We start from the raw sequence: 337,788 nt of genomic DNA on the forward strand, positions 1-337,788 counted from the left end.
CCGGCGTCGGCGCAGACGCGGAGGCCCACGAAAATTCGACTGTGCTTGCGGAAATCGGCTCCGGCTCCTCGATCACCACGTCCGCGACCGGCGCCGGTACGCTGGTGTCGGCGTCGATCACGCCCAATCTGTCGAGCAGCTCGATCGGCGTTTCGGTTGGCGGCGGCGCCGTCGGCGTATCCGTCGCCCAGTCGACGGTCGGAGCCCAGGTCACCGCCGACGTCGGCGACAACACCAGTTTTTCGGGCGGTGCGCTCGCCGTGACGGCGATGGCGCTGGTTCCGACCGGAGGGACGACGACCTACGCCTGGTCGCTCGCGGGCGGCGCCGGCTCGCTGATCGGCGCCCAGGGCAGTTACGCCAAGGCGTCGGAGAACGCCACGGTCAGCGCTTACGGCGGGACCGGGATCACGCTTCCCAATTCCGACGTGGTCATCGCGGCCGAGAACGACAGCGCCCAGTACGCCGAGGCGACCGGTCTTTCGACCGGGTTCCTGGCGTTGGGCGCGACCGTCGCCCAGACGTCGTCGAGCGCACACACCTACGCTTATCTCGGCGCGGGTGCGGTCACGGCCGCGTCGAATACGGGCATTCTCCAGATCACCGCCACAGGCACCGATGCCAACGTCTCCAGTGCGACCGTCGGTGCTGGTGGCACCTATGCCGGCGCCGCGGCCGTCGCGACGACGAGTTCCACCGCCGTGACCAACGCCACGCTCTATGGCAATGCGACTGACGACACGCTCTATTTCGGCGGTCTCAACATCCGCGCCAAGCACACCACGAACTACAGCGCCAGCGGGGATGCCTATCAGGCCTCCACCGCCGGCGTCGCCGGCGGCAGTGCGCAGAACGACGTTACATCGACCACCACCGCCGAGGTCGGCACCCATTTGATCATCAACTCGGCCGGCGGCGACATGGACGTCATCGCCAACGACATCGTCAATCAGGCCGGCGGCGGCGCGCGTTCGGGCTCGGGCGGCATGTTCGCAGGCGCGGCTGCGCTGAGCACCTCGACCGTCACCCAAACCGTCAACACTAACATCGATGCCGGGACGATCCTGAGCCTCAACGCCGATCCGCGAACGACGACGGGCGTGATCAATATCGAGGCCTACAACACGCTGAGCACGTCGGACACGACGAGCCTGGCCACCGCCAGCCTGTTCGCCGGCGGCGACGCCGAATCCGACATGACGGCGAACGCGACGCTCAACGTCAACATTCAGGCCCGAGAGCTGTTCAGCGCCGGCAATATCTATATCGGCTCCGCTTCCCGGATGTCGGCGAACAACTATGCCAACGCCAGCCTCTATGGCGCGATCGGCGGCGTCGGTGCCAGCACCAACGCCTGGGCTCATGCAACCCAGAACGTCACTGTCGGCGGCAGCTCGACGGTGGAAGCCTGGGGCAAGATCAACATCGCCGCGGGCCTGGCGGGCGACGGCAGCGTCTACAGCAGCGTGGCCGCGAACGGGACGACGGTGGTCTACAACAACACGGTCGTTCCCATTTCCGGCCGCTACAGTGGCACGGCCAATGCCGACGACGACACCAGCCTGACGCTCGCGATCGGCTCGAAGGTGCTCGGCGCCAATGACATCTCTCTCACCGCAACTCCGGGCCAGGTCGCGGCCTCCGGCCTCGGCAGCAACTACAATCCCTATCTGGAGATGTTTAGCGCCAAGAACAGCGACAACCACAGCCACACCAATGACGGCGGCACCGGCAATGTCGCGCTCAACGGCCTTGTGGTCGCCGGCATCCACAATGACGAGACCATCACCATCGCACTCGGTGCGAGCACGCCGACCCTGTCCACGACGAGCCCCTACGATCCGCTCTCGCTCGAATACGTTTCCGACGTCAATCATTTCAATCCGGTGATGAGCTGGAACCAGCAGACGGTCCAGTACACCATCGTCGGCGGCTTCAATCCCTACCAGACGATCGTCGGCCAACTCGCAACCTTGAGCGGATTGACCACCACGCAGGTCCAGACCGCTCTCGCCGCGGCCCAGCCCGTCATCACGGTGCAGGGCGCCGATCCGACCGGTGACATCCAGCGACAGGTCAACACGCTGATTCAACAGGCGCCGTTTGCCGCCAACGCGTCAGGCAACGCCTTCGCGTTCGGCGACATCCTGGTGTCGGCGGGCAATGTCTCGATCCTGGCGCAGAGCCTGACCGGGGCAGGGGGCGCTGGCAACGTAGCGCCGTCCGTCATCGCGCGCTCTTCGCCCCTGATCAAGATCGAGAACCAGGGTCTCGACTTCATCGCCCTGTCGAACCTCACGATCACCAATGTAAGCGGCGGGCTGGTCACTCACCCGGACGTCGCCGCAGACTCGTCGTCCAACGTGACCTTCACGTCCAACAACACCGCGACGCCGCTCATCGACATCTCGGCGATCTACAACCGCAAGGATCCCAATACCGGTCTCGGCGTCGACCAGAACGGCAATACGCTGACCCGCACGCCCGACATCTATTTTGACGGCGTCGTCACCAACGAGCAGGGGCTGCTCAAGATCACCAACAATCTCGGCAACGTCGTGGCGTCGCAGACCTTCGATGCTGCGACGATCCAGATGGTCGTTCCGAACGGCTCGTTCACCTTCAACGGCGGCGTCGGCAGCATCTTCAGCTCTAACCACGACGTGGCCTCGCAATGGGCCAACACCGAATACAAGCCGGCCGACAACGACACGCTGACGGCGGTGATGGCGGCGGCGACCTATCTCGGCGCCTATGGCGCTTACGATAGCGGCGTGCATATCGCCTCCGGCGGCAATCACCCCTATTCCTACTATTGCTGCGCATCCGGCAGTGAGGGCGTCGCCGGCACGGCGAGCAACAGCACGGTCTTCACCGCGCGCTTGCTGGATCTGTATTACGACGGCGTTTCGCTCTATTCGGCGATCTTCCTGCCGACGGGTTCGGGCGCGCCGGGCAACGGCAATGCCAGCGCCGGCAGTGTACCCAGCACGAGCACGCTGGCGACGATCGAAGGCCCGACCGTCCAGACCATCTCCACCGCCCCATGGGAGCGGCACACTTATGACGGCCAGGGCGTCTATAGCGGCAACAGTCCGTTCAACTGCTCGGGATGCGGGGCCTATTTCCAGGTCATCAACATCCAGAATGACGTGATCACACCGAAGACCGCGGACACGGCGACCAACGCGCCCGCGAACGCGCCCTTTATTGTCGGCAAGGCGATCATTCTGTCGGCGTCGGTGCTCAACATCAACGGTACGATCCAGAGCGGCTCGAGCAGCAACTACTCGGTCAATATCGGCACCAGCGCGTTGAACGCGATCAACGCGATCAAGGCTGACAGCGCGACCCTTGCTGCCGACCAGGCCGCCGCACTTCACGGTAATTATGTCGATCTGACGCAGTATCTGACCAAGGCAAACAGCAGCGACGTGCAGATCAGCGCCAAGTACAACGCCGCCACCGACCAGATCCTGCTGAACAGCGTGGTGCAGGGCTCGGGGGGCTACGTCTACCTGAACGGCAAGATCATCTCGACCTCGACCCAGAACAACGTCTCGCAGGGCAATATCATCGTCAACGGCGGCGCCGGCACGATCACGGTGAACAACACCACCGGCGTCCAGCTCGTCACCAACACCATCAATACCGGTGTGAGCGCTGCCAGCGTGATCGAGATCGTCGACCAGCTCAAGCAACAGACGACTTGGTATGTCTACAATCCGGCGGCGCCGGGCGGCCAGCAGGTGTCGACGTACCAGACCAACAGCGTCAACGCGAGCCAGTACACCTCCTCGATGCTCGCCGGAACGAGCGGCACGTCGGGCCTCCAGTACACGCCGCAAGCCAACCTGTACTATCAGTGGGTCGACACGGCGACGCTGGATCGTTCGACCAGCGCCACGCAGTTCGACTACGGCTGGACCTACACGCCCAATTCGACCACCGGCGCGATCTGGACCCGCACGACGAGCCTGGTCTCGAACGTGCAGCAGGTTGCCAACGGTACCACCACCGGCCAGTTGCAGAGCTCGAACTACCAGGAGGTCGTCACCGCGACCGGCTCGGCGCATGGCGGCGGTGGCAACACCCATTCCGGCAAGTGCTGCGGCGCGGATGGCCAATACGACTGGTTCCAAGAGATCTTCGATCATTTGACCCTCACGCTGACGAACACGGTCAAGGCCTCGAACCCGATCAACATCCAGTTCAACGGCGGCGGCACCAGCACGGTTGCGGTCACGTCGAACTCCGGCATCGTCATCAACGGACCGATCAACAACCTCCAGGGCACGACCTCGGTTACGGCCACTGGCGCCAACTCGGCCATCACCGTCGGTGCGAACGCGAACAACCCGACGATCTCGGGCACGAGCGTGACGCTTTCTGCGCCGGGCGGCATCGGCACGATCGGTTCGGGCGGAACGGCTGTCTCCGTACAGGTCTATGGCGGCAGCCTTACCGCCACCACCATCGACCACGACATCGCAATCGCGGCCGTCGGCTCGCTGTCGATCAACCAGGTGAAGGTGAATTCGACGGTGGCCGGCAACGCGCCGCAGGGCAGCGTCTTCATCTCGGCGACCGGCGACATCAACTCGGCGTCGGCCTACGACGTTGCCACCCCCGTCGTGATCGGCAAGAACATCGAGATCGACTCCACCAATGGTGCGATCGGCGCGATATCCGGTGTCAGCAACGGCACCGCCGTGCTCACCAACATCAATCCGCTGGTGATCCAGGCGACGGGGACGACGCTGATCGACGGCAGCGTCGACGGCGGCATCCTCAACAGCTCCTCGAAGACCGGCACCTATATCGTGCAGTCCAAGGGCGATTTGCGGCTCGGCACGGTCGCGTCGACAGCCGGCCCGGTCTTCCTGGAAGCCGCCGCCTCCGACGGCAATCACGCCAGCATCCTGAACGGCCTGTCGTCCGGCGGTCTCACCGCCGAGCAGAGCGCGCATCTGGCGGATGTCTGGACCAGCCTCGACCTGCTCAGCGGCAATGCCGCCACCGTCGCCGTCAACAGCTACCAGTCGATGGTGACGGCAGCCTACAACGACTACTTCCAGCTCCAGAACCAGGTCTTCCGCGTCAACTCCAGCACTCACGCGCTCGAGTACAATCCGACCACGGTTGGTTTCAACATGCTGCGTGCGCAGGTTGCCGCCAAGCTCGGCATTACCGATCCGTCCACGGTCTCGACGACGCAGATGCAGAACGAGGCCACGACGCGCTTGGTGAAAGACCAGTTCCTGCTCGGCATGATCGACACCGATCAAGTCAAGGCCTCGCTGACCACAGTGTTAGGCACCGCGCCCACGGACCCGCTGGCAACGCTGTTCGGCAGCTCGCTCTCGTCGACCCTATTCACCAAGTTGTTCGACGGCGTCGCGACTGGCAATCAGTTCATGCCGACCAACACGACCTTGCAGACGGCGCTTACGAGCTACAGTGCGAACTACACCTATACGCTCGCCTCGACCGAGAAGGTCTACGGCATCATCACGTCGGGCTCGCAGTGGACACAGAGCCAGCTCGCCTACACGGTCTCGTCGTCGGCCGTCGGTGCACCGCCGCCGCCGATCACCGACGATGTCATGGCCAACATCAGGGCCAGCCAGGTCATGCTGTACACGCCGAATGGTTCGGTCGGCCAACTGGCGGCGCCGCAGACGTTCAATTTCACCAGCGTCAATGCTTCGTCGCTGACGGCCGCCCAGAAGGGCCTGCTCGCATCGGCCGGTCCCGGGCAACTCACCGTCGACTCGGTTACGGACCCGACGACCGGCGTCGTGACCTATAACGTGACGCTGTCGCAGCAGAGCCTCGTCATCCTCGACGATCCGGCCGCGGTCACGGCCAAGGCGCTGTCGGAGGTCTATCTCGGCAGCAAGAACAGCCTCGTGCTCGGCGGCATCGCGGCTGCGACCTACGGTCCAATCGCCGCCGCGCAAGCCAATGGCGTGCAAGTGACCGGCACGGGCGACGTCAAGCTTGACGCCGTCGCCAACATCTCCGCGGGCGTGACCGGCGTGCCGCTGATCTCCGGTGACATTCCGAACCTGACCCTGATCGCCGAGCACGGTAACATCGGCAGCGCCGGTGCCGCGGGAAGCGATCCGGCGGCCAACGCGAGCGCGATTCAGATCGCCTTCGCGAATCCGGCCACCGATCATCTCGACCAGGTGTCGTCCGGACTGGGTGTCTATGTGAAGCAGACCACCGGCGACCTCGTCCTCGGTAACGTCTCGGCGACCGGTACGATCCAGCTTGCCGCGACCGGCAGCATCTATGCCGAAGGCGGAACCAATTTTGCCGATCGGACGGCGCCGCATATCGTGGGCACGGACCTCGATCTGCGCGCGGGTGGCGACATCAGCTTCAACGGCACCACCTTCCAGCCCCTGCAGGTGCAGATCTCCGGCGCGCTCACCGGCTCTGCGGTCGGCGACCTCAGCATCCTGGTGGTGGCGCACGATCTCACGGTCGGCGCGACTGGCACCTACGGCCCGCTCACCGCGGGCGGTACGCTGACGCTGAACGTGCCGCACGGCGCGATCAGCATCAACGCCGATGTCACCAGCGTCGGCCTGATGCAGCTGCTCGCCAACGGCGCCGTGACGTTCGCCGACGGCACCGGTGCGGCGCCGGTGGTGGCGACCAGCTCCTCCGGCGGCGTGACGCTGGTCGCGTCAACGCTGTCGATGGGCGCCTCTTCGGCGATCGACGCGGCCGGGGTGATCTCCGTGACCACCACGGGCGACGCCACGATCGGCCAGCTCAACTCGTCGCTGTCCTATGCGGCGGCCTCGAATGCGCCGTCGATCATCGTCAGCGCCGGCGGCGTGGCCTCGCTGGGCGCGATCCTTGGCAATGGCGACGGCCAGACCAGCTTTGTGGCCTCTGGCTCGGGCGCTGAAGTGTCGCTGTCGGCGTCGAACGGCATCGGCAGCTCGACTGGCCGGATGGGCTTCAGCGCCGCGCTGCTGACCGCGAGCACGAGCGCCGGCGGCATCTACCTGAAGGCCTTCACCGACACCGAGGCGACCTTGCTGTCGGCAGTGAAGGGCAGTGTCGACATCCTCGGCACCGGCGCCCTGACGCTCGATCAGGTCGTCGCCGGCACGGCGTCGGGCGCGAGCGGCAGCCTCAGTGCAGTGACCAACAATGGCAGCATCGTGATCGGCACCGCCAGCAGCAGCGGCTCCCAGACGGTCCATGCCAGTCAGAACGTGATGTTCAAGGCGCTGGCCGCCACCGGCAACACGGGCGACGTCGGCAATATCAACGTCACCGCGGACAATGGCTTCATCCTGGCGCAGACCGTGACGACCGGCGGCGTGACGACGCTGGGCTCGGTCTCGGCCAACGGCGCGGCCGCGTTGGTTGCCGGCACGACCATCACCGGCAACACGCTTGCCGCCACGACCGGCTCGGGCCTGTTGGCGGCCGGCGGCCCGATCAACTGGAATACGCTCAACGTCGGAACGTCGCTAGGCGCGACCGCAGGCCAGGGCAGCATCACCTTCAAGACCGCGCAAAGCGGCGGCACGCAGACGGTCCACGCCCACGATAACGTGACGTTCAACGCACTGACGGCTACCGGCATCACCGGCGATACCGGCAGCATCAACGTTACCGCCGCCAACGGCTTCATCCAGGCGCAGACGGTGATGGCCGGTGGCGTCGTGACGCAGGGCTCCGTCGCCGCCAACGGCTCCGCCACGCTGATCGCGGCGTTGTCGAACACCGGCCACAATCTCACGGCGACAACGGGCAATGCAGTGCTGCGCGGCACCGTGATCAACTGGGACAATCTCAACGTCGGCGGTACGCTCGGCATCACCGCGACGACGGGCGGCATCACTCTCGGAACGGCCGTCAGTGGCGGGACGCAGACCCTGCATGCCGTGACCGATATCGCCTTCACCCAGCTCACCACCACGGGCATCCCGGGCGATGCCGGCGATATCGACCTGCGGTCCGACACCGGCTCTCTCCGTGGCGGATCGATCTCCGCCAACGGCGACACGCATTTCGACGCGGCCGGTTCGATCGCGTTCGACCGGATCCGCGGCAACACGATCAAGCTGTCCTCGCCGGGTGACCTGACGATCGGCTTCGTCAGCGTGGTCAGGGAGCTCGACCTCGCGGCCAACACCATCAACGTCAAGGGCGAGCAAATTGCTTCGACGCCGGCCATTCCGCTGATCATGAACGTTACCGGCTACAATGGCGGGACGGCGAAGTCTGCCAATGTCTCGATCGATCCGGACTCCATCATCATCAATCAGTTCAACGTGGTGGACGCGAACTTCCTGACCGATGCGCGGGCCGTCTCGATCCTCAACGGCTACGTGCCGGGCCAGCTCGTTCTCACCACGGCGACCCAGCAGGTGCTGCTGAACAACCGGTCGCCGGCGCCGACGGACTGGCCGTCGCTCCAGCTCTATCAGCCGGGTGGCGTGTTCACGATGAGCCAGGTCGGCAACGCCAATGTCAGCAATGCCTATGTGGTGTTCTACACCGGCGATATCTCGGCGACCGTTACCAATTACGGCCCGACCCACACCTGCGGTAGCGACTTCACCGGCGCCAGCATGATGCGCAACGTCTCCGTCGACGGCGAGGGCAATGAGAGCATCGACACCTGGCTGGCGCAGAAGAGCGGAGGGGCGTTCTACCAGCTCGGTCTCTCCGGTCACGCACGGCTCGATGCGCTGTTGTCGCCGCGGCCGGTCGAGACGATCGGGTCCGGTCCCGCCGTCAACGTCGAGGGCCTCAGCGACATGCGCAAGTTGCGCCGCCAGGGGCAGCGGATGGGGCGCTCGGGTTGGAAGGATGCGGCGGTCGACGTGATGACGAAGCCGGCTATCGGCCGTCTTGCCGAGGCGTGGTAACGGGAATGGAGATGCGGGTTCTGAGGGCAGCGTTAGGGGTGGGTCTTGCAGCGTCCTGCATCGTGCAGGCGCGCGCGCAGGTGCCTTCGATCAACCCCGGTGTGATCCAGCAAGACGTCGACCGGCAGCGGCGGCAGCTCGAGCAGCAGAGCGCGCCGCCGAAGCTCAATGGGCCTGCCGTGATCGGCGGCGAGCGCGAAAAATCCCCGCTCCTCAAGCCGGGCGGGCCGAAATTCCGCCTGCGCAAGGTCGCGTTCGATACATCCAAATTCATCACGCCGGCGGAGCTCGACGAGATCGCGAAGAAATATGTCGGCAAGAATGTCGACATCGCGTCGCTGTTGCAGCTCGTCGCCGACATCAATGCCATCTACACCGCGCGCGGCATCGTCACGGGCATCGCGACGCTGCCGGAGCAGGATCCCAGGGACGGGGTGGTCAGGGTCAAGCTGACCGAAGGCCGGCTCCAGAAGACGACCATCGAGGGTAACAAGCAGACGCGCACCGATTACATCCTCCAGCGCGTCAAGGAGCCCGAAGGCGAAGTCCTCGACGTGCCAAAGCTCAATCGCGACGTGATCTGGTTCAACCGGACCAATGACGTGCAGATCAAGGCGTTGCTCCAGCCCGGCACGACCTTTGGCCTGACCGACCTCCAGTTCGCGGTGATCGAGCCGCTGGTCGATACCTTGCAGCTCTTCGTCGACAACCAGGGCGTGGAGAATACCGGCCGCTGGGAAGGCGGCGCCTTCTACAAGCGCCACGGCCTGTTCGGTGTCGACGACCGTCTGACCTTCTATGGCGTCCGCTCCGACGGCAACCTCAACGGCAACGTCGCCTACAGCATTCCGGTCAACCCCTGGGGTGGGCGCGCCGGTGTCAGCTATACCGAAGGCAAGATCAAGATCATCGAGGGCCCGTTCGTCGCGCTCGACGTCACCGGACGATCGAGCCAGGCCGCGGTCAATTTCAGCCAGCCGGTCTGGGTGACGCAGAACTGGCTGGTGCTGCTCAACGCCGCCGAGACCGAAGGCAAGACGGTGAGCCGTTTCTCTTCGGTCGCGGTGACCGACGACCACTACGACAAGGCCACCGCCGGCGTCTCGGTGACCAATTCCGGCAATACCTATTCGATCACGGTCTCGCCCGCCGTGAACTACATCGCTTGGCAAGACCACGTGCTCGGCAACAACCGCGCGTTCAATACCTATACCGGCTCGATGATCGCGACCAGCGCGGCGGGACCTGCCAATTTCACCGCCAACGTGCTGGCGAGCTGGCAGTACACGCAGGAAAAGCTTCTGCCCGGCGACCAGATCTTTACGATCGGCGGCCCGACGACGGTGCGCGGCTATCCGACCAACGCGGCATCCGGCGACAGCGGCTACTACTTCAACGCCGAGCTGCACTACAATTGGTCAGCGCTGCTCAGGGGTTTTGATACCTACGTCTTCACCGATTGGGGCGCGGTGTACTCGACATTCCCGGGCATCACCGAATTGAGCTCGGTCGGCGTCGGCTTCTCCTGGACCTACGCGCAGTTCATGACATTCGAGGCCAATTATGCGACGCCGCTGAAGATGGCGGTCTCCACCCAGCGGCACTATGAGGCCTATGGCCGCATCATCTTCCGCCCGCTGTTGATGTTCGAGAAGCAGCAAAACGCTGCGCCGGCGACGATTGCCGACAAGGGCAAGTCGTAGGGCGCCACTTCGCGAACCCGCTACCGTCGCAGCGTAAACTCGTCCGCGCCACGCCGGGTTTCCCACTTCGCCTGCTCGAGTTCGGGCTGGTCGCATTCGGCCTCGGGATAGCCGATGCAGAGATAGGCGATGAATTTCCAGGAGCTTGGCACGTCGAGAATGGTGTGGATGCGGTCTGGACTCAGGATCGAGACCCAGCCGAGCCCGATATCCTCGGCACGCGCGGCGAGCCACATCGCGGTGATCGCAGCGACAACGGAGTATTCCGTCGTCTCGGGCATGGTCGCGCGGCCAAGGCCGTGGCCGATATCGCTCGCCTTGTCTGCGAATACGGCGAGGTGGCCGGGTGCATGTTCCAGGCCCGAGAGCTTGAGCGCGGCATAGCGCGCCGCGCGTTCGCCGGAGTAACAATTCAGCGCGTCGGCGTTGCACGCCCTAAAATCGTCGATCACGGCGCGGCGCCGTGCGGCATCGTCGACGGTGACGAAGCGCCAGGGCTGGCTGAGGCCGACCGATGGCGAAAGGCAAGCGGTCTCGATCAGCCGCGCGATGGCGCCATCCGGCAGCGGATCGGTGCGAAAGCGGCGCACGTCGCGACGCCACACGAACAGCTCGCGCAATTGCCGGCGGAAGGTGTCGTCGAATTCGACCATCGGGTCACCCTCCCATCTGAAGGAAGGCTGCGGCGACCTGCAGGATCAGGATCTCGCCAGTCTGCTCGAAGGCGCCGAGGATGTCGCCAGTCTGCCCGCCGATCTGACGGATGGCGAGCCGCGCCAGGATCAGCCCGGCGAGCGAGAGCAGGGCGAGGCCGACCAGCGCCTTGCCCGGTCCGAGCGCAAGCGCAAGACAGAGCGTTCCGAGAGCGAAGGCGATGGCCACGCTGCGACCTGGCGGTGCTCCCGCGCTCGCCGACAATCCATCAGGCCGCGCCGGCGGCACCAAGGACATGAAGGCCGGCACGCCCGCCCGGGCAGCGGCATGCGCAGATGCGAGCGCCAGTGTGACTGCCCACGGATTGGCAATTGCCGCGAGCGCGCTCCAGCGCAGGCCGAACGACAGGATCAGCGCGCAGACGCCATAGGTCCCGATCCGGCTGTCGCGCATGATCTCGAGCTTGCGCTCGCGCGTGCGGCCGCCGCCGAGCCCGTCGGCGGTATCGGCAAGGCCGTCCTCATGCAGCGCGCCGGTGACGAGGGTTGTCGTGGCCAGCGCGAGCAGGGCGGCCGTCGCGGAGGGGAGCCCCAGCCTGCTTGCAATCGCATAGGCCACCGCGCCTGCAAGCCCCACCAGCAGCCCGGCGATAGGAAGCGCCCAGGTCGCACGCGCGATCGCGCCATCGCCGGCGGGCTTCGACGAACCGACCGGAAGGATCGTGACAAAGGACGCCGCGATCCGGAGATCGGCGATGACGTCCCAGATCATGTCGGCGCGTGGCATCATTTCAGTTTCATCGGAAGGCCTGCGACGACGAACTCGACCTCGTCGGCCACAGCCGCAATGGTCTGGTTCATGATCCCGGCGGCGTCGCGAAAGGAGCGTGCCAGCGCGTTGTCGGGCACGATGCCAAGGCCGACTTCGTTGGTGACGAGGACGACCGGGCTCTTGAGGCGGGGCAGGGTATCGGCAAGCTCCGTCACTGCACGCGACCAGCCGCGTTCCGCATGCATCAGGTTGGAGAGCCATAGCGTCAGGCAGTCGACGAGCCGGGCTCCGCCTCCATCCGTTGCGATCAGCGCCGCGACGAGATCGAGCGGCACCTCGCGCTCGGCCCAGTCCGTTCCGCGCCGTGCGCGATGGCTTGCGATGCGCGCCTCCATTTCGGCATCAAGCGCCTCGGCCGTCGCGACATAGACAGGCCGCCCGGGAAAGCCGCGCGCGCGGCTTTCCGCACGCTTGCTCTTGCCCGATCGCGCTCCGCCCGTGATCAGAATGACGGCCATAAAGGTCTCCTGTCGGCAGCACTAATCACCAAACGCGGGCAAAGACAAAGCCGAAATCCGAGGGCCGGGGGCTTGCGCTCGGCTCGTGCTTTGCGCAACAGGGGCGGGACAGGAGGCGCATGTGGGTTTTGCGGGTGCGATGGCGGTGGCGATGGTAGTGGATGCCCTGGTGGGCTGGCCGTCGCCGCTGTTCGCGCGGATCGGCCATCCCGTGACCTGGCTCGGCTGGCTGATCGCGGCCATCGACACCGGCTGGAATCGCTCGTCCGATCCGCCTGCGCTTCGCCGCGCTGCTGGCTTTGCCGGAGCGCTGGTTGTGATCATGCTCTCCGCTGCGATCGGCTGGATGCTTCAATCCTTGCTCCCATGGGGCTGGGTACAGATATTGCTGATCGGTGTGTTGGCCTGGCCTCTGGTCGCGTTGCGCTCGCTGCATGATCACGTTGCGGCCGTCGCAAATCCTCTGCTAGGCGGTGACATTGCTGCCGCGCGCGAAGCGGTCTCGCGCATTGTCGGCCGCGAGCCCGCGGCGCTCGACGAGGCCGGCATCGCGCGCGCGGCGATCGAAAGCCTCGCCGAAAACGCCTCCGACGGCATCGTGGCGCCCGTGTTCTGGGGTGCGCTGTTCGGCCTGCCGGGCATTTTCGGCTACAAGGCGATCAACACGCTGGACTCCATGATCGGCCATCGCAGCGAGCGGCACGAGGCCTTCGGCTGGGCCGCCGCCCGCATCGACGATGTCGCCAATTTCATTCCGGCGCGGCTGACAGGCTTCCTCTTCGTACTGCTCGCGCCGCGGCGATCGGAGGCGTTGTCATGCATGACGCGCGATGCACGTCGTCATCGCTCGCCCAACGCCGGCTGGCCGGAAGCTGCGATGGCCGGTGCGCTCGGCGTGCGGCTCAGTGGTCCGCGCATCTATCACGACAGCATCAGCAACGAGCCCTGGTTGAACGAAGGCGCGCGCGATCCGCTCGCTGCCGATATCAGCCACGCGCTGACGATCTACCGCCGCGCCATGTTGCTGCTCGCGGGCGCGCTTGCGATCCTGGCTTTCGCGTGAAAGAACAGGACATGCGCGAGCACGGTGGAAATCTCGATCAGGCCCAGCAGCGTTTTGGCGGACGCGCGGAGGACTGGATCGATCTCTCGACGGGGATCAACCGGTTGCCTTATCCCGTGGGCGGAGTGAGCGTGCGCGCATGGAGCGCACTGCCGTCGCGCTACGAAATCGACGCCCTGCATCAGGCTGCTCAGCACGCCTATCGCACAAGCGCGCCGGTTGTCGCGATGGGCGGCGCACAGGCCGCCATCCAACTGTTGCCGCAACTCGCGCCGCGCGGCCGGGCGCGCATCCTCGCGCCGACCTACAACGAATATGCTCCAGTTCTGTCGGCCGCAGGTTGGGAGGTCGAAGAGGTGAGCGAGCTTGACGCGCTGGCCGGCGCGGACCTCGCCATCGTCGTCAATCCCAACAATCCCGACGGGCGCTGGTACACGCCTGCGAATTTGTTCGCACTGCTGCCACGCGTTGGCCGCCTCGTGATCGACGAGAGTTTCACCGACGCAGTTCCGCATTTGTCGCTCGCTTCGGAAGCAGTTCGGCCGGGGCTGGTGATCCTGCGTTCATTCGGAAAATTTTACGGGCTCGCCGGCCTGCGGCTCGGCTTTGCGCTTGGCCATGCCGACGACATCGCCAAGCTCGCGGCGATGTCTGGTCCATGGCCGGTGTCGGGCGCAGCGATCGCGATCGGCTGCCGCGCCTTGCGCGATGATGACTGGGCCAAGGCCACATCGGCGCGGCTTGCAAGGGACAGCGTTAGGCTCGACGCTATGGTGCAATCGCAGGGCTTGAGGCTCGTCGGCGGCACACCATTGTTTCGTCTCTATGAGATGCCCGACGCTCTCGCTGCACAGGAGAAGTTGGCGAGCGCTCAGATTTGGTCGCGCGTCTTCGTACAGCAGCCGACATGGTTGCGCCTTGGACTTCCGGGCGACGAATCCGAATGGTCGCGCCTCGCCGAGGTCCTAGCGCGCTAGCGCGAGCAGGCCCTCGACATCGAGATGAGTCTCGATGTGATTGGCAAGCGCATCCAGCGCGCTCTCGACCCTGGCGTGATACGGCTCGTCGCCTGCGGGAATATCGAGCTTCGCGAGATACGCCCTGCGAAAGTCGTCGGACGTGAAGAGGCCGTGCAAATAGCTGCCCTGTACGCGCCCGTCGCGCGAAATTGCGCCTTCCGGCTCGCCGTTGAGTTTCGCGAACGGATGAGCACGATCAGGCCCGTCGGTGTGGCCGATATGGATTTCGTAGGCCTGGATCAGCTGGTCCGTTGCCGCGTGCACCGCTGCAACACGCGTCAATGTCTTCTGCGCACTCATCTCCGTCATCACGTCGAGAAGTCCGAGGCCCGGTGTTTCGCCCGCGGGGCCTTCAATGCCGTCGGGATCAGTGACGCTCCGTCCCAGCATCTGATAACCGCCGCAGAGGCCGAGCACGTGACCGCCCCTGCGGTGATGCGCCAGCAGATCGATGTCCCAGCCCTGCGCCCGCAGGAAAGCGAGATCGCCACGCGTGGATTTGGAGCCGGGGATGATGACGAGGCGCACGTCGCCGGGGATCGCTTCGCCCGGACGCACCATCACGAGATCGACGCCCGGTTCGAGCTTGAGCGGATCGAGATCGTCAAAATTGGCGATCCGCGACAATGCGAGACAGGCGATCTTGCATTGGCCAGGCTTTCGCGCGTCGCTCAGGCCCAGCGCATCCTCAGCCGGGAGCTCGCCGGCGCGGGTGAACCAGGGCAGCACGCCAAGGCCGCGCCACGACGTTTTCTGCTCGATCAGCTTGTAACCGTCATCGAACAGCGTGGGATCGCCGCGAAACTTGTTGATGACAAAGCCCTGGATCATCGCGGCATCATCCGGATCGATCACCGTCTTGATGCCGACGAGCTGGGCGATGACGCCGCCGCGATCGATGTCGCCGACCAGCACGACGGGGACGTCGGCCTTGCGCGCGAAGCCCATATTGGCGATGTCGGCCTTGCGCAGATTGACCTCAGCGGGGCTGCCGGCGCCCTCGACCAGCACGAGATCGGCGCGCGCCTTCAGCCGCTCAAAACTCTCCATCACCGCGCCCATCAGCGACGGCTTCATCGCCGCGTATTCGCGCGCTCGCGCGGTGGCGATGCGTTTTCCCTGCACAATAATTTGCGCACCGACATCGGTCTCAGGCTTGAGCAGCACCGGGTTCATGTCGGTATGCGGCTCGACGCCGGCGGCGAGCGCCTGGAGTGCCTGGGCGCGGCCGATCTCGCCGCCATCGACGGTGACGGCCGCGTTGTTCGACATGTTCTGCGGCTTGAACGGCAGCACACGCAGGCCGCGCCGCGTGAAGGCGCGCGCGAGGCCGGCGACGATGAGCGACTTGCCCACGTCCGAGCCGGCTCCCTGGATCATCAATGCGCGCGCCATCGTTGAGCCCAATCAGAACTCGACGCCGGCCTGCGCCTTGATGCCGGAGCGGAAGGGATGCTTGACCAGCGTCATCTCGGTGACGAGATCGGCGATCTCGATCAGCTCATCCTTGGCGTTACGCCCGGTGAGCACGACATGCGTCATCGGCGGCTTCTCGGTTTTCAGGAAATCGACGATCTCCGCGATGTCGAGATAGTCGTAACGCAGCGCGATGTTGATCTCGTCGAGCACGACCATGTGCAGGCGCTCATCCATGATCAGCTCCTTGGCCTTTTCCCAGCCTGCGCGCGCGGCGGCGATGTCGCGGGCACGATCCTGCGTCTCCCAGGTGAAGCCTTCGCCCATGGCGTGGAACTGGCAGAGATCGCCAAAGTGGCCCGTGAGCAGCCGGCGCTCGCCGGTATCCCAAGCGCCCTTGATGAACTGTACGACCGCGCAGGGGAAGCCATGGGCGACGCAGCGCATGATCATGCCGAAGGCTGAGGAGGACTTGCCCTTGCCGGCACCGGTGTGGACGATGATGAGGCCCTTTTCGCCGCTCTTGGTCGCCATGATCTTGTCGCGGGCGACCTTGATCTTCGCCATTTTCGCAGCGTGGCGGGCGTCAGTTTCCTCGGCCGTTTGGCTATCCGGTTCAGGCGTCATCGGACGGGCTCCTTCGGCTTGACAAGTGGCGGCCGGGGGCAAATGGTGGGCCGACGTTGGTTCCTGTCCTATGACAGGCGAAGAGGGAATGCGATAGGGTCCGAATCGGCAAGATTTGGCTCCAAAATGCAGCCGCCCCCGCGACCGTGACCGGAGAGATGCCCGAAGCCACTGATCCCCAAGGGGATCGGGAAGGCGGGGATCGTAGGGGAAACCCTGCTCCGCAAGCCGGGAGACCTGCCAGCGCCGAAGTTTTGCACCGGCGGACGGGGTGTTCCGCGACGGGGAAACGGGCCTTCGCAAGAACGGTTCGTGCGCCTCATCGCTTCCCGCTGTTTATCCTGGAAGAGGCGATGACTGTCACACTTCACGTCTGCATCACCTGCCGTGCCGGCCAGACACTCAGCGAGGGCGAAGTCGCGCCGGGTAAGCGCTTGCATGGTGCGATCCTCGACGCGGGTGTGCCCGATGGTGTCAATGTGGTTCCCGTCGAATGCCTGTCGGCCTGTAGCCAGGGCTGTTCGGTCGCGCTCAGCGCGCCCGGCCGCTGGTCCTATGTCTATGGCCGCCTGTCGGAGGCCCACGCGGGCGATGTGATCGCAGGCGCTGCGGCCTATGCCGGTGCGCCCGACGGCATCGTGCCCTGGCGCAGCCGTCCCGAAATCTTCCGCAAGCAATCGCTTGCGCGCATTCCTCCCATTGCCGTTGTGCCAGAGGCCGCCGAATGAACTCGCTCGCAAAAGTCCCGGTCACGGTGGTCACGGGTTTTCTCGGCTCCGGCAAGACGACGCTGATCCAGCATCTCCTTGCAAATCCCAACGGCAAGAAGCTCGCGGTGCTCGTCAACGAGTTCGGCAGCGAGGGCGTCGACGGCGAGATCCTGAAATCCTGCGCCGACGCCAATTGCCCGGAGGAGAACATCGTCGAGCTCGCCAATGGCTGCATCTGCTGCACCGTCGCCGACGATTTCATTCCCACCATGGAGCTGTTGCTGTCGCGGCCGGTGAGGCCCGATCACATTCTGATCGAGACCTCGGGCCTGGCGCTGCCAAAGCCGCTGCTCAAGGCGTTCGACTGGCCGGAGATCCGCTCGCGCATCACCGTCGACGGTGTGATCGCGCTCGCCGATGCCGAGGCTGTGGCTGCCGGCCGCTTCGCGCCGGATCCTGCCGCGGTCGAAGCGCAGCGCGTGGCGGACGACAATCTCGATCACGAAACGCCGCTGTCTGAAGTGTTCGAGGACCAGATTGCGTGTGCCGACATCGTGCTGCTGACCAAGGCCGATCTTGCGGGCAGCGCGGGCATTGAAGTCGCAAAGGCTGCGATCACCGCCGAGATGACGCGTCGCGTGCCAATGCTGGCGGTCACCGACGGCGCGATCGATGCGCGCGTCATCCTTGGTCTTGGAGCTGCCGCGGAGAACGATCTTGCTGCGCGCCCGTCGCATCATGACGGCGAGGAGGACCACGAGCACGACGATTTTGCCTCCGTCGTGATCGATCTTCCGGAAGTCACGGATATCGACGCGTTGGTCGCGTCAGTCCAGCGTCTCGCGCGTGAGCAGAACGTGCTGCGCGTCAAGGGCTATATCGCAGTTGCGGGCAAGCCGATGCGCTTGCTGCTCCAGGCGGTCGGCGAACGTGTGCGCCATCAGTTCGACAAGCCGTGGGGCGCGAGCGCGCGTCAGTCAAAACTCGTCGTGATCGGCGAGCACGGCGATATCGACGAGGCCGCGATCAAGGCGGGATTGGGAGTCTGATGCACGTCGTCTTCCGCGAGAGCCGTGGTCTCGAGGAGACCGCGACGCCAAGGGACATCGGCCAGGACCCGGCCGATCTCGTGGTGCTCTCGTACTCGGATTCCGATCTCGCTGCGTTCGCGGCTGGCTGGCGGCGCGGCCGCGATAGCCTGCCGTCGCTGCGGCTCGCCAATCTCGCGGAGCTCCGTCATCCGCTCTCGGTCGACACCTATATCGAACGCACGCTCTCGCAGGCGCGCGGCATTCTCGTGCGCCTGATCGGTGGTGAGTCCTATTGGGCCTACGGGCTCGCGGCGCTGCATCAGCTCGCGAAAGATCGCGGTATTGTGCTGGCGGTGCTGCCGGCCGATGGCCGCGACGACACGCGCCTGGACGCGTACTCGACCTTGCCGGTCTCGACGCTGCGGCGGCTCAAGGTGCTCTGCGACACCGGCGGCCCGGTTGCTGCCCAAGCCGCGATCGCGCAGCTCGCGCTGGCCTCGGGCCTCTATGCCGGGCCGGTCGTCGGCGAGATGACCGTGCCCGAGATGGGCTTTTACGATTTTCCACGCGGCGTCATCGCTGCGCCGCCGGACGTTGAAGGTAAGCCGCGGGCGCTGGTGACGTTCTATCGCTCCTACTTGACTGCCGCTGACACCGGTCCTGTCGATGCCCTGATCGCGGCGCTGCGCGAAAAGGGCTTTGATACCTACGGCGTGTTCGTCACCTCGCTGAAGGCCGCGGGCGTCACAGATTGGCTGCGCGACCACCTTGCGAAGAATCCTCCCGCTGCGATCGTCAATGCGACCGCGTTCTCCGCGATCGGCGACGACGGTACGACGCCGTTCGACGGCGCGTCGTGCCCGGTATTTCAGGTCGCGCTCTCGACGGCGCGGCGCGAGGACTGGGCGGACTCGTTGCGCGGTCTGTCGCCCGGCGATCTCGCGATGCATGTGGTCCTGCCCGAGGTCGATGGCCGCCTGTTTGCAGGCGTGGTGAGCTTCAAGTCGGGCGAGATCCGCGATCCCGATTTGCAATTCTCGCATCTTGCGCATCGCCCGGACGAGGAGCGCGTGAAGGCTGTCGCCGCGCGCGTAGCCGCGTGGCACCGGCTCGCGGCGAAGCCGGTTGGTGAGAAGAAATTGACCGTCGTGCTGTCGAACTATCCGGGGCGCCCGCACCAGATTGCACATGCGGTCGGCCTCGATGCGCTGGCCTCGGTCGAGGCGTTGCTGTCTGATCTCGGTGAAGCCGGATTCGACGTCGCGTCAGCGGATCGGCTCGGCGATGTGTTGCTGAGGCAGACATTGACGTGGAGCGTCGCCGACTACGGTGCGGCGCTCTCACGTCTGCCGCAGGCATTGCAGGATGATCTCGCGCAAGCCTGGGGCGCGCCGGAGGATGATCCGGGCTGCCGCGATGGCGCGTTCCATTTCGCCGCGGTCCGATGTGGCAAGTCGATCATCGCGGTTCAGCCCGAGCGTGGCGACACGGCCACGCGGGACGGCGACTATCATGATCTCGCGCGCACGCCGCGCCATGGCTATGTCGCGTTCTATCTCTGGCTCCAGGGGCAGGGCTGTGATGCCGTCGTGCACATGGGCGCTCATGGCACGCTGGAATGGCTGCCCGGAAAATCCGTCGCGCTGTCATCAAACTGCTGGCCGGATGTACTGATCGGCAATCTGCCCGTCATTTATCCCTTCATCGTCAACGATCCCGGTGAGGCCGCACAGGCCAAGCGGCGCCTGGGTGCCGTCACCATCGGTCACCTGCCGCCGCCACTTGCGGCTTCCGCAGTGCCCGAAGGCCTGCGCCGGCTTGAGCAGCTCCTCGATGAATACTCGACCGCCGATGGTCTCGATCCCGCCCGTCGCCAGCGCCTGATCGCCGCGATTCGCGACGAGGCGCGTACTGCGGGCCTCGAAGACGATCTCGGCCTCGATGCGTCGGCAGTACCAGCCGAAGCAATCCCCCGGATCGATCGCTTTGTCTGCGATCTCAAGGAAAGCCAGTTCGGCGACGGCCTGCACGTGTTCGGCCGCGGTGCTTGCGGCGAATCCGAGCGCGATGCTCTGCGCACGGCACTTGCGGGCGGCCGCGTTGTGCCGGGCCCATCCGGCTCGCCCTATCGCGGACGACAGGACGTGCTGCCGACCGGGCGCAATCTCTTTGCCGTCGATCCGCGCGCCGTGCCGACCCCGTCAGCACACGCGCAAGGCATCAAGCTCGCCGAAGAGCTGTTGCGCCGCCATTTGCAGGATCACGGTGACTGGCCGAAGGGCCTCGTCGTCGACCTCTGGGGCTCGGCGACGATGCGCACCGCTGGCGAGGAGTTCGCGATGGCGCTGCATCTCGCCGGTCTCGCGCCGCGCTGGGATCACGCCTCCGGCCGCGTTATCGGCTACGACATCGTCGCGCCGGCCGAGCTCGGCCGTCCCCGCATCGATGTCACGTTGCGGGTGTCGGGCCTGTTCCGCGATGTTTTCTCCGGCCTCGCGCAATTGTTCGAGGCCGCCGCCGAGGCGCTCGCGGCGCGCGAGGACGAGGGCGACGAAAATCCCTATCGCCATCGCGCGTCCCGCGTGTTCGCGCCGCGTCCCGGGCAATATGGCGTCGGCCTATCGGCGATTCCCGATGCTTTCACGCCCGAGACCCGCGAGGCCGCGGGCGAAGCGTGGCTGTCGGCGTCGTCCTGGGCATTCTCCGCCGACGGCGCGATCAAGCCCGATCGCGCCGGCATCGAGCAGCGGCTCGCATCTGCCGACGCCTTCGTTCACGTCCAGGACTTGCCGGAAACCGATCTGCTGCTCGCGGCCGACTATGCGGCGCATGAAGCGGGCATCGCGGCTGCTGCAGCGTATCTCGGCGCTGCTACGCCGTCGCTCTATCATCTCGATGCGACGCGTCCGGAGCAGCCGCATGCGCGCAAATTGACCGAAGAGATTTCGCGCGTCGTGCGTGCACGCGCCGCCAATCCGGCCTGGATTGCCGGCATGATGCGCCACGGTTTTCGCGGCGCCGCCGAGATCACTGCGACGCTTGAGCATATGGCTGCCTTCGCACATCTGGCCGGCGCCGTGCCGCCGCATCTGTTCGATCTCTACTACGATGCGACGCTGGGTAACGACGATATCCGCGGCTTCATGGCGCGCGAGAATCCGGCGGCGCTGGCTGCGATGGAGATTTGCTTTACGCGCCTGCACGATGCTTCACTCTGGCGAACGCGCCGCAATTCGATCGCGGCTGCGCTGCGGGAGGCATCATGAGCGCGGCTGCGGTCAAGGGCTGGTGTCCGGGCGCGCTACAGCCGATGCAATCGGGCGATGGACTCGTTGTGCGCGTGCGCCCGTTTGGCGGAAGGCTCGACGCGGCGCAGATTGCCGGGCTTGCGCATCTCGCCGGGCGCCATGGCAACGGCTTGATCGACGTGACCAGCCGCGCCAATCTCCAGATCAGGGGCGTCAGCGACACCAGCCATCGGCTGCTGCGCGACGGGCTTGCGCAACTGGCGCTGCTCGACCCGGACGCCGACACCGAATCCCGGCGCAACATTCTGGTGACGCCGTTTTGGCGCACCGGTGACGAAACGCAGGCGCTCGCCGCCGAGCTGGAGGAAGCGCTTGCCGATAGCGCACTCGAACTCCCGACCAAGTTTGGATTCGCCATCGATGACGGGACCTCGCGCGTTCTCGCCGGCGATTCCGCGGATGTACGGATCGAGCGTGACCGAACCGGCGAACTTTTGGTACGAGCCGATGGTGCGAAACACGGCCGCTCCGTCGCGCGCGGAGAAGCCGTGACCGCTGCACTGGCGCTTGCAGGCTGGTTCGTCGCCTCTGGCGGAGCAAAAGGCGGACGAGGGCGCATGGTGGCGCATCTCGCCGCTGGCGTGGTCTTGCCTGAAGTCCTGCGCGGAGAGGCCGAGCCGGCGCCGATCATGGCGGCTGCACGCCCCGGCCTCTATCCGCAGGGCGCGCTGGTCGGCGTGGCGTTCGGACAGATGCCGCATACGACGCTGAACCAGTTCGCCGGCTGCGGACATGCGCTGCGCATGACGCCGTGGCGGATGGTCTTGAGCGAAGACAAGCGGGTGATGCCATCGGCGGCCGAACTCATCACCGAGGCCTACGACCCAGCGCTACGCGTGATCGCCTGTAGTGGCGCGCCGCGCTGTCGCGAGGCGCATGCAGATACCCGCGCGCTGGCGGCAGCGCTTGCGCCAAACATTGGCGCTGCCGCGCGGCTTCACGTCTCCGGCTGTGCCAAGGGCTGCGCCCATTCCGGTCCGGCCGCGATCACGCTGGTTGCGACCGGTACAGGATTTGATCTCGTCCGCGGCGGCTCGACGCGCGATGAGCCGATCCTGCGCGGGTTGAACCGCGACGACATCGTCCGCAATCCCTCCATCCTGATGGGAGGGCATTGATGCCGCATCTCTATGAGACCGATGGCGCGGCGATCTACCTGAAATCCTTTGCGACCATCCGGGCCGAGGCCGATCTTGCGCGCTTCGCGCCCGATGAGGAGCAGGTCGTAGTGCGGATGATCCATGCTGCCGGCATGGTCGGCCTGGAGGCGCATATCCGCTTCACGCCCGGCATGGCGACCGCAGCACGCGCCGCGTTACAGAGAGGCGCGCCGATTCTGTGCGATGCGCGCATGGTCTCGGAGGGAATTACGCGCGCGAGACTTCCCGCGGCGAACGCCGTCATCTGCACGCTCGGCGACGAATCCGTTCCTGCGCTCGCCCAATCCATGCGTAACACGCGTTCGGCGGCGGCGCTGGAGCTGTGGCGCCCGCATCTCGACGGCGCGATCGTCGCGATCGGCAATGCGCCGACCGCGCTGTTTCATCTCCTCAACATGCTGGAGGACCGCGACTGCCCGCGGCCGGCGGCGATCATCGGCTGCCCCGTCGGCTTCGTCGGCGCGGCCGAATCCAAGGCTGCACTGATAGCCAATCCGCCGGTACCGGCGCTGACGGTCGAGGGCCGCCTCGGCGGATCGGCGATCACCGTTGCTGCCGTGAACGCACTGGCGAGCCGGAGCGAATAGCGATGGGACGCATCATCTGCTGCGGTCTCGGCCCGGGCGATCCCGATCTGATGAGCGTGCGCGCCGATCGCACGGTGCGCGCCGCAAAGCACGTCGCTTACTTCCGCAAGAAGGGCAGGCCCGGCCAGGCCCGGCGTATCGTCGAGGGCATGCTCGCAAGCGATGTGACCGAATATCCGATGGAGTATCCGGTCACGATCGAGATCGCCTTCGATAGTCCTGAATATGTTGGTCTGCTCGCCGGCTTCTACGACGAATGGGCCGAGCGTCTTGCACGGCTCGCGCGTGCGGTCGACGTCGTCGTGCTCTGCGAGGGCGATCCTTACTTTTATGGCTCCTTCATGCATCTGCACACGCGCCTGCAAGGCCGCGTCGAGATCGAATTGATCGCGGGCATTCCCGGCATGGTCGGCTGCTGGAACGCAGTCGGCCGGCCGATTGCGCTTGGCGACGACGTGACGACGGTGCTGATGGGCACGCTGGCCGAGGACGAGCTCGGACGCCGGATGCGCGACTCCGATGCTCTCGTCATCATGAAGACTGGCCGCAATCTTGCGAAGGTGCGCCGCGCACTCGCCGCGGCCGGCCGGCTGGATGATGCCTGGCTGGTCGAACGCGGCACCATGCCGGGCGAGCGGGTCGCGCGGCTCGCCGACATCGATGCCGCAGAGTGCCCCTATTTCGCGATCGTGCTGGTGCACGGCAAGGGCCGGAATCCGGACGCTGCCGAATGACGGGGACGCTGACCATCGCCGGCCTCGGGCCGGGCAGCGACGCGCTGGTGACGCCGGAGGTCTCCGCCGCGTTTGCGGTCGCGACGGATATCCTGGGCTATGCACCTTATGTTTCGCGGGTCCCGCCGCGCACGGGTCTCAGGTTGCATCCATCGGACAACCGCGAAGAGTTGCAGCGCGCGGGCGAAGCCTTGCGGCTTGCCGCGGAAGGCGGCCAGGTCGTCGTCGTCTCCTCCGGCGATCCCGGCGTCTTCGCGATGGCCTCGGCCGTATTCGAGGCGCTCGAACAGGCGCCGCAATACCGGGAGCTGCCTATCCGCGTGCTGCCCGGCATCACCGCGATGCTGGCAGCGGCCGCACGCGCCGGTGCGCCGCTCGGCCATGATTTCTGCGCGATCAATCTCTCCGATAATTTGAAGCCGTGGGCGATGATCGAAAAGCGGCTGCGACTCGCGGCGGAAGCCGATTTTGCCATTGCACTGTACAATCCGCGCTCGGCGAGCCGGCCCGAAGGATTTGGCCGCGCGCTTGCGGTGCTGAAGGAGGCCGGCTGCGGCGAGCGGCTCATGATCTTCGCGCGCGCGGTCAGCACGGCGGACGAGACAATCGAGACAGTGACGCTGAGCGAGGCCCGGCCCGAAATGGCCGACATGCGCACGCTGGTCATCGTTGGCAATTCGCAGACGCGCCGCGTCGGCCGCTGGGTCTATGCGCCGAGGCAGGTCCGATGACCGAGCCACTGCATCACCTCGGAGACGCTCTCGGCTCGCAACCGTTCGGGCAATCGCGGTCGCGAGATCATGATCACGGGCAGGCCGAGCGTGCGGGCCGCGTCGATCTTGGCGCGTGCGCCGTCGCCGCCAGAATTGCGGGCGACGATCCACGCGATGCCGCGCGCTCGCATCATCTCCAGCTCGCCGTCAAGCGTGAACGGTCCGCGCGACACGATCACATCCGCCGCGAAGGGCAGGGGAGCTTCGGGTGGATCGACGAACCGCAGCGTGTAGGTGTGCTGTGGCTTGATCGCGAAGGGAGCGATGTGCTGGCGGCCGATGGCGAGGAATATTTTTGCCGGCGACTCCGGCAGCGCGGCGACCGTGGCGTTGACGTCGTGAACTTCGATCCAGCTATCGCCAGTCACTTTAGCCCAGGGCGCACGTTCGAGCGCGATCAGCGGCGCGCCGGTCTCCGCACACGCCGTGACCGCGTTGCTGCTCATCTCGGCGGCGAAGGGATGCGTCGCGTCGATCACATGCGTGACGCCTTCGCGACGGATGTAGTCGGCAAGCCCGCTCACCCCGCCAAAACCGCCGATGCGGGTCTGCAGCGGCTGGTCGGCGGGCGCACGGGTGCGGCCGCCGTAGGAATAGACGGCCTCAATGCCCGCGCGCACGATCTCTGCTGCGAGCAGGCTCGCATCGGCTGTTCCGCCCAGAATGAGGGCGCGCGTCATGGCTGATCCCTGGCTGACCATCATCGGTATCGGCGAAGATGGCCTTGCCGGGCTGTCGGAAGCAAGCCGAAAGGCGCTTGCGAATGCGGAAACTGTCTTTGGCGGCGAGCGTCATCTTGCGCTTGCAGGCGTGACCAGCCGGGGCCGCCCGTGGCCGGTGCCATTCGATGCGGAGGTCGTGCTGAGTTGCCGCGGCAGACCGACGGCGGTGCTCGCCTCCGGCGATCCGTTCTGGCATGGCGCCGGTGCAAGCCTCGCCGAGAAGCTCGATGCGGGTGAATGGATCGCGCATTCCGCGCCGTCGACCTTCTCGCTCGTTGCCGCGCGTTTGGGCTGGCGGCTCGAAGCCGTCGCCTGCCTCGGACTTCACGCCGCGCCGTTCGAACGCCTTGTGCCGCATCTCGCGGATGGCGCGCGGATCGTCTGTCTCGTGCGCGACGGTAAAGCTGCCGGCGATCTCGCGAAATGGCTGACGGAGCGCGGATGGGGCGCCTCGGCATTCTGGACTCTCGCCGCGCTTGGCGGACCACATGAACGCGTTGGTGAGTATCGCGCGGAGACCTACACGCGCGCTTCCGCCGGAAACCTGGTTGCGGTGGCGCTGGAGGCAAAGGGGGCGGAGGGTCTGTCTCGCAGCTCGGGGCTACCGGACGTTCTCTTCGCTCACGACGGCCAGATCACCAAGCGGCCGGTGCGCGCCTTGGCGCTCTCGGCGCTGGCGCCGTGTCCTGGCAGGAGGCTGTGGGACGTCGGCGCCGGCTCAGGCTCGATCTCGGTCGAATGGGCGCTGTGCGGCGGGACGGCTATCGCCGTCGAAGCGCGCGAGGATCGCGCCGCGAACATCCGCAGCAATGCGGCGGCGTTCGGGCTGGCGCATCGGATCACCGTCGTCACGGGGAAGGCGCCCGGTGCTCTGGCTGAGCTGGAAACGCCGGATGCCGTTTTCATCGGCGGCGGTCTCGACATCGCGATGTTCGACGCTATTTGGACGCGCGTCGGGGCAGACACGCGGTTCGTCGCACATGCGGTGACGCTGGAGACCGAAGCACTGCTCGGCGAATTGCATCAGCGTCATGGCGGCGAATTGATGCGGATCGAGATCGCGCATGCCGGCCCGCTCGGCCGCTACCGGTCCTGGGAAGCAGCGCGTCCCGTGGTGCAATGGAGTTCGGTCCGATGAAGGTCGCCGGACTCGGATTCAAGCGAGATGTGACGCTGGCTTCGCTGCGCGAGGCGCTTCTGGCGGCTGGCGGTCCCGAGGGCCTTGCGGCGGTCGCAACTGTCAGCGACAAGGCCGACGCCGAGGCGCTGAAGCAGCTCGCGCGCGAATGCGGCGTATCGATCAGGGCTGTTCCGCCAGACGTGCTCGCAGGCATCACGACGCCGACCCAGTCAAGGCTGATCACCGAAAAGTTCGGCACGGGATCTGTTGCCGAAGCTGCGGCGCTTGCGGCAGCCGGGCCTCGCGCGCGATTGATTGCGACGCGTGTGGTCTCGCAGGACCGGACGGCGACCGCGGCGATCGCGGAAGGAGACGGCGCATGACGGTGCATTTCATCGGCGCAGGGCCGGGCGCTCCCGATTTGCTGACCTTGCGCGGCCGCGACCTGATCGCGGCCTGTCCGGTCTGCCTCTATGCCGGCTCGCTGGTGCCGGAGGGCGTCCTGGCGCATTGCCCGCCGGGTGCGCGGATCGTCAACACCGCCTCGCTGTCGCTCGACGAGATCATCGCCGAGATCGCGGCCGCGCATGCGGACGGCAAGGACGTCGCGCGGCTGCACTCCGGCGATCTCTCGATCTGGTCGGCGATGGGCGAGCAGCTACGTCGGCTGCGGGCGCTCGGTATTCCCTACACGGTGACTCCCGGCGTTCCGTCCTTCTCGGCCGCCGCGGCTGCGCTCGAAGCTGAGCTGACATTGCCTGGTCTCGCGCAATCAGTTGTGCTGACGCGCACGCCGGGTCGCGCCAGTGCGATGCCCGAGGGCGAAAAACTCGCCGCATTCGCCGCGACCGGCGCGGTGCTCGCGATCCATCTGTCAATCCATCTGCTCGACAAGGTCGTTGCCGAGTTGACGCCGCATTACGGCGCGGACTGTCCGGTTGCGATCGTCTGGCGCGCGAGCTGGCCGGATCAGCGCATCGTCCGCGCAACCCTTGCAACGCTCGATGCCGCTGTCGGTGCCGAGCTCGAGCGCACCGCGCTCATCCTGGTTGGCAAGACGCTGGGCGCAGCAGATTTTGCCGAGAGCCGGCTCTATGCCGCCGATTACGATCGCCGCTACCGACCGGTCGGCGCCGAGCCGCGATTTCCGGAGGCGTCGTGATGGCCGCGAGCCTCATCATCTCCGCGCCGGCCTCAGGCGTCGGCAAGACGACATTGACGCTGGCGCTGGCGCGTGCCTGGCGCAATCGCGGTCTGAACGTGCAGTGCTTCAAGAGCGGCCCTGACTATATCGACCCGGCCTTCCACGCTGCCGCCACGGGACGCGCCTCAGTCAACGTCGATAGCTGGGCGATGGATCGCGCGACGATCGCGCATCTCGTTAATCGTGGCATGGATGCCGATGTCGTGCTCGCCGAAGGCTCGATGGGCCTGTTCGACGGCGTCGCCGCGCGCGGCGTCTCCGGCACGGGTGCCACGGCCGACATTGCGGAGATGCTGGGCTGGCCCGTGCTGCTGGTGATCGACCCCTCCGGGCAGGCGCAAACGGCGGCGGCGATCGCTGCTGGCCTGCGTGACTATCGCGCCGGCGTGCGCCTCGCCGGCGTTGTGCTCAACCGCGTCGCCAGCCCCCGCCACGAGGATCTCGTGCGGCGCGCGCTGACGGATGTCGGCATTGCCGTGTTCGGCGCGCTGCCGCGCCATGCCGAGATCAACCTGCCGAAGCGGCATCTTGGCCTGGTGCAGGCCGAGGAGCAGGCCGAGATCGGCAAGCTGATCGACGAGGCCGCGCGTTTTGTCGCCGAACACGTCGATCTCGATGCCGTGCTGCGATCGGCAGCCAGCTGGTCGCCACAGCCTTCGGCGAACGGCCTGAACGTGACGCCGCCCGGTCAGCGCATTGCGCTCGCCCGCGACGCCGCGTTCTCCTTCGTCTATCCGCACATGCTGGAAGCCTGGCGCGCGGCCGGCGCCGAGATTTCGACATTCTCGCCGCTCGCCGATGAGGTGCCCGATGCAAGCGCCGATGTCTGCTGGATGCCCGGCGGCTATCCTGAGCTTCACGCTGGCCGACTCGCCGCCAACGCGCGCTTCGCAAGCGGCTTGCGGGCTTTCGCCGCGACGAGGCCCGTGCACGGCGAGTGCGGAGGCTATATGGTGCTCGGCGAAGGCCTCACCGATGCCGAGGGTGTCCGCCACGAGATGACGGGCCTGCTCGGCCTGAAGACGAGCTTTGCCAAACGCCGCATGCATCTGGGTTATCGTCTCGCGGAGCTCGCAGCACCGATGCCGGGACATCAGGCCGGCGCACGCCTGCGCGGCCATGAATTTCATTATTCGACCATCCTCGCTCAGCCCGATACGCCGCTGGCGGTCGTGCATGACGCAACGGGCGCGGTCATTGCCGAGACCGGCTCGCGGCGGGGACAAGCCACCGGCACGTTCTTCCATCTGATCGCGGAGGACCGGTGAGCGGCTTTGTCTCCTTCATCTCCGCCGGCCCGGGCGATCCCGAACTGCTTACGCTGAAGGGCGCGGCGCGGCTGCGCGAGGCGGACGTCGTGCTCTACGACGACCTTGCTTCCGGCGCGATCCTCGATCTGGCCCGGCCCGGCGCCAACCTCGTCGCGGTGGGGAAGCGGGCGGGTCGGCCCTCGACCAAACAGCACCATGTCAACCGCCTCCTGGTCGACTATGCAGCAACCGGCGTCCGCGTAGTCCGCTTGAAGTCGGGCGATGCCGGCATCTTCGGCCGGCTCGAGGAGGAGCTCGAGACGCTGCGCGAAGCCGGCATCGGCTACGAGATCATTCCCGGCGTCACCTCGGCCTGCGTCGCGGCTGCGCAAGCCGGCATTCCCCTGACCCGTCGCCACACCTCGCGCCGGGTGCAGTTTGTGACCGGGGCCGATGTCAGCGGCGAACTGCCGCAAAACCTCAACTGGGCGGCGCTGGCCGATCCGGAGGCGACGACCGTGGTCTATATGGGCCGCCGCACCTTTCCGGCACTCGCCGCAAAACTGATCGAACATGGCCTCGCCCCCGAGACCCCGGCGCTGTTCGCCGAATCCCTCGGCCGGGCCGACGAACGGCTGGTCCGCACCACCATTGCCGAACTCGCCAAGCAGCTTGCGCGGGGCGGAGCCGCCTCGACGGCCGCCGTCATCCTGTTCGGCGCGCTGGCGGAGGGCGGTCCGTGATGCTGACGCTCTCCCTGATAGGCATCGGTTGCGGCGATCCCGAGCAGCTGACGCGCGCCGCGATTGCCGCCATCAACGCGGCTGATCTCGTGCTGATCCCGCGCAAGGGAACGACGAAATCCGATCTCGCCGATTTGCGGCGGACGATCTGCGCGGATGTGCTGACCAATCAAACGACACGCATCGTCGAGTTCGATCTTCCCCTGCGCGACGCGGGCGAAGCCGACTATCACAAGGGCGTGGACGATTGGCACGATGCGGTTGCTGCGGCCTGGTCGCAGACGATCGCGAGCCATCTTGGCGGTGACGGCAAGGTCGCGTTGCTGATCTGGGGTGATCCTTCGCTCTACGACTCCTCGCTGCGTATTGCGCGCCGGCTAAATCCCTTGCCGGTGATCGAGGTCGTGCCCGGCATCACCTCGATCCAGGCGCTGTGCGCTGCGCACGCGCTGCCGCTCAACGATATCGGCGAGCCGTTCCTTGTCACGACAGGGCGCCGCTTGCGTGAAATCGGTTGGCCGCAAGGCGTCGATACAGTTGTCGTGATGCTCGACGGCGGCACCGCGTTCCAGTCGCTCGATCCGAACGGCTTGCACATCTGGTGGGGCGCCTATCTCGGCATGCCCGATCAAATCACCATGTCCGGCGTGCTCGCCGAGGTCGGCTCGCGCATCGTTGCCGCGCGGCAGGACGCGCGCGAGCGGCACGGCTGGATCATGGACAGCTACATTCTCAAGCGCAGGCCGTAACGCAAGCGAGGCAGCATGCCCCCCGAATGGGTTTCCCAAAAGTGCCCAAATATCTCCGCGGTTCATCGCGAGGCGGCGATTGCGCGGCAGGCGCAGCTGACAAAGCCGACCGGCGCGCTCGGCCGGCTCGAGCAGCTCGCGATCGAGCTTGCAGGCCTGCAAGCGACCGAACAGCCGCGCGCAGCGCGCGTGCCGATCATCATCTTCGCGGGCGATCACGGTATCGTCGCGCAGGGCGTGTCGGCCTATCCGCAAGCGGTGACAATCGCGATGATGGCGAATTTTGCCTCGGGTGGTGCCGCGATCTCGGTGCTGGCGCGCGAGCTGGGCTCCAGCCTGGAGGTGGTTGACGCCGGCACACTGGCGCAGGAGGAGATGGCGGGCATCGTGACCGACAAGCCGCGCAGCGGCACCCGTGACTTCAGCACTGAGGCTGCGCTCGAACTGTCCGAGCTGGCATTCGCTTTCGAAGCCGGCCAGCGCGCAGTCGCCCGCGCCGAAGCTGTTCAACCGGATCTCCTGATCTTCGGCGAGATGGGCATCGGTAACACCACGGCGTCGGCAGCGATTGCAGCCGGCCTGCTCGGCGTCAGCGCCGAGGAGATCGCAGGCAGCGGCACCGGTGTCGATGCCGCCGGCCGAGCGCACAAGGCGCGGGTGATCGATGCTGCGATCGCGCGCCATGGGGTTGCAGGTGCCACGCCCGAAAAGATCCTGTGCGCGGTCGGTGGCCTCGAGATCGCGGCGATTTGCGGTGCGATCATCGCGGCTGCGCAGCGCCGCATTCCGGTGCTGCTCGATGGCTTTATCGTGTCGGTCGCGGCATTGGCGGCGGTGCGGATCAATCCGTCGTGCCAGCCGTTCCTGCTGCCGTCGCACCAGTCTGCGGAGCAGGGCCATCGGCTGGTGCTTCGCGCGCTGAATGTGCAGCCGCTGATCAGCCTCGATCTCAGGCTCGGTGAGGGATCGGGCGCCGCGATCACGCTGCCATTGGTGCGCCTCGCTTGCAGCCTTCACAACGGCATGGCGACGTTCGCGCAGGCCAACGTCCCGGATCGGCCGGCCTGACCCGGCTCAAGCCACGCGCTGATTGACGGAGACGACACGCCAGCCGGTCGCGAGCCGGTCGATCCGGGTCAGCGACAGCGGATCGATCACGAAGCGCAAGGCCGCTTGCGGTGTGAGGTCGAGCGCGATGCACAGCGCAGCGCGGATCGTGCCGGAATGCACGACGAGAGTTGCCGATCCGGCTCCGATGCGCGCGAGACCCAGCCGCACGCGCGCGACCTGATCCTCGAAGCTTTCCCCGCCTGGCGGTCTTGCGCGGGCGGGATCATTCCAGAATTGCGCATAGGCGTCGCCGCACGTTGCTGCGAACTCGTCATGCCGCCGGCCGGTCCAGTCGCCAAAATCCTGTTCGCTGAATTCGCCCACGAGCACCGGATCGAGCCCCAGCGCACGCGCCGTCTCGACCGTGCGCCGCCACGGGCTCGCATAGCTCGCGGCCTCCCGCGGCAGGTGCCGCTGTAGGGCCTCCAGCTGCGCCCGGTCACTGAGATCAGCCGGCGCGTCGGGTGCGTGGATCGTGCCCGTGACGCCGTCGACGACTGCATGACGGATCAGCCAGAGGAAGGTCTCGCCTTCCATGCAAATCTCCAAGGAAGTTGGTGGCTGTGGCAATATCGCCGCACTCGCACATTGACTCTGTCTTGATCGTAATCCTAGATGACTGCGACGGTTTCCCCGAGAGGGGATGAAAAGGGAATACGGTGCGGGGATGTTGTCCCCAATGCCGTGGCTGCCCCCGCAACTGTAAGCGGCGAATCTTGCGTCACGAGCCACTGGGTATTTCGGTCCCGGGAAGGCGACGCAAGGTCTTGACCCGCGAGCCAGGAGACCTGCCGTCAGCCGTGGTCACACGCGAAGATGTCGGTCGGGGAGTACAGACATTTGGCTTCATCGGAGGGCTGAAACGCCGAAGATGGGACCTTGGTTCGCTGTGACGTGCCACTGACGTCACGCCGAGGTCCAAGACCATGTCTTCCGTCCGTATTGCGCGACCGCGCCGCTTTTTGCTGGCGTCCGCCGCTCTCACATCATTTGCCGCTGTCGATATGCCCGTTGCCATTGCGCAGCAGGCCCGCAATCCGCTGCCGCCGGTCGAGGTGACGGCGCCCGAACAGTCCCGCAAGCCGCCCAAACCGACGGCACGTGCGGGGCAAGGCGCGCGCCGCGCCACGGCGCACAGGCCTGCCACAGCACCGGTCGCGCCAAAGCCGGTCGTGCCGGCCGCAACGGCGCAGACGCCGCTCAATACCAATGCGGTGGCCGAAAGCGCCTCGCGCCTCGGCCTGACCGTGCGCGAGACGCCCGCAACCGTCGAGGTGATCTCCGCCGAAACGATGCGCGAGCAGGGCTACCGCACCGTTTCCGATGTGGCCCAGGGCGCGGTCGGCGTCACCGCCGGTGACAACCCGGCCGAGCCGTCAGCCTTCTCGATGCGCGGCTTCACCAACAGCCAGATCAACACACTTTACAACGGCATCAAGATCGGCCCGCAGAACATGACCTCGCGGATCATGGACACCGCCAATCTCGAAGCCGTGGAGATTTTGAAAGGTCCGGCCTCGCTGATGTCAGGCGAGGGCGCCAGCGGCGGCGCGATCAATTTTGTTACCAAGCAGCCGCATACCGGGCCGATCCGGAACGAGGCTGACTTTTCCTATGACTCGCTGAACTCGTTCCGCGCGCATTACGGCTCCGGCGGCAGCACGAACGTTGAGGGGCTCGACTACCGCTTCGACGTCAGTCGCTCCTCGCTCAACGGCTTTGCCGACGACACCAACACCAAGACGCTCGACGTCTCCGGCCAGCTCAACCACCGCATCTCCGACAGTCTCAAGGTCTGGGGTGCGATCGAATATCGCGAGGACCGCTCCAAGGCCTATTGGGGCGCGCCGCTGGTGCCGGTCGCGTTCAGCGGCTCGCACGCGACGGCCGGCATTGTTTCGGGTACTTACGCGTCGGATTTCACTAAATCGAATCTTGGACCCATTACGATTGACGATCGTACCTTCAACACCAACTACAACGTCCTCGACAACCGTAACGTGGCGCAAGAGGTTTGGCTTCGCGGCGGCTTTGAGCTGAAGCTGGCGCCTGACCTGACGTTGAAGAGCCAGGCCTATGCCTATGGCGCGGAGCGCACCTGGTTCAACAACGAAATCGAGGCGTTCACCACGAACCCCGCGCACATGAACACGGTTGATCGCAGCCGCTTTTACGTCGCGCACAGCCAGCGGCTGGTTGGCAACATTACCGACCTGACCTGGGATGCGAACATCGCAGGCTTTGACAATCGCCTGGTCACCACGCTGTCGTCAAGCTATCTCGATTTTGTTAGGCCGGGCGCCGCAAATTTCCCGGAAGACTTCGTCTCGCTGGTCGATCCTGACCGGGGCTTTTACGGCCTGCTCACGACCAAACAGCAGACCGCGCGGATCGACAACGAGGCGCTGTCGTTCGAGGATCGGCTGAAGCTGACGCGGACTTTCTCGCTGATCGGAGGCTTGCGCGTCGAGCATATCGGGCTCGATCGCAACTCGACCGACCAGAACGGTCTGGAGAACGCGAGTTTCCCGTTCTCCAAATCCTGGGCGCCGGTCACGGGCCGCATCGGCTACACCTGGGAAGCCATTCCCGGTCTGACCTTCTTCAGCCAGTATGCCACCGGCGCGGATATCTCCGCCAACAACATCTTCCTGCTCGCGCCGACCCAGCCGCTGGATCTCACGACCTCGCGCACCTATGAGACGGGCGTGAAGCACCTGTTGTGGGACGGCCGGGCTGAGTGGTCGTTCTCGGCCTACGACATCCTGCGCAAGAACGTCTATGCGGCGGCCGGCGGCATGGCGCTCAATATCGCGGGGCGGCAGGAATCGAAGGGCGTCGAGCTCGCCGCATCGGTGCGCCCGATCGAGCCGCTGCGGCTCTGGGGCAACATCGCCTATGTCGATGCGCGCTATGCCGACTACGACTTCGTTGGCGGCTCGTTCTCCGGCAATACGCCGCCAAACGTGCCGCGCATCGTCGCCAATGCTGGCGCGTCACACCGCTTCCTGACGTCGTGGCCCGTGGAGCTCGGCATTGTCGGCCGCCATGTCGGCGATCGCTACAACACCGATGCCAACACCGTGACGCTGAACGCCTACACGGTGGGGGACGTCTATGCCTTCGTGGATATCCCCAAGACGGTCTTCAATGCGGTCGACCAGGCTCGCTTGACCTTCCGGGTCCGCAACTTCACCGATAAGCGATATGCGATCTGGGGCGATCCGTTCTATCCTGACCAGATATTGCTGGGCGCGCCGCGCACGTATGAGATCTCGGCGGCGTTCAAATGGTAGGGCACTGAACGCATGATGGACGCGATCGTCCTGCTGCACCGCTGGCTCGGGGTCGTGCTCTGCCTGCTGTTCGCGATGTGGTTCGCGACCGGGATCGTGATGCACTTCGTTCCGTTTCCGTCGCTGACGGAAGCGGAACGCTTTGCCGCGTTGGCGCCGATCAATCGTACTCAGGTGGTCATCGGGGCCGCCGATGCGGTGGCTTCCAGCGGCATCACCGAGGCAACGCGCGTTCGCCTGATCCAGCGGAGCGACGGGCCGGTTTACATCGTGTCGGGAATCCTGCTTGTGCGCGCGGTCCGCGCCTCGGACGGACGGGACGCGACTGTCACGTCTGCCGATGTTGCGCTTGCTATCGCGCGGGACCACGCTCGCAGCCGCGGAATCGATGCCGAACAGGCCACGATCGTTGCGCGCAGGAACTACGATCAATGGACCGTGCCGAATGGTTTCGACCGTCACCGGCCCCTGTTCCGGGTGGCCCTTGGCGATGCCGCCGGCACGGAGGTCTATGTCTCGTCGCTCACCGGCGAAGTCGTCCTGGATACGACGCTGACCGAGCGAGGCTGGAATCTCGCCGGCAGTGTCCTGCACTGGATTTATCCAACGATCCTGAGACGCGATTGGGAGCTGTGGGATCGTGTGGTCTGGACATTGTCGTTGCTGGCCTCGATCGCGGCCTTGCTCGGTGCAGTGCTTGGGCTCGCGCGGATCAAGCGTCGAGGAGGGCTGCTCGGCTCGCCCTACCGAGGCTGGCATGCCCTGCATCACCTGATCGGTCTTGTCGTGACGTTTTTCCTGCTGACCTGGATTGTCAGCGGTTGGCTCTCGATGGATCACGGACTGCTGTTCTCGCGAGGGCAGCTGACCACGGGGGAAGTTGGCGAGTTGAGCGCTGCGCCGGACTGGAGGACGGCCTCGTCGTTCGGTCTTGAGCCGAAATCGTCCGCTGTGCGTGAAGTCGAATGGTTTGCCTTCAACCGCACGATCTATCGCCGTGACCGTGTCGTGCTGGGCAGCCAGACCCTGACAGGCGTGAGCGAACGACCGAGTGATGGCCAAGCTTCAATCTTGCGTAAGCAAGAGATCCAGAGCCTGGTCGCGCGTCTCGCGCCCGGATGCGCCCTGCCTGTTGTTCTTGCCGATAACGACGACTATCCAGCTCACTCCATCCTCCCTGGCGCGCCGGTCTATCGCTCCAGATGCGGCGATCTCTGGTTCGATATCGACGGCGCCGACGGAAGTGTGTTGCAACGGCTGGACTCGTCACGGCGCGCCTACCGCTGGGCTTACAGCGCGCTGCATACGTTCGACTTTCCGGTCCTGATGGCGCATCCGCTTTTGCGCGATGTCCTGATCGTTGGGCTCTGCGCGCTCGGGCTGGTGTTCTCGATCACCGGAGTGGTCATCGGCTGGCGCAGGTTGCGACTATCTTTCGCCAGTTAAAATAAAACTACGAAAACAACCCCATGCACAGTAGCCGTGGATAATGGAATCAACGGCTTACGCAGGCATCAATGCGATTTGCCCCGTCGGGCAAAACAGGGCTATATTGCTACTATTCCGAAATCGTCGCTACGCCTGCAACTGCGCCTCGATCTGCCGGGCCGCGCGCAGCAGCGTGGCGTCCTGGCCGCGCCGGGCGATGATCTGGAGACCGAATGGAAGACCGTTCGCATCACGCCCACATGGAATCGAGATGGCCGGCAGGCGGGCGTGATTGACGAAGGGCGTGAACACGGCATGCCCGCGCGGACTGGCGGGGCGGCCGCCGATCATGTCGGGCCCAAGCTGGGTGAACGGCCAGGCGACGCAGGGCACTGTCGGCGCCAGCAACAAATCGGTATCGCTGAAGAAGGCCGCGAATGCATGGGCTATCGCGGCGCTCGCCAAGAGCGCTCCCGCAACGTCGGTGCCCGACCAGGACAGCCCTCGCTCGATTTGCTTGGCGATATCGGGGTCGAAGACGGTCGGGTCCTTGCGAAAGGCGTCGCCATAGAGCGCCGCGAGGCCGGCATGCTGAAGCGGCATGATGGCGTCTTCCGTAGCTCCGGCCGGCCAGACGGGATCGCGCTGTGTGATACGCAATCCTGCGGCAGAAAGCCGGGCGATGGCGGAAGCCAGCCCGTTGGCGACGACATCATCGACGGCGACGTCAAGCCCGAGGCGCGGCGAGAAAGCGATGCGCAGGCTAGTGATGTCTTTGGCCTCTTGAACGATGCCGGCCGAATCCGGATCGCGCGGATCGACGCCGGCCATCGCTTCGAACGCTAGCGCGATATCGGCAACATCGGCCGCGATCGGTGCGATGACCGACAGGCCGAAGAACGGCTCGGCAAAACCGGGGCCGTAGGGGATCGCGCCATAGGACGGCTTGAAGCCGGCGACGCCGACATGAGCCGGTGGCCTGCGGCTCGATCCGCCGGCATCTGTGCCGATCGCGAGTGGCACCAGACCGGCTGCAACGGCGGCTGCCGGGCCGCCCGATGATCCGCCCGGCGTCAACTCGGGATCGAGCGGATGCCGGGTCGGCCCGAACAGCGGTGACGTCGTGACGCCCTTGCTGGCGAACTCGGACGTGGCTCCGATGCCGACGACGACCGCACCGGCTTTGCGCAGCCGCTCGATCGCAATCGCATCACGCGGTGCGATGAAATCGGCGAACAGGCGCGAGCCTTGCGCGATGCGCCAGCCGCCAACCCAGATGTTGTCCTTGACGACGATGGGGACGCCTGCGAGCGGCATTGTCTCCCCGGCGCGCCGGCGATCATCGACCGCAGCGGCATCGGCAAGCGAGCGTGCCGCATCGATCGTGACCACCGCGTTCAGCGCCTTGGCGGCCTCGATGCGCGCGAGAGCGGCCTTGGCGGTCTCGACGGCGCTCGTCCGCCCGGTGGTGACGTCGGCTGCGATCTCGCACGCGCTATGCGTCGGCTTTGTCATGGCTTCCCCAGATCAGCGCCACTGTGCCGCACAGCGCGAGGCATGCCAAGGCGAAGAAGGCCGCGCCAAGGCTGGCGACACCATCCAGGATCGAAACCAGCGCCGGCGCCGCGAGCAGGCCCGCATAGGAGGCGGTCAGCACCGCACCCGTGGTCTCGCCAATCCTGTCCTGTGGAGCAAGGCGTGCGATCTCGGCGATGAAGACACCGTTCCAGCCCGACGCTGTCAGGCCGAACAACGCTGCGATGACGAATTGCCCGGTGTGGCTGAGCGATGCGCCATCGAGGCCAAGCAGCGCGGCGCAGAAGGCCATGCCGAGGCCGATCACGATGAGCACCATGCGCGAGGCGTTGAAGCGCATCGCGACAAGGCCCCAGCCGAGCCGGCCGACCAGTCCGCCGCCTTGTGCGCAGGCGAGAGCCATGCCGGCTTCGATGTGGCTGAGTCCCAGCTCGCGCGTGCCGAGGGTAACGAAGACGGTGTTGAGGGAGACCTGCATCGCGCTGAACGGCATCGAGGCCAGCGTCAGCATCGCAATGCGCCGGTCCGCGGTGACCAGCGCCAGCCGTGCGCGCAGATCGAGTTTTGGCGGCGGGACGACCTTGCCGGCATAGGCCGGTCGCAGCCACTCGAACAGGCCGATCGCCAACACGGCGCAGGCGCCGACCGCCGCATAGCAGCAGGCCGGCCCAAGCGCGATGGCAATCGCGGGCAAGGCCAGCGAGCCGCAGACGGCACCGATTTGGTTGCCGGTCTGGCGGACCGAGAAGACGAAGGCGCGGCGTTCGGCGGTCACAAGGCGCGAAAGAAGGGCCGCGCTTGCCGGCGTCTCGGGCCCGAAGGCGAGGCCGAGGCAGAGGCCCGCGGCCAGCAGCGCGCCGGTCGATCCGAGCGAGGCCAGCGCCATGCTGGCGACGATGGCGGCCGCACACAGGCTGGCGATCCGCATCGAACCGAGGCGTGCGATGAAGCCGCCGCCCCAGAACGAGGCGGGAATACCGACCGCGAACACCGCGCAGGAGAACATCGAGAGCTGCCAGACCTCGATATGGGCGCGGGGCGCGACCACGCCGGGCGCAAACAAGGCCAGCGCGACCAGCGCCTGGAGCCAGGTCATCGCCCCGAGGGCTGGCAGCAGCGCGGGCGCTGGCCGAGCGGCTGCGTTTCCGTCTACCATGGCGGCGCGCTCACGGGAGGAACATGGTGGCAGGCGGCATTTCCATTCACGCGGTCGATGTTGCGAGCGGACGCCCGGCGCAGGGGCTGCGCGTCGAGATCTGGCGCATCGATCCCGACTCGGCGCGCATTGCCGACGGCAGGCTCGGCGCCAATGGTGTGCTCGATCATCCCGTCGCGCAAGGCGCTGACGTCACGGCGGGCGAGTATGAGGTCCTGTTTCATCTCGGCGAGTTCTTTGCGGACCGCGACGGCTTCCTCACCGTGACGCCGTTCCGCTTCGGCATCAAGAACGTCGACGAGCATTTCCACCTGCCGCTGAAATTCACGCGTTGGGGCTATTCGCTGTTTCGCGGTGCCTGAAGAGTGGCCCGGGGGCGTACTTATAGACGCAGATGCCGGGTCTTGGAGCCAAGGCAGACTTATTCCACTCGTTTAGAGAACCACCGCTTTTGACCCAAAGCGGGCCTTCACCCATTCATCGAACGTTGAGTATCACGGGAGCGAGACGTTGACCTGCAAGAAAAATACAACAAAAAGGAGAGTTTTAGAATAACGAGAGGCAACGGATGAAGCAGATCAGGATAGCCGCGATCCTGATAGGAATGGCATTCGTGGTGTATTTATGGGTGCAGCCCGCGTACACGCATCGCGTCCGCCTGACAATCGAATTCCAGACCCCTGATGGGATCAAATCTGGCTCAAGTGTTATTGAAACGAGTACATGGGAGAGTGGAAATTGGGGACCTGCAGAGGCCAGAGGGATTCGCTCAGACTTTAAAGGCCGCGCGGTATTTGTGGATCTCGGTCATGGAAAGAACGTCGTTGCTTTGTTGAGTTTTGGTGCCATTGGCACAGATCAGAATCGTCTATTCGGACTCACGCGCGACGCGTTGGCGCCAGCTGAGAAAGGCGACTGGACCGAAGAGTACAAGCTGAAAGGACGAGGCGTCTTGCCGCCAGACGACATACCGGCCCTCGCCACCTTCAAAGACATCAACGACCCATCCTCAGCAGTGCGCGTCGACCCGGCTGATGCTGCCGCAACTCTGGGGTCAGGATTTGCATTTCGGCAGGCATTGCTGGAAACAACAAGCGACCCGGCCTTAAGGGGCATCGAGAAGGTCCTTCCCTGGTGGCGGTCGCCGGGACGTCCAGCGGAAATAGCGTATCGAGCTTGGCGAGGAGGCTCGAGGATCGGAGATAGCATTGAGCCCGAGCACCTTTTTCAGAAAGAGTAGCGGTGCTCCTTCCTCACCGTTAATTGTCTCCTTCTGGCCCATCCGTTCACGTTAAGGCGCTACATGTCGGTTCGTTGAGACCGGAAGTTTGCAGTCGAGCGCCAGACAGGCGCTATTGACCCATAACTGACTTTGGCTGAACGCGGCATGCGAGTAGGACCGCTCAAACTTAGTCGGCTTCCCTCACAATTTTGCGAAGCTGCTCGCAAGTTCGTACATTCGAAGGAAGATAATATACTCGTCGCGCTCAAAGGCGATGTCGTAGTTGGTGCCCCACTTTGCGAGTTGTTCGCTGATCGCTTCGCCGTCAATCCGATTCGCATTGCGATAAAGATATTTGGAAGGCCACTGTGGCGCGCCGTCAATCGAGACGATCGAACTATCGCAAAAGGCAAAGCCGCGTAGTTCCGGCTTAGTCTCAGCCGCGGAATAATCCAATCGTTCTTTTGCGCTCAGTTCGGCAGGAAGTTCACCGGTAGGTTCCAGCTTGTTGATCGAGAGGTCTGTGTGGGCCGGGTAGACATCGCCTTCGACTTGGCGATTAAAGAAGATGACTGCGCCAGGTTCGCGTCGTGCCAATCCATTATTGCCCCGAGAGCCAAAGTAATCTTGGAACCGATTCCCTTCGATGAGCGGGGGTTTGCTGGGTCCATAAGCGATATTCCAAAGCGATTCTCGGGTCGACTTATCAGGAAACCAATAGGCTGGTTTGCTGGGAGGCCAGCCAGACGTCACGACATTGCGCGCCGCGTCGGAGAGCTTCATTCTTGAAATGCCGAAGCACTGGGTGGCCATTACACGAAGCCCCGGCTTCCATTTAGGAAACTTCCACATATTTATCGGGTTGATGCCCAACACCTCGTAAGTGATGAAATTCCTTTTCGCCTCGGTCTCGCGCCACGCTTCCCATTCTTCGCGCGTTGCTCGGGCAATTGTGGAACCAAGGAATTTCAATTCAGAGCGCGGGCTATCGTACGAATCCTCCGATGCATAGGCGACGCCAGACCAAGGCTCGTCGGCACGTTGATAGGTGATCACGAGTGGTAGCAGCGTTTTGGGGACCCTGCCGTTCTGCGTAGTCTCGCCATTGCAGGCTTGAGGCAAGTGCACCACCACACCGTGCTCATCTTTTGTCTTGAGCCCGAAGATCGTTGGCACGACGCCGACTTCGACTGTTCTATCGTTATCCTTGTAGGTCGTTATTTTGACGCGGCAACCGACCACGATGTCGAAATCAAGCGGCTCCCCCTTGTACACGTAGCTGGCCTTAAATCGGTAATAGTAGTCGCGGTCCTGGCCGGGTGCGGTGACCTTGACCGACTTCGTGAAACTGAAAAGAGCGCCGAAGACGAGCCAAGGTTGCGAAAACAACAGCATCAGCCCCAAGCCGAGTAAAACGACAACGGTTCCGAAGATCAGGCTGGGTAATGTCTTCATATCCACTTATACGGGGCGATTGCGGTCGGGCTGATGTAGCACTGCAATCGCATAGCAAACAGAGGTTGTGGAAGTGATCGATGACGTTGGATGTTTTGCGGCTACGCTTTCACCGTTCGTTAGCCAATGTCATGCGCGAAGCTTCCTGAAGGCCAGCGAGCGCCGTTCGCAGACCGTGAGTCCGCTTCTGGCCCGAAGGCGACATCCGACCATGTCCGTTTTGCGCCGCAATTGGAGGAGAAGCGGACATCGGGCACGCGGCCGCCTAATGAGTACACGTCCTGTTCATGCGCTTGAGTTCAATGTTTGAGCGTGATCCGGAAAGCTGTCTCGCACTTTTCTGGATCCTAATCAGTTGGTCAGCCGTCGCGACAATCCGGTGACGCGCTCCATCACGGCAACCAGCACGACGGTAGCAATGATCAGCACGCTCGAAAGTGCGGCGATCGTGACATCGAGCTTGCCTTCGAGGTCCTGCCACATCCGGATCGGCAGCATGTCGGTGGCGGCATCGCGCAGGAACAGTGAGACCGGCACGTTGTCGAAGGACGACATGAAGGCGATGAAGGCACCCGCGATGATGCCCGGCCGGATCAGCGGCAGCACGATGCGCCGGAAGGTGTAGAGGCGGCTGGCGCCCAGCACCGCCGAGCTCTCGAGCAGCGTCGGTTCGAGCTGGGCCAGCGCCGCCACCGTGTTGCGGATGACATAGGGCACGCAGACCACGGTGTGGCCGATCACCAGCGTCAGCGGCGATACCGGCAGGCCGACCAGTGAAAACAGCATCAGCGCGGCAAGGCCGAAGGCCAGCGCCGGCAGCACCAGCGGCGACATGAAGAGGGAATCGAGCAGCCGCGCCGACAGCGTCCGCGACCGCGAGATCGCCAGCGCCGCCGCGACGCCGAGCACAACGGACAGACCCGTCGCCCACAGCGCCACGATGAGGCTGTTCTTCGCGGCAAAGTGCAACTGCCAGGCGTCCCAGAGTTCGGCGTACCAGCGCAGCGAATAGCCTGGCGGCGGGAATCTCAGCGAGAAGCCGCTGGTGAAGGAGACGATCAGCACCACCAGCGACGGCGCGATGATGATGATCAGCGCGATGATCGCGATCACCGTCATGACGAATTCGAAGCTGATTGCTTCAAGGGTGCGCTTGCGCCCGCTCATCACGCCCCTCCGTAGCCGCGCGACATGCGGCCGAGCGTGGTGAAGACGGAGACGACCGCGAGCACGGCGAGCAGGAAGATGATCGAGATCGCCGAGGCAAACGGCCAGTTCTGGAGTGTGGAGGCCTGCTGATAGAGATACATCGGCATGAACAGCATCTGCCCGCCGCCGATCAGCGACTGGGTGATGAAGGCGGTGATCGCGGCCGCATAGGTCAGCGTGCATCCGGCGATGACGCCGGGCAGCGACAGCGGCAGGGTGATCTTGAAGAAGCTGCGCCAGCTGCCGGCGCCGAGAGAGCAGGAGGCATCGTCGAGATTGGGATCGATCCGGCCGAGCGCGGTGATCAGCGGCAGCGTCATCAAGGGCATCTGCACCTGCGCCAGCGCAATCACCACGCCGAACTGGGTGTAGAGCAGCTTTAATGGCGTATCGATGATGCCGAGCGATTGCAGCGTCGCGTTGATGATGCCCTGGCGTCCGAGGATGACAATCCAGGCGAAGGTGCGGACCACGACGCTGGTCAGAAGGGGCAGCAGCACGATCAGGATGATGATGGTCTGAAGCCGCGGCCCGACCCGCTGATAGAGCCACGCGATGGGAAAGCCGAGCACGAGGCAGACGGCCGTCACCTCGGCGCCTAACAGCAGCGTCGAGCCGAGCACACTGAGGCTGAAGGGGTCAGTGAGGAAGTGCAGGTACTGGCCGAGCCCCCAATGCAGCGCGGCCGTGTCGTTGTGCAGCGAGAGCCAGAGCAATTGCAGCAGCGGCGCGACGAAGAACACCAGGAAGAACAGCGCCAGCGGCGCTGCCAATCCCATCCCGTAGGACGTCACGTCACGTGAGGCCGGTGCTGCGCCCATTGCCAAATCCTTCGAGCGTCTAGATCTTGATCTCGCGGTTGAAGCGCTCGATCCAGGCCGAGCGCTGCTCGTTGATCTTCTTCCAGTCCTGGAACACGAATTTCTGCTTCAGCTCGGCGGTGTCCTTGGCGAGCACGCGCGCGATCTCGCCGCCCATCGTCACCTTGGAATTGGTCGGCACGATCAAATAGGGCGGGTTCATCAGCGTGGTCTGCACTTCGGGCGTCAGTGACGCCTCGATCAGCTTGAACGCGAGCTCGCGGTTGGGCGAATTCTTGACGATGTGGATCGTGGTCTTGAAGGCGATCGCGCCTTCTTTCGGCGCCACGAACTCGACCGGCACGCCGCGCGCCTTCAGGATCTGGATGGCGTTGAAATTGCCGGGCGAGATGTCGATCTGGCCCTGCTGGAACAGGGTTGCGAGCGCGCCGGGGTTGGCCGCCACGGCAGCGAGATTGGGCTTGAGCTCCTCGATCGCCTTGAAGGCGGGATCGATATTGGCTTCAGAGCCGCCGCGCATCTTGGCAATCTCGACCAGCCAGCCGGTGCCGAGCGTCGAGTTGAGGTTGGTGATGCCGACGCGGCCCTTGAACTCGGGCTTCCACAGATCAGCCCAGGAGGTGGGCGGCGTCTTGATCGCTTCCGGATTGTAGGTGAGGCCGACAACCTGGAAGAACGGAGCGGGGCCCATCGGTTCCTGCGCCTCGGCGATCAGGTCCTTGTAATAGGCGCTCTTCTCGACCGGATAGGGCTCGGCGAGATCCTGGCCGATTGCGACCAGCGCCGGGCCGGGATCGTGCAGCATGACGTCGATCGGCGGATTGGCCTTTGCCGCATTCACCTTCGCGATCTGGTCGACCGAGAGCATGGGGTCGAGCACGATCGCCGCATCCGCATTCGCCTTGCGGAACGCCGGCACCAGCACGGCCTTGTGCGCTTCCTCCCAGCTTCCGGTGAAGGTCGCAAACACCAGCGGACGGGCCTGGGCGTAGCTTAAGCCCGGAAACGCCTTCATGGCGCCGAGTGTGAGTGCGGTCGTCATCAGGCTTCGGCGGTTGAGGATCATGTCGAACTCCCTGTGGACTGGATCTAAAGCGTTCTGGACTGGATCTAAAACGTTGCGGGAAAAGCGTTGGCGAGCGATGGGGCGAGCGGCGCGAGCCGTACCGCCGCGCCGTTCTCCAGCGCGTGCGTCTCGCCGATGCGCGCCTGGGAGATTTTCACGCCGGAGCCATCTGCGGTCTTGATCTCGTGCACGACGGTCGCACCCAGCGGCAGCGACATGCCGACCACGCCGGCAAAACCGGTCTCGTCGCCGACGAATTGCAGATGCTCTGGTCGGATGCAGACGGTGACGCGGCCACCTTCGGTGAGAGCGCCGCCCGCGGGCCGTGCGATGATCTCCGCGCCGGCATCGAGGCGCACTTTCGCAGCAGTGCGATCCGCCGACACCACTATTCCGGGCATGCGGTTGCTGGAGCCGACAAACGTGTTCACGAACAGCGTCTGGGGCCGATCGTAAACGTCGGAGGGCGAGCCGAACTGTTCGAGCTTGCCGTGACTGAGCACGGCGACGCGGTCGGCCATCGACAGCGCCTCTTCCTGGTCGTGCGTCACGATCAGCGTCGTGATGCCGGAGACGCGTTGAAGCCGCTTGACCTCGATCTGCATGTCGAGCCGCAAATTCTTGTCCAGCGCGGCGAAGGGCTCATCGAGCAGCAGGATCGACGGCTTGATCGCGAGCGCACGCGCGAGCGCGACGCGCTGCTGCTGGCCGCCGGAGAGCTGCCGCGGCAGCCGCTCCGCCATCGCCGGCAGCTGCACCAGCTCCAGCAGGCGCTGCGCCTCGCGCTGGCGCGTGGCCTTGTTGACGCCGCGCGCGGCGAGGCCATAGCCGACATTCTCACTGATCGAAAGATGCGGAAACAGCGCGTAATTCTGGAACACGATGCCGACGGCGCGGCGGTTCGGCGGCAGCGCATCGACGATGTCGTCGCCGATGATGATCCGCCCCTGCGTCTGCGCGATGAAGCCGGCGATGATCCGCAGCAGCGTCGTCTTGCCGCAGCCGGAGGGGCCGAGCAGGGCAATGATCTCGCCGCCCTTGATGTCGAGATTGATGTTTTGGACCGCCAGCGCACCGCTCGGATAGCGATGGGTGACGGCATCGACGACGAGCGATCGGCCGCTTTGCGCATCAGCCATGGTGTTGCCTCCCGTTCTCCCTAAGCAGAAAGCAAGTCTCGTGCCCTGGTTCGGCGGCTGCGCGATCGAAGATGGATTGAAGATCGTCCATCGCCGCCGCTCCGCTCAGCTATCGCGATGCTCGAGCCGGGCGGCGAGCGCCCCGGCAAGACCGATGGTCGGCTTGGCGGCGGGCCGGCGGAACGTGCCCGCCGTCGCCTTGCGCAGGCGTAGCGCCACCAGCGCCTCGGCCTGCTTCACGGAGGCGATGACCTGATCGACGACGGGGACGGGGATCCGGTCGGCGACGCGCTCGGCAAGGCCTGAGAGTGGCGCGCCCGCAAAAATCAAAACATCGGCCTCGTTCTCGACGATCGCGCGCTGCGCGAGAGCGACGAGCACGTCCTCCTTCTCGGTTCCGACCTCGGAGATCGCCTGGAACGGCGTATCGAGCATGCGGATACCGGCGCAGCGCTCCCACAGCCCGTGGGCGCGGACGCACTCTTCGTACCAGGGCCCCAACGCCTGGGCGAAGGTGACGATAGCGAAGCGGCGCCCGGCCATGCAGGCCGTCAGCATCGCGGCTTCCGCCATGCCGACCACGGGGATGTCGAAGGTTTCGCGCGCGGCGAACAGGCCGGGATCGCCGAACGCCGCGATGATCGCGGCGTCGACATTGCGATGCTGCTCGGCCAGCATCTCCAGCGCGATGGCGCCGCCGATCTGCGCCTCGGTGCGCGTCGAAATGTAGGGCACGCCGCGGGATGCGGTGCAGGGGATCAGCTCGGTGCCGGGGGAAGCGGCCTGCTGCCCGACGCCCATCATCAGCCGGGTGACTTCGGTGCTGGTGTTCGGGTTGAGCAGGAGGAGCTTCATCGTTATGCCGCCGTCTGCTTGGCTTGAGAGGTGGCGAGGACTTCGAGCAGGGCGGTGCCGGTGCGCCAGACATGGGCGCCGAGCAGGCGTCCGGCGGCTTCGCCGTCGCGGGCTTCGAGGGCGGCCAGAATATCGGCATGCTCGTCGACCGAATTGCTCCAGCGGCGGTCGGCGCCAAGCGCCAGATAGCGCGCGCGCTCGGCGCGGGAGATCAGCGTCTCGTGCGCCTCCCGCAGCGGCGTGTTGCGGGCCATGCGGACGATGGTGTTGTGGATCTCGCCATTGATGGCAAAGTAGTCGTCGAGCTTGCCGTTGCGATGATGACCCTCCATGCGGGTCTGAAGCGTGCGCAGGCGCGCAAGATCGCGCTCGGTCGCGCGCTCCGCGGCAAGTTCGGCGGCAAGCCGCTCGATCCCGGCCAGCGCCTCGAACAATTCCGAGATGCCCTCGACCGCGATGCCGGCAATGCGCGGGCTGCGGTTCGGCCGCAGCTCGATCAATCCTTCGGCCGCGAGCACCTTCATCGCCTCGCGCAGCGGCGTGCGCGATACGCCGAGCGACTTCGAGAGCTTGGTCTCCTGGGTCTGCGATCCCGGCGGCAACTCGCCGCGAATGATCATCGTCCGCATCCGCGCGGCGGCGCGCTCATGCAGGCCCATCCGCTTGAGTTTGGGCGACTTTCGTCCCTTCGGCGCTTCCGATTTTGGCTGCACGCGTGCCTCGCTTATCAAATTGATCTTAGCCGTTTTGGGCTCTTTGGCTTGCCCAAAATACCGACGCATCTAGCTGAAAACAATGGCACAACGCGCAAATTGTATGCAGCATGCAAAAACCGGATTGCGCTGCGGCGAAGAGCGACCGATGATCTTGCGCGACGCGCGAGATCTCGCGCCTTCGGAACGGAGTAAGCGATGCGGACGAGTTTGCGACTGGGCCTCGTATTGATGGCAGCGATACTCGGTGGAAGCGATCTCGCCTCCGCGCAGACGGCGAAGATCAAGCTCGGTTACGCCAAATGCGCGCACTGCCTGCCGATGTCGCTGGTTCCGGGGCTGGCCAAGAATGTCGAGGTCGACGCGACCGGCTTCAACTCGGGCAATGACGTGCTCACTGCCCTGATATCGAAGAGCATCGACGTCGCGCAGGTCACTTACCTCCACTACATCACGGCGCTCGACAAAGGTTTTGACGTCGTCGCCGTGTCGGGCCAGATCAACGGCGGCTCGGAATGTCTGTCGTCCACGAAGCTGAACCTTCCGCCTGATGACTGGACGGCGTTCAAGGCGATCGTTGCCAAGGGGAAGAGCGACGGTCAGCCGCTGAAGGTCGCGGCGTCCCGGGGCAACGCGCAGGACATCCATATGCGCGGCGCGTTCCTTAAGCAGGGTGTCGATCCCAACAAGGACATCCAGTTCATCAACATTCCCAATCCATCCGACCATCTTGCGGCGTTGCAGCGCGGCGAGGTCGACATGATCTGCTCGGTCGAGCCGTTTGCCTCGCAGATCAGGCTCGCAGGCGCCGGCAAGCATTTTGTGCTGCCTTACGACCAAGCGGCAGGAAATCTGACCAACCTCATCGTCACCCGCTCGGACGTGATCGCAAGCCAGCGCGCCGGCGTTCAGGGCATCGTCACCGCGGTGGTCGAGCTCGACAACAAGCTGATCGCCGACAAGTCCCTGTGGATCGACGTCATCAACAAGCTCACCGGCCTCGACAAGACGGTCGCGACCGAGGCGCTGAAGAATGCCTCGCCGGATCCGGCGATCCATCGTTCGCAGACGCTCGCGATCGCCGCGATGATGCGCGACCTCAAATACATCTCGAAGGACGTCTCTGCGGAAGCGGAGAAGAACATGGACTATTCGTTCCTGGAGCAGGCCACGGGAAAAACCAAGAATGACCTCGGTTACTGACGCAGCTCCAGCCAAGCCGGCGTTTCGGCTGACCCGGCTGTTTCAGGGGCTCGAGCGCGTTGTCGTTCCCGCGCTGCTGATCGCGGGCTGGGAGGCTTTTGCCCGCAGCGGCGTCCTGCCGCCGGCCCTGTTGCCGGCGCCGAGCGCGGTGCTGCATGCCCTCGGCGACTGGGTGTTCGGCTTCGACGAGACCACGCAGACCTATTCCGGGCATTGGCTGCGCGATGCGCTCGCCAGCGCCTTGCGCGTGTTCGCTGGCTTTGCGCTGGCGAGCCTGCTTGGAATCCTCGCCGGCGTCGCCATTGGCTGGTCGCGCCTGTTCGAGAAGACGCTGGAGCCGACGCTCCAGATGCTGCGTCCGATCCCGCCGGTGTCCTGGATTCCGCTCGCCATCATCTGGTTCGGCATCGCCGACAAGCCGGCGATCTTCCTCGTTTTCCTCGGCGCCTTCTTTCCGGTGCTGATGAACGCCATTCACGGTGTGAAGACCGTGGACCATAATCTCGTGCGCGCCGGCGCCATGATGGGCGCGAGCCAGCGGCAGATGCTGACCGACATCGTGCTGCCGGCGTCGTTACCCTCGATCTTCGCAGGCCTGCGCATCGCGGTCGGATCGGCGTGGATGCTGACGGTCACGGCCGAGATGGTCGCGGTCAAGAGCGGGCTCGGCTACGTCTTGTGGGATTCCTATTACTTCCTGCGCTACGACATCGTGCTCGCAGCAATGATCTCCATCGGGTTGCTCGGTTATCTCTCCGACCTCGGCCTTAAAGTCATCATGGCGCACACGCTGCGCTGGCAGGCGACAACCACCGTGCAGGGCAGGGCGGGCTGATGGCGGCAATCGAGCTTCGCAACATCGTCAAGGTGTTTTCCGACAAGCGGCGCGGCCGCGACTTGCTGACGCTGGACAACATCAATCTCGACATCGAGGCGAATGATTTCGTCTGCCTGCTCGGCCCATCCGGCTGCGGCAAGTCGACCCTGCTCAACATCATCGCCGGCTTCGAGCAGGCGACCTCCGGGCGCACGCTGGTCGACGGCAAGCAGGTGGAGCGGCCGGGATCGGACCGCGGCGTGGTGTTCCAGCAGCCGACTCTGATGCCGTGGCTGACGGCGATCGACAACGTCGCCTTCCATCTCAAGCTCAAGGGCGTCGGCAAGGCCGAGCGGCACCATCGCGCCATGGAGTTCATCGATCTCGTGGGCTTGCGCGGCTTCGAGCATCATCACCCCTCCGAGCTGTCCGGTGGCATGAACCAGCGGGTGGGGATCGCCCGCGCGCTGCTGATGAACCCGAGCGTCATCCTGATGGACGAGCCGTTTGCGGCACTCGACGCCCAGACCAAGCTTGAAATGCAGGAGGAGCTGGTCGCGATCTGGCAGAAGCGCCGCTGCACCATCGTGTTCGTCACCCACAGCGTCGATGAGGCGCTGGTGCTCGGCAACAAGATCGTGGTGATGACGAAAAGACCGGGCCGGATTCGCGAGGCCGTCAATTTCGACATGCCGCGCCCGCGGGACATCACCAGCCCCGAATTCAATGATGCAAAGCGCCGTATTCTCACGCTCATTCGCGAGGAATCGACGCGCCTCGCGCAGGCGTCCTAGCCGTGGAAGGCGCAGCGGCACCGCGCACCTGTGATCTCCTGGTGAAGGGCGGACTTGTCGTCACCCTGGACGAAGCCGATCGCATCATTGCGCGCGGAGCCGTGGCCGTCGCAGACGGCCGCATCGTCGACGTCGGCGATGACGACGAGATCGCGACACGCTGGTCGCCGGCGCGCACCATCGATGCGCGCAACCGTCTGGTGATGCCGGGCCTGGTCAACGTTCACAATCATACGCCGCTGATGATCACCCGCGGGATGATCGAGGATCTCGGCTTTGCGCCGATGTTCACGGCTGGAATTCCGCAGGGACATCGGCTGACCGAGGGCGAGGCCGCCGCCTTGTCGCGGCTCGGCGTCTACGAAATGTTGCGCACGGGTTCGACGACGATTGTCGATTTTTACCGCTACCCGGAAGCGCTGGCCAAGGCTCATTCCGAACTTGGCTCGCGTGCGGTCATCGCCGGCCGGATCCATGATGCCGATCCGGAGGCGCTTACCCGCAAGCGCTACGAATATTCGGCCGCGATCGGTGCGGCGAGCATCGCCGAGAACGTCGCGCTGATCGAGCGCTGGCAAGGCCATGACAATGGCCGGATCAGGTGCGATTTTGCCCCGCATGCGCCGGATACCTGCTCGGACGATCTGCTGCGTGAGGTCGCCGGTCTCGTGCAACGATACGGCGGCAATGTTCACACCCATGTCTGTCAGAGCCCGATCGAGGTGGCCCAGACACAGGCCCGTAGCGGCCGGTCGCCGGTCGAGGTGCTCGAGGCTGCGGGTCTGCTCAACCAGAGCCTGATTGCGGCGCATTGCATCCACGTGACGGCCGGCGACGAGGCCGCTCTTGGGGCAGCGAAGGCGACCATGGCCTATACGCCGATCGGCAATGCCAAAACCGGCCGGATCGCACCGGCGGCGTCCATCGAGCGCCAAGGTGCCCGCATGGCGTTATGCACTGATACGTTTTCCGGTGACATGTTCGAGGCGATGCGTTGGGCTGTCGCAATGCAGCGGATACGTGGTGAGAAAGACGGACTGAACGCGCGCTCGGCGATTCGCTGGGCGACGCAGGGCGGAGCGGAAGCGCTTGGGCTGGGTGACCAGATTGGGTCGATCACCTGCGGAAAAAAAGCGGATCTGGTCTTGCTCGACCTGTCCGAACCGACGCTTGCCCCCATTATCGATGGATTTGGTGCCCTGGTGTGGTCGGGTAACGGCAACAATGTCCGGACTGTCATCGTCGATGGCCGTATCGTGATTGAGGAGGGACGCTTGCTGAACGCCGACGGTGCTGAACTGGTCCGTGAAGCGCAGAAGGTTGCAGAGGCGCTGTGGGCCAGACACAATGTCACTCCCGTCACGCAAGGCCATCGAAGCGCCGCTCAGGGATGACCGTGATGCGCAAACGTCTCGGCATGATCACGCCGTCCTCCAATTCGGTGCTCGAGCCCGTCACCAGCGCCATGCTGCATGGCGTGGCCGGCATCACCGCACATTTCTCGCGCTTCCGCGTCACCGAGATTGCGCTGGACGCCGCGGCGCTGAGCCAGTTCGACGCATCGGCAATGCTGCCGGCGGCGGATTTGCTGGCGGACGCCAAGGTCGACGCCATTGCCTGGAACGGCACTTCGGCCAGCTGGCTCGGCATCGGCCGCGACAGGAGCCTTGGTGCGGCCATCACGGAGCGCACCGGCGTACCCGCAACGACGTCCACGCTCGCCTGCATCGATGCCGCCCGCGCGCTCGGCGCCAAGCGCGTTGGTCTCGTTTCGCCCTATACGGACGATGTGCAGCGGCGGATCGGCGACGTCTGGGCCGAGGAGGGCATCGCCCCGCATGCCGAGCGCCACCTCGGCCTGCGCGATAATTTCTCCTTCGGCGAGGTTAAGCCAGCGACGATCGCCGACATGATCCGCGCGGTGGCGGCCGAAGGCGCCGACGCTGTCGTTATCCTCTGCACCAATCTCGATGGTGCGGCGCTCGCCGCCTCGCTCGAACGGGAATTGGATATCGCCGTGCTCGACTCGGTCGCGGTCACGCTGTGGCGAACCCTTGGTCTTGCCGGCGGCGACACCAGAGCCCTTGCGGAGTGGGGCCGGATCTTCCAGACATCAGCGGTCATCAAGTGACGGAGACATAAGTGACGCAGCTTGATCTCGCCATTCGCGGCGGCACCATCGTGACGGCCAGCGACGAGTTTCGTGCCGATATCGGCATTCGCGACGGCCGTATCGTCAGCATCGCCGATCACCTCGAGGGCGCGGCGCGCGAAATCGACGCGACGGGGCTGCTCGCGCTGCCGGGCGGCATCGACAGCCACGTCCACATCTCGCAAGCCTCCGGTCCCGACGTTGTGATGGCCGACGACTTTGCCTCGGCGACGCGCTCTGCTGCCGCCGGCGGCAACACCATGGTGCTGCCTTTTGCGCTTCAGGAGAAGGGCACGTCGCTGCGCGCTTGTGTCGAGAGCTACCGCAAGCTTGCGGAGGGCGAGTGCTACATCGATACGGCGTTCCATCTCATCATCTCTGACCCGACCGCCGTCGTGCTCGGGCAGGAGCTGCCGGCACTGGTCAAGGACGGCTACACCTCGTTCAAGGTGTTCATGACCTATGACGACCTCGTGCTCAGCGACAAGCAGCTGCTCGAAGTGTTCGAGGTCGCGCGCCGCGAAGAGGCGCTGGTGATGGTTCATTGCGAGGGCTACGACGCCATCCGCTTCCTCACGACTAAGCTCGAACGCGAAGGCCATATCGCGCCCTATTATCACGGCGTGTCGCGGCCCCAGGCCGTCGAGCGCGAGGCGACGCATCGCGCCATCAGCCATGCCGAAATCGTCGGCGTGCCCATCATGATCGTCCATGTCTCCGGGCGTGAGGCGATGGAGCAGGTGCGCTGGGCCCAGCAGCGCGGATTGCCGGTGCATGCGGAGACCTGTCCGCAATACATCACGCTGACGGCCGATGACATGAAGGGCCTGAACATGGACATCAGCGGCGCGAAATATGTCTGCTCGCCGCCGCCGCGCGATGCCGATAGCCAGCAGGCGATCTGGGAAGGCATCACCACCGGTGTGTTTCAGACCTTCTCGTCCGACCACTGCCCGTTCCGCTACGACGATCCCAAGGGCAAGCTGACGCCGAATTCCCGCACCTCGTTCCGCTGGGTGCCGAACGGAATTCCCGGGGTCGAGACGCGGCTGCCGATCCTGTTCTCGGAGGGCGTGTCGAAGGGACGGATCAGCTTGCAAAAATTCGTCGAGCTGACCGCGACCAATCATGCCCGCATCTACGGCCTCTATCCGCGCAAGGGCTCGATCGGCGTCGGCTTCGACGCCGATATCGTGCTGTGGGATTCGAAGTTGAAGAAGAAGATTCAGCAGGCCGATCTGCACCACGGTGCCGACTACACGCCCTGGGAAGGTTTTGACGTCACCGGCTGGCCCGTCACCACGGTCGCGCGGGGCCGGGTGGTGTACGAGCACGGCAAGATCGTCGGCGACAAGGGCGCCGGCGAGGTCCTGAGCCGCGGCAAGTCGAGCCTGGTGTGATGGGGATATGATGCATCCGTAGGGTGGGTTACGCGTCGCTAACCCACCCTACACACTGCCACTGCGGAACGACTCTAGAGCCTCGGCTCGCTAGTTCGTCGGCCCCTCGCCACGAATGGCAAAAGTCGTCGCCTTCAGCTTCGTCATGCCGAACTTGTCGAACAGTTTGTCGTAGGTGCCGTCGGCGCGCGCTGCCGTGAGCGCGTCGGCGAAGGCTTGCGCGAGCAGCTTGTCGCGGAAGGCGAAGGTGATATCGGTGCCGGCGATGTCGCGGACCCAGATCTTTGCGATGCCCTTCTGCTCGAGCGCGTTGGCGGTCTCGTTGATGTTGAGTGCCGCCTCGAGCTGGCCGGCGCGGAGCGCTGCCGAGGTCGCGGTGACGGTGGTGAAGGTGCGCAGCTCGATCGGCTTGAGACCCTTGGCAACCATCTCGGTGTTGAACTCGCGCGCCTTGCGCTCGGTGTAGGTCGCCGATTCGACGCCGACCACGCGGCCAGCGAGATCCTCGAACTTCTCGAGCTTCAGGCTGGAGGCGGGATCGGTGTAGATGCTGATTGCCTGCTGCGCGTAAGGCACGAGGTAGAGCATTTTCGAGCGCTCCTCGGTCCAGAACAGCCCGGTGTTGATGGCGTCGAAGCGGCCGGAGCGGAGCGCCGGGATCATCGGCGGGAAGTCCATGCGCAAGAAGACCGCCTCGACGCAGATGCGCTTGGCAATCTCCCGGGCGAGCTCGACATTGAGGCCCTGCAACTCGCCCTTGTCGTCGACGAATTGCTGCGGCGGCAGCGTCGGGTTGATCGACATCTGCCATTTCGGTGCCTCGATCAGGCTCGACGCCGGCACCTTCGGTGTGCAGGTCTGGGCACCGGCCGCCTGGGACAAGCCGATCAGCAGAGTGAGGGCAGAGAAGGTCTGGAGAAATCGCATCAAAATACTCCTGTCAAATCGTGGGTGGCAGTTGAGCCGTCTCCGGTCCGACGTCTTCTTGGTTGTTATTTCGTGGCCGACACGCCGCGATCGGCCTGCCGGGTCAGGATCAGCGAGGTGTGGCGGGCCGCGGTCACCACCTCGTCGCGCTGGTTGAGGAGGTCGAGCGTCTCGATGACGATGCCGCGTTCGGGATTCCTGCTCGGCCGCTTCTCGACAAAGCAGAAGCGCACGCGCAAGCGGTCGCCGGCGACGATGGGTCCCTTGAACCGCACCTCGTCCCAGCCGAGTGAGGCGACCGAGGTCTCCTCATACAGCTTCAGCTCCGACTTCAGCCCTTCCATCAGTGACAGGCCGAACAGGCCGTGGCCGATCACCGCGGGGAAGCCACGCGAGCGCGCATAGTCTGAATCGATATGAAGCGGGTGGTGATCGCGCGTGACGTCGGCGAAAGCTGCGATGTCGGCCTCCGTCACAATGTGTGCGGCGGTCTCGAACTCCGCGCCGAGCGCGATGTCCTCATAACGGAGATTGATCGATGCAGCGGCGTCCATACGTGTTCCTCAGGCAACCTTGCGCGGCCGGGCCGGCATCGCCATGAAACTCTGCGCGATCCCCATCGGCCCGGAGCGGAAGATGCGCGGGTCCATATCCCTGAGTTGCGGGCTGATGCGCGGCCGGAAACCCATATGCGCGAGGATGTCCTCCTCCAGGCGAACGCCCGGCGCGATCTCGGTCAGCGTCACGCTGCTGTTCTCCAGCTCGAACACGGCGCGCTCGGTGACGTAGCTCACATGCTGGCCGCGTTGTGCGGCAAGCAACGCGCTAAAACTGATCTGGCCGACCTGGGCGACGAATTTTCGGAAGGCGCCATCGCGCCGGATTGCGAGACGGCCGTTCTCGACTCCGATGTCGAATTTGCCGCCGGTCATGGTGCCGCTGAAGATCAGCCGCCGCGCGTTCTGCGTGATGTCGATGAAGCCGCCGGAGCCGTCGCGGCGGTCGCCGAAGCGGGTGACGTTGACGTTGCCGGCCTCGTCCACTTCCGCGAAGGAGAGGAACGCACAGGACAGCCCGCCGCCGTCGTAGAAGTCGAACTGGTAGGCCTGGTCGAGAATGACGCGCGGATTGATGGCGGTGCCGAATTCGCGCGCATGGCCGGGCACGCCGCCGACCACGCCGGATTCAACTGTCAAGGTGATCAGGTCGGAGATGCCTTCCTCAGCCGCGACATTAGGGATCATTGCGGAGATGCCGACGCCGAGATTGACGACGTCGCGCGGGCGCAGCTCGAAGGCGGCGCGGCGCGCGATCACCCGCCGCTCGGTGAGCGGATCCGGCGCGATCATCGCCACGGGCACGCGCGTCTCGCCGCAGCGCGCCGGATCATAGACGGTCCCGTAGGTCTGCATCTGGTCGGGTTCGAGCACGACGTGATCGATCAGGAAGCCGGGGATCTTGACCATCTGCGGATGGACCGAGCCGCGCTTCACGATGCGCTTGACCTGGCAGATCACGATGCCGCCTGCATTGTGCACGGCCTGCGCGATCGAGAGATCCTCGCGCGTCGTGCCCTCGTGCTCCATGCTGATATAGCCGTCTTCGTCCGCCGATGTGCCGCGGATGATGGCGACATCAGGCGGGGTGGGCACGCGGTAGAGCAGCCACGACTGGCCGTGCAGCTCGAGCAGGTCGACCAGCGGCGCCGTGGTGCGCGCGTTCATGCGGCCACCGTCCTGGCGCGGGTCCATGTAGGTGTTGAGGCCGACATGGGTGAGGACGCCCGGATGTTTCGCCGCCATGGCGCGGCAGAGCTGGCTCATCACGCCTTGCGGAAAATTATAGGCGTCGATCAACTCGTCACGGACGAGGCGCATGAACGGCACCTGGAGGCCGAAATTGCCGCCGATCACGCGCGCGATCAGGCCTTCATGGGCGAGGTGACACAGGCCCTTCTCGGTCACGGCGCCGACGCCGGTGATGTTGATCAGCGTCAGCCCGTGCGGGCCCTGGCCGCCGAGGAAGCGCTGCTCCAGCGCGTCGAGGATGGCTTCGGCTGCGCCCGTGCCGCCATTGCCGCCGACGATCAGCGTGTCGGCATCGCGGATGAGACCAGCGGCCTGTGCCGCGGTGATGATGCTCAGCATGAGTGCACGCGTCCCATCATGCGGCCTCCTTCTCGACCTGGCGGGCGATGATCAGCCGCTGGATCTGGTTGGTGCCCTCGTAGATCTGGGCGAGCCGCACGTCGCGGAACAGCCGCTCGATGCGGTACTCGCGCGAGTAGCCGTTGCCGCCGTGGATCTGGAGCGCATTGGAGACGTGCTTCATTGCCATGTCGGTCGTGAACAGTTTTGCCTGCGCCGCCTCCTTGGCGATCGGCTCGCCGGCGTCATGCAGCCGTGCGGCGTGATGGATGAGAAGGCGCGCGGCGGCGATGTCGGTCGACATGTCCGCCAGCATGAACTGCACCGCCTGGAAGCCAATGATGGCCTGGCCGAACTGCTTGCGGTCCTTTGCATAGGCGGTGGCATCCTCGAATGCCGCCTGCGCCATGCCGAGCGCCATCGAGGCCATCATCAGCCGGCTGAAGTTGAAATTGCTCATGGCCATCTTGAAGGCCTGGTTCTCTGGCCCCATCAGGCTGTCGGCCGGCAGCTGCACGTCGGAGAAGGTGATCTGGCAGTCTTCGAGGCCGTGCATGCCGAGAAGCTCTTCGGTCTTGCCGCGGGCGATGCCGGGCAGGGCGCCGTCGACGAGGAGACAGGAGATCGCGCGGTGGCCCGCATCCGCGCCGGTGCGCGCGAACACCATGATGCGGTCGGCGACGCCGCCGAGCGTCACCCAGGCCTTGGTGCCGTTGAGCCGCCAGCCAGTGCCTTCGCGCACCGCATGGGTGCGGATGCCCGCAACATCGGAGCCGTGGTCTGGCTCGGAGACCGCGGTGGCGGGAACGATGTCGCCACTGAGAATCTTGGGGATCAGCGCCTTGTGCGCGTCGGTGCCGTGATGGTCGAAGAACAGCACCGCCTCGACCGGAATCGCAAAAGCATTGGCGACGGCGCCGGAGCAGCGCGCCAATTCCTCCATCGCGATGCAGGCCGCGACCGCATCGAGGCCGGCGCCGCCCGCGCCTTCGCGCAGGCAAATGCCGAACAGGCCGAGATCGGCCATGCCCTTGTAAAGCGCGCGATCAAAACGGTCCTCGCGATCAATGGTGGCTGCGCGCGGCAGAATTTCAGTCTGCGCGAAGCGACGGGCGGTCTCGCGCAGGGCCTTCTGGTCTTGGCTGTAAAAGCGGTCCATGGCTCGTGTCTTCCGTCAGTCGCTGGCAAGCTTGGAATCGTGGGCAACTTCGCTCATGTCGCGATCGAGGAAATAGACGGCGACATCGTCGCCCGGCACTCCGTAGGCGCTGCATACGCCGCGCGTTAGCGCGATGGCCGCAGCGCGGCGCTCGGCCTCGCTGCGTCGGAATGCGTGGACCTTGAGCAGGATGCGCATGCGGGCGTCCTGAGGGCCAAATTCGCCGGCATGGGCGTAGTCGTCGGGCGAGATCGGGAGGAAATAGAGCGTGACCGTATCCGCAGTGACGCCGAACGCCGACATCAGGCCGTCGGTCACAGACCTCGCCAGCGCGGCCTTGCGCTGCGGCGGAACTTGCGGGGCGAGCACTTCGACATAGGGCATCGATCAGACCTTCGCGGACTTCGTAGACAATTTGGACGGGGTCGATTTGGGCTTGCCGGATCTGGCCGAGATCGCGGCGTCGATCCGGCGACAGGAATCGCGCTGCACGAGGCGCGCGCCGACGCGATATTCGCGAACGCCGTCATTGCCATTGCCCTTGCCATTCCCCTTGGCGTCCATGCGTTGAAGCAGCCGGTCGACGGCGAGATTGGCAAGATCGCGGGCACCGTTGTCGACGATGCTGATGGCGGGGCGGTGCCATTCGAACCACGGCATGTCCTCGTAGCACAGCAGCGAGAGATTGTCGGGGATCACGATGTTCCGCTCGGCGGTGACGCGCAGCACGCCGAGCGTTGCCTCATGATTGGCGACGAAGATGGCGCTGGGCGGGCGAGGGAGGTCGAGCAGCTTGCGGCAGCCGGTCGCACCGGTCTCGGGGACGAAATGACCGGCATGAATCAATGTGTCATCGAGGGCGATGCCGGCTTCGCGCAGGGCGCGGACATAGCCGGACAGCCGCTCGCGACCGGATGTGGTGTCCTGGCGACCGACGATCAATCCGATGCGCTTGTGGCCGAGCTCGATGAGGTGACGCGTGCCGAGATAGGCGCCTTGCGGATCGTCGGCGAGCACGGTCTCGAGGTCGGTTGCGTCATCGCGACGCACCAGGCAGACGATCGGGACGTCCTTCGCCAATGCCTTGAGCTGCGCACCGTTCTTGCCGGTGGGCACCAAGATCAGCCCGTCGATGCGGTGATCGACCAGAGTGGTGAGGGTGTCGCTCTCCTGCTGCTGATCGTCGCCGCCAATGCACAGCAGCATCTGATAGCCCAGCGCCTTCAGGCGGGCCTGCACCTCTTCGGCCATCACCTGGAACGAGGCGTTGGTGAGATTGTGCACCAGCAGCGCCACGAGCCGCGACTGCCCGGTCTTCAATCCGCGCGCGATCGGGTTCGGTCGATAACCGAGCTCGCGCGCGATGCGCGTCAGGCGCTGTTGCGTGCGCTCGCTGGTCAGGCCCGTCCCCGTCAGCGCGCGGGAAGCGGTGCTGACCGAAACGCGGGCCGCGTGTGCCACATCTTTGAGCGTGACGCTCATCAAACCTGCCGATAGACTGCAAACGATTGCAGAGACGTTATGGGCCAATTCTACATGGATCAAGCCCAAAAAATGGATGATGGTGCTCAATGCAGAGCCAGTTACGCAATCGATTGCAGGAATATTGCGGATATTCCGCAGAGCATCGCCATTCCCTGAATTCAACCGATCACCCAGCAGCTCCCTGATGAAGATGTTTCGCGGCACCTACACCGTCATGATCACCCCGTTCACGCCGTCTGGCGACGTCGATGTTGCTGCGCTGCGTGCGTTCGTCGACTGGCAGATCGCGGAAGGAATTCACGGACTGATCCCGCTCGGCTCGACCGGCGAATTCCTGTCGCTCGATGACGACGAGAAGGCGCTCGTTGCCGAAGTCGTCATCACGCAAGCCGCCGGGCGCGTGCCCGTGCTGATTGGCACCGGCGCGGAAGATACGCGCGAGGTGGTGCGTCTCAGCCGCCGTGCCGAAAAACTGGGCGCTGACGGCGTGATGATCATTCCACCGTTCTATTCGACCCCGACCGACGACGAGCTCGTCCATCATTACAAGACGGTGGCGGACGCGATCTCGCTGCCGATCATGGTCTACAACAATCCGGCAACTGCCAATGTCGATCTCAAGCCGCCACTCGTGGCACGGCTCGCCGAGATCGACAACTGCCTCTATATCAAGGAGTCGACGCTGGAGGTGACGCGCGTGCGCGACATCATCCGTCTCTGCGGCGACCGGATGACGGTGTTCGGTGGCATTCTGGGCTTCGAGTCCTTCGTCGAAGGCGCGCAGGGTTGGGTGGCCGTGGCCTCCAACGTGGTTCCGTCCGAGATGGCGCGCATCTTCAGCCTCGTCGCCGACGAGGGCGCAATCAAGCAGGCGCGCGAGCTCTATCTCAAATATCTGCCGGTGATCGAGTTCGTCGGCGGTCAGGCCTATGTCGCCGGCAGCAAGGCGCTGCTCGGTCATATGGGCCTTGCCGTCGGCAATCCGCGCCCGCCGCGGTTGCCGCTGCCGGCTGCACAGGATGCTGCTGCGCTCGCGCTGGTCAGGCGCTTCGGCCTGGCTTGGCCGGCTGCGGCGGCCTCATCCAGGGCGACCGCATGAACGGATCACTGCCGCGCCGCCGCAATCCGCGCCGCGATCTCTTCGCGCGCGTGTCTGATCAGGGATTGCGTCAGCCGCTGCTGCATGCGGCCGGCCGGCACGATGGCCGATACCGTGACCTCGGTCTTCGGCTTGAACGGCACACTTCTGAGGCGGTTGTAGCGCTTCGAGGACGCCGTCAGCTCGTCCATGATGGTAACGCCGAGTCCTTCCTCGACGAAGTGCCCGGCAACGTTCATGAAACGCACGTCGATGGCGGGCACGAAGTTGACGGCGCTGCGGCGAAAGGCCTCCTGGATCAGGCTGCTGATCCGGCTCGAGGTGCGGGCGTTGATCAGCGGCGTGTCGCGCAGATCGGTGGGGCTGACGAAGCTCAATTGCGCCAGCGGACTGTCGACAGGGCAGGCGCAGACCATGTCGAGCTGCGCCAGCGGCAGATAGTCCAGCGTCGGGCGCGGGTGCGGCTCCATGGCGAAGCCGACGTCGACGATCCCCGTCTCGACATATTCCAGGAGGTCGTCGAGCCGCTGCGTCTCCAGCGAAATCTCGACGCCGCCATGATCGCGGCTGAACCGCGCCACCACTTGCGGCAGCAGCGACTCCGACAATTCGGAGGTCGCAACGATCCGCATGCGTCCCTTGCGGCCCGCCCGCAGATGTGCGGCCGTCTGGCTGATCAGATCCTGCATCAGGAACAACGGCTCGGCTTCCGCGAGCAGGATCTGCGCCTCCTGCGTCGGGATCATGCGCTTGTTGATGCGGTCGAACAGCAGGAAGCCGAGCCCGGTTTCCGCGTGCTTGATGGCGTTGCTGACCGCCGGCTGCGACATGCCGAGATCCTTCGCCGCCGCGACCGTGGATCGCGTGCGCATCACGGCGCGCAGGATTTCAAGCTGTCGAAGAGTCATGAGGATGGTCCGGTCATGGGTGGGCGATCACAGTGTGCATCATAGATTTTGGTTATCAACCTCGCTCGGAAAATAATTGATGGCGATGTTGTCGATGATCGAAGCGTCAGCTTACGCTTCGCGCGAAGACATTGCGTTGCGACCGAAGCGTTATCGAACGCACAAGTCGCACGCCAGGCATGGTGTGTGAACGGATGAACCTGCTCGACGGCGTCAAAATCCTCAGCTTCAATCACTATCTCGCGGGTCCGCTTGCGGCGCAGACGCTCGCCGATCTAGGCGCCGACGTCATCGCGGTCGAGCCGATCGAAGGTGCGTTTCAGCGCAACTGGGCGGTCGCCAATCATTTCGTCGCCGGCGACAGCGTCAATCATCTGGCGACCGGGCGCAACAAGCGCAGCCTCGCCGTCGACCTCAAGCATCCCGACGGTATCGCTGCCGTAAAGAAGCTGGTGGCGACCTCCGATGTCGTGATGGAGAATTTCCGGCCGGGCACCATGGCTAAGCTCGGCCTCGGCTACGAGACGCTTAGGGCGATCAACCCTGGTTTGATCTATGCGGTGGCGACCGGATTCGGATCGGACGGGCCCTACAAGGATCGTCCGGGCCAGGATCTCCTGCTCCAGGCGATGTCCGGTCTTGCGATGCGGACGGGCCGGGCCGACGGCGAGCCGACGGCGGTCGGCGCGGTCATCGTCGACCAGCACGCGGCCTCGCTCTACGCCATGAGCATTCTTGCAGCGCTGTTCGCCAGGACGAGGACCGGCAAAGGGCAGCTCGTCGAGGTCAACCTCTATCAGGCCGCGCTCGATCTTCAGGTCGAACCGCTCACCGCCTGGCTGAATGGTGCGCCATCGCCGACGTCACGCGGTCCGGCCGGCATTGCGGCGTGGTTCAGCCCCGGGCCCTACGGCATTCACGCGACCGCTGACGGCCATCTCGCGATCTCCATGGCATCGCCGGTGGCGTTGGCCGCAGCGCTCGGCAGCGACGAACTGAAGCAGTTCGGCGAGGCCGACAGTTTTTCGAAGCGCGAGGAGATCACAGGCATCGTTGTCGCGCGCCTGAAACAGAAATCGACGGCGGAATGGCTGCCCGCACTCGAAGCCGCGAAGATCTGGCACGCGCCGGTGCAGGACTATCGAGACCTGGAGACCGATCCCCAGCTTAGGCATCTCGGCGTGTTCAAGACCGCCGAGAGCGCAGGGGGGGTGCCAATCCGCATGGTCGCGCATCCCGCGCGCTATGACGGCCAGACGCCGGAGGTGAGGCTGGTGCCGCAGCGGCTCGGAGCGCAGACCCGCGAGGTGCTCGGTGAAATCGGTTACGGCGCTGCCGACATTGAGGCCATGGTCTTGGCCAAGGCTGTGGGAGTGGTGCGATGATCGATTTTTCGCTGCCTGAGGAGACGCGCCTCCTGGTCGATACCGTCCGCCGCTTCGTCGAGACGGAAGTGCAGCCGCTCGAGGACGAGGTGGAGCGGACGGCCACCGTGCCCGCGGACGCGCTTGCCGTCACCAAGGGCAAGGCGAAGGAGCTCGGCCTCTACGCGATGAACATGCCGGCCGACATTGGCGGTGGCGGGCTGTCCTGCGTCGAGCATTGTCTCGTCGAAGAAGAATTCGGCAAGACCTCCGATGCTCTGATCCGCCGCGTGTTCGGCCAGGTCTATCCGATGCTGATGGCCTGCAAGGGCGATCAGGTCGAAAATTATCTGCTGCCGACGGTGAAGGGCGACAAGATCTGCGCGATGGCGATCACCGAGCCGGGCGCCGGGTCCGACGCCGCATCGATCAGCACGACGGCTCATCTCGATGGCAACGAATGGGTCCTCAACGGAACCAAGCATTTCATCAGCGATGGCGACATCGCCGACTACGTGATCCTGATGGCATTGACCGACAAGGACAAGCGTGCGCGCGGCGGCATCACGTTGTTCCTGGTCGACCGCGGCACGCCGGGCTTCAAGGTCGCGCGCACCCAGCCGATGATGGGTCATCGCGGCTACGGCCATGCCGAACTGACTTTCGAGGACTGCCGCATCCCGAAAGCGGCCGTGCTCGGCGAGGTCGGCGGCGGCTTCAAGCTGATCATGCAGAGCGTGCTCCAGATCCGCCTTGCCCATATCGGCGCGCGTGCCGTCGGCATGGCGCAGCGCGCGCTCGAGATGATGCGCAAGCATGCCGGCGAGCGGCGCCAGTTTGGCCAGGCGATCGGTGACTTTCAGATGGTGCAGAAGCTGATCGCCGATTCAGCCACCGAAATCTTTGGCGTCAAGATGATGGTGATGAACGCCGCCTGGGACATCGATCAGGGGCGGGACGCGCGTGACAAGGTCTCGATGATCAAGGTCGCGGCCTCCGAGATGCAGGGCCGCGTGGTCGACCGCGCCATCCAGGTGTTCGGCGGCATGGGTTTCAGCAAGGACCTGCCGCTGGAACGCATGTATCGCGATGCCCGCGTCACCCGCATCTATGACGGCACCTCCGAAATCCACCGCATGCTGGTCGCGCGCAGCACCATCAAGAACGGCTTGCAGCTCTAGGGAACGATCGATGTCTCACGCACCTCTCAAGCCCGGCGCTGCCTTCGCGTTCCGCAAGACCATGACGGTTGCCGAGCAGGCGATGTTCACCGGCATCAGTGGCAATCTCGGCGGTCTCTACGTCGATGCCGTCCGCGCCAAAAAGGCGGGAGCGTCCAACATGGTCGCCTTCGAGCTCGCCGTCGGCGGTCTCGCCACAACCTGTCTCAGCCAGCTCGGCGGACCGACGCGGCGGATCGGCAGCATCGCGTTGAACTTCGCCGCGCCGGTGATCGTCGGCGACTCCGTGGAGGCCAGGGCCGAGATCGTCTCTGTTGCTGGCGACGAAGCGGTCTGCCGCATCGCCTGCACGCTGTCGCCGTCCGGTACAACCGTGGTGGATGGCACCGCCACGCTCGTTCCCTTTGCGCTGGGCTGAGCCATGTACGAGCCAAAGTCCTTCGACGAGCTGAAGGTGAACGACAGGGTCAGCCTCAGCAAGACCATCACCGAAGCGGATGGTGCACTCTACATCGCCGCCACCGGTGATTTCGGCCCCGTCCATGTCGACGAGGTCTATGCGGGCGCGACGCGTTTTGGCCGAAGGCTGGCGCCGGGGATCATGGTCGCGGGCCTCTGCACCAGCGTTCTCACCAGCGAGCTGGTTGGCACGATCGGCGTGTCGGTGGAGGATCGCTTCTGGTTCACCGGTCCCGTGTTCTATGGCGACACGCTCACCTTCGAGGTCTGGATAGCGGAGCAGCACGACGAGACCCGCACGATCATCTGGGAGGCGAGCGCCCGCAACGAGAACGGTCTCGAAGTGCTGAAGGCGCGCGCCAGCCTGAAATTTCCGCGACGCAAACCGTCATGAGCAAATTGATGAAGAAACCGGATCTACGCGGCGTCACGGTCGCAACTGTGCTGCCCTTCAAGGACGACAGTTCGATCGACTGGGATGGCTATGCCCGCGTGCTCGACTATTGCGCCTGTCCGGACGGGATCGCAGCCGTATTCGTCAACGGACATGCCGGCGAGGGCGGGTCGCTCTCGGATGACGAGCGCCAGGCGGTGATCGAGCGGACACGCAGGCACATCGGCGGCAAGCCGCTGTTGGCCGGCATCATCGCGCATTCCACGGCGGAAGTGATCCACCAGGCGCAGCTCGCCGAAGCCGCGGGCGCAGACTGTGCGGTGTTGTTCCCGCCGGCGCCGCTCGGTGGCGGTGTATCGGCGACGTCGCGCGCGCCGGTCGCCTTCGTGCAGGCCGTCAGTTCTGCCATCGGGATTCCGGTGTCGATCTTCCAGTATCCGCTGACGTCCGGATTTGGCTACACACCGGAGACGCTGGCGAAGATCGCAGGCCTCGACGGCGTCATCGCCATCAAGGAAGGCAGCGACACCATCTTCGCCTATGACGAGAACCGTCGGGCGGTGAAGCAGGCCGATCCGTCCGTCGCGATCCTGCCGTCGAATTTCAACTGGTTCCTGCCGCAACTAGCCGTCGGCGGCGACGGCATTCTGTCCGGTCTGGTCAGCCTCGCGCCGGATCTGTTCATCGCGCTCTGGCAGGCTGCGCTCGCCGACGATCTCAAGGCGATGCGCGTCGTCAACGAACGGCTTTATCCGATCGTCCGGGCTATCTATGGCCCCGTGCCGATCATGGACATGCACACGCGCATGAAGGTCGGGCTGAAGGCGCTCGGCCTGATCGGCAATGCCGATCCACGACCGCCGCTGCTGCCGGTCCTGCCTGCGCTGTGCGACGCGATTGCGACGACCGTCGGTGCGGCGCGCGCGGCCGGCGACATTCGCCTGAGGTGAGGAGCGAGCTCATGTCGGACGAAGCCTTTATTCACATCGTGCGGGTCGATATCGATCCCGAGCACGAGGCCGCGTTCAACGCCTGGTACGAGCACAGGCATTTTCCCGATCTGCTCGCCTGTCCCGGCTGGCTGTCGGCAAAACGCTTCGTCTCCGTCGGCGACGGCCCGAAATATGCGGCCATGTACGAGGTCGCGGGACGGTGGGCGTTCGAGACGCCGGAGTTCCTGAAGGTGAAGGGCTTTGGTCCATTCGAAGCGCTCGTGAAGAACTTCATGCGGATCCAGCTCAAGCCGTTGTCGGGCACGGCTTGAGGGAATTGACGACGATGCTGCTTGCCGGGTCGCGAGATCTGGCCGGCCGCATCCAAGAACATAGGGGGGAAGCCGGGCGAGGAACTGCATCGGTCATTGGCGTCTTACTGGAGGTATCACATGCTCTCGACACTGCTTCGCTTGAGTGCCGCTGCCGCACTCGTTCTCGCATCCACTGCGGCGCATGCCGCATGCACGCCGGCGATCACGGACGGCAATCTGATTGCGCCCGGAAAATTGCAGCTCTCCATCAATCCTACCAATCCGCCGCAGCAATTCGTCGACAAGGACGGTCAGTTGCAGGGCCTCAACGTGGAGCTCGCCACCGAGCTCGGCAAGCGGCTGTGTCTCCCGGTCGAGCTCATCCGGATGGATTTTCCGGCGATGATCCCGGCCATGAATGCGGGCCGCATCGATGGCATCGATACCGGCATGTTCTGGACCGAGGAACGTTCGAAGCTGATGTACATGGTGCCTTATGCCATTCAGGCCATTTCGGTCGTGGTTGCGCCCGACAGCGGCACAAAAATTGCTACCGAATCTGACCTGATCGGAAAAACATCCGCGGTCGAGGTCAGCACCTACCAGATGAATTGGCTCAAGAAGCTCAGCGACGCGAACGTGGCGAAGGGCGGTCCCGCAATCGAGATGCGGACGTTCCCGACGGCGACCAACGTCGTGAGCGCGCTGCTCGCGGGACAAGTGGACAACGCGCTGCTCGTCGACAGCGTGGCGCGTGATCTCGTCGGCCGCGGCCGCGTCAAGGAAGTGCTGAGCGGTCTCGGCACGGCGCGTACCACGCTCGGTTTTCGCAACAAGACGGTCGCTGATGCTGTCGTCAAGGCACTGAACGCCATGCGTGCCGACGGCAGCTATCAGGCGCTGTTCGACAAGTTCGGCCTGACCAGCATGCCGGCCGATCAGCCGCTTGCGATCGCCGGCCCAGGTCCGGCCTGATACCTACGGAGACGAGCCGATGAGCCATTTCAGTCCGACGGCCGCCGTCAACTACTTCTTCAACTATTTCCTGATGAAGGGTGTGCTCGTCACCATCGGCTTGACGGTGGCGGCCGTGATCGGTGGATTGATCCTCGGCATGGGCATCGCGTTGATGCGCATGTCGTCCAATCCGGTGTTGTCAGGCGCGTCGCGGTTCTATGTCTGGTTCTTCCGCGGCACGCCGCTGTTGATCCAGCTGGTCGTGATCTACAGCGGCTTGCCGCAGCTGGGGATCAAGTTCAGCGTGATCACCTGTGCGCTGGTCGGCCTGATCCTGAACGAGGCGGCCTATCTCGCCGAGATCGTACGCAGCGGTTTCATGGCCGTCTCGGCTGGGCAGCGCGAGGCTGCCTGGGCGCTGAGCCTGTCGCCCTGGGTGACGTTCCGCCGCGTGACCCTGCCGCAGGCGTTCCGGCTGATGATCCCGCCGCTGGGCAACTCCATCAATTCGTTGTTGAAGGCAACTTCGCTCGCCTCCGTCATCTCGGTCGAGGAGCTCATGCGTCGCAGCGATATGCTGATGCAGGAGCACTTCCAGATCCTCGAAGTCTATGCGGCCGCAACCGCCTATTACCTGATCCTCACCTCGGTCTGGGATGCGGTTCAGCGTCGGCTCGAGAAGCATTTCGGTCGATCGAATGCGCCTAAGACCAGGCGCGCTGTGACGACGCCGTCGGTTGCCCAGGCGAGCGTGGAGGCCCGCGCATGAGCGAGATGTCGATGAAGACGGCCATGGATAGCGGTGTCGAAGGTGCGATGGCACAGCCGCAGCTGGGCGATGTGCCGGCGGTTCGCATGGAGGCCGTCTACAAGCATTACGGCGACTTCACTGCGCTCAACGAGATCGATCTCAAGGTCGCCAAGGGCGAGAAGATCGTGGTCTGCGGTCCCTCCGGCTCCGGCAAGTCGACGCTTATCCGCTGCATCAACCACATCGAGAAGCACGACGAGGGCCTGATCTATGTCAACGGCGTCGAGCTCGATCGCCAGCGCAAGAACATCGATGCGATCAGGCGCGACACCGGCATGGTGTTCCAGAGTTTTAACCTGTTTCCGCACATGACGGTGCTGGAGAACTGCATCCTGGCGCCGATGACCGTGAGCGGCATGACGCAGGCGGAGGCCAAGGATCTCGCCATGCATTTCCTGACCAAGGTCCGGATTCCGGAGCAGGCTGACAAATATCCCGGGCAGTTGTCGGGCGGCCAGCAGCAGCGCGTTGCGATTGCTCGCGCGCTGTGCATGCGGCCGAAGATCATGCTGTTCGACGAGCCGACCTCGGCGCTCGACCCCGAGATGGTCAAGGAAGTTCTGGAGACCATGAAGAAGCTCGCGGAAGAGGGCATGACCATGCTGTGCGTGACCCACGAGATGGGGTTTGCCCGCGAGGTCGCCGACCGGATCGTGTTCATGAACGAGGGCAAGGTCGTCGAGCAGGCCGCGCCGGAAGAGTTCTTCAAGCATCCGAAGTCCGAGCGGGCGAGGACGTTCCTCGACCAGATCATTCACTAGTCGGCATGTCGGCCGTGTCGCAAACATTCAGAGATCGCCTGCGCGGCATTCACGCCGCCACGATCGTGCCGATGACTGCTGATTTCGAGATCGATGAGCCAAGGCTGGCCGCGCATCTCACGTCGGTCACGTCCGTTACGGGCATCAACGGACTATTGGTCAACGGCCACGCCGGCGAAAACTTCGTGCTGTCGCTGGCCGAGAAGCAGCGCGTGGTGGAGCTTGCACGCGGGCATGTCCCGAAGAGCTGTTTGATCGTCTCCGGCGTCAACCATGAATCGAGCCTGGAGGCCGCGCGCGAGGCGGCCGCGCTGGAGCAGGCGGGTGCGGACGGGCTGCTGGTGTTTCCTCCCAACAGCTGGGCGCTCGCTCACGCCGATGAGTGTGTCATCGAACACCATCGTCATATCCGCGATGCGACGACCGCGCCCTTGATGCTCTACGCCGCACCAGTTGGCGCGGGCGCCATGGCCTACGCGCCGCCGTTGCTGGAGCGGCTCGTCGCCGACCCTCGCTTCGTCGCGATCAAGGAGGGTAGCTGGGAGGTCGCAGCCTATGAACAGAATCTGAGGCTGATCCGCAAGCTGCGGCCTGAGTTCATCGTGCTCGGCTCCGGCGACGAACATCTCATGACGAGCTATCTCGTCGGCTCAGCCGGCAGCCAGGTCAGCCTTGCCTGCGTCGTGCCGGAACTCGTGGTCGACCTATGGGCTGCGGCGGAAGCCGGCGATTGGGAGCGGGCGCGCGTCATGCACGACAAGCTCTATCCGTTGGCAGCCGCGATCTACCGCGATGCGCCCGGAGGACGGGCAACTGTGCGGCTCAAGGCTTGCCTGAAACTGCTCGGACGGCTCTCATGCGACGCGGTGCGGCCGCCGCAGCCGCCGGTGATGCCGGACGAGCTCCGTGCGCTCGAACTGGCCTTGCAGCTGGCTGGGCAAGGATAGTCTGCGGAGGCTGGACCCGAATCCGCTCTTGGCCCATCCTGCGCAGATCCCGGCGGCCATTGCCGCTCGTTCCAACATTCATGTCTGCGCGATGGACAAGAAGCGCCAACCGAACAAACGCGTCTCCCTTGCCGGGATGCATATCGACCGGACGTCGGCCGTACCGTTGCACTTGCAGATTGCCGCCCACATCAGGAGCTCGATTCTGCACGGCACCTTTCCGGCCGGGACGCAATTTTTGGGATCGCGCGAGGTCGCACGGGAGTTGGGCTGTTCGCGCACGGTGGTGCTCACTGCGTGGGACCTGCTCTACGCCGAGGGTTATCTTGAATCGACGCCGCGTGGCAGCGTTATGGTGGCGTCCGTTGCGACGCCGCATGCGCAGCCTCCGTCCGCCACGTCGCCCGTGGCCAAGCCCGCCCAGATGTCGGAACGCTGGCGCTCGCTGCTCGCGTTCGACTACGAGACCAACTGGCCGTCGGAGTTCAGCCCGGGCGCGCCGGACATCTCGACGTTCCCATTCAAGGACTGGTCGCGCCTGCTGCGGCAGAGCTGGCAAAATCCAAGAGAGCAGGAGTGCCTCGATCTTCCGCCCGAAGGCCATCCGCGGCTGCGCAGCGAGATCGCCAATTTCCTCGGCTCGGTGCGCGGGCTCGTCTGCTCGCCGGAGGAGGTTGTCGTCACCTCAGGTACCTCCGGTGCGCTGGATTTCTGTAGCCGGATGATCCTCGATCCCGGAGATGAGGTCTGGGTCGAGGAGCCCGGCTTCGTCGAGGCTCGCTGGGCACTCACGGCGGCGGGCGCAAAACTCGTTCCGATTCCTGTCGACGACAAGGGCCTCGTCGTCTCCGAAGGAATTCGGCGTGCGCCTGGCGCGCGGCTGATCGTCATCACGCCGTCGCACCAATATCCGCTCGGCATCAGCATGGGGCTGGAGCGGCGCCTCGAGCTTCTGGACTGGGCCAACAGGAACGACGTCTGGGTGATCGAGGACGACTACAATTCGGAGTTCAGACATCAGGACAGCATGATCGCCTCGCTACGCTCGCTCGATCGCGAGGGGCGGGTGATCTACTTCGGCACCTTCTCGAAGATCATGATGCCGAACCTGCGGCTCGGCTACCTCGTCGCCAACAAGCATTTCATCGACGGATTTTCGAAAGGCCGCGCGCGCATCGACGTCCACACCTCAGGCATCGGACAACTCGCTCTGGCTGAGTTCATGCGGGAGGGGCACCTGTTGCGGCATCTGCGCGGGATGCGACGGGTCTATGCTATCAGGCGAAAGGCGCTGATCTCTGCGATTGCAGCGTTGATGCCGGACGATCTGACCGTGTCCTCCGCCGTCACTGGGCTTCACCTGGTGGCGCTGTTCACCGACGCAATGCAGGCGCGGATGAGCGATCGCGAGGCGGCCGTGGTCCTGAAGCAGGCCGGCATCCATGTGCAGCCGCTGTCACAAAACTTTCTGGAGTATCCGACGCGACAGGGCCTGGTGTTCGGCTACGGGCGGCTGCGCGTCGAGGATGCCTCTCCGCTGCTCGCGAGAATCGCGGCTTGTATCGGTAGCGGCTCCCGCCATGCACCATCCGACACGGCAATACCGTCTCTTACTGTTCGTACAATAAAGAGTGGCTGAGCCTACCGTCGTGCATAGCTCGTAGGCACCTGGATATCCCGCAGTGCCGGTCGATCGCCTGCAAATTAGACAGACGATTTCAGATGCTCGGATTGCAGTGCAGCGGGCGTCGCGATTTGCGCCGAGAATCCGTGGTGCGCCGCACTTTTCTCGCGTGGGTCAGCTCGCCCTCGCGTGCTCTCTGCGCGGGCACGGCTGCACCAAAACGTGCAGTCGATGCCGCGCGGCGCGGCGTCGGCCGCGCGCTGGTCTAGAGGTTTGCGACAACTCTGGCTCTATCCGGCTGCCTCCGCTCTGTCGCACGCTCTCGGACGGTGGCATGACAAGGGATGCAAGATGAGCGGTCTCAGTTTGGCATTAGACGTTGCGGTGGACGGGACAGACCCGGCGTCCGGTTCGGACGTCATGCGTAGCTGATTCCTGCACATGAGCGATTCCGACAATCACTGGGAAGTCGGCACAGATATCGGCGGCACCTTCACCGACATCATTGCCATCCGACGCAATTCCGCGGAGGCGCGGATCGCGAAGGTCCCGTCGCGCCCCGACGCTCCGGTTCAGGCGATGCTGGAGGCGATCGAGGCGGTGGGCCTGCGCAAGAGCGAGGTCAAGCGGTTCGTTCACGGCACCACGCGCGTGACCAACGCCATCGTCGAAGGCCGGCTGCCGAAGGTGGCGCTGGTTGCCACCGAAGGCTTTGCCGATGTGCTCGAGATCGCGCGCTATCGCCGCCGCGACCTCTATCGTCTCGACATTCCGCCGAAATCGCCGCCGCTGGTCCCGCCTGAACGATGCTTTGGCGTTGCCGAGCGCCTCGATCACGAGGGGCGGGTGTTGAAGGCGCTGGATGACGTGGAGATCGAGCGTCTCGTGATCTGGCTGAAACAGACAGGCGTGCAGAGCGTCGCGGTGGCCTTGCTCCATGCCTATGCCAATCCAGTCCATGAAAAAATGCTGGGCGAGCGCCTCAAGGACGTCGTCGCCCATGTCTCGCTGTCACACGAGGTCAATCCCGAGGCGCGCGAATATGAGCGGACCTCGGCGACCGTGTTCAACGCGGCCGCGATGCCGATCGCGGTGGAATATCTCAGCGAACTGGAGCAGCGGCTGCCGATCGGGCCGGGCTTGCAGGTGTTTCATTCCGCCGGCGCCATGATCCCGATCTCGGCGGTGAAGCGGCGGCCGCTGGTGATGGCGATGTCGGGCCCGGCGGCCGGCGTCTCGGCATCGGTCAGCATCGCGCGCCAGCTCGCGACGTCGCGCATGCTGACCTTCGACATGGGTGGCACCACGACCGACGTCTGCCTGATCGTCGATGGCCAGGCAGAAATGACCGACGGCCGCATGCTCGGCGACAAGCCGCTGCGCCAGCCGATGCTCGCTGTTCATTCGATCGGTGCCGGCGGCGGATCGATTGTGCGTAACGGTACCGGCGGCCTGACGGTCGGGCCGGAGAGCGCCGGTTCCGAGCCGGGACCGGCCTGCTACGGCCGCGGCGGCACCGAGCCGACCATCACCGACGCCAATGCCGTGCTCGGCTATCTCAATCCCGAGACAAAACTCGGCGACCGAATCGGCATCGACATCAAGGCGGCCGCGCAGGTCATCGAGCCGATCGCGCAGGCCTTGAGGCTGAGCCTGACCGAAACCGCGCTCGGCATCGTCAAGGTCGCGAACGCAACGATGGCGCGTGCGCTCCGCCGCGTCACAGTCGAGCGCGGCATCGATGGACGCGATTGCACGCTGCTCGCCTTCGGCGGTGGCGGTCCGATGCATGCTGCGGGGCTTGCCGATCTCTACGGGATTGCAGAGGCCGTCGTACCGAGCGCCTCGAGCGCGTTCTCGGCGCTGGGCTGCCTCACCGCCGATTTCAGCTTCCTCCAGCAGCAGACTCTTCGCGTAGCCCTCGACGGTATCGATCTCGCCCGCGTGTCGGAGCGGATCGGGACGCTGATTGACGATGCGTCCGCGCCGCTCATCGCGAATGGCGTTGCCAATGCAGAGATTCAGGTCGAGCTGGTGGCGCTGATGCGCTACGCGGCCCAGAACGACGCTATTCCGGTGCCGTTCGCTTTGCCGTTGGATGCGGCCAAGCTCAAGAAGGATTTTTTGATACGGCATCACGAGCTGTTCGGCTACGCGACAAGCGAGAGCTGCGTCATCGAGTCCGTGCGTGTGCAGGCGCGCCGGCCGTCGACGACTGTCGTGAGCCGACCGGCGACCGCTGTTAGGGCGGTGTCCACCGGCCGCCGCGTCTGCTCGTTTGACGGCTTCCACGATATCGCCACCGCAATCATCGACCGCGCTTCGCTGACCGAAATCGTCAGCGGCCCGGCGATCATTGAAGACGCGTGGTCGACAGTGGTGGTGCCGCCCGGCTGGGAGGCCAAGCCTGACACTGCCGGCAATCTGTTCTTGACGCGGAGGGCGGCATGAAGCTCGATCCGTTCGTCGTCGAGGTCATCCGGCACGGGCTTTCCGCCGCGGCCGAGGAAATGAGCCTGGTGATGACGCGTTCGGCGCGCTCGCCGCTGCTGCGCGAGGCCGGAGATCTGTCGTCGGCGATCACGGACGGCCGTGGCGGCCTGGTCGGGCAGGGCCGCGACATTCCGATCCACCTCGGCGCGATGGCCTACACGATCCCCGAGCTGCTTAAGGTGGTGCCGGTCGACAGCCTGAACGACGGCGACGTGCTGATCTACAATGTCGGCGCGCTCGGCGGCAATCATCTCAACGACGTCAAGGTCGTGCGGCCCGTCTTCGTCGACAGCGAGATCGTGGCGTTCGCAGTCAGCCTTGCGCACTGGCCCGACATCGGTGGCACCTGGCCCGGCAGCTATTTTGCCAAGGCCATCGACACGTTCCAGGAAGCGATGCGCATTCCGCCGGTGCTGATCGCGACCAAGGCTGGCGTCATTACGCCGATCGTGCAGCTGCTCAAGGCCAACGTCCGCGATCCCGAATCCTGCGAGGGCGATCTTCTGGCCCAGATTGCGGCGACCAAGGCAGGCGAGCGGCGCATCGTCGAGCTTTGCCGAGAGCACGGCAAGGCCGTCTTCACGGCGACGCAGTCGCGCCTGCACGATCTCTCCGAGATCGAGATGCGGGAGGCGTTGCGTGCGCTGCCGGACGGCGTCTACGAGGGCGAAGATTATCTCGACGACGGCAGCACAGAAAATGCTCCGGCGCGTATCCACGTCAAGATTACCATCGCCGGGGATGAGGCGACCTTCGACCTGTCCGGCAGCTGCGATCGGGTCTCCAATTTCTGCAACACGACGCCGTTCATGGCGCGCTCGGCGGTGGCCTATGCCGCGCGCATCATGAGTGGGCGCGACATGAACCAGAACGCCGGAGCGCTTCGGCCGTTGACCATCATCACGCGTCCGGGCTCGATTCTTGAGCCGGGCTGGAACGCCTCCGTTGCGGCCGGCAATCACGAGACGTCCATGCGCATTGTCGATGCGATCTTCCGCGCCATGCAGGACACCATTCCCGAACGTTTGTCGGCGGGCGGAGCGACCACAGCGGGCGTCCTGTTCTTTGCCGAACCGCGCCAAAACGGTTCGTGGAAGATGCTCTACGAGGTTCACGGAGGCGGTGAAGGCGCGCGCCACGATCGGGCCGGCATCTCGGCAACCCGGGTGCATCTGTCCAACACATCGAATACGCCGATCGAGGTGATCGAGGCAAGCTACGCGATCCGCGTCGAGCAGCAGGCCATTCGCCGGGATTCCGGCGGCGCGGGTGCCTATCGCGGAGGTGACGGATCCGTGCGCACCTATCGCATCCTTGCGCCGTCGATGCATCTGACCACCTGCATCGAGCGCATGGTGATTCCACCGTACGGCATGCAGGGCGGCGAAGCCGGCAAGGCCTGTCGCATCTCGTTGATCAGGCAGGGCGCAAATGTCGCGATCGACGGCAAATCCAACCTGGTGTTGCAGCAAGACGATCTCGTCACGATCGAGATGTGCGGTGGCGGTGGCTACGGCGCCGCGGCTGCGGAGTGAGGGGATTGCGATGAGCAAATTGTTGCGAACTGGATTGAATGCCGGTGAGAGCGCGCCCATGGCCGTGGTCGGCGGCGAGGGCGTCTACTTTCATCTGTCAGACGGCCGCCGCCTGATCGACGGCAGCAACACCGGCGGCGGGCTCGGCCACCGTCACCCAGCGATGGTGGAGGCGATCCGCAGCGCGGCGGATACGCCTGTCGTCAATGAAGGCTGGACCTGGGTCGGCCGCGAGCAGGCCGCCGACGATCTGATGGCCACCGCGTTCAGGGGCGAGGAGGATTGGGTCGGCGCGGTGCGCTTCTGCATCAGCGGCAGCGAGGCCAACGACATGGCGCTGTCGCTCTGCCAGGCGCTGACGCAGCGTTCTGCGCTGGCGACGCGCGAGCGCGCCTATCACGGCATCACCGGCCTGTCGCGCAGCATGACGGTGCAGCCGCAATGGCACGGCGGCCTCGCCGTGCATGCCGGTGGCTCGAAGCTACCGGCGCCGATGGCACCCGTGCGGATTCTTCCGGCGCCCGATGGCGCGATCTACGGTGCGCCGGCCAACAATGCCCCGCCGAGTGAATACCTGACAGATGCGACGCGCCTGCTGTCGGATACCGCAGCGACGATCATCGATTACACCCAGGGCGGCATCTATTACGACGGCGCCTATCAGGACGAGGTGGCGCGCTGTGCGCGGCAGGCGGGCTCGTACTGGATCGCGGACGAGGTCGTCACCGGCGCGGGCCGCGCGGGGCGCTGGTTCGCATTCCAGGGGGCCAAAAGCCGTCCCGACATCGTGACGCTCGGCAAGTCACTTGGCGGTGGCGCGGCGGCCGTCGCAGCAGTCGTGGTGTCGAAAGACATCGTCGAACGGCTCAAGGGCACGAGCTGGCAGAACTACGGCACACTCCGTGGCCATCCGATCAGCATGGCCGCGGTCAGTGCTTACCTCAAGGTCGTCAGCGAAGAGAAGATTTTGGAGCACGTAAAGAGCCTCGAAAGGCTGTTCACCCGCCGCCTGCTCGCGATCGCACAAAAGCATCCGAGCGTGGAGCGCGTGGCGGGGCAGGGGCTGCACTGGACGGTCGAGCTGCACGGCCCGGATTGGCGCGACTGGCACGCCGACACCACCGAGGTGCCGATCGCCTCGCGCGTGGCGGAGCGGGCGCTGGAGGCCGGTGCGGTTATCGGAACCAGCGGCGAGCAGACCTCGCTGTTTCTGGCGCCGCCGCTCGTGATCTCCGAGCATGAAGCCGAGTGGCTTCTGGATGCGCTCGACCACGGACTGGATATTGCCGACCAGGAGCACGGGTGAGCGAGGATCACGCAACGCTCCATCGATCGCCGGCCTGGCCGGCGAGTGAGCCCTGGCATCTCGCGCTGCCGGAGGGAACGCTCTACGACGCGCTAACGCGGGCCGCGCATGATCGGCCCTCGCATCCGGCCACGGTGTTTTACGGCGCAAGCCTGAGCTACGCCGAGTTGCGCGAGCGGGTCGACGCCTTGGCCGGTTTCCTGCAAAGCGCGTGCGGCGTGAAGCGCGGCGACCGCGTCATGATCGCGCTTCAGAACTCGCCGCAATATGTCATCGCCTATTATGCGGTGATGCGGGCGGATGCGGTCATCGTTCCCGTCAATCCGATGAACAAGACCGCCGAGATCGACTATTTCGCCACTGATAGCGGCGCTACGGTTGCGATCATCGGCAGCGAGCTCAGCGCTGTGTTTGCCCCACTGGTGGGCGAAGCCGTCACCCATGCCATCGTCGCGCAGTATCGCGACGAGGTGCCTGCCGCCACGCCGTATACGCTGCCGTCCTGTGTCACCGAGGCACCGTCGGAGGCGCCGTCGTCGCCGGGCTGGCATTCCTGGTCATCCGCGATCGCGCAAGGCTTGCGGCCGCACCCAATGACCGCAGGACCGGACGATCTCATGATCCTGCCCTATACGTCGGGGACAACGGGCAAGCCCAAGGCGTGCATGCATACCCATCGCAGCGCGCTGTTCACCGCCGTCCTGCAGGCGCGCTGGTACGGGCTCGATGGCGGCGACGTCATGACCGGCTTCATGCCGCTGTTCCATGTCGCGGGCATGCAGGGTTCGATGAATGCGGCGATCGTTACCGGTGCGACGCTGCTGCTGATGGCGCGCTGGGACAAGGATCTGCTGCCGGATCTGTTCGAAACCTATGGCGTGACGTTCTGGAACGCGGCGCCGACCATGATCGTCGACGTGCTCGCGAGCGCCCGGTTCCGCGACCGGTGCTTCGCGAAGCTCAAAGTGCTGACCGGCGGCGGTGCGGCGATGCCGGCCGCCGTGGCCGAGCGGCTGAAAGGACGGTTCGGCCTCGATTTCGTCGAGGGCTACGGCATGACCGAAACGATGTCGCCCACCCACCTCAATCCGATGGCCGCACCCAAGCGGCAATGTCTTGGCATTGCCGTGCACGACACCGATGCGAGGATCGTCGATCCCGAGAGCCTGATCGAACTGGACGACAATGTCGTCGGCGAGATCGTCGTGCATGGGCCGCAGGTGCTGCAAGGCTATTGGAACAAGCCGCAAGCCGATGCCGAGGCGTTTATCGAACTTTCAGGCAAGCGGTTCCTGCGCACGGGCGATCTCGGCTATCGCGATACTGACGGTTACTTCTTCGCCGTCGACCGGTTGAAGCGGATGATCAATGTCAGCGGCTTCAAGGTGTGGCCGGCCGAGGTTGAAGCCGCGATGTACCAGAATCGCGCCATCCGGGAATGCTGCATCATCTCGGCACCGGACAATTATCGCGGCGAGACCGTCAAGGCGCTGGTGGTGCTGGATGAGACGGCGCGGGCAACGACATCGCCGGACGATGTCATAGATTGGGCTCGCGGCGCGATGGCAAGCTACAAGGCACCGCGCGCCGTCGTCTTCGTCGACCAATTGCCGAGGACTGCGAGCAACAAGATCAACTGGCGGCTTTTGCAGGACGCCGAATGGGGGCGGACGGCATGAACGCCCGGCTGGCAATGCGGTGCGGGGCTGCGTTATGCTGTCAGCGCCGGCACGTCGTTCGAGTTATGGCTTCACTCAAGGGATCACCAGGAAATCGCTGATGCGTATCGTCAATGTTGCCGCCGCCCAGATGGGCCCGATCCAGAAAGCCGACAGCCGCGAGGTCGTGGTCAAGCGCATGATCGCGCTGATGGACGAAGCCAAGGCCAAGGGCGCCGACCTGATCGTTTATCCCGAGCTGGCGCTCACGACGTTCTTTCCGCGCTGGTACATGGAGGACCGGGCCGAGGCCGACATCTGGTTCGAGCGCGAGATGCCGAGTGCTGCGACCAAGCCGCTGTTCGAGCGCGCGGCGCAGCACCGGATGGCGATGAATTTCGGCTATGCGGAGTTGACGCCCGACGGCCATCACTTCAACACCGCAATCCTCACCGACAAGTCCGGCAAGATCGTCGGCAAATATCGCAAGATCCACCTGCCGGGTCATGTCGAATTCGACACCAAGCGCTCGCACCAGCATCTGGAGAAGCGCTATTTCGAGCCGGGTGACCTCGGCTTCAAGGTCTGGCGCGAACTCGGTGGCATCATCGGCATGGCCATCTGCAACGATCGCCGCTGGCCCGAGACCTATCGGGTCATGGGCTTGCAGGGCGTCGAGATGGTGGTGATCGGCTACAACACGCCGTCCGTCAACGCAGAGAAGAGCGAGGAGGGCGTCGAGAAGCGCCTGTTTCACAACCGTCTCTCCGCGCAGGCCGGCGCTTATCAGAACGCGACCTGGGTCGTCGCGGTGGCCAAGGCCGGCGTCGAGGACGGACATCCGCTGTTTGGCGGCAGCCTGATCGTCGATCCCAATGGGGAGATCGTCGCCGAGGCCAAGACGGAGGACGACGAGGTTCTGGTTCACGCTTGTGATCTCGATGCCACCACCTTCGGCAAGACCACGATCTTCGATTTCGCCCGGCATCGCCGCATCGAGCATTATGGTCTGATTACCAGCCAGACCGGCGCTGTACCGCCGCCGGAGAAGTGATGCCGATGGCGGACAAGGGCGCATCAGGTATTTCTCTGCGCGAACTCGACCCGCGCGATCGCTACAAGCTGCTCTGCGGGGTGGTGGTTCCGCGGCCGATCGCGCTGGTGACGACGCTGGACGAGAACGGGGCGGTCAACGCCGCGCCGTTCAGCTTCTTCAACGTCTTCTCCGAGAGTCCCGCTCTGATCGTGCTGGGGCTTCAGCACAAGCCGGATCACAGTCCAAAGGACACGACCCGCAACATCCATCGCGATAGCGAGTTCGTCGTTCACATGGTGGACGAGGCGCTCTCGACGACGATGAACGAATGTGCTGTCGATTTCCCCTCCGGCGATAGCGAGGTCGCGGCGACCGGGTTGGCGACGCTCCCTTCCGTCGACGTGAAGGTGCCGCGTCTGGCCGCGGCTCCCTTTGCGCTCGAATGCCGGCGCCATGTCGTGCTGAATTTTTCGCCCGATCGCGAGCTGCTCGTTGGCGAGGTGCTCCGGGTCCATGCCCGCGACGGCCTGGTCGACGAGGCCAACATGTATGTCGATCTCGAAGCTTACCGGCCGATCGGCCGCATGTTCGGCAATCTCTATACGACGCAGCGGGATACGTTCGCACTGGCGCGCGAGAGCCATGCGCAATGGCTCGCACGCCGGGATGCAAAAGATCTGAAGGACGCCTAGTGACGCGAGAACTGCACCGTACCGAGCGCCATGGTGACGGCCGCCTGTGTCGGGTCGATCACGGGGATGCCGAGCGCGTCTTCCAGCGGGCGGCGGTGGCGCGCCATGCCGGCACAGCCCATCACGATGGCGCGGGCGCCGTCCTCGTCGCGCAGCGCGCGGCCGACCTCGATCATCTTCGCGAGCGTACCTTCGCCCGAGGCGGTCTCGGCAACGCTCATATTGAGGGGACGCTCGCCGGCCAGGCGATCCGTCAGTCCCATCTGCCTGAGATAGCGCATGTGGCGCGGAATCGAGCGCTGGGCGATGGCGATGACGCCAAACGTCTCGGCACGCGCGAGCGCCGTCAGCACGCCGCACTCGGCGATGCCGAACACGGGACGGTCGGTGCCCTCGCGGCAGACCTGGAGACCGGGGTCGCTGTAGCAGGCGATGACGAAGGCGGCCGAGCTGTTGTCGCCTTCGACCAACCGACGCAGCGGCATGGCGACGCTGTCGACGTCGGCCTGGCTTTCAATTCCGAACGGGCCTTCAGCAAGCGACTGGCAAACCACCTCGGGCCCACCTTCGAAACCGAGCGGCTTCAGCGCGTCCTCCAACCCTTGCGTGACGGCGGGATTGGAGTTCGGATTGATGACGAGAATGCGTGGCCGGGACATGATGGTCTTCCTGCGAAATGGCGATCACGTAGTTCAGGCATATCATGGAGTGCCTCATGACTGAACCCACCTACGACCTGATCATCCGCGGCGGCCGCGTCGCCACCACCACCGATGTGTTCGAAGCCGACGTCGCCATCTCGGGCGAAACGATCGTCGCCGTCGGCCGCGGGCTTGCGCCGGCCAAGCGTGAGATCGACGCGCGCGGCAAGCTGGTGCTGCCCGGCGGCGTCGACAGCCACGCCCATATCGAGCAATTGTCCGCCGCCGGCATCATGAACGCCGATACGTTCGAGAGTGCGACTGTGTCGGCGGCCTTCGGCGGCACCACCACGGTGATCCCGTTCGCGGCCCAGCATGTCGGCATGAAGCTGCCGCAGGTGGTGGAGGATTATCACGCGTTGGCGAAGAAGGGCGCCGTGATCGACTACGCCTTCCACATGATCATCGCGGACGCGACCAAGGAGACGGTCGAAGAGCACATCCCGGCGCTGGTGAAACAGGGCCATGCGTCGATCAAGATTTTCATGACCTATGACCGGCTCAAGGTCGACGACGAGCCACTGCTCGACATTCTCCTTGCTGCGCGCCAGTCCGGCGCGATGCTGTGTGCGCACGCCGAAAACCACGGCATCATCGCCTGGATGGTGAAGCGACTGCTCGCGCGGGGCTACACGCTGCCGAAATATCACGCTGTTAGTCACGCCCGGGTGTCGGAAGCCGAAGCCTTTACTAGATTGATCGGCATGGCAGCGCTGATCGACCAGCCGATCATGATCTTCCACGTCTCGACTGCTGAGGGCGCCAAGGTGATCCGCGACGCGCGCGGGCAGGGGCTCAAGGTCTTCGCCGAGACTTGTCCGCAATATCTGTTCCTGACCGCCGCCGATCTCGACAAGCCCGGCGCCGATGGCGCCAAGTGGATGTGCAGCCCGCCGCCGCGGACGCATTCCGACCAGGAGGCGCTGTGGCAGGCGCTGTCGCTCGGCGATCTCCAGACCATCTCGTCGGATCACGCGCCCTATCGCTTTGACGAGACCGGCAAGCTGCGCGCCGGCCCCAATCCGAACTTCAAGCAGGTCGCGAATGGCCTGCCGGGACTGGAGCTGCGGCTGCCATTGCTGTTCGATGCGATGGTGTCGAAGGGACGGCTGGGCCTAGAAAAGTTCGTTGAGCTGACCGCGACGGCGCCGGCAAAAATCTACAATCTACATCCGCGCAAGGGCTCGATCGCGGTCGGCGCCGATGCCGATATCGCGATCTGGGATCCCAATCGCGAGACCACGATCGCCGACGAGATGATGCACGACCTCACCGGCTATACGCCGTTTGCGGGTCGCAAGCTGAAGGGATGGCCTGTATCGGTGCTCTCGCGTGGCCGCGTGATCGTCGATGGCGACAAGTGTCTGGCGAGCCCCGGCAGCGGTCAGTTCCTCGCGCGCAGCGGCGGCGAAGCAGCCAAGCCCACTGGCCGGCTCGTCGCCGACATGGACCCGGAACGGAATTTTGGAGCGAAACTGCTGTGATGGTGAGCTTCACCAGATGAAGATCATCATCTTTGGCGGCACCGGCTTTGTCGGCCTGAACCTTGCGGAGGTGATGCTCGCGCGCGGCCATGAGGTGACACTGTATGATCGCGCGCCGCTTCCGCCAACCGCGCAGTGCTCGCTGGCCGACTACAAAGCGCGCCTGAAGGTCGTTCAGGGCGACATCAATGATATGGAAGGCATCGACGCCCTCATTGCCGAAGGCGTTGATGCGATCGTGCTGGGCGCCGCAGTGACCGCCGGCGATAATCTCGAACGGGCGTCGACCGCGCGCGTTCTCGAGGTCAACGTGATGGCGCAGATCCCGATCCTGCACGCGGCGATCCGGCATGGTGTTCGCCGTGTCGTCAATCTGTCGTCGGCATCGGCCTATGGCGCCGCGGGCGCTCGGTTCGAGATTTTGGACGAGGAAACGCCGTGCGATCCCGTCTCGTTCTACGCCATCAGCAAGTTCACATCGGAGCGATCGGTGGCGCGCCATGCCGAGCTCTTTGGCGGCGATTTCCTGAGCGTGCGCTTAAGCGCCCTGTTCGGCCCGTGGGAGCGACCCAGCTCGGTACGCGATACGCCGAGCCTCCAGTTCCAGATTCTGGCGGCGTTCGCCCGCGGCGAGGTGGCGATCGTGCCTGAAGCGGGCATGAGGGACTGGATCTACGCTCCGGATGCTGCCGAAGCCGTGGCTGTGTTGATCGAAGCCGAGCGGCCGCGCCATCGGCTCTATAACATCTCCCGCGGCGGGTTATGGCCGGCGCTGCAATGGGGCGAGGCCTTTGCGGCGTTAAATCCCGGCCTGCTCTGCCGGCTCGTGGCGCCCGGCGAGAAAACTGTCATCAAGCTGCATGGACCCTATCGCGCGCCGCTGTCGGTGTCGCGGATGGCGGATGAGTTCGGCTGGCGCGCGCGGTCCGGCTGTGCCGAGTCCGCGGCCGCGATGAGCGCGTGGTTGACGCAGCACAAGGATTGGATCTGACATGCGGCTGCAAGGGCGCACGGCCATCATCACGGGAGCGGGCTCCGGCATCGGCCGCGCCAGCGCAAAGCTGTTCGCGGAGGAGGGGTCGCATCTTGCTTTGGTCGATCGCGATGCGGCTGGGCTTGCGGAGACGTTGAGCCTCGTTGGCGAAGCAACGACGCATGTCGGCGACGTCGGCGATGCCAGCTTCGCCGAGATAGTTGTCGGCGAGATTGTAGCGCGACACGGCCGGCTCGACATCCTGATGACCGCGGCGGGCTTCTCCTGTGGCGGCACGGTGCTGACGACCAGTCCCGAAGACTGGGACTCAGTGTTCCGTGCCAATGTCGGCGGCACCTGGCTTTGGGCGCGGGCCGCCGTGCCGCAGATGCAGCGGCAGAAGAGCGGTTCGATTATCACGCTGGCGTCGCAACTCGCCATCGCCGGCGGCAAAGGCAGCAGCGCCTATATCGCCGCCAAGGGCGCGATCGTCAGCCTGACGCGCACCATGGCGGTGGATTTTGCGACCGACGGCATTCGCGTCAACGCGATTGCGCCGGGGGCGATCGACACGCCGATGCTCCGCCGCAGCCTTGCTCGTCACACGAACTCGGAAGAGGTACGCGAAGCCTCCCGCAACCGGCACGCCATGAAACGTTTCGGCCAGGCGGAGGAGATCGCGCAAACGGCACTGCATCTGGCCAGCGACGCCTCCTCGTTCACGACCGGCACCGTCATGGTGGTCGACGGCGGTTGGCTCGCGGCATGAGCGACGCGCTGACAGACCTCGAGGCGAACGTTCGCGCCGATCTCGCCATGATCACGCATCCCGGCGCAGCGTGGCTCGAACCGAAGACGGGGCCGGACGGCAAACCGGCGCTTGACGTGCTCGTCATCGGCGCCGGCCAATCTGGCATCGCCATCGGCTTCGGTTTGTTGCGCTCGCGCGTCAGCAACATCTTGCTGCTAGACAAGGTCGAGGAAGGGAAGGAGGGCCCATGGCTCACCTACGCGCGGATGCCGACGCTGCGCAGCCCCAAGGACTATACCGGTCCTGACCTCGATATCCCGAGCCTGACCTACCAGTCCTGGCACGAAGCGCGCTTCGGCAAGGAGAGCTGGCAGACGCTCGATCTGATCCCGCGCGGACATTGGGCCGAGTATCTGCTGTGGCTGCGCCGCACGATCGAATTGCCGGTGCGCAATTGCTGCGAGCTTCTGGAGATCGCGCCTGCGGCCGACGGCCTGCTCGCTGCGCACGTGAAGCGTGCCGATGGCGTCGAGACGCTATATGCGCGCAAGATCGTGCTGGCGACAGGGCAGGAGGGAATGGGCGTCTGGATGATTCCGGAGTCGCTTCAACACCTGCCGGCCGGCTCGGTCGCGACCGTCGCCGACAGCATCGATTTCGAAAGCCTTCGCGGCAAGCGCGTTGCCGTGATAGGTGCCGGCGCATCCGCCTTCGATAATGCGGCAACGGCGCTCGAAGCAGGCGCTGCCGAGGTGCATCTGCTTTGCCGCCGTGCGCAAATCCAGGTGATCCAGCCCTATCGCTGGCTGACCTTTCGCGGTTTCCTGCGCCATCTCAGCGATCTCGACGATGCCTGGCGCTGGCGCTTCATGCGCACCATCCTGGAGATGCGCGAAGGATTTCCGCAGCCTACCTACGACCGCTGCGCGCGTCATGCCAATTTCACGTTGCACGAAGGTGCGCCGATCGAGGCGGTACAACAGACAGGAAAAGGCATCGAATTGCAGACGCCGCGTGGCGCCATTGCCGCGGATCTCGTCATTTGCGGTACCGGCATCGACATGAATTTTGCCGGACGCGGCGAACTCTCCAGATTTGCCGCCAACATCGCGACCTGGTCCGACCGCTACCAACCGCCCGAGAGCGAACGCAACGCGCGGCTTGGACGTTTCCCCTATCTCGCCGACGATTACGCCTTCACCGAGCGCGTGCCCGGCAAGACGCCATGGATCTCCAACATCCATCTCTTTGCGATTGCGTCCACCATGAGCTTCGGCCCGTCGGGATCGTCGATCAACGCGATGACGACCGCTGTCCCAAAGCTGGTCCACGGCCTGACGCGTGGCCTGTTCCGTGCCGATATCGAACGTCACTGGGCGTCGTTGAGCGCATATGACGTGCCGCAGGCCGTAGTCACACGGCCGGCACAAAAAATGGAGGAATCACGATGATTATCCATGCTCTGCCGCGACGAAGCGCCCCTCCGGGATTGGCGCGCAACTTGCTTGTTTCTTAACCTGCCTTGCTGGCGTTTTTGTCGAAATTCAAGGGAAAACGAATGCGTTTTGTGTCTTTCAGGCCGGCGTCTTGCGTCGTCGCCACCGTCGCGCTGCTGCTCGTCGCCACCGCACCCTCGCAGGCGCAAACCAGGGCGGAAACGCTGCGCTATGTGACCGGCGCATCGGTCAACACGCTCGATCCCAACATTCCCGGTTCGACCCGCGAGTCCTTCGGACTGAGCATGAGCACCTACGACCGGCTGGTGGCCTTCGGCCGCAAGCAGCTCAACGGCAAATGGGTGTTCGATCTCGACACAATCACGGGCGAGCTCGCAGAATCCTACGACGTCAGTCCGGACAGACTGAAGATCACCTTCCATCTGCGCAAGGACGCCAAGTTCCAGGACGGCTCGCCGGTCACCGCCGAGGACGTCAAATGGTCGCTCGATCGCTGCGTTACCGCGCCGATCCTCGGCAAGGCGCAGCTCCTGACGGGATCGTTGACGTCGGCCGACCAGTTCAAGGTGATCGATCCCCTCACCATCGAGGTGACGCTGCCGAACCCAGATAAGCTCGCGCTACCCAATCTTGCCACCGTCTACCCGATCATCATCAACTCGAAGGTCGCCAAGGAGCATGCGACGACGGATGATCCCTGGGCCACCGCCTGGCTGAAGGAGCACACCGCCGGCAGCGGCGCCTATGTGGTCGAGACGTTCAAGCCTGGCGAGCAGGTGATCCTCAAGCGCGACGAGGCCTGGAATCGCAGCTCGGCCAATAAGCCGGCGTTCTTCAAGCGCGTGATCGTGCAGTCCGTGCCGGAGCCGGCGACCCGCGCCAATCTGGTCGAACGCGGCGATGCCGATATCGTCGTCGATCTCCAGGCGAGCGATGTGCAGTCGCTGGAGGCCAAGGGCAAACTCAAGGTGGTCTCGACACCGCAATACAACGCGATCACCTTCGTCTCGATGAACAATCAGATCCCGCCTTTCGACAACGTCAATGTACGCCGCGCCATCGCCTTCGCGCTGCCCTATGACGACATGTTCAAAGCCGCCTTGTTCGGCCGCGGCGCGCCGCTGTTCGGTGCGAGCTGGCCCGACGGCAAGCCGCTGAACGGCATCTATCCGTTCCAGGCGCCGGTGAAGGTCGATCTCGACAAGGCTCGTGAATATCTCAAGGCCGCGGGTCTCCCAGAGGGCTTCTCGACGACCTTCAGCTTCAACGTCGGCCAAGCCTCGACCGCCGAGCCGATGGCGGCTCTCATCAAGGAATCGCTTGCCAAGATCGGGATCAAGGTCGACATCCAGAAGCTGCCGGACGCGCAGATGTCGACGCAGATCAACGAGAAGAAGCTGCCCTTGTTCACCGAAGGCATCGTCGCCTGGCTGCCTTCGACGGACTATTTCTACCGCAACTTCTACACTGGCAATCAGCGCTGGAATTACAGCTCGACAAATAACCCCGAGCTGGCCGCAATCGCGCAGGAAGCTCGCTTCGAGCCGGATAAGGCCAAGTACGAGGAGGATGGCCGCAAGCTCAATGCGATCCATTTCAGCGAGATGCCGCAGATCCCGCTGTGGCAGCCGAACCAGGATGCCGTCATGGCGCCGTCGATCGAAGGCTACACCTACGAATTCCATCGTCAGGTCGACTATCGCGATGTCAGCCGCAAGTGACGGCAGCAGACGGGAAGGAACGCTACAGGGTGACAAGCGGTCTTGGTGCAACGATGGTGCGGGCGGGCAGGCGGCTTCTGTCGTCGCTCCCGGCGCTGTTCGGTGTGCTGGTCTTCACCTTCCTGTTGATGCGCGTCCTGCCAGGGGACCCCGCGGTGTTCTTCGCCTCGGGGCCCAATGCGGGCAAGGAAGAGATCGAGCAGATCCGCAAGCAGATGGGGCTCAACAAGTCGGTGCCGGAGCAGCTCGTGTTCTATCTCTCCGACATCGGCCACGGCAATCTCGGCCGCTCCATGATGACAGGGCAGCCGGTGCTGAAGGATCTGCGCGAGCGGCTGCCGGCCTCGCTCGAGCTCACCTTCACCGCGCTGTTGATCGCACTGATTGCGGCGGTGCCGCTCGGCGTGGTCGCCGCGCTGAGGCCAGGGTCGTTCGTCGATCATGGCGTGCGGTTGTTCTGCGCGCTCGGCGTCTGCGTGCCGACCTTCGTCTCGGGCCTGCTGCTGATCTATGTCTTCTACTATCTGCTCGGGCTTGCGCCTGATCCGACCGGGCGGATCGACGTCTTCACCTCGCTGCCGCCGCAGCGTACCGGCTTTCTGTCGATCGATTTTCTGCTCGCCGGTGACATTGAGGGCTGGTGGGCCGCTTGCAAGCAGTTGATCCTGCCGGCAGTGAGCATGGCTCTGTTCGTGATCGCGCCGCTGGCGCGGATCACGCGTGCCTCGATGCTGGTCTCGCTCGGCAGCGACTTTGTGCGCACCGCACGTTCGGTCGGATTGTCCTGGCACAAGGTGGTCGTCACCTATGCGCTGAGGAATGCGATCCTGCCCGTCATCACCATCGCCGGCATCGTGTTCTCGACCATGCTTGGCGCCAATGTCCTGGTGGAGAAAGTGTTCTCCTGGCCGGGCGTCGCCTCCTATGCCCTCGATGCGTTGTTATCCTCGGACTATGCGCCGGTGCAGGGTTTTGTGCTGCTGATGGCCAGCCTGTTCGTGCTGGTCAATCTGATCGTCGACGTCTGCTATGGCATTGCCGATCCCAGGGTATCGATCGAATGACCAGTGCAACCTTCCGCCATTCGGTCTGGATCCTGCGCGGCAATCCACTCACCGGCGTCTCCGCCGCCGGTGTCCTCCTGTTCGTTCTTGTCGCGATCTTCGGGCCGTGGATCGTGCCCTATGATCCCGTGGTCTCGAATGTCTCGGAAGCGCTGCTGCCGCCGAGCGCGGCGCACCTTGCCGGTACCGATCAGCTCGGGCGCGACGTATTCAGTCGCCTCGTCGTTGCGGCCCGGCTCGATCTTGCGATTGCGGTCTCCGCGGTCGGCATTTCCTTCGTGATCGGGGCCGTCGTCGGTTCGTTCTGCGGCTATACCGGGGGCCGGCTAGACCGCAGCGTCGGCCGCTTCGTCGACGTGATGATGGCGTTTCCGCTGTTTGTGCTGGCGATGGCGATGGTTGCAGCGCTGGGCAACCGGATCGAGAACATCGTCATCGCAACCGCGATCATCAATCTTCCCTTCTACATTCGCTTCGCACGCGCCGAGGTCAATATCAGGCGCAATGTCGGCTGGGTCGAGGCCGCGCGCGCCTGCGGCGAGAGCCATTTCTCGGTGGTGTTGCGCTTCCTGCTGCCAAATATCCTGCCGGCGATGGCGGTGCAGATCTCGCTCAATCTCGGCTGGGCCATTCTCAATGCCGCCGGCCTGTCCTTCATCGGCCTCGGGGTCAAGCCGCCGACGCCGGAATGGGGCATCATGGTCGCGGAGGGTGCGCGCTTCATCTCGACCGGGCGGTGGTGGCTCGTGGCCTTTCCGGGCCTCGCGCTGATGATGGCGGTGCTGTGCTTCAATCTCCTCGGTGACGGGATGCGGGACATTCTCGATCCCCGCATGCGCACATGAGCGAGGAACTGCTCAGGATCGACGACCTCCACGTCTCGTTCTCGACGCGGCGTGGACTGGTCGAGGCCGTGCGTGGCGTCACGCTCACGGTCGAGGCCGGCGAGATGCTTGGCCTTGTCGGTGAGAGCGGTTCGGGCAAGTCGGTCACCGGCTTTGCCACGACAAGGCTGCTGGATTCGGCCGGGCGCGTCACCGGCGGAAAGATTCTGTTTCGCGGCCAGGACATCACGAAGCTCAGGGGCGACGACCTCCGTCAGCTCCAGGGCGCCGCGATGTCGATGATCTTCCAGAATCCGCGGGCGGCACTCAATCCGATCCGGGCGATCGGCTTGCAGATCGCGGATGCGATCCTCACCCACAAGCGGATATCGAAGGATGCCGCGCGTGCCGAAGCGCTGGAGCTGCTCCGCGCCGTCCAGATCCGCGATCCCGAGAAGCGGATGAATGCCTATCCGCATGAACTGTCCGGCGGCATGTGCCAGCGCGTCATGATTGCGATCGCGATTTCCTGCAATCCCGCGCTGCTGATCGCCGACGAGCCGACGACGGGTCTCGACGTCACCACGCAGAAGGTCGTGATGGATCTGTTGGCGGATATTGCTGCCGCCCGCGGCATGGCCACGATTTTGATTACGCACGATCTCGGGCTTGCGGCGCGATATTGCCGCCGCATTGCCGTGATGGAGCAAGGGCGTATTGTCGAGGAGGCGAGTCCCAAGACTCTCTTCAGCACACCACAGCACGCCTATACCAGGCGCCTGGTTGCGGCATCGCCGACAGCGACGTCGCGGATCGAGGACCTCGTGACGGCGGAGGAGCGGGAACGACACGCGGCAGTGATCAGCAAGCCGAGGCAGCAGCTCGCGCACGGGACTCCGCCGCTGCTGGAGGTTCGGAAACTCGCCAAGCGTTTTGATCAAGGCTCGGCGGCGGTTGCCGACTTCTCGATGACGATAGCCGGCGGCGAGAGCGTCGGGCTCGTCGGCGAATCCGGATCCGGCAAGAGCACGACCTCGCGGATGATCTGCCGTCTGATCGATCCGAGCGAAGGCGACATCGTGTTCGACGGGCAGTCGATCGGGCATGTGGCAGCGCGGGACTTTCACCGCTCGCGCTTTCGCAAAGACATCCAGATAGTCTTCCAGGACCCGAACGAGAGCCTCAATCCGCGCTTCACGGCCTTCGACTGCATCGCCCACCCCCTGATGCGGCTCGACGATATGCGCGCGGGCAGCGAGCTGCGGCAGCGGGTCGAAGAATGTGCGGAGCGGGTAGGCTTGCCGCTGGATCTCTTGCCGCGCTTCCCACATCAGCTCTCTGGTGGTCAGAAGGCCCGCGTCGGGATTGCCCGTGCCATCGCCTGCCGGCCGCGGCTCCTGGTGCTCGACGAGCCGACCGCCGCGCTCGACGTCTCGGTACAGGCGGTGGTGTTGCAATTGCTCGACCGCTTGCGGCGCGAGAACGACATCGCGCTGCTGTTCGTCAGCCACGATCTCAATGTGGTGCGCATGCTCTGCGACCGCACCATCGTGCTGCGCAATGGCGGCATCGTGGAGCAAGGCGAAAGCCGGGCGTTGTTCGATAATCCGAAGACCGACTACACCCGCAAGCTGGTCGAGGCGATCCCGCATATCGAGACCGGGCCAGCGCTGGCGGCCGCGCTTTGAGGCCGTTCTTTGGTACTTGGACTAGCCAGAAAGTCGATGAGATCTCGCTGGCGAAGGCGTGGTTACTGGCATACCATTTGCACGCTAATGGGCTCTGTTTCACTTGCTCTTGGCCAATAAACGGCCGGCATCACGGCATTACTGGGAGGAATTCATGGATCGCAGGACCGTATTGAAGGGACTGGCTGGCGCAGGCGGTCTGGCATTGTCGGGTGGCCTCTCGGCGCCTGCGATCGCGCAAGGCGCCTCAGCCCGGACCCTGCGCTTTGTGCCGCAGGCCAACCTCGCCAATTTCGATCCGATCTGGGGCACGCAATATGTCGTGCGCAATGCCGCGGCCCTGGTCTGGGATACGCTCTACGGCGTCGATGCCTCGCTCCAGCCGCAGCGGCAGATGGTCGAGTCCGAGGAGGTGACCGACGACGGCACGACCTGGACGTTCAAGCTCCGATCAGGGCTCAAATTCCATGACGGCGAGCCTGTGCTGAGCAAGGACGTCGTCGCGAGCCTTACGCGCTGGTCGGCGCGCGATCCGATGGGGCTGATGCTCAAGGCGATTCAGCAGGAGCTCACCGCCGTCGACGACCGCACCTTCAAATGGGTGCTGAAGCAGCCCTATCCGAAGCTGCTCTACGCACTCGGAAAGGGCAACTCGCCTTGCGCCTTCATCATGCCGGAGCGCATCGCGCAGACCGACCCCTTCAAGCAGATCTCCGACTATATCGGCTCCGGCCCGATGAAGTTCGCCAAGGGCGAGTGGGTCCCGGGCGCCAAGGCCGTGTTCGAAAAATTTGCCGACTATGTGCCGCGGCAGGAGAAATCATCCTGGCTTGCCGGCGGCAAGCAAATATTGGTCGATCGCGTCGAGTGGATCATCATGCCGGATCCGGCAACGGCGGCGGCCGCGTTGCAAAATGGCGAGATCGACTGGTGGGAGAATCCGATCGCGGATCTGGTTCCGGTCCTGAAGAAGAACAAGAATATCAGCGTCGATATCGGCGATCCCCTCGGCAATGTCGGCTCGTTCCGCATGAACCACCTTTACCCGCCCTTCAACGACGTGCGGGCGCGGCGCGCGGTGCTGATGGCGCTCAATCAGGAAGACTACATGCGTGCGATCGTCGGCGACGATAATTCATTGTGGAAGCCGCTGCCCGGCTTCTTTACGCCGGATACGCCGCTCTACACCGAAGCGGGTGGCGAGATCCTGAAGGGCAAGCGCGATCTCGACGCGGCCAAGAAGTTGCTCGCCGAGAGCGGCTATTCCGGCCAGCCGGTGACTTGCCTCGTCGCGCAAGATCAGCCGATCACCAAGGCAATGGGCGACGTGACCGCGGACCTCCTGAAGCAGCTCGGCATGAACGTCGACTTCGTTGCAACCGACTGGGGCACGGTCGGCTCCCGCCGTGCGGCGAAGACGCCGCCGGGGCAGGGTGGCTGGAACATGTTCCACACCTGGCATGCAGGCGCGGACTGCATCAATCCCGCTCCCTACACGGGCATTCGCGCCAATGGCGACAAGGCGTGGTTCGGCTGGCCCAACAGCCCCGCGACCGAGAAGGAGGTCACGTCCTGGTTCGAGGCCAAGAGCCTCGATGAGGAAAAGGCCGCCATCGGCCGCCTCAACAAGGCAGCAATGGACGACGTCGTCTACGCGCCGACAGGCTTCTTCCTGAGCTACACCGCGTGGCGCAAAAACGTCTCCGGCGTTGTCAAGGGACCGTTGCCCTTCTTCTGGGGCGTATCGAAGTCCGCATGATCCTGCGCTGAGGCCAGATGCTCTCCTTTATCCTCCGGCGCGTCGTCTCCACCTTGCCGGTGATGGCGATTGTTGCATTGTTCGTGTTTAGCCTGCTTTACATCGCGCCGGGTGATCCGGCCGTGGTGATCGCGGGCGACCAGGCAAGCCCGGAGGATGTGGAGCGCATCCGCCAGAGCCTCGGCCTCGACCGGCCCTTCCTGATCCAGTTTGGAAGCTGGGTCTGGCGCATCCTGCATGGTGATCTCGGCACCTCGATCTTCACCAATCTGCCGGTTTCGACGATGATCGGGCAGCGTCTCGGGCCGACGCTGTCGCTGATGATGGTCACCCTCCTGCTCACGATCGTGGTCGCGGTGCCGCTCGGTGTGGTGGCGGCATGGAAAGCCGGCAGCTTCATCGACCGCGCCATCATGGCATTCGCCGTGTTCGGCTTCTCGCTGCCCGTCTTCGTCGTCGGCTACGTGCTCGCCTACGTCTTCGCGCTGGAGCTCGAATGGCTTCCGGTGCAGGGCTACACGCCGCTCACGGAGGGTTTTTGGCCGTGGCTGCAAAACCTGATCCTGCCCGCGGTCGCGCTCGGCTGCGTCTACATCGCGCTGGTCGCGCGCATCACGCGCGCCACCATGCTTGAAGTCTTGCAGCAAGATTATATCCGCACTGCGCGTGCCAAGGGGCTCGGGCAGGGCGGCATCCTGTTCATTCACGCGCTGAAGAACGCCGCGGTGCCGATCGTCACCGTGATCGGGATCGGCATCGCGCTCCTGATCGGCGGCGCGGTCGTGACCGAGAGCGTGTTCGCGATTCCTGGCCTCGGCCGTCTCACGATCGATGCGATCCTGCGGCGCGACTATCCAGTGATCCAGGGCATCGTGCTGCTGTTCAGCTTTGTTTACGTGTTGGTCAATCTGATGATCGACGTCACCTACACGATCGTTGACCCGAGGATCCGCTATTGACCGACATGACCGTCAACCCGCAAACGCTCCCGGCCGGATTCGCCGTCGCGCCGCAACTGCCCGATATCCTTCGTCCTGTCAGGATCCGGCGCGGCTTCATGGGGCTGCTGCGCGGCCATCCCACCGTCGCGATCGGCGGCGCGCTACTGCTGATTCTTGTCCTGATTGCGATCTTCGCGCCTTACCTCGGAACGGTCGATCCGACCGCGCTCGCGCCCGCCAAACGTACCCGCGCGCCGTCGGCCGCTTACTGGTTCGGCTCCGACGTGCTCGGCCGCGACATCTATTCCCGCGTGCTCTTTGGTGCGCGGGTCTCGCTCACGGTCGGCCTGTCCGTTGCGATATTCGCGTCCACGGTGGGGCTTGCCATTGGCATCGTCTCCGGCTTCATCCGCTGGGCGGACGGAATCCTGATGCGCTTCATGGACGGCTTGATGTCGATCCCGCCGATCCTGCTGGCGATCGCGCTGATGGCGCTGACGCGCGGCAGCGTCGGCAACGTCATTCTGGCGATCACCATTGCCGAGATCCCGCGCGTCTCGCGCCTGGTGCGCAGCGTCGTGCTGTCGCTGCGCGAACAACCCTATGTGGATGCGGCGGTCGCCTGCGGTACGCGCACGCCGATGATCATCCTGCGCCACATCCTGCCCAACACACTCGCGCCGATGCTGGTCCAGGCGACCTATATCTGCGCCAGCGCCATGATCACGGAAGCGATCCTGTCTTTCATCGGCGCAGGCACCCCGCCGACCATTCCGTCTTGGGGCAACATCATGGCCGAGGGCCGCGCGCTGTGGCAGGTCAAGCCCTATATCGTGTTCTTTCCGGCGGCCTTCCTGTCGGTGACCGTGCTCGCGGTGAATTTGCTCGGCGACGGCCTTCGCGATGCGCTCGATCCGCGCATGGCCAAGAGCCTCTGATGTTTCGAGGCTGATCAAGATGGCGTTGCTCGAAGTCGAGAACCTCCAGACCCACTTCCGTACGCCAAGCGGCATCAACCGCGCGGTCGACGGAGTGTCCTTTCACGTCAACGAAGGCGAGACATTGGCAATCGTCGGCGAGTCCGGCTGCGGCAAGTCAGTGACCTCGATGTCGTTGATGCGGCTGATCCCCGAGCCGCCGGGCAAGATCGCCGGCACCATCCGCTTCGCGGGAAGGGATCTGCTTCAACTGTCCGATCGCGAGATGCGCGCGATCCGCGGCAACGACATCTCGATGATCTTTCAAGAGCCGATGACGAGCCTCAATCCGGTGCTGACCGTGGGCCGTCAGATCCGCGAGACGCTGATGATTCATCAGGGCCTGGACAAGCAGGCCGCTGAGGCGCAGGCGATCGAGATGCTGACGCTCGTCGGCATTCCCGAGCCGAAGCGGCGCGTGCGCGAATATCCGCATCAGCTTTCTGGCGGCATGCGCCAGCGCGTGATGATCGCGATTGCGCTCGCCTGCAATCCAAAACTCCTGATCGCAGACGAGCCGACCACGGCGCTCGACGTGACCATCCAGGCGCAGATCCTGAAGCTGATGCTGGACCTGAAGCACCGGGTAGGAGCGGCGATCATCCTGATCACCCACGATCTCGGCGTGGTCGCCGAAATCGCCGAGCGCGTCATGGTGATGTATGCCGGCCGCAAGGTCGAGGAGGCGCCGGTCGCCGAGCTGTTCCGCTCGCCGCGTCATCCGTATACGCAGGGCCTGCTCGGCGCGGTGCCGCGGCTCGGCTCGTCGCTGACCGGCACCGCGCGACGGTTGGCCGAGATTCCCGGGCAGGTCCCCGATCTCAGGAAGCCGATCACGGGCTGTGTCTTTGCCGGACGCTGCGCGCTGGCGACCGATCTCTGCCGCCAATATGCTCCTGGGCTCGAAGAGAAGGGGCCGCGCCATGTCGCCGCCTGCCATTACGCAGCCAAGGGGGCCGTCGCGGCATGAGTCCTCCACTGCTCCAGGTCAACGACCTCAAGAAGCATTTTCCGGTCAATAGAGGCCTGTTCGGGCGCAAGTCCGAATGGGTCTATGCGGTCGATGGCGTGTCGTTCGAGATCGCACGGGGCGAGACGCTGTCGCTGGTCGGTGAGTCCGGTTGTGGCAAGTCGACGGTCGGCCGCGCTGTTTTGCGCCTGTTCGATATCACCGCGGGGCAGGTGATCCTCGACGGCCAGCGCATCGACGATGCCTCGCCGAGCGTGATGCGCCAGATGCGCCGGCGCGTGCAGGTCGTGTTCCAGGATCCGTTCTCGAGCCTCAATCCGCGCATGCGCGTGCGCGACATTCTGGCCGAGCCGATCCGGAACTTTGGCCTTGCAAAATCCGCGGCGGATCTTGAAGTCCGCGTCACGGAGCTGATGGACACGGTGCGCCTGCCGCGCGAAGCGCTCAATCGCCGGCCGCACGAATTTTCGGGTGGCCAGCGCCAGCGTATCGGGATTGCGCGGGCGCTGGCGGCTGAGCCCGAGCTGATCGTCTGCGACGAGGCGGTCTCCGCGCTCGACGTCTCGGTCAAGGCCCAGATCGTCAATTTGCTGCAGGACCTCCAGCAGAAATTCGGCCTCGCGCTGCTCTTCATCAGCCACGATCTCGCGATCGTCGAGCACATGACCCACCGGGTCGCAGTGATGTACCTCGGCAAGATCGTCGAGGTGGCGCCGCGCCGGGAGATCTTTGCCGCGCCAAGGCATCCCTATACCAAGGCGCTGCTCTCGGCGGTGCCGCTGCCTGAGCCCGGCGCGCAGCGCAATCCGATCATCCTCAGCGGCGACGTGCCGAGCCCGATCAATCCACCAAGCGGATGCCGCTTCCACACCCGCTGCCCTTACGTCTTCGATCGCTGCCGGACGGAAGAGCCGCTGCTTCGTTCGGCCGAGGGCGAGCAATGGGTGGCCTGCCATTTGGATGCACTGCCGCAAGGCTAGACAGCTTCAGCCTATATTGGCCAGTGCCCGGCGGATGGCGGCAAAGATGTCGCCGATCTGGTCTTCGTTGATGATCAGGGGCGGCGAGATCAACAGCGTGTCGCCGCTGCTGCGGATCATGATGCCGTCTTCATAGCAGCGGCCAGCGCATTCGGCGCCGCGTGCACCCGGTGCGCCCTCACGCGGCTTCAGGTCGATCGCGGCCAGCAGACCAATGTTGCGAATGTCGACGACATGAGGGAGGTCGCGCAAGGCGTGCGCGTGGTTCTCCCACACCGGCGCGAGGCGGCGAGCCCGTTCGAACAGGCCGAGATCCTGGTACACGTCGAGCGCGGCGAGACCTGCCGCGCAGGCGAGCGGATGGGCCGAATAGGTGTAGCCGTGGAACAGCTCGATCGCATTGTCTGGCCCCTGCATCAGCGCCTCATAAACCTTGCCGCTGACGATGACGCCGCCCATCGGAACGGCGGCGTTGGTCATGCCCTTGGCGCAGGTGATGAGGTCGGGCGTCACGCCGAAAGCATTTGCGCCAAAGGCTGCGCCCAGGCGTCCAAAACCCGTGATTACTTCGTCGAAGATCAGCAGAATGCCGTGCTGGTCGCAGATCTGGCGCAACCGCTCGAGGTAGCCGACCGGCGGCGGCAACACGCCGCCCGAGCCGGTCACGGGTTCGACGATGACGGCGGCAATTGTGCTGAGATCGTGCAGCTGAAGTAGCTTGGTCAACTCGTCGGCAAAATGGGCGCCCCATTGCGGCTGTCCCCGGGAGAACGCCGCATGCTCCGGGTCATGCGTATGCGGGAGATGATCGACCTCGGGTAGCAGCGGGCCGAAATCCCGGCGGTGGCGTACGATGCCGCTCACCGAGAGGCCGCCCCAACCCATGCCGTGATAGGCCTTGGCGCGCGAGATGAAGCGGATGCGGCTGGCTTCGCCACGGGCGCGGTGATAGCCGCGTGCGATCTTCAGGGCCGTATCGACCGACTCCGAGCCGGAATTGGTGAAGAAGACATGGTCGAGGCCCGCTGGTGCGATCTCGGTGATACGCCGGGCGAGCTCGAAGGCGGCCGGATGGCTCATCTGGAACGAGGAGACGAAGTCGAGCTTTGCTGCCTGCGCCTGGATCGCTTCGACGATCCGCCGCTGTCCGTGTCCCGCGTTCACGCACCACAGCCCGGCCATGCCGTCGAGAATCCTTCGGCCGTCGTCTGTGACGTAGTGCATGCCCTCGGCGGCGACGAAGATGCGCGGCTTGGACTTGAACTGCCGGTTCGGCGTCATCGGCAGCCAGAACGGCTCCATGGCCTCGCGGGTGAGGGGGCTGTTGGAAGCGAAGGAATTTGCGGGCATGGGGCCTCTTGCTTGTTGTTCAGTCAGTGGCGGCACTGGGCCAGCGGTGCCTCAGTTTCGCAGCGCTTTCGAGATGCCTGCGCAACAGCGCGGCTGCGGCTTCGTGCTGGCCGGCTTCGAGTTGATCGAGAATAGCAAGGTGTTCGCGGCTGTTCACGAGCACGCGCTCGTGGCCAAACGTCCAATCGTAGTTGCCGAAGCGCCGTAGCCGGTTCTGCTGCTGAATGGCCACCAGCAGATACCGGTTGCCCGATGCCGCCGCGAGGCCTTCATGAAAGGCTGCATTGATCTCGTAGAGCGGGATGGTGGCAGCTTGATTCCACGGCATCGTCAACGCTTCCTCGTGACGGCGGCGCATGTCGGCGGCCCAGGCAGGATCGAGCCGGAAGCCGGGCTCGAGCAGGCCGGCCGGCTCGATCATGAGGCGGTATCGGTAGCTCTCGTGGCGCGCTTGTTCGTCCATGAATATCGGATGGAAGCGCCAGCCGTGCCCTGGCTTGCGCTGGACGGCGGCCACTTCCGCAAGCTTGGTGAGGACGCGCTGCACGACCGGCCGGGTCGCAGCGTAGCGCTGCATCAGGTCGTGCTCGGAGACTTCATCCGGTAGCCGGCCGGCCCGGCGGTCGCTCGCGATCGCGAGGAACAGCCGGTCAGTGTTGTCCGGGGCGGGCTGGCGGAGGGCCTTGTGTGAGGCGGCCACTGCATCAGTCACAAAATAGCCGCCGTGTTTCCCGGCGCGCACCAGCTTGCTGGTCGCAAGCAGTTTCAGCGCCGCGCGCACCGGGGTGCGCGAAACCTGGAGGCGCTCGGCCAGCGCGACTTCGGCGAGACGCGTGCCGGGCGCAAGTCCCTCGCTCCGGATCAGGTCCATGATGCCAGCCGACAATTCGCGCTGGAGGCGGCTAGGGCTCGCTTTTTCCCGGCTGGAAGATTTTTGTTTCATGTCATCACAAAATACATTAGGCTTCGTGAGAAAGCAAAAGGAACTTCAAAAGGAACCTGGCATCCATGGTCGAGCCCTTTCCCCTGATCGAAATCTCCGGTCCGCCTCACGAGCGTGGACGTCAATATGGGCAGAAGGCGGCGGGCCGCATCAAAAAGGGGACGTCACACTACTTCGCGCAATTGAAGGAGCTGTCGCTCGATGCGAAGGGTGTGGCTGAGCTGGTGCGGGATTATCTCCCCGTCATCGAGGCGTTCGAGCCGAGCTATATCGAGGAGATGCGGGGCATTGCCGCGGGCGCCGACGTTCCGTTCGAGGATGTCGTCCTGCTCAACGCGCGCACCGAGATCATCAAGCTCGCAAACCCGAAGATCCGCGCGCGCCTGAAGACGCCGGAAGATCCGGACGGCTGCACGGGCGTCGTCGTGCTGCCCCAGGCTGCCGGCAACGGCCGCCTGATCCACGCCCAGAACTGGGACTGGAAGCGCGAATGCGCGGAGACTGCGGTGGTGCTGAAGGTGCGGCGCGACGACGGCCCAGACCTCATGACCTTTACCGAGGCCGGTGCGCTCGGTCGTTGCGGTTTCAATGCCGTCGGCATCGCGATCACGGCGAACTATCTCCAAAGTGACCGCGACTACCGTCAGGTCGGCGTGCCGCTGGCGCTGATCCGCCGCAAGGTTCTGGAGAACGAGCACCTCGCGCTGGCGATGCGCGCGGTCTATAGCACCAAGAAATCCGCGGCGAACAACATGATCGTCAGCCACCGCGAAGGCGTGGCGATCGATTTCGAATGTGCGCCGGATGAGACCTTTCAGGTGCATCCGCAGAACGGCCTCCTGGTGCACGCCAATCACTTCGTGAGCCCGGTTGCGCTTGGCAAGCTGAAGGACGCCGGTATCCAGGATACGCCGGACAGTCTCTACCGAGACATCCGGGTCCGCGATCTGCTCCAGCCGCATATCGGCAGCATCACCTTCGACACCGTCAAGACCGCGCTGTTCGACGAGTTCGCCTACCCCTGGTCGGTTTGCCGCCCGCCGCGCCGCAATCTCAGCAACAATCTCAGCGCCACCGTGGCAATGATCCTGATGGAGCCGGCGAGCGGGCTGATGCAGGCGGCGCCGCTGCCGTCGCTCAATCGCGAGTTCACCACCTACCGGCTCGAGATTGATGAGATCGGACGAGCGGCGTTTGAGCGGTCGGCTGCGGCGGGGGCGGCGTGATGCGACGGCGTCGGCCGTCGCCGGCATGGGCGGTCGGTCTCGCCGCGCTGACTCTGTTGGCCATGCCAGGGAAAGCCGGCGCCGGAACTTTGCTGCGGACGCGGATCAATGCCGACATCCGCTCCACCGATCCCGGCACCAATCGCGACGCCAACACGGATGCGGTGGTCGCGCATCTGGTGGAGGGGTTGGTCGCCTTCCGCGACGATACCTCGATCGGCCCGATGCTGGCCGAGAGCTGGACCGTTTCGAACGAAGGCAAGACCTATACATTCCACCTGCGCCAGGGCGTCAAGTTCCACAACGGCGCCACCATGACTGCGGATGACGTGGTCTGGTCGCTGAAGCGCTGGCTTAATCCGGCGACGCAATGGCGCTGCCTTTCGGAGTTCGGCGCCACCGGCATAGCGCGGATCGAGAAGATCGAAGCGCCCGACCAGCAGACGGTCGCCGTCATGCTGGATCAGCCGACGGCGTTGTTCCTGCCGACCATCGCGCGGCCCGATTGCGGTCAGACCGCGGTCATTCACCGGGATTCCGTCGGGCCCGACGGCAAGTGGATCGCCCCGATTGGCACGGGGCCGTTCAAGCTCGGGGAGTGGAAGCGCGGCCAGTATATCGATGTGGTTCGCTTCGACGGTTACGTCTCGCGGACCGACCCGCGCAGCGGATTTACCGGACGCAAGACGGCTGAGGTCGATCGTGTCCGCTACAACGTAATTCCCGACAGCTCGGCTGCGAAGGCGGGGCTCCTGAGCGGTTCGCTCGACCTCATTGCGGAGTTGTCGATTCCCGACCTCGAGGATCTCAAGTCGCGTTCCGACGTGCAACTCAGCGTCACTCCGTCGCTAAGCCTCACGGGTATCCTGTTCCAGACCAGGGATCCCTTGTTGAAGGACGTGCGAATCCGCCGCGCGATCGCGCTCTGCCTCGATACGGAGCAGATTGTCGATGCGGTCATGCAGGGGACGGCGCGCCCGAACAATTCCGCGCTGCCGATCGGCAGTCCTTTCCACGGCGAGGTGGAGACGCACGGCTACGTGCAGGACATCGCCGAAGCAAAGCGGCTGCTGGCGCAAGCGGGCTATCATGGTCAGCCGATCAAGATGATCGCCAACAAGCGCTACAATTTCGTGTTCGATTCCGCGGTTCTCGTACAGGCTATGGCGCAGGCCGTCGGCATCAATATCGAGATCGAGGTGCTGGATTGGGCGGCTCAGCTCGATCGCTACAACAGGGGCGACTATCAGGCGATGGCCTTCGTCTATTCGGCGCGGCTCGACCCCTCGCTGAGCTTCGAGATGCTGGCCGGACCCAAAGCGACGCAGCCGCGCAAGATCTGGGACAATCCGGAAGGCCAAGAGATGCTGCGGCAGTCGATGACGATCGACGATGCAGCCAAGCGTCAGGCGCTGTTCGATGAGATGCATCGGCGCTTCATCGCGGACGTGCCGATGATCGTGCTGTTCAACGGCGCGGAGCTGACAGCCATGAGAAAGAACGTCAAGGGCTACGCCGGCTGGCTGTTTCCCCAGCCGCGCTTCTGGGGCGTAACTGTCGAATAGGCAAGGGCGGCGCCATGTTGGGTTACCTCGCACGACGGCTGGCCATGACGATCCCGACCCTGCTGCTGGTCGCGATCGGGGTGTTTGCGCTGGTCCGGCTCATTCCCGGCGATCCCGTGCAGGTGATGCTCGGCGATTCAGCCGATCCCGCGCAGGCCGCGCAGCTACGGGCCCAACTCGGCCTCGACCAGCCGATTCCGCTCCAATTCATGCACTGGATCGCGAAGCTTGCGACCGGTGATTTCGGGCACTCCATCACCAACAACCTCGCGGTGCTGCCGTTGATCCTCGACCGCTTCCAGGTCAGCGCCATCATCGTGCTGGTCGCGGTTGGGCTGGCTGCCTGCATCGCGGTGCCGGCCGGACTCGTCGCGGCGTGGAAGCAGAACAGCCTGCTCGATCTCTCCGTGGTCGGCGGCGTCACGCTGCTCTTGTCGATCCCGAGTTTCTGGCTCGGCCTGCTGCTGCTGCTTCTGTTCGGGCTCAAGCTGAAATGGCTTCCGGTGATCGGATATGTGCCGTTCACCGAGAATTTCTGGCAGGCGGCGACTTTCATCGTGTTGCCGATCGCGACGCTGACCATGGTGGAAATCGGCGTGCTCACGCGCATGGCGCGGGCTGCCTCGATCGAGGTGCTGCGGCTGGAATATGTCACGCATGCGCGCGCCAAGGGTGTGCCGGAGTGGCGGGTGCTTGCGAGGCACGTGCTGCCGAACGCGTTCGCGCCGACCTGGACGCTGATCGGCCTCGTGCTCGGCCATCTCCTCGGCGGCATCGCCGTGATCGAGACCGTGTTCACATTGCCTGGTCTCGGCCGGCTGCTGGTCGATTCGATCTTCGCGCGCGACTATCCGGTCGTGCAGGGCTGCCTGCTGTTTACGGCCGTGATCTATGTCGTGGTCAATCTGATCGTCGACCTCTGCTATCCGCTGTTCGATCCAAGGGTGACGGTGGCATGAGGGTGCGCATGAACACCGCGATCGGCGGCGCTTTGATGGCGCTGCTGCTCGGCGCTGCCGTGACCGGCGCATTCTGGACGCCATTCGACCCGCTGCGCATCAATTTGCGCGCGCGGCTTCAGGCGCCGTCGCCGCTGCATTGGCTCGGCACGGACGAGTTTGGCCGCGATGTGCTGAGCCGCGTCATGGTCGGCGCGGGTGCCAGCGTCGTGATTGCCTTGGTCACGGTGCTGCTGGCCGTCACGGCCGGCATGGTGATCGGCTGCGCGGCCGGTTACATCAGAGGCTGGGCCGACCGTATCATCATGGCGGTCAACGATGCGCTGCTCGCGTTCCCTGGCATCCTGCTGGCGCTGGCCGTGATGATCGTGGTCGGCGCCAACAAGGTCGGGCTGATCCTGGCGCTCGGCCTTGCCTACATCCCGTCGGTCGTCCGCGTGGTGCGTGGAACCGTGCTGTCGATCCGCGAGAAGGAATATGTCGAGGCCTCGTGCGTCATCGGCAATTCGGAAGTCTATTCGATGTTTCGACACGTGATGCCGAACGCGATCGCACCCGTCGCGGTGCTAGCAACCAGCATGTTCGGCTGGGTGCTGCTCGCCGAGAGCGCCCTGAGCTTCTTAGGGCTGGGCGTGCCGCCGCCGGCGCCGACCTGGGGCAACATGCTGGCGGCGAGCCGACCATTCATGGAGACGGCGGCGTGGCTTTCGATCGCACCGGGCCTGTGCATCGCGCTGACGCTGCTCGGCATCAATCTGCTCGGCGATTCCTTACGTGATCGCCTCGACCCCAGGATGGCGCACGGATGACGCTGCTATCGGTCGAGAATCTGCGCATCGAGGCGTCGGCCAGCAAGGCTGTGGTCGTCGATGATGTTTCGTTTGCCGTTGAACGCGGCGAGTTCCTGGCCGTCGTCGGCGAGTCCGGCAGCGGCAAAACGGCGGCGGCGCGCGCCGTGCTGGGCTTGTTGCCGCCCGGCCTGCGCAAGTCCGGTGGCCGCATCGTGCTCGACGGCGTCGACCTGGCGACCGCCTCCGCGCGCCAGATGCGCGCGCTGCGCGGACCGACGGTCGGCATGGTGTTCCAGGAGCCGATGGTTTCGCTCAATCCCGCGATCAGCGTCGGTGCACAGATGGCCGAAGGGCTCGGCCTGCATGAGCGGCTTGGAAAACGCGAAATCAAGCGGCGCTGCATCGATATGCTGGCGCGCGTGCAGATCCGCGACCCCGAGCGAACCTATGACGCCTATCCGCACGAATTCTCCGGCGGCATGCGCCAGCGCATCATGCTCGCATCGGTGATGCTACTGAAGCCAAAACTCCTGATCGCGGATGAGCCGACGACGGCGCTTGATACCCTGACCCAGCGTGAGGTGCTTGACCTGATGGTCGGGCTCGCCCGCGACCACGGCACGTCGGTGCTGCTGATCACCCATAATCTCGGACTGGTGTCGCGCTATGCGCAGCGCGCGCTGGTGTTGCGCCAGGGCAAGATGGTCGAGACGGGCACGACCCGGAAAATTCTGACTTCGCCCAGCGAGGCCTATACCAAGCGTTTGGTCGAGGCGTTGCCACGGCGTGGCGCCACAACCAGGGAGCGACAGGGCGGCGAGCCTCTCGTCAGCGTGCGGGGCCTCAAGGTCGGGTTCGGCGGGCGGCAGCGGCTGTTCCGTCGTGATGCCGGTGTGTCGGCTGTCAACGGCGTCGATCTTGATATCGCCGCGGGCGAAACGGTCGCGGTCGTCGGTGGCAGCGGCTCCGGTAAGACCACGCTCGGTCGGGCCATGTTGCGGTTGATCCCGATTTCGGGCGGCGAGATCAGGTTTCAGGGCAGGGACGTGACCGCGACCAACGACCGCGACTTCCGTCTCGCCTCGCAGCTCGTATTCCAGGATCCTTATTCCTCGCTCGATCCGCGCATGCGCGTCGGCGAGATCGTCGCCGAACCACTGCGCCACGTGCCGCAATTGGCGACGGATGAGCGCGATCGACGTGTGGAAGCGATGCTGGAGGAAGTAGGGCTTGCGGGCCTCGGCAAGCGCTGGCCGCATGAATTGTCCGGCGGTCAGCGGCAGCGGATCGCGATCGCGCGCGCCATCGTGCGCCAGCCGGCCTTCGTGGTGGCGGACGAGCCGGTCTCGGCCCTCGACATGACCATCCAGGCCCAGGTGCTGAAATTGCTCGAGCGGCTCCAGCTGCAATATGGCTTCGCCTGCCTGTTCATCAGCCATGATCTCGCGGCCGTCGAGCAGGTCGCCGATCGCGTTGTGGTGATGCAGGGCGGCCGGATCGTCGAGCAGGGTTCGCGCGACGATATTTTCGATCGCCCGCAGCACGACTACACCAAGGCGCTGCTCGCGGCGGCGCCGGTGTTGGACTTCACCGGTGCGGCAGTGGCGCAGGCCTCGGGCTGAACAGGATTTGCGTATGAAGCGTTTGTTTGTTGCGTTTTGTCTGGCGCTTGCGTCGTTGTCGGCGGCCCGCGCAGAGAGTGTCCTGCGCAGCATGATCACGACGGACATCCGTGGCCTGATGCCGGGCAACAGTCCCGACGACAATACCGGCCTCGTGCTTCAGCAGATCTATGAGGGCCTCGTCGCCTGGCGCAGTGATGGCACCGTCGCGCCGATGCTGGCAAAGGCGATCGAGACGTCGGCAGACGGACGCACCTACACCTTTACGCTGCGCGAGGGCGTGACCTTCCACAACGGTGCGCCCCTGACTTCGCGAGAGGTGGTCTGGACCTGGGAGCGCTTCCTCGATCCGAAATCCGGCTGGCCGTGCAGGACAAATTTCGACGGCACGCGAAAGATTGGGATCGTCGAGGTCACGGCGCTGTCTCCGGACCAGGTCGTGTTCCGGCTCGCCGAGCCGAGCGGCGCGTTCCTGAGTACGATGGCACGGACCGATTGCGACGGGACCGGCATTGCGCATCCGGGCTCGATCGGGGCCGATGGCGTCTGGCAGAAGGCGATCGGTACCGGTCCGTTCAAGCTCGCCGAATGGCGTCGCGGCCAGTTCGTCGAACTGACCCGCAACGAGGCCTATGCTACGCGCAGCGAACCGGCGGACGGCCTCACTGGAGCCAAGAGTTCCAAGGTCGATCGTGTCAGGCTGTCCATCGTTCCAGATCCGGCAGCTGCGAAGGCGGCGATCCAGGCCGGCAATCTTGATCTCTGGCCGTCGGCGGATCCGAAGTTCGCAGGCGAGCTGAAGTCGGCAGGGCTGGTGATCGTATCGGCGCCGGTGGCCTCGCTGAACGCGATCGTGATGCAGACGAACGACCCGCTGCTGAAGGACAAGCGCATCCGCGAGGCGATTGCGGCCTCGCTCGACTATCCCAGCATGAGCGACAGTCTGACTGACGGCTATGCCAAGCCGAGCACGTCTTTGGTGCCGCTCTCGAGCCGCTATTACGGCGCGGTGGAGCAGGCTGGCTTCAGCCTCGACATTGCGCGCGCAAAGAAGCTCTTGACTGAGGCGGGTTACAAGGGCGAGCCGATCAAGATCACCACCAATTCGCGCTTTCCGGTGATGAACGACGTTGCCGTGCTGGCGCAGGCGATGGCGCAACAGGCGGGCCTCAACCTCACCGTCGAGGTCGTCGAATTCGCGACCCAGCTCAGCCGCTACAATAAGGGCGACTATCAGCTTATGGTGTGGAACTACACACCTTATCTCGATCCGGCCTTCGGCCTAGACCGTTTCATCGGCGATAAGGCCGCGCAGCCCGACCGCGTCTGGGGCAATCGCGACGCGGTCGACCTGCTCGGCAAGCTGATGGAGACGGCGGCGCCCGGGGCGCGTCAGCCTTTGTTCGATGCGCTCCACAAGCTCTTTGTGGATGATGCGCCGATGATCGTGTGGAGCTCCGGTGTCAACGTCTCGGCGGTCTCGCCCGCGGTGCGCGGTTATGTGCCATGGGCCGGCCGCAAGCCGCGCTTCTGGAATGTCGAGGTTGTCCGATGATCCCCCTTGCTCAGCGCAAACACCATTCCTGGCCGGACGATGCGCGCTGCGTCGTCGGTCTCACGCTCGATTTCGACGGCACATCGCTGAAGCGTGGCCGCGGCCAATTGCCGTTCGGCGCCCGCTCGCACGGCCGCTATTCCGCCAAATGCGGCATCCCGCGCTTTGTCGACATGTTCACGCGCCACAACGTGCCCTGGACGTTTTATGTCTCCGGCTATGATGCCGAGGAGAGCCCCGATCTCGTCCGCGACATTTCGCGCTCGGGCATCGAGATCGGCTCGCACGGTTACTTTCACGAGGGCGTCGATCCCGGCGATGCCGAGCCCGAGCTGCTGGAGCGTACGCACCGGCTGCTCACCGAGATCACCGGTATCACACCGAAGGGATGGCGATCGCCGTCCGGGCACAAGACCGTGCGCACACTGCGCAAGCTCCGCGAGCTCGGCTATGTCTATGATTCCAGCGACAAGGATTTCGACCTGCCATATCTCGCCCGCTACGACGGCGCGGAGCGCAGCGACTATGTCTGCTTGCCCAACAATACCTCGAGCCTCGACGATTTTCCGTTCTACCGTGTCAGCTACACGCCGCCGTCGGAAGTTCTGGCGCATTGGCAGCAGGAGTTTGACGCGATCTACGCGGAGGGTGGCTATTTCAACCTGACCTTCCATCCGCGCGTCGGTTACGGGTCCGGCTCGCCGGCGCGCGTCGCTGCGGTCGAGGGGCTCATCAATTACGCAAAGCGCCACGAAGGCGTGCGCTTCGTCGGCATGCTGGAGCTGGCGGAATGGTGCCTGAAGCGCTCGTCCGATTGGCGGCGGGACTGGAGCGGACAATGACGAAGCCGATCGTTCCGGTCGTTGTGACCGTCAACCTCCAGGGCAAGACGGTCGAATTGACGCAAGCTCGCGAGGACTCCTTGTTCGGCCGCGCCTCGTACGGAAAATACGCCTACGCGGTCGGTTGCAAGCGTCTGTTCGGCTTGCTCGATCGCCACGGCGTCAAATCCACCGTGTTCGTCCCCGGCGCTGAGGCCGAGGCGAACCCCGCCTATATCGCCGCGCTTGCTGGCCGCGGGCATGAAATCGCCGCGCATGGCTGGGCGATGGAGGAGATGGACGCGGCCGGGATCGACGAGCGGACGCTGCTGGAGCGTACGCATGCGGCGCTATCGCAGATCGTCGGCCATGCGCCGCGCGGCTTTCGGGCGCCGCATGGCCGTCTCACGGAGCACACGCTCGGACACCTTGCCGATCTCGGCTATCGCTATGATGCGAGCTTCCAGGACGATGATCATCCCTACCGGCTCGACGCCGACGGCGGCCGCGGCATGGTCGAGGTGCCGCATGCGGAAATATTGATCGACGCGACGCTCTACGGCCAGCGCCAGACACACGATCGCGTCATGAAGATGTGGCGCGAGGAGATCGAGGCCATGTATCGCGCACGCTGCCTGATCACGCTGACACTGCATCCCCGTAGCGACTATGGCAGCGCCCGGGCCAGCCGCATCGCCGCGCTCGACGGCTTGCTGACCTGGCTGCGCAATCTCGACGGTGTCTCTTTCCTGACCTGCGAGGAGATCGCCGGTCAGGTGCGTCGGTGAATGTCTCGCCGAATGTATGCGGCAGGGATACCCATTATGCCTTCGCGGCTCCATCGCTTGTGATGGACAATGATCCAAATCCCAATGTTTGGGACGGGCGCTCCCCGAACATCGCGGCATAATACTGCGCGAAACGTCCGAGCTCGTAGAAGCCCTGCTGCATGGCTACCGCCCCCACGGTCGTCGAGCCCGGAGCGCTGTGGCGCAAAATGGAATGGATGGTGCACAGGCGCTTGTGCCGCAGGAAGCTGACCGGGCCGAGGCCGAACACCTCCTGGAAAGCGCGATGCAACGTGCGTCGGGATACGCCCAGCGCGGCACAGATTTCCGAAACATGCACGGGGCGCGTGCCAGCCTCCTGCAAATACTCCTCGACCCTGCGGATCAGTCGCCTTGCCGAGGGGAGCCAGCCGGTATCGTCGGGCGGCAGGGACGACATGACGTTGGCCGCCATGCATTCGACGATCGATCGCTTCCAGAAATCGGCGGTCGACGGCGTCAGGCCATACTTGCTGTCGCACAGGTGCGACATGATCCGAATTAGACGGCGCGATGCGACCGACCCGGTCGCAAGATTCGCCCGGAAATGGCCGCGGCTGCGCCAGGTGTCGGGGTCGCTGAGCCTCGCTTCACCGCCGAACAGGGATGCGACTTCGCCGAGGTCGAAGCGCACGGCGGCGTAGGCGGACGCGCCGTGAAAGACCCCGTCGTGCTCGAGCAGCGGCGGAATCACGAGTACGTCGTTGAGCTGCATGTCGAATGACCAGTGGGCGACGCGCTCTTCGGCAGCCAGCAACATTCCGATGATCAGTTTGTCGTCACTGGAGACGCGCTGTGTGCGCATGCCGACGTTGAACGTGCCGATGCTCAGAGAGAAATCGCCGATGCCGACATGGGACAAAGTCCCGCGCAACCGCCCGCGTCCGAGCTGCATGACGTCGACATGAGAGCCGTGAACGGCCTGGTGGAGACCCTCGAAACCCTCAAGCTTCCGCGAATCGACCAGAAGGAATTGTCCCATGGTTGCACCCTGTTACTGAAGCGCGACAATTCTGCGGCGGCTGGCAGCAAAATACCACCACAACGCGAGGTGGGTGCGACAAGCTGAATTCGCGTTTTGAGGCAAATCATCGCCGAATTTGACGCGAGACGACTGCTCCAAACTGCTGAGGATTGAGTAATTTGCGACATGGGGCGTTAAGCCTCACCCGCCGCCGCGGCGTACTGGCACAAACTGCACATCACAGCAGCCCAATCTTCGGATACCGTTTGCAACCTAAGCGATATCAATGGGAAGCGCTCTGCGGATGGCGGAGCGCACGCGGCAGGATTTTGCCGCGTGCTCGAAAACGTGCGCGCGAAAGGGATGAGATGCTGACGCAATATGCCATCGTCATCTCCACCCCCAGGCGCCAAGAAGAGGGGACCAGACAATGCGTCCAATGTGCAAGGCGATCTGCCCCAGCCGATTTCTGCTGAATTCTGCGCCGTAGCATCAGGTGGAATGCGCGTATCGGAGTTTCCATCATGCTGCGGGCGGACCTGGATCACTGCGAGTGGTTGCCGGATGACTTGAAGACCGGGGAGATGGTCTTCATTCCCGGCGGGACCTTTCGCATGGGATCCGATCACCATTATCCCGAGGAGGCGCCGAGCCATCGCGTCTCCGTCGACGGCTTCTGGATTGATCGGACTCCTGTGACCAACCGTCAGTTCAAGGAATTCGTCAACGCGACCGGCCATGTCACCGAGGCGCAGATCGTTCCGGATCCCAGGGATTATCCCGGTGCATTGAAGGAGATGCTCTACGCAGGTTCGCTGGTGTTCTCGCCGCTGCCGCGCATCACGGATCTTGCCGACTGGAGCCAGTGGTGGTCGTTTATGCGCGGCGCCAATTGGCGTCATCCCTATGGTCCCGGCAGCAATATCAGGGGTCTCGACGACCATCCTGTCGTCCATGTCTCGTTCAGCGACGCAGTCGCCTATGCGCGCTGGGCCGGCAAAGATCTGCCAACGGAAGCGGAATGGGAGTTCGCTGCGCGCGGCGGCCTCGAAGCTGAGGAGTTCGCCTGGGGCGATGCATTGATGCCGGGCGGCAAACACATGGCCAACATCTGGCAGGGCAACTTTCCTGTCCAGAACCTCGGCGAGGATGGGTTCGAGCGTACCTCGCCGGTCATGGCCTTCCCGCCGAACGGCTACGGCCTCTACGACATGATCGGGAATGTCTGGGAATGGACCTCCGACTGGTGGTCGGCGCGGCACGCCTCCGAGGCCGCCAAGCCCTGCTGCATTCCGAACAACCCCCGTGGCGGCGGCGAGGAGGCGAGCTACGATCCTCGCCTTCCCGACATCAAGATTCCAAGAAAAGTCCTGAAAGGCGGCTCGCATCTCTGTGCGCCGAACTATTGCCGCCGCTATCGGCCCGCCGCGCGGCATGCCGAGCCGGTCGACACGTCGACCAGCCATGTCGGCTTCCGCTGCGTCATGCGAACACCGCTTGCCACCGAACGCGAACAAGAAGGACGTGCTGCAACCTAGGGAGTATCGAATGAGTAGCGAGTCTGAGAAAAACAACAACCAGTCGTCGGCAAAGAAGTCGATCGATCGCAGAAATCTCCTGTTGGGTACGTCATCCATCGTCGCTGCGGCGACTTTCACCTCAGAAGCCTTGGCGCAGGTGCAAAAGGCCGCGCCATCGCCAGCGCCTGGCGTAGCCGCGCCCGCGGGAGGAAAGCCGAATATCCTCGTCATCTGGGGCGACGATATCGGTATCGCCAATATCAGCGCCTACTCCAACGGGCTGATGGGCTACGAGACGCCCAACATCGATCGCATCGCCCGCGAGGGGCTGAAGATGCAGCACTATTATGGCGAGCAGTCCTGCACCGCCGGCCGCTCGGCTTTCCTCACGGGCCAGCACATCATTCGCACCGGGCTGAGCAAAGTGGGCTTCCCGGGTGCGCCGATGGGAATGAGCCAGCTGGATCCCTCAGTCGGCGGTCTGCTCAAGAACCTTGGCTATGGCACGGGCCAGTTCGGCAAAAACCATGTAGGCGATCGCAATGAATCGCTGCCGACCGTAAACGGCTTCGACGAATTCTTCGGCAACCTCTACCATCTCAATGCTGAGGAAGAACCGGAACTGCCAGACTATCCGAAGGACCCGGCCTACAAGGCGAAGTTCGGTCCGCGCGGCGTCCTCCGTTGCAAAGCCACCGACGTCGACGATCCAACGGTCGATCCGCGCTTCGGCAAGATCGGCAAGCAGACCATTGAGGACACCGGCGCGCTGACCAAGAAGCGCATGGAAACCATCGACGACGAGACCTCCGCGGCGGCGATTGATTACATGAAACGGCAAAAGGCGGCGGGGAAGCCATTTTTCGTCTGGTTCAATGGCACGCGCATGCACCTGCGCACCCATGTTCGCGCCGAACATCGCGGTCGCTATACCCATGGCGACAGCGAATATATTGACGGCATGCAGGAGCATGACGACACCGTTGGCAGCCTGCTCAAGGCGCTCGACGATTTGGGCATCGCGGACAATACCATCGTCGTCTATTCCAGCGACAACGGCCCGCATATGAACACCTGGCCGGACGGCGCCATGACCTGGTTCCGCTCCGAGAAGAACACCAACTGGGAGGGCGCGTTCCGGGTGCCGTGCCTCGTTCGCTGGCCGGGCAACATCAAGCCCGGAACCGTCTCCAACGAGCTGATGAGCCACAACGACTGGATACCCACGTTCTGTTCCGTTGCCGGCGAACCCGACATCGTCAACAAGCTCAAGGCCGGCTACACCGCCAACGGCATCAGCTACAAGGTCCACCTCGACGGCTATGACCAATCCGCATTTCTGCGCAACGTCAGCGGCAGCGCAGCGAATAACAACGGCACCAAGAGTGCGCGCGACAGATTCTTCTACTCCGATGACGACGGTCTGCTGGTCTGCATCCGACTGGGTGATCTGAAGTACGTGTTCTCCGAGCAGCGCATGCAAGGCACGATGGGGTTATGGGCAGAGCCTTTCACGACGCTGCGGCTACAGAAGATATTCAACCTGATGCAGGACCCTTTCGAGCGGGCTGACATCACGTCTAACACGTTCTGGGATTGGAATTTGAATCATGTCGGCAGCGCCTACGGAATGATGGATGAAGTCTTCCAGTTCGTGGCGACATTCAAGGACTTCCCGCCACGGTCGTTCCCGCCGAGTTTCAATCCTGCCAACATCCTGGAAGGTATGATGGACGGCATCAAACAGAAGAAGGCACTGACCGAAGGCATCGACATCGACAAAGTCCGTGCCGGGCTGAACAAGATCATTCAACAGCAGCTTCAGGCTCGTTGACCGCAGGCGAGGGGAGCCGGCCTTTTCGCATCGGAGCCGGCTCGCTCTTGTTTCACACAGCCGCGAGCAAAGGGACGATAGGCATGTTGGCAACTGTGGCACGCGGCATTCGGCGAGCGTTGTCGCTGTTTGCTGCTGCCCTGGCGCTGTCCCTTTCGCTGAACCTTGCACACGCTCAATCCGATGCGCTGCCATCCTGGAACGACGGCGCGGCGAAGGCAGCGATCACCGGTTTCGTCGCGCATGTGACAACGCAGGGCGGCCCGGACTTCGTTCCACTCGCCGAACGCATCGCCGTGTTCGACAATGACGGCACGTTGTGGTGCGAGCAGCCGATTTATTTTCAGGCGGTGTTCGGCCTCGACAGTGTCAAGGCGATGGCGCCGAAACATCCGGAGTGGAGGCAACAGCAGCCATTCAAGGCGTTTCTCTCGGACGACGAGGAAGGCCTGGCGGCACAAGGCGAGAAGGGCTTGCTGACGCTGATCGCAGCCTCCCACAGTGGTATGACCACCGACGCCTACGCGCAAGCGGTTGCCGACTGGCTCACGCAGGCCCGGCACCCGCGCTTCAATCGTCCCTATAACGAACTGGTCTATCAGCCAATGGTGGAGCTGCTCGCTTATTTGCGCACCAACGGTTTCAAGACTTTCATCGTCTCCGGCGGTGGTGTCGAATTTATACGGGCATGGGCCGAGAAGGCCTACGGCATTCCGCCGGAGCAGGTCGTCGGCTCGTCCGGCATGACTCAGTTCAAAATTGGCGACGACGGCCGGCCGATTTTGATGAAGCTGCCAAAAGTCGAGTTCGTCGACGACGGGCCGGGCAAGCCCGCCGGCATCAACCGCTTCATCGGCCGCCGCCCGATCTTCGCGTTTGGCAACTCCGACGGCGACCACCAGATGCTGCAATGGACCGCGGCCGGCCCCGGCGCGCGCTTCATCGGCATCGTCCATCACACCGATGCGCAGCGTGAATACGCCTACGACCGCCAGTCGAAGATCGGGAGGCTCGACAAGGCCTGGGACGAGGCCGTGCAGCGGGGCTGGACCGTGGTCGACATGGCAAAGGACTGGAAGACGGTGTTCGCGTTCGAACGCGGCAGCACGGGGGCCTCGCAATGATGGGGACGATCGCCGGGCATGTGCAGGTATTACACCGAGCCGTTCCGGACACGGGGCTTTTTGGACGAGTGCCCGTAGCGGCAACGGGAAGGCGGCCGTCATGAGCGGTTACGACATCTTCGCCTGGATCGTGCTGGTGATCCTGCTCGCCAGCGCGATCGCTGTGGTCTGCATCGCGGGTTGGTTGCCGGGCCACATCGCAAAATCGCGCAACCATCCTCATGCGCAGGCGGTCACGGTTGCCGGCTGGATCACGCTGTTCTTCGGCTTTGCGCTGTGGCCGATCGCGTTCATCTGGGCCTATCTCGACGTGCCCGCACGCAAGGCGGGAGATGCGTGATGGGCGTCGCGATCTTCAACACCTATCTCGTGCTGCTCTTCCTCTTGGTGCACTTCGGCATCGTGCGCTTCAACCTGTTCTGGAAGGCGTCCCCCGCGATCGTTCTGGTGCTGCTGATGTTCGGGCTCCTGATCCCGATGGGATGGGGCGCGCCGCAAGGCGCAGCGCTCGTTGTGCGCAATGCGGTCTCGATCGTGCCTGATGTGGCCGGCGAGGTGACGGATGTTCCGGTCCTCGCCAACGCGCCGCTGAAGTCCGGCGACGTCCTGTTCAAGATTGATCCTGTGCCCTATGCGGCGCAGGTCAAGGCGATCGACGCACAATTCAAGCTCGCCAAGACGCGCCTGGGCCAGATGACGCAGCTCTTCGAGCGCGACGCCGGCCGCGGCTTCGACGTCGAGCAGCGGCAGTCCGAGGCCGACCAGCTCTCGGGCCAGCTCGAGGCCGCGCAATGGAATCTCGACAAGACCGTCGTGCGCGCGCCGGCCGACGGCTACGTCACCAACCTCGCGCTGCGCAAGGGCGCGCGGGTGGCGAACCTGCCGCTGTCGCCGGTGATGGCTTTCATCGACGCCTCCAACACCATCATCGGCGTCGAGATCAACCAGATTGACGCGCGCTATATCGCGCCGGGGCAGGACGTCGAAGCCACGTTCAAGTTTGCACCTGGGCAAGTGTTTTCCGGCAAGGTCGAGAGCGTGCTCCAGGCGATCGCGACGGGGCAGACACAGACATCGGGCACCGCGGTCCTTCCCAGAGCGATCGAGGCCGCGCCGTTCATTGTGCGCGTCAGGCTCGACGACGCTGAGTTTGCCAGACGCCTGCCGGCCGGCAGCGCCGGGACGGCGGCGATCTACACCGATCGCGTCAAGCCGACCCACATCGTCCGCCGCGTGATCCTGCGACAGGTCGCAATTCTGAATTACGTCAATCCGTTCTAGGCGAGAGCAGACAATGCAAAGAGCAGCGCTGACGGCTTCGTTCCTTCTCCTCGTGTCGAGCGCGCAAGCGCAGTCGCCAGTTCCGGTAACAATCGACAATTTCCCCCGCGCGGAGTCTGATCTGTATTTCGGCAACGGCATCAAGGAGGCGGGCGGGATCGGCAAGCTGTTTCACCATCGCGAGCCCATGGCGATGGACAAGCAAGGGGTCATCCGGTCAAATCGCGATACGCTGTATTCCCTGGCTGTCATCGATCTCGACGCCGGACCGGTGACGATTACGCTGCCCGACGCAGGCAAGCGGTTCCGGTCGTTGATGGTGGTCAACGAGGATCATTACATCGTCGGCGACATCGAATATCGCGCCGGCAAATACAGTTACGATCGAAGCAAGGTCGGCACACGCTATGGGCTGATTGGGATTCGGACCCTGGTCGATCCCAACGATCCCAAGGATGTCGAGAAGGTCCGTGCAGTTCAAGACGCCGTCACGATCAGCCAGAAGGGTCCGGGCAAGTTCGAGATCCCGAATTGGGATCCGGTCAGTCAGAAAAAGGTGCGCGATGCCCTTTTGGTGCTGTCGTCAACCGCAGGCGGTTTCAAGAATGCGTTTGGCGCCAAGGGGCAGGTCGATCCGGTCAGGCATCTGATCGCAACTGCCGCCGGATGGGGCGGCAATCCCGACAAGGACGCGACCTATCTCAGCGTCACCCCCGAGAAGAACGACGGCAGCGCGGTCTACAAGCTGACCGTTCCCGGTAACGTGCCGGTCGACGGTTTCTGGTCGATCAGCCTCTACAACGCCGAGGGCTATTACGAGAAGAATCCCTACGACGCCTACGCGCTCAACGATCTGACCGCGGCAAAATCCGCCGACGGCTCGACGGTGGTCCAGTTCGGCGGTTGCGACGGCAAGATCCCGAACTGCCTGCCGATTATGAAGGGCTGGAACTACACCGTCCGGCTCTATCGGCCGCGTCCGGAAATTCTGAACGGCAAGTGGAAATTTCCTGAGCCGAAGCCAGTGAGCTAATGATCGAAGAGATGGAGGCTATCATGAGAGGAGCAATCGCCGGCGCCGTTGCCACGGTTCTGATGGCTGCGAGCGTGCACGCGCAGAGCCCGTCACCGGATGAGCTTGCCGCGCGCAACATCCAGCGTCGCGCGGTCGAGGCGATGATCTGGGCCATGCCGGCCGTGAATACCGACCTGATGCTCCAGACCATGCTTGGCAGTACCAAGGCCAAGGTCAACGAGATCGTCTACTGGTCGAAGCCGGTGGACTGGAAGAACCAGACGCTGACGCCAAATCCTGACGCGATCTATCTGATGTCGTTCTGGAACGTGAAGGATGATCCGATCGTCATCGAGATTCCGCCGGCGCAGGGGGGCTCGATCGCCGGCAATATCGTCACGGCCTGGCAGATGCCGCTAGAGGACGCCGGTCCGGAAGGTGCCGATAAGGGGCAGGGCGGCAAGTACCTGATTTTGCCGCCCGGCTACAAGGGCGAGGTGCCCGCAGGCTACATCGTGCTCCAATCCGACACGTTGAGTGGCTTCGCGCTGCTGCGGTCGAATCTCGCGAGCCACAGCGACGCCGACGTCGCGAAGTCGGTCGCCTACGGCAAGCAGGTCAAAGTCTATCCGCTCGCGCAGGCGAACGATCCGCCGCCGACGAACTTCACCGACGCCTACGACGTCCTGTTCGACTCCACCATCCCCTTCGACGCGCGCTTCTATCGCAACCTCGACCGCGTCGTGCAGAACGAACCGTGGCTCGAGCGCGACCGCGCCATGATCGATCAACTCGCGACCATCGGTATCGAGAAGGGTAAAGCCTTCAATCCGGATCAGAAGACTGTTGCGCTGCTCGATCAGGCCGCCCGCGAAGCCCACGCGATACTTGAACAGAGCTACGACGCCGGCTTCGCCGTGATCAATCCAGGCATCCGTTGGTTCCCGGCTGCGGTGGCAGAGATGGTCAAGGCCGCGAGCACAGGATACGCCGATCCGAACACCTATCCAGTCGACATGCGCGGCGTCTCCTATACGCTCGGCTTCACCGGCATCAAGCGCATCGGAACCGCACAGTTCTACCTGATGGCCAACAAGGACCGTGACGGCCAGCCGTTCGACGGCGCCGTCAATTATCGCCTGACCGTCCCGGCGAACGCGCCGGTCAAACTATACTGGTCGGCAACAGTCTACGACCGCGAGACCCATGCTCTCGTCCGCAACATGCCGAGCGCAAGCCGCGCCTCGATCAGCCCGGGCATCCAGAAGAACGCCGACGGTTCGGTCGACGTTTATTTCGGTCCGAAGGCGCCGGAAGGCAAGGAGGCGAACTGGGTGCCGACCGATCCCGCGCGAAAGTTCGAGCTGCTGTTTCGCCTCTACGGGCCGGAGAAACCGCTGTTCGACCACAGCTGGAAACTGCCCGATGTCGAGCGTGTCGCCACGACGATCGGGGGCGCCACGAAGTAGTGCAGCGAGCGTGATGCGTTTGGGTGGATGACGTGACGAGAATGGGGAGACACGACATGACGGGACACCTTCGAAAGGCCGGGCTCGCGACGGCGTTGGTGATGGCGAGCTTCGTCGCCCAGCCCGCGCTCGCCGACTCAGGCGGCGTGAGCTTCTGGTTGCCGGGCATCTTCGGCAGCCTGGCCGCCGTTCCGGTGGCGCCGGGATGGGCTTATTCGACGATCTACATCCACCTTCAGGAAAATGCCGGCCGCGGGCAGAACTTCGTCACCAGCGGCGGCATTCCCGGCTCGGTGACCGCCGGCCTTAATGCGCATGCCGATGTGCTCATTCAGGGCATCACCTACACCTCTGCGATGCCCGTGCTCGGCGGGCAGGCAGGCTTTAGCGTGCTCGCCGCACCTGGAAACATCGGCGTCGGCATCGATGCGACGCTGACCGGTCCGCGCGGCAACACCATTTCAGGCGGCGTGACAGACAACCGCACCACGCTGACGGACGTCTTCTACCAGGGCACGCTGAAATGGAACCAGGGCGTCCACAATGAGCTGGTCTACATCACCGGTAACATCCCGAGCGGCACCTACGATTCCAGCCGTCTCGCGAATTTGAGTTTTGGATTCCCCGCGGTCGATGTGGGCGGCGGCTACACCTACCTCGATCCGAAGACCGGACATGAGTTCTCGATTGTCGGCGGGCTCACCTACAATTTCATGAACTCTGCCCTCCAATATCAGAACGGCATCGACTTCCATGTCGACTGGGCCGCCTCCCAGTTTGTCAGCAAGAACGTCCATATCGGTGTCGCCGGCTATTTCTTCCAGCAGCTCACCGACGACAGCGGCCCCGGCGCCAAGCTCGGCGGCTTCAGGGGGCAGGCGGTCGGCATCGGCCCGCAGATCGGGTTCATGATTCCGATGTCTGAGGGCTACCAAGGCTATCTCAATATCAGGGGCTACAAGGACCTCGAGGTGGAAAACCGTCCGACGAGCTGGTCGACCTGGGTCACCTTCTCGGTCTCGCAGGCAGCGTCGGCGCCGGCCGCTACAAAACCCATCGTTCGAAAGTACTGAGGGAGGTGTCAACGCAGCTCCAATGACCGGAGACCCGACCAGCAAGCGCGTACTTCGCATCGGCTTTCAGACATCGATCATCACGGTGTTCGTGGCCGTCGTGCTGCTTGTGGGCCTGACACTGGTCTATCTCAGCTTCGAACGCGTCACGGTGATCACCAAGGCAGCGGCCTCGAGCTTCATCGAGAAAGTCGCCCAGCTCGGCGCCGATCATGTCGACGAGCAGTTCAAGAACGTTCGCGACAATCTCGACATCCTGTCTGGCCTGCCGTCGATTCAGGAGGCCGACATATCGGACAATTCGCGGCTGTACAGCCTGATGGCAGCGATGCTGCGCAACAATCAGCAGCTCTTCAACCTCTATGTCGGCTATGAAGATGGCTCGTTCATCGAGATGGACGTGATTGATCGCGCCAAGCCGGGTTTCAGGGGGGGCCTGAGCGTCGATCAGGATGCAGCATTCCGCCTTGTCGTGATATCGCGAACGGCCGGTGCCAAGCCAGTCACCCAGTTCCTCTCGGAGAACCTCATAGTCGTCACCGAAGTGGCCGGTCCCGACAATTACGATCCGAGGACTAGGCCCTGGTATGTCGAGGCATTCAAGAACGACAAGACCCTGCTCACCGGTCCCTACATCTTTTATGCGACCGAAGAGCCCGGCTACACGCTACGAAAACCCCTGAAGGAGGGGCGGCGCGGCGTGGTCGCAGGCGACGTGCTGCTCAACCGGTTTGAAGACATGCTGACACAGCAGAAGCTCGGTGAGTCCGGCGTCGCGTTCCTGTTCAACCAATCCGGGCAGATCGTTGCCCATCCGGACATGAGCCGGTTGGTGGCCGGGATCCCCGGGCGCCACGACGATCTTCCGCCCATCGGCGCGCTGAAGTGGCCAGGCTTCGAGCCGATCGTTCGCTCCTGGCGGGAGCGCGGGCCGGCTCAGCAGTTCTTTGCGGACGACTTGGGGCGAACCTATGTCGCGGCGGTGCATGATCTGGCGACGACCGGTTCGGCCAATGTCCGGTTGGCGATCGTCGCACCGCTCGATGAATTCTACGCGCAGATCATCCAGGAGCGTCGCACATTGTTCGCGCTCGCGCTTGCCTTCGTCGGGGCTACGCTCCCATTCGCGTTCTGGCTGGGATCGCGGATGGCACAGCCGCTGCGTAATATTGTCGAGCAGACCGACGAGATCCAGCGATTTCAGATCGCAGAGCGGCCGCGTGTTCATTCCATCATTGCCGAAATCGAAGAGCTTGGCCGCTCCGTCTTCACCATGCGGAGCGTCGTGCGCAGCTTCGCAAGCTTCATTCCGCGCCAGATCGTGCGGCAACTGATCGAGACCGGCTCCTCGCTCAGCCTGGGCGGATCGAGGCGGGAAGTGACGGTGCTGTTCACGGATGTCGCGGACTTCACGGCCAAGACGGAAAGGGCAGATCCGTCGCAGGTGATGATTTACACGTCGCGCTATTTTGCAGCGCTGTCGGACGAGATCATGCGCAATCACGGCACCGTCGACAAATATATCGGCGACGCCGTGATGGCATTCTGGAACGCCCCAGCAGATGATCCCGATCACGTCGTCCATGGCTGCCGCGCCATCCTGGCCTGTCTTGCGGCAAACGAGGCGCTCAACAAGGAATTTCGCCGCGAGGGCTGGCCGCCTTACGACACGCGTTTCGGCCTGCATGTCGGCGACGCCGTGGTCGGCAATATCGGTTCGAGCGACCGGATGAATTACACAGCGCTCGGTGCCACCATCAACCTGGCGTCGCGGCTCGAAGGGCTGAACAAGAACTATGGCACGCGCGTGCTGGTCAGCGCGGCGGTCCGTGCGCGCGCCGGCCATGCGTTCCTGTTCCGCAGCGTCGACACCATCAGGCCCAAAGGATTTGCCGAGGCAATCGAGGTCAGCGAGCTGCGCGGCGAGCTGGCTCGATCGGACGAGGCCGACATTGCGATGTGCCGGAGTTGGGACGAGGTTTTCGCATCCATCGCACAGGAGGGGGCGACCGAGACGGCCATGGTCCGGCTCTCGGGCTTCTTGCTCGACTATCCCAAAGACCGCATCGCACAATATCATGCCGAGCGATTTCGCACCGCCGCTCGCAATCCAGGAGAGGTGGCGTGAGCGTCCACAATTTCAGCCGCCGACAGTTGTTGCGACAAGGCACGGCCGTGGCCGCCACGTCGGTGTTTAGTGCGCCCGGAATCGCGCAGGCCCGTACCAAAATCCGGCTTGGCTATCTTCATGTCGTTGCCGTGGATGGACACCTCTGGACCGGCCTCGATCGTGGCTCGTTCGACCGGGAGGGGATCGATTTCGAGCTGCACGAGTTCAACACCGGACCCGAGATCTTCGAGGCGATGGCGCGCGGGGAGCTCGATGTTCTGTCGGCAGGCGGCGTGATCTCCAATTATCTGGCACTCGGCCGCGGCCGCGGCTTCCTCATCAACGATATCGAGGTTGCGACCGCACAGCTCTGGGTCCGGCCGGCGCTCGGCGTGAGCAAGCTCGCCGATCTCAGGGGAAAGCGGATTGCGACGACGATGAAGACCACGGCGCATATCTTTCTCGACCGGGCGCTGCGGGCGAACAACATCAATCCGTCGGAGGTCGAGATCGTTGACAGCAGTATGTCGGCTGCGGTCAAGGCGTTCATTGCCGGTGAGGTGCCGGCCGTCGCGCTCTGGGTGCCCTTCAATATGGCCGTGCGCGAGGCGTTGCCTGATGCGATCAAGCTCGTGGATGCCTCGGCCTTCTATCCGCAATCTGCCGTGCTCGGCGGCTGGGTGGCGCGGACGGATTATTTTGCCGGCAACAGAGAGGTCCTGAGCCGGATCATCCGCGCCTGGACCGATGCGAACGACTACATGGTCCGTAGCCCGACCGCGGCCGCGGAGGCCTTGCAGCGGAGCTATTATCAGCAGTCGCGGCCTGCCGACATCGCCGAGGCCTTCAAGGCGCAGAAGCTCTATTCGTCGCGCGAATGGAAGCGGCTCTATTCGGATGGAACCGTCGTGAAATGGCTCCAGCAGGTGAGTGACTTCTTCATGGCCGATGCCGGCATCACCAAGGCGCTGCACGCGTCGGACTATTTTGACACGCAGCTCTACCTGACAACGGTTGCGTGAATGTCTGGAGATCTGACGGCCCAGTCCTTGTCTGGTGAAGGCCGGCGGCGCGGACGGGTTTCAAAGTCAGGCCGTTCGTTCTTGAAGGCAGAGCGCCACCGCGCCGGCGTCTGGCCGCTGATGCGTTTGAAGACGGTCGAAAAGTGCGCCTGGGTGCTGAAGCCGACTGCAAGCGCGATCTCGGCCAGGGGCCTGTTGGTCGCCGTTAACAGCGACTTCGCATGCTCGATCCGATGATTGAGGAGGTATTCGCGGGGACGGTATCCGGTCGCTGCGCGGAACTGCGCCGCAAAATGCATCCTGGACAGGCCGGCAACATTGGCGAGCTCGGACAGGCTGATGCTGCGTTCGAAATGGGCGGCGACATGCTGCTCGACGCGCCGCAACCGCCATTTTGGCAGGGCATTGACCTTGGCGCGCGGCAAATCCGGCCGGCCCAGATGCATGGCGAGGATTTGGCCTTCTCTGGCGATCGTGTGGGCTGCGTGAGAGACCTCGTGATCCCCCGAGCCGGCCGGGAGATCGATCCAGGCGTGGGCTGTCTGCGATTCGGTCAACATCGTTCATCCCCTCTGAGCTTCGCGGCCGTTCGTGGAGACCCGTAATCTCGCAAGTCTCTGCTATGGTCAGAGGATAGGCGTGAGCTGGCTTGGAAGCTCGTTAGGGGTGATTAGGATCTGTTAGATTTTGTGGGTGCACGCAGGGTGCGGCGGCCGGTCGCGGGAGATTGAATTTTGTTAAATATTTCAGTGTCTTGCGCCGATTGTTCGATTGCCGCCTTCCTTGCGATGAAGCACACGCGGCTCATGGTCTCTTTCCTCGAATCCGGCCGGTGAGTTCCAGGTGATCGAGCCCTCGTTAGGAAATAGCCCCCGCGGCACCGGCATTAATCTTGATCTCGATGCCGTCACGTTCGGGCCGTTTTCGCTCCGGTCGCGCTTGCTCGAGAGGGACGGCGTGCCGGTCAAGCTGGGCAGCCGCGCGATGGATATCTTGCGCCTGCTTGTCAGCCGCGCCGGCGATGTCGTTCCGAAGAATGAGATCCTGGCTTACGCATGGTCGGGGCTCGCGGTTGAGGAGATCAGCCTGCGGGTCCATGTCGCCGAACTCCGGAAGGTCCTTGGCGACGGCAAGGACGGCGCCCGCTACATCACGAACATCCCGAGCCGGGGCTATTGCTTCGTCGCGCCGGTGGAGCCGGGCGAGCGCAGGTCAGCATCGAAGCCTGCGCCGCAGGCCGCCGCAAACATGGCGTCCCCGCAGTCCTTGCCGCATCGCCTGGATCGGATGATCGGGCGCGACGACGTCCTGCCCGAGCTGGCGGCGCGCCTGCTGAGCGAGCGCTTCGTCACGCTCAGAGGTCCCGGCGGCATCGGCAAGACCACCGTTGCGATCGCGCTGGCGCATGACATGTGCGAGACGTTCGACGGCGGCGTCCATTTTCTCGACCTCGGTCCGTTGAGGGATGCGGCGCTCGTTGTCAGCACGGTCGCGGCCGCCCTGGGCCTCGTCGTTCATCACGCCGATCCGACCGGCAGCATCGTCAGTTTCCTGCGCGGTCGCCGCCTGCTTCTCGTGCTCGACAGTTGCGAGCATGTGATCGACGAGGTCGCGCGCCTCGCAGAGACCATTCACCGCGAGGCCCCGGGCGTCAGCATCCTGGCGACCAGCCGCGAGTCGCTGCTGGTGGAGGGTGAACAGATCTTCGAGCTCGTTCCGTTGCCAGGTCCTCCGCAGGGAGCCGGTCTCAGTGCAAGCGAGGTGGTGGACTATCCAGCCGCACGGCTGTTCATGGAGCGTGCCGCTGCGGCCGGTCACAGGGCCGACGTCACGGATGATGATGCGGAGGTCCTCGCAGAGATCTGCGGCAGGCTGGATGGCATCGCGCTGGCGATCGAGCTCGCCGCCGCCCGTGTCGGCGTCTACGGATTGCGGGAAATGGCTGCGCTGCTCGACAGCCGGCTGAAGCTCGAATGGCGCGGCCGGCGCACGGCGCCGCCGCGGCAACAGACGCTCGGTGCCACGCTTGACTGGAGCTTTGGCCTGATCGGGGAAGTCGAGCGGGTCGTCCTTCAACGTCTCGCTGTCTTCGCGGGTCCTTTTACGCTTCAAGGTGTGATCGCAGTCGCGGCCGAGGAGGGTGAGGCGATCGACGGCGTCGTGGACGCGCTGGAACAGTTGGTCGCCAAGTCGCTGGTGTCTGCGCGGCCGGACGCGGCCTCACGACGCTATCGCCTGCTTGACGCCACGCGCGCCTATGCGATGCAGAAGCTGACCGACGGTGGTGAGGCACACGCCGTCGCGCGCCGGCACGTCCGCTACGTCCGGCAAGCGCTCGAAGCGACCATGGCCGAATTGGGCCACGGCGACCATGCCTCCCGATCGCAGGAGCGCGCAGGTCTGCTCGCCGATGCTCGCGCGGCGCTGGAGTGGGTCTATGCCAATGAGGACGGCGCCGAACTGCGTCTGCCGCTCGCGGGCGTGTGCGCGAGGCTCTTTGTCGAGCTCAACCTGCTCGGCGAGGCACGCCTCTGGTCCCAGCGCGCGCTCGCGATGCTTGACGACGCCAACAGCGGTAGCAGATGGGAGCTCGAGCTCCAGTCGACGCTCGGCCATGCCTTCATGTTCACGGAACGCAACAGTGAGCAGGCTGAGAGCGCGCTGAGACGCGGCCTGGAGATCGCGGAGGCGCTGGACGACCAGGCCAACAAGTTCAGGCTGCTGTCGCGGCTGAACATGTTCTATCGGCGGACCGGCAACTATCGGCATCTGCTGCCGATCGCACTCGAGGCCGAAAAGGTCGCGCGGGTGATCGGCGACACCGCGGGGATTGCCGGCGCAAAGGCGCTCGTCGGCGTGTCCTATCATCTCGTCGGCAACCAGACAGAGGCGCAAGCCCATCTGGACGAAGGCGTGCGCGATGATGCAGCTTTGCGCGGGACTGAGCCTAGTCATTTCGCCTATTCCCGGACGCCGCAGATTCCGCTGGCGCGAGTCCTGTGGTTGCGCGGCTTTCCCGACCGCGCCGTCGAATGTGTCCGGCCTCTCATCGGCACCGCTGCGCCGCGTGATGTCGTGATGCATTGTATTGCGTTATGCTGGTCGGCCTCGGTGTTTGGCTGGGTTGGCGACTGGGGCGCCGTCGAGGCGATGGCCGGTCGGCTTGCGACGCATGCTGGCATGCATGGTTTGGCACCCTATGAAGCCGTCGCTGCCGGCTTTCGCGCCCAGACCATGATCGCCCGGGGAGACGTGAGGGGCGGGATCGACCTGCTGCGGACCGCGTTGCCGCGCCTGCACGCAGATCGTTACGAGCTCTATGCGTCCGCCTTCATCGCGGAGCTGTCACAGGGGCTGGCAGCACTCGGACAATTGCCGGAAGGACTCGCGGTCCTGCACGAGACGATCGCGCGCATCGCGCCTGAAGGCGGCGCCTTCGACATGCCGGAGCTCCTGCGCTTGCGCGGTGAGCTCGAGGCACGCGGCAACCACCTCGACGCGGCCGAAGCAAGCTTTGCTTCGGCGATCGCACTGGCCGAACAACAGGGGGCGTTATCCTGGCGATTACGGACCGAGCTGTCGCTTGCGCGGCTACAGCGCCGCCAAGGCCTCCGAAATCCGCTCGATGCTCTCGCCAAAACCTATGCTCGCTTCACCGAGGGATTTGAGACAGCCGATCTGAAGGCGGCGCGGACGATGCTGGATGAAGGTTCTGGCTGAACGGACCAGGCCTCAGTCGAACCGGAAATCCGAGAGGTCGATCGATACCATTGGCGTATCGAGCATCGGCGTCAGATCGTCGTCGCGGAGATAAATTCGTCGTCTCGTTGGGGTCGTGATCCCGTCGACGCTGACTGGATCGGATACATATTGCGTCGCCGGAAAGTTTCCGGCGATCTCCACCCGATAGTCATGCCGGCGGATCAGCATGTCGGGACCGAAATAGAAATCCTGCTCGCTGCTGTGGCTTGCGACGCCAGCCGGGAAGTTCGCGCGCAATCCGCGCCAGACCTCGGCGCCTTCGTGCCAGGGCGTAATCTCCCGCACGTCGAATCCGTCCGCGGCAAGCAAGAAGGGTGTGGTGAGGTAGGTCCACAGCGCGTAGCCGTTGAAATAGGCACGATGCAGCGGATCCCAATGCGTCCGCATGTCGTGCCGCGCGAACGATGCGCGCGGATTTTTTCGTTCGGCAACGATACGTCCGTCCGCGGCGACGATGGCGATCCGCTCGGGGCTGAATTCGGTGTGCTGGCCGGGCTTCCCGAATGGCTCGACCGACGCCCACTCACCATGAAGGTCGATCCGCATCGTTCGCGGGTCCTGGTCCTGATCGAGGCCCTTCAGCGCCCAGAGATCTCCCCCCGTCACGATCGTGGCGGTGAGCCGCTTGTGGGCGTTCCATCGGCGTAAGCCGCCATGAGCCTCGATCGCACTTGCCAGCAAGGGGATCATCCGGCGGTAACCTCTCACATGGGATCGTATTGCCCCATGGAGATAGACCCGAATGCAGGCGATCGCCCGTTAAGCGTTGTTAAGTGCCGTTGAGGCTGCCGTCCCGTCCGTGGAATCCCGGGTCAGTTGCTAGTGCTGGGGTGCGACGCTAATCCTGCTCGCCGATGGTCTGAGCGTAGGTTTTGCCGTAGGGATAGAAGCGCTCCTTGTGCCCCTCCTGCCAGGCGGCCCGCAGTTCTGGCGTTGTGATGTCCCAATCCAATCGGCATTTCTTGCTGACGGCTCGCAGGTCCTGGCGGAGCTCTTCGATGGTGGGGCGCCCAAAGAACCAGTAGCCATTGTAGATCTTGTGAATGACAAGGCCGGGCTCCAGCACGATGACATGCGGAATCATTGGATTGTGAAGCGGATCGGTATATTCGGCGATGTCGAGATCCTTCTGAACGATGCGCCGTGAATCGGACAGAAACGGCCAGTGGGCTCCGACGCCGCTGCGATATTCATTGGTCTGCGTGATGTTGTCGGTCGTGATCGTGACCAGCCGGCAATAGCCCACCTCCATCTCACGATGGAGTTGCAGCAACGCTTCCGCCTGGCGGCGATCCTTTGGACAGAAGCCGCCGCGGCCGAGCACGACCACCATCGGATCCTGTCCCTGCAAATCGGAGAGTTTCCGGTGCTTCCCGGTGTGGTCGCTCAACTCGTAATCCGGGAAAACAGCGCCCTGAATGATGTCGGATCGCATTTGAACTCCTCCATGGTTTGGCGCAGCCGGTCCTCTGATCGTCAGAGATCGATGACGACGTCGCTCTCGGGGTGGGCGCAGCAGATCAGCACATTACCCTGCGTCGGTGCGTCGACCGGGTCCGGCCGATAGCCCACTGTCCCTGCCACGAGTCCGGTCTCACAGGTGTGGCACACGCCTGCGCGGCATGACCACCGTACCGGTACGTCGCAAGCCTCGGCGAGCTCGAGCAGCGTCTTGAACGATGAGCCCCAGCGGACATTGAGACCCGTACGCGCAAACGAGATCATCGGTCCGGAAGCGGCAGGCCCTGTCGGCAAATGTGGCGGTTTCCGCGGCGAGGCAGCAATCCCCGGTGTGATGGATGGGCCGGCCCCGAACAGTTCGGTGTGGATGTGATCCGGCGCGATACCGAGCGCCGCGAGGCCGGCGGTCATGTCACTCATGAAGCCTGAGGGTCCGCAAATGTAGAAATCACCATTGCGCGGGACGTTGAGAGTCTGGAGTGCTTGCACGTCCAGATGCCCGGTGGCGTCGAAATCCGCATTGGGGCGATCCTCCGGATCCGGCGCGCTGTAGCAAATGTAGCTGTGGCGGTGGGGCAGGGCCTCGAGCAACTCGCGCGCCTCGCCAACGAACGGATGCTCACGGCCGTTACGAGTCCCGTGCAACCACCAGACCTCTCGCACGGACCGTTCGGTCGCCAATGCGTGAAGCATCGCGAGCACCGGCGTCACGCCGATTCCGGCACTCAGGAGCACAACAGGCGTATGGCCCGGCCGCAGGGTGAAACTGCCGCGCGCCGCGCTTGCCTGCACGACGTCGCCAAGCTGCATCTCTTCGTCGACATAGGCGCTAGCCGCGCCGTGCGGCTCCCGCTTGACACTCACGCGGTAAGAAGCGGCGTTGGGCTGCCCCGAAAGCGAATAACTTCGCATCAGTGCAGCCGCGGATGCCGATCCAAGCCGCAACACGACGAACTGTCCGGGGAGGGCAACAGCGACAGGCTGTCCATCGGTGGGCTCGAGCACCAGCGAAGTCACGTTGCCACTTTCGCGCACCTTGCGCGATACCCGAAACGGGCGGAATCCCGGCCACGCCGGAGGCGGGCCGGATTCGGACGTGAGCCCGGCATTTCCCGTTACCACGCCGCCCTTGCGCTCTTGCGCAAGCAGGGCCTCGAACGAGTGACGCCAGCCGGGGCTCAGCGCAGGGATGCGCAGGGCCCGCGCAAGCTGATCACGGGGATGACCCGGCATGTAAAGCAGCGCATCGATCTCGCGGACGCTCATGCGTTCGGGACCGGAGGCGACCTGCCTGATCTCGTCTCCGGCCTCCACTTCGCCTTCCTCCACCACGCGAAAATAGAAACCCGGTCTGCCATGCTTGACCAACAGTGCGGCCAATTCCGGCTCGTTTATGCGGATGCCCGCCCGGTAACAGGTGACGCGCGGCTGCGTCACCTCGAACAAGGCGGCGCCGATCCGGTAGCGGTCTCCAATGCAGACGTCTGCGTCCGATAAGCCGTCGACGGTGAAATTCTCGCCGAACTGTCCGTAGGCAAAGTCGGATCGGCCCAGCTCACCCTGCCAGTAGTGATAGGAATCAGACTGATACACCAGGACGGCTCGGTGTTCGCCGCCATGGCCCGCCAAATCTCCTTGCCCGTCGCCGTCGATGTTGAGACGCCGCGCCATGCGCCGCCCCTTCACCGGCGCCTTCCAGATGCCGGTGTGCACCGTCTTGCCCTGCCATGCGATGTCGCGCGGCAGGCCGACATTGACTGAAAGCAGGCGTCCCATCACCTTATTCTCCGATCAAACGTCGGCGGCCACGTCGATAACGGCATCGGCAAACGCTTTCGGCGCTTCCTGCGGCAGATTGTGGCCGATGCCGCCCTTAATGGTCCGATGCGAATATTTGCCCGAGAACATCTTCGCGTACGCGGATGGCTCGGGATGCGGAGCCCCGTTGGCGTCGCCCTCCATGGTAATCGTGGGCACGTTGATGACGGGCGCCTGGGCAAGCCGCTTCTCGTAGTCATCGTATTTCGCTTCGCCTTCGGCGAGACCGAGGCGCCAACGGTAATTGTGGATCACCACCGCGACGTGGTCCGGATTGTCAAAAGCCTTGGCGCTGCGGTCGAATGTGGCATCGTCGAAGTGCCATTGCGGGGAGGCGAGCTGCCAGATCAGCTTCGAGAACTCCTTCCGGTACTTATCGTACCCCTCGCGGCCGCGCTCTGTCGCGAAGTAGAACTGATACCACCATTGGAGCTCGGCCTTCGGCGGCAACGGCATTTTGCCGGCCTGCTGGCTGCCGATGAGATAGCCGCTCACCGAGACCATCGCCTTGCAGCGCTCTGGCCACAGCGCCGCGATGATATTGGCGGTTCGTGCGCCCCAGTCGAACCCCGCGATGGTCGCCTTCTCGATCTTGAGGGCATCCATCAACGCGATGATGTCGGTCGCAATCGCCGACGGCTGTCCATTGCGAACTGCGGTGTCGGAAAGGAAACGCGTCGTCCCGTAGCCGCGCAAATAGGGCACGATCACGCGATAGCCGGCCGCGGCGAGCATGGGCGCGACATCCACGAAAGCGTAGATGTCATAAGGCCAGCCGTGCAGCAGGATCACCGGCGGGCCGCCGGCTGGCCCCGCTTCGGCGTAGCCGACATTGAGGAGGCCAGTATCGATCTGCTTCAGCGACGCAAACGATGTGTTGGTCCCCGGCTTGACAGCAGTTGCGCCGGCCTTGATCGGCTTGGCGGTCTCCGCCGTGGCCGTCGTGCTCAGCGAGAGCTGTGCGGCTGCAAGCGTCATGGCGGCGCTGCCGAAAAAGCGGCGGCGATCACGATTGATTTCGTCGGACATGCGTCTCTCCTGTTGTCGTGTGTCGAATTAGCCCTTGTGCCCATCCAGGCGTGCAAGGAAGTCGCGGACGAGCGGCGCGATTTCGTCGGTCGCTTCATCCAGCGCGAAATGGCCGGCTTCGAGGATATGGACCTCGGCATCCGGCACGTCGTCGCGATAGGCCGTGGCGCCGGCGACGGTGAAGGACGGATCGTATTTGCCCCAGACGACCAGCGTCGGCGGTCGAGTCTTGCGCAGCCAATCCTGCCACTTCGGATAGGAGGCGACGTTGGTGCGGTAATCCAGAAACAGCGTGGTCTGAATCTCCGGCTGGCCTGGACGTGTCAGAAACGCGTATTCGTCGGTCCATGTATCGGGATCGCAACGCTCCGGATGGGGGCTTGCGCCGAGGTGCCGCTGCCGTGTTGCCTCGAGAGAAGTGAAGTTGGCCTTGAGCGCCTCGAGCTCGTGGGCCGGATCGGCCCAGTACTTCTTCCGCGCGCTCCACAGCGGGCTGAGGCCCTGTTCATGCGACACGGCGTTCTGGATGATGATGGCCCGGACCCGTTCCGGATGGGACAGCGCCATCCGGAAACCGATGGGTCCACCATAGTCCTGCATGAACAGAACGTAGTCGTTGAGGCCGAGCTTTGTCGTGAGCTCACCGATCACGTTGGCGAGATTGTCGAAGGTGTAGTTGAAGTCCGACGGTGGCGGTGCGCTGCTGTTGCCGAAGCCGGGGTAATCGGGCGCGATGAGATGATATTTGTCTGCAAGGAGCGGCAGCAACGGCTCCCACATTCGTGACGAGGATGGAAAGCCGTGAAGCAGCAGCACGGTCGGAGCATCGACCGGCCCGGCCTCGCGGTAGAAGATCTTGAGGCCCTGGATGTCGACCGTGTGATAGCTGATTGAACGTCTGCTGGACTGCAGATCCTGGGCGGATGCAGGAAGCGCCATACCCACCATGGCTGCCGAGAGAGTAAGTAAGGTTGGCATATTCATGGCGCCGCGCCTTTCGTGTTTGGAGAGATGGGCCGCGGACAGCTGCGTTAGCCGGCCGCCACCATAATGGAATTGAGATTGAGGCCGCCGCTCACTTTTTCGCCGGCCCCATCACGAGTACGCTGGCCAGCTTCCGCGCGACGGACGACGTCCGTCAGTTCCGGCGTAAAGCTCTCGTCGCCGTCCTCGATATGCCCGGTCAACCGTGCGGTGATCTCCTGGAACACCCAGCTATTCCCGTCGGGATCGCTGAATGTCGCGTAGGAGGCATAGCTCTTGCGCTGCGGGTTGGATCCTGCGGCGAGCGCGCCGGATCCGGCATGGTGAAAGATGCCGCCGCTATCGTGGAAAGCATCGCTCACGGCGATACCGCGGCGATCGAGCTCATTGCGCGCGGTCATGATGTCGGAAACGATCAGGTGGAGTCCCTGCACCGAGCCCGGCAAAGCCGTCGTCACGTTCTTGCCGAAGATGATCGAACACCCGGAGCCCGGCGGCGTGAACTGGATCACGCGGTAATCGTCGCCCGAATAGTCGAGATCGAGCCGCCAACCCAGATCGTCATAGAAGCGCTTGGCGCGATCGGCGTCGGCGACGGGTAGGACGATGACCTCGATATTCATCTTGACGGTGTCCGAGGCGGCCGGCTCGCGGAGTCCCGCCTCAAGGATCTCGACATCCTGATCGACCGTGCCGCCGCTGATGCCGACGCCTGCAACCAGCTGGCCGTCGATTTTCAGCGGCGCACCGCCGCCCATGGAGCAGAACCGTCCGCCGGCGACACCCATCAGCGGAAACAGCGCCTGTCCCGGCTGCACCAATGGAGACAGATCTGCCGTACGAAGTCCGACCAGCGCGGACGTGTAGGCCTTTCGCTCCGACAGCTCGAGCGAGAAGGTTGGCGCGCCGTTCATCCGATGCTTGAGAATGATGTTGCCGTGAATATCGATGATGCAAACAGCCATCGGGACCTTGGCTTGTGCCGCCTGTGCTTCAATGCGATCTGCGATCGTCTTCGTATATGTAAGCAAGTCCATGACGTGTGTCCTCTTTGTCGGGTGTTGTGGAATTTCGGCGTGCATAGCTTTTGAGCGCGTCAGCCGAGGCGCGGCAGATAGGATCCGATGTGATCTTCGGCGTCACCGGGACGATGGAAGCCCTGTTCGAAGAAGGCTTTGATCCTGTCCTGGGCAGCCGGTCGCGTGATCGAGGCCATGCAGGTTTCCCAGCCGGCCGCGATCTCGACGTCCGGCGGCAGGCTCGCGGCATTGACGAGACGCTTGGTGTTCGCGATCGCCCATTTGTCGAAGGACGCGATGCGGTTCGCCAGCGCATCAACGAAGCCGTCAAGTTCCGCATCCGGCAGCGACCTGTTCACATAGCCATAGGCCGCGGCGAGATCAGCGCCGATGTCATCCGAACTCAGGAGCACTTCGAGGGCTCTCTGCCTGCCCATCAGGCCGGGCAGGCGCGCCATCGGTCCTCCGCCGGCGACCAGGCCAACGCCGACTTCCCATTGTGACAAGCGCGCTTTCTCGCGGCTCGCAAAGCTCATGTCGCAGGCGAGCGCAATCTCGCTTCCGTTTCCGGTCGCGCGGCCGCGGATCAGGGCGATCGATACGACCGGCATGCGGGTGATGCGAACGAGGATGTCCGGCCACGCCTCCAAACCCGTCGGCCCTTGCGGCATATCCGTCAGGTCCTTGAAGTCCACGAAGAAATCACTGTGATTCAGGAAAAAGCCTTCGACGGCGCTATCGAAGACGATGACCTTGACCTCCTTGTCGGATTCGATCGTGGTGACGATCTCCCGAAGCTCGCGAACCAATTGCGGGCCCATCACGTTCAGCGGCGGATTATCGAAGGTCACTCGCCAATACGAAGCCGTGGGGCGGGTGAGCCTGATCTGCGTTGCGGTGTTCGTCGTCGCGTTCATTGGAGACTCCAGCTCTCGGGCCTTCGTAGCGGCCGGGTTCATTCTCGCGCATGTCATCGGTCTCCGAGCGCCGATCGGCGACGGAGTTTCAGCAGTCTTCAACTTTGCTGTGGTGGAGAGGTGCTCATCGACGAGCACCTCTCAGGGCAAATCGATCGATCGACCGTCCCTACGCGGCCGATTTGGCCTTTTGGGCCAAGGCGGCGAGCAGCGTCTGCGCGGCCGGACCCGACGAGTGCGGATTCTGCCCGGTGATGAGCTGGCCGGCGCTGACGACGTGCACGCCCCAGTTTGCCGTTTTCGAGAAGACGGCGCCGAGCTTAAGCATCTCGTCTTCGACGAGGAAAGGCACCACCTTGGTGAGGCCAACGTCTTCCTCCTCGCCGTTGGTGAAGCCGGTGACTTCCTTGCCTTGCACCAGCGGCTTGCCGTCGGGCGTCTTGACGTGACGCAGCGCACCGGTCGAATGGCAGACGACCGCGATTGTCTTGCCGGCGGCGAGGAACGATTCGATCAGCTTGACCGAGTCCTTGTCCTCGGCGAGATCCCACATCGGCCCGTGGCCACCGGGATAGAAGACGGTGTCGAAATCTTCCTGGCGCACGCTGTCGAGGCGGACGGTCTTGTCGAGCTGGGCTTCAGCAGCCGCATCCTTCTCGAAGCGGAGCGTGAGATCGGTGCGGGAATCGGGCTCGTTGCTCTTGGGGTCGAGCGGCGGACGACCGCCCTTCGGCGAGGCGAGCGTGATCTCCGCCCCGGAATCCCTAAAGACGAAATAGGGTGCCGCCAGCTCTTCGAGCCAGAAACCGGTCTTGCGTCCGGTGTTGCCCAACTGGTCGTGCGAAGTGATGACCATCAATACTTTCATAGCTGTCTCCCGTGATTGCGCTCGCTGAATGACGCTCTCCGTCGTGGCGGAGCTGCGCCGGCGTAAGTCTTGTTCGAGCTCGTGACGTTGTTCGCTGCTCGTGAGACGCAATCTGCACCCGGGCCGGGTTGTTAGCTCGTTATGTATTGTTAGACGGTGAGAGTGGAGGTTATGGCGAGGCTGCTCGCCGGCTAACGCCGCTATTCGAAGACGGCGTCGAAGATCTCGACGTCGATCAGCACGGGCTTCGCGATCACGGTTCCGTCAGGCCGCAGCGTCTGCGAGCGCCGAAGAGTCGGCACCACGATGCCGCTAAAATTCTCATGAGCCCACGAGTAATGCGCGACTTTCGTCCCGAGGAGATCGTGATCGGTTCGCCTCTGCAAGGCGTTCTCGTCGAAATAGAAGATTTGCTCGGACGCAAGGGAGATGAGGCTCGGCGGGAACTGCGCGCGAAGACGCCGCCAGGGCTCAGTATGCTCCTGCCACGGCGGCAGCTCCTCCACCACGACGTCGGGATGGGCGAGCAGGAACGGGGTCGTGAGATAGTTCCAGATCGCGACGCCGCAGAAGAAGACCAGATGCAGTTCGTCCGCCAGCGCATGCGCGCCGTTGGTGGGGAAGGCAAGGGTCGGGTTGCTCCAGGTCTGCAACACCTGACCGTCCAGGCTTTCGATCGTGATTGCGTCCGGCTGAAAGGAGCCGGACTGCTCGCCCCCGGTGATGCCGGTGAAACGGACCGATTGTGTCCGCGTCGATCCTTCCGCAGTCACGTCCTTGAATTCGCGGGCATGTCCGGCATCGGAGAACAGCGTGCCGCCAACGGAAAGATGCAGCGTGAACCGGTTCAGGCTATTCCAGCGGGCCAGGCCCCCGCAGGCGTCGATCGCATCGTCAAGAAGGGCCATGTCTCGCTGCATCCACCATGAATTGCCTTCACCATGGCCGGGTGGGTGCTGCTTGGCGTGTTAGAAGTTGTTAGGAGTTGCGAGAGCTTGATTTCGCGATATCTCGTTGAAGATGCTCTCAATTCAGGGCGTCGAGGAGCCCTCTGGCTGCGACCAGATCGCGGGTCGAGAGGCCTTCCTGATATTGTGCCACGAGCGGCGCGAGCAGAGTCTGCGCGTCGCCCTTTCGTCCGGTCCGCTGCCAGACGCGGGCAAGGCTCGTGGCCCCCCGCAGCTGCCAGCCGAGCGCACGTTGCCGGCGCGATAAGACGAGCGATTGCTGGAAATAGCCCTCGGCCTCCGCCGCTCTGCCGGACTGGGCCAGAATGTCCCCCTTGACCCTGAGCATCTCCGGCATGTCGAAGGATTCGCCGTGATCGCCGATCTGGGCGATGGCCTCGTCGATCGTGCGCAAGGCGTCATCGGGCTCGTTCTGGGCCGCGAGAGCCTCCGCGAGCGCTGTCGCAAACACTGTCGTCATGATCCGGTGCCGCGTCGCGTACAAGATGGCCTGGCTGCGCCGGAGATGATCGATGCCGCCGGTGACGTCCCCGCGGCGGAGCAGAAGCTCGCCCTTCTGACCGATGCCGACCGCGTGATAGGGGCCGAGGAAATGCCGCGCGGCGTGGTCGATCAGCCGCTCGATCAAGCTTTCTGCGCTGGCCCAGTCGCCGATCCACAAAAACACGTAGATGGTCCAGATCAGGGCAATGCCGAGCGTCAGGGGTTGCTCGAGCTGCTCGGCCTCCCGCACGGTATATCGGGCCGCCTCGATCGCGCGGTCGGGCCTGCCGGTGAGCCAGAGCCCGCGCGCCAGCGCGACCAATGCGACAATGCGGTCGTCATAGCCGAGATGCCCGATATTCAGCCGCTGCGAGCCCGGATTTTGGACCATCGCGCTTTCGCAGAACTGGACGGCCTTGTCCTGGTTGCCGATCAAGTGATGCGCCACGCCCAGCATCCACTCGACGTTGAGGGTGCTGGTCGGGTCGTTCAGTTTCCGGGCGACGCTTTCGCCCTGTTCGCCGGTCCCGAGCGCGCCGCGAAAATCTCCGACCCGGGTCAGGTAGATGTGCAATCCGCGCAGCAGCCATAGCTGCCAGTGCAGGTCGTCCAGCTCCTCGGCCAGTTGCAGGCTTCGCGTGAACGCGGACCGGACCCCTTCGGTATTGCCCTGCGTAAACATCACGGAGACGCCGAGCGCTGCCTGCAATGTCATTTCCTTGCGGCTATCGATCACATCGGCAGAAGCGAGCGCCTGCTGGGTCCAGCGATAGCATTCCGTGAGTAATGTCAGCTCGAGGAAGAATTGCGCCGCCGCAGCCGCCAGATCCACGCCGATGGTGCGGTCGCCGTTTTCCGAGAAGGTCCAGGTCAACGCGGCCCGCACATTCGGCAGATGGTCGGCATAGGGCAGGAATCCGCCCGAGCTCTGCATGCCATTGGATTTGATGGAAATGTCGTGCAGGAAGTCGCGGAAATACGCGGCGTGGGCCCGCGCGGCGCGGGCCGCTTCGCCGCTCTCGATGAGCTTGTTTCCCGCGAAGGCACGGGTCGTGTCGAGCAGGCGGTACCTCAATCGCCGTTCCGCAGGCGACGTCGCGATCAGGGATTTCGAGAGCAGGTTCGAGATCGCCTCGACGGCCTCCGCCTCGCTGATGCCCTGACATGAGGCGACGGCGAGCGCAGCTTCCAGCGTGAATGGCCCGACGAACACCGACAAACCGCGCAAGGTCGTGCTCTCGGCTGCGGGCAGCAGGTCGTAACTCCAGCTGAGCGCCGCGCTCAGCGTCTGGTGCCGGGGAATCGCGGTGCGGCGCCCCCGCCATAGCAGCGAGAACCGGCTGTCGAGCAGCGAGGCGGTTCCGGCGATCCCGTAGGCATTGACGCGTCCGGCGGCAAGCTCGATTGCGAGTGCAATGCCGTCCAGGCGTCGGCAGATATCGGCGACGAGCGGGGCATCCTCTTCGCTGAGTTCGAATTCGCTCAGGCTCTCGGCGATCCGCTCGACGAACAGCTGGCTCGCCGGATAGGCAAGGATGTCGGCCATGCTGAGTCCGTCACGGTGCGGCGGACAATCCAGGGGAAACAGCCGGTACACGCGCTCGCCTTCGGTGCGAAAGGACTCGCGGCTGGTGGCGAGAATATGCAGCTCGGGGGCCTCCCGCACGATGCGCTCCGCCAACGGGGCGAGCTCGTCGAGGATGTGCTCGCAGCTGTCGAACACCAGCAGCATCCGCCGGCTGCGCAGGAACGTCAGCAGCGCCGGTGTCGGGTCGTCCGAATTGACGGTCAGGCCGAGTGCCGCGGCGATCGTGCCGGGAACGAGCCGTGGGTCTGTCAGTGCGCCGAAGTCGACGAAGCAGACCTGGCCATCGAAGCCCGCAAGCTGACCATGCGCCAAGGCGAGTGCGACCGAGGTCTTGCCGATGCCGCCAGGGCCGACGATGGTGACGAAGCGGTGCAGGGAAAGTTCGGCAGAAATCTTCTCGACGGCGTCGTCTCGCCCGATCATCTTCGCGAGCGGGGCGGGCAGGGAGCGAAGCGAGGAGACAGGCGCGCTGGGCCGGTTCTCCAAAGGAGCGGCGCGGAGCAGGGGGGCCGCGAAACAATAGCCGCGGCCAGGCACATTGACGACATAACGGGAACCTTCGCTGGGATCACCCAGGGCCTTGCGCAGGGACGTGATGTGGAAGCGCAGGCTGCCTTCGTCGACATTCACGTCGGCCCAGACCCGTTTGACCAATTCCCGCTTGTCGATGACCTCGCCGGCACGCTCGACGAGATAGACGAGGATATCGAGCGCGCGGCCGCCGAGATGAAGTGGCGCGCCATCCTTCTCCAGCAGCCGCGACTTGGGGAACAGCCGAAAGGCTCCGAAGGAAATGGCCGAATCCTGGTCGTTAGTGTCCGGCACGCGCCAATGATCCCAGCGGGAGGGCTGATGTCTGTACGTTGATCTAGCAGAACGAGGTGGCCAGTAAACTGGCCGAAAGTGGCGAAATCGCGCGGCAATCGGCCGGTCGAACAGGGACTATCCGTCACAAATTTTGCTTAAACGCGAGCAGTCTACGAAGCGACCGGCACAACTTGTCAGTGTGCCCTGACCGTCGAGATGGCACTCCGGCCGCAAAGTTGTGATACCGCCGATCATAACAGAATCTTGCAACGTCTAACGAGCAAAACGCGCACGACGCATCCATTATAGCCTTCGAGTTTGGTCCTATGTCCAGCGGGGAGGCTAACATGTCCGATATCGGCTCCAGGGCGAACGACGATTTCGTTCAATCTCAGTATATCGCCAGTCTTGACGTTCAGTCGCGTGATTGGGAACTCGTGCTGCGGGAATCGCATCATCGGATGAAGAACACGCTGACACTGCTGGGTGCGTCAGTCCGCCGCGATTTCACGCGGGCCGGTACCCGGGACGTGTCGGTTGCAGTGGACCGGTTCGAGCGGCGGATCGTCGCTTTCGGCAGGCTTTATCAACTCTTGTCCGACGACGACGACCTGACGACGGTCCCGGTCGAGGCCTTCTTCGAAAACCTGTGCGAAGCGCTCTCCGGGGCGGTGCTGGAGCCGGCGGGGATCCGCTGCGAGGCTGCGATAGAAAGCGGCACGCTGCCGGCATCGCAGTGTCATCGTCTCGCACTGATGCTGACGGAACTGGTTACGAATGCGGCAAAGCATGCCTTCGCGAACAAGAGTGGTGCACTGATCCGTGTCGAAATGGCCCATCGCGATGGCGCCTGGCTCTGCACCGTGGCCGACAACGGGATCGGCGCCACCGGTCCGCTTCAGGGCACCGGCAGTCGCATTCTCGAAGGCCTCGCACGCAGCATCCACGCGCGACTGCATGGCGAAGCCGGGCAGGGCGGCACGCGGGTGACCATCGCGATGCCGGCCGCTGCTTGAAGATGCTTCTGCTCGCAATCGCTAACGAGCCATAACATCCCATAACGAGCAATATTCCCCGGTCTGGGCCAAGGTGATTGTGCAGACAGCGGGATCGGCCCGAGCCCGCGCCTCACATCAGGGAGTTCGACATGGCCACACCACAAAGCGATCGTGATGCCGCAGCCAAGCCTTTGGCATCGCGTGGCGTTGATCTGAAGCTCGAAGTCGTTGTCATCCCGGTGTCCGATGTCGACCGCGCCAAGGCGTTCTACACGCGCCTTGGCTGGCGTTTGGACGCCGATTTTGCCTCGGGCAGCGAATGGCGCGTGATCCAGTTCACGCCGCCGGGCTCGGCCTGTTCGGTGATTTTCGGCAAGAACGTCACGGCGGCAGCGCCGGGTTCGGCGCGGGGACTGTACCTGATCGTCTCCGACCTTGAGGTGGCGCGGAAAGATCTGCTCGAGCGCGGCATTGACGTCAGCAAGCCGTTCCACGGGGGCGGCGACGTTCACGCCGGACCGGATGAGCCATACCTGTCCGGTAGCGTTCGGGTCAGTGGTGTTGACCCGAACCGCGGCAGCTACGGTTCGTTTGCTTCGTTCAGCGATCCCGACGGCAATGGCTGGCTGTTTCAGGAAGTGACGGCACGTCTGCCCGGTCGCATCGATGCAACCGATACGACGTTCACGTCCGCGAGCGAGCTTGCCGGCGCGTTGCGCCGCGCGGCGGCAGCGCATGGCGAGCACGAGAAGCGCACCGGTGGGCATGACGAAAATTGGCAGGCCTGGTACGCGGACTACATCGTGCGCGAGCAGGCCGGTCAGCCCCTGCCGTCCTGAGTTGCTTGACGTGGATTCGTTCGATCGCACCGGGGCATCTGTGAGCGCGGCACGCGCATAACTCTTGCACACCTGACGTTAGCCGATACGGCGCGCGATGATTGTTCGTCGCGCGCCGTATTGCATGCGCATCGCGATCGTCGATCGCTGTCATCTGTGTCACGACGACTCGCAACGGCTAACGCAGTCTAACAATCCATAACGAGCAAATTGCCGATGCGTGCGCCAATGTCCCGGCATGACGAACCGACGCGTTAATTTCGAATTCGGTCAGCGTCGCCGACCAAAGCCAGGGAGAACCAACATGACTACGCAAGCACGTGCCGACATCCTGAACCCCGACCGCCGTCAACTGCTGAGCCAGGCCGCGATGACCGCGGTGGCCGCGAGCATGGCAAGCCTGTTTCCGGCGCATCCGGTGAAAGCTGCCGCAAGCGGCGCAATCCGCCCGTTCCACGTCAATGTGCCCGAAGAAGATCTGCTCGACCTCCGCCGTCGCCTTGCTGCGACGCGGTGGCCGGATCGCGAGATCGTTGCCGACCAGTCGCAGGGCGTGCAGTTGACGACAGTCCAGCAGCTCGTGCGCTACTGGCAGAGCGACTATGACTGGCGCAAGGTGGAAGCGCGGCTCAACGCGCTGCCGCAATTCGTTACCGAGATCGACGGGGTCGACATCCACTTCATCCACGTGCGTTCCAAGCACGAGAACGCGCTGCCGATGATCGTCACGCATGGCTGGCCCGGCTCGATCATCGAACAGATCAAGATCGTCGGCCCACTGACCGATCCAACCGCGCATGGCGCGAAGATTGCTGACGCCTTCGACCTCGTGATTCCCTCGCTCCCCGGTTACGGCTTCTCCGGCAAGCCGACCGAGCTCGGCTGGGATCCGCAACGTGTTGCGCGCGCCTGGGTCGTGCTGATGAAACGGCTCGGCTACAACCGCTACGTCGCCCAGGGCGGCGATTGGGGCAACGCTATTACAGAGCAACTGGCGCTGTTGGCGCCGCCGGAACTGCTCGGCATCCATACCAACATGCCCGCCACCGTTCCCGACGATATCGCCAAGGCGCTTCAGCCCGGCGGATCGCGGCCGTCAAACCTCTCGGCCGACGAGCGCACCGCCTACGACCAGCTCGATGACTTCTACAAGCACGGCCTCGGCTATGCGATCGAGATGTCGAACCGTCCGCAGACGCTCTATGGGTTGGTGGATTCGCCGGCGGGCCTGGCGTCCTGGATGCTCGATCACGACGCGCGCAGCACCGCGATGATCGCGCGGGCGTTCGACGGCAAGACGGAAGGACTGTCGCGGGACGATGTCATCGACAACATCACGCTCTACTGGCTCACCAACACGGCGGTGTCGTCGGCGCGGCTGTACTGGGAGAACAAGCTGGCGTTCTTCGAGCCCAAGCACATCAAGATCCCGGTCGCCGTCAGTGTCTTTCCGGACGAGATCTATGCGGCGCCGCGCAGCTGGGCCGAGAAGGCCTATCCCAAGCTGATGCACTATAACCGCCTCGACAAGGGCGGGCACTTCGCAGCCTGGGAGCAACCCACGCTGTTCTGCTCCGAAATGCGGACCGCGTTCCGCCCGCTGCGTCAGTCGATCTGAAATCAGCAGGGACGCGCGTCCCAGTGCGCGCGTCCCGCTCTTGCACACATGTCAGGATTTCAATCATGAACCGCCCCGAACGCACCTTCACCACCGAAGATATCCGCCTCGAGCGGAGGCTGCCGTCATATTGGCGTGTCACCTTCGACATGCCGCCGGTCAACATCTTCGGTCCGAGGCATCTGCCGCTGCTCAACGATATCGTCACCGCGATCGAGACCGATCCGCAGGTGAAGGTCGTGGTGTTCGATAGCGCCGTCGAAGGCTTCTTCATTACGCATTACGACTTCCTTGCGCCGCTGGAGGACACTGTCAGTATCCCACCCGGGCCGACCGGCCTCCAGGCGCTGCCCGATATGCTGGTACGTCTGAGCCGCGCGCCGGTTGTATCGATCGCCTCGATCCGGGGCCGTGCGACCGGCGTCGGCAGTGAGCTCGCGCTCGCAAGCGATATGCGCTTCGCCAGCCGAGAGAAGGCGATCCTGTCGCAATGGGAGGTTGGTGCGGGCCTCGTGCCCGGCGGCGGGCCGATGGCGCGGCTGCCGCGGCTGATGGGCCGCGGCCGCGCGCTCGAAGTTTTGCTGAGTGCCGACGACATTCACGGCGATCTCGCCGAGCGCTACGGCTACGTCAACCGGTCGTTGCCGGATGCCGAGCTCGATGGCTTCGTCGAGGCGCTCGCGATGCGCATTGCGTCCTTCGACAAGGATGCGATTGCCGAGACCAAGCGTCTCGTCGATGTCGCAAGCCTGCCGCCGGACGTGGAAATCAAGCCGGAGTGGGACGCGTTCTTGGCTTCGCTCAGCCGCCCCGCCAGCCAGGCCAGGATCAAGACGCTTATGGCGCGCGGTTTTCACCGCGCTGGCGACGTCGAGAACCGGCTGGGCTTCCACGTCGGACAGATCGGGAGCTAACGGAACCGCTGTGGTGCTCGACCGGTTGGAATGGCGGCAGGCGGTCGTGCCAATGTCGCCTTCCTCCGGTACGGAGCGCCGGTACTGAAATCAAACAAGGAGAATTGAGATGATCCGCAAGGCAAAAGCAGTCTGGAAGGGTACCGGTCGCGATGGCACCGGCCATATTTCAAGCGAATCCGGCGTGCTCGCTGAGACGCCATATTCGTTCAAGACCCGCTTCGAGAACGAGAAGGGCACCAATCCCGAGGAGTTGATCGCGGCGGCCCATGCCGGCTGCTTTACCATGGCGCTGGCTTTCGGTCTTCAGCTCGCCGGTTTCACGCCGGACGAGCTCTCGACGGAAGCGGCGGTCACGCTCGAGCCGGAAGGCAAAGGCTTCAAGATCAGCAAGTCCGCGCTGACCTTGCGTGCCAAGGTGCCGAACCTCGACGACGCAGGTTTTGCCAAGATCGCCGGCGAGGCCGAGAAGAACTGTCCGGTGTCGAGGGTGCTCAACGCCGCGATCACGCTGGACGCCAAGCTGACCTAGCTCAACACACCCAAGGACTGCCGCCATGCCCCGCCAACATCAGCCAGACGAAGACAGGTTCCGAGCGATCCTGCCCGAGGACATTGCGTGGCAGCCGTTTCCCGCGTTCCCGGCGGGCGCACGGCTGGCCGTCATGGTCGGCCATCCCACCGAACCCGGACCATACGTGGTCCGGGTGAAGGTGCCCGGCGGCACCAAGCTGATGCCGCACAAGCATCCGGAGGACCGGATCTACACGGTCATGTCGGGCGTGTTCTATATCGGGCTCGGCGAGAGTTTTGACGGCGACAAGGTCAAGGCCTATCCGCCGGGCAGCGTCATCGTCCTGCCCGGCGAGACCTGGCATTTTCACTGGGCGAAGTCCGGCGAATACGTCACCCAGGTTTCCGCGATCGGCCCATTGGGCCTAGAGTATCACGACGATCATGACGACCCGCGTCTGCATGCAGCGACGCAATGAGGCCTCGGACATCTCGACGGAACGAATGGAGCATCGAATGACGACAGAGCGCGCAGTTTTGGCTGGAGGCTGTTTCTGGGGCATGCAAGACCTCATCCGTAGGCAACCGGGCGTGATCTCGACCCGCGTCGGCTACACCGGCGGTGCGGTGAAGAATGCGACCTATCGCAATCACGATGGCCACGCCGAAGCGATCGAGATCGTCTTTGATCCCGCGAAGACCAGCTTCCGGACCATGCTGGAGTTCTTCTTCCAGATCCATGATCCCACCACGCTCAACCGTCAGGGCAATGATTGGGGCACGAGCTACCGCTCGGCGATCTTCACGACGAGCGATGAGCAGAAGCTGATCGCCGAGGACACCATTGCCGACGTCGAGGCATCGGGCCTGTGGCCCGGCAAGGTGGTGACCGAGGTGGCGCCCGCTGGTGACTTCTGGGAAGCCGAGCCCGAGCATCAGGATTATCTCGAGCGCTATCCGGACGGCTACACCTGCCACTTCATCCGGCCCGATTGGAAGCTGCCGCGGCGCGCGACCGCGCTCCAATAATCGCGAGAGCATCACGGAAGCTCCGACGCTGCATCGTCTACCCGACGGCAGCGATCCCTAAGTCACGCTTGAAAGTCACGAGGAGGATATCATGGCGAATGTTTCCTATGTCTCCGAACGACCGGCGAAGATTGGCAACGAATTTCACAAGGGAGAACGTCGATGAAGCCGCGCATGAACTTCTACGAGTCTGTTCCCGAGGCCGTCAAAGCGCTGAGCGCGCCCGAGAAGCGGACCACGACAATTGATTCAATCATTGCGCTGATGAGATCGATAGGAGGAGGTTCCTGGGTGATCCTCGCCACGTTGCTCATATTGCTCGTCGGCGCGATCGTCCTTTCCTATCTGGGCTGGACGAGTGCAGTCGGCACAGACGTGCCAGCCTCGGGCTATGTTGCCCTCGTACTTGGCGTGATCGCTTCCCTTGCTGTCGGCTTCGGGTTGATGGCGCTGGTCTTTTACAGCAGCCGTGCCGGGTATGATGAGCCGGCAAGACTGGTGCAGAAGGACGACAACACCTCCACCGATCCACGGGCGTAGTGCCCCCGGCGCATTATCGCTTCCGGAGATCAGGCATGGCCAAGGGATATTGGATCACCTTCTATCGCTCCATTTCCGATCCGGCTGCAGTGGCGGCCTATGCGAAGCTTGCTGGTCCCGCCATTACCACCGGTGGCGGCCGTTTCTTGGCTCGCGGCAATGCCGTGAGAGCCTATGAGCAGGGCGTCGCGCAGCGGGCCACGGTGACCGAGTTCGACAGCGTCGAACAGGCCATCGCGGTTCATGAGGGCCCCGCCTATCGCGAAGCGCTTCGGGTGCTGGGGAACGCATGTGAGCGGGACGTCCGCATCGTCGAAGGACTGGATTGAGTAAGTGCAGGGTCACGGGCAGGGAAACAATTGCTGCCCGAAGCATGGTGTTTGGTTCGAAGACGGCCGCGCCAAGACGAGAAAGAGAGCGGACATGTGTAACCTGCTGGCAGGGAGCCGCCGTTCGGCTCTGCCTGTCGGGTCGCCGATGTCAGGCGTGCGTCGTCCCCTGGCGCGGCTCCGGCCGGCATCCGCAGATCACGCGCACGGCCTTCTGGGCAAGCTCTCGCAGCTCGGCGCGGCGTGCGCCGGCACGCGCGCGAATGGCGATGGTCTGCATCGTCGCGGCGGCAAGGATCGCCAGTGCAGCGGGATCGGCGTCCGGCGTCAACTCACCCCTGTCCTGAGCGAGACGAAAACGCGCTTCGAAATCGGCATCGATCGCGCGCAATCCCGCTGCAACGCTGTTTCGGATCGCCGGATCTTCTGCGACTTCGGTCACCGCGGTTCCGACCACGAAGCAGCCGCGCGCGGTTCCCTTGCCGGAGAAGTAGATCGACAGCGCCGCGTCGTAGGCAAGCATCAGCGCCTCGTCCAGGGGATGGTCCCCCGCAAGAGCCTCGCGCGTCGCGGCAAGGCTTATCCCCCAATAGCGCGCGAGCGCTTCGAGATAGAGCGCGTGCTTGTTGCCGAACACCGCGTAGAGGCTCGGTGGACTCATGCCGGTCGCGGCCGCGACCTTGTCCAGGGATGTGCCGGAGTAGCCGGTTCGCCAGAACGTCTCCGTGGCCCGCTTGAGGGCCGTCTCGGCGTCATAGGCGGGCGGCCGTCCGCGGCGGACCGGGCCCGTTTCGCTTTTCTGCCGTGCCATATCGCCAAAATCCTGGTTGCGATGTTCCACACGTATATTTGTATAGATCGTTATAAAAATCAATAGCCGCACACCTTGATCGCCGCCCCGGAGTACGATATTTGTAACGAACGTTAGTAAATTGGATAGAGCGAGGGCTTTCGATGCGTTTGAACTTTGCGCCAATCGCCGGCTGGTTGGGCGATCGCAGTTTCCGAGGGAGCGAGGGGGCTGCGCAATTGTCCAGAGCGGAGCTCGGCAGGCGGCTGCGCCGGCCCCTGATGCTCGTGCTGCCGGCCGCGGTCGCCGTGTTCGGCGCCTTCATGTATCTCGCCCAGCAGCAATACGTCTCGACCGACGACGCATTCGTTCGCGCCGCCAAGGTGACCATCAACGCTCGGGTTTCCGGTCAAGCGGTTGAGATCGCCGTGCGGGACAACGAGCGCGTTCGGCAGGGGCAGGTCCTGTTTCGGATTGATCCGGAGCCCTACCAGATTGCCGTCGATCAGGCGGAGGCCCGGCTCGGCAGTGCGCGCCTTCAGATCGACTCGCTCAAGGCGACCTATCGTCAGCAGCAGGCGGAACTGCAATCGGCTAAAGACTCGGCTTCCTTCGACGAGCGCGAGTTCGACCGCAAGAAGATGCTGGTCGCCTCCGACTTCACGCCGCGCGCGGTCTATGAGCGGGCCGAGACCGACATGAAGGTCTCCCGCCACCGCATGACGTCGATCGAACAGCAGATCGCCAACACGATCGTCGCGCTCAATGGCGATCCCGATATCGACGTCGACCGCCATCCGACGGTTCGCGCGGCGAGGGCGCAGCTCGACCGTGCGCGGCTCGATCTCTCCTATGCCACGGTGACGGCGCCCGACGACGGTATCGTGACGAAGGTCGACGACTTGCAGATCGGCGGCTTCGTCAATGCCGGCGCGCCCACGTTCTCGCTGCTGTCGAGCCGACACGTCTGGATCGAGGCGAATTTCCGCGAGACCGGCCTGACCCACATGCATCCGGGTCAGGAGGCGACGATCGACGTCGACGCCTATCCGGATCGCAAATTCAGGGCGCATATCGTCAGCATGAGTCCTGGCACAGGATCTGACTTCTCTATCCTGCCGCCAGAGAATGCGACCGGAAACTGGGTCAAGGTCGTGCAGCGCCTGCCGGTGCGCCTCGAACTCGACGATCTCGATTCAAACCGGCCATTGTTCTCGGGCATCAGCGTGACGGCGCGGGTCGACACCGGCTATCGCCGGACCTGGCCGCATCTGCTCCAACCCGCGCTCGCGGTGGAGGGCAAATGAGTACGCCCCTCCCATCGCCCGCTGCGGCCGGCGGTCATCGCGCGATCGCCGTGGCTGCCCTCATGGCGACCTACATGCAAGCCGTCAACATTTCGATACCGAACGCGGCGCTGCCCCACATTCAAGCGACGCTCTCGATGGCTAATGACGAGGTCGGCTGGGTGTTTTCCTCGTATATCGCCGCGAGCGCCGTGACCATGTCGATCACGCAATGGCTGGCGGGACGTTACGGCCGGAAGGCGGTCTATCAGGCCGCGCTCGCGATCTTCGTGCTTGGTCTGGTCCTTAATACGCTGGCGACCACGTCCATCCAGTTCGTGCTGGCCCGAATCCTCCAGGGATTGGCGAGCGGGCCGCTTGCGCCGCTTTCGCTGGCGATCCTGCTCGAGGTGACGCCGCCGGCGCGACATGCGCGCATGAGCCTGGCGTGGACCGTGTGCTCACTGCTCGGCATCAGTAGCGGCCCCGCCATTGGCGGCTGGCTCAGTGAATATTACGGCTGGCCATCGATCTTCTATGTCAGCCTGCCGATGGCTGGCTTCATCTTCCTGACGATGACCCAACTGCTGGGCGAGAAGCGGGCGGAGCGCAGCCAGTCCTTCGACTTCTTCGGCCTGACGACCTTCTCCGTCGGCATGATCGGGCTGCAAATGCTGCTCGACCGCGGCGAGCGTCTCGAATGGTTCGCCTCGACGGAGATCTGGGTCGAAGCAACCGCGTCGGTTCTGGGTTTCTATCTCTTCATCGTCCATGTCATGACGACAAGGGAGCATTTTCTCCGCACCGCGCTGTTCAGGGATCGCAATCTCATCCTCTCGACCGTCATCTCCTTCGCGCTGGGCTTCGTCCTGCTGCCGACCCTGGCGTTGACGTCCCCCATGCTGGAGGAATTGCTCAACTACCCCGTCGACACCACCGGCTACATGACCATTCCGCGCGGTGTGGCGCTGGTAGGAGCTCTGGTGCTGACGAGCCTGGTTCCGACTCAGATCGACTATCGGCCGTTCCTCATCGGCGGAATGGCGCTGGTGGTCTATGCCAATTGGCTGATGCTCGGCTATTCACCGGCGATGGATTGGCGGCCGGTGGTCGAAGCCGGTCTGCTCCAGGGGGCCGGTATCGGCATGTTGCTGCCTGCGCTCGCCAGAGCCGCTTTCGGCACGCTCGATCCGAAGCTTCGGCCGGAAGGCAGCGCGCTGATCAATCTGTCGCGCCTCTATGGCAGCACCATCGGCATCGCGGTGGTTCAGCTCTTTTTCTATGCCAACACGCAAGCCGTGCACATCGCGCTCGCCAAGAACCTGACGCCCTATCGTGTCGCCGCTTATTTCGGGGGCTCGATCGGCAAGCCGGGCCTCGCCGCGCTCAACGGCATGGTCACGCGTCAGGCGGCCACGGTTGCGGTCATCGACCAGTTCGAGATCCTGATGTTCGCCATGCTCGTGGTGATCCCGCTCGTGTTTTTTCTCCGTAAGCCGCGTCCCGCCGGTTAACGCCGGGGAGTCGTGAAATGACATCGCATCGTCAATTTCGATCACCTCGTCTTCCACTTGTGCGGGAGCCGAGGACAAACAAAGGAGCAGCAGCATGACGACGTCAGATTCGCTTCGCTATACGAGGATTCCAACCCATGGATCGGGGACGATTCCCGCTGTGGGATTTGGCACGCTCATTCCGGATCCGCTCGTGACCAGGCAGGCCACCAAGGCTGCATTGGAGGCGGGATTTCGACATCTTGATTGTGCAGAGCGCTACCGCAACGAGGAGGCCGTGGGCGATGCGCTGCAAGAGACGTTCAAGGCGGGGACTCTTCAGCGCCAGGATCTGTTCGTGACGACGAAGCTATGGAACACCAACCATCGGCCGGAGCGGGTCAAGCCTGCCTTCGACGCCAGTCGCCGGCGGCTGCAACTCGACGATATCGACTGCTACATCATCCATACGCCCTTTGCCTTTCAACCCGGCGACGAGCAGGACCCGCGGGATGGAAGTGGCCACGTGATCTATGATTCAGGCGTGACGTTGGCGGAGACATGGGGCGCGCTGGAGCGCCTCGTCGACGAGGGGCACTGCAAGGCGATCGGCCTGTCGGACATTACCTTGGAGAAGCTGCGCGAGATCGTTGCGGTCGCGCGGATCAGGCCTGCCATGGTGCAGGTCGAATCGCATCCATATCTTCCCGAATGGGAACTACTCGACTTCTGTCGCGAACATGGAATTGTCTTGCAGGCGTTTGCAGCGCTGGGACACGCCATGAAGCCGAACCTCCTCGCTGACCCCGTGATCACCGCCATCGCCGAGCGCCTGCACAAGACGCCGGCTCAGATAGCGCTGGCCTGGGCCGTCCAGCGCGGCACCGCTTTCCTGACGACCTCGACCAATCCTCGGCGCATCCAGGAGAACTTCGATATCTCGGCCTTGCCCGAAGACGCCATGCGGGAGATGCAGGACCAGATCACGACGAACATCAGGTTCAACACAGTGGTCGAGACCGGCGTGCCCGGATTTATTCCTCGCGCCGGATGAACCGAGCATTGCTGAGCCGTGTTCCGCGACCGGGACGCGGCGCTCACACTCGGATCAGGTCCGCAGTTGCGCGATCAGGCTGCGTGCGATCCGCATGTCGGCGATGTCGGATCCTTCGGTCATCGCCCCGCATACCTTCTCAAGAATTGTGAGCGCCTCTGTACGCTGGTCTCGTCCAATCCTGAACTGCGCAATGCTGATCGCGCATCGCAACTGCCAGAAGCCCGCGCCCTGCTGTGCTGCCAGATCCATGGCCTCGTCAAAGCAGGCTTCAGCGGCTTGCGAGTGCGGTGCCTCTTTCAGCATCAGCTCGCCCTTGATGCGGAGCAGCTCCGGCAGATACCAGCGTTCCTGCCTGTCGTTGCAGCGCGCCAGCGCACTCTCGATCGTGTCGAAGCCGTGATGGACCTGGTTGGCCTGTCCGAAACAGGCCGCGAGTTCACCGAGCAGGGGAAGAAAGCGCGGCAGGAAGCGCGCATCGCCGGCGCGATTGAGCTCGTCGCGCAGGAGCGGCAGGCCCGTCTCGACGTTCGTGCGTCTGGCGATCACCAGTGCGTTGAAAGCGCGCGCCCATAGACTCCAGAGCCGTATCGCGTGGCGTTCGGCATGTTCGAGCAACTCGGTGCCATAGCGTTCGGCGGCATCGTAATCCCCGGCCAGGAAGGCGATCGGGCAGGCGGCTTGTCCAAGCACGCTACAGAAGGTCAGCGCGTGGCCGTTGGCACGGCCTTCGTGGATGTTCCGTTCGGCGAGCGTTAGGGCCTGATCTGCAAAACCCTGGAGCCACAGGACACGGGCGCGGAAATATTGCGTCGATATCCGCAGATCGAGCGGAAAGATCTTTGGCCGCTCGGCCAGCACATGCAGCGATGCATTCACCCGGTCGATGCGGACCCGCGCCTCGTTCTGGTCGCCGAGATAATGCAACGCAACCGCCATGAGCCGGTCCGCCAGCATGAGGTCGGTCTTGTCGGATGAACCCGCGGCGGCTTCGGTGAAACGATCGGCGAGCGCGCGTGCCTTGCCGAACGCCCCGTTGTTGAACTGGTCGATGCACAAGCCCCAGAGTGCGCGTAGCCGGAAATCCTTGTCATCGAGCCTGTCAGCCAGTTCGAGCGTGGCCTCGAGGATCGGGCGGGCCTCGCGTGCCCGGCCGTCGCCGTACATCAGCGACCAGCCCAGCGCCGCCAGGAGCTGCATGCGCACCCGCTCGTCGCCACTGGCAGGGTCTCCGAGCGCGGCAAGCGCCGTTCTGGCGCGCTCGCGACATTCGGCGAATAACGACAGGCGTACCCAGAGCGTGACCGCGACCGCCGTCAGCGCGATGCCCAGCTGTGCGTTGCCATCGGGTGAGAAGGCCCAATCCAGCGCGGCGCGCAGATTGTCCAATTCCGCGCCATAGGTTCCAAGCCAGTCGGATAGCGGAGAGGAGGTCTCGGATTCAGCGCGTTCGAACAGGTCCCGAATATATTCGGCATGTCGTTGCGCAATCGGCTTCGCTTCGCCGACCTCGTTCAGCTTCCCGAGCGCGTAGGTGCGCGTGGTATCCAGCAGGCGATAGCGCAGCGCCCGCGCGCCGGACGGCGCGATCAGCGATTTCGTGACGAGATTGTCGATCGCCTCCATGGTCTCCGACGCACTGAGCCCATCGCCGGAGGCGACGGCGGCAGCCGCTTCCGGCGTGAACGGTCCGACGAAGACCGATAATCTTCGCAGGATGGCGCTCTCGGATGGGGGAAGGAGATCGTAGCTCCAGTCGAGCGCGGCGCTGAGCGTCTGGTGTCGCGGAATGGCCGTGCGTCGCCCGCGCCATTGCAGCGAAAAGCGGCTGTCGAGAAGGGAGGCCGTGCCCGCGATTCCATACGCATTGACGCGCCCCGCGGCGAGCTCGATCGCAAGCGCGATGCCGTCGAGACGGCGGCAGATGTCCGCAACGAGCGGCGCCTCTTCCGCGCTGAGCTGAAACGGGCCGGAGCTTTGCGCGATACGTTCGACGAAAAGCTGGGCTGCGGGATAGGACAGGATTTCGGCCACGGCGAGGTCGTCGCGCCGGGGCGGACAATCCAGCGGAAACAGCCGAAAGATCCGTTCGCCTTCGCTGCGAAAGGATTCCCGGCTGGTGGCGAGCACATGCAATCGTGGCGCCTCGCGAACGAGGCGTTCGACGAGCGGCGCAAGGGTCTCCAACACGTGCTCGCAGCTGTCGAAGATCAGCAGCGTCGATTTCGCCTGGAGATGTGTCAACAGGGCCGGGACCGGATCCTCCGCGTTGATGGCGAGCCCGAGTGCCGATGCAATGGTGATTGCCGCGAGCTCAGGCTTCCTCACCGGTCCGAAGTCGACGAAGAAGATGTGTCCGTCGAAATGGGCAAGCTGGCGATGGCCCACGGTCACGGCCACTGCGGTCTTGCCGATGCCGCCGGGGCCAACCACGGTGACGAAACGATGCAGCGAGAGCCCGGTTGAAATCTTCTCGATAACGTCGTCTCGGCCGATCACCCGGGCGAGCGGAGGGGGAAGCGAGCGGGAGAGGGGGACATCGACCGGGGAGGGCTGGACCGCAGGTACAGTCTGGGTGAGCGACGCGACGAAGCAATAGCCACGGCCGGGGACATTGACGACATAGCGGGCCGACTTGCCGGTATCGCCAAGTGCCTTGCGCAGCGCTGCGATGTGGAAGCGGAGGCTGCCATCGTCCACATTCACGTCGGCCCAGACCCGTTTGACCAGCTCCCGCTTGTCGATGACTTCGCCGGGACGCTCGGCCAGGAAGATGAGGATGTCGAGCGCGCGACCGCCAACGTGAAGTTGTGCGCCGTCCTTCTCCAAGAGTCGGGACTTGGAAAAAAGTCGAAATGGCCCAAAAGAAATGGCCGAGTCATGGTTGTTATCGGCTGGCACGCGCCATCGCCCCCTCGGCAGGGAGTCAAAAATGTTTGAATTCGGTCTAGCAGATCGAGGCGGTGAGTAAACTGGACGAAAGCAGCGGGGGCGGCTGCTGGCCCGCTGCCGGTTGCTTCGATCCGCATTTCATAGACGGAAATATCGCTTGCGGATGAATGGCTTAAGTCGGCAGCCGAAGCAGCGCGGTTCGCGTAGCTGTCTGCCCCGCGCAGGGGAGCATGCCGCAAAACGGGTGGTGATTTCCGCTTTGCGCGTAAGCCGTGGTCATCTCACCGATTGCGCGTGCCATTGACGATGGCCGCGTACAGCTGCGAATGGAGGTTTGGGAGCCGGTCCCGCCTCTGATCAAAGCTCACGACTTTCGGGACAGGACATGCCCTCCCTCTCGCGCCGACAATTCGTCAATGCGGCCGCGTTTGCAGCTACGCTTGCCGGGATTCCACGCAGCGGAAGGGCCGCAGATTATCCATCGCGTCCCATTCGCCTGGTGATCCCGTATGCAGCGGGCGGCTCGGGTGACCAGATCGGACGTCCCTGGGCTGAGAGAATGTCATCGCAGCTCGGTCCGACTTTCGTCGAAAACATCGGCGGTGCGGGTGGTGCGATCGGCACCACGGCCGTCGCGCGCGGTGAGCCCGATGGCTATTCGCTGCTTCTGGGAAATGGCAGCACGCAAATCATCATTCCGCTGACGACGCCAAATCCGGCTTATTCCATCGGCGATTTCCGGGCGATCTATCGCCTGATCAACAGTGCGCTGGTTTTCGCCATCCATCCCTCGGTGCCGGCGACCAATCTGCGAGACCTGATCGCCTTTGCCAGGATCAATCCCGGCACGCTGTCCTATGGGACGCCCGGCATCGGCACCGGCAATCACCTCGTCGGCGAGTTGTTCAAGCAGCAGGCAGGCGCGCTGGATATCGTCCACGTTCCCTATCGGGGGATATCGCAGGCCACCAACGACCTCGTCAGCGGCCAGATATCTCTCATCATTGCCGTCATGTCGGTTCAATTGCAGCAACTGAACCGGGCCGGCAAGATACGGCTGCTCGCGGTCACGACCGACAGTCGGCTGAGCGGCGCGCCGGACATACCGACTGCAATTGAATCGGGCATGCCGGATCTCAGATATGAGGGATGGTTCGGCCTGTTCGCACCGAAGATGACCGAGGATGCGATCATCGATCGGATTGCGCAGGCGACACGGGCGGCGATGGCCGATCCTGAGCTTCAGGCGAATTATCGCGCGCAGGGCATGGAGCCGGACAGCGATTCGAGCCCGGACAAATTCCAGCGCATCGTCGACGCCACATCGACAAGCCTTGCCCCCGTGATCAAGTCGATCGGGCTCAAGTCGTTGTGAGCGCACGCTCGACGAGCGCGATGACCTCGTCCGCCTCTTGTTCTGTGCTGTCGAAGCGGGCCACGAAACGGATCACCTCTTGGCCTCGTCGCGCGAATTGCAGTCCGCTCGCGGCAAGCCTGGTGATAGCCAAAGCGGGCAGCTTGACGAAGACCAGATTAGCTTCCACGGGCGCATCGAGCCGAACGTCGGGCAGCGCGGCAAGACCCGCTCCAAGATGCGCAGCCACGGCATTGGCCTTTGCTGCGAGCCGTAGATAGAGGCCATCCTCGACGTAAGCGAGCAGCTGCGCAGATGCATAGCGCATCTTCGACCAGGTCTGGCCAGCGCGGCGAAGCCGATAGGACAAGGGTTCAACGAGGTCCTGGTCGAACACCACGATCGCGTCCGCCGACATCGCCCCGTTTTTGGTCGCTCCGAAGGACAGGATATCGACGCCGGCCCGCCAGGTCATGTCGGCCGGGTGACAGCCGAGCCGCGCCAGCGCGTTGGCGAAGCGGGCGCCATCCATGTGCACCGACAGATTCTTGTCGCGGGCGATCGCACTGATCTCGGCGATGTCAGCGAGAGAGTAGATGGTCCCGAATTCGCTGGCCTGGGTGATCGACACCGCATCGGGTTGCGAGCGATTGCGGACTCCCCAGGCCGTTCGGGCGAGCGCCTCGCGCAGGATCGCCGGCTCGATCCGAAAGTGCCGGCCGGGGAGGGTGAGGAGCTTCGCGCCGCCTGTGAAGGCTTCGGTCGCGCCGCCTTCCGCCGTGTGGATGTGCGCCTCCTCGTGGCAATAGATCGCGCCATAGGGCCGCGTGCAGGCCGCGAGTGACAGGGCATTTGCCGCCGTGCCGGTCGCGACGGGGAATACAGTGACCTCGGTCTCGAACAGTGTCGAGAAGCGACGGTTCAACAGTTTCGAACACTCGTCGTCACCGTAAGAGGCGGCCGGGCCGCGGTTGGCCTCGGCAATCGCCTGCAGTATCTCGGGGCTGATCGGCGCGACGTTGTCGCTGCGGAAATTCGGGAGCGTCCGGGCTGCGTCGTTCATACGGTCTTGTCCTAGCGATCATATCACGGTTGTTTGTTGCCGGTTTAAGCGCCGGTTGATCAGAAGCAAGGGGATTGCGGTGACGAGAATGAGCACTGCGGCCGCGGCAGCCGCAAGCCCCGCGCCCGTCCCCTCAATGGCATGGTACATGACAACGGTCGTGGTGACCCAGCCGCTCGCATAGAGGACGATGGTCGCGCTCAACTCGGATGCCGCCGTGATCCAGACGAGCACCAGCCCGCCGACAAGGCCGCTCGCCATCAACGGCACCGTCAGGGTTGCGAAGGTTGTGGTCGGCGACACTCCAAGATTGATCGAGGCCTCCTCGAGCGAGGGATCGAGCTGATGTACGATGGCCGAAGATGACCGGATCGCGAAGGGCAGCTTGCGGACGACATAGGCGATGACCAGGATCAGCCAGCCGCCCGTCAGAACCAAAGGACCGCTGTTGAACGCAATGATGAGCCCGATCGCCAGGATTGTACCGGACACCGCAAACGGCACCATGCCGATGAAGTCGAGCAACCCCGACAAGCGGGAGCGATGTCGGGCTACGACATAGCCGATCGGAGCACCGATCAGCATGGTTGCGACGGCCGCGATGCTGGCGAGTGTGAGCGTGTTAAGCAGCGGCCGATAGGAGCCCGACAGCAGGGTGGCGTAATTGCTCAATCCCAGCTCCCAGGTCAGGACGGGGCCGCGGAAGCGCAGGACGGAGACCATCAAGACTGCTGCGAAAGGCAGCAGCGAGACGATGACGATGCCCCAACTCACGGTCGTAGCCGCAAGCCGCAGTCCTGGCGTCAGCGGCAGTTTCGCGGGCGCGCTGCGGGCGCTGGTCGAGAAACGACGCTTGCCGAGATAGTGCCGTTGAACGAGAAGCGTGAGCGCCGTGCAAGCGATCAGGAGCACGCTGAGCGCGCCCGCCGCAGCGGGGTTCGCGTCAGATTCACCGGCGAACAGCTTGAAGATGTCGATGGCAAGGAACGGCCGGTCTTCGGCCAGCACCGCCGGCACGCCGAAATTCTCCAGTGCCTCGATGAAGACCAGGAGTCCCCCGGCCAGGATCGCCGGCATCACGATCGGCAACAATACGGTGCGGATCACATAGGGCCGTGAGCCGCCGAGATTGCGCGCTGCCTCTTCCATCGAGGCGTCGACGGCCTGGAAACCGGCCAGGACCGGCATGACAACGTACGGATAGAGCGTCAATGTGAATACGATGACGATGCCGGGCAGGCCATAGATCGAGCCGATCGGGATGCCGATCCCCCGCAAAGCCGTGGTGACGACGCCGGCATGGCCGAACAGCAGCACCAGCGCGTAGGCGCTGACGAAGGAGGGGAGGACCAGCGGCAGACTCGCGAGTGTCAGGAGCAGCGCACGTCCCGGGACGTCGATCCGGGCGAGGCAGAAGGCGAGCGGGATGCCGATGGCGCAGGCGAAGACGGTCGCAAGCGCGGCTGCGAGCAGGCTGTTGCCGATGCTGCCGAGATAGTAGCGGCTCTTTACAATCGCCGCGTAGTTCCCGAGTGTCAGGCCGCCCGTACCGTCGATCCGTATGCTGGCATCAAGGACGAGCGCCAGCGGGTAGAGCAGAAAAACCGCGAGCAACACCAGGGCGGCCAGCGTCACGATGGTGGCGAAGCGTTTCATGGCGAGGGAAACGCCTTGATCTGGGCAGGGTCGTAGGCAAGGGCGAGCGATGCGCCAGGCAAGACATCGAACGCCTGCGCCCCGAGCGCGGAGATCCGAATCTGGGTGCCGTCCGGCAGGGTTGCGTGAAGACGCTGCATCGGGCCCAGAAATTCACGCAGCGTCAAATGGGCTTGAATGCGTGGGCCGTCGGAGCCGTCTCCCAGCCGCAAGGCCTCCGGCCTGAGCGACAGCAGGACCGGCGCGCCTGGTGGGGCGATCTCGCCCCTGACCGCGAACTCCGTGCCGGCTGCCGCGACATGCGTATTGCGGCCGTCGAAAGCGCCTGCGATGCCCGGCACCATATTGGTCGAGCCGAGAAACTCGGCCACGAAGGCAGTCTGCGGCGTTCGATAGATGCGCTCGGGTGTGTCCACTTGCTCGACCTTGCCCTGACGCAAGACGGCAATGCGATCGGAAATGGCGAGCGCCTCCTCCTGATCATGTGTTACGTAGATCGCGGTCAGACCGAGCGCCTGCTGCAGTTGCCGGATCTCGATCCGCATTTCGGTGCGTAGCTGCGCGTCGAGATTGGACAAGGGCTCGTCGAAGAGGAGCACTGCGGGTTCGATCACGAGCGCGCGCGCGATTGCCACGCGTTGCAGCTGACCGCCCGAGAGCTGATGCGGTGAGCGTGGACCGTAGCCGGCGAGACGCACCCGCTCGAGCGCCTTGTCGACACGCGACTTGATCTCGGCCGCCGGGACATTTCTGGCCTTCAGCCCGTAGGCTACGTTTCCGGCGACGGTGTGGTTGGGGAAGATCGCGTAGTTCTGAAACACCATGCCGATGTCGCGGCGATGTGCGGGCAGGCCATCGATGCGCCGCGCGTCAAAGGAAATGGAGCCGGATTCAACATCGGCAAAGCCGGCGATCATGCGCAGCAGCGTCGTCTTCCCGCAGCCCGAAGGCCCAAGCAGCGTGAACAGCTCGCCATGCTTGATGTCGAGTGAGATGTCATCCACGGCCCGCACCGTGTCGAAGGTGCGGGTCAGGTTTTTGATCCGGATCGAGGTCATCAGATCAGCGCGTGTTCTGAATCGTGGTCTTCAGCCGCGCGAGCGTCTCGCGCCGGGCCGCTTCCCATTTGCCGTCGTCGTAGGGCAGCACCTTGATCACCGCGAACGGCGGCATGCCGGCCGCGAGGGCATCCAGTTCGATGTCCTGACGGGCAGGGCGCCGGAAGGTCGCCTTGAGCAACATCTCCTGGACTTCCTTGCTGGCCAGATAGTCAACGAGCTTTTTGGCCGGCTCCGGGTTTGGTCCCCCTTTCAGGACAGCGACGCCTTCGACGCCCGCGTAAGTGCCCTCGGGCGGATAGACGACGCCCACCGGCGCACCATTATGGGCCCACAGGAAGCCGGCATATTCGAGGGTGATGCCGAGCGGATACTCGCCGCTGCCTACTCCGTCGAAGACCTGTGTCGAGCGGTTGAGGACTTTCGCATTCCCAAGCAACTCACCCATCTTCGTCCACGCCGCGTCTCCTTCGCCCCACAGCGAGAGAAGCGTGGTGGCGGCCGCATAGGAGAATCCGGAATTGGCCGGGTCAGTGAAAGCGAGCCTGCCTTTCCATTTCGGGTCGAGGAGATCGGCCCAGGATTTGGGCCCGCCGGCGCTGTCGATCGCCTTCGTGTTCAGGCCGATCACAACGACCTGGATGTTCGTGCCCAACCAGAGATCGTTTGGATCACGGAATTGGGCCGGCACGGCTTCGCGTCCCTTGGCCGGATAGGCCTGAAGGTAGGGGCTGGCCAGCCGCAGGATCGTCGCATTGACACCCCAGATCACGTCGCCCTGTGGATTGGCGGCCTCGGAGGCGACGCGGCGCACAAGGACCCCTGATCCGGTCGACACCACGTCGACCTTGATTCCGGTCGCCTTGGCGAAGCCGTCGCTGACAAGCTTGTTCACGGTGTCGTCGTTTGCCGAATAGAGCACGACGTTCTGCTGGGCCCATACCGACCCGGCTGCGAGGAGCGATGCCGCGAGCGTCACTGCTCGGGCGAGGACGGAGGCAGGACATCTCATGGTGGTTTCGCCCTTGTCGGTTTAACCGTTGTTCATTTGGTGCCGGCGAGGTGTTCGGCGGCTGCCTTGAGTCCTGCACCGTGCTGGATATTCAGACCGAGCTTCGTGAGCGCGTCTTCGAGATGCAGAAGGTCGGTCAAAATGGTCCCGTCGCTCAAAGCACCCATCGTGCCAAACCGGATGACACGGCCGGAGAGACGGTTACGGGCGCCCGCGATCACCGTGCGGTGATCCTGGTAGAGCTGCCGCACGATGGCTCCCCCTTCAAGCCCGTCAGGGACCTTGAAAACCACGACCGTATTCGAGCGCAGCCCATCATTGCAAAAATCGGCGAGCCCGAGCGCCGCGCCGCCGGCGCGCAGCGCGCCGGAGAGCCGCTTGTGGCGCGCGAGCACGTTCGAGAAACCTTCCTCGTGCATCATCGTCAAGGCTTCGCGCAGGCCATAGATAAGGCTCACCGGTGCCGTGAACGCGGTCTCGTTCTGCTCCGCGGATTTCAGCGCTCGCCCGAAATCCCAATAGAAGACCGATCGTCCGACGTCCTGTTCGATCACGCGCCATGCCTTGGCGCTTACGCTGGCAAGAGCAAGGCCCGGCGGGCACATCAAGGCCTTCTGCGAGGCCGAGACCACGATGTCGACGCCCCATTCGTCCTGCCGCATCGCGATGCCGCCGAGACCGCTCACCGAATCTGCGATGAGCAGCGTTGGCTTATCGCGCACAAGTGCGCCCAGCGCTGCGAGATCGGCCACGATCCCGGTCGAGCTCTCATTGTGCACGACGACGACGGCCCGATAGGCGTGCTCGCGCAACCGGGCCTCCACCGCAGCGACATCGATCGCCTGACCCCACGCGATGGGGACCGTGTCGACCGTGATGTTCATGGCCTTGGCGATCGAGGTGAAGCGCTCGCCAAATTGGCCGTGCTCGATCACGAGGATCCTGCTGTCGGGTTCGACCACGTTGACGAGCGCGGCCTCCATCAGGCCGGTGCCTGAGCTGGCAAAGAACAGGACACGGTTCGTCGTGCCCAGAACCGGGCGGATCATCTCTTCTGCTTCGCCAATCGCAGTCCGGCACTCGGGGCCGCGGTGGCTGACCATCACGCGGGCCATCGCCTGTCGCACGCGTTCGGGGACTTCGGTTGGGCCGGGAAGCCGAAGACGGTATCCCATCGAAGCGATGGCGGATGGAGTGTCGTTCGTTGTCATAGCTTGAAGTCACCGTTCTGACGCATGTGGGGAAAGAGGCCGGTGGCAGAGCGCGAGCTGTTTCGACGATGAGCTGATGACCGAATTCCCTCGCCGGCCTCGTGCAGTGTGATGCCAAACCGCTTGGGATCGCGGACGGTCTCTCTGCCCATCGCCTTGAAATAGTCGAGGGCCATCAGGACCGACCCGTCGATGCCGAGCGCGCAATCGACCGCGCAGACCATGAGATCCCTCGCGCGCGCATCCTGCCCGGACTTTCGAGCGAGGATCTTCTCGGAGATCGTGCGCCCGGCCATCTCTATCGAACCCCATTGAAAATGGAACGCCGTTACGCATAGTGTAACGGTGGTAGACCGAGGTCAACCGAAAATCGGCAGGCAGGGATTTCGATGCCCAAGACACAAGGGGTCGCCGCCGTGCAACGCGCGCTGGCGATTCTGGATACTTTCGCAGGAGCCGGGTCACGCAGCCTTGCGGACATCGCCAGGATCACGGGTTTGGCGAAGCCGACCGTGATGCGCTCGCTCGTGTCGTTGGACGAAGCCGGCTACCTCGTCCGCTTGGGTGACGGGCGCTATGCACTCGGCGCGAAGACTTTCCAGCTCGGCACCACATATCGGGCCAATTTCAATCTCGAACAGCACGTGCTGCCGGCCCTTCAGCGGCTGAGCCAGGACACCTTGGAGAGCAGCGCGTTCCATGTGCGCGAACGCGACAGCCGGCTCTGCCTGTTTCGGGTGGATTCGCCCCAACTCGTCCGCGACGTCGCACGGCCCACAAATCTCGCGCCGCTCGATTTGACCTCGACGGGCCAGGTGCTGAGGACGGCCCGTTGGGCAGACCGCATGGATGACGGTGTGCAGGTCTTCGTCAGTTCCGGTGTCTACGACGCTGTGACGGCCTCCCTGTCCACCGCCGTCTTCGGCCATGACGGAGCGCTGGTCGGTGCCATGACCGTGAGCGGCCCAGTCGAACGTATCCGCCGGGCCGACCTCCAGGCGCTGGCATCCCTTCTCACCGACGCATCGCATCGGCTCTCACTCTTGCTCGGTGCGCCATTGCCCCGGGAGATCGGCACGCCGCGGATCATCAGCCTGCCATCGGCCGACTAGCTTAATCCTCGAAGAACGGATTCGCTGGTCGCTCAAGGCCAAGATGATCGCGCAACGTCGTCCCTTCATAGTCTGTGCGAAATAGTCCACGCTCCTGGAGAATGGGCACCACGAGCTCTACAAAATCCTCAAATCCTTCGTGGAAGTAGGGCGGCATTACGTTGAATCCGTCGGCCGCGTGGTCTTCGAACCAGTGTTGCAGCGTATCCGCGATTCGTTCGGCCGAGCCGCACAGCACCCAATGGCCGCGTGCGGCCGCGGTGAGATTGTAGAGATCGCGCAGCGTCATGTTCTCGCGGCGCGCCTTGGCAAGCATGACGCTGGCGAAGCTGTGATAGCTGTCGGACGGCGCGATGTCCGGAACCGGTCCGTCCAGATCATAGGCCGACATGTCGCGGCCGAAGCGGTCGGAGAGAATGGCGATTGCGTTGCTGCCGCTGACGAAGCTCTGCAGCACGTTGAGCTTCTCGAACGCTTCCTTGTCGGTTCGGCCGACGATCGGCATGACACCCGGCAGCACCGTGACGTCTTCCGGCTTGCGGCCGAACGCCGGCAGACGATCTTTCAATGACGCGTAGCCGGCCTTGGCTTCGTCGATGTCCTGCACCACAGAGAACACGATATCCGCTGTTCGTGCGGCGAGCGCCTGTCCCGCCTCGGAGCCGCCGGCCTGGAGCACGACGGGGCGGCCTTGCGGGGTGCGGCCGATGTTGAGCGGACCCTTCACCTTGAAGAATGGGCCGTCATGGTCGATTGGACGCAACTTTGCCGGATCGATGTAGAGGCCGCTGCTGCGGTCGGCGACGATGGCGTCATCAGCCCAGCCGTCCCACAGGCCTTTCACGACGTCGAGGAATTCACCGGCCATCTCGTAGCGGCGGGCGTGGTCGGGATGGGTGGTGCCGAAATTGGCAGCGGTCGCCGGATTGGCCGTCGTCACCGCATTCCACGCCGCGCGACCTTGGCTGATATGATCGAGCGAGGCGAACACGCGCGCGACCGAGAACGGATCGCTGTAAGTCGTCGACACCGTGGCCCCGAGCCCGACATGGCTGGTCGAGGTGGCAAGTGCCGCCAGCATGGTCAGCGGCTCCAGTCGCAACGTATAGGAAGGATGCGCGCTGGCGTCGGCATAGAGATTATCGCCCATGAAGATCAGGTCGAACTTGCCGCGCTCGGCGGTGCGGCCGATCTCCTGGATCGCGGCGAAATCCTGGAAGCTGTCCACCGCGCCGGGATAGCGCCAGCCCGCGACGTGGCTGCCGGTCCCCAGGATGAACAGGCCGAGATGCATCTGACGTTTCATGGCATCATGTCCAGAACAGGAGCTTGCGTTCGAGAAAGCCGATCAGGCCGAAGAAGGCGAGGCTCGCGGCAGAGGCCACGAAGATCGCCGACCAGACCTGGACGAAGTCGATCTGGAGCACGGCCTGGTAGATCACCCAGCCGAGCCCGCCCTGGGCGCCGAGCATTTCGGTGACGATCGCGACGATGACGCTGCGCACCGTCGAGACGCGCATTCCGGCCAACAGCAACGGCAACGCGGTCGGCAGGCGCAGGCGCCACAGCACGCCAAAGCGGCTTGCGCCAAAACTCTTCATGAGATCGACGGCGCGGCGATCGACACGGTCGAGCCCGGCCAGCATCGACAGCAGGACGGTAAAACTCACCGCCATCGCCACCATGACGATCTTCGAGCTGACGCCGATGCCGAACCAGAGCAGGATCAGTGGCGAATAGCCGACCACGGGCACCGAATTGATCGCGGTTGCGAGCGGCAGGATGGCGGCACGAAGCGCCGGCGCCAAAGCGATGGCGACGGCAAGGCCGATGCCGATCAGGCAGCCGAGACCGTAGCCCACCAGCGCTTCGAGCAGGGTATAGCCGGCAGCATCAATGAGGATTGCACGCTTGGACCAGAGGCCGACGAGGATGTCGCTGACGGCTGGAAGAACATAGGCCGGCAGGTGCAGTCCGCGCGCCAAACCTTCCCAGCACGCAATCAGAAGCACAGCGCCCAAAATGCCACGCTGCACGGCGAGCGAAGGGGAGGCGAGCGCGCGGCTCATTGCTCGGCGTTCCAGAATACGAGCCGCCGCTCGACCGCAGCGACGACGGCATAGAAGCCGGTACCGAGCAGGGCGGCGGCGAGCAGTGTCGCCCAGATCGCGACGACGTTCTCGGTAAACATGGCCTGGAGCAGCAGCACGCCGAGCCCGGTGGTGTCGCCGAACCACTCGCCGACGATGGCACCGACCAGGCTCAGCGACGCGGCGAGTCGCAGAGCGACGAATATCTGCGGCAGCGCGGTCGGAAGCTGCAAGCGCAGCAGGAGCTGACGGTTGGAGGCGCCAAAGCTGCGCATCAAGTCGACCTGCTTGGGATCGACGGTCTCGAGGCCCAGCAGCGTGTTCACCGTCACCGGAAAGAACGTCAGATAGAATGCGATGATCGCCTTGGCGAGTAGCGTGTTGCCGAACCACAGCACCACCAGCGCGCCGAAGGCGATGACCGGAATGGTCTGCGACACCACGAAGATCGGAAACACCATCTCGCGCAGCGCGCGGACGCGGAAGAACGCGATGCCTATGAACACGCCGAACGCGCCGCCCGCGGCAAAGCCGATCAGCGTCTCGGCAAGCGTGCGCAGGAAGCCGTCGACATAGGCGCGGGGTGTGGCCGCAATCGACATCAGGATCGTGCTCAGCCGCGGCAGATAATAGGGCCGGATGCCGAAGAGCAGCACCGCGCCTTCCCAGATCACCGCCGCAATGGCGAGGCCGAGCAGGAGCCGGATCAGCTTGCGCAGCCAATCCGGCATCGCCATGCGCCGCGCGGCTACACCGCTTTCGCCGAGCGATGTCGAAGGGCTGCTCACGGCAGCCGGTCTGCCAGCGGCACGCTCTGGATGAAGCTCGCGTCATAGGCGGCAACGAGATCGAGCGGCTTGGAGATCACGCCGTATTTCAGGAAGAAGTCGTGGGCGGTCTTGACTGCGTCGGCGTCGATCCAGAACATGCCGTTCTTCGCTGCCGCGCCGGCGGTCATCAGCCGCTTCACCTCGGTGAGCATGAACTCCTGCTGCGCGCGGTCGAGCGTCGGGGCTGCGGCCATCACGGTGTCGACGGCGCCCTTGGGATCGGCGAAGGCATCCTTCCAGCCCTTGAGCGAAGCCCGCAGGAACGCCTTGACGAGCTCCGGCTTCTCCTTGGCGGTGGCCTCGGCCACGATCAGCGTGTCGCGCGGGAAGGTGATGCCATAGTCCTCGGCGACGAAGGTTTTAAGGCTGTCCTTCGGCATGCGCGACTGGATGGTGTAGAACTCGTTGTAATAGGTCGCCGTGATCACATCGACGTTGCCGTCGACGAACGGCGTCACCGACACTTGCTGCGGCTGGATCTTCACCTCGTCGGCCTTGACGCCCTCCTTGGCCAGCATACCGTTCAGCACATGGTTGGCGCCGGTGAACCAGGTGGTGACGGTCTTGCCCTTGAAGTCCTGGAGCGTCTTTACCGGCCCGTCCTTGCGGGTGACGAAGATGAACGGCGTGATCTGATGCGACACGCCGATGCAAACGATCGGCAGGCCCTTGTCGCGCGCCGCGAACACGCTGTCGGTGCCGCCGGACAGGCCGAACGTGTCGGCGCCGGTCGCAACCAGATTTTCGGTGAGAAGGTTGGGCCCGCCCGGATTGATGGTGAGGTCGATGCCCTCGGCCTTGTAGTAGCCTTTGGCTGCCGCGACGTAGAAGCCGGCGAACTGGGCCTGCGGCAGCCATTTCAGGCGAAGGCTCGCCTTCTGCGGCTCGGCTGCAGGCACGGCCGTGACAAGCGCGCCGGTCGCCAGTGCGAGTGCGGAGAGGACTGAGAAGGCGTGGCGTCGGCTCAACATGGTCATGCTCCAGATGGTAAAAAATCAATTGCGGTAGGACTGGTCGGTGCGGTCGAGCTGGCGCATCAGCGCCGGCCATTCGCGCTCGCCGGGCACAAGAATGTCGCCCTGCAACTCCCAGAACTGGCGGGCGGCTTTCTCGCAGACCTCGTGCGGCGGCATCACCAGTTTGGCGCCGGCTGCGGCAGCGGCCTGCATCTGGAGCTGAATTCGTGCGGCGCGCTCGAAATAATAGAGCAGCATGAAGGCCTCGCCCGGCGTCCGGCCGACGGTGAGGATGCCGTGGTTGCGCATCAGCATGACCTTGTGCGGGCCGAGATCGCGCACGAGGCGGACCTGCTCATCGAGATCGATGGCGACGCCTTCATAGTCGTGGAAGGCCTGCCTGTCGTAGAAGCGCATCGCGAACTGGCTGAGCGGCAACAGGCCCTTCTCCTGCCCGGATACCGCGACGCTCGCGTCGGAATGAGTGTGCAGCACGCAGGCCGCGTCGTGGTTCGAGGTGTGGACCGCGGCATGGATGACGAAGGCCGCGACGTTGACGGCGTGCGGCGTGTCGTCGAGCTTGTTACCCTCAGTGTCGATCTTGACTAGGCTCGACGCCGTGATCTCGTCGAACAGCAGCCCGTAGGGGTTGATGAGGAACTGATCGTCATGGCCGGGAACACGCAAGGAGATGTGATTGTAGATCAGATCGTCCATGCCGAGCTTCGCAACCATGCGATAGCAGGCCGCAAGCTTGATCCGGGCATCCCATTCCGCCGGCTCGATGCCGCGCGGCGCGGGTTGCGGCTCTCTCGCTGACATCGCGTTCATTGCGACTTCTCCTGCGCGATGGAGGATTGGAACGATTTCATGCTTTCCTCCTCGATTGCATCGAGCAGCGTGCGCTTGAGACGGATGAATTCGGGGGAAGTGACGATCTCCGGCCGGCGCGGGCGAGGGAGATCGACGACCTGTTCGAGCTTCACCGAGCCGGGGCGCGCGGTCATGACCAGCACGCGGTCGCCAAGGAAGATCGCCTCGTCGACGTCATGGGTGATGAAGAGAATGGTACGGCGGTATTTCTGCCAGACGTCGAGCAGCCAGCGCTGCATCATGGCCCGCGTCAGCGCGTCGAGCGCGCCGAACGGCTCGTCCAGCAGCATCAGGTCGCGTTCGAACAGGAAGGTTCGCATCAGGGCGACGCGCTGGCGCATGCCACCCGACAATTGATTGGGATATTGCTTCTCGAAACCTGCGAGCCCGAACTCGGGCAGCATCTTCAGTGCCTTGGCGCGCGCCTGATCGCGCGGCATGCCCTCGACCTCGAGCGCGAGGATGGCGTTGTCCACGACGTTGCGCCACGGAAACAAGAGGTCGCGCTGCGGCATGAAGGAGACGCGGCCGAGCAGATCGGCGGCGTGGCAGCTCTTGCCCTCGAAGCGCAGGATGCCTCCGGCGTCCGGCTCTTCCAGTCCGGCGACGATGTTGAACAGGGTGCTCTTGCCGCAGCCGCTTGGGCCGACGACAGTGACGAACTCGCCGGGAGCGATGTTCGCCTGAAGTCCCGACAGCGCCGCGACGGCACCGAAGGTCTTGCTGACCGCACGCATTTCAAGCAGCGGCTCAGGCTTCGGCTGTGCCTGCGGGGCTTCGGTGGTCGGTCCGGGGTTGGGTAGGCGGGCGGCCTGCACCGGCATGTCCTTGTATAATGGCGGCGGCCATTCGCATACGACAGCGGACCGCATCGAAATCTCTTAGCAACTCGTGTGCCAGTGCGATTTCCGGGCAAATCAGGCATAAGACTTGCGAGCCTCCGAAGCGAATGCGTTCGAGTCGTGCGTGTCCAAGATGGAAATGGGCTGTTTCGCTGGGATAAGGCCGCCATTTTGTATACGTATATTGATGTCGGAGAAACATGATGGCGGATATTGGTGCACATAGCGGAGGCAGGCGCGTGAAAAATGGGCACGAAGCCTTGGCGCCGAGCCCCGGCATAACGCTCGCCGAGAGCCTGCGCCAGAAGCTCGAAGGGGCGATCGCGGCGGGGCATCTCGAGCCGGGCAGCCGGCTCGACGAGCAGGAGATCGCCCAGCGCTTCGGGGTCTCGCGCACGCCGGTGCGGGAGGCGTTCCGCCTGATGGCCGCCAACAATCTGGTCGAACTGCGCGGCCGGCAGGGAGCGACGGTCCGCAGCATCAAGGCGCAGGCGCTGATCGAGATGTTTCAGGTGATGGCCGAGCTCGAAGGGCTTTGCGCCCGCCTTGCCGCGCGCCGCGTCTCGCAGGCCTGGGGTGGTGAAATTGGCGAGATTCATCAGCGGCTTGTAGCAGCAGGCTCAACCAGCGACATCGATGTCTTTTACGACATCAACCAGGAATTCCACGAGGCGATCTACGAAGCCTCCCGCAACGCTTTCCTGGCCGAGCAGACCCGCAAGCTGCGCAATCAGGTGGCGGCGTATCGCCGCCGGGTGACGCGCATGCCGAACCGGATCGCCGATACGATCCGCGAGCACGAGGCGATCATGGAGGCGATCCTGGCCCATGATCCGGAGCGCGCACACAGCGCCATGCGGGATCATGTCAACCTGCTCGGAGACAACCTGCTGGACTTCCTGGCCGCCTTCGAATGACCTTCTGGGTGCTTGGTATGCAAATTGCTAGACCTTGTATATCTAGCTTGCATCCTGGAGACCCGGAGTGGACCTTAAGCTGACGAACAAGACCGCCCTGATCACCGGCGCGTCGAAAGGAATTGGACTTGCGGTGGCCGAGCTCTTCGCCGCGGAGGGGTGCCACCTGCATCTGGCCGCCCGCAACGGCGAGGCGATGCTGAAGGCCAAGCGGGAGCTGGAAGCCCGCTTTGGTGTGAAGATCACGATCCACGCGCTCGACCTGTCGAGCACAGCCGCGATGGAAAAGCTCGCCGCCGAGGTCGGCGACATCGACATCCTCATCAACAATGCCGGCGACATCCCGGCGGGTTCGCTCGAGATCCTTGATGACGCGGCGTGGCGGCGCGGCTTCGATCTCAAGGTGTTCGGCTACATCACGCTGTCGCGTCTCTATTATCCGCGCATGAAGGGCAAGGACGGCGTCATCATCAACATCATCGGCAATTCCGGCGAGAACTGGGATGCGAGTTACATCGCAGGCTCAACCGGCAACGCGGCGCTGATGTCCTTTACCAAGGCGCTCGGCGGCCGGAGCCTCGATCACGGCGTGCGCGTCGTCGCGGTCAACCCGGGACCGGTTGCGACCGACCGCATGCTCAAGATCATGAAGCTCAAGTCGATCGACATGCTCGGCGACGAAAGCCGCTGGGAGGAGCTGTTCGACAAATATCCGGGCAAGCGACCTGCGACATCTGAGGAGGTCGCCGATCTCGTTGCGTTCCTGTCGTCACCGCGGTCCGGCTACATCACCGGCACCGTGGTGACGATCGACGGCGGTATTGCCGCGCGCGGCTCGGTGATCTGAGGCGTCGATGTCAGGACCTCAATCCGCGGCGCTCGTCCGCAACCGCTATTTCGACGAGCTCTCGGCGACGCCGGGGCTCTATTGGCTCGGCCAGAACACCAACCATATCGAGAGCCACCCGGCCGTGCGCGAGGCGATGCTGCGCTCGATCGAGGCTGGCGAGTTCAATGCCTATGCTCCGCCGCTCGGCTTCGAGGCACTGCGGGCTGCAATCGTTGCCGATCTCGGCACGCCGGGTGCGGAGGCGTTGGTTACCGAAGGTGGCGTCAACGCGCTGGCGATGATCTGCCGCGCGCGCTGCAAGCCCGGCACCACCCTGGTGACAACCGATCCGACCTGGAAATGGCCGTGCCTGTTCGCGCGCCAGCAGGGTGCCGAGGTGATCGAGATTCCGATCTATGATCCTGCTTGTAACTACCGCCTGACGCCCGAGGCCCTGAAGGCGCATGTCGACGAGCGCACGGCGATTATCTACCTCGTCGATCCCAACAATCCACTCGGCATCCGCTACACCCGCGAGGAGATCGAGAGCTTTGCGGCGATTGCGCGCGATTGCGGCGCGCTGCTGGTGCACGATTGCACTTACCGCGATTTCGCCGACGGCCACACGCCGGCGCTTCACGTGGCGCCGGAAGGCTCCGTCGTTTCCACGAGCTTTTCGAAATGGCTCGGGCTCGCGGGCCTGCGGATCGGCGCTCTCGTTGCCGCCCCGGATTTGTTCGAGGAATTGGCGCTGACGTCCACGAGCGTCCTCGGCGCGAGCGTCATCGCCCAGCGCGCGGCGCAGGCCGGGCTCTCCGTCAAGGCCGAATGGATGAAGAAGGTCCGAAGCATCGATAGAGGCAACAAGGCGATGATCCAGGAGGCAGCTGGCGCGATCGAAGGATTGGCGCTGCCGATCATGCCATCGCATGGAAACTTTCTGGTGCTGGAGACCATCGCGGCGGGCATCCGCCCCGAGGCGTTGGTCGAATGCTATCGCCGGCAGGGCATCATGATCCGCCAGGGCACCTACCATACGCAGCGCTTCGGCGACCGCTTCGTGAAGATCAGCACCTCCGTGCCGCAGCCCTGGGCCGAGAAGTTCTGCACGCTGTTGCCGGAGATGGTTGCGCAGGCGCGCATGCTCAACGACCTGCCGCCGCAATTCTAGGGACTGTGCCGATGACAATGATCACGACCAAGGACGGTGTGAAGCTTTACGTGGAAGAAGCGGGCGAGGGCACGCCGATCCTCTTCATCCACGAATTCGGCGGCAATCATGCAAGCTGGGAGCCACAGCTCCGCTTCTTCAGCCGGCGCCACCGCTGCATCACCTATGCCGCGCGCGGCTATCCGCCGTCTGACGTGCCTGACAGCGTGGAGGCCTATTCGCAGGCGATTGCCGCTGATGATGCGGTTGCCGTGCTCGATGCGCTCAGAATCGAGAAAGCGCACATCGTCGGCCTCTCCATGGGCGGCTTCTGCACGGTGCATTTCGGCTTGCGCACGCCGGAGCGCGCGCTGTCACTCACCGTGGCCGGTGCGGGCTACGGCTGCGAAAAGGAGTTCGAGGAATATTTTCGCGGCGTCTCCCTTGAGGTCGCCGACAATTTCGAGAAGCAGGGCGCCAAGGAATTCTCCAAAGTCTATGCGCTCGGCGCGAGCCGGGTGCAGTTCCAGAACAAGGATCCGCGCGGCTGGCAGGAATTTGCCGATCTGCTCGCGACCCATTCCGATCGCGGAGCCGCCAACACCATGCGCGGCGTTCAGGCGCGGCGGCCGTCGTTCTACGACCTTGAGGACGGTCTGAAGAAGATGATGGTGCCGACGCTGGTGATCGTCGGCGATGAGGACGATCACTGCCTCCAGCCCGGCATCTTCCTGAAGAAGACGATTCCGGCCTGCGGCTTGTCGGTCTTCCCCAAGACCGGTCACACGCTGAATCTGGAAGAGCCGGCAGCGTTCAACGCACTGCTCGCCGAGTTCATCGCCCAGGTCGAAGCCGGACATTGGCTGCCGCGCGATCCACGCGCGCTGCCGGGCCAGATCATGCGCACGAAGTAGGGAAGCGATGACGACCCGATCTCTGATCGACGCCGATCGGCTCTGGACCCGTTTGATGGCGCTGGCCGAGATCGGGGCAACGCCCGCCGGCGGGGTCAACCGTCAGGCATTGAGCGACGGCGAGATCGCGGCATGGCGTCGCGTCATCGGCTGGGGGCTAGAAGCGGGTTTGACGCCATCGACGGATGCCGCGGGCAACCTGTTTCTGACGTTGGCCGGGCGCGACCGTGCCGCGCCACCGCTGCTGCTCGGCAGTCATCTCGATAGCCAGCCGACCGGCGGAAAATTTGACGGCGCGGCCGGTGTGATGGCGGCGCTCGAGGCGGTGATCTCGTTGGCTGAACAAGGCGACAGGCCAGCGCGCGACGTCATCGTTGTTGCCTGGATGAACGAGGAGGGCTCGCGCTTCGCGCCGGGCATGATGGGTTCGGAGGCCTTTACGGGTGAGCGAGACATGGCGGCGATCCGCGCCGCGCGTGATGCAGACGGCGTCAGCGTCGGTGAAGCGCTCGATCGTCTCCACGGGGCATTTCCCGATCTGCCGCACCGGCCGCTCGGCTTTGCGGTGGCGAGCTATCTCGAATTGCATATCGAGCAGGGGCCGCTGCTGGAGGCGGTCCGCCGCACGATCGGCGTCGTCACCGGCATCCAGGGCAAGAAGACCTTTCAAGTTGTCGTCGAGGGCGCGGAGGGACACGCAGGTACGCTTGCGCAGCAGGAGAGGCGGGATGCGCTCGCGGCCTTTGCGCGGATCGCAACGGCGCTCCATGGCGAGATCGGCAGCATCGATGCCGACATCAAGTTCACGATCGGCCGTCTCTCCGTCCAGCCCAACGCGCCTTCTGTGGTGCCGTCACGCGTCAGCTTCAGCATCGATCTGCGCCATCCGGACAATTCCGTGCTTGACGCGGCGGGTGCGCGCATCACCGCGCTTTGCGGCCAGCATGCACCGCCGTGCCTGGTGACGGTGACGCCGCTGGTCGACGCGCCCTCGAACGCGTTCGATTCCCACTTGCGCGAGCTGATCGCGCAGGCCGCACACGACCAGGAATTTCCGGCCATGGACATCCTGTCGGCCGCCGGTCACGACGCGCGCCATTTGGCCAAGATCTGTGCGGCGGCGATGATCTTCATTCCCTGCCGGGCCGGTGCAAGCCATGTGGAGCACGAATGGGCCGAGCCGGCTGATGTCGCCGCCGGCGCGTCCGTCCTGGCGCAGGTGTTGCGAGAAGTTGCATGACGGAAATTGCCCCAGAGGACTATCGCGATGCGATGGCACGTTTCGGCGCCGCGGTCAGCATCATCACGACCGATGGTCCCGCAGGTCGCGCAGGCTTCACTGCGTCCGCCGTCTGTAGTGTGATCGACGATCCGCCGACGCTTCTGGTGTGCATGAATCGTGCATCCTCGGCGTATGCAAGCGTGGCCGGCAACAAATTGGTGTGTGTCAATGTGCTGTCAGCTCAGCAAGAGCCGCTGTCACGGCTATTTGGCGGCAAGGTCCCCGTCGCGGAACGGTTCGCTGCGGCGGTGTGGTCGACGCTCGTAACGGGCGCACCTGTTCTCGCCGACTGCGCGGTTGCCTTCGACTGCCAGATCGCTGATGTCGCCACGGTCGGCACGCACGATGTCTTGTTCTGCCGCGTCGTGGCGCTCCAGAAATCTGCTGAGACGGAAAACCTGATTTATCTAGGCCGCGCCTATCATTCTGTACGGACGGGCAGCTGAGCTTGCCCGCCGGACTTCTCAGATGCCGGCTGGTCGCGGGGCGGGGAATGGCGCTGGGTCCGCGAAGCGTTTGACGATGTTGGTGATCAATTGCGCTGCGACGCTGTCGTAATTGTCGATCGGCAGCGCGCCAATGAAGTTCATCGAGCCGACCGAGAACACGGCGCCGCCGTTCGGGGTCTCGAAGAACGTCAGGTCGGACCGGATGATGGCCTCGCGCGCGGCCGGCCAGGTGTGATCGTAACGCTCCTCGTTGACCGGCTGGTAGGTCGGCTCCGTGAGCACAGCCCGCCCGACAATGATGGCATGGGGCGGCGTGCCCAACCGGACATCGGCGCGATCGAGCTCATGGCCCGCGGCGCCGCCGCCCATCAGCCCGCGCTCGCCGAGAATGCCGCCGGGCTTCGCCTTGCCTTCCATTCCCTCGCGCATGAAGGCGACGCGCGGATCGAGAATGCCGTCGAGGAAGGTGTAGGGGAATCCCATGTATTCGCCCTGCGTGCTGAAGCCAACGCCGGCCAACAGCTGCGGCGGACGACCGAGGCGGCGCCAAAGCCCGCCATAGGAACCATCGAAGGCGTGGTAGCTTTCGCCCGGCTCCGTCCCCCACAGACGGATGCCGCCCTCGGCGCGCCGCAGCTCCAGGGCCCAGGGGCCGCTCGCATGCGGCACCACCTTCCAGTAGAAACCGTTGCCGCCGAGATAGACGAAGCGGCCGCCTTGCTCGAGATAGGCACTGAGCGCATCGAGCGTTTCGGTGGTGTGGTATTCCGGGTGCTGGCCGGTGAGCACGACGGAATATTTCGAAAGCAGCTCCGCGCCTTCGGCGTGCACATCGTGATCGGTGATCACCTCGAAGTCGATGCCCTTGCGCGTCAACAGATCGGTGATGTAGCTGTCGGCCGAGATCCAATACAGGCCTGAGCCTGACGGGCTCGGGTCGATGAGATGGATCTGATTGACCCGCTTGTCGATCAGGGGCCGGCGCATCGTCGACATGCCGACGCCGCTGCCGTCGGAATGGAAATTGTAAGGTGAGACGCCGTATTCGGGATGGCCGTCGGGTGCTTGCGCCAGAGCGCCCCAGGCCCGCGACCGCTCGGTGATCAGCGCCTCGCGACCCTTCTTCTGATACTGGCTGTAGACGGTGTAGCTGAAAGTCGGCGCCAGGAAAGCGACCTTGGCCTGCGAGCCCGGGATCGCGGCGCGGACATAGAACACGATGTTGTCGCGTGCGCCGTCCTTCTCGAGATGCAAGGCATAGACGCCGCTCTTCCAGTCCGTCGGCACGACGAAGCTGAGCGAGGGCGTCCAGCCGGCGTCGCCGATATCGTCATTGTGGAAATGAATGGCACCCCATTGTGCCGGCTCCTCGGTCCAGTGATGCAAGGCTCCGGTCCAGCGCGAGCCGGTCATGGCGCGCGTCGGCAGGTTCACGCAGCTTCCATGCGCCTTCGCCGGCCCGATATCGGTGACGACGTCGGTGGGAATACCGATCGACAGGTCCCATTCGGCAACGGTGCCGCCCGGTGTCGCGGCGCCACTGCGTTGCGTCGCCAGCATCGCGCTGACGTCACCGACGCCTTCGACAATGCGCGGACGTTCGATCTTGCCGTTGAAGTGCTGATGGACGCCATCGCCTGAACGTTCTGCCGCGACGGCAGCCGCACCTGTCCCGGACAGCGGGGTGTTCCTGGTCGCCACGCTCTTCTCGGCGCGCTCGTCGCGATCGAGCCTCGCCTTGCGCGGCGCCTGCGCCAGTTGCAGCGTCCCGCTGGCCGGATCGTACAGGCAGGCGATATCGTGCCAGGCGCGCTCGGTGAGGGGGACGCTGAGGTCGACATCGACGACGCCCTCTGATGTCGCGAGCCTACAGAAGGCCCCCTTGGCGCCGATGCCGAGTGTCAATGCGGCATGGCCATTGCTCCAGCTCAGGACGGCCTGCCGGCCTGCTGTGATCAGCGTCGGCCAGATCGTTGCCGCGAGGGCAATCGGCCGTTCGCCGCTGCCGAGATCGAGCGAGGGAATATCGATCCATGAGCCCTTGGCGACACGTTGCTCCTGCCCGTCATGCTCGCCCTCCAGCGCCCAGGAGACGGGAATCTCGCGATAGCCCGGGCCCTGCGGGTTCGGATCGCCGCAGATCACGCGGGCGATGCGGGCGCGGTAGCGTCCGCCGCCACGCACGCCGATCATGAAATTGATCGTCTCGCCGGGGCGAACGCTCCAGCGGTCGACATAGCCGGTGATGGGAAGCATGAGAGTCTCTTTCGATCAGGCGCGGCGCACGTTCCAGAACAGCGGCAGGCCTCTGAGCACGCCGGTCAGCTCCTTCTTGTAGGCGGTCGGCTGGTAGAACACGCCGAGCGGCACATAGGGCACGTCGATGAACGCCTGCCGCTGCATCTCGATGCCGATCCTGGTTTGCGCCGCGGCGTCCGGAGCAACCAGCCAGGCATCACGCAGCTCCTCCAGCTTTGGACTCCTCGCCCAGCCGAAGGTGGCCTTGTCGCCGCTGCCGCGGATGAAGTTATGGGCAGAAGGATTGAGTTGGGTGACACCGGCCGAATAGGTACAGAAGGCGTTGTAGCCGCCCTTGTCGGGCGTCTCGCGGCTGTTCATCCGCTTCAGCATGGAGCCCCAATCCATCACGATATAGTCGAGGTTGAGCCCAAGCCGCTTGAACAGTTCGCCGGCGACCTCGCTCATCTGGCCGATCACCGGGAAGTCGCCGGGCGCCATCAGCAAGACCTTCTCGCCTTTGTAGCCGGCATCCTTGATCGCCTTGGTCGCGGCCGCGAGGTCGCGCGGCCCGTTGAGTGCCTCCATGCCTTCCTCGCTCGCCATATTCGAACCGGGAGCGAAGAAACCGACCTTGTCGCGCCACATGCTGCTGTCGTCGCCGCCGACAGCGGCCATGAAGTCGCGCTGGTTGATGGCGGACAGCACCGCACGACGGATCGCCGCGTTGTCGAACGGCGGCTGGGTGTGATTGAAGCGCAGCACGCCGACATTGCCGATATTGTCGAGCAGCTCGACCTTCAACGCCTTGTTGGCGCGCAGCGTCGGGAGCAGATCGACGATCGGCTGGTCCCACCAGTCGATCTCGCCGCGTTGCAGGGCCGCGGCCGCGGTGGCCGGATCTGGCATCACCTGCCACTCGACGCGATCGAAATTCGCGATCTTCGGCCCGGCGAGCATGCTGGCCTGGCCATCCGGCCTTGGCACATAGCCCTCGAAACGCTGATAGACCAGACGCGCGCCCGGCACGTGCTCGTCCGCCTTGAAACGGAAGGGGCCGCTGCCCACAAGCTCCTTGACCGGCATCGCGCTGTCGGTCTGCGCCAGTCGCTCCGGCATGATGAAGGCGATGATCGCGCCGACCTTGCCGAGCGCCAGCGGCAACAAGGGAAACGGGGCTTTGAGCCGCCAACGCACGGTGCGATCGTCAGGCGCCGAAATCTCGTCGACGATGTTGAACAGTGAATTGCCGAAAGCGTCACGGGACGCCCAACGCTTCAGGCTGGCGACGACATCGCGGCCGCGCACCGGCTCGCCGTCATGGAATTTCAACCCGTCGCGAAGGGTCATCACCCAGATCTTGCCGCCATCCTCGACGACATGGCCCGCCACCATTTGCGGCTGCGGCTCCAGATTTTCGTCGACGCCGTACAGCGTATCGAACACCAGGAAGCCGTGATTGCGATTGACGAGGCCGGTGGTGATCATCGGATCGAGGATGGCGGCATCGGCTTGTGGCACGAAGCGCAGGGTCCGCGCGCCTTGCGCCCGGGCGATCTGCGGGGCGCCAAGCGATGAGCCAAGGACAGCGCCGAGACCGGCGCCCAGGCTGGAACGAAGCAGGTCTCGACGGTGCATCTGGACTCTCCTTTGCGACAGCGGAGCTATCTAGCGATGGGTCAATGGTTCAAGCCTGATGGCGGCAGCTTTGCTTCCACGGCTTTCGAGGTTTGGGCGAAGAGACCCAGCAGCTCATCCACCTCGTGGGGCTTGATGATCAGGGGAGGGCAAAGGCCGATCGTGTCGCCCATGGCGCGAATGATCAGGCCGTTCTCCAGCGCCCGCGCATCGAACGCGCTGCCGACCTTCAGCGAGGGATCGAAGGCGGCCTTGGTCGCGGGATTCGCGACAAGCTCGACACCGAACATCAGGCCTTCGCCGCGGACCTGACCAACAATGGAAGAATCGGCCGCGATCTTCTCAAGGCCGTCACGCAGCCGCGCGCTCATCGCACGCACGTGACTGACGACGTCGATGCTATGATAAATGCGCAGGGTTTCCAGCGCGACGGCGGAGCCGACCGGATGGCCCGAATTGGTGAAGCCATGTCCGAACAGCTCGCCGGCTTTGTTGATGTCGGCCAGCGCATCCCGGATCGGGCGTGAGAGCAGCACGGCAGAGATCGGAAAGTAGGAGGACGACAGGCCCTTGGCGAGCGCCATCATGTCCGGCTGCATACCGACCGTCTGGCAGCCGAACCAGTTGCCGGTGCGGCCGAAACCGCAGACGACTTCGTCGGCCAGCACCAGGATGTCGTGTCGACGCAGCACCGCTTCGATCTTCGCGAAATAGCCTTTCGGCGGCACGACGACGCCTCCGCCCGCGTTGATCGGCTCGGCGATGAATGCAGCGATCGTGTCGGGCCCCTCCGCTTCGATCATCGTTGCGAGATCGGCCGCAAGCCTGTCGGTGAAGGCGTCCAGTGTCTCATCGGGGTGTGGGCCCCGATAGGGATCGGGGCAATGCGTATGCAGGAATCCCGGAAGCGGCAGCCCGAACTCGCGGTGCATCCGCGGCAAGCCGCACATTGAGGCCGCCACGATGGTCGAGCCATGGAAAGCGCGATCGCGCGCGATGATCTTGCGCTTGCCGGGCTTGCCGCGCGCCGCGTGGTAGACCCAGGCCAGCTTGACCATCGTCTCGGTCGCCTCAGATCCCGAGGTCGCGAAATAGGCTTGCGCATCCGGGATCGGCGAGAGGGCCACCAGCTCCTCCGCGAGATCGACCACCGCGTCGGGAGTCTTGTGGTTGAAGGTGTGGTAGAAGCCGAACTTGTCGTAGGCGGCCATCGCGGCAGCCTTCAGCCGCTTGTCGGAAAAGCCGAGCGAGGTGCACCACAGGCCAGCCATCGCCTCAAGATAACGCTTGCCGTCCGCGCCGTAGACATGAACGCCTTCGCCGTGCGTCATCACGAGCGGCCCGATTTCCGCATGCAGCGTCGGGTTGGTCTGCGAATGCAGGTGGAACAGCACATCCCGCGCTTCGGTCGAATTCGGTCGTCGCTCAAGCACGCTCAAAGGCCCTCTCCTGCGTCGACGCGTCATTGCGGCGGCTGGGCTTCTTATTGGTCAGGCCAATTTGGTATGACCAATTTCTTCTTGTCAAGGTGCAAAGAAACGGCAGATATGCGCGCTATGTCACCAGTTCCGCCCGTTGCACCGCTGAGAAGCTTCGAAGCCGTCGCCAGGCAGATCGCCTCGATGGTGCAGGGAAGCTATCGCATCGGCCAGCGTTTGCCTGCGGAGCGCGAGCTCGCCAAAACCTTCGGAGTCTCGCGGCCGACGATCCGCGAAGCCATTCTGTCGCTGGCGATGTCCGGCATGTTGCAGGTCCGCAGCAACAGTGGTGCTTATGTCATCAGCCGGCAGGAGTTCGCGGACGTGCATGCGCTCGAAGGTGCAGGCCCCTTCGAGAATATCGAAGCACGCCAGATGATCGAGCCGCAGATCGCCGCGGCGGCCTCGCAGCGAGCCTCGAAGACGATCATCGTCCAGCTTGCCGATGCGCTTGCCATGATGCGTCATGAGCATGCCCAGGGCCGCGAAGCCGATACGTCGGATCACCGTTTCCACGTCATCCTTGCGGAGGCCACGGGCAACAGCGCCATCGTGTCGATTTGCGATTCCCTCTGGCGCGCGCAAAGCGATTCCCGCATCTGGCAGGAGATCCACGCCCATATGCGGATGGAGGATTACCGGTCGGTCTGGCTCAGGGATCATGAGGCCATTTTTGAGGCCGTCTCCGCCGGCAATGCGCGCAAAGCGAGCGCCGCGATGACACGGCACCTCGGCAATATCCGCGATGCGCTGATGGAAGCCTCGAACGCGAAATCGATGGCACGCGACAAGACCTAGCAGGCGGACCGTGCTGCCGGGCGACAGGAAAATAGGGCCTCTCTGCCAGTGGCGTGGGCAACCTCGGGGAGTTGGCTCGACGCCTGGCCTTCCTGCGCCAATGAGGCGTACCCCGGACCGCAATCCGAGCCTGTCCCCCGTACTGACGATTGACAGGCAATTATTACATGTCTAAAAATATGCAAATTCATATAATTCGTGAGATGCCTGAATGGACGTGCATCCGCTCAAGCTCAAGGTCAGGTCGTATGCCGCGGAGACGCCGTTCATACGGAGCCTTGTGCTTGACGTGGAAGACGGCGTCGCGCCGCGATGGCAGGCCGGCGCGCATATCCGCGTGGCGCTCCCGAATGGAGGAGACCGGCCGTACTCGCTGATGGCTTTGCCGGGCCTCCCCGAGGGAACGCTGGCGCTCGGGGTGCTGCGCGAGGAGGCTTCGACCGGTGGCTCGCAATTCATGCACGCGCTGAAGATCGGCGATGTCGTGACGGCAAGCGCGCCGGTGAACAATTTTCATCTGCATGAGGGATCAGCGCCCGCGCTGCTGTTTGCCGGCGGCATCGGTGTCACGCCGATCCTGTCGATGGCGGCGGAGCTTAACGCTCGCGCAAATCCGTTTCGCCTGCGCTATGCGGGCCGCACGCAAGGACTGTTGGCGTTCCTGCCGCATCTCCAGGAAATTTGCGCCAACAGTCTGTCCATTCACTACGACAGCGACGAGTCCCGTCTGGACATCGCAACGGCGCTCGGCGATGCAGCCGCAAACGCCCACATCTATGTCTGCGGTCCGGCGGGCATGATCGAAGCGGTGAGGGCGGCCGCGCTTGCCCAGAGCATTCCGGCCGACCGCATTCACTACGAGCTCTTCAAGGCGGAGCAGCCGAGTTCGCCCGACAGGCCGTTCGAGGTCGAGATCAGATCGACCGGGCAGGTCGTCGGCGTCGCAGCCGGTCAGAGCATCATCCAGGCGCTGGAAGCGGCAGGTCTCGACGTCCTCTACGACTGCCAGCGCGGCGATTGCGGCATCTGCCAATGCGGCGTGATCGAAGGGGTGCCCGACCATCGCGACGTCATTCTCAGCGACGACGAGAAGGCGTCCAACAAGGTCATGCAGATCTGCGTGTCACGCGCGAAATCGGAACGCCTGGTGCTGGACTTATGAGGGAGGCGAGGGACGCCATGACGAAATACGGACGGAAGGCCCACGCGATCACGGCGCTGGTGCGCGAAGCCGAGGTGCATCGCGACGTCTATGTCGACCCCGAGATCTTCGAGCTCGAGATGGAGCACCTGTTTCCGAACAGCTGGGTCTATGTCGGGCATGCGAGCCAGTTGTCGAAGCCCGGCGATTTCATCACCGCCAATATCGGCCGGCAACCGGTGTTGGCGAGCCGCCATACCGACGGCTCCATCCACGTCTTCTACAATCGCTGTCCGCACAAGGGTGTGAAGATCGCTTCCGAGCCCTGCGGCAACACCGGAAAGTTCTTCCGCTGCCCCTATCACGCCTGGTCTTTCAAGACCGACGGCTCGCTGCTCGCGATCCCGCTGAAGAAGGGCTACGAAGGTACCGGCTTTGGCGACACTCAGGCGAACGGAGGGCTGTCGAAGGTCAAGAATGTCGTGATCTATCGCGATTTCATCTTCGCACGGCTCAACGACAACGGCGTGTCCTTTGAGGACTATTTCGGCGAGAGCCTCTCGACGATCGACAACATGGCCGACCGCTCCCCGGAGGGGAAGCTCGCAGTCATGGCCACGCCGATCCGTTACATGCATACCTGCAATTGGAAGATGCTGGTCGAGAACCAGACCGACACCTGCCATCCGATGGTCGCGCATGAGAGCTCGGCCGGCACTGCGGTCAAGGTCTGGAAGCGCGAGCAGGGCGATTCCACGGAGACGCCGATGGCGGTACAGCTCTATGGTCCCTTCATGAGCCCGTACGAATTCTACGAGCAGAGCGGCATCCGGATCTGGCCGAACGGCCACGGCCATACCGGCGTCGCCAACTCCATCCACTCGAACTACTCGGATGTCACGGGCTATCTCGACCAGATGGTCGCAGCCTACGGCGAGACGCGGGCGCATGAGATCCTCGGCGAGGTCAGGCACAACACCGTATATTTCCCGAATATCATGGTCAAAGGTGCCGTCCAGATCCTGCGTAACTTCATCCCGATCGCGGTCGACAAGACGCTGGTCGAGAGCTGGGTCTATCGCCTGGTCGGCGCACCCGACAAGCTCTACGAGCGGGCGCTGATGTATAACCGCTTCATCAACGCGCCGACTTCGATCGTGGGTCACGACGATATGGAAATGTATGAGCGGGCCCAGGAAGGCCTGAAGTCCAACGGCAATCAGTGGGTCAATCTCCGCCGGCTCTATGAGAGCAACGAAGAGCAGGACGTCACTGCCGTCATCAACGGCACCTCCGAGCGCCAGATGCGAAACCAGTTTCATGCCTGGGCGAAATTCATGACCATGGACATGGACAAGCACGCCGAGGCCGCCGAATGATCACCGAAAAGACGATCACCGATTTGATTTACCGGGAGGCCGATCTTCTCGACACGATGCAATGGCAGGCCTGGCTCGATCTGTTTCACCCCGAGGCACGTTACTGGATGCCGCTGGAGTGGCAGCAGCAGGATCCGGTGCTCCAGCCGTCGTTGATGTACGAGGATCTGCTGCTGCTCAAAGTGCGCGTCGAGCGGCTCACCGGCGAGCGGACCTTCAGCCAGAAGCCGAAGAGCCGCTGCCATCATCTTCTTCAGGCGCCGCAGATCGTGGCGTGCGACACTGCTGCGGGCGTGTTCAAGGCGCGGACGTCCTACATCTACACCGAGACGCGCGGTGATATGCTGGAGCGCTATTCGGGGTGGGCGTCGCACGATTTCGTAGAGGTCGGTGACGCCCTGAAGATCAAGCTCAAGCGCGTCGATCTCGTCAATTTTGATGCGCCGTTCGGAAACATTCAACTGTTCATGTGAGTATGCCTTGACCGCCACAGTCTACGCCCGCTTTCGTGAAACCGCGCTGCGCCGAGGCGAGGTGGGCTTCCTCAACGTGCTGCCGGAGACGGCCGACATCTACGGCATCCCGGCGGGCGAGATTTCCTATCGCGCCATGCTCGATCGCGTCGAGCGCCGGCGGTCGGCATTTGCAAGCCAGGGCTATGGCGAAGGCCACAGGGTCGGGCTGCTGCTTCAGAACAGGCCGATTTTCATCGAGCTGTGGTTCGCGCTGAATGCACTCGGTGTGTCCGTGGTGCCGATCAATCCGGATTTGCGGATGAGCGAACTCGAATACATCATCTCGCATTCCGAGATGAACGCGGCGTTTGTCCTTGCCGAGCGGCGCGACGAGGTCGAGACCGCGGCCGGCCAGGCCGGTCGGTCGATTCCAGTGGTGACCGACAACGACGACGTTCCCGCGCCCTTCGGTGGTGTGCAGCCGGCGAGCGCGGGCGACGGCACCACCGAATGCGCGCTGCTCTACACGTCCGGGACGACCGGACAGCCGAAGGGCTGCGTGCTCACCAACACCTATTTCCTGCATTCCGGAAACTGGTATCGCGATGTCGGCGGGCTGATCGATCTCAAACCCGACGGCGAGCGCATGATCACGCCGCTGCCGCTATTTCACATGAACGCGATGGCGGTATCGCTGATGGCAATGCTGTCGGTCGGCGGCAGCCTGACCATGCTCGATCGCTTCCATCCGCGGACCTGGTGGGCGTCCGTCCGCGACAGCCGTGCGACCTGCCTGCATTATCTCGGCGTCATGCCGTCGATGCTGATGAGCGCGCCGGCGTGGGAGCAGGACCGCGCGCATCATGTGCGCTTCGGGTTCGGCGCCGGCGTCGACAAGCTCCTGCACGCGCCGTTCGAGGAGCGCTTTGGCTTTCCGCTGTTGGAGGCCTGGGCCATGACGGAGACGGGAAGCGGCGGCGTCATCGCCGCCAATGTCGAGCCGCGCAAGATCGGCACCAGCTGCTTCGGACGCCCGGCATCCGAGGTTAACGTGCGTATCGTCGATGACAGCGGACATGACGCGCCGGTGGGAATGCCGGGCGAGTTGCTGGTGCGGCGGGCGGGCGCGGACCCGCGCTACGGCTTCTTCCGGGAGTACCTGAAGAACCCGGAAGCGACCGCCGAGGCGTGGGACGGCGGCTGGTTGCACACCGGCGATATCGTGTCGCGCGATGCGGACGGTGACCTCCATTTCGTCGATCGCAAGAAGAACGTGATCCGCCGTTCCGGCGAGAACATTGCCGCAGTCGAGGTCGAATCCGTCCTTAACCGCCATCCCGCGATTCGGCAGGCTGCGGTCGCGGCCACGCCAGATCAGGTGCGCGGCGACGAGGTCGCGGCCGTCATCATCGCGGAGCAGGCCGGCGCTGATCGAGCGCTTGCCGAAGACATCGTCCGCTGGAGCCTGGAACAGATGGCCTATTACAAGGCGCCGGGCTGGATCTGCTTCGTCGACAGCCTGCCGCTGACAGCGACCGAGAAGATCCAGCGCGCCGGGCTGAAGGATTTTGTCGCGAGGCTGATGCGCGATGGCGCGTTCGTCGATCTCCGCGACCTCAAGAAGCGGCAGGTTTGACTATGAGCGATATCCGCACAACACTCATCACCGGCGGCAATTCGGGCATCGGCGAGGCGCTGGCGAAAAGGCTCGTCGAGCGCGGGCGGCGCGTGGTCTCGGTCGGGTTGGAGAAGCCTACCTGGACGCATGATCTGCTTGCGGCCTATTGCGCTGATCTGACCTCCATCGAGGAGACGCGCGCGATCGCGCAGGAGATTGGCCGGGATCACGCCGTCGATAGCATCGTGCACAATGCGGGCGTCATCCTGCCGAACCTGCTGCCCGATGCGAAGCCGGAAGACATTTTGACACTCGCGCAGTTGCACCTCGGCACGCCGATGCTCCTGACCCAGGCCGCGCTGGAAGGGATGCGTGCGCGCCGCTTCGGGCGCATCGTGTTCGTGAGCTCGCGCGCCGCGATGGGCGCGGCGACGCGCTCGGCTTATTCAGCGACCAAGGCCGGCGTGCACGGAATGGCGCGGACCTGGGCGCTGGAGCTTGCCGCGAGCGGCATCACCGTGAATGTCGTCGCACCAGGACCGATCCTGACCGACAATTTCTGGGGCATCATTCCGAAAGGCTCTGAGCAGCAGGAGCGGATGGCCCGCAACGTTCCGGTCGGGCGGCTCGGCTCGCGCGAGGATGTGGCGCACGCGATCGAATTCTTCCTCGACGAGCGGTCTGATTTCGTGACCGGCCAGGTTCTCTATGTCTGCGGCGGCACCAGCCTCGTCGGCCTCGCTCCGTGAGCATGATCCGGACCCGGAGGGCCGCGTTAGCGCAAAGTGTGAAGCGGTTTTCCGAAAAGATCATGCTCCAATAAACAAGATCAGATCTGGTTCTGGCGTATGTTCTCGACCATCTTTGCCAGCACGCGCGCGCAAACCTCGATGTCGTCGGGGTCGATACCCACGATCAGCCGATCGTAATTGCTGGCCATGATCGGCCAGATCGTTCGCAGCAGCGCCTCGCCCTCCGGCGTCAATCCTACGACGCGGCGACGCTGGTCCTCCTCCGCGATCTCGCGCTTGACGAGGCCCGAGGACACCATGGACTCGACCATGCGGCTGGCGGTCGACTGCTCCGTGACGGCGAGAACGGCGATCTCGTTGACCGTGAGCGTCTTGTAGATGAACAGGACCGACAGCGTCCGGAACACGACATTGTTGACGCCATGGTCGCTCAGATCGCGGTTCTGATCGAGGTTCCAGCGATTGGCGAGCCGGTTGAACAGATACGGAATGTAGTTTTGCAGCTGGTCTTTCGTCCGCGGCGGACCTGATTTCCATCTGCTCTTGGATTCTTTGGCCATTATTTCTTGCGACTTTGCTTCTTGCTCTCGGAGCGAAGTTTTGAGGAGAGAGACCGCAGCACCGACAACGCGGTGTCGAGCTCGTGGGTCGGGATGTTCTCGAGCCGCGTGCTGAGGTGCTTCTTGTGAACAGCGGCCGCCTTCCTGAACAGGACTTCGCCCTTCGGCGTGAGACGCACGATGAACGACCGGCGGTCCTCGCTCGACATCTCCCTGCTGATGAGGTCGTCGGCGAGCAGGCGCTGCACCAGCCCCGAGACGTTGCCGCCGGAGACTTTCAGGTTCTGCGACAAGTGCCCGAGCGCGAGCCCGTCCCGGTAGCGATCAAGCTGGGCCAGCACGTCGAATTTCGCCAGCGACAGCCCGAACTCCGAACTCAGCATCGCATTCAGCGACGCGAACAGCTCGCCATGCAGCGACAGCAATTGAAGCCAGAGCCGGGTTTCAACCTGACCAGGGACGGAAACAATGTTCTCTTTGAGTGCTGCCGGCATTGCATGACCATCGAGGACAAAATGTCTCGTCAATTGGAGGGATTATCGCGGATATGTAGCTCCGATTAGCAACCTGAGAATCGTAGTCAAGCCGTGCGATCCTGACGTCTTGTGGGGCGAACGGCAATCCAATCCCGCGTCCCTCTCCGATGGAATCATGCAAAAGTCTTGATGGTCTGGATCACGCCGTCGAGGTCCTTGCCGGCGCTGTCTTTCAGTGCTGCCTCGCGCAGGCGGCGCGCCCAATCCGCGGCATCATCGCGCCGCTCGACCAGCTTGATCGCCGCCAGCGTCTTGTCGAATTTCGACAGCCCCCGGGCGTGGGTATCGGAATAGCCCTTCACCAGGCGGCGGCATTGCAGGATTTCGACACCGAGCTGGTAGTTGGTGCCGACCGCGTCGGTCGCGGCCTTGAGCCATTCGTCCCGGTGAGCGGTCTCGACGGCGTGACGCAGCGAGCGGCGGCGCAGGCCGCGCAGCCCGCCCACGACATAAAGCGCGAGGAACCAGGGCAGCGAATAGGTCCGTACCCGCCGTCCCTTGTTGACGCGACGATCGAGCCAACCGAGCAGGCGCGGTCTCGCGCCCAGCCAGCGACCGAAGCCCGCCGGCAGCATGCCCATGACCTCCTCCATGCGGGGATGCATGAATTCCGTGGTCTGGAGCACCTGTCCCTCCGACAATTCCAGCTCGTCCTCGATGCGCGCGCGGCGACCGGCGCGCGTCTTGAGGTCGGCGACGCGGATGACGTCATCATAGGTCATCGCGTTGGCGACGTATTTCGCGGCGGCTTCCGTGAAGGCATAGCCCCGGGCAGCACCGCCGGCGTTTCGGTCGGCCGCATGCAGCGTTTTGAGGATGTCGAGATATTCGGCGCCATAGGCGACGTCCTGGAAGTCGACCACTTTCGTCAGGCCGGCGCGGGCCATGGCCAGGGCGGGCTCCGGCAGCTCCTGCTTCAACCTTGTGACAAGCGTTGCGAGATCCGGATCGGGCGCCACGGGAGAGGGGATATTGTCGGCCTGCTTCGCTGGCGCTGGCGCGACAACCTCGGGAGCCCCTGTCTTGACCCGGTCAAAGGCCGCTTCGAAGGTTCGAATGCTGGCCTTGGCCCCTTTCTCGCCGGCGCGGATGACGTTGAGATAGCTGTCGCGGTCGAAGGGCAGCACGCTGGCCGCAGCGAGCGCGCCGAACATCGCGGACGAGATGACGCTGCCGTTCGCGATGGCGAGCGCGTTGAGGTCGAAGATGATCTCGGTCTTCGCGGCAATTCCGATGGCGCCGGTGACGGCGCCGTCATCGGCAATGCCATTGCCCGGCGCGATCTTCTCGCCGATCGCAAGCGACCGGTGGTTGGATGCGATCAGCGTGGTGCGGTCCGGCGTCACGAGGCCGCGCAGGATCGACCGGCCGGCCTCCATGAATTCAGCGGCCATCACCACATCGACGTCGCCGGGCGTCGGCATCAGCGACAGGATCGGCTTGCGGCCGTCGAGCGGCGGCATCGCCTCGATGTAATAGATCGTGGCGCCGGTGCGCTGGGCGACGCCGGGCACCGAGGTCGATTGCGCGACCCAGCCATGGTTCTCGGCGAGCTGCACGATCCAGTCGGTCAGGACGCCGCCGCCCTGGCCGCCCATCGCGACGATCGCGAGCGAGATCGGCCGCTCGGTTGCTTCACCGGCGGCAGGCAGCGTCAGTCGGATCGTCTCGTCTCTCATGCCAGCGCCTCGAGCGCGGGGCGCCGGCGATCGCGCCGCCGCTGCAGCCAGCCGATCACGGCCATCGCAACCTTCGATTTGAAGGTGTCCCAGCGGGTCGGATTATGAATGACGTCGGCGCGGTAGAACGAGGGGCAGAGCACAGCGGCCTCGGCGACCTCGCCGCAATTGCCGCATCCAACGCAGGAATTGTCGATCGCCGCGACCGGATCGTCGCGCAAGGGATCGTCCAGCTGCTTCACCGACAGCGACGGGCAGCCCGAGAGCCGGATGCAGGCATGATCGCCCGTGCAGACGTCCTCGTCGACGCCAAAGCGCTCCTTGACGGTGCGGATGCCGTCCTTGATCGCCTTGTTCATCAGCGGCTTCACCCGGCGCTGCTTGTTCAGCATGCATTCGGAGGAGGCGACGATGACCTTGGGGCCTTCGTCCTTGGTCGTCAGCGCTTCCCTCAGCGTGTCCCGCATCTTGCCGACGTCATAGGTGCGGTCGATTTGGCGGACCCATTGCCCGCCGATGCCCTTCACGGCCTTGACGATCGAATTGTTGGTGTCGCGCCGCTTGTTGGTCGCGCGCGAGGACAGGATGTCCTGACCGCCGGTCGCCGAGGTGTAGTAATTGTCGACGATGAGAAAGACGCCGTCATGCTTGTTGAACACGGCATTGCCGATGCCGCTGGTCAATCCATTGTGCCAGAAGCCGCCGTCACCCATCACGGCGATCGAGCGTTTGTCGGCCTTGACGTTGAAGGCTGAGGTCGAGGCCGGACCGAGACCAAAGCCCATGGTGGTCGCGCCGATGTTGAAGGGCGGCAGGATCGAGAACAGATGGCAGCCGATGTCGGCCGAGACGTGGTGCTGGCCGAGCTCTTCCTCGACCAGCTTCATCGCGGCGAAGATCGGGCGCTCCGGGCAGCCGGTGCAAAGCCCGGGCGGGCGCGCCGGCACGACCTGCTTGAGCTTCTCGACCGCGGGGTGATTGAGCACGGACGCAGCGCCCGGCGCCGGCGGCTGGTTGCCAAGCAGCCGCGGCTCGGTCTTCTCCAGGAATTCTCTGACACCACCGAGCAGGACCTGCGCGGTGTAGTCGCCGCCCATCGGCAGCACGTCCTTGCCGTGGATGCGCGCATTGATGTCCCTGCGGCGCAGCACCGTATTGATCGCCTGCTCCAGGTATTCCGGCTGGCCTTCCTCGACGATGAGAATGGCCTCCTTGTCGAGGCAGAACTCCGCGACCTCGGTGTCGATCACGGGGTAGGTGACGTTCATGACGTAGAGCGGGACTTGCGTATTGCCATAGGCATCCGAAAGCCCGAGATATTGCAGCGCGCGGATGACGTTGTTGTACATCCCACCCTGCATGATGATGCCGACCTTGCCCTGCTTCGGTCCCATCCATTCGTTCAGTTTGTTGTCGCGGATGAATCCAACAGCTGCCGGCATCCGCGTCTTGATCTTCTCCTGCTCGTGCTCATAGGCCGCAGGCGGCAGCACGATGCGGTTGACGTCGCGCTTGGGATTGTTGAGCGCGTCCTTGATGGTGTGGGCCGGCTTGACGTTGTCCTTGCAGGCAAAACTTCCGTGCATGTGACAGGCACGAACACGTACCTCCAGCATCACGGGCGTGTTGGAGAACTCCGAGAGCTCAAAACCCTTCTCGATCAGATTGACGATGCATTCATGGTCGGGGCGTGGGTCGAGCAGCCAGATCTGCGATTTCATCGCAAACGCATGGGTGCGCTCCTGCATGATGGAGGAGCCTTCGCCATAGTCCTCGCCGACAATGATCATGGTGCCGCCGGTGACGCCGCCCGAGGCGAGATTGGCGAGTGCGTCCGAGGCGACGTTGGTGCCGACGGTCGATTTCCACGCGACCGCGCCGCGCAGGGGATACATCACCGAGGCCGACAGCATGGCCGCTGCCGCCGCTTCATTGGCGGAGCTCTGGAACACGACGCCGAGATCGTCGAGCACGTCCTTGGCGTCGGCGAGCACGTCCATCAAATGCGAGATCGGCGAGCCCTGGTAGCCGCCGACATAGGCGACGCCCGATTGCAGCAGCGCCTTGGTGATGGCGAGGATGCCTTCGCCGCGAAAAATATCGCCATCGCCGAGCCGGAGATCCTCGACCTCGCGAGCAAAGGAACGTTCAGCCATTGCACCCTCCAGAAATATGCGATAGCATACGTTTACATGTGAAGTAAGTCAACGCCGCGCCATGCTATCACGCTTGCGGATCTCTGCTCCGAAAGCGATCATGAGCCAGCGACAGGGTAGGGCCAATGCTGAAGCTGCCTCGCTTTAGAGCCGCCGCCGTCCAGGCTTCACCTGTCTATCTCGACCCGAGCGCGACGGCCGACAAGGCGGCTTCACTGGTCCGTGAGGCCGCGGCCAACGGTGCGAAACTCGTCGCGTTTCCCGAGGTGTTCGTTCCCGGCTATCCCTATTGGAATTGGATCACCGATCCTATCACCGGGAGCGCGTGGTTCGAGAAGCTCGTCAAGGCGTCGGTGCTCGTGCCGGGTCTGGAGGTTGATGTCGTCCGGAAGGCCGCGCGCGATACGGGCTGCTATGTCGTGCTCGGCGTGAACGAGCGCAGCCCGGTTTCGCTGGGCGCGATCTACAACACGCTGGTTTTCATCGGGCCGGATGGCGCGCTGCTCGGCAAGCACCGCAAGCTGGTGCCGACCTGGGCAGAGAAGCTGACCTGGACCGGCGGTGACGGATCGAGCCTGCGCGTCTATGATACCGAGATCGGGCGCCTCGGAGGCCTGGCCTGCGGCGAGAACACCAACACGCTGGCGCGCTTTGCCCTGCTGGGGCAGGGCGAGCTCGTGCATGTCGCCAGCTACATCTCGCTTCCCGTCGCGCCCCCCGACTACGACATGGCGGAGGCAATCAAGTTGCGCGCAATTGCCCATTCCTTTGAAGGCAAGATTTTTACGATCGTCTCCTGTTCGACGGTGTCGGAGGAGATCATCACCGCGATGGAGACCATCGTTCCCGACGCACGCGCGCGCCTGCAACGGAAGTCGAGCGCATTCTCCGGCATCATCGGACCGGACGGTCGCGTGGTCGGAGCGCCGCTGATCGACGACGAAGGCATCGTCTATGCCGACATCGACCTCGAACGCTGCATCCAGCCGAAGCAGATGCATGACATCGTTGGGCACTACAACCGGTTCGACATTTTTGATCTGCGGGTCAACCGCCGTCCGCTGGCGCCGCTGGACCTCGCAGACAGTCAAGGCGAAGCTGCGGAGCAGGGCGGGTTCACGCCGATACCACTGAGATCGGATTAGGACTTGCAATAGGATTTTGGAGGACAGGATGCGCGAAAACGTCGTCGGCCGGGCCAATGTCGAAGACACGCCCGAGCTCAAGGCCTATTACAAGGATCTCGAAAAATACGAGGCGGGCGCCTTGTGGACGGTCGCCAACAAGATCGAGCCGTGGGCGCCGCAATCGGCGTCCGTTCCCGTGCTCTGGCGCTACAACGATCTGCGCGAGCACGTGTTGCGTTCGGTCGAGCTGGTCTCACCGGAGAAGGCGGGGCGGCGGGTGATCTACCTCAACAATCCCGGCCGCCGCGACGTCTCGGCCGCGGTCGGTTGGCTCTATTCGGGCTTGCAGGTGATGCACCCCGGCGAAGTCGCAACTGCACATGCGCACTCTGCTTCAGCCCTGCGCTTCATCATGGAAGGGTCGGGCGCCTACACCATCGTCGATGGTCACAAGATGACGCTGGGCGCGCGGGATTTCGTGCTCACGCCGAACGGCACCTGGCACGAGCACGGTGTCGAAGGCAACGGCTCGGTCTGCATCTGGCAGGACGGCCTCGACATCCCGCTGGTGAACGCATTGGAGGCGAACTTCTTCGCGGTCCATCCAAAGGTTCAGCAGGAGGAGTCGGGCTATCCCGTGGACGGCACGACCAAGACCTGGGGCAATCCCGGTCTTCGCCCGGCCGGCGCGACATGGTCGAAGGGCTATTCTCCCATGTTCAAATATGAGTGGGAGCCCACCTACGATTCCTTGCGCAAATATGCCGCCGCGACCGACGGCTCGCCCTTCGACGGTATTCTCATGAACTACGTCAATCCGATCACAGGCGGACACGTGATGCAGACGATCGGCGCCAGCATGCAATTGCTGCGGCCAGGCGAGAAGACGAAGTCGCATCGGCACACCGGCAGCTTCATCTATCAGGTCGCCAAGGGCCGCGGTTATTCCGTGATCGGCGGCAAGCGTTTCGAATGGGAGGAGCGCGACATCTTCTGCGTGCCGTCCTGGGCCTGGCACGAGCATGGCAATATCTCTGACAGCGAGGATGCCTGCCTGTTCTGCTTCAACGATTTGCCTGTCATCGAAGGCCTCGGCTTCTATCGGGAAGAGGCCTATGGCGACAATGCCGGCCACCAGCCGGTTGCCGCCTGACGTTCTATCGCCTGCTACCAGAATTCAACCGAAAGAGTCGGGTCAAATCTCCATGCGCCTCGTCACCTACACTTTGGGCTCCAGCGGTGCGCGCCTCGGCGCGCTCGTCAACGGATTGGTCGTCGATGTCGAACACCTCGGCGCGTCCAGCGGCGTGACATGGCCGAGCGACATGCTGTCGTTCATCGACAACAGCGTGACCCTGTTGCCGGCGCTCAAGGACGCACTGGAGGATGCAAATGGCCGCTTCCCAGCCGGCTCCGCCGTTCCGCTCGAGGACGTAAAGCTGCTGGCCCCGATCCCGCGCCCGCGGAAGAACATTTTTGGCATCGGGCTGAACTACCGCGCGCATGTCGCGGAGTCCGCCAAGAGCCTGGATACGGACAAGGATCTGCCGAAGCAGCCGGTCGTCTTCTCCAAGCCGCCGACATCGGTGGTCGGCCCCGGCGCGGCGATCCAGCACAATGCGAAGATGACGCAGCAGCTCGACTGGGAGGTCGAGCTCGCCGTCATCATCGGCAAGACCGCAATGCGCATCGCGACCGACAAGGCGATGGACCACGTCTTCGGCTATTCCGTGATGATCGACATTTCCGCGCGCGACAATCGCCGCGCCGGCCAGTGGATCTTTTCCAAGGGCATGGACACCTATGCGCCGTTCGGCCCGTGCATCGTGACCGCGGATGAAATCCCCGACCCGCATGATCTCCGGCTCTGGCTGACCAAGAACGGGGTCATGAAGCAGGACTCCAACACCAAATACATGATCTTCAACATCCCGGTGCTGATATCGGACATTTCATCGGGCATGACGCTGGAACCGGGCGACATCATTGCAACGGGAACGCCGGAGGGCGTCGGCGCCGGCAGGACTCCCCAGGAATGGCTATGGCCGGGTGACGTGGTCGAAGCCGGGGTCGACGGCGTCGGTGTCATCAGGCACCCTGTCGTTGCGATCTGATGACCACGTTCTCGTTCGATCGCGAGCTGCGGTTCGGGGATTGCGATCCCTCAGGGATCGCGTACTTCCCGTCCTACCTGAACATCCTCAACGGCGTCGTCGAGGAGTTCTGGGCTGCGATCGGCTTTCCATGGCCGGGATTGATCACGATCCGGAAGATCGGGACGCCCACGGTGCATCTGACCTGCGACTTTTCCCGACCCTCGATGTTCGGCGATCTCCTGACGTTCAAATTGCGCATTGGCCGGGTCGGAGGATCGTCGCTCCATTTGCAGCATGTTATTTCGGGCGCGGACGGCATGCGCTGGCGAGCCCGCCAGATACTTGCTGCGACGTCGCTCGTCGATCACCACGCGATTCCATGGCCCGACGACGTTCGCACGGCCCTGGTGGCGCATCTGAGCGTCGATGAGGACATTGAGGCGGCGCCATCATGATCTCCCTGTTCATGACGTTCTCCGATCCGGCCGGCGAACGTCGGGTCAGATCCGACGATCTTGATGCCGCCGCAGCACTGGTCGGATCGACTCCGGACATGACCGAGGGCTTGCTGTTCACGCCGCTGGAGCAGTCGGTCGATCATCCCTACAAGGCCGATGGCTCCGGCCCTGTGTTTGCGCTTCAACTGCGGTTTCCGAACCTGTTCGCGTGCGAGGCGGCGATGGATCGCGGCAGTATCCTTGCCAAGCTTGCGACGGGAGCCGGCTTGTCAGGCCTCACCGGACTGGACGTCACGCATCAGGTGATGCTGACGCGCGCGTTCCCCGTCAATGTCGCCGAACATCCGGCAGGCACGACGACGCCGTGCAGTTACCTCGTGCACTATCCCGGCCCAGCCGAAGACATGAATGCCTGGAACCTGCATTATCTGGAGCACCATCCATCGATCATGCGAACGTTTCCGAACGTTCGCCAGATCGAGATCTACACGCGTATCGATTGGGTCGACCGCCTTCCGTCGCAGCGCGTCGAGCACATGCAGCGCAACAAGCTGGTGTTCGACAGCCCGCAAGCCCTCGCGCATGCGCTCGGCTCCGACGTGATCAAGCGCATGCGCGCGGACTTCGTCCAGTTCCCGCCGTTCGCGGGTGGCAACAAGCATTTTCCGATGTTGACGAGGACGGTGCGGCCCAAGTCTTAGAGAACCGAGAAAAAATTGGGGCACGAACCCACAATTCAAAATTGGTCGGCGGACGTCCTTCAGCTATTCGGCGGCGTTCGCCGTTTTCGTCACTCGCTTCATACGGATGGCATCGCGACGCAGAAGCTCGGCAAGACTATCTGCGATGTTCCGACGGCCGAGAGCATCTAACATCGCAATCTCAGCGTCGGTGGCGACCTCCGCAAAGAATTCGTTGATATTGGCGCTGATCCTGCATCGAGGCGCAACATCCTCCCGGCCGACAAGGAGCCTCTTGTCCTCCATCACTGCAAGATAGAGATCCCGCAATGTGATCTGCTCGGCCGCCCGGCCGAGGTGAAGACCGCCGCCCTTGCCGATCGCTGCGACGAGCATGCCCTCACGAGTCAGCGGGATCAGCAACTTGCGAATGAAGCTCGCGTTTGTGCCGAGGCCCTCCGCCAAAGTTCGACTCGTGCACCGGAAGCCATCCTGATCCGCGAGCGCCACGCTCAGCACCATCTGCAATGCAGTCGAAAAGCGTAGATCTATCATTGGCTTACCTCGCCATAGCCACGCACGCGGACACATTCCCGTGATAATGTATCTGACATGATTGCATTCTGAGCTTTAAATGTATCATGTATCGATGCATTTTAGAAGGGTCGGTCTCTCACATCCGCGCCCTCCAGGAGCACAGCGTGTCCGCCGTCCAAATGAAACTCTCTGATCCTCTCGACATCCTCTTTAAGTCCACTCGGATCGGCGGTCTCGAACTGCGCAACCGTATCGCGATGGCCCCGATGACCCGCGCCATGTCGCCCGGAGGCGTGCCGGGTGAGAATGTCGCCCGCTACTATCGGCGGCGAGCCGAGGGCGGCGTCGGGCTCATCATGACTGAAGGCACCTTCATCCCTCATCCCAGCGCGGGGCACGATGAAAACGCGCCCCGCATCTACGGCGATGACGCTCTCGACGGATGGCGGCGAGTGGTTGAGCAAGTACACGACGCGGGAGGGCGGATCTTCGCGCAGCTCTGGCACGTCGGGCTGGTCCGCAAGCCGCAGGTCGACGGCGTGGGGCGTCTCTATGACGGTGGTCCCGGCAGCGACGACCGCTTCAGCCCTTCCGGCATCATTGGAGGGAACGGTCTGCCTTTCGAACGGGTCGGGCGGCCGGCGACCCTCAGCGAAATTCGTAGCGTGATAGAGGCCTACGGCGTAGGAGCGCGCACCGCAAAGGCGCTGGGCTTTGACGGCGTCGAAATTCACGGCGCCCATGGCTATCTCATCGATCAGTTCCTCTGGGATCAAACCAACCTGCGCGAGGACGCGTATGGCGGCGACATCGGCCGCCGAACCCGTTTCGCCGCCGAGGTCATTCAGGAGATCCGCGCGAATGTCGGGCCTGATTTCCCGGTGGTGCTGCGGCTGTCGACCTGGAAGCAGCAGGATTATAGCGCACGGCTCGCGGCCAGCCCGGACGAATGGGCTGCTATCGTTCGCCCCCTCGCGAGCGCTGGCGTCGATGCATTCCATCTGTCCCAACGTCGATATTGGGAAGGTGAGTTCGGCACGGACGCGAATCTCGCGACCTGGACGAAGCGGCTGACGGGAAAGCCGACCATCACTGTCGGCTCGATCACGCTCGACAACTCGATGGCCGAGATGATGCGCGGCGAGGGCAGCCTGCCCGAGAACAATCTCGCCCCGCTGCTTGCAGGGTTGGAGCGCGGCGACTTCGACCTCGTGGCGGTGGGAAGAGCGCTGATCGCCAACCCGGATTGGCCGCATCGCGTCCGAAACGGCACGCCTTTCGTCCCTTACAGCCTCAGCATGCTTCAGACCCTCGTCTGACGTCCCTCTCTCCCTAGCCCCGCAAGAGAACCATCATGTCCAATCAAAACTCCACACCCAACATCATCCTCGTGACCGGTGGTGGCCGTGGTCTCGGCCGCAACACGGCGATATCAGCTGCAAGAAGCGGCTTCGACGTCATCATCACATATCATAGCAACAGAGATGCAGCGGCCGAGGTCGTGAGCGAGATTGAAGGGCTCGACCGCAAAGCGGTCGCCCTACGATTGGATACCACTGACATCGGTTCTTTCGACGCCTTTGCCGCCGCTCTGCGCAGCGAGCTCGGTCGGCTCGGACACGAGACCATCCACGCTCTCGTCAACAACGCCGGCATCGGGCTGGATGCTCCCTTCGCGACGACGTCGGAAGAGCTGTTTGATCGCCTTGTCAACGTTCATTTCAAGGGCGTGTTCTTCCTGACACAAAAGCTCCTGCCGATCATTGCCGATGGCGGTCGTATCGTGAACTTGTCGAGCGGCCTTGCGCGGGTCGCTCTGCCCGGCTTTGCCGTCTATGGGGCCCTGAAGGGTGCGATCGAGGTGCTCACGCGTTATCTCGCGAAGGAGCTTTCGGAGCGCAAAATAGCCGTGAACGTCGTCGCGCCCGGCGGAATCGAAACGGATTTCGGCGGAGGGGCGCTGCGCGACATCCCTGAGGTGAATGCTTTCATCGCGTCGCAGACAGCGCTGGGGCGCGCCGGAGTGCCCGACGATATCGGACCTGTCATCGCTGCGCTGCTGTCTCCGTCTCATCGTTGGATCAACGCTCAGCGTATCGAAGTGTCCGGGGGCTGGGCGCTCTGAGCCTCCGCGCAGCGCGAGACCTGGACCAGTAGGATAAGGGTGTGAGCCCGTAAATTCAGATTGATCGCCAGATGTGCGCTTTGGCGCTCGTTTCAGACTTAAGTCACACGTCACGGCGCTTCTGAAACGGGCCAGAAGCTGACTTAGAAGCGACGACTTGAATTGCCTCCTCGTCCTCAGTTGCGGACCGAGGACGGAGGACCGAGTTACTGGACCTCGGCGATCTTCGGTCCAGATGACGGCATCTGCGCGTTAGTTGCCGAGGGCCGGTTCGGCGGCGATGCCGGGTCCGGCGATCGGACAGCGGCGTCGGGCGGCGCTGCCTGGGATGGTCGATGGGCAGTGGTTGCTGGAAGCACGATCACTTTTGCTCCGACTTTCACGCGTTCATAAAGATCCGCGACGTCCTCATTGGTCAGCCGGATACAGCCGGACGAAACCCGCTTCCCGATCGTATCGGGCTTGTTGGTGCCGTGAATTCTATATTCGGTCTCGCCGAGATACATCGCCCGGGCGCCGAGTGGATTGCCGGGACCGCCCGCCATAAACCGCGGCAGATAAGGCTGACGCACAAGCATCTCTGTCGGCGGACGCCAATCCGGCCATTCTGTTTTACGGGCCACAGTCTGTTCACCGGACCATGCGAAACCTTCGCGGCCAACACCGATGCCGTAGCGCATCGCTTGCGCGTCGTTCAGAACGAAATAAAGGAATGTGTTTTTGGTATCGATGATCACGGTACCCGGCGTCTGGTGGCTGGCGTAGTCAACCACCTGCCGAACAAATGCTCCGGGACCGTCAGCGGCTTTTGGTGGTTCGACCAGAGGGACCGGTGCCGGAAGAATCGGAGCCGGAGCTGGCGCCGATGCATGAACCGGAGTTGCCACGTAAACCGGAGTTGACGATGCCTGGGCCTGAGGTGCGGACGGCTTCCGTATCGGTTGCACGCTCGCAGGGCGAGACAGCAAACCGTACCCCAATGCGGCGACGGCCACGGCGCCAATTGCAACTCTCGCGACCATGGGTATCGCGAGCGTTTCTGCCTTTCGACGTTTGGCGCGCTTGCTCATATCTTTCCCCAGGTCACCATGCCCAAAAGAGGTAACCAGCAACATTTAAGAAACTTCGAAGCGATGCCGCTCAGACTGGAACTCGTTAACGGTGGTTAACGCCGAACTCTTGTTCGGCAACGTAAAAATTGGGAGTATCGCTTGATAATTTAGCAAGCGACGTGGACGACGAGGCAACTTTGGAAGATGTTTGGCGCTCGCGCAGGGTGGTTAGTGCCGGCGTTGCTCTCAGCACTTTCGCTTTGGCCTCGAGGCCAAGGCCAACAGCCGACATCGCTGATGCTTTACTCAATCACTTCATCTGCGATGCCCAGCGTGGGCGGTATCGTTACCCCCAGCGCCTTCGCGGTCTTGCGGAAATTAGCGCGCGAATTTGTAGTGAGCCAACGCCGCCGAAGTGACCGTAAGCAATGCCGAAGCAATCCAGATCGGGCCCAGCATAAAGATGGCTATCGCGCCCTGCCCACAGGCACCGCATGCAACCGAAAACAATATCGGAAAACAACATAGCAGGGTGACTACGGCAAATCCTGTACTGAGCCAAACTCCCCTCGACCCCCATCGCGCACCAAAAAACCATGGAATAGCGGGAAAGCCGAAAGACAGAATAACCAGGAGGGTCATCAGATCGTCGAACATGATTGGCTCTTGGTCGCCAACACGAGGCCGATGGTTCAAACGCATACGGCCGTGGAAGCCATCTTCTATCCATGCGCGGCGATGATGGCATCATGCCCCTGTTTTGCCCGACGGAGCAAATGGCTTTCGTAAGATCCGCAGGTGTCGACCGTTAAGCCATTGATATCGCCGTCACCGGCTACTGTGCATGGGGTTGTTTTCGATGTTTATGTTGCGCGGCCCGTTGGGCCTGATCCTGGCCGGCTCTAGTGGCCGCCGAGATAAGCCGTGATCAGCCGGGGATCGTGGATCAGATCCTTCGCGGGGCCGGATTGCACGACCTCGCCCGTCTCAAGCACGTAACCGTAGTCGGCCGTCTCCAGCGCAGCGCGGGCGTTCTGCTCGACCAGCAGGATCGACACACCGAGATCGCGCAGCGACGCGATGGTGCGAAAAATCTCGCGCACGATCAGCGGTGCGAGGCCGAGACTCGGCTCATCGAGCATGAGCAGTTTCGGCTTGGCCATCAGCGCGCGCCCGAGTGCGAGCATCTGGCGCTCGCCGCCGGAGAGGGTGCCGGCGGCCTGGCGCTGCCGCTCTTTCAGGCGCGGGAAGCGATCATAGACCTCGTCCAGTGTCTTCTGGACGCCCGAGCGGTCACGCAGGCTGTAGGAGCCAAGCAGAAGATTGTCGGCGACCGACATGTCGGAGAACAGCTCGCGTTTTTCCGGGACAAGGCACAGCCTGCGCTCGACGCGGTCCTCGACGGACATTTTTCCAATATCGCCGCCCTGAAAAACCATGCGGCCGCGCGAGGCGAGCAATCCGATGGCGGCCATCAGCAGCGTGGTCTTGCCGGCGCCGTTCGGGCCGATGACGGTGACGATCTGGCCTTCTTCGACCGACAGCGAGACGTTGCGGACCGCTTCGACATTGTCGTAGCAGACGGTCACGTCGGTCATGGAAAACATCTCGCTCACGCGACGCCTCCGAGATAGGCCTCTTGAACCCGCTCGTCGCTGCGGATCGCGGCTGGCGCGCCTTCGCAGAGTTTTGATCCGAAATCGAGCACCACGATGCGGTCGACTAGCGACATCACGAACTCCATGTCGTGCTCGACGATCAGGATGGTCAGATGGTCCGACCGCAGCGAGCGGAGCAGCTCCGCAAGCCGGAGCTTCTCCTGGCGGCGCAGGCCCGCGGCCGGCTCGTCGAGGACGAGCAGGGCGGGATCGGCGGCCAGCGCGCGCGCGATCTCGAGGATGCGCTGATTGCCGAGCGGCAGATTGCCTGCGAGCTCGAACGGCTTTTCGCCGAGCCCGACGCGCTCGAGCTGCATCAGCGCTTCATGCCGGACGCTGGCTTCCTCCCGCTGGTTGAGGCGGAAGGCACCGGCGAACAGGCCCGCGTGCGTGCGTGCGTAAGTGCCGAGCATGACGTTTTCCAGAAGGCTCATGCGTGGCCGCAGCTTCACATGCTGGAAGGTCCGCGCGACACCGGCCTTGGCGATGCGGGATTGCGCATCACGCGTGATCGGACGCCCCGCAAAGACGATCTCGCCCTTGTTGACCCGGAGCGCGCCGGTCAGGCAGTTGAACATCGTGCTCTTGCCGGCACCGTTCGGCCCGATCACGGCGAGGATCTCGCCGGAGCGGACCTCGAAGCTGACATTGTTGACGGCAACCAGGCCGCCGAACCGGCGCTCGGCGCCATCGACCTTCAGAAGGAGTTCGCCCGGCGTCGGCTGTGCGCGACGCGGCAGGGGCGGCGCCGGGTGTGGCCGCTCGCGCCTGACCTTCGGCAGATAGCGCGCAACGAAGGGCACGATGCCTTGTCGCGCCCATTGCAGGAACAGGATGAACAACGCGGAGAAGGCGACGATCTCGAGCTGCCCGGAGGCGCCCTTCGCGATCAGCGGCAGATAGTCCTGCACGCTGTTCTTGAGCAGGGTGACGACGGCCGCACCAACGACACCGCCGAGAAGGCTGCCGGCGCCGCCGACCATCGACATCATCAGATATTCGATGCCCATGCCGGCGTCGAACGGGCCCGGGCTGATGAAGCGGCTCATATGGGCGTAGAGCCACCCGGAAAGCGAGGCGAGGAAAGCCGCGATCACGAAGGTCACGAGCTTGATCCGGAAGGCGTTGATGCCGAGGCTCTCGACCAGCGTATTGCCGCCACGCAACGCGCGCATGGCGCGACCGAGCCGCGAGTCCAGCAAATTATAGCCGAGCAGGAGGACGGCAGCGACGATGCCCCAGATCAGGAAATAGATCTGCGAGCTCGAGACCAGCGCGAACGATCCGATGCTGATCGGCGGGATCGACGAGATGCCGTTAAAGCGGCCGAGCCCCTCGACATTGCCGAACAGGAAGCCGATGGCCAGGCCCCATGCGACGGTCGAGAGCGAGAGGAAATGGCCCTGGAGCCGCAAGGTGACGAGGCCGAGGACGGCCGCGACGCAGCAGGTCAGCACCACGCCGAACACGAGGCCGAGCCACGGCGAGTATCCGTTCAGCGCGGAGACCCAGGCGGTGGCATAGGCGGCGATGCCGACGAACGCTGCCTGCCCGAACGACACGATGCCGCCGACGCCGGTGAGGAGCGCAAGGCCAATGGCGACGAGCGAATAGATGCCGATATAATTCATCAGCGTGATGCTGAAGGGGCTCAGAACGAAGGGCGCGAGCGCAATGCACACCACCGCTGCGATCGCCGCAAGCTGAACGTGAAGGCGCGTCATTCCTCGATCTCCTCCTCGGAATGCAGCGAGGCCAGGGATCGCCAGATCAGGATCGGGATCAGCAGCGAGAACACAATGACGTCCTTCAGCGCACTGCTCTCGAAGGATGCAAAACTCTCGAGGATGCCGACGCCGACGGCGCCGATCGCAGCACCGGGATAGCTGGTCATGCCGCCGACGATGGCGCCGACAAAGGCCTTGAGGCCGATCAGAAAGCCGGAATCATAGAACACGGTGTTGACCGGCGCGATCAGGATGCCGGATACGCCGGCCATCAGCGAGCCCAGCAGATAGGCGATCGTGCCGGCGCGGGCGGGCCGTATCCCCATCAGGCGGGAGCCGGTCCGGTTCACGGCCGTGGCGCGCAGCGATTTTCCGACCAGAGTGAAGTCGAAGAACAGATAGAGGAGGCCGCTGAAGACGAGGGCTGCGAGCACGATCAGCATGGTCTGGCCCGAGACCAGCACGCCGGCGAACTCGGTCGAGAACGACGTCAGCGGTTCGGTTCTGACACCTTCAGGTCCGAAGAACAGCAGCCCCAGACCGACCAGTGCGTAATGCAGCGCGACGGAGACGGTCAGCAGCAACAGCACCGTTCCGTCCGCGATGGGTCGGAATACGATCCGATCCAGAAGTGGAGCGATCGGCGTGATCAGCATCAGCGCAAGCACGAGCCTGACGGCAAGCGGCGGCTCGGCGCGCATCGTCAGCCAGGCGAGACCGACCACGGCCAACGGAAGCGCGAGATAGAAGAACAGCGCGCGTGGCAGCAGCCGAATCTCGCCGGCGCGCACGAGCGAGATGATCTCGATCAAGGTTGCAAGGCAGGCCAGGATGACGACCAGCGCTCCGGTGCCCGGAAAGCGCTTGGCGTCGAGGGCAGCCAGTGTCAGCGCGGTGAATGCGGCGATGTCGCCAAAGGGAATGAAGATGACCCGTGTCACCGTGAAGATGAGGACGGTCCCGATCGCCACCAGCGCATAGACTGCGCCGGTGGCGATCCCGTCGATCCCAAGGATGGCTGCGATATCGCTCGTCATTGAGACGCCGTTCCCCCGTTCTGACTGCCAGCCTTCCGACTACGGCGCGTATTTCCAGGCGCCGCCCGTCAGGCGCACCACGACGAGCGAGCGCTCGTCGACGCCGGTCACCGCACCGGGCTTGAAGTTGTAGACGGCATGCACGCCCGGCAACTCCTTGGTGCTGAGGATCGCGTCCCGCAGCGCCGTGTGGAATTCCGCCGTTCCGGGCTTCGCAGTCTTCAGCGCGCGCTCCGCAGCATTGGCGAAAATCAGCCAGGCGTCGAAGGAATAGGCGGAGAAGCCGTCAGTGGTCGGGATGTTATGAGTCTTCTGGTACACCGCGCGGAAATCCAGCGCGATTTTCTTGGCGAAGTGCTCGTCGGGCAGCTGCTCGGCCACGATCACGGGGCCGGCGGAGACCTGAATGCCGTCGGCCGCCTTGCCGCCGACGTTGACGAAGTCAGGATTGACCAGCGCCACCGTGCCGTAGGTGTTGCCCTTGAAGCCGCGGTCGGCGAGGCTGAGAAGAGGCAGCGCACCTTGGGTACCCGAGCCGCCGTCCAGCACGGCGTCCGGCCGGGCGGCAAGCACCTTGAGGATTTGCGCGGTGACCGAGGTGTCGGTGCGGGCATAGCGCTCGTTGGTCTGTATCTTGATGTCACCGGCGGCTTCGGCGGCCTTCGCGCCGTTGTAGACGAGGTCGCCCCACGCGTCGGTGAAGCCGATATAGCCGATGTTCTTCATGCCATCGCGCTTCATGCGGTCTGCGACGATCTTGACGAGCAGGGAAGCAGGCTGCGGCACCGACACCACCCACTGCTCGGGCGAGTCCGGAAGCTTGCCGATCGGCGAGATCGCGATCATCGGCACTTTCAGCTCGCTCGCCACCGCCGCCATGGCGATGGTCGACGGTGCCGTCGCCGTGCCGATCAGGAGATCCACCTTCTCTTCTTCGACGAGCTTGCGCGCGTTGCGGGTCGCGGCCGACGGGTCGGAGCCGTCATCGAGCTGGATCAGGCGAATGGTCTCGCCGTTGATGGTCTTCTTGTATTCATAGGCGGCGTTGATGCCGCGCCCATAGGGGATTCCGATCGACGAACCGTTGCCGCTGAGCGATGTGACGAAGCCGATGGTGATGTCGGCCTGCGCAGCCGGGGCTGCGAAGACCCCGGCGGCAAGTGCGAGTAGGCTAACAGTCTTGCGCATTTGCGTTATCCTCCGTTGGTGCTGGATAGGAATGCCTCGAAGCCGCCGCGCGGGAACCCCGAACGACGAACGAACCGATTGAAAGCGTTGCTGTAGCGCCGAAACCCGGGCGCGACCGAAGAGAGCTTGCTCGGCCGGGCGTCAGCAGCCATGGGGTTGCTTGCCGCTCGAACAACGGGCCCATCGGCGAATGCGGGCGGGCCTTTTCTGAAGCGATGAGAAGTCGTCGACGCCGCCGCGATGCGCGACCGGCGATGCTGCTGCTGCCGGCTGTTCGAGCACGGCGACTGTCCACACGATTGAGTTTCTCAAAATCGGTGCCCTGCAACGTCATTGTCGTGGCCGCCGGTTCTTGACCGGCGAGGAATTACTTAAAGCCTAAAGTATTATTGGTGGGGCCGTCAACACGTGTCACGGCGCTGTCAGAAAAAAATGTTGTTGCATACAATTTCGTCGGAGTGCGGCGTTTCCTCGCCGCTCGGTGGTGCGAAAAGGCCATGCTCGCCTGGCCGTGACGGTGCCCGTCGTCGGCGCGGCCGCGCGCATTTGACGCGTCAATTAGTTTATGGTTGAAATATATTTATCGGCAGCCGACGACCGATCCTCCGATCACCGCTTGAGGAGAAGGACGATGCGCATCTTCTGGCAGAGCTTCGTTGATGCGAGCGTCAACGCGCCCTACATGGCGCGGCTGTCGGAATACCTCAACAACATCGCTGCATCAGGTACGACGGTTCACGTCGAGGGCATTTCACCGCCGGACCGGGAGTTCGGACGGCTTGCGGAATTGCGCTGCGCCGTCCAGGCGATCGACAACGGCATCGCGGCCGAGGAGGGCGGATTCGACGCCTTTGTCATGGGGCATTTCCAGGATCCTGGACTCTACGAGCTGCGCTCGGCGCTCGACATTCCCGTGATCGGGACCGGCGAGGCGACGTTGCTGGCGGCCTCACAGCTCGGTCGGCGGCTCGGCCTCGTGACGCTCGATCCCGTCTTCGAGGTCTGGCACTACGAGCAGGCCGAGCGTTACGGCCTGCGCGATCGTGTGGTCCACGTGACCAATCTTGGCTGCAAGCCGGAGGATTTCGCCGATGCGTTCGCCGGAGACCAGGCCGCGCAAGCTCGCATGATCGAGGACTTTGTCGCCTGCGCACGTCCGCTGGTCGAGCGCGGCGCCGATGTCGTGATCCCCGCCGGTGTGCTGCCAGGCCTCCTGATCGGGAGGGAGCATGGCCTGAAGGTCGGGCACGCGCCGGTGGTCAACTGTGCGGCCGTGGCTCTGAAGAGTGCCGAGATGTGGGTGCAGCTCCGGCAGCTCAATGGCACCGAGCCCAGCCGCGGGCCGAGCTTCAAACGGGCCAGCGCCCAGGCGCGCGCGGATTTCCGTGCGCTGCTTGCCCGCAACAACCGTTAGTCCTGGATAAGCTAGTTTTGGAGAACACGTCATGATGACCCCCGAAAAGATCCTGTACGAGACCGAGGTGACGGCGACCGGAGGTCGGGATGGCAAGGCCGCCAGCGTCGACGGTCTTTTGTCGGTGTCGCTGTCCTTGCCGAAATCGATGGGCGGCCCCGGTGGCGAAGGCACCAATCCCGAGCAGCTCTTTGCGGCCGGCTACGCCGCGTGCTTTCTCGGTGCGGTCAAGCTCGTCGCGCGCACCCGGAAGGTTGCGCCATCCGCCGAGCCATCCGTGACCGCAAAGGTTGCGATGGGGCCGGTTCCGGTCGGATATGCGCTCGCTGTCGAACTGAAGGTCAATCTGCCCGGTGTCGAGAAATCGGTGGCCGAAGAGGTCGTTGCGGGCGCGCACGAGCGTTGCCCCTATTCGAACGCAACCCGTGGCAATATTGCCGTGAAACTGACGGTGGTCTGAGGCGGATGAACGAGGCGGGCGGTCGGTGACCAATACCTTACGCACACCGTATGATGGCGTCGTGATTGCGGCTCCCGTCACGATTCCCTATATGCGCTACTCCATCGAAAGCGCGCAGTGGTGGATCGGCCGCGCGCTCAACGCGATCGTCGCACAGGCGGGCATCAAGGTCTCCGACATCGACGGTCTGTGCGTCTCCAGCTTCACCATGGGGACCGATACCGGGATCGGACTGACGCAGCATTTCGGGCTCTGCGTGCGATGGCTGGATACGATTCCGCTCGGTGGCGCCAGCGCCATCGCCGGATTACGTAAGGCGGCGCGCGCGGTTCAGGCCCATGACGCTGACATAGTGGCCTGCGTGGCAGGCGACACCAACCACGTCGATTCCTTCCGGCTGACGCTCGAAAATTTCTCGCGCTTCAACCAGGATGCCGTCTACCCCTACGGCGCGGGCGGCGCCAATGCGAGCTTCGCGCTGATCGCGCGTAACTACATGCGGACTTTTGGCGTCACCCGCGAGGACGTTGGCCGGATCGCGGTCGCCCAACGCGCCAATGCGTTACGCAATCCGCACGCGCTGATGAAGGCACCGTTGACGCTCGAACAATATCTGGCGGCCCGGCCGATTTCTGATCCGATCCACCTGTTCGACTGCGTGATGCCCTGCGCCGGCGCGGAAGCGTTCCTCGTCATGCGCGAAGAGACTGCGGCGTCGCTGGGCCTGCCGGCCGCACGACTTCTATCGACGATCGAGCGGCACAATGCCTTTGCCGACGACCCGATGCAGGTGCGCGGCGGTTGGGCGATGGACATCGGCGAGCTCTATGCGATGGCCGGCGTGAAGCCTGACGATCTCGACGTCGTGCAGACCTATGACGACTATCCCGTCATCACGATGATGCAGTTCGAGGATCTCGGCTTCTGCAACAAGGGGGAGGGGGCTGAGTTCGTGCGCCAGCACGATCTCACCATTGACGGCGCCTTTCCGCACAACACGTCGGGCGGGCAGCTCTCGGTCGGGCAGGCCGGCGCCGCCGGCGCCTATCTCGGTCTTGTCGAGGGGCTGCGGCAGGTTCTGGGGACTGCGGGCCCCACCCAGGTCAGGAATGCGAGCCTCGCCTTGGCCTCGGGGTTCGGTATGATCAACTATGACCGCGGTCTCGCCTCGGGCGCCGCGATCTTTGCAGGGCCTTCGCGATGGTAGAGCCGATCAAGCCGCCCCGGCGCAAGAACCCGCTGCTGCGGACGCGGCTTCCTGCATCACCGCCGCGAGCGCGCAGCAGGACGTCGCACGGGTACACGCGGGGCGCCGCCGAAGGCCGCTTCTTGCTGCAACGCTGTGAGGCTTGCGGCGCCTTTGCTTATCCGGCGCGGGAGGCATGTCCGTCATGCCTGTCGTTCGGCCTCTCATTCGTCGATGCGCCGCGCCGGGGCACGCTTCTTTGCGAGACGACGGCACGCGTGCCGAGCGACGTCTATTTCCGCGAACGGACGCCCTGGCGCATCGGCCTCGTGAAGATGGATTGCGGTCCGACGATTGTGACGCATCTCCACGCCGACTGCGTGGAGGGTGCGCCGATCCGCATGTCGTTTCAGCTCGACAAGAGCGGTCAGGCGGTGGCCTTTGCCCATCCCGAGGGGGAGACTCCCAACATGGCGGACGACAAGCAGTGGCGGGAAATGACGGCCGACCCGAAATTCCGGCGCGTGCTCGTGACCAACGGCCGCAGCGTGATCGGCCAGGAAGCCGTCGCCGCCTTGAAGGGCGCAGGCGCCAAGACGGTGTTCGTCGGCATTGCCGAACCATGGCGGCCTTTCGCCGGCGAGAAGCTGCTGCGCGGTCAGGACGGGATCGAGATCGTCACCCTTGACGCAGCTGACGAAAAATCTACGGCCGATCTCGCAGCCGACATCGGCGGCAAGGTCGATATCCTCATCAACACGACCGAATATGTGCGGCCGGGCGGCCTGCTCGACCGCAGGGGCACGAGCATCGCGCGGGACGAGATCGACCAGGCCTATCTCGGCTTCATCAACCTCGCACAGGCTTTTGGTCCCGCGGTGCGGATGCGCGGCGCCGACGGCGTCAACAACAGCGTCGCATGGGTCAACATCCTCTCGGTCTATGCGCTGGCGAACTGGCCTGCCTTCGGCGCTTACTCGGCCTCGCAAGCGGCGTGCCTGTCGTTGTCGCACTGCCTTCGCGCCGAGCTCAGGCCCGGCGGCGTCAGGGTGCTGAACCTGTTCACCGGGCCTGTCGACACCGAATGGTTCCAGACCGTGCCACCGCCGAAGGTCGCGCCGCGCGCGATCGCGCAGGCGATCGTGTCGGGGCTGAGAGGCGGCCTCGAGGAGATGTATGTCGGAGATGTCGCCGAAGAGATCCGACAACGTCTCGCGGCCAATCCGAAAGCACTCGAACGCGAGCTCGACAGGTGACATCGAGATTTCAACCAAGCCGCAGGACGTGACGATGCAAAGCAACAATCTCCTGGAACTGGCGGGTGCGATTTCCTCCGGCGCGGTGCGCGTCGTCGATCTGACCTTTACGCTCAGTCCAGACTTTCCGGTCATCGTGCTGCCGCCGGAGTTCGGCCAGGCGGCGCCGGTCCGCATCCAGGAAATCTCGCGATACGATGGTCGCGGCCCGGCCTGGTACTGGAACAACATCACGTTTGGCGAACACACTGGCACGCATTTCGACGCGCCGATTCACTGGTTCACCGGCAAGAACCTGCCGAACAATGCCGTCGACACCATGCCGGCCAAGGACATGATCGCGCCGGCCTGTGTCATCGACTGCTCCGCGCAGGCGGCCCAGGATCCCGATTTCCTGCTGACGGTCCCACTCGTCGAAGCCTGGGAAGCAAAGCATGGCCGGATCCCGGACCGGAACTGGGTGCTGCTGCGGACCGACTGGTCGAAGAAGGGCTGGCGCGACTACGCCAATCTCGGCGATGACGGCGCGCACACACCGGGCCCGAACGCGGCCGTCATGAAATGGCTGGTCGAGGAGCGCGGCGTCATCGGGTTCGGCAACGAGACCATCGGTACGGATGCGGGGCAGGCCGGGCATTTCGAGCCGCCTTATCCGGCGCATCACTTCCTGCACGGCGCGGGCCGCTACGGCCTGCAATGCCTGTGCAATTTGGATCAGCTTCCGGCCACCGGGGCCATCATCGTGGCCTCGCCGCTGAAGATCCAGAACGGCTCCGGCAGTCCGCTTCGCGTCATCGCGCTGGTCTCGTCGACCTGAGGCGAAGGCATGGCGCTTGCCAATCAGAACAAGAAACCCTCATGAAAGACAGGTGCCATGAACTTGATCAAGAGCTTGCTGGCCTCCACTGCATTGCTCCTTGCCGTCCCGCACATCGCGCAGGCCGAAATCCTCGTCGGATTCGTCACCGGCCTAAGTGGGCCGGTTTCGTCGATTGGAATTCCGAACGGCAAGGGGATCGCGGCGGGCCAGGCCTATATCGGCGAGATCGGTGGCGAGAAGATCCGGGTCATCCAGCTCGATGACGGCTCCGATCCGACGGCGTCAGCGCGCAACGCCCGCAAGCTCGTCGAGCAGGAGAAGGTCGATGTTCTCATCGGCACGTCCGGCGCACCCCAGACGCTCGCGATGGCGACTGCCGCCATCGAGATGAAGATTCCGATGATCGCGGTGTCGCCGATCGCGCCGGTCCCGGCCGGCGATGGTGGCCCCTGGGTCGTGCAGACCCCGCAACCGACGCCACTGCTGTTGCAGGGCATTGTCGACAGCATGAAGGCGAAAGGATTGAAGAGCGTCGCGTTCATCGGCTTCTCCGACGCGTTAGGTGACCTCTTCTACGATTCCCTGGTGCAGGCCGCCAAGTCGGCGGACATCAAGGTGATAGCCAATGAGCGCTACGCGCGTTCGGACTCTTCGGTCACAGCGCAGGTGCTGCGCGTCGTCGCCGCGCATCCCGATGCGATCATGCTGGGTGGAACGGGAACGCCCGGTGCGCTTCCGGTGATCACGCTGTCCGAGCGCGGCTACAAGGGGCCGCTCTACGGCAATCACGGCATGATCAGCGCCGATTTCCTTCGTCTTGCCGGCAAGGCCGCCAACGGCATCATCTGCCCGACCGGGCCGGTGACCGCGGCCGAGCAGCTTCCGGCCAGCAATCCGATCCAGAAGGTTGCGCTGGATTTCCGTGCGGCCTTCGAGAAGGCCAACGGCGAGGCGCCGACGGATTCATTTTCGTCCTATTCCTTCGACGGCTGGCTGGTGTTCGCAGATGCCGCCAAGCGCGCGATGGCAACCGGCGCCAAGCCGGGCTCGCCGGAATTCCGGACCGCGCTGCGTCAGGCGCTGTTCACAACGAAGGAGGTCGTCGGGACACAGGGTGTCTACACCTATACGCCGGCGGATCGGTATGGCGTCGATGGTCGCTCGCGCATCATGGTCCAGATCGAGGACGGCAAATACAAGCTGCTACCCTGAGGCTGGAGTATGATTGTGATGGAGAACGAGATGCCGGCCTGGGCGCACGCGATCGAGCTGTTTCCCCCGTCCGACCGGATACTCTCCACCATCCTCACGCGGCAGGCCGAACGGAATGGCGATCGCGTCCTGCTCGTTGCGGGTGAGACGCGCTGGACCTTTGCGCAAGTAGCGGCGATCGCGGCCGCATCGGCCCAGGCGCTCGTCGATGCCGGGATCAAGCCTGGCGATCGGGTGGCGCTGATGTGCTCCAACCGTCCGGAGTTCTTGCAGGTCTATCTCGGCTGTGCCTGGCTCGGGGCCATCGCGGTCCCGATCAACACCGCGCTACGCGGCTTCCAGCTCTCCCACATCTTCCGCAACTCGCGTCCTGCGCTCCTTGTCGTCGAGGCTCAGTTCGTTGTCGCGATCGACAGTGTCGAGACGGGTGTCGAGCTGCCGCCTCGGACCTGGATCATCGGAGCTGCCGAGGAGGCAATCGATGCCAGGCCTTCCGCGTCGCCTTTGCCGGCCCTCGACGCCGCGGCCCCGGCGGGCGCCGTCCGTCCCGGCGACACCGTTGCGATCCTCTACACATCGGGCACCACGGGGCCTGCAAAGGGGGTGTGTTGCCCGCAGGCGCAACTGTTCTGGTGGGGCATCTATTCGGCGCGGGCGCTCGGCGTTCGGGAGGGCGATGTGCTGTTCACGACGCTGCCTTTGTTCCACACCAACGCGCTGAATGCGTTTTATCAGGCGCTCTTGAACGGATGCACCTACGTGTTGGAGCCGAAATTCTCCGCCTCCGGCTTTTGGGCCGCTGCGCAACGGCACAATGCGACGGTCGGTTATCTGCTCGGCGCGATGGCGTCGATGCTTCTGGCACAGCCGAAGACTGCGAATGATTCGACGCATCGCCTTCGCGTTGCGCTTGGCGGTGGTGTGCCGCCGCAAATCCACGGTCCGTTCCGCGAACGGTTTGGCGTGCCGCTGGTCGACGGCTACGGATCGACCGAGACCAATTTCGTGTTTGCAGGCGCAATCCCGTCCGATCGTCCTGGGACGATGGGCTATCTGGCCGACGGGATCGAGGCGCAGATCGTTGACGAGAACGATTCTGCGCTTCCTGATGGAACGGCCGGCGAGCTCGTGCTTCGTGCCAAGGAGCCCTTTGCTTTCGCCACCGGCTATTTCGGCATGCCGGAAAAGACGGTCGAGGCCTGGCGCAATCTGTGGTTCCACTCGGGCGACCGGGTCGTTCGGGATCCTGACGGACACTACCGCTTCATCGACCGCATGAAGGATTCGATCCGCAGGCGCGGCGAGAACGTATCCTCGTGGGAGGTCGAGCAGACCATCCAGTCCCATCCCGCGGTCGCCGCCTGCGCGATCTACCCGCTGCCGTCGGAGTTGGGCGAGGACGAGGTTGCGGTTGCGATCCAGCTGGAACCAGGCCAATTGCTGGAGCCCGTCGACATCGTCAGGCATTGCGAAGGGCAGATCGCCTATTTCGCCATCCCCCGCTATGTGCGCATTCTGAGCCAGATGCCGCTGACGGAGAACGGCAAGATCAAGAAGGGCGCGCTGCGCGACGCCGGCGTCACCGCGGATATTTGGGATCGCGAGGCGGCCGGCGTGAAGTTGCGACGCTAGAGCACGGTCCGGACCCGAAGGGCCGCGTCAGCTCAGGGTTTTTGCAGCGCGTCCCTGACGGCACCCTTGAGGTCGTCGAGCTCGCCGATCAATCCGTCGAACCGGTCCGCCGGGAAATCCGCCAGCAGCTCGGCAAGCCATGCGCCGTGGCTCTTGGCCATTCGCCTGAAGGTCTTGCGGCCTTCGACCGTCATGCAGACAATCTGCACGCGGCGGTCGAGGTTCGACGGCGTGCGGGTGATGTATCCATCCTCGACCAGGCGATCCACGATCGGCGTGAGGTTCCCGGCCGAGACCATCAGGCGCTTCGGCAGCTCCCCCAGCACCAGCCCGCTCGGTTCGCGGTCGAGCTGCGCGAGAACGTCGAAGCGGGGCATCGTGAAATCGAATTCTTCGCGAAACCGGCGCCGCAGCTCCCCTTCGATCAGGGTCGTGCAGGCGAGCAGCCGGAGCCAGACCCGGGTTTGAGCCCTGTACTCGGCCTCCTGATCCGCCCCGTTCTTGGCTGAAACAGGGGTGGGCTCCTTCGCGAGTGCCAATCGAATCTCCCGGGCTTCGTGGCTTGTTGAAAGCTGGCGCAGCTCTCACGGACGATGGCAAGATAGTTCGTGCCAAAAGTAAATTCAAGGCTCAGCCCGAGGGTCCCGGAATCGGCCCTGCGGTGTGTCCAATTTGCATTGTGTCTAAAGATCGAGGCTGGGGGCTGCGGTCGTCGCCTGGGGGCTTTGCAGAACCCATCTTGACAAGGCCCGCGCCGACGAAATACTTTAGGCTTAAAATAATTCGGGTGAAGCTCAGCACACGGCGCGACGCGCGAAAGCGAGGGATCATGCGCATAGTCTGTATCGGCGGCGGTCCGGCCGGTCTCTATCTGGGCCTGCTGATGAAGCGGCGGCATCCAGAGCACGTCGTCACGGTCGTCGAGCGCAACAAGCCCTACGATACGTTCGGCTGGGGCGTGGTGTTCTCCGACGCCATGATGTCCGCGATGCGGATTGCCGATCCCGAGAGCGCGACCGAGATCGAGGATGCCTTCAACCATTGGGACGACATCGAGCTCGTCTTCAAGGGCACGCGCCAGCGCACGAGCGGCCACGGTTTCATCGGTATCGGGCGCAAGCATCTGCTCAACATCCTGCAACGGCGCTGCGAAGCGCTGGGTGTCGAGCTCGTCTTCGAGCGTGACGTCGAGTCCGATCTTGAATATCCCGACGCCGACCTGATCGTCGCCTGCGACGGCGTCAATTCCAGGATCCGCGCCCGCTATGCCGAGCAATTCAAGCCCGACATGGTGATCCGGCCGAACCGCTTCATCTGGCTCGGCACCAAGAAGGCGTTCGACGCCTTCACGTTCGATTTCCAGAAGACCGAGCACGGCTGGTTCCAGGCGCACATCTACAAGTTCGACGCGGAGACCTCGACCTTCATCGTCGAGACCACGGAAGAAGCCTACCAGGCCCACGGGCTTGGCGAGCTCGATCAGCAAGGCTCGATCGATTTCTGCGAAAAGATCTTCGCCGAGACGCTCGATGGCGCGAAGCTCCTGACCAACGCCCGGCATCTGCGCGGCTCGGCCTGGCTCAATTTCAGCCGCCTGATCTGCGGCAAATGGAGCGTATTCAACGGCAAGTCGCATGTCGTGCTGATGGGGGACGCCGCGCACACCGCGCATTTCGCGATCGGCTCGGGCACCAAGCTCGCGCTCGACGATGCCATCGAGCTCGCCAACCAGTTCGATCGCCATGGTCACGGTCGCGCCGGCATCGAAACCGTGCTGGAAGCCTACGAGGAGGTGCGCCGCGTCGATGTCGCGCGCATCCAGAACGCGGCGCGCAACGCCATGGAATGGTTCGAGGTGGTCGGCCGGCGCTATGCCGACACGCTGGAGCCGCCGCAATTCTTCTATTCGATGCTGACGCGTTCGCAGCGCATCAGCCACGAGAACCTTCGTCTGCGTGATCGCACCTGGTTGGAAGGCTTTGAGCGCTGGTTCGCCGCGCGCTCCGGCATAGTCGTCAAGGATGGCGAGCGGGTGCCGCCGCCGATGCTGACGCCGCACCGCGTGCGCGGCCTTGGGCTTGCGAACCGCATCATGGTCTCGCCGATGGCGATGTATTCGGCGCAGGACGGGCTCATCGACGACTTCCACATTGCCCATCTCGGCGCGCGCGCCATGGGTGGCGCCGCGCTGGTCTTTGCCGAGATGACCTGCGTCTCGCCGGATGCGCGGATCACGCCGGGTTGCCTCGGACTGTGGAACGATGCGCAAGAGGCGCAGTGGCGCCGCCTGGTCGATCTCATTCACAGTGTCGGACACGCCAAGGTCGGCATTCAGCTCGGCCATGCCGGGCGGAAGGGCGCGACTAGAGTGCCCTGGGAAGGAATCGATCAGCCGCTGGTATCAGGAGATTGGCCGCTGATGTCGGCGTCGGCTTTGCCGTATTTGCCCAACAGCCGACTGCCGCGCGCCATGAACCGCGACGACATGGACCGTGTCCGCGACGATTTCGTCGCGGCAACCCGCCGTGCGGCTGCGGCCGGCGTCGACTGGCTCGAATTCCATTGCGCCCACGGCTATCTGCTGTCGAGCTTCCTCTCGCCGCTGACCAACCGGCGCACGGACGAATACGGGGGCAGTCACGAAAACCGTGCGCGCTTTCCGCTCGAGGTGTTCAAGGCGATGCGCGACCTGTGGCCGTCCGATCGGCCGATGTCGGTGCGCCTGTCCTGCCATGACTGGACCGAGGGTGGCAACATTCCGGCCGACGCGGCGATCTTCGCTGCGATGTTCAAGGAGTCGGGAGCAGATCTGATTGATTGTTCGTCGGGGCAGGTCTGGAAGGAGGAGCGGCCGATCTATGGACGCCTGTTCCAGACGCCGTTCGCCGACCTGATCCGCAACGAGGTCGGCATCGAGACGATTGCAGTCGGCGCGATCTCCGAGGCCGATCACGCCAACTCGATTCTTGCGGCCGGCCGCGCCGATCTCTGCGCCATTGCGCGGCCGCATCTTGCCGATCCCGCCTGGACCTTGCATGAGGCTGCGCGCATCGGCATCACGGCAATCAACTGGCCGAAGCAATATCTGTCCGCCAAAGGACAGTACGAAGCCAATCTGGCGCGTGCAGCCGCTGCGGCCGCAGTGCAGTGAACGGAGGAGGGATCAGATGAGCTCCGTTGCCAAAGTCATCAAGCGCGAATGGTTGGACTGGCCGTTCTTCGAGCCGCGTCACCAGATCATCGGCGAGGCGCTCGATCGCTTCGTCCAGTCGGGAGCGATCGACAAGATCGACCACAGCGACGTCGACGTCGCCTGCCGCCGGCTCGTGCGCGCGATGGGCGAGGCGGGGGTGCTTGATTGCGCGGTCGCGGCACCCGACGGTGATGCGACGACAATCGATTCTCGCTCGATCTGCCTGTCGCGCGAGTCGCTCGCCTATGCCGATGGCCTCGCCGATTTCGCCTTCGCGATGCAGGGGCTCGGCTCCGGCGCGATCGCGCTCGGCGGCTCTGCGGAGCTGCGCAAGGCCGTGCTGCCGAAGGTTCGCTCCGGCGAATGGCTTGCGGCCTTCGCGCTGTCGGAGAAGGAGGCGGGATCGGACGTCGCGGCGATGTCCTGCACCGCGCGCGCCGACGGCAACGACTACGTCATCGACGGCGAGAAGACCTGGATCTCCAACGGCGGCATTGCCGACGTCTACACGCTGTTTGCGCGAACGGGCGAGGCGCCGGGCGCCCGCGGCATTTCGGCCTTTGTCGTCTTTCCCGATGATCCCGGGCTCAGCATTGCCGAGCGTATCGACGTCATCGCGCCGCATCCGCTGGCGACGTTGCGCTTTGCCAATTGCCGGATTCCGGCGAGCCGCCGCCTCGGCGCGCCGGGCGGCGGGTTCAAGCTCGCGATGCAGACGCTGGATATTTTTCGCGCATCGGTCGCGGCCGCTGCCCTCGGCTTCGCGCGGCGGGCGCTCGACGAAGCGCTGTCGCATGCGCGTAGCCGGCACATGTTCGGTGCGACGCTGGGCGATCTCCAGCTGACTCAGGCCGCGCTCGGCGACATGGCGACCGACACCGATGCTGCCGCGCTGCTGACCTACCGTGCGGCCTGGCGCCGCGACGTCCAGAAGCTGCCGACGACGCGCGAAGCTGCAATGGCGAAGCTGACCGCCACCGAGACCGCGCAACGCGTCATCGACCGCGCCGTCCAGATGTTCGGCGGCCGCGGCGTGCGCAAGGGCGAGGTCGTCGAAAGCCTCTACCGCGAGATCCGCGCGTTGCGCATCTACGAGGGCGCGACCGAGGTCCAGAAACTGATTGTTGCGCGCGACCTCCTGAAGCCGCGCTGAGAGGATCGGGAGTTCCGCATGAGTACGATGACAAAGCCAGAAGCCGCGGCGACCAACGGTCTGCAAGTGCTTCAGCCCAGCGGCTGGCCGCAGCCAAAGGGATATGCCAACGGCATCATGGCCGAGGGACGCCTAGTTGTGACGGGTGGTGTCGTGGGTTGGGACGTTGCAGGCCGGTTTGGTGACGGATTCGTCGCGCAGGTCCGGCAGGCACTCGAAAACATCGTCGCGATTCTGGCCGAAGGCGGCGCGCGGCCGGACCATCTCGTGCGCCTGACCTGGTATGTCGTCGACATGGATGAATACATCACCAATCTGAAGGCGCTCGGCAAAGCCTATCGTGAGGTCTTGGGCACCCACTACCCCAGCATGGCGCTCGTGCAGGTCGTGCGTCTTGTCGAACCATCCGCGCGCGTCGAGATCGAAGCGACGGCCGTGATCCCACGCTGACGACGGCGCGCGCGTCGGCTACGGGCCGAGATCACTGCGCGGCCGCTTGGGCAGACACGAAAGCCTGCTCCAAATGCGCGCGCATGCGGGTCGAGGCCTCCGTCAGATTGTTGGCGGCAACGGCTTCGATGATGGCGAGGTGCTCGCGGCACCATTCGCGGACACGGCGGCTGTCGAAATAGCTGCCGAATTCAAGCAGGCGCCGAAGCCGGTTCTGGTATTGAACCGCCTGCGCGAAGAATGCATTGCCGCAGAACTCGGCGCACATCTCATGAAATGTGGCATCCGTCTCGAACAGCTGTGTGCTGGAGACGGAGGCGATGTCGGGGTGCGACACCAGATAAAGGTGCTCCAGGCGCATCCGTTCGATGGCGGCGAGATCCGGCTTGAACGTCGGCAATAGAAAGCCTGAAGGCTCCAGCGTCAGGCGAAATTCGTAGCTGGCGCGGAGCGAGACAAGGGAGTCCAGTGTCGGCAGGAACGTCCAACCATGCCCCTGCTTGCGTGCGATCAGGCCGTCTTCGGCGAGCCGCGAAAGAGTGCGCGCCAGGACCACACGATCGACATTGTACCGGCGGGCGATCTCACTCTGCGTAATGGAGTTCGGAATGCGGTGTTCGAGGCGATCGCGAACGAGCTTTGCATAGAGCTCCTCGTCGATCGTCGAGGGGATTTCGATCTCGATCCGGTGCAGAGAATCGAACGGCTTGCGCAGGAAGAAGCCGTGATTTTTCCGCGTCTCCGCGATGCCACGCTCGGCCAGGAGGTCGAGCGCAGACCTGATCGGCGTCCGCGAGACACCGAGCAGGTCCGCAAGGTGCTGCTCGCGAAGATGATGCCCGGGCTCAAACTTGGCGTCCCGGATGACAACCAGAATCTGGTTGGCGAGACGAAAGCGGCTTTGTTGGGTTGACCGCGCCATGGGAGGGGGCTTTGGGATCCGTCCTAAAGTACGAGTTGCAACTTCTGATACAATAGCTTCGGGCGACGATCTGCGTCAAAAATCGTCTGACCAAAGCTTAGTCAGAAGATGCCCGCTGATAGGGCTTGACGCCGAATGCATCAAGGATTGTATAATAGTCAACAATAGAACAATCAAGCTACAGGGGTCACCCATGTCTCGTTTGCGCCTTGCCTGCGGAGCCCTGTTGCTTTGTCTGTCCGGCTCGGCGATGGCCGCCGATCTCTCGTCGGCCACGCTGGTGGAGAAGGGCGCGCTGACCTACGGCGTCGCCGGTACATTTGCGCCCTTCGAGTTTCAGAAGGACGGCAAGCTCTCGGGCTTCGATATCGACATGATCGGCCTCTTGAGCAAAAAGCTTGGTGCCGAGGCCAAGCCGATGAACATGGAATTCAAGGGGCTGATCGTCGCGCTGCAAGGTGGCCGCGTCGATCTCATCAATTCGGCGATGTATATCAACGAGCAGCGCGCCGCTCAGGTCGACTTCGTTCCCTATCTCAAGATCGGTACGCTCGTCGTAGTGCAGGCGGACAATCCCGCCAAGATCACCGGCCGCGACGATTCCCTGTGCGGCAAGACCGTTGCCGTCACCCTTGGCGGTATCCAGGAAACCTACGCACGGCAGGACGACAAGCGCTGCCGCGACAAGGGGCTTGCCGCCATCAATGTGATGACGCTCCCCACCGCGCAGGATTCGGCGCTCACGCTGCGGCAGGGCCGTGCCGATGTCCTGTTCAATTCCACGCCCGGCGTGGTCGAGCTGATGGACAAGGTGCCGGGCGTCTACGCCGTGGCTGGCCCGGAGTTCGAGACCAGCACGCAGATCGGCATCGCGGTGCGCAAGGGCGACACTGCGATGAAGTCGGCGGTCGAGGCCGCGCTCAAGGAGATCGTCGCCGACGGCTCCTACAAGAAGTTGATCGCAACCTGGAAATTTCCTGCGTCAGTGTCGCTGTTTGACTAAGGGAGCCAGCCGGTGTCCGTCGAACTCGTCCTGAAATACCTCACCTCGCCAAACTTCCTGCACGGCGCCGAGATGACGCTGCTGCTGACGATCGCAGCGCTCATCCTCGGCGTTCTGATCGGTCTCGTTCTTGCGCTGATTCAGGAGAGCCAGACCCGGATCGGCACCTTCGTGACGCTGGTCTATCTCTGGCTCTTCCGCGGCACGCCGGTGCTGTTCCAGATCATCTTCATCTACAATGTGTTGCCGTCGTTCGGCATCAAGCTCTCGGCATTCGTGTGCGCGGTGCTGGCGCTGTCGTTGAACGAGGGCGCCTACATGGCGGAGATCCTGCGCTCGGGCCTTCAGGCGGTGAAGAAAGGGCAGCGCACGGCCGGCCTCGCGCTCGGCATGACCGGAACCCAGATGATGCGCCACGTCGTGATTCCCCAAGCCGCGCGGATCGTGCTGCCGCCGATGGGGAACCAGATGATCGGCATGCTGAAGCTCAGCGCGCTCGTCTCCGTGATCGCCGTGGAGGAGCTGCTGCTGGTCGCAAACCAGACGGCGAGTGCCGACTTCCGCTACTTCGAGGCGTTGACCGCTGCCGGCATCTATTATCTCGCGATGACCACGGCCTTCATGGGGCTGCAAATCCTGTTGGAAGCCGTGCTCGATCCCAAGAAGCGGCAGCGGATGCGACGGCTTTCGCTGACCGAGCGGATGCTCGGGATGTCGAAGCTGGCGGTGCGGTAACACGCATGCAGCATCTTCTCGAGATCGTCGGCATCAACAAGAGCTTCGGCGCGACGCAGGTGCTGAAGGCCTGCACGCTGGCGGTCGATCCTTCCGAGACGGTCGTCCTGATCGGGCCATCAGGGTCGGGCAAGTCGACGCTCCTGCGTTGCGTCAACCTGCTGGAAACGGTGGACAGTGGCGACATCTTCTTCGAGGGCGAGAACATCACGAGCGCCCGGCGTACGGCTCATCTGTTGCGCCGTCAGATCGGCATGGTTTTCCAGAACTTCGAATTGTTCGCCCATCTTTCGGCAGCCGAGAATGTCATGCTGGCGCCGGTGAAAATTCTCGGAATCAGCCGAGCCGATGCCCATGACATCGCGGTCGACCTTCTGCGCAAGGTGCAGATCCCCGAGAAGGCGGACGCCTTCCCGGACGAGCTGTCCGGCGGCCAGCAGCAGCGCGTCGCGATTGCGCGTGCGCTTGCGATGCGGCCCAAGCTGATGCTGTACGATGAGCCGACCTCTGCGCTCGATCCGGAAATGATCCGCGAGGTGCTTGATGTCATGGCAACCCTCAGCGCCGAGGGCATGACGAGCATCGTCGTCACCCATGAGATGGGCTTCGCCCGGCGCGCCGCCGACCGGATCGTCTTCATGGAGCACGGCGAGATCATCGAGACTGCGTCGAGCGATCAGTTCTTTGGCGGCACGGTCAACGACCGGACGCGCCGTTTTCTTGATCAGATCCTTCACTGACCCCGATATCCGGAGCCCGTCGATGTCCAGTTCTCCCGATGTCGCCCGCATGAAGCGAGAGCTCGCAAGGCTCGTCGCAATCGATACGCAGAATCCTCCCGGCCACGAGGCTCCTGCCGCGCAATATCTGCGCGAGTTGCTTGCGAACGAGGGCTTCGAGGTATCGTTCCAGGAGTACAAGCCGGGACGCATCAACGTCGTCGCGCGGCTCGAGAACGGTGCCGGCCCGGTGTTCGCGTTCAACACCCATATGGATGTCGTGCCGGTTGGCGACGGCTGGTCCTCGGATCCTTTTGCCCTGACCGAACGCGATGGACGGCTCTACGGCCGCGGCGCCTGCGACTGCAAGGGACCGTTGGCGGCGATGTTGGAGGCCATGCGCATGCTGGCAGCCGATCGCGCGGCGTGGTCAGGCACGCTGCTCGGCGTCTTCGTGGCCGACGAGGAAATTGCCAGCGAAGGCGCCAAATTCTACGCCGCGGGTCGCCCAAAGATTGATGCTGCGGTTGTCGGCGAGCCGACCTCCAATGCCATCTTCTCCGCGCACAAGGGCAGCCTGCGCCCGGTGGTGCGGGTACACGGTGTATCAGCGCATTCCGGAACGCCGCATCTTGGCGAGAACGCGATCTACCGGGCCGGTGAATTGCTTGGGCTTGTCGCCGAGCATCACGACAAGGTGGTGCGTCACCACAGCCATCCGCTGGTCGGGGCGGCGAGCCTCACGGTCACCAGGATCAACGGTGGCCACGCGGACAACGTGTTGCCTGGCGGCTGCGACCTTCTGCTCGATCGCCGGATGGTGCCTGGAGAGGATGAGGAGGCCGTCAAGCGCGAGATCGATCAGCTTCTCGTGGTCGCGCGCGAGCGCTTCGGCCTGCGCGCCGAAATCGTCGACTACAAGGCGACGACGGGCGGGGCGACGGAAACGGCGGCGGATAGTCCGATCGTGCAGGCGAGCCTTGCTGCAAGTCGCGCCCACGGTGTGACAAAGCCGGGTCCGTTCGGCTTCCAGGGCGCTTGCGATCTCGTGCATTTCAGCAGCGTCGGTGCGCAGGGGACCGTGATCGGCCCGGGCGATCTCGCCGTCGCCCACAAGCCCGACGAGTTCGTGCCGGTCGACGAATTCGTCACCGCCAGCCTGATCTATCGCGACGTGGCGAAAGCCATGCTGCGCAACTAGGACCTGAAATTTGCGCGTCTCATTGCATTCGGCCGATCTGCACTACGGCGGTGGGCTCGTTCTCCACACGGCATCGTCGGGCAGCATCGCCAGCCTGAAGGAGATCTACCTGCGGCTCGATGACGGTGACACCGTCGGCATCGGCGAGGTGCGGGCCAACATTGCCTACCTCAATGGCTATGATGAGAAGACCGTGGTGGAATTCGCGATCGCCGCCGTTCGCGAGGTCGACTGGAGGCGCGATCCGCTTGATCTGATCGCGATGATGACGCTTTGGGAGGCGCCCTACATCGCACCGGTCCGCACTTTGATCGATTGCGCGTTGCATGATCTCGTCGCGCGTCGGGAGCGCAAGAGCGTTGCCGCCTGGCTTGGCGCGCCGCGACGGGATGTGACCTGCAAGACGAACCAGACCCTGTTCTGGTCCTCGTACGAAGATTTCCTGGCCCAGGCGCAGGCTTATGTCGATCGCGGCTACACGGATCTCAAGGTGCGCATCGCCGTCGGTGACTTTGCGGAAGATCTGCGCCGTATCGCGGCCCTGCGTGAGCGTTTTGGCGGGCGGGTGAAAATCGCTGCGGACGCAAACGGACGCTGGATGGCCGATGAGGCGCTTGCAAAGCTTGATGCGCTCGCCGGGTACGATCTCGCCTATGTCGAGCAACCGGTGCCGCCCGGCAACTGGGCGAGCATCGATGAACTCGCGCGGCGAAGCCCGATTCCCGTGATGCTCGACGAGAGCATCGCCACGACCAATGATGTCGCACAGATCTGCTCATATGGGGGGCGGGTGTTTGCGCACCTCAAGCTCGTGAAGCTCGGCGGCATTGCGCCAACCGTTGCGGCCGCGCGAAAACTGTCTGAGGCAGGCGTGCCCTTCATGATCGGTCAGATGAACGAAGGGGCCGCTGCCACCGCGGCGGCGCTGCACGTCGCCTGCGCGACACTGCCTGAATTCGCCGAGCTCTATGGAGCTGACGGGCTCGTCGATGATCCGGTTTCGGGCATCTTCTACACCGCTGGGGCGGTCCATGCGGAGCGTACTCCCGGCCTCGGCGTCGCCTTCGACGCCGCCACCACCAAGCTTATTGGAGACTACAGATATGGCTAGCGACGGCGTCGAGCAGGGCTCTGAATCAGCATTCCCGAAACAGGAGTACGACGGGCGGGTCGCGCGCGCACGCGCGCTCCTTGCAAAAGCCGGCATCGACGTCATGGTCGTCACCGGGCCCGAGAACATCTTCTACCTCACGGGCCAGCAGACGCCGGGCTATTACACGTTTCAGGCGCTGGTCCTGCCGGTGGAGGGCGAGCCTGCCTTCGTCGTTCGGCAGCTCGAATATTTCAACTTCATCTCAAACACCTTCATTGCGAATGCGGAAGTTTACCAGGACGGCGACCTGCCGGTGAATTTCCTGGTGAACGTTATCAAGGCGCGCGGCTGGGCGTCGAAGCGCATCGCGATCGATAAGCGCGGCTGGTTCTTACCCGTCGCGACTTATGAAGCGCTCCAGGACAAGCTCGGAATAGTACATGATGGTGCGGGGATCATCGAGCAGCTTCGTATCGTGAAATCGGCGGCCGAGCTCGAGAAGATCGCCACCGCGGCATCCTATGTCGACGCCGGCATGCGTGCGGGGCTCGCGGCGGTGAAGCGTGGTGCAAGCGACAACGACCTGGTCTCCGCCATGGTCGGAACGTCGATCGCCGCAGGCTCCGAATATGTCGGCATGGAGCCGCTGGTCTCGGTCGGCCGCCGTTCCGGCGTGCCGCACGGCACCTGGCGGCGCGGACGGATCGGGGCCGACGATCCCGTGTTCCTGGAAATGGCGGCAAGCCACGACCGCTACCACGCCGCGCTGATGCGCAGCGCCTGGCTCGGCACCATGCCGCAAATCGCGATCGACATGGAGAAGACCTGCCAGGATGGGCTTTCCGCGGCGCTGGAGGCGATCAAGCCGGGCGCGATCTGCGAGGCGCCGCATCTGGCCTGTCAGCAGGTCATCGACCGTGCCGGCTACACCGAGAACTTCAGGAAGCGCGTGGGCTACAGCATCGGCATCGCCTTTGCGCCCGATTGGGGCGAGGGCGGCGCGCTCAGCCTCTACACCGGCGTCACCACCGAGCTGCGGCCGGGCATGACGTTCCATTTGCCGGTTGCCTTGCGGATCTACGGCCAGTTCACGGTCGGCGTCAGCGAGACCGTGATGGTCACCGAAACCGGCTGCCGGCCGCTCGGCACGATCAATCGTCCGATCCTGCGCATCGCAGGCTGAATCACGGCATGCGGGATTTTGCCAGCACGCAGTGAATGCCCTTGTTGCCGTCGACCAGCTGGGTGACCCGGAGGTCGGCGGCGATGGAGCAGAGCGTGTAGGCATCCTGCGCGCTGAGGCCGCATTTTTCGCGGATCAGCGCAATCATGTCGCGCAGCGCGGCCTTGGCCGCATCATCGAGATCTTCGTCGAAGCCCATCGTGATCCAGTCGGACGCAGTTTCCGCGCGCGGCGAGGCGAGGCGTAGATCGCGCCTGACGTGGAATTCGAAGGTGCCGGTGAGCGCGGCCTCGATCGCGGTCAGGCAGACTTCGCCGTCGCCCTGGAGCACGTGGCCATCGCCCGCGGAGAACAGCGCGCCCGGCACGAACACGGGAAAATAGATCGTGGTGCCGACGCCGAGTTCCTTGTTGTCCATGTTGCCGCCAAAGGCCCGCGGCTCCTTTGAGGACAGCCGGCCCCAACCCGGCGGCGGCGCGACGCCGAAATTGCCGAAGAAGGGCGCCAGCGGCAGCTCCTGCCCCCACGGGAGTTTTGCAACGTTGCGCGCGCGGTCCAGCGGAATGTGGATGCGGCGGAATTCGGGAAAATCCTCCGGCAGCGTGCCGAGCGTCGGGACCTGGAGATTCCAGCCCCAGTTGCAGCGCAGTTCGATGTTGAGAACGCGCACTTCGAGAATATCGCCCGGCTCGGCGCCCTCGATGTGGATCGGTCCGGTGAGGAGGTGCGGCCCCGGACCGCGGAACGTGCTTGCCAGCACCTCCGCATGTCCGGGAACGACGTCGAAGCCGAGCGACGGATCTGGCAGATCATCCGGCTCGCCGGAGAGGGTCTCGATGGTCACGCGGTCTCCGGATGCAATCCGGAGTACCGGCTTCAGTTGTCCATCCCAAAGTCCCCACTGGACGTTTCCGGGCGTGGATCGAAGAACGAAGTCCATGATCTCCCCCTACATGACCCGCCGTCACCTCCCTGCGGTGCTCGCAACGATCGAAGAGCTCGAGGTCACGTGCTTGCCGAGCACGAGATAGACCAGGCCTGCGACCCCGATCCCGAACAGCCAGCTCAGATCGGCGCCGCCCAGCAGATTGATCGAGACCGGCCCCTGGAGCGCGCCGACCAGACCGTCTTCCATCGACCATCCGGCAGCGAGACCTGCAAGGAAGGCGATCATGCCCGCCCAGTTGATGTCGCCATAGGCGCTGGTCTCCGGCGACCGATAGAGCTCGGCGACGTCGATCTTGCCCTTTCGCTTGATGAAGAAATCCGCGAGCACCACGCCGGCCCACGGGCTCATCCACAACAGCAGGCTGATCATCCAATTGTCGAACGCCTTGGCGAAGGACGGCGCGAAGATGAAGTACAGCGTGACCAGATAGCCGGCGACGCCCACGATGACGGTGAGCCAGAAGCGCGAGAGCTTCAGCCCCGCGCTGAGCGCCGCCAGTCCCGCCGAATAGACGTTGAGGATGTTGGTGGCGATCGGGCCGTGCAGCACCATCAGCAGAACCAGGATGCTGACCGGTCCGCCGAACACCGCGCTGACCATCTTGGCGGGATCGGTGTCCAGCGTCGTCGAGGCGATGGTCGCGCCGAGCGTGGCGAGCCAGACCGTCGGCACGAACATGCCGATATAGCTGTACCAGAACACGGACTTCGACGGCACGCTTCGCGGCACGAAGCGCGAATAGTCGGACGCCCAGGTAACCCAGGAAATGCCCCAGCCGACGCCGATCGCGGTCATCAGCAGCGTCAGCATCGCAAGATGCGCACCGGGCGGCAGCGACGTCGTGAGCCCCCAATTGACGACGCCGGGGCGCGTCCACGCCAGGATGCTCATGAGCACCATAATGGCGATGGTCGGCGGCACCGTGTATTTCTCGAAGGTGCGGATGGCGTAGAAACCGTAGACCCCGATCAAGACCTGCGCCGCCATCACCAGCGTGATGATGACGATCTCGATCAGCCAGGTGTCGGGAACGCCGAACTGGCCGAGAATGCCGATCGAGATCTTCACCGGGAAGTAGGTGTTCACGCCGATCCAGCACAACGTCATCAGAAACATCAGGATGCTGGGCAGGTAGGCGCCGCGGACGCCGAACGCGGATCGGCTGAGCACCATCTGATTGACGCCGGTCTTGTGTCCCATCACCGTGAAGGCGGCGAAGATCGCGCAGCCGACGATGTTGCCGATGATGATGACCGCGATCGTTTCCATCAGCCCGAGCTTCAGGATGATGCCGAGCGCGCCGAGCGCCCAGTTGACCGGAGCGATGTTGGCGCCCGCCCAGATCCACATCTGCTGTGGTCCGGTCGAGTCCCGGTCTGCGTCGGGAATAGGCTCGATGCTGTGAATGTCAGCGCGAAGTTCGGTATCCGTCATGGCGTCCCCCAATACGAAGCACACTTCGCATCGGTTGCAGCATAAATCGTGCCACTGCCTGCCGGGTGCCGGCGGCAGGGATGATGCGACTGCTAGAGGCTGCGTGCCTTGCGCCGGATTGCACTTGAGTTTTCAAGCGCGAGCCGACCTCATGCGTCGAGGCATTTGCTTCGCTGCCGGGATGTCTGACGCGAAGGAGTCCGTCGCGGCGGCGAGCAGCGGTGCGATGACAAATTGGGCAACCCAACTCAAAAGCGCAGCAGTCGGCGACTATTCAAATAGGGCAGCAGCGCTGTCACGGCTGGGATTGCCTGCCACGATGCGCTGCATCATCTCGATGAACAGCGCCTGTTCCTTCTCGCTGAGATCACCCAGCGTCGCGCGGTGCGCCCGTCGCGCCGCCCCCTCGATCTTGACGAGCAGGGCGGCGCCGGCCGGCGTCAGGCGGCACAATCGCGCCCGGCGATCGTCCTTGTTGACGGCGCGTTCAACCAGGTTTCGTGCGGCGAGCCGCTTCAACGCGCCGGTCGTCGTGGTCCGATCGAGGGCGATATCGGCCGCCAGGCTGGTCTGATCGGCCGTTTCGCGTGCCGCCAGCGCAGAGAGCAGGCTGTATTGCAGCGGCGTGACCTCGAACGCACCGCATGCCTCCTGGAAGAGCGCGACGTGAATCTGGTGCAGTCGTCGGATCAGATATCCGGGACGTTGGGACAATGGCCACGGGCGATGCTTGGCCCCGCTGCGACGTGTCTTCGCTTGCCGCAATGCACGCTCTCCCGACTTGGAACTCCGTCGCGCTTAGCTCGATTCGAGTGCGCTCGCCACCACCAGATCATGGCACGAAGTTTGCTTTTGTAAAATACGAAGCATGCTTCGTAATTCGAGGGCGGGGCAACCGCCTGCGCGAGATAGAGGAGAGCGCCATGTCCGTCACGACCAGCTCGGTCACTGCCAGCTTCGACCTTCTGCTGCGAGGCGGTCGCGTGATCTGTCCGGCGTCGGGCGTGGACGGTATCAGGGATGTTGCCATACGCAACGGCAAGATCGCGGCCGTCGCGCCGGATATCCTGCCGACCAGCGCGAAGGAGGTGGTCGATGTCGGCGGCAAGCTCGTGCTGCCCGGGCTGATCGACACCCATGCGCATGTCTACCAATATGTCTCCGGCCGCTTCGGCATGAATGCCGACATGGTCGGCGTGCAGTCGGGCGTGACGACGCTGGTCGATCAGGGTGGTCCGTCCTGCATGACGCTGCCCGGCTTTCGTCACTTCATCGCGGAGCCCGCGGCCTCACGCGTCTATGCCTTCCTGTCCGCTTATCTCGTCGGTGGCCTCGAGGGGCACTACTATCCGAAGCTCTATAGCCCCGACGGTGTCGACATCGACGCGACCGTCAAATCGGCGACGGCCAATCTCGACCTCGTCCGCGGCATCAAGGCGCATGCCGAAATCGGCGGTTTCGCGCGCTGGGGCATTCGCGTCATCGAGATGGCGGCGGAGATCGGCAAGCGCGCCGATTTGCCGGTCTATGTGCATTTCGGCCAGCTCTGGGGCCTGCCCGAGAGCGGCGCCAATGGCGAAGATGCGGACACGATCCTGACGCGGGTGATCCCGTTGCTGCGCGAAGGCGACATTCTCGCGCATCCCTTCACGCGCCATCCCGGCGGCTTCGTCAATCGTGAAGGCGAAGTGCATCCGGTGATCCAGGCCGCACTCGATCGCGGCCTGAAGGTCGATGTCGGTCATGGCAGTCACTTCTCGTATCGGCTCGCGAAAAAGGCGATTGCCGTCGGCATCGTTCCGGCCACGCTGGGCGCCGACATTCACGGCTACAACACGCATGTGCCAGCTCCAGCCGGGACGCCCGATCAGCACGAGGACGACGAGAACCATCCCTTCGCGAGCCAGGCCAAGTTCAGCCTGGTCCAGGCGATGAGTTCGATGATGGCGCTCGGCCTGTCGCTGGAGCAGGTGGTGCCGATGGTCACCTCCAATCCGGCCAAGATGCTCGGCCGCACGGGGGAGATCGGCGCCCTCAAGGTCGGCATGGAGGCCGACGTCTCCGTTCTCACGGAGCAGAACGGCCGCTTCGTCCTGCGCGACAACGAGAAGAATGAGGTCATCGCTGAGCGCCTGCTTCAGCCGGCCTTCTGCCTGCGCGCCGGCACGCGCTTTGACGCTGTCGCGCCGATCCTGCCGCAGGCTATTGCGGCGTAGCCGCGCGGTGAAGGAGAACGCGGAGTTGCGCAACGAGCGGGAGTTTCCTTCTAGCAAGTCCGGGCAGGGCGTGGGCGCACGGCTGCCGCGGAAGGAGGACGACCGCTTGATGCGTGGCCGCGGCCAGTTCGTCGCCGATATCAGGCTTGCGGGCCTTCAGGACGTCGCGTTCGTGCGTAGCCCGCTGGCGCATGCGCGGATCCGCGGCATCCATGTGCCCGAGCGCTATCGCGGCAGTGTGTTCACGGCGGCGGACCTCGTCGGCATCAATCCGATCCGCGCGGTGTCGGCCCTTCCTGGATTCAAGATTTCAGAGCAGCCGGTGCTCGCGACCGGCAAGGTGCGCCAGGTCGGCGAGCTCGTCGCCATGTGCGTCGCGCCGACGCGCGCCGAAGCCGAGGATATCGCGGCCTCCGTGACGCTGGATCTGGAAGAGCTGCCCGCGGTCTACGACATGCTGAAGGCGCGCGAGCCGGGTTCGGCCCTGGTGCACGAGCATTGGGGCGACAATGTCTTTCTCGAAACCAATTTCGAGGTCGACATTTCCGCAGCACTCGACGCGCCGATCAAGGTGACGCGCGAGATCTCGACCGCGCGGCAATGCATGTCGCCGCTCGAAGGCCGCGGCGTGGTTGCAACCTTCGACCGTCGGCTCGATCAGCTCACGCTGCATTCGGCAGCGCAGATGCCGCACATCACGCGCAGCGGCCTTGCCGAATGCCTTGGCATGGAGGAGGGCCTGATCCGGGTTATCTCGCCCGATGTCGGCGGCGGTTTCGGGCACAAGGGAATTTTGCTGCCCGAGGAGGTCTGCCTGTCCTGGCTGACCATGCGCTGTGGCCATCCCGTGCGCTGGACCGAGGATCGCCGCGAGCATCTCGTCGCCAGCTCCAATTGCCGCGAGCACCATTACAGAATCACGCTCTATGCCGATCGCGACGGCACGTTGCGCGGCATCGAATGCGAAGCGACCGTGGATTCCGGCGCCTATTCGTCCTATCCGTTCTCTGCCTGTCTCGAAGCAGCGCAGGTCGCAAGCATCCTGCCTGGTCCCTACAAGATGCCGGCCTATCGATGCCGCACCTTCTCTGTCGCCACCAACAAATGCCCGATCCTGCCCTATCGCGGCGTGGCGCGCACCGGCGTGTGCTTTGCGCTGGAATTGATGCTCGACCTCGTAGCTGTCGAGGCCGGGCTTGAGCCCGGCGAGGTGCGGCTGCGCAATCTGGTGCAGCCGGAGCAGATGCCGTTCGACAACATCACCAAGAAACATTTCGACAGCGGCGATTATCCGCAAGCGATGCGGCGCGCACTGACCTCGATCGACATCGATGCCATTCGTGCGCGCCAACGCAAAGGCGAATCCGACGGTCGCCGGATCGGCGTCGGCATCTCCATCTATTGCGAGCAGGCCGCCCACGGCACGTCGGTCTATGCCGGCTGGGGCATCCCGATGGTGCCCGGCCACGAGCAGGCTTCCGCACGGCTGACGCCGGACGGCGGCCTCGAGCTGCGCGTCGGTGTGCATTCGCACGGGCAGGGCATGGAGACGACGCTCGCCCAGGTCGCGCATGAAATGCTGGGAATCGACGTCGCAAAGATACGCATCATCCTCGGCGACACCGCGATGACACCCTATTCGACCGGCACCTGGGGCTCGCGTTCGATGGTCATGGCGGGCGGCGCGGTGGCGACCGCCTGCCGCGAGCTTGGCGAACGTGCGAGGCGCATCGGCGCCAAGTTGTTGCAGCATGATCCGGTCTCGGTCGTGTTGCAGAATGGCGAGGTGCGCGGCGTCAATGGCAGCGTCAGCCTCCAGACGATCGCTCACACCTGGTATCGCCGACCCCAGGATCTGCCGGCCGACGTCGATCCCGGCGGACTGGAAGTGACGCAAGGCTACAAGCCCGTGCGCGACAGCGGCACCTTCAGCTACGCCGCGCATGCGGCTGTCGTTGCGGTCGACCCTGATGTCGGCGAGGTCGAAATCCTCGACTATGTCATCGTCGAGGATGGCGGCGTGCTGGTCAATCCGATGGTCGTCGACGGCCAGATCTATGGCGGACTCGCGCAGGGCATCGGCACCGCGCTCTATGAGGAAATGCCGTTCGATGCCTCCGGGCAGCCGCTGGCGACGACGCTTGCCGACTATCTGCTTCCCGGTGCGACCGAAGTTCCTTCGGCGCGGCTCGATCACATGGAGACGCCGTCGCCCTATACGCAGTTCGGCGTGAAGGGCATCGGCGAGGGCGGGGCGATTGCGCCGCCTGCCGCGATTGCGAATGCCGTCAACGATGCGCTGCGGCCGCTCGGTGTCGAGCTGATGCAGTCGCCGATCACGCCCCATCGCGTCGTCACCGCCGTGCTGGCCGCGCGCACGGCCGAAAGGAGCGCGGCATGAAGCCTGCGCCGTTCGGCTATGAGCGTCCACGCGATCTCAACTCCGCGCTGTCGATGTTGGCTGCGGCAGGCGGATCGGCGAAGGTCATCGCAGGTGGCCAGTCGCTCGGCCCGATGCTCAATTTGCGGCTGGTGCAGCCGGAGCTGGTGGTCGATATCTCCGGCCTTGCCGAGCTCAAGCAGGCGGAGCTTCGCGACGGCGAGCTGGTGCTCGGCGCTTTGGTCACGCATGCCGACATCGAGGACGGGCGCACGGCGGATGTGACACGTGGCGCCATGCGCGGTGTCGCGGCCAACATCGCCTATCGCGCGGTGCGCAACCGCGGCACCATCGGTGGGTCGCTCAGCCATGCCGATCCCGCCGCGGACTGGATTTCCGCGCTCGCCGCGTTGGGCGCGCGGGTCGCGCTGCGCAGTCTGGCCGGGGCGCGTGTGATGGCGATCGAGGCGTTCGTGGTCGGTGCGCTGGAATCGGCGCTGCACGCCGGCGAAATCGTCGAGGCGGTCCATGTGCCGCCACGGCCGGTCTCGGCGCATTGGGGTTATGCCAAGAGCTGCCGCAAGACCGGCGAGTTCGCCCACGCCATTGGCGCGGTGCTGGTCGATCCTGCCAGGGCTTCCGCCCGCGTCGTGATCGGTGCGATCGACACAGTGCCGATCGTTTTGACCGACGCGGCCGAGCTGTTCGGAGGACGGGTTGCGGCCGACTACAAGCAGCGTTTCGACGCTCGCGTTGCCGATGCGCTGCTGGCGAAGGCCGGCATCAGTGACGCAGCCGAGCGCCATATCCATGTCAGCGTGTTGAAGCGTGCCGTCCACGAGGCCGCCGCATGAACACGATCGCCCTCAACGTCAACCGTCGCGCGTTGGAGGCGCTGGCCGAGCCGCGCACCAGCCTTGCTGATTTCGTCCGCGACAAGCTCGATCTGACCGGCACGCATCTGGGCTGCGAGCACGGCGTTTGCGGCGCCTGCACCGTGCTGCTCGACGGCGTGCCGGCGCGGTCCTGCATCACCTATGCAGCGGCATGCGAGGGCGCCGACATCACCACGATCGAAGGTCTCGACGAGGACGAGGTCACAGTCGAGCTTCGCGCCGCCTTCACCCGGGAGCATGCCCTGCAATGCGGCTATTGCACCCCGGGGATGCTGGTCTCGGCGCGAGACCTCGTGCTGCGTTTGCCGGATGCCGACGAGCGGCGAATTCGCGTGGGCCTGAGCGGCAATCTCTGCCGCTGCACCGGCTATGTCGGAATCGTACGCGCGGTGCAGTCCGTGATCGAGGCCCGGCGCGCGCGCAACATCGCGCCGCAAGCCGATGGTGGACGGACCAGCCTTGGTCCTGTCGGATCGGGGCGTGCTGCGCTTGGCTCGAACGAGCAGCCGCCGCGGCCTGCGCGGCAGGAGTTCGCGCCGGCATCGGACGGCGTCGCGCCGGGAGTCATTCCGGACTTCATCCCCGCAACCGTTCTGGAGCAGCGCTTCACGCTGCCGCATGCGCCGGCAAAAGTGTTTGCGATGTTCGACGATATCGCGGGCATCGCAGCCTGCCTTCCCGGCGTATCGCTGACGGCGCCGCCAAGCCCGGAGCGCGTCGAGGGCGCGATCCGCGTCAGGCTCGGGCCGATCGCGGCGGCCTTCGAAGGAGCCGCACGCGTCGAACGCGATCCCGCGACGCTCTCAGGCCGCATCATTGGTATCGGCACCGACCGGCGCAGCCATTCGGCGACGCAGGGGGAAATCCGCTATCGCCTGGTCCCGCTCGATGGCGGGGCTGCCACAACCGTCGAACTGTCGATCGGCTACACGCTCACGGGAATGCTGGCCCAAATCGGTCGTCCCGGCTTGGTGCGCGATCTCGCCAGACGTCTGGTTGCAGAGTTCGCCGGCAATCTCGATCGGCACATGTCGGGTGCGTCGCCGCGAGAGACCACCCCGGCGGAGCTCAGCTTCTGGTCGATTGTCTCCGGCGTCGTCCGTGCCCGCATCGCGCGCTTCTTTGGCCGCGGGGACGAGCCGGGATGACGGATCGGTGTGCGCGCACACCGCGGGAGTGACGAAACCTGGACTGCCATAGAGATCAACAGCGTGGGATTTGGAGAGACAACATGACACGAGCACTCGGACTGGTTCGGACAATCGCGCTGGCGACGGCCTTGTTCGGTGGCGCCGCGCAGGCGCAGACCATCAAGATCGGCGTCAACGAACCGCTCACCGGCGCGTTCGCGGCGTCCGGCACCTATGTCGTCAACGGCGCCAAGATCGCCGCCGACGAGATCAATGCCAAGGGCGGCATTTTGGGCAAGAAGATCGAGCTCGTGATCGAGGACAACAAGAGCAACCCGACCGAAGCGGCGGCCGTGGCGGAGAAGCTCATTACCAGCGACAAGGTGCCGGTCCTGATGGGCGCCTGGGGCTCGAGCCTGACGCTCGCCGTGATGCCGAAGCTGATCGAATATGAGACGGCGATGGTGGTGGAGACCTCGTCCTCGGGCAAGATCACGACCACCGGCAATCCCTTCATCTTCCGCATCTCGCCGCCCTCGGCGGTCGAGGCGGCTGCGTTCAAGGGCATCGTCGACAAGCTCGCCTTGAAGAAGGTCGACTTCCTCGTCATCAACAATGACTGGGGCCGCGGCACCGCCGAGGACTTCAGCAAGATGATGAAGGACAAGGGCATCAGCATCGGCCTTGTCGAAACCATGGATCAGGGCGCGCAGGACATGAGCGCTCAGCTTTCCAAGATCAAGAGCTCGGATTCCGAGACGGTCATCGTCACGACCGCGGTCGACCAGCTGACGCTGATCTTCAAGCAGGCCGCCGCGTTGGGCCTGAAGAAGCGCATCATCACCACCGGCGGCTCGCAGAACCCGGACCAGATCATCGCCCAGGCGGGAGCAGCCGCCAACGGCACCATGCATCTGACCACCTTCCTGCCCTGGTTCCCCGACAAGACGCCGAATCCGGAAGCAACCAACTATTTCATCTCGGAATGGAAGAAGCGCGGCTTCGAGTTCGCCGGTTGCACCGAGAGTTTTCGCGGCTATGACGGTATCCGCACTGTGGCGGCCGCGATCGAGAAGGCCGGCAAGGCCGAGCCGGCTGCGATCAAGGCGGCGTTCTGGGACATCAATATCAAGGGGCTCAACGGCGACATCGTGTTCCGCAAATCCGGTCCGGAAGGCAAGGAGAGCGGGCAGAGCCAGCCGAACGTGTATCTGATCGAGATCAACGACGGCAAGGTCGAGATGAAGACGCTCTAGAGCATGATCCGGAAAAGTGTGAAGCGGTTTTCCGAAAAGATCATGCTCAAACAATAACCTCGGCGATCATGGGCGAGGGCGGCACATCGCGGCCCTCGCTCATATGCGGCTCATTCGGGAACAGCCTTGAGCGAATTTCTTCAGCATCTGGTCAACATGCTTGTGCTCGGCGGCACCTATGCGCTGCTCGGCATCGGGCTCACGCTGATCTTCGGCATCATGAACGTCGTGAACTTCACGCACGGCGTGCTGTATACGTTCGGCGCCTACGTCATGTTCATCGTCGTGCAACAGCTCGGGCTGAACTTCTTCCTTGCACTGCCCGTCGCGGTGCTGGCCGGATGGCTGTTGGGCGCGGCCATCGAGCTGACATTGCTGCGGCCGCTGCGCGGTTCCGACATCGACACCACGATGCTGGTGATGATCGGCGCCTGGATCGCCATGCAGTCGGGCACGCTGTGGATCTGGGGCGGCGTCGCGAAATCGGTGACAACGCCGTTTCCGGAGTCGCCGCTCGTGCTGGGGCCGGTGTCCGTGTCCTGGCTCCGCTTGTTCGTGCTCGCCGCCGCGGCATTGTTGATCGTGGTGACGTACCTCCTGATCAACAAGACGAGCCTCGGCCGCGCGATGCGGGCGACGTTCCAGGACCACGACACGGCGTCGCTGATGGGCGTCAATGTCGACATGATCTACACCTCGACTTTCGCAATCGGGTCCAGCCTTGCCGCCGCGGCGGGGGCTCTGCTCGGTCCGGTTTACGTGATCTTCCCGCAGATGGGCGACCTTGCCGCCGTCAAGGCGTTCGCAATCGTCATTCTGGGGGGCCTCGGCAACATCACCGGCGCGGTGATCGGTGGCTTCATCCTGGCGTTGGCGGAGGAGCTTGGTGCCGGCTACGTCTCGTCCGGCTATCGTGACGCGATGGGCTTCCTGATCATCATCGCGGTCCTCATCTTCAAACCGACCGGCTTGTTCGCGCGCGCGGAGCGCGTCGGATGAGGATAGTCGTCACCATTCTCGCCGTCGCAGCCCTTGCCTCGGTGCCGCTCTGGCTGCGCGATCCCTACCTTCTGAACGCGCTGATCACGACCGGAATCTTCATCATCGGCGCGATGAGCCTCAATCTGCTGCTCGGCTTCACCGGGCAGCTCAGCCTCGGTCACATCGCCTTCTTCGGCATCGGGGCCTATGTCAGCGCGCTGACATCGCTCGGCTTCGACATCGGCCTGCCCGGCGGCGTGCGCCTGGTCCACGAGCCCTGGCCGCCGATCGTGGGACTTGTGTTTGCAATCCTGATTGCAGGACTGTGCGGCTATTTTGTCGGACTGCTCTCGTTCCGGGTTCGCGGCGCCTATTTCGTCATTGTCACGATCTCCTTTGCCGAGGTCGTCCGGCTGGTCGCGTTGAATTGGGTCGAGCTGACGCAGGGACCGCTGGCGCTGACCAACATTCCCTCCATCGTGCTGCCTTTGTCCGGCTTCGGCGAGCTGACATTGCGGACCAAGCTACAGAACTATTATCTCGTGCTGGTGGTGGCTCTCGTTGCCTATCTCCTGATCGCACGCCTCGTTCATTCGCATTTCGGCCGTGCAATGCGCGGGTTGATGGAGAACGAGACGCTGGCGGTCTCCGTTGGCATCGACGTGACGAAGACGCTGACGCTGGCGGCGGTGATCTCGGCTGCGATCGCAGGCGCGGCCGGCAGTCTCTACGCGCACTATATCCGGATCATCGATCCGGAGGTGTTTGCCTTCATCAACACCGTCACCATGGTGATCATGGTCATCAGCGGCGGCAAGGGCTCGCTCGCAGGCCCCGTCGTCGGCGGCCTGATCTTCGGTCTGCTGCCGGTCGCGCTGCGTCCGATCATGGCGCCGGAAGCGCAGTGGATTGCCTATGGCGGTGTGCTGATGGCCATTCTGTTCGTGCTGCCGCGCGGCATCGTGCCGTCGCTCGCGCAGCGATTGGTGCGGAGACGGAGCGGGACGGCGGCGCTGGCGCCGGTGGCCCTCGCCGAGACAGCCGCCAAGGAGCAGGCGTGATGACGGCGCGCAGCGTTGCCATGACGATCGAGCAGGTCGCGGTCCGCTTCGGCGGGCTCGTCGCGATCTCCGACATGAGCTTCACCGTCGGAGAGGGCGAGATCGTCAGCCTGATCGGGCCGAACGGCGCCGGCAAGACCACCGCCTTCAATGTCATGACCGGTTTCCTGGAGCCGAGCGCAGGGCGTGTCACCTATCGCGACACCGCGCTCAACGGATTGAAGCCGCATCAGATCGCGGATCTCGGCCTGATCCGGACGTTTCAGCGCACCAGCGTGTTTCCCAACGACACCGTCTACGACAATCTCCTGATCGGGCTGCATCGCCAGGGCAGGGTGCGGCTGCTTGACGCGATCCTGGGGTTGCCGGGCGCGCGCGCTTCGGAGCGCAAGTTGCGGCAACGCGCGAGCGAGCTGATCGAATGGGTCGGTCTCGAACGCCGTGCCCACGATGCAGCCGGGTCGCTCTCCTATGGCGAGCAACGGCTGGTCGGCGTCGCGCTGGCGCTCGCAGCGGAGCCATCGATGCTGCTGCTCGACGAACCCGTCTCGGGCATGAATGCCTCCGAAACCCACCGGTTCGTTGAACTCATTCGCGACATCCGCAGCCGCGGCATCACGATCCTGCTGGTCGAGCATGACATGCCGATGGTGATGACCGTCTCTGATCGCATCGTGGTGCTCAATTACGGCCGCATCATCGCCGAGGGGAGCCCGGATGTGATCCGCAACGATCCGGCCGTGATCGAGGCCTATCTCGGACATGGAGCGGCGCGTGCTTGAGATTCGCGACATGGTGTGCGGCTATGGCGGCGTCACCGCGCTGCGCGGCATTTCGCTCGACGTGAAGGCCGGGCAACTGGTCGCGCTGATCGGCGCCAATGGCGCCGGCAAGAGCACGACGCTGCGCGCGATCTCGGGACTGGCGCCGCCGCGCTCGGGCCAGATGCGGTTCGAGGGCATCGACATCACCGGGGCCAAGCCGCCGCGGGTGCTGGCCAGCGGAATTGCGCATTGTCCGGAAGGGCGGCGGGTGTTTCCGCACATGAGCGTGGAAGAAAATCTCGACATGGGGGCTTATCTCCGTCGTGGTTCAGGCGAGATCGCGTCCGATCGCGATCGCATCTATGTGGAATTTCCGCGGCTCGCCGAGCGGCGCCGGCAGGCGGCGGGCACGCTGTCCGGAGGCGAGCAGCAGATGCTCGCGATCGGACGGGCGCTGATGTCGCGGCCGCGGCTGATCATGTTCGACGAGCCGTCGCTCGGGCTTGCCCCCAACATCGTCGAGCGGACCTTTGCGATCATCCGCAGCATTCGCGATGCCGGCACCACGGTGCTGCTGGTCGAGCAGAATGCGTTTGCCGCGCTCGAGATGTGCGACCATGCCTATCTGCTCGAGAACGGCCGCATCGTGCTGTCCGGGGCCGGCACTGAGCTGATCGAGAACGCGCATGTGCGGAAGGCCTATCTCGGTGGATGATGCCGGTGTTCGTTCAGACGAGCCGGGATGGATTCCAGTCTGCGACCTCAGCCGGCTGAAGGCAGAGACGATCGTTCGTGTCGCCGGGCTCGACATGCTCTTGATCTGGAACGAGGGCGATGTCGTCGCGTGCGAACGCGCCTGTCCTCACGAACAGGCCGATCTCGGGCTTGGACACGTTGCGGCAGGACGATTGTTCTGCCCACGCCATGCGGCATCGTTCGATTTGCGCGACGGGGCGATCACGGCGGGCTGGCCGAGCCCACCGCTCCGGCTCTATCCGGTGCGGGTCACGGGAGAGCAGGTCTTGATTGATGCGGGGGGACAGTCGGCGCGATGATGGCATCATGCCCCTGTTTTGCCCGACGAGTCAAAGCTATCCGTGGTGCAGATTTGCCTTCAGAAACGACGTGGATTTGCCTTTGGAAACAAGGGCATTCCTACTGTGCATGGGGTTGTTTTCGCGTTTTCTAATCCAGTAGTCGGCGGGCAGCGTCCACCAGAATACCATCAGGACGACGGAGCGCCTCGAGAATGGTGAAATGGTCCGCGCCTTCGATCGGGATGAGCTTGCCGGGCGCATGCGTGGCCGCGCGCTTCTCATGGAAGTTGATTGAATCCAGCACGAGTGCCGGAAGCTCACTGCTGCCATAGGCGATATCGAGCCGCTTCTGCGTCACCGGCAGGCGCAGCGGCGAAAGCTTCGCAATCTCCTCGTCCGTCAGCTTCAGCGCGTTGTTCAGTCCGGTATCGCGGATCGGCGCGAGATCGTAGACGCCGGACATCGCCAATCCGGCATGGACGCGCGGATGGTCCAGCGCCATTGCCACGAGGTGGGCGCCCGCGGACCAGCCCGACAGCACGACCGGTCCGGAGATTCCGTAGGATGCGCCGTGCGCGGCGAGCCAGTCGAGCGTACGCGGGATTTCGGCAACGATGTCGGTCAGGGAAAACTCGGGCGCGAGCGAATAGCCGGGAATGGCGACCGACCAGCCATGCGCGGCGACGCCTTCGACGAGCATGGCGAACAGCTCGCGCGAATTGCGCTGCCAATAACCGCCATGCAGGAAGACCAGGCAGGGCGCATCGGGCTTCGCGGCCGGATAGAGGTCGATCTTGTTGTTCGCCCGCTCGCCGTAAGGCAGATCGAGATGGGATTTCAGCGTGCCCCGCAGCCGCCCTGAAGCTTCGTTCCGTTCGGCGATCAGGGCCGCGCTGTTCTTGACCGCCGTGTTGTTGTCATAGGCGGCGTCGCGTTCGGCCTGGGAAAGCGCGGACCAGTTTGTACGGGGATCGAGGGGCCGTTGTGTCGGGCGGGGGTCGTCAACCATGGAGTCTCCGTGCCGTCACGCGGCGGCTTGATCCGTCGGCTCGATTGAGGCGTTGGACCATTCGCGCCAAATATGGACCGAGATGGAGATCAAGAAAAGTGCCACGCCTGAATGGCCCGTATCCCGGTCGTGCGTTGCTCAGACCTGAAACACTTGCCGCGGGGAGCGTGTCAGGCACTCATGCCCCGTTGCGGTCACCAGCACCGTCTCGCTGATCGCGATGCCGTCGGCGGAGACGTACATGTGGAACACCATGCCTTCTTCCAGCGTCCAATGGGCCGTGGGCAGGAAGATGTGCGAGAAGTCGCTGGTGCGCGGGGTATGGAGCGGATAGCAGCCGAGCGAATAGCCGGTGATGTTGGGGTAGTCGGGCCGCAGGCCGTCGGCGAGCATAGCCTTTCGCGCCAGAGCATCGACGTCGGCGGCGTTGGCACCAGGCCTGATCGCCTCGAATTGCCGGTCCTGGATCTCGATCAGCCGCCGGGCGAGATGCGAACGGTGAGGCTTGATTTCGCCGATCACCGCCGAGCGCATCAGCCGGGCGCTATAGCCGTCGATATAGGGCAACAGCTCCATATGCAGGATATCGCCCTCGGCCAGCGGCTGCTTGGTCAGCCCGCCATGCAGGAACGCGTTGCCGACGCCTGCCGTAATGACGCCCGCGCGTGCGGCATCTGCGCCCTCTTGCATGAACACTTGATAGACCGCCGCCGCCGCGTCGCGGGCCGACTTGCCGGCGCCGGCAGCCTTGAGGGCGGCTGCGATACCGAGATCACCGATCTCGCTGGCGCGCCTGAGTACGGCGATCTCTCTTGCGCTTTTCCTGGTGCGCAGCGTCGCCATGACGCCGGAGAAGTCCACGAAGCTTGCGCTCGGCAATCGGGCTGCGAGCTGCTTGAAGCGGCGGAGCGGCATGCAATAGGAGTCTTCATCGAGGCCGACCCGTCCTCGAGCGCAGCCTAGCCGGGCGATCGTGTCGGCGAGCACCTGGATCGGGTCTTCCCAGTCGGCGAAGGCGACGGAGCGTGAAAGCCAAGAGCTCTCGGCGAACGGGCCAAGGTCGACAGCACGCAGGATCATGATCGGTTCGCCGTCGCGCGGCAGGAGGCATGCCCGGTACATGTTCTCCGATATCGAGAAGCCGGTGAGGTAGACGAGGAATTCGCTCTGGTCGACGATCAGAACATCGAGTCCGCGCGCAGCCATCTGTTGGCGCACCTGCGCAACGCGCGCTTCATATTCGTCGATCGGAAACAACATCGGAATTCACCCTCGGCATTCTCAGGCACAGATATCCAGAATGGCCAGCATGTAGATGCGGATCATGTCGATGAAGTCGACGATATCGACTCGCTCGTCGGGCATCGTGTTGTAGCGGCCGCCGGGGCCGCAGACGATGCCTTCCATTCCGCCGAAATAGTGCAGATGACCAGCATCGGTCCCGTAGAAGCAACTCGGGGCAACGGCGCCCGTCGGCTGCTCTTCTCCGCGCACTGCGCGATAGGCGCGGTTAACGGCCTCGACGATCGGGCTCGTGCGTGTCACTTCGAACGGCGGCATGGTCGGAACGCCGGAGCGGTCTTCCGACATGATCTCGGCCTTGAGGCCGGGAAACCGTGCTTCGAGCGCATCGAGCTCGCGACGCATGTCGGCCATCGCGCCGGCCTCGGTCTGGCCCGGCGCATAGCGGCCCGAGCCCTTGATCCGCACGAAATCGGCGACCTGGGGCGTGCGCCATTCGTGCAGCTCGCGGCCGAGCGCGCCGTGGACGACGCCGACATGGACGCGATTGATCCGCTCGTGTTCCGGCGAGAGGGCGCCCGAGAATTTCATCGCATTGAGGCGCGGAATGAGGTCGCACGCTGCTGTGATCGCGTCGACCGCTTCTTCGCGCTTGGACAGATGACGGGTATTGCCGGTCAGCTCGATGATGAACATGAACGCCGCGGCGTGCATCGTCATGGCCTTCAGATCGGTCGGCTCGGAGTTGATGAAATAGTCGGCGCGAAGTCCCTGCTCGACCAGCGAGTAGGTGCCGACGCCGCCTTGCAGCTCGCCAACCACAAAGGTGAGGATGACGTCGCCGCTGAGTTTGACGCCGGCGTCGATCAGCGTCTTGACCGCGCAGAAATAGGCGGCATCGCCGGCCTTCATATTGGAAACGCCGATGCCGTAGATGAAGGCGTCGTCGACCTTTCCGACCCAGGGATCGACGGTCCAGCCCTCGGTCACCGGGTTGGTATCGAGATGACCGTTGAACATCAGGCTCTTGCCGCCGCCGCTGCCCTTCCAGCGGCCGACGGCGTTGACCCGGCCCTCATTGCCGAAGGGCGAGAGCTCGGTCTCGAGGCCGAGCTCGCGCATGCGGCCAGCCATGAAGGCTGCGAGCTGTTTCTCGCCGTCCGATTTGGAGTAACTCTTGTGCTGCACCATGCGTGACAGGAGATCGAGGGCGGCGGGCACGTCGATGCGTGCGAGAAGCGCTTTGGCGTTGTGATCCATGGAAGGAAATCCTTGTCGTCAGCCGACCGGCACGGGAGAAGCAGCCATCAGTTCGCGCGTGTAGGGATGAACGTGGTCTGCATCGAAATCTTCGAAGGGTAACAGGTCGACCACTTCACCCCGGCGCATCACCGCGATGCGGTGAGCGATCTGACGGATGAGATTGAGATCGTGGGTGATGAAGAGAAAGGCGGCTCCGGTCGCCTCCCGCAGCGACAGAAGCAATTCGATGATCTGGGCCTGCACGGAGACATCCAGCGGCGCGGTGATCTCGTCGCAGATCACGAGTTTCGGCCGCGCAGCGAAGGCACGCGCGATGGCAATGCGCTGCTTCTCGCCGCCCGAAAGCTGATGTGGCCAGCGATTGGCGTAGGATGCAGGCAGGCGCACCTGGTCGAGCAGGCGGGGAATATCCGCAAGATCGCCGCCGTAGAGCTTGAGAGGACGCGACAGGATCTCGTCGATCCTGTGACGCGGATTGAGCGACGAATCCGGATGCTGGAAAATGATCTGCACGTCGCGGCGGTAAGCGGCGTTCATGTCGCGCAAGCCGTGGATCTCGTGCGCCTCGAAGGAGATCTTGCCTGAGAAGCGTGCAAGCCCGGTCAGGGCGCGCGCCATCGAAGACTTGCCGGAGCCGGATTCGCCGACGAGACCGAGAATCTCGCCGCCGCGAACCTCGAACCCGATCTTTTTTGTGGCCGGCGGCGGCGCGTCGCGGAACAGCCCGCCGCTGCCATATTGGACTTCGATGTCGGAGGCGGCGAGAAGGACCTGGTCACGCGGCATATCATGGACAAGGCGGCGTTCCGGCCTGGGCACGGCGTCCACGAGTACGCGCGTGTTGGCATGGCGCGGCGCGCGGAAGATGTCGGCCGCCGGCGCCTGCTCGACCAGGCGGCCGCGCTCCAGAACCGCGACACGGTCGGCGACGCGCGTCACAAGTGCAAGATCGTGGGAAATATAGAGCGCGGCAACGCCCGTCTCCCGGCGTAGTCGCGCGAACAGTTCGAGGATGCGCGCGCCGGTGATGACGTCGAGTGCGGTGGTCGGCTCGTCGAAGAGGATGACGTCGGGCTGGCAACCAAAGGCAGTGGCAATGACGACGCGTTGCTTTTCCCCGCCGGAGATTTCATGCGGATAGCGTCGCATGATCGCAGCCGGATTGTTGAGATCGACGTGACCGAGCAGCTCGATGGCGAGCGAACTGGCATCGCGCCGCTTCAGGCCGCGATGCCGTATCAACGCTTCCGTGATTTGCGTTCCGATGGTGAGGGTGGGATTGAGCGATGTCGAAGGATCCTGAAACACCATCCCGAGACGGCGTCCTCGGATCTCGGTCAGCGCGCGCGGGCTCAGGCGCTGAAGATCGATATCGCCGAGCTGCAGCGAGCCTGCGACTTCGCTAGCGTTGTCGGGTAGATGGCGCATCAGTGCCCAGGCAAGCGAGCTCTTGCCCGACCCGGATTCTCCGACGAGGCCCAGCACCTCGCCCGGCGCGATCTGGAGTGAGATGTCGTGCAGTACGCGCACCGGTCCAGCGGCAGTCACATAATCGAGCGTGTAGTTCTTGATGGCGAGCGCTGGGATCACCGCTCGTCCTTCGGATTGAGGGCGTCGCGAAGACCGTCGCCGACCAGGTTGAAGGCAATGGCAGTGAGCGCGATCGCGGCGGAGGGCGCGATCAATCCCCAGGGCGCCTGATGCATGTACTGGCGCGCGTCCGCCACCATGAGCCCCCATTCGGATGCGGGCGGTTGGGCGCCGACGCCGAGAAAGCTCAGCGTTGCGAACAGCATGACGGCGAAGGACACGCGGATGGTGGATTCGATCACGATCGGCGCCATGACGTTCGGCAACATCTCGCGAAAGATGATCCAGTGCGCTCCCTCGCCACGCGCGATGGCGGCCTTGACATAGTCCTGATTGCGTACGTTGAGCGCGGCCGAGCGGGTCACCCGCGCCATGCCCGGCGCAAAGGCCACAGCGATGGCAATGACGGCATTGCCCGCGCCGTTGCCGAGCGTTGAGACCAGCAACAGGGCCATCAGAAGGCCTGGGATTGCCATCACGGCATCGTTGGTGCGCATGATGGCCTCGTCGGTTCGTCCGCCGAGATAGGCAGAGCCAACGCCGATGATCGCTCCGGCTGCGCTGCCGACGAAGGTGGCGATGAAAGCGAGCGGCACGGTCGAACGCGCGCCGACCATCAGACGGCTCAGGATGTCGCGGCCGAATTGATCAGCGCCAAGCCAGTTCTGCCAGCCGGGTGCGCGAAACCGGCCGAGAAAATCGATCTTCTCCGGCGCATAGGGCGCCAATGCGGACCCGAACAGGCAGGCGGCCGCGATCAACGCCAGGAGGAGGACGCCGATAAAACCCTGTGGTCTTCGCATCAGGCGGATGAACAGCTCAGTCATAGCGGATCCGCCGGTCGAGAAACGCATAGGCCATGTCGGCGAACGTATTGGTGACGGCATAGGTCGCAGCCATGATCAACGCGCCCGCTTGGATCGATGGCAGGTCGCGCGTGGTGATGGCGACCATCAGCGCCCGCCCGATGCCGGGAATGGCGAATATCTCCTCGATCACGATGATGCCGCCGAGCAGGTAGCCGACGTCGAGCGCGATGATGGTGACGACCGGCAACAGCGCATTGCGCAGGGCGTGGCGAAACAGCACGGTGCGTTCCGGCAAGCCCCTCAAGCGCGCGGCGCGGATATAGTCCGATTTCAGCACGTCGAGCGTCTCGGAGCGCATCATGCGCATGACGTGCGCGACGAGGATCACCGAGACGGTGAGCACAGGCAGCGCCAGATGACGGATGCTGTCGCCGAAATCCTCCAGTGGGGAGACGTAGCCGGTCGCCGGCAGCCAATGCAACGTATCGGCCAGCAGAAGGGCAAGCAGCGTCGCGGTGACGAACTCCGGCAGCGAGACCCCGAGATAGGCAATGAGGCTGACGCCCGTGTCGGTGAGCTTGCCTTGCCGCAGCGCCGCTAACACGCCCAGCGGCACGGCAACGGCCAGCGTGACCAGGATGGCCGACACGGCAAGCAGCAGCGAACGCGACAGCGCCGTCAGCATTTCCGGGCCGACCGGCAGGCTCGTGCGCATCGAGATGCCGAAATCGCCGGTGAAGACGTGGCGGGCCCAGTGCGCATATTGCAGCCAGGCCGGATCGCCGAGCCCGAGCTTTGCCCTGAGCGCGGCCAGCATTTCGGGCGTCGCATTTTCCCCGAGCAGCGATTGGGCAGCGTCGGCCGGCAGAATCTGCGTGATGGTGAACACCAGCATCGAGACCACGATGACGGTGTAGACCATCAGCATCAAACGACGCGCAAACCAGGCCGGCGTCACCGAGCGTCTCCGGCGTCAGGCGCGCTTCGGCGCGCCGGCGCCGAGCGAGACCATGTCGAGGCGGAATACCGATCCGCGTGGGTGCAGCACGTAGCCGTCGACGTAGGAGCGCTGTGCCGCGAGCAGGTCGAAGAATGCCGAAATCACCGAGGGCACCTCGGCGTTCATCATGTCCTGTGCCTTGGCGTAGAGTGCCGTGCGCTTCGCATCATCGGCCTCGACACGGGCTGCATCGATGACTTTGTCGAAGTCCGCGTTGTTCCAATGGGTCTCGTTCCAGGCTGCGTTCGACGTGTAGAGCAGGTTGAAGATGGCGTCGGCGGTCGGCTGCATGTTGTAGAAGCCGACGTAGAAATTGCCTTTCTTCCAGACCTGGTCGAGATAGGTGGCATGCGGCATGGTCTGCACGTTGATGCGGAAGCCAGCTGCGGCCGCCATCTCGCGGACCGCGACGCCGAGCTGCGTGCGGGTTGACGGCTTGTCGGATGCGACCAGCGTCAGATCGATGCCGTTGGGATAGCCCGCGTCGGCCAGGAGCTTCTTCGCCTTGGCGATGTCGGGCTTCTTCAGCGGAATGTTCTTGTAGAAGTGGTAGGCGGAGCTCAGCGGCGTGTCGTTGCCCGGCGTGCCATAGCCGCCCGCAACGAAGCCCACGGTCGCCTCGCGATCAACCGCCAATGCCAGGGCCTGGCGAACGCGCACGTCGTTGAACGGTTTCTGGTCGCATCCGAGGTTGATATTCAGGAATTGGCCGGATGGGGTGCGTAGGGCCTTGACGCCATCGGCCTTGACGAGGCGCTCATATTCGCCCGGCGTGGTCGTGAGCAGCAAATCGATCTCACCGGAGATCATGGCGGACGCTTCGGCGGTGCGGTCCGGATAGACGAGCAACTCGATGCGGTCGAGGTAGGGCCGCGCCGGATCATAATAAGCCGGGTTACGTTCGACGACGATGCGGCGATCGGGCTCGTAGGACGCCAGCTTGAATGGGCCGGTACCGTTGGCGGTGGTCGAAAGGCTCGCGAGGTCGCTGGCGATGACCTTGGCCGGAACGATACGCGCGTTGAGATAGGTGAGTGCCACCGGCAGGTCGGCATAGGCGCCTGTGAGCGTCAACTTGACGGTCAGCGGATCGACCGCGGCGACTTCCTTGATCGGGCCGACATTGGTGCGGCCGGGAGAAGCGGTCTTCGGATCGAGGATGGCGTTGATGGTAGCGACGACATCGTCGGCGGTCAGTGGTGAGCCGTCATGAAACGTCACACCCGGGCGCAGCTTGAAAGTCCACTCGGTCAGCGTCGCATTGGGTTCCCAGGAAATCGCGAGGTCCGGCTCGACGGTCATGTCCGACTTCAGCCGGGTGAGGTTGGAGTAGAGCAGTTCGGTGACGAGATATTCCGGGTTCACGCGCGCCTGCATCGGATGGATGACCGATGCGGCCTGGTCGACCGACATCCGGAGCACGCCACCGCGTTTCGGGGCTTCGGCGAAGGCGATCCTGGGCAGACCGGCGAGGCCGATCGCGGTTCCCGCAAGGAAAAGTCGGCGACTGACGGACAGCATGGATTCGTGCTCCTTGAGTTAGCGGGCGGCGATTGTTTCGGGAGAGAGATCGCGACGGAATTCGGCGGACAGATAGGCAAGGACCGATTTCGCCAGCGCGACAATGTCGGCACGCGTGGTGAATTCGCCGGGCGCGTGAATGTGGCTTTCCGGCCGACCGAGGCCAGTCAGCAGGATCTCCTGCATTCCGGTCTGTTGCACCCAGCCGAAATCAGAACAGCTCGTCGCACCCCATTTGGCGAAATCGTCCGGTGCGTATCCGAACCCGACCGACAGCGCCTCCTGCCAGCGCGGCCAGTGCGGGCCTGTCGGATCGGATGTCGGCATGAGGTGGCCGGTGAGAACCAATTCGACGGCAGCCCCAGGGGCCGCCGCAAGGACCGCGTTCTCGATTTCGGTACGCGCGGCCTGAAAGTCTTCCTCCGGCGCATAGCGCCGACAGACGAGAACCTCAAAGAGCGATGGAATCTGGCCGCCGCATTGGCCGCCATGGGCTGCGGAAATATCAAGCTGGGCTGCGAGCGGATGCGTCGCATGCGGCGGCGCGGGCAGGGCGGACGTCCGCGCGGCGATCGTCGGTTTCAATGCCGCGAGCGCATTGAGGATCGGCAGTGCGGCCTCGATGGCGTTGGCGCTTGAGCCCGCGGTCCCGGCTTCGCTTGCATGAACTGTCTTGCCGTGGACGCGCACCAGAAGCGTGAAGAGGCCAAAGCAGCCGGCCCAGATGCGCGGCGCCGCGGCTCCATTGAAGTTGAGAACGTGGCCTTCGAGCAAACCTTGTTCCGCCAGATAGCGCACGCCGGGATAGAGTCCGCCTTCTTCGTCGGTGCAAAGCAGCAGCATCGGGTCGTAGCCGAGCGGCAGGCCGATCGTGTCAGCGGCGCGCAGCGCGAGCAGCACGGCCGCGACGGTGCCCTTCATGTCGGCAGCGCCGAGGCCGATCAGGCGATCGCCGTCGCGCGTCAACTGGAAGGGATCGGAGATCCACCCGGGCGCTGCCGGCACGGTGTCGACATGAAAATACAGCCCGAGCACCGGCTTGTCCGAACGGCGGCGCGCGATGAGATTGGTTCTGCGCCCCTGCGCCGGGCCGCCCGCTACGCGCCACAAATGTTCGGGGACATCGACGCGTTGGCAATCCAGGCCAAGCGCTGCAACAGTGGTCTCCATCAAGCCGGCAAACGCTTCGTATCCCGCGCCGGGCGGGAAAGTCGTGTCGATTGCCACCATCCGCGCAAGATCGTCGATCGCACATTCGGCTGTGCGCTCGATCTCGGCGAAACCGTCGGCCAGCGTCGGGCTGACCTGTCCAGGGCCTGGCGATGGAGAAACCATTTGCGGCGGCTCATTTCTATATTCTATAAAGAAATAGGCGAAGCCGATTGCTGTCAATTCCAAAGAATGAGGCAGGCGTGACCGGTAAGCAGGCAAAAGCAGCGGCGAGCGACCCATCGAGCCTGCCGGTTCCGTTGTACGAGCACGTCAAGCGACAGATCGCCGAGGCTATCCTGGTGGGCGAACTGTCTCCGGGCACGGTGCTTCCCGGTGAAGTTGCGCTTGCTGCGCGATACGGAGTTGCGGTAGGCACCATCCGCCGCGCACTCGCGGACCTGACGGCCGACGGCATGCTGGTGCGCCGGCGCAAGACCGGGACGGTGGTGACCGGCCGCGCACCGCAGCACAGTCTGCGCTTTTTCTTCCAGTATTTCCGGCTTCATGGCGAAGACGGCAGCCTCCAGCGTTCCGCGCCCGAAGTCTTATCCGTGGTGCTGCGGCCGGCAGATGCAGAGGAGGCGATGCTCTTCACGGAAGCCGTTGGTGAGCCGCTGCTCTGTCTTCATCGCATCCGACGTGTTGGCCGCGTGCCGGTGATGCATTCGCGAATACGGCTCGTTGCACGCCGCGTGCCTGATTTCCCGCACAAGCCGGCAAGCGTGCCTGCGCTGCTCTACCTCCATCTGCTCGACGCCTACGGCATTCGCATTGCAGCGATCCGCGAGAAGCTCCTGGCAGAGCTGGCCGACAAGGAGGACCGGCGTCTGCTTGCGCTTGCTTCGCCGAACGCCGTTCTGGTCATCCGCGAGGAGGCGTACGATCAAGCCGGTGCGCTTGCGATCCTGAGCGAGCACCGCACCACGACTGCGCATCATCACTACGTGAACGAGATCCGCTGATCTGTTTCGACTAGTGCCACGCGCCCCTGGCCCTTGCTACTGACCGACGATCGCGTCGATTTCTTCCTTCAGGAGGGCGCCGTAGTGTTCGAGTACGCCGGGCCCGAGCTTCGCGCAGAGCAGCGTGAAACTGAGCGCGGCGCCCGGCTTTTCGCCCGGCGTCATGATCGGCATGCCAACTCCGGCAATGCCGGGAATGAGTTCGCCCACGTCCACCGCGTAACCGCGGCGGCGGGTGTCGGCGATCAGCTGACGAACCTTGTCCTCGGTGAGGTTGCGATAGGAGACATAGCGCCCGAGGTTGGCGCGGATGATGTAGTCCTGCTCGTCCTCATCGAGGAATGCGAGCATCGCGATCGAGCCGGGGCCTACGCCGAGGGGCACGAAGCCGCCGATTGATCCCGTCAGCGTTGGCACGATGCATTCGCCGTCGCGCCGGTCGAGACAGACGGAATCGTGGTTGAAGCAGGCCATCAGGTGGGTCGTGTCGCCGGTGCGGCGCCTGAGCCGTGACAGCGCAACCTCGCAACGGCTGATAATGCCGGGGCCACGAGCAGCGCGGACGCCATAGATCGCCATGCGTGCACCCAGCCTGTAGCGCCGTTTTTGGTTGTCGCGGGCAAGCAGCTTGTGACCGACCAGTGTGTTGAGGATGCGGTGACAGGTGGCGGTGTTGAGCCCGGAGCGAGCCGCCAAGTCCTTGAGCGATAGGCCCTCGACGCCGCCATCGGCGACGAGATCCAGCAGGATGACGGCCCGGTCGAGCAGCTGGGCTCCACCGGACGGCGATTGGACGAACGCCGGCATAGAATCTCACATTATGAAAAAAGAGCTCTCGGCAACTTGTATATTGAGAAAGATGTGTCTCCAATGATGAAAATTAGGTCGCTTGAGAAGCATGCATATTCTTTGAGCGACCCGATTTCTGCATTTGCAAAAGCTGATGGCTGACGCGGCGTTGCGGTAGCAGCGCAGGGGGCCGTGATTTTTCCAGAGGGACAGGATGACAGGCTTCAAAAGGATAATGGGCGTTTCCGCCCTTGCGCTCGCTGCCTTCTGTGTTGGTAGCACCGTCGTGGCGGGCACGCTTGAGAACGTCAAGGCACGCGGCAAGCTCGTCGTCGGCGTGAAGAATGACTACGTCCCGTACGGCTATCTGAACGACAAGGGCGACGTCGTCGGCTTCGAGGTCTCGCTTGCCAAGTACGTTGCCAAGGAGCTCCTTGGCTCCGAGGACAAGATCGAGCTGGTGCCTGTCGTCGCCTCCAATCGCATCGAATTCCTGACCGCCGGCCGCATCGATGCGATCTTCGCCACGCTCGGCGTCACGGCCGAGCGCGCCAAGGTCATCGACTTCACGACGGAATACGTTTCCGCTGCTGGCCCGTCCGTGCTGGCGGCCAAGGAAGCGACGCTCTCCAAGTGGGAAGAGCTAAAGGGCAAGTCAGTCTGCGGCATCCAGGGCTCCTACTACAATAAGAAGATGACCGAGGAGTTCGGCATCACTCTCGTGGCCTTCAAGACCCAGCCGGAAGCCTATCGGGCGTTGAAAGACAATCGTTGCATCGGCTTCGTCTTTGACGACATGACGCTTCAGCAGAAGCTCAAGGAGCCCGATTGGGCGAGCTATAAGATCGCGGTGGCCCCCTATGAATTCCAGCCGATGGCGGGCGGCCTCCGCAAGGGAGACACGGAATTCCGCGAAGCCGTCGACAAGGCCATCGGGAAGGCCGAGGCCGAAGGCAAGCTGATCGCGTGGGAGACCGAGTTCGGCATGCCGCACTCCGACTACATTGCCGCGCGGGCGAAGGCTGCGGCTGCGAAGAACTGACGGACACGGAGCGGCCCTTGTTCGGTCTCGATTATTCCTGGCTCGCGGATCCTGCGTACCAGCAATGGCTGCTGACCGGTGTCATCAACACGCTGAAGCTGGCGACGCTCTCATCGAGTGTCGCCATCCTCATCGGCATGCTGGGGGCTTTCGGGCTCACGCTGCGGATTTTCTGGCTCGATGCCCTGATCGAGTTGTTCGTAGAGGTGTTCCGCAACACGCCGCCGCTGTTGCAGATGCTGTTTGCCTATTTCACCCTCTCATCCCTCGGCCTCAGGGTGACCGATCCGTCGACGGGATTATCGGTTCCGCTTCTCAGCGCCTTTGCCTGTGCTGCGATTTCGCTCAGTCTCTTCGGCGGAGCGCTGGCGATCGAAGCCTTCCGCTCGGGCATCGAAACCATGCCGCGGTCGATCATCGATGCGGCACGGTCACTTGGCTACGGCCGATGGGCCCGCTTCTGGCGCATCGAGGCACCGATCGCCACTCGCATCTGCCTGCCGGCACTGACGAACATCCTGACCAACCTCTTCAAGACGACGTCGCAGGCATCCGTCATCACCGTGCCGGAACTGATGTATTACGCGGGACAGATCTACAATGACACGTTTCGCACGCTGGAGGTTATGATTCTGGTCCTCCTCATATACGTGGTGCTGGTGTCCATCCTCACATTTGCGATGGCGAGGCTCGAAGCCTTCATGGCCTTCCCGGGTTACGGGAGGGGGCATTGATCGCGGGCTCCATGCTCTCCTATGAGGGAAAGAAGCGCGCCGTTCTGCTGTTGATCGCCCTTGGCGTGGTGATCTGGATCGCGGTCGATGCCGCGGCAGGCGGCTCGGCGCATTGGAGCCGCGTGCTGGTGCGGCTGCCTCTGCTTCTCACCGGCTCGGCGTCCGGCTGGCCGATCACGGGCGGCTTTGTCCTCAATATCATTCTCTCGATCGCCTCCATGGCACTGGCGACGGTGCTCGGTACGATCATGGGTCTTGCGACGCTTGCCAGGTTCGGACCGATCCGGGTCCCGTCCTTTCTGCTGATGAATTTCCTGCGCAATTCACCCTGGCTCGTTCTGCTCTTTGCAACGCTCTATTTCCTGCCGTTTGAGATGCACGTCTTCGGCATGACCATTCCGTTCCCGCCGTTCGTGAAGGCCGTGATTGGCCTTGCGCTGCCGACAGCGGCGAATTTCTCCGAGGTGATCCGGGGCGCCGTTCAGTCAATTCACAGCGGCCAATGGGAAGCGGCACGTTCGCTCGGCTATAGTACCGGCCAGATCTATCGCCACGTGATCATGCCACAGGCGCTGCGGCGCATGATCCCGGGCTGGACGAATCTTTACGCGCTGCTGATGATCGCGACAGCACTAGCCACGGTCACCGGTATCCAGGACGTGCTGACGATTCTGAACACTTTGCTCGCCGTGGAGAACGAGCGGGTGATCGTCTACTTCTATTTGACCGTCCTCTTCCTGTTCATCGCCTACTGCTATCCGATCGCGGCCATCGCGCGTCGGCGGGAGCGCGCCGTGAAAGGAGAGAGCCTGTGAACCGCATCGACGCTCTGATCGAGCTCGACAATGTCCGCAAGTCCTTCGGTGACGTCCCTGTTCTCAAGGGCATTTCGATGTTCGTGCAGAAGGGCGAGGCAGTCTGCATTATAGGCCCCTCTGGATCGGGCAAGTCCACCATTCTACGCTGCATCAACGGGTTGATTCCCGTGGACAAAGGCTTTGTCCGCGTCGGCGCGCACCGGGTGCATGAAATGAAGTCCGAAAGGCAGATGCGGGCGCTACGCCATCAGGTGGCGATGGTGTTTCAGCAGTACAATCTTTTTCCGCATCGCACGGCGCTGGAAAACATCATGATGGCGCCGATCCAGGTCCTCGGACACGATCGCGCCGAAGTCGAGGAGCGAGCCCGTAAGCTCCTGAAGAAGGTGCGGCTCTCGGAGAAGGCGGACAGCTATCCGGGGCAGCTTTCCGGCGGCCAGCAACAGCGCGTGGCAATCGCCCGCGCACTCGCGATGCAGCCGGACGTGATCCTGTTCGACGAGGTGACGGCTGCGCTCGATCCGGAAACGGTGAAGGACGTGCTTTTCGCAATCCGCGAACTGGTGGAGGAAGGCCTCACCTGCATTCTCGTGACTCATGAGATGAAGTTCGCCCGGGACGTCTCGCAACGCGTTTGTTTCACCGATCATGGTCTGATCGTGGAGAGTGCGCCTCCCGCAGAACTCTTTGACAATCCGCGAGACCCGCGCACTCGCGAATTCCTCGGTCAGGTTCTCTGATCGCACACGTGCAACGAAAGGTGAGCCGCAAGGCCCAATGTATCATGCCTCGTTTTGACGACATCTACGCTGAGGACTTCAGGGAGACGCCCTACTGGTGGGAGGCTGCGGAACCGGAGACCGATCTCGATCCGCTGCCGCAGCGAGCCGACGTCGTGGTCATTGGCTCGGGCTATGCCGGGCTGAATGCGGCGACCCATCTGGCGCGCGCCGGGCGTTCCGTCGTCGTCATCGACGGCGATCGGATCGGGGAGGGAGCCTCGACGCGTTCGGGCGGCATGGTGTCGAGTGGCCAGAAGCTGGTGGTGAGTGGCGCGATCAAGGGGATCGATCCCGCGCTCTTCTCGCGCCTGATCGGCGAGAGCAACGAGAGCTTCGATTACCTGAAGATGCTGGTCAGGACGGAGAAGCTGGACGCGGGTCTTGCGCTCACCGGCCGCTTTTTCGGCGCCCACGCTGCGGGCGATTACGAAACCCTGAAGCGGCATGGCACGCTCCTGGCGGAAAAGACCGGCGTGACCGTGCATTTCCTCGATCGCGCGCATCAGCGATCGGCGATCGGTTCGGACTACTATCATGGCGGCATGGTGATCGACGAATATGGCGGTCTGCATCCGGGCAAGTATCACAAGGCGCTGCGCGACCGGGCGCGCGCCGCCGGCGTCATGCTGCGCTCGCATGCGCGTGCAGGTGTCGTGCAGGATGGTGCGAGCGGAGAGAAGGTCGTGCCGACCGCTCGAGGCAGCATTCGGGCTACCCACGTCGTCGCAACCACAAACGGTTACACCGCCGCCGATGCGACACCGAGCCTCGCCAGCCGTATCGTGCCGGTCAAGAGCTATCAGATTGCCACCGTGCCGCTGCCGGCCGATCTCTTGGCCGAGCTCATTCCGCAGGCCCGCATGGTGTCCGACACGCGCCGTGATTTGATCTATACCAGGCCGTCGCCTGACGGGACCCGGCTTCTGTTCGGTTCACGCCCTGGCATCTTCGACATGCCTGACAAGCTGGCCGCGAAGCGGCTTTATGCGCGCATGCTGGCCATTTGGCCGCAGCTTGCGGGCGTGAAGATCACTCATGCCTGGAGCGGGCGCGTGGCCATGACCGTCGACAAGATCGCCCATCTCGGCGTCCGCGACGGCACGGATTTCGCGGCTGGTTGCAACGGCAACGGCGTCGCGCTGATGACCTTTCTCGGCTACCAGACAGCGCGCAAAATTCTCGGCGAGCAGAACATGCCTTCGGCCTTCGACCGCGAGACATTCACGGCCGTGCCCTTCTATTCGGGCAAGCCGTGGTTCGTGCCCCTCTTTGCCGGCTGGTATCGCCTGCGCGATTTCCTCGATCGTCCGGGACGCTGATCCCGAGCGACCCGCTTGGCCTTCCGCGCGCTTGTTTCAAGGAGGACAATTTGTCCAGAATTATTCCTGATCTTGTTGTCACGCCGCAGGAGCTGCCTGCGCGTGTGGACGTCGTTGTAATCGGCGGCGGCATCATCGGCGTATCGACCGCGCTTTCGCTGGTCGAACGTGGCGTCACCGTTGCCTTGTGCGAAAAGGGATTGATCGGAGCAGAGCAGTCGTCGCGGAACTGGGGCTGGGTGCGCCAAATGGGGCGCGATCCGGCCGAGTTGCCGCTCGCGATCGAAAGTCTTCGGCTCTGGCGCGGCATGAACGAGCGTATCGGCGGCGAAACCGGCTTTCGGCAGGCCGGCATCGCCTATCTCTGCGACACGGATGCCGACGTTGCAACGTATGAAGAGTGGTTGAAGCATGCCACGGCGCTCGATCTCGATTCCCGCCTGGTAAAGGGCGAGGCGTTGAAGACGCTCATTCCCGGTGCTGCGAAGCATTTCCGTGCCGCCTTGCATACGCCGAGCGACGGCAAGGCGGAACCGTTTATCGCAGCTCCAGCAATCGCGCGCGGCGCGGCCGCCAAGGGCGCGCATATCCTCACCAACTGCGCGGTCCGTTCCATCGAGCGATCGGCGGGCAGGGTGAGCGGCTGTGTCACCGAGCGCGGCGAGATCCGCTGTTCGTCCGTCGTTCTGGCGGGAGGGGCTTGGTCGCGCCTCTTCGCCGGCAACATGGGCATCGATCTTCCGGTCCTGAAGATACTCGGCAGCGTCGCCCGCGTCTCCTCGATCGACGGTGTTCCGGATTTTGCCGTTGGCGCAGGCAACTTCGCCTTCCGCCGCCGTTTGGATGGCGGGTTCACCGTCGCCCAGCGCAACGCGAACATTGCCCCGATCACGCCGGACAGTTTCCGTTTGTTCTGCGACTATACGCCGACGCTCATCAAGAGCTGGAACGAACTGACGCTTCGCATCGGCGGCCAATTCGTCCGCGAGCTGAAAATGGCCCGCAGCTGGAGGAGTGACGAGGTTACACCTTTCGAGCAGGTCCGTATTCTTGATCCCGATCCGTCGCTGCGGTTCGTTCATGGCGGCGTCGCCCATCTGTGCGAGGCCTTCCCGGCGTTCCGCGACGCCAAGATCCTGCAAATGTGGGCTGGCCTCATGGATGTTACGCCGGATGCCGTTCCGGTTATCGCGCCGATCGGCTCCGTACCGGGCTTCTATCTGGCGACCGGCTTCTCAGGTCACGGTTTCGGTATCGGCCCCGGCGCCGGCGCCCTGATGGCCGATCTCGTGACCGGTTCGAAGCCTTGCGTCGATCCGGCCCCCTTCCGGATGGAGCGCTTCAAGCGCCTCAAGAAGGCCGCCTGATTTTTAATGCCCACGCCCGACAGGATGAAGTCGGCGCTTCCGTCTCGACCATTCGCCGCGGCTTAATCCACGTCGAACCTGACGCCCTGGGCGAGCGGCAGGGTGCGGCCAAAGTTGATGGTGTTGGTGGCGCGACGCATATAGGCCTTCCACGCATCCGACCCGGATTCACGTCCGCCGCCGGTTTCCTTCTCGCCGCCGAATGCGCCGCCGATCTCGGCGCCCGAAGGGCCGATGTTCACGTTGGCGATGCCGCAATCGGAGCCGCGCGCCGACAGGAAGGCTTCGGCCTCGCGCAGATCGTTGGTGAAGATCGACGACGACAGGCCTTGCGGGACGGCATTGTGCAATTCGATCACGGCGTCGAAGTCGCTGTATTTGATGACATAGAGGATCGGCGCAAAAGTCTCGCGTTCGACCGGTCCGGTCTGTCCGCCGATCTCGACCAGCGCCGGGCGGACGTAGAAGGCCGCGTCTGCACCCGCGACGGTGACGCGATCACCGCCGACAATGGCCGCACCCGCGATCTTGGCGTCGCGCAACGCGCGTTGCATCGCTTCATAAGCGAGGCCGTCGATGAGGGGGCCGACCAGGTTGCCGGTGAGGGGATTGCCGACCGAGACCGACGCATAGACCTTTTTCAGCCGCGGCACGAAGCTGTCATAGATGCTCTCATGAACGAAGAGGCGGCGCAGTGTGGTGCAGCGTTGTCCGGCCGTGCCCATGGCCGCGAAGGCAACGCCGCGTAGCGTCAGGTCGAGGTCGGCGGTCGGGGCGACCACCGCGGCATTGTTGCCGCCGAGCTCCAGAATGGCACGGGCAAAGCGCTGGGCGAGCTTCGGAGCGACGGCGCGTCCCATCGCGGTCGAGCCGGTCGCCGAGACCAGGGGGACCCTGGTGTTATTGACGAGGGCCTCGCCGATCTCGCGTCCTCCGATCAGCACGGCCGACAGCCCCTCGGGCGCCAAGCCGCCGTCGGCCTTGAATCGCTTCAACGCGCGTCCGAACAGCGCATCCGTCGCCAGCGCGGTGAGAGGAGTCTTTTCCGAGGGTTTCCAGACGATGCTGTTGCCGCAGACCAGTGCCAGCGCGGCATTCCAGGCCCAGACCGCAACCGGAAAATTGAACGCCGAGATGATTCCGGTGACGCCAAGCGGATGCCAGGTCTCCGCCATGCGATGCTCGTGGCGTTCGGTGGCGATCGTCAAGCCGTAGAGCTGGCGGGAAAGCCCCACCGCGTAGTCGCAAATGTCGATCATCTCCTGGACCTCGCCGAGACCTTCGGACTCGATCTTGCCGGCCTCGATGGACACGAGCCGGCCGAGCGCGCGCTTGTTGGCGCGAAGCTCTTCGCCGAGCAGCCGCACGAGTTCGCCGCGCTTGGGAGCAGGGACCATGCGCCATTGCAGGAACGCTGCGTGAGCCTTGTCGATGACCAAGGTCGCCCCGGCGGCATCGATTTCTCTGACATGGGCCACGGTCTCGCCGGTGATGGGGGTTTTCGCCGCCAGTGTGCCATTGCTGTAGCTGCCGGCGTCAACACCGAGTTCAACCAACAGCGCGTCGACCTCGGCCCTGAGCGAGAGGTTGCCGGTCTGATTGGATAAGGTGGCGGACATGAGGGGCTCTTTCCGGGGGGGCTGGCGTTGTTTCAGAGGGGCGGGCTGTCAGCGATTGGCACAGCGCCGTCAGGAGATTCGTCCGACGGCGTCATGCGTCGCCTCATAGAAAGGACAATGATCAGGCATTTTCAAACGATAGAAGCTCAACAAGTCATTCCAATGGTGAATGATAGGGGGTTAGGCGCTGAGGGCTGCGATAAGCCAGCACACCCACCCTGTCAGGGGGCGGCCATCACCGGTCCGGTGCCGTTTCCAGCAGAAGCCATTCCCGGAAAGCAACAAGTGGCGGATGGGACGCACGATCGGTCGGCCAGACCAGATAGTAGGCCTCTGCGCTTTTCATCGGCAGATCGAGGGCACGCACCAGCTTGCCGGTGCTCAGTTCTTCCTCGATCAGGAATTCAGGGAGCAGCGCGATGCCGAGCCCGGAAATCGCTGCCTGCGATGCGGTGGCGAACTGATCCAGCAGCATGCCGTGCACGGCATGAGCGTCTACGTTGTGCAGCGTGAGCCATTGCTCCCATGCGTCCGGGCGCGTCGTCAAATGCAGGAGAGGGGCCTTCCGGAGATCGCTTGCGTCCTTGAAATCATATTGCTCTCGCAGTTCTGCACTACAGGCGGGGACCACGGTCTCCGACCGCAGCAACGCCAGCTCACCCCCTTGCCATTCCGGACGCCCGAAATGGATCGCGGCATCGACGGGCTCCAGCCTGAAGTCGAAGCTCGACAACCGCGTGACCAGGTTGATGGTGATACCGGGATTGCCAGCGAGAAATTTTGGCAGCCGCGGCGCCAGCCATCGTGTGCCAAAGGTTGGAAGGATCGCGAGAGTCAGCGTGCCACCGAACGGATTGGCGCGCAGATTGAGCGAGGCGGTGCTGATCTTGCGCAGTGCATCGCGTATCTCGCGGGCATAGGCGTCGCCGCCCACGGTCAGGCGGATGGTCTGCCGCTCGCGATGAAACAGCTCGACCTCGAGCTGCTCCTCCAGCGCCTTGACCTGGCGGCTCACCGCGCTCTGCGTCAGCGACAGCTCCCTGGCTGCGGCTGTGATGCTTCCGGTCCGCGCCGCCGCTTCAAAGGCGGCCAACAGGGGCAGTGAGGGTAAGAAGCGGCGAGGGCCTTGCACATCATTCTCCGGCCGAATGAGGTCTTGACCAAACATGACTTGGCCAGTCGCCGCTGGCAACGCTAGATTGCCGCTCGGCCCCGCAGTCCAGGTCTTCGGCACCCCTGCAATGTCGGCACCTCACTTGCCGAATTGGAATGAACCAGTCAATGCGCCCCGGACAACTCGACCCTGCGGGCGGATATCAACGAGGACGTCGGAGCCGATGCTAGACAACGCCAGATCTCACGGTCTTTGGGAATTGACCGCGCCGCCGGCGCCTGAAACCGCCGGACTGAGTGGGTCGATCAATGTCGATACGGCCATCGTCGGCGGCGGATATACCGGTCTGTCGGCCGCACTCCATCTCGCTGAGGCGGGCGCCAATGTCGCACTGCTCGAGGCGGTGGAGATCGGCTTTGGCGGGGCCGGCCGAAACGTCGGTCTGGTCAATGCCGGCATGTGGGTGATGCCGGACGTCCTTGGCGAGGTGCTCGGTGGTGACTACGGCGAGCGTCTGCTCGAATTGTTGGGCGACGCCCCGAAATTGGTGTTCGATCTGATCGAGCGTCACCGCATCGAATGCGAGTTGGAGCGTGCCGGCACGCTCCATTGCGCCGTCGGGCTCAAGGGGTTGAGGGAACTGGAGCAACGCGCAGCGCAGTGGATCTGTCGCGGCGCGCCGGTTAAGTTGCTGAACGCTGCCGACACCGCCGCGAAAATTGGCTCGTCGGCCTATGCAGGGTCGTTGTGGGATCGGCGCGCGGGTACGATCCAGCCGCTGGCCTATGCGCGGGGCCTTGCCCGCAGCGCCTTGAATGCTGGCGCGAAGATATTCACCCACAGCGCGGTCACCTCGGCCGTGCGGATTGATGGAAAGTGGAAGCTGCACACTGCGGGCGGCCACGTCATCGCCGATCGCGTCATCGTGGCGACCGATGCCTATGCGACGGGGCCCTGGTCGGAAGTCAGAACGGAGCAGATCCATCTACCCTATTTCAACTTCGCCACCCAGCCGCTGTCCGACAACATTCGCGCATCCATTCTTCCCGAACGGCAAGGCGCCTGGGATACCAATGAGGTGCTGAGTTCGTTTCGCTTCGATCGCGCCGGCCGCCTCGTGTTCGGAAGCTGCGGCGCGCTCCGGGGAGCCGGTGTTGCGGTTCATCGATCCTGGGCAAAGCGGGCGCTCAAGAAGCTTTTCCCGCAAATCGGCGACGTCAGGTTCGAAGCGGAATGGTACGGCCTGATCGGCATGACCGACGATCACCTGCCGCGCTTCCACAAGCTCGCCGAAAACGTGTTCGGCTTCAGCGGCTATAACGGGCGCGGCATTGCGCCCGGCACGACGTTCGGGCGTTTGCTCGCCCTCTACGCACTCGGACAGCTCGAGGAGAAAGACCTGCCGCTTCCTGCATCGTTGCCGATCAAGCCCAATTTCCGGAGCGCGAGGACGGCGCTTTACGAGGTCGGGGCGCAGCTTGTCCATCTGATCGAGGCGCGGCTGTAGTCCGGAATTCCGAAGTGCGACAAAATGATCCTATCGGAAATAAGTTGACGATAGGAAACTTTTGATCAAGGATAGATGCGGTCTGGTCCAAACCCGTTTCGTCAATCTGCGATCCAGACGTCAGCAGGGCAGAGGCATGACGGACGGCGCCGTTTACGTTCTGGAGACTCGCGGCCTTAGCCGCGCGTTCGGCGGCTTCTTCGCCGTTAACGGCGTGAACTTCCGTCTTGCCCGCAACAGCATGCACGCCGTGATCGGCCCGAACGGGGCAGGCAAGACCACCCTGTTCAATCTTCTGACGAAATTCCTTCCGCCTTCGGCCGGCACGATTCTGCACGATGGCGAGGACGTCACCCGCCTCAGCATGCCGGCGATGGCCAAGCGCAGCGTGGTGCGCTCCTTCCAGATCTCCGCGGTTTTCGCCGGATTGACCGTGCGCGAGAATATCGAGCTCGCGCTGCTGCGCGAGCACGGCCTCGCCTGGAATCTGCTCGGCCGGATTGCGCGTCATCGTGGCGTGCTGGAGCGCGCCGATGCGTTGCTCGAACGCTTCGGCCTGTCTGAATATGCCGGGACGATGGCGGGCAGTCTTTCCTATGGCCGCAAGCGTGTGCTCGAACTGGCGACGACGCTTGCGCTGGAGCCCAGCGTGCTGCTGCTCGACGAGCCGATGGCGGGGCTCGGTCATGAAGATATCGGGCGGGTGACGCAATTGATCCGCGAGGCCGGCAAGGGCCGCACGGTATTGCTGGTCGAGCACAACATGAATGTGGTCGCCGAGCTCGCCGACACCATCACCGTGATGGTGCGCGGCGAAGTGCTGGCGCAGGGAAGCTATGCTGAAGTGTCCTCGCGCGCCGACGTGATGGCTGCCTATACAGGGCAGACGCATGAGTGAGAGTCTCGCGGTCGGCAATCTCCAGGCCTGGTACGGTGGGTCCAAAGTCCTGCATGGAATGGATTTCAGCGTCCGCACCGGCGAGGTGGTGACGCTGCTCGGCCGCAATGGCGCCGGAAAGACCACGACACTGAAGTCAATCATGGGGCTGCTGGACAAGCGCTCGGGCTCGATCGCGCTCGACGGTGACGAGCTCATCGCTGCTGCGCCCTACGACATCGCGCGCAAGGGCATCGCTTTCTGTCCGGAGGAACGCGGCATCTTCGCGAGCCTGAGCGTGCGCGAAAATCTGCTGCTGCCGCCGAAGGTCGCCGCGGGAGGCATGACGGTCGCGCAGATCCTCACGCTGTTTCCAAACCTGAAGGAGCGACTCGACAGCCAGGGCACCAAGCTGTCCGGCGGTGAGCAGCAGATGCTGGCGCTCGGGCGCATTCTGCACACCGGCGCGCGCATCCTGCTGCTCGACGAGCCGACCGAGGGGCTCGCTCCCGTGATCATCCGCCAGATCGGCCGGACGATCACCGAACTGAAGTCGCTCGGCTTCACCATCCTGCTGGTCGAGCAGAATGTCGGCTTCGCCGCCGGCCTCGCCGACCGGCACTACATCGTGGAGCTCGGCCGCGTCGTCGAGGAAATTCCGGGCGCTGAGTTCGAAGGCAGATCGGGCGCGCTCAAGAGCTATCTCGGACTTTAAAGGGCATCATGACCACGATCTTCGGCGTCCCTTCCGCAGTGCTCTATGGCCAGCTTCTGCTCGGGCTGATCAACGGCGCCTTCTACGCCATGCTGAGCCTAGGGCTGGCGGTGATCTTCGGCATGATGAACATCGTGAACTTCGCGCATGGCGCGCAGTACATGATGGGCGCGATGGGCGCGTGGCTGCTGATGAATTATCTCGGCATCGGCTATTGGTGGGCGTTGATCCTGGCGCCGCTCATCGTCGGTGCGATCAGCATCGTGATCGAGGTGCTGCTGCTGCGGCGTCTTTACAAGCTCGATCATCTCTATGGCATGCTGCTCACCTTCGGTCTCGCGCTGATGGTGCAGGGCGCATTCAGCAACTGGTTCGGATCTTCCGGCCAGCCCTATTCGATTCCACAGGCGCTGATGGGAGGCCGCAATCTTGGCTTCATGTTCCTGCCGAACTATCGGGCCTGGGTGATCGCAGCCTCGGTCGTGATCTGCCTCGGCACCTGGTACGTCATCGAGCGCACCAAGCTTGGCGCCTATCTGCGTGCGGCGACCGAAAACCCGATGCTGGTTCAGGCCTTCGGCATCCGCGTCCCGCGCATGATCACGCTGACCTACGGCGCCGGTGTCGGGCTCGCCGCGCTTGCGGGCGTGCTGGCCGCGCCCGTTTACCAGGTCAGTCCGCTGATGGGCGCAGATCTCTTGATCGTCGTCTTTGCGGTGGTGGTGATCGGCGGCATGGGGTCGATCATGGGCGCGATCGTGACCGGCTTCCTCGTCGGTGTCATCGAGGGCCTGACCAAAGCCTTTTATCCCGAAGCCTCGACGACGGTTGTCTTCGCCGTGATGGCGGTGGTGCTGCTGATCCGCCCAGCCGGATTGTTCGGCTCCAAGCTCGAGGCGGCGCAGGGGCAACCGCAGTCGAGCCTGTCGGCGACTGCGCCGTCAACGCTTACACAGACGCTGATCTTTTTGGCGCTAGCCTGTTGTCTCGCGGCCGCGCCGCTCGTCGTCTACCCCGGCTTCATGATGAAGGCGATGATCTTCGCGCTGTTCGCCTGCGCCTTCAACCTGGTCGCCGGATACGGACGGCTGGTTTCCTTCGGCCACTCGATGTTCCTGGGTTCGGCCGGCTATGTCTGCGGCCATGCCGCCAAGATATGGGGACTACCTCCGGAGTTTGCGATCCTGGCCGGGACTGCAACGGCGGCGATGCTCGGTTTCGTCACCGGCTGGCTCGCCATTCGTCGCAGCGGCATCTACTTCGCGATGGTGACGCTCGCCTTCGCGCAGATGGTCTATTTCGTGGCGCTCCAGGCGCGCTTCACCGGCGGCGAAGACGGGTTGCAGGCCGTTCCGCGTGGCATGTTGTTTGGCCTGATCGACCTTTCGCTGCCGGCAAATCTCTACGGCTTCGTGCTGGTGATATTCCTCGGCGGTTTCTTCCTGATCATGCGGCTGGTGGGATCGCCGTTTGGGCGCGTACTGAAGGCGATCAGCGATCACGACGCACGTGCCCAGTCGCTCGGCTTCGAGACCGCCCGCTACAAGCTCGTGGCCTTCGTGCTCTCGGCCGCACTGGCGGGGCTAGCGGGTTCGACCAAGGCGATCGTCAGCCAGCTCGCCAGCCTCACCGACGTGCACTGGTCGATGTCGGGCGAAGTGCTGCTGATGACGTTTCTCGGCGGCGTCGGCACGCTCTACGGCCCACTCGTCGGTGCCTTCATCGTCGTTGCCATGCAGAACTACCTGGCGGCATTCGGGCAATGGGTCACCGTCATTCATGGCCTGATCTTCGTGCTCTGCGTGCTCGCCTTCCGGCGCGGCATCGTCGGCGAATTGATCGAGTTCTGGCACCGCCTGCACCGAACGCCGCCGGCCAAACCCGCCGTGCTCCACAATGTGGCCGTCGCGCCGCAGGAATGAGCCGAGACATTTCAAATGGAAGCTTCGCCATCCGGCGAGGTGGAACAGGACCGGGCCAAACCCGCTCGCAAGAGCGAAGTTGTAACAGGGACTAGATCATGCAACAGACGCCTTCCAAACTCCTGCGCGGGATCGCCGCCGCGCTCTGCCTCGGCTCGTTCGCCGTCGCCGGCCAGGCTGCGGCCCAGGTCAGCGACGATGTGGTCAAGATCGGCGTGCTGACCGACATGTCCGGCCAGTACTCCGACCTGAACGGGCCGGGCTCGCTCCTGGCGGCGCAGATGGCGGCAGCGGACTTCGGCGGCAAGGTTCTCGGCAAGCCCATTGAGATCATCGGCGCCGATCACCAGCAGAAGGCCGACATCGGCATCGGCATTGCCCGGCGCTGGATCGAGAACGAGAAGGTCGATGCGATCTCGGACGTCACCAACAGTGCCATCGCGCTTGCAGTGCAGCAGTTGACGCGCGAGACCAACCGCGTCGCGCTGTTCTCGTCGCCGGGCACCACGGATTTGACCGGCAAGCAGTGTTCGCCGACTGGCTTTCAGTGGGTCTACGACAACTATTCCAACGCGGTCGGACCGATGAAGGCCCTGATCGACAAGGGCAACGACACCTTCTTCATCATCACCGCCGATTTCGCCTTTGGACATTCGCTGGAGAAGATCGCGAGCGAGGCGATCAAGGCCAATGGCGGCAAGGTGCTGGGCTCCGTCCGCCACCCCTTCGGCGCGAACGATCTCTCGGCGTTCCTCCTGCCGGCGCAGGCATCGAAGGCGAAGGTCATCGTTCTCGCCACCGCCGGCAAGGATATGACGACCGCGATCAAGCAGGCCAATGAGTTCGGCATCATCGCGGGTGGTCAGGCCGTCTCCGCGCCGGTGGTGTTCATCACCGACGTCCACGCGCTAGGTCTGTCGACCGCGCAGGGGATCTCGTTCATCGAGGGCTTTTATTGGGACCAGAACGATGAGACGCGCGCTTTCGCCAAGCGCTTCTTCGAGGTGCGTAAGGCCATGCCGACCGCGCCGCAGGCCGGCGTCTACTCCTCGATCCGGCACTATCTCAAGGCGATCCAGGCTGCCGGGACCGATGAGGCGAAGGCGGTGGCTGCCAAGATGCGCGAGCTGCCTGTCGACGACTTCTTCGCCAAGGGCGGCAAGGTGCGCGAGGACGGCCGCATGGTCCACGACATGCTGCTGGTCCAGGTCAAGAAACCCTCCGAATCGAAGCAGCCATGGGACTACTATAATGTCGTGGCGACCGTCCCCGGCGAGCAGGCCTTCCAGTCTCTTGCCCAGAGCGAATGCCCGCTCGTAAAGAAGTAAGGCGAAGCCCCGGCAGCGCCGCGCCGCCGGGGCCGCACATGCGCAAAAAAGGGAGAGAACCGCGATGAAGAAGACTGCGACGCGACCGTCGCTGAGGGAGACCGCGGCCGCCGAGATCGTGCCAGCGCGTTTCTCGGCCGACGTCGCGCCGGCCGAGACAAGCGACGATCTCGGTCAGAGGCTGAAGCGCGTGCGGATCGACAAGGGTTGGACCTTGAAAGAGGTGAGCGAACGAACGGGGGTCGCGCGTTCGACCCTGTCGAAGATCGAGAACGGCCAGATGTCGCCGACCTATGACGTGCTCCAGAAGATCACGCGCGGGGTCGATCTCGACATTGTCGAGCTGTTCGACCAGCGCCGCCAGAGCGCGCCCTTTGGCCGCCGCAGCGTCACCCGTAGCGGCGAGGGCAAGCCGCACCTCACCGATACCTACGACTACGAAGTGCTGGCGACCGACCTTTCGCAAAAACACATCCTGCCGTTCAAGGCACGGATCCGGGCGCGCAGCCTGGACGATTTTCCGGGCTGGGTGCGTCACGAGGGCGAGGAGTTCTTGTGTGTTATGTCCGGGACCGTCCGGGTGTTCACCGAATTCTATGCTCCCGTCACGCTCGAGGTCGGTGACAGCACCTATTTCGACAGCAAGATGGGCCACGCCATCGTGTCGTTGAGCAAGGAGGATGCCGAGGTCATCTGGATTTGCACCGGCATCAGCGCACTTTCATGATGAGGACGGGATGATATCGATGCTGCGCAGTTACTCCGCTGCCGACGTCCATGCCGCGCTTGCCTTTCCCAGGCTGATCGAGGCATTGCGCGAAGCTTTCAGGCGCGATGGCGAGCCGATGCCGTTGCGGCAGGCCTACGAGGTCGGCGTCGACGGCGCGCCCGCCAGTCTCCTGACGATGCCGGCCTGGGTCCGCGGCGAGGCGCTCGGCGTCAAGCTCGTCACTGTGTTTCCGCAGAATGCCGAACGCGGTCTCGGAGCGGTGTCGTCGCTCTATTTTCTGCTCGACGGCCAGACCGGCCAGCCGCGCGCCATGATCGACGGCGAAGCCCTGACCAACCGGCGCACTGCGGCCGCCTCGGCGCTGGCATCCGACTATCTGTCGCGCGCCGACAGCCGCACACTGCTTGTCGTCGGAACCGGCCATCTCGCACCTCACCTCGTCGCAGCCCATTGCGCCATACGTCCGATCGAGAAGGTGCTGGTCTGGGGACGCAATTCTCAGCGTGCGCTGGCCCTGGCCGATACGCTTGTCCGGCAGGGCATCAACGCCGCCGGTGCGGCCGACCTTGCCGAGGCCTTGCCGCAGGCTGACATCGTCAGCTGCGCCACGACCTCGACCGAGCCTTTGGTCAAAGGGGTGCTGCTGCGGCCGGGAACCCACGTCGACCTCGTCGGTGCGTTCAGGCCGCAGATGCGTGAAAGCGACGATGACGCCGTGTTGCGTAGCCGCGTCTTCGTCGATACCTACGCCGGAGCACTCGCCGAGGCGGGAGACCTGCTGCAACCCATCGCCGCCGGAAGCTGGAGCGCCGACAGGATCAGCGGCGATCTCCATGAACTGACAAAGGGCACGAAACCGGGCCGCCTTGACCGCAACGAGATCACTCTGTTCAAGTCGGTCGGTGCGGCGATCGAGGATCTCACGGCTGCAAGCCTGCTGGCCAATCCGAGTTCCCTCGTGCGATCTCCCGAGCGAGGGCGCGCGACAACCAAGGCCTGACGATGTCCGAGCAGGAAAAGCCTGGCTTCTGCACGCTGTGCCGCTCTCGCTGCGGCACGCTCAACGTGATCGAGAATGACAGGCTTGTCGCTGTGCGGCCGAATCCGGCTCATCCAACCGGCAAGGCGTTGTGCCCAAAGGGCAGGGCTGCTCCGGAGATCGCGCACTCGGCCCGACGCCTGAAGACGCCGTTGCGACGCACCGCGCCGAAGGGCGCCACCGATCCGGGTTTCGTGCCGATCTCCTGGGACGAGGCGCTGAGCGAGATCGCCGAACGGCTCGGGCGCTACCGCGAGGAGACCGGGCCGGAATCTGTCGCGTTCGCGGTGACCTCCGGTTCCTCCTCCTCGACATCAGACAGCCTGGACTGGATCCAGCGCTTCATCCGCGGCTTCGGCAGTCCGAACAATTGCTTCTCCACCGAGATCTGCAACTGGCACAAGGACCATGCCCACGCTTTCACTTTTGGCTGCGGTTTGCCCACGGCAGATTATCGCAATTCCGAGCTGATCCTGCTCTGGGGTCACAACCCCGCCAATGTCTGGCTTGCCCAGGCGGAGGCGATCAGCGCCGCGCGGGCGAGGGGAGCAAAGCTTGCGGTAATCGATCCGCGCCGGACTGGCTCGGCGCGCGACGCCGATCTGTGGCTGCGGATCCGCCCCGGCACCGACGCTGCGCTAGCGCTCGGCCTTGCGCGCTGGCTCATCGTCAACCGCGCTTATGACGCCAAGTTCGTGCGGCATTGGACCAATGCTGCGTTCCTGGTCCGCAGCAGCGACGGCTGCTTCTTGCGCGCTGGTGATATCGGACTCGCCGGAGACGGCTTCCTAGTCTGGGACGAGGCCGCGGGCAACGCGGTGCTTGCCGCGGACGGACTCGCGGTAGCTGCGCTCGAAGGAAGCTTCGAAGTCATCGGTCCCGACGGTCCGATCGCCTGCCGCACCGGTTTCGATCACTATGTCGCGGCGGCCGAGCCTTACGATGCCGCAACGGTCGAGCGCATCACCGGGATTCCGGCGGCGCAGGTTGAGCAGCTCGCGGCCACGATCTCGGCGGCGGCGTCGGTCTGCTATCACGGCTGGACCGGGCTCGGACAGCACACCAATGCCTCGCAGACCGAACGCGCCGTCGCAACGCTCTATGCGCTGACCGGTTGCTTCGATGCACCGGGCGGCAATGTCAGGATGCCGAGCCTACCGGCGCCCTCGCTGCATTCGATCGAGATGATACCGCCGGAGACGCGAGCGCGCACGCTCGGGCTTGCGGAGCGTCCGCTCGGTCCGCCGACCGACGGCTGGATCACCTCCAGCGATTTCTACGACGCGGCGCTGACCGGCAAGCCCTACCGCGTGCGCGCACTGTTCGCGTTCGGCTCCAACCTTCTGGTCTCGCATCCGGCGCCCGAGCGTGGACGGGAGGCGCTGAAGGCGCTCGATTTCCAGGTCCATTGCGATCTGTTCCTGAACCCGACTGCCGAGATGGCCGACATCGTGCTGCCGGTGTCGAGTCCCTGGGAGCACGAGGCGCTGCGCCTGGGCTTCGAGATTTCGCCCGAGGCGCAGGAACTGGTGCAGCTGCGCCCGCAGATGATCCCGCGGCAGGGCGAGGCCCGTTCTGATATGTGGATCGTGTTCCAGCTCGCCAAACGGCTCGGCATGGGCGAGCTGTTTTTTGACGGCGATGTCGAGAAGGGCTTTGAGCATCTGCTCGCCCCGCTCGGACTCGACCTCGAAGCGCTCCGCGCGAGGCCGGAAGGCATTCGCGTGCCGCTCAAGCATGTCCATCGCAAATATGAGACGACTGGCTTCGCCACGCAGACCGGCAAGGCCGAACTCTATTCGGAACTGCTGCATCGCCATGGCTATCCCGCGGTGCCGCGCTTCATCGAGCCGGCCGAGCAACGCGACGAGGCGTTTCCGCTGACGCTGTTCTCCGCCAATAGCGGCTATTTCTGCCATAGCCAGCATCGCGGCATCAACGCGCTGCGTCGGAAGCGCGCGGAGCCGACGGCCGAGATTCACCCCGAGCTCGCCCGTCGCAGGCAAATCCAGGAAGGTGACTGGATGCGCGTGCGCAGCCGCATCGGCACGATCCGGATGCGGGTCGTCTTCAACGATGCGCTCGCGCAGGACGTGGTGGCAAGCGACTATGGCTGGTGGCAGGCGGCACCCGATCTTGGCCTGCCGGGCTATCTGCCGGACAAGGCACGACCGGTCGGCGCGAGCTTCAACGCCATCATCGCGGAAAATGGCCGCGATCCCCTGAGCGGGGCGCTTGCGCTGCGCTCCTTTGCCTGCGATGTCGCGCCTGACGAGAGTATGTCCTGGCAAGGCTGGCGGTCATTTGCCGTCGCGGAGCGCCGCGAGGAATGTTCCGATGTGGTCGCGCTGGCATTGCGGCCCGTCGACGGCGGCTCGCTTCCGGCTTTCCGGCCGGGTCAATATGTCAGCCTCCGAATAGGCGAGGTGATCCGCTCCTATTCGCTCACCGGAGCCGCAGTCGCGTCGCCCGAGGCCTACGACATCGGCGTCAGGCATATCGAGGGCGGGCAGGTCTCGACGGCGATCAGGCACGCGCTCTCGCCTGGCGACGTCGTCGAATTGCAGTCACCGAAGGGCGGCTTCGTGCTGCCGCTACGCAACGAATTTCCGGTCGTTCTGATCGCCGGCGGCATCGGCATCACGCCATTCCTGTCCTATCTCGAAACGTTGGAGGGAACCACCGACGAGCCGCGCGTCACGCTGCATTACGGCTGCCGGGATGACCAGAGCCGGCCGTTCCAGCATCGGCTCGAGGCGCTGCGGCAGAGTCTTCCGAACCTGACCCTGGTCACATATTTGAGCCAGCCGCGAAGCGGCGACCGGTTTGACCGGCAGGGCAGGTTCACGGTGTCGAATATCGATCCGGAATTGCTGAACAAGCGCGCGCGCTTCTACATGTGCGCATCCGAAGCGATGATGGAAGAGGTGAGCGCAGGTCTCCAGGCTCGTGGCGTGCCTGCATTCGAGATCTTCAGGGAACGTTTCCGTTCGCCGGCGCCACCTATGCTCGAGGGCCTCGTGCCGCGCCGGATTCATTTCGCCCGCTCTGGCCGAACGCTGACATGGTCGCCGCAGGCGCCGCTGACCAGCATTCTCGCGGCGGCCGAAAGCGCCGGGCTTACGCTTCCGAGCGGCTGCCGTGTCGGACAATGCGAAAGCTGCGCTGTGCCGATGAAGAGCGGCGAAGTCCGCCATCTCATCGATTGCGCGGATCTGGATGAGGGGCATTGCCTGACATGCCAGGCGGTTCCGCTCTCCGATCTCGTCATCGACGCATGACGGGGTAGCGGAAGCAGGGTCAGCTAGCGATCAATCGCCTCTTGCGTGCGTAGAGAGAGTCAGCCCGCCTTTAGCGGGCTGTCACATGGCGCAACGCCCGACAAGTGCACAAGCATTGATCAAGAAAAGCAAATTAGTGCGGCTTGCTAACGAAATATGCCTCCGACTATGCTGCGTCGCAGCGCGATATTCTTCCTCGCGGTGCTAGGCGCGACAACGGAGGCACGATGATGTGCTCTGCCCTCAAGGTGCTCTCGTGGTGCGGCGTAATGGCCGGCCTCATTGCTGGAGGGCTGGTCGCCCCCGCGCCGTCGGCCCGAGCGGCCGGCGTCTTGAAGGTGGCGATGACCGCGGGCGATTTGCCGGTCACGACGGGCAATCCAGATCAAGGTTTTGAAGGCTTTCGCTTCGTCGGCTGGAATCTGTACGACGCCTTGATCAACTGGGACTTGTCCAAGAGCGACAGGGCGTCGGACATCAAGCCTGGCCTTGCAACCGAGTGGCATATCGATCCGGCCAACCACAAGCGCTGGATATTCACCCTGCGACAGGGCGTGAAGTGGCATGATGGCTGCGATTTCACGGCCGACGACGTCGTCTGGAACTTCCAGCGCATCAGTGACCAAAAGGCGCCGCAGTTTTTCACGCAGCAGTTCGCGCTGTCCCGCGCCTACCTGACCAACTTCGAGAGCATCGAGAAGATCGACGACCACAGCGTCGCTATCACCACGAAATTCGTCGAATCCCTGTTTCCGTATGACATGTCATACGTACTGATGATCAGCCGCTGCCGGGCGCAGGCGCTGAATTACGACTGGACGGCCTACGCCAATCAGCCCTCCGGCACCGGCCCATATCGCTTCGTCAGCATGACCGCGCATGAACGCATGGAGCTGGTGCCGAACAACGATTACTGGGACAAGGCGCGCGTGCCGAAGCAGGACCGGCTGGTGCTGCTGCCGATGCCGGAGGCTGCGACCCGCACCGCGGCGCTGCTCTCCGATCAGGTGAACTTTATCGAAGCGCCGGCGCCGGATGCGATCCCGGTGTTGAAGCGTGCCAATATGCAGATTGTCTCCAACGTCTATCCGCACAACTGGCCGTACATTTTGAACTTCACCCGGGGTCCCTTCACGGATCTTCGCGTCCGCCAGGCGGCGAATTACGCCATCAACCGCGACGACGTGGTGGACCTCGTCGGCGGCATGGCGACACCCGAATATGCCGAGGTGCCGCCGTCCCTGCCGTATTACGGCAATCCGGTGATCTACAAATTCGACAAGGCGAAGGCGCGCGCGCTCTTGAAGGAGGCCAACTGCCTGCCCTGCAAGGTGACGCTGGCGATCTCGACCTCCGGCTCCGGCCAGATGCAGTCGCTGCCAATGAACGAACTGGTCAAGCAGCAATTGGAAGATTCCGGGTTCGAGGTCACGCTCAATGTGATGGATTGGAACGCGCTGCTGGACGTCAGCCGCTCCGGCGTTCCGAAATACCCGAATATCGACGGGATGAACGCCTCGCGCGGCCTGCTCGATCCCGTGAGCGCGATCATCAAACCGGTTGCCACGGCCTATTGGTCGCCGGCCGGCAGCAATTGGGGCCATTTCGGCACGCCGGAAGCCGACGCGCTGGTCAAGCAGATCTTCGAAGAGTTCGAGCCCGAGAAGCGGCTGGCGCTGCTGACCCGCCTGCACGAATACGAATCCGAACAAGCGCTGATGATCTTCGTCGTGCACGATCTCAATCCGCGCGCGCTGTCGCCGAAGGTGCATGGCTTCGTGCAGGCGCAGAACTGGTTCCAGGACCTGACGCCGATCTCGGTCGATCCGTAAAGTAGAGGAGCGGGAATGCTCGGCTACGTCATCCGCCGTATCCTGTTCGCGATCCCGATCGCACTCGGCGTCAGCGTCGTCTGCTTTTCCCTGGTCTATCTGGCGCCGGGCGATCCCCTGCAGACGGTGCTGCCGCCGGACGCTACCGCCGAGACGATTGCGATCGTCAAGCACGCCTATGGCTTCGACCGGCCGATCCCTGTGCAATACGCGATCTGGCTCTGGCACGTTCTGCATGGTGACTTCGGTCGCTCGATCGCCAGCCAGCGCGCGGTCACGCTGGAGGTGTTCGGCGCGCTCAGCAACACGGCGATGCTGGTGCTGTTCGCCGCGCCGATCTCGTTCCTCGTCGGCTACGGCATGGGAGCGCTGGCCGGCTGCTTCCCCGGGCGGCCCACGGACCGCATTGTCACGGGCGTGGCGGTGATCGGCGTCAGCCTGCCGAACTACTGGCTGGGGCTGGTGCTCGTCATCATCTTCGCGGTCGAGTTGATGGTGTTGCCCGCGAGCGGAATGGGGCAGTCCGGCTCGGCTGCCTTCACACTATGGCACTGGAGCGACGCGAAATTCCTGGTGCTGCCGGTGACCACGCTGGCGATGATCCCGATCGGCATCATCGCACGCACGACGCGCGCAGCAGTAGCGGAGGTTCGCAGCCAGGATTTCGTTACGACGCTGCGCGCCATGGGGCTGGGCGAGGGCGCGGTGATCCGGCACGTGCTCAAGAATGCCTCGCCACAGGTGCTGGCGGTGTTGGGGTTGCAATTCGGCTATTTGATGGGCGGCTCCATTCTGGTGGAGACCGTGTTCACCTGGCCCGGCAGCGGCTTTCTGCTGTTCAAGGCGATCATCAACCGCGACATCCCGGTGCTGCAGGGCTCGATCCTCGCGCTCTCGCTGATCTTCGTCGCCACCAATCTGGTGGTGGACCTATTGCAAGCGGTCATGGACCCGAGGATCCGCCGAGCATGAACGAGAGAGCGGTGGTGGCGCAGGGCGCAATCCCGGCGGATTCAGAGATCGACGGCGCGCCCGCGATTGCGGTACGCGGCTATTGGCAGTCGGTGCTGCGTCGGCTGCGCTATGACTGGGTGACCATCATTTTCGGCCTTGTGGTGCTGGCGATCGTCCTCGCGGCGATCGCGGCTCCGCTGATCGCGCCGTTCGATCCGTACCAGCAGAGTATCGTCGGCCGTCTCAAGCCGTTCGGCTGGCGTGGCCATCCCTGGGGCACCGACGAGTTGGGCCGCGACATGATGAGCCGGCTGATCTATGGCGGCCGTATCTCGCTGGTGATGGGCCTGGCGCCGGTTTTGATCGCAACATTGGTCGGCGGCATGCTGGGCGTGATCGGCGGCTTCGCCGGGCGCGTGGCCAATACCGCCATCATGCGCACCATGGACGTGTTCTATGCCTTTCCGTCTATCCTGCTGGCGGTCGCGATCTCCGGCGCGATGGGCGGCGGCATGATCAACGGCATCATCTCCTTGAGCCTGGTGTTCACGCCCGCGATGTGCCGCGTCGCGGAGACAGCTACCGCGCAGGTGAAGAACCTGGACTACATCGAGGCCGCCCGCGCCAGCGGTGCCGGCACGCTCACGATCATCCGCCACCACGTGCTGGGCAACGTGCTGGGCCCCGTGTTCATCTATGCCTCCAGCCTCGTCAGCGTCAGTATCCTGCTCGCTTCGGGCCTGTCCTTCCTGGGCCTGGGCGTGCAGCCGCCCGAGCCGGATTGGGGCCTGATGCTCTCGACCTTGCGCCAGTCGCTTTATGTCAACCCGCTGGGCTGCGCGCTGCCGGGCATTGCGATCTTCATCACCTCGATCTGCTTCAATCTCGTCAGCGACGGCGTGCGCGGCGCAATGGACGTGCGCGGATGAGCACCGCCGTCGAGATGCTGCCCTACGTGGATCCGCGCGACCGCGGCGGCGCCGCGCAGCCGATGCTGATCGCGCGCGAGCTGCAGCGCCATTTCCGGGTGAAGGGGGCCGGCAAGGGCGCGGTGGTGCGCGCCGTGGATGGCGTCTCGTTCACGCTGTTCAAGGGTGAAACCCTTGGCGTGGTCGGCGAGTCCGGTTGCGGCAAGTCAACGCTGGCGCGGCTCTTGCTGCATCTGGTGGTGCCGGACTCCGGCGAACTGGTGTTCGACGGCGACGCCGTGGGCGAACGCGGCGGCGTCAACGTGGCTGACCTGCGCCGTCAGGTGCAGATGGTGTTCCAGGACAGCTACTCCTCGCTCAACCCGCGCATGCCGGTGCAGGATTCCATCGCATTCGGCCCGATGGTGAACGGCCGCAGCAAGACCGAGGCGCGCCGGATCGCCCACGAGATCCTGGTCAAGGTGGGTCTTCGGCCGGATCTGTTCGGCCCGCGCTACCCGCACGAACTGTCCGGCGGCCAGAAGCAGCGCGTCAACATCGCCCGCGCGCTCGCGGTCGGCCCGCGCATGGTGATCCTCGACGAAGCCGTCTCCGCGCTGGACAAGTCGGTCGAGGCCCAGGTGCTCAATTTGCTGCGACAGCTCAAGCGCACTTTGAACCTCACCTATCTGTTCATCAGCCACGACCTCAACGTGGTGCGCTATATCAGCGACCGCGTCCTGGTGATGTATCTGGGACAGGTGGTTGAGCTTGGTCCGGCGGCCGAGGTATTTGCCCGAGCGCGCCACCCTTACACAAGGGCGCTGCTGGGCTCTCGCCTGTCGATGGACGCCGGACGGCGGATCGAAGCGCCGCCTCTGGTGGGCGACCCGCCGAGTCCGATCGACCCGCCCTCGGGCTGCCGTTTCCGCACCCGATGTCCGCATGCGGAGTCCGTGTGCGAAGCGCGGATGCCGACACTGGGACACTGGGAGGACCGCTCCTCCCATGTCGCGGCGTGTCATATGACGACGCCGGATTCCGGTCACAGCCTGGCGGGGGCCGCCTGATGGACGGTCACACCGAGGCGGCTGCGCCGCTGCTGGACGTGCGGGATCTGACCGTGAAGTTCGTGAGCCGCGAGGCGACGGTGACCGCCGTCAACGGAGCCACGTTCAGCCTGCGCGCAGGCGAAGTGCTGTGTCTTTTGGGCGAGTCCGGCTCGGGCAAGTCCGTCACGCTGCGCGCACTGATGCGGCTATTGCCGAAGCAAGCGCAGGTGGCAGGTCGGGTCGAACTCGGCGGACAGGATGTTCTTGCGTTGCAGGGAAAGGCGTTAGGGGCCTTTCGCGGCGGCGAGGTCGCGATGGTGTTCCAGGAGCCGATGACCGCGCTGGACCCGGTCTATACAATCGGCCAGCACCTGGTGGAGATGATCCGTCGACACAAGGGCGGCACCAAGGTCGAGGCCCGCGCCCGCGCGATCGAGCTGCTGGATCTGGTCAAGATCCCATCTGCCGCGCGCCGGTTCGATGCCTATCCGCATGAGCTGTCGGGAGGGTTGCGGCAGCGCGCGATGATCGCGATCGCGCTGTCCTGCGGGCCGCGGCTCTTGCTGGCAGACGAGCCGACCACGGCGCTGGACGCGACGGTGCAGATCCAGGTGCTGATCCTGCTGCGCCGCCTGCAGCAGGAACTGGGGATGGGCACCATCTTCGTCACCCACGATCTGGGTGTGGCGGCGGAGATCGCGGATCGCGTGGCCGTGATGTATGCCGGGCGGGTGATCGAGGAGGGGCCGGTCGCGGACGTCTTGCGCGCGCCGGCGCATCCTTACACCGCGGGTCTGTTAGCCTCCACCGTGCACGACCAGGCGCCGGATCAGGATATCGCCGCGATCCCGGGGAGCCCGCCTGATTTGCGGCGGCTGCCGGGCGGTTGCAGCTTCGCGCCGCGCTGCGGTCTTGCCACCGAGGCATGTCGCCAGGCTTTCCCCGACCCGGTCTACCCGGCGCCGGGCCGGATGGCTCGCTGCCTGCGCGTCGCGGGTGTGTTGCCAGGTTTGCTAAGAGAGCCCGTATGAAAGGCAACAGTGCATGAGTGAGAAAACGAAGTTCGTGAACGATATGGTCGCCTCGATCGCGACCTGGCATGGCGTGCAGCCGCCGAACGAGGTGGCACTGCGGATGCTCGGCGACCTGGAGAAGCTGATCCGCGACTTCGAGGCGCTGCGCGGCACCATGCGCTTCGAGGATGAGCCCGCGAGCTTCGAGGCGGCGCTGGTTGAAGCGGCATCGATCGGAGTGCGCGCATGATGGCGGCAAGGCTTGATGTTGCCGACCTGTCGCTGGTCGACGCGGCGGATGCGGTGCGCAAGGGCGAGGTGAGTGCGGTATCGCTGCTGGAGGCGTGCCTCGCCAATCTCGACTCCCATGAGGAGGCGGTCAACGCCACGATCTGGGTGGACAAAGAGGCCGCATTCGCTGCTGCCCGTGCCGCCGATGCCAAGCGCGCCGCGGGCGGACCGATCGGGCCGTTACACGGGCTGCCGCTGGCGCACAAGGACATGTACTATCAGGCCGGCCGTCTCTCCAGTTGCGGCTCGGTCATTCGCCGCGATTTCGTGCCCGACTACAGCGCGACGGTGATCGAGCGGCTCAGCGCTGCCGGCGCTTATGCGTTCGCCGGCCTCAACATGGCGGAGTTCGCGCAGAATGGCACCGGCCACAACCGTCACCATGGCGACTGCCACAATCCCTGGAATCTACCCTACATCACCGGCGGCTCCTCCAGTGGATCTGGCGCGGCGGTGGCGGCCCGCTTCACCTTTGCCGCACTGGGCTCCGACACCGGCGGCTCGATTCGTCTTCCCGCCGCGGCCAACGGCGTCAGCGGCATCAAGCCGACGCAGACCCGCGTCAGCCGCTACGGCGTGATGCCTTTGTCCTTCTCGGCCGACAATGTCGGTCCGCTCGCCCGTACCGCGCGCGATTGTGCCCGGATCATGAGCGTCATCGCCGGGCACGACCCGCGCGACCCGACCAGCGCCGAGATGCCCGTGCCTGACTACGAGGCGGGGCTGACCGGCGACCTTCGCGGTATCCGTATCGGCATGCCCTCGACCTACTTCCTCGACGAGGTGGACGCGCCGGTGCGGGCGGCGATCGAGGCTGCAGCTTCCGTGCTGGCCGGGCGCGGCGCAACGATCGTGCCTCTGACATTGCCGCTGATGGATGCGGTCGCGACCTATGCCTCAGTGGTGTCGCGTGTCGAAGGCGCCACGATCCACGCCGAGTGGATGCGCCAACGGCCGCAGGACTTCGCCACCCATATCAATGGGCGGATGTTTCCGGGCTATGCGATCCCCGCCACCTATTACGTCGAGGCCCTGAGCCGGCGCGGCCCGATCCTGAAGGCGTTCGCCAAGGAGGTGTTCAGCCAGGTCGATCTCTTGGTCACGCCCACCATCCGCACCTGCCTGCCGACGCTCGCGGCCACCGATATCGACAACGGTCCGCCGGGAACGGAGCAGGTGGCGCTGGGCATCTCCACGAACACGCGGCCGTTCAACTATCTCGGCCTGCCGTCGATGAGCATTCCCTGCGGCTTCGATCCGAACGGCTTGCCGATCGGCTTGCAGATCAGTGGGCGTCCGTTCGCGGAAGCCGCGGTGTTGCAGGCGGCCGACGCCTATCAACGTGATACCGACTGGCATGCGCGCCGGCCGGAGATCGCAGCAGTCTGAACAATGAAACGCTACAACGACAAGAACGACAAGAAGGATGATGATCATGCCGGAAACGCCCGACGAAGCCGCGCTTGCCCTTGAATTCGACGTTCTCGCCAAACGCGCTGGCCTTGCCATTCCCGAAGACCGCAAAGCTGCGCTGTTCGCGGGCTTCAAGGATCTGCGCCGCATGCTGGCCACGATGCGCCAGCCGCGCACCGCGGCAGACGAGCCGGCCGGCACATTCTCGATCCAGAGCGTGACGCGGGGGCTTTGATCATGAGCGATACGAAATTGTTCGAGCTCAGCATCGCCGACGCCGGCCGCAAGCTGCGCGACGGATCGATCACCTCGACGGCGCTCACCGAGGACGCGCTGTCGCGCATTGCCGCGATCGATCCCGCGCTCGACAGCTTCATCACGGTGACCGCCGATCGCGCCCGTGCCGATGCTGCGGCCGCGGACGCCGCATTCGCCAAAGGGATCGACGGCGGGCCGATGCAGGGCGTGCCTTACGCGCTGAAAGACATCTACGACACCGCCGGTATCCGTTCGACCTGCCATTCCAAGCTGCGGCTGGATCATGTGCCGGCCGCCGATTCCGTGGTGGAGAGCAAGTTCAAGGCGCAAGGTGCAGTGCTGCTCGGCAAGCTTGCCACCCATGAATTCGCGCTCGGCGGTCCGAGCTTCGATCTGCCGTTTCCGCCGGCGCGCAATCCCTGGAATCGTGAGCACATTCCTGGCGGCTCGTCCTCCGGTTCGGGGGCTGCGGTTGCCGCCGGGCTGGTGCGCATGGCGATGGGTTCGGACACCGGCGGCTCGATCCGAGGCCCCGCCGCCTATTGCGGCACGGTCGGGTTGAAGCCGACCTACGGCCTGGTCTCCCGACGCGGCGTGTTTCCGCTGTCAACTACGCTCGACCATTGCGGCCCGTTGTCGTGGACGGTCGAGGATAGCGCGATCGCGCTGCAGACGATCGCCGGTTATGACGCGCTCGATCCGGCCAGCGTCGATATTCCCATACCGAACTATCTGGATGGGCTCGATCGGGGTGTGGACGGGCTGCGGATCGGCCTGCCCAGGCATTTTTTCGCCAAGGCGGAAGATGTGTCGGCCGAGGTGGTTGCGGCGATCGATCGCGCCGCGGAGCGGCTTGCGAAGCTCGGCGCTGTGGTCGAGGAGATCACGCTGCCGGACTACGACCTGTTCAATGCCTGCGGCCGCATCATCATGTACACCGAGGCGTTCGCGATTCATGAGCAGGACTTCCAGAGGCGGCCGCTCGATTTCGGTCAGCTGACCTATCTGCGGATGACGCTCGGCGCTTTTGTAACCGGGGCCGATATCCAGCAGGCGATGCGGTTGCGTCGCGAACTGTCGCGCGCGGTCAATCTGCAGCTCAAGAACTATGATGCGCTGATCACGGCGAGCGCACTGATGCCGGCGCCGGCCTTCGCCGATATCGATCCGAACAGCCCGCCCAACTGGCCGATCCAAACCATGCCGTTCAACGTCACCGGCAATCCGGCCATGTCGATTCCGACCGGCTTCTCGGCGTCGGGCCTGCCGCTGTCGATGCAAATCGTCGGCCGCGCCTTCGATGAAAGCATGGTGCTCCGCATCGGCGCCGCCTTCGAGTCCGCGACGGGGCTGAGCACCCGGCGCCCGACGCTTGCTAGGGGCTAGGCGATAGGTTGCCTGCGATAGTGTCAGTCAGTCTGATCGCAAGGAAGCTCAGCCCCATCGCATGGGTTTCCCACCATTCGCCGCACTCTCCTGAGCGAGTATTGCGATGCGCGTGGCGCGCAGGGCCTCGCTTGCAGGAAGTTGCAAGGTCTTGCCATGGGCAAGATGATCAAAGACGAAGCCGGCAGGCGAGGCGCCCACGGGCAGGTCGACTTCGCGCCGGGGTCTAGTCGCCGTCTCGACGAGCAGTCGGTTTTCCGCGAAGAGAACGTCAGCACGGCCCTTTGTCCCGGACATCCGCATGGCATAGTCGCCATGCCGTGGCGACGCTTCGGGCTGGATCCAGTCGACCTCGATCGCGAATTGCGGGCCGCCATCGCAGGCGAGGATGGCACGCCCCAGCGCGGGAAAGTTCGTCGTGCCGGCCGCCGGGGTCGGCGAGATCCAGCCGCTGATCGTGCCACTGCTGTACCCCGTCAACCAAAGCGCGAGATCAATGTCGTGGACTGTCAGGTCAGCGAGGATGCCGCCATAAGTCGCGGGCTCGAACATCCACGCCGGGCGGCGGCTCGGGACGAGCTTGTGTGGCCCGGTTGCGCTGATGGATACGACGTCCCCCAGTTCGCCGCTCTCGATCACTGAGCGGAGCGCGAGCGTCACCGGATAGAACCGCTTCTCGAGCAGAAGCGTCAGCAAATTGCGCCCGGCAAGCGCGTCTTCGATTGTTGCGAGCTGGGCCAGGGTCACCGCCATGGGCTTGTCGGCGATCGCGAATATGCCGCGGCGCAAAAGTTCGGCCACGATCGGAGCGCGAAGACCGAACTCGGTGAAGACCGCCGCAGCCTGAATCGGATACGCATCCAGAAGCGTATTCGGGTCGGCGTAGCCAGGCGCCATGGTGCGTCGTTCGAGCTCGGCGCGTCGCGCCGGGTCATGGTCGGCGATGGCCACGACCCTGACGTCGGTTCGGTTCGCAATCTCTGAAAGTACATATTCGACATGCGGGTGGGCTGCGCCAATGATAGCTATGTCGATCGTCTCGGAACTACGCGCCGGCATGACTGACCTCCGGTGCGATCTGGCTGGGGCTGACGGCCCGACCTTCCGCGGCCGAGCGATAGATGGCGTCAACCAGTCTCGCAGCTTCGAATCCGTCCCTGAACGAGCTCGCGGGCGCCCGTCGCTCCCGGACAGCCTGGACGAAGTCGCGCCATTGCGCGATATGCCCGTCGATGCCGATGGCCTTGGGATCGCTGGCGGCGCTTCCAACCCCGGCCGCACTTGGCGGCTCCGCAACGTCAGCAAAATCCCAGCGGACGATGCTGTCGTTTGCGAGCTCGCAACTGCCACGATCCGTGAATAGTCGAAGCATGGCCGGCCGCCCCGGCGGCAGCGCCGTGCTCGTCACGATCACGCCAAGCGTGCCGGATGCGAAGGAGAGCAGCGCCGCTGTCGTGTCCTCGACGGCGTGGTTGTGTCCGAGCGTTGCCGTCTTACCCTGAACACTGTCAACGGTCCCGAACAGCCAGAGCATCAGATCGAGATTGTGAACCCCCTGGTTGAACAGCGAGCCCCCGCCGTGCCCTGCTTCGCTGCGCCAGGGTTTCTCCGCGTAGTAGGCGTCAGAGCGGTACCAATGGATCGCCGCCTCGATCAGGCGCGCCTGTCCGAGACGTCCTGTGTCGAGCAGGTTCTTGATCGCCTGGTGCTGGGGTTCGAGACGCCGTTGTGAAACCACGCCGCATGTCAGTTGCGAGCGCTCGGCGGCGCGGACCAGGGATGCGGCCTCGGCCGGATCGACGCAGAGCGGTTTCTCGACAAGCACGTGCCGTCCGGCCTCGATCGCAGCAAGTGCGGCGTCATGGTGAGCACCGCTCGGGGTGCAGACCACGACCGCGTCGATCTCGGCATTTGCCAGCATCGCGTCGGTGGTTGCGAATGTCGGAATGGGTTCGCCATTCATGCACGCTGCAATTTGCTCGGGCGTGCCGCCGGCGATCGCGGACAAAACGGTTTCGTCGAGTGCCCGTATAGCCCGCGCGTGCGTTTCACCGATCGCCCCTGGACCGATCAATCCGATGCGAAGCCGGTTCATGTCTCAGTCCTCAAGGGTTGAAGGGGTACGGCCGGCCCGCAACATAAACCGTCTCAGGCACGAGAGACCCATCCTCGTCGAGATGGAAGCGCAGCAGATCGGCGGGCGCCCCGACCGTCAGCGCAGGAAGGTCGAATGGTATACGGGGATTGATCGTTGCCAGCCTCAGCGCCTCTGCCAGGGTCAATCCGGCCATGCGTCTGGCCGTGGCTATTCCGAACATGAGGCTGACGGCAGCTCCCGCCAGAAAGGACGTGCCGACGACCTCCAGCCGGCCGTTGGCTTTCAGCTCGACCTTGCCGCCGATCGGCGCGTCATAGATTCCAGGTGCGCAACCCGCGAGCGCGGCAGCGTCTGAAACCAGGATCGATCGCTCCAGTCCCTTTGCACGCAGCATGGACTTGAAGGCCTCGGCGGGAAGGTGATGGCCATCAGCGATGAAGCTCGCCCACAACCTGTCTTCTGCCAGTTGGGTCCAGATCGGGTTGGGATGTCGCGGCAGCGTGGCCGCGATGCCGTTGCCAAGGTGCGTTGACAGCATCGCTCCGGCCACGACGGCCGCAGAGATCTGATCCTGCGTCGCGCTGGTATGGCCGAGCGCGACATGAACTCCGCGAGCCCGAAGGCCGCGCACATACGCGTCAGTTTCCGGCCAGTGCGGCGACAATGTCACGAGGCTGATGAGGTTTCCGCTGGCGGCTTGCCAGGCGTCGAACTCATCGAGACTTGGCGGCCTGACATGCTCGGCCGGATGCGCACCGCGGGGACCGTCCTCCGGCGCGATATGCGGTCCTTCAAGATGGACGAAGGGCATCGCGTGCTTGAGGAGCGGATCGCTATCGCGCGCCTGCGCTATAGCCTGTAACGCATCGATGATCGCATCGTGCGACGCCGTGATGAGCGTCGGGGCAAATCGCGACACGCCGCTGTTGTGGACGGCTGTGGCGAGGTCGCGGACCGTCTGGGGATCGGGGCGCGCATTGAGATCGTGGCCGGCAAAGCCATTCAATTGCAGATCGAACAGGCCGAGTGACAGCCATAGCCCGTCATCAGGTCCGCCGGGAATGATCTCCGAGATCCGGCCGCCCTGAATGACGATCGTGCGGAGCTCCCCGGTGTCCGGGTCGCGGCCCGAGACGCGCGTTGCCGGATCGGTCATGCGCACCGGTGTTTGCAACGAGAGCTGCGGCGGCGTGGACTCCTGGTCGAGATACAGCGTGCATCGCGGATGCGTGCGGAGCGCACTCGCCGGGCAGGCCGTCCCGATCGGGCCGTACAGGGATCGCTCGACGGCGGCTCGCTTGGACGCGCCGGGTACGACGCAGAAAAGCTGGCCGGCGTCCAGCAGCCGGGGAATCGTCAGCGTGATCGCGTGTGTCGGGACGTCCCCGAGTGTCGAGAAACAGCCATCGTCAACTTGTTGCTGCCGGCAGATCGCGTCGAGTTCGACAACTTTGACCAGCTTCGTGTCATGCAGGTCGGCGACCGGCGGGTCATTGAATGCCAAGTGCCCATTGACGCCGATGCCGAGGCAGATGATGTCGATCGGGGCCTCGCTGAGAAGAGCCGCATAGCGCGCCGCTTCGCGGTCCGGATCTGGTTCTTGCCCGATCAGGTGAACGGCGCCGAAAGCGATACGCGAGAACAAATGACGCGTCAGCCAGGCCCCGAAGCGCTCCGGTGCATCCGCTGGAAGTCCGAGATATTCGTCCATGTGGAAGGCCGTGACGCGCCGCCAGTCGATATCGCGCTCGCATGCAAGGGCGTCCAGCATCTCCGCCTGGCTCGGCGCCGCGGCAAAAATCATCCGCACCGTGCTCTGCCGGGCGAGGCGGTCGCGCAGCACGGCAGCGACATCCGCGGCAGCCGCCCGGCCCATCGCACCCCGCGTTTCAAATGTCAGGATTGAGGGAGGTGCCGAAGCCGTCATGCGCATCCATGGTTCTGCCGGGCCCACTCGTTACCCCCGAGCGACGAGAATGTAATGCAACCGGTTGCATGTCAAGCTTGCGCCCTAGGCCCTATCAAGGCATGTGTAATGGCATGCCATGCAGTGGAGGCGGCCTGCGGTGAAGCGCGATTCCGAGAGCGGCGGGGAGCGGCGTCCAGCGGTCGTGCCGACGATCAGTCAGGTTGCGAAGGCCTCCGGGGTTTCGCGCGCGACCGTATCGCGCGCCTTCTCGCGACCTGAGATGCTGACCGAAGAGACTGTCCGGCGCGTCAAGGAGGTCGCCGATAAGTTGGGCTACGTGCCGAACCAGGTCGCTCGCGCACTCTCGACTGGACGCCACGGCAATGTCGCGCTCATCGTCTCCGATGTCGCCAACCCGTTCTTTCCGCCGCTGATCAGGGCTGCGCAACTGCGCGCCGACCAGGCGGGGCTGTGCGTTTTCCTCGGCAATTCGGACGAAGATCCCGCGCGCGAGGAATTGCTGGTCGGCCGCTTCATCGGCCAGGTGGAGGGGCTTGTCCTCGCCTCATCCCGTCTGGATGAAGAGCACATAAGGCGCCATGCGACGCGTCGGCCGTTGGTGCTCATCAATCGCGATATCGAGGGCATTACACGGGTATTGATCGACACGGCGCCAGGTGTCGCAGCTGCGATCGCGCATCTTGACGAGTTGGGGCACCGGTACATCGCCTATGTCAGCGGCCCCACAACGTCGTGGTCCAACCAGCAACGGCGCAACGCCGTCCGCCGCGAGGCGGAGAAGCGCGGGATCAAGGTGATCGCCGTTCCCGCGCGCCCACCGTCCTACGACACCGGCCGGCTGGCAGCCACCCAGATTGCCGCCAGCGGCGTCACCGCGGCGATCGCGTTCGACGACCTTGTCGCTCAAGGCCTGCTGGCAGGGCTCGCGGCGCTCGACGTCGAGGTGCCGAAATCATTCAGTGTCGTCGGCTGCGATGACGTCCTCGGCGAAACCACCTATCCACCGCTCACCACCGTGTCGGCGCGCTGTGCCGATGCGGGCGATGTCGCGGTTGGTCTCCTGCTCAGCCAGATGAATGGCGGCGTGTCGGGAGAGATCCGCCACAAACTGAATTCTCATCTCGTCATTCGCGCCTCGACCGGTCCGGCGCCGGCGAAGCGGCGAGGCCGCTGACGATTTAGTCAACGGCCTCGGAAAGCGGCAATGGATCACAATTGACACGCAACCGGTTGCATGCGAGCTTTTTCGCAGAATTTGTCCCATTCCGTATTGTGAGAATGACCCTCATGGTGAAACCCGTCGGCAGGTTTGGCTATATCACGCGTCTCGAGGACAGCATTCGCCCGGCGAATTCGGGTCGCCGTTCCCTGATGTCAGCCGCGCTGTCACTGGCGCTTGCTGTTGCAGCACCAGTATTTGCTTCGCCCGCATCGGCCGAGAAGCTGACCATTTGGAGCGGCTGGCCCGACCTCGCCCCGTTCTACAAGCGGGTCGGCGACCAGCTGAAGAGCAAATATCCGGATCTCGAAGTCAGCGTCGAGGCGATTGCCCTGCGTGAGCACGAGAAGCGGCTTGCGCTGTCGCTTCCATCTGGCGCGGCCGGGGATGTCATCGAGATGGAGGTCGAGGCGGCACGATATCTCGAGGCTGGCCTCATCCCGGAGCCGCCGGCGCCGATCGTCGATTTCGTCAAAGCCAATTACGACATGACGCGCGTGAAGACCGCCACGTACGACGGCAAGATTTTCGGTGTGCCGTTGTTCCAGGGGCAGGGCGCGCTGTTCTACAACACCGACATGCTCGCCAAGGCCGGCCTCGAGGGTCCGCCCAAGACCATGGCCGACTACACGGCCTACGCCCAGAAGCTCGCGCAACGCGATGCGTCCGGCGTGCTCCAGGTGAGCGGATGGAGCTTGCGTCTCAGCGGCGGCGGCTCGGGCATCGCGGAGAAGTACTGGACTATCCTCTATAATCACGGGGGCACGCTGCTTGAAGAGAAGGGCGGAAAATGGCGCGCCGCCTACGCGAGCGAAGCCGGCCGCACCGCGCTGAAGCAATATCTCGACAACGTCGTGGTCTACCGGACGGTGACCCCCGAGATGAAGGCCGATGCGGAAGCCTTCGAGCTCGGCCAGACGGCAATGTTCATTCGGGAATCCTGGGTGATTGGCGACGTCGCCAAGAAGGCGCCCAACCTCAAATACGCCACAGCCCCATTGCCCAAGGGCACGCTGATGGTCCCGGTCGATCTCTACGTGCCGAACAAGGGACCGAAGAGCCAGATCGCCTGGGACTTCGTGCAAAAGGCAAATGAGCCGGAAAATCTGCTCTGGCTGCTTGAGAACACGGCCTGGGTCCCCAACCGCAAGGGCCTCGACTACTCCGCCGTTCTCAAGAAAATCCCGCAGCTCGACGCTTTCGTCAACGTCCCGGCTGACCACGTCTTCTTCACGGTTCCGGCGATCAGCCCTGCCAGCGAAATCCTCACCCGGCTTGCGGCGCGACTGGAGAAGGCATTCACTGACAAATCGCTGGCGGGCAACGATGCCGCGATCGATGCTTTCCTGAAATCTGCGGCCGAGGAAAGCGACAAGATCCTCGCCCGGGAAGACCTGCTGGCCAAACCCTAGACCTTCACCGACAGGGGCGACCCGCCCAATCCAGGCGTCGGCCGCTGACCGGCGCTTGCCGGAGGATCCATGCGCACCACGCCGAAATGGCTGTTTCCAGTTCTGGCGTTGCTTCCGGTCCTCGGGCTCTATGGCTGTATCCGCGTCTATCCCATCATCGAGACGCTGCGGCTCAGCTTCTTCCAATGGAATATCATCTCGCGGCGCAAGCCATTCGTCGGGTTCGCCAACTTCATCGAGTTGGCGAGCGACCCGCTATTTCTCGAGGCGATATTCAACACCACCATCATCGCCTTCAGCGTCGTGGCGATCACCATTCCCGTCGCGCTCGCGCTCGCCGCGTTGATCAACAGTCGGCAGGGGCTGCGGCACAGCGGCGTCTACGAAGCCTCGGTCTTCCTGCCGCACGTCGTCTCATTGGTTCCGGCGGCAATGGCCTGGAAATGGATTTTCGACGCCCGGCTCGGACCGCTCAATGCCCTGATCGGACTGGTCGGGATTCCGGCCCAATCGTGGTTGTTCGACCCCGTCCTGTCCCTGGTGTGCCTGATCGTTCTTTGCTCCTGGCAGGCGATCGGCTATGCCGTCCTCATCTTCCTTGTCGGACTGAAGAACGTTCCGGATGCACTCTACGAGGCCGCGCGCCTCGACGGCGCCTCGTCGCTTCAGGCCTTCCGCTACATTGCCGTGCCGCTGCTAAAGCCTGTCATGTTGTACGTGTCGGTTATTACGCTGATTTCGTCCTACAATATCTATGCGCAGGCCTTCGTGCTCGCATCGGACGTCCAGGGTGCGCCGGGACACCTCGTTCGCGTTCTCGTCCTCGACATGCTCGAAAACAGCTTTCGCAATTACCGGGTCGGCTATGCAGCCGCCGAAGCCGTCGTGCTTCTCGTTATCGTCCTCATTCTGACCGGCGCGCAGTTCAGGCTGTTCCGCGATCGGAGCCGCGCATGAGCGAGCCCGATCATCCGTCCGTCGTCGGTCAGAACCGTGTCGTCGGCCTCGTGATAGACGCCGTTCTTTGCGCGGTCAGCCTGATGATGCTTTTGCCGCTGGTGTTCCTGATCAGCAACGCGTTCAAGACGCCGCCGGAGCTGCTGGCCTGGCCGCCGACTATCATTCCACACCAGCCGACGCTGGAAAACATCGTCAGCGTCATGCGCGAAACGCCGCTGTTTCGCTGGATCGGCAACTCGCTCATCTTTGCGACGCTCTCGACCGCGAGCATCGTCAGCACGTCGGCGATCGCCGGTTATGTGCTCGGCAAGTTCGATCTTCCGGGGATCCCGGTCATCTTCGGCATCATCATCGCGACGGCCGTCGTTCCCTTCGAAGTCTACATGATCCCGCTCTACCTCAACGTCCAGTCCGCCGGACTGTTGAACACCTGGCCCGGGCTTCTGGTCGGCTATCTCATCATGAGCTTCGGCATCTTCCTGGTGCGGCAATACGTGATGACGTCGATCCCCGACGAACTCCTGGAGGCTGCGCGGGTGGATGGCGCGGGGGAGGGCTGGATCTTCCTGCGGATCGTGCTGCCGCTGATGCGCGGCCCGTTGGGAGCTCTCGCCGTGCTGGCGTTCTTTCAGGCCTGGACCGCGTTCGCGTGGCCTCTCGTCGTCATGACCAACAAGGACACCTATACGCTTGAGGTTGGGCTAGCCTTGTTTCAAACCGGTTTCACCGTCGATATCGGTCATCTCAGCGCGGCCGCCGCCCTGGCTCTGGTTCCGAGCGCGCTGTTCTTTTCGCTGATGCGTCGAAATTTCGTGCGTGGCGTGGCCGCGAGCGGTTTGAAAGAATGACGCCTTGCTGGCGTAAGCTGCTTGATGGACGGGCAGGGAGCGCCTTGAGGGGCCTAGGTGGACGGCTCGAGCACGAGCCGGTCGCTGGCCTTCGCAATTTTGCTCCAGTCGTACAACATCGGAACCATTTTGACGGAGGCCCATTGCGCATGCTGATCGGCAAAATGCGGGCTCGCGGGGTGCCCCGACGCGCCGTGAAACACGACCCAGACGCTGTTGTCCCAGTTGCCCACGTCGAAGACGTAGCGCGCAACCGCGCCATAGGCCGCGTTCAGGCTTGACGTAGCCCAATAGCATCCGTTGGCCATAATGGTATCGTTGTCGCCACCAACCGGAAGCCCCGGCGGTTCGAGCTGCGACGCCGCCTGCGGGAAGGCCGCCGACAACGGATGCGACATGCGGACGTGATGCAGCTCCGACCAAGTCTTGTCGTTCCATGTCTTGTCCTTGTCAGTCTCCGCTGCTCGCTTGAGCGCTGCTGTCAGCGCGCGATCCCAATCCCAACCTCCGAGGAACGCGGTATCGTCGTTGCGCAGCAATGACGGGAGTGCCCACCAGATCTGATTGAGCGGCGCCACGCCGGGGGCAACCTGGGCGACGGGATCTCGCGACACCGCGCTGAGACCGGACCGCTCGAGAACGATACGCGCAAGCTCGCGTCGCGTCCGCGCATAAGCAGCTGCCGCCTTTGAATTGGCAGCCATGCAGGCGTCCCAATCCACAATCAGGTCGCGCAACGCGGCAGCTGGTCCTTCGATCACCGGGAGCCGGTTCAGGCGGGCGATGAATTCGCGCGCCGTGAAGCTGTGCGTGTCGGCATGGATGCTGCCCATGTCACTGACGGTCGCAGCCGGAAGTTCGGCCAGCCGATCGGCGATGCGACTGGCCCGGTACGGAGGATGACAGTCGGTGCACAGATAGTCCGGATTCTCGTCGGTGACGACACGGTTGTTGGCGGTGACCAGAAAGCCTTCCGGCGGATCAAAGGCGCGCGGCATATCCTCCCAGGGAATGACACCCTGCCATTCATACTCTCCTGTCCAGCCCGGCACCGGCAGCCAACCATTCAGTCGCGGACGCCGCGGCACGATGGCGCGCACGAGATTTCCGATCCGCCCGGTGGTATCGGCCGCGACCAGATTGTGATCGATCAGGCCCCAGCCTCGCGTTGCCTCATAGAGCGCGTCGACGCTTCTAGCGCGCAGCATCGGCAGCAGACAATCGAACGACCGATCAAGCTCCGCGAACTGCACCGACCGCAGCGTCAGTGCCGCTCCCTGATGAGGATCGCCCGCGATCACCGGCCCATGGTGGGTCGCGATCACCTCGACATCGACGGCAGGTCCACCGCGAACCGCGATGCGTTCATGACGGATATCGCTGGTGCGCCATTCATTCCGGAACAGGTAGCGGGACGCGTCGCCGGGCTTGAATTTCTCGACATACAAATCGTGGATATCGACAAAGGCGTGGGTCACACAAAAAGCGACATGGCCGTTGTGGGCAAAGTGCGGGAATGCAGGCACGCCCGGCACCGAAAGCCCGATGGCATCGAACGCGTCGCAGGCGAGGTGGAACTGTGAATACAGGCTCGGCATCTCGAAGGCGCGGTGTGGATCGCCGGCCAGCAATGGCCGGCCGGTTGCGGTCCGCGACGGGGCAATCGCCCAGTTGTTGCTGCCACCATCGGTGGCCTCCGGCCCTGCGAGCGTTGCCAGTGCTTCGATCGCTGGCGCCAGATCCTGCAGCGCGGCGGTCCATCGCTTGCCTTCCGCACCCGGCGGCGTGGCGAGAAAATCCTGGCCGCCATCGTCGTAACGCAGCTTGGCGACGTGATCCGGACCGATTCTGCGCATGGCCGCCGCGCGCCACAGTTTGAACCAGACCGAGCCCATCAGATAGCCGCGCTGCCGCATCACGAGGATGCAGTGCCACGGCTCCCAGCGTTCGACGTCGCCTCCGACCAGGCCGTACTCGAACGGCAACGGCGCGCCCTGCGCCAGGAAGGCGTTGACGCCGCTAGCATAGGCTTCGAGCATCGCGCGCGCTTCACTCGACAAACCGGCGAAGTCGCGCTGCGACGCGCCCGCGACATCGAGCTGCCGCGCCAGCGTATCCGCCGCGACACCCGCGCTGCCTTCCCATTCCGCCCAGCGGCCCAGCATGCGCCGGCGCGCGGCGTCCATCTGCCAGAGCCGGTCCTGGGCATGGACATAGCCTTGCGCAAAAAAGGCGTCCGCCGTTCCGCGTGCGCGGACGTGAGGGATGCCCCAGGCGTCGCGATGGACGTCGACCTTGTCCTCAAGACCACGCAGCACGACGGTGCCTTTGGTCTGAGGCAGGCATGAAGGTCTGTCATTGGCAGCGTTTGTCACGCTCTTCTCCCAGTCTTGTCAGGCTTGCAGGTAAGGGCTTCGTCGCCCGATCAATCATGCCGCGGGCGGTCGACGATCGGCCCAGGGGCGAATTCGCTCCAGAATGGCACCGAGGCGCAGAACATCGTTATCTTTCCACCAGCGGCCGACGATCTGCAGGCCGGTCGGCAATCCATCGGCGCCGAATCCGTTTGGCACCGACAGCGCCGGATTTCCGCTCTGGTTGAACGGATAGACGAAAGCGTTCCAGCCGCGATTGAACAATGCGTCGACGGTCTTGCCGGCCTCGGTCGTAATCGCAGTCGTGGGCAAGGTAGGGGTGACGAGGAAGTCGTAGTCTTCAAAGAGCCTCTGCACGGCGCGATAGAGCCGCGAACGGGCAACCTGGGCCTTGCGAAAATCAACCAAAGTAGCGCGGCTGCCTGCTGCGATCCATTCTACCAGGACCGGGTCCATCCGGTCGCGCCATTTTTCCAGATGGTGGCCGAAATAGACGTTCAGATTGGCGAGGTACATGAGCCGGGCAGGACCCGCGATCCAGTCCATTCCAGCGCCTGCCTCTTCTACCTCGGCGCCGAGCGCTGCGAGGGCTGCGAGCGACGCCTTGGTGTTTGCTGCAACGTCCGCGCTGCAGTCGCTCATGGCGGACAAATATCCGATCCGCAATCCGGACAAATCCTCCGAGATCAGGCTCGGCATCAGCGTCCCGTTACCGGGCGCACCGAGCGACCAGGGATCGAGTGTCGACGGACCCACAAGGCTGTCCATCATCAATGCAGCATCGGCTACGGTGCGCGTCAACGGACCGGCCGCGGCATAGTTGAAGAAGGAATCCGAGGTTTGCTCATAGGGCACCGCGCCCGTGGTCGGCTTTAGTCCGACCACGCCGCAGGCGGCTGCGGGAATGCGGATCGATCCCGCGCCGTCCGTGCCGAGACCCAGGGGCCCGAGTCCGGCCGCCAACGCGACGGCCGCGCCACCGCTCGATCCGCCTGCGGTGCGTTCGGGATTCCAGGGATTGCGCGTGATCCCGAAGCTGGGTCCGTCGGTGTGGCCCTTGTGACCGAATTCAGGTGTGGTCGATTTGCCTACCATGATCGCGCCCGCGTTCTTCAGGCGAGTCACCAGGATATCGTCCTGCGCGGGAATGTTGTCAGCGAGGATCGCCGATCCGTGCGCAGTGCGCACGCCCTTGGTGGCAAAGAGATCCTTGATGCTGACGGGGATGCCGTGCAGCGGCCCGAGTTGCTCGCCAGCCATGACGGCCTGCTCCGCGACCCGCGCCTGCGCCCGCGCCGCGTCGGCGGTTACCGTCGCGTAGGCATTGAGCGTCGGCTGTGTCCGCTCGATCGCGCCCAGCACGGCGTCGACATACTCCACAGGAGACAGCGCGCGTTTACGGATCAGGCTTGCGGCGGTCGTGGCCGGCATAAAGAGTAGATCGCGATCAGACATCTCAGAACTCCATCATTCGGCAAAGCGGCGGCGGCAGCCGTCAGGCGGGGACTTCGTGAAGGTGGCAGGCGGCGAGATGGCCCGAAGCGATCTCTCGCAGCTTCGGCCTCTCGGCTCGACAGCGTTCGAACGCGAACGGACAACGTGGATGAAACGTGCAGCCCGGCACGGTGTCGATTTGGCTCGGCAGCTCGCCGGTAACGACCGCGGCGCGGGCCTTGTTCGACTTGATGCGAGGGATCGCCGCAAGCAGCGCCTGCGTGTAGGGATGCCGGGGAGCGGTGTACAGTTCGTGCCTGGGCGCGATCTCGACGATGCTGCCGGCATACATCACCGCCACCCGCGCTGAAATGCTGCGGACCACCGCGAGATCATGAGCGATGAAGAGATAGCTGAGGCCGAGCCGCTCCTGGAGGTCGAGCAGCAGGTTGACGATTTGAGCCTGCATCGACACGTCGAGCGACGATACCGGTTCGTCGCAGACGATGAATTCCGGCTTCAGCGCCAACGCTCGCGCGATGCCGATGCGTTGGCGTTGGCCGCCGGAAAATTCATGGGGGAAACGGTCGCCACACGACCGCGGCAGACCGACCATTTCCAGCAGTTCGCGGACGCGATCATTGCGGGCGGCGCGCGACAGACCGCCCGCGACGTCGAGCGGCTCCGCGATCGCGTCCTGCGCGCGCATGCGGGGATTGAGAGAATTTTGCGGGTCTTGAAACACGAATTGCAGCCGTCGGCGCACTGTCCTGAGCGCGGCCTTGCCGCTCGCCGAAGAAATCTCCTGGCCGAACAGCTTGATCGATCCGCTGGTCGCGGCCTCGAGCCCCACCAGAATACGTCCCGTGGTGGACTTCCCCGAGCCGGACTCCCCGACCAGGCCGAGTGTCTCACCTTGCCCGACATCGAAATTGACACTATCGACGGCGCGCAACGACGCACCCCGCGCCGCAAAGGTCTTCACCAACTCGCGCACGGCGACGATGGGTACTCCACTCATGCGGTTCTTCCCGCGGCGATGCGCGGCGGACAACGCGCGAAATGGTCGGCGCCGGCATCGACCAGCGCCGGCGGCTTCGTCAGGCAGGACTTGATCGCCTCGCTGCAGCGCGGATTGAACCGGCATCCCGCGATCAACGTCGACGGATCCGGAATATTTCCGGGAATCGTGGCGAGCCGGCGTACGTCCGCGTCGGGATCGGGCACGGCGCGGATGAGGCCTTCGGTGTAAGGATGCATCGGCCGTTCGAACAGGGCAGGGACGGCAGCGGATTCAACAACTCGCCCGGCATACATGACAACGACACGCTGCGCGAACTCCGCGACCACGCCGAGATCATGGGTGATCAGAATCACCGACATGCCGATCTCACGCTGCAACTCGCGCAGCAATTCGAGGATCTGGGATTGAATGGTGACGTCGAGGGCGGTGGTCGGTTCGTCTGCGATCAGGAGTTTGGGGCGGCACGCCACTGCGATGGCGATCATGACACGCTGGCGCATGCCGCCGGAAAGCCGATGGGGGTAATCATCGATGCGGCGCGACGCGTCGGAAATCCGCACCATCTCCAGCAGCTCGATGGCCTGACGACGGGCAGCCCGCGCCGAGAGGCCCTGATGCTGGCGCAGCGGCTCCATGATCTGGTCGGCGATGCTCAGGACCGGATTGAGCGAGGACATCGGATCCTGGAAGATCATGGCGATCTCCCCGCCGCGAACCTGGCGCAGCCTGCGTTGCGAAACGGTCAGCAGGTCATGTCCGCCGTAGCGGATCGTTCCCGATGCGTAACGTGTGTTGGCACGGCCATGCAGCTTGAGAATCGAAAGGGCGCTGACGCTCTTGCCGCTGCCGGACTCACCGACGATGCCGAGGCATTCGCCGGCGCGAACGGCAAAGTCCACGCCTTCGACGGCATTCACCCAGCCGGCGTCGCCGCGGAACTGGACCGTGAGGTTCTCGACACTCAGGAGGGTTTGATGCGCCATTCAGGTCTCGATCTTCAAGCGCGGATCGAACACGTCGCGCAGCCCGTCGCCGAGCAGATTCATGCCGAGCGCAGCGAGGCTGACCGCGAGACCGGGAAACAGCATCACCCACCATGCCTCGACCGAGTAGTCGCGCCCTTCCGCGATGATGTTGCCCCAGCTCGGGGCCGGCGGCGGCGGGCCGATGCCGAGAAAGCTGAGCGTCGCTTCCGCAACGATGGCATAGGCAAAGATGAAGGTCAGCTGGACGATCAGCGGTCCGAGGCAATTGGGCAGCACGTGCTTGACGATGATGTGCGCGTCGCCGGCACCGCTCACCCGCGCGGCCTGCAGATATTCCATCTCGCGAATGACCAGCACCGAGGCACGGACGATGCGCGCTGTCCGCGGCACATAGGCGACTGCCAGCGCCACCACGATGCTGCTGGCTTGCGCGCCGAGCGCCGCGCCGATACCGATCGCCAGCAGGATCGCCGGGAATGCCATCAGCGCGTCCATCAACCGCATGACGTACGGATCGATCGCGCGAAAATATCCCGCCAGGACACCGATCATGGCGCCGAACACGCCCGAGAGCAGGGCCACCGAAAACCCGATCGACAGAGACAGCCGGCCGCCATAGAGCACACGCGTGAGGATGTCCCGCCCATATTGATCGCTGCCGAACGGGAAGCGCGCCGACGGCGGCTTGAACCGGTAGCGAATGCTCATTGCCGTCGGGTCGGTGCCGGTCAGCAGCGGCCCGATGATCGCGCAAAGCACCAGAACGGTCACGACCACCAGTCCGATCTTGAACGACCGGTGAGCAGCGAGCTTGCGCAGGACTCGAAATCGCCGGCGTTCCGCCAGTATCTGCGTGGATGGCGCAACGAGCCCGACGTCAGTCATAGCGCACCCGCGGGTCGACCAGGGTGTAGACGATATCCACGGCAACGTTGATCAGCACGAAGGCGAAGCCGAACAACAGCATGGTGCCCTGGATCAGCGGGTAGTCGCGGGCCATGATCCCCTGCACCACGAGCCGGCCGATGCCCGGCAACGCAAATACCTGTTCCACGACGACCGAACCTCCGATCAGGAGACTCAGGATGATGCCGCTGACCGTCACGACGGCAACCAGAGCATTGCGGAAGCCGTGCTTGCCGACGGTTCGCCACTCGCTGACGCCCTTGGCGCGCGCCGTCCGGATGAAATCCTGCTCGAGCACATCGAGCATCGCCGAGCGTGTCATGCGCGCCAGGAAGCCGATCTGAAACAGGCTGAGCACCATGGCGGGCTGGATCAGCGAGGCGAACCAGGCGCCGGGGCCTGCCGTCAGCAACGGCGCGTAGCCAGCGGACGGTACCCATCCGAGCTTTACGCTGAACAAGATGACCGACACGATTGCGATCCAGAAACTCGGGGCCGAAACCCCGATCAGCGCGATCGCCATGACACCCGCATCGATCCAGCTGCTCCGGAAATAGGCGGCCAGGATGCCGAGTGCGATCCCGATCGGCAAGGTGATGGCGAGCGACAGGGCGGCGAGCGACAACGTCACCGGCAAGCGCTCCCCGACCGCGGAGAGCACGGTCTGGTTCAGCATCAGCGAACTGCCGAACTTGCCCTGTGCCAGGTTGAGGAACCAGGACAGCAGTTGCCGCCAGATCGACTGGTCGAGGCCGAGTTCACGACGAATCCGTTCAACCGCCGCTGGCGCGGCATCGGCTCCGGCGATCACGACCGCAGGGTCTCCCGGCAGAAGGTGCATCAGGATGAAAGACAGCACTGCAACCAGCAGCAGGACCGGTATGGATTGCATGAGACGGACGCTGATCGTGCGAAACATGAGATACCCGATACGACGCTTTTTGCTCCTGCCCAGCCAGCCGTTTTGCGACGACGCTACTTCAGCCAGACGTCCCAGAAATGAACGATATAATAGGGCATGAAGTTCACGACCTTGGCGGCGTTGTAGCTTCGCATCGTGCCCATGTCGGCGATCTTGATCATGTAGGCTTGCTCCAGCACGCGCTTCTCGATATCGGCCCAGGCAGAGATGCGCTTTTGCGGGTCGAGCGAGGCGTAGAACGCGTCATAGGCAGCGTCGAGAACATGGTCGTCCTTGACGTGCGGAAAGGTGTAGAACATCACTTTCCATTGTTGCGGACCGAGCAGCGGATTCGAGCAATAGCCGGTGGTGGACACATTCCAGACCCCGGTGCCGCGCTGCATGTTGCTCGCGTTGGTGGTCCAGTCGACGATGTCGACCGCGACGTTGAAGCCGGCGTCTTTCATTTGCTCGGACAAGACCAGGATGGCGTCGCGGAAGTTCGGATAGTTGGAGTTCGTCTGGAGCACGATTTTCTCGCCGTTGTATCCGGCCTGCTTCAGCAGCGCCTTGGCTTTGGCCGGGTTACGCTGGTCGTAGTAGGGCTTCATCGCATCGCCCTGATAGTAAGGGCTCGACGCGTAGACCAATGAATGGCCGGGCCGCGAGATCTGTCCCATGGCGCCGGTGATATCATCGACATTGACCACCGCCTCGATCGCCTGGCGAACCAGCGGATTGGTGGTCGGCGCCGCCTGCGTGTTCACCACGAACACCTGCATGCAATAGGGGAAAATCTGCTGCGTCGTGATATTGGCTTGGCCGTCGAAGCGCTTGGCGAGGTCGCGGGGGACGTCGCCGATGACGTCGGCGTTGCCGGTCTGCAAGGCGGCGACGCGGGCGTTCGCCTCGGGCACAAAATTATAGCGGACCTGGTCGAGATAGGCGGTGCGCCGCCCGGCCAGACCATCCGGCCCGGGCGAGCTCTCGTCGGGCACATAGCCGTCGAAGCGCTTGATGACGAGATGGCTGTCCTTCACCCACTCGCCAAGCATGAACGGACCGGTTCCGATGATGTCGATCTCGCGCGCCGCCTTGTCCTTCTGCTCGGCCGGCAAGATCTCGAACGGATAGACCGGCGACTTCAGCACGTCGACGAACACGGCGTTCGGCTTCTTCAACCGGATCACGAAGCCGTAGGGATCGGGTGCCTCGAAGCCGTCGACATCGGCGAGCACGGAGGCGTTGGGACTGACCTTGCGATAGCGCTCGAACGACGCCAGCACATCGGCCGACGTCATCTCCTTGCCATTATGGAATTTCACGCCCTTGCGCAGTGTGAAGGTGAACACTGTGGCATCGGCACTGGTCTCGATTTTCGAAGCGAGCACGGGCTTGGCGTTATAGTTATTGTCGATCGCAACCAGTGGCTCGAACAAGTGGTGAATGACTTCGAGTTCGACCAGGCTCGAGGCGACATGAGGATCGAGCGTGCCCGGGCCCGAGAGATAGGCATAGACGAGGCTGCCGCCGCGGGTGGGTTCAGCGGCATGGAGCGGGGTCGCAAGCGCGCCCAGCAGGGCAATCGATCGGCCCAACGCGGTGATCATACGAAACATGGCCGAAAAGCTTGTCATTACAACTGCCTTCCTGTTGAGCTCGCGTCTCAGTCGTCATTTACCCGCATGAATGCTCCCGCTGCATTCACTGGACCATTGTCGCGGACTGGCGTCGGTCGGCTGAAGCGGCGACCTGCTTGAGGGCTCCATCGGTCGCCTCGAGGACTCGATCGATGTCGTCGGCCTGATGCGCCGCGGACAGAAACATGTTGTGCCAGGGATGCATGTAGACGCCGCGCCGCAGCGCCTCCTGCACGAAACGATGGCCGAGCACGAAATCCGGATCGTCCTCGAACATGATCATCGGCATCTGGACTGGTCCGGTCTGCCGCAATCGTACATCGTGCAACCGTGCCTGCGCCTCGAGCCCATCGCGTAGCCGACGGCCCATGACTTCCATCGTCGCGACCGCGCCGGTCGCACGCAGCTTCTTGATGGTGGCAACCGCTGCCGCCATCGGTACAGCCGAACACCAGAAGGAGCCGGTGACATAAACCTGTTGCGCGGCGTCGCGAAAGCGATCGGCGCCGGTCACCGCTGCAAGCGGATGACCGTTGGCGATCGCCTTGCTCCAGGCGCACAAATCGGGCCGGATGCCGTAAGGCTCCCAGCTGCCGCCGATGTGGAGGCGAAAGCCTGCCCTGACGTCGTCGAGAATCAGCGCCGCACCAGCCGCGTCGCAGATTCGCCGCACCGCTTGCGCGAAGGCAAGCGTCGGCGCCTCCTGATGGCGTCTCACATCATGCTTGAACGCCGTCACCAGCACTGCCGCGAGGTCGCGACCCGCCTCGTCGGCGGCGCGCTCCAGGCTCGCAATGTCGTTATAGTCAAAGTGAAGGATGTGGGCCCGATCTTCCGCGGTGACGCCGGCCAGCGAAGGCGTGCACCACGGCGCAGCGCCATGATAGGAGCCCTTCGCCACCAGCACCTTGCGCCGCTGCTTGGCCGCACGCGCAATGGTCACGCAGGCCGTCGTCGCATCGGTGCCGTTCTTGGCGAACAGCACCCAGTCGGCGTGCGGAATGGTCTCGACAACGAGCTCCGCGAGTTCGACCTGGCATTCGGCCGGCCCGGTCATCAGATCGCCGCGGCTGCGCTGCGCCGCGGCTGCGGCCTCCACATCCGGATCGCTGTAACCGAGCACGATCGGTCCGTAGCCGCACATCAGGTCGACATATTCCGTGCCCGCCACATCCCGGAGGCGGCAGCCGCTGGCGCTGCGAAAAAACTGCGGATAGCCGGGAGGCAGCCGAGCGACGTTCATGTGGCCCCACATGCCGCCGGGAATGACCTTCAGGGCTCGTGCCCGCAACGCCTCGTCCTGCGACAGGAGCCCGGATGCGGTGTCATCAGGTGCCATGGCAAGTCCCTCGTGTCGGACGGCCGCGCCGTTGCGACGCCAACATAATATATGATATATCATAGCTGCGAAGACCCTTTCTCGCCTTTTGATCTTGCAAAGACCGCAGGCAGACGTGCGGGCCACGCATAGAGATCGGTCGCCTCTCGACTGGAAAGCAGGTCCACTCGATGTCCAACGATGCTGTCGGTCTGGTCGGCCGCGACAACCTGACGGCCCGCGTGTTTGGGGAATTGCGGCTTGCCTTGATGGAGGGACGATTCCGCCCCGGCCATCGCTTCAAGATCCGCGAGCTCGCCGAAACGATGGGCGTCTCGGAAACGCCGATCCGCGAAGCGCTGATGCAGTTGGTGCGCGCGCGGGTGCTTGACATGCAGGCAAGCCGCTCGATCGAGGTCGCCCGCCTGAGCGCAGCGCAGTACGAGGAACTACGCGGTATCCGGATTTTGCTGGAAGGACTGGCTGCCGAACGCGCAACCACCCGGATATCCAAGGCTGATATCGCCAATCTCAAGAAGTATCATCAGGCGCTGGTCGCGGCAGAACGCGGCAGGCGCTGGCGCGAGGCCGTCCAGGTGAACTGGCAATTCCACCACACGCTCTACAAGGCGGCCGACGCACCCGAACTGCTCGAGATGATCGAGACGATCTGGCTTCGCAACGGCCCTCTGCTCAACATGCTGTATCCGCATGCGACACCGACCTATCCGGGACGGCATCAGCACCTCAACGTACTTGACGGTTTGACCGCGAGAAATCCCGAGGCCGTGAAGCAGTCGATCCAGGCCGATCTGTTGGAGGGAGGCGCCAGATTGCTGCAACTGCTCCAGGATATCGAAACCGGTGCGACGCCGTCGGAGTTGGATGCCGCAGTGACATAGTCAGCGCGCGACACTGCCTCGAACGAGCCGGCGGGCCAGTTCAGCGTGCGTCACCGATCGTTTCGCCGCGCGGCCACTATGATCCGATCCAGAATTTCGTCGAGGATCGGCATCGATGTTGCGAAATTGAGCCTGACAAATTGCGGACTACCGGGGTCAAAAGTTTCGCCGGCGCTGAATCCGATACGGGCGTTGTTCAGGAAGAATTGATGCGCCGCTGATGACAGGCGGAGTTCGCGGCAGTCGAGCCAAGTCAGGTAAGTCGCTTCCGGGGCATGGAAGCGGATCTCAGGCACTTCGGCCGCGAGCACATCCACAACTCTGTTCCGAGCCTTGTGAAGGTGATCCATCACGGCATCAAGCCAGGGCTGCCCCTCGGTCCAGGCAGCCACAGTTGCGTCGGCGCCGATGACATTGGCCTGACCTGTCAAGCGGAGCGGGATACGGCTGTGAAACCGCTTGCGCAGGTCCTCGCTGCCGAAAGCGATGACCGCGCAGCGCAGGCCGGGAATGTTGAAGCTCTTGGTCGCCGAATTGAGAGTCACGGTGCGCGCGGCGATCTCAGGTCCAAGCGAGGCAAACGGAATGTGCTGATATCCCGGATAGACGAGATCGGAATGGATCTCGTCGGAAATAACGATCAGATCATGGTCGATGGCGAACGTGGCTAATGCCAGCAGCTCATCCCGGGAAAACACCCGCCCCGTCGGGTTCTGCGGATTGCACAGCACGAAGATGCGGGTTCGTTGGTCAACCAGCGCCTTCAGTTCGTCCATGTCGAAGACGTAGCGGGTCCCGTCGTCGCGCATCGGCAGCGTCAGGAGCCGGCGCTCCGTCGTGCTGATGGCGTCGCGAAACGGCGGATAGTTCGGGACCTGGAGGACAACACCATCGCCGGGGTCTGAGAACGCCAGGATCGGTGCGTAGGTGCCCTGCACCAGGTCCGCCAGCGGCAGCACGAGATCGGGCGAGAGCTCCCAGCCGTAGCGGGACTGCATCCGGTTGGCGAAGGCTGAGGCGACGAGCCGGTCCGGTTTCTGGCCGTCGCGTAGCGGATAGCCGTAGTCGCCATCCCGGACGATGCGCTCGATTGCTGCCTGTATCGGAGCGGCGACGGCAAAGTCCATGTCCGCGACGAAGGCAGGCAGGACGTCGGCGTCGTATTGGTTCCACTTGGCGTTACGGCGCGCCTGTAGCGCAGGCTGCGATAGTTCGAAGCTGATCGTCTCTCGGCTGTTCATGATCTCTGTCCGCGGCGCTTTCATTGGGTCGGCGATGTGAATAGGTTACGCGAGATGGTAGGCGACCGCATTGCCGTCGGCGAGCTTGTTCGGCGCTGTTGTCTATTTGCGTTCGATCAGCGCCGCCCGTCGTCAATCATTCCGTCCGACAATCACCAGCCTCCTGCACAGTTTTGCTACAGATCGGCATGTTTTGCGGCAGGCTTCGCTGCAACAACGCGCTTGACATCGTATTTGATCTCAACGACCGTATGGTGCAAGCGTAGGGCAACACGGCCCATCGACGCGATGAGTTCAACCATTTCCAACACCACGCTTTCATCGCGTGTTCGGTTGGCGGCGAGGGCGCCCTCGGCTTCACAGCCGACGGGCGCTTTTTTGTTTTGGATCGGGTGATGACGCAGAAGCGGTATCGAATTGGCGTGATGTTCTCGACGACGGGCTCCTACAGCGTCGTCGCGCGCTCGATCCTCAACGGCGCGTTGCTGGCGTTCCAGGAGGTCAATGCGAGTGGTACCGACGTTGCGCTGGAGCCAGTCGTGGTCAACCCGTCCGGCGACCTTGCGCGCTATCGTTCGCTCAGCCTCGACCTTCTCGGTTCCGGCATCCGGCACGTGGTCGGCTGCTACACCTCGTCGAGCCGCAAGGAGGTGATCCCGTGCTTCGAGAAGTTCGATGGATTGTTGTGGTATCCGTCTCACTACGAGGGTTTCGAGAGCTCCGATAACGTCATCTACACCGGCGCAGCACCGAACCAGCACGTGCTGCCGTTGGTCGATTATCTGGCGTCCCGCGTCGGCTCGCGTGCGTTCTGTGTCGGATCCAACTACATCTGGGCCTGGGAAAACAACCGCATCTTTCGCGAGGCATTGATCGCTCGCGGCGGCGCCGTGCTCGCCGAGCGCTATCTCCCGGTCGGTGATACCGAGGTCGACCAGGTGATCGCGGCCATCATCGACCAGCGTCCCGACTTCGTCTTCAACAATCTGATCGGCACCAGTGCCTATGCTTTCTTCCGCGCGTTCCGGGCCGCTTGCCGCGCCCGCGGTATCGATCAGGCATCCGAAATTCCGGTCGCGAGCTGCACGCTGTCGGAACCGGAATTGCCCGAGATCGGGCTGGACGCCGTCGACGGACATCTGTCCTCAAGCGTCTATTTCTCTTCGCTGAATTCCCCGGAGAATGCCGCGTTTATTCGCGCCTATATGGCATCCTTTCCGGACGGACCGGTCTCGTCGGCAGATGCTGAATCCTCTTACATCGCCGTCAAGCTGCTCGCAGCGGCATTGTCACAGGCCGGCACTGACGACGCCCGCACGGTGCGCGCCGCCGTGGCCGATCAGCGGTTGCGCGCCCCGCAAGGAGAGGTCCGCATCGACCGGCAGACCTTTCACGCTTGGCTCACGCCGCGGATCGGCCGCTCGGCTGCCAACGGGCAGTTCGAGGTGCTACTGGAATCCCGCGAACCGATCGCGCCCGATCCTTACCTTATTCAGTCGTCGCCGCGCTTTGCCAGCGCGATGCGCTCTCCGCTGTTGAAGGTGGTGCAATCATGAGCTCCCGACTGCTACAGAATTTCAAGGGCGGCCGCGCCATCGTCGTCACCCGGCGAGGGGGATGGGAGAGCGCGCTCGAAACGACGCTCGCCAAGCTCGGCGTCTCCACCGAATATCCGGAAATTATCGACGGCCGCGCGCAGATCGACGTCGCTGGCCTCCAGGCCGATCGTGACATTCTGTTCGTCGACGGCGATCTCGAAGGCGCGGTCGCGATCGAAGTCAATCCGGCCTCGCGGCTGCCTCCGGTGCCGGTGATCGGCCTCGTCGGCGTCGAGGCGCCAAGCCGGCTCAAGGCGCTCGTCAATCTCGGCGCCACCTCGTTTCTGCGCAAGCCGGTGCATGGCGGCGCGGTCTATACGTCGCTCTTCATGGGCATCAACCAGTTCCTGCTGCGCGCCGAGATGTATGAGCGCTTGCAGGGCCTCGAGGAACGCCGCCGCGGCCGCCGCGCGGTGATCCGGGCCGTCATCCTGCTGATGCAGCAGGACGGCCTCGACGAGGAGGGTGCCTATTCCCGGCTCCGTCGCGAAAGCATGCGCGCGCGGCAGAACATGGAACTCTATTGCGAGGAGTTTCTGAGCAAGCGGGCGAAGCCGCCCGATACGACCGGCCGCACGACCGGCATCATGCTGCAAGGCGGCGACAAGCAAGCCATCTAGGAGAAGCAAAATGAGCAAGTCTGTATTGCGGGGGCTGCGTGCCGCAGCCCTCACGGGGACGCTTGTCCTCGGATCACACCTCGGATCACCCTCGGCACTCGCGGCGGAAAATCCGATCAAGCTCGGCGTGCTGGAGGATCAGTCCGGCGACTTCGCGGCCGCCACCATCGGCAAGGTCCACGCCATCCAGCTCGCCGCCGACGAGATCAACAAGGCCGGCGGTATCATGGGCCGGCCGATCGAGCTCGTTCCCTACGACACACAGTCCGACAACACACGCTACCAGGAGTTCATGCGCCGTGTGCTCCAGCGCGACAAGGTCGACGTCGTCTTCGCGGGCTTCTCGTCGGCCTCGCGCGAGGCCTATCGCCCGATCGTCGACCAGTTCAACGGCTTCGCCTTCTACAACAACCAGTATGAAGGTGGCGTCTGCGACGGCCACATGATCGTCACCGGCGCGGTGCCGGAGCAGCAGTTCTCCACGCTCATTCCCTACATGATGGAGAAGTACGGCAAGAACGTCTACACGCTCGCGGCCGACTACAATTTCGGCCAGATCTCGGCGGAGTGGGTGCGCAAAATCGTCAAGGAGAACGGCGGCAAGATGGCCGGCGAGGAGTTCATTCCCCTCGGCGTGTCGCAGTTCTCCCAGAGCATCCAGAACATCCAGAAGGCCAAGCCCGACTTCGTCGTCACGCTGCTGGTTGGCACCGCGCAGGCCTCCTATTATGAGCAGGCGGCTTCCGCCAACGTCAACCTGCCGATGGCATCCTCCGTCAACGTCGGCCAGGGCTACGAGCACAAGCGCTTCAAGCCGCCGAGCCTGAAGGACATGTACGTCACCACCAACTACATCGAGGAGATCGACTCGCCGAAGAGCAAGGAGTTCTACGCCAAGTTCAAGGCGAAGTTCCCGAGCGAGCCGTATGTGAACCAAGAGGCGGAAAACTCCTATCTCGCCGTCTATCTCTACAAGCAGATGGTGGAGCGGGCGAAGTCGACCAAACGCGAGGACATCCGCAAGGTGATCGCGATGGGCGATGTCTGCATGGATGCGCCTGAGGGCAAGGTCTGTATCGACCCGAAGAGCCAGCACATGTCGCACACGATCTATCTTGCCAAGGTCGGTGCCGATCACTCGATTTCCTTCCCGAAGACCTGGGAGGACATCAAGCCCTATTGGCTCGGTGAAGCCGGCTGCGATCTCACCAAGAAAGATCCGATGGCCCAGTACACGCCGTCGAATCCGCCGCCGAAACCCTGACGGCGGTCGGTCGCCCCGGCGTTCCCTGCACGCCGGGGCGACTACGGCTACCCGCGACGGAGACGTCGCCCCTCTCATCGATCTGGCTGGTTCATGGACATCGCGACCCTCGTATTCTCGGCGCTCTATCAATTCGGCGACGCCTTCGCGTTCCTGGTGCTGTCGGCCTGCGGGCTCGCGGTGATCTTTGGCATGATGGGCGTGATCAATCTCGCCCATGGCGAGTTCATCATGTGCGGCGCCTATGTGACGGCTGCGACGGTGCATGCCGGCCTGCCGTTGCCGCTCGGGATACTGGCGGGCACGATTGTGTCCGCACTGGTGGGCGTCCTGGTCGAGCTTACAGTCATCCGCCATCTTTACGACCGACCGCTCGACACTATCGTCGCGACCTGGGGGCTCAGCCTGATCGCGACGCAAGGCACGCTGATCATGGTGGGCTCCACCATGGCGGGCGTCGGCACCCCGTTCGGCAGTTTCCAGGTCGGTGACTATTCCTATTCGATCTACCGCATCGTGCTGTTCTGTGCCGCGCTCGGCGTGCTGGCAGGTCTCTATGCTCTGTTCAACTGGACGCGCTTTGGGGTGCTGGCGCGCGCCACCATTCAGGTACCGCATATGGCGGCGGCGCTCGGCGTCGACACGCGGCTGATCTACAGCCTCACCTTTGCCTGCGGGGCGGGGCTCGCCGGCCTTGCCGGCGGTCTCTACGCGCCGACCATGACGCTGGTGCCGACCATGGGTGCGACCTTCATCATGGAGGCCTTCGTCACCGTGGTGATCGGCGGCGCCGACGTTTTCCTCGGCACGGCGCCTGCGGGTGGCCTGCTCGCGATCGTGAAGTCCGGAATGACGTCCTGGCAGGGTCAGTTGTTCGGCCAGATCGGTCTTTTGGTGGCCGTCATCATCGTGGTCCGGGTGCTGCCGAAGGGCATCTCCGGCTTCGTGCTGCGCGAACGCACCTGACGGAGTGATGGCGCTGTGAGCGGTTTCGTTTCCTTCTTTCGCCGTCTCGAGGGCCCGCAGACCGTCGGCCGCGGTCCGGCCTTCTGGAGCCTGTTTGCCGTCGTGATGATGATCGCGCTGGCCTATCCGCTGTTCAGCGACGGCTACACGGTCGGCAACACCGTCTACTTCTTCGTCTGGGTGTTCATCGCGCTCAGCCTCTGCCTGATCTGGGGCTATGGCGGATCGCTCTCTTTCGGCCAGACCGCGTTCTTCGGGATCGCGGGCTATGGCTACGGCGTCCTTACCCTCAATTTCGGCTCGGCCTACGGCTTCACATTGGTGGCGCTGGTGATTGCGGTGGCGATCGCCGCGCTGTTCGCGGTCCTGCTCGGCTATTTCATGTTCTTCGGCCGCATCGCCGGCGTATTCCTTGGCATCGTCACGCTCGCCGTGACCCTGATGCTGGAGCGCTTCATGGCCCAGACCGCAGGGCCCGAGTGGCACATCGGCAGCGCGCGGCTCAACGGCTTCAACGGCATGAGCGCGATGCCGCCTTTGACGATTCCGTGGCCGGGCGAACCGATCGTGCTGTTCGCCGATGTCGGGCTCTACTATTTCGTGTTTGGCCTTTTGGTCTTCGTCTATCTGGCCTTGCGCATCCTGATGAACTCGTCCTTCGGAAACGTCATCGTCGCGATCCGCGAGAACCCGGAGCGTGCGGAGATGCTGGGCTACGACGTGCGCAAGTACCAGCTCATCACCTTCGTCATCGGCGCCGCGCTCGCGGGGATATCGGGCGTGCTCTACACGGCGTGGGGCCAATACATCACGCCGTCGAGCATGGGCATGACGGCGGCGGCGCTGCCGCTGATCTGGGTCGCGGTCGGCGGCCGCAGCGACCTGACATCGACCGTGGTCGGTACGCTGGTGGTACTTGCCGCGTTCCAGGCACTCACGATCTACGGCAGCCAGTACGCGCTCATCTTCATGGGCGTGCTGCTGGTGCTGACCGTCCTCATCGCCCCGAACGGCCTCGTCCTCGGCGCAATGAACTGGCTCGGACGGCTCGCCGCGCGCCTCACCCAAAGGGTCAGCTGATGTCGTTGCTCGAGCTTCGCAAGCTGAACAAGCATTTTGGCGGCCTGCACGTCACCAACGCCGTCGACCTCACGCTGGAGGTTGGCGAGATCCATTGCCTGATCGGTCCGAACGGTGCCGGCAAGAGCACGCTGTTCCGTCTGATCCTCGGCGAGCATCATCCTGGTAGCGGCGACATCCTGTTCGCTGGGGACAATATTACCGCGCTGAAGTCGTTTGCGCGAATTCGCCGCGGCCTTTCGGTCAAGTTCCAGGTGCCGGGTGTCTTCAAGGGACTGTCTGTCCGCCAGAATCTCGAAATTGCCTTGCAGAGCCAGCATCGTGGCGCCCGGCTCGGAGAAGAGATTGAGCGGCTCCTCGTGTTCCTGGGACTTGAGAGTGAGCAGGCGCAGACCGCCGGCAATCTCAGCCACGGCCAGAAGCAGTGGCTGGAGATCGGCATGGCAATCAGCCTGAAGCCGCGCCTTCTGCTGCTTGACGAGCCGACCGCCGGCATGTCGCCGGAGGAAACCCACATGACCGGCGCGATGGTGCAGCGGCTCAATGCCGACGGCATGACCGTGCTTGCGATCGAGCACGACATGGCCTTCGTGCGCCAGGTCGCCCAGCGCGTGACCGTGTTGCATCTCGGCCAGGTCTTTGCACAGGGCACGATCGACCAGATCGTGGCCGACGAGCGTGTCGCGGCGATCTATCTGGGGCAGGCCCATGCTTGATATGCCGCGCAAGGAAGTGATCCTCTCGACGCTGGCTCTGCGCGCCGGTTATGGCGGCAAGCCTGTGCTGCAAGGCCTCGAGATCGAAGTGCGGGAAGGCGAGATCGTCGCCGTCATCGGCCGCAACGGTGTCGGCAAGTCCACGCTGATGAAGAGCCTGATCGGGCTGGTGCCTGCGATGAGCGGCTCGATCGTCTATCGCGGCGAGGCGGTGGAATCTCTCCCGGCGCACAAGCGGGCTCGCCTCGGTATGGGCTATGTGCCGCAGGGGCGCGACGTGTTTCCGCGCTTGACCGTCGGCGAGAACGTCGCGGTCGGCGCCGCGATCAAGGGGGGCGGCATCCCCGAAGCGGGCCGGCGCAAGATCGTCGAGGCGTTTCCGATTCTCGCAGAACGCTGGACCCAGCGTGCCGGCACCATGTCCGGCGGCCAGCAGCAGCAACTGGCGATCGGGCGGGTCCTGATTGCGGATCCGAGCCTCATCCTGCTGGACGAGCCGTCCGAAGGCATCCAACCCAATATCGTCCAGGATATTGCGCGCAACATGGTCGAGCTCAACCGCAGGACCGGTGTGACCATCATCCTGGTCGAGCAGAACCTCGACATGATCCGCGCCATGGCGCAGCGCTGCTACGTCATGGACAAGGGCCGCATTGTCGCAAGTCTCGACCGTTCAGCGCTCGACGACGAAGCGGAGATGCGCCGCCATCTGGCAGTCTAGAAAACGACGCCCAACCAAGGAGAAACAGTAATGGCCTGGCAAAACGATTCCATCATGGCACGCAAAGGCGTCGCCAAGGGCGAGCGCGGCAAGGAATACACGATCACCGAAACCGAGCAAGGCAAGTACCACTATGTCTACGGCCCCTATGTGAATCCGGTGCTGACGGTCGATCCCGGCGCCGTCGTCTCCGCCGAGACGCATGACGCGTTCGAGGGCGCAATCAAGCACGAGACCGATAGCCCGTCCAAGATTCTCAACTTCCCGTTCCTCAATCCGCAGAACGGTCCGATCCACGTCAACGGCGCAGAGAAGGGCGACGTGCTCGCCGTTTATATCGAACGCATCGTGCCGCGCGGACCGCAGCCGTGCGGCACCACCGTGGTCATGCCGGACTTCGGCGGCTTGGTCTCGACCGGGCAAACCGCGTTGCTCAACCCGGCGCTGCCGGAGCGGGTGAAGAAGCTCGTGATCGATCCCAAGACCGGAACCAAATGGAACGACAAGATCACGCTGCCCTATGAGCCGTTCATCGGTACCATCGGCACGTCGCCGGAGATCGAGGCGATCTCGTCGTTGGTTCCGGACTATTACGGCGGCAACATGGACCTTCCCGATGTCGGTGTCGGCGCCGTCATTTACTTGCCGGTCAACACCAAGGGTGGGCTGCTTTATCTCGGCGACTGCCATGCCGCGCAGGGCGATGGCGAGCTCTGCGGCGTCGCCATCGAGCATCCGACCGTGACCACGGTTCAGATCGATCTGATCAAGGGCTGGACCATTCCGTGGCCGCGGCTCGAGACCAAAGATTTCATCATGACCATCGGCTCGGCCCGGCCGATGGAGGACGCGGCCCGCATCGCCTATCGCGAGCTTTGCCGCTGGATGGCGGCCGACTACGGTTTTGACGAGATCGACGCTTACATGCTCCTGACCCAGGCCGGACGCGTCCGCCTCGGCAACATGGTCGATCCGAAATATACGCTCGGCGCCTCTATCAAGAAGTCTTTTCTAGTTTGAGGGCCGGTCAGGTCATGTCGAGCATCCACAAGGTCGCCGCCGTTCAGTTCGAGCCGACGATGTTCGAGAAGGAGCGCAACATCGTGCGCCTGCTCGAGCTCTGCGAGCAAGCGGCGGTGGCCGGCGCGAAGCTCATCGTCACGCCGGAAATGGGGACCACGGGCTATTGCTGGTTCGATCGTGCCGAGGTTGCACCCTTTGTCGAGAAGGTGGCGGGGCCGACGACGAATCGCTTTGCGGCGCTGGCGCGTAAGCACGATTGCTACATCGTTGTCGGGATGCCTGAGGTCGATGAGGACGGCATCTACTTCAACACGGCCGTGCTGATCGGGCCCGACGGCGTGGTCGGCCGCCATCGCAAGACGCATCCCTACATCTCCGAGCCGAAATGGGCGGCGCCGGGCGATCTGCACAACCAGGTGTTCGAAACGCCGATCGGGCGCATTGCGCTGCTGATTTGCATGGATATCCACTTCGTCGAAACCGCGCGGCTGATGGCGCTCGGCGGCGCGGACGTCATCTGCCACATCTCGAACTGGCTGGCCGAGCGCACGCCGGCGCCATACTGGATCAGCCGCGCCTTCGAGAACGGTTGCTACGTCATCGAAAGCAATCGGTGGGGACTCGAACGCACGGTGCAGTTCAGCGGCGGAAGCTGCGTGATCGCGCCGGACGGGCGGGTGATCGCGGTCCTCGACAAAGGCGATGGGATCCTGTTGTCGGAGATCGATCTCGATGTCGCGCGGGCGCGGCGCGTGCTCGGAGAGCCCGTCTTTGCGCAACGCCGGCCGGAGCTCTATCCGGAGCTGCTCTCCGACACTTTTAGCTGGAACCCGCGTGCCTTCTTTGGCCTCTACGGGCATGAGCCCTGGCCGACCGGAAAGACCTCGCGGGTCAGTGTTGCGCAATTTGCGCCTGTCGATGACGTCGACCAGAATCTCGGGGAGATCGCTGCACTCGCGCGTGAGGCCAGGGCCGGTGGCGCGGAGCTCGTCGTCTTCCCGGAGCTTGCGGCGACGGGGTTCGGTGATCACGAGAAATCGGCGCAGCCGATCCCGGGGCCAGTGACCGACCACCTTGGGAAACTCGCAGAGGAACTCGGCGTTTATCTCGTCTGTGGCTTGGCCGAGCGCGCCGACGATACACTTTACAACAGCGCCTGCCTGGCCGCTCCCGACGGGAACATCTCGGTCTATCGTAAGACGCATCTTGCGGCCGACGAGCAGGGTTGGGCGACGGCCGGCGATAGTTGGACCGTCGTGGACACACCGATCGGGCGCATCGGCCTGTTGATCGGCCACGACGCCTCGTTCCCGGAAGCAGGCCGGGTGCTGGCATTGCGCGGCTGCGATCTCATCGTGTGTCCGGCAGCGATCAGGGGCCGCTTCAGTTCGTCACATGCCGGCACGGATGTGGCGCAGCCAAAGCCAATTCCGACCGGCCCGGATTCGTATCATTGGCATCATTTCCGCGTGCGCGCCGGAGAGAACAATTTGTTCCTCGCCTTCGCTAACGTCGTCGATCCCGAGCGAGGCTATCTCGGTCTGAGCGGCGTGTTCGGCCCGGACACATTCGAATTCCCGCGAAGGGAGGCGATGGCTTCCAACGGCCCGGGCCTTGCTACGGCGCTGATCGACACTGGCAATCTCGACAGCGTCTATCCGACCAACGTGGTGCGGCGGAAAGATCTGGTGTCGATGCGCATGCCGCACAGCTATCGTGGGCTGATCAGGAGCGCCGTAAGCAACTACTGAACCAAGAAAGGAATCCGACCATGGATCTGGGACTCAAGAGCGCCAAAGTTCTCGTTACCGGAAGCACCAAGGGGATCGGCCGTGCGATCGCAGAGACATTTGCGGCCGAAGGAGCCGACGTTGGCGTGTGTTCCCGCAATCGGGCAGAGGTTGAGAGCACAGTCGCCGCGCTCAAGGCCAAGGGTGTCGAAGCTTATGGTGGTGCGGTCGATGTCTCAGACGCGGCTGCGCTGAAGGCGTGGGTTGGCGATATGGCGGCCAAGCTCGGCGGCATCGATGTCGTCGTCGCCAATGTCAGTGCGCTTGCGATCGGGCAAGATGACGAAAGCTGGGAGAAGGAATTTTCGACTGACATGATGGGCACCGTCCGGCTGGTGAACGCGGCCATGCCCTATCTGGAGAAGAGCGCCGCCGGCGCGATCGTTGCTATCTCCAGCGTCTCGGGGCGCGAGGTCGATTTCGCGGCGGGCCCCTACGGCACCTTCAAGGCGGCTATCATCCACTATACCCAGGGTCTCGCCAATCAGCTTGCCGGCAAAGGCATACGTGCCAACACGGTCTCGCCGGGCAATACCTATTTCGAAGGCGGAGTCTGGAACATGATCAAGGACAACAATCCTGAGCTTTACAAGTCGGCACTTGCGCTCAATCCCACCGGTCGGATGGGAACTCCACAGGAGATGGCCAACGCCGTGGTGTTTCTAGCCAGCCGCGCCGCGAGTTTCATCACGGGCACAAATCTTGTCGTTGACGGGGCGCTTACGCGCGGAGTGCAGCTCTAGTAGGACGTACCCGCGCTTCTATCCGACGAGGTGTGTCGCGTTATCCGTGGCGCAGATCTTCTCTGCTTGTCCGAAACAACAGCCGTCATTGCAGCTGAGCGATCGATCATGTCGAGCCCGGCCGTGTGTGGGGCCGCCCATATGAGTGCTTGAACTCCATCCCAGAACAGCCTGCTTGCAATGTTTAGTATCTCGTGGTTCACTAAACAAATCGAGCCTGGCTGAATCCCTAAGAATCCAGGTAGGCGCGAGGAAACGTCCGTTTAGTCGTTCAGCCCGTGAAGGACTGTATCGCTCTGCTCGAAGCATTCGAGCGGGTTGGAGAGTCGCGCCATGTCGATGGCCGGCCCCACTGGGAGGGAAAGCGTTATGAAACAGACAGTAAAGGCGCTTCTTACTGCTTGCGGAGTTCTTGCATCCGCGCTCGGTGTCGGAGCGGGGACCACGCCTGCGCATGCGCAGGCCAAGACCATCACGCTGTGCTGGGCCGCGTGGGACCCCGCCAACGCCCTGGTCGAATTGTCGAAGGACTTCACCGCCAAGACCGGCGTCGGTATGAAGTTCGAATTCGTGCCGTGGACCAACTATGCCGACCGCTTCCTGAACGAGCTCAATTCGCATGGCTCGTTGTGCGATCTCATCATCGGGGATTCGCAATGGATCGGGGGCGCTGCCGAGAACGGTCAGTACGTCAAGCTCAACGATTTCTTCAAGAAAGAAGGAATCAGTATGGACGACTACATGCCGGCGACGGTGGTCGGCTATTCCGAGTGGCCGAAGAACAGCCCGAACTACTGGGCGCTGCCTGCCATGGGCGACGCGGTGGGCTGGACCTATCGCAAGGACTGGTTTGCGCGGCCGGAGATCCAGGCGGATTTCAAGGCCAAATACGGCCGCGATCTCGCCGTGCCGAAGACGCTTGATGAACTGCGCGACATCGCAAAATTCTTCCAGGGCCGCGAGATTGACGGCAAGAAGGTCTATGGCGCTTCGATCTATACCGAGCGTGGCTCGGAAGGCATCACCATGGGCGTTTCGAACTATCTCTATGATTACGGCTTCCAATATCAGGATCCGAAGAAGCCGTATTCAATGGACGGGTTCGTCAATTCGCCCGGCGCCGTGAAGGGGCTCGAGGCCTACAAAGAGCTCTACAAGTGCTGCACGCCGCCCGGCGCCTCCAACTCCTACATGTCTGAAGGCCTCGATGCGTTCAAGTCGGGCCAGGTCGCACTCCAGATGAACTTCTTTGCCTTCTTCCCGGGCCTCTACAAGGATCCAAACGTTGGTGGGGACAAGATCGGCTTCTTCGGCAACCCGGCCGGCCCCGCGACGCAAGCGACGCAGCTCGGAGGGCAGGGGATTTCGGTCGTTTCCTACTCCAAGAACCAGGGCGAGGCACTGCAATATATCAAATGGTTCTCCGGTGGAGATGTGCAGAAGAAGTGGTGGGCGCTGGGCGGTTATTCCTGCGCCAAGTCCGTGTTGAATGATCCGGGCTTCCCGAACAGCGCGCCGTTTGCCGGAGAGTTTCTGAAGTCGATGGGAATGGTGGTCGACTTCTGGGCCGAGCCCTCCTATGCGCAACTCCTGCAAGCCGAACAGAAGCGCGTGCATGACTTCGTGGTAGCGGACAAGGGTACCGCGCAGGAAGCGCTCGACGGTCTGGTAAAGGACTGGAAGGCGATCTTCAAAGAAGAAGGCAAGAAGTTCTAAGGCAAAGGCCTGGGGCGTGCGTAAGCGCGCTCCAGGCTCTCTTCGGCAACAACCCGCAGGCGTCGCATAGTCACGGGCGCGACGCCAGGATTGACCATAGCCATGAACGATTTGAGTACCTCATCCCAGATCACCTACCAGGCCGTCCCGATCCGGCCAGGCACGATACGTCGCATCCGCGGCCTTTCGGACCAGGCGCTCGCCTGGCTTTTTATAACGCCCACGATCGTGCTGCTGCTGGCGATCAATATCTTCCCACTTGTGTGGACGATCTACCTGTCGTTCACCAATTATCGCGCCAATCGGGCGAACGCGCCGACAATATGGCTCGGGGCCGATTGGTATCAGTCGATCCTGACCGATCCAGATATCTGGGCGGCGATGCAGGTAACCGCGCATTTCGTGGTTTGGACCGTGCTGATCGAGACCGTGCTCGGGTTCGGCCTTGCCTTCCTGATCGACAAGAAATTTCGTGGCCATGGCTTGTGGACCACGATCATTCTGTTGCCGATGATGCTTTCACCGGCGGTCGTTGGCAATTTCTGGACCTTTCTTTATCAGCCGCAGATCGGATTGTTCAACTATGTGGTCGCGTTCTTCACGGGGCGCGAGGCTTCGTCGTTCCAGATGTTGGGAGACGTGACCCTCAGTCCGTGGGCCATCGTCATCGTCGATGCCTGGATGTGGACGCCCTACGTGATGCTGATTTGCCTGGCCGGACTGCGTTCGATTCCGGATTACATCTATGAGGCAGCGGAGGTCGATCGCGCGTCGAATTGGCGGCAGTTCTGGTCGATCACGCTGCCGATGGCTCTGCCGTTCATCATGCTCGCGGTGCTCTTTCGCGGCATCGAGAACTTCAAGATGTTCGACATGGTCAACCTGCTGACCGGGGGAGGGCCGGGCTCAACCACGGAAGTCGCCTCGATCACACTGAAGCGCGCAGCCTTTGAGAGTTGGCGAACCGGCTATTCTTCGGCCTTCGCAATCATTTTGTTCGTGACGGTATTCGGCCTCGCCAACATCTACGTCAAGGCACTCAACCGGGTGAAAAGCCGATGAGCGCCTCAAACGCAGCCCACTCAGTCGTCGAACCGTCGACCAGCGCGCGCCGCTTCGCCGGCCTGCTCGTCATACTCTATGCCATCATCACGATGGTTCCGCTGGTATGGATCGTGCTCACCTCGTTCAAGTCGCCTGACGACGCGATCTCCTATCCGCCGAAGGTCCTGTTCAAGCCCTCCCTTGAGGGCTATTGCAACGTCTTCACCACACGCTCGCGCCAGACCCCGGAGTTTTTTCAGACGCTGGGTCCGCCGCAGGGGCTTTGTGACAACATCGCGCGCAGCCGCAACATGGTTGTCGCCGGACCGTCAAACTACGTGCCGCGCTTCATCAACTCATTGATCATTGCCTTTGGTTCGACGGCGCTAGCCGTCGCGCTCGGCACGCTCGCAGCTTATGGTTTTTCGCGGTTCCGCGTGCCGCTGAAAGACGACCTCTTGTTCTTCATTCTGTCGACCAGAATGATGCCGCCAATCGCACTCGCGATCCCCATCTATCTGATGTACCGGACCGTCGGGCTGTCGGATACCCGGCTCGGGATGATCCTGCTCTACACGTCGGTCAACGTCTCGCTCGCCGTCTGGCTTCTCAAGGGCTTCATCGACGAAATCCCGCGCGAATACGAAGAAGCGGCAATGATCGACGGCTATACGCGCTTCCAGGCGTTCGTGAAGGTGGTTCTACCGCAGGCGACCACGGGAATCGCGGCAACGGCTATTTTCTGCTTGATCTTTGCATGGAACGAATACGCCTTTGCGGTGCTTCTGACCTCGGGCAACGCGCAGACCGCGCCCCCATTCATTCCGATCATCATCGGCGAGGGCGGCCAGGATTGGCCCGCAGTAGCCGCCGGCACGACGATCTTTCTCGTGCCGATCGTCGTGTTCACGGTGCTGCTGCGCAAGCATCTTCTCCGCGGCATTACCTTTGGGGCCGTCCGCAAATGAATCTTGATGTGAACACGTCCACGTCCAACGTCAGCTTGACGAGCAGAATGTTGCGGCGTGGTCCGCTGGAAGCCATCGCGACGACGATCATTGCCGCAGGCGTGGTCATGCTGATGCAGCCGTTTTTTCTCACGCTCTATTCCTGGTCATTCGCAGTCACGCTCTTTGGGACTGTGATGTTCACAATTGTCTCGAAGGTCCGAGAGTAGCGCTCGATGGCACAGATCAGAGTCGAAGCGCTCAACAAATCCTTTGGCGAGTTTCACGCAGTCAAGGACGCGAGCTTCACGGTGGATGACGGACAGTTCCTTTGTCTGCTTGGCCCTTCCGGGTGCGGCAAAACGACAACGCTGCGGATGATCGCAGGGTTGGAGTTGCCGACATCCGGTACCATCAGGCTCGGCGGCGATGACGTGACGATGAACCGCGCCTCTGCGCGAGATATTGCCTTCGTGTTTCAGCTATTTGCGCTCTATCCGCATATGAACGTCCGGCGCAATATCGGCTTTCCGCTCAAATGTGAGGGCATCGGGGCCGCGGAGTGCGATCGGCGGGTGGTGGAGGCCGCGCGGATCCTGCGCATATCCCATCTCCTCGATCGGTCCGTTTCGACTCTCACCGGCGGCGATCGTCAACGCGTCGCGCTGGGGCGGGCGATTGTTCGCAAGCCGAAGTGTTTTCTGATGGACGAGCCCCTCGGAGCGCTCGATACCGAAATGCGCGAAGCGATGATCCATGAATTGCGCGCGCTGCATGAGCGGCTCGGTGCGACGACGGTCTACGTCACGCATGACCAGCTGGAAGCCATGGCGATGGCGGACATGATTGCTGTAATGAACAACGGCGTGGTCGAGCAGGTCGCGAGCCCGCGCGACATCTATGACCGTCCGGCTTCGCTGTTCGTCGCCGACTTCATCGGTTCACCGCCGATGAACTTCCTGCCGTTTCGCGGCAGTCTGGAAGCCGGTGCACAGACGATCCGGCTCGGCGAGCGCGAAGTTGCGGTTCCCGCCGCGCGCGAGGCGCTGGCGGAAAGCGATCTCGTGCTCGGTGTTCGGCCCGAGCATGTGCGTTTCACCGATCGCGGCATGGTGAGGGGCGAGGTCTATGGGTCGGAATATCTCGGTACCACGCAGATCGTTACCGTGACGACGCGCTATGGTGCGCTCAAGGCCCGGTCACCCGCCAGCATATCGTTTCGAACCGGAGAGAGTGTTGGGCTCGACTTTCGGCCGGATACGCTGTCGATCTTCGACAAGGGGTCGGGCCGGGCGATCCGCACCGCGTTGCATGAGGGAGGTGCGCATGGCTAAGGTCGAGATCAGGGCCGTCTCCAAAGCGTTCAACAAAACGCAGGCGGTCAGCAATCTGTCGCTGACCATCGGAGACGGTGAATTCGTCGCGCTGCTCGGGCCGACGGGCGCCGGCAAGACGACGACATTGCGTCTCATCGCCGGATTGGAGATGCCGGACAGCGGTTCGGTCCGGATCGACGAACGCGACGTGACCGGTGATGCGCCGGCCGATCGCGACGTGGCTTTCGTGTTCCAGCAATACTCGCTGTATCCGCATCTGACCGTGTTCGAGAACATGGCCTTTTCGTTGCGTGCGCCGATCCGCCGCGTACCCGAAGCCGAGATCCGCATCAAGGTGCAGGAGGTCGCGCGTCTTCTCCACATCGAAACCAAGCTGGACAACAAGGCGACGCAGTTGTCGGGCGGACAGATGCAGCGCGTCGCGATCGGTCGGGCCCTGGTGCGCTCGCCCTCGATCTATCTGATGGACGAACCACTCTCGTCGCTGGACGCCAAGCTGCGCGGCGAAATGCGCCTCGAACTCAAGCGCATCCAGACTGATCTCGGCGCGACCATCCTCTATGTCACCCACGATCAGACCGAAGCGATGACCATGGCGTCGCGCATCGGCGTGATCGAGAGTGGGCGGCTGATGCAGATCGGTACACCGCGAGAGATTTACGAGAATCCGATCAACGCCCATGTCGCGGCGCGGCTGGGCCAGCCTGCGATCAACCTGTTGCCGGCAGCCTTATTTGCCGGCGTTCCGCCCGCGGCCGCGACCGTCGGCGCGCGTACTGAGCACCTGACGATTGCGCGCGGCGGCGGAGACGTGTCGGCAACCGTCACGCGGATCGAACATCTCGGTGACCAGAGCTATCTGCACCTCGACATCGGCGGCCGACCGGTCGTGACGCTGTCGGACCCAGAAGCGAGTCTCGGCGCCGGGGACACCGTGTCGCTCCGCCTCAACAAGCCGCTGTTCTTCGATGCGGCCGGGGGGAGGGTCGCGGCATGAGTCTCGATCGGGCGGCCAGGGAAAAGCTGGTGCGGGCACTTGCGGCGTCGGTGATCGAACACGCCAACGAACTGACCAGCCTCGACCAGGCGATTGGTGACGGCGATCACGGGCTGAACATGAAGCGCGGCTTCGAGGCTGTGATTGCAACACTGCCCGGCCTCGCGGACAAGTCGCTGCCGGAAATGCTGAAGGCGATCGGGATGACGCTGGTGATGAAGGTCGGCGGCGCTTCCGGGCCGCTGGTCGGCACTTTCTTCATGGAGCTAGGCAAGGCGCTCCCGGAGCAGCCGGCGCGGGCCGATCTCGTCGCAGCGACGGACAAGGCGATCGATGCCGTCAGGGCACGCGGACGTTCGGAAGCCGGGCAGAAGACCTTGCTGGATGTCCTGGTGCCGGTGCAAGCCGTGCTGGCAGGGGGCGGCGATGCCAGGGCGGTTGCGGCGGAGGCGGCGCAAGCGGCCGATCGCACCACGCCGATGCTCGCTATTCGCGGCCGAGCTTCCTTTCTCGGCGAACGTTCCATTGGTCACATGGACCCGGGTTCGCGCTCAGTGTCCCTTTTGATCGGTGCGGCAGTCAAGGTACTGGAATTCGAGGCAAGTTCATGAGCAGTGCAAATGCCCGCAATGTCGGGATCGTCATCGTTTCTCACTCCCCCAAGATCGCGGAAGGTGCGGCAGACATGGTGCGCCAGATGGTAGGCAGCGCCGTGCCGCTCGCCTGGACAGGTGGCGATGTCGATGGCGGGCTCGGCACGAATGTTGCTGGAATCCTCGAGGCGATCGAGACGGCATGGTCGCCGGCAGGTGTGGCTGTGCTGGTTGATCTGGGTGGGGCGGAGACAAATTCTGAGATGGCGGTAGAAATGCTGGCCGAAGATCGGAGGGCGCGCGTTGTCGTCTGTAATGCCCCGGTGGTTGAGGGAGCGGTGATTGCAGCGACGGAATCTTCGGGTGGTTCATCGCTCGCCGCGGTCAAGCGTAGCGCGGAGGAATTCTATGCATGATGCCCACGCCAGCCGGGCAGGTGAGACGTCGGTGCCGCTGACCGCCTCGGCGGTTCTCGTCAACAAGGTCGGTCTTCATGCGCGGCCATCGGTCAAGCTGACACAGTGCGCGAAGAAGTTTGTCGCAAAGATCGAGCTTGCCCTCGCTGAAGACGGCCCCTGGACCGACGCCAAGAGTCCCGTGAAGGTGATGCGCGTGAAGGCCCCACAGGGCGCGACGTTGCATTTTCGCGTTGCCGGCGCCGACGGCGAAGCGGCGCTCGCGGCCATGCTGGCGCTGGTGCATGATGGATTTGGTGAGGTGTGAGGCGTGACCGAGATTCGTCTCACCGGCCGTGCCGCCGCGCCGGGCCTCGCCATCGGACCGGTCACCGTGCTGACCGCCGCTGTTGCTGAACGGGCGGCGAGCGGCGATCCCGCTCAGGAGGCGGCCGCATTGAAGGCAGCAATCGAAGGTGCGACGGCGGAGATGGTCAAACTGATCGGCACCCTTGAAGGCGAGGTTGCGGACATCCTGGAATTCCAGGTCGCAATGCTGGAAGACGATGCGCTGGCGGAGGGAGCCTATGACGCCATCTCGGCTGGCATTTCCGCTGACCATGCCTGGCGTTCGGCACTCGACGCGGAGATCATGGGCTATCGTTCCGCGAACAATGAATATTTCCGTGCTCGCGCCGCGGATCTGGTCGATATCCGCGACCGCGTGCTCGCGCGTCTGAACGGCGCTGATACGACCGCGAAGATTGCGGTCGGGGCGATCATCGCGGGTGACGACATCTCGCCTTCCACCTTTCTCGCTGCCGACTGGTCACGTGGTGGCGCCATCGCACTGGCCGCCGGCTCACCTTCCTCGCATGTCGCCATGCTGGCACGGGCGCGCGGCGCCCCCATGGTGGTCGGGCTCGGCCCATTGTCGTGGATCGGACCGCCACCTTCATTGGCGCTCGTCGACGGCGATGCCGGCATCGTGGTCTTCGACCCCGAGCCGGAAACGCGGCGGCTGTTCGAGCGACGCTTGGCGGCGGCGAATGCTGCGCAAGCCGCCGCCGATGCCGGTCGCCTCGAGCCTGCTTGTACGGCCGACGGCCGACAGATCGCGGTTCTTCTCAACGTCGCCGCACCTGAGGACCTCGCAGATCTGGATCCCAAGATCTGCGACGGCATCGGCTTGGTGCGCACGGAATTTCTGTTCGAGGCGTCCCACGGGCTACCGGACGAGGACACCCAATATGCTGTCTATCGGCGCATTCTCGACTGGGCCAAGGGAAGGCCGGTGACGATCCGCACGCTCGATGCCGGCGGCGACAAGCCGATCGCCGGTTTGACCGTCGACGGCGAGCGCAATCCGTTTCTCGGCCTTCGCGGCATCCGTCTTTCGCTGGCGCGGCCGGAGGTGTTTCGCGTGCAATTGCGGGCACTCTCCCGTGCTGCCGCGCATGGGACGCTGAAGGTGATGCTGCCGATGATCGCGGTCCCTTCGGAGCTCGATCGCGCGAGTGCCATGCTTGATGCGGAGTTCGCGACCCTCAAGGCGAACGGAATTGCCTGCGCTCTCCCGCCGCTCGGCATTATGGTCGAGGTTCCAGCGGCGGCACTCCGTGCAGCGGATTTCGGCGCTGCATTCTATTCCATCGGTTCGAACGATCTGACCCAGTACACGATGGCGGCGGCGCGCGATATTGGCGCAGTCGCTGACCTCAATGATGCCGGCAATCCAGCTGTGCTGGCACTGATAGCCGCAACCGTCGAGGCCGGACAAAAGCGCGGTGTCGAAGTCTCCCTCTGCGGCGACGCCGCGGCCGACACTCACCTGACGACGATGCTGCTCGCGACCGGATTGACGACTCTCTCGGTGTCGCCGATTGCCGTCGCACGGCTCAAGGCCGCAATCGCAAAGGTGGGTTCATGAAGGACGATGTCGGCACGGACACGCCTGGTGACAAGAACGTCGCGGAATACAAAATAATCCTGCGAAAGGTACTCGACAATCGGCCGTCGGGGACGCGGCTGAAGCTTGCGGCAGCGTTGGGCAAGAATCGCTCTTTCGTGAGCCAAATCACGAATCCGGCTTATCTGGTGCCGATCCCGGCGAAGCATGTCGCGGTTATCTTCGACGTCTGCCATTTGTCCAGCGCCGAGCGTTCGGCATTTCTCGATGCGTATGGCCGTGCGCATCCCGGAAGACTGCGCGCACCCCATCGCGAAGCACGCACGCGTATCATTTCGGTGACCGTACCTGAGCTTGGTGACGACAAGAAGAATCGTGCGCTCGAACAGCTGATCGTGGATTTCGCCGCGCAGCTCGCACGCTTTGCAGAAAGCGTTGGATGATCTGAACTTTAGACCTGACGGGGAGGACACTCATGAAAAAGCTGATCAACAGCGCAGACACGGTGCTCGAAGAAAGTCTTGACGGTCTGGCCGCAGCGCACGCGGATCTCCTTGTGCTCGGCCCGGAGCGCAAATTTGTGCGTCGTCGGACCCTCAAGCCGGGCAAGGTCGCGCTGATTTCGGGAGGCGGCTCGGGACATGAGCCGCTGCATGCGGGCTATGTCGGCCTCGGCATGCTTGACGCAGCCTGCCCCGGCCAGGTCTTCACTTCGCCGACACCGGACCAGATGATCGAGGCCGCGGAGGCCGTCGATACCGGCGCAGGCGTGCTGTTCATCGTCAAGAACTACGAGGGCGATGTGATGAATTTCACCATGGCAGCCGAGATGGCCGGTCGAGAGGTTGCAACCGTGGTGACCAACGACGACGTGGCGGTCGAGAAGTCGACCTACACGACCGGTCGTCGTGGCGTCGCGGGAACGTTGATCGTGGAAAAAATGGTCGGCGCCGCAGCCGAGACTGGTATGCCCCTTGCTGCGCTCAAGGACCTCGGCGACGAGGTCAATCAGCGTACGCGCTCGATGGGCGTAGCGCTGTTGCCGTGTACCGTGCCCGCGGCTGGACGGCCAAATTTCACATTGGCCGACAATGAGATGGAGATGGGCGTTGGTATTCATGGTGAACCTGGCCGTCGCAGGGTGCCGTTGGCTTCCGCTGATACGATTGCCGCCGAGTTGGTCGGCGCAATTCTGAAGGATCTTGTGCCCAGCAGGGGCAGCGAGGTGTTGCTTCTTGTTAATGGGTTTGGCGCGACGCCTTTGATCGAACTCTATCTGATGGTCAATGCCGCCAAGCGGATCCTTGATCGCGCTGGAATCACGGCGACGCGTTTCCTGACTGGTTCCTATGTCACGTCTTTAGACATGGCCGGCGTCTCGATTACCGTATCCGTGCTCGATAGCTACGCGACGAAATTGTGGGATGCTCCGGTGCAGACCGCAGCTCTGCGTTGGGGAGTCTGATATCGGCTCGTGACTACGAGTTTTGTTGAGATCGAATGCCGATCAATTCCCTACTGCCTTGATGCACGGCAGCGGCATAGGTGACCTTCCGGTGCATATGATCGCGCCGAAAGACCAGCCGCTCCCAAAGCCGGATGGGTGCGCGCTGGACTAAGGCAAGGTGATCTTCTCCTTTCCCGGCGAGCGCAATTGGAACCACACGGCGGCGCGAAGCATTACAGAGAGTTAGAAACAGTTGAAGAAGCTTCGCCATGTCAGTCGCCCACAAGCCGCCGCGGGTCGCTAAGGCGAATGGCATTGACATTTGTTACGAAATTTTCGGTGAAGCCGGAGCCGAGCCGTTGGTGCTGATCATGGGGCTTGGCGGCCAGATGGTGCAGTGGGACGACGCCTTCTGCGAGCAGATTGCCGCACGCGGATTTCGCGTCATCCGTTTCGACAACCGCGACACCGGCCAATCGTCAAAGCTCAGCGGCGGTAAGAGCCTGACGCTGTGGGAAATGCTGAAAGTACGTTTTTTGAACATCCCGCCCGCAGCGCCGTACACGCTACGCGATATGGCCCGGGACACGATCGCGCTCATGGACGTGCTCGGCATTCGCTCGGCGCATATGGTCGGCGCTTCCATGGGCGGCATGATTGCCCAGGAGATCGCAATTACTTTTCCTGAACGCGTGCGGTCCTTGATTTCGATCATGTCGACCACGGGCGATCCCGACTTGCCGCAGCCAAGCAACGAAGCCGTCTCCTTGCTGACGGAGCCGCAACCCAAGAGCCGCGAAAAATTCGTCGCGCGCTTCAAGCGGAACTGGAAGGTTCTCCGGGCAGGCCGCTTTCCCGAGGATGAAGCCCTTGATCGTTCCCGCGCCGAACGTGTTTTTGATCGCGGGATCAACCCAGCCGGCGTCGATAGGCAGATCCGGGCCGTCCTTGCATCGGGAAGCCGCAAGGAACGGCTGGCCAAGGTCAAGGCGCCGACACTGGTCATCCACGGTACTGCCGATCCGCTGGTTGATCCGGAGGCCGGTCAGGATACCGCGGCCTCCATTCCGGGCGCCAAGCTGATGATCGTTCCGGGCATGGGCCACGCGCTTCCCATGGCGATCTGGCCAGAGATCATCGACGCCATCGACAAGCACGCACATGGCGCAAGCGCGAAGGCGGCGTGAGTTATCCGGGCGACAGGTTTTTCAAGACATGCGGTTATGCACATGGCTGGCGGTCAAGCTCAGCGATGGGTCCAGGTTAGGTAAAAGCGGTGTCAAAGGGGACCGCGTTCTATGGACTCGTGTTCTGCGCGATGCTCACGGCGAAGATCACCCTGCACCGCGATCACTCGCTTCCTGGTCGATGCCGGCCTGGATGCCACCTCGGCCCTATGGATTCAGCTGGGCATGCTTGTCCTGGTCTGCTGGTTCATTGCCGCGCAGGTCGAGCCGGCTGTCAGATCCGCGATGACGCAAACTCTTTCGTATTTCGGAAAGCTTCCGAAAAGACAGCCAGCATCGCGGCGTCCGGCATTGTCTCGAGGACTACGCCTTCCACGGGCCTGTCCCGGCAAGGTGATGAACGTCACAACCCGGTAGCCGATGCTCGGCCAAGCCTCGCTGTTGATGAGATTGTGAGCTGGTTGCTGGCGTCGGCTCGTCTGTAAGTTCCATCGCGGAGCGTGATAGCCATCACAGTCGTCCAACATTTGCTCAACCGAACGGTTGAAACGCGAGCACTTCATCTCGACGTGACGTCGGGAGTGTTGCTCGACAGAAACACAACCTTACAAAAGAAGTCTTCGAGAGCTGGCGTGCGCTCTCCTTCATACCAGTTCGTGCGGTTCAGGCTTAACATCGATTCAAGGAATTCGATGATCCGACCGTTGGGGCGACATCATGAAGAAGCGATTTCTTTCGGGACTCATTTTTGTATTCGCGATTGGAGCGGTGGAACCGGCCTTTGCTGCTGACATGCAGATAGCTCCGAAGCGAAGGGCGGAGCCGCAACAAACGCAGCAAACTGCGAGCAACAATTGGTCCGGCGGCCAGGTCGGCGGATCCAATGGCGTCAGCTCGGTCAACAATAACTTCGTTGAGCCGGGTGCCTATGTTTGTCCTGCTGCCTTTCCGTACAACGTGAGCTGCTTCGAATCGCAGTTCGCGTTTGGCGGTCATCCGGTGAGCTACACGATCGGGCCATTTCTTGGATACCGCTGGCAGTTCGGGAATAGCGTGGTCGGTGTTGAAGGCGATTGGTCGTGGAAAAAGGCCGAGAACACGGCTCTGGTGTCGCTGCCCTTCGTCTGTTTCGACGCTGGCTGCGCCAACTATCGGTCTGACACCAAGTACGGCGCGATCAAGCAGACCTGGGACAGCTCGCTTCGGCTTCGTTACGGATGGCTCGTGACTCCTTCGACGCTCGTCTATGGCACCGCCGGCGTGGCGATCGGGCAAATCAGCGGCTCGTTTTCGTACCAAGGCGTACTTTTCGTCACGACGCCTGTGCTTACTGCCGGAAGCACGGCGACGTCCAGAGCAGACTGGTCCGACACCAGAGTCGGTGGAACGGTCGGTGCTGGCATCGAGACCGCGATTTGGGGAGGATGGAAGGCGAGGGTGGAATATCGCTACACGGACTATGGTAGCTATACCAAGACCGTCGGGGTGAACACCGTTTGCGCCGCTCCAACAGGCTGTAGCGCGCCGTCCAGCAGTGCGACGATTGACGTGCGCGAGGCCTTCCACACGGTTCGCGTGGGGCTAGGTTTCGACTTCTGAACGCGGCCCAAGCGAATTGGGTTCCGCCGTTGGCCGCCTGAGTTCCAAGCGCCTTTCGTCTACTGCTTGGCGCCTTCTCCGACCAGTGAGAACGGCCCCCAGATCGCAGGGTGAGCATTGGTCGCCGACGACCTATCGCCGAGGTAGGCAAGCATGGCGCGCCGCAAGGCTTCGGCGCGGCCCAGCGTCGGGTCCGCTTTGAGCGTATCAAACGTCGACGTGCTCAACCGCGTTGCCGCCTCGGAGGCAACAGGCCAGTGCGACACCAGAAGAGCTCGCGCTCCCGCATAGAAGAAGGCCCGGGCGAGACCGGAAAGAGCCTGGGCGCCTGGCTTTTCGCCCGCCGCCGTGTTGCATGCCGATAGCACCACCCAGTCAGCATTGAGCTTGAGTTGTGCGGCCTCGCTTGCCGTCAACAATCCATTATCGTCCGGGCTCGGTTGGGCGGGCAGAGAGAGAAGCAGCGCCGGCTCGGCAAGGCCCTTGATATCGCCAGCGACGAGACCATGCGTCGCGAAATAGACGATGCGATAATTCTCGAGCGGCGTGTGCTTCACGGTCGTCACACTCGCGTCTCGACCGAGATGGATATCAGAGGCAGCCGCGCCAAGGTCCGACGCGACCGCCCTGAGTTCATCTGCGCTGTCGGGAAGACTTGGCGCGGAAGCCAGCGCCGAACGATCGAGACCGGCGCCCCGCCAATAATCGGTGTAGGATCTGGCGATGCCCCTCGCGTGAACGGCGCCCCTGGCGTCTCCCGGCGCACGGTCGGGGCTGAAAACCGGGTCGCCAAATCCGACCATCGGCTTCAAGTCCAGGTCTCTGCGCGCAAACGAGCGCAGCGTCCGCAAGCTCGTGACCGAAGGTAGGACGGTGACCGCCTGGCGCTTGATCAGCCACGCAGCGTCGCGATAGGCGGGGGCATCCTGCTCGGGTGTTTTGCCATTGAGCTGTAACGACAATTGCGCCGGCTTTTCCGTCACCAGCAGGTGAAACGGCAGGGCCGTCAGCGGCCCCGATGATGTGACAAGTAACTGGCGCTTGTTCTTGATAAGCCCGTCGACTGGACCAAGCAATTGCCCAAACAATTGGTGTGCGAGGTTGAGGTCGAATGTTTGAAGTTTATCGACGTCCAGTCCCTTGCGGAACTTCTCGACCTCATCGGCGAGGCCGGCTCCCTCGATGGGGATCGTATGCCAGTCGAAGTCATTGGCCGTGAGGGCAAAAACGTAGCTCTCCTTCTCACCGGTCAAAACAAAAACGAGGGCCTCGTCGGACCCCAACAATTTCTGCGCATCCTCGACCTGCAAGGGCTTCGGCGTGGCGAGCTTGGCGAATTCAGGAAATTGCTGTTGCAGCTGTGCTGAGTTGGTCGCCAGCTTATTCTCGGCATCGGCGATAGTCTTGCGGATTTCGTCGGCCTGCGCAGTGGTCGACTGCCCATCCGGGTTCGACAGCACGCCGACCAGCGTCTTGTTGCGATCATGCAAATAGTTGGATAGGTCCTGGTTCGTGCGCACCAGCGCGGCAAGTGCATCGTTGCCCGCAGCAAATCTCGGCCCAAGTTGCTGGAGGGCACCGCCGGCCGATGATTGAATGGCCCACTGAGCGACTTCGAACGCCTCTTGGCCGAGTGCCCCGGCGGAACCGGTTCCCGCGCGCACGGCGGCCGCGAGGCCGGCGACATGCGTTACAAAAATGTCGCCGCGCTGCTCGATCAAGCCGTGCGAGCCGTTGCCCGACAATTTCCCCGCCGATACATCTTCGTCAGCGTGCGCGAGGATGGCCGCGGTTGCCCTGCGAGAATAGGCGATCGCATCAGTTGGATTGCCGCGCGAAATGCACAACAAGGCGAGATCGTTGAGCCCTCTCGCAACCTCCGGATGGTTCACGCCGCGCGCCTTCTCGTTGATCGTGAGTGCGCGCTTGTATGCCTGTTCGGCCTCCGCATAGCGGCCCTGATGCTCGAACAGATGGCCTTGGCTGATCAGAACCGTAGCAACGAAGCGGTGGCTCGGTCCGAATGCCTTCGTGAAGATGGCAAGTGCCCGATTGAACTGCGCTTCCGCGTCGGCGTAGCGCCCCTCTCCGTCGTAGGCGACGCCGAGCTTGCGGAGCACTTTTGCAGTGTCGGGATTTTCTCCGCCGAGCGATTTCTCGACAACAGCGAGCGCTCGCTTGGCGTATGTTTCGACGTGGTTGTAGCGTTCCTCGGATTCATAAATCGCAGCGAGATTGTTGAGGATTGTTGCCACGCTGAGACTGTCTGGGCCGAACACCGCCTCCCGTATGCCGAGAGCGCGTTGGTAAAGCGCTTCGGCCTCGTCGAGCCGGCCTTCGTCCGCGTATACGCTCGCCAGGTTGAGGAGCGACGTGGCGAGGCGGGGATGATTTGGGCCTAGGGCCTTCTCCCAGATCTCGATGGCGCGCAGAAATAGGCTGTCGGCCTCGGCATAGCGGCCTACTCGCTCATAGACGTGCGCCAAGTTGTTGAGACTTGCGGCCACATCGGGATGGTCTAGACCAAGTTGCTGCTCGCGAATTGCAAGCGCCCGCTTGGTCGCTGTCTCGACCTCACCGAAACGGCTTTGGTCCTCGTAGACCTTGGTGAGATTGTTGAGGACCAGCGCGACCTGCAGGCTGTTGGGCCCGTTAATCTTCTCCGCCAAATCGAGCGCCCGCTGATACTGCGCTTCCGCCGCCGCGTAACGCGCCTGGCTCGTGTAGACATCCCCGAGATTGCCGATCAATCTGACCACAGCGGGGTCGGCCGGTCCGAGCGACTTTGTCGCGATATCGAGAGCCCGCTTGTACAGCCCTTCGGCCTCAACGCCGTTGCCTTGCAGCAGATATACTGTGGCAAGGTTGGCGAGAGCTTGCCCGGTTCGCGGATCGGACGGCGGAAGATTCTTTTGCAAGGCATCGACCACCTGCTTGAACATAGCGACAGCTTCGGTGTAGTGCCCCAACTCCTGATGAGCGCGCGCGAGGTCGTTGAGTGCCAGGATGTAAGTGATGTTGCTGGTGCCGGCGCGCTTGGCTGCGGCCTCGGTCGACTGGGCCTGCGCCAGAGCTTCGGAATATTTGCCGGCTGCATAAAGCGCCGCGAAACGTTTCTGCGCAGCTTCGATATCGATCTTCTGCGCCGCGGCCGGCGCCAGAGCAACGCCGACGGCAATCAGAAAGGCAGCCAGTCCGCGCCACCAACTTGATCTGAACAGCCCTGGTAAGTCGGCGAAGAACAAATGTGCACACGTCACTCTTTTGCTCCTTGCCCGCTCTCGCCGTAGCAAACCAGCCACGGCTGGAGGGCCACATTCGCTACGGCGAATAGACTTCCCGGGTTGAAATCCCGGTCAAATCTCCGGATAAATCACGCCGATCGATGCTCTTGATCTGTGAAAACCCCAGACTGTTGCAAACGAAGCCCGCATCCGATTTCCGAAGCGTGTCGCTGGAAATGGACGCTTCGGTGGCTCCAAGTTCTGCAATGAAGCGTCTGCGGGCCAATCCGGGCAATATTCCGTCGACTTTCGGCGGTGTTACCCAAGCGCCTTCGATCCTGAAGAATACGTTGCCGACAGTTGCACACGCCACATGCCCTTGCGTATTGAGCATGATGGCGTCATCAGCGCCGCGATCGATTGCCTCCCTTCGGGCCAAAATATTGTCTCCGTAACCCAATGACTTGATCCTTGAGAGAGGAGAGTGCTCGTTTCGGCGCGTGGATCGACAGACGACAAAATCTTGCGGATGCGTGGCGGGGCTGGGTGCTACGGTCAAAACGCAAGTCGATTGTGAAGCAGCTTCCTTCGGCCAGAGCCCTCTTGCCGCTGATCCTCTCGTGACTGTCAGTCGGATTGCACCCGGAGTATCCACGGTTGCGCCCGCAAGCAGTCGATCGATCGCATCGGAGATGCGAGTTTCGCTAAAGGGAATCGACAGACCAATCTCGCCTGCTCCGGCTTTTAGCCTCGCGAAATGTTCAGACAGCCAAAATGGAGTAGAGCCCACGGCTTTGATCGTTTCAAAAATGCCGTCAGCCAGAGTGAAGCCTCGATCTGTGACAAGCACACGAGCTTCACTCTGATCGACAAAATCTCCGTTAAGCCAGACGGCGCTCATATGAGGATCTCACAATGGTCAATTTGGATTCGTCGGCGAGCCGCCAGCTTCGTCCGCACCTACAAGCTCGTATCGATCCGGACTAAATCCACCCGTGAGTGCCACGACGACGGATTTGATCGAGGCCGCGGCCTTCAGAAGCATCTCGTCGAATTCGCCCTCCGCGGTTGAGGCAGCTACGACGCCGCCTCCGACGCCCATTGATAGACGTCCTCCGCTCGCAACGATGGTTCTTATCACGATGCTCAGGTCGACCGCCCCATCGGTACCTAGCCAGCCCAACGAACCTGAGTATACGCCTCTGGCTCGCCCTTCCAGTTCGTCGATAAATCGCAGGGTGCGGGTCTTGGGCGCGCCGGTCATCGAGCCGCCGGGGAATGCATTCCGGATCAATTGAACTGGACTGGCAGAAAGCTCCAACGTGCCGGTCACGGTACTGACCAATTGATGAACCGTGCGATATGATTCCACATCGAATAGCTTCGGCACGCGAACGCTCCCGGGGGTGCAGCTTCGCGAGAGATCGTTTCGCAACAGATCCACGATCATGACGTTTTCTGCGCGATCCTTCTCACTCGTTCTCAATTGCTCCGCGAGTTGATCATCCCTGAGAGGATCCGGATCGCGTTTGATTGTGCCCTTAATCGGCTTGGTCTCGACTCTCCCGTTTGTGTCGATCGCGAGGAAGCGCTCGGGCGAGGCGCTAAGGACGGCGCCTTCGGGCCACCTGATAAACGCAGCGTGAGGGGCAGGATTGACCTTCCTCATGGTTCGATAGAGCGTCAACGGGTCCACATCGGAGTTGCAATGCAACTCGTTCGTCAAGCAGACCTGATAAGTTTCGCCTTGTCCTATCAAATCCAGGCATCGACGGATGTCGGATAGATAGGTCTCCCTGTCGCGGTCCAGGTAAAACTTGATGGGCTCATTTGGTATGTTCCGAACCTCAGGCATTGCCGGGGGGGCTGCCCTTTCGATCGTAGCGATGGTGTGATCGATCCACTTTTTCGCCCGATCTGCGTTAGACGGTTCATCGATAGCCAAAACATAAGTTTTCTTCTCGACATGATCGACCGCGATGAAACGGTCCGAGTAGATGAACATCGCGTCCGGCGTGGCTGCGCTTCGATCCGTCGGTGAGCCGGAATCGTTCCGAAGTTCATAGCCGAACCATCCGACGTATCCACCTACGAACGGGCAGGGAGGAGCCGGTTCCGGGCGACTGGGTTCTATCCGTTCCAAATATTCGAAAATTCCAGTGTGCTTGATGTGGTTCCCGGTGCGGTCGGATATTTCGATACGCTTATCCGAGCATCGATATTGAATGCAGGCCGCGTTTGGACCTGATGCATCGCCTGCATAGGACCAGCGAGCCCGACCTTGTTCCACGAGACTGCTATCAAGCCAATAGGCATGGGGGGATTCGGAAAAGAGCGACGTGAATACGTCCTCCATGTCAATCTCGCGCGGAATTTCCTTCCAGAACGTTCGCTTGCGAGATGTCGCCAGCTCCTTCCTGTGTGCGGAGCCGTTCAATGATTTGCCGTTCGGTGGCGCGCCATTCAACGACTTGCCATTCAAGGACTTGCCATTCAATGACTGTCCGTTTGAGTGACTTCTTGACGCGTCGATCATCCGACAGAAATTTTCCAGTAGTTTCCGGCCGTGCTCCGTGATGATGGACTCGGGGTGAAATTGAACCCCCCATTGCGGCCGATCGCGATGGGCAAGCCCCATGATCAGGCCATCCTCTGTCCAGGCGGTCACCTCCAAGCACGAAGGGACAGGCTGCTGCGCGACCAGCGAATGGTACCGAGCGCCCCTGAAGGGAGAAGGAATTCCGCTGAAGAGTCCGGTGTCGTTGTGATGAATGAGCGAAGTTCGTCCGTGCATTGGCGCGGGTGCGCGAACCACCCTGCCTCCCGATAGCGCGGCTATGCCTTGATGACCGAGACACACTCCAAGCAGCGGCACCTCGGCTTCTTCAATAACGTTCCTGCAGAGGCCGAAATCATCCGGTTGCTCTGGATGACCAGGTCCTGGTGAGATCACAATTCCATCGAATTGCCTCTGCTTGAGCTCATTCCAGGAAATCTCGTCATTCTTCACGACGAGCGGTGGCTCGTGGCAAATTTCAGCGAGGAGATGAACGAGATTATAGGTGAACGAATCGTAGTTATCTATGACCACCAATCGCATTGCTGCACCAGACCATGAAGTGTTTTCATTTGAAAAACGAAGGTCGTGATATCGAGAGCACTCTTCTTGTTTTAATAGAAAATGCTAACCGGCGATGTGACGTACGTCTCATAGTTCTCCGCAAGAATATACTCAGCAGAATAAGCACTGGCTAGTTTTCGATTGTCGACCAAGTCCTGGTCCAATGATGTTCATCAGAAGAGCAATGTCGATCAACAAAGAGGCAATTTCGGCGTCTGTCGCCGACGCTTAAATAAGCATCGCGACATGGAAAGCCGACTTCGCTCGCGTCGGCCGGTTATAATTTGGTCTAATAACTGGCGCCAAGGTTCGGATGACGCCGCCACCTCAGTTGCAATGAGGCTGTGCGCAACTATGAAGCGGCCGCGCAACTCAACAAGCGCTAGACCGATTTGGGTTCCATCGACGGGCAGCTTCGCAGCGATAGCGGGTAGCGACAGCGTCAGCAGCCGGTCGCACGGGTAAGTCAGAGATCGGTCGGCGCGGCGACCGTCGGCTCCGGCGCGAGCTTCTGGCCCTCGAACGTCTGCGCGATCTTTCCGTCCACGATATGCAAGCGGCGGTCGGCGCGGGCGGCGAGCGCGGGATCGTGGGTCACGACTACGACGGTGCGGCCCTGATCGGCGATCTCGCGCAGGATGCTGAATACTTGTTCGGTAGAAGACGTATCGAGCGCGCCGGTCGGCTCGTCGGCGACGATGATCTCGGGCCGGTTGGAGAGTGCACGCGCGATCGCGACGCGCTGGCGCTGGCCGCCAGAGAGCTGGTTCGGCCGCTTCTGGGCATGATCCTGCAACCCGAGCGATCCGAGCAGATCGAGCCCGCGCGCCTGCATGTCCTTCTCGCTCATCTTGCCCTCGGCGCGCATCGGCAAGAGCACGTTTTCGAGCGAGGTGAATTCCGGCAGCAGAAAGTGAAACTGGAACACGAAGCCGCACTTTGTCAGCCGTACATGGGCGCGGTCATCCTCGGACAGTTTCGAGGTCGGCTGGCCGCAGATGATGACTTCGCCATCGGTTGGCGCGTCCAGAAGGCCGAGCAGATAGAGCAGCGACGATTTGCCCGAGCCGGAGGGACCGGTGATGGCGACGAATTCGCCCTTGTTGACGGCGAGGTCGATGCCGTTGACGAGCGTGTGCGAGACCGCGCCCTCGATGCGCCGCACCAGTCCAACCGCCTGCAATGCAATTTCGTTCATGAGGCGCCTCGGATGATTTCGACGGGATGGACCCGCGTCGCCTTGCGCGCGGGGAAGAACGCCGCGCCCGTGCAGCAGAGCAGCGAGATGCCGCCGGCGATGAGGTAATGCCGTGGCGAATAATAGATCGAGATCGGGACGTTGGTTCCGGTCAGCGTGTTGTAGATCGTGATCTGCGACCAGCCATAGCAAAGCGCATAGCCGATGGCCCAGCCGGCAATCATTCCGACAAGGCCGATGATGGCGGCTTCCATGATGAAGATGCTGCGCACGGCCGTCTCGCGCATGCCGAGCGATTTCATGATGGCGATGTCCTGGCGCTTCTCGTTGGTGATGGTCGAGATGATGTTGTAGGTCGCAAAGGACGACGTCAGCAGCATTGCGCCCATCACCGTCAGCACGATGAAGTCGCGGACCGCGAAGCTTGAGAGCAGGTCGGAATTGGCCTCCTGCCACGACACGGATTTGTAGCCGATCTGGCCCTCGACCCGTTTTGCGATCACATCGGCGATGAGGGGGTTGTTCAGCCGCACGCGCAGTTCGTTGACGATGCCGCTTTGGCCTATCATCACCTGGGCCGTGCCGAGCGTCGCGTAGATCTGTCCCTCGTCGACGCGTTTCAGGCCGGAGCGGAACATGCCGACGACCGTCGCGCTCACCTGCGTACCCTGGCCGCCGATCAGACTGACGGTGTCGCCGGTCTTGATCGCGAGCTTGTCGGCCAGCGCAACGCCGATGATGACCGCGTTCGGCGCGCGCTGCAGGTCGCTGACCTGGCCTTCCCGCATTTGCGAGGCGAGTTTCGACACCCTGACTTCCAGCCGCGGATCGATGCCGATCAGCGTGATGCCGACGCGACCGCCGTGATCGATGATCGCGGTGGTCCGCACCGAGGGCGCGACGTCGCCGGGAAGCCACGACCGGAGTGAGGCCATCATCGATTCCGGATAGCGGATGCCGGGGCGGTTGTTGACGTTCGCGACGTTCGACATCTGTACCGCGCCGTATTCGCGGTCAGCGGGCTGCACTGGCGCCGCGCGTCGTTCGTCCTGCACGGTCACATGCGGCATGGTGTCGACGAGCTGGCGCAGGAAGTCGATCTGGGAACCTTCCATCAGCCCCGCCATCATGATGGTGAAGCCGACGCCCATCGCCACGCCCGCCATGCCGACGAGGGTTTGCCGGACCCTGGTCGTGACGTGGGTCCAGGCGATGTTGACGAGGAGATTGCCGGCCATTTCCGATTGTGCCCGATCAGCGATTGGCGAATTTCCCGACGTTGCGCCGGGCGTCGTTGACGACGGAGTCGATATGGGCGGAAAGCGCCGACGAGATCCCCGCATCATCCGGATTGGCGATGGGCGGGGCCGCCAGCGCGGCGACCGTCGTTGAGACCTGCGGCTGGCTGTTTTGGATCTGGTTGCTCTGGATCTGGTTGCTTTGGACCGGGTCCGGCGTTGCGGCGGGCTCCGTCTCCTGCGGCGAGGTCACCTGCTTGCTCGTGTCGATGCGGACCCGTGTCCCGTCGGCGAGGTCGGGGCGGGCCGGCGAGAGCACCGCTATGCCGCGCGAGATATCGCCGATGACCTCGACATTACGGCTGCCGCGGATGCCGACGCGCACGGGCACGCGCTCGAGGCGGCCGTTGTTGACGGTCTGCACGAAATCGCCCGAGACCGCTTCGGCCGGGATGATTGTCGCCGATGGCTTCTCACGGAAGATGATGTTGGCTTCCACCGACATGCCGATCCGCAGCGGGGTATCGTTGGGCAGCAAGAGATACACGCGGAAGGTCTTGCGGGTCGGATCGCCCTTCGGCGTGATCTGCGAGACGCTGGCGCGCAACGCCTGCGCGGGGAACGCTTCGCTGCGCAGAAGCGCCTTCTGGCCGACTGCAATGCGGCTGATTTCCTCTTCATTGACCTCGGCGACGACCTGCATCGGCAGCGGTGGCCCGACCCAGAACAGCACATCGGTGGGGCCCGCGATCTCGCCGACTTCGCCGTCGCGCCGCAGTACCATGCCATCGAGCGGCGCGCGCAGCACGAGCTGGTCGATCCTCGTTTGCTGGGCGGCAATACGGCTCTTGTATTCCTGGACACGGGTCCAGCGCTGCTCATATTCCTTCTGCGTGGCGTCGTCCTTGGTACGGTCCTTCGTGGCGCGATCGAGGTCGCGGTCCGCCTGCTGGCTCGAGATCTGCAATTCGTTCAGAGCGTTGCGCTCTTCGGCGTCGTCCTGGCGGCCGAGCACCTGGCCTGCCTTCACCGTCTTCCCCTCGCAGATGCAGAGGTCGATCAAGCGCCGCCGCTGCAGCGGCACGACCTTGGCCCAGCGAGCGGGCTCGACTGTGCCGGTGCCATAGATCGCTTCCGAGACTGGCGCTATGGTCGCAATGCTCGTCGTGACCGTCTGGAGGTTGTAATAGTTGGTGTAGCCGTAATAGCCGCCGCCGGCGCATGCCGCGAGGAACGCAATTCCCAATATGCGAAAGATGCTCATCGCGGTTCTCTCTTGCCTAATAGCCGAATTTCTTGCGCAGCCCGGGCATCTGCTTGAGGAAGTCGTCGATGTCGTCCTTGGAGATGTTCTTGCTGAGTGCGTCCAGCGGATTGTCATCGCTGGAGGACTTGGACGGTTGCGGAGGGGAGGCCGTGGCGGCTGGGGCAGGGGCCGCGCTAGTCACTGTTGGGGCGGGAACCACCGGGGCCGTGCGTGAGTAATCCCCCGCCGGAGGCGCGGTCGGGGCGGGCGTGCTGGTCGCCACGGCGCGCCACTTTCCGGCGTCGCTCTTGGCCTTGTAAACATCGTCCGCGTTCATCCGCTTCTCCAGGACGCCCATGAGCTGGCTGGAGCCGTTGCGGAACTCATCCACTCGGGAGGCGCCGTTGACGATGTAGGCCCACTTATAGGCCTCGACATTGCTCTTCTCGACGCCGCGCCCGGTGGCATAGAGGCCGGCAAGGATCAGCATTGCGTGCGAATGGCCCTGATTGGCGGCGCGGCTGAACCAGCGGAACGCTTCCTGGTCGGACCGCGGCACGCCGACGCCGGCCGAATAGAGTGCACCGAGGTAGAACTGAGCTTCGTCGTCACCGGACTGCGCCGCCCGTAGATAGCGGCTCGCCATGTCCTGGTCGAAAACTGCGTCCGCCCTGGCCGAATGGGGGCTTGCCAGCAAGGCGTAGCAGATGATCGCTAGTACGGCTCGCTTCATGGCTCATGGTCTCAAAATTTCTAAGGCAAGAAAAGCATCTCAACATCAATCGCCGAGTTCCGTCGCGTCGCCGGCTACATATGCGTCGACTATACCGGCACCACGGTTCAAGGATCGGGTCGTGAGCAAGGTGCCACAGCATCGGAAGGCACCGTCACCGCAGTCGCAATTAGGCCATTCGCAATTACAAAACGACCGCACAACTCAACAAGCGGTGGACCATTATCAATTCGGGAGCCATCGACGAGCAACTTCGCAGCGAACGTGCCTGCCGGGTCGATCGCCAAGCGCGCATCTTCGAAGCCGAGCCAGCGGCCAGTCAGAGGGTACCAGGCCTTATAGACGGATTCCTTCGCGCTGAACAGCAGCCGATCCCAGTGCGTCGTCGGAAATGCGCGCGACAACGCAGCTAGCATCCCGGACTCTCCCGGGACTGTGATCGATTCCTCAACGTCGTCAGGCAGACGGCCGTTCTGTTCGGTATCGATGCCGATGCTCGCAAACACGCTTTGGGAGGCAACTGCGGCAGCCCGGAACCCGGCGGTGTGAGTTATGCTGCCGACTACGCCTGCCGGCCACAGCGGTTCGCGTTTCGGACCTGCGCGGATTGGAACCGGAGCGTACCCAAGCTTGGCGAGTGCGTCCCGCGCGCAGCGACGCGCTGTTATAAACTCGCGGCGACGGGATTCGACTGCGTTCGCAACAAGAGCTTCCTCTCCCGGAAAACTCTGCTGCCCCGGTACATCCTCAAAAGTCTCGACCGCCACGACGCCGTGGGGCAGGAGCTGTTCGATCATGCCGGCAGCACCTTCCTCGGCATTGGCGGCTTGCTGCGCCTGCTCCACTCGCGCGGATAACCGATTGAGACCTCCTCAAACCGGACGCCGTCATAGTAGGCTGTCCGCGGGATGTGCAGGTGACCATAGACAACGGCGCTGGCACGAAAGCGAACATGCCAATCGGCGGTGCGGGTCGTACCGCACCATTGCGCGAATTCCGGAAATCGCAGCGCTTGGGTCGGCTGGCGGATAAGCGGCCAGTGCCCAACGAGGATCGTCGTCACCTCGGGCCCCAGGGCGAGCAACCGGCGTTCGGCGTCTTCCAACCGCGCGCTACACCACGATTCTCGATCCGGATAAGGCGCCGGATGCAGCAGCACCTCGTCGGCGCAGACCACCCCGGTCTCGTGCGCGTACGCGAGAGACTCCTTCTTTGTTGTTGTCCCGGGCGCGAGCCAGGAATGGTCATAGAGCAGGAATAGTGGCACGATAGTTACAGGACCGCTCTGGTCCTGCCAGATCGCATACTTGTCTTCTGGCGTCAGAATGTCGTTGTCACGGCACATCTGGACGAGAGCTTGGTAGCGGGCCACGCCTTTGAGCTGGACGGGGTCGTCACGAAGGGTCCACAAATCGTGGTTGCCGGGTGTCCAAATCACCTTCGCATACCGGCGCCGCAATAGCGAAAGCGTCTTCTCTATCTTACTGAACGTATCGTCCACATCACCGGCCACAATCAGCCAATCGTCGCTCGATTCCGGGTGCATTTCGTCGATGATGCGTTTGTTCTCCGAGAATGAACCGTGAAGATCACTGGTGGCAAACAGGGATCCCGGCACCTCGACTCCTCTCAGCCTCGCTTGTCGCCCGATCGAACGACATCCGCCCAGTCTGGACGCTGGGAACAAGTATAATTAGACTGGCAATCCATTAAAGTGGAAATCTATCCTGGCGGAATTTGGGTGCTGAAAAAGCTCTTGAGATGATGACCGCCATGGAAATGGAAAAAAGTTCGGGCTGAAGCAGATATTGTTGTAGCTTTGGCCGCAAGCATTGAAGCAGCGGGTTCACGTGTGGAGGGTCCAAAATTGCGGTTCCATCAACCTGACCACCCCAAACTCGACGCTAAGTGTGTGGCCCTCGTCACATTCGTATTCGCTGCGCCGTATTAGTTTGCTGCTGATGTCGGCAGACTCCACTTCGTTTGTAAAATTGTTTGACGTTCACGTGCGCCTTGTGACCCAATCGGGGCGGTGCTTGGTTTTCAATTTGTAAGACCGATCGCTGACAAGCGCATCATCCGTTCGGTTGAGGACATCGAGCAGCATTTTAGTGTCTCGTCGAAGCTTGCAACGGATGTGAGGGAGGAATCGCCGGGACGAAGTTGAAAGTCCAGCACTGCGCGTCGAAGGGCCACGCTTAGTGGCCAACGATTTCTGGATACCAGTATGAGTTGTAGCTTACTTGTTTTTGACGTGATTGGTCGCCATGCAGCATCTCAGCTCAACGTATGACCTGTTAACCGGTTCGGCGTTGATCAGTTACCGACTGTCGCTGTCGGAAAATCCCTGGTCGGCGCATCACGAGGTCTTCGATCGCGTCTCCTTGGTGGGGACCGGGTTATTGGAACTGGCCCTGACGGCGGGGCTTGCCGTGGGCAGTCCGCGGGTGTTGGAGCTGACGCCGGCCGCTCCGCTGATGATTTCGACCGCGAGCAGATCGCGGGTGAAGATTCAGGTGCAGGCTGCCGATGCGCAGGGGCATCGTGCCTTTTCTCTCCATGGTCTGGATGAGGCTTCGGGCGCGGACGGCTGGATTCTTCATGCGATGGGCGTGCTGGCGGGGGCCGAGGAGCGAGGCCAAGAAGAGTCGGCTGTGCCGCTTCTGGAGGCGCGGGCCCCGGAAGGAACGGCGCAACTCGACATTTCGACTCTCTACACGCGATTGAGTGCACAGGGATCCGATTGCGCGCCGGCATTGCAGGGACTGACCGGAGCTTGGCGCTGCGGCGAGACGATCTATGCGGAAGTGGCTCTGCCCGCCGGCACGATATCAGGCGCCGGGGAGCACGGGATTCATCCCGCGCTTTTTGATGCTGCGTTGCATGTGTTTGCTGCGGAGGGTTTTGCCGCGGCCGAAGGCGGCATACCGTTTCCAGTTTCGTGGTCGGATGTGACGCTTCACACACACGTGGCCAGCGAGTTGAGGGTACGCCTTGATCTGAGCGGATCTGAAAGCTCGGAGCAGAGGTCGGCCTCAATGTTGTTGTGGAATGAGAAAGGGCAGCCGGTCGCAACGGTGGGGTGTGTGACGCTCCGCCGGGCTGGAGGCGAGCCAGTGCTCGAGCATCACGTTGAACAAGCGCCGTCTCCGGCACCTTTGCATGTGCGGGAAAGCTCGGAGCGTCCTCGCACAGCGGCGCGAGGCCCGGTCGTATCAGCCCTGCGCCATCGCTTGAGCGGGTTGCCCGAAAACGAGCGGCTCGGACGTCTCGTGGTTCTGGTGCAGGAGAACATCGCGGAGATTTTGGCGTTGCCCAATGCCTCGTCCGTGCCCGCGGATGCGCCGCTGAAGGGACTTGGGCTGGACTCCATGATGGCGGTCGAGCTGCGCAACCGCCTGTCGGTGCGGGTGGGGATCAAGCTTCCGACGACGCTGGCATTCGATTATCCGACTCCGGAGGCGATTGCGGCGTTGCTTTTGCGCCAAGTCTTTCCGGAACTGGATGTGATCGCTGGGACAGCTCCCACGCAGTCGCGCGCCAAGGACGAGCCGATCGCAATCGTCGCAATGTCGTGCCGCACGCCTGGGGAAGTAAAGGATTCGGAGGCCTACTGGACGCTGCTCGCGGAAGAGCGCGATGCGATCGGACCGTTTCCGGCGCGCTGGGATAGCCATGCGCTGTACGATCCGGATCCGGAGACGCGGGGTAAGAGCTACGCACGTGAAGGCGGCTTTCTATACGACGTCGATCAATTCGATGCGGGCTTTTTTGGGATCGCGCCACGCGAAGCTGTGTCGATGGATCCGCAGCAGCGGCTGGTTCTGGAGGTCGTGTGGGAGGCGCTGGAGAAGGCCGGGCTTCAGCCGGAAGCGCTGAATGAATCGAGTACGGGCGTTTATCTCGGCGCGATGCGGAGCGATTACCGGCAAAGCGGGATCTCTCTCGAGTCGATGGATGGCTATGCCGAGACGGGCCAGGCCAGCAGTGTGCTCTCCGGGCGAGTGTCTTATGCGCTGGGTCTGCAAGGCCCGGCGATGACAATCGATACCGCGTGCTCCTCGTCGCTGTCGGCGCTGCATCTGGCGTGCGCGGCGCTGCGGCAGGGCGAGTGCGATCTGGCGCTGGCGGGCGGTGTGCAGGTGATGAGCACGCCGTCGGTGTTTGTGGAGTTCAGCCGATTGCGCGCCGTAGCACCGGATGGGCGTTGCAAGAGTTTTTCGGACGGCGCAGATGGCGCCGGCTGGAGTGAAGGCTGCGGCGTGCTGGTGCTGAAGCGTCAGTCGGATGCGGAGCGTGATGGTGACGAGATCCTGGCGTTGATCCGGGGTTCTGCAGTGAACCAGGACGGACGGAGCCAGGGTCTGACGGCGCCGAACGGTCCGAGCCAGCAGCGGGTGATCCGTGCGGCCTTGTCGGCGAGCGGGTTGAGCCCCGACGAGATCGATGTTGTGGAGGCACACGGGACCGGGACCAGCCTCGGTGATCCCATCGAGGCGGGCGCACTGGCCGCGGTGTTCGGGCCGACGCGTCGCGAAGATCGTCCGCTGTGGCTGGGCTCGTCGAAGTCGAACCTCGGTCACACGCAGGCGGCGGCCGGTGTTCTCGGCGTGATGAAGATGGTGCTTGCGCTCAAGCACGAGGTTCTGCCGAAGACGCTGCATGCGGAGCATCCGAGCGGCCAGATCGAGTGGGAGGGCAGCGGGCTGTCGCTGCTGCAGCAGGCGCGCGCATGGCCGCGTGAGGCCTCGCGTGTGCGTCGTGCCGGCGTGTCCTCGTTCGGCATCAGCGGAACCAATGCGCATGTCGTGATCGAGGAGGCGCCGGCGCGGCCTGCTGCGAGCAGCGCAGCGGATACGGCAGAGCTGCCCTTGATCCCGCTATTGGTATCCGGGCGTGACGAGGCCGCACTCCGTGCGCAGACGGGCCGGTACGGAGAGTGGCTGTCGCAGCATCCTGATGCGGACTTCCATTCTGTGATTGCGACGGCGGCATTGCACCGGACGCAGTTTGCTTCGCGTGCGGCGGTCTCAGTGCGCGATGCGTCGGAGGTGGCAGAGGCGCTGCACGCGCTGGCCGAGGGTCGCCCGCATGCGGCGGTGTCGGTCGGGAGCGCGCGCGATCGCGGTCGTGTGGTGTTCGTGTTCCCCGGACAGGGCAGTCAGTGGCCATCGATGGGCCGAGCCCTGCTGGCGGAATCGGCGGTGTTTGCGCAGGCGATTGCGGCCTGTGAGACGGCGTTGTCCCCTTACACGGACTGGTCGCTGACGTCGGTGCTTCGCGGGGATGAGGATCTCGAAGCCTGCCTGCTGGAGCAGGTGGACGTGATCCAGCCTTCGCTGTTTGCGATGAATGTCGGCCTGGCCGCGGTGTGGCGCAGTCTCGGACTGCAGCCATCGGCGGTTGTGGGCCACAGCCAGGGCGAGATCGCAGCCGCCGTGGTTGCCGGCATCCTGTCGCTTGAGGACGGAGCCCGGGTGGTGGCGCTGCGCAGCAAGCTGTTGAGGGGCCTGAGCGGGCGCGGGGCCATGGCGGTGACGGAGCTTGCGGCTTCAGTTGTGGAAGAGCGGCTGAAGGCAGCGGAATGGTCCGGATTGTCGGTGGCGGTGGTGAACACGCCGGGCTCGACGGTCGTCTCGGGGCCGACTGAAGTGGTCGAGCGCTGGGTCGGCCGTCTTGGTCAGGAAGGCGTGTTCTGCCGGCAGGTCAATGTGGACTACGCCTCGCACAGCGCGGAGATGGACCCGATCCTGCCGGAGCTGGAAGGCTTGCTGTCGGATCTTGCGCCACAGGCAGGCGAGGTGGCGATGATCTCGACGGTGACGGGAGCGCGCTGCGAGGGGACGTCACTGGACGGATCCTATTGGTGCCGGAACCTGCGGCAGACGGTGCGGCTGGACCTTGCGCTGGCCGAGTTGATCGGCAGCGGGCACGGCGTGTTCGTGGAAGCGAGCGCGCATCCGGTGCTGGCGATGCCGCTGTCTGCGGCGAGCGGCGAGCATGGCGTGGTGGTGGGATCGCTGCGCCGTGACGGCGGCGGGATGTCGGAGCTTTTACGCAATCTCGGCGCGCTGCATGTTCATGGTGTTGGTGTTGACTGGGCGAAGGCGGCGGGAGCGGGTGCGACGGCACCTGTTGCGTCACTTCCGACCTATGCGTTCCAGCGGCAGCGTTACTGGCTGGAGGCTGAGAAGGCGAGTGGGGACGCCGCGACGATGGGGCTGTCGGATGCGTCGCATCCGCTGCTTGGCGCTGCGACGCCGCTTGCGGAGAGCGACGGGTTTTTGTTGACGGGCCGGTTGTCG

At 63.7% G+C, this 337,788-nt stretch carries 296 protein-coding genes, 2 pseudogenes and 2 riboswitches (1 of these 300 cut by a window edge); of the genes and pseudogenes, 192 read left to right on the forward strand and 106 right to left on the reverse strand.

The window, feature by feature from the left end:
• Positions 1-8,909, forward strand: the 3' portion of a protein-coding gene (locus UB31_RS16670) for a leukotoxin LktA family filamentous adhesin (RefSeq protein ID WP_045011613.1). 7,633 nt of this gene lie to the left of the window's left edge; 8,909 of the gene's 16,542 nt are visible here — the last part of the coding sequence; the start codon falls outside the window, past its left edge; its stop codon occupies positions 8,907-8,909.
• A gap of 11 nt (positions 8,910-8,920) precedes the next feature.
• Entirely contained in the window at positions 8,921-10,612 is a 1,692-nt protein-coding gene (locus UB31_RS16675) for a ShlB/FhaC/HecB family hemolysin secretion/activation protein (protein ID WP_045011614.1), read from the forward strand.
• A gap of 20 nt (positions 10,613-10,632) precedes the next feature.
• On the opposite strand, the gene bluB is transcribed toward UB31_RS16675, so the two are convergent.
• Genes bluB through cobU form a run of 3 tightly spaced genes read right to left on the reverse strand, consistent with a single transcriptional unit; the run spans position 10,633 to position 12,555 of the window.
• Entirely contained in the window at positions 10,633-11,265 is a 633-nt protein-coding gene (bluB, locus tag UB31_RS16680) for a 5,6-dimethylbenzimidazole synthase (protein ID WP_045011615.1), read from the reverse strand.
• 4 nt (positions 11,266-11,269) lie between these two features.
• A complete protein-coding gene (gene cobS, locus UB31_RS16685) occupies positions 11,270-12,055 on the reverse strand; it encodes an adenosylcobinamide-GDP ribazoletransferase (RefSeq protein ID WP_045011616.1) in 786 nt (261 codons plus the stop codon).
• Complete coding sequence (gene cobU, locus UB31_RS16690) at positions 12,052-12,555, reverse strand: bifunctional adenosylcobinamide kinase/adenosylcobinamide-phosphate guanylyltransferase (RefSeq protein ID WP_045011617.1); 504 nt, start codon at positions 12,553-12,555, stop codon at positions 12,052-12,054. The genes cobS and cobU overlap by 4 nt, the downstream gene beginning before the upstream one ends.
• Positions 12,556-12,676: 121 nt before the next feature.
• Between cobU and cbiB the strand changes: the two genes are divergently transcribed.
• Positions 12,677-13,618, forward strand: coding sequence for an adenosylcobinamide-phosphate synthase CbiB (cbiB, locus tag UB31_RS16695; protein ID WP_045011618.1), 942 nt, complete (start codon positions 12,677-12,679; stop codon positions 13,616-13,618).
• 11 nt (positions 13,619-13,629) lie between these two features.
• Entirely contained in the window at positions 13,630-14,595 is a 966-nt protein-coding gene (gene cobD, locus UB31_RS16700) for a threonine-phosphate decarboxylase CobD (protein WP_045011619.1), read from the forward strand.
• Here cobD and UB31_RS16705 read toward each other — a convergent pair.
• Together UB31_RS16705 and cobO are read right to left on the reverse strand one after the other, a co-directional pair.
• Positions 14,584-16,032: a cobyric acid synthase gene (locus UB31_RS16705; protein WP_045011620.1), complete on the reverse strand. Its 1,449-nt coding sequence runs from the start codon at positions 16,030-16,032 to the stop codon at positions 14,584-14,586. The two genes, cobD and UB31_RS16705, sit on opposite strands and share 12 nt — an antisense overlap.
• A gap of 12 nt (positions 16,033-16,044) precedes the next feature.
• Complete coding sequence (gene cobO / locus UB31_RS16710) at positions 16,045-16,680, reverse strand: cob(I)yrinic acid a,c-diamide adenosyltransferase (RefSeq protein ID WP_045011621.1); 636 nt, start codon at positions 16,678-16,680, stop codon at positions 16,045-16,047.
• A 40-nt stretch (positions 16,681-16,720) separates the two neighbouring features.
• Positions 16,721-16,939: riboswitch (cobalamin riboswitch) on the forward strand.
• Between the two features lie 94 nt (positions 16,940-17,033).
• Between cobO and UB31_RS16715 the strand changes: the two genes are divergently transcribed.
• Genes UB31_RS16715 through cobJ form a run of 7 tightly spaced genes read left to right on the forward strand, consistent with a single transcriptional unit; the run spans position 17,034 to position 24,941 of the window.
• Complete coding sequence (locus UB31_RS16715) at positions 17,034-17,408, forward strand: DUF1636 family protein (protein WP_045006323.1); 375 nt, start codon at positions 17,034-17,036, stop codon at positions 17,406-17,408.
• Positions 17,405-18,439 carry a cobalamin biosynthesis protein CobW gene (gene cobW / locus UB31_RS16720; RefSeq protein ID WP_045011622.1) on the forward strand — a complete coding sequence of 345 codons (1,035 nt, stop codon included), beginning with the start codon at positions 17,405-17,407 and terminating at the stop codon, positions 18,437-18,439. The genes UB31_RS16715 and cobW overlap by 4 nt, the downstream gene beginning before the upstream one ends.
• Positions 18,439-21,687, forward strand: a complete 3,249-nt coding sequence (gene cobN / locus UB31_RS16725) for a cobaltochelatase subunit CobN (RefSeq protein WP_045011623.1) — start codon at positions 18,439-18,441, stop codon at positions 21,685-21,687. The genes cobW and cobN overlap by 1 nt, the downstream gene beginning before the upstream one ends.
• A complete protein-coding gene (gene cobG / locus UB31_RS16730; protein WP_045011624.1) occupies positions 21,684-22,847 on the forward strand; it encodes a precorrin-3B synthase in 1,164 nt (387 codons plus the stop codon). Before cobN ends, cobG begins: the two co-directional genes overlap by 4 nt.
• Positions 22,847-23,476, forward strand: coding sequence for a precorrin-8X methylmutase (locus UB31_RS16735; RefSeq protein ID WP_045011625.1), 630 nt, complete (start codon positions 22,847-22,849; stop codon positions 23,474-23,476). The genes cobG and UB31_RS16735 overlap by 1 nt, the downstream gene beginning before the upstream one ends.
• A gap of 2 nt (positions 23,477-23,478) precedes the next feature.
• Entirely contained in the window at positions 23,479-24,210 is a 732-nt protein-coding gene (locus UB31_RS16740) for a precorrin-2 C(20)-methyltransferase (protein ID WP_045011626.1), read from the forward strand.
• On the forward strand, positions 24,207-24,941 hold the full coding sequence (gene cobJ / locus UB31_RS16745; RefSeq protein ID WP_045011627.1) for a precorrin-3B C(17)-methyltransferase: 735 nt from the start codon (positions 24,207-24,209) through the stop codon (positions 24,939-24,941). The genes UB31_RS16740 and cobJ overlap by 4 nt, the downstream gene beginning before the upstream one ends.
• On the opposite strand, the gene UB31_RS16750 is transcribed toward cobJ, so the two are convergent.
• Positions 24,917-25,663, reverse strand: coding sequence for a cobalt-precorrin-6A reductase (locus UB31_RS16750; protein WP_045011628.1), 747 nt, complete (start codon positions 25,661-25,663; stop codon positions 24,917-24,919). The genes cobJ and UB31_RS16750 overlap by 25 nt on opposite strands.
• Here UB31_RS16750 and UB31_RS16755 point away from each other — a divergent pair.
• The 7 genes from UB31_RS16755 to cobT are packed head-to-tail and all read left to right on the forward strand — an operon-like array spanning position 25,662 to position 31,839.
• Positions 25,662-26,843 carry a bifunctional cobalt-precorrin-7 (C(5))-methyltransferase/cobalt-precorrin-6B (C(15))-methyltransferase gene (locus tag UB31_RS16755; RefSeq protein WP_045011629.1) on the forward strand — a complete coding sequence of 394 codons (1,182 nt, stop codon included), beginning with the start codon at positions 25,662-25,664 and terminating at the stop codon, positions 26,841-26,843. The two genes, UB31_RS16750 and UB31_RS16755, sit on opposite strands and share 2 nt — an antisense overlap.
• Positions 26,840-27,208, forward strand: coding sequence for a cobalamin biosynthesis protein (locus tag UB31_RS16760; RefSeq protein ID WP_045011845.1), 369 nt, complete (start codon positions 26,840-26,842; stop codon positions 27,206-27,208). Before UB31_RS16755 ends, UB31_RS16760 begins: the two co-directional genes overlap by 4 nt.
• Positions 27,205-27,987 (forward strand): precorrin-4 C(11)-methyltransferase, encoded by a 783-nt coding sequence (gene cobM, locus UB31_RS16765; protein ID WP_045011630.1) that lies wholly within the window; start codon positions 27,205-27,207, stop codon positions 27,985-27,987. The genes UB31_RS16760 and cobM overlap by 4 nt, the downstream gene beginning before the upstream one ends.
• Positions 27,987-29,297, forward strand: coding sequence for a cobyrinic acid a,c-diamide synthase CobB (locus UB31_RS16770; protein WP_045011631.1), 1,311 nt, complete (start codon positions 27,987-27,989; stop codon positions 29,295-29,297). The genes cobM and UB31_RS16770 overlap by 1 nt, the downstream gene beginning before the upstream one ends.
• Positions 29,294-30,022: a uroporphyrinogen-III C-methyltransferase gene (cobA, locus tag UB31_RS16775; RefSeq protein ID WP_045011632.1), complete on the forward strand. Its 729-nt coding sequence runs from the start codon at positions 29,294-29,296 to the stop codon at positions 30,020-30,022. The genes UB31_RS16770 and cobA overlap by 4 nt, the downstream gene beginning before the upstream one ends.
• Entirely contained in the window at positions 30,022-30,771 is a 750-nt protein-coding gene (gene cobF, locus UB31_RS16780; RefSeq protein ID WP_045011633.1) for a precorrin-6A synthase (deacetylating), read from the forward strand. The genes cobA and cobF overlap by 1 nt, the downstream gene beginning before the upstream one ends.
• Positions 30,772-30,786: 15 nt before the next feature.
• Positions 30,787-31,839 carry a nicotinate-nucleotide--dimethylbenzimidazole phosphoribosyltransferase gene (gene cobT / locus UB31_RS16785; RefSeq protein ID WP_045011634.1) on the forward strand — a complete coding sequence of 351 codons (1,053 nt, stop codon included), beginning with the start codon at positions 30,787-30,789 and terminating at the stop codon, positions 31,837-31,839.
• Between the two features lie 6 nt (positions 31,840-31,845).
• Here the strand turns inward: cobT and UB31_RS16790 are convergent, their stop codons facing one another.
• On the reverse strand, positions 31,846-32,418 hold the full coding sequence (locus UB31_RS16790) for a histidine phosphatase family protein (RefSeq protein WP_045011635.1): 573 nt from the start codon (positions 32,416-32,418) through the stop codon (positions 31,846-31,848).
• A 71-nt stretch (positions 32,419-32,489) separates the two neighbouring features.
• Positions 32,490-32,691: riboswitch (cobalamin riboswitch) on the forward strand.
• A gap of 116 nt (positions 32,692-32,807) precedes the next feature.
• On the opposite strand from UB31_RS16790, the gene UB31_RS42200 reads away from it, so the two are divergent.
• Together UB31_RS42200 and UB31_RS16800 are read left to right on the forward strand one after the other, a co-directional pair.
• The gene (locus tag UB31_RS42200) at positions 32,808-35,177 is read left to right on the forward strand and encodes a TonB-dependent receptor (protein ID WP_045011636.1); all 2,370 of its coding nucleotides are present in this window, start codon (positions 32,808-32,810) and stop codon (positions 35,175-35,177) included.
• Positions 35,178-35,189: 12 nt separating this feature from the next.
• Positions 35,190-36,623, forward strand: coding sequence for a PepSY domain-containing protein (locus UB31_RS16800; RefSeq protein WP_045011637.1), 1,434 nt, complete (start codon positions 35,190-35,192; stop codon positions 36,621-36,623).
• Positions 36,624-36,752: 129 nt separating this feature from the next.
• Here the strand turns inward: UB31_RS16800 and UB31_RS16805 are convergent, their stop codons facing one another.
• Both UB31_RS16805 and UB31_RS16810 read right to left on the reverse strand, forming a co-directional pair.
• On the reverse strand, positions 36,753-38,120 hold the full coding sequence (locus UB31_RS16805) for an amidase (RefSeq protein WP_045011638.1): 1,368 nt from the start codon (positions 38,118-38,120) through the stop codon (positions 36,753-36,755).
• The gene (locus UB31_RS16810; protein WP_045011639.1) at positions 38,101-39,297 is read right to left on the reverse strand and encodes an MFS transporter; all 1,197 of its coding nucleotides are present in this window, start codon (positions 39,295-39,297) and stop codon (positions 38,101-38,103) included. The genes UB31_RS16805 and UB31_RS16810 overlap by 20 nt, the downstream gene beginning before the upstream one ends.
• A gap of 26 nt (positions 39,298-39,323) precedes the next feature.
• Between UB31_RS16810 and UB31_RS16815 the strand changes: the two genes are divergently transcribed.
• Positions 39,324-39,659 carry a hydroxyisourate hydrolase gene (locus UB31_RS16815; protein WP_045011846.1) on the forward strand — a complete coding sequence of 112 codons (336 nt, stop codon included), beginning with the start codon at positions 39,324-39,326 and terminating at the stop codon, positions 39,657-39,659.
• 206 nt (positions 39,660-39,865) lie between these two features.
• The gene (locus UB31_RS16820) at positions 39,866-40,537 is read left to right on the forward strand and encodes a hypothetical protein (protein WP_045006303.1); all 672 of its coding nucleotides are present in this window, start codon (positions 39,866-39,868) and stop codon (positions 40,535-40,537) included.
• Between the two features lie 183 nt (positions 40,538-40,720).
• Here the strand turns inward: UB31_RS16820 and UB31_RS16825 are convergent, their stop codons facing one another.
• From UB31_RS16825 to UB31_RS16855, 7 genes are all read right to left on the reverse strand, one after another.
• Positions 40,721-41,974 (reverse strand): hypothetical protein, encoded by a 1,254-nt coding sequence (locus tag UB31_RS16825; RefSeq protein ID WP_045011640.1) that lies wholly within the window; start codon positions 41,972-41,974, stop codon positions 40,721-40,723.
• Positions 41,975-42,325: 351 nt separating this feature from the next.
• Positions 42,326-43,141, reverse strand: coding sequence for an ABC transporter permease (locus UB31_RS16830; RefSeq protein WP_045011641.1), 816 nt, complete (start codon positions 43,139-43,141; stop codon positions 42,326-42,328).
• Positions 43,141-44,004 (reverse strand): ABC transporter permease, encoded by an 864-nt coding sequence (locus tag UB31_RS16835; protein ID WP_045011642.1) that lies wholly within the window; start codon positions 44,002-44,004, stop codon positions 43,141-43,143. Before UB31_RS16835 ends, UB31_RS16830 begins: the two co-directional genes overlap by 1 nt.
• A gap of 19 nt (positions 44,005-44,023) precedes the next feature.
• Positions 44,024-45,070 carry an ABC transporter substrate-binding protein gene (locus tag UB31_RS16840; RefSeq protein WP_045011643.1) on the reverse strand — a complete coding sequence of 349 codons (1,047 nt, stop codon included), beginning with the start codon at positions 45,068-45,070 and terminating at the stop codon, positions 44,024-44,026.
• Between the two features lie 44 nt (positions 45,071-45,114).
• Positions 45,115-46,209, reverse strand: coding sequence for an ABC transporter ATP-binding protein (locus UB31_RS16845; RefSeq protein ID WP_045011644.1), 1,095 nt, complete (start codon positions 46,207-46,209; stop codon positions 45,115-45,117).
• A 105-nt stretch (positions 46,210-46,314) separates the two neighbouring features.
• Positions 46,315-47,064 carry an aspartate/glutamate racemase family protein gene (locus tag UB31_RS16850; RefSeq protein ID WP_045011645.1) on the reverse strand — a complete coding sequence of 250 codons (750 nt, stop codon included), beginning with the start codon at positions 47,062-47,064 and terminating at the stop codon, positions 46,315-46,317.
• Between the two features lie 2 nt (positions 47,065-47,066).
• Positions 47,067-47,777 carry a GntR family transcriptional regulator gene (locus UB31_RS16855; protein ID WP_045007150.1) on the reverse strand — a complete coding sequence of 237 codons (711 nt, stop codon included), beginning with the start codon at positions 47,775-47,777 and terminating at the stop codon, positions 47,067-47,069.
• Positions 47,778-47,975: 198 nt separating this feature from the next.
• Between UB31_RS16855 and UB31_RS16860 the strand changes: the two genes are divergently transcribed.
• From UB31_RS16860 to UB31_RS16870, 3 genes are read left to right on the forward strand one after another with little or no spacing between them, the layout of a single operon-like run.
• Entirely contained in the window at positions 47,976-48,980 is a 1,005-nt protein-coding gene (locus UB31_RS16860) for an ABC transporter substrate-binding protein (protein WP_045011646.1), read from the forward strand.
• On the forward strand, positions 48,964-49,815 hold the full coding sequence (locus UB31_RS16865) for an ABC transporter permease (protein WP_045011647.1): 852 nt from the start codon (positions 48,964-48,966) through the stop codon (positions 49,813-49,815). The genes UB31_RS16860 and UB31_RS16865 overlap by 17 nt, the downstream gene beginning before the upstream one ends.
• Positions 49,815-50,591 carry an ABC transporter ATP-binding protein gene (locus tag UB31_RS16870; protein WP_045011648.1) on the forward strand — a complete coding sequence of 259 codons (777 nt, stop codon included), beginning with the start codon at positions 49,815-49,817 and terminating at the stop codon, positions 50,589-50,591. The genes UB31_RS16865 and UB31_RS16870 overlap by 1 nt, the downstream gene beginning before the upstream one ends.
• Here UB31_RS16870 and UB31_RS41485 read toward each other — a convergent pair.
• Positions 50,588-50,824 (reverse strand): hypothetical protein, encoded by a 237-nt coding sequence (locus UB31_RS41485; protein ID WP_197090830.1) that lies wholly within the window; start codon positions 50,822-50,824, stop codon positions 50,588-50,590. The two genes, UB31_RS16870 and UB31_RS41485, sit on opposite strands and share 4 nt — an antisense overlap.
• A 24-nt stretch (positions 50,825-50,848) precedes the next feature.
• Here UB31_RS41485 and UB31_RS16875 point away from each other — a divergent pair, with 24 nt between their 5' ends.
• Genes UB31_RS16875 through hydA (UB31_RS16885) form a run of 3 tightly spaced genes read left to right on the forward strand, consistent with a single transcriptional unit; the run spans position 50,849 to position 54,143 of the window.
• Positions 50,849-51,985, forward strand: coding sequence for an amidohydrolase family protein (locus UB31_RS16875; protein ID WP_245305998.1), 1,137 nt, complete (start codon positions 50,849-50,851; stop codon positions 51,983-51,985).
• Positions 51,982-52,722, forward strand: coding sequence for a maleate cis-trans isomerase family protein (locus tag UB31_RS16880; protein WP_045011649.1), 741 nt, complete (start codon positions 51,982-51,984; stop codon positions 52,720-52,722). The genes UB31_RS16875 and UB31_RS16880 overlap by 4 nt, the downstream gene beginning before the upstream one ends.
• Positions 52,723-52,733: 11 nt before the next feature.
• A complete protein-coding gene (gene hydA / locus UB31_RS16885) occupies positions 52,734-54,143 on the forward strand; it encodes a dihydropyrimidinase (protein ID WP_045011650.1) in 1,410 nt (469 codons plus the stop codon).
• Between the two features lie 90 nt (positions 54,144-54,233).
• Here hydA (UB31_RS16885) and UB31_RS16890 read toward each other — a convergent pair whose 3' ends face one another.
• From UB31_RS16890 to UB31_RS16915, 6 genes are all read right to left on the reverse strand, one after another.
• A complete protein-coding gene (locus tag UB31_RS16890) occupies positions 54,234-55,070 on the reverse strand; it encodes an ABC transporter substrate-binding protein (protein WP_045011651.1) in 837 nt (278 codons plus the stop codon).
• Between the two features lie 65 nt (positions 55,071-55,135).
• Entirely contained in the window at positions 55,136-55,624 is a 489-nt protein-coding gene (locus tag UB31_RS16895; RefSeq protein WP_045011652.1) for a MaoC family dehydratase, read from the reverse strand.
• A gap of 9 nt (positions 55,625-55,633) precedes the next feature.
• On the reverse strand, positions 55,634-57,217 hold the full coding sequence (locus UB31_RS16900; RefSeq protein WP_045011653.1) for an acyl CoA:acetate/3-ketoacid CoA transferase: 1,584 nt from the start codon (positions 57,215-57,217) through the stop codon (positions 55,634-55,636).
• Between the two features lie 16 nt (positions 57,218-57,233).
• On the reverse strand, positions 57,234-58,376 hold the full coding sequence (locus UB31_RS16905; protein WP_045011654.1) for an acyl-CoA dehydrogenase family protein: 1,143 nt from the start codon (positions 58,374-58,376) through the stop codon (positions 57,234-57,236).
• Between the two features lie 15 nt (positions 58,377-58,391).
• A complete protein-coding gene (locus tag UB31_RS16910) occupies positions 58,392-58,760 on the reverse strand; it encodes a tautomerase family protein (protein WP_045011655.1) in 369 nt (122 codons plus the stop codon).
• Between the two features lie 3 nt (positions 58,761-58,763).
• Positions 58,764-59,858 (reverse strand): LacI family DNA-binding transcriptional regulator, encoded by a 1,095-nt coding sequence (locus UB31_RS16915; RefSeq protein ID WP_045011656.1) that lies wholly within the window; start codon positions 59,856-59,858, stop codon positions 58,764-58,766.
• Between the two features lie 184 nt (positions 59,859-60,042).
• On the opposite strand from UB31_RS16915, the gene dapA reads away from it, so the two are divergent.
• Positions 60,043-60,960 (forward strand): 4-hydroxy-tetrahydrodipicolinate synthase, encoded by a 918-nt coding sequence (dapA, locus tag UB31_RS16920; protein ID WP_045011848.1) that lies wholly within the window; start codon positions 60,043-60,045, stop codon positions 60,958-60,960.
• Between the two features lie 5 nt (positions 60,961-60,965).
• On the opposite strand, the gene UB31_RS16925 is transcribed toward dapA, so the two are convergent.
• Positions 60,966-61,868 (reverse strand): LysR family transcriptional regulator, encoded by a 903-nt coding sequence (locus UB31_RS16925; RefSeq protein WP_045011657.1) that lies wholly within the window; start codon positions 61,866-61,868, stop codon positions 60,966-60,968.
• 194 nt (positions 61,869-62,062) lie between these two features.
• Between UB31_RS16925 and UB31_RS16930 the strand changes: the two genes are divergently transcribed.
• The 17 genes from UB31_RS16930 to UB31_RS17010 all read left to right on the forward strand — a co-directional run bounded on the left by UB31_RS16930 (position 62,063) and on the right by UB31_RS17010 (position 80,332).
• A complete protein-coding gene (locus tag UB31_RS16930; RefSeq protein WP_045011658.1) occupies positions 62,063-63,253 on the forward strand; it encodes a CaiB/BaiF CoA transferase family protein in 1,191 nt (396 codons plus the stop codon).
• Entirely contained in the window at positions 63,250-64,413 is a 1,164-nt protein-coding gene (locus UB31_RS16935; RefSeq protein WP_045011659.1) for an acyl-CoA dehydrogenase family protein, read from the forward strand. The genes UB31_RS16930 and UB31_RS16935 overlap by 4 nt, the downstream gene beginning before the upstream one ends.
• A gap of 10 nt (positions 64,414-64,423) precedes the next feature.
• Complete coding sequence (locus tag UB31_RS16940; RefSeq protein WP_045011660.1) at positions 64,424-64,831, forward strand: MaoC/PaaZ C-terminal domain-containing protein; 408 nt, start codon at positions 64,424-64,426, stop codon at positions 64,829-64,831.
• A gap of 3 nt (positions 64,832-64,834) precedes the next feature.
• Complete coding sequence (locus UB31_RS16945; RefSeq protein ID WP_045007134.1) at positions 64,835-65,266, forward strand: MaoC/PaaZ C-terminal domain-containing protein; 432 nt, start codon at positions 64,835-64,837, stop codon at positions 65,264-65,266.
• Between the two features lie 8 nt (positions 65,267-65,274).
• Entirely contained in the window at positions 65,275-66,216 is a 942-nt protein-coding gene (locus tag UB31_RS16950; RefSeq protein ID WP_245305999.1) for a dihydrodipicolinate synthase family protein, read from the forward strand.
• A gap of 11 nt (positions 66,217-66,227) precedes the next feature.
• Positions 66,228-66,530 (forward strand): DUF4286 family protein, encoded by a 303-nt coding sequence (locus tag UB31_RS16955; protein ID WP_045011662.1) that lies wholly within the window; start codon positions 66,228-66,230, stop codon positions 66,528-66,530.
• Positions 66,531-66,650: 120 nt separating this feature from the next.
• Entirely contained in the window at positions 66,651-67,487 is an 837-nt protein-coding gene (locus UB31_RS16960; RefSeq protein WP_045011663.1) for an ABC transporter substrate-binding protein, read from the forward strand.
• Positions 67,488-67,506: 19 nt separating this feature from the next.
• The gene (locus UB31_RS16965) at positions 67,507-68,238 is read left to right on the forward strand and encodes an amino acid ABC transporter permease (RefSeq protein WP_045011849.1); all 732 of its coding nucleotides are present in this window, start codon (positions 67,507-67,509) and stop codon (positions 68,236-68,238) included.
• Positions 68,235-69,041: an amino acid ABC transporter ATP-binding protein gene (locus tag UB31_RS16970; RefSeq protein WP_082078535.1), complete on the forward strand. Its 807-nt coding sequence runs from the start codon at positions 68,235-68,237 to the stop codon at positions 69,039-69,041. Before UB31_RS16965 ends, UB31_RS16970 begins: the two co-directional genes overlap by 4 nt.
• Positions 69,042-69,046: 5 nt before the next feature.
• Positions 69,047-69,988 carry a dihydrodipicolinate synthase family protein gene (locus tag UB31_RS16975; RefSeq protein WP_045011664.1) on the forward strand — a complete coding sequence of 314 codons (942 nt, stop codon included), beginning with the start codon at positions 69,047-69,049 and terminating at the stop codon, positions 69,986-69,988.
• Positions 69,989-70,016: 28 nt separating this feature from the next.
• Positions 70,017-71,627 (forward strand): MocR-like pyridoxine biosynthesis transcription factor PdxR, encoded by a 1,611-nt coding sequence (pdxR, locus tag UB31_RS16980; RefSeq protein ID WP_245306000.1) that lies wholly within the window; start codon positions 70,017-70,019, stop codon positions 71,625-71,627.
• Between the two features lie 426 nt (positions 71,628-72,053).
• The gene (locus UB31_RS16985) at positions 72,054-74,063 is read left to right on the forward strand and encodes a hydantoinase/oxoprolinase family protein (RefSeq protein ID WP_045011665.1); all 2,010 of its coding nucleotides are present in this window, start codon (positions 72,054-72,056) and stop codon (positions 74,061-74,063) included.
• Positions 74,060-75,640: a hydantoinase B/oxoprolinase family protein gene (locus UB31_RS16990; protein ID WP_045011666.1), complete on the forward strand. Its 1,581-nt coding sequence runs from the start codon at positions 74,060-74,062 to the stop codon at positions 75,638-75,640. Before UB31_RS16985 ends, UB31_RS16990 begins: the two co-directional genes overlap by 4 nt.
• Positions 75,641-75,650: 10 nt before the next feature.
• Positions 75,651-76,946 carry an aminotransferase class III-fold pyridoxal phosphate-dependent enzyme gene (locus UB31_RS16995; protein ID WP_045011667.1) on the forward strand — a complete coding sequence of 432 codons (1,296 nt, stop codon included), beginning with the start codon at positions 75,651-75,653 and terminating at the stop codon, positions 76,944-76,946.
• Positions 76,943-78,625: a long-chain-fatty-acid--CoA ligase gene (locus tag UB31_RS17000; protein WP_045011668.1), complete on the forward strand. Its 1,683-nt coding sequence runs from the start codon at positions 76,943-76,945 to the stop codon at positions 78,623-78,625. Before UB31_RS16995 ends, UB31_RS17000 begins: the two co-directional genes overlap by 4 nt.
• A 100-nt stretch (positions 78,626-78,725) precedes the next feature.
• Positions 78,726-79,658: an N-carbamoyl-D-amino-acid hydrolase gene (locus UB31_RS17005; RefSeq protein WP_045011669.1), complete on the forward strand. Its 933-nt coding sequence runs from the start codon at positions 78,726-78,728 to the stop codon at positions 79,656-79,658.
• A 5-nt stretch (positions 79,659-79,663) separates the two neighbouring features.
• Complete coding sequence (locus UB31_RS17010; RefSeq protein ID WP_045011852.1) at positions 79,664-80,332, forward strand: flavin reductase family protein; 669 nt, start codon at positions 79,664-79,666, stop codon at positions 80,330-80,332.
• On the opposite strand, the gene UB31_RS17015 is transcribed toward UB31_RS17010, so the two are convergent.
• On the reverse strand, positions 80,329-80,991 hold the full coding sequence (locus tag UB31_RS17015; RefSeq protein ID WP_045011670.1) for an aspartate/glutamate racemase family protein: 663 nt from the start codon (positions 80,989-80,991) through the stop codon (positions 80,329-80,331). The genes UB31_RS17010 and UB31_RS17015 overlap by 4 nt on opposite strands.
• 56 nt (positions 80,992-81,047) lie before the next feature.
• Here UB31_RS17015 and hydA (UB31_RS17020) point away from each other — a divergent pair, with 56 nt between their 5' ends.
• From hydA (UB31_RS17020) to UB31_RS17080, 13 genes are all read left to right on the forward strand, one after another.
• Positions 81,048-82,517, forward strand: coding sequence for a dihydropyrimidinase (hydA, locus tag UB31_RS17020; protein ID WP_045011671.1), 1,470 nt, complete (start codon positions 81,048-81,050; stop codon positions 82,515-82,517).
• A 16-nt stretch (positions 82,518-82,533) separates the two neighbouring features.
• Positions 82,534-83,508 (forward strand): NAD-dependent epimerase/dehydratase family protein, encoded by a 975-nt coding sequence (locus tag UB31_RS17025; protein ID WP_045011672.1) that lies wholly within the window; start codon positions 82,534-82,536, stop codon positions 83,506-83,508.
• Position 83,509: 1 nt separating this feature from the next.
• Positions 83,510-84,259, forward strand: coding sequence for an SDR family oxidoreductase (locus tag UB31_RS17030; RefSeq protein WP_045011673.1), 750 nt, complete (start codon positions 83,510-83,512; stop codon positions 84,257-84,259).
• Entirely contained in the window at positions 84,256-85,692 is a 1,437-nt protein-coding gene (locus tag UB31_RS17035) for an NAD(P)-binding domain-containing protein (RefSeq protein WP_045011674.1), read from the forward strand. Before UB31_RS17030 ends, UB31_RS17035 begins: the two co-directional genes overlap by 4 nt.
• Positions 85,693-85,799: 107 nt before the next feature.
• A complete protein-coding gene (locus tag UB31_RS17040; RefSeq protein WP_045011853.1) occupies positions 85,800-87,419 on the forward strand; it encodes an ABC transporter substrate-binding protein in 1,620 nt (539 codons plus the stop codon).
• Between the two features lie 29 nt (positions 87,420-87,448).
• A complete protein-coding gene (locus UB31_RS17045; protein WP_045011675.1) occupies positions 87,449-88,483 on the forward strand; it encodes an ABC transporter permease in 1,035 nt (344 codons plus the stop codon).
• On the forward strand, positions 88,480-89,328 hold the full coding sequence (locus UB31_RS17050) for an ABC transporter permease (RefSeq protein ID WP_045011676.1): 849 nt from the start codon (positions 88,480-88,482) through the stop codon (positions 89,326-89,328). Before UB31_RS17045 ends, UB31_RS17050 begins: the two co-directional genes overlap by 4 nt.
• Positions 89,325-90,995, forward strand: a complete 1,671-nt coding sequence (gene nikE, locus UB31_RS17055; RefSeq protein WP_045011677.1) for a nickel ABC transporter ATP-binding protein NikE — start codon at positions 89,325-89,327, stop codon at positions 90,993-90,995. Before UB31_RS17050 ends, nikE (UB31_RS17055) begins: the two co-directional genes overlap by 4 nt.
• 154 nt (positions 90,996-91,149) lie before the next feature.
• Positions 91,150-92,754: an ABC transporter substrate-binding protein gene (locus UB31_RS17060; RefSeq protein ID WP_045011678.1), complete on the forward strand. Its 1,605-nt coding sequence runs from the start codon at positions 91,150-91,152 to the stop codon at positions 92,752-92,754.
• A gap of 17 nt (positions 92,755-92,771) precedes the next feature.
• On the forward strand, positions 92,772-93,713 hold the full coding sequence (locus UB31_RS17065; protein ID WP_045007111.1) for an ABC transporter permease: 942 nt from the start codon (positions 92,772-92,774) through the stop codon (positions 93,711-93,713).
• The gene (locus UB31_RS17070) at positions 93,710-94,633 is read left to right on the forward strand and encodes an ABC transporter permease (RefSeq protein WP_082078536.1); all 924 of its coding nucleotides are present in this window, start codon (positions 93,710-93,712) and stop codon (positions 94,631-94,633) included. The genes UB31_RS17065 and UB31_RS17070 overlap by 4 nt, the downstream gene beginning before the upstream one ends.
• 19 nt (positions 94,634-94,652) lie before the next feature.
• Complete coding sequence (locus tag UB31_RS17075) at positions 94,653-95,642, forward strand: ABC transporter ATP-binding protein (protein ID WP_045011854.1); 990 nt, start codon at positions 94,653-94,655, stop codon at positions 95,640-95,642.
• Positions 95,639-96,622 (forward strand): ABC transporter ATP-binding protein, encoded by a 984-nt coding sequence (locus tag UB31_RS17080; RefSeq protein WP_045007110.1) that lies wholly within the window; start codon positions 95,639-95,641, stop codon positions 96,620-96,622. Before UB31_RS17075 ends, UB31_RS17080 begins: the two co-directional genes overlap by 4 nt.
• 6 nt (positions 96,623-96,628) lie before the next feature.
• On the opposite strand, the gene aptA is transcribed toward UB31_RS17080, so the two are convergent.
• A complete protein-coding gene (gene aptA / locus UB31_RS17085; protein ID WP_045011679.1) occupies positions 96,629-97,972 on the reverse strand; it encodes an omega-aminotransferase AptA in 1,344 nt (447 codons plus the stop codon).
• 19 nt (positions 97,973-97,991) lie between these two features.
• On the reverse strand, positions 97,992-98,915 hold the full coding sequence (locus UB31_RS17090; RefSeq protein WP_045011680.1) for a GntR family transcriptional regulator: 924 nt from the start codon (positions 98,913-98,915) through the stop codon (positions 97,992-97,994).
• 65 nt (positions 98,916-98,980) lie between these two features.
• Between UB31_RS17090 and UB31_RS17095 the strand changes: the two genes are divergently transcribed.
• From UB31_RS17095 to UB31_RS17130, 8 genes are read left to right on the forward strand one after another with little or no spacing between them, the layout of a single operon-like run.
• Positions 98,981-100,141 (forward strand): C45 family autoproteolytic acyltransferase/hydrolase, encoded by a 1,161-nt coding sequence (locus UB31_RS17095; RefSeq protein WP_045011681.1) that lies wholly within the window; start codon positions 98,981-98,983, stop codon positions 100,139-100,141.
• The gene (locus UB31_RS17100) at positions 100,141-101,706 is read left to right on the forward strand and encodes an ABC transporter substrate-binding protein (RefSeq protein ID WP_045011682.1); all 1,566 of its coding nucleotides are present in this window, start codon (positions 100,141-100,143) and stop codon (positions 101,704-101,706) included. The genes UB31_RS17095 and UB31_RS17100 overlap by 1 nt, the downstream gene beginning before the upstream one ends.
• 14 nt (positions 101,707-101,720) lie before the next feature.
• The gene (locus UB31_RS17105; protein ID WP_045011683.1) at positions 101,721-102,665 is read left to right on the forward strand and encodes an ABC transporter permease; all 945 of its coding nucleotides are present in this window, start codon (positions 101,721-101,723) and stop codon (positions 102,663-102,665) included.
• Positions 102,662-103,474 (forward strand): ABC transporter permease, encoded by an 813-nt coding sequence (locus tag UB31_RS17110; protein ID WP_045011684.1) that lies wholly within the window; start codon positions 102,662-102,664, stop codon positions 103,472-103,474. The genes UB31_RS17105 and UB31_RS17110 overlap by 4 nt, the downstream gene beginning before the upstream one ends.
• On the forward strand, positions 103,471-105,078 hold the full coding sequence (locus UB31_RS17115; protein ID WP_045011685.1) for an ABC transporter ATP-binding protein: 1,608 nt from the start codon (positions 103,471-103,473) through the stop codon (positions 105,076-105,078). The genes UB31_RS17110 and UB31_RS17115 overlap by 4 nt, the downstream gene beginning before the upstream one ends.
• Before the next feature lie 13 nt (positions 105,079-105,091).
• Entirely contained in the window at positions 105,092-106,633 is a 1,542-nt protein-coding gene (locus UB31_RS17120) for an ABC transporter substrate-binding protein (protein ID WP_045011686.1), read from the forward strand.
• Entirely contained in the window at positions 106,630-107,475 is an 846-nt protein-coding gene (locus UB31_RS17125; RefSeq protein WP_045011687.1) for a polysaccharide deacetylase family protein, read from the forward strand. Before UB31_RS17120 ends, UB31_RS17125 begins: the two co-directional genes overlap by 4 nt.
• Entirely contained in the window at positions 107,472-108,242 is a 771-nt protein-coding gene (locus UB31_RS17130) for a polysaccharide deacetylase family protein (RefSeq protein WP_045011688.1), read from the forward strand. Before UB31_RS17125 ends, UB31_RS17130 begins: the two co-directional genes overlap by 4 nt.
• 34 nt (positions 108,243-108,276) lie before the next feature.
• On the opposite strand, the gene UB31_RS17135 is transcribed toward UB31_RS17130, so the two are convergent.
• The gene (locus UB31_RS17135; RefSeq protein WP_045011689.1) at positions 108,277-109,263 is read right to left on the reverse strand and encodes a helix-turn-helix domain-containing protein; all 987 of its coding nucleotides are present in this window, start codon (positions 109,261-109,263) and stop codon (positions 108,277-108,279) included.
• A gap of 506 nt (positions 109,264-109,769) precedes the next feature.
• Here UB31_RS17135 and UB31_RS17140 point away from each other — a divergent pair.
• From UB31_RS17140 to UB31_RS17185, 10 genes are all read left to right on the forward strand, one after another.
• Complete coding sequence (locus UB31_RS17140; RefSeq protein WP_045011690.1) at positions 109,770-110,783, forward strand: formylglycine-generating enzyme family protein; 1,014 nt, start codon at positions 109,770-109,772, stop codon at positions 110,781-110,783.
• A 10-nt stretch (positions 110,784-110,793) separates the two neighbouring features.
• Positions 110,794-112,599: an arylsulfatase gene (locus tag UB31_RS17145; RefSeq protein WP_045011691.1), complete on the forward strand. Its 1,806-nt coding sequence runs from the start codon at positions 110,794-110,796 to the stop codon at positions 112,597-112,599.
• A gap of 83 nt (positions 112,600-112,682) precedes the next feature.
• Positions 112,683-113,723 (forward strand): HAD family hydrolase, encoded by a 1,041-nt coding sequence (locus UB31_RS17150; protein ID WP_045011692.1) that lies wholly within the window; start codon positions 112,683-112,685, stop codon positions 113,721-113,723.
• 100 nt (positions 113,724-113,823) lie between these two features.
• Positions 113,824-114,063 (forward strand): DUF3302 domain-containing protein, encoded by a 240-nt coding sequence (locus tag UB31_RS17155; RefSeq protein ID WP_045011693.1) that lies wholly within the window; start codon positions 113,824-113,826, stop codon positions 114,061-114,063.
• Positions 114,063-115,004 carry an HlyD family secretion protein gene (locus UB31_RS17160; protein WP_045011694.1) on the forward strand — a complete coding sequence of 314 codons (942 nt, stop codon included), beginning with the start codon at positions 114,063-114,065 and terminating at the stop codon, positions 115,002-115,004. The genes UB31_RS17155 and UB31_RS17160 overlap by 1 nt, the downstream gene beginning before the upstream one ends.
• A 13-nt stretch (positions 115,005-115,017) precedes the next feature.
• Positions 115,018-116,037 (forward strand): DUF1214 domain-containing protein, encoded by a 1,020-nt coding sequence (locus UB31_RS17165; RefSeq protein WP_045011695.1) that lies wholly within the window; start codon positions 115,018-115,020, stop codon positions 116,035-116,037.
• Between the two features lie 23 nt (positions 116,038-116,060).
• Entirely contained in the window at positions 116,061-117,488 is a 1,428-nt protein-coding gene (locus UB31_RS17170) for a DUF1254 domain-containing protein (protein ID WP_045011855.1), read from the forward strand.
• A 56-nt stretch (positions 117,489-117,544) separates the two neighbouring features.
• Positions 117,545-118,561 (forward strand): SphA family protein, encoded by a 1,017-nt coding sequence (locus UB31_RS17175; RefSeq protein ID WP_045011696.1) that lies wholly within the window; start codon positions 117,545-117,547, stop codon positions 118,559-118,561.
• A gap of 22 nt (positions 118,562-118,583) precedes the next feature.
• Complete coding sequence (locus UB31_RS17180; protein ID WP_045011697.1) at positions 118,584-120,689, forward strand: adenylate/guanylate cyclase domain-containing protein; 2,106 nt, start codon at positions 118,584-118,586, stop codon at positions 120,687-120,689.
• Positions 120,686-121,693, forward strand: coding sequence for an ABC transporter substrate-binding protein (locus UB31_RS17185; protein WP_082078537.1), 1,008 nt, complete (start codon positions 120,686-120,688; stop codon positions 121,691-121,693). Before UB31_RS17180 ends, UB31_RS17185 begins: the two co-directional genes overlap by 4 nt.
• Here UB31_RS17185 and UB31_RS17190 read toward each other — a convergent pair.
• Positions 121,672-122,154: pseudogene (locus UB31_RS17190) on the reverse strand (helix-turn-helix domain-containing protein); the annotation flags it as partial. The gene UB31_RS17185 and the pseudogene UB31_RS17190 sit on opposite strands and share 22 nt — an antisense overlap.
• A 496-nt stretch (positions 122,155-122,650) precedes the next feature.
• Here UB31_RS17190 and UB31_RS17195 point away from each other — a divergent pair.
• Positions 122,651-125,413: an ATP-binding protein gene (locus UB31_RS17195; RefSeq protein WP_502691260.1), complete on the forward strand. Its 2,763-nt coding sequence runs from the start codon at positions 122,651-122,653 to the stop codon at positions 125,411-125,413.
• Positions 125,414-125,425: 12 nt separating this feature from the next.
• Here the strand turns inward: UB31_RS17195 and UB31_RS17200 are convergent, their stop codons facing one another.
• The 10 genes from UB31_RS17200 to UB31_RS17245 form a co-directional block, all read right to left on the reverse strand.
• Entirely contained in the window at positions 125,426-126,145 is a 720-nt protein-coding gene (locus UB31_RS17200) for a hypothetical protein (RefSeq protein WP_045011698.1), read from the reverse strand.
• A gap of 148 nt (positions 126,146-126,293) precedes the next feature.
• Positions 126,294-126,890 (reverse strand): redoxin domain-containing protein, encoded by a 597-nt coding sequence (locus tag UB31_RS17205; protein WP_082078538.1) that lies wholly within the window; start codon positions 126,888-126,890, stop codon positions 126,294-126,296.
• Positions 126,891-126,931: 41 nt separating this feature from the next.
• Complete coding sequence (locus UB31_RS17210; protein WP_045011699.1) at positions 126,932-128,692, reverse strand: MOSC and FAD-binding oxidoreductase domain-containing protein; 1,761 nt, start codon at positions 128,690-128,692, stop codon at positions 126,932-126,934.
• Positions 128,693-128,707: 15 nt separating this feature from the next.
• Positions 128,708-129,763, reverse strand: a complete 1,056-nt coding sequence (locus UB31_RS17215) for an alpha/beta fold hydrolase (protein ID WP_045011700.1) — start codon at positions 129,761-129,763, stop codon at positions 128,708-128,710.
• 27 nt (positions 129,764-129,790) lie between these two features.
• Positions 129,791-130,747 (reverse strand): alpha/beta fold hydrolase, encoded by a 957-nt coding sequence (locus UB31_RS17220; protein ID WP_045011701.1) that lies wholly within the window; start codon positions 130,745-130,747, stop codon positions 129,791-129,793.
• Positions 130,748-130,794: 47 nt separating this feature from the next.
• A complete protein-coding gene (locus UB31_RS43025; RefSeq protein ID WP_063775632.1) occupies positions 130,795-131,784 on the reverse strand; it encodes a heme-binding protein in 990 nt (329 codons plus the stop codon).
• 59 nt (positions 131,785-131,843) lie between these two features.
• Positions 131,844-132,683, reverse strand: coding sequence for an enoyl-CoA hydratase/isomerase family protein (locus tag UB31_RS17230; protein ID WP_045011702.1), 840 nt, complete (start codon positions 132,681-132,683; stop codon positions 131,844-131,846).
• A gap of 169 nt (positions 132,684-132,852) precedes the next feature.
• A complete protein-coding gene (locus UB31_RS17235) occupies positions 132,853-133,551 on the reverse strand; it encodes a type 1 glutamine amidotransferase domain-containing protein (protein WP_045011703.1) in 699 nt (232 codons plus the stop codon).
• A 200-nt stretch (positions 133,552-133,751) separates the two neighbouring features.
• The gene (locus UB31_RS17240; protein WP_045011704.1) at positions 133,752-134,459 is read right to left on the reverse strand and encodes a hypothetical protein; all 708 of its coding nucleotides are present in this window, start codon (positions 134,457-134,459) and stop codon (positions 133,752-133,754) included.
• A gap of 118 nt (positions 134,460-134,577) precedes the next feature.
• Positions 134,578-137,415 carry an ATP-binding protein gene (locus tag UB31_RS17245; protein ID WP_045011705.1) on the reverse strand — a complete coding sequence of 946 codons (2,838 nt, stop codon included), beginning with the start codon at positions 137,413-137,415 and terminating at the stop codon, positions 134,578-134,580.
• Positions 137,416-137,744: 329 nt separating this feature from the next.
• On the opposite strand from UB31_RS17245, the gene UB31_RS17250 reads away from it, so the two are divergent.
• The 9 genes from UB31_RS17250 to UB31_RS17290 all read left to right on the forward strand — a co-directional run bounded on the left by UB31_RS17250 (position 137,745) and on the right by UB31_RS17290 (position 144,177).
• Positions 137,745-138,413, forward strand: coding sequence for a sensor histidine kinase (locus tag UB31_RS17250; protein ID WP_045011860.1), 669 nt, complete (start codon positions 137,745-137,747; stop codon positions 138,411-138,413).
• A gap of 131 nt (positions 138,414-138,544) precedes the next feature.
• Complete coding sequence (locus UB31_RS17255) at positions 138,545-139,234, forward strand: VOC family protein (RefSeq protein ID WP_045011706.1); 690 nt, start codon at positions 138,545-138,547, stop codon at positions 139,232-139,234.
• A gap of 304 nt (positions 139,235-139,538) precedes the next feature.
• On the forward strand, positions 139,539-140,852 hold the full coding sequence (locus tag UB31_RS17260; RefSeq protein WP_045011707.1) for an epoxide hydrolase family protein: 1,314 nt from the start codon (positions 139,539-139,541) through the stop codon (positions 140,850-140,852).
• 65 nt (positions 140,853-140,917) lie between these two features.
• Positions 140,918-141,766, forward strand: coding sequence for an enoyl-CoA hydratase/isomerase family protein (locus tag UB31_RS17265; protein WP_045011708.1), 849 nt, complete (start codon positions 140,918-140,920; stop codon positions 141,764-141,766).
• Between the two features lie 109 nt (positions 141,767-141,875).
• Entirely contained in the window at positions 141,876-142,298 is a 423-nt protein-coding gene (locus tag UB31_RS17270; protein ID WP_045011709.1) for an OsmC family protein, read from the forward strand.
• A gap of 25 nt (positions 142,299-142,323) precedes the next feature.
• Positions 142,324-142,758 carry a cupin domain-containing protein gene (locus UB31_RS17275; RefSeq protein ID WP_045011710.1) on the forward strand — a complete coding sequence of 145 codons (435 nt, stop codon included), beginning with the start codon at positions 142,324-142,326 and terminating at the stop codon, positions 142,756-142,758.
• 37 nt (positions 142,759-142,795) lie between these two features.
• On the forward strand, positions 142,796-143,308 hold the full coding sequence (gene msrA, locus UB31_RS17280; protein WP_045011711.1) for a peptide-methionine (S)-S-oxide reductase MsrA: 513 nt from the start codon (positions 142,796-142,798) through the stop codon (positions 143,306-143,308).
• 162 nt (positions 143,309-143,470) lie between these two features.
• Positions 143,471-143,848, forward strand: coding sequence for a hypothetical protein (locus UB31_RS17285; protein ID WP_245306001.1), 378 nt, complete (start codon positions 143,471-143,473; stop codon positions 143,846-143,848).
• 35 nt (positions 143,849-143,883) lie between these two features.
• The gene (locus UB31_RS17290) at positions 143,884-144,177 is read left to right on the forward strand and encodes a DUF1330 domain-containing protein (RefSeq protein ID WP_045011712.1); all 294 of its coding nucleotides are present in this window, start codon (positions 143,884-143,886) and stop codon (positions 144,175-144,177) included.
• A 151-nt stretch (positions 144,178-144,328) separates the two neighbouring features.
• Here UB31_RS17290 and UB31_RS17295 read toward each other — a convergent pair whose 3' ends face one another.
• Positions 144,329-144,988, reverse strand: a complete 660-nt coding sequence (locus UB31_RS17295; RefSeq protein WP_045011862.1) for a TetR/AcrR family transcriptional regulator — start codon at positions 144,986-144,988, stop codon at positions 144,329-144,331.
• Positions 144,989-145,206: 218 nt separating this feature from the next.
• Here UB31_RS17295 and UB31_RS17300 point away from each other — a divergent pair, with 218 nt between their 5' ends.
• The 3 genes from UB31_RS17300 (at position 145,207) to UB31_RS17310 (ending at position 148,800) form a co-directional block, all read left to right on the forward strand.
• Positions 145,207-146,274 carry an HlyD family secretion protein gene (locus UB31_RS17300; RefSeq protein ID WP_245306002.1) on the forward strand — a complete coding sequence of 356 codons (1,068 nt, stop codon included), beginning with the start codon at positions 145,207-145,209 and terminating at the stop codon, positions 146,272-146,274.
• Positions 146,271-147,767 (forward strand): MDR family MFS transporter, encoded by a 1,497-nt coding sequence (locus UB31_RS17305; RefSeq protein ID WP_045011714.1) that lies wholly within the window; start codon positions 146,271-146,273, stop codon positions 147,765-147,767. The genes UB31_RS17300 and UB31_RS17305 overlap by 4 nt, the downstream gene beginning before the upstream one ends.
• A 94-nt stretch (positions 147,768-147,861) precedes the next feature.
• Positions 147,862-148,800, forward strand: coding sequence for an aldo/keto reductase (locus UB31_RS17310; RefSeq protein ID WP_045011715.1), 939 nt, complete (start codon positions 147,862-147,864; stop codon positions 148,798-148,800).
• 54 nt (positions 148,801-148,854) lie between these two features.
• On the opposite strand, the gene UB31_RS17315 is transcribed toward UB31_RS17310, so the two are convergent.
• Entirely contained in the window at positions 148,855-151,701 is a 2,847-nt protein-coding gene (locus tag UB31_RS17315; protein WP_045011716.1) for an ATP-binding protein, read from the reverse strand.
• 376 nt (positions 151,702-152,077) lie between these two features.
• On the opposite strand from UB31_RS17315, the gene UB31_RS17320 reads away from it, so the two are divergent.
• Positions 152,078-153,067: a Bug family tripartite tricarboxylate transporter substrate binding protein gene (locus UB31_RS17320; protein WP_045011717.1), complete on the forward strand. Its 990-nt coding sequence runs from the start codon at positions 152,078-152,080 to the stop codon at positions 153,065-153,067.
• On the opposite strand, the gene UB31_RS17325 is transcribed toward UB31_RS17320, so the two are convergent.
• From UB31_RS17325 to UB31_RS17350, 6 genes are read right to left on the reverse strand one after another with little or no spacing between them, the layout of a single operon-like run.
• On the reverse strand, positions 153,054-154,109 hold the full coding sequence (locus UB31_RS17325; RefSeq protein WP_045011718.1) for a threonine aldolase family protein: 1,056 nt from the start codon (positions 154,107-154,109) through the stop codon (positions 153,054-153,056). The genes UB31_RS17320 and UB31_RS17325 overlap by 14 nt on opposite strands.
• A gap of 18 nt (positions 154,110-154,127) precedes the next feature.
• A complete protein-coding gene (locus UB31_RS17330) occupies positions 154,128-155,765 on the reverse strand; it encodes an ABC transporter permease (protein ID WP_045011719.1) in 1,638 nt (545 codons plus the stop codon).
• Positions 155,762-156,823, reverse strand: coding sequence for an ABC transporter ATP-binding protein (locus UB31_RS17335; protein WP_045011720.1), 1,062 nt, complete (start codon positions 156,821-156,823; stop codon positions 155,762-155,764). Before UB31_RS17335 ends, UB31_RS17330 begins: the two co-directional genes overlap by 4 nt.
• Before the next feature lie 4 nt (positions 156,824-156,827).
• The gene (locus UB31_RS17340) at positions 156,828-157,835 is read right to left on the reverse strand and encodes an extracellular solute-binding protein (protein ID WP_082078539.1); all 1,008 of its coding nucleotides are present in this window, start codon (positions 157,833-157,835) and stop codon (positions 156,828-156,830) included.
• Positions 157,836-157,867: 32 nt separating this feature from the next.
• Positions 157,868-159,046, reverse strand: coding sequence for a pyridoxal-phosphate-dependent aminotransferase family protein (locus UB31_RS17345; protein ID WP_082078540.1), 1,179 nt, complete (start codon positions 159,044-159,046; stop codon positions 157,868-157,870).
• Positions 159,043-159,342: a hypothetical protein gene (locus UB31_RS17350; protein ID WP_045011721.1), complete on the reverse strand. Its 300-nt coding sequence runs from the start codon at positions 159,340-159,342 to the stop codon at positions 159,043-159,045. Before UB31_RS17350 ends, UB31_RS17345 begins: the two co-directional genes overlap by 4 nt.
• Positions 159,343-159,435: 93 nt before the next feature.
• Here UB31_RS17350 and UB31_RS17355 point away from each other — a divergent pair, with 93 nt between their 5' ends.
• Positions 159,436-160,158, forward strand: coding sequence for an IclR family transcriptional regulator (locus tag UB31_RS17355; RefSeq protein WP_050044788.1), 723 nt, complete (start codon positions 159,436-159,438; stop codon positions 160,156-160,158).
• Position 160,159: 1 nt separating this feature from the next.
• On the opposite strand, the gene UB31_RS17360 is transcribed toward UB31_RS17355, so the two are convergent.
• Genes UB31_RS17360 through UB31_RS17385 form a run of 6 tightly spaced genes read right to left on the reverse strand, consistent with a single transcriptional unit; the run spans position 160,160 to position 165,725 of the window.
• Positions 160,160-161,464: an LLM class flavin-dependent oxidoreductase gene (locus tag UB31_RS17360; RefSeq protein WP_045011722.1), complete on the reverse strand. Its 1,305-nt coding sequence runs from the start codon at positions 161,462-161,464 to the stop codon at positions 160,160-160,162.
• Positions 161,465-161,468: 4 nt separating this feature from the next.
• On the reverse strand, positions 161,469-162,227 hold the full coding sequence (locus UB31_RS17365) for an ABC transporter permease (RefSeq protein ID WP_045011723.1): 759 nt from the start codon (positions 162,225-162,227) through the stop codon (positions 161,469-161,471).
• A complete protein-coding gene (locus UB31_RS17370; protein WP_050044789.1) occupies positions 162,224-163,036 on the reverse strand; it encodes an ABC transporter permease in 813 nt (270 codons plus the stop codon). Before UB31_RS17370 ends, UB31_RS17365 begins: the two co-directional genes overlap by 4 nt.
• Positions 163,033-164,049, reverse strand: coding sequence for an ABC transporter substrate-binding protein (locus tag UB31_RS17375; RefSeq protein WP_045011867.1), 1,017 nt, complete (start codon positions 164,047-164,049; stop codon positions 163,033-163,035). Before UB31_RS17375 ends, UB31_RS17370 begins: the two co-directional genes overlap by 4 nt.
• 24 nt (positions 164,050-164,073) lie before the next feature.
• A complete protein-coding gene (locus UB31_RS17380; RefSeq protein WP_045011724.1) occupies positions 164,074-164,865 on the reverse strand; it encodes a class II aldolase/adducin family protein in 792 nt (263 codons plus the stop codon).
• The gene (locus tag UB31_RS17385) at positions 164,862-165,725 is read right to left on the reverse strand and encodes an ABC transporter ATP-binding protein (protein WP_082078555.1); all 864 of its coding nucleotides are present in this window, start codon (positions 165,723-165,725) and stop codon (positions 164,862-164,864) included. The genes UB31_RS17380 and UB31_RS17385 overlap by 4 nt, the downstream gene beginning before the upstream one ends.
• A gap of 263 nt (positions 165,726-165,988) precedes the next feature.
• Between UB31_RS17385 and UB31_RS17390 the strand changes: the two genes are divergently transcribed.
• The 6 genes from UB31_RS17390 to UB31_RS17415 all read left to right on the forward strand — a co-directional run bounded on the left by UB31_RS17390 (position 165,989) and on the right by UB31_RS17415 (position 171,287).
• On the forward strand, positions 165,989-166,666 hold the full coding sequence (locus UB31_RS17390; protein WP_197090821.1) for a GntR family transcriptional regulator: 678 nt from the start codon (positions 165,989-165,991) through the stop codon (positions 166,664-166,666).
• A gap of 67 nt (positions 166,667-166,733) precedes the next feature.
• Positions 166,734-167,513 (forward strand): SDR family oxidoreductase, encoded by a 780-nt coding sequence (locus UB31_RS17395; RefSeq protein ID WP_045011726.1) that lies wholly within the window; start codon positions 166,734-166,736, stop codon positions 167,511-167,513.
• Between the two features lie 7 nt (positions 167,514-167,520).
• Positions 167,521-168,666, forward strand: coding sequence for a pyridoxal phosphate-dependent aminotransferase (locus UB31_RS17400; RefSeq protein ID WP_045011727.1), 1,146 nt, complete (start codon positions 167,521-167,523; stop codon positions 168,664-168,666).
• 11 nt (positions 168,667-168,677) lie between these two features.
• Positions 168,678-169,559, forward strand: coding sequence for an alpha/beta fold hydrolase (locus UB31_RS17405; RefSeq protein WP_045011728.1), 882 nt, complete (start codon positions 168,678-168,680; stop codon positions 169,557-169,559).
• A gap of 7 nt (positions 169,560-169,566) precedes the next feature.
• Complete coding sequence (locus UB31_RS17410) at positions 169,567-170,799, forward strand: Zn-dependent hydrolase (protein ID WP_045011729.1); 1,233 nt, start codon at positions 169,567-169,569, stop codon at positions 170,797-170,799.
• Between the two features lie 32 nt (positions 170,800-170,831).
• A complete protein-coding gene (locus UB31_RS17415; RefSeq protein WP_245306004.1) occupies positions 170,832-171,287 on the forward strand; it encodes a flavin reductase in 456 nt (151 codons plus the stop codon).
• An 18-nt stretch (positions 171,288-171,305) separates the two neighbouring features.
• On the opposite strand, the gene UB31_RS17420 is transcribed toward UB31_RS17415, so the two are convergent.
• Genes UB31_RS17420 through UB31_RS17430 form a run of 3 tightly spaced genes read right to left on the reverse strand, consistent with a single transcriptional unit; the run spans position 171,306 to position 176,599 of the window.
• Complete coding sequence (locus tag UB31_RS17420) at positions 171,306-173,546, reverse strand: N,N-dimethylformamidase beta subunit family domain-containing protein (protein WP_045011731.1); 2,241 nt, start codon at positions 173,544-173,546, stop codon at positions 171,306-171,308.
• Positions 173,547-173,561: 15 nt separating this feature from the next.
• Complete coding sequence (locus tag UB31_RS17425) at positions 173,562-175,166, reverse strand: ABC transporter substrate-binding protein (protein ID WP_045011732.1); 1,605 nt, start codon at positions 175,164-175,166, stop codon at positions 173,562-173,564.
• 41 nt (positions 175,167-175,207) lie between these two features.
• A complete protein-coding gene (locus UB31_RS17430) occupies positions 175,208-176,599 on the reverse strand; it encodes an aminotransferase (protein ID WP_245306005.1) in 1,392 nt (463 codons plus the stop codon).
• Here UB31_RS17430 and UB31_RS17435 point away from each other — a divergent pair.
• The 6 genes from UB31_RS17435 to UB31_RS17460 all read left to right on the forward strand — a co-directional run bounded on the left by UB31_RS17435 (position 176,543) and on the right by UB31_RS17460 (position 182,784).
• Positions 176,543-177,442, forward strand: coding sequence for a FadR/GntR family transcriptional regulator (locus tag UB31_RS17435; RefSeq protein ID WP_245306006.1), 900 nt, complete (start codon positions 176,543-176,545; stop codon positions 177,440-177,442). The genes UB31_RS17430 and UB31_RS17435 overlap by 57 nt on opposite strands.
• A 211-nt stretch (positions 177,443-177,653) precedes the next feature.
• Complete coding sequence (locus tag UB31_RS17440) at positions 177,654-178,604, forward strand: PDR/VanB family oxidoreductase (protein ID WP_045011735.1); 951 nt, start codon at positions 177,654-177,656, stop codon at positions 178,602-178,604.
• A 17-nt stretch (positions 178,605-178,621) separates the two neighbouring features.
• Positions 178,622-179,962 (forward strand): aromatic ring-hydroxylating dioxygenase subunit alpha, encoded by a 1,341-nt coding sequence (locus UB31_RS17445; RefSeq protein ID WP_045011868.1) that lies wholly within the window; start codon positions 178,622-178,624, stop codon positions 179,960-179,962.
• Positions 179,959-180,435 (forward strand): aromatic-ring-hydroxylating dioxygenase subunit beta, encoded by a 477-nt coding sequence (locus tag UB31_RS17450; RefSeq protein ID WP_045011736.1) that lies wholly within the window; start codon positions 179,959-179,961, stop codon positions 180,433-180,435. Before UB31_RS17445 ends, UB31_RS17450 begins: the two co-directional genes overlap by 4 nt.
• Before the next feature lie 7 nt (positions 180,436-180,442).
• A complete protein-coding gene (locus tag UB31_RS17455; protein ID WP_082078541.1) occupies positions 180,443-182,053 on the forward strand; it encodes an ATP-dependent acyl-CoA ligase in 1,611 nt (536 codons plus the stop codon).
• 2 nt (positions 182,054-182,055) lie between these two features.
• Positions 182,056-182,784 (forward strand): SDR family NAD(P)-dependent oxidoreductase, encoded by a 729-nt coding sequence (locus UB31_RS17460; protein ID WP_045011738.1) that lies wholly within the window; start codon positions 182,056-182,058, stop codon positions 182,782-182,784.
• Positions 182,785-182,864: 80 nt separating this feature from the next.
• On the opposite strand, the gene UB31_RS17465 is transcribed toward UB31_RS17460, so the two are convergent.
• The 4 genes from UB31_RS17465 to UB31_RS17480 all read right to left on the reverse strand — a co-directional run bounded on the left by UB31_RS17465 (position 182,865) and on the right by UB31_RS17480 (position 187,718).
• Positions 182,865-183,347: a MarR family winged helix-turn-helix transcriptional regulator gene (locus UB31_RS17465; RefSeq protein WP_045011739.1), complete on the reverse strand. Its 483-nt coding sequence runs from the start codon at positions 183,345-183,347 to the stop codon at positions 182,865-182,867.
• A complete protein-coding gene (locus tag UB31_RS17470) occupies positions 183,347-183,841 on the reverse strand; it encodes a MarR family winged helix-turn-helix transcriptional regulator (protein WP_045011740.1) in 495 nt (164 codons plus the stop codon). The genes UB31_RS17465 and UB31_RS17470 overlap by 1 nt, the downstream gene beginning before the upstream one ends.
• Positions 183,842-183,996: 155 nt before the next feature.
• Entirely contained in the window at positions 183,997-185,562 is a 1,566-nt protein-coding gene (locus UB31_RS17475) for an indolepyruvate oxidoreductase subunit beta family protein (RefSeq protein WP_045011741.1), read from the reverse strand.
• Positions 185,559-187,718: a thiamine pyrophosphate-dependent enzyme gene (locus UB31_RS17480; protein WP_045011742.1), complete on the reverse strand. Its 2,160-nt coding sequence runs from the start codon at positions 187,716-187,718 to the stop codon at positions 185,559-185,561. The genes UB31_RS17475 and UB31_RS17480 overlap by 4 nt, the downstream gene beginning before the upstream one ends.
• Positions 187,719-187,843: 125 nt before the next feature.
• On the opposite strand from UB31_RS17480, the gene UB31_RS17485 reads away from it, so the two are divergent.
• Genes UB31_RS17485 through UB31_RS17505 form a run of 5 tightly spaced genes read left to right on the forward strand, consistent with a single transcriptional unit; the run spans position 187,844 to position 192,100 of the window.
• Positions 187,844-188,863, forward strand: a complete 1,020-nt coding sequence (locus tag UB31_RS17485) for a carbon-nitrogen hydrolase family protein (RefSeq protein ID WP_045011743.1) — start codon at positions 187,844-187,846, stop codon at positions 188,861-188,863.
• 28 nt (positions 188,864-188,891) lie between these two features.
• Positions 188,892-189,998 carry a cupin domain-containing protein gene (locus UB31_RS17490; protein WP_045011744.1) on the forward strand — a complete coding sequence of 369 codons (1,107 nt, stop codon included), beginning with the start codon at positions 188,892-188,894 and terminating at the stop codon, positions 189,996-189,998.
• 52 nt (positions 189,999-190,050) lie between these two features.
• A complete protein-coding gene (locus tag UB31_RS17495; protein WP_045011745.1) occupies positions 190,051-190,959 on the forward strand; it encodes a fumarylacetoacetate hydrolase family protein in 909 nt (302 codons plus the stop codon).
• Positions 190,959-191,396 (forward strand): acyl-CoA thioesterase, encoded by a 438-nt coding sequence (locus tag UB31_RS17500; RefSeq protein WP_045011746.1) that lies wholly within the window; start codon positions 190,959-190,961, stop codon positions 191,394-191,396. Before UB31_RS17495 ends, UB31_RS17500 begins: the two co-directional genes overlap by 1 nt.
• Positions 191,393-192,100, forward strand: coding sequence for a hypothetical protein (locus UB31_RS17505; RefSeq protein ID WP_045011747.1), 708 nt, complete (start codon positions 191,393-191,395; stop codon positions 192,098-192,100). Before UB31_RS17500 ends, UB31_RS17505 begins: the two co-directional genes overlap by 4 nt.
• Positions 192,101-192,163: 63 nt before the next feature.
• Here the strand turns inward: UB31_RS17505 and UB31_RS17510 are convergent, their stop codons facing one another.
• Positions 192,164-192,670, reverse strand: a complete 507-nt coding sequence (locus tag UB31_RS17510) for an RrF2 family transcriptional regulator (protein WP_349643868.1) — start codon at positions 192,668-192,670, stop codon at positions 192,164-192,166.
• A gap of 110 nt (positions 192,671-192,780) precedes the next feature.
• Between UB31_RS17510 and UB31_RS17515 the strand changes: the two genes are divergently transcribed.
• The gene (locus UB31_RS17515) at positions 192,781-193,935 is read left to right on the forward strand and encodes an NADH:flavin oxidoreductase (RefSeq protein WP_245306007.1); all 1,155 of its coding nucleotides are present in this window, start codon (positions 192,781-192,783) and stop codon (positions 193,933-193,935) included.
• A gap of 35 nt (positions 193,936-193,970) precedes the next feature.
• Positions 193,971-194,741: an SDR family NAD(P)-dependent oxidoreductase gene (locus tag UB31_RS17520; protein WP_045011750.1), complete on the forward strand. Its 771-nt coding sequence runs from the start codon at positions 193,971-193,973 to the stop codon at positions 194,739-194,741.
• Between the two features lie 206 nt (positions 194,742-194,947).
• Here the strand turns inward: UB31_RS17520 and UB31_RS17525 are convergent, their stop codons facing one another.
• The 6 genes from UB31_RS17525 to UB31_RS17550 form a co-directional block, all read right to left on the reverse strand.
• Positions 194,948-195,811: a L,D-transpeptidase gene (locus tag UB31_RS17525; RefSeq protein WP_045011869.1), complete on the reverse strand. Its 864-nt coding sequence runs from the start codon at positions 195,809-195,811 to the stop codon at positions 194,948-194,950.
• 360 nt (positions 195,812-196,171) lie between these two features.
• Positions 196,172-196,450 (reverse strand): hypothetical protein, encoded by a 279-nt coding sequence (locus tag UB31_RS17530; RefSeq protein WP_045011751.1) that lies wholly within the window; start codon positions 196,448-196,450, stop codon positions 196,172-196,174.
• Positions 196,451-196,695: 245 nt separating this feature from the next.
• Complete coding sequence (locus UB31_RS17535) at positions 196,696-197,409, reverse strand: ABC transporter ATP-binding protein (RefSeq protein WP_045011752.1); 714 nt, start codon at positions 197,407-197,409, stop codon at positions 196,696-196,698.
• The gene (locus tag UB31_RS17540; protein ID WP_045011753.1) at positions 197,406-199,175 is read right to left on the reverse strand and encodes a branched-chain amino acid ABC transporter ATP-binding protein/permease; all 1,770 of its coding nucleotides are present in this window, start codon (positions 199,173-199,175) and stop codon (positions 197,406-197,408) included. Before UB31_RS17540 ends, UB31_RS17535 begins: the two co-directional genes overlap by 4 nt.
• Positions 199,172-200,215: a branched-chain amino acid ABC transporter permease gene (locus UB31_RS17545; RefSeq protein WP_045011754.1), complete on the reverse strand. Its 1,044-nt coding sequence runs from the start codon at positions 200,213-200,215 to the stop codon at positions 199,172-199,174. Before UB31_RS17545 ends, UB31_RS17540 begins: the two co-directional genes overlap by 4 nt.
• 39 nt (positions 200,216-200,254) lie before the next feature.
• Positions 200,255-201,403 (reverse strand): ABC transporter substrate-binding protein, encoded by a 1,149-nt coding sequence (locus UB31_RS17550; RefSeq protein ID WP_045011755.1) that lies wholly within the window; start codon positions 201,401-201,403, stop codon positions 200,255-200,257.
• A gap of 631 nt (positions 201,404-202,034) precedes the next feature.
• Here UB31_RS17550 and UB31_RS17555 point away from each other — a divergent pair.
• From UB31_RS17555 to UB31_RS17585, 7 genes are read left to right on the forward strand one after another with little or no spacing between them, the layout of a single operon-like run.
• Entirely contained in the window at positions 202,035-202,817 is a 783-nt protein-coding gene (locus UB31_RS17555; protein ID WP_045007016.1) for an aspartate/glutamate racemase family protein, read from the forward strand.
• Positions 202,818-202,848: 31 nt separating this feature from the next.
• A complete protein-coding gene (locus tag UB31_RS17560; protein ID WP_082078542.1) occupies positions 202,849-203,277 on the forward strand; it encodes an organic hydroperoxide resistance protein in 429 nt (142 codons plus the stop codon).
• A gap of 25 nt (positions 203,278-203,302) precedes the next feature.
• Entirely contained in the window at positions 203,303-204,484 is a 1,182-nt protein-coding gene (locus UB31_RS17565; protein WP_082078543.1) for a thiolase family protein, read from the forward strand.
• Positions 204,478-205,719, forward strand: a complete 1,242-nt coding sequence (locus tag UB31_RS17570) for an SDR family NAD(P)-dependent oxidoreductase (protein ID WP_082078544.1) — start codon at positions 204,478-204,480, stop codon at positions 205,717-205,719. Before UB31_RS17565 ends, UB31_RS17570 begins: the two co-directional genes overlap by 7 nt.
• Before the next feature lie 34 nt (positions 205,720-205,753).
• Positions 205,754-206,536: a cyclase family protein gene (locus UB31_RS17575; RefSeq protein ID WP_045007176.1), complete on the forward strand. Its 783-nt coding sequence runs from the start codon at positions 205,754-205,756 to the stop codon at positions 206,534-206,536.
• A 57-nt stretch (positions 206,537-206,593) separates the two neighbouring features.
• Positions 206,594-207,751: an ABC transporter substrate-binding protein gene (locus UB31_RS17580; RefSeq protein ID WP_050044790.1), complete on the forward strand. Its 1,158-nt coding sequence runs from the start codon at positions 206,594-206,596 to the stop codon at positions 207,749-207,751.
• A gap of 18 nt (positions 207,752-207,769) precedes the next feature.
• Complete coding sequence (locus UB31_RS17585; protein WP_045011873.1) at positions 207,770-209,383, forward strand: ATP-dependent acyl-CoA ligase; 1,614 nt, start codon at positions 207,770-207,772, stop codon at positions 209,381-209,383.
• A gap of 32 nt (positions 209,384-209,415) precedes the next feature.
• On the opposite strand, the gene UB31_RS17590 is transcribed toward UB31_RS17585, so the two are convergent.
• A complete protein-coding gene (locus tag UB31_RS17590) occupies positions 209,416-209,922 on the reverse strand; it encodes a MarR family winged helix-turn-helix transcriptional regulator (protein WP_045007014.1) in 507 nt (168 codons plus the stop codon).
• Positions 209,923-210,212: 290 nt separating this feature from the next.
• Here UB31_RS17590 and UB31_RS17595 point away from each other — a divergent pair, with 290 nt between their 5' ends.
• The 3 genes from UB31_RS17595 to UB31_RS17605 are packed head-to-tail and all read left to right on the forward strand — an operon-like array spanning position 210,213 to position 214,179.
• Positions 210,213-212,534: a bifunctional salicylyl-CoA 5-hydroxylase/oxidoreductase gene (locus UB31_RS17595; RefSeq protein ID WP_045011757.1), complete on the forward strand. Its 2,322-nt coding sequence runs from the start codon at positions 210,213-210,215 to the stop codon at positions 212,532-212,534.
• Between the two features lie 16 nt (positions 212,535-212,550).
• Positions 212,551-213,729: an acyl-CoA dehydrogenase family protein gene (locus UB31_RS17600; RefSeq protein WP_045011758.1), complete on the forward strand. Its 1,179-nt coding sequence runs from the start codon at positions 212,551-212,553 to the stop codon at positions 213,727-213,729.
• Between the two features lie 18 nt (positions 213,730-213,747).
• Positions 213,748-214,179 carry a RidA family protein gene (locus tag UB31_RS17605; protein ID WP_045011759.1) on the forward strand — a complete coding sequence of 144 codons (432 nt, stop codon included), beginning with the start codon at positions 213,748-213,750 and terminating at the stop codon, positions 214,177-214,179.
• Positions 214,180-214,210: 31 nt separating this feature from the next.
• Here UB31_RS17605 and UB31_RS17610 read toward each other — a convergent pair whose 3' ends face one another.
• A complete protein-coding gene (locus tag UB31_RS17610; RefSeq protein WP_045007010.1) occupies positions 214,211-215,101 on the reverse strand; it encodes a GntR family transcriptional regulator in 891 nt (296 codons plus the stop codon).
• 193 nt (positions 215,102-215,294) lie between these two features.
• On the opposite strand from UB31_RS17610, the gene UB31_RS17615 reads away from it, so the two are divergent.
• From UB31_RS17615 to UB31_RS17640, 6 genes are read left to right on the forward strand one after another with little or no spacing between them, the layout of a single operon-like run.
• Positions 215,295-216,104, forward strand: a complete 810-nt coding sequence (locus UB31_RS17615) for an ABC transporter substrate-binding protein (protein WP_045011760.1) — start codon at positions 215,295-215,297, stop codon at positions 216,102-216,104.
• A 12-nt stretch (positions 216,105-216,116) separates the two neighbouring features.
• On the forward strand, positions 216,117-216,839 hold the full coding sequence (locus UB31_RS17620; protein ID WP_045011761.1) for an amino acid ABC transporter permease: 723 nt from the start codon (positions 216,117-216,119) through the stop codon (positions 216,837-216,839).
• Between the two features lie 5 nt (positions 216,840-216,844).
• Positions 216,845-217,579: an amino acid ABC transporter ATP-binding protein gene (locus UB31_RS17625; RefSeq protein ID WP_045007007.1), complete on the forward strand. Its 735-nt coding sequence runs from the start codon at positions 216,845-216,847 to the stop codon at positions 217,577-217,579.
• A gap of 22 nt (positions 217,580-217,601) precedes the next feature.
• The gene (locus tag UB31_RS17630) at positions 217,602-218,759 is read left to right on the forward strand and encodes a M20 family metallopeptidase (RefSeq protein WP_045011762.1); all 1,158 of its coding nucleotides are present in this window, start codon (positions 217,602-217,604) and stop codon (positions 218,757-218,759) included.
• Positions 218,760-218,769: 10 nt separating this feature from the next.
• Entirely contained in the window at positions 218,770-219,870 is a 1,101-nt protein-coding gene (locus tag UB31_RS17635; protein ID WP_045011763.1) for a mandelate racemase/muconate lactonizing enzyme family protein, read from the forward strand.
• A complete protein-coding gene (locus UB31_RS17640) occupies positions 219,863-221,035 on the forward strand; it encodes a M24 family metallopeptidase (protein ID WP_045011764.1) in 1,173 nt (390 codons plus the stop codon). Before UB31_RS17635 ends, UB31_RS17640 begins: the two co-directional genes overlap by 8 nt.
• 1 nt (position 221,036) lies before the next feature.
• Here UB31_RS17640 and UB31_RS17645 read toward each other — a convergent pair whose 3' ends face one another.
• The 3 genes from UB31_RS17645 to UB31_RS17655 form a co-directional block, all read right to left on the reverse strand.
• Complete coding sequence (locus UB31_RS17645) at positions 221,037-221,975, reverse strand: acetamidase/formamidase family protein (RefSeq protein ID WP_045011765.1); 939 nt, start codon at positions 221,973-221,975, stop codon at positions 221,037-221,039.
• Between the two features lie 24 nt (positions 221,976-221,999).
• Complete coding sequence (locus tag UB31_RS17650; protein ID WP_045011766.1) at positions 222,000-223,418, reverse strand: cytosine permease; 1,419 nt, start codon at positions 223,416-223,418, stop codon at positions 222,000-222,002.
• Positions 223,419-223,688: 270 nt separating this feature from the next.
• On the reverse strand, positions 223,689-224,183 hold the full coding sequence (locus UB31_RS17655; RefSeq protein ID WP_045011767.1) for a MarR family winged helix-turn-helix transcriptional regulator: 495 nt from the start codon (positions 224,181-224,183) through the stop codon (positions 223,689-223,691).
• Between the two features lie 158 nt (positions 224,184-224,341).
• Here UB31_RS17655 and UB31_RS17660 point away from each other — a divergent pair, with 158 nt between their 5' ends.
• The 10 genes from UB31_RS17660 (at position 224,342) to UB31_RS40460 (ending at position 235,157) form a co-directional block, all read left to right on the forward strand.
• A complete protein-coding gene (locus UB31_RS17660; RefSeq protein ID WP_045011768.1) occupies positions 224,342-225,634 on the forward strand; it encodes an amidohydrolase/deacetylase family metallohydrolase in 1,293 nt (430 codons plus the stop codon).
• Between the two features lie 7 nt (positions 225,635-225,641).
• On the forward strand, positions 225,642-228,035 hold the full coding sequence (locus UB31_RS17665; RefSeq protein ID WP_045011874.1) for a xanthine dehydrogenase family protein molybdopterin-binding subunit: 2,394 nt from the start codon (positions 225,642-225,644) through the stop codon (positions 228,033-228,035).
• A complete protein-coding gene (locus UB31_RS17670; RefSeq protein ID WP_045011769.1) occupies positions 228,032-228,868 on the forward strand; it encodes an FAD binding domain-containing protein in 837 nt (278 codons plus the stop codon). The genes UB31_RS17665 and UB31_RS17670 overlap by 4 nt, the downstream gene beginning before the upstream one ends.
• Positions 228,865-230,058: a xanthine dehydrogenase family Fe-S subunit gene (locus tag UB31_RS17675; protein ID WP_045011770.1), complete on the forward strand. Its 1,194-nt coding sequence runs from the start codon at positions 228,865-228,867 to the stop codon at positions 230,056-230,058. Before UB31_RS17670 ends, UB31_RS17675 begins: the two co-directional genes overlap by 4 nt.
• Before the next feature lie 83 nt (positions 230,059-230,141).
• Positions 230,142-231,296: an ABC transporter substrate-binding protein gene (locus UB31_RS17680; RefSeq protein ID WP_045011771.1), complete on the forward strand. Its 1,155-nt coding sequence runs from the start codon at positions 230,142-230,144 to the stop codon at positions 231,294-231,296.
• Between the two features lie 126 nt (positions 231,297-231,422).
• On the forward strand, positions 231,423-232,295 hold the full coding sequence (locus UB31_RS17685) for a branched-chain amino acid ABC transporter permease (RefSeq protein WP_045006995.1): 873 nt from the start codon (positions 231,423-231,425) through the stop codon (positions 232,293-232,295).
• Positions 232,292-233,338: a branched-chain amino acid ABC transporter permease gene (locus UB31_RS17690; protein ID WP_045011772.1), complete on the forward strand. Its 1,047-nt coding sequence runs from the start codon at positions 232,292-232,294 to the stop codon at positions 233,336-233,338. Before UB31_RS17685 ends, UB31_RS17690 begins: the two co-directional genes overlap by 4 nt.
• The gene (locus UB31_RS17695; protein ID WP_045011773.1) at positions 233,338-234,120 is read left to right on the forward strand and encodes an ABC transporter ATP-binding protein; all 783 of its coding nucleotides are present in this window, start codon (positions 233,338-233,340) and stop codon (positions 234,118-234,120) included. Before UB31_RS17690 ends, UB31_RS17695 begins: the two co-directional genes overlap by 1 nt.
• Positions 234,113-234,817, forward strand: a complete 705-nt coding sequence (locus UB31_RS17700) for an ABC transporter ATP-binding protein (protein ID WP_045011875.1) — start codon at positions 234,113-234,115, stop codon at positions 234,815-234,817. The genes UB31_RS17695 and UB31_RS17700 overlap by 8 nt, the downstream gene beginning before the upstream one ends.
• Positions 234,789-235,157, forward strand: a complete 369-nt coding sequence (locus UB31_RS40460) for a Rieske (2Fe-2S) protein (protein WP_082078546.1) — start codon at positions 234,789-234,791, stop codon at positions 235,155-235,157. Before UB31_RS17700 ends, UB31_RS40460 begins: the two co-directional genes overlap by 29 nt.
• Before the next feature lie 130 nt (positions 235,158-235,287).
• On the opposite strand, the gene UB31_RS17710 is transcribed toward UB31_RS40460, so the two are convergent.
• The 8 genes from UB31_RS17710 to UB31_RS17745 all read right to left on the reverse strand — a co-directional run bounded on the left by UB31_RS17710 (position 235,288) and on the right by UB31_RS17745 (position 244,908).
• Positions 235,288-236,148 (reverse strand): alpha/beta hydrolase, encoded by an 861-nt coding sequence (locus UB31_RS17710; protein ID WP_045011775.1) that lies wholly within the window; start codon positions 236,146-236,148, stop codon positions 235,288-235,290.
• 138 nt (positions 236,149-236,286) lie between these two features.
• Positions 236,287-237,408, reverse strand: a complete 1,122-nt coding sequence (locus tag UB31_RS17715; RefSeq protein ID WP_050044791.1) for a M24 family metallopeptidase — start codon at positions 237,406-237,408, stop codon at positions 236,287-236,289.
• Between the two features lie 21 nt (positions 237,409-237,429).
• Positions 237,430-238,650 carry a M20 family metallopeptidase gene (locus UB31_RS17720; protein ID WP_045011776.1) on the reverse strand — a complete coding sequence of 407 codons (1,221 nt, stop codon included), beginning with the start codon at positions 238,648-238,650 and terminating at the stop codon, positions 237,430-237,432.
• A gap of 18 nt (positions 238,651-238,668) precedes the next feature.
• Entirely contained in the window at positions 238,669-240,243 is a 1,575-nt protein-coding gene (gene nikE, locus UB31_RS17725; RefSeq protein ID WP_045011777.1) for a nickel ABC transporter ATP-binding protein NikE, read from the reverse strand.
• Positions 240,240-241,070, reverse strand: a complete 831-nt coding sequence (locus UB31_RS17730; protein WP_045011778.1) for an ABC transporter permease — start codon at positions 241,068-241,070, stop codon at positions 240,240-240,242. Before UB31_RS17730 ends, nikE (UB31_RS17725) begins: the two co-directional genes overlap by 4 nt.
• Positions 241,063-241,974: an ABC transporter permease gene (locus tag UB31_RS17735; protein ID WP_502691262.1), complete on the reverse strand. Its 912-nt coding sequence runs from the start codon at positions 241,972-241,974 to the stop codon at positions 241,063-241,065. The genes UB31_RS17730 and UB31_RS17735 overlap by 8 nt, the downstream gene beginning before the upstream one ends.
• 51 nt (positions 241,975-242,025) lie before the next feature.
• Entirely contained in the window at positions 242,026-243,573 is a 1,548-nt protein-coding gene (locus UB31_RS17740; RefSeq protein WP_045011780.1) for an ABC transporter substrate-binding protein, read from the reverse strand.
• Between the two features lie 18 nt (positions 243,574-243,591).
• A complete protein-coding gene (locus UB31_RS17745) occupies positions 243,592-244,908 on the reverse strand; it encodes a M20 family metallopeptidase (protein WP_045011781.1) in 1,317 nt (438 codons plus the stop codon).
• Positions 244,909-244,985: 77 nt separating this feature from the next.
• On the opposite strand from UB31_RS17745, the gene UB31_RS17750 reads away from it, so the two are divergent.
• Positions 244,986-245,747 carry a GntR family transcriptional regulator gene (locus UB31_RS17750; protein ID WP_045011877.1) on the forward strand — a complete coding sequence of 254 codons (762 nt, stop codon included), beginning with the start codon at positions 244,986-244,988 and terminating at the stop codon, positions 245,745-245,747.
• 36 nt (positions 245,748-245,783) lie between these two features.
• Here the strand turns inward: UB31_RS17750 and UB31_RS17755 are convergent, their stop codons facing one another.
• A complete protein-coding gene (locus tag UB31_RS17755) occupies positions 245,784-246,554 on the reverse strand; it encodes an IclR family transcriptional regulator (protein WP_045011782.1) in 771 nt (256 codons plus the stop codon).
• Positions 246,555-246,750: 196 nt separating this feature from the next.
• On the opposite strand from UB31_RS17755, the gene UB31_RS17760 reads away from it, so the two are divergent.
• The 6 genes from UB31_RS17760 to UB31_RS17785 are packed head-to-tail and all read left to right on the forward strand — an operon-like array spanning position 246,751 to position 252,598.
• Positions 246,751-247,578 carry a transporter substrate-binding domain-containing protein gene (locus tag UB31_RS17760; RefSeq protein WP_156175393.1) on the forward strand — a complete coding sequence of 276 codons (828 nt, stop codon included), beginning with the start codon at positions 246,751-246,753 and terminating at the stop codon, positions 247,576-247,578.
• A 17-nt stretch (positions 247,579-247,595) separates the two neighbouring features.
• The gene (locus UB31_RS17765; protein WP_045011784.1) at positions 247,596-248,312 is read left to right on the forward strand and encodes an amino acid ABC transporter permease; all 717 of its coding nucleotides are present in this window, start codon (positions 247,596-247,598) and stop codon (positions 248,310-248,312) included.
• Positions 248,309-249,127: an amino acid ABC transporter permease gene (locus tag UB31_RS17770; protein WP_245306008.1), complete on the forward strand. Its 819-nt coding sequence runs from the start codon at positions 248,309-248,311 to the stop codon at positions 249,125-249,127. Before UB31_RS17765 ends, UB31_RS17770 begins: the two co-directional genes overlap by 4 nt.
• Positions 249,124-249,870 carry an amino acid ABC transporter ATP-binding protein gene (locus tag UB31_RS17775; protein WP_045011785.1) on the forward strand — a complete coding sequence of 249 codons (747 nt, stop codon included), beginning with the start codon at positions 249,124-249,126 and terminating at the stop codon, positions 249,868-249,870. Before UB31_RS17770 ends, UB31_RS17775 begins: the two co-directional genes overlap by 4 nt.
• 44 nt (positions 249,871-249,914) lie before the next feature.
• Entirely contained in the window at positions 249,915-251,231 is a 1,317-nt protein-coding gene (locus UB31_RS17780; protein ID WP_045011786.1) for an NAD(P)/FAD-dependent oxidoreductase, read from the forward strand.
• Positions 251,232-251,281: 50 nt separating this feature from the next.
• Positions 251,282-252,598: an NAD(P)/FAD-dependent oxidoreductase gene (locus tag UB31_RS17785; protein ID WP_045011787.1), complete on the forward strand. Its 1,317-nt coding sequence runs from the start codon at positions 251,282-251,284 to the stop codon at positions 252,596-252,598.
• Between the two features lie 62 nt (positions 252,599-252,660).
• Here the strand turns inward: UB31_RS17785 and amaB are convergent, their stop codons facing one another.
• Positions 252,661-254,217, reverse strand: a complete 1,557-nt coding sequence (gene amaB / locus UB31_RS17790) for an L-piperidine-6-carboxylate dehydrogenase (protein ID WP_045011788.1) — start codon at positions 254,215-254,217, stop codon at positions 252,661-252,663.
• A gap of 235 nt (positions 254,218-254,452) precedes the next feature.
• Positions 254,453-255,385 carry a LysR family transcriptional regulator gene (locus UB31_RS17795; protein ID WP_197090823.1) on the reverse strand — a complete coding sequence of 311 codons (933 nt, stop codon included), beginning with the start codon at positions 255,383-255,385 and terminating at the stop codon, positions 254,453-254,455.
• Between the two features lie 169 nt (positions 255,386-255,554).
• Here UB31_RS17795 and UB31_RS17800 point away from each other — a divergent pair, with 169 nt between their 5' ends.
• The 18 genes and pseudogenes from UB31_RS17800 (at position 255,555) to UB31_RS17880 (ending at position 275,837) form a co-directional block, all read left to right on the forward strand.
• Positions 255,555-256,838, forward strand: a complete 1,284-nt coding sequence (locus UB31_RS17800) for an NAD(P)/FAD-dependent oxidoreductase (RefSeq protein ID WP_045011789.1) — start codon at positions 255,555-255,557, stop codon at positions 256,836-256,838.
• A 136-nt stretch (positions 256,839-256,974) separates the two neighbouring features.
• Positions 256,975-257,736: an ABC transporter ATP-binding protein gene (locus UB31_RS17805; protein ID WP_045011790.1), complete on the forward strand. Its 762-nt coding sequence runs from the start codon at positions 256,975-256,977 to the stop codon at positions 257,734-257,736.
• On the forward strand, positions 257,729-258,430 hold the full coding sequence (locus UB31_RS17810) for an ABC transporter ATP-binding protein (protein ID WP_045011791.1): 702 nt from the start codon (positions 257,729-257,731) through the stop codon (positions 258,428-258,430). The genes UB31_RS17805 and UB31_RS17810 overlap by 8 nt, the downstream gene beginning before the upstream one ends.
• Positions 258,431-258,438: 8 nt before the next feature.
• Positions 258,439-259,314: pseudogene (locus UB31_RS42940) on the forward strand (branched-chain amino acid ABC transporter permease); the annotation flags it as partial.
• A 141-nt stretch (positions 259,315-259,455) separates the two neighbouring features.
• Positions 259,456-260,352, forward strand: a complete 897-nt coding sequence (locus tag UB31_RS42945) for a branched-chain amino acid ABC transporter permease (RefSeq protein ID WP_349643869.1) — start codon at positions 259,456-259,458, stop codon at positions 260,350-260,352.
• Positions 260,353-260,450: 98 nt separating this feature from the next.
• Positions 260,451-261,680 (forward strand): ABC transporter substrate-binding protein, encoded by a 1,230-nt coding sequence (locus tag UB31_RS17820; RefSeq protein ID WP_045011793.1) that lies wholly within the window; start codon positions 260,451-260,453, stop codon positions 261,678-261,680.
• Positions 261,681-261,744: 64 nt separating this feature from the next.
• Positions 261,745-262,407, forward strand: a complete 663-nt coding sequence (locus UB31_RS17825; RefSeq protein WP_045006971.1) for a helix-turn-helix domain-containing protein — start codon at positions 261,745-261,747, stop codon at positions 262,405-262,407.
• Between the two features lie 19 nt (positions 262,408-262,426).
• Positions 262,427-263,410, forward strand: coding sequence for a bifunctional Delta(1)-pyrroline-2-carboxylate/Delta(1)-piperideine-2-carboxylate reductase (gene lhpI, locus UB31_RS17830; RefSeq protein ID WP_050044796.1), 984 nt, complete (start codon positions 262,427-262,429; stop codon positions 263,408-263,410).
• 2 nt (positions 263,411-263,412) lie between these two features.
• Complete coding sequence (locus UB31_RS17835; protein WP_045011794.1) at positions 263,413-266,730, forward strand: molybdopterin-dependent oxidoreductase; 3,318 nt, start codon at positions 263,413-263,415, stop codon at positions 266,728-266,730.
• A gap of 227 nt (positions 266,731-266,957) precedes the next feature.
• Complete coding sequence (locus UB31_RS17840) at positions 266,958-268,562, forward strand: ABC transporter substrate-binding protein (RefSeq protein WP_050032167.1); 1,605 nt, start codon at positions 266,958-266,960, stop codon at positions 268,560-268,562.
• Positions 268,563-268,577: 15 nt separating this feature from the next.
• The gene (locus UB31_RS17845) at positions 268,578-269,534 is read left to right on the forward strand and encodes an ABC transporter permease (protein ID WP_045011795.1); all 957 of its coding nucleotides are present in this window, start codon (positions 268,578-268,580) and stop codon (positions 269,532-269,534) included.
• A complete protein-coding gene (locus tag UB31_RS17850) occupies positions 269,531-270,445 on the forward strand; it encodes an ABC transporter permease (RefSeq protein WP_045011796.1) in 915 nt (304 codons plus the stop codon). The genes UB31_RS17845 and UB31_RS17850 overlap by 4 nt, the downstream gene beginning before the upstream one ends.
• Entirely contained in the window at positions 270,442-271,494 is a 1,053-nt protein-coding gene (locus UB31_RS17855; RefSeq protein ID WP_245306009.1) for an ABC transporter ATP-binding protein, read from the forward strand. Before UB31_RS17850 ends, UB31_RS17855 begins: the two co-directional genes overlap by 4 nt.
• Positions 271,494-272,507 carry an ABC transporter ATP-binding protein gene (locus tag UB31_RS17860; RefSeq protein WP_045006967.1) on the forward strand — a complete coding sequence of 338 codons (1,014 nt, stop codon included), beginning with the start codon at positions 271,494-271,496 and terminating at the stop codon, positions 272,505-272,507. The genes UB31_RS17855 and UB31_RS17860 overlap by 1 nt, the downstream gene beginning before the upstream one ends.
• A gap of 13 nt (positions 272,508-272,520) precedes the next feature.
• Positions 272,521-272,739, forward strand: a complete 219-nt coding sequence (locus UB31_RS17865) for a hypothetical protein (protein ID WP_045006966.1) — start codon at positions 272,521-272,523, stop codon at positions 272,737-272,739.
• A complete protein-coding gene (locus UB31_RS17870; RefSeq protein ID WP_197090824.1) occupies positions 272,736-274,169 on the forward strand; it encodes an amidase in 1,434 nt (477 codons plus the stop codon). Before UB31_RS17865 ends, UB31_RS17870 begins: the two co-directional genes overlap by 4 nt.
• A gap of 46 nt (positions 274,170-274,215) precedes the next feature.
• The gene (locus UB31_RS17875) at positions 274,216-274,428 is read left to right on the forward strand and encodes a hypothetical protein (protein WP_156163274.1); all 213 of its coding nucleotides are present in this window, start codon (positions 274,216-274,218) and stop codon (positions 274,426-274,428) included.
• 2 nt (positions 274,429-274,430) lie between these two features.
• The gene (locus UB31_RS17880; RefSeq protein ID WP_045011799.1) at positions 274,431-275,837 is read left to right on the forward strand and encodes an Asp-tRNA(Asn)/Glu-tRNA(Gln) amidotransferase GatCAB subunit A; all 1,407 of its coding nucleotides are present in this window, start codon (positions 274,431-274,433) and stop codon (positions 275,835-275,837) included.
• Between the two features lie 48 nt (positions 275,838-275,885).
• Here UB31_RS17880 and UB31_RS17885 read toward each other — a convergent pair whose 3' ends face one another.
• The 3 genes from UB31_RS17885 to UB31_RS42585 are packed head-to-tail and all read right to left on the reverse strand — an operon-like array spanning position 275,886 to position 279,862.
• Entirely contained in the window at positions 275,886-276,896 is a 1,011-nt protein-coding gene (locus tag UB31_RS17885) for a Gfo/Idh/MocA family protein (RefSeq protein ID WP_045011800.1), read from the reverse strand.
• The gene (locus UB31_RS17890) at positions 276,883-277,932 is read right to left on the reverse strand and encodes a Gfo/Idh/MocA family protein (protein ID WP_045011801.1); all 1,050 of its coding nucleotides are present in this window, start codon (positions 277,930-277,932) and stop codon (positions 276,883-276,885) included. Before UB31_RS17890 ends, UB31_RS17885 begins: the two co-directional genes overlap by 14 nt.
• 10 nt (positions 277,933-277,942) lie before the next feature.
• A complete protein-coding gene (locus tag UB31_RS42585) occupies positions 277,943-279,862 on the reverse strand; it encodes a 6-phosphogluconolactonase (RefSeq protein WP_245306010.1) in 1,920 nt (639 codons plus the stop codon).
• 139 nt (positions 279,863-280,001) lie between these two features.
• Between UB31_RS42585 and UB31_RS17905 the strand changes: the two genes are divergently transcribed.
• The 4 genes from UB31_RS17905 (at position 280,002) to UB31_RS17920 (ending at position 284,304) form a co-directional block, all read left to right on the forward strand.
• On the forward strand, positions 280,002-281,039 hold the full coding sequence (locus tag UB31_RS17905; protein ID WP_045006961.1) for a LacI family DNA-binding transcriptional regulator: 1,038 nt from the start codon (positions 280,002-280,004) through the stop codon (positions 281,037-281,039).
• 113 nt (positions 281,040-281,152) lie between these two features.
• The gene (locus tag UB31_RS17910) at positions 281,153-282,496 is read left to right on the forward strand and encodes an extracellular solute-binding protein (protein WP_197090825.1); all 1,344 of its coding nucleotides are present in this window, start codon (positions 281,153-281,155) and stop codon (positions 282,494-282,496) included.
• Between the two features lie 69 nt (positions 282,497-282,565).
• Positions 282,566-283,453, forward strand: coding sequence for a carbohydrate ABC transporter permease (locus UB31_RS17915; RefSeq protein ID WP_045011802.1), 888 nt, complete (start codon positions 282,566-282,568; stop codon positions 283,451-283,453).
• Positions 283,450-284,304, forward strand: a complete 855-nt coding sequence (locus UB31_RS17920) for a carbohydrate ABC transporter permease (protein ID WP_045011803.1) — start codon at positions 283,450-283,452, stop codon at positions 284,302-284,304. Before UB31_RS17915 ends, UB31_RS17920 begins: the two co-directional genes overlap by 4 nt.
• Before the next feature lie 53 nt (positions 284,305-284,357).
• Here the strand turns inward: UB31_RS17920 and UB31_RS40070 are convergent, their stop codons facing one another.
• The 8 genes from UB31_RS40070 to UB31_RS17960 form a co-directional block, all read right to left on the reverse strand.
• On the reverse strand, positions 284,358-286,679 hold the full coding sequence (locus UB31_RS40070; protein ID WP_045011804.1) for a penicillin acylase family protein: 2,322 nt from the start codon (positions 286,677-286,679) through the stop codon (positions 284,358-284,360).
• 54 nt (positions 286,680-286,733) lie between these two features.
• Positions 286,734-288,134 carry an amidase gene (locus UB31_RS17930; RefSeq protein ID WP_045011805.1) on the reverse strand — a complete coding sequence of 467 codons (1,401 nt, stop codon included), beginning with the start codon at positions 288,132-288,134 and terminating at the stop codon, positions 286,734-286,736.
• 40 nt (positions 288,135-288,174) lie between these two features.
• Positions 288,175-289,134: an ABC transporter ATP-binding protein gene (locus UB31_RS17935; protein ID WP_045011806.1), complete on the reverse strand. Its 960-nt coding sequence runs from the start codon at positions 289,132-289,134 to the stop codon at positions 288,175-288,177.
• Positions 289,131-290,120, reverse strand: a complete 990-nt coding sequence (locus UB31_RS17940; RefSeq protein WP_045011807.1) for an ABC transporter ATP-binding protein — start codon at positions 290,118-290,120, stop codon at positions 289,131-289,133. The genes UB31_RS17935 and UB31_RS17940 overlap by 4 nt, the downstream gene beginning before the upstream one ends.
• Complete coding sequence (locus UB31_RS17945) at positions 290,121-291,008, reverse strand: ABC transporter permease (RefSeq protein WP_045011808.1); 888 nt, start codon at positions 291,006-291,008, stop codon at positions 290,121-290,123.
• Positions 291,001-291,948, reverse strand: coding sequence for an ABC transporter permease (locus UB31_RS17950; protein ID WP_045011809.1), 948 nt, complete (start codon positions 291,946-291,948; stop codon positions 291,001-291,003). The genes UB31_RS17945 and UB31_RS17950 overlap by 8 nt, the downstream gene beginning before the upstream one ends.
• 56 nt (positions 291,949-292,004) lie before the next feature.
• Positions 292,005-293,540: an ABC transporter substrate-binding protein gene (locus UB31_RS17955; RefSeq protein ID WP_045011885.1), complete on the reverse strand. Its 1,536-nt coding sequence runs from the start codon at positions 293,538-293,540 to the stop codon at positions 292,005-292,007.
• Positions 293,541-293,634: 94 nt separating this feature from the next.
• Positions 293,635-294,909, reverse strand: a complete 1,275-nt coding sequence (locus UB31_RS17960) for an aminotransferase class III-fold pyridoxal phosphate-dependent enzyme (RefSeq protein WP_045011810.1) — start codon at positions 294,907-294,909, stop codon at positions 293,635-293,637.
• Positions 294,910-295,079: 170 nt separating this feature from the next.
• Here UB31_RS17960 and UB31_RS17965 point away from each other — a divergent pair, with 170 nt between their 5' ends.
• Positions 295,080-295,790 carry a GntR family transcriptional regulator gene (locus UB31_RS17965; protein WP_045011811.1) on the forward strand — a complete coding sequence of 237 codons (711 nt, stop codon included), beginning with the start codon at positions 295,080-295,082 and terminating at the stop codon, positions 295,788-295,790.
• A gap of 50 nt (positions 295,791-295,840) precedes the next feature.
• Here UB31_RS17965 and UB31_RS17970 read toward each other — a convergent pair whose 3' ends face one another.
• The gene (locus UB31_RS17970; protein WP_045011886.1) at positions 295,841-297,031 is read right to left on the reverse strand and encodes a MalY/PatB family protein; all 1,191 of its coding nucleotides are present in this window, start codon (positions 297,029-297,031) and stop codon (positions 295,841-295,843) included.
• Between the two features lie 176 nt (positions 297,032-297,207).
• On the reverse strand, positions 297,208-297,333 hold the full coding sequence (locus UB31_RS42830; protein WP_283806086.1) for a hypothetical protein: 126 nt from the start codon (positions 297,331-297,333) through the stop codon (positions 297,208-297,210).
• A gap of 93 nt (positions 297,334-297,426) precedes the next feature.
• Here UB31_RS42830 and UB31_RS17975 point away from each other — a divergent pair, with 93 nt between their 5' ends.
• From UB31_RS17975 to dhaK, 22 genes are all read left to right on the forward strand, one after another.
• Positions 297,427-298,587, forward strand: a complete 1,161-nt coding sequence (locus tag UB31_RS17975; RefSeq protein WP_045011812.1) for a transporter substrate-binding domain-containing protein — start codon at positions 297,427-297,429, stop codon at positions 298,585-298,587.
• Positions 298,584-299,249, forward strand: coding sequence for an ANTAR domain-containing response regulator (locus UB31_RS17980; protein ID WP_045011813.1), 666 nt, complete (start codon positions 298,584-298,586; stop codon positions 299,247-299,249). Before UB31_RS17975 ends, UB31_RS17980 begins: the two co-directional genes overlap by 4 nt.
• 10 nt (positions 299,250-299,259) lie before the next feature.
• Positions 299,260-300,513 (forward strand): urea ABC transporter substrate-binding protein, encoded by a 1,254-nt coding sequence (locus tag UB31_RS17985; RefSeq protein ID WP_045011814.1) that lies wholly within the window; start codon positions 299,260-299,262, stop codon positions 300,511-300,513.
• 93 nt (positions 300,514-300,606) lie between these two features.
• Positions 300,607-301,479, forward strand: a complete 873-nt coding sequence (locus UB31_RS17990) for an ABC transporter permease subunit (protein WP_045006947.1) — start codon at positions 300,607-300,609, stop codon at positions 301,477-301,479.
• Positions 301,480-301,494: 15 nt separating this feature from the next.
• Positions 301,495-302,559, forward strand: a complete 1,065-nt coding sequence (locus UB31_RS17995; protein ID WP_045006946.1) for a branched-chain amino acid ABC transporter permease — start codon at positions 301,495-301,497, stop codon at positions 302,557-302,559.
• A complete protein-coding gene (locus tag UB31_RS18000; RefSeq protein WP_045006945.1) occupies positions 302,559-303,275 on the forward strand; it encodes an ABC transporter ATP-binding protein in 717 nt (238 codons plus the stop codon). The genes UB31_RS17995 and UB31_RS18000 overlap by 1 nt, the downstream gene beginning before the upstream one ends.
• 1 nt (position 303,276) lies before the next feature.
• Entirely contained in the window at positions 303,277-303,996 is a 720-nt protein-coding gene (locus UB31_RS18005; protein WP_045006944.1) for an ABC transporter ATP-binding protein, read from the forward strand.
• A 30-nt stretch (positions 303,997-304,026) separates the two neighbouring features.
• Positions 304,027-305,016, forward strand: a complete 990-nt coding sequence (locus tag UB31_RS18010) for an acetamidase/formamidase family protein (protein WP_045011815.1) — start codon at positions 304,027-304,029, stop codon at positions 305,014-305,016.
• A gap of 14 nt (positions 305,017-305,030) precedes the next feature.
• On the forward strand, positions 305,031-306,770 hold the full coding sequence (locus UB31_RS18015; RefSeq protein WP_045011816.1) for a nitrilase-related carbon-nitrogen hydrolase: 1,740 nt from the start codon (positions 305,031-305,033) through the stop codon (positions 306,768-306,770).
• A 20-nt stretch (positions 306,771-306,790) separates the two neighbouring features.
• Positions 306,791-307,552: an SDR family NAD(P)-dependent oxidoreductase gene (locus tag UB31_RS18020; RefSeq protein ID WP_045011817.1), complete on the forward strand. Its 762-nt coding sequence runs from the start codon at positions 306,791-306,793 to the stop codon at positions 307,550-307,552.
• A gap of 369 nt (positions 307,553-307,921) precedes the next feature.
• Positions 307,922-309,268: an ABC transporter substrate-binding protein gene (locus UB31_RS18025; RefSeq protein ID WP_045006940.1), complete on the forward strand. Its 1,347-nt coding sequence runs from the start codon at positions 307,922-307,924 to the stop codon at positions 309,266-309,268.
• 102 nt (positions 309,269-309,370) lie between these two features.
• A complete protein-coding gene (locus UB31_RS18030) occupies positions 309,371-310,330 on the forward strand; it encodes a carbohydrate ABC transporter permease (protein ID WP_045011818.1) in 960 nt (319 codons plus the stop codon).
• A complete protein-coding gene (locus UB31_RS18035; RefSeq protein ID WP_045011819.1) occupies positions 310,327-311,280 on the forward strand; it encodes a carbohydrate ABC transporter permease in 954 nt (317 codons plus the stop codon). Before UB31_RS18030 ends, UB31_RS18035 begins: the two co-directional genes overlap by 4 nt.
• A complete protein-coding gene (locus UB31_RS18040; RefSeq protein ID WP_045006937.1) occupies positions 311,277-311,489 on the forward strand; it encodes a hypothetical protein in 213 nt (70 codons plus the stop codon). The genes UB31_RS18035 and UB31_RS18040 overlap by 4 nt, the downstream gene beginning before the upstream one ends.
• A 6-nt stretch (positions 311,490-311,495) precedes the next feature.
• Positions 311,496-312,593 (forward strand): ABC transporter ATP-binding protein, encoded by a 1,098-nt coding sequence (locus UB31_RS18045; protein ID WP_045011820.1) that lies wholly within the window; start codon positions 311,496-311,498, stop codon positions 312,591-312,593.
• Positions 312,586-313,593, forward strand: a complete 1,008-nt coding sequence (locus UB31_RS18050) for an ABC transporter ATP-binding protein (protein ID WP_045011821.1) — start codon at positions 312,586-312,588, stop codon at positions 313,591-313,593. The genes UB31_RS18045 and UB31_RS18050 overlap by 8 nt, the downstream gene beginning before the upstream one ends.
• On the forward strand, positions 313,590-314,204 hold the full coding sequence (gene dhaL, locus UB31_RS18055; protein ID WP_045011822.1) for a dihydroxyacetone kinase subunit DhaL: 615 nt from the start codon (positions 313,590-313,592) through the stop codon (positions 314,202-314,204). The genes UB31_RS18050 and dhaL overlap by 4 nt, the downstream gene beginning before the upstream one ends.
• On the forward strand, positions 314,201-314,602 hold the full coding sequence (gene dhaM / locus UB31_RS18060; protein ID WP_045011823.1) for a dihydroxyacetone kinase phosphoryl donor subunit DhaM: 402 nt from the start codon (positions 314,201-314,203) through the stop codon (positions 314,600-314,602). Before dhaL ends, dhaM begins: the two co-directional genes overlap by 4 nt.
• Positions 314,595-314,909 carry an HPr family phosphocarrier protein gene (locus tag UB31_RS18065; protein WP_045006932.1) on the forward strand — a complete coding sequence of 105 codons (315 nt, stop codon included), beginning with the start codon at positions 314,595-314,597 and terminating at the stop codon, positions 314,907-314,909. The genes dhaM and UB31_RS18065 overlap by 8 nt, the downstream gene beginning before the upstream one ends.
• Before the next feature lie 3 nt (positions 314,910-314,912).
• Entirely contained in the window at positions 314,913-316,511 is a 1,599-nt protein-coding gene (ptsP, locus tag UB31_RS18070) for a phosphoenolpyruvate--protein phosphotransferase (RefSeq protein ID WP_045011824.1), read from the forward strand.
• Positions 316,508-316,933, forward strand: coding sequence for a hypothetical protein (locus UB31_RS18075; protein ID WP_045011825.1), 426 nt, complete (start codon positions 316,508-316,510; stop codon positions 316,931-316,933). Before ptsP ends, UB31_RS18075 begins: the two co-directional genes overlap by 4 nt.
• Before the next feature lie 32 nt (positions 316,934-316,965).
• On the forward strand, positions 316,966-317,955 hold the full coding sequence (gene dhaK, locus UB31_RS18080; protein WP_045011826.1) for a dihydroxyacetone kinase subunit DhaK: 990 nt from the start codon (positions 316,966-316,968) through the stop codon (positions 317,953-317,955).
• 13 nt (positions 317,956-317,968) lie between these two features.
• Here the strand turns inward: dhaK and UB31_RS41490 are convergent, their stop codons facing one another.
• Positions 317,969-318,208: a hypothetical protein gene (locus tag UB31_RS41490; protein ID WP_156175394.1), complete on the reverse strand. Its 240-nt coding sequence runs from the start codon at positions 318,206-318,208 to the stop codon at positions 317,969-317,971.
• On the opposite strand from UB31_RS41490, the gene UB31_RS18085 reads away from it, so the two are divergent.
• Both UB31_RS18085 and UB31_RS18090 read left to right on the forward strand, forming a co-directional pair.
• Positions 318,207-319,124, forward strand: a complete 918-nt coding sequence (locus tag UB31_RS18085) for an alpha/beta fold hydrolase (RefSeq protein WP_045011827.1) — start codon at positions 318,207-318,209, stop codon at positions 319,122-319,124. The two genes, UB31_RS41490 and UB31_RS18085, sit on opposite strands and share 2 nt — an antisense overlap.
• Before the next feature lie 717 nt (positions 319,125-319,841).
• The gene (locus UB31_RS18090; protein ID WP_045006927.1) at positions 319,842-320,723 is read left to right on the forward strand and encodes an outer membrane protein; all 882 of its coding nucleotides are present in this window, start codon (positions 319,842-319,844) and stop codon (positions 320,721-320,723) included.
• Positions 320,724-320,782: 59 nt separating this feature from the next.
• Here UB31_RS18090 and UB31_RS18095 read toward each other — a convergent pair whose 3' ends face one another.
• The 9 genes from UB31_RS18095 to UB31_RS18130 all read right to left on the reverse strand — a co-directional run bounded on the left by UB31_RS18095 (position 320,783) and on the right by UB31_RS18130 (position 333,101).
• Positions 320,783-323,968: a CHAT domain-containing tetratricopeptide repeat protein gene (locus UB31_RS18095; protein ID WP_050044792.1), complete on the reverse strand. Its 3,186-nt coding sequence runs from the start codon at positions 323,966-323,968 to the stop codon at positions 320,783-320,785.
• Positions 323,969-324,044: 76 nt separating this feature from the next.
• Positions 324,045-324,848, reverse strand: coding sequence for an aminotransferase class IV (locus tag UB31_RS40470; RefSeq protein ID WP_082078549.1), 804 nt, complete (start codon positions 324,846-324,848; stop codon positions 324,045-324,047).
• Positions 324,849-324,866: 18 nt separating this feature from the next.
• Positions 324,867-327,047 (reverse strand): aminodeoxychorismate synthase component I, encoded by a 2,181-nt coding sequence (gene pabB, locus UB31_RS18100; protein WP_045011828.1) that lies wholly within the window; start codon positions 327,045-327,047, stop codon positions 324,867-324,869.
• Between the two features lie 487 nt (positions 327,048-327,534).
• A complete protein-coding gene (locus tag UB31_RS18105) occupies positions 327,535-328,266 on the reverse strand; it encodes an ABC transporter ATP-binding protein (protein WP_045011829.1) in 732 nt (243 codons plus the stop codon).
• Positions 328,263-329,504, reverse strand: a complete 1,242-nt coding sequence (locus UB31_RS18110; protein WP_045011830.1) for an ABC transporter permease — start codon at positions 329,502-329,504, stop codon at positions 328,263-328,265. Before UB31_RS18110 ends, UB31_RS18105 begins: the two co-directional genes overlap by 4 nt.
• A 16-nt stretch (positions 329,505-329,520) precedes the next feature.
• Positions 329,521-330,768 carry an efflux RND transporter periplasmic adaptor subunit gene (locus UB31_RS18115; RefSeq protein ID WP_050044793.1) on the reverse strand — a complete coding sequence of 416 codons (1,248 nt, stop codon included), beginning with the start codon at positions 330,766-330,768 and terminating at the stop codon, positions 329,521-329,523.
• A gap of 16 nt (positions 330,769-330,784) precedes the next feature.
• Positions 330,785-331,483: a tetratricopeptide repeat protein gene (locus tag UB31_RS39910; protein WP_082078552.1), complete on the reverse strand. Its 699-nt coding sequence runs from the start codon at positions 331,481-331,483 to the stop codon at positions 330,785-330,787.
• A 107-nt stretch (positions 331,484-331,590) separates the two neighbouring features.
• Positions 331,591-332,280, reverse strand: coding sequence for a 4'-phosphopantetheinyl transferase family protein (locus UB31_RS18125; protein ID WP_045007157.1), 690 nt, complete (start codon positions 332,278-332,280; stop codon positions 331,591-331,593).
• Positions 332,277-333,101 (reverse strand): metallophosphoesterase family protein, encoded by an 825-nt coding sequence (locus UB31_RS18130; protein ID WP_045011831.1) that lies wholly within the window; start codon positions 333,099-333,101, stop codon positions 332,277-332,279. The genes UB31_RS18125 and UB31_RS18130 overlap by 4 nt, the downstream gene beginning before the upstream one ends.
• Positions 333,102-333,750: 649 nt before the next feature.
• Here UB31_RS18130 and UB31_RS18135 point away from each other — a divergent pair.
• A partial coding sequence (locus tag UB31_RS18135) for a type I polyketide synthase (protein ID WP_156175395.1) occupies positions 333,751-337,788 on the forward strand: 4,038 nt, incomplete at its 3' end.

Origin of the sequence: Bradyrhizobium sp. LTSP849, from assembly GCF_000938255.1 — a bacterium.
In the GTDB taxonomy this organism is placed as follows: Bacteria; Pseudomonadota; Alphaproteobacteria; order Rhizobiales; family Xanthobacteraceae; genus Bradyrhizobium.

Bases quoted from the DNA above. Each gene is read 5' to 3' on its own strand.
- UB31_RS16675 (WP_045011614.1), top strand. From the start codon at position 8,921: ATGCGGGTTCTGAGGGCAGCGTTAGGGGTGGGTCTTGCAGCGTCCTGC.
- bluB (WP_045011615.1), bottom strand. From the start codon at position 11,265: ATGGTCGAATTCGACGACACCTTCCGCCGGCAATTGCGCGAGCTGTTC.
- cobS (WP_045011616.1), bottom strand. From the start codon at position 12,055: ATGATGCCACGCGCCGACATGATCTGGGACGTCATCGCCGATCTCCGG.
- cobU (WP_045011617.1), bottom strand. From the start codon at position 12,555: ATGGCCGTCATTCTGATCACGGGCGGAGCGCGATCGGGCAAGAGCAAG.
- cobD (WP_045011619.1), top strand. From the start codon at position 13,630: ATGCGCGAGCACGGTGGAAATCTCGATCAGGCCCAGCAGCGTTTTGGC.
- UB31_RS16705 (WP_045011620.1), bottom strand. From the start codon at position 16,032: ATGGCGCGCGCATTGATGATCCAGGGAGCCGGCTCGGACGTGGGCAAG.
- cobO (WP_045011621.1), bottom strand. From the start codon at position 16,680: ATGACGCCTGAACCGGATAGCCAAACGGCCGAGGAAACTGACGCCCGC.
- UB31_RS16715 (WP_045006323.1), top strand. From the start codon at position 17,034: ATGACTGTCACACTTCACGTCTGCATCACCTGCCGTGCCGGCCAGACA.
- cobW (WP_045011622.1), top strand. From the start codon at position 17,405: ATGAACTCGCTCGCAAAAGTCCCGGTCACGGTGGTCACGGGTTTTCTC.
- cobN (WP_045011623.1), top strand. From the start codon at position 18,439: ATGCACGTCGTCTTCCGCGAGAGCCGTGGTCTCGAGGAGACCGCGACG.
- cobG (WP_045011624.1), top strand. From the start codon at position 21,684: ATGAGCGCGGCTGCGGTCAAGGGCTGGTGTCCGGGCGCGCTACAGCCG.
- UB31_RS16735 (WP_045011625.1), top strand. From the start codon at position 22,847: ATGCCGCATCTCTATGAGACCGATGGCGCGGCGATCTACCTGAAATCC.
- UB31_RS16740 (WP_045011626.1), top strand. From the start codon at position 23,479: ATGGGACGCATCATCTGCTGCGGTCTCGGCCCGGGCGATCCCGATCTG.
- cobJ (WP_045011627.1), top strand. From the start codon at position 24,207: ATGACGGGGACGCTGACCATCGCCGGCCTCGGGCCGGGCAGCGACGCG.
- UB31_RS16755 (WP_045011629.1), top strand. From the start codon at position 25,662: ATGGCTGATCCCTGGCTGACCATCATCGGTATCGGCGAAGATGGCCTT.
- UB31_RS16750 (WP_045011628.1), bottom strand. From the start codon at position 25,663: ATGACGCGCGCCCTCATTCTGGGCGGAACAGCCGATGCGAGCCTGCTC.
- UB31_RS16760 (WP_045011845.1), top strand. From the start codon at position 26,840: ATGAAGGTCGCCGGACTCGGATTCAAGCGAGATGTGACGCTGGCTTCG.
- cobM (WP_045011630.1), top strand. From the start codon at position 27,205: ATGACGGTGCATTTCATCGGCGCAGGGCCGGGCGCTCCCGATTTGCTG.
- UB31_RS16770 (WP_045011631.1), top strand. From the start codon at position 27,987: ATGGCCGCGAGCCTCATCATCTCCGCGCCGGCCTCAGGCGTCGGCAAG.
- cobF (WP_045011633.1), top strand. From the start codon at position 30,022: ATGCTGACGCTCTCCCTGATAGGCATCGGTTGCGGCGATCCCGAGCAG.
- cobT (WP_045011634.1), top strand. From the start codon at position 30,787: ATGCCCCCCGAATGGGTTTCCCAAAAGTGCCCAAATATCTCCGCGGTT.
- UB31_RS16790 (WP_045011635.1), bottom strand. From the start codon at position 32,418: ATGGAAGGCGAGACCTTCCTCTGGCTGATCCGTCATGCAGTCGTCGAC.
- UB31_RS42200 (WP_045011636.1), top strand. From the start codon at position 32,808: ATGTCTTCCGTCCGTATTGCGCGACCGCGCCGCTTTTTGCTGGCGTCC.
- UB31_RS16800 (WP_045011637.1), top strand. From the start codon at position 35,190: ATGATGGACGCGATCGTCCTGCTGCACCGCTGGCTCGGGGTCGTGCTC.
- UB31_RS16805 (WP_045011638.1), bottom strand. From the start codon at position 38,120: ATGACAAAGCCGACGCATAGCGCGTGCGAGATCGCAGCCGACGTCACC.
- UB31_RS16810 (WP_045011639.1), bottom strand. From the start codon at position 39,297: ATGGTAGACGGAAACGCAGCCGCTCGGCCAGCGCCCGCGCTGCTGCCA.
- UB31_RS16820 (WP_045006303.1), top strand. From the start codon at position 39,866: ATGAAGCAGATCAGGATAGCCGCGATCCTGATAGGAATGGCATTCGTG.
- UB31_RS16825 (WP_045011640.1), bottom strand. From the start codon at position 41,974: ATGAAGACATTACCCAGCCTGATCTTCGGAACCGTTGTCGTTTTACTC.
- UB31_RS16830 (WP_045011641.1), bottom strand. From the start codon at position 43,141: ATGAGCGGGCGCAAGCGCACCCTTGAAGCAATCAGCTTCGAATTCGTC.
- UB31_RS16835 (WP_045011642.1), bottom strand. From the start codon at position 44,004: ATGGGCGCAGCACCGGCCTCACGTGACGTGACGTCCTACGGGATGGGA.
- UB31_RS16840 (WP_045011643.1), bottom strand. From the start codon at position 45,070: ATGATCCTCAACCGCCGAAGCCTGATGACGACCGCACTCACACTCGGC.
- UB31_RS16845 (WP_045011644.1), bottom strand. From the start codon at position 46,209: ATGGCTGATGCGCAAAGCGGCCGATCGCTCGTCGTCGATGCCGTCACC.
- UB31_RS16850 (WP_045011645.1), bottom strand. From the start codon at position 47,064: ATGAAGCTCCTCCTGCTCAACCCGAACACCAGCACCGAAGTCACCCGG.
- UB31_RS16860 (WP_045011646.1), top strand. From the start codon at position 47,976: ATGCGGACGAGTTTGCGACTGGGCCTCGTATTGATGGCAGCGATACTC.
- UB31_RS16865 (WP_045011647.1), top strand. From the start codon at position 48,964: ATGACCTCGGTTACTGACGCAGCTCCAGCCAAGCCGGCGTTTCGGCTG.
- UB31_RS16870 (WP_045011648.1), top strand. From the start codon at position 49,815: ATGGCGGCAATCGAGCTTCGCAACATCGTCAAGGTGTTTTCCGACAAG.
- UB31_RS41485 (WP_197090830.1), bottom strand. From the start codon at position 50,824: ATGATTGTGAACGTTGACCAGGCCCGGCATCACCAGACGGTTGCGCGC.
- UB31_RS16875 (WP_245305998.1), top strand. From the start codon at position 50,849: ATGATCGAGGATCTCGGCTTTGCGCCGATGTTCACGGCTGGAATTCCG.
- UB31_RS16880 (WP_045011649.1), top strand. From the start codon at position 51,982: ATGACCGTGATGCGCAAACGTCTCGGCATGATCACGCCGTCCTCCAAT.
- UB31_RS16890 (WP_045011651.1), bottom strand. From the start codon at position 55,070: ATGCGATTTCTCCAGACCTTCTCTGCCCTCACTCTGCTGATCGGCTTG.
- UB31_RS16895 (WP_045011652.1), bottom strand. From the start codon at position 55,624: ATGGACGCCGCTGCATCGATCAATCTCCGTTATGAGGACATCGCGCTC.
- UB31_RS16900 (WP_045011653.1), bottom strand. From the start codon at position 57,217: ATGCTGAGCATCATCACCGCGGCACAGGCCGCTGGTCTCATCCGCGAT.
- UB31_RS16905 (WP_045011654.1), bottom strand. From the start codon at position 58,376: ATGGACCGCTTTTACAGCCAAGACCAGAAGGCCCTGCGCGAGACCGCC.
- UB31_RS16910 (WP_045011655.1), bottom strand. From the start codon at position 58,760: ATGCCCTATGTCGAAGTGCTCGCCCCGCAAGTTCCGCCGCAGCGCAAG.
- UB31_RS16915 (WP_045011656.1), bottom strand. From the start codon at position 59,858: ATGAGCGTCACGCTCAAAGATGTGGCACACGCGGCCCGCGTTTCGGTC.
- UB31_RS16925 (WP_045011657.1), bottom strand. From the start codon at position 61,868: ATGACTCTTCGACAGCTTGAAATCCTGCGCGCCGTGATGCGCACGCGA.
- UB31_RS16930 (WP_045011658.1), top strand. From the start codon at position 62,063: ATGAACCTGCTCGACGGCGTCAAAATCCTCAGCTTCAATCACTATCTC.
- UB31_RS16935 (WP_045011659.1), top strand. From the start codon at position 63,250: ATGATCGATTTTTCGCTGCCTGAGGAGACGCGCCTCCTGGTCGATACC.
- UB31_RS16940 (WP_045011660.1), top strand. From the start codon at position 64,424: ATGTCTCACGCACCTCTCAAGCCCGGCGCTGCCTTCGCGTTCCGCAAG.
- UB31_RS16945 (WP_045007134.1), top strand. From the start codon at position 64,835: ATGTACGAGCCAAAGTCCTTCGACGAGCTGAAGGTGAACGACAGGGTC.
- UB31_RS16950 (WP_245305999.1), top strand. From the start codon at position 65,275: ATGAAGAAACCGGATCTACGCGGCGTCACGGTCGCAACTGTGCTGCCC.
- UB31_RS16955 (WP_045011662.1), top strand. From the start codon at position 66,228: ATGTCGGACGAAGCCTTTATTCACATCGTGCGGGTCGATATCGATCCC.
- UB31_RS16960 (WP_045011663.1), top strand. From the start codon at position 66,651: ATGCTCTCGACACTGCTTCGCTTGAGTGCCGCTGCCGCACTCGTTCTC.
- UB31_RS16965 (WP_045011849.1), top strand. From the start codon at position 67,507: ATGAGCCATTTCAGTCCGACGGCCGCCGTCAACTACTTCTTCAACTAT.
- UB31_RS16970 (WP_082078535.1), top strand. From the start codon at position 68,235: ATGAGCGAGATGTCGATGAAGACGGCCATGGATAGCGGTGTCGAAGGT.
- UB31_RS16975 (WP_045011664.1), top strand. From the start codon at position 69,047: ATGTCGGCCGTGTCGCAAACATTCAGAGATCGCCTGCGCGGCATTCAC.
- UB31_RS16985 (WP_045011665.1), top strand. From the start codon at position 72,054: ATGAGCGATTCCGACAATCACTGGGAAGTCGGCACAGATATCGGCGGC.
- UB31_RS16990 (WP_045011666.1), top strand. From the start codon at position 74,060: ATGAAGCTCGATCCGTTCGTCGTCGAGGTCATCCGGCACGGGCTTTCC.
- UB31_RS16995 (WP_045011667.1), top strand. From the start codon at position 75,651: ATGAGCAAATTGTTGCGAACTGGATTGAATGCCGGTGAGAGCGCGCCC.
- UB31_RS17005 (WP_045011669.1), top strand. From the start codon at position 78,726: ATGCGTATCGTCAATGTTGCCGCCGCCCAGATGGGCCCGATCCAGAAA.
- UB31_RS17010 (WP_045011852.1), top strand. From the start codon at position 79,664: ATGGCGGACAAGGGCGCATCAGGTATTTCTCTGCGCGAACTCGACCCG.
- UB31_RS17015 (WP_045011670.1), bottom strand. From the start codon at position 80,991: ATGTCCCGGCCACGCATTCTCGTCATCAATCCGAACTCCAATCCCGCC.
- hydA (WP_045011671.1), top strand. From the start codon at position 81,048: ATGACTGAACCCACCTACGACCTGATCATCCGCGGCGGCCGCGTCGCC.
- UB31_RS17025 (WP_045011672.1), top strand. From the start codon at position 82,534: ATGAAGATCATCATCTTTGGCGGCACCGGCTTTGTCGGCCTGAACCTT.
- UB31_RS17030 (WP_045011673.1), top strand. From the start codon at position 83,510: ATGCGGCTGCAAGGGCGCACGGCCATCATCACGGGAGCGGGCTCCGGC.
- UB31_RS17035 (WP_045011674.1), top strand. From the start codon at position 84,256: ATGAGCGACGCGCTGACAGACCTCGAGGCGAACGTTCGCGCCGATCTC.
- UB31_RS17040 (WP_045011853.1), top strand. From the start codon at position 85,800: ATGCGTTTTGTGTCTTTCAGGCCGGCGTCTTGCGTCGTCGCCACCGTC.
- UB31_RS17050 (WP_045011676.1), top strand. From the start codon at position 88,480: ATGACCAGTGCAACCTTCCGCCATTCGGTCTGGATCCTGCGCGGCAAT.
- nikE (WP_045011677.1), top strand. From the start codon at position 89,325: ATGAGCGAGGAACTGCTCAGGATCGACGACCTCCACGTCTCGTTCTCG.
- UB31_RS17060 (WP_045011678.1), top strand. From the start codon at position 91,150: ATGGATCGCAGGACCGTATTGAAGGGACTGGCTGGCGCAGGCGGTCTG.
- UB31_RS17065 (WP_045007111.1), top strand. From the start codon at position 92,772: ATGCTCTCCTTTATCCTCCGGCGCGTCGTCTCCACCTTGCCGGTGATG.
- UB31_RS17075 (WP_045011854.1), top strand. From the start codon at position 94,653: ATGGCGTTGCTCGAAGTCGAGAACCTCCAGACCCACTTCCGTACGCCA.
- UB31_RS17080 (WP_045007110.1), top strand. From the start codon at position 95,639: ATGAGTCCTCCACTGCTCCAGGTCAACGACCTCAAGAAGCATTTTCCG.
- aptA (WP_045011679.1), bottom strand. From the start codon at position 97,972: ATGCCCGCAAATTCCTTCGCTTCCAACAGCCCCCTCACCCGCGAGGCC.
- UB31_RS17090 (WP_045011680.1), bottom strand. From the start codon at position 98,915: ATGAAACAAAAATCTTCCAGCCGGGAAAAAGCGAGCCCTAGCCGCCTC.
- UB31_RS17095 (WP_045011681.1), top strand. From the start codon at position 98,981: ATGGTCGAGCCCTTTCCCCTGATCGAAATCTCCGGTCCGCCTCACGAG.
- UB31_RS17100 (WP_045011682.1), top strand. From the start codon at position 100,141: ATGCGACGGCGTCGGCCGTCGCCGGCATGGGCGGTCGGTCTCGCCGCG.
- UB31_RS17105 (WP_045011683.1), top strand. From the start codon at position 101,721: ATGTTGGGTTACCTCGCACGACGGCTGGCCATGACGATCCCGACCCTG.
- UB31_RS17110 (WP_045011684.1), top strand. From the start codon at position 102,662: ATGAGGGTGCGCATGAACACCGCGATCGGCGGCGCTTTGATGGCGCTG.
- UB31_RS17115 (WP_045011685.1), top strand. From the start codon at position 103,471: ATGACGCTGCTATCGGTCGAGAATCTGCGCATCGAGGCGTCGGCCAGC.
- UB31_RS17120 (WP_045011686.1), top strand. From the start codon at position 105,092: ATGAAGCGTTTGTTTGTTGCGTTTTGTCTGGCGCTTGCGTCGTTGTCG.
- UB31_RS17125 (WP_045011687.1), top strand. From the start codon at position 106,630: ATGATCCCCCTTGCTCAGCGCAAACACCATTCCTGGCCGGACGATGCG.
- UB31_RS17130 (WP_045011688.1), top strand. From the start codon at position 107,472: ATGACGAAGCCGATCGTTCCGGTCGTTGTGACCGTCAACCTCCAGGGC.
- UB31_RS17135 (WP_045011689.1), bottom strand. From the start codon at position 109,263: ATGGGACAATTCCTTCTGGTCGATTCGCGGAAGCTTGAGGGTTTCGAG.
- UB31_RS17140 (WP_045011690.1), top strand. From the start codon at position 109,770: ATGCTGCGGGCGGACCTGGATCACTGCGAGTGGTTGCCGGATGACTTG.
- UB31_RS17145 (WP_045011691.1), top strand. From the start codon at position 110,794: ATGAGTAGCGAGTCTGAGAAAAACAACAACCAGTCGTCGGCAAAGAAG.
- UB31_RS17150 (WP_045011692.1), top strand. From the start codon at position 112,683: ATGTTGGCAACTGTGGCACGCGGCATTCGGCGAGCGTTGTCGCTGTTT.
- UB31_RS17155 (WP_045011693.1), top strand. From the start codon at position 113,824: ATGAGCGGTTACGACATCTTCGCCTGGATCGTGCTGGTGATCCTGCTC.
- UB31_RS17160 (WP_045011694.1), top strand. From the start codon at position 114,063: ATGGGCGTCGCGATCTTCAACACCTATCTCGTGCTGCTCTTCCTCTTG.
- UB31_RS17165 (WP_045011695.1), top strand. From the start codon at position 115,018: ATGCAAAGAGCAGCGCTGACGGCTTCGTTCCTTCTCCTCGTGTCGAGC.
- UB31_RS17170 (WP_045011855.1), top strand. From the start codon at position 116,061: ATGAGAGGAGCAATCGCCGGCGCCGTTGCCACGGTTCTGATGGCTGCG.
- UB31_RS17175 (WP_045011696.1), top strand. From the start codon at position 117,545: ATGACGGGACACCTTCGAAAGGCCGGGCTCGCGACGGCGTTGGTGATG.
- UB31_RS17180 (WP_045011697.1), top strand. From the start codon at position 118,584: ATGACCGGAGACCCGACCAGCAAGCGCGTACTTCGCATCGGCTTTCAG.
- UB31_RS17200 (WP_045011698.1), bottom strand. From the start codon at position 126,145: ATGATCCCCTTGCTGGCAAGTGCGATCGAGGCTCATGGCGGCTTACGC.
- UB31_RS17205 (WP_082078538.1), bottom strand. From the start codon at position 126,890: ATGCGATCCGACATCATTCAGGGCGCTGTTTTCCCGGATTACGAGTTG.
- UB31_RS17210 (WP_045011699.1), bottom strand. From the start codon at position 128,692: ATGGGACGCCTGCTTTCAGTCAATGTCGGCCTGCCGCGCGACATCGCA.
- UB31_RS17215 (WP_045011700.1), bottom strand. From the start codon at position 129,763: ATGTCCGACGAAATCAATCGTGATCGCCGCCGCTTTTTCGGCAGCGCC.
- UB31_RS17220 (WP_045011701.1), bottom strand. From the start codon at position 130,747: ATGAATATGCCAACCTTACTTACTCTCTCGGCAGCCATGGTGGGTATG.
- UB31_RS43025 (WP_063775632.1), bottom strand. From the start codon at position 131,784: ATGGACTTGCTTACATATACGAAGACGATCGCAGATCGCATTGAAGCA.
- UB31_RS17230 (WP_045011702.1), bottom strand. From the start codon at position 132,683: ATGAACGCGACGACGAACACCGCAACGCAGATCAGGCTCACCCGCCCC.
- UB31_RS17235 (WP_045011703.1), bottom strand. From the start codon at position 133,551: ATGAAAGTATTGATGGTCATCACTTCGCACGACCAGTTGGGCAACACC.
- UB31_RS17240 (WP_045011704.1), bottom strand. From the start codon at position 134,459: ATGGCCCTTCTTGACGATGCGATCGACGCCTGCGGGGGCCTGGCCCGC.
- UB31_RS17250 (WP_045011860.1), top strand. From the start codon at position 137,745: ATGTCCGATATCGGCTCCAGGGCGAACGACGATTTCGTTCAATCTCAG.
- UB31_RS17255 (WP_045011706.1), top strand. From the start codon at position 138,545: ATGGCCACACCACAAAGCGATCGTGATGCCGCAGCCAAGCCTTTGGCA.
- UB31_RS17260 (WP_045011707.1), top strand. From the start codon at position 139,539: ATGACTACGCAAGCACGTGCCGACATCCTGAACCCCGACCGCCGTCAA.
- UB31_RS17265 (WP_045011708.1), top strand. From the start codon at position 140,918: ATGAACCGCCCCGAACGCACCTTCACCACCGAAGATATCCGCCTCGAG.
- UB31_RS17270 (WP_045011709.1), top strand. From the start codon at position 141,876: ATGATCCGCAAGGCAAAAGCAGTCTGGAAGGGTACCGGTCGCGATGGC.
- UB31_RS17275 (WP_045011710.1), top strand. From the start codon at position 142,324: ATGCCCCGCCAACATCAGCCAGACGAAGACAGGTTCCGAGCGATCCTG.
- msrA (WP_045011711.1), top strand. From the start codon at position 142,796: ATGACGACAGAGCGCGCAGTTTTGGCTGGAGGCTGTTTCTGGGGCATG.
- UB31_RS17285 (WP_245306001.1), top strand. From the start codon at position 143,471: ATGAAGCCGCGCATGAACTTCTACGAGTCTGTTCCCGAGGCCGTCAAA.
- UB31_RS17290 (WP_045011712.1), top strand. From the start codon at position 143,884: ATGGCCAAGGGATATTGGATCACCTTCTATCGCTCCATTTCCGATCCG.
- UB31_RS17295 (WP_045011862.1), bottom strand. From the start codon at position 144,988: ATGGCACGGCAGAAAAGCGAAACGGGCCCGGTCCGCCGCGGACGGCCG.
- UB31_RS17305 (WP_045011714.1), top strand. From the start codon at position 146,271: ATGAGTACGCCCCTCCCATCGCCCGCTGCGGCCGGCGGTCATCGCGCG.
- UB31_RS17310 (WP_045011715.1), top strand. From the start codon at position 147,862: ATGACGACGTCAGATTCGCTTCGCTATACGAGGATTCCAACCCATGGA.
- UB31_RS17320 (WP_045011717.1), top strand. From the start codon at position 152,078: ATGCCCTCCCTCTCGCGCCGACAATTCGTCAATGCGGCCGCGTTTGCA.
- UB31_RS17325 (WP_045011718.1), bottom strand. From the start codon at position 154,109: ATGAACGACGCAGCCCGGACGCTCCCGAATTTCCGCAGCGACAACGTC.
- UB31_RS17330 (WP_045011719.1), bottom strand. From the start codon at position 155,765: ATGAAACGCTTCGCCACCATCGTGACGCTGGCCGCCCTGGTGTTGCTC.
- UB31_RS17335 (WP_045011720.1), bottom strand. From the start codon at position 156,823: ATGACCTCGATCCGGATCAAAAACCTGACCCGCACCTTCGACACGGTG.
- UB31_RS17340 (WP_082078539.1), bottom strand. From the start codon at position 157,835: ATGAGATGTCCTGCCTCCGTCCTCGCCCGAGCAGTGACGCTCGCGGCA.
- UB31_RS17345 (WP_082078540.1), bottom strand. From the start codon at position 159,046: ATGACAACGAACGACACTCCATCCGCCATCGCTTCGATGGGATACCGT.
- UB31_RS17350 (WP_045011721.1), bottom strand. From the start codon at position 159,342: ATGGCCGGGCGCACGATCTCCGAGAAGATCCTCGCTCGAAAGTCCGGG.
- UB31_RS17355 (WP_050044788.1), top strand. From the start codon at position 159,436: ATGCCCAAGACACAAGGGGTCGCCGCCGTGCAACGCGCGCTGGCGATT.
- UB31_RS17360 (WP_045011722.1), bottom strand. From the start codon at position 161,464: ATGAAACGTCAGATGCATCTCGGCCTGTTCATCCTGGGGACCGGCAGC.
- UB31_RS17365 (WP_045011723.1), bottom strand. From the start codon at position 162,227: ATGAGCCGCGCGCTCGCCTCCCCTTCGCTCGCCGTGCAGCGTGGCATT.
- UB31_RS17375 (WP_045011867.1), bottom strand. From the start codon at position 164,049: ATGTTGAGCCGACGCCACGCCTTCTCAGTCCTCTCCGCACTCGCACTG.
- UB31_RS17380 (WP_045011724.1), bottom strand. From the start codon at position 164,865: ATGAACGCGATGTCAGCGAGAGAGCCGCAACCCGCGCCGCGCGGCATC.
- UB31_RS17400 (WP_045011727.1), top strand. From the start codon at position 167,521: ATGTCAGGACCTCAATCCGCGGCGCTCGTCCGCAACCGCTATTTCGAC.
- UB31_RS17405 (WP_045011728.1), top strand. From the start codon at position 168,678: ATGACAATGATCACGACCAAGGACGGTGTGAAGCTTTACGTGGAAGAA.
- UB31_RS17410 (WP_045011729.1), top strand. From the start codon at position 169,567: ATGACGACCCGATCTCTGATCGACGCCGATCGGCTCTGGACCCGTTTG.
- UB31_RS17415 (WP_245306004.1), top strand. From the start codon at position 170,832: ATGGCACGTTTCGGCGCCGCGGTCAGCATCATCACGACCGATGGTCCC.
- UB31_RS17420 (WP_045011731.1), bottom strand. From the start codon at position 173,546: ATGCTTCCCATCACCGGCTATGTCGACCGCTGGAGCGTTCGCCCCGGC.
- UB31_RS17425 (WP_045011732.1), bottom strand. From the start codon at position 175,166: ATGCACCGTCGAGACCTGCTTCGTTCCAGCCTGGGCGCCGGTCTCGGC.
- UB31_RS17435 (WP_245306006.1), top strand. From the start codon at position 176,543: ATGCAGGTGGAACAGCACATCCCGCGCTTCGGTCGAATTCGGTCGTCG.
- UB31_RS17440 (WP_045011735.1), top strand. From the start codon at position 177,654: ATGGACGTGCATCCGCTCAAGCTCAAGGTCAGGTCGTATGCCGCGGAG.
- UB31_RS17445 (WP_045011868.1), top strand. From the start codon at position 178,622: ATGACGAAATACGGACGGAAGGCCCACGCGATCACGGCGCTGGTGCGC.
- UB31_RS17450 (WP_045011736.1), top strand. From the start codon at position 179,959: ATGATCACCGAAAAGACGATCACCGATTTGATTTACCGGGAGGCCGAT.
- UB31_RS17460 (WP_045011738.1), top strand. From the start codon at position 182,056: ATGAGCGATATCCGCACAACACTCATCACCGGCGGCAATTCGGGCATC.
- UB31_RS17465 (WP_045011739.1), bottom strand. From the start codon at position 183,347: ATGGCCAAAGAATCCAAGAGCAGATGGAAATCAGGTCCGCCGCGGACG.
- UB31_RS17470 (WP_045011740.1), bottom strand. From the start codon at position 183,841: ATGCCGGCAGCACTCAAAGAGAACATTGTTTCCGTCCCTGGTCAGGTT.
- UB31_RS17475 (WP_045011741.1), bottom strand. From the start codon at position 185,562: ATGAGAGACGAGACGATCCGACTGACGCTGCCTGCCGCCGGTGAAGCA.
- UB31_RS17480 (WP_045011742.1), bottom strand. From the start codon at position 187,718: ATGGCTGAACGTTCCTTTGCTCGCGAGGTCGAGGATCTCCGGCTCGGC.
- UB31_RS17485 (WP_045011743.1), top strand. From the start codon at position 187,844: ATGCTGAAGCTGCCTCGCTTTAGAGCCGCCGCCGTCCAGGCTTCACCT.
- UB31_RS17490 (WP_045011744.1), top strand. From the start codon at position 188,892: ATGCGCGAAAACGTCGTCGGCCGGGCCAATGTCGAAGACACGCCCGAG.
- UB31_RS17495 (WP_045011745.1), top strand. From the start codon at position 190,051: ATGCGCCTCGTCACCTACACTTTGGGCTCCAGCGGTGCGCGCCTCGGC.
- UB31_RS17500 (WP_045011746.1), top strand. From the start codon at position 190,959: ATGACCACGTTCTCGTTCGATCGCGAGCTGCGGTTCGGGGATTGCGAT.
- UB31_RS17505 (WP_045011747.1), top strand. From the start codon at position 191,393: ATGATCTCCCTGTTCATGACGTTCTCCGATCCGGCCGGCGAACGTCGG.
- UB31_RS17510 (WP_349643868.1), bottom strand. From the start codon at position 192,670: ATGTGTCCGCGTGCGTGGCTATGGCGAGGTAAGCCAATGATAGATCTA.
- UB31_RS17520 (WP_045011750.1), top strand. From the start codon at position 193,971: ATGTCCAATCAAAACTCCACACCCAACATCATCCTCGTGACCGGTGGT.
- UB31_RS17525 (WP_045011869.1), bottom strand. From the start codon at position 195,811: ATGAGCAAGCGCGCCAAACGTCGAAAGGCAGAAACGCTCGCGATACCC.
- UB31_RS17530 (WP_045011751.1), bottom strand. From the start codon at position 196,450: ATGTTCGACGATCTGATGACCCTCCTGGTTATTCTGTCTTTCGGCTTT.
- UB31_RS17540 (WP_045011753.1), bottom strand. From the start codon at position 199,175: ATGACGCGCCTTCACGTTCAGCTTGCGGCGATCGCAGCGGTGGTGTGC.
- UB31_RS17545 (WP_045011754.1), bottom strand. From the start codon at position 200,215: ATGACGAGCGATATCGCAGCCATCCTTGGGATCGACGGGATCGCCACC.
- UB31_RS17550 (WP_045011755.1), bottom strand. From the start codon at position 201,403: ATGCGCAAGACTGTTAGCCTACTCGCACTTGCCGCCGGGGTCTTCGCA.
- UB31_RS17555 (WP_045007016.1), top strand. From the start codon at position 202,035: ATGCGCATCTTCTGGCAGAGCTTCGTTGATGCGAGCGTCAACGCGCCC.
- UB31_RS17560 (WP_082078542.1), top strand. From the start codon at position 202,849: ATGATGACCCCCGAAAAGATCCTGTACGAGACCGAGGTGACGGCGACC.
- UB31_RS17570 (WP_082078544.1), top strand. From the start codon at position 204,478: ATGGTAGAGCCGATCAAGCCGCCCCGGCGCAAGAACCCGCTGCTGCGG.
- UB31_RS17575 (WP_045007176.1), top strand. From the start codon at position 205,754: ATGCAAAGCAACAATCTCCTGGAACTGGCGGGTGCGATTTCCTCCGGC.
- UB31_RS17580 (WP_050044790.1), top strand. From the start codon at position 206,594: ATGAACTTGATCAAGAGCTTGCTGGCCTCCACTGCATTGCTCCTTGCC.
- UB31_RS17585 (WP_045011873.1), top strand. From the start codon at position 207,770: ATGGAGAACGAGATGCCGGCCTGGGCGCACGCGATCGAGCTGTTTCCC.
- UB31_RS17595 (WP_045011757.1), top strand. From the start codon at position 210,213: ATGCGCATAGTCTGTATCGGCGGCGGTCCGGCCGGTCTCTATCTGGGC.
- UB31_RS17600 (WP_045011758.1), top strand. From the start codon at position 212,551: ATGAGCTCCGTTGCCAAAGTCATCAAGCGCGAATGGTTGGACTGGCCG.
- UB31_RS17605 (WP_045011759.1), top strand. From the start codon at position 213,748: ATGAGTACGATGACAAAGCCAGAAGCCGCGGCGACCAACGGTCTGCAA.
- UB31_RS17610 (WP_045007010.1), bottom strand. From the start codon at position 215,101: ATGGCGCGGTCAACCCAACAAAGCCGCTTTCGTCTCGCCAACCAGATT.
- UB31_RS17615 (WP_045011760.1), top strand. From the start codon at position 215,295: ATGTCTCGTTTGCGCCTTGCCTGCGGAGCCCTGTTGCTTTGTCTGTCC.
- UB31_RS17625 (WP_045007007.1), top strand. From the start codon at position 216,845: ATGCAGCATCTTCTCGAGATCGTCGGCATCAACAAGAGCTTCGGCGCG.
- UB31_RS17630 (WP_045011762.1), top strand. From the start codon at position 217,602: ATGTCCAGTTCTCCCGATGTCGCCCGCATGAAGCGAGAGCTCGCAAGG.
- UB31_RS17640 (WP_045011764.1), top strand. From the start codon at position 219,863: ATGGCTAGCGACGGCGTCGAGCAGGGCTCTGAATCAGCATTCCCGAAA.
- UB31_RS17645 (WP_045011765.1), bottom strand. From the start codon at position 221,975: ATGGACTTCGTTCTTCGATCCACGCCCGGAAACGTCCAGTGGGGACTT.
- UB31_RS17650 (WP_045011766.1), bottom strand. From the start codon at position 223,418: ATGACGGATACCGAACTTCGCGCTGACATTCACAGCATCGAGCCTATT.
- UB31_RS17660 (WP_045011768.1), top strand. From the start codon at position 224,342: ATGTCCGTCACGACCAGCTCGGTCACTGCCAGCTTCGACCTTCTGCTG.
- UB31_RS17670 (WP_045011769.1), top strand. From the start codon at position 228,032: ATGAAGCCTGCGCCGTTCGGCTATGAGCGTCCACGCGATCTCAACTCC.
- UB31_RS17675 (WP_045011770.1), top strand. From the start codon at position 228,865: ATGAACACGATCGCCCTCAACGTCAACCGTCGCGCGTTGGAGGCGCTG.
- UB31_RS17680 (WP_045011771.1), top strand. From the start codon at position 230,142: ATGACACGAGCACTCGGACTGGTTCGGACAATCGCGCTGGCGACGGCC.
- UB31_RS17690 (WP_045011772.1), top strand. From the start codon at position 232,292: ATGAGGATAGTCGTCACCATTCTCGCCGTCGCAGCCCTTGCCTCGGTG.
- UB31_RS17695 (WP_045011773.1), top strand. From the start codon at position 233,338: ATGACGGCGCGCAGCGTTGCCATGACGATCGAGCAGGTCGCGGTCCGC.
- UB31_RS40460 (WP_082078546.1), top strand. From the start codon at position 234,789: ATGTGCGGAAGGCCTATCTCGGTGGATGATGCCGGTGTTCGTTCAGAC.
- UB31_RS17710 (WP_045011775.1), bottom strand. From the start codon at position 236,148: ATGGTTGACGACCCCCGCCCGACACAACGGCCCCTCGATCCCCGTACA.
- UB31_RS17715 (WP_050044791.1), bottom strand. From the start codon at position 237,408: ATGTTGTTTCCGATCGACGAATATGAAGCGCGCGTTGCGCAGGTGCGC.
- UB31_RS17720 (WP_045011776.1), bottom strand. From the start codon at position 238,650: ATGGATCACAACGCCAAAGCGCTTCTCGCACGCATCGACGTGCCCGCC.
- UB31_RS17730 (WP_045011778.1), bottom strand. From the start codon at position 241,070: ATGACTGAGCTGTTCATCCGCCTGATGCGAAGACCACAGGGTTTTATC.
- UB31_RS17735 (WP_502691262.1), bottom strand. From the start codon at position 241,974: ATGGTCTACACCGTCATCGTGGTCTCGATGCTGGTGTTCACCATCACG.
- UB31_RS17740 (WP_045011780.1), bottom strand. From the start codon at position 243,573: ATGCTGTCCGTCAGTCGCCGACTTTTCCTTGCGGGAACCGCGATCGGC.
- UB31_RS17745 (WP_045011781.1), bottom strand. From the start codon at position 244,908: ATGGTTTCTCCATCGCCAGGCCCTGGACAGGTCAGCCCGACGCTGGCC.
- UB31_RS17755 (WP_045011782.1), bottom strand. From the start codon at position 246,554: ATGCCGGCGTTCGTCCAATCGCCGTCCGGTGGAGCCCAGCTGCTCGAC.
- UB31_RS17760 (WP_156175393.1), top strand. From the start codon at position 246,751: ATGACAGGCTTCAAAAGGATAATGGGCGTTTCCGCCCTTGCGCTCGCT.
- UB31_RS17780 (WP_045011786.1), top strand. From the start codon at position 249,915: ATGCCTCGTTTTGACGACATCTACGCTGAGGACTTCAGGGAGACGCCC.
- amaB (WP_045011788.1), bottom strand. From the start codon at position 254,217: ATGTCCGCCACCTTATCCAATCAGACCGGCAACCTCTCGCTCAGGGCC.
- UB31_RS17795 (WP_197090823.1), bottom strand. From the start codon at position 255,385: ATGTTTGGTCAAGACCTCATTCGGCCGGAGAATGATGTGCAAGGCCCT.
- UB31_RS17800 (WP_045011789.1), top strand. From the start codon at position 255,555: ATGCTAGACAACGCCAGATCTCACGGTCTTTGGGAATTGACCGCGCCG.
- UB31_RS17805 (WP_045011790.1), top strand. From the start codon at position 256,975: ATGACGGACGGCGCCGTTTACGTTCTGGAGACTCGCGGCCTTAGCCGC.
- UB31_RS17810 (WP_045011791.1), top strand. From the start codon at position 257,729: ATGAGTGAGAGTCTCGCGGTCGGCAATCTCCAGGCCTGGTACGGTGGG.
- UB31_RS42945 (WP_349643869.1), top strand. From the start codon at position 259,456: ATGAAGGCGATGATCTTCGCGCTGTTCGCCTGCGCCTTCAACCTGGTC.
- UB31_RS17820 (WP_045011793.1), top strand. From the start codon at position 260,451: ATGCAACAGACGCCTTCCAAACTCCTGCGCGGGATCGCCGCCGCGCTC.
- UB31_RS17825 (WP_045006971.1), top strand. From the start codon at position 261,745: ATGAAGAAGACTGCGACGCGACCGTCGCTGAGGGAGACCGCGGCCGCC.
- lhpI (WP_050044796.1), top strand. From the start codon at position 262,427: ATGCTGCGCAGTTACTCCGCTGCCGACGTCCATGCCGCGCTTGCCTTT.
- UB31_RS17835 (WP_045011794.1), top strand. From the start codon at position 263,413: ATGTCCGAGCAGGAAAAGCCTGGCTTCTGCACGCTGTGCCGCTCTCGC.
- UB31_RS17840 (WP_050032167.1), top strand. From the start codon at position 266,958: ATGATGTGCTCTGCCCTCAAGGTGCTCTCGTGGTGCGGCGTAATGGCC.
- UB31_RS17845 (WP_045011795.1), top strand. From the start codon at position 268,578: ATGCTCGGCTACGTCATCCGCCGTATCCTGTTCGCGATCCCGATCGCA.
- UB31_RS17850 (WP_045011796.1), top strand. From the start codon at position 269,531: ATGAACGAGAGAGCGGTGGTGGCGCAGGGCGCAATCCCGGCGGATTCA.
- UB31_RS17855 (WP_245306009.1), top strand. From the start codon at position 270,442: ATGAGCACCGCCGTCGAGATGCTGCCCTACGTGGATCCGCGCGACCGC.
- UB31_RS17860 (WP_045006967.1), top strand. From the start codon at position 271,494: ATGGACGGTCACACCGAGGCGGCTGCGCCGCTGCTGGACGTGCGGGAT.
- UB31_RS17865 (WP_045006966.1), top strand. From the start codon at position 272,521: ATGAGTGAGAAAACGAAGTTCGTGAACGATATGGTCGCCTCGATCGCG.
- UB31_RS17870 (WP_197090824.1), top strand. From the start codon at position 272,736: ATGATGGCGGCAAGGCTTGATGTTGCCGACCTGTCGCTGGTCGACGCG.
- UB31_RS17875 (WP_156163274.1), top strand. From the start codon at position 274,216: ATGCCGGAAACGCCCGACGAAGCCGCGCTTGCCCTTGAATTCGACGTT.
- UB31_RS17880 (WP_045011799.1), top strand. From the start codon at position 274,431: ATGAGCGATACGAAATTGTTCGAGCTCAGCATCGCCGACGCCGGCCGC.
- UB31_RS17885 (WP_045011800.1), bottom strand. From the start codon at position 276,896: ATGCCGGCGCGTAGTTCCGAGACGATCGACATAGCTATCATTGGCGCA.
- UB31_RS17890 (WP_045011801.1), bottom strand. From the start codon at position 277,932: ATGAACCGGCTTCGCATCGGATTGATCGGTCCAGGGGCGATCGGTGAA.
- UB31_RS42585 (WP_245306010.1), bottom strand. From the start codon at position 279,862: ATGACGGCTTCGGCACCTCCCTCAATCCTGACATTTGAAACGCGGGGT.
- UB31_RS17910 (WP_197090825.1), top strand. From the start codon at position 281,153: ATGGTGAAACCCGTCGGCAGGTTTGGCTATATCACGCGTCTCGAGGAC.
- UB31_RS17915 (WP_045011802.1), top strand. From the start codon at position 282,566: ATGCGCACCACGCCGAAATGGCTGTTTCCAGTTCTGGCGTTGCTTCCG.
- UB31_RS17920 (WP_045011803.1), top strand. From the start codon at position 283,450: ATGAGCGAGCCCGATCATCCGTCCGTCGTCGGTCAGAACCGTGTCGTC.
- UB31_RS17930 (WP_045011805.1), bottom strand. From the start codon at position 288,134: ATGTCTGATCGCGATCTACTCTTTATGCCGGCCACGACCGCCGCAAGC.
- UB31_RS17935 (WP_045011806.1), bottom strand. From the start codon at position 289,134: ATGAGTGGAGTACCCATCGTCGCCGTGCGCGAGTTGGTGAAGACCTTT.
- UB31_RS17940 (WP_045011807.1), bottom strand. From the start codon at position 290,120: ATGGCGCATCAAACCCTCCTGAGTGTCGAGAACCTCACGGTCCAGTTC.
- UB31_RS17945 (WP_045011808.1), bottom strand. From the start codon at position 291,008: ATGACTGACGTCGGGCTCGTTGCGCCATCCACGCAGATACTGGCGGAA.
- UB31_RS17950 (WP_045011809.1), bottom strand. From the start codon at position 291,948: ATGTTTCGCACGATCAGCGTCCGTCTCATGCAATCCATACCGGTCCTG.
- UB31_RS17955 (WP_045011885.1), bottom strand. From the start codon at position 293,540: ATGATCACCGCGTTGGGCCGATCGATTGCCCTGCTGGGCGCGCTTGCG.
- UB31_RS17960 (WP_045011810.1), bottom strand. From the start codon at position 294,909: ATGGCACCTGATGACACCGCATCCGGGCTCCTGTCGCAGGACGAGGCG.
- UB31_RS17965 (WP_045011811.1), top strand. From the start codon at position 295,080: ATGTCCAACGATGCTGTCGGTCTGGTCGGCCGCGACAACCTGACGGCC.
- UB31_RS17970 (WP_045011886.1), bottom strand. From the start codon at position 297,031: ATGAACAGCCGAGAGACGATCAGCTTCGAACTATCGCAGCCTGCGCTA.
- UB31_RS42830 (WP_283806086.1), bottom strand. From the start codon at position 297,333: ATGGTTGAACTCATCGCGTCGATGGGCCGTGTTGCCCTACGCTTGCAC.
- UB31_RS17975 (WP_045011812.1), top strand. From the start codon at position 297,427: ATGACGCAGAAGCGGTATCGAATTGGCGTGATGTTCTCGACGACGGGC.
- UB31_RS17980 (WP_045011813.1), top strand. From the start codon at position 298,584: ATGAGCTCCCGACTGCTACAGAATTTCAAGGGCGGCCGCGCCATCGTC.
- UB31_RS17985 (WP_045011814.1), top strand. From the start codon at position 299,260: ATGAGCAAGTCTGTATTGCGGGGGCTGCGTGCCGCAGCCCTCACGGGG.
- UB31_RS17990 (WP_045006947.1), top strand. From the start codon at position 300,607: ATGGACATCGCGACCCTCGTATTCTCGGCGCTCTATCAATTCGGCGAC.
- UB31_RS18000 (WP_045006945.1), top strand. From the start codon at position 302,559: ATGTCGTTGCTCGAGCTTCGCAAGCTGAACAAGCATTTTGGCGGCCTG.
- UB31_RS18005 (WP_045006944.1), top strand. From the start codon at position 303,277: ATGCCGCGCAAGGAAGTGATCCTCTCGACGCTGGCTCTGCGCGCCGGT.
- UB31_RS18010 (WP_045011815.1), top strand. From the start codon at position 304,027: ATGGCCTGGCAAAACGATTCCATCATGGCACGCAAAGGCGTCGCCAAG.
- UB31_RS18015 (WP_045011816.1), top strand. From the start codon at position 305,031: ATGTCGAGCATCCACAAGGTCGCCGCCGTTCAGTTCGAGCCGACGATG.
- UB31_RS18020 (WP_045011817.1), top strand. From the start codon at position 306,791: ATGGATCTGGGACTCAAGAGCGCCAAAGTTCTCGTTACCGGAAGCACC.
- UB31_RS18025 (WP_045006940.1), top strand. From the start codon at position 307,922: ATGAAACAGACAGTAAAGGCGCTTCTTACTGCTTGCGGAGTTCTTGCA.
- UB31_RS18030 (WP_045011818.1), top strand. From the start codon at position 309,371: ATGAACGATTTGAGTACCTCATCCCAGATCACCTACCAGGCCGTCCCG.
- UB31_RS18035 (WP_045011819.1), top strand. From the start codon at position 310,327: ATGAGCGCCTCAAACGCAGCCCACTCAGTCGTCGAACCGTCGACCAGC.
- UB31_RS18040 (WP_045006937.1), top strand. From the start codon at position 311,277: ATGAATCTTGATGTGAACACGTCCACGTCCAACGTCAGCTTGACGAGC.
- UB31_RS18045 (WP_045011820.1), top strand. From the start codon at position 311,496: ATGGCACAGATCAGAGTCGAAGCGCTCAACAAATCCTTTGGCGAGTTT.
- UB31_RS18050 (WP_045011821.1), top strand. From the start codon at position 312,586: ATGGCTAAGGTCGAGATCAGGGCCGTCTCCAAAGCGTTCAACAAAACG.
- dhaL (WP_045011822.1), top strand. From the start codon at position 313,590: ATGAGTCTCGATCGGGCGGCCAGGGAAAAGCTGGTGCGGGCACTTGCG.
- dhaM (WP_045011823.1), top strand. From the start codon at position 314,201: ATGAGCAGTGCAAATGCCCGCAATGTCGGGATCGTCATCGTTTCTCAC.
- UB31_RS18065 (WP_045006932.1), top strand. From the start codon at position 314,595: ATGCATGATGCCCACGCCAGCCGGGCAGGTGAGACGTCGGTGCCGCTG.
- UB31_RS18075 (WP_045011825.1), top strand. From the start codon at position 316,508: ATGAAGGACGATGTCGGCACGGACACGCCTGGTGACAAGAACGTCGCG.
- dhaK (WP_045011826.1), top strand. From the start codon at position 316,966: ATGAAAAAGCTGATCAACAGCGCAGACACGGTGCTCGAAGAAAGTCTT.
- UB31_RS18085 (WP_045011827.1), top strand. From the start codon at position 318,207: ATGTCAGTCGCCCACAAGCCGCCGCGGGTCGCTAAGGCGAATGGCATT.
- UB31_RS41490 (WP_156175394.1), bottom strand. From the start codon at position 318,208: ATGGCGAAGCTTCTTCAACTGTTTCTAACTCTCTGTAATGCTTCGCGC.
- UB31_RS18090 (WP_045006927.1), top strand. From the start codon at position 319,842: ATGAAGAAGCGATTTCTTTCGGGACTCATTTTTGTATTCGCGATTGGA.
- UB31_RS40470 (WP_082078549.1), bottom strand. From the start codon at position 324,848: ATGAGCGCCGTCTGGCTTAACGGAGATTTTGTCGATCAGAGTGAAGCT.
- pabB (WP_045011828.1), bottom strand. From the start codon at position 327,047: ATGCGATTGGTGGTCATAGATAACTACGATTCGTTCACCTATAATCTC.
- UB31_RS18105 (WP_045011829.1), bottom strand. From the start codon at position 328,266: ATGAACGAAATTGCATTGCAGGCGGTTGGACTGGTGCGGCGCATCGAG.
- UB31_RS18110 (WP_045011830.1), bottom strand. From the start codon at position 329,504: ATGGCCGGCAATCTCCTCGTCAACATCGCCTGGACCCACGTCACGACC.
- UB31_RS18115 (WP_050044793.1), bottom strand. From the start codon at position 330,768: ATGAGCATCTTTCGCATATTGGGAATTGCGTTCCTCGCGGCATGCGCC.
- UB31_RS39910 (WP_082078552.1), bottom strand. From the start codon at position 331,483: ATGAAGCGAGCCGTACTAGCGATCATCTGCTACGCCTTGCTGGCAAGC.
- UB31_RS18125 (WP_045007157.1), bottom strand. From the start codon at position 332,280: ATGATCGAACAGCTCCTGCCCCACGGCGTCGTGGCGGTCGAGACTTTT.